The organism is Erwinia sp. 9145 (genome assembly GCF_000745075.1).
Taxonomy (GTDB): Bacteria; Pseudomonadota; Gammaproteobacteria; order Enterobacterales; family Enterobacteriaceae; genus Erwinia; species Erwinia oleae.
Map to the genome: position 1 here is coordinate 3,332,491 of NZ_JQNE01000001.1, position 461,373 is coordinate 3,793,863.

406 protein-coding genes, 6 tRNA genes, 4 rRNA genes and 3 pseudogenes (2 of these 419 cut by a window edge) are annotated in these 461,373 nt (G+C 55.3%); 170 read left to right on the top strand and 249 right to left on the bottom strand.

Annotated features, from left to right (window positions below; all coding sequences use genetic code 11):
* The 3 genes from FA91_RS15765 to FA91_RS15775 all read right to left on the bottom strand — a co-directional run.
* Positions 1-91, bottom strand: the 5' portion of a protein-coding gene (locus FA91_RS15765) for an ATP-binding protein (RefSeq protein WP_034917152.1). Its footprint begins 881 nt before the window's first position; 91 of the gene's 972 nt are visible here — the first part of the coding sequence; the start codon lies at positions 89-91; its stop codon lies beyond the left edge, outside the window.
* Positions 92-322: 231 nt separating this feature from the next.
* The gene (locus FA91_RS15770; protein WP_034917154.1) at positions 323-1,582 is read right to left on the bottom strand and encodes an integrase arm-type DNA-binding domain-containing protein; all 1,260 of its coding nucleotides are present in this window, start codon (positions 1,580-1,582) and stop codon (positions 323-325) included.
* A 198-nt stretch (positions 1,583-1,780) separates the two neighbouring features.
* Positions 1,781-1,865, bottom strand: a tRNA-Leu gene (locus FA91_RS15775).
* Between the two features lie 311 nt (positions 1,866-2,176).
* Between FA91_RS15775 and FA91_RS15780 the strand changes: the two genes are divergently transcribed.
* The 3 genes from FA91_RS15780 to FA91_RS15790 all read left to right on the top strand — a co-directional run bounded on the left by FA91_RS15780 (position 2,177) and on the right by FA91_RS15790 (position 5,663).
* On the top strand, positions 2,177-2,674 hold the full coding sequence (locus tag FA91_RS15780; RefSeq protein ID WP_034917156.1) for a DUF2501 domain-containing protein: 498 nt from the start codon (positions 2,177-2,179) through the stop codon (positions 2,672-2,674).
* A gap of 174 nt (positions 2,675-2,848) precedes the next feature.
* Positions 2,849-4,351, top strand: coding sequence for a helicase HerA-like C-terminal domain-containing protein (locus FA91_RS15785; RefSeq protein WP_034919432.1), 1,503 nt, complete (start codon positions 2,849-2,851; stop codon positions 4,349-4,351).
* A gap of 31 nt (positions 4,352-4,382) precedes the next feature.
* Positions 4,383-5,663, top strand: a complete 1,281-nt coding sequence (locus FA91_RS15790; protein WP_034917158.1) for a DUF445 family protein — start codon at positions 4,383-4,385, stop codon at positions 5,661-5,663.
* Positions 5,664-5,676: 13 nt separating this feature from the next.
* Here FA91_RS15790 and FA91_RS15795 read toward each other — a convergent pair whose 3' ends face one another.
* From FA91_RS15795 to lptF, 4 genes are all read right to left on the bottom strand, one after another.
* On the bottom strand, positions 5,677-6,630 hold the full coding sequence (locus FA91_RS15795; protein ID WP_051937242.1) for a YsnF/AvaK domain-containing protein: 954 nt from the start codon (positions 6,628-6,630) through the stop codon (positions 5,677-5,679).
* A gap of 30 nt (positions 6,631-6,660) precedes the next feature.
* Positions 6,661-7,062 carry a YsnF/AvaK domain-containing protein gene (locus FA91_RS15800; RefSeq protein WP_051937244.1) on the bottom strand — a complete coding sequence of 134 codons (402 nt, stop codon included), beginning with the start codon at positions 7,060-7,062 and terminating at the stop codon, positions 6,661-6,663.
* Between the two features lie 454 nt (positions 7,063-7,516).
* Positions 7,517-8,593, bottom strand: coding sequence for an LPS export ABC transporter permease LptG (gene lptG / locus FA91_RS15805; RefSeq protein WP_034917160.1), 1,077 nt, complete (start codon positions 8,591-8,593; stop codon positions 7,517-7,519).
* The gene (gene lptF, locus FA91_RS15810) at positions 8,593-9,693 is read right to left on the bottom strand and encodes an LPS export ABC transporter permease LptF (RefSeq protein WP_034919440.1); all 1,101 of its coding nucleotides are present in this window, start codon (positions 9,691-9,693) and stop codon (positions 8,593-8,595) included. The genes lptG and lptF overlap by 1 nt, the downstream gene beginning before the upstream one ends.
* 259 nt (positions 9,694-9,952) lie before the next feature.
* Between lptF and pepA the strand changes: the two genes are divergently transcribed.
* The 5 genes from pepA to FA91_RS15835 all read left to right on the top strand — a co-directional run bounded on the left by pepA (position 9,953) and on the right by FA91_RS15835 (position 16,310).
* Positions 9,953-11,464, top strand: coding sequence for a leucyl aminopeptidase (pepA, locus tag FA91_RS15815; protein WP_034917162.1), 1,512 nt, complete (start codon positions 9,953-9,955; stop codon positions 11,462-11,464).
* A gap of 4 nt (positions 11,465-11,468) precedes the next feature.
* On the top strand, positions 11,469-11,930 hold the full coding sequence (locus tag FA91_RS15820) for a DNA polymerase III subunit chi (RefSeq protein ID WP_034917165.1): 462 nt from the start codon (positions 11,469-11,471) through the stop codon (positions 11,928-11,930).
* A gap of 5 nt (positions 11,931-11,935) precedes the next feature.
* Positions 11,936-14,791, top strand: coding sequence for a valine--tRNA ligase (locus FA91_RS15825; RefSeq protein ID WP_034917167.1), 2,856 nt, complete (start codon positions 11,936-11,938; stop codon positions 14,789-14,791).
* Positions 14,792-14,885: 94 nt separating this feature from the next.
* Positions 14,886-15,377, top strand: a complete 492-nt coding sequence (locus FA91_RS15830) for a GNAT family N-acetyltransferase (RefSeq protein ID WP_034917169.1) — start codon at positions 14,886-14,888, stop codon at positions 15,375-15,377.
* A gap of 282 nt (positions 15,378-15,659) precedes the next feature.
* A complete protein-coding gene (locus FA91_RS15835) occupies positions 15,660-16,310 on the top strand; it encodes a hypothetical protein (protein WP_034917171.1) in 651 nt (216 codons plus the stop codon).
* 263 nt (positions 16,311-16,573) lie between these two features.
* On the opposite strand, the gene miaE is transcribed toward FA91_RS15835, so the two are convergent.
* On the bottom strand, positions 16,574-17,332 hold the full coding sequence (gene miaE, locus FA91_RS15840) for a tRNA isopentenyl-2-thiomethyl-A-37 hydroxylase MiaE (protein WP_034917173.1): 759 nt from the start codon (positions 17,330-17,332) through the stop codon (positions 16,574-16,576).
* 63 nt (positions 17,333-17,395) lie between these two features.
* Entirely contained in the window at positions 17,396-17,809 is a 414-nt protein-coding gene (rraB, locus tag FA91_RS15845) for a ribonuclease E inhibitor RraB (RefSeq protein ID WP_034917175.1), read from the bottom strand.
* A gap of 158 nt (positions 17,810-17,967) precedes the next feature.
* On the opposite strand from rraB, the gene argF reads away from it, so the two are divergent.
* The 4 genes from argF (at position 17,968) to ridA (ending at position 21,078) form a co-directional block, all read left to right on the top strand.
* Positions 17,968-18,978 (top strand): ornithine carbamoyltransferase, encoded by a 1,011-nt coding sequence (gene argF, locus FA91_RS15850; RefSeq protein ID WP_034917176.1) that lies wholly within the window; start codon positions 17,968-17,970, stop codon positions 18,976-18,978.
* Positions 18,979-19,222: 244 nt separating this feature from the next.
* Entirely contained in the window at positions 19,223-20,155 is a 933-nt protein-coding gene (gene pyrB, locus FA91_RS15855; protein ID WP_034917179.1) for an aspartate carbamoyltransferase, read from the top strand.
* Positions 20,156-20,157: 2 nt separating this feature from the next.
* On the top strand, positions 20,158-20,622 hold the full coding sequence (gene pyrI, locus FA91_RS15860; protein ID WP_034917181.1) for an aspartate carbamoyltransferase regulatory subunit: 465 nt from the start codon (positions 20,158-20,160) through the stop codon (positions 20,620-20,622).
* A 69-nt stretch (positions 20,623-20,691) separates the two neighbouring features.
* Positions 20,692-21,078: a 2-iminobutanoate/2-iminopropanoate deaminase gene (gene ridA, locus FA91_RS15865; RefSeq protein WP_034917182.1), complete on the top strand. Its 387-nt coding sequence runs from the start codon at positions 20,692-20,694 to the stop codon at positions 21,076-21,078.
* A 36-nt stretch (positions 21,079-21,114) separates the two neighbouring features.
* On the opposite strand, the gene FA91_RS15870 is transcribed toward ridA, so the two are convergent.
* Complete coding sequence (locus FA91_RS15870) at positions 21,115-23,481, bottom strand: family 20 glycosylhydrolase (protein WP_034919442.1); 2,367 nt, start codon at positions 23,479-23,481, stop codon at positions 21,115-21,117.
* Positions 23,482-23,844: 363 nt separating this feature from the next.
* Between FA91_RS15870 and FA91_RS15875 the strand changes: the two genes are divergently transcribed.
* Positions 23,845-25,506, top strand: coding sequence for an alpha,alpha-phosphotrehalase (locus FA91_RS15875; protein ID WP_034917184.1), 1,662 nt, complete (start codon positions 23,845-23,847; stop codon positions 25,504-25,506).
* A gap of 4 nt (positions 25,507-25,510) precedes the next feature.
* Here the strand turns inward: FA91_RS15875 and FA91_RS15880 are convergent, their stop codons facing one another.
* The gene (locus FA91_RS15880) at positions 25,511-28,063 is read right to left on the bottom strand and encodes a DEAD/DEAH box helicase (protein WP_034917186.1); all 2,553 of its coding nucleotides are present in this window, start codon (positions 28,061-28,063) and stop codon (positions 25,511-25,513) included.
* A 385-nt stretch (positions 28,064-28,448) separates the two neighbouring features.
* Here FA91_RS15880 and nrdD point away from each other — a divergent pair, with 385 nt between their 5' ends.
* Positions 28,449-30,587: an anaerobic ribonucleoside-triphosphate reductase gene (nrdD, locus tag FA91_RS15885; protein WP_034917189.1), complete on the top strand. Its 2,139-nt coding sequence runs from the start codon at positions 28,449-28,451 to the stop codon at positions 30,585-30,587.
* Positions 30,584-31,048, top strand: a complete 465-nt coding sequence (nrdG, locus tag FA91_RS15890) for an anaerobic ribonucleoside-triphosphate reductase-activating protein (protein WP_034917190.1) — start codon at positions 30,584-30,586, stop codon at positions 31,046-31,048. The genes nrdD and nrdG overlap by 4 nt, the downstream gene beginning before the upstream one ends.
* Before the next feature lie 78 nt (positions 31,049-31,126).
* On the opposite strand, the gene FA91_RS15895 is transcribed toward nrdG, so the two are convergent.
* Positions 31,127-31,462, bottom strand: a complete 336-nt coding sequence (locus tag FA91_RS15895) for an ASCH domain-containing protein (protein WP_034917193.1) — start codon at positions 31,460-31,462, stop codon at positions 31,127-31,129.
* A 559-nt stretch (positions 31,463-32,021) separates the two neighbouring features.
* Between FA91_RS15895 and FA91_RS15900 the strand changes: the two genes are divergently transcribed.
* Both FA91_RS15900 and surE read left to right on the top strand, forming a co-directional pair.
* Complete coding sequence (locus tag FA91_RS15900) at positions 32,022-33,335, top strand: OprD family outer membrane porin (RefSeq protein WP_034917195.1); 1,314 nt, start codon at positions 32,022-32,024, stop codon at positions 33,333-33,335.
* The gene (surE, locus tag FA91_RS15905; RefSeq protein WP_231566814.1) at positions 33,335-34,210 is read left to right on the top strand and encodes a 5'/3'-nucleotidase SurE; all 876 of its coding nucleotides are present in this window, start codon (positions 33,335-33,337) and stop codon (positions 34,208-34,210) included. Before FA91_RS15900 ends, surE begins: the two co-directional genes overlap by 1 nt.
* 32 nt (positions 34,211-34,242) lie before the next feature.
* Here the strand turns inward: surE and FA91_RS15910 are convergent, their stop codons facing one another.
* A complete protein-coding gene (locus tag FA91_RS15910; protein ID WP_034917200.1) occupies positions 34,243-35,277 on the bottom strand; it encodes a permease in 1,035 nt (344 codons plus the stop codon).
* An 87-nt stretch (positions 35,278-35,364) separates the two neighbouring features.
* Complete coding sequence (locus FA91_RS15915; protein WP_034917203.1) at positions 35,365-36,000, bottom strand: NAD-dependent epimerase/dehydratase family protein; 636 nt, start codon at positions 35,998-36,000, stop codon at positions 35,365-35,367.
* 157 nt (positions 36,001-36,157) lie between these two features.
* On the opposite strand from FA91_RS15915, the gene FA91_RS15920 reads away from it, so the two are divergent.
* Positions 36,158-36,679 carry a type 1 glutamine amidotransferase domain-containing protein gene (locus tag FA91_RS15920; protein WP_034917206.1) on the top strand — a complete coding sequence of 174 codons (522 nt, stop codon included), beginning with the start codon at positions 36,158-36,160 and terminating at the stop codon, positions 36,677-36,679.
* 27 nt (positions 36,680-36,706) lie between these two features.
* Here FA91_RS15920 and FA91_RS15925 read toward each other — a convergent pair whose 3' ends face one another.
* Entirely contained in the window at positions 36,707-37,147 is a 441-nt protein-coding gene (locus FA91_RS15925) for a YhbP family protein (RefSeq protein WP_034917208.1), read from the bottom strand.
* Positions 37,148-37,244: 97 nt separating this feature from the next.
* Between FA91_RS15925 and FA91_RS15930 the strand changes: the two genes are divergently transcribed.
* Entirely contained in the window at positions 37,245-37,550 is a 306-nt protein-coding gene (locus tag FA91_RS15930) for a GIY-YIG nuclease family protein (RefSeq protein WP_034917209.1), read from the top strand.
* Here FA91_RS15930 and FA91_RS15935 read toward each other — a convergent pair.
* Complete coding sequence (locus FA91_RS15935) at positions 37,537-38,040, bottom strand: N-acetyltransferase (RefSeq protein WP_034917211.1); 504 nt, start codon at positions 38,038-38,040, stop codon at positions 37,537-37,539. The two genes, FA91_RS15930 and FA91_RS15935, sit on opposite strands and share 14 nt — an antisense overlap.
* Entirely contained in the window at positions 38,034-38,558 is a 525-nt protein-coding gene (locus FA91_RS15940) for an SCP2 domain-containing protein (RefSeq protein WP_051937248.1), read from the bottom strand. The genes FA91_RS15935 and FA91_RS15940 overlap by 7 nt, the downstream gene beginning before the upstream one ends.
* Before the next feature lie 205 nt (positions 38,559-38,763).
* Here FA91_RS15940 and FA91_RS15945 point away from each other — a divergent pair, with 205 nt between their 5' ends.
* The 3 genes from FA91_RS15945 to FA91_RS15955 all read left to right on the top strand — a co-directional run bounded on the left by FA91_RS15945 (position 38,764) and on the right by FA91_RS15955 (position 41,821).
* Entirely contained in the window at positions 38,764-39,759 is a 996-nt protein-coding gene (locus tag FA91_RS15945) for a peptidase U32 family protein (RefSeq protein ID WP_034917214.1), read from the top strand.
* A gap of 8 nt (positions 39,760-39,767) precedes the next feature.
* The gene (locus FA91_RS15950) at positions 39,768-40,646 is read left to right on the top strand and encodes a U32 family peptidase (protein ID WP_156103096.1); all 879 of its coding nucleotides are present in this window, start codon (positions 39,768-39,770) and stop codon (positions 40,644-40,646) included.
* Between the two features lie 161 nt (positions 40,647-40,807).
* On the top strand, positions 40,808-41,821 hold the full coding sequence (locus FA91_RS15955) for an LLM class flavin-dependent oxidoreductase (protein WP_034917218.1): 1,014 nt from the start codon (positions 40,808-40,810) through the stop codon (positions 41,819-41,821).
* 6 nt (positions 41,822-41,827) lie between these two features.
* Here the strand turns inward: FA91_RS15955 and FA91_RS15960 are convergent, their stop codons facing one another.
* The 19 genes from FA91_RS15960 to rlmE form a co-directional block, all read right to left on the bottom strand.
* Complete coding sequence (locus tag FA91_RS15960) at positions 41,828-42,637, bottom strand: Cof-type HAD-IIB family hydrolase (RefSeq protein WP_034917221.1); 810 nt, start codon at positions 42,635-42,637, stop codon at positions 41,828-41,830.
* 20 nt (positions 42,638-42,657) lie between these two features.
* On the bottom strand, positions 42,658-43,818 hold the full coding sequence (locus FA91_RS15965; protein ID WP_034917224.1) for an MFS transporter: 1,161 nt from the start codon (positions 43,816-43,818) through the stop codon (positions 42,658-42,660).
* Positions 43,819-43,919: 101 nt separating this feature from the next.
* A complete protein-coding gene (locus tag FA91_RS15970; protein WP_231566779.1) occupies positions 43,920-44,879 on the bottom strand; it encodes an ROK family protein in 960 nt (319 codons plus the stop codon).
* A 160-nt stretch (positions 44,880-45,039) separates the two neighbouring features.
* Positions 45,040-46,914, bottom strand: coding sequence for a DEAD/DEAH family ATP-dependent RNA helicase (locus FA91_RS15975; RefSeq protein WP_034917228.1), 1,875 nt, complete (start codon positions 46,912-46,914; stop codon positions 45,040-45,042).
* Between the two features lie 177 nt (positions 46,915-47,091).
* Positions 47,092-47,976, bottom strand: coding sequence for a lipoprotein NlpI (nlpI, locus tag FA91_RS15980; protein WP_034917230.1), 885 nt, complete (start codon positions 47,974-47,976; stop codon positions 47,092-47,094).
* 123 nt (positions 47,977-48,099) lie between these two features.
* Positions 48,100-50,232 (bottom strand): polyribonucleotide nucleotidyltransferase, encoded by a 2,133-nt coding sequence (gene pnp / locus FA91_RS15985; protein WP_034917233.1) that lies wholly within the window; start codon positions 50,230-50,232, stop codon positions 48,100-48,102.
* A 306-nt stretch (positions 50,233-50,538) separates the two neighbouring features.
* Positions 50,539-50,808 carry a 30S ribosomal protein S15 gene (rpsO, locus tag FA91_RS15990; RefSeq protein ID WP_034917235.1) on the bottom strand — a complete coding sequence of 90 codons (270 nt, stop codon included), beginning with the start codon at positions 50,806-50,808 and terminating at the stop codon, positions 50,539-50,541.
* A gap of 83 nt (positions 50,809-50,891) precedes the next feature.
* The gene (truB, locus tag FA91_RS15995; protein WP_034917239.1) at positions 50,892-51,860 is read right to left on the bottom strand and encodes a tRNA pseudouridine(55) synthase TruB; all 969 of its coding nucleotides are present in this window, start codon (positions 51,858-51,860) and stop codon (positions 50,892-50,894) included.
* The gene (rbfA, locus tag FA91_RS16000) at positions 51,860-52,261 is read right to left on the bottom strand and encodes a 30S ribosome-binding factor RbfA (protein WP_034917242.1); all 402 of its coding nucleotides are present in this window, start codon (positions 52,259-52,261) and stop codon (positions 51,860-51,862) included. The genes truB and rbfA overlap by 1 nt, the downstream gene beginning before the upstream one ends.
* A 68-nt stretch (positions 52,262-52,329) precedes the next feature.
* Entirely contained in the window at positions 52,330-55,020 is a 2,691-nt protein-coding gene (gene infB / locus FA91_RS16005; RefSeq protein ID WP_034917244.1) for a translation initiation factor IF-2, read from the bottom strand.
* A gap of 24 nt (positions 55,021-55,044) precedes the next feature.
* Positions 55,045-56,550 carry a transcription termination factor NusA gene (gene nusA, locus FA91_RS16010; protein WP_034917246.1) on the bottom strand — a complete coding sequence of 502 codons (1,506 nt, stop codon included), beginning with the start codon at positions 56,548-56,550 and terminating at the stop codon, positions 55,045-55,047.
* A gap of 24 nt (positions 56,551-56,574) precedes the next feature.
* Positions 56,575-57,027: a ribosome maturation factor RimP gene (rimP, locus tag FA91_RS16015; RefSeq protein ID WP_034917247.1), complete on the bottom strand. Its 453-nt coding sequence runs from the start codon at positions 57,025-57,027 to the stop codon at positions 56,575-56,577.
* A gap of 215 nt (positions 57,028-57,242) precedes the next feature.
* Positions 57,243-57,319: transfer RNA gene (locus tag FA91_RS16020), tRNA-Met, on the bottom strand.
* Between the two features lie 59 nt (positions 57,320-57,378).
* Positions 57,379-57,465, bottom strand: a tRNA-Leu gene (locus FA91_RS16025).
* A 38-nt stretch (positions 57,466-57,503) separates the two neighbouring features.
* Complete coding sequence (gene secG / locus FA91_RS16030; RefSeq protein ID WP_034917249.1) at positions 57,504-57,836, bottom strand: preprotein translocase subunit SecG; 333 nt, start codon at positions 57,834-57,836, stop codon at positions 57,504-57,506.
* 251 nt (positions 57,837-58,087) lie between these two features.
* The gene (glmM, locus tag FA91_RS16035) at positions 58,088-59,422 is read right to left on the bottom strand and encodes a phosphoglucosamine mutase (protein ID WP_034917252.1); all 1,335 of its coding nucleotides are present in this window, start codon (positions 59,420-59,422) and stop codon (positions 58,088-58,090) included.
* A 36-nt stretch (positions 59,423-59,458) separates the two neighbouring features.
* Positions 59,459-60,292 (bottom strand): dihydropteroate synthase, encoded by an 834-nt coding sequence (gene folP, locus FA91_RS16040; protein ID WP_034917254.1) that lies wholly within the window; start codon positions 60,290-60,292, stop codon positions 59,459-59,461.
* Positions 60,293-60,423: 131 nt separating this feature from the next.
* A complete protein-coding gene (gene ftsH, locus FA91_RS16045; protein WP_034917257.1) occupies positions 60,424-62,334 on the bottom strand; it encodes an ATP-dependent zinc metalloprotease FtsH in 1,911 nt (636 codons plus the stop codon).
* Positions 62,335-62,513: 179 nt separating this feature from the next.
* Positions 62,514-63,143: a 23S rRNA (uridine(2552)-2'-O)-methyltransferase RlmE gene (rlmE, locus tag FA91_RS16050; RefSeq protein ID WP_034917259.1), complete on the bottom strand. Its 630-nt coding sequence runs from the start codon at positions 63,141-63,143 to the stop codon at positions 62,514-62,516.
* A gap of 127 nt (positions 63,144-63,270) precedes the next feature.
* On the opposite strand from rlmE, the gene yhbY reads away from it, so the two are divergent.
* Positions 63,271-63,564, top strand: a complete 294-nt coding sequence (yhbY, locus tag FA91_RS16055) for a ribosome assembly RNA-binding protein YhbY (RefSeq protein WP_034917262.1) — start codon at positions 63,271-63,273, stop codon at positions 63,562-63,564.
* 102 nt (positions 63,565-63,666) lie between these two features.
* Here the strand turns inward: yhbY and greA are convergent, their stop codons facing one another.
* Positions 63,667-64,143 carry a transcription elongation factor GreA gene (gene greA / locus FA91_RS16060; RefSeq protein ID WP_034917263.1) on the bottom strand — a complete coding sequence of 159 codons (477 nt, stop codon included), beginning with the start codon at positions 64,141-64,143 and terminating at the stop codon, positions 63,667-63,669.
* 250 nt (positions 64,144-64,393) lie between these two features.
* On the opposite strand from greA, the gene dacB reads away from it, so the two are divergent.
* Positions 64,394-65,827 (top strand): serine-type D-Ala-D-Ala carboxypeptidase, encoded by a 1,434-nt coding sequence (gene dacB, locus FA91_RS16065; RefSeq protein ID WP_034917266.1) that lies wholly within the window; start codon positions 64,394-64,396, stop codon positions 65,825-65,827.
* Between the two features lie 54 nt (positions 65,828-65,881).
* On the opposite strand, the gene cgtA is transcribed toward dacB, so the two are convergent.
* From cgtA to rplU, 3 genes are all read right to left on the bottom strand, one after another.
* Positions 65,882-67,063: an Obg family GTPase CgtA gene (gene cgtA / locus FA91_RS16070; RefSeq protein ID WP_034917268.1), complete on the bottom strand. Its 1,182-nt coding sequence runs from the start codon at positions 67,061-67,063 to the stop codon at positions 65,882-65,884.
* A gap of 313 nt (positions 67,064-67,376) precedes the next feature.
* On the bottom strand, positions 67,377-67,634 hold the full coding sequence (gene rpmA, locus FA91_RS16075) for a 50S ribosomal protein L27 (RefSeq protein ID WP_034890467.1): 258 nt from the start codon (positions 67,632-67,634) through the stop codon (positions 67,377-67,379).
* 15 nt (positions 67,635-67,649) lie between these two features.
* The gene (rplU, locus tag FA91_RS16080) at positions 67,650-67,961 is read right to left on the bottom strand and encodes a 50S ribosomal protein L21 (protein ID WP_034917271.1); all 312 of its coding nucleotides are present in this window, start codon (positions 67,959-67,961) and stop codon (positions 67,650-67,652) included.
* A gap of 253 nt (positions 67,962-68,214) precedes the next feature.
* On the opposite strand from rplU, the gene ispB reads away from it, so the two are divergent.
* Positions 68,215-69,186, top strand: a complete 972-nt coding sequence (ispB, locus tag FA91_RS16085) for an octaprenyl diphosphate synthase (RefSeq protein ID WP_034917274.1) — start codon at positions 68,215-68,217, stop codon at positions 69,184-69,186.
* A gap of 278 nt (positions 69,187-69,464) precedes the next feature.
* Positions 69,465-69,737, top strand: a complete 273-nt coding sequence (locus FA91_RS16090; RefSeq protein ID WP_034917276.1) for a helix-turn-helix transcriptional regulator — start codon at positions 69,465-69,467, stop codon at positions 69,735-69,737.
* 39 nt (positions 69,738-69,776) lie between these two features.
* Here the strand turns inward: FA91_RS16090 and murA are convergent, their stop codons facing one another.
* The 7 genes from murA to mlaF all read right to left on the bottom strand — a co-directional run bounded on the left by murA (position 69,777) and on the right by mlaF (position 74,587).
* A complete protein-coding gene (gene murA, locus FA91_RS16095) occupies positions 69,777-71,039 on the bottom strand; it encodes a UDP-N-acetylglucosamine 1-carboxyvinyltransferase (protein WP_034917279.1) in 1,263 nt (420 codons plus the stop codon).
* A gap of 72 nt (positions 71,040-71,111) precedes the next feature.
* Positions 71,112-71,366 (bottom strand): BolA family iron metabolism protein IbaG, encoded by a 255-nt coding sequence (ibaG, locus tag FA91_RS16100; RefSeq protein ID WP_034917280.1) that lies wholly within the window; start codon positions 71,364-71,366, stop codon positions 71,112-71,114.
* 122 nt (positions 71,367-71,488) lie between these two features.
* Complete coding sequence (gene mlaB / locus FA91_RS16105) at positions 71,489-71,785, bottom strand: lipid asymmetry maintenance protein MlaB (RefSeq protein WP_034917282.1); 297 nt, start codon at positions 71,783-71,785, stop codon at positions 71,489-71,491.
* On the bottom strand, positions 71,785-72,420 hold the full coding sequence (mlaC, locus tag FA91_RS16110) for a phospholipid-binding protein MlaC (protein WP_034917284.1): 636 nt from the start codon (positions 72,418-72,420) through the stop codon (positions 71,785-71,787). The genes mlaB and mlaC overlap by 1 nt, the downstream gene beginning before the upstream one ends.
* Positions 72,421-72,431: 11 nt before the next feature.
* Complete coding sequence (gene mlaD / locus FA91_RS16115; RefSeq protein WP_034917286.1) at positions 72,432-72,980, bottom strand: outer membrane lipid asymmetry maintenance protein MlaD; 549 nt, start codon at positions 72,978-72,980, stop codon at positions 72,432-72,434.
* A gap of 4 nt (positions 72,981-72,984) precedes the next feature.
* Positions 72,985-73,767 carry a lipid asymmetry maintenance ABC transporter permease subunit MlaE gene (gene mlaE, locus FA91_RS16120; protein WP_034919448.1) on the bottom strand — a complete coding sequence of 261 codons (783 nt, stop codon included), beginning with the start codon at positions 73,765-73,767 and terminating at the stop codon, positions 72,985-72,987.
* 4 nt (positions 73,768-73,771) lie between these two features.
* Positions 73,772-74,587, bottom strand: a complete 816-nt coding sequence (gene mlaF, locus FA91_RS16125; RefSeq protein WP_034919450.1) for a phospholipid ABC transporter ATP-binding protein MlaF — start codon at positions 74,585-74,587, stop codon at positions 73,772-73,774.
* A 224-nt stretch (positions 74,588-74,811) separates the two neighbouring features.
* Here mlaF and FA91_RS16130 point away from each other — a divergent pair, with 224 nt between their 5' ends.
* The 11 genes from FA91_RS16130 (at position 74,812) to npr (ending at position 82,880) form a co-directional block, all read left to right on the top strand.
* A complete protein-coding gene (locus FA91_RS16130; protein WP_034917289.1) occupies positions 74,812-75,792 on the top strand; it encodes a calcium/sodium antiporter in 981 nt (326 codons plus the stop codon).
* Between the two features lie 13 nt (positions 75,793-75,805).
* Positions 75,806-76,792 (top strand): arabinose-5-phosphate isomerase KdsD, encoded by a 987-nt coding sequence (gene kdsD, locus FA91_RS16135; protein WP_034917291.1) that lies wholly within the window; start codon positions 75,806-75,808, stop codon positions 76,790-76,792.
* Positions 76,793-76,808: 16 nt separating this feature from the next.
* A complete protein-coding gene (kdsC, locus tag FA91_RS16140) occupies positions 76,809-77,366 on the top strand; it encodes a 3-deoxy-manno-octulosonate-8-phosphatase KdsC (protein WP_034917294.1) in 558 nt (185 codons plus the stop codon).
* Positions 77,363-77,938, top strand: coding sequence for an LPS export ABC transporter periplasmic protein LptC (lptC, locus tag FA91_RS16145; RefSeq protein WP_034917296.1), 576 nt, complete (start codon positions 77,363-77,365; stop codon positions 77,936-77,938). The genes kdsC and lptC overlap by 4 nt, the downstream gene beginning before the upstream one ends.
* Complete coding sequence (lptA, locus tag FA91_RS16150) at positions 77,910-78,458, top strand: lipopolysaccharide ABC transporter substrate-binding protein LptA (RefSeq protein WP_034917298.1); 549 nt, start codon at positions 77,910-77,912, stop codon at positions 78,456-78,458. Before lptC ends, lptA begins: the two co-directional genes overlap by 29 nt.
* Positions 78,458-79,183 (top strand): LPS export ABC transporter ATP-binding protein, encoded by a 726-nt coding sequence (gene lptB / locus FA91_RS16155; protein ID WP_034917300.1) that lies wholly within the window; start codon positions 78,458-78,460, stop codon positions 79,181-79,183. The genes lptA and lptB overlap by 1 nt, the downstream gene beginning before the upstream one ends.
* Positions 79,184-79,229: 46 nt before the next feature.
* Positions 79,230-80,663, top strand: a complete 1,434-nt coding sequence (gene rpoN, locus FA91_RS16160) for an RNA polymerase factor sigma-54 (RefSeq protein ID WP_034917302.1) — start codon at positions 79,230-79,232, stop codon at positions 80,661-80,663.
* 22 nt (positions 80,664-80,685) lie between these two features.
* Complete coding sequence (hpf, locus tag FA91_RS16165; protein WP_034917304.1) at positions 80,686-80,973, top strand: ribosome hibernation promoting factor; 288 nt, start codon at positions 80,686-80,688, stop codon at positions 80,971-80,973.
* Between the two features lie 201 nt (positions 80,974-81,174).
* Positions 81,175-81,657 (top strand): PTS IIA-like nitrogen regulatory protein PtsN, encoded by a 483-nt coding sequence (gene ptsN / locus FA91_RS16170; protein ID WP_197060537.1) that lies wholly within the window; start codon positions 81,175-81,177, stop codon positions 81,655-81,657.
* Positions 81,658-81,756: 99 nt separating this feature from the next.
* The gene (gene rapZ, locus FA91_RS16175) at positions 81,757-82,611 is read left to right on the top strand and encodes an RNase adapter RapZ (protein WP_034917309.1); all 855 of its coding nucleotides are present in this window, start codon (positions 81,757-81,759) and stop codon (positions 82,609-82,611) included.
* On the top strand, positions 82,608-82,880 hold the full coding sequence (npr, locus tag FA91_RS16180) for a PTS phosphocarrier protein NPr (protein ID WP_034917312.1): 273 nt from the start codon (positions 82,608-82,610) through the stop codon (positions 82,878-82,880). Before rapZ ends, npr begins: the two co-directional genes overlap by 4 nt.
* A 17-nt stretch (positions 82,881-82,897) precedes the next feature.
* Here the strand turns inward: npr and mtgA are convergent, their stop codons facing one another.
* Complete coding sequence (mtgA, locus tag FA91_RS16185) at positions 82,898-83,614, bottom strand: monofunctional biosynthetic peptidoglycan transglycosylase (RefSeq protein ID WP_034917313.1); 717 nt, start codon at positions 83,612-83,614, stop codon at positions 82,898-82,900.
* An 857-nt stretch (positions 83,615-84,471) separates the two neighbouring features.
* A complete protein-coding gene (gene arcB / locus FA91_RS16190; RefSeq protein WP_034917316.1) occupies positions 84,472-86,811 on the bottom strand; it encodes an aerobic respiration two-component sensor histidine kinase ArcB in 2,340 nt (779 codons plus the stop codon).
* A gap of 772 nt (positions 86,812-87,583) precedes the next feature.
* Here arcB and gltB point away from each other — a divergent pair.
* Together gltB and FA91_RS16200 are read left to right on the top strand one after the other, a co-directional pair.
* On the top strand, positions 87,584-92,044 hold the full coding sequence (gene gltB, locus FA91_RS16195) for a glutamate synthase large subunit (protein WP_156103097.1): 4,461 nt from the start codon (positions 87,584-87,586) through the stop codon (positions 92,042-92,044).
* Positions 92,045-92,053: 9 nt separating this feature from the next.
* Positions 92,054-93,472 (top strand): glutamate synthase small subunit, encoded by a 1,419-nt coding sequence (locus FA91_RS16200; protein ID WP_034917321.1) that lies wholly within the window; start codon positions 92,054-92,056, stop codon positions 93,470-93,472.
* A gap of 130 nt (positions 93,473-93,602) precedes the next feature.
* On the opposite strand, the gene norR is transcribed toward FA91_RS16200, so the two are convergent.
* Complete coding sequence (norR, locus tag FA91_RS16205) at positions 93,603-95,117, bottom strand: nitric oxide reductase transcriptional regulator NorR (RefSeq protein WP_034917323.1); 1,515 nt, start codon at positions 95,115-95,117, stop codon at positions 93,603-93,605.
* A gap of 158 nt (positions 95,118-95,275) precedes the next feature.
* Between norR and norV the strand changes: the two genes are divergently transcribed.
* The 3 genes from norV to tehB are packed head-to-tail and all read left to right on the top strand — an operon-like array spanning position 95,276 to position 98,770.
* Positions 95,276-96,727 (top strand): anaerobic nitric oxide reductase flavorubredoxin, encoded by a 1,452-nt coding sequence (norV, locus tag FA91_RS16210; protein WP_034919453.1) that lies wholly within the window; start codon positions 95,276-95,278, stop codon positions 96,725-96,727.
* Between the two features lie 4 nt (positions 96,728-96,731).
* A complete protein-coding gene (norW, locus tag FA91_RS16215) occupies positions 96,732-97,886 on the top strand; it encodes an NADH:flavorubredoxin reductase NorW (RefSeq protein ID WP_034917325.1) in 1,155 nt (384 codons plus the stop codon).
* Positions 97,883-98,770 carry an SAM-dependent methyltransferase TehB gene (gene tehB, locus FA91_RS16220; RefSeq protein WP_034917327.1) on the top strand — a complete coding sequence of 296 codons (888 nt, stop codon included), beginning with the start codon at positions 97,883-97,885 and terminating at the stop codon, positions 98,768-98,770. Before norW ends, tehB begins: the two co-directional genes overlap by 4 nt.
* Positions 98,771-98,829: 59 nt before the next feature.
* Here tehB and FA91_RS16225 read toward each other — a convergent pair whose 3' ends face one another.
* The 9 genes from FA91_RS16225 to zapE all read right to left on the bottom strand — a co-directional run bounded on the left by FA91_RS16225 (position 98,830) and on the right by zapE (position 119,292).
* A complete protein-coding gene (locus FA91_RS16225; protein WP_197060538.1) occupies positions 98,830-99,996 on the bottom strand; it encodes an HlyD family efflux transporter periplasmic adaptor subunit in 1,167 nt (388 codons plus the stop codon).
* 20 nt (positions 99,997-100,016) lie between these two features.
* The gene (locus FA91_RS16230) at positions 100,017-102,230 is read right to left on the bottom strand and encodes a type I secretion system permease/ATPase (protein WP_082212607.1); all 2,214 of its coding nucleotides are present in this window, start codon (positions 102,228-102,230) and stop codon (positions 100,017-100,019) included.
* Between the two features lie 22 nt (positions 102,231-102,252).
* Entirely contained in the window at positions 102,253-103,716 is a 1,464-nt protein-coding gene (locus FA91_RS16235; protein ID WP_082212608.1) for a TolC family outer membrane protein, read from the bottom strand.
* 114 nt (positions 103,717-103,830) lie between these two features.
* Positions 103,831-115,125, bottom strand: a complete 11,295-nt coding sequence (locus tag FA91_RS16240) for a BapA/Bap/LapF family large adhesin (RefSeq protein WP_034917332.1) — start codon at positions 115,123-115,125, stop codon at positions 103,831-103,833.
* A 517-nt stretch (positions 115,126-115,642) separates the two neighbouring features.
* Entirely contained in the window at positions 115,643-116,134 is a 492-nt protein-coding gene (gene sspB / locus FA91_RS16245) for a ClpXP protease specificity-enhancing factor (protein ID WP_034917334.1), read from the bottom strand.
* A 4-nt stretch (positions 116,135-116,138) separates the two neighbouring features.
* A complete protein-coding gene (gene sspA / locus FA91_RS16250; RefSeq protein ID WP_034917335.1) occupies positions 116,139-116,780 on the bottom strand; it encodes a stringent starvation protein SspA in 642 nt (213 codons plus the stop codon).
* Positions 116,781-117,096: 316 nt separating this feature from the next.
* The gene (rpsI, locus tag FA91_RS16255) at positions 117,097-117,489 is read right to left on the bottom strand and encodes a 30S ribosomal protein S9 (RefSeq protein ID WP_034917337.1); all 393 of its coding nucleotides are present in this window, start codon (positions 117,487-117,489) and stop codon (positions 117,097-117,099) included.
* Positions 117,490-117,504: 15 nt separating this feature from the next.
* The gene (rplM, locus tag FA91_RS16260; protein ID WP_006121722.1) at positions 117,505-117,933 is read right to left on the bottom strand and encodes a 50S ribosomal protein L13; all 429 of its coding nucleotides are present in this window, start codon (positions 117,931-117,933) and stop codon (positions 117,505-117,507) included.
* 231 nt (positions 117,934-118,164) lie between these two features.
* Positions 118,165-119,292, bottom strand: a complete 1,128-nt coding sequence (zapE, locus tag FA91_RS16265) for a cell division protein ZapE (protein ID WP_034917340.1) — start codon at positions 119,290-119,292, stop codon at positions 118,165-118,167.
* A gap of 185 nt (positions 119,293-119,477) precedes the next feature.
* Here zapE and zapG point away from each other — a divergent pair, with 185 nt between their 5' ends.
* The 3 genes from zapG (at position 119,478) to degS (ending at position 122,471) form a co-directional block, all read left to right on the top strand.
* Positions 119,478-119,885: a Z-ring associated protein ZapG gene (zapG, locus tag FA91_RS16270; protein WP_034917342.1), complete on the top strand. Its 408-nt coding sequence runs from the start codon at positions 119,478-119,480 to the stop codon at positions 119,883-119,885.
* Positions 119,886-119,964: 79 nt separating this feature from the next.
* Entirely contained in the window at positions 119,965-121,335 is a 1,371-nt protein-coding gene (degQ, locus tag FA91_RS16275) for a serine endoprotease DegQ (protein WP_034917344.1), read from the top strand.
* A 77-nt stretch (positions 121,336-121,412) separates the two neighbouring features.
* Positions 121,413-122,471, top strand: coding sequence for an outer membrane-stress sensor serine endopeptidase DegS (degS, locus tag FA91_RS16280; protein ID WP_034917347.1), 1,059 nt, complete (start codon positions 121,413-121,415; stop codon positions 122,469-122,471).
* Between the two features lie 52 nt (positions 122,472-122,523).
* Here degS and mdh read toward each other — a convergent pair whose 3' ends face one another.
* Positions 122,524-123,459, bottom strand: a complete 936-nt coding sequence (gene mdh, locus FA91_RS16285) for a malate dehydrogenase (protein ID WP_034917350.1) — start codon at positions 123,457-123,459, stop codon at positions 122,524-122,526.
* A gap of 284 nt (positions 123,460-123,743) precedes the next feature.
* Between mdh and argR the strand changes: the two genes are divergently transcribed.
* The 3 genes from argR (at position 123,744) to yhcN (FA91_RS16300) (ending at position 125,263) form a co-directional block, all read left to right on the top strand.
* On the top strand, positions 123,744-124,214 hold the full coding sequence (gene argR, locus FA91_RS16290) for a transcriptional regulator ArgR (RefSeq protein ID WP_034917352.1): 471 nt from the start codon (positions 123,744-123,746) through the stop codon (positions 124,212-124,214).
* Between the two features lie 417 nt (positions 124,215-124,631).
* A complete protein-coding gene (gene yhcN, locus FA91_RS16295; protein WP_034917354.1) occupies positions 124,632-124,895 on the top strand; it encodes a peroxide/acid stress response protein YhcN in 264 nt (87 codons plus the stop codon).
* A 98-nt stretch (positions 124,896-124,993) separates the two neighbouring features.
* Complete coding sequence (gene yhcN / locus FA91_RS16300) at positions 124,994-125,263, top strand: peroxide/acid stress response protein YhcN (protein WP_034917356.1); 270 nt, start codon at positions 124,994-124,996, stop codon at positions 125,261-125,263.
* A 130-nt stretch (positions 125,264-125,393) separates the two neighbouring features.
* Here yhcN (FA91_RS16300) and FA91_RS16305 read toward each other — a convergent pair whose 3' ends face one another.
* The 4 genes from FA91_RS16305 to aaeX all read right to left on the bottom strand — a co-directional run bounded on the left by FA91_RS16305 (position 125,394) and on the right by aaeX (position 130,036).
* The gene (locus FA91_RS16305; protein ID WP_034917358.1) at positions 125,394-126,842 is read right to left on the bottom strand and encodes an NAD-dependent succinate-semialdehyde dehydrogenase; all 1,449 of its coding nucleotides are present in this window, start codon (positions 126,840-126,842) and stop codon (positions 125,394-125,396) included.
* 78 nt (positions 126,843-126,920) lie between these two features.
* Positions 126,921-128,879, bottom strand: coding sequence for a p-hydroxybenzoic acid efflux pump subunit AaeB (aaeB, locus tag FA91_RS16310; protein ID WP_034917360.1), 1,959 nt, complete (start codon positions 128,877-128,879; stop codon positions 126,921-126,923).
* A 13-nt stretch (positions 128,880-128,892) separates the two neighbouring features.
* Positions 128,893-129,825 (bottom strand): p-hydroxybenzoic acid efflux pump subunit AaeA, encoded by a 933-nt coding sequence (gene aaeA, locus FA91_RS16315; RefSeq protein WP_034917362.1) that lies wholly within the window; start codon positions 129,823-129,825, stop codon positions 128,893-128,895.
* Between the two features lie 7 nt (positions 129,826-129,832).
* Positions 129,833-130,036, bottom strand: coding sequence for a p-hydroxybenzoic acid efflux pump operon protein AaeX (aaeX, locus tag FA91_RS16320; RefSeq protein ID WP_034917365.1), 204 nt, complete (start codon positions 130,034-130,036; stop codon positions 129,833-129,835).
* Between the two features lie 238 nt (positions 130,037-130,274).
* Between aaeX and aaeR the strand changes: the two genes are divergently transcribed.
* Positions 130,275-131,195 carry an HTH-type transcriptional activator AaeR gene (gene aaeR, locus FA91_RS16325; protein ID WP_034917366.1) on the top strand — a complete coding sequence of 307 codons (921 nt, stop codon included), beginning with the start codon at positions 130,275-130,277 and terminating at the stop codon, positions 131,193-131,195.
* Here the strand turns inward: aaeR and FA91_RS16330 are convergent.
* The 9 genes from FA91_RS16330 to csrD form a co-directional block, all read right to left on the bottom strand.
* Positions 131,192-131,803 (bottom strand): glutathione binding-like protein, encoded by a 612-nt coding sequence (locus tag FA91_RS16330; RefSeq protein ID WP_034917368.1) that lies wholly within the window; start codon positions 131,801-131,803, stop codon positions 131,192-131,194. The two genes, aaeR and FA91_RS16330, sit on opposite strands and share 4 nt — an antisense overlap.
* 80 nt (positions 131,804-131,883) lie before the next feature.
* A complete protein-coding gene (gene tldD / locus FA91_RS16335; protein ID WP_034917371.1) occupies positions 131,884-133,329 on the bottom strand; it encodes a metalloprotease TldD in 1,446 nt (481 codons plus the stop codon).
* Positions 133,330-133,410: 81 nt separating this feature from the next.
* Positions 133,411-137,211 carry an AsmA2 domain-containing protein YhdP gene (yhdP, locus tag FA91_RS16340; protein WP_034917374.1) on the bottom strand — a complete coding sequence of 1,267 codons (3,801 nt, stop codon included), beginning with the start codon at positions 137,209-137,211 and terminating at the stop codon, positions 133,411-133,413.
* Positions 137,212-137,257: 46 nt separating this feature from the next.
* A complete protein-coding gene (gene rng / locus FA91_RS16345; RefSeq protein ID WP_034917375.1) occupies positions 137,258-138,727 on the bottom strand; it encodes a ribonuclease G in 1,470 nt (489 codons plus the stop codon).
* Positions 138,717-139,310, bottom strand: a complete 594-nt coding sequence (locus tag FA91_RS16350) for a Maf family protein (protein WP_034917377.1) — start codon at positions 139,308-139,310, stop codon at positions 138,717-138,719. The genes rng and FA91_RS16350 overlap by 11 nt, the downstream gene beginning before the upstream one ends.
* A gap of 8 nt (positions 139,311-139,318) precedes the next feature.
* Positions 139,319-139,807 carry a rod shape-determining protein MreD gene (mreD, locus tag FA91_RS16355; RefSeq protein ID WP_034917380.1) on the bottom strand — a complete coding sequence of 163 codons (489 nt, stop codon included), beginning with the start codon at positions 139,805-139,807 and terminating at the stop codon, positions 139,319-139,321.
* Entirely contained in the window at positions 139,804-140,793 is a 990-nt protein-coding gene (gene mreC / locus FA91_RS16360) for a rod shape-determining protein MreC (protein ID WP_034917381.1), read from the bottom strand. Before mreC ends, mreD begins: the two co-directional genes overlap by 4 nt.
* A gap of 64 nt (positions 140,794-140,857) precedes the next feature.
* Positions 140,858-141,901 (bottom strand): rod shape-determining protein MreB, encoded by a 1,044-nt coding sequence (gene mreB, locus FA91_RS16365; protein WP_003855260.1) that lies wholly within the window; start codon positions 141,899-141,901, stop codon positions 140,858-140,860.
* A gap of 307 nt (positions 141,902-142,208) precedes the next feature.
* The gene (csrD, locus tag FA91_RS16370) at positions 142,209-144,158 is read right to left on the bottom strand and encodes an RNase E specificity factor CsrD (RefSeq protein WP_034917383.1); all 1,950 of its coding nucleotides are present in this window, start codon (positions 144,156-144,158) and stop codon (positions 142,209-142,211) included.
* 194 nt (positions 144,159-144,352) lie between these two features.
* On the opposite strand from csrD, the gene FA91_RS16375 reads away from it, so the two are divergent.
* From FA91_RS16375 to FA91_RS16455, 17 genes and pseudogenes are all read left to right on the top strand, one after another.
* Positions 144,353-145,330 (top strand): oxidoreductase, encoded by a 978-nt coding sequence (locus FA91_RS16375; RefSeq protein ID WP_034917386.1) that lies wholly within the window; start codon positions 144,353-144,355, stop codon positions 145,328-145,330.
* Positions 145,331-145,410: 80 nt separating this feature from the next.
* On the top strand, positions 145,411-146,412 hold the full coding sequence (msrP, locus tag FA91_RS16380; protein WP_034917388.1) for a protein-methionine-sulfoxide reductase catalytic subunit MsrP: 1,002 nt from the start codon (positions 145,411-145,413) through the stop codon (positions 146,410-146,412).
* Positions 146,412-147,011 (top strand): protein-methionine-sulfoxide reductase heme-binding subunit MsrQ, encoded by a 600-nt coding sequence (gene msrQ, locus FA91_RS16385; protein WP_034917391.1) that lies wholly within the window; start codon positions 146,412-146,414, stop codon positions 147,009-147,011. Before msrP ends, msrQ begins: the two co-directional genes overlap by 1 nt.
* A 238-nt stretch (positions 147,012-147,249) precedes the next feature.
* Positions 147,250-147,702, top strand: coding sequence for a type II 3-dehydroquinate dehydratase (aroQ, locus tag FA91_RS16390; RefSeq protein WP_034917393.1), 453 nt, complete (start codon positions 147,250-147,252; stop codon positions 147,700-147,702).
* Between the two features lie 21 nt (positions 147,703-147,723).
* Positions 147,724-148,197, top strand: a complete 474-nt coding sequence (accB, locus tag FA91_RS16395; protein WP_034917395.1) for an acetyl-CoA carboxylase biotin carboxyl carrier protein — start codon at positions 147,724-147,726, stop codon at positions 148,195-148,197.
* A gap of 11 nt (positions 148,198-148,208) precedes the next feature.
* Complete coding sequence (gene accC, locus FA91_RS16400; RefSeq protein WP_034917397.1) at positions 148,209-149,558, top strand: acetyl-CoA carboxylase biotin carboxylase subunit; 1,350 nt, start codon at positions 148,209-148,211, stop codon at positions 149,556-149,558.
* A gap of 73 nt (positions 149,559-149,631) precedes the next feature.
* Positions 149,632-149,874, top strand: a complete 243-nt coding sequence (locus tag FA91_RS16405) for a YhdT family protein (RefSeq protein ID WP_034917398.1) — start codon at positions 149,632-149,634, stop codon at positions 149,872-149,874.
* Positions 149,864-151,318 carry a sodium/pantothenate symporter gene (gene panF / locus FA91_RS16410; RefSeq protein ID WP_034917399.1) on the top strand — a complete coding sequence of 485 codons (1,455 nt, stop codon included), beginning with the start codon at positions 149,864-149,866 and terminating at the stop codon, positions 151,316-151,318. The genes FA91_RS16405 and panF overlap by 11 nt, the downstream gene beginning before the upstream one ends.
* Positions 151,319-151,329: 11 nt before the next feature.
* Positions 151,330-152,214 carry a 50S ribosomal protein L11 methyltransferase gene (gene prmA, locus FA91_RS16415; protein WP_034917401.1) on the top strand — a complete coding sequence of 295 codons (885 nt, stop codon included), beginning with the start codon at positions 151,330-151,332 and terminating at the stop codon, positions 152,212-152,214.
* Between the two features lie 157 nt (positions 152,215-152,371).
* The gene (locus FA91_RS16420) at positions 152,372-153,106 is read left to right on the top strand and encodes a carbonic anhydrase family protein (RefSeq protein WP_034917402.1); all 735 of its coding nucleotides are present in this window, start codon (positions 152,372-152,374) and stop codon (positions 153,104-153,106) included.
* Positions 153,107-153,414: 308 nt separating this feature from the next.
* A pseudogene (dusB, locus tag FA91_RS16425) lies at positions 153,415-154,377 on the top strand (tRNA dihydrouridine synthase DusB); the annotation flags it as partial.
* A gap of 27 nt (positions 154,378-154,404) precedes the next feature.
* A complete protein-coding gene (gene fis, locus FA91_RS16430) occupies positions 154,405-154,701 on the top strand; it encodes a DNA-binding transcriptional regulator Fis (protein ID WP_003855228.1) in 297 nt (98 codons plus the stop codon).
* 200 nt (positions 154,702-154,901) lie between these two features.
* Entirely contained in the window at positions 154,902-155,822 is a 921-nt protein-coding gene (gene lpxP / locus FA91_RS16435; RefSeq protein ID WP_034917405.1) for a kdo(2)-lipid IV(A) palmitoleoyltransferase, read from the top strand.
* Between the two features lie 330 nt (positions 155,823-156,152).
* Positions 156,153-157,178 (top strand): amino acid ABC transporter substrate-binding protein, encoded by a 1,026-nt coding sequence (locus FA91_RS16440; protein ID WP_034917407.1) that lies wholly within the window; start codon positions 156,153-156,155, stop codon positions 157,176-157,178.
* Between the two features lie 68 nt (positions 157,179-157,246).
* Complete coding sequence (locus tag FA91_RS16445; protein ID WP_034917410.1) at positions 157,247-158,425, top strand: amino acid ABC transporter permease; 1,179 nt, start codon at positions 157,247-157,249, stop codon at positions 158,423-158,425.
* Between the two features lie 15 nt (positions 158,426-158,440).
* Positions 158,441-159,544, top strand: a complete 1,104-nt coding sequence (locus FA91_RS16450) for an amino acid ABC transporter permease (RefSeq protein WP_034917413.1) — start codon at positions 158,441-158,443, stop codon at positions 159,542-159,544.
* A gap of 8 nt (positions 159,545-159,552) precedes the next feature.
* Positions 159,553-160,314: an amino acid ABC transporter ATP-binding protein gene (locus FA91_RS16455; RefSeq protein WP_034917417.1), complete on the top strand. Its 762-nt coding sequence runs from the start codon at positions 159,553-159,555 to the stop codon at positions 160,312-160,314.
* Positions 160,315-160,461: 147 nt separating this feature from the next.
* Here the strand turns inward: FA91_RS16455 and rrf (FA91_RS16460) are convergent.
* The 7 genes from rrf (FA91_RS16460) to FA91_RS16490 all read right to left on the bottom strand — a co-directional run bounded on the left by rrf (FA91_RS16460) (position 160,462) and on the right by FA91_RS16490 (position 166,041).
* Positions 160,462-160,577 (bottom strand): 5S ribosomal RNA (rrf, locus tag FA91_RS16460).
* 32 nt (positions 160,578-160,609) lie between these two features.
* Positions 160,610-160,685: transfer RNA gene (locus tag FA91_RS16465), tRNA-Thr, on the bottom strand.
* 44 nt (positions 160,686-160,729) lie between these two features.
* Positions 160,730-160,845: ribosomal RNA gene (gene rrf, locus FA91_RS16470) — 5S ribosomal RNA — on the bottom strand.
* 76 nt (positions 160,846-160,921) lie between these two features.
* Positions 160,922-163,926, bottom strand: a 23S ribosomal RNA gene (locus FA91_RS16475).
* A 198-nt stretch (positions 163,927-164,124) separates the two neighbouring features.
* Positions 164,125-164,200 (bottom strand) — tRNA-Ala (locus FA91_RS16480).
* Positions 164,201-164,349: 149 nt separating this feature from the next.
* A tRNA-Ile gene (locus tag FA91_RS16485) sits at positions 164,350-164,426 on the bottom strand.
* A 73-nt stretch (positions 164,427-164,499) separates the two neighbouring features.
* Positions 164,500-166,041 (bottom strand): 16S ribosomal RNA (locus FA91_RS16490).
* Together the 16S, 23S and 5S rRNA genes with 3 tRNA genes alongside form the textbook arrangement of a ribosomal RNA operon.
* Before the next feature lie 486 nt (positions 166,042-166,527).
* Here FA91_RS16490 and FA91_RS16500 point away from each other — a divergent pair.
* Positions 166,528-167,082, top strand: a complete 555-nt coding sequence (locus FA91_RS16500) for a gamma carbonic anhydrase family protein (RefSeq protein WP_034917422.1) — start codon at positions 166,528-166,530, stop codon at positions 167,080-167,082.
* Here the strand turns inward: FA91_RS16500 and FA91_RS16505 are convergent.
* The 6 genes from FA91_RS16505 to dprA are packed head-to-tail and all read right to left on the bottom strand — an operon-like array spanning position 167,058 to position 170,845.
* Complete coding sequence (locus FA91_RS16505) at positions 167,058-167,309, bottom strand: DUF1488 domain-containing protein (protein WP_034917424.1); 252 nt, start codon at positions 167,307-167,309, stop codon at positions 167,058-167,060. The genes FA91_RS16500 and FA91_RS16505 overlap by 25 nt on opposite strands.
* The gene (aroE, locus tag FA91_RS16510; RefSeq protein WP_034917426.1) at positions 167,306-168,124 is read right to left on the bottom strand and encodes a shikimate dehydrogenase; all 819 of its coding nucleotides are present in this window, start codon (positions 168,122-168,124) and stop codon (positions 167,306-167,308) included. The genes FA91_RS16505 and aroE overlap by 4 nt, the downstream gene beginning before the upstream one ends.
* A 6-nt stretch (positions 168,125-168,130) precedes the next feature.
* Positions 168,131-168,703 (bottom strand): L-threonylcarbamoyladenylate synthase type 1 TsaC, encoded by a 573-nt coding sequence (tsaC, locus tag FA91_RS16515; protein WP_034917427.1) that lies wholly within the window; start codon positions 168,701-168,703, stop codon positions 168,131-168,133.
* Positions 168,693-169,295 carry a type I DNA topoisomerase gene (locus tag FA91_RS16520; protein WP_197060540.1) on the bottom strand — a complete coding sequence of 201 codons (603 nt, stop codon included), beginning with the start codon at positions 169,293-169,295 and terminating at the stop codon, positions 168,693-168,695. Before FA91_RS16520 ends, tsaC begins: the two co-directional genes overlap by 11 nt.
* Positions 169,276-169,749 carry a DUF494 family protein Smg gene (gene smg, locus FA91_RS16525; RefSeq protein WP_034917428.1) on the bottom strand — a complete coding sequence of 158 codons (474 nt, stop codon included), beginning with the start codon at positions 169,747-169,749 and terminating at the stop codon, positions 169,276-169,278. Before smg ends, FA91_RS16520 begins: the two co-directional genes overlap by 20 nt.
* Positions 169,721-170,845, bottom strand: a complete 1,125-nt coding sequence (gene dprA, locus FA91_RS16530) for a DNA-protecting protein DprA (RefSeq protein ID WP_034917429.1) — start codon at positions 170,843-170,845, stop codon at positions 169,721-169,723. Before dprA ends, smg begins: the two co-directional genes overlap by 29 nt.
* Before the next feature lie 128 nt (positions 170,846-170,973).
* Between dprA and def the strand changes: the two genes are divergently transcribed.
* The 5 genes from def to mscL all read left to right on the top strand — a co-directional run bounded on the left by def (position 170,974) and on the right by mscL (position 175,737).
* Positions 170,974-171,483 (top strand): peptide deformylase, encoded by a 510-nt coding sequence (def, locus tag FA91_RS16535; protein ID WP_034917430.1) that lies wholly within the window; start codon positions 170,974-170,976, stop codon positions 171,481-171,483.
* Between the two features lie 24 nt (positions 171,484-171,507).
* Complete coding sequence (fmt, locus tag FA91_RS16540; RefSeq protein WP_034917433.1) at positions 171,508-172,452, top strand: methionyl-tRNA formyltransferase; 945 nt, start codon at positions 171,508-171,510, stop codon at positions 172,450-172,452.
* 46 nt (positions 172,453-172,498) lie between these two features.
* Positions 172,499-173,788, top strand: a complete 1,290-nt coding sequence (gene rsmB / locus FA91_RS16545; protein WP_034917436.1) for a 16S rRNA (cytosine(967)-C(5))-methyltransferase RsmB — start codon at positions 172,499-172,501, stop codon at positions 173,786-173,788.
* Positions 173,789-173,842: 54 nt separating this feature from the next.
* A complete protein-coding gene (gene trkA / locus FA91_RS16550) occupies positions 173,843-175,219 on the top strand; it encodes a Trk system potassium transporter TrkA (RefSeq protein WP_034917438.1) in 1,377 nt (458 codons plus the stop codon).
* A gap of 107 nt (positions 175,220-175,326) precedes the next feature.
* The gene (mscL, locus tag FA91_RS16555; RefSeq protein ID WP_034917441.1) at positions 175,327-175,737 is read left to right on the top strand and encodes a large-conductance mechanosensitive channel protein MscL; all 411 of its coding nucleotides are present in this window, start codon (positions 175,327-175,329) and stop codon (positions 175,735-175,737) included.
* Between the two features lie 15 nt (positions 175,738-175,752).
* Here mscL and FA91_RS16560 read toward each other — a convergent pair whose 3' ends face one another.
* Entirely contained in the window at positions 175,753-176,778 is a 1,026-nt protein-coding gene (locus FA91_RS16560) for a sugar-binding transcriptional regulator (protein WP_082212609.1), read from the bottom strand.
* Positions 176,779-176,964: 186 nt separating this feature from the next.
* Between FA91_RS16560 and dalD the strand changes: the two genes are divergently transcribed.
* The 4 genes from dalD to FA91_RS16580 all read left to right on the top strand — a co-directional run bounded on the left by dalD (position 176,965) and on the right by FA91_RS16580 (position 181,903).
* Positions 176,965-178,335 carry a D-arabinitol 4-dehydrogenase gene (gene dalD / locus FA91_RS16565; RefSeq protein ID WP_034917443.1) on the top strand — a complete coding sequence of 457 codons (1,371 nt, stop codon included), beginning with the start codon at positions 176,965-176,967 and terminating at the stop codon, positions 178,333-178,335.
* 65 nt (positions 178,336-178,400) lie between these two features.
* Positions 178,401-179,360 (top strand): substrate-binding domain-containing protein, encoded by a 960-nt coding sequence (locus FA91_RS16570; protein WP_034917445.1) that lies wholly within the window; start codon positions 178,401-178,403, stop codon positions 179,358-179,360.
* A gap of 45 nt (positions 179,361-179,405) precedes the next feature.
* Complete coding sequence (locus tag FA91_RS16575; protein WP_034917448.1) at positions 179,406-180,905, top strand: sugar ABC transporter ATP-binding protein; 1,500 nt, start codon at positions 179,406-179,408, stop codon at positions 180,903-180,905.
* 119 nt (positions 180,906-181,024) lie between these two features.
* Positions 181,025-181,903, top strand: a complete 879-nt coding sequence (locus tag FA91_RS16580) for an ABC transporter permease (RefSeq protein ID WP_231566815.1) — start codon at positions 181,025-181,027, stop codon at positions 181,901-181,903.
* Here FA91_RS16580 and FA91_RS16585 read toward each other — a convergent pair.
* The 42 genes from FA91_RS16585 to fkpA form a co-directional block, all read right to left on the bottom strand.
* Positions 181,886-182,098: a ribosome alternative rescue factor ArfA gene (locus FA91_RS16585; protein WP_034917453.1), complete on the bottom strand. Its 213-nt coding sequence runs from the start codon at positions 182,096-182,098 to the stop codon at positions 181,886-181,888. The two genes, FA91_RS16580 and FA91_RS16585, sit on opposite strands and share 18 nt — an antisense overlap.
* Before the next feature lie 54 nt (positions 182,099-182,152).
* Positions 182,153-182,575 carry a Zn(2+)-responsive transcriptional regulator gene (zntR, locus tag FA91_RS16590; protein WP_034917456.1) on the bottom strand — a complete coding sequence of 141 codons (423 nt, stop codon included), beginning with the start codon at positions 182,573-182,575 and terminating at the stop codon, positions 182,153-182,155.
* On the bottom strand, positions 182,568-182,945 hold the full coding sequence (locus FA91_RS16595; RefSeq protein ID WP_034917459.1) for a DUF1992 domain-containing protein: 378 nt from the start codon (positions 182,943-182,945) through the stop codon (positions 182,568-182,570). Before FA91_RS16595 ends, zntR begins: the two co-directional genes overlap by 8 nt.
* 109 nt (positions 182,946-183,054) lie before the next feature.
* The gene (gene rplQ, locus FA91_RS16600; protein ID WP_003850180.1) at positions 183,055-183,441 is read right to left on the bottom strand and encodes a 50S ribosomal protein L17; all 387 of its coding nucleotides are present in this window, start codon (positions 183,439-183,441) and stop codon (positions 183,055-183,057) included.
* Between the two features lie 40 nt (positions 183,442-183,481).
* Complete coding sequence (gene rpoA / locus FA91_RS16605; RefSeq protein WP_034917462.1) at positions 183,482-184,471, bottom strand: DNA-directed RNA polymerase subunit alpha; 990 nt, start codon at positions 184,469-184,471, stop codon at positions 183,482-183,484.
* 25 nt (positions 184,472-184,496) lie between these two features.
* Positions 184,497-185,117 (bottom strand): 30S ribosomal protein S4, encoded by a 621-nt coding sequence (rpsD, locus tag FA91_RS16610; protein ID WP_034917465.1) that lies wholly within the window; start codon positions 185,115-185,117, stop codon positions 184,497-184,499.
* A 32-nt stretch (positions 185,118-185,149) separates the two neighbouring features.
* The gene (gene rpsK, locus FA91_RS16615; protein WP_034899652.1) at positions 185,150-185,539 is read right to left on the bottom strand and encodes a 30S ribosomal protein S11; all 390 of its coding nucleotides are present in this window, start codon (positions 185,537-185,539) and stop codon (positions 185,150-185,152) included.
* A gap of 16 nt (positions 185,540-185,555) precedes the next feature.
* Complete coding sequence (gene rpsM, locus FA91_RS16620; protein ID WP_034917468.1) at positions 185,556-185,912, bottom strand: 30S ribosomal protein S13; 357 nt, start codon at positions 185,910-185,912, stop codon at positions 185,556-185,558.
* A gap of 135 nt (positions 185,913-186,047) precedes the next feature.
* Entirely contained in the window at positions 186,048-186,164 is a 117-nt protein-coding gene (rpmJ, locus tag FA91_RS20625; RefSeq protein ID WP_020322760.1) for a 50S ribosomal protein L36, read from the bottom strand.
* 32 nt (positions 186,165-186,196) lie between these two features.
* Entirely contained in the window at positions 186,197-187,528 is a 1,332-nt protein-coding gene (gene secY / locus FA91_RS16625) for a preprotein translocase subunit SecY (protein WP_034917469.1), read from the bottom strand.
* 7 nt (positions 187,529-187,535) lie between these two features.
* On the bottom strand, positions 187,536-187,970 hold the full coding sequence (rplO, locus tag FA91_RS16630; RefSeq protein WP_034917471.1) for a 50S ribosomal protein L15: 435 nt from the start codon (positions 187,968-187,970) through the stop codon (positions 187,536-187,538).
* A 3-nt stretch (positions 187,971-187,973) separates the two neighbouring features.
* Positions 187,974-188,153 (bottom strand): 50S ribosomal protein L30, encoded by a 180-nt coding sequence (rpmD, locus tag FA91_RS20825; protein WP_024966590.1) that lies wholly within the window; start codon positions 188,151-188,153, stop codon positions 187,974-187,976.
* A gap of 5 nt (positions 188,154-188,158) precedes the next feature.
* The gene (gene rpsE / locus FA91_RS16640) at positions 188,159-188,659 is read right to left on the bottom strand and encodes a 30S ribosomal protein S5 (protein WP_013204121.1); all 501 of its coding nucleotides are present in this window, start codon (positions 188,657-188,659) and stop codon (positions 188,159-188,161) included.
* Positions 188,660-188,673: 14 nt separating this feature from the next.
* Positions 188,674-189,027, bottom strand: a complete 354-nt coding sequence (gene rplR / locus FA91_RS20830; RefSeq protein ID WP_034917473.1) for a 50S ribosomal protein L18 — start codon at positions 189,025-189,027, stop codon at positions 188,674-188,676.
* A gap of 9 nt (positions 189,028-189,036) precedes the next feature.
* A complete protein-coding gene (gene rplF / locus FA91_RS20835) occupies positions 189,037-189,570 on the bottom strand; it encodes a 50S ribosomal protein L6 (RefSeq protein ID WP_034917475.1) in 534 nt (177 codons plus the stop codon).
* An 11-nt stretch (positions 189,571-189,581) separates the two neighbouring features.
* On the bottom strand, positions 189,582-189,974 hold the full coding sequence (rpsH, locus tag FA91_RS20840) for a 30S ribosomal protein S8 (protein ID WP_034917477.1): 393 nt from the start codon (positions 189,972-189,974) through the stop codon (positions 189,582-189,584).
* Positions 189,975-190,007: 33 nt separating this feature from the next.
* Positions 190,008-190,313, bottom strand: a complete 306-nt coding sequence (gene rpsN / locus FA91_RS20845; protein WP_034917480.1) for a 30S ribosomal protein S14 — start codon at positions 190,311-190,313, stop codon at positions 190,008-190,010.
* Positions 190,314-190,326: 13 nt separating this feature from the next.
* Positions 190,327-190,866 carry a 50S ribosomal protein L5 gene (rplE, locus tag FA91_RS16665; RefSeq protein WP_034917482.1) on the bottom strand — a complete coding sequence of 180 codons (540 nt, stop codon included), beginning with the start codon at positions 190,864-190,866 and terminating at the stop codon, positions 190,327-190,329.
* A 14-nt stretch (positions 190,867-190,880) separates the two neighbouring features.
* Complete coding sequence (rplX, locus tag FA91_RS16670) at positions 190,881-191,195, bottom strand: 50S ribosomal protein L24 (protein ID WP_034917484.1); 315 nt, start codon at positions 191,193-191,195, stop codon at positions 190,881-190,883.
* Positions 191,196-191,205: 10 nt separating this feature from the next.
* A complete protein-coding gene (gene rplN / locus FA91_RS16675; RefSeq protein WP_004160583.1) occupies positions 191,206-191,577 on the bottom strand; it encodes a 50S ribosomal protein L14 in 372 nt (123 codons plus the stop codon).
* A 165-nt stretch (positions 191,578-191,742) separates the two neighbouring features.
* Positions 191,743-191,997, bottom strand: a complete 255-nt coding sequence (gene rpsQ / locus FA91_RS16680) for a 30S ribosomal protein S17 (protein WP_034917486.1) — start codon at positions 191,995-191,997, stop codon at positions 191,743-191,745.
* A complete protein-coding gene (rpmC, locus tag FA91_RS16685) occupies positions 191,997-192,188 on the bottom strand; it encodes a 50S ribosomal protein L29 (RefSeq protein ID WP_024966580.1) in 192 nt (63 codons plus the stop codon). Before rpmC ends, rpsQ begins: the two co-directional genes overlap by 1 nt.
* Positions 192,188-192,598 (bottom strand): 50S ribosomal protein L16, encoded by a 411-nt coding sequence (gene rplP / locus FA91_RS20850; protein ID WP_034917488.1) that lies wholly within the window; start codon positions 192,596-192,598, stop codon positions 192,188-192,190. The genes rpmC and rplP overlap by 1 nt, the downstream gene beginning before the upstream one ends.
* 12 nt (positions 192,599-192,610) lie before the next feature.
* On the bottom strand, positions 192,611-193,309 hold the full coding sequence (gene rpsC, locus FA91_RS20855; protein ID WP_002919766.1) for a 30S ribosomal protein S3: 699 nt from the start codon (positions 193,307-193,309) through the stop codon (positions 192,611-192,613).
* Positions 193,310-193,326: 17 nt separating this feature from the next.
* Positions 193,327-193,659 carry a 50S ribosomal protein L22 gene (gene rplV, locus FA91_RS16700; RefSeq protein WP_000447532.1) on the bottom strand — a complete coding sequence of 111 codons (333 nt, stop codon included), beginning with the start codon at positions 193,657-193,659 and terminating at the stop codon, positions 193,327-193,329.
* 14 nt (positions 193,660-193,673) lie between these two features.
* The gene (gene rpsS / locus FA91_RS16705) at positions 193,674-193,952 is read right to left on the bottom strand and encodes a 30S ribosomal protein S19 (protein WP_034917491.1); all 279 of its coding nucleotides are present in this window, start codon (positions 193,950-193,952) and stop codon (positions 193,674-193,676) included.
* A 16-nt stretch (positions 193,953-193,968) separates the two neighbouring features.
* Complete coding sequence (gene rplB / locus FA91_RS16710; RefSeq protein ID WP_034917493.1) at positions 193,969-194,790, bottom strand: 50S ribosomal protein L2; 822 nt, start codon at positions 194,788-194,790, stop codon at positions 193,969-193,971.
* 17 nt (positions 194,791-194,807) lie between these two features.
* Positions 194,808-195,110 (bottom strand): 50S ribosomal protein L23, encoded by a 303-nt coding sequence (rplW, locus tag FA91_RS16715; protein ID WP_034917494.1) that lies wholly within the window; start codon positions 195,108-195,110, stop codon positions 194,808-194,810.
* Entirely contained in the window at positions 195,107-195,712 is a 606-nt protein-coding gene (rplD, locus tag FA91_RS16720) for a 50S ribosomal protein L4 (RefSeq protein WP_034917495.1), read from the bottom strand. Before rplD ends, rplW begins: the two co-directional genes overlap by 4 nt.
* A 10-nt stretch (positions 195,713-195,722) precedes the next feature.
* A complete protein-coding gene (gene rplC, locus FA91_RS16725; protein ID WP_034917497.1) occupies positions 195,723-196,352 on the bottom strand; it encodes a 50S ribosomal protein L3 in 630 nt (209 codons plus the stop codon).
* 32 nt (positions 196,353-196,384) lie between these two features.
* Complete coding sequence (rpsJ, locus tag FA91_RS16730; RefSeq protein WP_001181005.1) at positions 196,385-196,696, bottom strand: 30S ribosomal protein S10; 312 nt, start codon at positions 196,694-196,696, stop codon at positions 196,385-196,387.
* A gap of 299 nt (positions 196,697-196,995) precedes the next feature.
* Entirely contained in the window at positions 196,996-197,472 is a 477-nt protein-coding gene (bfr, locus tag FA91_RS16735; protein WP_034917500.1) for a bacterioferritin, read from the bottom strand.
* Between the two features lie 85 nt (positions 197,473-197,557).
* Positions 197,558-197,752, bottom strand: coding sequence for a bacterioferritin-associated ferredoxin (gene bfd, locus FA91_RS16740; protein ID WP_034917503.1), 195 nt, complete (start codon positions 197,750-197,752; stop codon positions 197,558-197,560).
* Between the two features lie 169 nt (positions 197,753-197,921).
* Entirely contained in the window at positions 197,922-199,106 is a 1,185-nt protein-coding gene (gene tuf / locus FA91_RS16745) for an elongation factor Tu (RefSeq protein ID WP_034917505.1), read from the bottom strand.
* Positions 199,107-199,175: 69 nt separating this feature from the next.
* The gene (gene fusA, locus FA91_RS16750) at positions 199,176-201,290 is read right to left on the bottom strand and encodes an elongation factor G (protein WP_034917507.1); all 2,115 of its coding nucleotides are present in this window, start codon (positions 201,288-201,290) and stop codon (positions 199,176-199,178) included.
* Positions 201,291-201,383: 93 nt separating this feature from the next.
* Complete coding sequence (gene rpsG, locus FA91_RS16755; protein ID WP_017350059.1) at positions 201,384-201,854, bottom strand: 30S ribosomal protein S7; 471 nt, start codon at positions 201,852-201,854, stop codon at positions 201,384-201,386.
* 96 nt (positions 201,855-201,950) lie between these two features.
* A complete protein-coding gene (rpsL, locus tag FA91_RS16760) occupies positions 201,951-202,325 on the bottom strand; it encodes a 30S ribosomal protein S12 (RefSeq protein ID WP_003852912.1) in 375 nt (124 codons plus the stop codon).
* A gap of 124 nt (positions 202,326-202,449) precedes the next feature.
* A complete protein-coding gene (tusB, locus tag FA91_RS16765) occupies positions 202,450-202,737 on the bottom strand; it encodes a sulfurtransferase complex subunit TusB (RefSeq protein WP_034917514.1) in 288 nt (95 codons plus the stop codon).
* Positions 202,738-202,744: 7 nt separating this feature from the next.
* Entirely contained in the window at positions 202,745-203,104 is a 360-nt protein-coding gene (gene tusC / locus FA91_RS16770; RefSeq protein ID WP_034919465.1) for a sulfurtransferase complex subunit TusC, read from the bottom strand.
* Positions 203,104-203,490 carry a sulfurtransferase complex subunit TusD gene (tusD, locus tag FA91_RS16775; protein WP_034917517.1) on the bottom strand — a complete coding sequence of 129 codons (387 nt, stop codon included), beginning with the start codon at positions 203,488-203,490 and terminating at the stop codon, positions 203,104-203,106. Before tusD ends, tusC begins: the two co-directional genes overlap by 1 nt.
* The gene (locus FA91_RS16780; RefSeq protein ID WP_034917519.1) at positions 203,490-204,209 is read right to left on the bottom strand and encodes a transcriptional regulator; all 720 of its coding nucleotides are present in this window, start codon (positions 204,207-204,209) and stop codon (positions 203,490-203,492) included. The genes tusD and FA91_RS16780 overlap by 1 nt, the downstream gene beginning before the upstream one ends.
* A 204-nt stretch (positions 204,210-204,413) precedes the next feature.
* The gene (fkpA, locus tag FA91_RS16785) at positions 204,414-205,238 is read right to left on the bottom strand and encodes an FKBP-type peptidyl-prolyl cis-trans isomerase (RefSeq protein WP_034917521.1); all 825 of its coding nucleotides are present in this window, start codon (positions 205,236-205,238) and stop codon (positions 204,414-204,416) included.
* Between the two features lie 283 nt (positions 205,239-205,521).
* Here fkpA and FA91_RS16790 point away from each other — a divergent pair, with 283 nt between their 5' ends.
* Entirely contained in the window at positions 205,522-205,740 is a 219-nt protein-coding gene (locus FA91_RS16790; protein ID WP_034917522.1) for a protein SlyX, read from the top strand.
* Between the two features lie 52 nt (positions 205,741-205,792).
* On the opposite strand, the gene slyD is transcribed toward FA91_RS16790, so the two are convergent.
* The 4 genes from slyD to kefG form a co-directional block, all read right to left on the bottom strand.
* Positions 205,793-206,350 carry a peptidylprolyl isomerase gene (slyD, locus tag FA91_RS16795; protein WP_034917523.1) on the bottom strand — a complete coding sequence of 186 codons (558 nt, stop codon included), beginning with the start codon at positions 206,348-206,350 and terminating at the stop codon, positions 205,793-205,795.
* 132 nt (positions 206,351-206,482) lie between these two features.
* Positions 206,483-206,683 (bottom strand): YheV family putative zinc ribbon protein, encoded by a 201-nt coding sequence (locus FA91_RS16800; protein WP_162473390.1) that lies wholly within the window; start codon positions 206,681-206,683, stop codon positions 206,483-206,485.
* A 12-nt stretch (positions 206,684-206,695) separates the two neighbouring features.
* Entirely contained in the window at positions 206,696-208,498 is a 1,803-nt protein-coding gene (kefB, locus tag FA91_RS16805; RefSeq protein WP_034917525.1) for a glutathione-regulated potassium-efflux system protein KefB, read from the bottom strand.
* Entirely contained in the window at positions 208,499-209,050 is a 552-nt protein-coding gene (gene kefG, locus FA91_RS16810; protein ID WP_034917526.1) for a glutathione-regulated potassium-efflux system ancillary protein KefG, read from the bottom strand.
* 122 nt (positions 209,051-209,172) lie between these two features.
* On the opposite strand from kefG, the gene FA91_RS16815 reads away from it, so the two are divergent.
* Positions 209,173-211,071 carry an ABC transporter ATP-binding protein gene (locus tag FA91_RS16815; RefSeq protein WP_034917527.1) on the top strand — a complete coding sequence of 633 codons (1,899 nt, stop codon included), beginning with the start codon at positions 209,173-209,175 and terminating at the stop codon, positions 211,069-211,071.
* 41 nt (positions 211,072-211,112) lie between these two features.
* Here the strand turns inward: FA91_RS16815 and FA91_RS16820 are convergent.
* Positions 211,113-211,461 (bottom strand): annotated as a pseudogene (locus FA91_RS16820) (type VI secretion system tube protein Hcp).
* A 16-nt stretch (positions 211,462-211,477) separates the two neighbouring features.
* On the opposite strand from FA91_RS16820, the gene FA91_RS16825 reads away from it, so the two are divergent.
* Complete coding sequence (locus FA91_RS16825; protein WP_034917528.1) at positions 211,478-211,753, top strand: DUF4225 domain-containing protein; 276 nt, start codon at positions 211,478-211,480, stop codon at positions 211,751-211,753.
* 3 nt (positions 211,754-211,756) lie between these two features.
* On the opposite strand, the gene FA91_RS16830 is transcribed toward FA91_RS16825, so the two are convergent.
* Positions 211,757-212,083, bottom strand: coding sequence for a hypothetical protein (locus FA91_RS16830; protein ID WP_034917529.1), 327 nt, complete (start codon positions 212,081-212,083; stop codon positions 211,757-211,759).
* A 21-nt stretch (positions 212,084-212,104) separates the two neighbouring features.
* Here FA91_RS16830 and FA91_RS20645 point away from each other — a divergent pair.
* Positions 212,105-212,350, top strand: a pseudogene (locus FA91_RS20645) (DUF4225 domain-containing protein); the annotation flags it as partial.
* Positions 212,351-212,360: 10 nt separating this feature from the next.
* Here FA91_RS20645 and FA91_RS16835 read toward each other — a convergent pair.
* On the bottom strand, positions 212,361-212,684 hold the full coding sequence (locus FA91_RS16835; protein ID WP_034917532.1) for a hypothetical protein: 324 nt from the start codon (positions 212,682-212,684) through the stop codon (positions 212,361-212,363).
* A 264-nt stretch (positions 212,685-212,948) separates the two neighbouring features.
* On the opposite strand from FA91_RS16835, the gene FA91_RS16840 reads away from it, so the two are divergent.
* Positions 212,949-215,147: an EAL domain-containing protein gene (locus tag FA91_RS16840; RefSeq protein ID WP_051937254.1), complete on the top strand. Its 2,199-nt coding sequence runs from the start codon at positions 212,949-212,951 to the stop codon at positions 215,145-215,147.
* A gap of 10 nt (positions 215,148-215,157) precedes the next feature.
* Here FA91_RS16840 and tauD read toward each other — a convergent pair whose 3' ends face one another.
* The 4 genes from tauD to tauA are packed head-to-tail and all read right to left on the bottom strand — an operon-like array spanning position 215,158 to position 218,568.
* Positions 215,158-215,997 carry a taurine dioxygenase gene (gene tauD, locus FA91_RS16845; RefSeq protein ID WP_034917534.1) on the bottom strand — a complete coding sequence of 280 codons (840 nt, stop codon included), beginning with the start codon at positions 215,995-215,997 and terminating at the stop codon, positions 215,158-215,160.
* Positions 215,994-216,815: a taurine ABC transporter permease TauC gene (tauC, locus tag FA91_RS16850; protein WP_034917536.1), complete on the bottom strand. Its 822-nt coding sequence runs from the start codon at positions 216,813-216,815 to the stop codon at positions 215,994-215,996. Before tauC ends, tauD begins: the two co-directional genes overlap by 4 nt.
* Positions 216,812-217,579 (bottom strand): taurine ABC transporter ATP-binding subunit, encoded by a 768-nt coding sequence (tauB, locus tag FA91_RS16855; RefSeq protein WP_034917539.1) that lies wholly within the window; start codon positions 217,577-217,579, stop codon positions 216,812-216,814. Before tauB ends, tauC begins: the two co-directional genes overlap by 4 nt.
* Before the next feature lie 11 nt (positions 217,580-217,590).
* On the bottom strand, positions 217,591-218,568 hold the full coding sequence (gene tauA / locus FA91_RS16860) for a taurine ABC transporter substrate-binding protein (protein WP_034917542.1): 978 nt from the start codon (positions 218,566-218,568) through the stop codon (positions 217,591-217,593).
* Between the two features lie 706 nt (positions 218,569-219,274).
* On the opposite strand from tauA, the gene FA91_RS16865 reads away from it, so the two are divergent.
* On the top strand, positions 219,275-227,884 hold the full coding sequence (locus tag FA91_RS16865; RefSeq protein WP_034917543.1) for a glucoamylase family protein: 8,610 nt from the start codon (positions 219,275-219,277) through the stop codon (positions 227,882-227,884).
* A 73-nt stretch (positions 227,885-227,957) separates the two neighbouring features.
* Here the strand turns inward: FA91_RS16865 and FA91_RS16870 are convergent, their stop codons facing one another.
* Positions 227,958-228,560: a LysE family translocator gene (locus tag FA91_RS16870; RefSeq protein WP_034917545.1), complete on the bottom strand. Its 603-nt coding sequence runs from the start codon at positions 228,558-228,560 to the stop codon at positions 227,958-227,960.
* Between the two features lie 84 nt (positions 228,561-228,644).
* Here FA91_RS16870 and FA91_RS16875 point away from each other — a divergent pair, with 84 nt between their 5' ends.
* From FA91_RS16875 to FA91_RS16885, 3 genes are all read left to right on the top strand, one after another.
* Positions 228,645-229,637: a hydrolase gene (locus FA91_RS16875; protein WP_034917547.1), complete on the top strand. Its 993-nt coding sequence runs from the start codon at positions 228,645-228,647 to the stop codon at positions 229,635-229,637.
* A 1-nt stretch (position 229,638) separates the two neighbouring features.
* On the top strand, positions 229,639-229,857 hold the full coding sequence (locus FA91_RS16880; RefSeq protein ID WP_034917550.1) for a YheU family protein: 219 nt from the start codon (positions 229,639-229,641) through the stop codon (positions 229,855-229,857).
* A 99-nt stretch (positions 229,858-229,956) separates the two neighbouring features.
* Positions 229,957-230,826, top strand: a complete 870-nt coding sequence (locus FA91_RS16885; protein WP_034917552.1) for a phosphoribulokinase — start codon at positions 229,957-229,959, stop codon at positions 230,824-230,826.
* Positions 230,827-230,852: 26 nt separating this feature from the next.
* Here FA91_RS16885 and FA91_RS16890 read toward each other — a convergent pair whose 3' ends face one another.
* The gene (locus FA91_RS16890) at positions 230,853-231,257 is read right to left on the bottom strand and encodes an OsmC family protein (RefSeq protein WP_034917553.1); all 405 of its coding nucleotides are present in this window, start codon (positions 231,255-231,257) and stop codon (positions 230,853-230,855) included.
* Positions 231,258-231,556: 299 nt separating this feature from the next.
* Between FA91_RS16890 and crp the strand changes: the two genes are divergently transcribed.
* Together crp and FA91_RS16900 are read left to right on the top strand one after the other, a co-directional pair.
* The gene (gene crp, locus FA91_RS16895) at positions 231,557-232,189 is read left to right on the top strand and encodes a cAMP-activated global transcriptional regulator CRP (protein WP_017803012.1); all 633 of its coding nucleotides are present in this window, start codon (positions 231,557-231,559) and stop codon (positions 232,187-232,189) included.
* Positions 232,190-232,247: 58 nt separating this feature from the next.
* Positions 232,248-234,326, top strand: coding sequence for a YccS/YhfK family putative transporter (locus tag FA91_RS16900; RefSeq protein WP_034919469.1), 2,079 nt, complete (start codon positions 232,248-232,250; stop codon positions 234,324-234,326).
* On the opposite strand, the gene FA91_RS16905 is transcribed toward FA91_RS16900, so the two are convergent.
* The 4 genes from FA91_RS16905 to ppiA form a co-directional block, all read right to left on the bottom strand.
* Positions 234,309-235,544: an aspartate aminotransferase family protein gene (locus tag FA91_RS16905; RefSeq protein WP_034917557.1), complete on the bottom strand. Its 1,236-nt coding sequence runs from the start codon at positions 235,542-235,544 to the stop codon at positions 234,309-234,311. The two genes, FA91_RS16900 and FA91_RS16905, sit on opposite strands and share 18 nt — an antisense overlap.
* An 85-nt stretch (positions 235,545-235,629) precedes the next feature.
* On the bottom strand, positions 235,630-236,202 hold the full coding sequence (locus FA91_RS16910; RefSeq protein WP_034917560.1) for an aminodeoxychorismate synthase component II: 573 nt from the start codon (positions 236,200-236,202) through the stop codon (positions 235,630-235,632).
* An 18-nt stretch (positions 236,203-236,220) separates the two neighbouring features.
* Positions 236,221-236,784, bottom strand: a complete 564-nt coding sequence (locus FA91_RS16915) for a putative adenosine monophosphate-protein transferase Fic (RefSeq protein WP_034917563.1) — start codon at positions 236,782-236,784, stop codon at positions 236,221-236,223.
* A 64-nt stretch (positions 236,785-236,848) separates the two neighbouring features.
* Positions 236,849-237,412, bottom strand: coding sequence for a peptidylprolyl isomerase A (gene ppiA / locus FA91_RS16920; RefSeq protein ID WP_034917564.1), 564 nt, complete (start codon positions 237,410-237,412; stop codon positions 236,849-236,851).
* 257 nt (positions 237,413-237,669) lie between these two features.
* Here ppiA and tsgA point away from each other — a divergent pair, with 257 nt between their 5' ends.
* The 4 genes from tsgA (at position 237,670) to cysG (ending at position 243,403) form a co-directional block, all read left to right on the top strand.
* Positions 237,670-238,854, top strand: coding sequence for an MFS transporter TsgA (gene tsgA, locus FA91_RS16925; protein WP_034917565.1), 1,185 nt, complete (start codon positions 237,670-237,672; stop codon positions 238,852-238,854).
* A 263-nt stretch (positions 238,855-239,117) separates the two neighbouring features.
* On the top strand, positions 239,118-241,652 hold the full coding sequence (nirB, locus tag FA91_RS16930; protein WP_034917568.1) for a nitrite reductase large subunit NirB: 2,535 nt from the start codon (positions 239,118-239,120) through the stop codon (positions 241,650-241,652).
* Complete coding sequence (gene nirD, locus FA91_RS16935) at positions 241,649-241,975, top strand: nitrite reductase small subunit NirD (protein ID WP_034917569.1); 327 nt, start codon at positions 241,649-241,651, stop codon at positions 241,973-241,975. The genes nirB and nirD overlap by 4 nt, the downstream gene beginning before the upstream one ends.
* A 63-nt stretch (positions 241,976-242,038) precedes the next feature.
* A complete protein-coding gene (gene cysG / locus FA91_RS16940; RefSeq protein ID WP_034917572.1) occupies positions 242,039-243,403 on the top strand; it encodes a siroheme synthase CysG in 1,365 nt (454 codons plus the stop codon).
* Positions 243,404-243,464: 61 nt separating this feature from the next.
* Here cysG and trpS read toward each other — a convergent pair whose 3' ends face one another.
* The 12 genes from trpS to pilM all read right to left on the bottom strand — a co-directional run bounded on the left by trpS (position 243,465) and on the right by pilM (position 253,354).
* Positions 243,465-244,469, bottom strand: coding sequence for a tryptophan--tRNA ligase (gene trpS, locus FA91_RS16945; RefSeq protein WP_034917574.1), 1,005 nt, complete (start codon positions 244,467-244,469; stop codon positions 243,465-243,467).
* A gap of 18 nt (positions 244,470-244,487) precedes the next feature.
* The gene (locus tag FA91_RS16950) at positions 244,488-245,165 is read right to left on the bottom strand and encodes a phosphoglycolate phosphatase (protein WP_034917577.1); all 678 of its coding nucleotides are present in this window, start codon (positions 245,163-245,165) and stop codon (positions 244,488-244,490) included.
* Positions 245,149-245,835, bottom strand: a complete 687-nt coding sequence (rpe, locus tag FA91_RS16955) for a ribulose-phosphate 3-epimerase (RefSeq protein WP_034917579.1) — start codon at positions 245,833-245,835, stop codon at positions 245,149-245,151. The genes FA91_RS16950 and rpe overlap by 17 nt, the downstream gene beginning before the upstream one ends.
* Before the next feature lie 46 nt (positions 245,836-245,881).
* Positions 245,882-246,700 carry an adenine-specific DNA-methyltransferase gene (dam, locus tag FA91_RS16960; protein ID WP_034917581.1) on the bottom strand — a complete coding sequence of 273 codons (819 nt, stop codon included), beginning with the start codon at positions 246,698-246,700 and terminating at the stop codon, positions 245,882-245,884.
* A 126-nt stretch (positions 246,701-246,826) separates the two neighbouring features.
* A complete protein-coding gene (locus FA91_RS16965; protein ID WP_034917582.1) occupies positions 246,827-247,795 on the bottom strand; it encodes an SPOR domain-containing protein in 969 nt (322 codons plus the stop codon).
* A gap of 92 nt (positions 247,796-247,887) precedes the next feature.
* A complete protein-coding gene (gene aroB / locus FA91_RS16970; RefSeq protein WP_034917584.1) occupies positions 247,888-248,970 on the bottom strand; it encodes a 3-dehydroquinate synthase in 1,083 nt (360 codons plus the stop codon).
* Between the two features lie 44 nt (positions 248,971-249,014).
* On the bottom strand, positions 249,015-249,536 hold the full coding sequence (aroK, locus tag FA91_RS16975; RefSeq protein ID WP_034917585.1) for a shikimate kinase AroK: 522 nt from the start codon (positions 249,534-249,536) through the stop codon (positions 249,015-249,017).
* 385 nt (positions 249,537-249,921) lie between these two features.
* Positions 249,922-251,169 carry a DNA uptake porin HofQ gene (hofQ, locus tag FA91_RS16980; protein WP_034917587.1) on the bottom strand — a complete coding sequence of 416 codons (1,248 nt, stop codon included), beginning with the start codon at positions 251,167-251,169 and terminating at the stop codon, positions 249,922-249,924.
* Positions 251,129-251,494, bottom strand: a complete 366-nt coding sequence (locus FA91_RS16985) for a HofP DNA utilization family protein (RefSeq protein ID WP_034917589.1) — start codon at positions 251,492-251,494, stop codon at positions 251,129-251,131. Before FA91_RS16985 ends, hofQ begins: the two co-directional genes overlap by 41 nt.
* Complete coding sequence (locus FA91_RS20160; RefSeq protein ID WP_051937256.1) at positions 251,491-252,000, bottom strand: hypothetical protein; 510 nt, start codon at positions 251,998-252,000, stop codon at positions 251,491-251,493. The genes FA91_RS16985 and FA91_RS20160 overlap by 4 nt, the downstream gene beginning before the upstream one ends.
* On the bottom strand, positions 251,997-252,536 hold the full coding sequence (locus tag FA91_RS16995; protein ID WP_034917592.1) for a PilN domain-containing protein: 540 nt from the start codon (positions 252,534-252,536) through the stop codon (positions 251,997-251,999). The genes FA91_RS20160 and FA91_RS16995 overlap by 4 nt, the downstream gene beginning before the upstream one ends.
* Positions 252,536-253,354, bottom strand: a complete 819-nt coding sequence (pilM, locus tag FA91_RS17000) for a pilus assembly protein PilM (protein WP_034917594.1) — start codon at positions 253,352-253,354, stop codon at positions 252,536-252,538. The genes FA91_RS16995 and pilM overlap by 1 nt, the downstream gene beginning before the upstream one ends.
* A 120-nt stretch (positions 253,355-253,474) precedes the next feature.
* Here pilM and mrcA point away from each other — a divergent pair, with 120 nt between their 5' ends.
* On the top strand, positions 253,475-256,021 hold the full coding sequence (gene mrcA / locus FA91_RS17005; protein ID WP_034917596.1) for a peptidoglycan glycosyltransferase/peptidoglycan DD-transpeptidase MrcA: 2,547 nt from the start codon (positions 253,475-253,477) through the stop codon (positions 256,019-256,021).
* Positions 256,022-256,058: 37 nt separating this feature from the next.
* On the opposite strand, the gene nudE is transcribed toward mrcA, so the two are convergent.
* Entirely contained in the window at positions 256,059-256,625 is a 567-nt protein-coding gene (gene nudE / locus FA91_RS17010; RefSeq protein WP_034917598.1) for an ADP compounds hydrolase NudE, read from the bottom strand.
* A 394-nt stretch (positions 256,626-257,019) separates the two neighbouring features.
* Between nudE and FA91_RS17015 the strand changes: the two genes are divergently transcribed.
* The 4 genes from FA91_RS17015 (at position 257,020) to pckA (ending at position 262,467) form a co-directional block, all read left to right on the top strand.
* On the top strand, positions 257,020-259,146 hold the full coding sequence (locus FA91_RS17015; RefSeq protein ID WP_034917599.1) for an intracellular growth attenuator family protein: 2,127 nt from the start codon (positions 257,020-257,022) through the stop codon (positions 259,144-259,146).
* A gap of 130 nt (positions 259,147-259,276) precedes the next feature.
* Positions 259,277-259,678 (top strand): ribosome-associated heat shock protein Hsp15, encoded by a 402-nt coding sequence (gene hslR, locus FA91_RS17020; RefSeq protein WP_034917602.1) that lies wholly within the window; start codon positions 259,277-259,279, stop codon positions 259,676-259,678.
* A 22-nt stretch (positions 259,679-259,700) separates the two neighbouring features.
* Positions 259,701-260,582: an Hsp33 family molecular chaperone HslO gene (hslO, locus tag FA91_RS17025; RefSeq protein ID WP_034917603.1), complete on the top strand. Its 882-nt coding sequence runs from the start codon at positions 259,701-259,703 to the stop codon at positions 260,580-260,582.
* Between the two features lie 274 nt (positions 260,583-260,856).
* Complete coding sequence (gene pckA, locus FA91_RS17030; RefSeq protein WP_034917606.1) at positions 260,857-262,467, top strand: phosphoenolpyruvate carboxykinase (ATP); 1,611 nt, start codon at positions 260,857-260,859, stop codon at positions 262,465-262,467.
* A 44-nt stretch (positions 262,468-262,511) separates the two neighbouring features.
* Here pckA and envZ read toward each other — a convergent pair whose 3' ends face one another.
* Positions 262,512-263,864: a two-component system sensor histidine kinase EnvZ gene (envZ, locus tag FA91_RS17035; protein WP_034917608.1), complete on the bottom strand. Its 1,353-nt coding sequence runs from the start codon at positions 263,862-263,864 to the stop codon at positions 262,512-262,514.
* Complete coding sequence (ompR, locus tag FA91_RS17040; RefSeq protein ID WP_001157751.1) at positions 263,861-264,580, bottom strand: two-component system response regulator OmpR; 720 nt, start codon at positions 264,578-264,580, stop codon at positions 263,861-263,863. Before ompR ends, envZ begins: the two co-directional genes overlap by 4 nt.
* A 268-nt stretch (positions 264,581-264,848) precedes the next feature.
* On the opposite strand from ompR, the gene FA91_RS17045 reads away from it, so the two are divergent.
* From FA91_RS17045 to FA91_RS17080, 8 genes are all read left to right on the top strand, one after another.
* Positions 264,849-265,307, top strand: coding sequence for a type VI secretion system tube protein Hcp (locus tag FA91_RS17045; RefSeq protein ID WP_034917610.1), 459 nt, complete (start codon positions 264,849-264,851; stop codon positions 265,305-265,307).
* 72 nt (positions 265,308-265,379) lie between these two features.
* On the top strand, positions 265,380-266,375 hold the full coding sequence (locus FA91_RS17050) for a hypothetical protein (RefSeq protein ID WP_034917612.1): 996 nt from the start codon (positions 265,380-265,382) through the stop codon (positions 266,373-266,375).
* Positions 266,376-266,377: 2 nt separating this feature from the next.
* Positions 266,378-266,770, top strand: a complete 393-nt coding sequence (locus FA91_RS17055; protein ID WP_034917613.1) for a hypothetical protein — start codon at positions 266,378-266,380, stop codon at positions 266,768-266,770.
* Positions 266,771-267,037: 267 nt separating this feature from the next.
* Positions 267,038-267,517, top strand: a complete 480-nt coding sequence (gene greB / locus FA91_RS17060; protein WP_034917616.1) for a transcription elongation factor GreB — start codon at positions 267,038-267,040, stop codon at positions 267,515-267,517.
* Positions 267,518-267,607: 90 nt separating this feature from the next.
* The gene (locus tag FA91_RS17065) at positions 267,608-269,932 is read left to right on the top strand and encodes a Tex family protein (RefSeq protein ID WP_034917618.1); all 2,325 of its coding nucleotides are present in this window, start codon (positions 267,608-267,610) and stop codon (positions 269,930-269,932) included.
* A 133-nt stretch (positions 269,933-270,065) separates the two neighbouring features.
* Positions 270,066-270,290 carry a ferrous iron transporter A gene (feoA, locus tag FA91_RS17070; protein ID WP_034917621.1) on the top strand — a complete coding sequence of 75 codons (225 nt, stop codon included), beginning with the start codon at positions 270,066-270,068 and terminating at the stop codon, positions 270,288-270,290.
* Between the two features lie 12 nt (positions 270,291-270,302).
* Positions 270,303-272,606 (top strand): Fe(2+) transporter permease subunit FeoB, encoded by a 2,304-nt coding sequence (gene feoB / locus FA91_RS17075; RefSeq protein WP_034917623.1) that lies wholly within the window; start codon positions 270,303-270,305, stop codon positions 272,604-272,606.
* Between the two features lie 80 nt (positions 272,607-272,686).
* Entirely contained in the window at positions 272,687-274,375 is a 1,689-nt protein-coding gene (locus FA91_RS17080; RefSeq protein ID WP_034917625.1) for a sugar phosphorylase, read from the top strand.
* Positions 274,376-274,411: 36 nt separating this feature from the next.
* On the opposite strand, the gene FA91_RS17085 is transcribed toward FA91_RS17080, so the two are convergent.
* The gene (locus tag FA91_RS17085) at positions 274,412-274,681 is read right to left on the bottom strand and encodes a DUF1471 domain-containing protein (protein WP_034917628.1); all 270 of its coding nucleotides are present in this window, start codon (positions 274,679-274,681) and stop codon (positions 274,412-274,414) included.
* 165 nt (positions 274,682-274,846) lie between these two features.
* Positions 274,847-275,623 carry a pimeloyl-ACP methyl ester esterase BioH gene (bioH, locus tag FA91_RS17090; RefSeq protein WP_034917629.1) on the bottom strand — a complete coding sequence of 259 codons (777 nt, stop codon included), beginning with the start codon at positions 275,621-275,623 and terminating at the stop codon, positions 274,847-274,849.
* A 34-nt stretch (positions 275,624-275,657) separates the two neighbouring features.
* Here bioH and gntX point away from each other — a divergent pair, with 34 nt between their 5' ends.
* Complete coding sequence (gene gntX, locus FA91_RS17095; protein ID WP_034917632.1) at positions 275,658-276,341, top strand: DNA utilization protein GntX; 684 nt, start codon at positions 275,658-275,660, stop codon at positions 276,339-276,341.
* 58 nt (positions 276,342-276,399) lie between these two features.
* Positions 276,400-276,975, top strand: coding sequence for a Fe-S biogenesis protein NfuA (gene nfuA / locus FA91_RS17100; RefSeq protein ID WP_034917634.1), 576 nt, complete (start codon positions 276,400-276,402; stop codon positions 276,973-276,975).
* A 43-nt stretch (positions 276,976-277,018) separates the two neighbouring features.
* Here nfuA and malQ read toward each other — a convergent pair whose 3' ends face one another.
* The 4 genes from malQ to glpE all read right to left on the bottom strand — a co-directional run bounded on the left by malQ (position 277,019) and on the right by glpE (position 281,306).
* Positions 277,019-279,109 (bottom strand): 4-alpha-glucanotransferase, encoded by a 2,091-nt coding sequence (gene malQ / locus FA91_RS17105; protein WP_034917635.1) that lies wholly within the window; start codon positions 279,107-279,109, stop codon positions 277,019-277,021.
* A 198-nt stretch (positions 279,110-279,307) separates the two neighbouring features.
* Positions 279,308-280,066 carry a DeoR/GlpR family transcriptional regulator gene (locus FA91_RS17110; RefSeq protein WP_034917636.1) on the bottom strand — a complete coding sequence of 253 codons (759 nt, stop codon included), beginning with the start codon at positions 280,064-280,066 and terminating at the stop codon, positions 279,308-279,310.
* A gap of 33 nt (positions 280,067-280,099) precedes the next feature.
* Entirely contained in the window at positions 280,100-280,921 is an 822-nt protein-coding gene (glpG, locus tag FA91_RS17115; RefSeq protein WP_034919473.1) for a rhomboid family intramembrane serine protease GlpG, read from the bottom strand.
* 58 nt (positions 280,922-280,979) lie between these two features.
* Positions 280,980-281,306, bottom strand: coding sequence for a thiosulfate sulfurtransferase GlpE (gene glpE, locus FA91_RS17120; RefSeq protein ID WP_034917639.1), 327 nt, complete (start codon positions 281,304-281,306; stop codon positions 280,980-280,982).
* A gap of 229 nt (positions 281,307-281,535) precedes the next feature.
* Between glpE and glpD the strand changes: the two genes are divergently transcribed.
* The gene (gene glpD, locus FA91_RS17125; protein ID WP_034917641.1) at positions 281,536-283,044 is read left to right on the top strand and encodes a glycerol-3-phosphate dehydrogenase; all 1,509 of its coding nucleotides are present in this window, start codon (positions 281,536-281,538) and stop codon (positions 283,042-283,044) included.
* A gap of 55 nt (positions 283,045-283,099) precedes the next feature.
* Here the strand turns inward: glpD and FA91_RS17130 are convergent, their stop codons facing one another.
* From FA91_RS17130 to asd, 9 genes are all read right to left on the bottom strand, one after another.
* Positions 283,100-283,447: a putative T6SS immunity periplasmic lipoprotein gene (locus tag FA91_RS17130; protein WP_034917644.1), complete on the bottom strand. Its 348-nt coding sequence runs from the start codon at positions 283,445-283,447 to the stop codon at positions 283,100-283,102.
* A gap of 272 nt (positions 283,448-283,719) precedes the next feature.
* Positions 283,720-284,064 (bottom strand): putative T6SS immunity periplasmic lipoprotein, encoded by a 345-nt coding sequence (locus FA91_RS17135; RefSeq protein WP_034917646.1) that lies wholly within the window; start codon positions 284,062-284,064, stop codon positions 283,720-283,722.
* Entirely contained in the window at positions 284,061-284,579 is a 519-nt protein-coding gene (locus FA91_RS17140; RefSeq protein ID WP_034917648.1) for a hypothetical protein, read from the bottom strand. The genes FA91_RS17135 and FA91_RS17140 overlap by 4 nt, the downstream gene beginning before the upstream one ends.
* A 277-nt stretch (positions 284,580-284,856) precedes the next feature.
* Complete coding sequence (gene glgP, locus FA91_RS17145) at positions 284,857-287,304, bottom strand: glycogen phosphorylase (protein ID WP_034917651.1); 2,448 nt, start codon at positions 287,302-287,304, stop codon at positions 284,857-284,859.
* 21 nt (positions 287,305-287,325) lie between these two features.
* Positions 287,326-288,759 carry a glycogen synthase GlgA gene (gene glgA, locus FA91_RS17150; RefSeq protein ID WP_034917653.1) on the bottom strand — a complete coding sequence of 478 codons (1,434 nt, stop codon included), beginning with the start codon at positions 288,757-288,759 and terminating at the stop codon, positions 287,326-287,328.
* A gap of 89 nt (positions 288,760-288,848) precedes the next feature.
* Positions 288,849-290,138, bottom strand: coding sequence for a glucose-1-phosphate adenylyltransferase (glgC, locus tag FA91_RS21085; RefSeq protein WP_034917656.1), 1,290 nt, complete (start codon positions 290,136-290,138; stop codon positions 288,849-288,851).
* Positions 290,139-290,150: 12 nt separating this feature from the next.
* The gene (glgX, locus tag FA91_RS21090) at positions 290,151-292,121 is read right to left on the bottom strand and encodes a glycogen debranching protein GlgX (protein ID WP_034917657.1); all 1,971 of its coding nucleotides are present in this window, start codon (positions 292,119-292,121) and stop codon (positions 290,151-290,153) included.
* Positions 292,118-294,304 (bottom strand): 1,4-alpha-glucan branching enzyme, encoded by a 2,187-nt coding sequence (gene glgB, locus FA91_RS17165; RefSeq protein WP_034917659.1) that lies wholly within the window; start codon positions 294,302-294,304, stop codon positions 292,118-292,120. The genes glgX (FA91_RS21090) and glgB overlap by 4 nt, the downstream gene beginning before the upstream one ends.
* 773 nt (positions 294,305-295,077) lie before the next feature.
* Positions 295,078-296,187, bottom strand: coding sequence for an aspartate-semialdehyde dehydrogenase (asd, locus tag FA91_RS17175; RefSeq protein WP_034917663.1), 1,110 nt, complete (start codon positions 296,185-296,187; stop codon positions 295,078-295,080).
* Positions 296,188-296,414: 227 nt separating this feature from the next.
* On the opposite strand from asd, the gene FA91_RS17180 reads away from it, so the two are divergent.
* On the top strand, positions 296,415-297,008 hold the full coding sequence (locus tag FA91_RS17180) for a YhgN family NAAT transporter (protein ID WP_034917665.1): 594 nt from the start codon (positions 296,415-296,417) through the stop codon (positions 297,006-297,008).
* 158 nt (positions 297,009-297,166) lie between these two features.
* Here the strand turns inward: FA91_RS17180 and gntU are convergent, their stop codons facing one another.
* The 5 genes from gntU to ggt all read right to left on the bottom strand — a co-directional run bounded on the left by gntU (position 297,167) and on the right by ggt (position 303,068).
* Positions 297,167-298,507, bottom strand: coding sequence for a gluconate transporter (gene gntU, locus FA91_RS17185; RefSeq protein ID WP_034917667.1), 1,341 nt, complete (start codon positions 298,505-298,507; stop codon positions 297,167-297,169).
* The gene (gntK, locus tag FA91_RS17190) at positions 298,507-299,046 is read right to left on the bottom strand and encodes a gluconokinase (protein ID WP_034917669.1); all 540 of its coding nucleotides are present in this window, start codon (positions 299,044-299,046) and stop codon (positions 298,507-298,509) included. Before gntK ends, gntU begins: the two co-directional genes overlap by 1 nt.
* Positions 299,047-299,230: 184 nt before the next feature.
* Positions 299,231-300,226, bottom strand: a complete 996-nt coding sequence (gene gntR, locus FA91_RS17195) for a gluconate operon transcriptional repressor GntR (RefSeq protein ID WP_034917672.1) — start codon at positions 300,224-300,226, stop codon at positions 299,231-299,233.
* A 75-nt stretch (positions 300,227-300,301) separates the two neighbouring features.
* Positions 300,302-300,997, bottom strand: a complete 696-nt coding sequence (locus tag FA91_RS17200) for a pirin family protein (RefSeq protein WP_034917675.1) — start codon at positions 300,995-300,997, stop codon at positions 300,302-300,304.
* A gap of 358 nt (positions 300,998-301,355) precedes the next feature.
* Positions 301,356-303,068 carry a gamma-glutamyltransferase gene (gene ggt, locus FA91_RS17205; RefSeq protein ID WP_231566780.1) on the bottom strand — a complete coding sequence of 571 codons (1,713 nt, stop codon included), beginning with the start codon at positions 303,066-303,068 and terminating at the stop codon, positions 301,356-301,358.
* 189 nt (positions 303,069-303,257) lie between these two features.
* Here ggt and FA91_RS17210 point away from each other — a divergent pair, with 189 nt between their 5' ends.
* Positions 303,258-303,557: a DUF2756 domain-containing protein gene (locus FA91_RS17210; protein ID WP_034917680.1), complete on the top strand. Its 300-nt coding sequence runs from the start codon at positions 303,258-303,260 to the stop codon at positions 303,555-303,557.
* Here the strand turns inward: FA91_RS17210 and ugpQ are convergent, their stop codons facing one another.
* The 5 genes from ugpQ to ugpB all read right to left on the bottom strand — a co-directional run bounded on the left by ugpQ (position 303,558) and on the right by ugpB (position 308,484).
* Entirely contained in the window at positions 303,558-304,301 is a 744-nt protein-coding gene (ugpQ, locus tag FA91_RS17215; RefSeq protein ID WP_034917683.1) for a glycerophosphodiester phosphodiesterase, read from the bottom strand.
* Positions 304,298-305,371 (bottom strand): sn-glycerol-3-phosphate import ATP-binding protein UgpC, encoded by a 1,074-nt coding sequence (locus tag FA91_RS17220; protein ID WP_034917686.1) that lies wholly within the window; start codon positions 305,369-305,371, stop codon positions 304,298-304,300. The genes ugpQ and FA91_RS17220 overlap by 4 nt, the downstream gene beginning before the upstream one ends.
* A 1-nt stretch (position 305,372) precedes the next feature.
* On the bottom strand, positions 305,373-306,218 hold the full coding sequence (ugpE, locus tag FA91_RS17225) for a sn-glycerol-3-phosphate ABC transporter permease UgpE (protein WP_034917688.1): 846 nt from the start codon (positions 306,216-306,218) through the stop codon (positions 305,373-305,375).
* Positions 306,215-307,102 carry a sn-glycerol-3-phosphate ABC transporter permease UgpA gene (ugpA, locus tag FA91_RS17230; protein ID WP_034917691.1) on the bottom strand — a complete coding sequence of 296 codons (888 nt, stop codon included), beginning with the start codon at positions 307,100-307,102 and terminating at the stop codon, positions 306,215-306,217. Before ugpA ends, ugpE begins: the two co-directional genes overlap by 4 nt.
* 62 nt (positions 307,103-307,164) lie before the next feature.
* A complete protein-coding gene (gene ugpB / locus FA91_RS17235; protein ID WP_034917693.1) occupies positions 307,165-308,484 on the bottom strand; it encodes a sn-glycerol-3-phosphate ABC transporter substrate-binding protein UgpB in 1,320 nt (439 codons plus the stop codon).
* Positions 308,485-308,701: 217 nt separating this feature from the next.
* Here ugpB and FA91_RS17240 point away from each other — a divergent pair, with 217 nt between their 5' ends.
* Together FA91_RS17240 and FA91_RS17245 are read left to right on the top strand one after the other, a co-directional pair.
* Complete coding sequence (locus FA91_RS17240; protein ID WP_034917695.1) at positions 308,702-309,568, top strand: hypothetical protein; 867 nt, start codon at positions 308,702-308,704, stop codon at positions 309,566-309,568.
* Positions 309,569-309,574: 6 nt separating this feature from the next.
* Positions 309,575-310,054 carry a CesT family type III secretion system chaperone gene (locus FA91_RS17245; protein WP_034917696.1) on the top strand — a complete coding sequence of 160 codons (480 nt, stop codon included), beginning with the start codon at positions 309,575-309,577 and terminating at the stop codon, positions 310,052-310,054.
* Here FA91_RS17245 and livF read toward each other — a convergent pair.
* The 5 genes from livF to FA91_RS17270 all read right to left on the bottom strand — a co-directional run bounded on the left by livF (position 310,029) and on the right by FA91_RS17270 (position 314,926).
* Positions 310,029-310,739 (bottom strand): high-affinity branched-chain amino acid ABC transporter ATP-binding protein LivF, encoded by a 711-nt coding sequence (gene livF / locus FA91_RS17250; RefSeq protein ID WP_034917699.1) that lies wholly within the window; start codon positions 310,737-310,739, stop codon positions 310,029-310,031. The genes FA91_RS17245 and livF overlap by 26 nt on opposite strands.
* Before the next feature lies 1 nt (position 310,740).
* The gene (livG, locus tag FA91_RS17255) at positions 310,741-311,508 is read right to left on the bottom strand and encodes a high-affinity branched-chain amino acid ABC transporter ATP-binding protein LivG (RefSeq protein ID WP_034917703.1); all 768 of its coding nucleotides are present in this window, start codon (positions 311,506-311,508) and stop codon (positions 310,741-310,743) included.
* Positions 311,502-312,776: a high-affinity branched-chain amino acid ABC transporter permease LivM gene (locus FA91_RS17260; RefSeq protein WP_034917706.1), complete on the bottom strand. Its 1,275-nt coding sequence runs from the start codon at positions 312,774-312,776 to the stop codon at positions 311,502-311,504. Before FA91_RS17260 ends, livG begins: the two co-directional genes overlap by 7 nt.
* On the bottom strand, positions 312,773-313,699 hold the full coding sequence (gene livH / locus FA91_RS17265) for a high-affinity branched-chain amino acid ABC transporter permease LivH (protein WP_034917708.1): 927 nt from the start codon (positions 313,697-313,699) through the stop codon (positions 312,773-312,775). The genes FA91_RS17260 and livH overlap by 4 nt, the downstream gene beginning before the upstream one ends.
* Positions 313,700-313,810: 111 nt before the next feature.
* Positions 313,811-314,926, bottom strand: a complete 1,116-nt coding sequence (locus tag FA91_RS17270; RefSeq protein ID WP_034917712.1) for a branched-chain amino acid ABC transporter substrate-binding protein — start codon at positions 314,924-314,926, stop codon at positions 313,811-313,813.
* A gap of 384 nt (positions 314,927-315,310) precedes the next feature.
* Between FA91_RS17270 and panM the strand changes: the two genes are divergently transcribed.
* Positions 315,311-315,706, top strand: a complete 396-nt coding sequence (gene panM / locus FA91_RS17275; protein ID WP_034917713.1) for an aspartate 1-decarboxylase autocleavage activator PanM — start codon at positions 315,311-315,313, stop codon at positions 315,704-315,706.
* Positions 315,707-315,758: 52 nt separating this feature from the next.
* On the opposite strand, the gene rpoH is transcribed toward panM, so the two are convergent.
* The 4 genes from rpoH to ftsY all read right to left on the bottom strand — a co-directional run bounded on the left by rpoH (position 315,759) and on the right by ftsY (position 319,936).
* Entirely contained in the window at positions 315,759-316,613 is an 855-nt protein-coding gene (rpoH, locus tag FA91_RS17280) for an RNA polymerase sigma factor RpoH (RefSeq protein ID WP_034917717.1), read from the bottom strand.
* Positions 316,614-316,864: 251 nt separating this feature from the next.
* Positions 316,865-317,857, bottom strand: coding sequence for a permease-like cell division protein FtsX (gene ftsX, locus FA91_RS17285; protein ID WP_034917720.1), 993 nt, complete (start codon positions 317,855-317,857; stop codon positions 316,865-316,867).
* Complete coding sequence (gene ftsE / locus FA91_RS17290; protein ID WP_034917722.1) at positions 317,847-318,515, bottom strand: cell division ATP-binding protein FtsE; 669 nt, start codon at positions 318,513-318,515, stop codon at positions 317,847-317,849. The genes ftsX and ftsE overlap by 11 nt, the downstream gene beginning before the upstream one ends.
* Positions 318,512-319,936: a signal recognition particle-docking protein FtsY gene (gene ftsY, locus FA91_RS17295; protein ID WP_034917724.1), complete on the bottom strand. Its 1,425-nt coding sequence runs from the start codon at positions 319,934-319,936 to the stop codon at positions 318,512-318,514. Before ftsY ends, ftsE begins: the two co-directional genes overlap by 4 nt.
* Before the next feature lie 155 nt (positions 319,937-320,091).
* Here ftsY and rsmD point away from each other — a divergent pair, with 155 nt between their 5' ends.
* Positions 320,092-320,700 carry a 16S rRNA (guanine(966)-N(2))-methyltransferase gene (gene rsmD, locus FA91_RS17300; protein ID WP_034917727.1) on the top strand — a complete coding sequence of 203 codons (609 nt, stop codon included), beginning with the start codon at positions 320,092-320,094 and terminating at the stop codon, positions 320,698-320,700.
* A complete protein-coding gene (locus FA91_RS17305; protein ID WP_034917728.1) occupies positions 320,690-320,959 on the top strand; it encodes a DUF1145 family protein in 270 nt (89 codons plus the stop codon). The genes rsmD and FA91_RS17305 overlap by 11 nt, the downstream gene beginning before the upstream one ends.
* A gap of 3 nt (positions 320,960-320,962) precedes the next feature.
* On the opposite strand, the gene FA91_RS17310 is transcribed toward FA91_RS17305, so the two are convergent.
* Complete coding sequence (locus FA91_RS17310; protein ID WP_051937258.1) at positions 320,963-321,346, bottom strand: DUF2500 domain-containing protein; 384 nt, start codon at positions 321,344-321,346, stop codon at positions 320,963-320,965.
* Positions 321,347-321,492: 146 nt separating this feature from the next.
* Here FA91_RS17310 and FA91_RS17315 point away from each other — a divergent pair, with 146 nt between their 5' ends.
* Both FA91_RS17315 and FA91_RS17320 read left to right on the top strand, forming a co-directional pair.
* The gene (locus tag FA91_RS17315; protein WP_034917731.1) at positions 321,493-322,119 is read left to right on the top strand and encodes a lysoplasmalogenase; all 627 of its coding nucleotides are present in this window, start codon (positions 321,493-321,495) and stop codon (positions 322,117-322,119) included.
* A gap of 89 nt (positions 322,120-322,208) precedes the next feature.
* Positions 322,209-324,440: a zinc/cadmium/mercury/lead-transporting ATPase gene (locus FA91_RS17320; protein ID WP_034917734.1), complete on the top strand. Its 2,232-nt coding sequence runs from the start codon at positions 322,209-322,211 to the stop codon at positions 324,438-324,440.
* Positions 324,441-324,443: 3 nt separating this feature from the next.
* Here FA91_RS17320 and tusA read toward each other — a convergent pair whose 3' ends face one another.
* Positions 324,444-324,689, bottom strand: coding sequence for a sulfurtransferase TusA (tusA, locus tag FA91_RS17325; protein WP_034919476.1), 246 nt, complete (start codon positions 324,687-324,689; stop codon positions 324,444-324,446).
* Between the two features lie 195 nt (positions 324,690-324,884).
* Here tusA and FA91_RS17330 point away from each other — a divergent pair, with 195 nt between their 5' ends.
* Together FA91_RS17330 and FA91_RS17335 are read left to right on the top strand one after the other, a co-directional pair.
* Positions 324,885-325,550: a 7-cyano-7-deazaguanine/7-aminomethyl-7-deazaguanine transporter gene (locus FA91_RS17330; RefSeq protein ID WP_034917736.1), complete on the top strand. Its 666-nt coding sequence runs from the start codon at positions 324,885-324,887 to the stop codon at positions 325,548-325,550.
* 72 nt (positions 325,551-325,622) lie between these two features.
* Positions 325,623-326,180 carry a DcrB family lipoprotein gene (locus FA91_RS17335; protein WP_034917739.1) on the top strand — a complete coding sequence of 186 codons (558 nt, stop codon included), beginning with the start codon at positions 325,623-325,625 and terminating at the stop codon, positions 326,178-326,180.
* Positions 326,181-326,216: 36 nt separating this feature from the next.
* Here FA91_RS17335 and fdhF read toward each other — a convergent pair whose 3' ends face one another.
* From fdhF to FA91_RS17350, 3 genes are read right to left on the bottom strand one after another with little or no spacing between them, the layout of a single operon-like run.
* Positions 326,217-328,367 (bottom strand): formate dehydrogenase subunit alpha, encoded by a 2,151-nt coding sequence (fdhF, locus tag FA91_RS17340; RefSeq protein ID WP_034917742.1) that lies wholly within the window; start codon positions 328,365-328,367, stop codon positions 326,217-326,219.
* A 14-nt stretch (positions 328,368-328,381) separates the two neighbouring features.
* The gene (locus tag FA91_RS17345; protein ID WP_034917745.1) at positions 328,382-328,897 is read right to left on the bottom strand and encodes a 4Fe-4S dicluster domain-containing protein; all 516 of its coding nucleotides are present in this window, start codon (positions 328,895-328,897) and stop codon (positions 328,382-328,384) included.
* The gene (locus FA91_RS17350) at positions 328,894-330,822 is read right to left on the bottom strand and encodes an FAD-dependent oxidoreductase (protein ID WP_034917747.1); all 1,929 of its coding nucleotides are present in this window, start codon (positions 330,820-330,822) and stop codon (positions 328,894-328,896) included. The genes FA91_RS17345 and FA91_RS17350 overlap by 4 nt, the downstream gene beginning before the upstream one ends.
* 357 nt (positions 330,823-331,179) lie before the next feature.
* On the opposite strand from FA91_RS17350, the gene FA91_RS17355 reads away from it, so the two are divergent.
* From FA91_RS17355 to FA91_RS17365, 3 genes are read left to right on the top strand one after another with little or no spacing between them, the layout of a single operon-like run.
* On the top strand, positions 331,180-334,401 hold the full coding sequence (locus FA91_RS17355; RefSeq protein ID WP_034917749.1) for a molybdopterin cofactor-binding domain-containing protein: 3,222 nt from the start codon (positions 331,180-331,182) through the stop codon (positions 334,399-334,401).
* A 9-nt stretch (positions 334,402-334,410) separates the two neighbouring features.
* The gene (locus FA91_RS17360) at positions 334,411-334,872 is read left to right on the top strand and encodes a (2Fe-2S)-binding protein (RefSeq protein WP_034917751.1); all 462 of its coding nucleotides are present in this window, start codon (positions 334,411-334,413) and stop codon (positions 334,870-334,872) included.
* Between the two features lie 33 nt (positions 334,873-334,905).
* Positions 334,906-335,475, top strand: coding sequence for a CTP--molybdopterin cytidylyltransferase (locus FA91_RS17365; protein ID WP_034917754.1), 570 nt, complete (start codon positions 334,906-334,908; stop codon positions 335,473-335,475).
* On the opposite strand, the gene FA91_RS17370 is transcribed toward FA91_RS17365, so the two are convergent.
* Positions 335,472-337,250 (bottom strand): sigma 54-interacting transcriptional regulator, encoded by a 1,779-nt coding sequence (locus tag FA91_RS17370; protein ID WP_231566781.1) that lies wholly within the window; start codon positions 337,248-337,250, stop codon positions 335,472-335,474. The two genes, FA91_RS17365 and FA91_RS17370, sit on opposite strands and share 4 nt — an antisense overlap.
* A 356-nt stretch (positions 337,251-337,606) precedes the next feature.
* On the opposite strand from FA91_RS17370, the gene ygeW reads away from it, so the two are divergent.
* The 5 genes from ygeW to arcC all read left to right on the top strand — a co-directional run bounded on the left by ygeW (position 337,607) and on the right by arcC (position 343,674).
* Positions 337,607-338,797, top strand: a complete 1,191-nt coding sequence (ygeW, locus tag FA91_RS17375; RefSeq protein ID WP_034917757.1) for a knotted carbamoyltransferase YgeW — start codon at positions 337,607-337,609, stop codon at positions 338,795-338,797.
* 70 nt (positions 338,798-338,867) lie between these two features.
* Complete coding sequence (gene dpaL, locus FA91_RS17380) at positions 338,868-340,073, top strand: diaminopropionate ammonia-lyase (protein WP_034917760.1); 1,206 nt, start codon at positions 338,868-338,870, stop codon at positions 340,071-340,073.
* 13 nt (positions 340,074-340,086) lie between these two features.
* Positions 340,087-341,304: a YgeY family selenium metabolism-linked hydrolase gene (locus tag FA91_RS17385; RefSeq protein ID WP_034917762.1), complete on the top strand. Its 1,218-nt coding sequence runs from the start codon at positions 340,087-340,089 to the stop codon at positions 341,302-341,304.
* A 49-nt stretch (positions 341,305-341,353) separates the two neighbouring features.
* The gene (hydA, locus tag FA91_RS17390; protein WP_034917765.1) at positions 341,354-342,745 is read left to right on the top strand and encodes a dihydropyrimidinase; all 1,392 of its coding nucleotides are present in this window, start codon (positions 341,354-341,356) and stop codon (positions 342,743-342,745) included.
* Positions 342,742-343,674: a carbamate kinase gene (arcC, locus tag FA91_RS17395; protein WP_034917769.1), complete on the top strand. Its 933-nt coding sequence runs from the start codon at positions 342,742-342,744 to the stop codon at positions 343,672-343,674. The genes hydA and arcC overlap by 4 nt, the downstream gene beginning before the upstream one ends.
* On the opposite strand, the gene FA91_RS17400 is transcribed toward arcC, so the two are convergent.
* A complete protein-coding gene (locus FA91_RS17400) occupies positions 343,661-344,512 on the bottom strand; it encodes an XdhC family protein (RefSeq protein WP_051937260.1) in 852 nt (283 codons plus the stop codon). The two genes, arcC and FA91_RS17400, sit on opposite strands and share 14 nt — an antisense overlap.
* Before the next feature lie 360 nt (positions 344,513-344,872).
* Here FA91_RS17400 and ygfK point away from each other — a divergent pair, with 360 nt between their 5' ends.
* From ygfK to FA91_RS17415, 3 genes are all read left to right on the top strand, one after another.
* A complete protein-coding gene (ygfK, locus tag FA91_RS17405) occupies positions 344,873-347,977 on the top strand; it encodes a putative selenate reductase subunit YgfK (RefSeq protein ID WP_034917771.1) in 3,105 nt (1,034 codons plus the stop codon).
* 2 nt (positions 347,978-347,979) lie between these two features.
* Positions 347,980-349,296, top strand: a complete 1,317-nt coding sequence (ssnA, locus tag FA91_RS17410) for a putative aminohydrolase SsnA (RefSeq protein WP_034917774.1) — start codon at positions 347,980-347,982, stop codon at positions 349,294-349,296.
* A gap of 137 nt (positions 349,297-349,433) precedes the next feature.
* Complete coding sequence (locus FA91_RS17415; RefSeq protein WP_051937262.1) at positions 349,434-350,906, top strand: nucleobase:cation symporter-2 family protein; 1,473 nt, start codon at positions 349,434-349,436, stop codon at positions 350,904-350,906.
* 5 nt (positions 350,907-350,911) lie between these two features.
* Here the strand turns inward: FA91_RS17415 and FA91_RS17420 are convergent, their stop codons facing one another.
* The gene (locus tag FA91_RS17420) at positions 350,912-352,111 is read right to left on the bottom strand and encodes an MFS transporter (protein WP_034917777.1); all 1,200 of its coding nucleotides are present in this window, start codon (positions 352,109-352,111) and stop codon (positions 350,912-350,914) included.
* A 175-nt stretch (positions 352,112-352,286) separates the two neighbouring features.
* Between FA91_RS17420 and FA91_RS17425 the strand changes: the two genes are divergently transcribed.
* Positions 352,287-353,342 (top strand): AI-2E family transporter, encoded by a 1,056-nt coding sequence (locus FA91_RS17425; protein ID WP_034917779.1) that lies wholly within the window; start codon positions 352,287-352,289, stop codon positions 353,340-353,342.
* 3 nt (positions 353,343-353,345) lie between these two features.
* Here FA91_RS17425 and FA91_RS17430 read toward each other — a convergent pair whose 3' ends face one another.
* Positions 353,346-354,035: a FadR/GntR family transcriptional regulator gene (locus FA91_RS17430; protein WP_034917782.1), complete on the bottom strand. Its 690-nt coding sequence runs from the start codon at positions 354,033-354,035 to the stop codon at positions 353,346-353,348.
* Positions 354,036-354,208: 173 nt separating this feature from the next.
* On the opposite strand from FA91_RS17430, the gene uxuA reads away from it, so the two are divergent.
* Positions 354,209-355,393, top strand: coding sequence for a mannonate dehydratase (uxuA, locus tag FA91_RS17435; protein WP_034917784.1), 1,185 nt, complete (start codon positions 354,209-354,211; stop codon positions 355,391-355,393).
* Positions 355,394-355,422: 29 nt separating this feature from the next.
* On the opposite strand, the gene FA91_RS17440 is transcribed toward uxuA, so the two are convergent.
* Positions 355,423-356,487 (bottom strand): NAD(P)-dependent alcohol dehydrogenase, encoded by a 1,065-nt coding sequence (locus FA91_RS17440; RefSeq protein ID WP_051937264.1) that lies wholly within the window; start codon positions 356,485-356,487, stop codon positions 355,423-355,425.
* Between the two features lie 99 nt (positions 356,488-356,586).
* Between FA91_RS17440 and FA91_RS20165 the strand changes: the two genes are divergently transcribed.
* Positions 356,587-357,159 carry a TetR/AcrR family transcriptional regulator gene (locus tag FA91_RS20165; RefSeq protein ID WP_051937266.1) on the top strand — a complete coding sequence of 191 codons (573 nt, stop codon included), beginning with the start codon at positions 356,587-356,589 and terminating at the stop codon, positions 357,157-357,159.
* 256 nt (positions 357,160-357,415) lie between these two features.
* A complete protein-coding gene (gene proP, locus FA91_RS17450) occupies positions 357,416-358,921 on the top strand; it encodes a glycine betaine/L-proline transporter ProP (RefSeq protein WP_034919489.1) in 1,506 nt (501 codons plus the stop codon).
* A gap of 50 nt (positions 358,922-358,971) precedes the next feature.
* On the opposite strand, the gene FA91_RS17455 is transcribed toward proP, so the two are convergent.
* The 3 genes from FA91_RS17455 to FA91_RS17465 all read right to left on the bottom strand — a co-directional run bounded on the left by FA91_RS17455 (position 358,972) and on the right by FA91_RS17465 (position 364,741).
* Positions 358,972-362,154: an autotransporter outer membrane beta-barrel domain-containing protein gene (locus tag FA91_RS17455; RefSeq protein WP_034917786.1), complete on the bottom strand. Its 3,183-nt coding sequence runs from the start codon at positions 362,152-362,154 to the stop codon at positions 358,972-358,974.
* Positions 362,155-362,877: 723 nt separating this feature from the next.
* The gene (gene cybB / locus FA91_RS17460; protein WP_034917789.1) at positions 362,878-363,420 is read right to left on the bottom strand and encodes a cytochrome b561; all 543 of its coding nucleotides are present in this window, start codon (positions 363,418-363,420) and stop codon (positions 362,878-362,880) included.
* Positions 363,421-363,556: 136 nt separating this feature from the next.
* The gene (locus tag FA91_RS17465; RefSeq protein WP_034917792.1) at positions 363,557-364,741 is read right to left on the bottom strand and encodes an NAD(P)/FAD-dependent oxidoreductase; all 1,185 of its coding nucleotides are present in this window, start codon (positions 364,739-364,741) and stop codon (positions 363,557-363,559) included.
* Between the two features lie 243 nt (positions 364,742-364,984).
* On the opposite strand from FA91_RS17465, the gene pitA reads away from it, so the two are divergent.
* Positions 364,985-366,484, top strand: a complete 1,500-nt coding sequence (pitA, locus tag FA91_RS17470) for an inorganic phosphate transporter PitA (RefSeq protein ID WP_156103098.1) — start codon at positions 364,985-364,987, stop codon at positions 366,482-366,484.
* 50 nt (positions 366,485-366,534) lie between these two features.
* Here pitA and uspB read toward each other — a convergent pair whose 3' ends face one another.
* Positions 366,535-366,870: a universal stress protein UspB gene (uspB, locus tag FA91_RS17475; RefSeq protein ID WP_034917798.1), complete on the bottom strand. Its 336-nt coding sequence runs from the start codon at positions 366,868-366,870 to the stop codon at positions 366,535-366,537.
* 399 nt (positions 366,871-367,269) lie between these two features.
* On the opposite strand from uspB, the gene uspA reads away from it, so the two are divergent.
* Positions 367,270-367,710 (top strand): universal stress protein UspA, encoded by a 441-nt coding sequence (uspA, locus tag FA91_RS17480; protein ID WP_034917801.1) that lies wholly within the window; start codon positions 367,270-367,272, stop codon positions 367,708-367,710.
* Positions 367,711-367,743: 33 nt separating this feature from the next.
* On the opposite strand, the gene rsmJ is transcribed toward uspA, so the two are convergent.
* Positions 367,744-368,493: a 16S rRNA (guanine(1516)-N(2))-methyltransferase RsmJ gene (gene rsmJ, locus FA91_RS17485; protein ID WP_034917805.1), complete on the bottom strand. Its 750-nt coding sequence runs from the start codon at positions 368,491-368,493 to the stop codon at positions 367,744-367,746.
* Positions 368,494-370,536: an oligopeptidase A gene (gene prlC, locus FA91_RS17490; RefSeq protein ID WP_034917806.1), complete on the bottom strand. Its 2,043-nt coding sequence runs from the start codon at positions 370,534-370,536 to the stop codon at positions 368,494-368,496.
* Positions 370,537-370,729: 193 nt separating this feature from the next.
* Here prlC and FA91_RS17495 point away from each other — a divergent pair, with 193 nt between their 5' ends.
* Together FA91_RS17495 and FA91_RS17500 are read left to right on the top strand one after the other, a co-directional pair.
* On the top strand, positions 370,730-371,554 hold the full coding sequence (locus FA91_RS17495) for a CPBP family intramembrane glutamic endopeptidase (RefSeq protein WP_034917808.1): 825 nt from the start codon (positions 370,730-370,732) through the stop codon (positions 371,552-371,554).
* 90 nt (positions 371,555-371,644) lie between these two features.
* Positions 371,645-372,487, top strand: coding sequence for a 23S rRNA (adenine(2030)-N(6))-methyltransferase RlmJ (locus tag FA91_RS17500; RefSeq protein WP_034917811.1), 843 nt, complete (start codon positions 371,645-371,647; stop codon positions 372,485-372,487).
* A gap of 7 nt (positions 372,488-372,494) precedes the next feature.
* On the opposite strand, the gene rnz is transcribed toward FA91_RS17500, so the two are convergent.
* A complete protein-coding gene (gene rnz / locus FA91_RS17505; protein ID WP_034917813.1) occupies positions 372,495-373,409 on the bottom strand; it encodes a ribonuclease Z in 915 nt (304 codons plus the stop codon).
* Between the two features lie 176 nt (positions 373,410-373,585).
* Here rnz and gorA point away from each other — a divergent pair, with 176 nt between their 5' ends.
* Complete coding sequence (gene gorA, locus FA91_RS17510) at positions 373,586-374,938, top strand: glutathione-disulfide reductase (protein WP_034917814.1); 1,353 nt, start codon at positions 373,586-373,588, stop codon at positions 374,936-374,938.
* Positions 374,939-376,536: 1,598 nt separating this feature from the next.
* On the opposite strand, the gene ycgZ is transcribed toward gorA, so the two are convergent.
* Entirely contained in the window at positions 376,537-376,776 is a 240-nt protein-coding gene (ycgZ, locus tag FA91_RS17520) for a regulatory protein YcgZ (RefSeq protein WP_034917819.1), read from the bottom strand.
* A 241-nt stretch (positions 376,777-377,017) separates the two neighbouring features.
* Entirely contained in the window at positions 377,018-377,320 is a 303-nt protein-coding gene (locus FA91_RS17525) for a hypothetical protein (RefSeq protein WP_051937269.1), read from the bottom strand.
* A gap of 511 nt (positions 377,321-377,831) precedes the next feature.
* On the opposite strand from FA91_RS17525, the gene treZ reads away from it, so the two are divergent.
* The 3 genes from treZ to glgX (FA91_RS17540) are packed head-to-tail and all read left to right on the top strand — an operon-like array spanning position 377,832 to position 384,245.
* Positions 377,832-379,619, top strand: coding sequence for a malto-oligosyltrehalose trehalohydrolase (gene treZ / locus FA91_RS17530; protein WP_034917820.1), 1,788 nt, complete (start codon positions 377,832-377,834; stop codon positions 379,617-379,619).
* Positions 379,616-382,117 carry a malto-oligosyltrehalose synthase gene (treY, locus tag FA91_RS17535; RefSeq protein WP_034917822.1) on the top strand — a complete coding sequence of 834 codons (2,502 nt, stop codon included), beginning with the start codon at positions 379,616-379,618 and terminating at the stop codon, positions 382,115-382,117. The genes treZ and treY overlap by 4 nt, the downstream gene beginning before the upstream one ends.
* A gap of 52 nt (positions 382,118-382,169) precedes the next feature.
* On the top strand, positions 382,170-384,245 hold the full coding sequence (gene glgX, locus FA91_RS17540; protein ID WP_034917825.1) for a glycogen debranching protein GlgX: 2,076 nt from the start codon (positions 382,170-382,172) through the stop codon (positions 384,243-384,245).
* A gap of 17 nt (positions 384,246-384,262) precedes the next feature.
* On the opposite strand, the gene FA91_RS17545 is transcribed toward glgX (FA91_RS17540), so the two are convergent.
* A complete protein-coding gene (locus tag FA91_RS17545) occupies positions 384,263-385,429 on the bottom strand; it encodes an ROK family protein (RefSeq protein ID WP_034917826.1) in 1,167 nt (388 codons plus the stop codon).
* Between the two features lie 143 nt (positions 385,430-385,572).
* On the opposite strand from FA91_RS17545, the gene FA91_RS17550 reads away from it, so the two are divergent.
* Genes FA91_RS17550 through FA91_RS17570 form a run of 5 tightly spaced genes read left to right on the top strand, consistent with a single transcriptional unit; the run spans position 385,573 to position 391,277 of the window.
* Positions 385,573-386,487 carry an MBL fold metallo-hydrolase gene (locus FA91_RS17550; RefSeq protein ID WP_034917829.1) on the top strand — a complete coding sequence of 305 codons (915 nt, stop codon included), beginning with the start codon at positions 385,573-385,575 and terminating at the stop codon, positions 386,485-386,487.
* Positions 386,484-387,782 carry an MFS transporter gene (locus FA91_RS17555; protein WP_034917830.1) on the top strand — a complete coding sequence of 433 codons (1,299 nt, stop codon included), beginning with the start codon at positions 386,484-386,486 and terminating at the stop codon, positions 387,780-387,782. The genes FA91_RS17550 and FA91_RS17555 overlap by 4 nt, the downstream gene beginning before the upstream one ends.
* A gap of 11 nt (positions 387,783-387,793) precedes the next feature.
* Positions 387,794-389,419, top strand: coding sequence for a GMC family oxidoreductase N-terminal domain-containing protein (locus FA91_RS17560; RefSeq protein WP_034917833.1), 1,626 nt, complete (start codon positions 387,794-387,796; stop codon positions 389,417-389,419).
* Positions 389,416-390,501: a M24 family metallopeptidase gene (locus tag FA91_RS17565; RefSeq protein ID WP_034917836.1), complete on the top strand. Its 1,086-nt coding sequence runs from the start codon at positions 389,416-389,418 to the stop codon at positions 390,499-390,501. The genes FA91_RS17560 and FA91_RS17565 overlap by 4 nt, the downstream gene beginning before the upstream one ends.
* Positions 390,501-391,277 carry an SDR family oxidoreductase gene (locus FA91_RS17570; protein WP_034917838.1) on the top strand — a complete coding sequence of 259 codons (777 nt, stop codon included), beginning with the start codon at positions 390,501-390,503 and terminating at the stop codon, positions 391,275-391,277. The genes FA91_RS17565 and FA91_RS17570 overlap by 1 nt, the downstream gene beginning before the upstream one ends.
* 3 nt (positions 391,278-391,280) lie before the next feature.
* Here the strand turns inward: FA91_RS17570 and FA91_RS17575 are convergent, their stop codons facing one another.
* Positions 391,281-392,177: an alpha/beta hydrolase gene (locus FA91_RS17575; RefSeq protein ID WP_051937271.1), complete on the bottom strand. Its 897-nt coding sequence runs from the start codon at positions 392,175-392,177 to the stop codon at positions 391,281-391,283.
* A gap of 264 nt (positions 392,178-392,441) precedes the next feature.
* Between FA91_RS17575 and FA91_RS17580 the strand changes: the two genes are divergently transcribed.
* A complete protein-coding gene (locus tag FA91_RS17580) occupies positions 392,442-393,563 on the top strand; it encodes a GNAT family N-acetyltransferase (protein ID WP_034917844.1) in 1,122 nt (373 codons plus the stop codon).
* 323 nt (positions 393,564-393,886) lie between these two features.
* The gene (locus FA91_RS17585; RefSeq protein WP_051937274.1) at positions 393,887-395,764 is read left to right on the top strand and encodes a hypothetical protein; all 1,878 of its coding nucleotides are present in this window, start codon (positions 393,887-393,889) and stop codon (positions 395,762-395,764) included.
* A 29-nt stretch (positions 395,765-395,793) separates the two neighbouring features.
* Here the strand turns inward: FA91_RS17585 and FA91_RS17590 are convergent, their stop codons facing one another.
* Together FA91_RS17590 and FA91_RS17595 are read right to left on the bottom strand one after the other, a co-directional pair.
* On the bottom strand, positions 395,794-397,626 hold the full coding sequence (locus FA91_RS17590) for an ABC transporter ATP-binding protein (RefSeq protein ID WP_034917846.1): 1,833 nt from the start codon (positions 397,624-397,626) through the stop codon (positions 395,794-395,796).
* 61 nt (positions 397,627-397,687) lie between these two features.
* Positions 397,688-398,443, bottom strand: coding sequence for a DeoR/GlpR family DNA-binding transcription regulator (locus FA91_RS17595; protein ID WP_034917848.1), 756 nt, complete (start codon positions 398,441-398,443; stop codon positions 397,688-397,690).
* A gap of 191 nt (positions 398,444-398,634) precedes the next feature.
* Here FA91_RS17595 and FA91_RS17600 point away from each other — a divergent pair, with 191 nt between their 5' ends.
* The 6 genes from FA91_RS17600 (at position 398,635) to ugpC (ending at position 404,779) form a co-directional block, all read left to right on the top strand.
* Positions 398,635-399,660 carry an SIS domain-containing protein gene (locus FA91_RS17600; protein ID WP_034917851.1) on the top strand — a complete coding sequence of 342 codons (1,026 nt, stop codon included), beginning with the start codon at positions 398,635-398,637 and terminating at the stop codon, positions 399,658-399,660.
* Positions 399,657-400,589, top strand: a complete 933-nt coding sequence (locus tag FA91_RS17605) for an ROK family protein (RefSeq protein ID WP_034917854.1) — start codon at positions 399,657-399,659, stop codon at positions 400,587-400,589. The genes FA91_RS17600 and FA91_RS17605 overlap by 4 nt, the downstream gene beginning before the upstream one ends.
* Positions 400,590-400,680: 91 nt before the next feature.
* Positions 400,681-401,928 (top strand): extracellular solute-binding protein, encoded by a 1,248-nt coding sequence (locus tag FA91_RS17610; RefSeq protein ID WP_156103124.1) that lies wholly within the window; start codon positions 400,681-400,683, stop codon positions 401,926-401,928.
* Positions 401,929-401,937: 9 nt separating this feature from the next.
* Positions 401,938-402,846, top strand: coding sequence for a sugar ABC transporter permease (locus FA91_RS17615; RefSeq protein ID WP_034917860.1), 909 nt, complete (start codon positions 401,938-401,940; stop codon positions 402,844-402,846).
* The gene (locus FA91_RS17620; RefSeq protein WP_034917863.1) at positions 402,836-403,675 is read left to right on the top strand and encodes a carbohydrate ABC transporter permease; all 840 of its coding nucleotides are present in this window, start codon (positions 402,836-402,838) and stop codon (positions 403,673-403,675) included. The genes FA91_RS17615 and FA91_RS17620 overlap by 11 nt, the downstream gene beginning before the upstream one ends.
* Before the next feature lie 30 nt (positions 403,676-403,705).
* A complete protein-coding gene (gene ugpC, locus FA91_RS17625; RefSeq protein WP_034917865.1) occupies positions 403,706-404,779 on the top strand; it encodes a sn-glycerol-3-phosphate ABC transporter ATP-binding protein UgpC in 1,074 nt (357 codons plus the stop codon).
* Positions 404,780-404,795: 16 nt separating this feature from the next.
* Here the strand turns inward: ugpC and FA91_RS17630 are convergent, their stop codons facing one another.
* From FA91_RS17630 to FA91_RS17645, 4 genes are all read right to left on the bottom strand, one after another.
* Positions 404,796-405,872, bottom strand: coding sequence for a dipeptidase (locus tag FA91_RS17630; RefSeq protein ID WP_034917868.1), 1,077 nt, complete (start codon positions 405,870-405,872; stop codon positions 404,796-404,798).
* 42 nt (positions 405,873-405,914) lie between these two features.
* On the bottom strand, positions 405,915-406,295 hold the full coding sequence (locus FA91_RS17635) for a RidA family protein (RefSeq protein WP_034917869.1): 381 nt from the start codon (positions 406,293-406,295) through the stop codon (positions 405,915-405,917).
* Between the two features lie 39 nt (positions 406,296-406,334).
* Entirely contained in the window at positions 406,335-406,961 is a 627-nt protein-coding gene (locus FA91_RS17640; protein WP_051937276.1) for a pyridoxamine 5'-phosphate oxidase family protein, read from the bottom strand.
* 205 nt (positions 406,962-407,166) lie between these two features.
* Positions 407,167-408,276, bottom strand: coding sequence for an oxidoreductase (locus tag FA91_RS17645; RefSeq protein WP_034917872.1), 1,110 nt, complete (start codon positions 408,274-408,276; stop codon positions 407,167-407,169).
* Between the two features lie 202 nt (positions 408,277-408,478).
* Between FA91_RS17645 and FA91_RS17650 the strand changes: the two genes are divergently transcribed.
* The 3 genes from FA91_RS17650 (at position 408,479) to FA91_RS17660 (ending at position 411,159) form a co-directional block, all read left to right on the top strand.
* On the top strand, positions 408,479-409,537 hold the full coding sequence (locus tag FA91_RS17650; protein WP_034917875.1) for a sugar ABC transporter substrate-binding protein: 1,059 nt from the start codon (positions 408,479-408,481) through the stop codon (positions 409,535-409,537).
* Positions 409,538-409,545: 8 nt separating this feature from the next.
* Positions 409,546-410,787 carry an LVIVD repeat-containing protein gene (locus FA91_RS17655; protein ID WP_034917878.1) on the top strand — a complete coding sequence of 414 codons (1,242 nt, stop codon included), beginning with the start codon at positions 409,546-409,548 and terminating at the stop codon, positions 410,785-410,787.
* A gap of 135 nt (positions 410,788-410,922) precedes the next feature.
* The gene (locus FA91_RS17660; protein WP_034919499.1) at positions 410,923-411,159 is read left to right on the top strand and encodes a hypothetical protein; all 237 of its coding nucleotides are present in this window, start codon (positions 410,923-410,925) and stop codon (positions 411,157-411,159) included.
* On the opposite strand, the gene FA91_RS17665 is transcribed toward FA91_RS17660, so the two are convergent.
* A complete protein-coding gene (locus FA91_RS17665) occupies positions 411,156-412,160 on the bottom strand; it encodes an alpha/beta hydrolase (protein WP_034917880.1) in 1,005 nt (334 codons plus the stop codon). The genes FA91_RS17660 and FA91_RS17665 overlap by 4 nt on opposite strands.
* 343 nt (positions 412,161-412,503) lie before the next feature.
* Here FA91_RS17665 and FA91_RS17670 point away from each other — a divergent pair, with 343 nt between their 5' ends.
* The 5 genes from FA91_RS17670 to FA91_RS17690 all read left to right on the top strand — a co-directional run bounded on the left by FA91_RS17670 (position 412,504) and on the right by FA91_RS17690 (position 417,244).
* Positions 412,504-412,809: a hypothetical protein gene (locus FA91_RS17670; protein ID WP_034917882.1), complete on the top strand. Its 306-nt coding sequence runs from the start codon at positions 412,504-412,506 to the stop codon at positions 412,807-412,809.
* Between the two features lie 25 nt (positions 412,810-412,834).
* Positions 412,835-413,149: a hypothetical protein gene (locus FA91_RS17675; RefSeq protein WP_034917884.1), complete on the top strand. Its 315-nt coding sequence runs from the start codon at positions 412,835-412,837 to the stop codon at positions 413,147-413,149.
* Between the two features lie 884 nt (positions 413,150-414,033).
* Positions 414,034-415,620 carry an MFS transporter gene (locus tag FA91_RS17680; RefSeq protein ID WP_034917886.1) on the top strand — a complete coding sequence of 529 codons (1,587 nt, stop codon included), beginning with the start codon at positions 414,034-414,036 and terminating at the stop codon, positions 415,618-415,620.
* Between the two features lie 24 nt (positions 415,621-415,644).
* Complete coding sequence (locus FA91_RS17685; RefSeq protein ID WP_034917890.1) at positions 415,645-416,784, top strand: glycoside hydrolase family 88 protein; 1,140 nt, start codon at positions 415,645-415,647, stop codon at positions 416,782-416,784.
* 115 nt (positions 416,785-416,899) lie between these two features.
* Positions 416,900-417,244, top strand: a complete 345-nt coding sequence (locus FA91_RS17690; RefSeq protein WP_034917893.1) for a hypothetical protein — start codon at positions 416,900-416,902, stop codon at positions 417,242-417,244.
* Between the two features lie 299 nt (positions 417,245-417,543).
* Here the strand turns inward: FA91_RS17690 and mntP are convergent, their stop codons facing one another.
* Positions 417,544-418,116 (bottom strand): manganese efflux pump MntP, encoded by a 573-nt coding sequence (mntP, locus tag FA91_RS17695; RefSeq protein ID WP_034917896.1) that lies wholly within the window; start codon positions 418,114-418,116, stop codon positions 417,544-417,546.
* Between the two features lie 374 nt (positions 418,117-418,490).
* Here mntP and FA91_RS17700 point away from each other — a divergent pair, with 374 nt between their 5' ends.
* A complete protein-coding gene (locus tag FA91_RS17700) occupies positions 418,491-418,736 on the top strand; it encodes a DUF1158 family protein (protein WP_034917898.1) in 246 nt (81 codons plus the stop codon).
* 289 nt (positions 418,737-419,025) lie between these two features.
* Positions 419,026-420,354, top strand: coding sequence for an MFS transporter (locus tag FA91_RS17705; protein WP_034917901.1), 1,329 nt, complete (start codon positions 419,026-419,028; stop codon positions 420,352-420,354).
* A 66-nt stretch (positions 420,355-420,420) separates the two neighbouring features.
* Here FA91_RS17705 and FA91_RS17710 read toward each other — a convergent pair whose 3' ends face one another.
* Together FA91_RS17710 and pdeH are read right to left on the bottom strand one after the other, a co-directional pair.
* Positions 420,421-422,487, bottom strand: coding sequence for an AsmA family protein (locus tag FA91_RS17710; protein WP_034917903.1), 2,067 nt, complete (start codon positions 422,485-422,487; stop codon positions 420,421-420,423).
* A 61-nt stretch (positions 422,488-422,548) separates the two neighbouring features.
* Positions 422,549-423,322, bottom strand: a complete 774-nt coding sequence (gene pdeH / locus FA91_RS17715; RefSeq protein WP_034917905.1) for a cyclic-guanylate-specific phosphodiesterase — start codon at positions 423,320-423,322, stop codon at positions 422,549-422,551.
* 235 nt (positions 423,323-423,557) lie between these two features.
* Here pdeH and FA91_RS17720 point away from each other — a divergent pair, with 235 nt between their 5' ends.
* Complete coding sequence (locus tag FA91_RS17720) at positions 423,558-424,490, top strand: sugar kinase (RefSeq protein ID WP_034919500.1); 933 nt, start codon at positions 423,558-423,560, stop codon at positions 424,488-424,490.
* A 465-nt stretch (positions 424,491-424,955) separates the two neighbouring features.
* Positions 424,956-425,837: an alpha/beta hydrolase gene (locus FA91_RS17725; RefSeq protein WP_034917908.1), complete on the top strand. Its 882-nt coding sequence runs from the start codon at positions 424,956-424,958 to the stop codon at positions 425,835-425,837.
* Positions 425,838-425,866: 29 nt separating this feature from the next.
* Here the strand turns inward: FA91_RS17725 and FA91_RS17730 are convergent, their stop codons facing one another.
* From FA91_RS17730 to hmsP, 3 genes are all read right to left on the bottom strand, one after another.
* On the bottom strand, positions 425,867-427,351 hold the full coding sequence (locus FA91_RS17730; RefSeq protein ID WP_034917911.1) for a pitrilysin family protein: 1,485 nt from the start codon (positions 427,349-427,351) through the stop codon (positions 425,867-425,869).
* Between the two features lie 238 nt (positions 427,352-427,589).
* On the bottom strand, positions 427,590-428,867 hold the full coding sequence (locus tag FA91_RS17735; protein ID WP_034917914.1) for a dicarboxylate/amino acid:cation symporter: 1,278 nt from the start codon (positions 428,865-428,867) through the stop codon (positions 427,590-427,592).
* A gap of 564 nt (positions 428,868-429,431) precedes the next feature.
* On the bottom strand, positions 429,432-431,426 hold the full coding sequence (hmsP, locus tag FA91_RS17740; RefSeq protein WP_034917915.1) for a biofilm formation regulator HmsP: 1,995 nt from the start codon (positions 431,424-431,426) through the stop codon (positions 429,432-429,434).
* A 132-nt stretch (positions 431,427-431,558) separates the two neighbouring features.
* Between hmsP and FA91_RS17745 the strand changes: the two genes are divergently transcribed.
* Complete coding sequence (locus FA91_RS17745; protein ID WP_231566782.1) at positions 431,559-432,371, top strand: ElyC/SanA/YdcF family protein; 813 nt, start codon at positions 431,559-431,561, stop codon at positions 432,369-432,371.
* 5 nt (positions 432,372-432,376) lie between these two features.
* Here FA91_RS17745 and FA91_RS17750 read toward each other — a convergent pair whose 3' ends face one another.
* From FA91_RS17750 to FA91_RS17820, 15 genes are all read right to left on the bottom strand, one after another.
* On the bottom strand, positions 432,377-433,348 hold the full coding sequence (locus tag FA91_RS17750; RefSeq protein ID WP_231566783.1) for a glycosyl hydrolase family 8: 972 nt from the start codon (positions 433,346-433,348) through the stop codon (positions 432,377-432,379).
* A gap of 35 nt (positions 433,349-433,383) precedes the next feature.
* A complete protein-coding gene (gene bcsD / locus FA91_RS17755) occupies positions 433,384-433,851 on the bottom strand; it encodes a cellulose biosynthesis protein BcsD (RefSeq protein ID WP_034917918.1) in 468 nt (155 codons plus the stop codon).
* 2 nt (positions 433,852-433,853) lie between these two features.
* Positions 433,854-437,657, bottom strand: coding sequence for a cellulose biosynthesis protein BcsC (locus FA91_RS17760; protein ID WP_034919506.1), 3,804 nt, complete (start codon positions 437,655-437,657; stop codon positions 433,854-433,856).
* Positions 437,658-437,665: 8 nt separating this feature from the next.
* Positions 437,666-440,302, bottom strand: a complete 2,637-nt coding sequence (gene bcsB, locus FA91_RS17765; protein ID WP_034917919.1) for a cellulose biosynthesis cyclic di-GMP-binding regulatory protein BcsB — start codon at positions 440,300-440,302, stop codon at positions 437,666-437,668.
* Positions 440,299-442,401, bottom strand: a complete 2,103-nt coding sequence (bcsA, locus tag FA91_RS17770; protein WP_051937282.1) for a UDP-forming cellulose synthase catalytic subunit — start codon at positions 442,399-442,401, stop codon at positions 440,299-440,301. Before bcsA ends, bcsB begins: the two co-directional genes overlap by 4 nt.
* Positions 442,402-442,483: 82 nt before the next feature.
* Positions 442,484-443,281, bottom strand: a complete 798-nt coding sequence (gene bcsQ / locus FA91_RS17775; RefSeq protein WP_034917921.1) for a cellulose biosynthesis protein BcsQ — start codon at positions 443,279-443,281, stop codon at positions 442,484-442,486.
* The gene (gene bcsO / locus FA91_RS17780) at positions 443,272-443,889 is read right to left on the bottom strand and encodes a cellulose biosynthesis protein BcsO (protein WP_034917923.1); all 618 of its coding nucleotides are present in this window, start codon (positions 443,887-443,889) and stop codon (positions 443,272-443,274) included. The genes bcsQ and bcsO overlap by 10 nt, the downstream gene beginning before the upstream one ends.
* Positions 443,890-444,260: 371 nt before the next feature.
* Entirely contained in the window at positions 444,261-445,268 is a 1,008-nt protein-coding gene (dppF, locus tag FA91_RS17785) for a dipeptide ABC transporter ATP-binding subunit DppF (protein WP_034917926.1), read from the bottom strand.
* On the bottom strand, positions 445,258-446,244 hold the full coding sequence (dppD, locus tag FA91_RS17790; protein ID WP_034917928.1) for a dipeptide ABC transporter ATP-binding protein: 987 nt from the start codon (positions 446,242-446,244) through the stop codon (positions 445,258-445,260). Before dppD ends, dppF begins: the two co-directional genes overlap by 11 nt.
* A gap of 10 nt (positions 446,245-446,254) precedes the next feature.
* The gene (gene dppC, locus FA91_RS17795) at positions 446,255-447,157 is read right to left on the bottom strand and encodes a dipeptide ABC transporter permease DppC (RefSeq protein WP_034917930.1); all 903 of its coding nucleotides are present in this window, start codon (positions 447,155-447,157) and stop codon (positions 446,255-446,257) included.
* Between the two features lie 10 nt (positions 447,158-447,167).
* Complete coding sequence (dppB, locus tag FA91_RS17800; RefSeq protein ID WP_034917933.1) at positions 447,168-448,187, bottom strand: dipeptide ABC transporter permease DppB; 1,020 nt, start codon at positions 448,185-448,187, stop codon at positions 447,168-447,170.
* 199 nt (positions 448,188-448,386) lie between these two features.
* A complete protein-coding gene (gene dppA, locus FA91_RS17805) occupies positions 448,387-449,997 on the bottom strand; it encodes a dipeptide ABC transporter periplasmic-binding protein DppA (RefSeq protein WP_034917936.1) in 1,611 nt (536 codons plus the stop codon).
* Between the two features lie 574 nt (positions 449,998-450,571).
* Entirely contained in the window at positions 450,572-452,266 is a 1,695-nt protein-coding gene (gene eptB, locus FA91_RS17810; protein WP_034917937.1) for a kdo(2)-lipid A phosphoethanolamine 7''-transferase, read from the bottom strand.
* Positions 452,267-452,496: 230 nt separating this feature from the next.
* A complete protein-coding gene (locus FA91_RS17815; protein ID WP_034917939.1) occupies positions 452,497-452,925 on the bottom strand; it encodes an organic hydroperoxide resistance protein in 429 nt (142 codons plus the stop codon).
* Positions 452,926-453,027: 102 nt separating this feature from the next.
* A complete protein-coding gene (locus FA91_RS17820; RefSeq protein ID WP_034917941.1) occupies positions 453,028-453,486 on the bottom strand; it encodes a MarR family transcriptional regulator in 459 nt (152 codons plus the stop codon).
* A gap of 65 nt (positions 453,487-453,551) precedes the next feature.
* Between FA91_RS17820 and FA91_RS17825 the strand changes: the two genes are divergently transcribed.
* Positions 453,552-454,142: an HD domain-containing protein gene (locus FA91_RS17825; protein WP_034917944.1), complete on the top strand. Its 591-nt coding sequence runs from the start codon at positions 453,552-453,554 to the stop codon at positions 454,140-454,142.
* A gap of 72 nt (positions 454,143-454,214) precedes the next feature.
* Positions 454,215-454,835: a hypothetical protein gene (locus tag FA91_RS17830; RefSeq protein WP_034917946.1), complete on the top strand. Its 621-nt coding sequence runs from the start codon at positions 454,215-454,217 to the stop codon at positions 454,833-454,835.
* Positions 454,836-454,890: 55 nt separating this feature from the next.
* Here the strand turns inward: FA91_RS17830 and FA91_RS17835 are convergent, their stop codons facing one another.
* The 5 genes from FA91_RS17835 to FA91_RS17855 all read right to left on the bottom strand — a co-directional run bounded on the left by FA91_RS17835 (position 454,891) and on the right by FA91_RS17855 (position 460,890).
* The gene (locus FA91_RS17835; protein ID WP_034917948.1) at positions 454,891-455,532 is read right to left on the bottom strand and encodes an RpiB/LacA/LacB family sugar-phosphate isomerase; all 642 of its coding nucleotides are present in this window, start codon (positions 455,530-455,532) and stop codon (positions 454,891-454,893) included.
* 23 nt (positions 455,533-455,555) lie between these two features.
* The gene (gene kduD / locus FA91_RS17840) at positions 455,556-456,317 is read right to left on the bottom strand and encodes a 2-dehydro-3-deoxy-D-gluconate 5-dehydrogenase KduD (protein ID WP_034919510.1); all 762 of its coding nucleotides are present in this window, start codon (positions 456,315-456,317) and stop codon (positions 455,556-455,558) included.
* Between the two features lie 173 nt (positions 456,318-456,490).
* On the bottom strand, positions 456,491-457,171 hold the full coding sequence (locus FA91_RS17845) for an oligogalacturonate-specific porin KdgM family protein (protein WP_034917950.1): 681 nt from the start codon (positions 457,169-457,171) through the stop codon (positions 456,491-456,493).
* A 34-nt stretch (positions 457,172-457,205) separates the two neighbouring features.
* A complete protein-coding gene (locus FA91_RS17850) occupies positions 457,206-459,269 on the bottom strand; it encodes a right-handed parallel beta-helix repeat-containing protein (protein WP_034917952.1) in 2,064 nt (687 codons plus the stop codon).
* A 58-nt stretch (positions 459,270-459,327) separates the two neighbouring features.
* On the bottom strand, positions 459,328-460,890 hold the full coding sequence (locus FA91_RS17855) for an MFS transporter (protein ID WP_051937284.1): 1,563 nt from the start codon (positions 460,888-460,890) through the stop codon (positions 459,328-459,330).
* A gap of 397 nt (positions 460,891-461,287) precedes the next feature.
* Here FA91_RS17855 and FA91_RS17860 point away from each other — a divergent pair, with 397 nt between their 5' ends.
* Positions 461,288-461,373: the start of an oligogalacturonate lyase family protein gene (locus FA91_RS17860; RefSeq protein ID WP_034917954.1), read on the top strand. Its footprint extends 1,081 nt past the window's final position; only the first 86 of its 1,167 coding nucleotides appear in the window; the start codon lies at positions 461,288-461,290; the stop codon falls past the right edge of the window.

Sequence of the window (461,373 nt, forward strand, 5' to 3'; positions counted from 1 at the left end):
CAGCGATCGCTTCTGCAGTTATTTTGAAACGCGGAAGGTCACCCTTCATTCCAGTCTCAACTAAACTTAGCACTAAGTCGGCTCTGGCCATTTCTTACCTCATGTTACTACAGAGTGTAGTCTATCAAGCCAGTGGCATAGGGCAAACACATATCTGGATCGAGGTGATATCCCAAAGTCACGTCGACGGTGTCCGTCTAGAGGCCTTTTAACAGGTCTCGCCGTGAGGACTGGAACCCTCTAAAATTGTTGAGGGTCCATCCAATTTGAATAGACTGGCTATCATTTTCGTCGTAACAGCACTCGTAGCATATGAGATTCATCAATCATCGTTCAGCTTCCTAAAATCAAACGGACTCACCCCATTATCCCGATTAGCATCGAGATAATCTGCCCACCACTGCAGCATTAGCCTGCGTTCACCTAAGTGCTCGGCCTTATGGATATAAGCCGCACGCACAGAGTTGCGCTCCTGATGGCTCATCTGTCGCTCCACCGCATCCCTCGACCACAATCCCGACTCTATCAATGAACTACAAGCCATGGTTCTGAAACCGTGGCCACAGACTTCAACCTTCGTGTCATATCCCATAACGCGTAGAGCCTTGTTTACCGTGTTTTCACTCATCGGCTTACGCGGATCGTGATCGCCCACGAAAATCAGCTCTCGGTTCCCGTTCATGCTTTTGATCTTTTCCAGAATAGCTAAGGCCTGACGCGATAAGGGAACAAGATGGGGCGTCCGCATCTTCGAACCACGCTGAGAATGCTTAACGCCTTCCAACGGTTCTCGCTCCCCCGGAATCGTCCACATAGCAGTTTCAAAATCGACTTCTGACCACCGAGCAAAACGTAGCTCGCTTGAACGGATGAAAACTAACAAAGTGAGTTCCACAGCAAGCCGGGTTAACGGCCTGCCAGAGTAGTGATCAATGCGATGAAGTAATTCAGGAATGCGATTGAGTTCTAGCGCAGCACGATGCTGTCTTTTCGCCGTAGCAACCGCACCAGCAATCTCTTGCGCAGGGTTGTAATCAATTAAACCGCTCTGCACAGCAAAACGCATAATTGCGGTAGTGCGCTGCTGTAAACGGGCGGCGACTTCAAGACGCCCGGATGACTCCACAGCTTTGATAGGGACAAGCAGATCCCGCGTCTTCAATTCAGCAATATTTCGCTTACCGACAATAGCAAAGAGATTATCTTCGAGACTTTTCAATACACGAGCGCTATGCGATGCAGACCACTTCCGATTACTGGCATGCCAGTCTCTGGCGACCACTTCAAACGTTATCGCCTCTTGTTCCTGCTCTACCTTAATAACTTTCTTATTTTTACTGGGATCAACGCCGTTAGCTAAGAGCTTACGAGCTTCATCACGCCGTGTCCTGGCATCCGCTAACGACACATCAGGATATTTCCCCAGCGCCAGCATCTTCTCTTTACCACCGAAGCGATAACGAAGCCGCCAGTATTTAGAACCATTAGGGTGAACCAACAAAACCATGCCTTCACCGTCAGTAAGTTTATAGGCTTTTGCTTCCGGCTTAGCCGAACGAACCTTCACATCACTCAGAGCCATGATGAGTATCCTTTCAAGGGTTCTGTGTGGGTACAAACATTATCGAACCGGGATATACCCGCAGTTGTACCCGCATCAGTAAGTTGATGTAGATTGAATCAGGTTGACTTAGGTTGAGTGAAAAAGCGAGGAAAGCCTTGCGGATACTGGATTTCAGGCACAAAAAAAGACGTCCGTTGACGTCTATTGATGTTCCGATGGTGCCGAAGGCCGGACTCGAACCGGCACGTATTTCTACGGTTGATTTTGAATCAACTGCGTCTACCGATTTCGCCACTTCGGCACTGAAGGGTATGCGGAAAACGAGGTGAATTATACCGTTACCCTTCCCATGCGCAACATCTATCCTCTCTTCCTGCGCCTGAACGCTGGAAAAATCACCGTTACGCAGGCGACCGACAGGCGTTAAGTCGTCATTCAATGCCCAAACACCTTCTCTACCCAATCCCATTCAAGGGTTTATACTTAAGACAAATCCCAAACCCTACGCCGCGCCGCGTGTTACCGGGAACCGATCGTGTATGGCAGAGTCCGAAGGAAGAGCGCGGCGTCGGGAAAGTCACCGCATCAGATAACACTCCTGAAGGGCATACTATGAAAGCAGCAACAAAGATGGGTTTCGTACTGGCGGTTTCCACTCTGCTGGCGGGCACGGCGCAGGCGGCAAGCTGGCAGGATCAGCTTAACAGCGCCGCCACCGCGCTGAATCAAAATTCTAATTCAGGCACCAATGCCAACGGCGGCAACTCGTCAATGGCGGCGCTGACCGGCCTGCTGAACGGCGGCAACAAATCGCTGAGCGCCAACAGCATGACCAATGCCGCCGGCATTTTGCAGTACTGCGCGCAGAACAATATCGTGAACAATAACGTCACGTCGGTGAAGGATCAGTTGATGAGCAAACTGGGCCTGGCGGATACGCAAAAAGCGCAGCAAACCACCGACTACAAACAGGGACTGATGGGCCTGCTGAATACCGGCAGCGATCAGCAGGTAAATCTGAGCAGCCTGGGCAACACGCCGGTGGCGCAGAAGGTTAAAACCAAAGCCTGCGATTTGGTGCTGAAACAGGGTAAACAGTTTATCTCCTGAGCCGCGCCGCTTATCCATTCTGCGGGCTGCATCGCGCGGCCCGAAATCCTTCTCTTAAATGCGTGCTTCTTACCGCATCCGTTATACCATACTCAATCAGGCGAAAAGGAAAGCGCGCCCGTCAGCCGCAGGGAGTTTCCGACGCCATTTTATTTACGTTTAGGGATGAGACTGATGACCAGACCACTTCTGATTGCTAAAACCGCTCACGATGAACTACACCTGCTGCCGGAAATGGCGAATCGCCACGGGCTGATCACCGGCGCAACTGGCACCGGTAAAACCGTCACGCTGCAAAAACTGGCGGAATCTTTTTCTGATATCGGCGTGCCGGTGTTTATGGCCGATGTCAAAGGCGACCTTGCCGGTATCGCCCGGGAAGGCGCGGCGTCTGAAAAGCTGCTGGCCCGGCTGGCGAATATCGGCGTAACTGACTGGTCGCCGCACGGCAACCCGGTGGTGCTGTGGGATATTTTTGGTGAAAAAGGCCATCCGGTGCGCGCCACGGTTTCCGATCTCGGCCCGCTGCTTTTAGCGCGTCTGCTGAACCTCAATGAGGTACAGAGCGGCGTATTACAAATCATCTTCCGCGTGGCTGACGATCGCGGACTGCTGCTGCTCGATTTCAAAGATCTGCGCGCAATGACGCAGTATATCGGCGAAAACGCGAAAACGTTTCAGAATCAGTATGGCAATGTTGGTACCGCGTCGGTCGGCGCCATTCAGCGCGGGCTGCTGACGCTGGAGCAACAGGGTGCGGAGTATTTCTTCGGCGAACCGATGCTGGATATCAAAGACTGGATGCGTACCGACGCCAGCGGTAAAGGCATCATTAACATTCTCTCGGCGGAGAAACTCTCTCAGATGCCGTCGCTCTACGCGACCAGCCTGCTGTGGATGCTCTCCGAACTGTACGAGCAGTTGCCGGAAGCGGGCGATCTGGCGCAGCCGAAGCTGGTGTTTTTCTTTGATGAGGCGCATCTGTTGTTCAACGACGCGCCGCCGGTGCTGCTGGATAAAATTCAGCAGGTGGTACGCCTGATCCGCTCCAAAGCGGTTGGCGTCTATTTTGTGACACAAAACCCGGCGGACGTGCCTGATGCGGTGCTCGGCCAGTTGGGCAACCGCGTGCAGCACGCGCTGCGCGCCTTTACGCCGAAGGATCAGAAGGCGGTAAAGGTGGCGGCACAAACCCTGCGTGCTAATCCTGAGTTTGATACCGAAACCGCGATTCAGGAACTGGGCACCGGCGAGGCGTTGATCTCCTTCCTTGATGAAAAAGGCAGCCCGTCGGTGGTGCAGCGCGCGTCGGTGATCGCCCCCTTCTCCCGCATGGGCACAATTACCGACGATGAGCGCAACGCGCTGATCAACCACTCACCGTTCTCCGGCAAATATGAAGAAGCGGTTGATCGCGAGTCAGCCTATGAGATGCTGGCGAAAGGGACGCAGGCGGCAGCCAACAACGCCAGCGCGCCACCGGTTGGCGAGGCGGAAAAAGCGGGCAGCAGCGTGCTGACAGACGGCCTTAAAAAAATACTGATCGGCAGCACCGGTCCGCGCGGCGGCCAGCACGACGGCATGTTGCAAAGTATGATGAAAAGCGCCGGCAGGCAGATTGCCAGCCAGATTGTTCGCGGCGTGTTGGGCAGCATCATGGGCGGCCGCAAGCGTTGATAATCAGTCACAGAAGGATATTTCCTCCCGCATGAATAAAGAAAATGAGCTCACCCGCGCCAAACGTCTGCCGCTGCTGCTGCTGTGCGGCGCGGCGGCACTTTTTATCGTTACCGTGCTTTATCCGCTGTGGTATCCGGCAAATGCCTGGGTTGGCGCGCTGAAGGCGGTCTCGGAAGCAGCAATGGTCGGCGCGCTGGCGGACTGGTTCGCGGTGAGCGCGCTGTTCCGACGGGTGCCAATCCCACTGGTGGGCCGTCATACCGCCATTATTCCGCGCAATAAGGATCGCATTGCCGATAACCTTGCGCTGTTTGTGCAGGACAAATTTCTCAACACTGACTCGTTGCTGGCGCTGATCCGCCGTCACGATCCGGCGCAGATTATTGCCAACTGGCTCAGCATGCCTGAAAACGCAGCGCGGCTCGGCGGCTATCTGCTGCGGGTGGTGCGCGGCTTTCTTGATATGGCTGACGACAGCCGTATCCAGAGCTTTATGCGTCGCGCCATCCATAAGGCCATTGATAAGGTGGATCTGACGCAGTCAACGGCGATGGTGCTGGAGAGTCTGACGAAAAACAATCGCCATCAGGCGCTGCTGGACGACGCGGTCGCCCAGCTTTTGCAGCTCATTAACAAGCCCGGCACCCATGATTTTATTGCGCAACAGGTGATGCGCTGGTTGAAGCGTGAGCATCCCATTAAAGAAAAAATGCTGCCAACGGAATGGGTGGGCGAGAAAAGCGCCGAGGTCACCGCCAACGCGGTGCGTTCAATCCTGAATGATATTGAGCAGGATAACGCGCACGAACTGCGTCAGGGTTTTAATCGCGCCGTGCAGCGGCTGATTGAGCGCCTGAAGAGCGACCCGGAAATGCAGGTTAAAGCGGAAAACATCAAAACCTGGCTGAAGCAGGATGAGGCGTTGAACACCTATATCAGCCAGATTTGGGGCGATCTCCGCGCCTGGCTGAAAGAGGATCTCGACAAGCCTGACTCGGTGCTGCATGCGAAGGTCAGCGCTGCGGGGCAGTGGCTGGGCGAAACGCTGATGCAGGATGCGAATTTGCGTGCCTCATTCAATCAGCATCTGGAAGATGCTGCAACGGGGGTTGCGCCGGAGTTTTCTGCCTTCCTCAGCCGCCATATCAGCGATACGGTAAAAAGCTGGGACGAGAAGGATATGTCACATCAGGTAGAGTTGAATATCGGGAAGGATTTACAGCGGATACGCATTAATGGCACCGTGGTTGGCGGTGCCATTGGATTGCTTCTTTGGGGGCTTTCACTGCTTCCCACGCTGTTGCATTAGCGCGGGAGAGCCGTCAGAACTTTTTGTTGAACTTGTCTTTTTCAAGACGCGTATCGCTTTCAAGACGCGTGGAGTCTTTGGTGTGGTCGATATCCACTTCCTGACGACGCACGCTGTCTTTCACTGTCTCAACGCGGCTGGTTTCTTCGCCGCGCAGGCCCACTTCTTCTTTGATGCGCGCAGTTTTTGAAATAACCGGCACTTCATGCGACTCTTCGACTTCGATAGTTTTATCCGACCAGTCAACATCGTTCAGATAGGCGGGTTCATCAACAGCATTGCGGAACACTTCGGCATGTTGATCGAACAACGACACATCTTCAGTCACTTCATCTTCCACCGTGTAACGACGCAGACGCACTGAACCATCGTTAACCTGACGTTTGCTGATATCAACCTGCTCTTCTGCCAGCTTCAGCGCATCGCGGTCGGTGGTCAGGCTGTCACGCTCAAGGTCGCGATCTGCCGCAAATTTGCCACCGGTGGCGGTTGTACTGATACTGCCTGTCGTGGCATCCGGCGGCGTGATCGCGCTTTGCGAAACCGATGTCAGCGAATCAGGCGCTACGCCCGGCGCATTAATACTGCGATCGTTAGTTTCACCTGCAAATTCGCGACTGGCGAAGGCACCGGTGTCACGGGATGACAGTGAAGAGTAATCCGCTGCGAACTGGCTCAGTTCCTGTTCAATATGGTCGGCCTGATCTTTCGGTGCTCTGACCGTTAACAGGACGCCGCCGGAACGGATAGCTTTGCTGTACTCGCTTGCATAATCATCATCCAGATCGTCACCAAACAGACGCTGCCAGAAGCTGGGATGACGAAGTTCTTTATCTTCAACCCGCAGCCTTTCACCAGAGATGATATCAATGTTTTTTTCTGCAATACCTTCGACGATCAATTTTTCTTTAGCCGCTTCGGCCTGTTGAATCTGGTTGAATGCGGTGACAATTTTTTCATGTGCCATAATAAATAGATCCTCGTGGTTATGTTTATGTCAGGTTTTTTCGATTTTAACTTCCTGATGACGCAGAGTGACGTTCTGCTTAAATGTTTCTGTGGTACGACGCTTAATAATATGAATTTCTTCCTTTATTACTCGTCGGCGGATAATTTCCACCTGTTCTTCAATCACAGGAATAATAAGAACATCACCTTCCTGACGGGGAACAGCTGAATAATCATCGGCTACAGGTTCGTTTATGGCTATGTGCTTAATCTGTACTTCATCACGATTAAGCTCAGTTTGCACCAGTTCTTCAGCATAGCGGGTAGAGCGCGTCAGCGTGACTTTGCCGTCAACCTGGCGTTCGGTCGAGATCTCAACCTGTTCCTCCGCCAGCGGCATGCTCTGTTCCGTTTTTATGCTATCAACCGGAGGCGCGTTTTTATTTCGCATCGTAATACCTTAATAAAGATGTGATAAAAATGAGCCACCGAGCTGAATAAATCATTCACTTACCTGTTTGCCTCACCCTTTTAACTATAGGAGAAGTTTTCGATTTTGCCGTTTACGCTTACCTTCAAAATGTAACAACATCTTTTTTGCCACGTAAATAGCTTACATAAAGCGGGTGTTCTTCCTTCTTTTCAGGTAATTAACAGCATGGAAAATGCGGTAATGAATGTAATATTTTATGCGGGTAAGAATATGCTTAAAATAAATAATGATGACTTATTTTAAAAATATGCTGCAATAACCGTAAGTTCCGCAAAATAAATCGGGCCAATCAACGCTGGAGTTATTTACCGCAAAATGGCGGCATTGGGCGCAGGGAGGTTTTGAAAGCGCCCGTCGGCAGTCGGCAGAAAGGTAACGAATGCCCGCCCACCTGCTGGCGGGCGGGCGTGTTTTAGCGACGTTTAAGCAGCATATAGACGCTGATCGCAAAGAAAGCGGCGCTCGGCAACAGCGCGCCCAGCACCGGCGGAATGTTATAAACCAGACTCAGCGGGCCGAATATCTGATCGAGTACGTAGAACAGGAAGCCGAAGCTGATACCGGTGATCACGCGCATCCCCATCGACACGCTGCGCAGCGGACCAAAAATAAACGACAGCGCCATCAGCATCATGACCGCCACCGACAGCGGCTGGAAAATCTTACTCCACATATTGAGCTGATAGCGCCCGGCAACCTGCCCGCTCTGCTTCAGGTATTTTGAATAGTTATAAAGCCCGCGAATCGACAATGCGTCGGGATCAAGCGCCACCACGCCGAGCTTGTCCGGCGTCAGCGAGGTTTTCCACTGTCCGCTCAGCGTCTGGCTGCCGGTTACCTGTTTGGGATCGGTCAGCCGCGACTCATCCACCTGCGACAGATCCCAGGCTTTTGCCTCCACGTTATATTTTGCTGATGCCGCGTAACGAACCGATTGCAGCCGCCGCGCGTTGTCGAAACTGTAGATGCTGACGCCGCCAAGCTCGCTGTTGTCCTTCAGGCGTTCGATAAAAATAAAGTTGTCGCCATCCTTCGCCCACAGACCGCTCTGGGTGGAGAGCAACGAACCGCCAATCAGCTGCTGAGCGCGATAGTTGCGCGCCATCTGCTCGCCCTGCGGCGCAACAAATTCGCCGATCGCCATGGTCAGCAGCACCAGCGGAATGGCGGTTTTCATTACCGACGCGGCAATCTGCATGCGGGTAAAACCTGATGCCTGCATGACCACCAGCTCACTGCGCTGCGCCAGCGTACCCAGCCCGAGCAGCGCGCCTAACAGCGCCGCCATCGGGAAGAAAATTTCAATATCTTTTGGCACGCTGAGCAGCGTATACAGCCCCGCGCCGAGAGCGGTATATTCGCCCTGGCCGGTTTTACGCAGCTGATCAACAAACTTGATGATGCCCGAAAGCGACACCAGCATGAAAAGCGTGGCGATAATGGTGTTAAGAATCGTTTTGCCGATATATCTGTCGAGTACGCCAAACATCAGACCGAGCCTCCCTTACTGAAGCGCGCACGCACGCGGCGCATGGGCACCGTGTCCCACAGGTTAAGCAGCACCGCCAGCGCCAGATACGACAGGTTCACCACCCACATCCAGACAGCCGGATCGAGGCGCCCTTTCGCGCCGCTGGAGCGCAGCGAGCTTTGCAGCAGGAAGAAAATAAGATAGAGCAGCATGGCGGGCAGCATCGACAGCACGCGCCCCTGACGCGGGTTAACCACGCTGAGCGGCACCACCATCAACGCCATCACCAGCACCGAGAACACCAGCGTCAACCGCCAGTGCAGCTCACTGGCAAACTCCGGCTTCGGCGAGTGCAGCAGCGTGTTGAAGTCCATCTGTTCGGCGTCGTTTGGGTCAAGCAGCACTTCCTGATGACCGACGATGGCCTGGTAATTTTTAAAATCGGTAATGCGGAAGTCCCGCAGCATTGCCGTGCCTTCAAAACGCGTGCCGCTGTCCAGCGTAACGACCTGCGAACCGTCCGGGCGCTGCTCCATGTGGCCTTTATCAGCGACCACCACCGATGGCCGCGCGTTGCCTTTTGGCCGAAGCTGCGCAAGGAAGACGTTACCGAAATTGTTGCCCTTAACGTTTTCAATAAACAGCACCGACTGGCCGTCCGCCGCCTGCTGGAACTGACCGGCAGCCAGCGCGGCCGCGCCAGGGTTGGCCTTGGCGTTTTTGGTGACCTCATTCTGATAACGCGCCGACCACGGCCCAAGCCACGCCACGTTCGCTGCCGCCACCACGGCGGTAAACAGCATCAGCACCATCGCCGCCTTCACTAATACCGCTTTGCTTAACCCGCAGGCGTGCATCACGGTGATCTCGCTTTCGGCATAGAGCCGCCCAAGCGTCATCAAAATGGATAAAAACAGGCTTAGCGGCAGGATAAGCTGCGCCATTTCGGAAATACCGAGGCCGAGTAACGTCAGAACTAAGTTTGTTGGGACTTCGCCGTCCGCCGCTGCCCCTAAGATCCTGACCAGCTTCTGACAAAAGAAGATCAATAGCAGGATAAACAGGATGGCCAGCTGGCTTTTGAGTGTTTCTTTAACCAGATATCTAATGATAATCACGCTGAGTACGCCTGTGAAAACTTGTCTTTTTGCAGGAAAATCGATAGTTTCATCGCTTATACGCCATTTTTTCTCATCAATGGCTGTGGTCATAGCTAAAATAGTATGACAACAATCGCGTTCTGGTGATGCAAAAAAAAATTATTATCACCGAAACAAAATCTGTCGCCCGTTACCCTAACGGTGCGGTACTGCGGGTACGAAAGTCCACTATTCTAGCCGTAGCCAGCGCCGTTGTCTTTAAGATTCAGGAGAGTACATGGAGTTCAGTGTAAAAAGCGGTAGCCCGGAAAAGCAGCGTAGCGCCTGCATCGTGGTTGGCGTATTCGAGCCGCGCAGGCTTTCACCGATTGCTGAACAGCTTGATAAGATCAGCGATGGCTATATCAGCGCCCTGCTGCGCCGCGGTGAACTGGAAGGCAAAGTCGGTCAGACCTTGCTGCTTCATCATGTGCCCAATATCCTTTCCGAGCGCATTTTACTGATCGGCTGCGGCAAAGAACGCGAGCTGGATGAACGTCAGTACAAGCAGGTTATTCAGAAAACCATCAACACCCTGAATGATACCGGCTCAATGGAAGCGGTTTGCTTCCTCACCGAACTACACGTTAAAAGCCGCAACACCTACTGGAAAGTGCGCCAGGCGGTGGAAACCTCTAAAGAGACGCTTTACTCCTTCGACCAGCTTAAAAGCAATAAGGTCGAGCCGCGTCGTCCGCTGCGTAAAATGGTCTTTAACGTGCCGACCCGCCGCGAACTGACCAGCGGCGAGCGAGCAATTCAGCACGGTCTGGCGGTCGCCGCCGGCGTAAAAGCGGCGAAAGATTTGGGCAACATGCCGCCAAACATCTGTAACGCCGCCTATCTCGCCTCGCAGGCGCGCCAGCTGGCGGACGCGTGGAGCAACAATATCACCACCCGCGTCATTGGCGAGCAGCAGATGAAAGAGCTGGGCATGAACGCCTACCTGGCCGTTGGCCAGGGTTCGCAAAATGAGTCGCTGATGTCGGTTATCGACTACAAAGGCAGCCCGGACAAAGACAGCAAACCTATCGTGCTGGTAGGCAAAGGCGTGACCTTTGACTCCGGCGGCATCTCGCTCAAGCCCGGCGAGGCGATGGACGAGATGAAATATGACATGTGCGGCGCGGCGGCGGTTTACGGCGTGATGCGCATGGTGGCCGAACTCAACCTGCCGCTCAACGTGGTGGGCGTGCTGGCGGGCTGTGAAAACATGCCTGACGGGCGCGCTTATCGTCCGGGCGACGTGTTAACCACCATGTCCGGCCAGACCGTAGAAGTGCTGAATACCGATGCGGAAGGTCGGCTGGTGCTGTGCGACGCGCTGACCTACGTCGAGCGTTTCGATCCTGAAGTGGTGATCGACGTTGCCACGCTGACCGGCGCCTGCGTGATCGCGCTTGGCCACCATATCAGCGGGCTGCTGTCGAACCACAATCCGCTGGCGCACGAACTGATCGGCGCGTCCGAACAGGCGGGCGATCGCGCGTGGCGTCTGCCGATGTCCGATGAGTATCAGGAACAGCTTGAATCCAACTTTGCCGATATGGCAAACATCGGCGGTCGTCCCGGCGGTGCGATCACCGCCGCCTGCTTCCTGGCGCGCTTCACCCGCCGCTATAACTGGGCGCATCTGGATATCGCCGGCACCGCATGGCGCTCCGGCAAGGCCAAAGGCGCCACCGGTCGCCCGGTCGCCCTGCTGTCGCAGTTCCTGTTGAATCGCGCCGGACTGAACGGCGACGATTGACGCCATGAAAAATGTGACGTTCTATCTGCTGGAAAACGCAACGCCGGTTGACGGACTCAGCGCCCTTGAGGCGCTGGTCTGCGATCTGGCAGAAGCCCGCTGGCGCGGCGGCGCGCGCGTGCTGGTAGCCTGTGAGGACGAAGCGCAGGCCATCCGGCTGGATGAGGCGCTGTGGCAGCGTCCGGCCAGCGCCTTCGTTCCGCACAACCTGGCGGGCGAAGGGCCGCACTACGGCGCGCCGGTTGAGCTGGCCTGGCCGCAGCGACGCGGCAACGCCCCGCGCGATCTGCTGATCAGCCTGCTGCCGCAGTTTGTAGATTTTGCTACTGCTTTCCATGAAGTGATAGACTTCGTTCCGACTGAAGATTCTTTGAAAGAGCTGGCGCGCGAACGCTACAAAGCGTATCGCAGCGTCGGATTCCACTTGAATACGGCAACGCCGCCCGTGGTGCCGCCAACGATATAGCAGAAATGGAAAAGACATATAACCCGCAAGAGATTGAGCAGCCGCTTTACGAGCACTGGGAAAAACAGGGCTACTTCAAACCTAATGGCGACACCAGCCAGGAAAGCTTCTGCATAATGATCCCGCCGCCAAACGTCACCGGCAGCTTGCATATGGGTCACGCTTTCCAGCAAACCATTATGGATACGCTGATCCGCTACCAGCGCATGCAGGGCAAAAACACCCTGTGGCAGGCTGGTACCGATCACGCCGGTATCGCGACGCAAATGGTGGTGGAACGTAAAATCGCCGCCGAAGAGGGCAAAACGCGCCAGGACTACGGCCGCGACGCCTTTATCGATAAAATCTGGCAGTGGAAAGCGGAATCCGGCGGCACCATTACCCGCCAGATGCGCCGCCTGGGCAACTCCGTGGACTGGGAGCGCGAGCGCTTCACCATGGACGAAGGGCTGTCCAACGCGGTGAAAGAGGTCTTCGTTCGCCTCTATAAAGAGAACCTGATTTATCGCGGCAAGCGCCTGGTAAACTGGGATCCGAAACTGCGTACGGCGATCTCCGATCTGGAAGTGGAAAACCGCGAGTCAAAAGGCTCTATGTGGCATATCCGCTATCCGCTGGCCGACGGCGCGAAAACCGCCGACGGTAAAGACTATCTGGTGGTTGCCACCACCCGCCCGGAGACGCTGCTGGGCGATACCGGCGTGGCGGTAAACCCTGAAGATCCGCGTTATAAGGATCTGATCGGCAAATTTGTGACGCTGCCGCTGATGAACCGCCGTATCCCGATTGTCGGCGACGAACACGCCGACATGGAAAAAGGCACCGGCTGCGTGAAAATCACGCCGGCGCACGATTTCAACGACTATGAAGTGGGCCGCCGTCATAAACTGCCGATGATCAACATCCTGACTTTCGATGGCGACATCCGCGAGTTGGCACAGGTCTTTGACACCAACGGCGAAGAGTCCGACGTGTATGACGCTGCCGTGCCCGGCGAATTTCAAAAACTGGAACGCTTTGCGGCGCGCAAAGCCATCGTGGCGGCGGTTGACGCGCTCGGCCTGTTGGAAGAGATCAAACCGCACGATCTGACCGTGCCTTATGGCGATCGCGGCGGCGTGGTTATCGAGCCGATGCTGACCGATCAGTGGTACGTGCGTACCGCGCCGCTGGCAAAAGTCGCGGTGGAAGCGGTCGAAAACGGCGAGATTCAGTTTGTGCCGAAGCAGTACGAGAATATGTATTTCTCGTGGATGCGCGACATTCAGGACTGGTGTATCTCCCGCCAGCTCTGGTGGGGCCACCGCATTCCGGCCTGGTACGATGCAGAGGGCAACGTCTATGTCGGCCGCACCGAAGAAGAAGTGCGTGCTGAAAACAACCTGGCCGCCGACGTGGCGCTGAACCAGGACGAAGACGTGCTGGACACCTGGTTCTCCTCCGGCCTGTGGACGTTCTCGACGCTGGGCTGGCCGGAAAATACCGAAGCGCTGCGCACCTTCCACCCCACCAGCGTGCTGGTCAGCGGTTTCGACATCATCTTCTTCTGGATCGCCCGCATGATCATGCTGACCATGCACTTCATTAAAGATGAAAATGGCAAGCCGCAGGTGCCGTTTAAAACCGTCTACATGACCGGCCTGATCCGCGATGACGAAGGGCAGAAGATGTCCAAGTCAAAAGGCAACGTGATCGATCCACTGGATATGGTCGACGGCATTTCGCTGGAAAACCTGCTATCCAAGCGTACCGGCAATATGATGCAGCCGCAGCTGGCGGAAAAAATTCGTAAGCGCACTGAGAAGCAGTTCCCGAACGGCATCGAGCCACACGGCACCGACGCGCTGCGCTTCACCCTGGCGGCGCTGGCCTCAACCGGTCGCGACATCAACTGGGATATGAAGCGCCTTGAAGGCTACCGCAACTTCTGTAACAAGCTGTGGAACGCCAGCCGTTTTGTCCTGATGAACACGGAAGGTCAGGACTGCGGACAGAACGGCGGCGAGCGCGTGCTGTCGCTGGCGGATCGCTGGATTCTGGCTGAGTTCAACAACACGGTGAAGGCCTATCGCGACGCGCTGGACAATTATCGTTTCGATATTGCTGCCAATATTCTGTATGAGTTCACGTGGAACCAGTTCTGCGACTGGTATCTGGAGCTGACCAAACCCGTTATGAACGGCGGCTCGCAAGCCGAACTGCGCGGCACGCGGCACACGCTGGTCGACGTGCTGGAAGCGCTGCTGCGCCTGGCGCATCCGATTATTCCTTTCATTACCGAAACCATCTGGCAGCGGGTGAAAGTGCTGAAAAATATCAGCGACGACACCATTATGTTGCAGCCGATGCCAGCTTTTGACGCCAGCAAGGTAGACGAAGCCGCGCTGAGCGATACCGAATGGCTGAAGCAGGCGATTGTGGCGGTGCGTAATATTCGCGCCGAAATGAACATCGCTCCTTCTCGTCCGCTGGACGTGCTGCTGCGCGGCGCCAGTGAGGAAGCCGCACGTCGCGTCAGCGATAACCACAGCTTCCTGAAGAGCCTGGCGCGCCTTGCGAGCATCAACATGCTGCCCGCAGGTGACAAAGGGCCGGTTTCGGTGACCAAGATCGTGGACGGTGCCGAGCTGCTGATCCCGATGGCGGATCTGGTGGATAAATCAGCCGAACTGGATCGCCTGACGAAAGAAGTGGCGAAGCTGGACGTGGAGATTGGCAAGATCGAAGGCAAGCTGTCGAACGAAGGCTTTGTTTCGCGCGCACCGGAAGCGGTGGTAGCGAAAGAGCGTGAGCGTATGGCAGAATTCGAACAGGCCAAAATCAAGCTGATTGAACAGCAGGCGGTCATCGCCGCGCTGTAACCCGGGACGGGCCGCCGGTCGGCCCCTGCTGGTTTAACGACGTGGCCGGGCTTGCCCGGCCTTTTTCCGCCCTGATCCAGAACGAGTGTGCATTATGACAACTCAGCTCAACGTGCGCCCGATTACTGAGGCAGACAACCCGCACATCGCCCGGGTGATCCGCATCGTCTCCGCCGAATTCGGCCTGACGGCGGATAAAGGCTACACCGTTTCCGATCCCAATCTCGACCATCTTTTTGAACTCTACAGCCAGCCCGACAGCGCCTACTGGGTGATTGAATGGGAAGGCAAAATTGTGGGCGGCGGCGGCGTCGCGCCGCTGTCGTGCAGCGAAGCGGACATCTGTGAACTGCAAAAAATGTATTTTTTACCCGCCGTGCGCGGCATGGGCCTGGCGCGCGAGCTGGCGATGCAGGCGATGGATTTCGCGCGCGAGCACGGCTTTAAACGCTGCTATCTGGAAACCACCGCAACCTTAACCCGCGCCATTCGTCTCTATGAGCATTTGGGCTTTGAGCATATTGACGGCCCGATGGGCTGCACCGGCCATGTGGATTGTGAAGTAACGATGCTGAAGAGGCTGTAATCAATTTTAAACCATGCAAATAATTCAATTAAAATAGTCCTGAATTAAATGCAAGCATATTATATAAATATAAATCAGCCTCCTTAATACTGGCTATTTCCATTAAATCATTAAGCGGATCACAAAATAAGAAATCCAATATAGTTTAGACAAAAACATTACATTAAAATAGCGATATAAATGATGGCCTGATTTGCTGTATAACATCGCGTAACCGCATCAGTCCTTTAGAAACTGTAATCGGCGCAGGATTTGCCGCAGTACCATGGAAAGGATTCCACCATGCGAAGCTACAAAGAAATAGCCAGACGTATAAGCAAAATTATAGTTTCCCCTGAATCAGCTATTGGTCTGATGCATGGTATTATGTCAGTTCCAACTGATATAGATTATCTTGCATATGGTTTTATTGATACGGACTCTTATCGGGAGCGTCAAAGAGAGAAGACCAGAATGATCGAAGCCATTCGCTTTGGTATATTCAATAACCATCACTTCACCAAAACTATCCAAATTGTTATTGAAAATTTCAATAGACATGTCCCTGAAAACAAACAAAATGCAATTTACAGCAAAACTGTAGCTTCTGTAGCAGGCCGTACGTTAACAAACTCAATTATCGCGGGTAAGCTGGCCACCGCAATTGTACAGCGCAGTTCAGCACTTGTTTCAATAAGAGGTGGCGTTATTGGAAATGCGCTTCTGGCCGGAGGCATGGCCGAGCGACGTATTTATACCTCAGAGCGTCTTAGTCAAAATAATCCAACGATCTATAATCTACTGAGAGATCATAACTATGATCTGCTATATTTTCTTGTGGAGCCAGCCTTAAATCCTTTTTTTGACGCGCTAAATGTCAGACGAAAATATGGTCAACGTGCATTCGAAAAAATTATTGACATGGTAGAGAAAGAGCTTCATGCGAAACGATAACAGGATAAGCCTGATTAAGCGGATCTTATATATACTGACCGAAAGCAGCGCGTCGATTTTGGGCGGCCTGCTTTTTTTCGTCTGTTGCTATTGGTTTTTTCATTATGAAACGTGGTGCAAACGCTTCACAGCTATTTTGTTATCAATAATAGTCGTTTGGATAATAGCAAAGCTAATACCTGAAAGACCTCATCAGTAAATTAGTTAGCACCTTCTTCTACAGAAAATTATTCGCCAATAATGCCTGGTTTAATCGATCATTCTCACGCAGGCACGCCGCTGTGAAATCTGAGTTCACTGTCCGGCATTTGTATCAGTTCGGCTTCCGTCTCTCCAATCTTCCTCACCCGCACGCTGATATCGGTGGCTGAGATCTCTGTCGCTAACGCCAGATAATCCTGATAATGCCGCGCTTCGGAGCGCAGCAGCGACAGATAAAACGCCGCCAGTTCCTCATCCAGGTAGGGCGCAAGGCTGGCGAAACGCTCGCAGGACCGCGCTTCAATATAGGCGCCACAAATCAGTTTATCCACCAGCGTCTGGGGTTCATGGGTGGTCACCTCGCGCAGTAATCCGCGCGCGTAACGGCTGGCGGTGATCTTCACATAGGGAATGCGGCGCGCCTGCATAATCTCCAGCACCTGATAAAAGTGATGCAGCTCTTCCTTAATCAGCAGCACCATTTTATCTACCAGCGAATCGCCCCACGGCACCTCAATGCGGCTGATCACCGATTTCGACAGCGCCTTGTGCTGCTCCAGAAAAGCGAGGTCGGCGTTTTCGCTGTGAACAAACTGCTCCCACGGCTTCAGCCACGCCAGCAGCGCGTCACTGCTCGCTTTGTCGGCAACATATTTGCGGATCAGCCACATGGCGGTTTGTGCCGCCTTGAGTTCGCAAACCAGATGATCGGTCAACAGCAGCGGCAGATTGTCAGGCCTGCGGGCTTCATCGATCCAGGCCTGAGGCGTCCGGCAGTGCAAAAACTGATGAATCGGGGCGAGAAGTGGCGCGGTATTCATGGGGCAGAGCGGTCCGTTAATAACATACAGGGCCGGAACGCACCGGCCCGCAACAGGAAAGGATCAGTGGCGAACGCCGTTGTCTTCGTCATCAATAGCGTCGTCGTCATCGTCTTCGGCGTCAGGATCTTCGAAGTAGGTTCCCCAACCGTCGTAGTCAACGTTAAAGCGCGCGGAGAGTTCGACCAGTTGTTCAACCTGCGCATCAATCAGTTCGGCGTTCAGCGCGCCTTCGCTGAGGATGTCACAGCACATAACCGTAGTGCCGTCCTCAAGCTCCAACTCTTCCGGCTCCGTCACTTCGTAGCCGAGCTTAAATGCCTCAACCGCCGCTTTTTCCAGCGCGTCGAAGTTTGGGCAGGAGAAATGGTGCTCAATGGTATAGAGCGCGTCCGGGTCGCTGCCGTCTTCCAACAGCTCTTCGATAATCAGTCGCGTTTCTTCGCGCTGCTCTTCCAGCAATGCTTCATTTGCCATGATCCGTTCCTCAGTGTGTGGCATCTCTTACAAGTATTTTCCCACAGTGCCCTTCGCGCCACTACATTTATCCAAAAGTTTCTCTACGCCACGCTTGAAAATGAATATTCATACAGTTAAATTGAATTTTAATTCAATACCCACACACGGAGCGCGTTATGAGTCATCTTTATCAGCGTCACTTTCTCAGGCTGTTGGATTTTACCCCTGCCGAAATCACCGCACTGCTGGCGCTTGCCGCCACGCTTAAAACAAACAAGAAAAACGGCGAAGAAATTCAGCATCTGAAAGGCAAGAATATTGCGCTCATCTTCGAAAAAGACTCGACCCGCACGCGATGCTCTTTCGAAGTTGCCGCATACGATCAGGGCGCCAACGTTACGTATCTGGGGCCAAGCGGCAGCCAGATCGGCCATAAGGAGTCGATGAAGGACACCGCCCGCGTGCTCGGCCGCATGTATGACGGCATTCAGTATCGCGGTCACGGCCAGGCGCTGGTTGAGTCGCTGGCTGAGCATGCAGGCGTACCGGTCTGGAACGGTTTGACGAATGAGTTTCACCCGACTCAACTGCTGGCCGACCTGTTAACCATGCAGGAACATCTGCCGGAAAAAGCCTTCAGCGAAATGACGTTCACCTACGTGGGCGATGCACATAATAATATGGGCAACAGCATGATGGAGGCCGCCGCGCTGGTCGGTCTCGATCTGCGCCTGGTCGCGCCGAAGCGCTGCTGGCCTGACGCAGCGCTGGTGGCAGAGTGCCGTAAAGCCGCAGAGAAAACCGGCGGCAGGATCACGCTGACGGAGGATATTCACGAAGGCGTCGCCGGCGCGGACTTTATCTATACCGACGTTTGGGTGTCGATGGGCGAACCGAAGGAAGTGTGGCAGGAGCGCATCGCCCTGCTGCGGCCTTATCAGGTCAATAAGGCGATGCTGGCGCTGACCGGCAATCCCCGGGTGAAATTTCTGCACTGCCTGCCCGCCTTTCACGACGACCAGACCACGCTGGGCCAGCAGATGGCCGAACAGTACGATCTGCACGGCGGCATGGAAGTGACCGACGAGGTGTTTGAGTCGGCTCACAGCGTGGTGTTCGATCAGGCGGAAAACCGGCTGCATACCATCAAAGCCGTGATGGTCGCCACGCTGGCTGACCTGCGCTAGCCGGGGCGACGCAATCGTTTACCCGGCCAGCCGTTTTTGCTTGCGGGCAGGTGACGATGGCGTATAATGCCCCCCGTTTGCCGGGAGGATGCATGAAACTGAACGCCGTTAACATTGCTGCACTGACGCGCCTGAATCAGGGGCAGCGCCGTTTTCCTTCTCTGGCATCACCGATCGTTAAAAAAAAGCCCCTCATTGAGGGGCTTTTTTTTGTCCGCATTTTCAGCCGGCAAGGGGTGTGACGATGGCTAACCCGCTCTATCAAAAACATATCATTTCTATCAACGACCTTAACCGTGAAGAGCTGGAGCTGGTGCTGCGCACCGCCGCCAGCCTGAAGGCGAATCCGCAACCGGAATTGTTGAAGCACCGCGTGGTCGCCAGCTGCTTCTTTGAGGCGTCAACCCGCACCCGCCTGTCGTTCGAAACGGCGATCCATCGCCTTGGCGCGTCGGTGGTCGGTTTTGCCGACGGCAGCAACACCTCGCTGGGCAAAAAAGGTGAGACGCTGGCCGATACAATATCCGTTATTGGCACCTACGTGGACGCCATCGTGATGCGCCATCCGCAGGAAGGGGCGGCGCGCCTGGCTACGGAGTTCTCCGGCGGCATTCCGATCCTTAACGCAGGCGACGGCGCCAATCAGCATCCGACCCAAACGCTGTTGGATCTCTTCACGATCCAGGAGACGCAGGGCCGCCTGAGCCAGCTCAACGTGGCGATGGTCGGCGATCTGAAATATGGCCGCACCGTGCATTCGCTGACCCAGGCGCTGGCGAAATTCGACGGCAATCGCTTCTTTTTTATCGCCCCGGACGCGCTGGCGATGCCTGCTTACATTACCGATATGCTGGATGAAAAAGGCATTGTCTGGAGCCGTCACGACAGCATTGAAGAGGTGGTGCCGCAGGTGGATATTCTTTATATGACCCGCGTGCAGAAAGAGCGACTGGACCCGTCCGAATACGCCAACGTCAAGGCGCAGTTCGTGCTTCGGGCCGCCGATCTGGCCGGCGCGCGTGACGGTATGAAGGTGCTGCACCCGCTGCCGCGCATTGATGAAATCACCCCCGACGTTGATAAAACGCCTTACGCCTGGTATTTCCAGCAGGCCGGTAACGGTATCTATGCACGCCAGGCGCTGCTGGCGCTGGTGCTGAACGGTGAGGAGGAGTAACGATGACGCAGGATAATAAACTTCAGGTCGAAGCGATCAACCGCGGTACGGTGATCGATCATATACCGGCGCAGGTCGGCTTTAAGCTGCTTTCGCTGTTTCGCCTGACCGAAACCGATCAACGCATCACCATCGGACTGAATCTGCCTTCGCGTGAGCTGGGCCGCAAAGATCTGATAAAGATCGAGAACACCTTTCTGACCGACGATCAGATTAATCAGCTGGCGGTGTATGCGCCGCACGCCACGGTGAACCGCATTGATAACTACGAGGTGGTGGGCAAAATTTCCCCCACGCTGCCGGAGCGCATCGATCACGTGCTGACCTGCCCGAACGGCAACTGTATCAGCCACAATGAGCCGGTCAGCACCAGTTTCACGGTGAAAAAACGTAATGATGACGTGCAGTTAACCTGCCGCTACTGTGAAAAAGCTTTTGCCCATCACGTGGTGCTGGCAAACTGGTAAGCATCGGTCAGCGACGTATCACGCGACTAAACCGTACGGAAGAGATGTTCCAATTTTTAAGGAGTACTTATGTCACGCGAAATCAGTACAGAAAAAGCACCCGCCGCCATTGGCCCTTACGTGCAGGGCGTCGATCTGGGCAGCATGATTATCACCTCGGGCCAGATCCCGGTCGATCCGAAAACCGGCACGGTTGCCGACGATGTCACGGCACAGGCGCGTCAGTCGCTGGAAAACGTGAAGGCTATTGTTGAAGCAGCGGGACTTAAGGTGGGCGATATCGTCAAGACCACCGTATTCGTGAAGGATTTGAACGATTTTGCCACCGTCAATGCGGCCTATGAGGCCTTCTTTACTGAACATCAGGCAAGCTTCCCGGCGCGCTCATGCGTGGAAGTTGCCCGGCTGCCAAAAGACGTGAAAATCGAGATCGAAGCCATCGCGGTTCGTCGCTAAGCGAGTTGCCTCTCAAAACGTGAGAGGCATCCTGCCCTATTTTCCCGCCCTGAGCAGTTTCTCAACCGGAGAAACCAGCGCGAGAATCGTTTCATCCTGCGCCTGCGCGGCTTTATCGAGCTGCGCCTGCATCGTGGCCACCTCTCCGGCGCCAAACAGGCGATCGTTTTCCATGGCCTCAAGCAGCGACAGCCCGATTGCGCTGACCGCGTCCACCTGCTGCGCTACCGGCACCAGCGGCTTCAGCTGATAGTTTTGCGCCAGCAGCGGCATCACCGCCGGCACATTCTGCTGCCAGTACTGAAGCTGTTGGCGCACCGCCTGCAACGCCGCGCGATTGCCACGGTTTTTGATCAGCGCGTCCACCTGACGATTCAGTTCACGCACCTTATTGCTTTCTGCGGGCAGCACGTCCGCCAGGCGGTTCAGCGGTTCACTGAGATCGTAATGACCCGCCTGAAACTTCAGGTGCTGGCGCGTGTAGTACTGCGCCGGTTCCAGCGCCTCGGCAAAAATTTGCAGGGGAATGGTGTCGCTGCCGTTCGCCAGGCGGATCATCTGCCGCTGTGCCTGAGCGTGCTGCTGAAGCCCGACGGAAACGGCGGACCAGGCGTCCACCGCCGCCAGCCGCTGATACATATTCTCTTCGTTGTTGACATCTTTTGCCGACCACAGCCGCTCGGCCACCACAAAGGCGCGCGGCCAGAGGCGCGTGTCGATCACCTGCGGATTGATAATCTCAGCCCACAGCGCAACCTCGCCGCCCAACAGATTATTCTTTGCCTGCTGTTCATCAGGCACGCCCGGCTGGATGCCCGTCGGCACCGCCGCCAGCTTCTGGCCGTCGGTGGGATAGCGAACGTTCCCCACCAGCATATAGCCGCTGAGCGTCTCTTTCGACAGCGTCAGCACCGGCTTCAGTTCGCCCATCCACGTATCCACGCGAAAGCTCACCTGCTCCGGCGTCCGCCAGTCAATGTCGCGCACCATGCGCCGCGATTTACCGGCAAAATCGATAAAGCCGCGCCAGCCGCCCGCCTGCCTGATCAACGTAAAGCTGCCCTTTACGGCGCTGCCCTTCAGGCGCGGCAGGGTAAATGCCCAGCTCTGCGCCGTTTCGCCCGCCTTAATGCGATCCTGGCCGTTTAATCCGGCAGGCTGAACTTCATTGCGATAGTGATAAGACGCTGGCTGCGCCTGATCGAGATAAAAACCGGCGGAGAGAATGCCGCGATAGTTATTTTTACTCACCTCGCCCAGCGCGTCCTGCCCCTGCCACGACTGGATAAGAATACTGTGCGGCAGATCCGGATGGGCTATCTCATCCCAGCCCACCATCCGGCGCTGGTGTTTTTCGAGGATCTTCTCCACCCGCTGGTTAAACCAGGCCTGTAGCGCGTGCTCGTCCTTCAGCGTGTTATCACGCATAAACTGCTGAATCTTTTTCGACGCTTTCCACTGCGACGCGTCCACCTCGTCACCACCAATGTGCAGCCAGGGATCGGGGAAGATCTCCGTTACTTCACCGATCAGCGTGTCGATAAATTCATAAACTTTTTCATTGCTGGGATCGAGCAGCGGTTTAAACACGCCCCAGCCGCGTTCGATCTGATACGGACCCGGCGCCGCGATCAGTTCGGGCATCGCCACGGCCAGCGCCGTGGCATGGCCAGGCAGGTCGATCTCCGGTACCACGCGCACGCCGCGATCCGTCGCATACTGCACAATCGCCTTCATCTCGTCCTGCGTATAAAAGAGGCCGTCGCTGCCTTTCTCCTGAAGCTGCGGGAAATGCCGCGAGGCGAATCGCCAGCCCTGATCGTCGGTCAAATGCCAATGGAAAACGTTCATACGCGCCGCCGCAATACCATCGATCTGACGACGCAGGGTGTCCAGCGGCATAAAATGGCGGGCCGAATCGATCAGGATGCCGCGCCAGGGGAAACGCGGGCTGTCGTGGATGTCAACAAACGGGATGGCGCTGTTGTCCGCTCTGTTTTCCACCAGCTGAAGCAGCGTCTCCATGCCGCGCAGCGCGCCAAAGCGGGTCGCGGCGTCCAGCTTCACGCCATTTGCATCAACCTTCAGGCTGTAGCTTTCGTCGCTGTCAGGCAGGGGTTGCGCATCGACGCGCGTTTTCACCGTAATGGCGATGGTCGGTTTATCGGGCGTCCCGTTCTGCGGCATCATCTGCCAGCCGGTCTGAAGACCAATGCGCTCTCGCCAGCGCGTTACCGCTCCGGCCAGGTCATCGCCCTCAATGCGGATAGTCAGGCGATTATCCAGCGCAAAGCGTCCGCCGCCCGCAGGCTGTTCCACCTGCTGCGGCCAGGGCATCAGCGGCAGGTTTCCGGCGGGAACGGCAAAGGCGGACAGAGAGGCAAAAAGCGAGGTAGCAAGCAACGTAAAGCGAAGTGATCCAGACACGTTAACTCTCCTGTAGCATAACAATCCAGTGCGGGCTGTTATCCATAAAACATAATTCGCGTGACACATCAAGTTACAACTCGCCTGCTTTTCCCGCGTTTTCTGCAATTTGTGACGCGCCTGCCGCCGGAAAAATCTCAGTTTGTCGGAAGGACGAAAGGAAACGACCGCTGATGCGCTGCGATTCACCCGACCGTGACGCGTTTTATTGACAATTTTTTTCTGTTTCCCCCTCTCTGCGTGGTTCCACCTTGCGAGTTAATGGCTAACCTTATAGAAGAATAAAAATCATCTTATAAAGCGTGGGTGGATGTTTTCACCCTATAACGGGATTGAGCAATGAATAAAATTCCACCGTGGTGGCAGAACGGCGTGATCTATCAAATTTATCCCAAAAGCTTCCAGGACACGACGGGCAGCGGAACCGGCGACATCGCCGGGGTGATTGAACATCTCGACTATCTTAAAACGCTCGGCGTGGATGCCATCTGGCTGACGCCGTTCTATCTTTCGCCGCAGGTAGACAACGGCTACGACGTCGCCAACTATACCGCTATCGATCCCGCCTACGGCACGCTGGCCGACTTCGATAACCTGGTGACAGAGACGCACCGCCGCGGTATGCGCCTGATTTTAGATATGGTTTTTAATCATAGCTCCACGCAGCATCACTGGTTTCACGAAGCGCTGAACAAAGAAAGCCCCTACCGTTCTTACTATATCTGGCGCGACGGCACGCCCACCGAGCCGCCAAATAACTGGATGTCAAAGTTCGGCGGCAGCGCCTGGCGCTGGCACCCGGAGAGCGGTCAGTACTATATGCATCTCTGGGCGCCCGAGCAGGCCGAACTCAACTGGGAAAATGAAAACCTGCGCGCCGAACTGAAGCAGATCGTCAACTTCTGGGCCGATCGCGGCATCGACGGGCTGCGCCTTGATGTGGTGAATCTGGTGTCCAAGCATCAGGACTTTCCTGACGATCCCAACGGCGACGGGCTGCGTCTTTATACCGACGGGCCGCGCATTCACGAGTTTATGCAGGAGATGAGCAATGACGTCTTCCGTCCGCGTGAACTGATGACCGTCGGCGAAATGTCTTCGGCTACGCTTGAGCACTGCCAGCGATACGGATCGTTGGGCGGCGAAGAGCTGTCAATGGTATTCAGTTTCGATCACGTTGAGGTGGATTTTTATAACGGGCAGAAATGGACGTTAACGCCGCTCGATCTGGTCGCGCAAAAGGCCATTTTCACCCACTGGCAGCACGGCATGCATGGCAAAGCGTGGAATGCGCTGTTCTGGTGTAACCACGACCAGCCGCGCGTGGTGTCGCGCTGGGGCGATGAAGGACAGTATCGGGTGCAGTCGGCGAAGATGCTGGCGCTGGTGCTGCATGGCATGCAGGGCACGCCCTATATCTTTCAGGGTGAAGAGCTGGGCATGACCAACCCGCACTACAGCCGCATTATCGATTATCGCGACATTGAAAGCCACAACATGTATGCCGATCTGCGCTCCCAGGGACGCGACAGCGATAATTTGCTGGCAATCCTCGCCAGCAAATCACGCGACAACGGACGCGCGCCTATCCCCTGGCACGCGGGCGAGAACGGCGGTTTCACCAGCGGCACGCCGTGGATCGGCATGTGTGACAACACGGAAACGATCAACGCTGAGGCGGCACTCGCCGACGAAAATTCGGTGTTCTACACCTATCAAAAGCTGATTCAGCTACGTAAACGCTATCCCATTCTGACATGGGGCGAATACCTCGATTTGCTGCCGGAGCATCCGCATTTATGGTGTTACGGCCGCCGTTATGAGAACGAGACGCTGGTGGTGGCTGCAAACTTCAGCGGCGACACCCAGGTGTGGCACCCGCCGGCCTACCGCGGGCGCTGGGAGGTGCTGATCAGCAACTATCCTGACACACACGTCACGCCAGGCGAGATCATGCTGCGTCCCTGGGAGGCCGTGTGGTGGTATCAAAAAAAAGGATGAGTCGCTAGAGCGGTTCAAACAGCGCGGCCAGCTCATCTGCGGTGAAGCTGGCCGGTTCGCTGAGGGCATCTTCGAGAATACCGCCTGCAAGATCGGCCTTCTGCTGCTGAAGTGCGACGATCTTCTCTTCAATACTGCCTGCCGCAATCAGCTTATACACAAATACGCGCTTCTCCTGGCCAAGACGATACGCACGATCCGTAGCCTGGTTTTCGACTGCCGGGTTCCACCACGGATCGTAATGGATCACCGTATCCGCCGCAGTGAGGTTCAGGCCGACGCCGCCCGCCTTCAGGCTGATCAGAAATACCGGCACGTCACCGTCCTGGAAGCGTCGAACCGGTTCAATGCGATCGCGCGTGCTGCCGGTCAGCGTCACGAATGGGATATGCGCTTTTTGCAGTTCCGCGGCGATTAGCGACAGCATGGTGGTAAACTGCGAGAAGATCAAAATGCGGCGATCCTCCGCCAGCAGATCGACCAGCATCTCACGCAGTAGCGCAAGCTTGGCGCTGCCCACGTCGCTCTCTTTTTGCATCAGGCGCGGATCGCAACAGATCTGCCGCAGCTTGAGTAGCGCATCCAGCACCAGCAGATGGCTTCGTCCTGCGCCCTGCTGCTCAACCGCGCGGCGAACGCGATCCTGCATTGCACTGCGCACCGACTCGTAGAGATCGCACTGCGCGCCCTCCAGCGCCACCTGACGAACAATGGTGGTTTTCGGCGGTAGCTCTTTTGCCACCTCCTGCTTGCGACGGCGCAGCATAAAGGGGCGTATTCTTCTGGCGAGCAGTTCCTGGCGCACGCGGTCACCGTTACGCTCAATCGGCACGCGCCACTCCTGGGTAAACTGTTTTTCGCTGCCAAGGAAGCCCGGCAGCAGAAAATCAAACTGCGACCAGAGCTCGCCGAGGTGATTTTCCAGCGGCGTGCCGGTAAGGCAAAGGCGATGCCGCGCCTTCAGCGTGCGGATCACCCCAGAGGCGCGCGATGCGCTGTTTTTTACGTACTGCGCTTCATCAAGGATCAGAAAATGGTAGCTGGTGCCGATCAGCTGCGGCTGGTCGCGCCACAGCAGCGAATAGGTGGTCAGCACCACGTCGTACTCGCTGATAAGATGCCACGACTCTTTTCGCTGCGCGCCGGTCAGCGCCAGCACGCGCAGATCGGGCGCAAAGCGGCTGGCTTCCTGCGTCCAGTTGTAGACCAGCGTGGTCGGCACCACGATCAGCGCAGGACGATCCAGCCGCCCGCTCTCTTTTTCCAGCAGCAGGTGCGCCAGCGTCTGCACGGTTTTACCCAGCCCCATATCGTCCGCCAGCACGCCCGAGAGCTCGTTAGCGCGCAGAAACTGCATCCAGTTCACGCCCTGCTGTTGATAGTCACGCAGCCGCGCCCGCAGCCCGGACGGCGGCGCCACCGCCACAATCCCTTCGCCCGCGCGCAGGCGTCCGGCGAGCTGGCCGTCTTCACCGGAAAATTGCCAGCGATCGCCCAGCGCCGTCAGCCTGCCCGCTTCATACAAAGGCAGCCGCAGCGGCGTGGTGGCGCCCTGCGCAAAAAAGTCGATCAGGCTGCCAATCACCGGCTTGAGCGTGGCGGCGCTGACGTGCAGCCGTTCGTTCTCCTCGCCGCGCAGCTCTATGCGCTCATCGTCAGGGATGCTGGCAAGATTGCCGGAAAACCAGCGGCGATCGCGCTGGAACAGCGGGCTGAGCAGCGGCTGAAGATTTTGCTGACGCGCGCCGACCTGAACCGCGACCTCCAGCGTCAGCCAGCCGTCGTCGCCCTGTGCGACGTGGCCGTGAACGGCGTCGATTTCGGTGACGTTCCAGGTGAAGTCGTCATCAATCTCAATGCGCCAGCCCTGCGCGCGCAGCGCGGGCAGCTTCTCCTGCATAAATTGACGCCAGAGCAGCGGCGAATCAGGCGCGAAGATCAGCGGCGGCAGCGGCGCCGAGGCGGGCGTATAGATATGCGTGGCCGGGATAGTGGCGAGGCCCGCCGCATTAAGCGTTTCCAGCCAGCGCTGCTCCAGCGCTGGCTGGCGATGAAGAAGAAACAGCCTGCCGAGTTGATCGGCAAACCTTTCGCCATCGCTGCCTGCCGCCACCGCCACGCCCGCGTAGTCGAAACAGAGCGCAGCAAAATCCAGCCGCTTCTGGCGATGACCGTAGCGGCCAAAGCCGCTGATAAATTTGGCGCGGGAAGTCAGGCGCAGCCGGGGAACCGGCATCGCCGTCAGCGCATCGACAACGGGCTGTTCGGCCATCGTCCGGGGCTGGCGCAGATCAGCCAGCATCACGGCGGCCACGTGGCGACAGTTGTTTTTTACCGGGCAGGTGCACTCGCCGCTGGCGTGCAGCTTCCCCTGCGGGCGACTGAAATGCACCATCACCTGGAAAGGTTCGATTTTACTGCCGGGCACTTCAGCGGTGAGCAGATTGTTTTGCCACGCCAGTTTCTGAACTTTTTCAACCAGGTCTTTCGCTCTGGCGACGGTGCGCGCACCGATCCATCGATTAACCTGTTTTTCATTGTACGTTACAGAAGGCATCAGACGGTATCCTGAAGGGCATGCTTGCAAAGCGTAACAGGCAATAATATGAATTCCGACCCGGCTATTGCAACCATCAGGGGGCAATTGGCCGATAAAAAGCGCGTTGCGCCGATCGGTAACAGCGTTTACGGCTGACGGGAGGTCAAAGCAGAGGATGACGAACACGTCGGCCACTGCGTTTCAGAGTGCGGGCCGGAGCCTCTTCCCGTGCCTTCAGATTATCCCATGCGCCTCACTCTTTAGCTGACTGATTTTACTACGCCCATTTTTAATCTTTGCGTCAGGTCAATAAATCTGTAGTTAAAAAAGGCGAAAACACCACATATAGCGCTTACTATACCAATATAAATCAATATATAGATTTCAGGTAAGGGAGCATGAGATGGTTTGTATGGTGATAAAGCGGGATGGTTGCCGTGTGGCTTTCGATAAAACACGCATTCACGACGCGATTCTCGGCGCGGCGCGGGCGGCCGATATTACAGACAGCGATTATTGCGCTACCCTCACCGAACAGATTTGCCAGCGGCTACAGGATTGTGAACAGGTCGACATCAACGATGTGCAGAAAACGGTCGAAAATCAGTTGATGGCCGGCCGCTACCCCGAGCTTGCCCGCACCTACATTGAATATCGCCATGACCGGGACATCGCCCGCGAGCTGCGCGGTAAACTGAACAAGGCCATTCGCGGTCTGGTTGAACAGAGCAACCCCGCCCTGCTGAACGAAAACGCCAACAAAGACAGCAAGGTGATCCCTACCCAGCGCGATCTGCTGGCGGGCATCGTCGCAAAACACTACGCCACGCAGCATATTTTACCGCGCGACGTGGTGACCGCTCACGAGCGCGGCGAAATCCACTACCACGATCTCGACTACTCGCCGTTCTTCCCGATGTTCAACTGCATGTTGATCGATCTGAAAGGCATGCTGACCCACGGTTTTAAAATGGGCAATGCGGAGATTGAACCGCCTAAATCGATCTCTACCGCCACCGCCGTGACCGCGCAGATTATTGCCCAGGTCGCCAGCCATATTTACGGCGGCACCACCATTAACCGCATTGATGAGGTGCTGGCACCGTTCGTTGAGGCCAGCCTGGTGAAGCATCGCGCCATCGCGCAGGAGTGGCAGATCCCCGACGCGGAAACGTATGCGCGCACCCGCACGGAAAAAGAGTGCTATGACGCTTTCCAGTCGCTGGAATATGAGGTCAACACGCTGCATACCGCCAACGGTCAGACGCCTTTCGTCACCTTTGGCTTTGGCCTCGGCACCAGCTGGTCGGCGCGTCTGGTCCAGCAGTCGATCCTGCGTAACCGCATTGCAGGCCTCGGCAAAAACCACAAAACGGCGGTATTTCCGAAACTGGTTTTTGCCATTAAAGCAGGGCTGAACCGCGCGCCTGGCGAGGTGAATTACGACATCAAACAGCTTGCGCTGGAGTGCGCCAGCAAGCGCATGTACCCGGATATTCTCAATTACGAGCAGGTGGTGAAAGTGACCGGCTCGTTTAAAACCCCGATGGGCTGCCGCAGTTTCCTCAGCGCCTGGGAGGAAAACGGCGAGCTGGTGCACGAAGGCCGCAATAATATCGGCGTTATCAGCCTTAACCTGCCGCGTATCGCGCTGGAAGCCAAAGGCGACGAAGCCGCCTTCTGGACGCTGCTTGATGAAAGGCTGCTACTGGCGAAAAAAGCGCTGATGACGCGTATCGCCCGGCTGGAAAGCGTGAAAGCGCGCGTCGCGCCGATTCTCTATATGGAAGGTGCCTGCGGCGTGCGGCTGAAAGCGGATGATAACGTTGCGGCGATCTTTAAAAACGGCAGAGCCTCTATTTCGCTGGGTTATATTGGCATACATGAAACGATTAATGCGCTGAGCGGTGGCGACACGCATGTCTATGACGATGCGCAACTGCGCGAAAAAGCCGTGGCTATCGTGCGTCGTCTGAGCGAGGCGGTAGAGGCGTGGAAAAACGAAACCGGCTACGGCTTCAGCCTTTACAGCACGCCAAGCGAAAACCTCTGTGACCGCTTCTGTCGTCTGGATGCGGCAGAGTTCGGGGTGGTCAAAGGCGTGACCGATAAAGGCTACTACACCAACTCGTTTCATCTCGACGTGGAAAAAAAGGTAAATCCCTACGACAAAATCGATTTTGAAGCCGACTATCCGCCGCTGGCGAACGGCGGTTTCATCTGTTACGGCGAATACCCTAATCTTCAACACAATCTGAAAGCGCTGGAAGACGTGTGGGACTACAGCTACAGCCGCGTGCCCTATTACGGCACCAACACGCCGATTGATGAGTGCTACGAATGCGGCTTTACCGGTGAGTTCGCCTGCACCAGCAAAGGCTTCACCTGTCCGAAATGCGGTAATCACGACGCCGCTCGCGTCTCTGTGACGCGTCGCGTTTGCGGCTATCTCGGCAGCCCGGACGCACGCCCGTTTAACGCCGGTAAGCAGGAAGAGGTGAAACGCCGCGTCAAGCATCTGAACAGCGGGCAGCCCGGATGAATATCCACCACTATTACCCGGTCGATGTGATTAACGGGCCGGGAACCCGCTGCACGCTGTTTGTAGCGGGTTGCGAGCATGCCTGCGTGGGGTGCTACAACAAGCGCACCTGGCGGGTGAATTCCGGCGTTCCTTTCACGGTTCAGATGGAAGAGCAGCTGATTGCCGATCTCAACGATACGCGCATTCCCCGCCAGGGGCTGTCGCTCTCCGGCGGCGATCCACTGCATCCCTCCAACGTGGCCGACGTGCTGCGGCTGGTCAAACGCGTCCGCCGCGAGTGTGAAGGGAAGAATATCTGGCTGTGGACCGGCTACCGGCTGGATGAGCTCAGCGATGCGCAGCGCCAGGTCGCGGCGCAGATCAACGTGCTGATTGACGGTAAGTTTGTCGAAGCGTTGAAAGATCCCGCCCTGCTGTGGCGCGGCAGCAGTAATCAGGTTATTCACTATTTACGTTAAATAAATCCGTTTACATGACTACCGCCTGTCCTCCCTCTAAAATCATATTGTCATTAGCTACGCTGCTATGAAAAGGGGTTATTTCTTCCGGTCATCACCTCCGGCTGATGGCGGAAGATGATGTATTACTTCAACCCCGGCAACCATGTTGATATCTGGGTAATGTTCCCGCATTCCGGCGAGTAAAACCGCGTCTGGCCACTCTTCCGTTTTCCCCAGAAACTCCGCAACCGCTGACAGGGGCATCCTGCTGACACCGGTCACTAAGACCTCAACACTGTCTGTCGCATCTTCTGTATTGATATAAAGCATCGGCCCCGGCGTAATTACCCGTTCACACCAGCGTATGGTGTGCGTTTTACTGCCTGCACGCACCTCGGAAATAAGGCGGGGAACAATTTTCAGGCTCTGCACGCTGTGCTCCTCATTCAGACGACCGTTCTCACTCAACCCGTTCAGGATGTTAGCCAGCGCGAGTTCGGTATCACCTTCCGATATCCTTCGTGGTCTTTAAAAAGAGGGAGAAAGCAGGATCGGATGTGGGTAGTACGCGTTAACGCCATCTGCCAGGAAACTCTTTCCGGTCTGACCGATTATTAGTGAACGCTTCATACTTATATATATTACACGCTAAGTAATAATTACCAAAACCTGTTAAATAAAGAAGTAATTAACAGATGAAACACATAACCTTATATATCACCACCAGAGTTAATTGGATCACAATTTTGAATTCAGGCATGGATTAATACTGGATTACTCATTCTCCGCCCTGTAGGCTCTCCTTGCCAAACATATCGATATGACTTAATTAGCTAATTTTATTTCTTCAACGCATAAAGGAGAAAGATTAAACCTTGCTCGGAAGCGTCATTATTTATCATGCAGTTACTAATTAGAAACCATCAGATAACATTTTCGCCTCTGGAAATGTCGACGTTATTATTTAAAACACCAATCAGGGAAAGTTATAATGATCGGGAAAATCTGCTCTTTACCTCTCTTATTTATTGCCGGAACCGCTGGCGCATCTGAAATAAACGCGTTTTTTACAGACAGTGAATATGATATTACGCTGCGTAACGTATGGATGCTGAATACGTCAGATTCACTTTCTGAGCACGACGTCGGGACACAAAATGCCTGGGCGCAGGGTCTGCACCTCAACTACCGCAGCGGCTGGCTCGCCGACACGCTGGGCGTTGATGCGTCCTGGTATAACGTTACCAAACTCTATGCCAGCAGAAGCTTCGCCGGCAGGGATTTGGTGCGCGATAACAACGGCCACGCAGAAGGCCTGAGTAAGGTCGGCCAGCTGTACGCCAAAGCGCGATGGGGTGATAACGATCGCTACGCCAGGCTCTATGCCGGCTGGAAGCAGCTCAGTAAGGTTGGCATGATCAACATCACCCGTGGCCGCGCCATACCTGATACCTGGGAGGGCATCAGCGCCGAGACCGGCTGGGATACGTTCGCGCTCAACGGCGCATGGGTAACGCGCTTCTCCGAGCGCGATGAACCGGAAAAGAAACGCTTCTTCACGCTGCAATCGAACAAGCCCATTGACTATATCGCCACCGGCGACGTGAGCTGGAACCCGTCTAAAGGTAATTATATCCGCTACGCCTTCGGGCAAAGCCAAAACTATCTGCGCCGCCAGGGCATTGAAGCCGCTGCGCGCCTGCCGGTTAATGCCGACTCGCATCTTATATTACGCGGCGCAGGATACCTCAATCAGGGCCTGGACAACTGGGAAGGCACGCGTGGATTTACCGATACCGCCCGGCATCTTTTTCTGTTGACCGGTTATCAGCATAAAAACGTCGAGTCCGGCGTGGGCTGGTCAACAACGAAGGCGCCGCTTAAAAACGGGCTGGGGCAGTTTTACTGGCATTTAGGTAAAAATACCCGTGGCTTTATTAACAGCGCTGCCGACGGCGAAGGCAATGATTATATAAACGACGGCGAACAGATGGTCTACGCCTGGGCACAGCATCAGCTCACGCCCGCGTTTAAATATGGCATTTTTGGCAACTACGGTTGGGATGCGAAATATCAGGGCGTGGCGCTGAAAGAGTGGGAGTTTGGCGGCTTCTTCTCCTGGTCGCCGGAAGCCATTGATAACCTCAATCTGTTTGCCGGCTTCGGCCCGAGCTACAGCTGGAAGATGCTGAACGGCAAGCCGTGGCTGACGGAAGATAAGCGTACTTTCCATCGCGCCAAAGGCGTAGGCGGCACGGTGGCCATTGAATATCGGTTTGGAAACAGCAATCAGGGAGCAATATGATGAAAAAATATGTCACTACCACGCTGGCAGCGCTCTGCCTTCTCTCCTCCGGCGCGCAGGCGGCGGAGCGCGCAATGCGCATTCTTATCGTTAATGATGACGGCTGTCAGTCCGTCGGCACCACATCACTACAGGAGAAGCTGGCGGCCAAAGGGTTTGACGTCTGGATGGTGGCGCCGTCCACTAACCAGAGCGGCATCGGCTCAGCTATTACCTTTAAACCCAACAAAATATTTAACGTTGAAAAAGTGGCCGACAAGCGATTCTGCTTTCCGGGCACGCCAGCGGACGCGGTTGATTTCGGCCTGCTGGGCGTGCTGAAGGACAACCCGCCTGACCTGGTGCTCTCCGGCGTCAACGATGGCCCGAATACCGGCGTTGCGCAGCTCAATTCAGGCACCATAGGCGCTGCCGCCAGAGCGGTGCGTTACGGTTATCCGGCCATTGCTGCCAGCATTGGCTATATCATCAGCGAGCAGGAAATGAAGGCGGGCTGGCCGAGTACGCATAAATACTGGCCGGATGCGGTGGATTATGTGGTTTCGCTGGTTGAAACCCTCAACGGCAAATGGCAGCCGGGGCAGAGCGTGCTGCCAGGCGGTTCGGGTTTAAGCATTAACTATCCGGCCTTAGCAAAGGCGGACATTAAGGGATTGAAATATATTGATAATGAGCAATTTCCCGAACCGCAGCACTATTATAAGCTGCTGAAGGATGGACGTGCTCAGCAGATCATGAGCGAGAAAATCCTCACGCCGAGCGAGGCGGATACCGATACCGGCTGGCTCAATAAGGGTTACATCACCTGGACGATTTTTGATGGTGAATGGAATGCGCCTCAGTTTGAGGCGCAGTACCGGACGCTGTTTAAATAATCGACTGGCCCGCCGCCCAGAACGGCGGCGGGTCAGAACAGCAGCGCGATGGCCCCCACAACAGCGCCGCTCAGCGCAACCAGTCCGCCGGTCAGCCATAGCGAACGCGACGGCAGCGCGCCGTGCAGCATAATCAGCGAAGGCACGCTTACCGCGGGTAGCGTCATCAACAGCGCCAGCGCCGGCGCGGTGCCCATGCCAGCCAGCATCATCGTCTGCACAATGGGGATTTCCGCCGCCGTCGGGATCACAAACAGGCAGCCCGCAATCGCCATAGCAATCACCCAGAACAGCGTATTGCTCACCGCGCCTTCTGCATGGGGAAAAAGCCATACCCGCGCCGCGCCCAACAGCAACACCGCAAGGATATAAAGCGGGATGGTATTCCAGAACAGCGTCCACAGCGCGCATATCCAGCGACGCAGAAAAGGCCTGTCGTCGGCCCGATTGACCAGCGGCACCACGTTGGTCGCGGCCTCAACCGGCGTGAGCTTTTGCACAATCAGCGCGATGCCGATGACCATCGCCAGGCCCGCCAGCAGCCGGACAGCAGCAAACTGCCAGCCGAGCACAAAGCCCATAAAGATAAGCGTGGCCGGGTTAAGCAGCGGGTTACCCAGCCAGAAGGCCAGCGTACCGCCAACCGACGCGGACGACTTTCGCATTCCTGCCGCCACCGGCGCGGCGCAACAGGTGCACATCATGCCCGGCAGTGAAAACAGCGTACCGAACAGCGTTCCCGCAAAGCGCGGCTGGCCCAGCGTGCGTTGCAGCCAGTTGACCGGGATCAGCACCTGCACCAGCGATCCCAGAATCACGCCCAGCACTGCCGCTTTCCACACCGCGAGAAAATAAATCTGCGCATAGGCCCAGGCAGCCTGAAGCGGGTCAGCGGCCTCACTGGCCAGGATGGATTTACCGATGCTGTGCGTATCCGCCGCAAGAAATGCTTTAAAGTAGTACGGCTGCCATTTAACCCACCACAGGCCGATAACGGCAACCGCCACAAACAGGAGAGGTTTCCATACGGCAAAAGAAGAAGTACGCGAAGAAGAAAAGTGAGACATTGCTATGATCCAAAAAATGCAGGCCACGCCCGACAGACCACCATATTACTCATAAAGCTGTCGTGGTAGCTTGATCCACCCTGCATTTCAGGGAACGCTACGCGGTATCTCGCCAGATTCAATGACGGTAACGCGACGGCTGCTGGCGGAAAACGCTTCGCGCATCATCACCGCCGCCACGTCATCAGCGGCTACCGCGCGCCAGTTTCCCGGCAGAACCTTAAACAGCGGGGCGAACAGCGACTCTGCGCCACGCTTTCTGCCCCGTTCGCCCAGCAGCAGCGACGGGCGGATCAGCGTCAGCCGTGGCCACTGTTTCTGTCGTAGCGTCTCCTCCATTTTTCCCTTCACCCGATTATAAAAAAACGGCGATCGGGAACTGGCGCCGTGCGCGCTGACCACCAGCAGATGCTTTGCGCCGAGTCGCTGGCTGGCGATGGCCGTATCCACCACCAGCGTATAATCAACGTGAATAAAGGCTTCTCTGCTCCCGGCCTCACGCATTGTGCTTCCCAGGCAGCAAAAGGCCATATCCAGCGGCGTTTTTAACGGACGGAGAAGGTCGGTCAGGTCGGCTTCAACCAGGTTGGTCACTTTATCCATTTCCGGCAGTTTGCGTCGAGTGAGCGCAATAATTTCCGAGACGGAAGGTTCAGCAATTAACCTGCGCAGCAGGTGGCGGCCGATCAGACCGGTGGCACCGGTAATCAATACGCGACTCATCGTTCTCTCCTTATATGACTGATGACGCTGATAAACACACAACAGAATATGCCAATCCGATCGGTGAAATTCTGCTTACTCACCGGTGCTTCCTTGCTTTTTCAGAATGACCAACCACACTTAATGGCATTGCCAGACAGAACAACCGGAGGAAACAATGAGCAAGAAGATTGCGGTACTGATCACCGACGAATTTGAGGACTCAGAATTTACTTCACCTGCTGAAGCCTATACCAAAGCGGGCCATCAAGTGGTCACCATTGAGAAAAAAGCAGGAAATACCGTAACGGGCAAGCAGGGAAAAGCGACGGTGACCATCGATAAAAATATTGATGACGTTCAGGCCGCTGATTTTGACGCGCTGCTTCTGCCGGGCGGACACTCTCCGGACAGTCTGCGTAGTGACGATCGCTTTGTTAACTTCACGAAAGATTTTGTTGCCCTGGGGAAACCAGTGTTCGCCATCTGCCACGGGCCTCAGTTGCTGATCAGCGCTAACGCCGTTCGCGGACGCAAGATGACCACCGTCAAAGCCATTGCGGTCGATTTGAAAAATGCCGGGGCGGACTACTACGATAAAGAAGTGGTGGTTGATAACGACAAACTGGTTACCAGCCGCACGCCTGACGATTTGCCAGCTTTCAATCGGGAATCGTTGCGTATCCTTGAAACACTCTGATCGATAAAAAAAGCCGGCCTGTCCGGCTTATTCTTTGTCCTTTTCCCGCGCCCAGCGTAGCTTGCTGCCAAATCCTAAGCTGTTATCGGTCATTTTCAGTTCGCTGAGCCGGATCTCCCACAGCGGCGCAGAAGCCTTGAGCGCAACCGGAAAGCGCCGGATATAGGCATGCCGCGCCACCTGCGCCGCGTCACCTTCCAGCAGGCTGATACGTCCGGCGTACTGCACGCCTTTGATCAGCATTACCGATTTCGGCTGGCCGCTCACGGTTCCGGCCACCTGCGCGTGCTTCAGCATCTGTTCGCCGTGGCGCGTGTCGGTTTCGGTCATCAGCCAGAAGGCCACCCTTTGCGCATCGAAAACATAAAAACAGTTGGCACACCAGAGCGGATCGCCGCCGCAGACGGAAAGCACGTGCTGCTTTTTCAGATAGCGGCTGATGGCGTCAAGAGAGGCTTCTTCAGACATTTAACTTTCCTGTTAGCGGCTTCATCGGAGCTTTCCTGCGCGTCGGAAACGGGTAAAATCCGCCTGTACCCGTTCAACATGTCATAAAGTGCAACCGATGCAAAACAGCGAAGCCACGGGGTGGCGTCTTTATATTATACAAACCGCCAGCGGCGCGCTCTACACCGGTATCACCAACAACGTAGCGCGGCGGTTTCTACAGCATCAGTCCGGCAAGGGCGCCCGTGCGCTGCGTGGTAAAGGCCCGCTGGCGCTGCTGTTTGACTGCGAGGCGGGCGATCGCGCCAGCGCGTCGAAGCTGGAGTATCAGGTTAAACAGCTTAAGCGGGACGACAAGATCAGGCTGGTTGCCCACCAGCCCGCCTGCCTGAGCGCGTGGCTGGCAGCGCTTAAGCGCCGGTAAAGGGCCGGGCAAAATCGATCTGCCCTTCTGCGTCGCTGAAGGCGCCATCGGCGAGTTTGTAAACCTGAAAAGCGGCCTCTGCGCCAGGAAAACGGCAGTGGAGCTGATGACGTGCGGCAGGCTCGAAGCCCAGCGGGCCGAACCACGCCGGATCGCCCATCACCACCACCGCCGCATAGCCGAATTCATTCAGCGTATCCAGCCCTTCATAAACCAACTGCCTGGCAATGCCCTGACTACGTACGCTTTCATCGACCGCCAGCGGCGCCAGACCCACCCACTGGTTGTCTTCACCGTTCAGCGTCACCGGACTGAACGCGGCATAGCCCAGCACCTGGCCTTCGTCATCGGTGGCGACCATCCCCAGCGTCAGCAGCCCGTCCTCACGAAGCTGCGTGACCAGGTCGGCCTCTTTACCGGTGTCGAAACAGCGGCGTAAGAGCGTGTCGATGCCCGCAGCATCCACTCCAATCTCACTACGAATTAACATGATGCACCTGCGCGCCCCTCCGGGGAATTCGCGTCCTCAGTCAGTCCCGTTTCTACCAGATCGGCCAGTTGCATAAGTCCAAATCGCAACGGCGCCGGCATGTGTTCAAGCTCAATCGCATCCATCAGATTTTTTACTTCAAGGCCCAGTTCGGTATCCCCTTCAATCACCAGTCGACGCTGGAAAAACAGCGTGTCGGGATCCTGTCGGCGTGCGGCAACCAACAGCAGATCGTTCGCATCGCCGCGAAACCAGACGTCCGCCTGGTGCCCTTCGGCAACCCGCAATTTTCCTGCCTCAACCGTCGTTGACCAATGCAGCCCCAGATCGCGAATTTCGATACCTAACCAGCGTCCTTCAAGGAAGTCTAACTCACCTTCAGCCAGAGCATAATTAAATTGCCAGCTCAGTAATTGTTGCAGGCACTGTTTCTTTAGCGAAAAAGGTGCAAAATCAAGGGTAAATCGCAGAACTTTCGGGCCATTTTTGACACATTTCGCACATAACGAGTTGAACACAGCGAGCGCTCCTGTTGGGAAAATTCCGTCTATTTTGCCACACTGAAATAATGCGTCCGGCGGCTGGATCAACAAACAGTGCGAAGGCGGCCCTTTTTTCAGCCTATCCTTCCCCCTCATCGACCCATTAGCTGCCTTAAATCAAAACGTGTTCTGATGAGCCTGTCTACACTCGACGGTTCTTCTGTTTGTTCGGAAAATGTCTATGGAACTGCTCTGCCCCGCGGGGAACCTTCCCGCGCTGAAGGCCGCCATTGAGAACGGCGCCGACGCCGTTTACATCGGGCTGAAAGATGACACCAACGCCCGCCATTTCGCCGGTCTTAATTTCAGCGAGAAGCGTCTGGTCGAGGCGGTGCGCTACGTTCATCAGCATAAACGCAAACTGCACGTGGCCATTAATACCTTCGCCCATCCTGACGGCTACGACCGCTGGGAGCGCGCGGTGGATATGGCCGCCAACGCGGGTGTTGATGCGCTGATCCTCGCCGATATCGCCATGCTGGAATACGCTGCCGAGCGCTACCCGCACATCGAGCGCCATGTTTCGGTGCAGGCTTCCGCCACCAACGCCGAAGCGGTCCGCTTCTATCAGCGTAATTTTGAGGTGGCCCGCGTGGTGCTGCCGCGCGTGTTGTCAATTCATCAGGTACGGCAGCTGGCGCGTGCCACCACCGTTCCGCTGGAGGTGTTCGCCTTTGGCAGCCTCTGCATTATGGCTGAAGGGCGCTGCTATCTCTCTTCATACCTGACCGGCGAATCACCAAATACCGTCGGCGCCTGCTCGCCCGCGCGTTTTGTTCGCTGGCAGCAGACGCCTGCCGGGCTGGAGTCGCGCCTGAACGAGGTGCTGATCGATCGCTACGATGCCAATGAAAACGCCGGTTATCCAACGCTGTGCAAAGGGCGCTACAAGGTAGAAGACACGCGCTATCACGCCCTTGAGGAACCGACCAGCCTGAACACGCTGGCGCTGCTGCCGGAGCTGCTCGCCGCCAATATCGCCTCGGTGAAAATCGAAGGCCGTCAGCGCAGCCCGGCCTATGTGGCGCAGGTGGCGCGAATCTGGCGTCAGGCCATCGATAGCTGTAAAGCAAACCCGGAAGGTTTTACCGCGCAGCAAAACTGGATGACGGCGCTCAGCGCGCTGAGCGAAGGCACCCAGACCACGCTGGGCGCGTACCACCGTAAATGGCAGTAGGAGATCGTATGCAATATTCATTGGGCCCGGTGCTCTGGTACTGGCCGAAAGAGACGCTGGAAGATTTTTACCAGGCGGCAGCACAGAGTTCGGCGGATATCGTCTATCTGGGCGAGGCCGTGTGCAGCAAGCGTCGCGCCACCAGGATCGGCGACTGGCTGGCCATGGCAAAAGCGCTGGCGGAAGCCGGTAAGCAGGTTGCGCTCAGCACGCTGGCGCTGGTGCAGTCGCCGTCGGAACTGGGCGAGCTGAAGCGCTATGTCGATAACGGCGACTTTTTGATTGAGGCGAACGATCTCGGTACGGTGAATATGGCCGCCGAGGCGGGTCTGCCTTTTGTGGCCGGCCATGCACTGAACTGCTACAACGCCGTTACGCTGCGCAGGCTGGTGAACATGGGCATGACGCGCTGGTGCATGCCGGTGGAGTTGTCGCGCGACTGGCTGGTAAACCTGCTGAAGCAGTGCGAAACATTAGGCATTCGCCAGCAGTTTGAGGTAGAGGTGTTGAGCTATGGCTATTTGCCGCTGGCCTTATCGGCACGCTGCTTTACCGCGCGGGCGGAAAATCGCGGTAAGGATGATTGCCAGACCTGCTGCATTAACTATCCGCTGGGCAGAGCGCTGCGCTCACAGGAGGATCAGCAGGTGTTTGTCCTCAACGGCATCCAGACCATGAGCGGATATTGCTACAACCTCGGTAACGATCTGATTTCTATGCAGGGGCTGGTGGATATCGTGCGCCTGTCGCCGCAGGGCAATGAGACGCTGATGCTGATCGACCAGTTCCGTGCTAACGAAACGGGTAAGTATCCCCTGGTGCTGGAAAACGGTCAGCAGTGCAACGGATACTGGCGACAGGTCGCGGGGCTGGCGCTGGTAAGCTAATCAATGCGGGCCGTGCGCCCGCTTTTCATTTCCCTATCCGGCATTATCGACAATACTTCGTTGAGAGCTTGTCTGTACGTAAAGTGCTGCAAACTGCCAATATTCCCGGAATGCGATCGCTTAAGCTGTGGTATTCCCTGATTACGAATAAGTGAGCGACGATGTCTGAGACCAGAAACGTACCCTTGTCAGTCCTTGACCTGGCGCCAGTCCCGCAGGGCGCAACCGCCCGCGATGCCTTCCACGCGTCGCTGGCGCTGGCCCGGCAGTGTGAAAAGCTGGGGTATAACCGCTACTGGCTGGCGGAACATCACAATATGACCGGTATCGCCAGCGCGGCGACCTCCGTGCTGATTGGTTACCTGGCGGCCAACACGCAAACGCTGCGACTCGGCTCCGGCGGCGTGATGCTGCCTAACCACGCGCCGTTAGTGATCGCCGAACAGTTTGGCACCCTCGCCTCGCTCTATCCTGACCGTATCGATTTAGGACTGGGCCGCGCGCCCGGTTCGGATCAGCGCACCATGATGGCGCTACGCCGCCATATGAGCAGCCATGTTGATAATTTTCCCGGCGACGTACAGGAGTTGCTGAACTGGTTTGATGCGGAAGACGACGCGCGTCCTGCGGTACAGCCCGTGCCGGGTTTAGGACTGAAGATCCCGGTCTGGCTGCTGGGCTCCAGCCTGTACAGCGCGCAACTCTCTGCGCAACTCGGCCTGCCTTTCGCCTTCGCCTCGCACTTCGCGCCGGATATGCTGCTTCAGGCGCTGCACCTTTATCGCGAAAACTTTAAACCGTCGGCCCGGCTGCAAAAACCGCATGCGATGGTATGCATCAATATTGTTGCTGCCGACAGCGAGCGCGACGCCCGCTTCCTGTTTACCTCCATGCAGCAGCAGTTTATCAATCTGCGTCGCGGCAGGCCTGGCCCGCTGCCCGCGCCGGTTGAGAATATGGACAGCCTGTGGTCGCCTTCAGAGCAGTATGGCGTACAGCAGGCGCTGAGCATGTCGATTGTGGGCGATAAAGAGAAAGTCCGTCACGGGCTTGCCGCATTGATCCGCGAAACACAGGCGGATGAAGTCATGGTCAACGGACAGATCTTCGATCGGGAAGCGCGCCTGCATTCCTTCTCGCTGGCCATGGAGGCGCATCAGTCGCTTCAGGACTAAACGTTTTCAGAACGGATGACGACCGGCCAGACAGTCGTCAATGATCTGCAATACGCCCTGCTCACCATTACCAGGCGCGCGGTATTTTGCCGCCGCCTTCGCCGCGGGCGACGCATTGTCCATCGCAAAGCCGTATCCCGCCTGACGCAGCATCTCCAGATCGTTGCCGCCGTCGCCAAAGGCCAGCACTTCGTCGTCTCTGATACCGTAAATTTGCTGGATCTTTTTCAGGCCGTTTGCTTTGTGGTTACCAGGGATGATCAAATCCACCGAGCCGTGACCGCTTGATACCGGCGTTACGATCCCTGTCAGCCTGCCGTCAAGCTCTGCCATCAGCGGCCCCACGTCATCTTCCCGGTAGCCCAGCGCGAATTTGAATATCCTGTCGCTGATTTGCCCGTAATCACTGACCTTGCGCAGCCGATGATAATAGCGTTGCATAATGTTAAAAAAACGCTCAGAACAGCTATCAAGCAGATACGCGCTTTCTGCGCCGCAGATAACCGTTTCGATACCTTCTGTCTGGTCCAGGCACAACGTTACCTGTTGCACCTGCCCGGTTGATATTTCGCCGCAGTACAATTCCTGTTGTTTATCGACCAGATAAGCACCGTTTTCTGCAACGTAGGCAATATCTACATCAATATCATCGAAGAAGCTTTTGAGCTGGTAATACTGATTGCCGCTGGCCACCACGAACTTGATTCCTCGCTGCTGCATCTGCTGATACTGCTCGCGAAAACGGCTACGGTTGTACTGATGGTTGCCATCAAGAAAGGTGCCGTCCATGTCGGTGGCGATAAGTTTTATGCTCATGAGCACTCCATTAACTGTGATCAGCGTGAATAGCGCAGTTTTAATGCGCCGAGAGTAATAATCAAAAAGCCGACGATAAGAAACGAAAAGGCAACGTAGAGGCTGGCGTAGTGCGCGACCCAGCCGAGCAGCGCCGGGCCGCCCAGCACGCCCAGGTAGCCCACCGCCGTTACCAGCGCCACCGACATATTGACCGGCATACTTTTTTGCTGGCCCGCCAGCGTGATCAGCACCGGCACGATATTAGCGGCACCGATGCCGATCAGCGCAAAGCCGACCAGCGAAAAAACCCATCCCGGCAGCAGCACCACCATCGAATAGCCGATTGTGCCCAACAGGCCGCCTATCACCAGTATCCGCTTGCGTCCCAGGCGCTGTACCACGGCATCGCCGGTCAGACGCATCAGCGACATCATCAGTGAGAACACCGCGAACCCCCATCCGGCGCGTGCCACATCCATGCCGCGCTCCTGGTGCATAAAGACACCGCTCCAGTCGATGACCGCGCCTTCCGCCATAAAGCACAACAGCGTCATCAGGGCGATCAGGATCAGGTAAAAATCGGGTCTGCCACCGCGCTTTTCGCCCTTCTTCTCCTGATTGCCAACGGTGAGCAGCGAGCGGTATGACATGCCGAGAACAGCTGCGGTTGCCGCCATCACGCAGAATGTGCTGGTCAACGGCGTGAGCCCCACGCTGAACAACAGCGCGCCGCCGCCCGCGCCCGCGATGCCGCCGACGCTCCACAGGCAATGGAAACCCGACATCAGCGGCTTATCGGCCGCCTGTTCAATGATCGATCCCTGGACATTCATTGCCACATCGGTCAGACCGATACCCATACCAAACAGAAACAGGCTGCCGCCCAGCAGCCAGAGATCGTTCAGCGTTGCCAGCAGCGGCAGCATCAGAATGTACAGCGTGACCGAGATGATAATCACGGCCCGACAGCCCAGTCGGCCAATCAGCGGGCCGGAGCCAGACATCGAGAGCAGCGATCCTGCGCCGAGGCAGAGCAGAAGCAGCCCGAGCTGGTTGGCCTCCGCGCCCGTACGCTGCTGTGCAAAAGGTACCAGCGCCGCCCACAGCCCCATCGCCATGCCGGTAACAAAAAAGGTCGCCCGTGTCGCCATGCGATTTGCCGGGGTATCAACGCGTATCTCAGCGGCACTTAGCGCCATGCCTTGCTCCTTCTTGCGGTTAGAATAGTTATTAAAATACTTTTAATAAGTTAAATGCATTCATTGCTGCCGTCAAGGCGATGGCGCAAATGTTATGGCGTTTAATCGCTGAAAAGGCGTTGTCGGATAAATTCCTGGCTGGTCAGCTCGGCAATACCCTGGAGATAGTCCTGACGCGCAGAGGGACGATAAATCAACCGTGGAATATGGCGCAGAGGGAGAGTTCCGGCGCAGCGCCGGGCGATCTCCGGCAGCAACGTGTCGTTCAGATTAGGGCCGGTCAGCGCAATCGTCACCGGGTTGATAATGGCCACCAGCGAAACCACGATCGTTGCCATTTCATCAACCAGCGATTGACCGGCCAGGCCGGGCAGATTGCTCACCTCACCGGCAAAGTAGCTGGCGCCCTGAAGTACCTGCCCGTTAACCACAATGCCGCAGCCGGTGCAGGGAACGGCAGGCTTATGGATGTAAGCGACCGGAGCCGTAACGCCCGCGCAGCTACTGCGGTAGAAGCCCCATGCGATGTAATTCATGTCATTGTCAGTTTGCACATACAAGCCGAACCGTTCCTGAAGCTGCCGCATAATCGGCACGTCGGTAAACAGGCTGATATCACACGAGAGCACCACGCCTTCCGCCACAACACCGGGCAAACCCACACCGAGCGCCTGCACGTTAGGATACGCTTGCAGGATCTCATCAACCTGCTGATAAAACCATTCCAGCGTCTGCGCCTGAAAGGCTTTTTCGCCCTGCGCCAGGAGATCGCCGGTCGCCGACGAGACAGACCACACCAACGTTGCGGCGTGATCATCGCCTTCCGCATAGAGGCTCAGCAGGGAGAAGTAGTCAGGATTGCAGGCGTAGCGCAACGCCGGACGCCCGCCACGCGACGGCTCTGCCTCGATAACTATCGCCTCGCCTGAGTGGTGCAGCGCGTTCAGCACCGTACCGCAGGTTGCCACGCTCAGACCGGTTTGCAGCGCCACCTCTGCTTTCGTCGCCGAACCCAACGCTTTAAGCACGTCGCTGACCATAACGACGTTATTCTTTTTCATTTCTCGCGTCGTGCGGGTGATGGGAAAACGCATATCGCCTCACTGGCTGGCTGATGATGGGATTTAATTTACCACAAGGTTTGCTGGCATCGGCAGCCAGATTACAGGCAAAAAAAAGCCGGTCAGGTGACCGGCTTACTGGGCTCAGGAAGATGAACGTTTAGGCGTCGCGACGACGCACGGGGCCATCTTCACGACGACGCGGGCCGCCTTCGCGATTAAAGCCACCGCCGCGACGTTCGCCGCCACGATCGTTGCTGAAGCGACGAGCGCCTTCAGGACGATCGCCACGACCCGCACCGCGAGCCGGGCCGCTGCCACGGCGTTCGCCGTCGCGCGGCTGCGCATCACCAATCAGCTGCATATTCATCGGCTTGTTCAGAATACGCGTGCGGGTGAAGTGTTGCAGGATTTCACCCGGCATGCCTTTCGGCAACTCGATGGTGGAGTGCGTACCGAACATCTTGATGTTGCCGATGTAGCGGCTGCTGATGTCGCCTTCGTTAGCAATAGCGCCAACGATATGACGAACTTCAACACCATCATCACGGCCCACTTCAATACGGTAAACTTCCATATCGCCAACGTCACGACGTTCACGACGTGGACGATCGCCGCCTTCGCGGTTTTCACGTGGGCCACGCTCGGCGCGGTCGCCACGGCGTTCATCACGACGGTCGTCACGCTCGCGGAATTCACGACGCGGACGCGGAGCCGGATCCGCTGGCACGATCAGAGGACGTTCGCCCTGCGCCATTTTCAGCAGCGCGGCGGCCAGCGTTTCCATATCGAGCTCGGCTTCCGGCTGAAGCCTGGACAGCAGCGCGCGATACATATCCAGATCGCTGCTTTCCAGCTGCTGCTGAACTTTCGCAGCAAAGCGGGTCAGGCGACGCTCGCCCAGTAGCTCTGCGTTTGGCAGCTCAACTTCAGGAATGGTCAGCTTCATGGTGCGTTCAATGTTGCGCAGCAGACGGCGCTCGCGGTTTTCAACAAACAGCAGCGCGCGACCTGCACGGCCTGCACGACCCGTACGGCCGATACGGTGAACGTAAGACTCTGCATCCATCGGGATGTCATAGTTCACAACAAGGCTGATGCGCTCAACGTCCAGACCGCGAGCGGCGACGTCGGTGGCAATCAGGATATCCAGACGGCCGTCTTTCAGGCGTTCCAGCGTCTGCTCACGCAGTGCCTGGTTCATGTCGCCGTTCAGCGCGGCGCTGTTATAACCGCTGCGCTCCAGCGCTTCAGCTACTTCCAGTGTGGCATTTTTGGTACGCACGAAGATGATTGCTGCGTCGAAATCTTCTGACTCGAGGAAACGCGTCAGCGCATCGGTCTTACGACCATAGGCGGTCCAGTAGCTCTGGCTGATGTCAGGGCGCGTGGTCAGGCTCGACTGGATACGCACTTCCTGCGGATCATTCATAAAGCGTTTGGTAATACGACGGATCGCTTCCGGCATAGTTGCAGAGAACAGCGCGGTCTGATGATCGGCTGGGATCTGCGCCATGATGGTTTCAACGTCTTCGATGAAGCCCATACGCAGCATTTCGTCTGCTTCATCCAGCACCAGGCCGCGCAGGTTGGAAAGATCCAGCGTGCCGCGTTTCAGGTGATCGAGCAGACGGCCCGGCGTGCCCACAACAACCTGTGGACCCTGGCGCAGTGCGCGCAGCTGTACGTCATAACGCTGGCCGCCGTAAAGGGCCACCACGTTCAGACCACGCATGTGTTTAGCGAATTCGGTGACGGCTTCGGCGACCTGAACAGCCAGCTCGCGAGTTGGCGCCAGCACCAGGATTTGGGGTGCTTTCAGGTTGCTGTCAATGTTGTGCAGCAGCGGCAGCGAAAACGCTGCGGTTTTGCCGCTCCCGGTCTGCGCCATGCCCAGCACATCGCGGCCCGCCAGCAGATGTGGGATACACTCTGCCTGGATCGGAGAAGGCTTCACGTAGCCCATACCGTTCAGTGATTCGAGGATGGCGTCGTTCAGGCCAAGGTCAGCAAAAGTGGTTTCAATATCAGTCATGTAGTACACGTGCCTCTTAGATTGCGGCGGCCAGTCTACATAACTCGTCGTGAAAACATTCAGTCATTTTCATCAAAAAGTGTGAACCGGCTCAAATTAGTGGTTTTGACGAACACGAAAGCCCTCACCCGGCAGGATGATGACATGCGCGAAAAAAGGGCAATAAAAGTTCGTCAGCTATTGCTGGTCAGATTCTGATAAATCGTCTTGTGTCTGGCCAAGAAGCGCCAGCTCCAACAATGCATACCGGTGCTCAACAAAGTTGTGGACATTGTTAGCGACCGTCAGCTTGAACAACGCTTCTGCGTTGTCCTTCTCCCCCAGACTTAGGTAATGTTTACCTAAATAGAAGTTGGTTTCACTGAGATGTTCAGCGAGCGAGGTGTTATCCGTTGCATCCGCCTTGAGACTCTCCATCAGCTTACCTTCGCTGATGTTGCCCAGGTAGAAATCGACAATATTCCATCCCCATTGATCTTTTGCCGCACGATCGTAGCGCTGTTTCAACGCCACTTTTGCCTTATCGGCGTCCATTTCTCGTTCATCGAGATAGAGCCACAGGCTGCGGAAAGGATCGTTAGGATCGTCTTGATAAAACGCCAGCAGATCATCCTGCGCCAGTTTAAACCGTCCGCCATAATACAAGGCGATACCGCGGTTTAAGTGCGCGTAATTGTAAGTTGGATCAAGCTCAAGTACAGAATCGAACGCTTCATAGGCAGCATCAAAATTGCCTGCCTGCGTTAAATAAATGCCTAAGTAATTGAATACTTCAGGCATATCAGGTCTGATGGCCAGCGCTTGTGAAAAATCATTTCGCGCCAGAGCCCGCAAACCCAAACTATCATACAACACTCCGCGCTCATATAATAGCTGTGCGCGTTCATCATCGCTCAGGGCACGACTGGCAAGTATTTGTTCCATACGTGCCAAAATGACTTCCTGTTGCAGCGTAGGCTGCAACGGAACCGCCAGTACATCGCTTTCGCGCCAGTTCGGGTTGCTGCATCCTGCCAGCGTCAAAGCTGTAGCAACAAGACACCAGCGCAAAAAAGGCTTCATTTCCCACTCCCGAATACAAACAATGGGATGAATGTCCTTTCATCCGCCTGCCATGCACAAGGTGTCGTCCTGCCCTCGCGATGAAACAGCTCTCCAAAAAATGGAGAGCTTAACGGTCTGTCGTTACTCGGCTTCCGGCGCTGGCGTCTCAGCCGTCGCTTCAGGCTCGGCCTGCGCAGTGGCTTCTTTGATGCTCAGGCGCACACGGCCCTGACGATCAACTTCCAGTACTTTCACCGGCACTTCCTGACCCATTTGCAGATAATCGGTCACCTTCTCAACACGCTTGTCGGCGATCTGAGAAATATGGACCAGGCCTTCTTTGCCGCCGCCAATCGCGACGAACGCGCCGAAGTCCACGATGCGCGTCACTTTACCGTTGTAGATGCGACCCACTTCGATTTCAGCGGTGATCTCTTCGATACGACGAATCGCATATTTCGCTTTTTCACCATCCGTCGCTGCGATTTTAACCGTGCCATCATCTTCAATTTCGATGGTGGTGCCGGTCTCTTCAGTCAGCGCACGAATAACGGAACCGCCTTTACCGATCACGTCTTTGATCTTGTCCGGACTGATCTTGATGGTGTGAATGCGTGGAGCAAACTGGGAGATATCGCCGCGCGGCGTGCTGATAGCCTGTTCCATCACGCCAAGGATGTGCAGACGCGCCCCTTTAGCCTGATTCAGCGCAACCTGCATGATTTCGCGGGTGATGCCTTCAATTTTAATGTCCATTTGCAGCGCGGTAATCCCTTCGCGGCTACCGGCTACTTTGAAGTCCATGTCGCCAAGGTGATCTTCATCACCCAGGATATCGGACAGCACCACAAAGTTCTCGCCCTCTTTCACCAGGCCCATAGCGATACCCGCAACGGCGGCTTTGATCGGTACGCCCGCATCCATTAATGCCAGTGACGCGCCGCAAACGGAAGCCATTGATGAGGAGCCGTTCGATTCGGTGATCTCAGACACCACGCGCACGGTGTACGGGAAGGTATCGGCTTTTGGCATCACTGCCAGCACGCCGCGCTTCGCCAGACGACCGTGACCGATTTCACGGCGCTTCGGCGATCCGACCATGCCGGTTTCACCCACAGAGTACGGAGGGAAGTTGTAGTGGAACAGGAAGTTGTCGGTGCGTTCGCCCATCAGTTCATCAAGGTTCTGCGCGTCACGCGTCGTTCCCAGCGTGGCCGTTACCAGCGCCTGTGTTTCACCACGGGTAAACAGTGCGGAACCGTGAGTGCGTGGCAGTACGCCAGTGCGCACGTCCAGACCGCGGATCATGTCTTTTTCACGGCCATCGATACGCGGCTCACCGCGCAGGATGCGGCTGCGCACCACGTCTTTTTCCAGACTGTGCAGAATATCGCCGATTTCGCCTTCATCCAGGCTTTCATCTTCGGCTTTCAGTGCAGCCACAACGTCTGACTTGATGACGTCAACCTGCGCGTAGCGCTCCTGCTTTTCGGTAATTCGGTAAGCGTCGCTGAGGCGGGACTCGCCCAGCGCAGCAATGCGTGAGTGTAACGTTTCGTTGACGGCTTCTGGTTTCCAGTCCCAACGTGGCTTGCCCGCTTCGGCGACCAGCGCGTTGATCTGCTCAATAATAATCTGCTGCTGCTCATGGCCAAATACCACTGCACCCAGCATCTGATCTTCGCTCAGCAGTTCAGCTTCTGATTCAACCATCAATACCGCGCCCTGCGTACCGGCGACAACCAGATCCAGCTTGCTCTCTTTCAGCTCGTCGGTGGTAGGGTTCAGCACATACTGATCGTTAATATAGCCTACGCGCGCGGCACCGATGGGGCCATTGAAAGGCATACCGGAAAGGCTCAGCGCGGCAGAGGCGCCGATCATAGCAACGATATCAGGATTCACCTGTGGGTTAACGGAAACGACAGTCGCGATAACCTGCACTTCGTTAACGAAGCCTTCCGGGAACAGTGGGCGCACCGGGCGGTCAATCAGACGTGAGGTCAGCGTTTCGCCTTCGCTTGGACGGCCTTCACGACGGAAGAAGCTGCCAGGGATGCGGCCAGCGGCGTAGGTACGCTCCTGGTAGTTAACGGTCAGCGGGAAAAAGTCCTGACCTGGCTTCGCTTTTTTCTGACCTACAACGGTAACGAATACGGCGGTATCGTCCATGCTTACCATGACGGCTGCCGTTGCCTGACGAGCCATCATGCCCGTCTCAAGCGTGACAGTATGCTGACCATACTGGAATTTTTTTACGATCGGATTCAGCAAAATTGTGTCCTTAACGTGTTAGCGGAGTACTGACTCCGCCGTCAATCTATAATCTTTCATTGCATCCTCGCGACTAATGACAAACCTCATATCCCCGCAGAAAATAAGGTTTCTCAATAGCCGCGCGAAACGCTGCAACTGAAAGATCGCACCTGTTAACAATACATTAGTTTGCGCTGGATTGCTGCCGCTTATCGGAAAAAAGGAGCCTTATGGCTCCTTCTTTAGCAAAACTCGCAGTGACCAACCCGTCTGCCACCCAGAAGCCTTCAGTGAGGCTAAATACGGCAGGCGGGTTTTAAGATCTTAGCGACGCAGACCCAGACGCTCGATCAGGCTGGTGTAACGTGCAACATCTTTACGCTTCAGGTAATCCAGCAGTTTACGACGCTGAGAAACCATACGCAGCAGGCCGCGACGGCTGTGGTGATCTTTTTTGTGCTCAGAGAAGTGACCCTGAAGGTGATTAATCTGCGCAGTCAGCAGAGCAACCTGCACTTCGGTAGAACCACTGTCATTTGCATCACGACCGTAATCAGCAACGATCTGCGCTTTAGCTTCAACACTTAGAGACATATTACAACTCCAATTTTAAGATAAATGTACAGGTGCCGATCTCTAATTCAGCAACCCAATGGTAAAGCCGCGCTATTCTACTCTTAGCCTGCCGCTTTCGCAAACGGCGGTTCAGAATATTCAACCACCAGTCTTTTTGGCGCAACGCGACCGTCATCGGCAATTTCAGCCATGCCAATGAATTTACGCGCTTCCCCTTCCGTAACGCGAACGCGCCCTGAAGCCGGAGCCGAGGCCGCCTGCACGGGCTGGCCCTGTTTGAACCAGGCCGCCACCGAACTCATCAGGTTCACTTCCGGATAAGCCGCAGCCGGGCTGTCCATGGGCATCAGCAACGGATCGAGCAGATCTGCCGCTGCTTTCCCGGCAACGGTGGACTCTTCCAGCAACGCGTTCAGCTGCTCCAGCGTCACCATCCGGTTTAGCGGATAGGTCGCTACCTGCAAGCGCCGCAGGTAGATAACGTGCGCGCCACAGCCAAGCAGTTCACCCAGATCGTCAGTAATGGTGCGGATGTAGGTGCCTTTGGAGCAGTGTATTTCCAGCTCCAGCTCCGTGCCTTCCCAGCGAATCAGCTTCAGGTCATAGACCGTGATGCTGCGCGATTCGCGGGGAACCTCGATGCCTTCACGCGCATATTCATAGAGCTTGCGGCCCTGATATTTCAGCGCTGAATACATCGACGGCACCTGTTGCGTTTCGCCGCGAAAGCTTTCCAGCGCCGCGTCGAGCTGCGCCTGCGTGACGTTTACGGGACGCGCACTGATAATCTGACCATCCGCGTCTGAGGTATTGGTGCGCTCGCCAAGACGCGCAATCACGCGATAGCGCTTGTCCGAATCAAGCAGGTATTGTGAAAACTTGGTGGCTTCGCCAAGGCAAATTGGCAGCATGCCGGTAGCCAGCGGATCCAGCGCGCCGGTATGACCGGCCCGATTCGCGTTGTACAGGCGTTTCACCTTTTGCAGCGCGTCGTTGCTGGAAAGACCCGCCGGTTTATCCAGCAGCAGCACGCCATGAATATCGCGTCCGCGACGACGTGGGCGACTCATTACTCCTCCTGGTCTTCTTCCGCAGAACCACGACGCTCAGCGTCGCTTCTCACCACGTTAGTGACAAGGTTGGACATCCGCATCCCCTCGACCAGAGAGTTGTCGTAGAAAAAGGTCAGCTCAGGCACGATACGCAGGCGCATCGCTTTACCCAGCAGGCTACGGATGTAGCCAGAAGCGTCGCCTAACGCGCGCAGGCCGCCTTTGATTGCCTCTTCGTCTTTGTCGTTCAGGAAGGTCACGAACACTTTGGCATAGGCCAGGTCGCGAGAAACATCAACGCCGGAAACGGTTACCATCATGCCCAGACGTGGATCTTTGATCTCGCGTTGTAAAATAATTGCGATCTCTTTTTGCAGCTCCTGAGAAACGCGCTGCGGGCGACCAAATTCTTTCGCCATAATAGTACTCTCCAAATAATTTGGGAGGCGCAAAGGCCTCCCAAACAGGTCACCCGTTTAAGGGACCGTTAAGCGATAGTACGCTGGATTTCAATGATTTCAAACACTTCGATCATATCGCCAGGGCGCACATCGTTATAGTTGCGGACGCCGATACCACACTCCATGCCGTTGCGGACTTCGTTAACGTCATCTTTGAAGCGGCGCAGGGATTCCAGTTCGCCTTCATAGATAACCACGTTGTCGCGCAGCACGCGGATGGGATTGTGACGCTTGATATTACCTTCAGTCACCATACAGCCGGCAATAGCACCGAACTTCGGTGATTTAAAGACATCACGCACTTCAGCCAGGCCAATAATCTGCTGCTTGTATTCAGGCGCAAGCATACCGCTCATCGCCTGTTTCACTTCATCAATCAGATTATAGATGACGGAGTAGTAGCGCAGATCCAGGCTTTCAGCGTCAATGACGCGACGGGCAGAAGCATCAGCACGCACGTTGAAGCCGATAAGGATAGCGTTTGACGCCGCCGCCAGCGTGGCATCGGTTTCGGTGATCCCACCTACGCCGGAGCCGACGATTTTAACTTTAACTTCTTCCGTGGAGAGTTTCTGGAGAGAGTCAGCGATAGCTTCAACCGAACCCTGCACGTCTGCTTTCATCACGATGTTCAGTTCGGAAACTTCGCCTTCGGTCATGTTCGCAAACATGTTCTCCAGCTTGGATTTCTGCTGACGTGCCAGTTTAACTTCGCGGAATTTGCCCTGACGATACAGTGCCACTTCGCGCGCTTTCTTCTCGTCACGCACGACGGTTGCTTCGTCACCGGCGGCAGGCACACCTGAAAGACCGAGGATCTCAACGGGGATCGACGGACCGGCTTCCAGAACTTCACGTCCCAGTTCGTCGCGCATGGCACGAACGCGGCCGTATTCAAAGCCGCACAGCACGATGTCGCCTTTATTCAGCGTACCTTCGCGCACCAGTACGGTAGCAACCGGGCCGCGGCCTTTATCCAGGAAGGATTCAATGACCACGCCGCTCGCCATGCCCTGACGTACTGCGGTCAGTTCAAGCACTTCCGCCTGTAGCAGGATAGCGTTCAGAAGATCGTCAATACCCGTTCCGGCTTTCGCTGAAACGCTGACGAACATGTTTTCGCCGCCCCACTCTTCCGGGATGATACCGTACTGAGTCAGTTCGTTTTTAACGCGGTCCGGGTCCGCTTCCGGTTTATCGACCTTGTTCACCGCAACCACAACCGGCACTTTCGCCGCTTTGGCGTGCTGGATTGCTTCGATGGTCTGAGGCATCACGCCATCGTCAGCAGCCACAACCAGAATAACGATATCCGTTGCCTGCGCACCACGAGCACGCATGGCGGTAAACGCGGCGTGACCTGGGGTATCAAGGAACGTCACCATGCCGTTATCGGTTTCGACGTGGTAAGCACCGATGTGCTGGGTAATGCCGCCCGCTTCGCCGGAGGCAACCTTGGTGGAACGAATGTAATCCAGCAGCGAGGTTTTACCGTGGTCAACGTGGCCCATGATGGTCACGACCGGTGCACGAGATTCCATTGCCGCATCGGTATCACGATCGCTCATTACCGCTTCTTCCAGTTCGTTCTCGCGGCGAAGGGTCACTTTGTGTCCCATCTCCTCGGCAACCAGCTGTGCGGTTTCCTGATCGATAACCTGATTAATGGTGGCCATGGCGCCCATTTTCATCATCACTTTGATGACCTGAGAGCCTTTCACCGCCATTTTGTTAGCCAGTTCGGCAACGGTAACGGTTTCGCCGATGACCACATCGCGGTTAACCGCCTGCGCAGGCTTGTTGAAGCCCTGTTGCAGCGTACTTGGCTTGCGCTTGCCGCCTTTGCCACCGCGGAACTGCGCACGGGCTTCTTCGCGATCGGTTTTCGCTTCCGAATGCTTATTGCCTTTCTTGCGCTGCGGTGCTTTCGCAGGGCGCGCGGCGCGCGTACGGCGGTCGCCTTCAACCTGCGCGTCGTTTTCGTCTTCGGCCGCGCGCGCATGGGTTGAGGTGGTTACGTGATAGTCAGACGTATCCTCAACGACTTTCTCCGCTGCCGCCCACTCTTCGCCTTTCTCTTCGGCCATTTTGCGGGCTTCTTCCGCTACGCGCTTCGCGTTCTCTTCGATTTTACGACGCGCTTCTTCTTCAGCTTTACGCTTCAGTTCAGCGGCTTCTGCTTCACGGCGGGCTTTGTCGGACTGCGAAGCCTTCGTGGTTTCGTCGGTATGTTGATTGCTCACTTTGTCTTTTTCCGCTGCTGCACGTTTGGCCTTGTCTGCGGCCTCACGTTTAGCGTGCTCCTCGGCTTCACGTTTCGCTTTTTCTTGAGCTTCGCGTTTGGCTTTTTCTTCAGCCTCGCGATGAGCCAGTTCTTCCGCTTCACGCTGCGCCTGCTCTTCTGCTTCCGCCTGTGCGGCTTCGGCAGGATCGCCTTTCACATAGGTGCGCTTTTTGCGGACTTCGATCTGTACGGATTTACTTTTACCCCCGGTGCCGGGAATATTCAAGGTGCTGCGCGTTTTACGCTGCAAAGTCAGTTTTCCCGTACCGCCGCTATGATCGCGGTTCAGGTGGTTCAGGAGCGTTTCTTTTTCATGCTGCGTCACAGAATCTGTTTCAGACTTACGGATCCCTGCATCAGCAAACTGCTGTACCAGGCGTTCTACCGGGGTCTGAATTTCTGCGGCCAGCGATTTTACGGTTACATCTGTCATGCTGTTCCTTCCTGCTACAGTTTATTACGCGTCGTCGCCGAACCAGCAGATATTACGTGCGGCCATAATCAGCTCGCCTGCCTGCTCATCGCTCAGGCCATCAATATCTGTCAGGTCGTCAACGCCCTGCTCGGCAAGATCTTCCAGCGTGCAAACGCCGATCTTAGCCAGCCTGTATGCCAGCTCGCGATCAAGACCTTCCAGGTTTAGCAAATCTTCAGCCGGCTGGTTGTCGCCCAGGCTTTCTTCTTTCGCCAGCGCAAGGGTGGTTAACGCATTTTTCGCCCGATCGCGCAGCGCTTCTACCGTCTCTTCATCCAGACCGTCGATTTGCAGCAGTTCATTGATCGGCACATAGGCCAGCTCTTCCAGCGAAGAGAAGCCCTCTTCAACCAGAACGGTGGCAAACTCCTCGTCAATATCGAGGTGTCGGGTAAAGACGTCGATGGCGGCATGGGCTTCAGCCTGATGCTTCGCTTGCAGGTCGTCAACCGTCATCACGTTCAGCTCCCAGCCGCTAAGCTGCGAAGCCAGACGCACGTTCTGGCCGTTACGGCCAATCGCCTGAGCCAGGTTTCCGGCTTCAACGGCGATATCCATGGTGTGATTGTCCTCATCCACCACGATAGACGCGACATCCGCCGGGGCCATTGCATTGATCACGAACTGAGCCGGGTTATCGTCCCACAGCACAATATCAATACGTTCGCCGCCCAGCTCGCTGGACACCGCCTGAACGCGCGCACCGCGCATCCCTACGCAGGCGCCGACCGGATCGATACGCTTGTCGTTGGTTTTCACCGCGATTTTAGCGCGTGAGCCGGGATCGCGCGCGGCGGCTTTAATTTCAATCACTTCTTCGCCGATTTCCGGCACTTCAATGCGGAAAAGTTCGATCAGCATCTCAGGTTTAGAGCGGCTGACGAACAGTTGCGCACCGCGTGCTTCGGGACGAACGTCGTAAAGCACGCCGCGAATACGGTCGCCCGGACGGAAGTTTTCGCGCGGCAGCATGTCTTCACGAATGATGACCGCTTCCGCACTGGTGTTCGAACCGTCAGCCGGACGAACTTCCAGGGAAATATTGTCGCGGTTAACTTTTTTCACCACGCCGGTGATAATTTCACCCTGGTTCTCGCGGAACTGGTCAACAACCATTGCGCGCTCGGCTTCGCGCACTTTCTGCACGATAACCTGTTTTGCGGTCTGGGTGGTGATACGGTCAAAGGTAACAGACTCGATCTGGTCTTCAACAAACTCGCCAACGTTAAAGGATTCATCCTCAAAGCGTGCCGCTTCCAGCGTAATCTCACGCGTTGGCATGGTCACTTCTTCAACAATAACCCAGCGGCGGAAGGTGTCAAAATCACCACTTTTACGATCGATGCTGACGCGAACGTCAATTTCCTGCTCATATTTTTTCTTGGTCGCCGTGGCCAGCGCGCTCTCCAACGCTTCAAAAATCTTCTCGCGCGGGAGTGACTTCTCGTTAGATACGGCCTCGACTACAGCTAAGATCTCTTTGTTCATCCTGGTATGCCTCAATCCGGACGTTTAAAAGTGGGGGACCAGGTTCGCCTTCTGGATATTACTCAGCGCGAACACTTCGTCTTTACCCTCAACGGCTACAGTGATCATCTCACCTTCAACAGATTTAATGATTCCCTGCCATTTGCGGCGGTTCTGAACGGCCATACGCAGCACAAGGCTCACTTCTTCGCCAATAAAACGAGCATAGTGCTCAGCAGTGAAGAGAGGGCGCTCAAGGCCTGGCGAGGAGACTTCAAGGTTATAAGCAACAGTAATCGGATCTTCAACATCAAATACTGCGCTTACCTGATGACTAACATCAGCACAATCGTCAACAGTGATGCCATTTTCACTATCAATATAGATGCGCAGAGTAGAAGTGCGCCCGCGCACAAACTCGATACCGACCAGTTCATAGCCCAGGGCTTCAACCGGTGCTGAAATCAACGCTGTTAATTTTTGCTCTAATGTGGACAATCCCACCCCCAAGACATAAAAAAAGGGCTTAATAGCCCAGTATGCTGTTTCCTGATAACAAAAAACCCCGATAAATCGGGGCTTAATGCGACTGGACCCTGTACGCCATCACTGGCGGTTCGGCACAATCCAAAAGAATTTTTTTCAAAATTAACTATAGCTAACTGTGCCGCATACTGCATACAGTATATTTGAAAAAGAACTCTAAGGGAAAGTGGTTGCGGGGGCCGGATTTGAACCGACGACCTTCGGGTTATGAGCCCGACGAGCTACCAGGCTGCTCCACCCCGCGTCCGAAAACGTGGCAAATACTACGCCGATCTTGCAGAAAATGCAAGCAAAACTGAGATTTGGTACCGAGGACGGGACTTGAACCCGTAAGCCCATGCGGGCACTACCACCTCAAGGTAGCGTGTCTACCAATTCCACCACCACGGCACTAAAGATTGCGACTTACTCTTACTTAACTCAACATCTTACTGTGGGATATCGCTACCCGGCGCGGCCGGTTTCGCTGGCTGGCTCTGCTGCTGTTGGGCAGGCTGAGACAGATTTTCCCACTCGCTTCCTTTCTGCGTTTTGTTGCTATTCAGGTTACCAAGAATCAGGCTGAAGATGAAGAACAACGTCGCCAGCACTGCGGTCATTCGGGTCATAAAGTTGCCAGAACCGTTAGAACCAAACAGCGTTGCGGACGAGCCTGCACCGAATGACGCGCCCATATCAGCGCCTTTACCCTGTTGCAGCATGATCAGACCTACAAGGCCAATCGCTACAAGAAGGAAAACTACTAAAAGAGCTTCGTACATATTAACCTGTTCCTTGTACGTTAACCGTACAGTAATAGCTTCAAACCAGTCAGAGAAATAGCATTGCTGCTACCCATCAGAAGCGGGTGAGAATACTAACCAAAGCGCGCACCCTACGCAAGGGCAATTTATCACGCGGCTGCTGATTGCAGAAAAAAGCGGCAGAAGCGATGTTTTACCTCAAAAACTTACCCGCAACCGCTGCTTATTTGCGCGACTTGCTTTAAAAAAGCAATACCGAGTGAATAACGCTATACCGCTTTGACGGCATCGGCAATACGATGCGCCAGCGCGGTAACCTGCGCCTCATCTTCACCCTCAACCATCACCCGAATCAACGGTTCGGTTCCGGATTTACGTAACAGTACGCGACCACGGCCATGCAGTTCGTGCTCCACCTCTGCCGTTACCGCTTTTACCGTTTCGTTTTCAAGCGGGTCCGTTGCGCCGCTGAAGCGAACATTCACCAGGATCTGCGGCAGCAGCTTCATGCCGCTGCAAAGGTCGTGCAGGCTCATATGGCTGCGCACCATAGCCGACAACACCTGCAAACCAGCGACAATGCCATCGCCGGTGGTGGTTTTATCCAGCAGGATCACATGGCCTGAGTTTTCCGCGCCCAGTCGCCAGCCCTTCTCCTGAAGTTTTTCCAGCACGTAGCGGTCGCCTACCTTAGCGCGAACAAAAGGAATGCCGAGCTGCTTCAGAGCCAACTCCAGCCCCATATTGCTCATCAGCGTGCCCACCACGCCGCCACGCAACTGCCCTTCACGCAGCCCTTCGCGCGCGATGATATAGAGGATCTGATCGCCATCCACTTTGTGCCCCAGATGATCAACCATCATGATGCGGTCACCGTCACCGTCGTAGGCCAGGCCGATATCGGCTTTCTCCGCCAGCACGCGCGCCTGAAGCTGGCGTACATCCGTCGCGCCGCACTCTTTATTGATATTCATGCCGTCCGGCTGCACGCCAAGAGTAATCACCGTTGCGCCCAGTTCGCGCAGAACGTTTGGCGCAATGTGATAAGTTGCGCCATTAGCACAATCAACCACGACTTTCAGACCGCTAAGGCTGAGCTGGCTGGGAAACGTGCCCTTACAGAATTCGATATAACGTCCGGCGGCATCGACAATGCGGCTGGCGCGACCCAGTTCCGCCGAGTCCACGCAGGTAATCGGTTTTTCCATTTCCGCTTCGATGGCTTCTTCCACATCATCGGGCAGCTTTGTACCCTCAATAGAGAAGAACTTGATGCCGTTGTCATCAAAGGGATTATGCGAGGCGGAAATAACAATGCCCGCCTCAGCGCGGAAGGTACGCGTCAGATAGGCGATGGCGGGCGTCGGCATCGGGCCGGTGAACGCAGCAGACAGGCCGGCAGCGGCAAGGCCGGCTTCCAGCGCCGACTCCAGCATGTAGCCTGAAATGCGCGTATCTTTGCCAATAATGATTTTTTTCGAGCCGTTTCGGGCCAGAACTTTACCGGCGGCCCAGCCCAGCTTCAGCACGAAGTCCGGCGTGATTGGTGCTTCACCGACTCTGCCGCGAATACCATCTGTACCAAAATATTTACGATTGCTCATAGACCCTTCATTTTTAAAATTGAGATGCGTTGCCGTTTATCCTCTTGCGCTGAGCGTTGCTTCAACCACGCGCATCGCCTCAACCGTTTCTTTTACATCATGCACCCGCAGAATATGCGCGCCCTGCATGGCGGCAATGGTTGCGCAGGCAAGGCTGCCGTTCAGCCGCTGGGACGGGCCAACGTTAAGCAGTTGACCAATCATGCTCTTGCGCGACATCCCCACCAGCAGCGGAAGCCCGTGGCGATGAAAATCGGCCAGATGCGCCAGAAGCTGATAATTATGAGAGAGATTCTTACCGAAACCAAATCCGGGATCGAGCAGCAGTTGCTGTTTTTTGATCCCTGCCGCCTCACAACGTGCGATCTGCCCGACAAAAAAGTCATCCACTTCCTGCAAGACATTGGAATAGTCAGGTGCCTGCTGCATGTTGCGCGGTTCGCCCTGCATATGCATCAGGCAAACCGGCAGACCGCTCTCCGCTGCCGCAGACAGGGCGCCGGGCATCTGAAGCGAGCGGATATCGTTGATCATGTGCGCGCCGACATGCGCCGAGGCGCTGATCACCTCTGGCCGCGACGTATCAACGGAAATCCAGACCTCAAAGCGCTGTGCTATCGCCTCAACAACCGGTATCACGCGCTCAAGTTCCTGTTCAACGCTCACCTCACCGGCGCCGGGCCGGGTCGACTCGCCGCCGATATCAATAATGGTCGCACCGGCATTGATCATCGCATTGGCATGCGTGAGTGCGGGGATCAGATCGTTATGCTTTCCGCCATCGGAAAAGGAATCCGGTGTCACATTTAAAATGCCCATTACATGGGGATGTGACAGATCGAGAACGGATTCTCTGGCGTAAAGCTTCATGGCGTCTCCGGTTGGCGTTAATAAGTGATTTCGCTATTTTAGCGGCTGTGAAGATATAAAAAACCCCGGTCTGCGCCGGGGTTTTGTTATTACGTCATTGTCTGGAGACGTTTCGGTCATCCAGCCAGTGATTACATGGTGTTGCCTGGGTTTGGCGTACGCGGTTCATCAACCGGACGCGGTGCCTTAGGCGAGCCGTTGTCGGAGTTGTCAGAGCTGCCTGGCTCTTCCCAACCCGCAGGCGGACGCACTTCACGGCGCGCCATCAGGTCGTCGATCTGCGGCGCATCAATGGTTTCATACTTCATCAGCGCGTCTTTCATCGTGTGAAGAATGTCCAGATTTTCATTAAGAATGCGACGCGCGCGCTGGTAGTTGCCTTCGATCAGCAGTTTTACTTCCTGATCGATAATGCGCGCGGTTTCATCCGACATGTGTTTCGCTTTAGCCACTGAACGGCCAAGGAACACTTCGCCTTCTTCTTCCGCATAGAGCAACGGCCCCAGTTTTTCTGAGAAGCCCCATTGCGTAACCATGTTACGTGCAATTGACGTAGCAACTTTAATGTCGTTTGATGCGCCGGTTGAAACATGCTCAGAACCGTAGATGATCTCTTCCGCCAGTCGACCGCCGTAGAGCGTAGAGATCTGGCTCTCCAGCTTCTGACGGCTCGCACTGATGGCATCGCCTTCCGGCAGGAAGAACGTGACACCCAGCGCGCGACCACGCGGAATAATCGTCACTTTATGAACCGGATCGTGCTCAGGCACCAGGCGACCGATGATCGCATGCCCCGCTTCATGATACGCGGTGGATTCTTTCTGCGCTTCGGTCATCACCATGGAGCGACGTTCCGCACCCATCATGATCTTATCTTTCGCTTTTTCGAATTCGACCATTGATACCACGCGACGGTTGCCACGCGCGGCAAACAGCGCCGCTTCGTTCACCAGGTTCGCCAGGTCAGCACCGGAGAAGCCCGGCGTACCGCGCGCAATGATTGCCGCATCAATATCGGTAGCCAGCGGTACGCGACGCATATGCACTTTCAGGATCTGCTCACGACCGCGCACGTCAGGCAGGCCCACAACAACCTGACGGTCGAAGCGGCCAGGACGCAGCAGCGCCGGATCAAGCACGTCTGGACGGTTTGTCGCCGCGATGACGATAATGCCTTCATTGCCTTCAAAGCCGTCCATCTCAACCAGCATCTGGTTCAGGGTTTGCTCACGCTCATCGTGACCGCCGCCCAATCCTGCGCCACGCTGGCGTCCTACGGCATCGATCTCATCGATAAAGATAATGCACGGCGCGGCTTTTTTCGCCTGCTCGAACATATCGCGAACGCGCGAGGCGCCGACGCCGACAAACATTTCAACGAAGTCGGAACCGGAAATGGTAAAGAAAGGCACTTTTGCTTCGCCGGCAATGGCTTTTGCCAGCAGCGTTTTACCCGTTCCCGGCGGGCCAACCATCAGCACGCCCTTGGGAATTTTACCGCCCAACTTCTGGAAACGGCTTGGCTCACGCAGGTAGTCAACCAGCTCGCTCACTTCTTCTTTCGCTTCGTCGCAGCCTGCAACGTCAGCAAAGGTCGTTTTGATCTGATCTTCCGTCAGCATGCGGGCTTTACTTTTACCGAAGGACATCGCGCCCTTGCCGCCGCCGCCCTGCATCTGCCGCATGAAGAAGATCCAGACGCCAATCAGTAACAGCATTGGGAACCACGAAATGAAGATTGATGCCAACAGGCTCGGTTCTTCAGGCGGTTCACCCACTACTTTTACGTTTTTAGTCAACAGGTTATCGAGCAACTTGGGATCGTTGACGGGTATATAGGTCGTATATCGATTACTGTCTTTTTTGGTAACGTTGATTTCACGTCCGTTAATACGCGCTTCACGGACCTGATCCTGGTTCACTTCCGACAGGAAGGTTGAGTAATCAACCCTACGGCCATTCGACTCGCTGGGCCCAAAACTCTGGAAAACAGACATCAGCACAACTGCGATGACTAGCCAGAGGATCAGGTTTTTCGCCATGTCACTCAAGGGATTAACCTCTTATTACAACTGTGTTAACAGACAGCGTAGGGTACTATATATCCGTCATACTTGGAATCGCTGCGGCGTCGCCTGCGTTCGTTCACCCAACTCACCTACCTGCGTAAGCTCACCGGAATGCACTACGTGTCGCCTTTCGGCGAATCCAACTATTTTGGCTATAATTTGCGCCCTGTCGCTACAATATACACTTCGCGCGAACGTGAGCGCGAAGCGTCCGGCTTACGAATTTTTACCTTCGTAAACAGGGAGCGAATTTCCCGGAGGTAATCTTCAAAACCATCTCCCTGAAATACCTTTACTAAAAAACTGCCGCCGGGTGCCAGTACATCGCGGCACATTTCCAACGCCAGCTCGACCAGATACATTGCGCGGGGAATATCCACCGCTGGCGTACCGGTCATGTTGGGCGCCATATCTGACATCACAACCTGAACTTTTTTATCCCCAACGCGTTCCAGCAGAGCGTTTAGTACGGCTTCCTCGCGGAAATCACCCTGAAGGAAGTCAACGCCAACAATGGGGTCCATGGGTAAAATATCGCAGGCGATAACCCGACCTTTGGCGCCAATCTGCGTGACCACATACTGCGACCAGCCGCCGGGCGCGGCACCGAGGTCAACTATCGTCATTCCCGGTTTAAACAGCTTGTCAGCCTGCTGTATTTCATCAAGTTTAAACCAGGCACGCGAGCGTAGCCCTTTTTTCTGCGCCTGAAGCACATATTTATCGCTAAAATGTTCATGCAACCAGCGGCTGGAGCTGGCCGAACGCTTTTTACCAGTCATAAAATTTCCAATGACGATTCAACGTATGCGATAAATAAACCGCGCAAATCAGAATGCCGATTTGGTGATACAAGAGACATGGCGGTAGAATGACCCGTTTTCAATCCCAATGTAAGTAAAAAATACGATGAATCTGAGTACCAAACAAAAACAGCACCTGAAAGGGCTGGCTCACCCGTTGAAACCTGTCGTGATGCTGGGTAATAACGGCCTGACAGAAGGCGTGCTGGCCGAAATTGAACAGGCGCTGGAACACCACGAGCTGATTAAAGTTAAAGTCGCCACGGAAGACCGTGAAACGAAAGCGCTTGTGGTCGACGCCATCGTGCGTGAAACCGGTGCAGCGAACGTACAGGTCATCGGCAAGACGCTGGTGCTGTATCGTCCCACCAAAGAACGAAAAATCGTCATTCCACGCTAAGATGCAGCGCGGAGAAAATGCCACGCTCCCGATGCTGATAAAAGGCCGCTCTGCGGCCTTTTTCTTTTCTTTACATTGTACGCCCTGCCTGCGGCGAGAGATTCAGAGGTATTCCACCTTCAAAATCTCATACTCTACGTCGCCGCCCGGCGTTTTGATCACCGTAATGTCATCAACTTCTTTACCAATCAGGCCGCGCGCCATCGGCGAATTGACAGAGATCAGATTCTGTTTAAAATCTGCCTCATCATCACCCACGATGCGGTAGGTGGACTCTTCGTCGCTGTCCAGATTGAGGACGGTCACCGTAGAGCCAAAGATCACCCGGCCATTTGCACTCATTTTTGAGATGTCTATTACCTGCGCATTAGACAACTTTGCCTCGATTTCCTGAATACGACCTTCACAGAAGCCCTGCTCTTCGCGCGCGGCATGGTATTCTGCGTTCTCTTTCAGGTCGCCGTGTTCACGTGCTTCGGCGATTGAGGCGATAATTCTGGGGCGTTTAATGGTTTTCAGCTCTTCGAGCTCTTCACGCAGCTTTTCTGCGCCCCTTAGCGTCATCGGAATCTGATTCATTTCAATACCTCGTTAACTCTGTCCTGTGCGGAATGTTGTCATCCTGACAGGTTGATACAGAAAAAGCGTTCTGCGGCGCTCACCTCTAAATTACAAACGAAAAAAAACCCGACCCTGAGACATGCCCTGGGCCCGGCAGGTTTTGCATTTTGATACGTATTTTACCTCAGAGTTCCTTATGGGTCATCGTTTACTTTCCACCTTGATGCACCGTAGTATGACAGCATCACCCGTCAGTTAACGCGAGATTATGCGATTTTCACGAATTTTTAGCGGCCTGGCCTGCGCATTTATGCTGAATGCACACGCGGCACAGGTTGAAAACTACACACAATATCTACCCGACGGCGCAAACCTGGCGTTAATGGTACAAAAAATAGGCGCACCCGCACCCTCTGTCGATTATCACAGTAAGCAGATGGCTCTGCCCGCCAGTACGATGAAGGTGGTAACGGCACTGGCCGCGCTGTTACAGCTGGGGCCTGATTTTCGCTTTCATACCCAACTTGAAAGCAAGGGTAGCCTGCGCGGCGGCACGCTTAATGGCGATCTGGTGGCGCGCTTTGGCGGCGATCCAACCCTGACGCGTCAGGATCTGCGCAATATGGTCAACAGTTTGAAAAAACAGGGTGTGCAGCATATTGATGGCAATCTGGTTATCGACACGTCCGTGTTCGCCAGCCACGACAAGGCGCCGGGCTGGCCGTGGAATGATATGACGCAGTGCTTCAGCGCGCCGCCTGCGGCCGCTATCGTGGATCGTAACTGCTTCTCCGTTTCGCTTTACAGCGCGCCAACGGCGGGCGACAAAGCCTTTATTCGCGTGGCCTCTTATTATCCGGTAAATATGTTCAGCGAAGTGCGTACGCTGGCGCGTGGCTCGGCGGAAGCGCAGTACTGCGAACTGGATGTGGTGCCGGGCGAACTTAACCGCTTTACCTTAACCGGCTGCATGTCGCAGCGATCTGAGCCTCTGCCTATGGCGTTTGCCATTCAGGACGGCGCCAGCTATGCCGGTGCGCTGCTGAAAGCGGAGTTGCAGGAGGCGGGTATTGATTACACCGGGCATCTGGTGCGCCAGACGCAGGCGACCCAGCCTGCAACGGTGCTGGCGGAAACACAATCCGCGCCGCTGCATGACCTGCTGAAAATCATGTTGAAAAAATCCGATAACATGATCGCCGATACGGTTTTTCGTACCATTGGTCGCGAACGCTTTGGCGTGCCGGGCACCTGGCGCGCAGGCTCGGATGCGGTACGGCAGATCATGCGGCAGAAAGCCAATATTGATATGGGCAACAGTATCCAGGTGGACGGCTCCGGCCTTTCACGTCACGATCTGATTTCGCCAGATACCATGATGCAGGTATTGCAGTACATTGCCAAAAATGACCAGCAGTTAAATTTTATCTCAATGCTGCCGCTGGCAGGCTACGACGGCACGCTTCGCTATCGTGGCGGTCTGCACGAAGCGGGCGTTGATGGCAAGGTGTCGGCCAAAACGGGCTCGCTTCAGGGCGTGTATAATCTTGCCGGTTTTATGACCACGGCCAGCGGGCAGCGCGTCGCCTTTGTACAGTTTCTTTCGGGCTACGCCGTACCGCCGCAGGATCACAAACAGCGCCGCATTCCTCTGGTGCGTTTTGAAAGCCGACTGTATAAAGACGTCTATCAAAACAACTGATCATCGCAGTGCTACGGTACAAAAGAAAAAGGGGCATCGATATGCCCCTTCAGATCAGCGCTTGTAGATGATTTCGACGCCTTCGTCGTCCTCATCGTCCCAGTCGTCATCCCAGTCATCGTCTTCCGCTTCTACCGCCGCTTCAGCCTCTTCGATCTGCTGGCGATGGTAATCATCCCACATAAACTCAACCTTCTCAGGCGGCGTTGCCTCGGGTTCAGCCTCTTTAGGATTGGCATTAATGAATGACATCACGTCCCAACACAGCGGCGTGGCACCCACGCGATTCGCCGCGGAGATCAGATAGTACTTCTCCGTCCAGCCCAGCGCATCGGCAATGGCTTTGGCGCGCGCTTCCGCCTCTTCCTGATCCAACAGGTCGATTTTGTTGAACACCAGCCAGCGCGGCTTGTTAAACAGCTTCTCGCTGTATTTCTCAAGTTCGCCAAGGATCACACGGGCGTTCTCCACCGGATCGGACTCATCAACAGGCGCGAGGTCGATCAGATGCAGCAGCACGCGACAGCGCTCCAGATGCTTCAGAAAGCGAATGCCTAAACCCGCGCCGTCTGAAGCGCCTTCGATCAGGCCCGGAATGTCGGCGATCACAAAGCTCTGCTCATTATCCATGCGCACCACACCGAGGCTTGGCACCAGCGTGGTGAAGGGATAGTCAGCCACTTTCGGTTTGGCGGCGGAAACGGCACGAATAAAGGTGGATTTCCCCGCGTTTGGCAGCCCGAGCATGCCAACGTCAGCCAGCAGCAGCAGTTCCAGTTGCAGATCGCGCTTTTCTCCCGGCGTACCCATCGTTTTCTGACGCGGCGTACGGTTAACGGAGGATTTGAAGCGGGTATTGCCCAGGCCATGCCAGCCGCCCTTCGCCACCATCTGCATCTGACCATGATGGGTCATGTCGCCCAGCGTCTCGCCGGTGCCCTGATCGATAATACGCGTTCCGACCGGGACTTTGATTACGATGTCCTTGCCGCGTTTACCGGTACAGTCGCGACTTTGGCCGTTCTGTCCACGCTCGGCGCGGAAGGATTTTTCAAAACGGTAGTCGATCAGCGTGTTGAGGTTTTCATCAGCCTGCATGTAGACGTCGCCGCCGTCGCCGCCGTCGCCGCCGTCAGGGCCGCCTCTCGGAATATATTTTTCACGGCGGAAACTGACGCAGCCGTTGCCGCCATCGCCCGCAGCGACGAGGATCGTCGCTTCATCAACAAACTTCATGTTACTTCTCCGTAAATCATTCGCCCGCAGCCGGTAACGACGGGCCGGGGGAGAGGATCGTCACCGCAAAAGTAATACGAGGTGACGAAGCGTCCGGCGCAGCAAACGTGTGTTGCGTCGGTCTCCAGAGCAGGTTCCGCCGTAACAACGCGTTTAACTGAATATAAAGTGTACAGCAAGCCAGTCAATCTGCGGGCCATAACAGCCATGCCGCAGATCAGAAATACAGAATGTAAAAAGCCCCGCCATCATAGCGGGGCTTTTCAATTCGCTACCAGGAGCGATGCTGCCATCGCTCTCAGACTCGAAAACCTTACTCAGCAACGATGCTGATGTATTTACGGTTGTTCGGGCCTTTAACTTCGAATTTCACTTTACCGTCTGCTGTTGCAAACAGCGTGTGGTCACGGCCACAGCCTACGTTGGTGCCCGCGTGGAATTTAGTGCCACGCTGACGAACGATGATGCTGCCTGCCAGTACGGCTTCGCCGCCAAAACGTTTAACGCCCAGGCGTTTTGCATTGGAATCGCGACCATTTCGAGTGGAGCCGCCAGCCTTTTTGTGTGCCATTTGTCAGAACTCCTCTTAGGCGCTGATACCAGTGATCTTAACATCAGTAAACCACTGACGATGACCCTGCTGCTTACGGTAATGCTTACGACGGCGAAACTTAACGATTTTGATTTTATCGCCACGACCGTGAGCAACGATTTCTGCTTTAATCACACCACCTGAAACTAACGGCGCGCCGATAGTCACATCATCGCCATTAGCGATCATCAGAACCTGGTCGAACTCAATGGTTTCGCCGGTTGCGATGTCCAGCTTTTCCAGGCGAACGGTCTGACCTTCGCTTACTCGGTGTTGTTTACCACCACTTTGGAAAACCGCGTACATATAAACTCCGCTTTCGCGCTTGCCGTCTTGGTTTCAGGCTGCGCTATAAATATTCACAATAGGGCGCGAATTCTACGCAACTTCCGGAGGAATGACAAGAGCCTGTTGCGCGGTATTGCAGAAAAAAACGCAAAGCAAATGCAAACGTTCCACAGCGGTCATTTTCAAGTACAATCTGTAATACATTCCATGCCGCAGGCACCGGTAAAGCCGCTTATCATAACAGCATAATGAGCAATAGCTGAAAAGACTGATGAACTTAGAACAGATAAACGAACTCACCGCGCAGGATATGGCGGACGTCAATGCAACCATACTGGAGCAGTTGAACTCTGAGGTTTCCCTCATCAATCAACTGGGGTTCTACATCGTCAGCGGCGGAGGCAAACGCATTCGTCCGATGATTGCGATTCTCGCTGCCAGAGCGCTCAATTACAGCGGTTCGCATCACATCACCGTTGCTGCCCTGATCGAATTTATTCATACCGCCACGCTGCTGCACGACGACGTGGTTGACGAATCAGATATGCGACGCGGCAAGGCGACGGCAAATGCCGCTTTCGGCAATGCCGCCAGCGTTCTTGTCGGCGATTTTATCTATACCCGCGCCTTCCAGATGATGACCAGCATCGGCTCGCTGCGCGTGCTTGCACTGATGTCGGAAGCCGTTAATGTGATCGCGGAAGGCGAAGTGTTACAGCTGATGAACTGCAACGATCCTGATATCACCGAAGAGAGCTACATGCGGGTGATATACAGCAAAACCGCGCGCTTGTTTGAGGCCGCCGCGCAATCCTCTGCCATTCTGGCCTCCGCCACGCCTGAGCAGGAAGAAGCGTTGCAGGATTACGGGCGCTTTATCGGCACGGCCTTTCAGCTGATCGACGATTTGCTGGATTACAGTGCGGATGGTCAGACGTTAGGGAAAAACGTCGGCGACGACCTCAGTGAAGGCAAACCGACGCTTCCGCTGCTGCATGCCATGCGTCACGGCACCCCGGCGCAGTCCGCTATGATCCGTGGAGCCATCGAGCAGGGAAACGGTCGCCATTTGCTGGAATCCGTGCTGGAAACCATGCGGCAGTGCGGCTCACTGGAGTGGACGCGCAAAGCGGCGGAACGGGAAGCAGATAAAGCCATCGCGGCCCTGAGCGCCCTGCCCGAGTCGCCGTGGCGCAGCGCGCTTGAATCGCTGGCGCATATGTCCGTACAGCGCGAATTTTAATTCCCTCAGCGCGGGCAACCGCGCTTCCCGCCTTAATTTTTGTAACTCCTTTTCGTTCTTCCCCTTCAGAAACGTTGCCGCTTCGTTGCATTTTTATGCGCTGAGTCACACAAAAACGAGATTTTGTGGAAAAAACTGGAAACTAAGCGCCAATAACAATATAGAATCATCCGGCTCTTTCATGCAATGTCCTGATTAATCATATTGATAATATGACATCACAACAGGAAACAAAATTACATAATCGAAAGATTTCATGTGTCCAAGGAGGAAAACACATGCTTGTAGCAAAACAAGACTGGCACAATGCAGACATTATCGCAGCGCTACACAAACGCGGCACTACGCTGGCGAGAGTCTCGCGCGAGGCAGGTTTAAGTTCATCAACGCTGGCAAACGCGCTGTTCCGCCCCTGGCCGAAAGGCGAGTGGCTGATTGCCGAGGCGTTACGGGTTCATCCGGCAGAGATCTGGCCCAGCCGCTATTATGATCCGCTCAGTCGTAAATTGATCGATCGTAAAGTACTGATCAGGAAAAGAAAGAGGCGGTAAAATTCACCGCCTCATGATGCAATGCTGATGGAGACAAACTTACTCTTCGCCGCTGATGCGTTCGATATTAGCGCCAAGGCCCCTGAGTTTGTCTTCAATGTGTTCATAGCCGCGATCGATATGATAGATGCGATCGACGATCGTGGTTCCCGCAGCAATGCATCCAGCTAACACCAGGCTCGCCGATGCGCGAAGATCGGTTGCCATTACCTGCGCACCGGAGAGCTTGTCCACGCCATGACAAATCAGCGTATTGCTTTCGATTTCCGCACGCGCGCCCATACGGATCAGCTCAGGTACGTGCATAAAACGATTTTCAAAGATGGTTTCGGTGATCACGCCTGTGCCTTCAGCCACCAGATTGAGCAGGCTGAACTGAGCCTGCATATCGGTCGGAAACCCCGGATGCGGTGCGGTGCGGAAGTTTACCGCTTTTGGCCGCCTGCCGTGCATATCCAGGCTTATCCAGTCCTCTCCCAGCTCGATATCCGCCCCCGCTTCGCGCAGCTTCGCCAGCACCGCGTCGAGGGTGTCCGGCTGCGTATTGCGGCAGAGCACCTTTCCGCCAGAAATCGCCGCGGCGATCAGAAACGTGCCGGTTTCAATGCGATCCGGCAGCACGCGCCAGGTCCCACCGCCAAGGCGTTCAACGCCTTCGATGGTGATGCGATCGCTGCCCGCGCCGCTGATTTTCGCGCCCAGCGTGTTAAGGAAATTCGCCGTATCGACGATTTCCGGCTCACGCGCGGCGTTTTCAATCACCGTTGTGCCGGTCGCCAGCGTGGCGGCGCTCATGATGGTCACGGTCGCGCCGACGCTGACCTTATCCATCACGATATGCGCGCCTTTCAGCCTGCCGTCAACGGCCGCTTTCACATAGCCCTCTTCCAGGGTGATTTCCGCGCCCAGCTGCTCCAGGCCAGAAATATGCAAGTCGACCGGACGCGCGCCGATAGCGCAGCCGCCCGGCAGAGAAACCTGCCCCTGGCCGAAGCGCGCTACCAGCGGGCCCAGCGCCCAGATAGAGGCACGCATGGTTTTCACCAGCTCATAAGGCGCGCAGTAAATATCAACGTTGCTGGCATCCAGATGGACTGAACCGTTGCGCTCAGTTTTTACGCCCAGCTGGCCGAGCAGTTTCATGGTGGTATCAATGTCCTTCAGCTTCGGGACATTTTGAATCTCTACCGGCTCTTCAGCCAGCAACGCGGCGAACAGGATCGGCAGCGCAGCATTTTTAGCGCCGGAAATTGTGACTTCTCCGCTTAAACGGGTCGGCCCCTGCACACGAAATTTATCCATTGCACCAGTTCTCTTAATCAACCATACAATGCTGCCTGCCTCACCGCACTCCGGGGCGATGATGACAGCAGCTTAAAAGCCGTTCAGCTTGCGATCGCGCGCCCACTCTTCAGGCGTATACGTTTTTATCGACACCGCGTGCATGCGGTTATCCGCAATATAGGGCATCAGCGGCGCATAAACCGTTTGCTGTTTTTTCACGCGGCTCAGTTCGCCGAAGAGTTCGCCAACGGCAATGACCTGAAAGTGGCTGCCATCGCCGGTGACATGTACTTCCTGGAGCGGCAGCGCGTCCATCAGCACGGTTTGAATTTCACTATTTTCCATGAGATCCGGATTAGGTTGTTTGAAACAGGCACACATCTTAGTGGAAAGCGCCGCTATCTTAAACAGGCAAAAAGCCTCTGACCATGCAGAGGCTTTTTCTGTTCATCGATTCGCGGTTTCTTTCAGGGACGGGACGCAATAATTTGCTGAAGGTTGTAGAGCGTAATCAGCGATTGCAGTTTATCGGTCACGCCGGTAAAGGCGGGCGTTTGTCCCTGGCGCTGCGCAATCTGCCGCAGGTGAACCAGCAGCGCCAGGCCCGCCGAATCGACGTGTTCAAGCGCTGAAACATCGATTGTATCGATCTGTTTCATTGATGTTTCCCGCTGCGCCCACAGCGGTGCGAGCGTGTCGCGGGTCAGAACGCCTGCCAGCGTGAGCTGACTGCCTTCGCTGCGCCAGTTAAGCTGCTCGTCCATTACTGCTGTTTATCCAACGTAATCGGCTGGTTTGCGTAGGATTTCAACAGTTGAGTCAGACCATCCACACCCTTCTGACGCAGCGTGTCGCTCCATTCGTTCTGCTTGGTGGTGATCATACTCACGCCTTCGGCAATCATGTCATACGCCTGCCATTCACCGTTGCGGCTGTTTTTACGCCACTGAAAATCCAGACGCACAGGAGGACGTCCGTTAGGATCGACGATGGTGACGCGAATCGCGATGATATTGGAGTCGGCGTACGACTGTTCGGGCGCAATCTGGTAGGTCTGTCCGTGGTAAAGGGCCAGCGCCTGACCGTAAGCCTGCGCCAGGTAATCGCCAAACGCCTTGAAGTAGGCTTCACGTTGCGCTGGCGTGGCATCTTTGTAGTAGCGTCCGAGCACTAATGCGCCCGCATATTTAATCTGTACGTAGGGCAGCAGCTCTTCACGGACGATCTGACGCAGATAGTTCGGATCCTGCTTGATTTTAGGCTGTTCCGTTTTAAGGCGGGTAAAGGTTTTGTCGGCCGCCTCGTTCATTAACTTATAAGGATTGGTTTGATCGGCCGCCGCGTGGGTGACAACAGGGGCAACAACCAGCATTGCCATGATCAGAAAACGTTTAAACATACCGGGCCCTCTTATGGATGAGTCGTTGCGTCAGGTGCAGGTTGCCCGCTGGCTTCCGGCGCCGTCGGCGATGCATTCTGTTTATCGTTGCCGTCACCGCTCTTGTACAGGAACTGCCCTATCAGGTCTTCCAGCACCATAGCGGATTTGGTGTCCTGGATGGCGCTGCCGTCTTTAAGCATAGCGGTTCCCATGTCAGGATCGTCAAAACCCACGTTCAGCGCCAGGTACTGCTCGCCCAGCAGGCCGGAGGTTCTGATAGCCAGCGAGCTGGTATCGGGCAGCTGATTATATTTTTCTTCAATGTCCATGGTGACGCGCGGCGACAACGTTTTGTCGTCCAGCGCAATGTCGGAAACGCGACCAATCACCACGCCGCCAATTTTCACCGGCGAGCCGGTTTTCAGGCCGCCGATATTATCGAAGGTGGCGTACAGCCGCCAGGTGGGCTCGTTACCTAATGACTTCAGATCCGCTACGCGCAGGCAGAGAAAAAGCGCCGCGCACAGCGCCAGCAGCAGAAACGCCCCAACCCAAATTTCGCTTTTTTTCGTTTGCATTACATCAGTTCCCAAACATCAGTGCCGTAAGCACAAAATCCAAACCGAGTACCGCCAGAGAAGCATGCACTACGGTACGCGTGGTCGCCCGACTGATCCCTTCCGACGTCGGGATGGCGTCGTAGCCGTTAAACAGCGCAATCCAGGTCACGGTGAAGGCAAAGACGGCGCTTTTAATGATGCAGTTAAGAATATCGGTACGCACATCCACCGCATTCTGCATCGCTGACCAGAAAAATCCGCTGTCGATCCCCTTCCAGCTCACGCCGACAATCACACCGCCCAGAATGCCCACCGCCACGAAGATCAGCGCCAGCAGCGGCATACTGATGAAGCCCGCCCAGAATCGGGGAGAGATAATCCGACGCAGCGGATCGACCGCCATCATCTCCATACTGGAGAGCTGTTCGGTGGCTTTCATCAGGCCGATTTCTGCCGTCAGGGCCGAGCCCGCGCGCCCAGCGAACAGCAGCGCCGTCACCACCGGCCCCAGCTCGCGCAGCAACGAAAGCGCCACCAGCATGCCAAGGCTGCTCTCCGCGCCATAGGTATTCAGCACCAGATAGCCCTGAAGCCCAAGCACCATCCCGATAAACAGGCCGGAAACAATGATAATCAGCAGCGACATCACGCCGATGCTGTAGAGCTGTTTTATTACCAGGGGCGCATGTTTACGAAAGCGAGGTATACCGAACAGCGCATGAAAAAGCATCAGCCCGGCACGGCCAAACGAGGCGCAGGTATTGATTCCCTGACGTCCCAGCGACGCCAGCGTTTGATAAAACATCACGCTAATAACTCCCTGAACCGGTCAGATCGTGCAGGTAATCCCCTGCGGGAAATCGGAACGGCACCGGCCCATCTGCAATGCCATCAATAAACTGCCGCACGCGGTCGTCGCTGTTTTCACGCAGCGCCTGTGCCGTTCCCTGGGCAATAACCTTCTGCCCGGCAATGATATAAGCGTAGTCGGCAATACTTAATACTTCGGGCACGTCGTGCGATACCACGATGCAGGTCATGCCAAGCGAATGGTTCAGTTCATCAATCAGCGCAACCAGCACGCCCATGGTGATGGGATCCTGCCCGACAAACGGCTCATCAAACATAATCAGCTCGGGTTCAAGCGCAATGGCCCTGGCCAGCGCCGCACGCCGCGCCATACCGCCTGACAGCTCCGAAGGCATCAGGTTCGCCGCGCCGCGCAGCCCGACGGCTTCCAGCTTCATCATCACCGTGCTGTGTAACAGCGCGGGCGGAAGCTGGGTATGTTCGCGCAGCGGCCAGGCCACGTTTTCAAAGACGGTCAGATCGGTAAACAGCGCGCCGGACTGAAACAGCATGCTCATTTTTTTCCGCGTTTCGTAGAGTCGCGCGCGCGAAAGGCGGGGAATGTTTTCGCCGTTAAACCAGATTTCACCGCTGTCCGGCTGAAGCTGACCACCGATCAATCGCAGCAGCGTGGTTTTACCGATACCCGATGGCCCCATGATGGCGGTGACCTTTCCTTTCGGCACCGTCAACGAGATATTGTCGAATACCGGCCGGCCGCTGCGGGCAAAGCTGACGCCGCGCACGTCCACCAAATTCGTCTCCGTCTGGCTCATAATGCTTATCATCCTCTTCTTCAGGCGGATTACGTATCTCCGATGGTAGCTTATTACCTACCGAATCGAATAGTTTTACAGAAACTTACCGCGCAGACGTGGCGAAAACTGGCATAAGTTTACTTTTTGCTTGCAGACCGTCAAAATTGCGGCACTTTCTGTTAACGCCCTGTTTTATCGTCATGTAAGGCGCGCGGCAATTATACCCGATCAAAGGATCTTTCATGTTCGTAGCTACAGCACTATTGATTATCGGTTTAGTTTTGCTGGTATATGGTGCAGATCGTCTGGTATTTAGCGCGGCCATCCTTTGCCGCTCGCTGGGCATTCCTCCGCTGATCATCGGCATGACGGTTGTCGGCATCGGCACCTCGCTGCCTGAACTCATCGTTGCGTTTTCCGCCGCCACGCACGGACAGATGGATATGGCTGTTGGCACCGCCGTCGGCTCCAATATTACTAATATCTTATTGATTGTCGGCGGCGCCGCGCTCTTTCATCCCCTCACCGTGCACTCCAACCTGGTGCGTCGCGAACTGCCGCTGATGCTGCTGGTCACCTTGCTGTGCGGCGTGGTGCTGTTTGATAACACCCTCAGCCGCAACGACGGCCTGGCGCTGATTGTTATCGCTCTGGCATGGCTACTGTTCATTATCAGAATCGCCCGGCGCGCCGAGCGTGATAACAATGACACGCTCACCCAGGAACAGCTCAAAGAACTGCCGCGCGATGAAACAGGCAACACCGTGGCTTTCCTGTGGCTGGCCGTAGCGCTGATTATTCTGCCGATGTCGACGCGCATGGTGATCGATAACGCCACCGTTATTGCCGACTATTTTGGCATCAGCGAGCTGATTATCGGCCTGACTCTGGTTTCCGTCGGCACCAGCCTGCCGGAGCTGGCAACGGTCATTGCCGGGGCGCTTAAGGGTGAAGACGATATTGCTATCGGCAATCTAATCGGCTCCAATATCTACAATATGGCTATCGTGCTGGGCGTACCTGCCTTAGTGCAGCCGGGCAGCATCGATCCGCAGGCGTTTTCGCGCGATTACTGGGTGATGCTGGGCGTCAGCGCGCTGTTTACCGTGCTGTGCTTACAGCGTGGCCGCCGTATCGGCAGAGCCGCTGGCGCGCTTCTTTTATGTGGCTTTGTGGCCTGGGTTGCTACGCTGTTCTGGCTGCCCTCGGCTACCCTCTGGTAAAGGATTGAAAACTATGTCACCGCAACCGCTCGACCCGAATTTTGATTTTCAACAGGCAGGCAAAGAGGTTCTTTCTATCGAGCGCGCGGGTCTGGAGCATCTCGATCAGTACATTAATCACGACTTTTCCCGGGCCTGTGAGCGCATTTACGGCTGCAAAGGCAAAGTGGTGGTGATGGGTATCGGCAAATCAGGCCATATTGGTAAAAAGATGGCGGCAACCTTCGCCAGTACCGGTACGCCCGCCTTTTTTGTTCATCCTGCCGAAGCCAGCCACGGCGATCTGGGCATGGTCAGCGCGGACGATGTGGTGATCGCCATCTCCAACTCAGGCGAGTCTGCTGAGATCCTCGCCCTGATCCCGGTGCTGAAACGCCTGCATGTGTTACTGATTTGTATGACCAGCCGACCGGAGAGCGCGATGGGGCGTGCTGCGGATATCCATCTCTGTGTTAAAGTACCGGAAGAAGCCTGTCCGCTGGGCCTGGCGCCAACCTCAAGCACCACCGCCACGCTGGTGATGGGCGATGCGCTGGCCGTTGCGCTGCTGAAGGCGCGTGGCTTTACCGCCGAAGATTTTGCGCTCTCTCATCCGGGCGGCGCGTTAGGTCGCAAGCTGTTGCTCACGGTTAATGACATCATGCACACGGGCGATGATATTCCTCACGTCAGCCACGATGCTTCATTACGTGATGCCCTGCTGGAGATCACCCGTAAAAACATGGGCATGACGGTGATCTGCAATGATTTAATGAAGATCGAAGGCGTATTCACCGATGGCGATCTCCGTCGCGTGTTTGATATGGGCATCGATATTCAGCATGCCGGCATCGCCAGCGTGATGACCAGCGGCGGCGTTCGGGTGCGGCCTAACACGCTGGCGGTGGAAGCGCTCAATCTGATGCAGAGCCGGAATATTACCGCCGTGATGGTCGCCGATGGCGATCGCCTGCTTGGCGTGGTGCATATGCATGACATGCTGCGCGCGGGCGTGGTTTAACGAGGAATAAAGACGAATGAGTACCTGGGTTGAAACCTGCTACGGCGCGGTCAGCAAAGACGTTATGACTCGTGCTGCGCAGATCAAACTGCTGATTTGCGACGTGGACGGCGTGATGTCGGACGGCGTCATTTTTCAGGGCAACAGCGGCGAAGAACTGAAGGCATTTAACGTCCGCGATGGTTATGGCATCCGCTGCCTGCTCAACGCCGACGTAGAGGTCGCCATTATCACCGGCCGTAAAGCAAAGCTGCTGGAAGATCGCTGCGCCACGCTGGGCATTACGCATCTTTACCAGGGACAGTCCGATAAGCTTTTGGCCTTCCATGAACTTCTGGATACACTGTCGCTAACGCCTGAACAGGTCGCTTACATTGGCGATGACCTGATCGACTGGCCGGTAATGGAAAAGGTGGGCCTCAGCGTTGCCGTGGCCGATGCGCACCCGGTGCTGCTTCCGCGCGCAAAATATGTCACCCGTATCAATGGCGGACGCGGCGCAGTGCGGGAAATTTGCGATCTGATTCTCATCGCACAGGATAAGTTTGATGATGCCAAAGGGCAGTCTGTATGAGTAAAACAAGGCGCTGGATGACGCTGTTGCTGGCGTTGGTGGCTATCGTATTGATCGGCTGGAACCTCGCGGATACCGATAACGATGCCGCCAGAAAAAAAACGAACAGTGAAGAGCCGACCTACACCAGCCAAAGCTCCAACACGGTGGTCTATAACCCGCAGGGTACGCTGAGCTACAAACTGGTTTCCGATACCGTCACCTGGTTTTCTGAAGAGTCGGTTAGCTGGTTCGATAACCCGGTAATGACCACCTACGATGACAATAAAGTGCCGACCTGGTCGGTAAGATCGGATAAAGCCAAACTGACCAATGACCGAATGCTGTACCTTTACGGTCACGTTGAGGTGAACAGCCTGACGAAAGATGCGCAGTTGGAACGCATAAAAACGGATAATGCCATCGTTAACCTGGTGACGCAGGACGTCACGTCCGACGATCGTGTTACGCTTTATGGCAGCAGCTTTAACTCTACAGGCATGAAAATGCGTGGAAACTTACGGAAAAAAACTGCCGAGTTGATTGAAAAGGTCAAAACCTCTTATGAAATTCAAAATGAAAAACAACCTTAAGCGCTTAACGCTTGGCCTGTTGTTGGCCACCAGCCTGCCGGCGTTTGCGCTGACAGGCGACTCGGACAAACCGGTCAACGTGGATTCTGAAAATCAGGCGCTGGATATGCAGGGCAACGTCGCCACGTTTACCGGCAACGTTATCGTGACTCAGGGCTCGATTAAAATCACCGCTGACAAAGTAGTGGTCACCCGTCCGGGCGGCGACAGCAATAAAACCATCGTTGACGCTTACGGCCAGCCCGCCACCTTCTATCAAATGCAGGACAGCGGCAAACCGGTCAAAGGCCATGCGCAGAAAATGCATTACGAGCTGGCGAAAGACTTTGTCGAGCTGACGGGCGATGCGTTTCTTGAACAGCTCGACAGCAACGTGAAAGGCGACCGCATTACCTATCTGGTTAAAGAGCAGAAAATGCAGGCTTACGGCAGCAGCGGCAAGCGCGTCACCACGATCCTGGTGCCGTCACAGCTTCAGGACAAAGGCAACGCCCCTGACGGACAAAAAAAGAGTAACTGATGGCGACTTTAATTGCGGAAAATCTGGCGAAGGCTTACAAAGGCCGTCGCGTGGTGGAAGATGTCAGCCTGGAAGTTAAATCCGGCGAAATTGTTGGCCTGCTTGGCCCGAACGGCGCGGGTAAAACCACCACGTTTTATATGGTGGTCGGCATTGTGCCGCGCGACGCGGGCCGCATCGTTATTGATGATGAGGATATCAGCATCCTGCCGCTTCACGCGCGTGCGCGTCGCGGCATCGGCTACCTGCCGCAGGAAGCCTCGATTTTCCGCCGTTTAAGCGTGTATGACAATCTGATGGCCGTCTTGCAGATCCGTGAGGATCTCACCACCGAACAGCGAGAAGATCGCGCTAACGAGCTGATGAGCGAGTTTCACATTGAGCACCTGCGTGACAACATCGGTCAGGCGCTCTCCGGCGGTGAACGCCGTCGCGTTGAAATCGCCCGCGCGCTGGCGGCAAATCCCAAATTCATCCTGCTGGACGAGCCATTCGCCGGTGTCGATCCCATCTCGGTTATTGATATTAAAAAGATCATTGAGCACCTGCGCGACAGCGGCCTGGGCGTGCTGATCACCGATCACAACGTGCGTGAAACGCTGGCGGTCTGCGAACGGGCTTACATCGTCAGCCAGGGACACTTAATCGCCCACGGTTCGCCGGAAGCGATCCTTGCTGACGAACAGGTAAAACGCGTCTATTTGGGAGAAGAGTTCAGACTCTGATAAGGTATTCATCGCTGTTAAGTTTTAAGGAAATTGTACCCTGAATATGAAGCAAGGTTTGCAACTCAGGCTTAGTCAACAGCTTGCCATGACGCCGCAGCTACAGCAGGCCATCCGCCTGCTGCAACTCTCCACGCTTGAGCTTCAGCAGGAGATTCAGCAGGCGCTGGAAACCAACCCCTTGCTTGAACAGACGGAGTTTCACGAAGAGGTCGAAACCCGCGAGTACCAGGAGAAGGAAGCGCTGGACACGCGTGAAGCGCTTGAGCAGAAAGAGATGCCGGAAGAGCTTCCTCTGGATGCCACCTGGGACGAGATCTATACCGCCGGCACGCCTTCGGGCACCGGTACGGATTATCATGATGACGAACTGCCTGTTTATCAGGGCGAAACCACCCAGTCGCTTCAGGACTATCTGATGTGGCAGGTTGGGCTGACGCCGTTCAGCGAGACGGATCGCGCCATTGCCACCTCGATTGTCGATGCCGTTGACGACACCGGTTATCTCACCGCCACGCTCGAAGAGATACTTGAGAGCATTGGCGATGAAGATCTGTCCCCTGACGAAGTCGAGGCGGTACTGAAGCGCGTTCAGCGTTTTGACCCCGTCGGGGTATGCGCGCGCAACCTGCGCGACTGTCTGCTGGTTCAGCTTTCACAGTTCTTACCCGATCAGCCGTTTTTATCGGAAGCCAGGCTGATTGTCGGCGAACATCTCGACCTGTTGGCCAATCATGACTTTCGCAGCCTGATGCGGATTACGCGTCTGAAAGAGGACGTGCTGAAAAATGCGATGCAGCTGATCCAGAGCCTCGACCCGCGTCCCGGCCAGTCGATCAACACCAGCGAGCCGGAGTACGTGATCCCCGATGTACTGGTGAAACAGATCAGCGGGCGCTGGGCCGTGGAACTCAACAGCGACAGCGTGCCGAGACTGCGCATTAATCAGCACTATGCGTCGCTGGGGGGCTCATCCCGCAACGACAGCGACAACCAGTTTATTCGCAGCAACTTGCAGGAAGCGAAATGGCTGATCAAGAGTCTGGAGAGCCGCAACGATACGCTGCTGAAGGTCACCCGCTGCATCGTTGAGCAGCAGCAGGCGTTCTTTGAGCAGGGCGAGGAGTTTATGCGTCCGATGGTGCTGGCTGATATCGCCAGCGCCGTGGAGATGCATGAATCGACGATCTCTCGCGTCACCACGCAGAAATATCTGCACAGCCCGCGCGGCATTTTTGAACTCAAATATTTTTTCTCCAGTCACGTCAGTACGGAAGGTGGCGGCGAAGCCTCATCAACGGCGATACGCGCACTGGTGAAGAAATTAATCTCGGCGGAAAATCCCGCTAAGCCTCTGAGTGACAGTAAGCTGACCACCCTGCTCTCCGGCCAGGGGATCATGGTGGCTCGCCGCACCGTCGCGAAGTACCGAGAGTCTTTATCCATCCCGCCTTCAAATCAGCGTAAACAGCTGGTCTGAATGAACAGATAAGGAAGACAGTATGCAACTCAATATTACCGGACAGAACGTTGAAATCACCGAGCCGCTGCGCGACTTTGTTACCAGCAAATTCGCCAAGCTTGAGCAGTATTTTGATCGCATCAATCAGGTTTATATTGTTCTGAAGGTCGCGAAAGTGACCCAGATAGCGGAGGCGACGCTGCACGTTAACGGCGGCGAGTTGCATGCCACATCGGAAGAAAAAGATATGTATGCGGCGATTGATGGCTTAATTGATAAGCTGACACGCCAGTTAAACAAACATAAAGACAAGTTAAAACAACACTAATTTTGCGCAGGCATTGATTATTTTTTCAACATCCTTATCTATGATAAGGATGGGATGTCCGGCTCGTCCTCTTGCAAAGAGAACGAGCCGTTAACCTCTGTATCATGCCTGTCGTTGACCGGGGCGCCGCGCTGCGGTTCTGGCGACGTAATAAAAAAGCGCCATTGACCAGGCGGAAGCGAGCACGTAAGTGAAACTATGATGAACAATGATGCAACACTGGAACTACGCTCGGTACTGAGCGTGGACTGTACCCGGAGCGGCGTACACTGCCAAAGCAAGAAACGGGCGCTGGAAATCATCAGCGAACTGGCGGCAAAACAGCTTAATCTGCCTCATCAGACGATCTTTGAGGCGATACTGACGCGCGAGCGTATGGGCAGTACCGGCATTGGCAACGGCATTGCGATCCCGCACGGCAAGCTGATTGAAGATACGCTGCGCGCGGTCGGTGTCTTTATCCGACTTGACCAGCCTATCGCCTTTGATGCCATTGATAACCAGCCGGTTGATCTGCTTTTTGCGCTGCTGGTGCCTGCCGATCAGTGTAAAACGCATCTGCATACGCTTTCGCTGGTGGCTAAACGTCTGGCGGACAAAACCGTTTGCCGCCGCCTGCGCGCTGCCCAGAGCGATGAAGAACTGTATGAAATCATGGCGGAAGATCATGAACAAAGCCACTAAGCCAGTCGTCGGCAGACGGGATGGCATGTAATATGGAAGGGAAGCCGTCGCGCTGAGGCGACTTCCCAACCGCCAACAGGCAAATCAGGAGAATATCTCATGGTGCTGATGATCGTCAGCGGTCGTTCAGGCTCCGGCAAATCCGTTGCGTTGCGGGCGCTTGAGGATATGGGCTTTTACTGCGTTGACAATCTGCCCGTCACCCTGCTGCCTGAACTGGCAAAGTCGCTTGCTGACAGAAATATTTCGGCGGCAGTAAGCATTGACGTGCGCAATATGCCTGAATCGCCGGAAGTATTTGAGAAAGCCCTGACGAATCTGCCGGACAGCTTTTCTCCTCAGCTACTGTTTCTGGATGCCGATCGCAATACGCTGATCCGTCGCTACAGCGACACGCGCCGACTTCATCCGCTCTCCAGTAAAAATCTTTCGCTGGAAAGCGCCATCGATGAAGAGAGCGATCTGCTTGAACCGCTGCGCTCGCGCGCCGACCTTATCGTCGATACGTCAGAGATGTCGGTACATGAGCTGGCTGAAATGCTGCGCACCCGCCTGCTTGGCAAGCGCGAGCGTGAACTGACGATGGTGTTTGAATCGTTTGGTTTTAAGCACGGCCTCCCTATTGATGCTGACTACGTTTTCGACGTGCGCTTTTTGCCCAATCCGCACTGGGACCCGAAACTGCGCCCGATGACCGGTCTCGATCGTCCGGTTGCCGCCTTCCTCGACCGCCATACGGAAGTCCATAACTTTATTTATCAGACGCGTAGCTATCTGGAACTGTGGCTGCCAATGCTTGAAACCAATAACCGCAGCTATCTGACGGTCGCCATCGGCTGTACAGGCGGTAAGCATCGTTCCGTTTACATTGCCGAGCAGCTTGCCGACTATTTCCGCTCGCGCGGTAAGAACGTTCAGTCGCGGCATCGCACGCTGGAAAAACGCAAATCATGACCATCAGACATACCGTTGAAATCACCAACAAGCTGGGAATGCACGCCCGTCCGGCGATGAAGCTGTTTGAACTGGTTCAGAGTTTTGACGCTGAAGTTCTGCTGCGCAACGAGAGCGGCACCGAAGCCGAAGCCAGCAGCGTTATCGCGCTGCTGATGCTGGATTCGGCGCAGGGCGGACAAATAGAGATCGAAGCCACCGGCCCGGAAGAGCAGCAGGCATTAACGGCCGTGATTGCGCTGTTCAACGCCGGTTTCGACGAAGACTGACTGTTCCCGCGCTGTCGTTAAAGCCGGTGTTCGCGAATAAATCCTTCACCGCCCAGCTGCTTCATCTGTCGTAAAATCCACTGCTGACGCTGGCGGACATAGCCCGATGGCGCATCAGCGCGAAACCTGATGGGATTAGGCAGAACGGCCGCCAGCAGCGCGGCTTCCGACATTGATAGGCGGCTGGCAGGCTTATGGAAGTAGCGCTGAGAGGCTTCTTCAACGCCGAATACGCCGTCGCCAAATTCCGCCACGTTCAGATAAACCGTGACGATCCGTCTTTTTGTCCAGACGGTTTCAATGCCAACCGTCAGTACAGCTTCCAGCCCTTTCCGTACCCAGCTTCGCCCGTCCCACAAAAAGACGTTTTTTGCAGTCTGCTGCGACAGCGTCGAAGCACCGCGCATCCGCCCGCCTTCGTTATCCAGCACCGACTGAATGGCCTGCACGTCAAACCCCCAGTGCGTCGGGAACTTTTGATCTTCAGAGGCAATGACCGCCAGCGGCATCCATGACGAGATCGCGTCCCGCCCGGCCCAGTCAGAATGCGCGACGTAGCGAAAGTTTCCACTTAGCCACGCGCCCAACTGTCGCTCGACCATCACGGCTGAAAACGGCACGGGTAAAAATGAAAAAAGTAAAATGCCTGCAATCCAGATAGCGGCTATCGCTAATACCGCGCGTAGCAGCCACTGTCTGATGCGCCCCACAGCGGAAGCTTTCCTCTGACTCATAGTGATATTTCCATCGCTCTCTTATCAATTCCTGTAACAATCCGAGGTTACTGCCCTCTTTTACCGCCGATCAAAAATTAACACTGCATGAATCTTTTTCCTTACCGTCGGTTGCCGCGTTAAAAATGCCGTTATTGTTGAGCCACTTCCGTTTTCAGGAATCGGTTCCATGTGCAAAATTTGTCCGCCGCGACGGCACGAATTTCGTAAGAAAAATAAGATTTGCCTGGCGTTAATTGATTCATGATGCTTATAAGTTTTCAGCGTAAGCATTTGCAAAACTCATCAAAGGCGCTGCAAATAGCGTTGAACGCCCCGCCTGCGTATGGCGGCCTCATGCCCTCTGCATTCACTTCGGTGGTGCGATTAACTTTCCATTTCGTCAACATAGATTGACAATGCGGCACCGCTTTTTTTTATCGCAGCGTAAAACAGCCGCGTCAGACCAAAGACAAAGCGTCTCGTTAAAAAAGAGTGTTTACAGCAGCTTAAAGTTCCTGGCATTGTTACTGATTTTATTAAAAAAATTGCTAGCACAATTGTCGACGTTTAGCGGGAGAGGGTAAATCACCCTACGTTAAAAGAGACTACAATCGCATAAAAAAAACGCAACAATGCATGAAAATTCATTCCGGACTTGACTGTGTCAGCAAATTAATGTTTCCTTACTACAGACGCTGCTCTACATCACACATTTTAATGAATCTGATCACATTTATTTCGGACTTTGTTAAAGTAGTAACATAGCGTTTAACCAATACCTTGCCTGGGCTAAACATTCTCCTTAAAAGAATAGCGCAGGTTACCCTTTTCCCTGGTGTTGGCGCAGTATTCGCGCACCCCGGCTTCGGTCGGGGTCATTTTTTTTCTAACCCTGCTACCCATTCACGTAATACCTCAACGTCATTTCGCCACTCCTGCTTAAGTTCATCAATCCATTCCTGAACGTTATCCCACCAGGCTGGCAGCTCCGGGCTTTGAATCTGTTTGGCAATGTTCTGTAAGTGCACCAGACCTATCGCGCCGGCTGCGCCTTTGATTTTATGACCTTCTTCAGCAATCCCTTTCTGATCGCGCGCTGTCATATTCAGATCCAGCACCTCAAGATATCCCGGCATCATTTTTTCAAACATCTCCAGGCCCTGCGTAATCAGTTGCGGCCCAACCAGCTCAATGTATTGCTCAAGCATCTGAACATCGAGAAGCGCCAGCTTTTTCTCATCCACTTTTTTCTCCTGAGCGTCAGGGCTTTTTTCAGACTGGAAATCCCAATATTTTTTGATGACCGCCGCCAGCGCAGGCACCGCCAGCGGTTTGCTCAGCACGTCATCCATACCCGCCGTAAGGTACTCTCTTTTATCTTTCAGTACGTTGGCAGTCAGCGCCACCAGCGGCGGCAACCGGACACCGCTGTGGCGCTGATGAATTTCGCGCGCCACGTCAAGGCCGGTCATATCCGGTAGCTGAATATCCAACAACACCAGGTCGAACTCATCAGGATCGAACATCGCCAGCGCCGCCTCGCCGGTCATCGCCACCTCAACGCTGCTACCCATTTTCTCCAGCACGGAGCGCGCCACCACGACATTAAGCTCAATATCCTCTACCAGCAGCACGTGAAGCGCTGGCAGCGGCATATCGTCATCGGACTGCGCATCTTCAATCTGTTCAGCAATACGTGGCGCGTTGACGGTGAGCGTAAAGCAGGAACCGGCACCCGGCGCGCTGCGGACGGTGATGTCGCCGCCCATGTTCTGCGCGAGTCGGCGCGATACGGCGAGGCCAATGCCGGTGCCGGTTGCGGGTTTTCCGCCGTGCTGATCTTTCACCTGATAATACATCGCGAAGATTTTTTCCTGCTCGGACGCCGGGATCCCCATGCCGGAGTCTTCCACCTCAAAGCGCAGCATATCGTCTGCTTCACAGGCGACGCGCACCACGACGCTGCCCTGCCGGGTAAATTTCACCGCGTTGCCGATCAGGTTCCACAGAATTTGCCGCAGGCGGGTGCCATCGGTAATAATTTTATGCGGCAGCGGCGTTTGCGCTTGCAGAACAAAGTCCAGATTTTTCGGCTGTACCAGCAGCCCGGAGAGATTTTCAAGGTCGGAAAGGAAACCAGTAAAATCAATGGGTTGATTATCAAGCTGCACCTTGCGCCGTTCCAGCTTGTCCATCTCAATGACGTCATTGAAAATATTGCCCAGCGTAATGGCCGAGACGTGAATCGTTTTCAGGTAGTTGAGCTGCTCCTGATTAAGATGAGTATCAAGCAGGATGCGACTGAGGCCAACGATGCCGTTAAGCGGCGTACGAAGCTCGTGGCTGATCGTAGAAATAAAGGTGGTCTTCTCCCTGCTGGCGCTCTCTAACGCGTCCTGATAGCGTTTACGTTCGGTGATATCGCGTCCGAAACCCATCAGCCCGCTGCGCTTGCCCACGCGATCGTAATAAGGCACCTTGCGGATCTCAAAGCACGCCTTGCGCCCGTCCGGATAATGCAGCCACTGTTCGTAAGTCAGCGAAACGTTGTGGCGGAAAACTTTCTCATCCGTTTCCAGCACTTTACTGGCCGCTTCGTCGTCGTACACCTCGCGCGGCGTCAGGCCAATCAGCTGCTTTTCACTTTTGCCGGTCAGCAGCTCCATTGCCCGGTTACAGCCGGAGAACTGCTGATCGATATTGCGATAAAAAACCAGGTCGGGCGAGGCGTCCAGAAAAGAGCGCAGGAAAGAGGATTGCTGCTCGAGTTCCGTCTGCGCCTGCTCGCGACGCGCCATCTCTTCTTTCAGTTTATCGACCACCAGCAGGCGTGCTTCCTCCGCCTTGATACGATCGGCAATCTCCTGATTCAACTGGGTGATATTCTCTTTCATCTGCTGATTCAGTTGCAGATCGCGATGGCGCATCTCTTCCAGTTTATCAACCAGACGCGTCAGGCGCTGGCGCGACTCTTCAAGCTGCTCGACCACCACCGACAAAAAATAGACCGCCCAGGGCGTGATAAGCAGCCCAAAAAAGACTGAGCGCACAATATCAATGCTCTCAACGTGCCCGCGAAGCACCATCGTCACGGCCATCTGTACAATCATCGCCAACACCACCAGCGCAGAGGCCAGCAGCAGCGAAAAACGCACCAGCCCCAGCTTTACCATCAGATCGACGTAGTACTGCGCTAACAGGCGAATTTGTTTCATAAAGGATTCCTTGCGGGCTTCGATGCGCAATAATAACGTAAAAGGATAACAGAAACTTGCGCGCGCCCGGCATAACCTGTCACTGCGGATTTGCTCCGCATTTGTGCAGATGTATTGCGCTCTTGCCCGCCTGCCAGCCCCAAACCAGGATAGTTTGTGTGGAAAAGTGCCCTGTTCGCCGTGTAAAAACGAATAAAAATTCATTAAAAATGGCGATTTAATCATTTCAGCAGTAATTAATTTTACTAATGACGTCGCGCTGTTTCATTCAAACAGATGACACACTGAAAAACAGTCTATTTCAGCGATAAAGCGAGGTAAGGCAGTTTTTTATGCTGACATTCTCCCCGGCACCAGCATGGTGCAGAGATTTGCCCCCTGCACCATAGTGAGACAGCTCACACTTCTTCCACCTCACAAGGTGAAATTCAGATAAGAAAAATCGGAATAAATGCTTTATAAATAAGGAGGTTAAGCGATAAAAGAGAGGAAAATACTCCAGTAAGGGCGCTGGTTGACCTGCGTTCGCTTTCCCGATAAGTTGGAAATCCGCTGGAAGCTTTCTGGATGGGTAGTAACCCATCATACTTATGCAGTAATTGAGATTTCCCTCTGAAGCAAGTCCTCAATGCTTGTGACACCGACGCTAACGGAAAGACGTGAGGGGCGACTTAAAAGGTGAGCACTGCTCGTAAAACCTGTCGCCATGCCCTTTCTACGTCTGCCCGTCGTCGGCGCAGGGAGTCCGCAGAGCCTGGGGAGGTTCACTGATATGTTGTACGATAAATCCCTTGAAAAGGATAACTGTGGTTTCGGTCTGATCGCCCATATAGAAGGCGAACCAAGCCATAAAGTTGTGCGTACCGCCATTCACGCGCTGGCCCGAATGCAGCATCGTGGTGCAATCCTTGCCGATGGCAAAACCGGCGACGGCTGCGGTCTGCTGTTGCAGAAGCCCGATCGTTTCTTTCGCGTGGTAGCGGAAGAACGCGGCTGGCGGCTGGCCAAAAACTACGCGGTCGGCATGCTGTTCCTCAATCCGGATGATGAACAGGCTCAGGAGAGCCGCCGCATCGTGGAAGAGGAAGTGCTGCGGGAAACGCTGTCCGTGGTCGGCTGGCGCGAAGTGCCGGTCAACCAGGACGTGCTGGGCGAAATCGCCCTCTCCTCAATGCCGCGTATTGAGCAGCTCTTTGTTAACGCGCCTGCGGGCTGGCGTCCGCGTGATATGGAGCGCCGCCTCTACATGGCGCGCCGCCGCATTGAAAAACGCGTCGACGATAAAGAGTTTTACGTATGCAGCTTCTCAAACCAGGTCAATATTTATAAAGGCCTGTGCATGCCTGCGGATCTGCCGCGCTTTTATCTGGATCTGGCGGATCTGCGTCTTGAATCCGCCATCTGCCTGTTCCACCAGCGTTTTTCCACCAATACCGTGCCGCGCTGGCCGCTGGCGCAGCCGTTCCGTTATATGGCGCACAACGGTGAAATCAACACCATCGCCGGTAACCGCCAATGGGCGCGCGCGCGCGCTTACAAATTTAAAACGCCGCTGATCCCCGATTTGCAGGACGCTGCGCCTTTCGTTAATGAAACTGGTTCTGACTCCAGCTCAATGGATAACATGCTTGAGCTGTTTCTCAGCGGCGGCATGGATCTGGTGCGTGCGATGCGCCTGCTGGTGCCGCCGGCCTGGCAGAATAACCCGAATATGGACCCGGAGCTGCGCGACTTCTTCGACTTCAACTCCATGCATATGGAACCGTGGGATGGCCCGGCAGGCATCGTGATGTCCGACGGACGCTACGCCGCCTGTAACCTGGATCGTAACGGCCTGCGCCCGGCGCGCTACGTGATAACCAAAGACAAGCTGATCACCTGTGCTTCCGAAGTGGGCATCTGGGACTACCAGCCTGATGAAGTGGTTGAAAAAGGCCGCGTCGGCCCTGGCGAACTGATGGTTATTGATACGCGCGCAGGCCGCATTCTGCACTCGGCGGAAACCGATAACGACCTGAAAAGCCGCCATCCTTATAAAGAGTGGATGGAGAAAAACGTACGCCGCCTGGTGCCATTCGAAAGCCTGTCTGACGATCAGGTGGGCAGCCGCCAGCTGGACGACGATCTGCTCGCCACCTTCCAGAAGCAGTTCGGCTACAGCGGCGAAGAGCTGGACGCGATCGTTCGCGTTCTCGGCGAAAACGGCCAGGAAGCGACGGGCTCAATGGGCGACGATACGCCGTTTGCCGTGCTCTCCAGCCGTCCGCGTATCATCTATGACTACTTCCGCCAGCAGTTTGCGCAGGTAACCAACCCGCCGATCGATCCGCTGCGCGAGGCGCATGTGATGTCGCTGGCGACCAGCATCGGCCGCGAAATGAACGTGTTCTGCGAAGCAGAAGGTCAGGCGCATCGCCTGAGCTTTAAATCGCCGGTTTTGCTCTATTCAGATTTTCAGCAGTTAATCAGCCAGGGCGATGAGCACTACCGTGCCGACACGCTGGATTGTACCTTCAATCCTGCCGACGCCTCGCTGGAGGAAACCATCCATACGCTGTGCGACCGGGCAGAAGCGCTGGTGAAAGCCGATACCGTGCTGCTGGTGCTGTCGGATCGCGCTATCAGCCAAACGCGCCTGCCGGTGCCTGCGCCGATGATCGTGGGTGCGGTACAAAGCCGCCTGGTTGAGAAGAACCTGCGCTGCGACGCCAACATCATTGTTGAAACCGCCAGCGCGCGCGATCCGCACCATTTCGCCGTGCTGCTGGGCTTCGGCGCGACCGCTATCTATCCCTATCTCGCCTATGAATCGCTGGCGAAAATGGCGGACAGCGGCGTGATTGTGAAGGATTACCGCAGCCTGATGCTGAACTACCGTAACGGCATCAATAAAGGCCTGTACAAAATCATGTCCAAAATGGGCATCTCAACCATCGCCTCTTACCGCTGTTCAAAGCTTTTCGAAGCGGTGGGCCTGCATCGCGATGTCTCCGGGCTCTGTTTCCAGGGGGTGGTCAGTCGCATCAACGGCGCCAACTTCGCGGATTTCCAGCAGGATCTGCTGAATCTTTCGCGTCGTGCCTGGCTCGCGCGTAAACCACTGGATCAGGGCGGCCTGCTGAAATACGTCCACGGCGGCGAGTATCACGCCTATAACCCTGACGTGGTGGCAACGCTGCAAAAAGCGGTGCGCAGCGGCGAGTACGACGATTATCAGCAATATGCAAAGCTGGTTAACGAGCGCCCGGTTGCCATGCTGCGCGACCTGCTGGCGGTAACGCCTGGCGATGCCACGGCCGTCAGCCTTGACGACGTGGAGCCCGCCAGCGAAATGTTCAAACGCTTCGACACCGCCGCAATGTCTATCGGCGCGCTCAGCCCTGAAGCGCACGAGTCGCTGGCCGAGGCGATGAACAGCCTGGGCGGCTATTCCAACTCCGGCGAAGGCGGCGAAGATCCCGCCCGCTACGGCACCAACAAAGTGTCGCGCATCAAGCAGGTGGCTTCCGGCCGCTTTGGCGTGACGCCGGCTTATCTGGTTAACGCCGACGTTATTCAGATCAAAGTCGCGCAGGGCGCCAAGCCAGGCGAAGGCGGACAGCTTCCGGGCGATAAAGTCACGCCTTATATCGCTAAACTGCGCTATTCCGTGCCGGGCGTGACGCTGATTTCTCCGCCGCCGCATCATGATATCTACTCGATTGAGGATCTGGCGCAGCTGATTTTCGACCTGAAACAGGTCAATCCGAAAGCGATGATCTCCGTGAAACTGGTTTCAGAACCAGGCGTGGGCACCATCGCCACCGGCGTGGCGAAAGCCTATGCCGATTTGATTACTATTGCCGGCTATGACGGCGGCACCGGCGCCAGCCCGCTGAGTTCGGTGAAATATGCCGGCTGTCCGTGGGAGCTGGGTCTGGTGGAGACGCAGCAGGCGCTGGTGGCTAACGGCCTGCGCCACAAAATCCGCCTCCAGGTGGATGGCGGCCTGAAAACCGGTCGCGACATCATTAAGGCGGCCATTCTCGGCGCGGAAAGCTTTGGCTTCGGCACCGGGCCGATGGTCGCGCTGGGCTGTAAATACCTGCGCATTTGTCACCTCAATAACTGCGCAACGGGCGTGGCAACGCAGGATGAGAAACTGCGTAAAAACCATTACCACGGTCTGCCGTACCGCGTGACGAACTACTTCGAATTTATCGCGCGGGAAACCCGTGAAATCATGGCGGAGCTGGGCGTGAAGCGGCTGGTCGATTTGATTGGTCGCACCGATCTGCTGACCGAGCTGGAAGGCTTCACCGCGAAACAGCAAAACCTCGATCTCTCTGCGCTGCTGAAAACCGCAGAGCCGATGCCGGGCAAAGCCGTGTACTGCACCGAAAGCAATCCGCCCTTTGATAACGGCGCACTGAACAAGGCCTTACACGATCAGGCGATGCCGTTTGTGGAAGCGAAGCAGAGCAAAACGTTTTACTTCGACATTCGCAACACCGATCGCTCAGTGGGCGCCACGCTGTCCGGCGCCATTGCGCTGATCCACGGCGATCAGGGGCTGGCTGCCGATCCGATCCGCGCGCACTTCAGCGGCACGGCGGGCCAGAGCTTCGGCGTCTGGAACGCAGGCGGCGTGGAACTGACGCTGACCGGCGATGCCAACGACTACGTCGGCAAAGGCATGGCGGGCGGCATGTTGGCGGTGCGCCCGCCGGTAGGTTCGGCTTTCCGCAGTCATGAAGCGACCATCATCGGCAACACCTGTCTGTATGGCGCCACCGGCGGCAAACTGTTTGCTGCGGGCCGCGCGGGTGAACGCTTCGGCGTGCGCAACTCCGGGGCGATTACCGTGGTTGAAGGTATTGGCGACAACGGCTGTGAATACATGACCGGCGGCATTGTCTGCGTGCTGGGACGCACCGGCGTCAACTTTGGCGCAGGCATGACCGGCGGCTTCGCCTATGTGCTCGATGAAGACGGTGAGTTCCGTAAGCGGGTGAATCCGGAGCTGGTGGAAGTGCTGAGCGTTGACGATCTGGCCATCCATGAGGAGCATTTGCGCGGCCTGATCACCGAACACGTCAGCCATACTGGTTCATCACGCGGCGAAGAGATGCTGGCTAACTGGCCGGCGTGGTCGTCAAAGTTCTCGCTGGTTAAACCAAAATCAAGCGATGTGAAAGCATTGTTGGGTCACCGCAGTCGTTCCGCAGCGGAGCTGCGGGTGCAGGCGCAGTAAGAGGTTACGATGAGTCAAAACGTTTATCAGTTTATCGATTTGCAGCGCGTTGATCCGCCCAAGAAGCCGCTTAAAGTCCGCAAAATCGAATTTGTGGAGATCTACGAGCCCTTCTCGGAAACGCAGGCGCAGTCGCAGGCCGACCGTTGTCTTTCATGCGGCAACCCCTACTGCGAGTGGAAATGCCCGGTGCATAACTACATTCCCGACTGGCTGAAGCTGGCCAACGAAGGACGCATTATTGAGGCCGCAGAGCTTTCTCACCAGACCAACAGCCTGCCGGAAGTGTGCGGCCGCGTTTGTCCGCAGGATCGCCTCTGCGAAGGCTCCTGCACCCTGAACGACGAATTCGGCGCGGTCACCATCGGTAATATTGAGCGCTATATCAATGATAAGGCGCTGGAGATGGGCTGGAAACCCAACCTGGACGGCGTGAAGCCAACCGGCAAGCGTATTGCGATCATCGGCGCAGGCCCGGCCGGTCTCGCCTGCGCCGACGTGCTGGCGCGCAATGGCGTGAAGGCGGTGGTATACGATCGCCATCCTGAAATCGGCGGCCTGCTGACCTTCGGCATTCCTGCTTTCAAGCTGGAAAAATCAGTGATGACCCGCCGTCGCGAAATATTCAGCGAGATGGGCATTGAGTTTCACCTCAATACCGAAGTAGGTCGCGACGTGCAGATAAACGATCTGCTGACGGATTATGACGCGGTGTTCCTCGGCGTCGGCACCTATCAGTCGATGAAAGGTGGCCTGGAGAACGAAGAGGCGCCGGGTGTTTACGACGCCCTGCCGTTCCTGATCGCCAACACCAAAAACACCATGGGCTTTGCGCACAGCGAAGAAGAGCCTTACATCAACATGAGCGCAAAACGCGTGGTGGTGTTGGGCGGCGGTGATACCGCGATGGACTGCGTGCGCACCGCCGTGCGTCAGGGTGCAACCCATGTGATTTGTGCCTATCGTCGCGATGAAGAGAATATGCCCGGCTCTAAACGTGAAGTGAAAAACGCGCGCGAAGAGGGCGTGGAATTTCAGTTTAACGTGCAGCCGCTTGGCGTTGAGATCAACGGCAACGGCCGCGTATGCGGCGTAAAAATGGCGCGTACCGAAATGGGCCAGCCGGACGCGAACGGCCGTCGCCGCGCGGAGATCGTGCCGGGTTCTGAACATGTTGTGCCTGCTGACGCGGTGATCCTGGCGTTTGGTTTTCGCCCGCATGCGATGAGCTGGCTGGAGCAGCACAGCGTTGAACTGGATTCACAGGGCCGCATTATCGCGCCGGAAGGCAGCGATAACGCTTTCCAGACCAGTAACCCAAAAATCTTTGCGGGCGGCGATGCCGTACGCGGTTCTGATTTAGTGGTGACGGCCATCGCCGAGGGACGTAAAGCGGCGGAAGGCATCATGGATTATCTGGAAGTCTGAGAACATGAGCAGCCCCTGACGGGAAAAAAGCCCCCGCAGAGATCCTCTGCGGGGGCTTTTTTATACCGCGCGCCGCTCATAGCCGATCGCTGACGACATGCAACCCTCCGAGAACCGTGACCATTCCGTGCTATTTAATATTTAACCGCCTGGCCAGCCGATGCAGATTGCCGGGATCCATCGCCAGTCGCCGCGCACAGGCCGCCCAGTTATTGTCACTGGCGCGAAGCATCTGAAGAATATAACGACGCTGGAAGGTATCCGTTGCATCACGCAGCGTCGTGTATTCATTGTCATCCGCTTCGGCGGGAAGCGCTTCCCTCGCGCCGCCGCTGTGAAAATGCGAGGGCAGCAGCGTAACCCGATCGCCAGCCGCTTCGGCCTGAGCAATAATCGTGGCGCGGTAAATAGCATGCTCCAGCTCGCGAATATTGCCGGGCCACGGCTTACTCTCCAACATCTGGCGCACGCCTGTGCCCAGCGCCAGATGCTGAAGCCCAAATTTCACCCGACACTTCTCACAGAAATAGCCTGCCAGCAGCACAATATCCGCCCCCCGCTCCCGCAGTGACGGAATATGTAGCGGGAAGACGCTCAGTCGGTGAAAGAGATCTGCACGAAAAGCCCCCGTTTCCACCGCCTGGCGCAGATCCCGGTTAGTGGCGGCAAGGATCCTGACGTCTACCTTCAGCGGTCGATCCTCGCCCACGCGCTGGAGGTCGCCATATTGCAGCACGCGCAGCAGCTTCGCCTGTAGCGTCAGTGGCAGCTCACCGATCTCATCAAGAAACAGCGTGCCGCCGTCAGCCATCTCAAACTTACCGGTTCGGGTGTGGATCGCGCCGGTGAAGGCACCTTTGACGTGGCCAAACAGTTCGCTCTCCGCCACGGTTTCCGGCAACGCCGCGCAGTTCAGATAAATAAGCGGGTGGTTGCTCCGTGCCGACTGGCGATGAAGCGCGCGCGCCACCAGCTCTTTTCCGACCCCGGTTTCGCCGGTGATCAACACGTTCAGATCGGTGGCGGCCACAATGCCAATCTCTTTCTTTAACTGCGCCATTACTACCGAGTCGCCAATCATCTCTTCGCCCTGCGCTTCGTTCACTTCTTCGACCGGCAGAAGGAAGGTCGCGGCACCCGGCTTTTCAAGCTTTTCCATCAACAGCGCATTATTTAGCGCGCTGGCAACCAGCGTGGCGATAACGCGCAGCTCTTCGTCACCCCAGGCATCAAACTGCGTGGCGTTCATGCCGTCCAGCGTCACCGCGCCAATCAGCGTCTGACCGGAAAAGAGCGGCAACCCGACGCAGGCATGAACATGCAGTTCCTGATGCTCAGAGATTAAGCCGTCGTAAGGATCGGGCAGCTCGCTGTCAGCCGGAAAGCGCACCACGTCTCCTGCGCGAGCGATCGCTTCCAGTCGTGGATGTGTTTCGAGCTGAAAACGCCGCCCCATCACGTCGGCGGCGAGGCCAGCCGTTGCCAGTGGACGAAAAAGATGCGCCTCGTAGCCTAAAAGCGCCGTGGCGTCGCACTCCAGCAGGCGGTGGATAATGCTGATGATGCGATGGAAGCGATCGGGCTTTGAAAGACAGAGCTGAATTTCCACGGCGATTTCAGCAAGCGTGTTAACGGCAAGGCTCATGATGTCTTTTCCACAACGGTATTGTTAAAAAGACAATAATTTATAATTGTCATGATGACAACACCTCAATAATAAAACATTAAAAATCAATGGAATAAAAAGTGGCATGCGGCGTGCAATGCAACGCTGACATCGGTTATTTTATTGAGGACGTCTCCATGAGCATTCATGTTAAAAGCAACATTACCTGGACAGGACAGCGCGACTGGGAAGTCCGCGATTTTCACGGCACGGAATACAAAACGTTTAAAGGCACCAGCTATAACAGTTATCTGATTCAGGAAGAGAAAAACGTCCTGATCGATACGGTCGATCATAAATTCAGCCGCGATTTTGTCACCAACCTGGCGATGGAAATCGATCTGAACCGTATTGACTACATCGTTATTAACCATGCGGAAGAAGATCACGCAGGTGCGCTGACCGAACTGATGTCACGCATCCCCACCGTGCCCATCTACTGCACTGAAAACGCTATTGATTCTATTAACGGTCATCACCATCATCCGGAGTGGAACTTCAACGTGGTGAAAACCGGCGACACGCTGGATATTGGCAACGGCAAGCAGCTGATTTTCGTTGAAACACCGATGCTGCACTGGCCGGACAGTATGATGACCTACCTGACTGGCGATGCCGTACTGTTCAGCAACGACGCCTTCGGCCAGCATTATTGTGATGAACACCTGTTCAACGATGAAGTGGATCAAAGCGAGCTGTTCGAACAATGTCAGCGCTATTACGCCAATATTCTGACGCCTTTCAGCCGCCTGGTAACACCGAAGATCGCTGAGATCGTCGGCTTTAATCTCCCGGTCGATATGATCGCCACCTCGCACGGTGTGGTCTGGCGCGATAATCCGATGCAGATCGTTCAGCTCTATCTGGACTGGGCCGCTGATTACCAGGAAGACCGCATCACCCTGCTCTACGATACCATGTCCAATAATACCCGCATGATGGCCGATGCGATTGCCCAGGGCATTCATGAAATCGATCCCCGCGTGGCGGTGAAAATCTTCAACGTTTCTCGCCATGACAAAAATGACATCCTGACACAGGTGTTTCGCTCCAAGGGGATCCTGGTCGGTTCATCGACCATGAACAATGTGATGATGCCGAAAATTGCCGGCATACTGGAAGAGATGGCGGGCCTGCGTTTTCGCAATAAAAAGGCGTCCGCTTTCGGTAGCTATGGCTGGACCGGCGGCGCGGTAGACCGCATTCAAACCCGCCTGATGGATGCCGGTTTTGAAACAGCGCTTGCCCTGAAAGCAAAATGGCGACCTGACAGCGACGCGCTGGAGATTTGCCGTGAGCACGGTCGCTACATCGCCCGCCAGTGGGCGATGTCACCTGTTGAGATTGCGACGAAGGCAGCACCGGTTGTTCAACCTGCCATACCGCTGGCCGTCAATGCCGCGCCGCAGAGCGAGCCAGGCGCGGCAGAACGTATGCAATGCTCTGTCTGCCAGTGGATCTACGATCCTGCGCTTGGTGAACCAATGCAGGATGTCGGGCCCGGTACATTGTGGGCTGACGTGCCAAATGATTTCCTCTGTCCTGAATGTGGCCTGGGAAAATCCGTCTTCGATCCGTACGAGGGCTAACGCCATGTCTGACGATATTATTATCATCGGCAGTGGTTTTGCCGCACGTCAGTTGGTGAAAAGCCTGCGCCAGCGCGATAAAGACGTCACCATCCGGCTGATCGCCGCCGACAGCGCTGATGAATATAACAAGCCCGATCTGAGCCACGTTTTCAGCCAGCGGCTTTCGGCAGACGACCTCACCCGCGTCGTCGCTGATGAGTTCGCAGCACAAAATGGCGTGCTGCTACACAAAAATACGCAGGTCATCAGCATCAGTCCTGACAGACATACCGTCACCACAGCGAACGGCGTCTTCCCCTATGGAAAGCTGGTGCTGGCACTCGGCGCTGAAGCTGTCGTGCCTGACGTTGAGGGCGCAGAACAGATGATCACGCTCAACAGTCAGCAGGCCTATCGCCAGTCTCAGGCAACGTTGCAAAAAGCCGCCCATATTGTGCTGGCAGGCGGCGGACTGATTGGCACCGAACTGGCCATGGATCTCAATCGCGCCGGTAAAAAAGTGACCATGATCGACCGCGCCAGCCATCTGCTCTCCTCATTGATGCCGCCTGAAATCAGCGCCCGGCTTCAGCAGCATCTTTTGCAGGCCGGCGTGGATATGTACCTGAACAGCAACCTTTTGGCGGTTAAAAAGCATGAGAACGCGCTGGAAGTAGAACTGGATGGCGAACGTGTTATCCGCTGCGATGCCGTTGTTTGCGCCGTGGGCCTGAAACCCAACATCGCGCTGGCGGCCGCCGCCGGGCTGGAGACGCGCCGGGGGATTGTGGTCGACGTCTGCCTGGCCACGTCGAACCCTGATATTTTTGCCCTTGGCGACTGTGCCGAGATGGAAGGCAAATTACTGCACTGGCTCCAGCCTGCCCGGTTAGCAGCCATGTCGCTGGCAAGGACGCTTACCGGCGAGCGCGTCTCGCTGATGCTGCCTGCGATGCTCATTAAGATCAAAACACCTGACTGTCCCTTCCAGCTTGCCGGCGATACCGGCTCGAAAGATCTGCTGTGGCAGATGCAGGTAAATCAGCAAGGGCTGGTGGCGAAAGGATACAGCGCTTCCGGCGCCCTGACGGCGTTTGTAGTCAGTGAGGATCAAATGAAACAGGCTTTTCCACTTCTCAAACAGCTGGGCACGCCCGCCCCGGATACACAATCATGACAGAACTGATTTGCTATAAAACACTGCCGATCTGGCATGCTGATACCCTTCCTGACGCGTTTAAACAGCAACACAACACCCGTGAAGGCGTCCGGGCGCAGCTTACGGTATTGAAAGGCACGGTAAATTTTTCTTTATTAACCGCGAATGGCCAGGTTACTGATTCATTTATATTTACGCCAGAAAATCAGCCGCCGCGTATCCTGCCGCAACAGTGGCATCGCATCGACAGCGTCAGCAGTGACGTGGCGTGTCAACTGGCTTTTTACTGCCGCCCGGAGGAGTATTATCATCACAAGTACTCGCTCACCGCGCCCCACTCAGAAGTGATTGAAGCAGCGCGTCTGATCCCGCCAGGCCGCGTGCTTGATCTAGGATGCGGTAACGGCCGTAACGTACTCTATCTCAATCAGCGTGGCTTCCGGGTTGAAGGCTGGGATAAAAGCGCCGACAGTCTGCGCCATCTTCAGTCGATTATGGCGGCAGAGAAACTCGCCAACGTCACGCTGGCGCAGCGCGATCTTAATCAGGTTACGCTTGAGGGACGCTATGATTTTATTCTCTCCACGGTGGTGATGATGTTCCTGCAACCGGAAACGCCCACGCCACTGATTGAGCAGATGCAGCGCGCCACCGCTGATGGTGGCTACAACCTTATCGTTGCCGCCATGGATACCCCTGATTATCCCTGTGTGATGCCGTTTCCGTTTACCTTCAAACCTGGCGAACTGCGGGCAAAATACAACGGCTGGAAGATCATTAAATACAATGAAAATCCCGGCGCGCTGCATAAGGTGGATGCGCAGGGAAATCGTATTAAAATGCGGTTTGCCACATTACTGGCGCAAAAAGTACAGATGCAGGCAATACAGTCAGTCGGCTGAGGCCTGAGTTTCGCCAGCCATCAAAGAAAAGGGGGAAGCCTGATTGCTTCCCCCTTTTTCTATCTCTCCCGCAGTGCCTCTTTCGCCCTGTTCAGGGGCTTCAACAGGTATTCCATGATGGTTTTACTGCCGGTGTGAATTTCAGCGATCGCTATCATGCCGGGGTAGGCAGGGAACCGTTTTCCTTTTTTGTTCGTCAGATAGTCATTTTCAGTGCGGATTAAGACGCGATAAAAGTATTTATCCCGTTGGACATCATCCTGAATGGTATCCGGTGAAATAAAAGCAACTTTACCTTCAAGTCCGCCATAAATATTGAAGTCGTACGCGGTGAGTTTCACCACGGCGCGCTGTCCGGGAGTAATGAATGCCACATCCGCCGGCGCGATATGCGCTTCAATCATCAACTGTTCATCCAGCGGCACTATTTCCAAAAGATTACCGCGCTGAGGGATCACACCGCCAACCGTATTCACCTCGACGTCTTTTACAATACCTCTGACCGGCGCAACAATGATGGTTCTTTTCAGTGAGTCAGCGCGACCAATAATAATTGAACGTTGCGAGGCAATTTCAGCGTTAGCTTTTGCCAGCTCTTCGCGAGCGCGCACAATATATTGATTTGTCACCTCATGAAGTTTGCTTTGCAGGTCGTTCGCCTGGCGCTTAAGGCGCAATACTTCAACATCACTGGCCGCGCCTTTGGCTACTAAAGAGGCCGTCAGGCTCAGCTCTCGTCTGATTAACCGAAGCGCTTCCTCCAGCCCGGCAACGCTTCTGTTAAGATTTTCTCTGCGCGAGTGATAAAGCGCCATTTCTGCGTCGACCAGTTTCTTGTCCTCCAGCACTTCAGGCGGGAAAACAAGCTCATGACCTTCCGTCTCGGCCTGTAAACGCGCAGAGGTTGCCATGGCCGCACGCAGGTGAACGATACTATCCTGTAAGCCTGAATTGAACTGCGTCGGATCCAGCAATGCCAGCACCTGCCCTGCCTCAACGACATCGCCTTCATGCACTTTAAGCTCTTTGAGGATGCCGCCTTCAAGAGACTGGATAATTTGCGCATGAGAGCTGGGCACCACCTTTCCGACGCCGACGGTCACCTCATCCAGTTCAAAATGACTGGCCCACAGAAAGAAGGCCGCCATCATCGCCATCACCGACCAGAGAATCAGGCTATTGCAGGAAAAGAGCGCGCCCGGCCGCCGCGGCTTCATTTTTTTCATCAGGGACAAAAAAGGGGTTTTCATGATGCCGCTCCCTGCGATGAAAGATTAACTTTTCCCTGATGCGGCGCCGCCTTTGCTTGTGCCGGAGAAACCAGCATGTCGGCTTTATTGCCATCGCGGACAATCTGCCCGTTATCGATCAGGAGAATACGATCAACGAGCTGAACCACGGCGGGCCGGTGCGTTGCTATAATTAACGTTCTGTCTTTCATCCAGTTTTGCAGTCTTTCGATCAGGTACTTTTCCGCCCCGTCGTCAAGCCAGGCCGTTGGCTCATCCAGCAAAAGCACGCTGGGACGCCGCAAGAGCGCGCGGGCAAGCAACAATAGCTGCCGTTGCCCGCCAGATAACCCCTGGCCGCCCTCCTGTAACTGATAATCCATGCCGTCCGGAAGCTGACGGACAAACGATAGCGCTCCACTGAGCGTCAGTGCTTCCTGCATCTCCTCGTCCGTTGCTAACGGCATGCCCAGCCGCAAATTCTCGCGGATGGTACCGAAAAACAGTGACGATGTTTGCCCCACGAAGCTGACATCGCGGCGTACATCCAGAGGATCAAGAGAGGAAAGACGGACGCCATCGAGCATCAACGCGCCTTCCTGCGGCTGAAGCAGACCCGCCATCATTTGCAAAAGCGTTGATTTTCCTGAACCGTTGCGGCCCAGCAGCGCAACTTTCTCGCCGGCATTGATCACCAGTTTTTTAACAGCGAAGACAGGTTGTGTCGCATCCGGCTGGTAACGAAAGCTGACATCGGACATCTCATACGTTCCGTCGATTCTCGGACGATGGATTTGTACACTCCGTTCAGGCTGATCGACTGCGCTACTCAGCAGGTTTTCCAGTCCCGCACGCGCGACCTTCGCCTGCTGCCATTTTCCCAGGATCATGGCCATCTGCCCCAGCGGCGCCATCATGCGTGAAGCGAGCATTGAACACCCAATCAGCACGCCCGTAGACAAATCGCCATTCATGGCAAAAAAGGCGCCAACCAGTACCACGCTCACATAGGCGATGGTTTGCACTTCACTGGTCCAGCTGGTTAACAAGCCGCTGATAAAACGCTGTTTTTTAGAGGTTTTGCCGATCGTTTCATTCAGGTGGTTCCATTGGTTTTGAAAGAACGGTTCTGCGCGCAGCAGTTTGATATCATCCATGCCCTGTACGGTTTCTACCAGCATGGCATTGCGTATCGCCGATTCACGCATGTTGGCTTTAGAAAGCGCGGCCAGCGGGCGTTGAACCAGCAGGCCAGGGATGATGATCATCGGAATAGCCGCCAGCGGCACCAGTACCAGCCATCCGCCCAGCAACCAGAGAATAAACAGAAAGATGAGGACAAAGGGGAGATCGGCTATCGCTAAAATAGTGGTGGAGGTAATCAATTCTCTGATCTGCTCGAGCTCGCGAATTTGTGCAATAAATGATCCCGTCGATTTAGGCCGGACATCATTACGAATGCGCAGCGCATGACCAAATACCCGGTCGGAAATACGCAAATCAGCCTTCTTACCAGCGGAGTCAGAAATATGCGTTCTGAGCACGCGCATGATAAAAACAAACGTCAGCGCAATCATCACACCAAAAAACAGTACCCACAGCGATGGCACTGACTGAGAGGGAATGACCCGGTCATAAACCTGCATGGTGAAAAGCATGGCTGACAATCCGAGTACGTTCGAAATGAGCGACGCGAACATCACATTGATATAGGCAGGCCACTCCTTCAAAATCGTTTGCCAGAGCCAGTCTGGGCGATGTGGCTCAATATAGTTATCTACCCGCGCATCGGGAACAGAGGTTTCAGGTTTGAGCAGCAGTACGCGTCGCACGCTGCTGACCAGGTCATCAATGCAGATAGCAGTTTGCAACTGTTTTTCGCCGGCAAGAATAACGCCGACATTATTGTCATTCCCTATCGTCGTTATTACGCCGATACCGCGTTCGCCGCAGTCAACAACCAGCGGCAAACGCCACGGATCGAGCATTCCCACGTTAAAATCATCAAAAACGGCGACCAGACCCAGTTGACGGGCCATTTTTTCGATCAGCAAATCCTGAGAAAGCGTTTGCACCCGCCATTCAGACTCATTTTTTACCCGCTCCAAAGAACTGTTAAGACGATAATGTTTTGCGACAAGCAGTAATGCTTCCAGCCAGGCAGAATAATCTTTTTTCTTTTCACATGACGCTGAATTATTTTGCGGGCGATTCTCATTGTCCATCATCATAAGTTCCGTTAAATCCTTTTACTTATTGTGAGAGCTGCAAGCCTTGAATAACGCTCCCATTAAAGCTGAATATTTCTCTCGCCATTCCGGAAAGAGAACCATAGTTCACCTCTGAGGCCCACAAATCACGTTCAGCATTGATCAGATCCTGCTCGGCGCGGTATATTTCCTGCTCGGCATTTAATAAATCTAAAGCATTCCTGTTACCCAATGATAAATATTGTTCGCGATATAACATGCGCGTTTCGGTAATCGTTTTCATCCTCTTCTTCAGCAGTTTTATATTGTATTGCAGACCTTTCATACTTTGAAAAGTACTGCGTAACTGGTCGGTCAGCTCCATCTTTCTTGTATTAACAGCCATTTTCGCGGCGTCGAGCGCACGGATGGCGGCATTCTCCTGCGCCATCATTGCGCCGCCCTGATAAAGGGTACTGTTCAATGACAAAAAGATGTTCTGATAATGATTACGGCTTTGCGAGTTAGCCATTCCGCCAATGTATTTATTGGTATTAGCTTCAAGTGAGAGCGTCGGGTAACGTTGCGCTGTGAACTGGCGCAATTCTGCCTCGGCAAGCGCAACGTCTGCCTGTGCAACCATAATGGCAGGATTCTTATTCAGATCGGCGCGTCCGCCCAGCCCCTCAATCACCGGCAGCAGATCACCCGGCGCAGGGATCCGGGCGTGTGCAATGGAACGTCCAAGCAGCGACTGCAATCGGTAATTCTCCTGTTGCAGTCTGATTTCCAGTTCTTGCTGCTGCGCTTCAGCCGCCTCAACGCGCGCCTGCGCCTGGACGGGATCGACGCGCGTACTTGCGCCGGCATCTGCGCGCAGCCGTGTCAGGTTGAGGATATTGCGCAGCGATGTCACCTGTTCTTTGGCGCTCAGCGTTAGCTGTCTGTAACGATAAACTTCGTTTAATGTCAGCGCAGTTTGCTGGATGATCGTATCAATTTGCCCCAGTACGGTCGCCTGCTGTCGCAGATATTTCGCACTGGCCTGATCGACAGCGCTGCCGGTCTTACCGAAATCGTACAGCATCTGCGAAAGGCCGACTGTCGCAATCTGCCCGTCCTTCTCCTGCTGCTGACGACCTGAGGTAATGCCTGCGGTTAAAGCAGGCAGATAGCCTGCACTGGCGGCTTCAATATTAAAAGTTGTTGATTCCAGGACGGCAATGCTGCTGCTGATAGAAGGATGTTGATTAACAGCAAGATGAATGACCGACTGCCAGTCGCCAGGTAATTCATCATGATTGTCTTTTGGAACGGGCTGCATTTCAATTTCTTCGGACGGCGAGTTTGATGGTCCATCCGGTCTTTTTCCGCCAGCGAAACCTGGCGTGGGAGAGGGATAAAACGCGCCCCAAAAACCAGCGGCAGCGCCCGTCATGGCTGATGCCGGCTCAGGAACAAGAGGCGATCCCACCGCCGAGAAAGGCAGTAAAACAGACCAACAGGATAATAAAAATAGTCTTTTCATAATCAATAAATAGCGTCTTATTACGCCGTAAAGTTAAACTTAACTTTCTTTCTACGTGATAAAAAAAGGCTGCCCCAAACGGGACAGCCTTTTTTATTTTTCAATAACGCGTTATTAACCGATCGCTACATCGTCCTCAACATAAAGCTGAACAACGGAACCGTCCATTGTGGAACTGGTGTAGTGTTTATAATTAACCCCGTTAACCAGCAAATCTCCCGACGATTCCCATCTGCCATTCAGCATTACCGTATCTCCATCTGCACCTCTAACATACAGCGTATTGTTGTCATCGGTCACTTTCAGCAAGCTTTCGGCGCTGATAATCAGATGGTCATTATTTCCATTATCCAGAAGATCGATACTCTCAATATTATAGACTTTGGACGAAATAAGACTCAGATTCAGGGTTTCGCTACCATGCCAGGCAAGCGTATCGCCTCCTTCAGCCCCGTTTATAGAGATGAAATCGGTGTCGTAGACCTGGAAAATATCGTTGCCGCCGGTGCCGGTGAAGGTGAGTTCCCCTCCGTTGCTGCCATCAATATCTATACCCAGCTCGATGCTCAGCGTCGCTTTGCTTCCGTCAGAAAGCGTATAGGTAAAGACGTCACGATTGCCGCTATGTGCAAAGGCTTCGTCGGCAACGTAGGTATATTCTCCTGTCTCATTAATAAACAGCGTGCCCCAGGCACCTTTGAAACTCACCCCGCCTTCCGAAAGATGAACAGTTTCGCCATGTTGACTGACCGACTCGACAGAGACGGTTTGCACTTCTTCAGCCGTGATAACACCTGAGATAAACTCTGGCATCTCGTTGAAGGTCAGCCCCGCCTGAACATAAAGCTTGATTACTTTTCCTTCAGACGTCGTGTGGGTATAGAGCGTATAAACAATATTGTTTAACGTCTCTGTTCCAATAACATTCCACATCCCCTGTAGCGATAAAGCGTCGTTACTTCCCCCCCGGATATAAAGCGCGTTTTTATCGTCGGTGATCTTTTCAATATCGCGTTCGGTCAGCGTCAACGTCGTCGCCGTACCGTTAATCCTGAGGTCGATGACCTCAATATTTTTCACCTTGTCAGCAATCGTGCTCAGATTCAGGTCGGCCTCTCCACGCCAGGTAAGAGTGTCATGGCCTGCTTTGCCGTCGAGCAACGTAAAGTCGGTATCATAAACGCTAAAACTGTCTGCACCCACGCTACCCGCCATGACCAGATTTCCACCTTCTGAACCGTTTACGGAAACGCCTACCGTCATGATCAGATTTTTAACCGTGCCATCCGCCAGGACGTAGGTGAAAATATCTTCACTGCCAGCGAGTTTGATTATCGAATCGCCGTTGAGCGTATAGGTATAACGGCCATCCTGATGGAGGGTTAATTTACCGTAAGCACCCGCGATAGTGACGCCGCTCGCAGCAACTACCGTGTAGCTCGCGGCGTCGGTGATAATACCACCAGCCACCGACTTCACCTGGCCTGTACTTTCAACTCCACCATTTTGCGCAAAAACCGAACCGGTTATGCTGCTGTCGCCATTAACCCGATATTCTGTGGTGCTGAGGATATTGACGGTGACCTGTACCGGCAGCGGATCGTAGTTGGTTGACCAGAACCAGCCTTCATGCCCGGACTGGGTGCTTTCAACAACGACGCGATAGGTTCCTTCCTCACAACCTGACAACGATACATTTAACGGCTTATCGCTGGACAGTGATTCTGTTGCAGTGGTTACAGTATCCCAGCTGAAGGTCTTCTCGTTATAAACCTGAAGCGACCACTTAATGGAAACCACATTATTAACGTTAACATCTGCACCGGAAACGCTGACGTTGATGTTCTGCAAAATGTTGCGATCGCTAAGAGTAAAAGTATCGCTGACAAAGCTGTTGTTTTCATTGTCAAGGATGGTGCCCTGATCAACATACTCATGAACTGGCTCAACCTGACCTGTCACATCAGCCGCATTATCTTCCTGTACGGTTTCAGTCCTGCTTAACGTGATATCACGGTCAACGTACAGATCAACGGTTTCTCCCGTGGCGGTTTTACTGGTGTAGTGGACGTAATAAATGTTGTCGACAACCTTACTCGCCTCCACCTGCCAGCTACCGGTCAGGGTTATCGTATCGCCAGTTGCGCCTTTAATGAACAGCACGTTGTTTTCATCAGTGAGATTGATGACGTCCTGCGCAGTGATGAAGATGTGCCCGCTGCTGGTGCTATCAAGCAGTTCAATTTGCTCTATGTTGCTAATTTTCCCTGCCACTTCACTGATAGTCAGCTTACCCATGCCAACCCATGTAACGGTATCAAACCCTTCGCCGCCATCAATGTGGGTGAATTTGTTGCTCACAATATCGAACAAATCGTCCTTCTCTGTACCTGTAATGTCATGTCCAGCGGCGACGGTGTAAATGCTTTGAGATCCGACGCCCAAATCCTTAACAGAAGAAAGACCAAGCCCGGCCTGCACATAGATATTCACTGGCGTACCATCTGCGGTTGTTCCGCTGTAGTGCGTATAGTGAATGCTGTCGATGGTGATCGTACCCGCTTCAACCCAGCTGCCGATCAGCGTTACGCTATTGCCCGCCTCTCCCTTGATATAGAGCGTGTTGTTATCATCAGTAACGTCGCTGACGCTTTGCGCGTCCAGCGTAATGTTTCCTGACTGGCCATCCGTCCGCAGGTCAATATTTTCAATGTGACTGACCTTCGCAGCAATATCGCTAAGAACCAGTTCTTCCTGACCGTGCCATGCCAGCGTATCGTTCCCTTTGCCGCCATTCAGCGACGTAAAGTGAGTGTCATAGACGGCAAAGACGTCATTCGCCTCCGTTCCATGGAATATCAACGCATCCCCCCGGCTGCCTTCAACTTCCACGCCAAGGTTAATGGTGACGGTGGCGGTCACCACTTCACCATTCGCCCCTTTCAACGCATAGGTGAAGATATCCTGCGAGCTGGTCGGTAGTTTGTCGGTGGACGGCGTATATTTATATGAACCGTTACTGAATATCAGCAGTGTGCCATACTCGCCGGAAATGGTTACGCCGCTTTCAGAAACATAGGTATAGCTGTCATCAATAACAGTGCTGTCAGTGCTGTCGCCCGATTTCGCGTACAGACGGGTATAAACAGAGCTGAGTTTATCAACTGAACCATCGGTACCTTCATCGGTAAACACATTTCCGATGGCCACCTCTTTGCCGGTGATGACATATTCCGTGGTGCTGACAATCGCCACCTCCATGTTCATGCTCACATTATTGGTTGGCCCGGTGGTGGTGATAGCGACCCGATAGGTTCCTTCTGAAGAAACCAACGTCGACATATCAATAGTCAAAATGACTTCTTCATTATGATTGCCGGCAGGCACAATGGCGTTATTTGTCTTAACAGTTGACCAGCTTCCATCGCTGTTCAGCATTTGTACTTCGTAAACGATTGTCATATCGCTACCGAAGTAATTGCCAAACATGCCCCACTCCGTCGACAACGTCAGCGAACCGGTGACCAGATCCTCTGCGGCATTCAGGGTAAATGCATCCGTATAGTTCACGGTAGCAGGCGTCAGCAGTACGTCGGTGTTACCCGCAGTGGATGACTCATAGGTTACCGTTATATTTGCGTCGGCTTCGTTACTGGATGCGATATCCGTTACCGCTTTTGCCGTAGGGTCGGTTGCATTCCATGTCAGCGTCAACTCATCATTTGAACTGCCTATCTGGACATACAGTTTGGCTGAAGAAGTGGCACCGGTGACTGAATCGGTAAGGGTATAAGTGAAAACGTCCACCTGGCCAAGGCTGTTCATGGAGAGATCGGGCACATATTCATAGCTGCCATCAGCATGAATGGTCAACGTCCCGTATTTGCCAACAAGTTTGACAGTGTCCGTTGAAGCATCAAGCGTCCCCGAGGCTACCTCGCCCTGGCCATCAATTACGCTGACTTCCGTTACCGATGTATGACCAGCATGCGGAATACCGTCATTGCCGTAAACGCTGTCGACATCACTGATGACGTTGCCTGTTGCCGTGGTGTAATCCGTTAATGTGCCCTGTTCTGCCAGCGTATAGGTTGACGATGTGGCCGAAAGACTAAACGCGGCACCGATATTAAGCCCAATGGTGGTATAGACGAGTTGATATGTTCCCGCGCTGAGTCCATTGAGATCCAGTACTGCGGTAGTCGCACCCAGTCCGAACAAGCCTAACAGATTGTCGGCACTGTCTTCAGAGACGTTCTCCCATTCGCGGGTGAAGGCGTTGAACTTTTGCAGAACCAGCGTAGAACTGCTGCCCACGTTGATGAAAGATGACGAGGTGGCCGTGACCTGTAAATCAACAACCGTACCGTCTTTAACCACTATCGCGTTGCTGGTAATGACCTTCTCCGTTTCAATCAGGCCACCGTCATTTTCTGTCAGTATGGTGCCTAAATCACCTTTTGTTACGGGGTAGGTGAATCCAACGGATGCACCGGAATTGATATTATCCGTCGCGACCAGATCAATTCTCTCGACGTTCAGTTCCAATGATTCAGTCGGGGCGCTACAGTTTCCTGCTGCATCACTCACCGTCAGGGTAAGATCATGAGTACCATCATACAGTCCGTCTTCAACGGTAAAGTGCCAGTTTCCTTCATCATCGACAATTGCCTGGCCAATCTCCTCGCCTTTATCGTAAACAGTGACAGTGGCACCCGCCTCTACCTCGCTGCCGCTGAGCGTAATTTTACTGTCCGACAGCGTATCGTTTACATTGACGACATCGCCGATTTCATCAGTAATAATCACGTTACTGATATCGATACCTTCAGGCGCGACTGAATCGATGGTTATATCAATAGACTCTGATATGCCACTGCTGTTACCGACCTCATCAACCACCTCAAAGGTAAAGTGATGTTGGCCATCATCGAGTGGCTCTGAGGGCGTGAAAGACCACTGACCGTTTTCGTCGACCACCACAGAGCCTGTTACGGCGCCATCGTCATAAATAATGACCGTGTTGCCCGGTTCACATTCCTCAGCACTGAACGTTGGTGTCGTATCCGCAGCGAAACCACCGGCGGTTATGAGCATGCCGTCATCATCGCTGATTACCACATCTGAAGAGTTAAGGCGGTCGGGCGCCACGGTATCGATCACAATAGTGATGGTGTCACTACCGGTCATACCGTTTGGATCGGTAACCGTCACGATTAGGGAATGTTCTCCGTCGCTCAGTGGCACATCCGGCGTAAAGGTCCAGTTACCGTCTTTGTCGGCGTCAACAACGCCGATTTCAGATTCGCCATCCATAAGGGTTATGGTAGAACCCGGTTCAAGGTTACTGCCACTAAACGAAGGCGTATTATCGTTAGTGATCCCTTCGTTAGCGATTACGCGATCTGAATCATCAGTCACAATTACGCCGGTATTAATCCCCTGCTCAGCGCAAATCGTTAAATCAACAGGCTCCGATCTGCCATTGCTGTTACCCACCGGGTCAGTCACTTCAAAAGTGAAGCGATAATCACCATCTGGCAACGGCTCATCAGGCGTGAATGACCATGTACCCTCTTCGCTGACGGTCACTTCACCCAGAACAGTATCACCGTCGCGAATAATCACGGTTGCGCCTGGCTCAAGCCCTTCACCATTTAAGGTCGGCGTATTATCGGTAGTCTGGTTACCCGCCTGAATATTATGACCTTTGTCATTGGTAATTGACACATCCGCAACATTTACGCCTTCTGGCGCCACGGTATCAACGGTCACCATGAAGTTACCGCTATGGCTGTCACCTTTCGCATCAGTTACCACTACGGTGAAAAGATGTTCACCATCGGCCAGAGGTTGCTCAGGCGTAATACTGAATCCGCCATTTTCATCAACGGTTACATCGGCAAACTGTACTTCTCCATCAAGGAATACAATCGTGATGCCCGGCGCAAAACCACTGCCGGTGAAGGTTGGCGTATCATCATTAGTGATATCGCCACTGCCGATCTCCCTACCTTCATCATCGGTGATCACTATTTTGGCTTGAGAGATATCATTTTCAGGAACATCCTCGTTGTGGCTGCCGCCGTCGACGATCACATTAACCGTATCGCTGACCGGGTTACCGTCGGCATCAGTGCCGTCGACCACAATCGCGTGCCCGCCGTCGGCCAGCGGGACGTCCGGCGTGAAGCGCCAGTTGCCGTCCTCATCTGCCACCGTTTCGCCCAGCACCTCATCACCGTCGGTGATGGTCACCGTGGAACCCGGCTGCATGCCGCCGCCCTCAAGCGTCGGGGTGTTGTCGGTAACCGTGCCGCCGTCAGCGATCGCGTTGCCTTCGTTATCGGTGATCACCGGCTTGGTGGCGCTGTTGCCCGTGTCGTTTTCGCTGTTTTCTTCGCTCTCTTCGCTTTCTTCGTTCTCGCCGCTTTCCTCGTTCTCACCGGCGCCGCTCTCTTCGCCATCGCCGCCGTCGTTTTCACTGTTTTCTTCGCCATTGCCGCCGTCGACGATCACATTAACCGTATCGCTGACCGGGTTGCCGTCGGCATCAGTGCCGTCGACCACAATGTTGTGCCCGCCGTCGGCCAGCGGAACATCCGGCGTGAAGATCCAGTTGCCGTCCTCATCTGCCACCGTTTCGCCCAGCACCTCATCACCGTCGGTGATGGTCACCGTGGAACCCGGCTGCATGCCGCCGCCGCCCAGCGTCGGGGTGTTGTCGGTGACCGTGCCGCCGTCAGCGATCGCGTTGCCTTCGTCATCGGTGATCACCGGCTTCGTGGCGCTGTTGCCCGTGTCGCTGCCATCGTTTTCACCGCTTTCTTCGTTTTCGCCGCTGCCGTCGTTCTCGCTGCTTTCCTCATTCTCACCGGCGCCGCTCTCTTCGCTATTGCCGCCGTCGTTTTCACCGCTTTCCTCATTCTCACCGGCGTCGTTCCCGTCGCCATTGCCGCCATCGACGATCACATTAACCGTATCGCTGACCGGGTTACCGTCGGCATCAGTGCCGTCGACCACAATGTTGTGCCCACCGTCGGCCAGCGGAACGTCCGGCGTGAAGCTCCAGTTGCCGTCTTCATCCGCCACCGTTTCGCCCAGCACCTCATCACCGTCGGTGATGGTCACCGTGGAACCCGGTTGCATGCCGCCACCCTCAAGCGTCGGGGTGTTGTCGGTAACCGTGCCGCCGTCGGCGATCGCGTTGCCTTCGTCATCGGTGATCACCGGCTTGGTGGCGCTGTTGCCCGTGTCGTTTTCGCTGTTTTCTTCGCTCTCTTCGCTGCCGTCGTTCTCGCCGCTTTCCTCGTTCTCACCGGCGCCGCTCTCTTCGCCATCGCCGCCGTCGTTTTCACTGTTTTCTTCGCCGATGCCGCCGTCGACGATCACATTAACCGTATCGCTGACCGGGTTGCCGTCGGCATCAGTGCCGTCGACCACAATCGCGTGCCCGCCGTCGGCCAGCGGAACGTCCGGCGTGAAGCTCCAGTTGCCGTCTTCATCTGCCACCGTTTCGCCCAGCACTTCGTCACCGTCGGTGATGGTCACCGTGGAACCCGGTTGCATGCCGCCACCCTCAAGCGTCGGGGTGTTGTCGGTAACCGTGCCGCCGTCAGCGATCGCGTTGCCTTCGTCATCGGTGATCACCGGCTTCGTGGCGCTGTTGCCCGTGTCGCTGCCATCGTTTTCACCGCTTTCTTCGTTTTCGCCGCTGCCGTCGTTCTCGCTGCTTTCCTCATTCTCACCGGCGCCGCTCTCTTCGCTATTGCCGCCGTCGTTTTCACCGCTTTCCTCATTCTCACCGGCGTCGTTCCCGTCGCCATTGCCGCCATCGACGATCACATTAACCGTGTCGCTGACCGGGTTACCGTCGGCATCAGTGCCGTCGACCACAATCGCGTGCCCGCCGTCGGCCAGCGGGACGTCCGGCGTGAAGCTCCAGTTGCCGTCTTCATCCGCCACCGTTTCGCCCAGCACCTCATCACCGTCGGTGATGGTCACCGTGGAACCCGGTTGCATGCCGCCACCCTCAAGCGTCGGGGTGTTGTCGGTAACCGTGCCGCCGTCGGCGATCGCGTTGCCTTCGTCATCGGTGATCACCGGCTTCGTGGCGCTGTTGCCCGTGTCGCTGCCATCGTTTTCACCGCTTTCTTCGCTTTCGCCGCTTTCCTCATTCTCACCGGCGCCGCTCTCTTCGCCATTGCCGCCATCATTTTCACTGTTTTCTTCATTCTCACCGGCGTCGTTCCCGTCGCCGGTGCCGCCGTCGACGATCACGTTAACCGTGTCGCTGACCGGGTTGCCATCGGCGTCAGTGCCGTCCACCACAATGTTGTGCTCGCCGTCGGCCAGCGGCTTATCCGGCGTGAAGCTCCAGTTGCCGTCCTCATCCACCACCGTCTCGCCCAGCACCTCGTCACCGTCGGTGATGATCACCGGGGAACCCGGCTGCATACCGCCGCCCTCAAGCGTCGGGGTGTTGTCGGTAACCGTGCCGCCGTCGGCGATCGCGTTGCCTTCGTCATCGGTGATCACCGGCTTCGTGGCGCTGTTGCCCGTGTCGCTGCCGTCGTTTTCGCCGCTTTCCTCATTCTCACCGGCGCCGCTCTCTTCGTCATCGCCGCCATCGTTTTCACTGTTTCCTTCGCCGGTGCCACCGTGACTGCCATCGTTTTCACCGCTTTCTTCGCCGTCATCACCGTGGCTGCCGCCGTCGACGATCACGTTTACCGTGTCGCTGACCGGGTTGCCGTCGGCGTCAGTGCCGTCAACCACAATCGCGTGCCCGCCGTCGGCCAGCGGAACGTCCGGTGTGAAGATCCAGTTGCCGTCCTCATCCGCCACCGTTTCGCCCAGCACTTCGTCACCGTCGGTGATGGTCACCGTGGAACCCGGTTGCATGCCGCCACCCTCAAGCGTCGGGGTGTTGTCGGTAACCGTGCCGCCGTCGGCGATCGCGTTGCCTTCGTCATCGGTGATCACCGGCTTCGTGGCGCTGTTGCCCGTGTCGCTGCCGTCGTTTTCGCCGCTTTCCTCATTCTCACCGGCGCCGCTCTCTTCGTCATCGCCGCCATCGTTTTCACTGTTTCCTTCGCCGGTGCCACCGTGACTGCCATCGTTTTCACCGCTTTCTTCGCCGTCATCACCGTGGCTGCCGCCGTCGACGATCACGTTTACCGTGTCGCTGACCGGGTTGCCGTCGGCGTCAGTGCCGTCAACCACAATCGCGTGCCCGCCGTCGGCCAGCGGAACGTCCGGTGTGAAGATCCAGTTGCCGTCCTCATCTGCCACCGTTTCGCCCAGCACCTCATCACCGTCGGTGATGGTCACCGTGGAACCCGGCTGCATGCCGCCGCCCTCAAGCGTCGGAGTGTTGTCGGTAACCGTGCCGCCGTCAGCGATCGCGTTGCCTTCGTCATCGGTGATCACCGGCTTCGTGGCGCTGTTGCCCGTGTCGCTGCCATCATTTTCACCGCTTTCTTCGTTTTCGCCGCTGCCGTCTTTCTCGCCGCTTTCCTCGTTCTCACCGGTGCCGCTCTCTTCGCCATTGCCGCCGTCGACGATCACGTTTACCGTGTCGCTGACCGGGTTGCCGTCGGCGTCAGTGCCGTCAACCACAATCGCGTGCCCGCCGTCGGCCAGCGGAACGTCCGGTGTGAAGATCCAGTTGCCGTCCTCATCCGCCACCGTTTCGCCCAGCACTTCGTCACCGTCGGTGATGGTCACCGTGGAACCCGGTTGCATGCCGCCACCCTCAAGCGTCGGGGTGTTGTCGGTAACCGTGCCGCCGTCGGCGATCGCGTTGCCTTCGTCATCGGTGATCACCGGCTTCGTGGCGCTGTTGCCCGTATCGCTGCCGTCGTTTTCGCCGCTTTCCTCATTCTCACCGGCGCCGCTCTCTTCGTCATCGCCGCCATCGTTTTCACTGTTTTCTTCGCCGGCGCCACCGTGACTGCCATCGTTTTCACCGCTTTCTTCGCTTTCGCCGCTGCCGTCGTTTTCGCTGCTTTCCTCATTCTCACCGGCGCCGCTCTCTTCGCTTTCGCCGCTGCCGTCGTTCTCGCTGCTTTCCTCATTCTCACCGGCGCCGCTCTCTTCGCCATTGCCGCCGTCGTTTTCACTGTTTTCTTCGCCGCCGCCGCCGTCGACGATCACGTTGACCGTATCGCTGACCGGGTTGCCGTCGGCGTCAGTGCCGTCGACCACAATGTTGTGCCCGCCGTCGGCCAGCGGAACGTCCGGTGTGAAGATCCAGTTGCCGTCTTCATCCGCCACCGTTTCGCCCAGCACCTCGTCACCGTCGGTGATGGTCACCGTGGAACCCGGTTGCATGCCGCCACCTTCAAGCGTCGGGGTGTTGTCGGTGACGGTGCCGCCGTCAGCGATCGCGTTGCCTTCGTCATCGGTGATCACCGGCTTCGTGGCGCTGTTGCCCGTGTCGCTGCCATCATTTTCACCGCTTTCTTCGTTTTCGCCGCTGCCGTCGTTCTCGCTGCTTTCCTCATTCTCACCGGCGCCGCTCTCTTCGCCAGTGCTGCCATCGTTTTCACTGTTTTCTTCGCCATTGCCGCCATCGACGATCACATTAACCGTGTCGCTGACCGGGTTGCCGTCGGCATCAGTGCCGTCGACCACAAGGTTGTGCCCTCCGTCGTCCAGCGGAACGTCCGGCGTGAAGCTCCAGTTGCCGTCCTCATCCGCCACCGTCTCGCCCAGCACCTCGTCACCGTCGGTGATGGTCACCGTGGAACCCGGCTGCATGCCGCCGCCGCCCAGCGTCGGGGTGTTGTCGGTAACCGTGCCGCCGTCGGCGATCGCGTTACCTTCGTCATCGGTGATCACCGGACGGTTGAGGCTGTTTTCAGCAGTCTGATCCGCGGCTTCATTTTCCTCATCGGGGATATGTACAGGAGCAGGTGATTGATCAGACGATTCAGATGAAACAGACTTTCGGTGGCTTCCTTTTTTGGAAGAAGGCGCAAGGCCCACGGCCAGTGCGGCAGCGGCCAACGAACCGCCCGCAGCGATTGGTAAAATATTCTGGCCGGCAATTATTGACTCAATGGGAACAGATGCAAGGTCATAAGAACCGTTTACAGCATCATATTCATACGCCCAGGCCACGCCGTCTGGCCCTGAAGCCATAACAGCAGGTAGCTCGCTTACCGGATAGTCCTCCAGCACAATCTGATGATTTACGCTGGCGGATTCGTCAACGACCTCAAGAACGAGATTGTTATCAACTTTTCTGACGGTGATTTTTTTTGGCGGTTGGCCATCTTCGCTGTGAATTTCAAGCGAGGCTGCGGTGGCAGGAGTTTTGAAAGATAATAGCTGATTAGCTTTTAACAGCTCTTTAAAAACAACTTTACCTTTTACATCCTTTACGATTAATTGAAGATTCATTTTTTCACCAAAGTATTACAAACATTTGGCTGCTTATCGAAAACAGCATCCCTGACTTCTTGCATCCGCACGAACTTATCCATGACCACAAATTGCCCACTCTGAAACGGGTAAAAATCCGAACCTCGTTCTACAGGGCGTCTGAATGTTACCGTCTATCCTCATATCTCTGGCGGCGATTGCCGGGTTTACATCAAATGTAACTAGCGGACATCTGCGATGTTTTCTTAAAAAAACAATTAATAAATTCCTGTAAATTTACGCAGGGAAACTGCGCTATCTGCCAAAAAATAAACTAAAACTGAGCCAGTATTTAAGGGGTTCGCTCCGGGTTGAAATTCAGAAAAAGACAATAAATTTTCGAAATGGCGGGGGAGTAATGGAATGGAAAGCGATATAAAAATATTCCTGCCAGCATAAACCGTGTCAGAAAAGTTTTTACGGCAAGTAATGATATCAGTGGGAAAAAGATAAAAAAAAGCTCACCGGAGTGAGCCTTAGATGATAAAAAATATGCTTACTTCACCACGCGCAGGGCCGGACGGCCGCCGCGCGGAGGCGGGTCGTCGTCAGGATTGTTGTCTTCGTCCTGAATGCTGTCGTCAGGCCGATCGCCATCAATAACCGACATGACCGTTTCCGGCGACTCCTCTTCAGGATTGTATTCACCCGCTTCGGTATACACCGGTTCCGGCTCGAACATTGTGCCGGCGCCATTCTCACGCGCGTAAATAGCCATGATCGCCGCCATTGGCACGGTTACCTGACGCGGAACACCGCCGAAACGGGCGTTAAAAGACACCTCGTCATTGCCCAGCGCGAGGTTACCCACGGCGCGCGGTGCAATGTTCAGTACAATCTGGCCGTCACGCGCATATTCCAGCGGCACCATGACGCCCGGCAGGTTAATATCAACCACCAGATGCGGCGTTAGCTGGTTATCAAGCAGCCAGTCGTAGAACGCACGCAGCAGATAGGGTCGACGTCCACTCAATTGGGTAGTATCCATACGTCTAGCCCCGGGTTTGCAGGCGCATTTCGCGTTCCGGTTCAGTCAGAGACGCCAGGAACGAGTCGCGCTCAAACACGCGCGTCATATAGCCTTTCAGCTCTTTCGATCCGGCGCCAGCCAGTTCTATGCCCATCTGCGGCAGACGCCACAGCAGCGGCGCCAGGTAGCAATCTACCAGGCTGAACTCTTCGCTCATAAAGAATGGCGTACGGGCGAACAGGGGCGCAATCGCCAGCAATTCTTCACGCAGCTGCTTACGTGCGGCTTCCGCTTCCTGAGCCGTACCGTTCTCAACTTTGCGCATCAGGCTGTACCAGTCGTTCTCGACGCGGTGCATCATCAGGCGGCTTTCGCCACGCGCAACCGGATAAACCGGCATCAGCGGTGGATGCGGGAAGCGCTCGTCCAGATACTCCATGATGATGCGTGACTCATACAGCGTCAGCTCGCGATCCACCAGGGTAGGGACGGTGCGGTACGGATTGAGGTCAATCAGATCCTGTGGCAGGTTATCCATTTCTACCTGTTCAATCTCAACGCTGACACCCTTCTCCGCGAGAACAATGCGAACCTGATGGCTAAAAATGTCAGTTGGACCAGAAAACAGCGTCATCACCGAACGTTTGTTGGCAGCGACAGCCATGTAAACCTCCAAGTTTATCCAGAAAATACTACGCAAGGCCACCAGAAGGCGACTCACCTGCTTAACCCGTTGTCATTAGCACGACGCGAAACTGAACAACGAACCGCTCAGGACTTCATGCATAAATGCCCTGCTTATGGGCGCAAAGTGACAGAGAGTTTATCAGATTTTAGTCTGCTTGTGGGGGCGGGAACACGGATTTGAGGGGAAAAGGATTAACTTCGTCTCGTTTCCCGGCATTTCCCTGCGTCCAAAAAAGAAAAACCCGGCGCAAGCACCGGGTTTTCGATAATCGCTTCTGCCGGAGCAGAGCAAATTAACGTTTGGAGAACTGTGGACGACGACGTGCTTTACGCAGGCCGACTTTCTTACGTTCAACCTGACGAGCATCGCGGGTAACGAAGCCTGCTTTACGCAGTTCGCCACGCAGTGACTCGTCATACTCCATCAGCGCACGGGTGATGCCGTGACGGATCGCACCAGCCTGACCGGAGATACCACCACCTTTAACGGTGATGTAGAGATCGAATTTACCAACCATGTCGATCAGTTCCAGCGGCTGACGCACTACCATGCGGGCAGTTTCGCGACCGAAGTACTGTTCCAGTGAACGCTGGTTGATTACGATGTTACCGCTACCCGGCTTGATAAAGACGCGAGCGGAAGAGCTTTTGCGGCGACCAGTGCCGTAGTTTTGATTCTCAGCCATTGCCTGTAATCCCGATTAAATGTCAAGAACTTGCGGTTGCTGTGCCGCATGGTTGTGCTCGTTGCCCGCGTAAACTTTCAGTTTACGGTACATAGCACGGCCCAGCGGGCCCTTTGGCAGCATGCCTTTAACCGCGATTTCAATCACACGCTCAGGACGGCGAGCAATCATCTCTTCGAAGGTCGCTTGCTTGATACCACCGATGTGACCGGTGTGATGGTAATAAATCTTATCGCTACGCTTGTTACCGGTTACGGCAACTTTCTCAGCGTTCAGAACGATAATGTAATCACCGGTGTCAACGTGCGGAGTGTATTCCGCTTTGTGTTTACCGCGCAGACGACGAGCCAGTTCAGTCGCTAAACGACCTAAAGTTTTGCCTGTCGCGTCAACAACATACCAGTCACGCTGGACGGTTTCCGGCTTAGCTGTAAAAGTTTTCATCTAAAAGCTTACCCAAATTAAGTTACACGTTGGTGAAATCCCAAACGCTTGAATAAACGGTTGAGGCTCACACGACCATCTTGACCAGCAAGCCCACCCCCTCGGACAGAGTTGCCAGCGCAGCAAAGTTTCTGGGAAGAAAAACTTTGTCGTAACGTGGGGTCGCAAGATTATAGAGAAGTCATCATCAAAGCGCGACCCCTTTTTGCAAAAATTACCGGTAGCTTTTGCTTATGGCAGGTGCGGCAGGCGCAGATACTCCTCGCTTTGCATCTCCTGAAGGCGCGACATGCAGCGCTGATACTCAAACTTCAGCTTTGCACCCTGATAAATTTCGTGCAGCGACGCTTCAGCCGACACCACCAGCTTGACGTGGCGCTCGTAAAACTCATCCACCAGCGCCAGAAAACGCCGCGCCTGATCCTCGGTTTTGTAGATCATCACCGGCACGTTAAACAGCAGCATGCTGTGAAAGCGACGCGAAAGCTCAATATAATCGTGCTGACTGCGACCTTCGCCGCACAGCGTATGAAAATCCATCGCCACTACGCCTTCAGCAACGCCCATTGTCGGCAGCGAACGGTGATTGATAGTGAGCACCGGCTTATCGGCCGGTTTATGCCCTGCCAGGGCGGTAAACATGCGCTCCATTGCCTGTGAGGTGCTCTCGTTAAGCGGCGTCATCCACAGATGCGCCGAGGTCAGCGTGCGCAGTCGGTAATCGATACCGGCATCGACGTTCATGATTTCGCAGTGCGTTTTGATCATCTCAATCGCGGGAAGAAAACGGGCGCGTTGTAGTCCGTTGCGATAGAGCTCATCCGGCGGGATGTTCGATGTCGCCACCAGCGTGATGCCGCGCGCGAACAGTGCTTCCATCAGCGTGCCAAGCAGCATCGCATCCGTGATATCCGAAACAAAAAATTCATCAAAGCAGAGCAGATCGGTTTCATTTTTGAACCCATCGGCAATGCTCTGCAAGGGATCGCTTTGCCCCTGAAGCGCGGTCAGTTCTTCATGCACGCGCAGCATAAAGCGATGGAAATGCAGCCGCAGCTTGCGCTCGCCAGGGACAGCCTGAAAAAACAGATCCATCAGCCAGGTTTTTCCGCGCCCAACGCCGCCCCACATATAGAGTCCGCGAACCGGCTGAACCGCCTCATTTTTACCTTTGCCAATAATTTTAGTCAGCTTGCCGAACAAACCTTTGCCTGACTCCGGTTTTGTCGCCCCCGCCCCGCTCAGGGCGTGATAAATCTCATCAAGCCGGGAGATGGCTTCGCGCTGCACGTCATCGGGTTGATACTCGCCGTTTTCCAGCGCCTGCTGGTACCGCGACAGAGGAGACATCATTTGCATAATCTGTTCACATTTCCTGAAATATTCGGAGCAATCAGAAGGTTGATCGTAAAAAAAACGCTTCCAGACTAAGCTATGCTGCCTCAGGATTCCACTTCCGTGAGATTAGCGGTTATAGTGGCTAACAGTGGACTGGCATCAACCAGACGAACCTACGGAACAATGAACACAACACGGGAGTTATTATGACCTGGGAATACGGGCTTATTGGGTTGGTAGTTGGATTGGTTATCGGCGCGGTGGCAATGCGCTTTGGTAACAGGAAACTACGGGAACAGCGCTCAATGCAGTACGAGCTGGAAAAAACCAAGGCCGAACTGGCCGACTACCGTGAAGAGTTGACCAGTCACTTTGCGCAGAGCGCAGAACTGCTGGATAACATGGCGCGCGACTATCGCCAGCTTTATCAGCACATGGCGAAAGGCTCTAACGATTTGCTGCCTAATCTGCCCGGCGAGAAAAATCCATTCGCTTATCAGTTAACGGAGTCGGAAGCGGATAATGACCAGGCGCCGGTGCAGATGCCGCGCGACTACCCCGATAGCGCTTCCGGCCTGCTGCGCGGCGAAGCGGCGATCGGGAGTAAAAAATAAGCCTTCCTCAGGGGCGATTGTCGCCCTTTATTCCACGCCGGCACGCGTCCCCCATTTATCAAGTGAGAGCGTTGTAACGATGAAGAAGAAATCATTACTGTTAAGCGTATTAGCATTAAGTATTGGCCTCAATCTGACCGTTACGCCTCAGGCTCAGGCGACGCTGCCGGCACAAATTCAGGGCCAGCCGCTACCGAGCCTGGCGCCAATGTTGGAAAAAGTGCTGCCTGCGGTGGTGAGCGTCCATGTGGAAGGTACGCAGACGCAAGCCCAGGAAATCCCTGAACCGCTTAAGCGGTTCTTTGGTCAGAGCGAAGGCAACGGTGAAGCGCAACCGCAGCCTTTTGAAGGGCTCGCTTCCGGCGTGGTCATCAATGCAGAGAAAGGTTACGTATTAACCAATAATCATGTGGTGAACGGCGCGGACAAAATCAGTGTTCAGCTCAGCGACGGGCGCGAGTTTGACGCGAAGCTGATCGGCCACGACGAGCAGACGGATATTGCGCTAATCCAGATTAACGGCGCAAAAGGGCTGACGCAGATTAAAGTGGCTGACTCAGATCAGTTAAAAGTTGGCGACTTTGCCGTCGCCATCGGCAATCCGTTCGGCCTGGGTCAAACCGCCACTTCCGGGATCATCTCGGCGCTGGGCCGCAGCGGACTGAACCTTGAAGGGCTGGAAAACTTTATACAGACCGACGCGGCCATTAATCGCGGCAACTCCGGCGGCGCGCTGGTAAACCTTAACGGCGAACTGATTGGTCTGAATACCGCTATCCTCTCCTCTGCCGGTGGCAATATCGGCATCGGCTTTGCCATTCCGGGCAATATGGCGATGAATCTTGCTCAGCAGCTGATTGAGTTTGGCGAAGTGAAGCGCGGCCAGTTGGGGATCAAAGGCACTGAAATGACGGCGGATATGGCCAAAGCCTTCAACGTCGATATCCAGCGCGGCGCCTTCGTTAACGAAGTGATTCCGGGTTCTGCGGCGGCGAAAGCAGGCATCAAAGCAGGCGATATTATTACCACGCTGGATGACAAACCTGTGGAGAGCTTTGCCGCGCTGCGCGTGAAAATCGGCACCACCGCACCGGGTAAAGACGTCCGCGTTGGCCTGATCCGCGACGGCAAACCGCAGACGGTTAGCGTGAAGCTGGACACCAGCACGCAAACCACCGTCAGCGCTGAACAGATGACGCCTGCCCTTCAGGGCGCTACCTTTAGCGACGGCGCAGCAAAAGACGGCACGAAAGGCGTCAGCGTTACCGCCGTTGAAAAATCGACACCAGCAGAACAGTTTGGCCTGCAAAAAGACGACGTTATCGTCGGCGTAAACCGCACGCGGGTACAGAATCTTACCGAACTGCGCAAGCTGCTGGACGCTAAACCGCCGCTGCTGGCGCTGAATGTGATCCGCGGCGGCGAAAGCATTTATCTGCTGCTGCGCTAAATGATGATGCGGACACCTGCGTGTCCGCTCAACTCGTGTTATTCTGCCGGACGTTCATTCACTTATCATTCAATGCCATGTTTCTTAAACTCTTACGTTCGGTGCTTCTTGGTTTAGTGGTAGCAGGTCTTCTGCTGGCCGCCGTACCTGCGTTGAGGATCGGCACTGACTTCTTTGCTCATAAAGACGACAGCGCGAATCGCTCGCCGGTCAGCTATAACGCTGCGGTTCGTCGTGCCGCCCCCGCCGTCGTGAATGTTTACAACCGCAGCGCCAACGCCTCGGCTGATAATCTGGAAATCCGCACGCTTGGTTCCGGCGTTATTATGGATGCGCGCGGTTATATTCTTACCAACAAACACGTTATTAACGACGCCGATCAGATCATTGTCGCGTTGCAGGACGGTCGTATATTTGAGGCGATGCTGGTGGGTTCCGATAGCCTGACCGATCTGGCGGTGTTGAAAATCACCGCCTCCGCCCTGCCGGTGATCCCTATTAACCCTAAACGCATCGCGCATATCGGCGATCTGGTGATGGCGATCGGCAATCCTTATAACATTGGTCAGACCGTGACGCAGGGCATTATCAGCGCCACCGGGCGGGTCGGATTGAGCCCTTCACGCTATCAAAACTTCCTGCAAACCGATGCCTCCATTAACAAAGGCAATTCGGGCGGCGCGCTGATTAATTCGCTTGGCGAGCTGATGGGCATCAACACACTTTCTTTCGATAAAAGTAACGATGGCGAGACGCCGGAAGGCATAGGCTTTGCTATTCCAACCGTGCTGGCGGCGAAGATCATGGATAAGCTGATCCGTGATGGCCGGGTGATCAGAGGCTTCATTGGCATCAGCGGTCGGGAGATCCCGCAGTTTCATGCGCAGAATGCCAGTCTCGACCACATTCAGGGGATCGTGGTGACCAACGTCGCGCAGGGCGGCCCGGCGGCGAAGGCGGGGCTTCAGGTTAACGATGTGATCACTCGCGTAAATAACCGCCCCGCCGTCTCGGCGGTGGAGACGATGGATCAGGTAGCTGAGATCAGGCCGGGAACGGTGATCGACGTCGATATTCTGCGTAATGACCGCAAGATGACGTTACCGATCACGGTGCTGGAATATCCGGGGAACTAGCGTCAGGCAGGATAGTGAAAAGCAGGGCCGGACGGTGCCGGCCCGTTGTGGGTTACTTAACGAACTCTTCGCCCAGCGTGATATCTTTTTTCAGCGTGTCGAGCATGCTGTTCAATGCCTGCTGCTCAAACGCGCTCAGGTTGCCAATCGGTTTACGTTCGGCCACGCCGTTCTTGCCCAGCAGCAGCGGCTGAGAGAAGAAACGCGCGTGCTCGCCGTCGCCTTCGACGTAGGCGCATTCCACCACGTTGCTTTCGCCATTCAGCGCACGCACCAGTGACAGACCAAAGCGGGCCGCGGCCTGCCCCATCGACAGCGTCGCGGATCCGCCACCGGCTTTTGCTTCAACCACTTCCGTACCCGCATTCTGAATGCGTTTGGTCAGGTCGCTGACCTCCTGCTCAGAGAAGCTGACGCCCTGAATTTGCGACAGCAGAGGCAGGATGGTCACGCCTGAGTGGCCGCCAACAACCGGCACGTTCAGCTCGCCAGGGTTTTTACCTTTCAGTTCAGCCACAAAAGTATTGGCGCGAATAATATCCAGCGTGGTCACGCCGAACAGTTTGTTTTTGTCGTAGACGCCTGCTTTCTTCAGTACTTCAGCGGCGATCGCAACGGTGGTATTCACCGGATTGGTAATGACACCGATCAGCGCCTGAGGACAGGTATCCGCAACCTGTTGGATCAGGTTACGCACGATACCGGCGTTCACATTAAACAGGTCGGAGCGATCCATTCCCGGCTTGCGGGCGACGCCCGCAGAGATCAGCACCACGTTTGCGCCCTGAAGCGCTGGCGTGGCGTCTTCGCCGCTGAAGCCTTTAATGCTGACGGCGGTAGGAATGTGGCTTAAATCGACGGCCACCCCGGGCGTCACGGGAGCGATATCGTACAGAGAGAGTTCTGAACCTGCCGGAAGCTGGGTTTTCAGCAGAAGAGCGAGAGCCTGGCCAATACCACCGGCTGCACCGAGAACTGCAACTTTCATCCTAAACTCCTTATTATGTGAGCATCAAGTGCCGTGAATGCACAGGCAACAACCTGAATGGCCGTTACATTACACCCTTACCACTTAGCAGAACAACATCAATTTTATAACAAACCATTCACCTTAACTGCCTTCTGCTCGCTTATTTTTCTGCCTTTTTAGCAGAACGTTGCCAGGTCTTTGCAGCCTTCTCACCCGTTTGCATAAACATTCATTCAAATGCATAATGACAGGCGGCCCCGACCGGGATTCTCCCCATAACCGGTAAATTTTAGCGGAATTTTATGCGTATCCCATCCAAACAAGAAGATCTGATAAAGGCCTTTAAGGCCTTATTAAAAGAAGAGAAGTTCAGCTCGCAGGGCGAAATCGTCGCTGCGTTGCAGGAAGATGGCTTCGATAATATCAATCAGTCCAAAGTTTCCCGCATGTTAACCAAATTTGGCGCGGTTCGCACCCGGAATGCGAAAATGGAGATGGTTTACTGCCTTCCTGCGGAGCTGGGTGTGCCGACCACCACCAGCCCGTTGAAAAACCTGGTGCTGGATATTGATTACAATGATGCGCTGGTGGTCATTCATACCAGCCCCGGCGCAGCGCAGCTGATCGCCCGCCTGCTGGATTCTCTTGGAAAAGCAGAAGGTATTCTCGGGACAATCGCCGGTGATGACACTATCTTCATCACCCCTGCGCGCGCGTTCACCGTTAAACAACTCTATGAAGCTGTTCTGCATCTCTTTGAACAAGAGTTATAAGTAGCGGTTTATTTAACACGCGAACAACACTTTTGATCTGTCCGTCTTACCTGAGCCGCCGTTCTGGCGGCTCTCTTTTTGCTTTTATGTGAAAAGCAGCACATTACGCTAATAAAGCCACATTTAGCAAAAGATAACAAGACGCTGGTCTCCTGGTGCAGCCTGAACCACTGCCTCCAACCGCACAAATCGCTCATTTCTTCCACTTCCTTGTTTTTCATGAGATTTCTAGTGACCAACGCTAAAAATAAGCTTTTCTTATAACTTATCGTTATTAAAAAGTGGTTTAGCACTGAAGTATCCCATCAAAATATTATTAGCATGCTATTAATATTTCCCGGTATCAGATCTATACTCTTTTTCGTGATGCGAATCACACTTTCTAAAAAGATAAAAATAGAGACGAGGAATAACACCATGAACATTAAAACTACTGTTGCATCGCTTAGCCTGCTATCTGTTCTGTCCTTCGGCGCATCTGCCGCAAATTATGTGGACGCCGGACAGACACAAAATCTGCAATCCCTCGGCACCGTTTCCGTGAGTGGCAACGCTGCGGCACCAATGGACATCCGTCAGGCGCTCAGCCAGAAAGCAGACGCGCAGGGCGCAACGGCCTATCGCATCATCGAAGCAAAACTTGATGATAACTATCATGCCACGGCCGAAATCTACAAGTAAGCGCACGCTAATCAACTGAAAGTAAAAGAATATAACGCGCTATCGCGGCCTGATATTTCCCGGCCGGAGTTGGCGCTCACAAAGATGGAGTAAGTATCATGAAAAGTAAAATCGCTATCGCTGCCCTGAGCCTGGCCGCTGTTGTTTCTTTCGGCGCCAGCGCCGCAAACCTGGTGACCAGCGAAGACGTGGCTAAAAATAACCTGCAATCAGTGGGTACCGTAACCGTAAGCGGTATAGACGCCGCCCCAATCGATATCCGTCAGCAGCTCTCTGAGAAAGCCGACCAGCAGGGCGCCAGCGCCTATCGCATCATTGAGGCCTATACCAACGGCAACTACCACGCTACCGCTGAACTGTTCAAATAAGCTGCATTGCCGGACCGCATTCCTCGTCAGCATGAAGACGTTTGGCTTCGTTCGCCGAAGCCCTTTTTACTGAGAGGCTGCGGCGGCAGGCACAGGCCTGCCCCGATCCTGACGGCCCCTCGTCGATGTGTTACAAACCGCCGATATGCAGGGCCTTCACTTCCATATATTCCTCCAGGCCCAGTACAGAGCCTTCCCGCCCCAGCCCGGACTCCTTCACGCCGCCAAACGGCGCCAGCTCGGTCGATACCGCACACTCATTGATGCCAACCATACCGCTTTCCAGCGCCGCGGAGACGCGGAAAACGCGCTGCAAGTTCTGCGTATAGAAATATGCGGCAAGGCCAAACTCGGTATCATTGGCGCGGCGAACAACCTCCTCTTCATTATCAAAGCGGAAACAGGCCGCCACCGGACCAAAGGTTTCTTCGCGTGAAAGCTGCATGTTGTCGTTGGCGTCAGCAATCACCGTCGGCTGCCAGAAATTGCCGCCCAGCGCGTGACGCGCGCCGCCGGTGACGATCCGTCCGCCGTTTGCCACCGCGTCCTTCACGTGCTCTTCAACTTTATCGACGGCGGCGGATTCGATCAGCGGCCCCACCACTACGCCTTCATCCATGCCGTTGCCCACGTTGAGTTTGCTGACTTCACCGGCAAGCTGATCCACAAAGCGATCGTAGATGCTGTTGTGGATAAAGAAGCGATTGACGCTGACGCATACCTGACCCGCATTGCGGAATTTATTGGCAATGGCGCCTTTCACCGCCGCATCGATATCTGCGTCTTCAAAGACGATGTAAGGCGCATTGCCGCCCAGTTCCATCGACACTTTTTTCATCGTTTCAGCCGCGTTGCGCATCAGCAGCTTGCCCACTCCGGTAGAACCGGTGAAAGAGATCTTTCTGACCGCCTTGCTGGCCATGATCGCATCGCTGATCGCATGCGTATCGCCCGCCACCGCATTGAGCACTCCGTCCGGCACGCCCGCTTTCTTCGCCAGCGCCAGCAGCGCAAAGGCGGAAAGCGGCGTGTTATTGGCCGGTTTGATCACACCGGTACAGCCCGCCGCCAGCGCCGGGCCCAGCTTGCGGGTCAGCATCGCCATCGGGAAGTTCCACGGCGTAATGGCCGCCACCACGCCAATCGGTTCACGCGTCGCCAGAATACGCGATCCCGCTTTGGCTGGCGGAATAATCTCCCCGTTGGCGCGCTTCGCCTGCTCGGCAAACCACTGAATAAAACTGGCGGCGTACTCTACTTCGCCCTCCGCTTCTTTCACCGGTTTGCCCTGCTCTGCGGTCATCAGTTTTCCCAGCCAGCTTTTGTTCTCAATCACCAACTGATACCAGCGATTGAGGATGTCGCTGCGCTCTTTAGCGGTTTTAGCCCGCCAGGCCGGAAACGCTTTCTCTGCGGCGGCAATCGCCTGTTCGGTTTCGTTTTTTCCGGCGCGCGCGACCTGCGCGATGGTTTCGCCGGTCGCCGGGTTGAGCACGTCAAAGGTTTCCTTGCAGCGTTGCCACTGGCCGCCAGCAAGGAAACCCGTCTGAAACAGTTCATTGTCCTGAAGGGATGACATGATACTTTTCTCCTGTAAGGGCTGAGGAGTAAGTATAGATGGTGAGATTCTCTGTGTATCAACCGCGAAAGCGTCGTATCAGATTTGCACCAGCGTATTCTGATATTTTTTCAGCATCTGTGCCAGACGCGCCACCGGTTCTGTCACGCTGAGCGGCGCCTCATAGTAACGCAGCTTCTCCTGATAGATCTCCAGCTCCGCCAGCAGCTGTCCGAAATAGCGGCGACGTTTGGCATCGCTGCCGCTGGCAATGACCTGGTCGGCGGTGTGACGCAGCTGTTTGTGGAAATCGGAAAGATCGCGGTTTACCGGAATGTCGGCGTCGCGCAGCCGCTGATGGCCGATAATCAGCGTCAGCGCGATGCGGTATTTATCGATATCGCCAGGAAACAGATTCAACAGCATAAAAAGCTGCTGATAGAGCGCGGGCAGATGGTTTTCCCGTCGCCTGGCCTGACTGGTGGTCATTGCCGCGACGGCCGCATACATAAAGCGGTTGAGCAAGGTGCGGCCAATGCGCGCTTTCGACGTGTCGCGGATCAATAAGATCACCAGCAGCGCAACACAGCAGCCAATGGCCTGCCCCAGCGCGTTGTCGAGGAAAAAATCCACCTGAAAGGTCATCGGATTATCCAGCGTCAGCACGTTCAGCGTTCCCACCAGCGCGCCGAGCGTGCCGATCTGACGGCGCTGGATCAGGATGCCGCCGATGAAGGTCATCACGCCCAGCGCGATACAGAGCAGCAGCATACTTTGCTGCGTGGCGGGCATGATCACCATATAGTAAATGGCGCCGATCGGGATCGCAGCGATCATGCCATAGAGAAAATCTTTCGCCATCATCAGCGGGTTTGGCATGCGCATCGCCAGCGCGGTGATCACCGCCAGCATCACCATCACGCCACTCCCTGATGTCCAGCCGGTCCACAGCCAGAACAGCGAGCCTACCGCCGTGGCAACAAACGTGCGGATACCGTTCACCAGCGCGTGGCGCGATTCCGCCGAGCGCATTTTCACCACCGGCTCGCTGTTCAGCACCTCTTCTTCACTGCGACTGATGCTGCTGTTGGTATGAATGCCTTTGATCAGCAGCAGATAGCGCGTGGCGGCGCCCACCCAGTTAGAAAGCGTCAGCGGCGTGTTTTTACTGCCGCTGGCAGCGATAATCCGCCGCATAATTTTCATGCGTTTGTGCACGTCCGCAATGGTTTCTACCGGTTTTTCAAACAACAGTTGAAACTGCGGCGGCATATACGCGCTCTGCGTGTTCTGGATAAGAAACGTTTCCGCTGCCTGAGTAATAAGCGTCAGCGAAAGCGTGTTCAGCGCGCGCATGCGTCGGTCTGTTTTTTGCCAGTGACCCGGTTCCATCAGCAGATGCGTACGCATTCCGTTCAGCGCCATCGTGCGGCGAACCAGTCCGGTCCAGGTTTTATCCACCTCTTCTTTGTCGGCATGCGTCACGCAGAGCTGCATCAGACGATAGTGTTCGATCAGCAACGCGTCGATCTCGCGCCCGATATCGTTTTTTATCGAACGCGGCGAAAACAGCATGTCGGCAAGCACGGCGCAAACAATACCGATAATGATTTCGCAGCAGCGCTCAACGGCAAACTGCGGCGCCAGCAGCACCGAACCGTTGGCATCCACGCTGACCACAATAATCAGCGCCGTATAGCCCGCCAGCCCAAGCGCGTAGGAGTTTTCTACCTTGATCAGCGATGAGAGCCAGACGCAAAGCCCGGCCCACAGGCAGCACAACAGTAGCATCAGCGCCGGTGCGCGAATGGTGGCGATCATAATGATCAGCGCCGCAATACAGCCGATAAACGTGCCGATAATACGCAACATGCCGCGATGACGCAGCGCGCCGGAGAAGGGATCGCCGCCTGCGGCAAAGGCCGTACCGCCCGCGACGATACAGGCGGTCATCACCGCCCAGCGCGGCGTTTCAAGGTTGAAGTGGAAACCAATCAGCAGCGCCAGCAGAATGGCGAAAGTGAGCTTGACAGGGAACCGCAGACGATACCACAGCATAGGGCGCTCCCGCTTAGCCGAACTCTCGCAGGCGATGCATCAGCTGCATCAACGGCGAGCGATCTTTCACGCGGCGATCGTTTTCACCCGTCACCACGACCGTGGCGGTGGTGCCGGAAGGATAAAGGTTGCCCTGCTGCCGATCGAGATGAATACGCACCGGCACTCGCTGCGCCAGGCGCACCCACTCCAGATTCGAATCAATGGTCGCCATGCCTTTGCTGTCGATGCTGCTGCTGCTGTTGGTCACGCCTGCGGCAATGCTGTCCACCGTTCCGTGCAGCACGCGGTTGCTGCCGAGCGGCGTGATTTCGACGCGATAGCCGGGGCGAATACCGTCCAGCTTGGTTTCTTCCATGTAAGCCAGCACGTAAAAGCTGTGTTGCTGAACCAGCGCCACGGCCGTTGAACCGCGCGTAATAAATTCGCCCCGGTAGACGTTAAGGTTGGTTATCCAGCCGTCGGCGGGCGCTTTCACCTCGGTTCGCTCCAGATCGAGCTTCGCGGTATTGCGCGTGGCCACGGCCTTCGCCAGCTGATGTTCGCTGGTCTGGTAATCATTATTTGACTGCTCAATGGCCTCGCGCGACATCGCAGAAACGCCCAACTGGTTGCGGCGCGACGCTTCACGCCGCTTTTCATTGACCAGCGCCTGGTAGTAACCCACGTCCGCTTCGGCCTGATCCAACGCCTGTTGATAGCGTGGCCTGTCGATAACGAACAGCACCTGATCCTTTTTCACCAGTTGGTTGTCACGCACGCGAACGTCGGTGATCAGGCCGCTGACGTCAGGCGCAATCGCCACAATATCCGCAGTGAATTTCGCATCGCGCGTCCACGGCGACTCGGTATAAAACACCCAGACACGGAAAATGACGACGATGGCGATAATCACTAAAATGAGGGTAAGAGCAAAACGAGTGATTTTTTTTGTTAGCGCTTTCATTGCAACCTCAAACGAACAACCGGGTAACCAGCCAGAACAGACAGCAGAACAGCGCAGTATTGAACAGCGCGGGATGCCAGACAAAATCATAGATGCCGGTCGGCGTAAGCAGACGACGCACCAGCCAGAACAGCATCAGTGACACAATAATTTCAAAAAAGATGGGCGGAAAAGAGAGCCCAAAAATAACCATAACCGGCAGCACGCTCATATCGATTCCTTAATGTTCCTCAACCGGTTCCACGTCTTTTGCCACACGTCACGCGCCCGATAATGGGAAGCATGTTGATAGTCACGGGATGACGCCTGGGGCAGGCGTGCGTTGAAAAATGACACGCAACAAAGGCGGGCGAGCGACGGCGAAGTGGTCCGGCAGTGCTATAGTAACGCGGCTTACTATATGTTTTCTACTAAATGTGATCTAAATCACTTTTAAGCCAGAGTTAACAATGGAAAAACTAAAAGGTATGTCCGTGTTCGCACGCGTGGTGGAACTGGGTTCATTTACCGCCGCGGCACACCAGCTCAAAATGAGCGTTTCCGCCGTCAGCCAGGCGGTGGCGAAGCTGGAGAATGAACTTCAGGTAAAGCTGCTTAATCGTAGCACCCGCAGTCTCGGCCTGACCGAAGCCGGGAAGATTTTTTTCCAGGGCTGCCGCCGGATGATGTCGGAAGCGCAGCAGGCGCACGAACAGCTCTATGCTTTCAACAACACGCCGGTCGGCACACTGCGCATTGGCAGTTCCTCAACGATGGCGCAAAACGTGCTGGCAACCATGACCGCCGACATGCTGAAAGAGTATCCGGGACTGACCGTTAACGTGATGACCGGCAGTCCGGCGCCCGATCCCATCGCCAACGGGCTCGATTTGGTGATCCGCGTCGGCGCATTGCAGGACTCCAGCCTGTTCTCGAAAAGGCTGGGCTCCATGCCAATGGTGGTATGCGCCGCCAGAAGCTATCTGGCGCAGCACGGCACGCCGGAGAAACCGGGCGACATCGGTAATTTTTCGTGGCTGGAGTACAGCGTACGGCCGGATAACGACTTTGAAATGACCGCCCAGGAGGGCAGTTCCATACGGCTTTCGCCGCAGGGGCGCTTTATTACCAACGACTCGCAAACGCTGTTGCGCTGGCTGGTGGCCGGGTGTGGCATCGCTTATGTGCCGCTGATGTGGGTGATTGACGAAATCAACGCCGGTAAAGTGGATATCCTGTTTGGTCAGTACTATTCGGCGCCGCGGCCGGTCTACGCGCTCTTTACGCAAAAGGACAAGCTGCCGTTAAAAGTGCATGTCTGTATTAACTATCTGACAGAGTATTTTGATAGGGTCGCCGACATCATGAAAGACATGGCGCGGAATGTTTAATAATCGGCAGCCGGCCTTGCCCGAAAACGCTTATACCAGGCATCAAGACGCGGGTGATCGTTGCCGAATGAGAGGTCAAATCTTTCTCGCGCGGTCTGGAAAATGGGAAAAGTGGTGAAGTCAGCTATTGTCGGTTGCTCGCCGGCCAGGAACGCATTCTCACCCACTTCCTCTTCCAGCACATTCAACAGCTCTGTGATATAAGCAAATAATCGATCCGCCGTTGCTTTTGACGGCGCAGCTTCTTTCTTCGGAAAAGCAGGGGTGATATTCCATAACCACAGCTGGCCTCGCGCCACAAGATCGCTCCCCAGCCGCTCCAGCGCACGGACACGCGCCCGTGAAACAGGATCGGTTCCTGTCATGGTATTGTGAGGAAAAATCTCTTCCAGATATTCTATAATGGCTGCGGAATCGTTTATGGCAACGCCCGAGTCCGTGAGCAAGGTGGGCGCCCGCCCCGAAGGGTTAATGCTGAGATACTCAGCGGAGCGGTGCTCGCCATTCAGATAATCAAGTTCGTACCGTGGGATAACCAGGCCTTTTTCAGCTATATAAATAATGACCCGGCGTGGATTAGTGCCTTTACTGAACTGATACAAAAGCATAAAACCCCCTCAACACGCATGCCTTACTCAGGGTGCCATTCGCTGGCGCCAGACGCCGCCCATCGGGCGACGCCGTGAGATCAGGCCGTTCCGCCAACGGTCAGCCTGTCCAGCTTCAGCGTTGGCTGACCCACGCCGACCGGCACGCTCTGACCCTCTTTGCCGCAAACGCCCACGCCTTTATCCAGCGCCAGATCGTTGCCGACCATGGAGATTTGCTGCATGGCTTCAATGCCGGAGCCGATCAGCGTCGCACCCTTCACCGGTTTGGTCACCTTACCGTTTTCAATCAGATAGGCTTCCGAGGTTGAGAAAACGAATTTACCGGAGGTGATATCCACCTGTCCGCCGCCAAAATTGGGTGCCCAGATGCCGTAATCAACGCTTGCGATAATGTCTTCCGGCGTCGACTGGCCCGCCAGCATATAAGTGTTAGTCATGCGCGGCATCGGCAAATGCGCGTAGGACTCACGGCGACCGTTGCCGGTAGGACTGACGCCCATCAGGCGCGCGTTGAGCTTATCCTGCATGTAGCCTTTCAGCATACCGTTTTCAATCAGCACGTTGTACTGACCCGGCACGCCTTCATCATCGACCGCCAGAGAACCGCGCAGCCCTTCTATAGTGCCATCGTCCACCACGGTACACAGCTCAGACGCCACTTTCTGGCCCATCTGTCCGCTGAATACCGAAGTGCCGCGACGGTTAAAATCGCCTTCCAGCCCGTGTCCGACCGCTTCGTGCAGCAGCACGCCAGGCCAGCCCGCGCCCAGTACTACCGGCAGCGCACCGGCCGGTGCGGCAACGGCGCTCAGGTTGACCAGCGCCATGCGCACGGCTTCACGCGCCCAGGCTTCCGCCCGCGTTTCGCCCGCTTCGTTAGCGAGGAAAAATTCATAACCAAATCGGCCGCCGCCGCCGCTGGAGCCGCGCTCGCGTTTGCCGTTTTCTTCCACCTGCACGCTGACGGAAAGCCGCACCAGCGGACGCACGTCGGTCGCCAGCGTACCGTCCGTTGCCGCCACCAGCACCAGCTCGTAGACGCCGCTCAGGCTGGCGCTGACCTCCTGCACGCGCTTATCGGCAGCGCGGGCGGCCTTGTCCACGCTGTGTAGCAGGGCGATTTTCTCTTCACGGGTCAGGCTTTGCAGCGGATCGGCAGTGGTGTACAGCGAGCGGTTTACCACCGCGCCGAGCGTATGCGATTTACCGTTGCCCTGTTCGCGCACGATGCTGCGTGCGGCGCGGGCACTTTGCGTCAGCGCATTCAGTGTAATTTGATCGGCATAGGCAAAGCCGGTTTTTTCACCGCTGACGGCACGCACGCCGACGCCCTGGTCGATGTTCCAGGAACCGTCTTTAATAATGCGGTCTTCCAGCACCCAGGATTCGTGGTAGCTGGATTGAAAATAGAGATCGGCATAGTCCAGCTTACGTTCGGAAAGCTGACCGAGCAGGGAAAAGAGATCCTGTTGATTTATATTATTAGCAGTTAGTAACTGCTCACTTACCAGATTCAGACTCATGGGTTCTCGCTCTGTTTGGATGAGCCAGTCGCCTGGCGTCGCATCTCTATAGCCTGAGGCAATTAAGCAGTCACGTCAAATTCACCTGTTGCTCTTCTCACGCGGCTTGCGAAGGACTTCATCGATCTGTGGTTTGTCGATGGGACCGGAGATGTGATAGCGCAGAACAGAGATCTTATTCCACAGCGGCGCGAGCACCTTGCTGGCGGCAAATACCGCCGCGCCCACCACCGGGTTGACCGCAAACGCCGCCGCCACGCCGACGGTGGCCGAAATTTCCGGCGCTACCACCGCTTCCATATCGATCTGACGCTTCACCAGATCCATTTTGCCCTGCATGGCGATATCCGCTTCCAGGCCATCCACCAGCAGGTTGTCGGTACGCATCACCCCTTTTTCGATCCAGGCCGTGCCGCTGATAGAGTCAAAATAGAAGCCCTGATTAAAGGTGTCGCTGAAGTCGAGCCGCAGTTTGCGCAGCAGCGCATCAAAGCTCACCAGCCGCAGCAGCTGCCCGGCTCGCCCGGTATTAACATCAGCAATTTCCCCCGCGCCGAAGTGCGTTTTCAACACGCCACTCAGCGTATTCTCCGACGGTTGCCAGGGCGCCGACTGCCAGTGCAGATCGTAATCAATGTTAAACGGCGCATCGCGCAGCGGCGAGTTCACGCCAAACCAGTTGGTGGCGTCGTTAATTTTTTTACCGCTCAGCACGCCTTTCAGGGCGGCGCGCTGCGAACCAGGACGATTAACCCATTCGCCATTGACCGTCAGGCGCGAACTGCCGGAGTCAATCAGGCCGTTTTTCAGCGAAAGCGTGTCGTGAGTGTGGGCAAAATCTGCCTGCATCCGGCCAAATTTTTGCCCGCGCAGCCAGCACTCGTCACAGGTGATGTTGAGCGCGGGCCAGCTGCTGAAATCGATCGCGCTGGCGTCGTCCGGCATCGGCGAGGCGCCCTTCTGCGCGGCCCACTCCGGGTTGTAATAGAGATAGTTCAGATGCCCAACCCAGGGCGAATTGCCATTGATGGCTAAGGTGCCGTTGATCTCTTTGCCTTTCGCCGTGACCTGAGTATTTCCCGCCATCGTCTGGCTGAGCGTCACGTCAAGATCGCGCCACTGCTGGCCCGCCAGCATCAGGGCAGGCGTGCGCAGGATAATATTTCCCGGTATCAGCGATTTTCCGCTTTTGCCGGCTGATTGATCGCCGCCCGCGCCCACCAGACCAAGCCACGCGGCCCCGTCCAGCGGCGGCAGGTTCAGCACCATGCCCGCAGACTGCGGCAAGGGCGGCGTGCGGCGGGTGGTGTTTTCCCAGATACCGCGCTCGATTTTAAGCTGCTTACCTAACAACCACCGGCTGTTAAAGCGGTGATCGCTACCGACTGAGCCGCTCAGGTTAAATGAGGCGAGATCGCCTTTTGCAATAGCTTTTACCGGCATCGCGTCGCCCTGTTTTTTATCAAGCGGAGAAGGTAAGTGACTACTTACATTCTTCAGGTCGCCATCCACGGCAATGGTGTAATTCGCGCCGCCCGCATGCGGCAAGGCGATCTGCACATCGCTTTTCCAGCTGGCGGTGCCGCCGATTTTTTCACGCAGCGCCGCCGGTACGGCGTCGATTTTACCCGGCTGCCAGTCGCCCTTCACGTCCACGCCAATCTGATACTCTTTCGCCGCTTCTTTGGTGTTAAAGCTGGCGTCAATGGGCTGACCAAACCAGGTGGCGGTGAGCGGCCCGCTTTGCAGATTGCCGTTATCATAAGTGAAACGCCCGTTAAGCTGATGGAGCGTGCTTTCCAGCGGTTTGATAAACAGCGCGTTATTATGAAGGTTCACGTCGCCGGTGGCGCGCACTTCTTCGCCATCCAGCGGAATGTCTAAATGTAAGTGACCACCCACATTCCCTGTAACCTGAAGCTCATCGAGGGCAGCGCCTAAAGAAGGTTTTAACGGTGTCTGATTAAAGTAGTCGCCAACGTCCTTGCCTTCACCACTGATATCACCATCGATAATCAGTTTCTCTTTCAGATAGTCAGGAATGACCGCAGAAATATTTTTCCCCTGTACCTTGCCCAGCTTCGCCTCGCTGGCCTTCATCCACAGGCCGTCGTTAACGAAATCCAGGTTGATATCGAGGTTCTCAAGCGCGGGCCAGCCTGGCTGAAACGCATAGGTAGCATTTTTGAGCGGCACCCAAACCTGGAACAGCCCGTCGTTATGTTTAAACGGGAAAAGTTCCGGATTACCGGCAAAAACCAGCGATGCATTACGCGCCTGGCCGCCTTTAATGGCGCCGCTGAGATAATTGACCAGCGCTGTGCCCATTAGTGGTTCGGGGAAGTAGCGCCAGGCATCGGCCGCGTTGGTGACGTTGATCCCGGCAAGAATATCCAGCCTTGGCGGCTGCCCGCTGTTTTGCGCCCATTTGAAGTCGCCTTTAGCCCACAGCGAGCGCGCCTGCACATCCAGATCCTTACCGCTGAGGGTGATATTGTCTTTGTCATAACGCCAGTCGAGGGTGCCGCTGGCGTGGGCAACGTCCAGCGGCGCACGGAACATGTCGCCGTACGGCAGCGTGGCGTTATTAAGGTTGAAGCGCAGCTGTCCGTCGGACACGCCGCCAGCGACCTCACCGTCAAGATGTTCCATGCCCGGCAGCAGTTCCCAGTGCTGCCAGCGCAGATCCTGCCAGCGTGCCTGGAAACGCATGTGCTCCGGCTGCTTAACGGGCACGTCCACCGCCAGCACTTTCAGCAGGCCGCGTGGTTGCAGCGCGCGCCAGTTTTCCAGCAGCCCTGGCGTCATACCGGCGAAAAGCGGAATAATAGGATCGATGCGTTCCAGATCCAGGTTGGTGGCGCGAAAGCGCACCTCTTCGTTATGTTCCGGGCCGGGAAGCAGGCCGCTTTCCGGCTGCCAGAGCAGTGAAAGCTGCCCGTTCGGCCAGCGCTTCCCATCGGTCACCAGGTTGGTTTGCGGCAGATGAATACGCCAGCCGCTGTTGAAGCGGGTGATATGCGCGGTAACATTATCGACGGTCAGCGTGTGGGGTTGCCTGTCGCCCTGCCAGCCCGCGCCGCCTTTTTTAAGCTGCACGTCACCTTCATAAAGCTCGCCCTCTTTCAGGGTCATCCAGGCGGCAAGACTGAAGCGGGCGCGATTGAGCGTGGTATTGTCGCGCATCCATTTTCCCAGCCAGGGGCGCACGTCTACGTCCTCGGCCTGCATCCACACGCGGCCGGTGTCCAGATATCCGTTACTGTCGCTGAGATCGAGCCGCACCTGCACTTCGCCGTGCTGGCCGGTAAAGCTCGACAGATTAACCAACCCTTCAGCGCGATGGCGGGTTCGTTCGTTAAGCCAGGTCAATTGTGGAATATCCAGGCGCGCGCGTTGGCCGGACGGCGTCAGGAAGCTGATCTCACTGTCGCGCAGGTCGAAATGGTCAAACTGGCGAAGGAAAAGATCGTTGATCTGACCGGGTTTCAGTTCAATTTTGGCGTTGTCGCCAATGGTCAGCGGCGTATTGGTCGCCAGCCGAAGCTGGTAAAAAGTAAGATTGCGGAACTGCCAGCGCAGATGCAGCAGCGACTGCCAGACATCCAGCGCCAGCGACACCCGCCCGACGTTCAGCTCGCCGCCGTCCTGCAAGCCAACGTGGAGATCGCCGATATCAAGAACCGGGCCGAAGTTCGCCCACTGGCCATGCAGCACGGTAGCCTGGACAGGCATATTGATGGCGGAGGAGACGTGCTTCAGGATCGGTTCGCGCCAGCTGTCCAGGTGCGGCATAACCAGACGCAGCCCGCTCACCAGCAGCGCAACAACGACAACGATAATCGCGCCGGCAAGCAGCAGAATCCTCGGCAATTGCCTCACACACACCTCTCCATGACTTCCGCAACGGCGGACCTGAACGACAACATTACATCATGACTACGTCAAACTGTTCCTGAGTATAGAGGGGTTCAATCTGAACTTTCACCTGTTTACCAACGAATATTTCGACTTCGGCCAGCGCGTGGGATTCGTCGGTCTTCAGTGCCTCGCCCACCGCCGGCGAGACGTAAACCAGAAAACGATCGGAGTCGTAAGCATGGTGAACGCGGACAATCTCACGCAGGATTTCATAACACACCGTTTCCACCGTTTTCAGCGTGCCGCGGCCTTTACAGGACGGACACTCCTGACAAAGCACGTGCTCAATGCTTTCCCGCGTGCGCTTGCGGGTCATCTCCACCAGCCCAAGCTGCGAGAAGTTATTGATACCGGTTTTCACGCGATCCTTGCTCAGCGCCTGCTCCAGCGAATGCAGTACCCGGCGACGGTGGTCTTCGTTGCTCATGTCGATAAAGTCGATAATGATGATGCCGCCGAGGTTACGCAGACGTAGCTGACGGGCAATCGCCTGGGTCGCTTCAATATTCGTATTGAAAATGGTTTCGTCGAGGTTGCGATGGCCGACAAAGGCACCAGTATTAATATCAATGGTGGTCATCGCCTCGGTCTGATCGATAATCAGGTAGCCGCCGGACTTCAATTCCACTTTGCGATCGAGCGAGCGCTGGATTTCATTTTCCACATCGAAGAGATCAAAAATCGGCTGTGTACCCGTGTACAGTTCCAGCTTCGCGCTCATCTCCGGGATGTATTCGCCTGTGAACTCAATAAGTTGCTCATACGTAATCCGTGAATCCACGCGCACGCGATCCAGCGCGGCGCCTGCAAAATCACGCAGGATGCGCTGCGACAGCGCCACTTCGCCGTACAAACGGTAGCGCGTCTGGTTGCGCTTTTTACGCTCCAGCACCTTCGTCCATAGCCGCTTGAGGAAGGCAGCGTCAGACGCCAGCTCCACTTCGCCAACGCCTTCCGCCGCAGTGCGGATAATGTAGCCGCCCAGTTCGTCGCAGTAGGAGGACACCACGGATTTCAGCCGCTCACGCTCCGCTTCGCTTTCGATACGCTGCGAGACGCCTACGTGCGATGCGCCGGGCATAAAGACCAGGTAGCGCGACGGCAGCGTGATGTCGGTGGTGAGCCGCGCGCCTTTGGTGCCGAGCGGATCTTTCACCACCTGCACCATCAGATCCTGTCCCTGGCGCACCAGCTCTGAAATATCGCGCACCACAAAGTTTTTCTTTTCATCACCCGCCACGCATTCGGTGTGCGGCATAATGTCGGAAGCGTGCAGAAACGCCGCTTTCTCCAGGCCAATATCGACGAAGGCCGCCTGCATGCCCGGCAGCACGCGACTGACGCGCCCTTTATAGATATTGCCTACGATGCCGCGACGCGCTTCACGCTCGATATGGATTTCCTGAAGGATGCCGCCGTCAATATAGGCAACGCGGGTTTCGCCAGGCGTAATATTTACCAGCAGTTCAGCCGTCATTTTTCTCCCCCACTTCACGCAGTGATTCAAAGTGGCTGAGCAGCTCGGCGGTTTCCACCAGCGGCAGCCCAACCACAGCGTGGTAGCTGCCGTTGATCTTGCGGACGAAATTTCCGCCCAGTCCCTGAATGCCGTATCCGCCCGCTTTATCCATCGGCTCGCCGCTGGCGATATAGCCTGCGATGTCCGCGTCGGTCAGCGTGCGAAAGGTGACGTCGGTGACGGTCAGACACTCCAGTTGGTGCTGTCTGTCAGCCAGCGCCACGGCGGTCAGCACGCGGTGCGTTTGCCCCGACAGCTTCGCCAGCATGGCGGCCGCGTCAGACGCGCTGGCGGGTTTTTCCAGCACCTCGCTATGCAGCACAACGATAGTATCGGCGCCCAGAACGGGCAGATCCTGCGGCGCAACCGCTACGCCAGCCTGCGCTTTCTCACGCGCAAGGCGACGAACGTAGGCTTCCGCCTCTTCATCAGGACGTCTGCTTTCTTCAATTTGCGAGGAGAGGCGTTCGAAGCGCAGACCAAGCTGCGTCAACAACTCGCGGCGACGAGGGGAACCAGAGGCCAGATAAAGGGATACCATAATCTTCCTTATTGAACGGCGAACTGGCGGCGTATTTTTCTCATCAGTAAGAACAACCAGGGCCAGAGGATGCCGTCAATTACGCTGCTCCAGAAAATTTCCGGACGGAACGAGACGTTAATCACCAGAAACTCCGCCCAAAAAATAATGACGCTCGTTGCCAGCGACAGCACCATCACCATCAGCGCCTGCTGCCAGAGCGCGAGGTTGCGGAACAGTTGAAATTTAAAGGCCACCAGATAAGCCACAATACTGAGTGCCAGCGCGCGCACGCCCAGCGTTGAACCAGAAATAAGATCCATTATAGATCCCATAAGGAAGCCCGTACCGACATTAACGCGATGCGGCAGCGCCAGCACCCAGTAAATCAGGATCAGCAGCAGCCAGGAGGGGCGGAACATGTAAAGTTGTTCCGGCCACGGCATAATCTGTAGCGAGAGCGCAATCAGAAACGACAGCCAGACAACCCATCTGCCGTGACTGCGATAGCTGCTCAAGGCTGGCCTCCGGCTGCGGCTGGCGCAGCGTTATTCTGCACTGCGCCGGGTGCGGGCGGCCCGACCGTTTCGCCTGCGGTCGGCAGCACCTGCGGCATCATCTGCATCAGGCGTTCATTCGCCACCCGATGCACTTCGGGCGGTGCCAGCGGCATACTGCCGTTACGATCGGCACCCCACAGCAGCAACAGGTAGCGCAGACGCTGAAGGCCAGCGGTAGGCCGCGCCTGAATGACGGTATAGGCGCGCTGCGTATCCACTTTCACCGAGGAGACCACGCCCACCGGATAGCCTTCCGGGAAGCGGCCACCCAGCCCGGAGGTGACCAGCACGTCGCCCGGACGGATGTCGATATTCCCTGCCAGGTGCTCAAGCTGAAGCTCTTCGGAACAGCCATTACCGGCGGCGATCACGCGAATGTCATTGCGTAGTACCTGGATAGGCAGCGCATGGGAAGAGTCGCAGATCAGCATCACGCGGCTGGTAATTTTCCCTACCGCCACGACCTGCCCCACCACGCCCTTGTCGCTGATAACCGGCTGGCCTTCATAGACGCCGTTGACGCTGCCTTTATCGATCACCACCTGATCGGTGTAGGGATCGGTACCGGCTGAGATCACCTGGGTAACCATTTTCTGCTCGTCCTGACGTAGCGGCGAGCCGAGCAGCTCGCGCAGGCGCGCGTTTTCCTGCTTAAACTGACCCAGCATCAGAAGTTCGCTGTTTTTGATCATCAGCTCGCGCTGAAGCGCTTTATTTTCCAGTTCAAGCTGCTGACGAGAGGCGAGCGTTTCAGAAACGCTGTCCAGAATCTGACGTGGCCCGTTGGCCAGAAAATAGAATGGGCTGACCGCCGTATCCATATAGGTGCGAATTTGGGTAAACGCGCCCATGCGGCTGTCGGCGATGATGACGCCTACTGCCACCAGGACCGCTAAAAATAAGCGTAACTGTAGGGAAGGCCCCCTACTGAAAATCGGCTTCATAAACTCGGCGTTTTCCTCGACATCGGGTAAAAGACGCGCGCAGACACGCGCGCCTTCAGGCTGATTATTCTTCGCTGAACAAATCGCCGCCGTGCATGTCGATCATTTCCAGCGCTTTACCACCGCCGCGCGCTACGCAGGTCAGAGGATCTTCGGCCACCACAACCGGGATGCCCGTCTCTTCCATCAGCAGGCGATCGAGGTTACGCAACAGCGCGCCGCCGCCGGTGAGCACCATGCCGCGCTCGGAGATGTCAGAGGCCAGTTCAGGCGGACACTGTTCCAGCGCCACCATAACCGCGCTAACGATACCGGTCAGCGGCTCCTGCAATGCTTCAAGAATTTCGTTTGAATTCAGCGTAAAGCCGCGCGGCACGCCTTCGGCCAGATTACGGCCACGCACTTCGATTTCGCGCACTTCGTCGCCCGGATAGGCAGAACCGATTTCATGCTTGATGCGCTCGGCGGTCGCTTCACCAATCAACGAACCGTAGTTACGGCGAACATAATTAATGATGGCTTCATCAAAGCGGTCGCCGCCAATACGCACGGAAGAGGAGTAAACCACGCCGTTCAGCGAGATCACCGCCACTTCCGTGGTGCCACCACCGATATCCACAACCATGGAGCCGGTCGCTTCTGACACCGGCAGGCCGGCGCCAATCGCGGCGGCCATCGGCTCTTCAATCAGGAATACTTCGCGCGCGCCTGCGCCCTGAGCGGATTCGCGAATTGCACGACGCTCAACCTGCGTGGCGCCAACGGGCACACAGACCAGCACGCGCGGACTTGGGCGCATGAAGCTGTTGCTGTGAACCTGTTTAATAAAGTGCTGAAGCATTTTTTCGGTCACGAAGAAATCAGCAATCACGCCATCTTTCATCGGGCGAATAGCAGCAATATTTCCCGGCGTACGGCCAAGCATCTGCTTAGCGTCATGGCCAACGGCCGCAACGCTTTTCGGGGAACCGGCACGATCCTGGCGGATAGCAACGACGGAGGGCTCATTCAAGACGATGCCCTGTCCTTTAACGTAAATCAGGGTATTGGCGGTACCCAGGTCGATGGACAAGTCGTTGGAAAACATGCCACGAAATTTTTTAAACATACTGAAGGATAATCCTGCAAGCTGGAGGCGGATGATAAAATCCGCTTACTTTACCAATCACATGAGGCAGCGACAAGGCGCAAAAACGTCCTGCTTCGATGAAAAAATACGCTATATCACGCCAGACTTACAACGCCAAAAACTATCCACAGTCGAAACGGTCTCGCTGTTCATTTCCACGCTGGCAAGCGGGTATAACGTACATAAAATTTTACATTCTCAGGCGCCCTCACTCTGCGTCAGGACAACCTCTCGTCGGCACCACAGCCGCGCGGCCATTCTACGTGAAAACGGGTTTAACGGCAGATTAAACTCGATATCTTTGCGAATATTTTTTCACGTTGCTGCTCAGCAGTTCCGAGGATGCAAAGAAATCTCCCTGCCCTCCCGCCACGCCCAGTTCAGCCAGCGTCAGCCATTCCGTTTTGGCCCGAACGCCAGCGGCAAAGACCCGCGTTGATGTCCCGTGACAGCTCTCAAGCAGGCTCTGCACGAAGAGCTGGTTTTCGGTGCGCCGTTCAATATTGCGCACCAGACCGGGATGCAACTTGATCAGCTCAACGTCAAACTGCTTAATATACGATGCGCTGACCACCGTCAGGCCCGCCTGATTCACTGCAATCCGGCAGCCTGAGCCTTGCATCAGACGCAGCGCGCCGCCAAGACGATTGATGTGTTGACACACATCTGCTTCTGCAAGTTCAAATAAAATGTGATTTCTTTGAAATTTAGTGCATTGCAGCAGGACATCGCGCAGCCAGCTCAGAAATGACGGCTTTAAAAGCGCATCAACCGTCAACGGGACAGCCAGCGTTTCTTCCGGCCAGACCGGCAGCAGGGAAATGATGCGCGTCACCATCTGACGATCGTAGGCTTCCGCCATGCCAAGCTGCTGCACCAACGGCAGGTACTCCGCAGCCAGCACTTCGGTCTCGCCATCGAAAATGCGCGGCATGATTTCCCGATGATGCACGCTGCCCAGGCGATCGACCGCAGGCTTTTGATACAGGCGCGGGCCGCCGCGGCTGAGCGTATTTTCCAGCAGCGTTCGCCACTTCACGCTACCGCGCGAAAATTTTTGCTGCGGAACGTTGCTGACTGACCAGTTGTTGCCGCCCAACAGCGTCGCCTGCCGTGTTGCCAGCTCCACACTGTCCATCACGTCCTGCGTACTTTGCCCGCTGTGCCAGGCGCTGATACCAATGTGGATCATGTCTTCGCGGTCCAGCATGCGGTTAGGTGGCAGCGCATCCACGGCGTTTATCAATTGCGAAGCAATAATGTCGGCGTCTTTCAGGCTGCGATGCGGCAGTAAAACCGTGAAATCGCTGCGAAAATAGCGCGCCAGCAGCGCGCCCGGATAGCGCATGACAAAGGTGGAGAGCAGATTGACCATATCGAACAGGTACTCCTGCGAATAGTGATTGCCTTCGTTTTCACGCAGCGTATCGAAGTCCGGCAAACGTATCATCATCACCATGCCGTGCGCGCTGGCACCGTCATTTTCTTCCAGCATTGTTGAGAGCTGATTATCGAAAAACAGCCGGTTGTTAAGCCCGGTTTTGGCATCTCTGGCGGCAAAGGCGCGGATCAACGTATCGATACGATTGCGCTGCTCCCCCGCCTGATGCAGATCGGAAAGCAGCAGGTCGATAGCGGAACTGGCTTTGGGCGGCCATTCATAAACCGAGCCGGATCTCACCTGGCTGCGCTCGCCCTTCAGTACGTCTGCGGCGCGGCGTTCGAGCTGCTCCATGCCTTTTAGCTGGCGGTTCAGCCAGCGGTGGATCAGCAGCAGCGTCAGCGTCATAATGATGGCGATCGCCACCACCACGGTCAGGGTAAAGCTGCCCATAAACGAGCGCAGCCAGGTCTTCGTGGTGTCCACCCACAAAATATTCAGCGAATAACCCGGGTGTTTTTTCAGTTGAATAACGGTGCGATGAAGCTGATTTGGCTCGTCCTCTATCACCTCATCCTGATGATGTCCCACCTTCAGACGAACCGACTGCCCGTCGAGCAGTTCTGCGCGCGTAATTTGCAGCGGCCCCATCATCAGGCGCATGCCGGGGGCAATTTGTTCAGGCGAGTTGAGCAGCAGCGCGCTGTCGACGTTTTCCGCGAATAACTGCAAACGATGCTCCGCGCGGCGCTCGCTCAGATAAAAAAAACTCAGCACGCATCCCGCCAGCATCAGCATGGTTGCCAGCGCGGTCACTAACGTGATAATCGTGGAAAGTCTGGTTGTTAATCGCATCCCTGTGCCCGTTTTTCAGCAGCGCTTTTCTCAATTTTCTGCTGATAGTGTAAGTAGTTTCGGCTGATGTCGTCAGAGAAAAATATCACATCCCTTCGTGCATTTACTTACCTGTTCGCAAGATAGTTAACAATAAAGTCAGTAAACTCTTTTTAAAACCTTCTTATACTTTTAAAGCCTATGCAGGAGATCCCATGCAAGCACTCGTTCTTGAACAGTCAGACGGCCAGACCATCGCACACGTGAAGCCCGTTTCGCCAGAGATGTTACCTGCCGGTGAAGTAACGGTCGATATCGACTGGTCCAGTCTTAACTATAAAGATGCGCTGGCCATTACCGGGAAAGGAAAAATCATTCGTCAGTTTCCGATGGTTCCCGGCATCGATTTTGCCGGAAAGGTTCACCATAGCGAAGATCCGCGCTTCCATAATGGTCAGGCGGTGCTGCTTACCGGTTGGGGCGTGGGAGAGAATCACTGGGGCGGCCTTGCTGAACAGGCGCGGGTCAAAGCCGACTGGCTGGTGCCGATGCCGGAAGGGCTGGACGGCCGCAAAGCGATGATCATCGGCACGGCGGGCTTTACCGCAATGCTTTGCGTTATGGCGCTCGAAGAGGGCGGCATCCGGCCTGACAGCGGCGACATTCTGGTAACCGGCGCCAGCGGCGGCGTGGGCAGCAGTGCCATCGCCCTGCTCAGCGCGCTGGGTTACACGGTGACGGCGGTCAGCGGCCGTGGAACCACGCACGACTATTTACGGCAGCTGGGCGCGACATCAATGCTTTCCCGTGATGAGTTTACCCAGGACTCGCGCCCGCTGGAAAAGCAGCGCTGGGCAGGCGCCATTGATACGGTGGGCGACAAAGTGCTGGCCGCCGTGCTGGCGCAGATGAATTACGGCGGCGTGGTGGCCGCCTGCGGGCTGGCGGGCGGTTTTACCCTGCCGACCACGGTCATGCCGTTTATTTTACGCAACGTGCGTCTTCAGGGCGTCGACTCAGTGAGTGTGCCAGCGGCGCGCCGTGTTGAAGCCTGGAAAAGGCTGGTCAAAACGCTGCCTGAGGCGTTTTATCAACACGCCACGCGTGAGATTGCGCTGGCCGAGGCTGCTGACGGCGCGGCAAGGCTGCTGAAGGGTGAAATAATCGGCCGCACGCTGGTAAAAATTCGTTAATTTTTTGCCCCCTGTCGTTTACCGGGGGCGCTACGCGTCACGTTTCTTGTTTTTTCGCTGCTCCCTGGAGACCTCACCCGATGAAACCTGTAGATAAACTGACTGAACGCGACGTTACCCCGGAAAGTATTTTTAACGGTCGCCGCCAGGTGCTGAAAACGTTGGGGATCAGCGCAGCCGCGCTGTCGCTGCCCACCGCCGTGCAGGCGGATGTACTGGCGTGGTTTAAGGGCAACGATCGTCCCAAAGCCCCTGCCGGGAAGCCGCTCGATTTCAGCAAACCTGCGCAGTTTCAGGCGAAGCTGACGCTCACGCCGGAAGACAAGGTGACGGGTTATAACAATTTTTATGAGTTCGGGCTGGATAAAGCCGATCCGGCCGCCAATGCGGGGACGCTGAACACCACCGACTGGAAAATAGAGATCGGCGGTGAAGTGGCGAAACCCATCACCCTGAGTATGGACGACCTGTTTAAACGCTTTCCGCTTGAGCAGCGAATTTACCGGATGCGCTGCGTTGAGGCCTGGTCGATGGTGGTGCCCTGGGTGGGCTTTGAACTGGGCAAGCTGTTGAAAATGGTCGAGCCCACCAGCAACGCGCGCTATGTGGCTTTCCAGACGCGTTATGCGCCTGATGAAATGCCAGGCCAGAAAGATCGCTTTATCGGTGGCGGTATCGATTATCCCTACGTTGAAGGACTGCGTCTGGATGAAGCGATGCATCCCCTGACGATGCTGACCACCGGCGTTTACGGTAAAGCGCTGCCGCCGCAGAACGGCGCGCCTGTCCGCCTGACGGTGCCGTGGAAATACGGCTTTAAGGGCATTAAGTCGATCGTCAAAATTACCTTAGTGAAGGATATGCCGCCCACCACGTGGAATCAGCTGGCATCGAATGAATACGGTTTTTACGGCAACGTCAATCCGCACGTCGATCACCCGCGCTGGTCACAGGCGACCGAACGTTTTATCGGCTCAGGCGGTATTCTTGACGTCAAACGGCAACCCACTCTGTTGTTTAACGGTTATGCCGATCAGGTGGCGTCGCTCTATCGTGGCATGGATTTGCGGGAGAATTTCTAGTGCGCCTGACGCTTAAACAGATAACGCTGCTGAAAGTTGTACTGCACCTGGCAGGTAGTCTACCGCTGCTGTGGCTGCTGTTGTCCATCGATCAGGGCTGGCTGAGCGCCGATCCGGCCAAGGATATTCAGCACTTTACCGGGCGCATGGCGCTGAAATTTCTCCTGGGTACGCTGCTGGTGACGCCGCTGGCGCGCTACGGCAGACAGCCGCTGCTGATCCGCGTTCGTCGGCTGCTCGGCCTGTGGTGCTTTGCCTGGGCAACGCTGCATCTGGTGAGCTACTCGCTGTTGGAGTTAGGGATAGATAATCTCGGCCTGCTTGGCTCCGAGCTGGTTTCCCGTCCTTATCTGACGCTGGGTATCGTGAGCTGGGTGATATTGCTGTTGTTGGCGGCGACGTCCCCACAAAAAGCGCAGCGTCGTCTGGGCAAGCGCTGGCAAACGCTGCATAACGGCATCTATCTGGTCGCGATCCTCGCGCCGGTGCACTATCTGTGGTCAGTCAAGACCTTCTCGCCCCAGCCCTGGATTTATGCGCTTATCGCAGCAATTTTGCTGGCGTGGCGCTATAAAAAATTTCGCCAGTGGCTGCGATAGCGGTCTTCCAGAACTGCGTGCCGTGCCGCAGTTCTGGAAAGTATTCGCCTGCATCCTCCCAGGTCAGTTGATTAACTTCGCTGATAAGACCAGTATTTAGCTGCGAATTGCCTCGAAATCATTATAATGCCCGACCCTGACCTCGAATAATTGCCAAATTTCATCATGAAAGGTGACAAACGGTATTTACCGATGTATTTTGTGCGATGCCTTATAGATCGCAGGAGATAGCAGCGCAATGGCTGATAAGTTTCACATTTTGCTTTTAAACGGCCCCAACCTTAATCTGCTTGGCTCACGTGAGCCGGATAAGTACGGGAAGACGACATTAGCGGAAATCGTCAGCGACATCGCATCCAAAGCTGACGCGTTGAATGTGAAACTGAGCCATCTCCAGTCAAACGCGGAACATGCGCTTATCGATCGCATCCATGAAGCAAAAGACAATGTGGACTATATCGTCATCAATCCGGGCGCCTTCACCCATACCAGCGTAGCGCTTCGTGACGCGTTGCTTGCCGTAAGCATCCCGTTTATTGAAGTGCATCTGTCTAACGTGCACGCCCGCGAGCCGTTTCGCCACCATTCTTATCTTTCTGATATAGCTGCCGGCGTAATTTGCGGGCTGGGCGCCGATGGTTATTCCTGGGCTTTACAGACGGCGGTAAAACGCCTGTCACAACCTCATTAAACAGAGTACGGAACCACATCTATGGATATTCGTAAAATTAAAAAACTGATCGAACTGGTTGAAGAATCAGGCATTGCTGAACTGGAAATCTCTGAGGGAGAAGAATCCGTTCGCATCAGTCGCTCTCCGGCCAACATGGGTTACCCAATGATGCAGCAGGCTTACGCTGCCCCCATGATGCAGCAACAGCCAGCACTGGCTACTGCCGTTGCTCCGGCCAGCACCCCTGCAATGGAAGCGCCGGCACCTGCCGAAATCAGTGGTCACATCGTGCGTTCACCCATGGTAGGCACGTTCTACCGCACGCCAAGTCCTGACGCTCGCGCATTCGTTGAGATCGGCCAGAAAGTTAACGCCGGCGACACGCTATGTATCGTCGAGGCGATGAAAATGATGAACCAGATCGAAGCCGACAAGTCCGGCGTGGTAAAAGCGATCCTGGTTGAAAGCGGCCAGCCTGTTGAATTTGACGAGCCGCTGGTAGTCATCGAATAACGAGGCGAACCATGCTGGAAAAAATTGTTATAGCGAATCGTGGCGAAATCGCGCTACGTATTCTTCGTGCCTGTAAAGAGCTGGGCATTGAAACCGTTGCGGTACACTCAAGCGCGGATCGCGATTTGAAACACGTACTGCTGGCAGATGAAACCGTCTGTATCGGCCCTGCCCCTTCAGTAAAAAGCTACCTGAACATTCCGGCGCTCATTTCCGCGGCGGAAATCACCGGCGCGGTGGCGATCCACCCCGGTTATGGCTTCCTGTCGGAAAATGCCGACTTTGCCGAACAGGTCGAGCGATCCGGCTTTATTTTTATCGGCCCGAAAGCAGAAACCATCCGCCTGATGGGCGACAAAGTATCCGCCATCAACGCGATGAAAAAAGCTGGCGTGCCGTGCGTACCCGGTTCCGATGGCCCGCTTAACGATGATATGGAAAAGAACCGCGCTTTCGCTCAACGCATCGGCTACCCGGTTATCATCAAAGCCTCTGGCGGCGGCGGCGGTCGCGGCATGCGCGTGGTGCGCAGCGACAAAGATTTGGAGCAATCCATTAATATGACCCGTGCGGAAGCGAAAGCGGCTTTCAATAACGATATGGTCTATATGGAAAAGTATCTGGAGAACCCGCGCCATATCGAAATTCAGGTACTGGCCGATGGTCAGGGCAACGCTATCTATCTGGCCGAGCGCGACTGCTCAATGCAGCGTCGTCACCAGAAAGTGGTGGAAGAAGCGCCTGCGCCGGGCATCACGCCGGAACTGCGCCGCTTTATCGGTGAGCGCTGCTCCAAAGCCTGTATTGAGATTGGCTATCGCGGTGCCGGTACGTTCGAATTCCTGTATGAAAACGGCGAGTTCTACTTCATTGAGATGAACACCCGTATTCAGGTTGAGCATCCGGTGACGGAGATGATCACCGGCGTGGATCTGATCAAAGAGCAGCTGCGCATTGCAGCCGGTCAGCCGCTGTCGATCAAACAGGACGACGTGGTGATCCGCGGTCATGCGGTAGAGTGTCGCATCAATGCGGAAGATCCCAACACATTCCTGCCAAGCCCTGGTAAGATCACGCGTTTTCACGCGCCCGGCGGCTTCGGCGTGCGTTGGGAATCACACATCTATGCAGGCTATACCGTACCACCGTACTATGATTCAATGATCGGCAAGCTGATCACCTATGGCGAAACGCGTGACGTGGCGATTGCCCGTATGAGAAACGCGCTGGCCGAGCTGATCATCGACGGCATCAAGGTGAATGTCGAATTGCAGATGAAGATCATGACGGATGAAAACTTCCAGCAGGGTGGCACTAACATCCACTATCTGGAGAAGAAACTCGGCCTTCAGGAAACCTGATTTGCCTGACGTTTCGCCAAAAAGGCCGGTCTGACCGGCCTTTTTCTTTATGAATTCAGGGTGAGGAAGAGAGATGGACAAGCGTTTTCTTCAGGCCCATCGTGAAGCGCGCTGGTCGTTCTGGCTGGCGGTAGCCTATCTGGCTGCGTGGTCGCTGATGGCCTGGCTGATGGATAATAAACCCGGCCCAACCGGCCTGCCGCACTGGTTTGAAATGGCCTGCCTGGTGGTGCCACTGCTGTTTATTATTCTGTGCTGGCTGATGATCAGGCTGGTATTTCGCGACATTCCGCTGGAGGACGAGCGTGAAATCTGAACTTATTCTTCCTCTTCTCGCTTATCTGCTGCTGGTGGCCGGGCTTTCTCTTTATGCCATGCGCAAGCGGCATGAAGGCAACTTTTTGTCGGAATATTTTCTCGGCAGCCGGTCAATGGGCGGCTTTGTTCTTGCCATGACGTTGACCACTACCTATATCAGCGCCAGTTCGTTTATAGGCGGCCCTGGCGCCGCCTATAAATATGGGCTGGGCTGGGTATTACTGTCGATGGTGCAGGTGCCTGCGGTCTGGCTGTCGCTGGGTGTGTTGGGAAAAAAATTCGCCATTCTTGCTCGTCGTTATAATGCCGTTACGCTTAACGATATGCTTTTTGCGCGCTATCGCAGCCCGCTGCTGGTATGGCTTGCCAGCCTCAGCCTGCTGATCGCCTTTATTGGTGCAATGACCGTGCAGTTTATCGGTGGCGCAAGGCTGCTTGAAACGGCGGCCGGCATTCCTTACGACACCGGCCTGCTGATATTCGGCGGTACCATCGCCCTGTATACCGCTTTTGGCGGCTTTCGCGCCAGTGTGCTGAACGATGCCATGCAGGGGCTGGTGATGCTGGCTGGGACCTTCATCCTTCTGTTCGCGATTATTCACGCGGCAGGCGGTCTTCACAGTGCCGTTGATAAGCTTTCGCAGATCAACCCACAGCTGATCAGCGCCGGCGGCGTGGATAATATCCTCAGCCCCACTTTTCTCGCCTCGTTCTCCGTGCTGGTCTGCTTTGGCGTTATCGGCCTGCCGCATACCGCCGTGCGCTGTATCTCCTACAAAGACAGCAAAGCCGTTCATCGCGGCATCATTTTAGGGACGATTGTCGTGACGGTGCTGATGTTTGGCATGCATCTGGCTGGCGCGCTGGGCCGGGCGATCCTGCCCGATCTCACCGTGCCCGATCGGGTTATTCCAACGCTGATGATCCACGTTTTACCGCCCATCGCTGCGGGAATTTTCCTTGCCGCGCCGATGGCGGCAATTATGTCGACCATCAACGCGCAACTGTTGCAATCGTCGGCAACCATCGTCAAAGATCTTTTTTTACGCCTCCGCCCGCATCAGATGGACAATGAGCCGCTATTGAAACGCCTCTCAGGCGCTATTACCCTGATGCTGGGCCTGCTGCTGCTGCTGGCCGCATGGAATCCGCCGGATATGATTATCTGGCTGAACCTGCTCGCCTTTGGCGGCCTTGAAGCCGTCTTTCTCTGGCCGCTGGTACTTGGCCTCTATTGGGAAAAAGCCAACGCTGCGGGCGCGCTGAGTAGTATGATCGTCGGCGCCGGCTGCTACACGCTTCTGGCCAGCCTGTCGTTGCAGCCTCTGGGATTTCATCCTATCGTACCGGCCCTGCTGTTAAGCCTTATCGCCTTCCTTATTGGCAACCGCTTTGGTCATAGTGCTGAATCTGCGGCGGTTGTTTCCACCCTATCTGAATAAAGAGAATCGCAATGCCCTGGATACAAATGAAAATCAACACCACTGGCGCGCATGCTGAAGCGCTGGGCGATGCGCTGATTGAGCACGGCGCCGTTTCAGTGACTTTCCAGGATACCCACGACAACCCGGTGTTTGAACCACTGCCTGGCGAAACGCGCCTGTGGGGCGATACCGACGTTATCGGCCTGTTCGATGCAGAAGCCGACATGCAGGACGTGATCGCGCGGCTTACGCCACATCCGCTGTTAGAAGACGGTTTTGCCCATAAGATTGAGCAAATAGAGGATAAGGACTGGGAGCGCGAATGGATGGATAACTTTCATCCTATGCGCTTTGGTGAACGCCTGTGGATTTGCCCGAGCTGGCGCGACGTGCCGGACCCGAACGCGGTGAACGTGATGCTCGATCCCGGCCTGGCTTTCGGTACGGGAACGCATCCAACGACTGCGCTGTGCCTCGCCTGGCTGGATGGCCTGGATCTGACCGGCAAAACGGTGATCGATTTCGGCTGTGGCTCCGGGATTTTAGCGATCGCCGCGCTGAAGCTCGGCGCGGCGAAAGCGATCGGTATTGATATCGATCCGCAGGCCATTCAGGCCAGCCGCGACAATGCCATCCGTAACGGCGTTTCAGACAACCTCTCTCTGTATCTGCCACACCAGCAGCCGGAGAATTTACACGCTGATGTGGTCGTGGCGAATATTTTAGCCGGTCCGCTACGCGAATTGGCACCGCTGATACGCGTGTTGCCGGTAGCTGGCGGTAACCTCGGCCTTTCCGGCGTGCTGGCCAGTCAGGCTGACGATGTTTGTGACGCTTACCATGAATATTTCACGCTGGATCCCGTAGCCGAAAAAGAAGAGTGGTGCAGAATAACCGGGAAACGCCGCATATAACGTCAATGCATGCCAGCGGGTTGCTACAGACCATTTTATTCATTTGTTAAAATTAACCGGAAGAGATACTATCCAATACCGTTCTGAACAACATTAGTTACGGTAAGTCTGCCAGGAAAGCAGCAGGATAGTTTCTCTTAAGGAGTTTTAACCACACATGAAAACAAAAATCCTCCCTCTTGCATTATTTTTAACCATTTCTTCAGCGATGGCTGATTCTCATCCTCAGTGGGGTTATACCGGCGAAGGCGCGCCTGATAACTGGGGCAAACTGAGCCAAAATTTTGCTACCTGCGAAAAGGGAATGAACCAGTCGCCGATAGATATTAAAGGCGCTATTAAAGGTGAGTTGCCTCCGCTGTCCCTCACTTTTCACGCGGAAAAAAAATCGATCGTAAACAACGGACATACCATTCAGTTAACCATTCAAGACGGTGACACATTGATGCTCGATGGCACTGAGTTCACGTTGCAACAACTTCATTTTCATGCCCCTTCTGAAAACCGTATTGACGGAAAAACCTACCCGCTGGAAATTCATTTTGTGCACAGTGACAGTAAAGGTGAACTGGCCGTTATCGGCGTAATGGTTGAGGAAGGCGCTGACAATCCGGTTATGGCCGATGTTTTGAAAAACCTTCCGACCAAACTTAATGAACCCGAAGCGTTTAAAGAACCGCTCGCGCTGGCGCATCTGGTGCCGGGTGATAAGAGCTATTACCGCTTCAGCGGTTCGTTGACGACGCCGCCCTGTACCGAAGGCGTACGCTGGTTAATCATGAAAGAATCGGTTACGGCGTCAAAACAGCAACTACACACGATTGAAAAGGCGCTTGGGTTGCATAATAATCGTCCTGTTCAGCCTCTTAACGGCAGGATCGTCATTAATTAAAGCGTGTCTCCGATAACAAGGAAGAATCTGCTGGTTTAAGGCAATACGGCTTTCACTTGTCTTGTAAAATGTCAGCCGTGTTGTCTTTTATCTGGTTGCGGCCCGTATCAAAGAACAAAAATTTCCACTCTTTCCAGATTCCTTTTTTTATAACCCATTGAATAAAAACCATAAAAATAAAAGACAGATTATTATTCAGACATAAATTGATCTATCACAGCCAATTGTTCAAAGTTTGGCCTTTCATCTTACTGAAAAAATGCGTAATATACGCCGCCTTGCGGACACACTATGGTCACTTTTTTTTCATGCGCATAGGAAACTACCAGCTTCGCAATCAGCTGATTGCAGCGCCAATGGCCGGAATTACTGACAGACCGTTCCGGACGCTTTGCTATGCCATGGGCGCAGGCATGACGGTTTCTGAGATGCTGTCGTCTAACCCGGAAGTTTGGGCCAGCGACAAATCTCGTCTGCGTATGGTGCATTGTGACGAGCCCGGTATTCGTACCGTGCAAATTGCAGGTTGTGACCCCGAAGAGATGGCCGAGGCCGCGCGCATCAATGCCTTATCTGGCGCGCAGGTGATTGACATCAACATGGGGTGTCCTGCCAAAAAGGTGAATCGCAAGATGGCGGGTTCCGCTCTACTGCAACACCCGGCGTTGGTAAAATCGATTTTATCGGCGGTGGTTAATGCAGTTGACGTACCCGTAACGCTGAAGATTCGCACCGGGTGGGACACGGACAATCGCAATTGTGTAGAGATTGCCCAATTGGCTGAGCGCTGTGGCATTCAGGCCCTGACCATTCACGGACGCACCCGCGCGTGTTTGTTCAATGGCCATGCTGAATACGACAGCATTCGGACAGTTAAGCAGAACGTTTCCATTCCCGTTATCGCGAATGGAGACATTACTGACCCGCATAAAGCCAGAGCGGTGCTCGACTATACAGGGGCTGATGCCCTGATGATAGGACGTGCTGCTCAGGGAAGACCGTGGATCTTCCGGGAAATCCAGCACTATCTGGACACTGGGGAGCTGCTGGCACCGATGCCACTAGCTGAAGTCAAGCGCTTGCTTATCGGACATATACGGGAACTGCACGACTATTACGGTCATCGCAAGGGATACCGCATTGCCCGAAAGCACGTCTCCTGGTACCTACAGGAGCACGCCCCTAACGACCAGTTTCGGCGCACATTCAACGCCATTGAGGATGCCAGCGAGCAGCTGGAGGCGTTGGAGGCATACTTCGAAAAACTTGCGTAATAGAAATAAAGAGCTGACAGAACTATGTTCGAACAACGCGTAAATTCTGACGTACTGACCGTTTCCACCGTTAACTCCCAGGATCAGGTAACTCAAAAGCCGCTTCGTGATTCGGTTAAACAGGCACTGAAGAACTATTTTGCTCAACTGAATGGTCAGGATGTTAGTGATCTCTATGAGCTGGTATTGGCTGAAGTAGAACAGCCTCTGTTGGACATGGTGATGCAATACACCCGTGGCAACCAGACCCGTGCAGCCCTGATGATGGGCATCAACCGCGGTACGCTGCGTAAGAAATTGAAAAAATACGGCATGAACTGATCCTGGTTCATTGTGATAAAGGCGCTACCGTTTCGTTAGCGCCTTTTTTATGCGCCGTCGCATATCGCACTGTCATGATTGTGTAAATAATCGGCGATCTATCTAACTTTCTGCCGGTTATGTTGTCTGAGCCTGTGTATCGCTGTTGATTAACTTCTTTGAGCGCTACTTTTGTGTTCCGTCCGCTTAAAGAGAGGATTATGAAGGACTCCCCGTGCTTTACCCGCAGCCTGCTGCATCCGCGCTACTGGATTACATGGATTGGGCTGGCGATACTGTTTTTGCTTGTTCAGCTCCCTTTTCCGTTCCTGCAAAAGCTCGGTGCCTGGATGGGACGCACTTCAATGCGTTTCCTGAAGCGCCGGGTTCGCATTACCCGCCGTAACCTTGAACTCTGCTTTCCCGATATGCCTGCGGAACAGTTAGAACATCGCATCGAGAAAAATTTCGAATCGCTTGGCATGGGGCTGCTGGAAACGGGCATGGCCTGGTTTTGGTCCGATCGTCGCGTGCGTCGTTGGTTTAATGTAAACGGTCTGCATAACCTGACTGCCGCACAGAAAAACGGCCGCGGCGTACTGATCATTGGCGTACATTTTATGTCGCTCGAGCTTGGCGGACGCGCAATGGGCCTGTGTCAGCCGATGATGGCGTTGTATCGACCACACAATAATAAACTGATGGAGTGGGTACAGACCAAAGGTCGTACGCGTTCTAATAAAGCTATGATTAACCGCCGCGATCTACGCGGTATGGTGCAGGCGCTCAAGCAGGGCGAAGCCGTCTGGTTTGCCCCCGATCAGGATTATGGCCCAAAAGGCAGCGTTTTCGCGCCCCTTTTCGCCGTTCCGCAAGCCGCTACCACCAGCGGCACCTGGATGCTGGCCAGGATGGCACAGCCCGCCATGGTTACCGTGGTGCTGATTCGTAATGAAGATGGCAGTGGTTATGAGCTGGTGATCCAGCCTGAGCTGAAAGACTATCCCATAGAGGATGAACAGCATGCCGCAGCCTTCATGAATAAAGTGATCGAGCGCGAAATCATGCGCGCACCCGAGCAGTATATGTGGCTCCATCGCCGCTTTAAAACACGTCCTACCGGTACACACTCCCTTTATTAATGACTTCACCGCTGGGGCCGATCCCTTCGGCCCTCTCTTCAAATCAATATTTCACTAACATTTTTGCATATTCGATCACATTGCTTCTATTTAGTGAAAGTATTTGCCCCATTTGTGATCAATCTATCTGGCTTTGCCCCTCTCTGGTGCGCCATATTAAGTAAATCTTCTGAACATTCCCAAAAAATAAGACTTCCTTTCAATGAATTCAGGACGCTGCAATTTTGGCACTACCTTTGCAGTGTCGTGGATGGCTGATGCCACAGACAGACGAATGCACCACAGCGTGCGTTAAACATAACAAAACGAATTTGCCACACAGGATGCTTTATGAAAAAAATGATGCTCTCCACTCTGGTTGCCGCTGCCGCGCTGTTTACCGTGGCAAATCAGGCGCATGCTGGTACCACGCTTGACGCAATTAAGAAGAAAGGTTTTGTGCAATGCGGTATCAGTGATGGATTGCCTGGCTTCTCTTATGCGGATGCCAACGGCAAATTTAGTGGAATTGATGTGGACGTTTGTCGCGCAGCCGCAGCGGCCGTATTCGGCGATGCTTCCAAGGTTAAATATACCCCTCTGACGGCGAAAGAGCGTTTCACCGCCTTGCAGTCCGGCGAAGTGGATATTCTCTCGCGCAATACAACATGGACTTCCGCTCGCGATGGCGGCATGGGCTTTATTTTTGCCGGCGTAAACTATTACGACGGCATTGGCTTCCTGACGCACAACAAAGCAGGTTTGAAAAGTGCGAAAGAGCTGGATGGCGCTACCGTTTGCATTCAGGCCGGCACCGATACCGAGCTGAACGTGGCAGACTACTTTAAAGCAAATAATATGCAGTACACGCCGGTGACCTTTGACCGCTCTGATGAGTCGGCAAAAGCGCTGGATACCGGACGCTGCGATACGCTGGCTTCTGACCAGTCACAGCTGTACGCGCTGCGTATCAAGCTGGGCAAACCGGATGAGTTTGTCGTTCTGCCTGAAGTCATCTCTAAAGAGCCTTTAGGCCCGGTAGTGCGTCGCGGTGATGATGACTGGTTCACCATCGTTAAATGGTCCCTGTACGCCATGCTTAATGCAGAAGAGATGGGCATTAACTCTAAAAACGTTGACCAGATGGCCGCTAAACCGACCACGCCAGATATGGCGCATCTGCTCGGTTCCGAAGGCGATTTCGGCAAGGATCTGAAGCTGGACAACAAGTGGGCCTATAACATCATTAAACAGGTAGGCAACTACGAAGAGATTTTCAACCGTAACGTAGGTAAAGACAGCCAACTGAAAATTGCTCGCGGTCAGAATGCTCTCTGGAACAAAGGCGGCATTCAGTACGCTCCACCAGTGCGTTAATCCTTCCGTTTTACAGGGCGCCGGTTTACCGGCGTCTTCGTCAGCGTTTTCGTCACTGAGGTTTCAACATGTCTCAACGCCCAACCGTAAAAAGGGATATTTCATTCAGCAATCCTGCGGTGCGCGCCTGGCTGTTCCAGATCATCGCTATTGCCGCCGTCGCAGGCGTGGCGCTCTATCTGGTTCATAATACAATTATTAACCTGGCCAATCGCGGCATTACGTCCGGTTTTGGCTTCCTGGAGCGCAGCGCAGGTTTCGGTATCGTTCAGCATCTGATTGAGTACAGCGAAGGCGACACTTACGCCCGGGTATTCCTTGTCGGACTGACCAACACGCTGCTCGTTTCTGCCCTTTGCATCGTTTTCGCCTCACTCCTGGGATTTTTTATTGGTCTTGCGCGCTTATCCGATAACTGGCTGCTGCGTAAGATATCCAATATCTATATCGAAACCTTCCGCAATATCCCGCCGCTGCTGCAAATCTTCTTCTGGTACTTTGCCGTGCTGCGCAATTTACCCGGGCCGCGTCAGGCGATGAACGCTTTCGATATTGCCTTTGTAAGCAATCGCGGGCTGTACATTCCCTGGCCACAGTACGCGGACGGAACCTGGCCTTTCGTGATGGCACTGCTGCTGGCCGTGGCGGCGTCAGTTGCACTGTTTCGTTTTAACCGTGCGCATCAGCTTAAAACAGGTCGTCTGCGCCGAAGCTGGCCCATTGCGCTCGCTATGCTGGTGGTTTTTCCCGCCGTTGCACATCTGATCTTTGGTGCCGCAATGCACTGGGATGTTCCGCATCTCAGAGGCTTTAACTTCCGTGGCGGTTTTGTGCTGATCCCGGAACTGGCCGCACTGACGCTCGCGCTGTCAATTTATACCTCTTCGTTTATCGCAGAGGTGATTCGCTCAGGCATTCAGTCCGTTCCTCACGGTCAGCATGAAGCAGCGCGTTCGCTGGGATTGCCAAACCCGGTGACGCTGCGCCAGGTCATTATTCCGCAGGCAATGCGCGTTATTATTCCGCCGCTTACCAGCCAGTACCTGAATATCGTGAAAAACTCATCGCTGGCCGCCGCGATTGGTTATCCCGATATGGTGTCGCTTTTTGCCGGCTCAGTCCTGAATCAGACCGGGCAGGCGATTGAAACGATCGCTATCACCATGGGTGTCTACCTGATTATCAGCCTGCTGATTTCGCTGTTGATGAATATTTACAACCGCAAAATCCGCCTGATTGAGCGTTAAGAGAATGAGATCATTATGACATTAGCAACTCACGACGATATCCCGCCGGTGCCGACCAATGCATTCTCACGCGCCGTTATTTGGGCACGGAAGAATCTCTTCTCCAGTTGGGGCAATTCGCTGCTGACGCTGTTTTGCCTGTGGGTGATGTGGGCCGTCGTGCCGCCCGCGCTGCAATGGCTGGTGTTTCAGGCCAACTGGCTCGGCGAAACGCGTGCCGACTGTACCAAAGAAGGCGCCTGCTGGGTGTTTATCCATGCGCGATTCGGCCAGTTCATGTATGGGCTTTATCCGCATGAACTGCGCTGGCGTATTAATCTGGCGTTGGTCATCGGGCTGGTTTCCATTATCCCGATCTTCATGAAGAGCATGCCGCGTCGCGCCATCTATATTGCAGCCTGGATTGTTGTTTATCCGATCGTGGTCTGGTTTCTGCTGTATGGCGGCTATTTCGGGCTTGAGCGCGTGGAAACGCGTCAGTGGGGTGGTCTGACCCTCACGCTGATCATTGCCGCGGTGGGTATCGCAGGCGCGCTTCCGCTGGGTATTTTGCTCGCGCTGGGCCGCCGGTCAACCATGCCGGTGGTGCGCTCGCTGTCGATAATTTTTATCGAATTCTGGCGTGGCGTGCCGCTGATAACCGTACTTTTTATGTCATCAGTGATGCTGCCGCTTTTTATGGCGGAAGGAAGCAGTATAGATAAGCTGATCCGCGCGCTGGTCGGGGTGGTGCTGTTCCAGTCGGCCTATGTGGCGGAAGTAGTTCGCGGCGGCCTTCAGGCGCTGCCCAAAGGACAGTATGAAGCAGCCGAGTCACTGGCCCTGGGATACTGGAAAACGCAGGTGCTGGTGATCCTGCCACAGGCATTAAAAATGGTTATTCCAGGCCTGGTTAATACCATCATTGCGCTGTTTAAAGATACCAGTCTGGTGATCATCATCGGTCTGTTCGATCTTTTCAGTAGCGTACAGCAGGCAACGGTTGATCCGACGTGGCTCGGCATGTCTACAGAAGGCTATGTTTTCGCCGCGCTGGTTTACTGGATTTTTTGTTTTAGCATGTCGCGCTACAGCCAGTATCTGGAAAAGCGCTTTCACACCGGGCGTACACCGCACTGAGGCTTAAAATGACCCAAACTTTGATTCAACCCGATGACGCGATGATGATTACGCTTGAGAACGTGAACAAATGGTATGGTCAGTTTCACGTGTTGAAAGATATTAATCTGCACGTAAAACCACGTGAACGTATTGTCCTCTGCGGGCCCTCAGGTTCAGGAAAATCGACGACTATTCGTTGTATCAATCATCTTGAAGAGCATCAGCAGGGCCGCATTGTCGTGGATGGTATCCATCTCAATGACGATTTGCGTAATATCGAACGCGTCCGTACCGAAGTAGGGATGGTGTTTCAACACTTCAATCTGTTCCCACATCTGACCGTACTGCAAAACTGCACGCTGGCACCCATTTGGGTGCGGAAAACACCGAAGAAAGATGCTGAAGCTTTAGCAATGCACTATCTCGAACGGGTACGCATTGCTGAACACGCGCATAAATTTCCCGGTCAGCTCTCCGGCGGTCAGCAGCAGCGTGTTGCCATCGCGCGTTCACTCTGTATGAAGCCAAAAATCATGCTATTTGATGAACCCACCTCTGCACTCGATCCAGAAATGGTTAAAGAAGTGCTTGATACCATGATCGGCCTTGCAGAAGATGGCATGACGATGCTCTGTGTGACGCATGAAATGGGCTTTGCGCGTACCGTTGCAGATCGGGTGATCTTTATGGATCGCGGTGAGATCGTTGAGCAGGCGCCGCCGCAGGAGTTCTTCTCTAATCCGACATCAGAGCGTACGCGCGCTTTTCTCTCACAGGTTATTCATTGAGTTAGAAAAGCCCGTTTTGATTTTGTGGAGTAAGTCCCGGCGCTGAGTCGGGGCTTTTTTTTGCTTACAGACAGGCTTTATGGGGGCGGCATTTCAAAATGCAAAAAAGCCTCATGCTTTCGCATGAGGCTTTTCCGTCTGTATGATGCCTGGCAGTTCCCTACTCTCACATGGGGAGACCCCACACTACCATCGGCGCTACGGCGTTTCACTTCTGAGTTCGGCATGGGGTCAGGTGGGACCACCGCGCTAGAGCCGCCAGGCAAATTCTTTTACCGAACTCACTTTTTGTAACTGGTGCTGATACCCAGAGTCGAACTGGGGACCTCACCCTTACCAAGGGTGCGCTCTACCAACTGAGCCATATCAGCACGCTTATTTCTTATAAAGACTCAGGTCTTTATCTTAATATGATGCCTGGCAGTTCCCTACTCTCGCATGGGGAGACCCCACACTACCATCGGCGCTACGGCGTTTCACTTCTGAGTTCGGCATGGGGTCAGGTGGGACCACCGCGCTAAAGCCGCCAGGCAAATTCTGTTATCCGGAACATCCGCTGAAAATTCGTCTTCGTCTCTCAATACCACCAGAACGCTTCTGGCGTTGTAAGGTTAAGCCTCTCGGGTCATTAGTACCGGTCAGCTCAACGCATCGCTGCGCTTACACATCCGGCCTATCAACGTCGTCGTCTTCAACGTCCCTTCAGGAGTCGCAAGGACTCAGGGAGAACTCATCTCGAGGCTGGTTTCGCGCTTAGATGCTTTCAGCGCTTATCCGTTCCGCACTTAGCTACCGGGCAGTGCCATTGGCATGACAACCCGTACACCAGTGGTGCGTTCACTCCGGTCCTCTCGTACTGGGAGCAAACCCTCTCAATTCTCCAGCGCCCACGGCAGATAGGGACCGAACTGTCTCACGACGTTCTAAACCCAGCTCGCGTACCACTTTAAACGGCGAACAGCCGTACCCTTGGGACCTGCTACAGCCCCAGGATGTGATGAGCCGACATCGAGGTGCCAAACACCGCCGTCGATATGAACTCTTGGGCGGTATCAGCCTGTTATCCCCGGAGTACCTTTTATCCGTTGAGCGATGGCCCTTCCATTCAGAACCACCGGATCACTAAGACCTGCTTTCGCACCTGCTCGAGCCGTCACTCTCGCAGTCAAACTGGCTTATGCCTTTGCACTAACCTCACGATGTCCGACCGTGATTAGCCAATCTTCGTGCTCCTCCGTTACGCTTTGGGAGGAGACCGCCCCAGTCAAACTACCCACCAGACACTGTCCCCGCGCCGGATCACGGCGCAAGGTTAGAACACCAAACATTAAAGGGTGGTATTTCAAGGATGGCTCCGCGCAGACTGGCGTCCACGCTTCAAAGCCTCCCACCTATCCTGCACATCAAGGCTCAGTGTTCAGTGTCAAGCTGTAGTAAAGGTTCACGGGGTCTTTCCGTCTTGCCGCGGGTACACTGCATCTTCACAGCGAGTTCAATTTCACTGAGTCCCGGGTGGAGACAGCCTGGCCATCATTACGCCATTCGTGCAGGTCGGAACTTACCCGACAAGGAATTTCGCTACCTTAGGACCGTTATAGTTACGGCCGCCGTTTACCGGGGCTTCGATCAAAAGCTTCTCCTTACGGATAACCTCATCAATTAACCTTCCGGCACCGGGCAGGCGTCACACCGTATACGTCCACTTTCGTGTTTGCACAGTGCTGTGTTTTTAATAAACAGTTGCAGCCAGCTGGTATCTTCGACTGGCTTCAGCTCCGTCAGCAAGTGACTTCACCTACACACCAGCGTGCCTTCTCCCGAAGTTACGGCACCATTTTGCCTAGTTCCTTCACCCGGGTTCTCTCAAGCGCCTTGGTATTCTCTACCTGACCACCTGTGTCGGTTTGGGGTACGATTCTGTGTTACCTGATGCTTAGAGGCTTTTCCTGGAAGCAGGGCATTTGTTGCTTCAGCACCGTGGTGCCTCGTCATCACGCCTCAGTGTAAAGTGAACCGGATTTGCCTGGAACACACACCTACACGCTTAAACCGGGACTACCGTCGCCCGGCCAACATAGCCTTCTCCGTCCCCCCTTCGCAGTAACACCGAGTACAGGAATATTAACCTGTTTCCCATCGACTACGCCTTTCGGCCTCGCCTTAGGGGTCGACTCACCCTGCCCCGATTAACGTTGGACAGGAACCCTTGGTCTTCCGGCGAGCGGGCTTTTCACCCGCTTTATCGTTACTTATGTCAGCATTCGCACTTCTGATACCTCCAGCAGACCTCACAGTCCACCTTCGACGGCTTACAGAACGCTCCCCTACCCAACGGACGTATCCTTAAGACGCTTCGTTGTTGTCAGTTCGCAGACCGACTCAACGTTGTTGTGGCTTGAACGTGCCGGCTTCGCCGTCACGTTAAGCGCCTTAAGTGATACGTCCGCTGCCGCAGCTTCGGTGCATGGTTTAGCCCCGTTACATCTTCCGCGCAGGCCGACTCGACCAGTGAGCTATTACGCTTTCTTTAAATGATGGCTGCTTCTAAGCCAACATCCTGGCTGTCTGGGCCTTCCCACATCGTTTCCCACTTAACCATGACTTTGGGACCTTAGCTGGCGGTCTGGGTTGTTTCCCTCTTCACGACGGACGTTAGCACCCGCCGTGTGTCTCCCGTGATAACATTCTCCGGTATTCGCAGTTTGCATCGGGTTGGTAAGCCGGGATGGCCCCCTAGCCGAAACAGTGCTCTACCCCCGGAGATGAATTCACGAGGCGCTACCTAAATAGCTTTCGGGGAGAACCAGCTATCTCCCGGTTTGATTGGCCTTTCACCCCCAGCCACAGGTCATCCGCTGATTTTTCAACATCAGTCGGTTCGGTCCTCCAGTTAGTGTTACCCAACCTTCAACCTGCCCATGGCTAGATCACCGGGTTTCGGGTCTGTACCCTGCAACTTAACGCCCGGTTAAGACTCGGTTTCCCTTCGGCTCCCCTATACGGTTAACCTTGCTACAGAATACAAGTCGCTGACCCATTATACAAAAGGTACGCAGTCACCCCATAAATGAGGCTCCCACTGCTTGTACGTACACGGTTTCAGGTTCTGTTTCACTCCCCTCGCCGGGGTTCTTTTCGCCTTTCCCTCACGGTACTGGTTCACTATCGGTCAGTCAGGAGTATTTAGCCTTGGAGGATGGTCCCCCCATATTCAGACAGGATACCACGTGTCCCGCCCTACTCTTCGAACTCACAACGGCTGTATCTTCGTGTACGGGACTTTCACCCTGTATCGTGCGACTTTCCAGACGCTTCCACTGACGCAACCGCTGATGATGGTTCCGGGCTCCTCCCCGTTCGCTCGCCGCTACTGGGGGAATCTCGGTTGATTTCTTTTCCTCGGGGTACTTAGATGTTTCAGTTCCCCCGGTTCGCCTCGCAACACTATGTATTCATGTTGCGATGATGCAACGGATTGCACCGGGTTTCCCCATTCGGGTATCGTCGGGTATAACGGTTCATATCACCTTACCGACGCTTATCGCAGATTAGCACGCCCTTCATCGCCTCTGACTGCCAGGGCATCCACCGTGTACGCTTCGTCACTTAACCTCACAACCCACAAGCGTCCCGGAGGACACATGCTGTTGCAGGCATTTGAGAGACCCGACCATAGTGTTTGCGCCACTCTTTATACGAAGAGTGACCCACTATGTCGTTTTCAAATTTTCAGCTTGTTCCGGATTGTTAAAGAGCAAATACTTCACAGCACACCGTTACCGGTACGCTCTGAAGTGATTTCAGACTGCATGGTGGAGCTAAGCGGGATCGAACCGCTGACCTCCTGCGTGCAAGGCAGGCGCTCTCCCAGCTGAGCTATAGCCCCATACAGTGTGCAGAGACCTTTACTACCACTCAACCGAGTCACGTCTTTTCCCTGCGGAAAACACGTTAATTTCTTCTCAGGCAAGGCATGCGGAAGGGAAGTTTACTTACGTAAACGACCGCGCGCATAACGCCGCATGAGGTGAAATTTGGTAGGCCTGAGTGGACTTGAACCACCGACCTCACCCTTATCAGGGGTGCGCTCTAACCACCTGAGCTACAAGCCTGTAGAGGTTTTTTCTGCTCATTACTTCTATCAGACAATCTGTTGTGGACACTGCGCAAAAAAGTATCTTCTGGTAAGGAGGTGATCCAACCGCAGGTTCCCCTACGGTTACCTTGTTACGACTTCACCCCAGTCATGAATCACAAAGTGGTAAGCGCCCTCCCGAAGGTTAAGCTACCTACTTCTTTTGCAACCCACTCCCATGGTGTGACGGGCGGTGTGTACAAGGCCCGGGAACGTATTCACCGTGGCATTCTGATCCACGATTACTAGCGATTCCGACTTCACGGAGTCGGGTTGCAGACTCCGATCCGGACTACGACGCACTTTATGAGGTCCGCTTGCTCTCGCGAGGTCGCTTCTCTTTGTATGCGCCATTGTAGCACGTGTGTAGCCCTGGTCGTAAGGGCCATGATGACTTGACGTCATCCCCACCTTCCTCCGGTTTATCACCGGCAGTCTCCTTTGAGTTCCCGACCGAATCGCTGGCAACAAAGGATAAGGGTTGCGCTCGTTGCGGGACTTAACCCAACATTTCACAACACGAGCTGACGACAGCCATGCAGCACCTGTCTCACGGTTCCCGAAGGCACCCGGGCATCTCTGCCCGATCCCGTGGATGTCAAGACCAGGTAAGGTTCTTCGCGTTGCATCGAATTAAACCACATGCTCCACCGCTTGTGCGGGCCCCCGTCAATTCATTTGAGTTTTAACCTTGCGGCCGTACTCCCCAGGCGGTCGATTTAACGCGTTAGCTACGGAAGCCACGAGTCAAGCTCACAGCCTCCAAATCGACATCGTTTACGGCGTGGACTACCAGGGTATCTAATCCTGTTTGCTCCCCACGCTTTCGCACCTGAGCGTCAGTCTTCGTCCAGGGGGCCGCCTTCGCCACCGGTATTCCTCCAGATCTCTACGCATTTCACCGCTACACCTGGAATTCCACCCCCCTCTACGAGACTCAAGCCTGCCAGTTTCAAATGCAGTTCCCGGGTTGAGCCCGGGGATTTCACATCTGACTTAACAGACCGCCTGCGTGCGCTTTACGCCCAGTAATTCCGATTAACGCTTGCACCCTCCGTATTACCGCGGCTGCTGGCACGGAGTTAGCCGGTGCTTCTTCTGCGGGTAACGTCAATGTGAAAAGTTATTCGCTCTCCACCCTTCCTCCCCGCTGAAAGTACTTTACAACCCGAAGGCCTTCTTCATACACGCGGCATGGCTGCATCAGGCTTGCGCCCATTGTGCAATATTCCCCACTGCTGCCTCCCGTAGGAGTCTGGACCGTGTCTCAGTTCCAGTGTGGCTGGTCATCCTCTCAGACCAGCTAGGGATCGTCGCCCTGGTGAGCCGTTACCTCACCAGCTGGCTAATCCCATCTGGGTTCATCCGGTAGTGTGAGGCCCGAAGGTCCCCCACTTTGCTCTTGCGAGATTATGCGGTATTAGCCACCGTTTCCAGTGGTTATCCCCCTCTACCGGGCAGATCCCCAGACATTACTCACCCGTCCGCCACTCGTCACCCGAGGAGCAAGCTCCTCTGTGCTACCGTTCGACTTGCATGTGTTAGGCCTGCCGCCAGCGTTCAATCTGAGCCATGATCAAACTCTTCAATTAAAGTCTGATTTGCCATCACGTGGATGGCGATGCTCTGTGAATTAAAACGTCGTAATGAATTACGTGTTCACTCAACAAAGACTTGATATTTCGTTTGCCCGAAGGCTGTGATATCAATCCTGCGAGTGCCCACACAGATTGTCTGATAAATTGTTAAAGAGCAGTGCGAACGCGGCTTAACCGGCGGTTCGCGAGGTGGCGTATATTACGCTTTCCTCTTGCAGAGTCAACCCTGTTTTACAGAATTTTCTCTTCATCTCCAGCGCCGGGCGTCTGCCCTGCTGCCGTTCGATGGAGGCGCATTATAGGGATCCATTTTAGTAGCACAAGCCTTTTTTCGATCTTTGTTTTTGTTCGTCGAATTTTCACGCGTTTCGTAGAGATCTCAGACGATCCGCACAAAAACAGAACGCTGCTGATAACAGACATTGATTGTTAATCGTTCCTGGAACTACGCTATGCAGAAGAAATTCAGTTGAGGTGATTATGTCTGGAAATTTAAGGCCCTTCAAAACGACGTTTCCAAAATCAGGCCAGCGAGTAATGGTAGACGCGTCGAGTGTCGTTGTCGGAGAAGTCACATTGCATGATGACGTAAGCATATGGCCGCTGGTTGCAATACGAGGCGATGTGAATAGCGTTATCATCGGCAAGCGCAGCAATATACAGGATGGGAGCGTACTGCACGTCACCCATAGATCACCCTCGAACCCGGATGGCTATCCCCTCATGATTGGTGAGGATGTCACGATCGGCCATAAGGCCATGCTGCATGGCTGTACCATCGGTAATCGCGTATTAGTTGGAATGGGCTCTATTCTTCTTGATGGCGCAGTCATTGAAGACGATGTCATGATTGGGGCAGGCAGTCTGGTGCCGCCCGGCAAGCGCCTACAAAGCGGTTTTCTTTACCTGGGGAGCCCGGTAAAACAGATACGACCTTTAACAGAAGCAGAGATTGCCGGTTTGCTCTACTCCGCGAATAACTATGTAGGTTGGAAAAATGATTACCTTGCTCAAGAGAGCCAGATCCAGCCCTGATCATCTTCCTCTTCGTTCTCAATCGCCTGCTCTGCAACATCTTCAAGATCCAGGCGGTTAAGTCTGAAACAGTTGAGCGCATCATCTGTATTACCAAAACGAAGGATTAAAGATCGTTCGCTAATAGCGCAGATTATCTGGAAACCATTGACCATTGCCGGGAAGCAAACGGCTTGTTTCGTATCATCCCACCATTCGCGGTCGACGAACTGAATGGCCTGATTCATATTGTAAGCTCGGCGCGTAGTACCGCAATCACTGGCGCAGTTTCTGGCAATACGCCATGCCATAATAAGAAAGAGTGTGCAGCTTGCCCTACCAGCATACCTAAACCATCAGAGAGGCTTTCGGCTCCCTGCTGCCTGCACCAATCGAGAAAGGGCGTATTCCCCTGCTGGTAAAACATGTCGTAACAGCGACTGGCCTGATTAATCAATGAAACGGGCAGAGCAGGAACATCACCATTAATCCCACTTGAAGTAGCATTGATCACTAAATCATATTGCTCGCCAGAGAGTTTATCCATGGGTAATGCCGTAATGGCACCAGCATGCTGAAAAAGCTGAGCAAGCAAGCTGGCCTTCTCAAAAGTGCGATTGGTGAGGGTGACTGAACAGCCAAAAGAAAGGAGCGGCAATATAACGCCACGAGCAGCTCCACCAGCGCCTGCCAGCAAAATACGATCGCTGGATTTGATTATCTGTAGTCTTTGAAGATCCGTTAACAGACCGATACCGTCAGTGTTATCGCCCAACAGACGACCGTCTTCATACCGTTTTATCGTATTGACCGCGCCCGCAAGAGAGGCTCGTTCAGTAAGTTCATTGACCAGTTCGAAGGCCTGTTCCTTGAACGGTAAAGTGACGTTGCAGCCAACACCGCCTGACTGCATAAAATTATTGACTGAGCGTGAAAAAGCATCGATGGGCGCACAGATACGTTCGTAGTGATGCGTAATGCCTGTTTGCTCTGCAAACAGCTGGTGAATTCGTGGTGATTTACTGTGCTTGATTGGATTCCCAAAAACGCCAAATTTATGCATAAGGAATTATCCCTGACGGATCAGTTGACCGGTTAACACATTACGAATTTCAGATGGGTTTTCACGACCGCTTGTCTCTCCAGTCAGCACCGAAAAATCACCCCCGAACTGGCGGCGGACTTCATCAGCGGTGCGACAGGGAAGAAGACCTGAAAGATTAGCACTGGTAGAAACCAGTGGCTTGTTAAAGCTCTTGCATAGTTGCTGCACCAGCGGATGATCGCTGACCCGCACGGCAAGCGAATCAAAACAGCCGGTGAGCCAGTCTGGCGTTTCGGGCCTGGCCGGCACCACCCAGGTTACCGGGCCAGGCCAGGAGGAAAACATCCGCAACTTTTGCTGTTCAGTCAGGCCGACATCGTCCAGATAGGGCTGAAGTTGCTGATAATCAGCTGCGATAAGAATCAGCCCCTTCTCTATGGAACGTTTCTTCAAACGCAAGAGATGCATAACAGCCGATTCGCTGTCCGGATCGCAGCCAAGTCCAAAAACCGCTTCGGTTGGATACGCAATCACGCCGCCTTGTCTGAGTTGTTCAAGGCAAAGTACAAATGATTCGGAATGGACACTATTCTTCACTACTTTTTCCTGCTGTGACTGGTTTACCACAGGCCTTGCTGGCGCAATACCGCCTGATCCCACGCGCCGTTTTTTTCTCAATTAACAGCGGAAAATGGCAAAATTCACATTCCCCTTCAACAGGTAGTGCGTTCACCGCAAACTGACATTCTGGATAACGATCGCAGGCATGAAAGGTTTTTCCATAACGTGAACGGCGTTGTACCAGTTTTCCGGTCTGGCACTGCGGACAGGCAAGCGTGGTTTCATCAGGTTTATCAATAAGCTCAGTGTGCTCACATTCAGGCCAGGCGCTGCATGCGATAAACATACCGTACCGCCCCTGCCGAAGAACCAGTTCCGACTGACAAGCCGGGCAAAACTGACCTTCAAGAACTTTAACGATATGGCCGTCGGTTTGATTTTTCAGAGGGCGAATGTAATCACACTCAGGATAGCGTGAGCAACCAAGGAAAGCTCCATGTTTGCCGGAGCGAATAACTAACTCTGCCCCGCACGCGGGGCAGGACTCATTTTTTCGCACAGCAAAAAGCGCTGTTTTACTCATAACTTTATCGACACGAAGAGGATCTTCAGTGCACATTTCCTTCATTAACGTCGAAAAGAAGCTCTTCCATCTGTTGATAGGCATTTTCGCAGCCGGGAATATTGAACAATACCATCAGTACGACCCACTTCAGATCGTCGAGGTCAAATTCCAGCGTGTCCAACGCCATAATTCGTTCAATAACCATTTCACGGGTTTCAAGGTTCAGTACCTGGATTTGCTCCAGGAAAAGAATGAATCCCCGGCAGTTCGCATCTAACCGCTGACTTTCTTCCTCGGTATAGATACGCATAGACAGCGGATCGGTAGCCAGCAGGATCGGAGCGACTAAACCGTCCTGATAATCTGCCAGCTTTTCCAACCAGTTCAACGCATTATAAATATCTTCACGATGAAAACCGGCATCGGTTAAATCATCAGTCAATTTATCCTGATCAACGCGCATTTCTGCCTCGTTGTGGATATACGTTTCAAATAAGTACATGAGTACGTCGAACATGGCTTGCCCTCCTCAATCGGACATAGCCGCCGGGTACAACTGCGATCCATCCTGCTAACTCCAACTCAAGCAGCTTCGCTACGATGGCTGGCACAGGTTGGCCGGCACGTTCAGCGACGACGTCAACAGGTGTAACCTCATCTCCTACGTTAGCCAACACATCAGCAAATGGCAATGGCGTATTGTCTTCGGTTGATGAATATATTAATGAAGAGGGTAAATCAGGTAGCCATGTCAGGTCGCTTTGCAACTGCTCAAGAATGTTGTTTGGATGCGCCGTTAACATGGCGCCTTGCTGAATAAGCCAGTGCGTGCCTTCGCTTGCGGGATTACCGAGTGTGCCGGGCACGGCGTAAACGTCACGGTTTTGCTCCAGCGCCAGCCGTGCCGTCACCAGCGAACCGCTTTTCAGCGTCGCTTCAACCACCAGCACGCCCAGACTTAGTCCGCTAATGATTCGATTGCGTCGTGGAAAGTGATGCGCCAGAGGGCGTGCAGCCAGCGGAAACTCAGAAACGATGGCACCGCCGCTGGCGATAATTTCATCTGCCAGTCCACTGTGCCGCTGAGGGTAAATATTGTTTAAGCCGCTGCCCAGCACCGCCAGCGTTTTGCCCTGAACCTCCAGAGCGGCACGATGGGCAACGCCATCAATACCCAGTGCAAGGCCGCTGGTGATGGTGATGCCACTTAAGGCCAGCGCCTGCGAAAAAAAACTGCCCCAGCGGCGTCCATAATGCGTACAGTTTCGACTGCCCACAACGGCTATCTGCGGCGTATTTAATACCTCTACGGCGCCTTTGACGAAGAGAGCGGGTGGGAAATGAGCGATATTTCGTAAGCGTTCAGGATACCATGCGTTTTCGCTGGTAATAAAAGCATGTTGCGGATGTTCAAGCCAGGTCATCGTATGAGAAATAACAGCCGGATCGTAACTGAAGAAAGCGTGTTTTTGTTCTGCATTCAGTTCCGTTTCGTCCAGCTCACTTTTGCCCACTTCAGACTGTTGCAAAAGAAATTGTGCAATCTGCTGACGCTGCTGACTCTGTAATCCGCTAACGCCAGAAAGGCGTAACCAAACTTCCGCAGGTATCATAATTTCGTCCCTGATAAATGCTGCTTCTGTACGTCGAAACCCCTGCGCCAATGCTGTCAATCATCCCCCGAAATGTCTACAATATGAGAGATAATCATTTAAACCCTTGAACTCAGATCTGGAACTTTATGTCAGTTTTGCAGGTATTACATTTTCCTGACGATCGCCTTCGCATCGTTGCGAAGCCGGTTGAAAAAGTGAATGCGGATATTCAGCGTATCGTGGATGATATGTTCGAAACGATGTACGCCGAAGAAGGTATCGGGCTGGCCGCCACCCAGGTCGATATTCATCAACGTATTATCGTGATCGATGTTTCTGAAAATCGCGATGAGCGGCTGGTGTTAATTAATCCAGAAATGCTGGAAAAAAGCGGTGAAGCGGGTATTGAAGAGGGTTGTCTTTCCATACCCGAACAGCGGGCGCTAGTGCCTCGCTCAGAAAAAGTGAAAGTCCGCGCGCTGGATCGCGAGGGAAACACCTTTGAGCTTGAGGCGGACGGGCTGCTGGCCATCTGTATTCAGCATGAAATGGATCATCTGATCGGTAAGCTCTTTATTGATTATCTTTCACCAATGAAGCGCCAGCGTATTCGACAGAAACTGGAAAAGCTTTATCGCCAAAGCACTCGTGCTTAATGGATCGTCAGAAAAGGGAAAAGCGTGTCTTACTGCTTAAATATCATCTTTGCCGGTACACCGGACTTCGCCGCGCGCCATCTTGACGCGCTGCTGTCATCGTTGCATAACGTGGTAGGCGTGTTCACACAGCCTGACCGTCCTGCTGGCCGGGGTAATAAACTGACCGCCAGCCCGGTGAAACAGCTTGCTGAGCAGCATGGCCTGCCTGTTTTCCAGCCCACGTCGCTACGCCCTGAGGAAAATCAGCAAAGCGTCGCCGCCCTGAATGCGGATGTGATGGTTGTGGTGGCATACGGACTGATTTTACCCGCGGCGGTGCTGGCAATGCCGCGACTTGGCTGTATTAACGTACACGGTTCGCTATTGCCGAAATGGCGCGGCGCGGCGCCTATTCAACGTGCCCTCTGGGCGGGCGACAGCGAAACCGGAGTCACCATTATGCAGATGGATCGGGGGCTGGATACCGGCGCCATGCTTCATAAGCTCTCCTGCCCTATCGAACCAAATGATAGCAGCGCTTCATTATACGAGAAGCTGGCGGGCCTTGGCCCTCAAGGCATGCTGGATACCCTGAAGATTCTGGCTGACGGTACTGCTCAGCCGGAGGTTCAGGATGAAACGCTGGTCAGCTATGCGGAAAAACTCAGTAAAGAAGAGGCGAGACTGGACTGGTCGCTTTCAGCCCGGCAGCTTGAACGCTGCATCCGCGCCTTTAATCCGTGGCCGGTTAGCTATTTTATCGTTGACGGACAGCCGGTCAAGGTATGGAAAGCGACAGTCTTACCCCATACCGATCGCTTGCCAGGAACCATCGTTGGCGCTGATAAAAACGGCATCCGCGTAGCAACCTCAGCGGGCGTTTTGAATATCGAAGAGCTTCAGCCTGCCGGTAAAAAGGCAATGAAGGCTCAGGATCTGCTCAACTCCCGCCGTGACTGGTTCATTGAGGGATCTTCCCTTGCCTGATGCTCGTCCCGACGTAACGTCGGGATAATTTTGACTTACGGTTCCTATGAAAAAAAATACTAATTTGCGCAGTGTGGCTGCTCAATCCATCGAAAAAGTGGTTGAACAGGGCCAGTCGCTCAGCAACGTATTGCCCGCTGCACAAAAATCGCTGGCGGATAAAGATGGCGCACTCCTTCAGGAACTGTGTTACGGCGTGCTACGTACGCTGCCACAGTTAGAGTGGGTTATTGGTCAATTAATGGAACGGCCTTTAACAGGCAAGCAGCGTTCGGTGCATTTTTTGATTATGGTTGGTCTCTATCAACTGATGTTTACGCGTATTCCTGCACATGCTGCCCTGGCCGAAACCGTTGAGGGCGCCATCATGCTGAAGCGTCAGCAATTCAAAGGAGTGATTAACGGGGTACTGCGTCAGTTCCAGCGCAAGCAACAGACGCTGATGTCAGAGATGAATGAAGGCGATCAAAAGTATTTACATCCCGGTTGGCTGCTTGAACGATTGAAGCGCGCCTGGCCCGCGCAGTGGCAACAAATTGTCGAGGCCAATAATCAGCGACCGCCAATGTGGCTACGGGTAAACCGGCAGCACCACGCGCGCGACGCCTGGCTTGCCCTCCTTCAGGAGACGGGAAAGAACGCGGAGCCTCATCCGGAACACACCGATGCTTTAAGGCTTGATACGCCCTGCCCGGTCAGCCAGCTTCCCGGTTTTGAGCAGGGCTGGGTTACCGTACAGGATGCCTCCGCCCAGGGGTGTGTTGATCTGCTTGCGCCGCAGAATGGCGAAACGATCCTCGACCTGTGCGCGGCACCGGGCGGAAAAACCACGCATATCCTCGAAGCGGCGCCGCAGGCAAACGTCATGGCAGTGGATATCGACACGCACCGTCTGGAACGCATCGTTGAAAACCTGAAGCGACTCAGGATGACAGCTGAAGTTAAGACCGGCGATGGCAGATATCCTGAACAGTGGTGCGGAGAAACCCGGTTTGACCGCATTCTGTTGGACGCTCCCTGCTCAGCCACCGGCGTTATCCGTCGTCATCCCGATATAAAATGGCTGCGCCGCGATCGCGATATTCCTGAACTGGCTACGTTGCAAATGACAATTCTGGATGCCATCTGGCCACATCTTAAGGTCGGCGGTACGCTGCTCTATGCCACCTGCTCGGTACTGCCGGAAGAAAATCATATGCAGATCGCGGCCTTTCTGAAGCGCCATAATGATGCTGAGCTGAATGAAACCGACCATGCCGATCAACCCGGGCGGCAGGTTTTCCCCGATCAGACCGGCGGAGACGGCTTCTACTACGCTAAGTTAGTAAAAAAATAACCGGTAGCGCAGGCTTCTGCGCTGCTTCTGAACACGCAATCAGGCTGAAGCATAATGAAAATCATCATTCTTGGTGCGGGTCAGGTGGGCGGCACGCTCGCCGAAAATCTGGTGGGTGAAAACAACGACATTACCGTTGTTGATACCAATTCAGATCGCCTTCATCACCTACAGGATAAGTTTGACCTGCGTGTTGTTCAGGGCCACGGATCTTACCCTCGCGTGCTGCGCGAAGCCGGTGCGGAAGATGCAGATATGCTGGTCGCCGTTACCAACTCCGATGAAACCAATATGGTCGCCTGTCAGGTCGCCTATTCTCTCTTCAATACGCCTAATCGCATCGCTCGTATTCGCGCACCTGAATATATCCGCGATGCCAGCAAACTTTTCACGCCCGATGCGGTGCCTATCGATCACCTCATCTCCCCGGAGCAACTGGTAATTGATAACATCTATCGCCTGATTGAATATCCGGGCGCGTTGCAGGTGGTGAATTTTGCCGAAGGCAAAGTCAGCCTGGCAGTCGTTAAAGCCTATTACGGCGGTCCGCTGGTGGGAAATGCACTGACGGTAATGCGTGAACACATGCCGCACATCGATACCCGCGTGGCGGCTATATTCCGTGAGGATCGCCCCATTCGCCCACAGGGATCAACCATTGTTGAAGCGGGCGATGAAGTATTTTTTATCGCCGCCAGCCAGCATATTCGAGCGGTGATGAGCGAGTACCAGCGGCTTGAAAAGCCCTACAAGCGCATCATGATCGTCGGTGGCGGCAACATTGGTTCCGGCCTTGCCCAGCGTCTCGAAAAAATGTACAGCGTTAAGTTAATCGAGCGCGATCAGCAGCGCGCTGCCGAGCTGGCGGAGCTGCTGCAAAATACCATCGTTTTTTATGGCGACGCTTCGGATCAGGAGCTGCTGGCGGAAGAGCATATCGATCAGGTCGATCTGTTTATCGCTATTACCAATGATGATGAAGCCAATATCATGTCGGCGATGCTGGCCAAGAAACTGGGCGCCAAAAAGGTGATGGTACTGATTCAGCGTAAGGCTTATGTCGATCTTGTTCAGGGTAGCGTTATTGATATTGCGATTTCGCCTCAGCAAGCCACCATTTCGGCGCTGTTAGGCCATGTCCGTAAGGCTGATATCGTTGGCGTATCTTCACTGCGTCGCGGCGTGGCTGAAGCCATTGAAGCCATCGCGCATGGCGATGAAACCACCTCCCGCGTGGTTGGGCGCACGATTGATGATATCAAACTGCCGCCCGGAACGATCATTGGCGCGGTGGTGCGCGGTGATGATGTGATGATCGCTAACGACAACCTGCGCATTGAGCAGGGCGACCACGTGATTATGTTTCTTACCGACAAGAAATTTGTTCCTGACGTTGAGCGTCTTTTCCAGCCCAGTCCGTTCTTCCTGTGATAATCGGGCGGCGATGCCGGGCCGTCTGATGCACTTTATCCCCTTCCGCATGGAAAAAGCGGGATGGTTTGTTAAACTTAACAACTGGCAAAGGAAAGGAGATAAGAATGAGTATATTCAAAGAGTTTCGTGATTTTGCAATGCGTGGCAACGTTATCGACCTGGCGGTCGGTGTGATTATCGGTGCCGCATTCGGTAAAATCGTTTCTTCTCTGGTGGCAAATATTATTATGCCACCGCTGGGGTTATTAATAGGTGGTGTTGATTTTAAACAGTTTAGTTGGGTGCTAAAGCCAGCCCAGGGTGACATCCCGGCCGTAGTGATGGAATATGGTATTTTTCTGCAGAACGTTTTTGATTTCATTATCGTTGCTTTCGCTATATTTCTCGCCATTAAGGTGATTAACAAGCTTCACAAGAAAAAAGAAGTGGAAAAACCGGCACCTAAGCCAGGCGCTGAAGAAATATTGCTGACTGAAATCCGCGATTTGTTGAAGCAGCAGAACACCAGAGTCTGACAGAAAAAAAGCCTCTCATCCGTCGGGAGAGAGGCTTTTTTTGTTGCCAAAACGCGCTTTTTCCTGCAACGGCAGCTCAGCGCCTTCTGATAAATTCAGCTCCAGCAGATAACGAGCGGTTTCTTCATCGGTCACCAACCCATTAATCCATCGTCCCCGTAATGCCGCTCTTATTGCGCGATGCTTAGTGCGTCCTCCGGCAAACGCAATGGTTGGACGAACGGGATCGGGTGCAACAGGCGCGCTGGTCAGACGCTGCTGAAGCGGATTACTTAATCGTATACCTTCCCTGTTAATAATATGGCCAATAATTTCAGCCGTGGCCTGCTCTCCCAACTGCTGTTGCATTTCGTCTGTGCTCACAAAACCTTCCAGGCAGAGCGGACAGCTTAACGAAACCTCGCCAATGCCCAAAAACGTCGCATCTGCGGTTCTGGCCTTATCCGTTACAAGTTTATAAATGCGATGCTGACACCACAGTTCACGATCCTGCGGCGTGTCGGCAAACATTGGTGCCGGCAGAATAAAGTACTTCCCCTGCGTTTTTCCCGCCATCAACAGAGGGACGTCATAACGTGTGGTGGTGCCATCGGCCGTCATTGCGCCGATCAGTGAAACGCAACTGTGCTGCGGGCGGATCAGTTCAGGCATCTTTTCGATAGCGCTCCGCAGCGTTCGCCCTGATCCTAATGCAACGGTAAAATCCTGCGATGTCATCAACATACGATACATGACCTCAGCGGCGGCAGAAGCGATCATTTGCTGACAGGCGTTATTATCAAGCGTTGCGGAAGGCACAACCTTACAGAGTTGCAGGTCATACTTTTTTGCCAGCGCGGAAGCCAACGTAGCGCAATCAGAAATATGATGCACTATTTGAAATGACACCAGGTTGTCAGCCGAGGCGGTGGCGATAAGGCGTTGTACAACCTGACGCGATATCCCAAGATTGTCTGCTATCTCATACTGTGTCTGCCCGCCGATGTAATACATCCACGCCGCGCGTGCTGACAAATCGGTTCTGCCCCTGCTTTTTGTCATCTTTTTCTCTTCGCGATCGCCCCAGCTTTTTGGGTAACGTTACCTGACCGAATAAAATTACCTAACATTTTTTGCACAAATTAATTACATTTGTGAGCTAAAGCTCTTTTCAAGGGCAATTATTCAACTAGTCTTTGCGCAGACAAAAGCCCTTTTAGTGGGCGAAAGTTTACTCAGGAGAACAGTATGGCTGCGCAGATCTATCAATGGTTACACATTGGCTCCGGCTCGTTTCATCGTGCTCATCAGGCCTGGTATCTTCATCGCCTTCTGCAACAGAGTGAAAACGGCGATACCCGATGGCACATCGCCCTTGGCAATATTCGCGATGATGCCAATGCGCTTCTGAACGCGCTTGAGAAACAGAATGGCGAATACGTATTGGAAACCGTTTCCCCGGCGGGCGAGCGCGAATATGAAAAGATCACCTCGATCAAAAAAATTGTACCCTGGGATGACAGGCTTACGGCCCTGATTGCCGCAGGCAGCGCGCCTGAGACGAAAGCGATCTCGTTTACTGTGACCGAAGGCGGTTACTATCTTGATTCGCATCTCACGCTGGAGAAGGCTAATAAGGATATCGCGCACGATCTTGAAGGCGGCGTATGTACTATTTACGGTGCCATTGCCCATATCCTGCAACGCCGGATGGAAGACAATGTTGGCCCGGTAACGCTGCTCTGCTGCGACAACGTCAGGCACAACGGGCAACGATTTCATGACGGGCTGGTGCAGTTTCTCACGCTGCGGCAGCAGGACGCGCTGCTGAAGTGGCTCCCTGGCGCGGTCACTACGCCAAATACCATGGTCGACCGCATTACGCCGCGTCCTTCGGCTGATATTGCGCCACGTGTGAAAACCGCGCTGGGCATCGATGATGCCGCACCGGTGATGGCCGAGTCCTTTATTCAGTGGGTAGTTGAGGACAAGTTTGCCGCAGAACGTCCCGCGCTGGAAAAAGTGGACGTCGAGCTTGTTGATAACGTTGATGCTTATGAAGAAGCCAAAACGCGTATTCTCAACGCCAGCCACAGCGCAATCGCCTGGGCCGGCACGCTTGACGAGCTCGCTTATATTGATGAAAGCACGAACGTCGAAGCCATTCGCCAGCTGGCCTGGGACTACGTGACGGAAGATGTTATCCCCTGCCTGACGCCTTCCCCGCTGGATTTGGCGGAGTATCGTGACGTCGTGCTTGAGCGCTTCAGTAATCCACATATTAAAGATACTAACCAGCGCGTCGCGGCCGATGGCCTTTCCAAAATTCCTGGTTTCATCACACCAACGCTTATTACTCGCTACGAGCAGGGTGCCGTTCCCCGCGCCTGCGCCAAACTGCCTGCGCTGTTTTTTCTCTTTATGCGCCGCTGGCACGAAGGCTCGCTGCCTTACAAATATGAAGATGGCATTTTGAACGAGCAGGCAGTGCATGCCTGGTATACCAGTGAGGATCCGGTTAAGGCGTTCGCCAGCGATAAACCCCTTTTCTCCTCACTGGCAGGCAAGCCTGAATTTATTCAGTTACTGCGCGAAACCATAAAAGAGTTAGAACGCTAAAACAAACACCTCTGAATTATAAAGACAAACAGTCAGTTGCCCCTACACCATAGAGAGGATTCAAAATGAAAAAGCTGTTAGTGAGCATCCTGTTAGCCAGCGCCGCTACATCAATATCTGCCAGCGCAGCCGACCAGATCAAAGTTGGTTTCGCTAACCGTACGCTCAACGGCGCATTTTTTAATGGATTGACGGAATATATGAAAATCCATGCAAAAGAAAAAGGCTATGCGCTTATTACTACCGACGCACGCGGCGACCTCAATAAGCAAATCGCCGACGTGGAAGATATGTTATCGCAGGGTATTAATTATCTGGTACTGAATCCGCAGGATCCGGAAGCCGGACAACGCATCGTCAAAATGGCCGAGCGCGCAAAAGTGCCGGTGGTGATTATCGATAGCGATATCTCTCTTAAAGCGAAGGTGGTTACCCGCGTGCAGGCAAATAACGCGGAGAACAATAAACAACTGGGTGCATTTGCGGTCAGTCAGTTTGGCGATAAGCCAATGAACTGCGTGTTGATCAGCGGTAATACCGGCAACCTGGTCGGTCAGGCGCGTAGCGATAACTTCCTGAAAGGCGTGCGCGATGCACAACAGAAAAAGTATGGTCATGAGCAGCTGAAAGTGCTCAGCCAGGGCTGGGGTAACTGGGATCAGGCAGGCGGCCTGAAGGCAATGGAAGATTTGATCGTCGCGCAGGGAGATAAAATGAACTGCGTTTACAGCGAAATGGACGATATGGCGCTGGGCGCTATTCGTGCGCTGAAGGCGGCGAATAAGCTGGATCAGGTGAAGGTATATGCGCACGACGGTTATAAAAAAGGTCTGGAAGCCGTTAAAAAAGGTGAACTTCAGGCCACAGCCTCAAATAACCCTGACCTGCTGACGCGCGATACGCTGAACATTATTCAGCAGTATCAGGGCGGTAAAAAAGATTTCCCTCCGTATAGCTATATACCGACCATTGTTATCACTAAAGACAACGTTGATAAATATTACAACGCCGACGCGATATTCTGATGCTTGTGCCCCCTCTGCGGAGGGGGATATCAATGAGGGCGAAATGTGAATCAGTTTGCAATTGACGTTCAGCAGGTAAAAAAAAGCTTCGGTGGTGTGCATGCGCTGAAGTCAATTAATCTACAGGTATTTCCTGGCACTATTCACGCCATCATCGGTGAAAATGGCGCGGGCAAATCCACTCTGATGAAAATCCTGTCCGGGATCTATACCAAAGATAGCGGAAAAATATTCATCCATGGGGAAGAGAAAAACTTTACCTCACCTGCCCACAGTAAAGAGAGCCGGATTGGTATTATTTATCAGGAACTGGCATTGGCCCCTGATTTAACCGTCGCGGAAAATATTTTTCTGGATGATTTAGGCAGGGGCAGCGGCGTCGTGCACTGGAGAAAGCTGAACGAGCGTGCTGCGACCATTCTGGATGAGCTGGGCTTCCCCATCGACCCGCGCAGGCGCACCGGGGATCTGAGCATTGCCTATCAGCAGATGGTTGAAATTGCCAAATCTCTGGCGAAAGACGTCAATATCCTGATCCTTGATGAGCCTTCCGCTGTGCTCTCGAATAAAGAAGTTGCTATTCTTTTCAGTCAGTTACGCAAGCTTAAAGCGCGTGGCGTCACCATCATATACATTTCTCACCGTCTTGAAGAACTGATGGCAATAGCCGATGAGATCACGGTGATCAAAGATGGCGAAACCGTCGCCACGCTCGATCCTCTTCACTGTAGCGAAGAGGATATTATTACCAGCATGGTGGGTCGCAAACTGGAAAGCCTTTACCCCGAAAAAAGCATTCCCGGTGAAGAGGTGGTGTTGGAAGTAAAGGATCTTTCAACGCGAACGTTGCTGAAAAATATCAATCTGACGCTGCGTAAAGGTGAAATTGTCGGACTGGCCGGATTAATTGGTTCAGGCCGTACTGAAATCGCCCGCTGTCTGTTTGGTATCGACAAAATGTCTGCCGGTTCCGTATTTAAAAACGGAAAAAAGATTGTTATCGACAATCCTTCACAGGCGATGGCCCACGGCATTGGACTGGTGCCGGAAAGTCGTAAAGAGCAGGGAGCGATTCTGGCTCGTCCAATTCGTGAAAACATGACGCTGTCAAACCTGAAGGTAATCAGTCGTCTGATGGGCTTTATTCATCGACGCCACGAACAGCAGGTCAGCCAGTCGCTGCGTCAGAAGCTGAACATCAAACTCGGCTCGGTTGAAGATACTATCGCCAGCCTCAGCGGCGGTAATCAGCAGAAAGTGGTCATCGCCAAGTGGCTGAACACCAACTGTAACATCCTGATCCTTGATGAACCGACGCGCGGCGTGGATGTCGGTGCCAAAATGGAAATCTACAACATCATTCATCAGCTAGCAGAGCGCGGCTATTCCATCCTGGTTATTTCGTCAGAAATGATTGAAGTCATCAACCTGAGCCATCGCGTTTATGTGATGAGTGAAGGCCAGATGACTAAAGAGCTGTCGGGCGACGAAATATCTGAACAAAACATCATGCGTTACGCCATTCCCAAACGTAACGCAGCATAAAACTAAGGGTTTAAAAGATGCAATCGATCACGAAAGAAACGGACAGCCCTGGCGTTTCCTCCCGAAAAAATATCGGCCGCTTACTTCTGGATAACTCCACCATCGTGGTGTTTATTTGTATGCTGATTATCGCGGCCTTTCTGTCCGATCGTTTTTACAGTGAAGACAACATCACCAACGTACTGCGTCAAAGCGTGCCATTAGGGCTGGCGGCACTCGGCATGCTGTTCGTCATTCTTACGGGAGGAATCGACCTTTCCATCGGCTCAATTATGGCATTCGTCTCGGTCGTGGTTGGCCTGATGATCCCTGATATTGGTTTGTGGCCAGCGCTGGTAGCGGGCCTGGGTATGGTGACGCTGATGGGCGCCTTTTCAGGGATATTAGTGACCTGGTTTAATATTGCGCCTTTTATCGCTACCTTAGCGATGATGACCATTGCACGCGGACTGGCGCTAATCATTGCCGATGGGCAGCCCGTGTTTATCGATAACGATGCCTTTGTTAATTTCGGCACTGGCTATTTTCTTGGCATCCCATTACCTGTTTATGTCTTACTGGGTTTCGCGATTTTATTTCAGCTGGTTTATAAAAACTCGGTATTCGGCCGCCTGGTGATCTCGATCGGCTCAAATGAAATGGCCACGCGCTTTGCCGGGATCCGCGTGAATACTTACAAGCTGGCCGTTTATGCCATCAGCGCATTCGCCTGTGGGCTGGCGGGAATAATTTCAGCCACGCGTACCGGCGTGGGCTCGCCGGTGCTCTCCATCGGTTTTGAACTGGACGTTATTGCTGCGGTCGTGGTTGGCGGCGCCAGCCTGGCCGGTGGCCGCGGAAACGTGATAAATACCCTGATTGGCGTTTTTATTCTGAGTATGATCTCTAACCTGATGAACCTGATGAATATTTCCGGCTACAATCAGCAGGTTGTAAAAGGCGTCATCATTATCATTGCTGTAATGGTGGAGAGCCTTAAATCACGCACTCGCGCTTAGCGCCCTTCTGAAAAAAAGGCCAGTGGTAAAGCTGACTTTACCGCTGGCCTCCCGGCTGGCATGTTTGTCTTTACGTCGATAGCTTCCCTTTCCTTTCTTATTTACCTCAATTCTTGTCTTAAACAATGGGTCATGTAGCAGCGCTTCAAGCGCGTTGTCACGAATAGCCCCTTTTTTATGCTGATAGCGCGTCACGATTTTCTCCTGAATGGTTGACGTTGGAAAATATAAAAGCAAAGCCTGATCAACTCAACGTGTTTCATCACTGAGTGAACCTCTTTCGAGCGCTTCCAGGATGGAACAATAAACGCTACTGTGTGCCGTACCGCAGCAGGCATCATTAAGCCGCTTCAGCGAGCGTTGCATATGCTGCAATTCGGCAATCATTGCCTCCACCTCCAGCAGACGGCTTTGCACAATAGATTTAGACTCCTGACAGGTATGATGTTCAGGATCAACCCGGATCGACAGCAGCTCACGTATTGCTTCAAGACTGAAACCCAACTGCCTGCCATAGCGAATAAACTTCAGCCGCTGAAGATCGTTGTCACTGTAAAGGCGGAACCCGCCTTCAGTACGAATTTCATGATCCATCATCTGCTGCTTTTCATAGTAGCGAATGGTATCTGGCGTGACCTCCGCCATTCTGGCAAGCTGCCCGATTTTATACATCATTTTTTCCCTCAATTTGCTCAGTTAGCCGACGGCGATATTCACCATGCAGAAAATCGGTACGCATTCCCGCCTGTTGCAGCTTTATTTCAAGCAGCCGTAGTCGTTTCGTATGTTGCTGATAGTCGCTATCATCCGGTGCCAGACCGTTCAACATGCGCTCCAGTTCAACCGCCTCGCGACGCATTTCCAACTCCGGCGGCAAAAAACCTGAGTTTTTTAGCAAGCGATAAGCCGTCCGCAGTTCTGGAGGAACATGGCTGTCATCATCCAACGTCAGCGGCTTGCCGCTTCCGGGCAGATCGCTCAGATCGCCCTTCCTCTGCGCTTCGGCAATCTGCTGTTCAACAAGCTGGTCGATTAACCACATAGTTAGCTCATGTTGGGAGTGAATAATTAAGAGTAACGCGCGGAGAGGGTATGGGGGAAGACAGACATAAAAAAACCGGGCAAGCCCGGTTTTTTCAATTAACAGCAGATTACTCTGCTGCTGCTTCTGCTTGAGCTTCTGGACGATCAACCAGCTCGATGTAAGCCATCGGAGCGTTGTCACCAGCGCGGAAGCCACACTTCAGAATGCGAGTGTAACCACCAGCACGGCTCGCGAAACGCGGGCCCAGCTCGTTAAACAGTTTTGCCACGATCTCGTTATCACGAGTGCGGGCGAATGCCAGACGACGATTAGCTACGCTGTCGGTCTTGGCAAGAGTAATCAGCGGCTCAACTACACGACGCAGCTCTTTCGCTTTTGGCAGGGTCGTCTTGATGATTTCATGACGAACCAGAGAACCAGCCATATTGCGGAACATAGCCTGGCGATGGCTGCTGTTGCGGTTCAGTTGACGACCACTCTTACGATGGCGCATGACCTTATCCTTCTCAGTGAAACCTTAACCTGTGATCGGGTTATTCATCAGCAATGCTAGCTGGCGGCCAGTTTTCCAGGCGCATGCCCAGAGACAGACCACGAGAAGCCAGCACGTCTTTAATCTCAGTAAGAGATTTTTTACCAAGGTTAGGCGTTTTAAGCAGCTCAACCTCAGTACGCTGTACCAGATCACCGATGTAGTGGATAGCTTCTGCCTTAAGGCAGTTAGCAGAGCGGACAGTCAATTCCAGATCGTCAACAGGGCGCAGCAGGATCGGATCGAATTCTGGTTTCTCTTCTTTAACTTCCGGCTGACGTACATCACGTAAGTCAACGAAAGCTTCAAGTTGTTCTGCCAGGATGGTAGCCGCACGGCGGATCGCTTCTTCAGGATCAATAGTGCCGTTGGTTTCCATTTCGATGACCAGCTTGTCCAGGTCGGTACGCTGTTCTACACGCGCAGCTTCAACATTGTAGGCAATACGCTCTACAGGGCTGTAGCACGCGTCGACCAACAGACGGCCGATCGGGCGCTCATCTTCTTCCGAATGAATTCGGGCAGACGCCGGCACATAACCACGACCGCGCTGAACTTTGATACGCATGCTGATAGCCGCGTTCTCATCGGTCAGGTGGCAGATCACGTGCTGCGGCTTGACGATTTCGACATCACCATCATGGGTGATATCGGCTGCAGTCACAGGGCCAATGCCAGATTTACTCAGAGTAAGAATAACTTCATCTTTGCCCTGAACTCTTACCGCCAGCCCTTTCAGGTTGAGCAGGATTTCCAGGATATCTTCCTGTACGCCCTCTTTGGTGCTGTACTCGTGCAGTACACCATCAATTTCAACCTCGGTCACCGCGCAACCCGGCATTGATGAAAGCAGAATACGGCGCAGTGCGTTACCAAGAGTATGGCCAAAGCCACGCTCTAAAGGCTCAAGGGTCACCTTGGCGTGCGTCGAACTCACTTGCTCGATATCTACCAGGCGCGGTTTTAGAAACTCTGTCACAGAACCCTGCATTGTGTCCTCTCTTAAAACTCAAGCCTTATTTAGAATAAAGCTCGACGATCAGGTGTTCGTTAATGTCCGCAGACAGATCGGTACGCTCAGGCTTACGCTTGAACACGCCTTCCATCTTAGTGGCATCAACTTCCAGCCAGGTTGGCTTTTCACGCTGTTCAGCCAGCTCAAGAGCGGCTTTCACGCGAGACTGCTTTTTGGCTTTCTCACGGATGCTAACAACGTCATTCGGAGTTACCTGATAAGAAGCGATGTTAACAACGCGTCCGTTTACCATGACAGCTTTATGGCTAACGAGCTGACGTGATTCAGCGCGCGTCGCACCAAAGCCCATACGGTAAACAACGTTGTCCAGACGACCTTCCAGCAGAGCTAACAGGTTTTCACCGGTGTTGCCTTTCAGACGTGCTGCTTCTTTGTAATAGTTACGGAACTGACGCTCCAGCACGCCGTACATACGACGAACTTTCTGCTTTTCACGCAACTGTACGCCATAATCAGACAGACGCGGTTTACGCGCACCGTGCTGACCAGGAGCTTGTTCAATCTTACACTTGGTATCAATCGCGCGAACGCCAGACTTCAGGAAGAGGTCTGTACCTTCGCGACGGCTCAGCTTGAGCTTAGGACCCAAATATCTTGCCATTTTCTTTCTCCAACATTCCTAAAAAACGGGCGTTATACGCGACGTTTTTTCGGCGGACGACAACCGTTGTGAGGGATCGGAGTCACATCAGTAATATTTGTGATGCGGAAACCAGCAGCGTTCAGAGCACGAATCGTAGATTCGCGGCCCGGACCAGGACCCTTTACCATAACTTCCAGGTTCTTAATACCGTACTCTTTCACGGCATCAGCGCAGCGCTCAGCAGCAACCTGAGCTGCAAACGGCGTTGATTTACGAGAACCACGGAAACCGGAACCACCGGCTGTTGCCCAACCCAACGCATTACCCTGACGATCGGTAATAGTCACGATGGTGTTGTTAAAAGACGCATGGACATGAGCCACACCGTCAGAGACTTGCTTTCTTACACGCTTGCGTGCACGAACTGGTGCCTTTGCCATTATTCAATTACCCCGATTATTTCTTGATCGGTTTACGCGGACCCTTGCGGGTACGTGCGTTGGTCTTGGTACGCTGACCGCGAACCGGTAGACCACGACGATGGCGTAAACCACGATAGCAACCAATGTCCATAAGACGCTTGATGCTCAGGGTAATTTCACGACGCAGATCGCCTTCGACAACAAACTTAGCAACTTCGTCACGCAGAATGTCGATTTGCTCTTCAGACAGCTCACTGATCTTAACATTTTCAGCGATACCCGTTGCCGCACAGATAGCCTGTGAGCGGGTTTTGCCGATACCGTAAATCGAGGTTAAAGCGATAACAGTATGTTTATGATCAGGAATGTTAATGCCTGCTATACGGGCCACTATGCACTCCTACTATTTAAATATGCGTCCCATGCCGAAAAGCCCGTTTTCAGGATACTCAAATGGGAACACATAGACATACAAAAGATTGGCTGGCTAATCTAGCCAGCTCAACCCGACTTTGCAAGAAAAATATTAGCCCTGGCGCTGTTTATGCTTAGGCTCGGCGCTGCAAATCACACGTACGACACCGTCGCGGCGAACGATTTTGCAGTTACGACATAATTTCTTGACGGAAGCACGAACTTTCATTTTTACTCTCCGTAACTTCTCAAGCGCCTGAATTAACGACCGTAGCCTTTCAGGTTAGCTTTTTTCAATGCAGACTCGTACTGACTGGACATCATCAGAGTTTGCACTTGAGCCATAAAGTCCATGATGACGACCACTACAATCAGCAGCGAGGTGCCGCCAAAGTAAAATGGCACTTTCATCGCATCACGCATGAACTCCGGGATCAGGCAAATAAAAGTAATATACAACGCCCCAATTAAGGTCAGGCGCGTCATTACTTTATCGATATACTTCGCCGTTTGTTCTCCCGGACGAATTCCTGGCACGAATGCACCAGACTTCTTCAGGTTATCTGCTGTTTCACGCGGGTTGAAAACCAGCGCTGTATAAAAGAAACAGAAGAAGATGATTGCAGTCGCATAGAGTAACACATAAAGCGGTTGACCAGGCTGCAAATACATTGAAATCGTAGACAGCCAGTTCCAACCGGTTCCGCCCCCGAACCATGACGCGATGGTTGCTGGAAACAGAATAATACTGGAAGCAAAGATTGCCGGGATGACTCCCGCCATATTCACTTTCAGCGGTAAATGTGTGCTCTGCGCAGCATAAACACGACGGCCTTGCTGACGTTTGGCATAGTTCACCACAATGCGGCGCTGACCACGCTCAACGTAAACAACGAAGAAGGTCACTGCAAATACGAGAACTGCAACCAACAGCAACAGGAGGAAGTGCAGGTCGCCCTGCCGCGCTTGCTCGATGGTATGGCCAATGGCCGGCGGCAGACCCGCAACAATACCCGCGAAGATTATGATGGAGATACCGTTGCCGATACCTCGTTCAGTAATCTGTTCACCCAGCCACATCAGGAACATTGTTCCGGTAACCAGGCTGACAACAGCGGTAAAGTAGAAGGCAAAGCCTGGGTTCATCACCAGGCCCTGCATTCCCGGCATATTCGGTAAACCGGTAGCAATACCGATTGACTGAAATATCCCTAATACCAACGTACCGTAACGGGTGTACTGGCTAATCTTACGACGGCCAGCCTCCCCTTCTTTCTTTATTTCTGCGAGGGCGGGATGAACCACCGTCAGCAGCTGGATAATAATCGAAGCCGAAATATACGGCATAATACCCAGAGCAAAGATAGAAGCACGGCTCAGAGCACCACCAGAGAACATGTTAAACATTTCAATGATGGTGCCACGCTGTTGCTCAAGCAGTTTGGCAAGTACAGTGGCATCGATACCAGGGATCGGAATAAAAGAGCCAATGCGGAAAACAATCAGCGCGCCAATTACAAACAGAAGTCTGCGCTTGAGCTCACCTAACCCACCTTTGGCACTTTGAAAATCTAATCCCGGTTGCTTTGCCATCTGCTACTTATTCCTCAATTTTACCGCCAGCAGCTTCGATTGCAGCACGAGCGCCTTTAGTGACACGCAGGCCGCGAATCGTTACCGGAGTAGAAACTTCACCAGACAGAATCACTTTCGCGAACTCAATCTGGATACCGATAATGTTTGCTGCTTTCAGCGTATTCAGGTCGACGACGTCGCCTTCAACTTTAGCCAGGTCAGACAGACGAACTTCTGCCGTAACCATTGCTTTACGAGAGGTAAAACCGAACTTAGGCAGACGACGGTACAGAGGCATCTGGCCGCCTTCGAAACCGCGACGTACGCCACCGCCAGAACGAGAGTTCTGACCTTTGTGACCACGACCGCCGGTCTTACCGAGGCCAGAACCAATACCACGGCCCAGACGTTTCGGCGCGTGCTTAGACCCTTCGGCCGGAGACAGAGTATTTAAACGCATCTGTTACTCCTCCACTTTAACCATGTAGGAAATCGCGTTAACCATACCGCGTACAGCAGGCGTGTCTTCACGCTCAACGGTGTGGTTAATACGACGCAGACCCAGGCCAAGCAGCGTTGCCTTATGTTTCGGCAAACGACCGATCGCACTGCGGGTTTGAGTAATTTTGATAGTCTTAGCCATGGTCATTACCCCAGAATGTCTTCAACGGATTTGCCACGCTTGGCAGCGACCATTTCTGGGGAATTCATGTTACCCAGGCCATCCAGCGTTGCACGAACCACGTTAATCGGGTTAGTGGAACCGTAGGCTTTAGCCAGAACGTTATGAACCCCAGCAACTTCCAGGACGGCGCGCATTGCACCACCGGCGATAATACCGGTACCTTCAGAAGCTGGCATCATGAACACGCGAGAACCCGTGTGAACACCTTTAACCGGGTGTTGCAGGGTGCCGTTGTTCAGCGCGACGTTAATCATGTTGCGACGGGCTTTTTCCATCGCTTTCTGGATCGCTGCTGGTACTTCACGCGCTTTACCGTAACCAAAACCGATGCGACCATTGCCATCGCCTACCACTGTCAGCGCAGTGAAGGAGAAAATGCGACCACCTTTAACGGTTTTCGATACGCGATTTACCGCGATCAGCTTTTCCTGCAGTTCGCCAGCTTGTTTTTCGATGTGTGCCATCTTACACCTCTACCTTAGAACTGTAGGCCAGCTTCACGGGCAGCATCTGCCAGTGCCTGGACACGACCATGATATTGGAAACCAGAGCGGTCGAAAGAAACACCTTTGATGCCTTTTTCGATTGCGCGCTCAGCAACTGCTTTACCAACAGCGGCTGCGGCGTCTTTGTTTCCTGTGTACTTCAGTTGCTCACTGATTGCTTTTTCTACTGTAGAAGCAGCAACCAGAACTTCAGAACCGTTTGGAGCAATTACCTGTGCGTAAATATGACGCGGGGTACGATGTACCACCAGGCGAGTTGCACCCAGCTCTTTGAGCTTGCGGCGTGCGCGGGTCGCACGACGGATACGAGCAGATTTCTTATCCATAGTGTTACCTTACTTCTTCTTAGCCTCTTTGGTACGCACGACTTCGTCGGCGTAACGAACACCCTTGCCTTTATAAGGCTCAGGACGACGGTAGGCGCGTAGATCGGCTGCTACCTGACCAACCAGCTGCTTATCGGAGCCTTTCAGCACGATTTCAGTCTGTGATGGACATTCAGCAGTGATACCCGCTGGCAACTCATGATCAACAGGGTGAGAAAAGCCCAGGGCCAGATTCACCACATTGCCTTTTACGGCTGCACGATAACCTACACCAACCAGCTGAAGCTTCTTAGTGAAGCCTTCGGTAACACCGATAACCATACTGTTCAGTAGTGCACGAGAAGTACCTGCCTGCGCCCAACCGTCTGTGAAACCTTCGCGCGGAGCGAAAGTCAGAGCGTTGTCAGCATGCTTCACTTCTACAGCATCATTGAGCGTACGAGTCAGCTCGCCGTTTTTACCTTTAATCGAAATAACCTGACCGTTGAGTTTTACCTCTACGCCGGCAGGAATGACGACAGGTGCTTTAGCAACACGAGACATTCTTTCCTCCGTTAAGCTACGTAGCAGATAATTTCGCCACCAAGACCAGCCTGGCGCGCTGCACGATCGGTCATAACACCTTTAGAGGTAGAAACAACAGCGATACCCAGTCCTGCCATAACTTTTGGCAGATCGTCTTTGCGTTTGTAGATACGCAGACCTGGACGGCTAACACGCTGAATGCTTTCCACCACAGCCTTGCCCTGGAAATACTTAAGAGTCAGTTCCAGTTCTGGCTTGATGTCGCCTTCGATTTTAAATTCTTCAATATAACCTTCTTCCTTCAGCACGTTGGCGATTGCCACTTTCAGCTTGGAGGAAGGCATGGTGACCGCAACTTTGTTCGCGGCTTGACCGTTACGGATACGGGTCAGCATATCCGCGATCGGATCTTGCATGCTCATCTGTCTTTACTCCCGTGATTCAATTGGTGACAATTACCAGCTAGCCTTTTTCAGACCCGGAATTTCACCGCGCATGGCGGCTTCACGGACCTTGATACGGCTCAACCCGAACTTCCGCAGGAAAGCGTGCGGACGACCAGTTTGACGGCAGCGGTTACGCTGACGAGACGGGCTGGAATCACGCGGCAGAGTCTGCAGCTTAAGAACAGCATCCCAACGTTCTTCGTCGGATGAGTTCACACTAGAGATAATGGCTTTCAATTCCTCGCGTTTAGCGCGATATTTTTCAGCCAGTTTTACGCGAACGACTTCGCGTGCTTTCATTGATTGCTTTGCCATCAGTAACCCTGCCTTACTTGCGGAACGGGAAGTCAAAGGCAGCCAGCAGAGCACGGCCTTCATCGTCAGATTTCGCAGTAGTGGTAATGGTGATATCCAAACCACGGACGCGATCGACTTTGTCGTAGTCGATTTCTGGGAAGATGATCTGCTCGCGAACGCCCATGCTGTAGTTACCACGACCGTCGAATGACTTAGCGGACAGGCCACGGAAGTCACGGATACGTGGAACAGCAATAGAGATCAGTCGCTCGAAGAACTCCCACATGCGTTCGCCACGCAGAGTTACTTTACAGCCGATCGGATAGCCCTGACGGATTTTGAAGCCTGCAACAGATTTGCGTGCTTTGGTGATCAACGGTTTTTGACCGGAGATTGCTGCCAGGTCTGCTGCTGCGTTATCCAGCAGTTTCTTGTCAGCGATCGCTTCACCCACACCCATATTCAGGGTGATCTTCTCGACCCGAGGGACTTGCATGACAGAATTGTAGTTAAACTCTGTCATGAGTTTATTAACTACTTCGTCTTTGTAGTAATCATGCAGTTTCGCCATCGTACTACTCCAAATTACTTGATAGTTTCGCTATTAGACTTGAAGAAACGGACTTTTTTGCCGTCTTCGAACCTAAAGCCTACACGGTCAGCCTTACCGGTTGCAGTGTTGTAAAGCGCAACGTTGGAAACCTGAATAGCAGCTTCTTTTTCAACGATGCCGCCTGGTTGGTTCAGAGCCGGAACAGGCTTCTGGTGCTTCTTAACCAGGTTGATACCTTCAACAATGATTTTGCCGGAAGACAGAACATTTTTTACTTTACCGCGTTTACCTTTGTCTTTACCGGTAAGCACAATAACTTCGTCATCGCGACGGATTTTAGCTGCCATTTTTCGCTCCTTAGAGTACTTCTGGTGCCAGAGAGATAATTTTCATGAACTTCTCAGTACGAAGTTCACGAGTTACCGGCCCAAAAATACGCGTACCGATAGGCTGCTCGCTGTTATTGTTTAAAATAACGCATGCATTACCATCGAAGCGAATGACAGAACCGTCCGGGCGACGAACACCCTTCCTGGTGCGCACCACTACCGCCTTCAGGACATCACCTTTTTTAACCTTACCGCGAGGAATTGCTTCCTTGATGGTAATTTTAATGATGTCGCCGACGCCTGCGTAGCGACGGTGCGAGCCACCCAGAACCTTGATACACATTACGCGACGTGCACCGGAGTTGTCGGCGACGTTCAGCATAGTCTGTTCTTGGATCATTTTAGTGCTCCGCTAATGTCAACTACTACTTCGGGACCTGATTCAGGTCGTTAAAAGCCCCATAATTGAGGGCGCAGCATTATAACACCGCATCCAGAATATGGGTAGAAAAAATAAACGGCCCATACGAGCCGTTTATCTTATTTTTAAAGAGGGCAGATTCTATTACAGAATCGCTTTCTCTACAACGCGAACCAGTGTCCAGGACTTGGTCTTGGAAATCGGACGGCATTCGCGGATTTCAACCACGTCGCCGGCGCCACACTCGTTGTTCTCGTCATGTACGTGCAGTTTAGTCGTACGTTTGATGAACTTACCGTAAATTGGGTGTTTCACGAAACGCTCGATGGCAACAACAATGGATTTCTCCATTTTGTCGCTGACAACGCGACCTTGCAGAGTACGGATTTTATCGGTCATTACGCACCCGCCTTCTCAGTCAGTAAAGTCTTAACGCGAGCAACATCACGACGCACGTTCTTCAACAGATGAGTCTGTTGCAGTTGGCCGGATGCTGCCTGCATGCGCAGGTTGAACTGCTCACGCAGCAGGTTAAGCAGCTCAGTGTTCAGCTCTTCAACGCTTTTTTCACGCAGCTCTGTTGCTTTCATTACATCACCGTCTTAGTTACAAAGGTGGTTTTGATAGGCAGTTTTGCTGCTGCCAGCTTGAATGCTTCACGGGCCAGCTCTTCCGGTACGCCGTCCATTTCATACAGGACTTTACCAGGCTGGATCAAGGCAACCCAATACTCCACGTTACCTTTACCTTTACCCATACGCACTTCCAGCGGCTTCTCGGTAATTGGTTTGTCCGGGAATACACGGATCCAAATTTTACCTTGACGCTTAACTGCACGGGTCATAGCACGACGTGCTGCTTCGATCTGACGGGCAGTCAGACGACCACGGCCAACAGCTTTCAGACCGAAAGTACCGAAGCTAATATCCGTACCGGCAGCCAGACCACGGTTGCGGCCTTTGTGCATTTTACGGAATTTTGTACGCTTTGGTTGTAACATCAGCGACTCTCCTTACTTACGGCCTTTACGCTGCTGCTTTTTAGGTTGAGCAGCCGGTTCCGGTTGTTCAACAGCAGCCATACCACCCAGGATCTCACCTTTGAAGATCCATACCTTAACGCCGATTACACCATAAGTGGTGTGCGCTTCAGAGGTGTTGTAGTCAATGTCAGCACGCAGGGTGTGCAACGGCACGCGGCCTTCACGATACCATTCGGTACGCGCGATTTCTGCACCGCCCAGACGGCCACTAACTTCAACTTTAATCCCTTTAGCGCCCAGACGCATTGCGTTCTGTACCGCACGCTTCATAGCACGACGGAACATCACACGACGCTCCAGCTGTGAAGTGATGCTGTCAGCAACCAGCTTAGCGTCCAGTTCCGGTTTACGGACTTCGGCGATATTGATCTGCGCAGGAACGCCAGCGATATCCGCTACGACCTTACGCAGTTTTTCTACGTCTTCACCTTTCTTACCGATAACGATACCAGGGCGAGCGGTGTGAATAGTCACACGGATGCTCTTAGCCGGACGTTCGATAACGATACGAGATACAGACGCTTTAGCCAGTTCTTTAGTCAGGAACTGACGTACTTTAAAGTCGCTGTCCAGGTTGTCAGCGAATTCTTTGGTATTGGCGAACCAGGTAGAGTTCCAGGGTTTAACAATACCCAGGCGAATACCATTAGGATGTACTTTCTGACCCATTGCTAGTCTCCAGAGTCTCAGCGATCGGACACAACCACAGTAATGTGGCTGGTGCGCTTCAGGATGCGATCTGCACGACCTTTTGCACGCGGCATAATGCGCTTCATGCTAGGGCCTTCGTCGACGAAAATTTTCGTGACTTTCAGATCATCAATGTCAGCGCCATCGTTGTGTTCGGCGTTAGCAATGGCAGATTCCAGGACTTTCTTGACCAGTACAGCCGCTTTCTTATTGGTGTAGGTCAAAATGTCCAGAGCCTGCGACACTTTCTTACCGCGTACCAGATCCGCTACCAGGCGAACCTTTTGAGCAGAAGAACGAGCGTGGCGATGTTTAGCGATAGTTTCCATCTCTTCCTCCTCTCTTAGCGTTTCTTGGCTTTTTTATCAGCCGCGTGGCCGCGATAAGTACGGGTCGGCGCGAATTCACCCAGTTTGTGGCCGACCATTTCGTCGGTTACAAAGACTGGTACGTGCTGACGACCATTATGGACAGCGATGGTCAAACCGATCATAGTTGGAAAGATCGTTGAACGACGGGACCAGGTGCGCAGGGGCTTCTTGTCTCCGCTTTCCACCGCTTTCTCTACCTTCTTCAGCAAGTGCAGGTCAATAAAAGGACCTTTCTTGAGAGAACGTGGCATGGCTTATCCTCTAAAATTATTTGCTACGGCGACGTACGATAAATTTATCAGTACGCTTGTTGCTACGGGTCTTCTTACCTTTGGTCTGAACGCCCCACGGAGTTACCGGGTGCTTACCAAAGTTACGACCTTCACCACCACCATGCGGGTGATCGACTGGGTTCATCGCAGTACCGCGAACGGTAGGACGAACACCACGCCAACGTGCTGCACCGGCTTTACCCAGAACGCGAAGCATGTGCTCGGCGTTACCGACTTCGCCCATGGTTGCGCGGCAGTCAGCTTCGACTTTACGCATTTCACCAGAACGCAGACGCAGGGTAACGTAGGAACCTTCACGCGCAACGATCTGCACGTAAGCACCGGCTGAGCGAGCAATCTGACCGCCTTTGCCTGGTTTCATTTCTACGTTATGCACGGTAGAACCCACTGGGATGTTGCGCATTGGCAGGGTGTTACCCGCTTTAATCGCAGCATCAACGCCAGACTGAATCTGATCGCCAGCTTTCAGGCCTTTAGGGGCCAGGATGTAACGGCGCTCGCCGTCTTTGTACAGAACCAGTGCGATGTTCGCAGAGCGGTTCGGATCGTACTCAAGACGTTCAACGGTTGCCGGGATACCGTCTTTATTGCGTTTGAAGTCAATAATACGATAAGCCTGCTTGTGACCACCACCGATGTGACGAGTAGTGATGCGACCATTGTTGTTACGGCCACCGGATTTGCTGTTTTTTTCTACCAGCGGGGCAAAAGGTTTGCCCTTATGCAGCTCCGTGTTTACCACTTTAACTACGTGGCGACGACCCGGAGATGTCGGTTTACATTTAACAACTGCCATTGTTCTTCTCCTCCGACTTACTCAGCGCCGCCAACGAAGTCCAGATTCTGGCCTTCTTTCAGGGTGACGTAAGCTTTTTTCCAGTCGTTACGACGACCAATACGCTGTCCGTGACGTTTCACTTTCCCTTTAACAACCAGGGTATTCACGTCTTCAACTTCTACTTCGAAAAGTTTCTGAACAGCGGCTTTGATTTCTGCTTTGGTCGCGTCTTTAGCAACTTTGAGAACGATGGTGTTGGTTTTTTCCATCGCAGCAGACGCTTTTTCCGATACGTGCGGCGCGCGCAGTACTTTCAGCAGACGTTCTTCACGGATCATGCCAGCATCTCCTCAACTTGCTTAACTGCGTCAGCAGTCATAACGACTTTGTCGAAGGCGATCAGGCTAACAGGGTCGATACCCGCTGCATCACGAACGTCAACCTTGTACAGGTTGCGCGCGGCCAGGAACAGGTTCTCTTCCAGCTCGCCAGTGATGATCAGCACGTCTTCCAGCGCCATCTCTTTCAGTTTGTCTACCAGCAGCTTAGTTTTAGGCGCTTCGAGAGCAAACTTCTCAACAACAATCAGACGGTCCTGACGTACCAGTTCGGACAGGATGCTTTTCAGCGCGCCGCGGTACATCTTTTTGTTAACTTTTTGACTGTGGTCCTGAGGCTTCGCAGCGAAGGTTACGCCACCGGAACGCCAGATCGGGCTCTTAACAGAACCTGAACGCGCACGGCCGGTACCTTTCTGGCGCCACGGTTTTTTACCGGAACCAGTAACTTCAGCACGGGTCTTCTGGGCGCGAGTACCTTGACGGGCACCTGCTGCATAAGCAACAACAACCTGATGTACCAGCGCTTCGTTGAAATCACGACCGAAGGTAGTTTCGGAAACAGTCAGCGCGCTTTGCGCGTCTTTCAATACTAATTCCATTGCTATCCCCTTACGCCTTCACAGCTGGTTTAACGATCAGGTCGCAACCGGTAGCACCGGGAACCGCACCTTTAACCAGCAGCAGGTTGCGCTCAGCGTCAACACGTACTACGTCCAGGCTCTGAACAGTAACGCGCTCATTACCCAGCTGGCCTGCCATTTTCTTGCCTTTGAACACTTTGCCCGGAGTCTGGTTCTGACCGATAGAACCCGGAACGCGGTGAGACAAGGAGTTACCGTGCGTTGCATCCTGAGTACGGAAGTTCCAGCGCTTAACAGTACCGGCAAAACCTTTACCTTTAGATGTGCCCGTCACGTCAACTTTTTTCACGTCAGCGAAAATATCAACGTTAATGCTCTGACCTACGGTGTATTCTGCGCCTTCAACGGTGCGGAATTCCCACAGACCACGGCCAGCTTCAACGCCAGCTTTAGCAAAATGGCCTGCTTCAGGCTTAGTGACGCGGTTTGCTTTCTTCACACCGGCAGTCACCTGAATAGCAGTGTAACCGTCGTTCTCCAGGCTCTTAACCTGAGTCACGCGGTTTGCTTCAATTTCGATCACGGTTACTGGGATAGAAACGCCTTCTTCAGTGAAGATACGCGTCATACCCACTTTCTTACCGACTAAACCAATCATTGTTTCAACCTCTCAATCGCTCAATGACCTGATTAACCCAGGCTGATCTGCACGTCTACACCGGCAGCCAGATCCAGACGCATCAGAGCATCAACCGTTTTCTCAGTTGGCTCAACGATGTCAACCAGACGCTTGTGAGTGCGAATTTCATACTGATCGCGCGCATCTTTGTTGACGTGCGGGGAGATCAGAACGGTAAAACGCTCTTTGCGGGTCGGCAGCGGGATGGGACCACGTACCTGCGCACCAGTGCGCTTGGCGGTCTCAACGATTTCCGCAGTTGATTGATCGATCAGACGATGATCAAACGCTTTAAGACGGATACGGATTCTTTGGTTCTGCATGAGACCAGAGCTCCAATTATTTATAAACGAAAAAAATTACTCCTCGCACCCATTACGATTGATGGGGGAGTGTAATCGTCTGCACATAACTCCCCGATTGGGAGTATTGTCAGGGAGCTTTCGCTCGCCTGCGGTTCAGATTGAACCGGGCCGTCATTTCTGACAGGCCCGCGCATTATACGTACATACGCTGCTATTGCAACCGGTTTGTCAGTGTAGGGCGCTGGCGACGGGACGCGGAAAGGAAAACGCCGTCGGAAACAGAACCGACGGCGTCAGAATGGATAAGACATACTGCCCTACTTTGTGGGTTTGATTTGTGACTGAAGATAGTTCTGAACACCAATTTTTGCGATCAAATCCAGTTCCGTTTCAAGGAAGTCGATGTGATGCTCTTCATCTTCAAGAATGACGATCATCATATCGCGGCTGACATAGTCATGTACTTTGTCGGCCCAGGCAATAGCTTCACGCAGATCCCGCGCGCCTTCAAGTTCCAGCGCCAGGTCGGATTTCAGCATCTCCTCAACGTCTTCGCCAATGCGCAGCCTGCCCAGATCCTGAAGATTTGGTATCCCTTCGAGAAACAAAATGCGTTCAATGTACTTGTCCGCATGTTTCATTTCATCGATTGACTCATGGTACTCGACATCATTCAGACGCATCAGCCCCCAGTTTTTAAACATTCGTGCATGCAGGAAGTACTGGTTTATCGCCACCAGTTCATTTCCGAGCAGTTTATTGAGATGAGTTATTATTTGTGCATCGCCCTTCATTTTGTTTCCTCCGCTTCCAGTTATTACTGATCGTAGATGCGGATGGGCGGAAGTCAAAAAGGCATGATGAAAAGTAGGGGTATGATCAGGCGATTTCTTTGTATTGCGGCGCGTGTTGCAGCTCAGTTTCCATAATTTCTCGTGCGGCGCGAATGCATTTGCCACACTGTTTGCCAACCGGGACGAACTGGCGGAGCTGTTGCAGAGATCGGGGTTGATAACGGCGAACCACTTCACGGATTGTCTTATCGCTTACGGCATTACACAGGCAGATATACATTAAACCACTCCGGTACAATTTCTGCCCATAGTGTAAATGCGAATCGTTTTTATTTCAATTAAAGTTAACCACTTTGTCCGGCAGGCAGACATAAAAAAAGAGCGCCGAAGCGCTCTTTTTTATCGTTGCCACAGGTGAAACGTTACGCTCCTCCCGTCAGCAATGGCGATTAGGCCATAACTTTAGCAACAACGCCTGCACCCACGGTACGGCCGCCTTCGCGGATTGCGAAACGCAGACCGTCGTCCATTGCGATTGGGTGGATCAGGGTAACAACCATTTTGATGTTGTCGCCCGGCATTACCATCTCAACGCCTTCCGGCAGTTCGATCGTTCCGGTCACGTCGGTGGTACGGAAGTAGAACTGTGGACGGTAGCCTTTGAAGAATGGCGTATGACGGCCACCTTCGTCTTTGGACAGAATGTAAACTTCTGACTCAAATTTGGTGTGTGGCTTGATTGAGCCTGGCTTGGCCAGAACCTGTCCACGCTGGATATCTTCACGCTTGATACCGCGCAGCAGAATACCACAGTTCTCGCCTGCACGGCCTTCGTCCAGCAGTTTGCGGAACATTTCAACGCCGGTACAGGTCGATTTCACGGTGTCTTTGATGCCGACGATTTCAACTTCTTCGCCCACTTTAACGATACCGCGCTCAACACGACCGGTTACCACAGTACCACGGCCGGAGATGGAGAAAACGTCTTCGATTGGCAGCAGGAACGGCTTGTCAATGGCGCGCTCTGGTTCCGGGATGTAGTTATCCAGGTGACCGGCCAGCTCGATGATTTTCGCTTCCCACTCTGCATCGCCTTCCAGCGCTTTCAGGGCAGAACCGTGAACGATTGGCGTGTCGTCGCCAGGGAAATCGTACTGTGACAGCAGGTCACGGACTTCCATTTCAACCAGTTCCAGCAGCTCTTCATCATCAACCATGTCGCACTTGTTCAGGAACACGATGATGTAAGGAACGCCAACCTGACGGCCCAGCAGGATGTGCTCACGGGTCTGCGGCATCGGGCCGTCAGTCGCAGCAACAACCAGGATCGCGCCGTCCATCTGCGCAGCACCGGTGATCATGTTTTTCACATAGTCGGCGTGGCCAGGGCAGTCAACGTGCGCGTAGTGGCGAGTCGGGGTATCGTATTCAACGTGAGAAGTGTTGATGGTGATACCACGTGCTTTTTCTTCTGGCGCGTTATCGATCTGATCGAACGCACGTGCAGAACCACCGTAGGTTTTAGCCAGAACGGTAGTGATAGCAGCAGTCAGGGTGGTTTTACCGTGGTCAACGTGGCCGATAGTACCAACGTTGACGTGCGGTTTGTTACGTTCAAATTTTTCTTTAGACACGGCGATATTCCTTACTGTTGTGCTCTCCTTTTCAAAAAGGAGAGCACGGGATCAATTGGTTAAACCCGATTATTTACCACGGGCTTCAATAACAGCCTGAGCAACATTGTTCGGCGCATCATCATACTTCAGGAATTCCATGGAGTAAGATGCACGGCCTTTAGTGATAGAACGCAGCTGTGTCGCATAGCCAAACATCTCGGACAGCGGCACTTCAGCGTGGATCACAACGCCAGTAACATTGGTTTCCTGGCCGCGCAGCGTACCGCGACGACGGCTAAGGTCACCGATAACGTCACCCGTGTTCTCTTCAGGCGTTTCAACTTCAACCTTCATCACCGGCTCAAGCAGAACTGGTTTTGCTTTCTTAAAGCCGTCTTTAAACGCCAGAGAAGCAGCCAGTTTAAACGCCAGTTCCGAGGAGTCAACGTCATGGTATGAACCGAAGTGCAGACGAACACCGATATCAACTACCGGGTAACCTGCCAGCGGGCCAGACTTAAGCTGTTCCTGAATCCCTTTATCAACGGCAGGGATGTATTCACCAGGAATCACACCACCTTTGATGTCGTTGACAAATTCGTAGCCTTTCGGGTTTACACCCGGCTCCAGTGGGTACAGGTCGATAACAACGTGACCGTACTGACCGCGACCACCAGACTGCTTGGCGTGTTTACCTTCGATATCGGTAACTTTAGAGCGAATCGCTTCACGATACGCAACCTGAGGTTTACCGACGTTTGCTTCAACGTTGAATTCACGCTTCATGCGGTCAACGATGATGTCGAGGTGCAACTCACCCATACCAGCGATGATTGTCTGGTTAGATTCTTCGTCAGTCCATACACGGAAAGACGGGTCTTCTTTCGCCAGACGGCCCAGAGCCAGACCCATTTTTTCCTGGTCAGCTTTGGTTTTTGGTTCTACAGCGATAGAAATTACCGGCTCAGGGAATTCCATACGCTCCAGAATGATCACGTTATCCGGATCACACAGAGTATCACCCGTCGTCACGTCTTTCAGACCGATCGCCGCAGCGATATCGCCTGCGCGAACTTCTTTGATCTCTTCACGTTTGTTGGCGTGCATCTGTACGATACGGCCAAAACGCTCGCGCGCAGATTTTACTGAGTTCAGTACGGTATCGCCGGAGTTAACAACACCAGAGTACACGCGGAAGAACGTCAGGTTACCCACGAATGGGTCGGTTGCAATTTTGAACGCCAGCGCAGAGAAAGGCTCGTCATCGGTCGCGTGACGCTCAGCAGGCGTATCTTTGCCATCGTCCAGAATACCGTTAATTGCCGGTACGTCTGTCGGTGCTGGCAGATACTCAACAACCGCATCCAGCATGGCCTGAACGCCTTTGTTTTTAAACGCAGAGCCGCAGGTAACCAGGATGATTTCGTTGTTCAGAACACGCTGACGCAGAGCCGTTTTGATCTCGTCTTCAGTCAGGTCTTCACCGCCCAGATATTTCTCCATCAGCTCTTCAGAGGCTTCAGCTGCGGATTCAATCAGGTTCTGGTGCCATTCATCAGCCAGTTCTGCCATGTCAGCAGGGATCTCTTCGTATTCGAAGGTCACGCCCTGATCGCTGTCGTTCCAGTTGATCGCTTTCATTTTCACCAGGTCGATAACGCCGGTGAATTTTTCTTCTGCGCCGATGGCCAGCTGCAACGGAACAGGGTTAGCGCCCAGACGTGCTTTAATCTGACCAACTACTTTCAGGAAGTTAGCACCCATGCGGTCCATTTTGTTAACGAACGCAATGCGTGGAACTTTGTATTTGTTCGCCTGGCGCCATACGGTTTCAGACTGTGGCTGAACGCCGCCGACCGCACAGTAAACCATTACCGCGCCGTCGAGAACACGCATGGAACGTTCTACTTCGATGGTGAAGTCAACGTGTCCGGGGGTGTCGATGATGTTAACGCGGTGCGGCTCAAACTGCTTAGCCATACCTGACCAGAACGCGGTGGTCGCAGCGGAGGTAATGGTAATACCACGCTCCTGCTCCTGCGCCATCCAGTCCATAGTGGCCGCGCCGTCATGAACTTCACCGATTTTGTGGTTTACACCGGTGTAGAACAGGATACGTTCGGTAGTGGTGGTTTTACCGGCGTCGATGTGTGCACTGATACCAATGTTACGGTAGCGTGTAATGGGTGTTGTACGAGCCATTTGATTCCTCTGTTTCTCGGACGTTCTAAGTTAATCAAACCCGGCGGGTGAGTTACCTGAACGCCCGCCGGGTTAATAACAACTACGAGGCTGTTACCAGCGGTAGTGAGCGAACGCCTTGTTGGCTTCGGCCATACGGTGAACGTCTTCACGTTTCTTCACTGCTGTACCTTTGTTATCAGCAGCATCAGAAAGTTCGTTCGCCAGGCGCAGAGCCATAGATTTATCACCGCGTTTACGAGCAGCTTCAACGATCCAACGCATTGCCAGCGCATTACGACGAACCGGGCGGACTTCAACTGGTACCTGATAAGTAGAACCACCAACGCGACGGGATTTAACTTCCACGGTTGGGCGGACGTTGTCCAGGGCGACTTCAAAGGCTTCCAGCTCGTTTTTACCTGAACGCTGAGCCAGGGTCTCAAGCGCGGTATAAACGATTGATTCAGCAGTAGATTTTTTACCATCTACCATCAGGATATTAACAAATTTGGCCAGCAGCTCTGATCCGAACTTAGGATCTGGCAGAATTTTACGCTGACCAATAACGCGACGACGTGGCATGGAAATACTCCGTTGTTAATTCAGGATTGTCCAAAACTCTACGAGTTTAGTTTGACATTTAAGTTAAAACGTTTGGCCTTACTTAACGGAGAACCATTAAGCCTTTGGCTTCTTCACGCCGTACTTGGAGCGAGCCTGCTTACGGTCTTTAACACCGGAGCAGTCAAGCGCGCCGCGAACGGTGTGGTAACGCACACCTGGCAAGTCTTTAACACGACCGCCACGGATCAGGATCACGGAGTGCTCCTGGAGGTTATGACCTTCACCACCAATATAGGAGGTAACTTCAAAACCGTTGGTTAAACGAACACGACATACTTTACGCAGTGCGGAGTTCGGTTTTTTAGGAGTGGTGGTATATACACGCGTACATACGCCACGTTTTTGCGGGCAGGCTTCCAGCGCAGGCACGTTGCTCTTTGCAACTTTGCGTACGCGTGGTTTGCGAACCAGCTGATTTACTGTTGCCATTAAATAGCTCCTGGGATTTGCTTTGCTTCGTAAACACGTAATAAATCGCCTCGTGAGATAACGAGGACGCAGAATTTTAGGGCTGAGTAGAAAAGGTGTCAAGAAATAACCAGGAGAACCTTTGTTACCAGGTCATTTGTTGCGGATTTTTTACCACCAGCGCAACGAACTTATTATAGCTTATCGCCTGCGCTTTGTGTGAAATTTGAGCAGAAAGCCCGCGAGCAATGACATCGTCTCGCAGTACGTAAAGGGATATGGGGGCCGCCAGCAAAAACTCAAGCGCCTGACCGCCCTTTAGTGCCGCCAGCACGCCATCCTGCATCAGCAGTACATCATCGCCTGATGCCAGCATGCGCAGCATTGCGTTGAAATCATACTGAAAAGGCGAATGGGTCAGAGTATGCAGCATCGTATCCTCAGAAGGTGATCACGCGGTCATAGCTGCCGAGCATCGCTCTTAATGTCGCCGGTTCCAGCACCCTGACCGGCAACACGAATGCCTCACTGGCGGCGAGCCCGCGATCGGACAGCGCGGTCGCACAGGCGTAGCAGTGCTCGATATCATAAAGCGGCAGCACGCCGAAAGTGGCGATATAATTGCGCGCGAGAATTTTTTCTGGTTCCTGCTGCGGCATCAGTTGCAAAACGCCATCGCTGATAAAAAACAGCGCGACATCCTCGCTCAGCGCCGACGTCGCCAGCACGGCATCCAGCCCTTCCCGTCCGGCACTGCTGCCATGAGGCGGCTGCGTAAATACAAAAGCGATGCGCCTGATCAAAACTGCACCATGCGGTCAGTACTCAGTGCGGCTTCCGCCAGCGCACCAAGACCGGCCAAAAGAAAGCCGTCTGCCAGATTCGCCGCCGGCAATCCCTGGTTTTTTGCTTCATTTACATCGGTGATACCGCGTCGCAGCGCGGCCGCCACGCAAATATTCAGCGCGACGCCGTGCTCGCGCTGTAGCGATTGCCAGGCGGCGGTCAGGTCGAATTCGTCGCTGGCGGGCGAGGTCAACTGGCTGGCGTTCAGTACGCCTTCACGGTAGAAGAACACGCTGTCCAACTGATGCCCTTCAGCCAGCAGTGCCTGAGCAAACTGCCAGGCGCTGCTGGCCTGCTGGGTGCCATAGGCGGGACCGGTCACCAGCAGCGTAAAGCGCATCAGCGTTCGCCCAGCAGGTCGCCGCTTTTGAACTGGCGAATATAGAGATAAACCGTGTGCTTGGAGATGTTCAGACGATCGGCAACCTGATTAATGGCGTCTTTAATATCGAAAATGCCTTTCTCATACAGGTTAAGCACGATTTGACGGTTCTTGGCGTTGTTAGAGACGTTGCGGTCAGCGCTCACTTCTTCAATGGTGAACTCCAGCGTCTGCATCACCAGGTCCTCTACCGAGGAGGCAAAGTTAACCGATGAAGGTACTTCCTGTATCTCCGGCGGCATAAAGGTGGCCATGATCTGCGAGAACGGCACGTCAAGGTTCATGTTAATGCACAGCAAACCGATGACGCGGCTTTGCCCGTTACGAATTGCTATGGTCACCGACTTCATCAGCACGCCGCTTTTGGCGCGTGTGAAATAGGCTTTAGAAACGTTACTGTGCGTGCCACTCATATCATGCAGCATACGCAGCGCCAGATCGGTAATCGGTGAGCCGATTTTACGCCCGGTGTGTTCGCCGTTGGCGATTCTGATAGCGGAGCAGTTCAGATCTTCAAGCGAATGCAGCACGATCTCGCAATGGGACCCAATTAACATGGCTAACCCATCGACAACGGCTTCATAGGATTTCAGGATATCGAAGTCAGACCGTTCGAAAGGTCGCTGCTCAAGCAGCTGAAGGTCTGCGACATCGCCGGTAAAAATTGAGCCAGACATTATGACACCACCCTTTGCAAGAGCCTGTCGCACGACGGCCCAGGCAGACTCATTCTAAAAAAATGCGCGGAGCGAAGTTTACCAAATATCTGAAAGGCCTGTCCTGACCTTTGTCATGAAATGCAATATGACGCAGAAAAACGAATGAAAACAGGATGTAACGGAAGAGAAATACCGCCACGAAAGCGTGGCGGTGAAAAGAGATTACTTATCCTGCGTGGCAGCCGGTGCTGGCGCAGCTTTATCAGCGCCCGCTTCCGCTTTGGCGGCCGGTTTGATATCGAGCAGTTCAACGTCAAATACCAGCGTGGAATTGGCCGGAATGCCAGGCACGCCGTTTTTACCGTAAGCCAGCTGCGGTGGGATAACCAGCTTGATTTTACCGCCTTTCTTCACGTGTTTCAGGCCTTCCGTCCAGCCGGGGATCACGCCATCAAGACGGAAAGAGAGCGGTTCGCCGCGGGTGTAAGAGTTATCAAACTCCGTGCCGTCGATCAGCGTACCTTTGTAGTTCACCACCACGGTATCGCTGTCTTTCGGCACGTCACCGGAACCCTCTTTTGCCACCTGATAAAGCAGGCCGGATTCGGTTTTCTTCACGCCTTTTTCTTTCGCGAATTTGGTGGCAAACGCCTCGCCCTTATCAGCGTTCTCTTTCGCGTCTTTTTCCATCTTCGCCTGTGCGGCACCCTTCACGCGGCCTTCAAATGACTGCAACGTTTGTTCGATTTCCTGATCGGAGAGTTTGCTCTTGCCGCCAAACGCATCCTGTACGCCAGAAATCAGCTGCTGCTTATCCAGCGTAATGCCCAGTTTTTCCTGTTCTTTCAGAGAATTTTCCATATAGCGTCCGAGCGAGGCGCCCAGCGCGTAAGCAGACTGCTGATCGTCCGTCTTAAAGGCGCTGTTTTTCGGCGCTGGCTGTGGAGCCTGCTGGGCCGGCGTTGCTTCAGCCGCCATCGCTAACGGAGCATTAAGCGCAACGGCCATCGTGGTAGCTAACAATGTGACTTTAAACAGTGATTTCATCCATTTCTCCAGAACCGAAGCCTCTCACCTCGGAAATCGTGTACAGAGCAGAGCCCGTACTATAACTGTGCGCGAGAAAAATACTCAATCTCGCAATGAAAACTAAGTTAACTTCCGACCGCTATCCTCAGCGAAAGTTTCACCACAGAGATGCAGCCATCCGAGGCTTTTTTCAACCGTAGCGAGGAAATTAAGCCGCGTCGCGCTGTTTCAGCAGGCAAATTCCCGTTAGAATCGGAGTATTCGCCGCGCCGTCTGCGGCCTGAGCAAGAAGAGGTACTGCATGGATCGGTCATGGTTTGAACAGCGCATTGAAGTATTAGAAAGCCGCCTGGCCTTTCAGGAACATACGCTTGAATCGCTGAATCAGACGGTCATACATCATGAACTGGAGATGTCGCGGCTGCGCGAACAGATGCGTCTGTTGACGGACAAACTTAAAGCGGCGGCTCCCTCGATGATTGCCTCACAGTCGGAAGAAACGCCGCCGCCGCACTATTAATAACCCATGAAAAACGAAAGGCCACCCGGAGGTGGCCTTTTTTATCATGCGCTTAGTGATGACAGCCGCAGCCGCCATTGCCGCCGCAACCGCCTTTACCGTGGTCATGATCGTGGTCGTGATCATGATCGTGGTCATGGCCATGCTCGCCATGCACGTGGCCGTGAGCCAGCTCTTCTGCCGTCGCTTCGCGAATAGCGACCACTTCCACGTTAAAGTTGAGATTCTGTCCCGCCAGCATGTGGTTACCATCAACCACAACGTGCTCATCTTCCACTTCGGTAATTTCTACCGGAACAGGCCCCTGATCGGTTTCCGCCAGGAAACGCATTCCCACCTGAAGCTCATCCACGCCCATAAAGACATCTTTAGGCACGCGCTGCACCAGGTTTTCGTCGTACTGGCCATAGGCTTCATCAGCGGCAATGTTAACTTCGAATTTGTCGCCGGCTTCATGGTTTTCCAGCGCCTTCTCAAGACCGGAAATCAGGGAACCATGACCATGCAGGTAGTCCAGCGGTGCGCTCACCGGAGACTCATCTACTAACACACCGTCTTCTGTACGTACCTGGTACGCCAGGCTAACCACCTGGTCTTTTGCTACTTTCATGATTACTCCTAACCGTTGAGAGCTTTGAATCCCGCGCTGACTGGCAGCGTCTCAGGGACTCTGTTGGGCGTCGATTATAAAGGATTTCAACGCCGCTGTAGGTTACAGCTTAAAAAAAGCTGAGCAATAACGCTACTCAGGATGGAAAATTCCGATCACCTGCTCGTTTGTGCGCACCTGTTTACGCGCCTGTTTATCCGCTTCGCGCATCTGGTGACCGCATTTAACGCACTCAACGACATCAATATTATTTTCCTGCCAGAGCGCCAGCGTGTCCTGCGCCTGGCATTTTGGGCAGGTGGCACCGGCAATAAAACGTTTACGCATGTTCAATCCTGTTCAACATTAGTCTTCGTCCCAGCCGTCAACGTGACGCTTCTCATGCTGCATTTCTGCCTGGAAAATCTCTTCCAGTTCGCGTCGCGCCTCTTTCACGCGAGAAATCTGCTGACTGTCGGCGTGATTCGGCATCAGTTCACGCAGCATACGCATATCTAATCGACGGAAATGCTGTTGCGCGCGAAACGCCTGATGAGGATGCATACCAAGCGTGATCAGCGCCTTACGACCCAGTTCGAGCGCACTGGAGAAGGTTTCACGGGTAAAATAGCTTACGCCAGCCTGAAGCAGTTCGTGCGCCTCGACGCGCCCTTTCGCCCGCACCAGAATATTGAGGTGCGGAAAATGACGCTGGCAAAGATGGACAATTTCCATCGATGCTTCCGGCGCGTTGCAGGTCACCACAATCGACTGCGCCGTCTCGGCACCCGCCGCGCGCAGCAATTCAAGCTCTGTTGCATCCCCATAGTATACTTTATAACCATAATTTCGCATCAGGCTGACCGCACTGATATCACGTTCAAGCACGGTGATGCGCTTTTTATTGGCCATCAGCAGGCGCGCCACCACCTGACCGAAGCGGCCAAATCCCACCACGATCACCTGCGGTTTATCATCCACCACGAAGGGCTGCTCCGTGTGGTCTTCGGGTTCGTTAAAGCGCCGCTCCAGAATCCGGTCAACGCTTTGCATCAGCAACGGCGTGGTCATCATCGACAGCGTGACAGTAACCAGCAGCAGCGCCATCTGGTCGCCCTGAAACAATTTTACTGATGAAGCCGCAGAAAAAAGCACAAACGCGAATTCGCCGCCCTGGCTCAGCACGCTGGAAAACTGTAACCGTTCCGAGCTGCGCAGGCCGTAAATCAGCGAAAGCAGGTAGAGCACACCTGCTTTAATGGCAACCAGCGCCACCACGCCCACCACAATTTCAATGATGTGGGTATAAAGCACGCCCAGGTTCAGCGCCATGCCGACAGAAATAAAGAACAGGCCAAGCAGAAGCCCTTTAAAAGGATCGATGGCGATTTCCAGTTCGTGGCGATACTCGCTTTCCGCCAGCAGGATGCCGGCAATAAACGTTCCCAGCGCCATTGAAAGGCCCAGCGCATCCATAAACAGCGCGGAGCCCAGCACCAGCAGCAGCGCTGCGGCGGTAAACACTTCCCGCACGCCGGAGGCGGCGATAAAACGGAAAATGGGCCGCAGCAGATAACGCCCGCCAATCAACATGCCCGCAAAGGCGATCACTTTCATGCCGACCTTCATCCAGTCGGTATGACCGCTATCGCTGCCCGCCAGAAGCGGCACCAGCGCCAGCGCCGGGATCACCGCCAGATCCTGAAACAGCAGCACCGAAAAGCCCAACTGGCCGGACTCATTGCGGTTCATGCCTTTGTCGCGCATCAGTTGCAGCGCCATCGCGGTAGAGGACATCGCCAGGCCGATACCGCCAATGGTTGCCGCTTGCCAGGAGAAATTCGTCAGCCACAGCAGTCCGCCAAGCAGCGCCGCACTGAAAACCACCTGCGCCGCGCCGACGCCAAAGATGGAACGCCGCAGCTCCCAGAGCTTCGATGGCTTCAGCTCCAGGCCAATAATAAACATCAGAAAGACCACGCCCATCTCGGAGAAATGCAAAATTTCCTCGACGTCACTGATAAATCCCAGCCCCCACGGGCCAATCGCTATGCCCGCCAGCAGATAGCCCAGCACCGCGCCAATACCGATGCGCGCCGCAATCGGCACGGCAATCACCGCTGCAAACAGGTAGACCACGCCCGCGGTCAGGAGGCTTTGTCCTTCCATTCAACGTCCTCCATTGGGTAAGGGAGCCGCGAGCCAGTCAGCGTAGGCCCGCGCGTACTTCTTCATCATTTCAGGTGACTGACGACGCGCCCAGTAAATAATCATCGGCGTCAGCCAGTGCATGCGGCACATCTGCGCGGTCAGCTCGAACGGACGCATAATCTCGGATAGCGGATAACGGTTAAGGCCTTCCTGACGGTAGGCCGCTTCAGGTTCGCCGGTGGTGACCACGCTGCGCCAGTATTTGCCTTCCAGCACGTTACCGCCGGGGCCGCTGGCGAATCCGCGCGACAGCACGCGATCCAGCCACTCTTTCAGCAGAGCCGGACAACTATAGGTAAAAAGCGGATGCTGGAAAACGATAACGTCGTGCTCACGTAAAAGCTGTTTCTCATGGTGGACGTCGATAAAAAAATCCGGATAGTGCGCATACAAATCGTGCACCGTCACGTTAGGTAACTGCTCAGCCGGCTGTAGCAAAACGCGATTAGCGATCGAGTCTTGTGATTCCGGGTGAGCGTACAGCAGCAAAACTTTCGGCGGCTGTGCCATCATTCCCCTCCAAATCGTCGTCACGGCAGGTAAAATCCGCTACCATGCCCGACGCAACAGAATCAACGACTCTGAAATCCAGTTATGGATTTAATTTAACATATTCTGACATTACGGCGCTTATGATTGTCTTCTCCTCGTTACAAATTCGACGCGGTGTCCGCGTCCTGCTGGACAATGCCACCGCCACCATCAACCCCGGACAGAAAGTGGGTCTGGTGGGGAAAAACGGCTGTGGCAAATCCACGCTGCTCTCGCTGCTCAAAAACGAGATAAGCGCCGATGCGGGCAGCTTCGGCTGTCCCGGCAACTGGTCGCTGGCCTGGGTGAATCAGGAGACGCCCGCGCTACCGATGCCCGCCATTGAGTACGTGATCGATGGCGACCGCGAGTTCCGCCAGCTTGAAGCTGAGCTGGCGCACGCAAATCACGTCAACGACGGCAACGCCATCGCCACGCTGCATGGCAAACTGGACGCCATCCAGGCATGGACAATACAGTCGCGTGCCGCCACGCTGCTTAACGGTTTGGGCTTTTCTCAGGAACAGCTTCAGCGTCCGGTCAGTGATTTTTCCGGCGGCTGGCGGATGCGGCTCAACCTGGCGCAGGCGCTGATCTGTCGCTCCGATCTGCTGCTGCTTGATGAACCAACCAACCACCTCGATCTCGATGCGGTGATCTGGCTGGAGCGCTGGTTAAAAAGCTATCCGGGCACGCTGATCCTGATTTCCCACGACCGTGATTTTCTCGATCCGGTGGTGGATAAGATTCTGCATATTGAGCAGCAAACTATTTTTGAGTACACCGGCAACTACAGCGCCTTTGAAATTCAGCGCGCCACCCGGCTTTCACAGCAGCAGTCGCTGTTTGAGCATCAGCAGAAAAAAGTGGCGCACCTGCACAGTTTTATCGATCGCTTCAAGGCCAAGGCCAGCAAGGCGCGACAGGCGCAGAGCCGCATCAAAATGCTGGAGCGGATGGAGCTGATCGCGCCTGCACACGTCGATAATCCCTTCACCTTCAGCTTTCGCGAACCGGAAAGCCTGCCGAATCCGCTGCTGAAAATGGAAAAAGTCAGTGCGGGCTACGGCGATCGCACCATTCTGGACGCCATTAAGCTCAATCTGGTGCCCGGTTCACGCATCGGTCTGCTGGGCCGAAACGGCGCGGGCAAATCCACCTTAATTAAGCTACTGGCGGGCGAACTGGCGCCGGTGCAGGGCGATATCGGTCTGGCGAAAGGCGTTCGCCTCGGCTACTTCGCCCAGCATCAGCTTGAATTCTTACGGGCAGATGAATCGCCGCTTCAGCATCTGGCCCGTCTTGCGCCGAAGATCGCCGAGCAGCAGCTGCGTGATTTCCTGGGAAGTTTCGGCTTTCAGGGCGATAAAGTCACCGAACATACCGCGCGTTTCTCCGGCGGTGAAAAGGCGCGCCTGGTGCTGGCGCTGATTGTCTGGCAGCGCCCTAACCTGCTGCTGCTGGATGAGCCAACCAACCATCTCGATCTGGACATGCGCCAGGCGCTGACCGAAGCGCTCATTGATTTTGACGGCGCAATGGTGGTGGTGTCGCATGACAGGCATCTCCTTCGCTCCACCACGGACGATCTCTATCTGGTTCACGATGGAAAAGTGGAAGTTTTTGACGGCGATCTGGAAGATTACCAGCAGTGGCTGAGCGAACTACAGAAGCAAACCGCTCAGGCCGAACCGAAACTGGAAGGTGCAAACAGCGCGCAGGCGCGTAAAGATCAGAAGCGTCGCGAAGCGGAACTGCGCGCACAAACGCAGCCGCTGCGTAAGGTGCTGGAAAAGTGTGAAAAGCAGATGGAGAAGCTCAACGCACAGCTGGCGGAAGCGGAGGCGCTGTTAGGTGACGCCACGCTTTACGATCCGTCACGCAAAGCGGAACTCACCGCCGCATTGAAACAGCAGGCCGAGGCGAAATCCTCTCTTGAAGCGTGTGAAATGAGCTGGCTGGAGGCACAGGAGCAGTTGGAAAATATGCTCAACGCCTGATAAATACTCTCCTTGCCGCAATCGTTATTTGCGGCGGGGGATTAAAAACTCTTATTCTCTTTTATATTCCAGCCAGACGCTGACTCAGGCCCTTTTCCGCCTGTTGCGCTCTGCTCCCAATAGTGGATTTTTACTTTTAATGTTTACCGTATTAATATGTTTGCCGCTGGCGATAAACGTCATAATAGCAGGTGTCGCTTTATCAATACGGGTCTGAACATCCAGATCCCGAAACTGGACCTTACCTGTCCCACCTCCACCGCCGGCGCTCATATTCCCTGTCTGACTCGCTCCCCAACCAAAAGAATCAATATTAATCCATCCCTTATGATTTGCATCCGCTGACTCGCCCGTCACGCCATCAATTCTGGGAAACAGGTCATTATTCATATATGATTTCCTTTCCGTGTTTGTCCAGGAATTTTATGGCGATGCCGCACGTTTTTCAGGATTCGATAAAAAAATTGGACAACCTGCCTGTCATGCGATTGACCTCACGACATCCCGGCACGGCGATCTCAGGTTGATATTAAAGCCAGATGCATGGCGCCTGTATCGTTACCTTGCCACCGATTTTTATCGCAAAGTCTCAAATATGAATACCGGCGCACTTGCATTAAAAGGTACCACTTCAATTATAAAGGGACTAAAAGCAGGCGACGACATTGACAGTTCTGAATAAAAATCATTTCATTCTCTTATGAAATCTGTACGCTTTCAGGGATAAACTGAAGGGTGTCAAATGGAAAATAACAAGGACACCAAATATAATCGTCACAATATAAGCGAGCGCATGAGTTTTTTCATAATTCACTAACCAGTACAAACAGACTACTGTCATAATCAGGAGACATAAGACGCCTCCCCAAAATCTTTTCCTTAAATCATCGATAAGAGAATGTAACGTCTGTCCTTTTGATTCAGGACGGGCAAGAATCTTACGAAGAAAATTAATATTTTTCTCCGTAAAACCATTTTCCAGCAGGCACGCCTCGGTGATTTCTCTCTTCATTTTACTTTTCCTTGTAACTGATTTTTAGGTTTTGACGAAAAGCTGGGCGTGTTAGCCTACCAAACGGTAGATTTAACGACATCATATTACGGACTACTGAAACTCACCGTCAAACCAGAAGCCTGGCGCCTTTACAATTATCTTCCTGGAGATTACTACAGAAAAGTAAATACACTCAGCAAGCCAGCATTAGCGCTTAAGGTTACAGGAGCGTCAACAAAGCTTCTCGAAACAGGAAGTACCTGGAAAGCGTTAAAAGAAGAGTAGCACAACCCGGCTAATTTTTTTTGAGAAAACGACAGGCTTTCCAGCCAAGTTTTAAAGGAATAATATAATAAGCAAGAAGCGCCGTTCCGGTGAAGAGAGCGATATTAATTATCACGCCGTTGAAATCCTCCCTGATCGTAGAGGGCGCCATAAAAATGACGATAACAAAGAGTAAAATACAGCCCCCAAAAAACCTCTTCCGAAGATCAACTAACAAGTTTTCATAACATTGCCTGTTATTTTCAACTTGTGAAAGAATATTATTAAAAATAGTTATTTCTTTCTCCGTAAAACCATTTTCCAGCAGGCACGCCTCGGTGATTTCTCTCTTCATTTTACTTTTCCTTGTAACTGATTTAGCCGATCGCAACTATTTTACATGATTCCCTGAAAAACTGAACGATGGACGCTCTGCTCGTTTCAGGGTAGCGGTCTTTCATTGATCTATTTTCAGTGCGCTTACCGGGCAGCAACATCAGTCTACCTGTTCGTAACAGGCCTTTCACCAATGCGGGTTTTTCTGGCATATTTCTTGTGTCAGTAATTCATCTTCCTTACTATCAACGTCCACGCGCGTGACACAGTCCGGAAAAGCATAATGAAGAAAAACCCTTACCGCTTTATCAGCAAAAGCGTTTTCGTTTTTATCTTGCTTCTGCTGATCATGCCCCTGGCGAGGATATTGTCACCCGCCATCGTTATCGATGGCAGCAAGCTGTTTGTCGGCTACCTTCCCTATGGTTTAGCTATCGCCGTCATTTATCTGTTAGGTCGCGCGGCGGTTATTCCGCTGTTCCTCTCCTTTTATGCCAGCTACTTCTTTTCCTATTCTGGCTCAATGGCGGCGGGCCTGGCGCTGACAATGCTGCTGCCGATAGTGATCTGTGCCTGGCTGGCAAGAAACATTCTTGGCCGACGCTGGCGGTTCAACCTGGGCAACAACGGCATTGGCATTCGGATGCTGTTGATGAATATGCTGGCGCCGGTGCTCTCAAGGCTGTTAATGGTTATCTGGGGCATGCTGTTTCCCATTCCGGAAAATCTCAGTATCTATTTCAGCAGCGCAATAAATATGTACACCATTACCAGCCTGCAAAATATGATCATTTCTGCCGTGGTGTTCTCGATTCTTTTTTATTTCCCTTTGCGAATGGTAGCGAATCCCACCTGGGCCAGAAAATTCTATCGTACCTGTCACAGAAATCTGCTGGCGAGAGAAAACCGTTTGAGCGCCATCATGGGTTTCAGCCTGCTGTCGGCGCTGTTGATAATTTTCTGTTCGCCCTTTCATCATCAGTTGATAGCCAGTTATCTTATCCCGCTCATTTTTATTCTCTTCACCTGGGGAGTGACGCGTTTTACCCCATCCCTGATGATTATACTTTGGGCGCTGAGCTGTTTTCTGCTGATGTATTTTAATCAGGACGTGCTGAGCACCAGTAATATTTTTGCCGTGACCTTTATGGCGTCCACGTTTATCGCATTTACCGTCTGTCTGGTCTTTTTTTCTGCGACTTACTGGAAGAATCAGCGAACGCAACAGCGCGTAACCGCCCTGTCCCTCACCGACCCCGTGGAGCTGCGGCCCAACCTCCGCGCGCTGGAACACCATCTGAAATCGCACCCTGCCGGCACGCTTTGTTATATCTCCATTGGTAATCTGGAGTTTCTGGGCCGGCATTATGGGTTGACGATGCGAACCTGGTGTCGGCGTACGCTGACCGACACCCTGAAAATTTGCCTGAGTCAGAATGAGGGCGTTTATCTGCTTGCCGGGGATGGGATACTTCTTTTTTTAAACGGCGAACAGGTTCCGCAGCGGCTTGAAACGATGCAACACGACCTTCAGGCGCTTGAACTCAACTGGCAAAACAACGTCATCGATCTCAGCTATGCCTTTGCCTTTGGCCAGTTCGATGCCGAACGCGACGACCTGTATCGGCTGATTGGGCAACTCAGCCTGCTCGCCAAACAGTTTGCCTCTGCCGGTGGCATTTCGCAGCTTGATGAAAATGGCGAAACGCTGATCCATCAGGCTTCGGCGCAGTTGCATACGTTGCAAACGGTGAGGCGAGCCATTGCTCAACGCCAGATTGTCCTTTATGCGCAGCCCATTTCTGAAGTACACACCCACGCGTGCTATTACGAAGTACTGGCCCGCCTGGTCACGGACGAGGGCATGCTACAACCCGAAACGTTTGTCCCACTGATTAGCGCCTTCAACCTCAGCGCGGCCTTTGATCGTCTGGTGACAGAAGAGACGGTTGCGTTTATCTACCGCCACCGTTCCACCCATCAGAAGACGCCCCGACTGGCCATCAACCTGCTGCCGATGACGCTGACACAGACGGGTATTGTTGACACCATCAAAGCGATTTTCCAACGCCACGGCGTGCCGCACGAAAGCGTCATATTTGAAGTGACGGAAGAACAGGCGTTGCTGAACAGTCAGTCGGCGGGCATCGCTATTGAAAACCTTCGCCATGCGGGCTTTCGTATCGCTATCGATGATTTTGGCACCGGTTTCGCCAACTACGAACGCGTAAAACGGCTCAACGCCGATATCATAAAAATTGACGGCATCTTCATTAAAAATATTGAAAATGACCGTCTTGATCGGCTGATCGTGAAGTCTATCTGCGACATCGCACGCGAGAAAAATCTGGATGTAGTGGCGGAGTATGTCGAAACCGACGCCCAGAGCCGCCTGCTGGCGGAACTGGGCGTGAATTATCAGCAGGGATACCTGATTGGCAAACCCGTGCCGCTGGAAACGCTGGCTCACGCGCCTTCCTGAAGCGGGCGTTTCAGAAAGGCTTGTCGCCCATGATGGTTGCCCGGTGCATGATGCGACGTGCCGGCATATAGTCCGCGTTGGCGTAGTGCTGAGTAATACGATTATCCCAAATCGCCAGATCGTTCTCCTGCCAGCGCCAGCGAACCTGAAATTCAGGTTTGGTGATGTGGGCGAACAGGAACGCCAGCAGTGCGTCGCTCTCTTTCTGGCTCAGCTCCACGATGCGCGTGGTAAACCCTTCGTTCACAAACAGCGCCTTTTTACCGCTGACCGGATGCGTGCGGACAACCGGATGCTGCAACGGCGGATTCTTCTCCACGGCCAGCTTCCAGCGCGCGTGCTCCTCCTCGGTTTTGCGGTATTTGTACTCCTGGAAGGATTTTTTAAAATCATGCTCCGCGTTCAACCCGCTCAGCAGCACTTTAAACGGTTCGGACAGCGCGTCCCAGGCAGCGATACCGCTGGCCCACAGCGTGTCGCCGCCGCTTTCCGGCAGATGCTTCGCCGCCAGAATCGCACCGGCAGGAGGCGTCTCAATAAAGGTCACATCGGTGTGCCAGTTATCATTATCCGGCGGGTTGTTGTCATGCGTATCCAGCACGATAATCTCTTCCACGTCCGGCGCGTGAGGATAGACCGGATGAATATGCAGATCGCCAAAACGCGCGGCGAGCGCGCGCTGCTGGTGTGGCGTCACCGGCTGGTTGCGGAAAAAAAGCACCTGATGGCGGATCATCGCATGATAAAGCTGCTCAAACTGCGCATCGCTCAGCGGACGGCTTAAATCGATATCAGAAACCTGCGCGCCAATATGCGGGCCAAGCGCGGTGATGGTCAGACGTTCGTTCATACATGTTCTCCATGCCAGGGGGTGAGACGGCGTTGCAGGGCGCGCAGCCCCAGTTCGAGGGTGAAAGCGATAATGGCAATAACGGCGATCCCGGCGAGCACCACATCGGTGGCGAGAAACTCACCGGCGGACTGCACCATAAAGCCAAGCCCGCGCGTGGCGGCGATCAGTTCGGCGGCAACCAGCGTTGACCAGCCGACGCCCAGTCCTATCCGCAGGCCGGTCAGGATCTCCGGCAATGCGCCCGGCAGCACCACATACCACAGCACCTGCCAGCGGCTGGCGCCGAGCGAACGGGCGGCGCGCAGTCGTACCTGCTGCGCACTTTTCACCCCCGCCAGCGTGGACATCGCTACCGGCGCAAAAATCGCCAGATAAATCAGCAAGATTTTTGAGGTTTCGCCGATGCCGAACCAGATAACCATCAGCGGCAGATAGGCCAGCGGCGGCACCGGGCGGTAAAGCTCAATCAGCGGATCGAGAATGCCGCGCACGGTTTCATTCAGCCCCATGGCGATGCCCACCGGCACGCCGATCAGCACCGCCGCCACCAGCGCGGTAACAATACGCGTCAGGCTGGCGGCAAGATGTTGCCACAGGGTGGCATCCATAAAGCCCTGTGCGCTGGCAATGACAAGAAGCTGATGAAATACCTGCTGCGGCGGCGGCAGGAACAGCGGCGGAACCAGCGCGAGCGACGCGACGGCCCACCACAGCGTCAGCAGCACGACAATCGTCGCCGCGCTGAGGGTCAGTTGACGGCTGAGCGGCCAGCGCAGGCGCGGCTGCGCGCTTTTTTCCGTGGTTAACTGACTCATGAAAACACCTCGCGCTGTTCGAAAACCTGGCTCAGCACGTACTCTCTGCGTGCAATAAATTCAGGATCGGACTTAATGGCGCGACAGGATTCGCCATTGGTATAGCGGCGGCCAAAATCGAGCGACAGTCGCTCAATAATCCGTCCCGGCCCCGGCGAAAGAAGGATTAATTCGCTGGCGAGAAAGACCGCCTCCTCAATATCATGCGTAATCAGCAGCACCTGCTTACCGCTTTTACGCCACAGCGTAAGCAGCAGCTCCTGCATCTGCTCGCGGGTGAAGGCGTCCAGCGCCCCGAAAGGCTCGTCGAGCAGCAGCAGTTGGGGATCTGCCGCCAGCGCGCGCGCAATACCGACGCGCTGGCGCATGCCGCCGGAGAGCTGCCAGATGAATTTCTTCTCCGCACCCTCCAGCCCAACCTGCTTCAGCATCTGCCGGGCGATCTCATGGCGGGCTTCCTTTGCCATGCCCGCCAGTTGCAGCCCGAACGCGACGTTATCCACGACGTTGCGCCACGGCAACAGGCCTTCGTGCTGAAACACCACGCCGCGCTCTGCGCCAGGGCCGGTGACCGGCTTGCCTTCCAGCGTGATCGTTCCGGAGGCAGCAGGAAGGAACCCGGCGATCAGGTTTAACAGCGTGGTTTTGCCGCAGCCGGACGGCCCAAGCACAACCAGCAGTTCACCCGCATCAATCGACAGGTTGATATCGTTGAGCGCCAGATTCCCTTCATAGTCAGCGGTCAGATGCGAAACGGAAAGCATAAAACCTCCGGTTACTGCGCGAGCGGTTTAACAAAGCGATCGGTGACGTAGTCGCTGTAATCACTGGCAACCTGCGGCACTTTGCCCTGCTCTTTGAGGAATTTTGCGGTGTCGCCAATCGCCTTATTCACCGGCTGCGCCAGTTGTGCTGCCTGCTGGCTGGCCGGGAGATAGGTGTTACCCTTCACCAGGCCCGGCACCTGCGCTTCCGGCACGCCGCTCAGGCGAGACAGCTTGCTGAGGTTTTCAGGCGTTTTCAGCCACTGTTCAGGGTTATCGAGGTAGGCTTTTTGTGCCGCCAGCGCGCTGCGGGCAAAGGCGGTGACCACATCAGGATGCGCTTTGGCGAAGTCTTTGCGCACTACCCAGACATCCAGCGTTGGCGATCCCCATTTGCCTACCTGATCTGAATCGGTCAGCACCTTACCGCTTTTTTCCAGTTCATTGACCGCAGGCGCCCAGACATAGGCGCCGTCGATGTCGCCGCGCTGCCAGGCAGCAATAATGGCCGGTGGCTGAAGGTTAACAATCTGCAATTGATTAGGCTTGATGCCCCAGTGCTTCAGCGCCGACAGCAGGCTGTAATGCGTGGTAGAGATAAACGGTACGGCAATGCGTTTGCCGATCAGATCTTTCGGGCTGGCGATCTCTTTCTTTACCACCAGCGCTTCGGAGTTGCCTAACTGAGAGGCCAGCAAAAAGACCTCAATCGGCACCTGCTGACTGGCCGCGACCGCCAGCGGGCTGGAGCCGATGTTGCCAATTTGCACATCGCCGGAGGCCAGCGCTTTCACCACGCTCGCGCCGCTGTCGAATTTGCGCCAGTCCACCTTCGCGCCGCTCTCTTTGGCGAAAGTCCCGTCCGCCTGGGCTACTTTGGCTGGCTCCGCTGAGGTCTGGTAAGCGACGGTGACGTCGACAGCCTGCGCGGTGAGCGCAGAAAGAGAAAGCGTTGCCGCTATCAGGGAAAGAGTGAATTTGCGCGCCATAGTCCTGCTCCGGGGGTCATTGTTATAAGGTGCCTTTGTAACCGAGAGTGATCATCGCGATAAAGTAATTAAAAATTATCTGTTATAACAATATTTGCTTAGAAGAAAATCAGTAATCGATAGCTGATAACAGGGATTGGCACGTTCAACCCGACGCCATTTACTATTCCACGTGATTGTTGCCCGACATAATTCGCGTTAATAGTGATGATTATTATCTACATAGTGCCGGTGAAGGCATTACTCTGTTCGCCCGGATAATTAAACTCCTCCAACCCTGCTGCCAAATTATTTTTAAAAGGAAATGCACGTTATTTATTAACTGAGGAATTCATTAACCTTATTTCTGCCAATATTTTCCCTGCGAAAAGAGGCATCATTTCATCTCCTCTTTATGGCGGAAATTAACAAACAACACCGGCACTGCCTGAAAACAAGAAATCACCTCCCCGACGAGATCAACGACATACTTATCGTGCTGGTTCTGCATTAAACCTGAAGTTATTTTTGCGATCGTGCTATGTTACGAACGTCTGTTAGGCAGCCTTTTTTATTTCCTTGTGAACCCGACGTAAAATTCATTTGAAGGCTATACTTACCTCACACTTTGCCTTTTTTTCTGAAGCATTACTTTCCCACCTTTTTTTCTTCTGTTTATTCATCCTGATTACCGCTTGCCTCTCAGCAATCGCGTAAGGACGTTACTGTGAAAATAAAATTAACTGCGTGGTTGAGTCGGGATAGTGATGTGCCGCCATCAACGTTGGAAAATACCTCATCGTTATTGCCTGAAACAGGTTCGCCTCAGGCGTACCGGCCGGACATTTTTTCTGAAAAACAAATGGAAAAATATGGGGGGAAATTAGCGAAGACCCATACGCTTTCGACCGGGAAATGGTCTTACCGCCTGTTACAGCAGCTGGCAGAAAATGAGATGTCGCTGGCGCAAAGTGCTGAAATATTGAGTGAAGGGAAAAAACGCAGCCTGACGCCAGCGGGCGTTTGGCTGCTTGATAATTTCTATATTATCGAAGAACAGATCCGCCTCGTGCGTCATATGTTGCCCGCTAAATTTGGTCAGGGCCTGCCCATGCTGGCGGAACCCGTTCATTACCTGCGCATTCAGGCAATCGGTGATGAAATGATCACCCACAGCGATGGCCGACTTGAAAATAACGTTTTGCACAGTTTTGTCCGCTCCTACCAGCGCGTGTCGCCGCTGTTGCTGGGAGAACTGTGGGCGCTCCCCGGCATGTTGCGGTTCGCATTAATTAATAATCTGGCGCGTATTGCCAAAGACGTCGCCGTCATTCATCAGGAAAGACGCAAAGCAGAGGAGTGGATCAATAAGATTGTCGCCACCGCTACCGATGATGCCTCTAACGTCATTCTGGTGATTGCTGATATGGCGCGGCAAAATCCACAGCTTTCGGGCGCCTTCATTGCCGAGCTGGCGCGCCGGCTCAGCGGTCAGGAAAATACGCTGGTATTAACCTGGGTGGAACAGTATTTACAACGTGGCGGGCAAAGCAGCGCCGCGATCATCGATCGGTTCAACCGCCAACTGGCGCTCAACCAGCTTTCAGTCAGCAACAGCATCACCGGCCTGCGTCAGCTGGGCGAAATTGACTGGCAGAAGTTTGTTGAGTCACTCAGTCTGGTCGAACAGGTATTGTTACAGGATCCTGCGGCGGTCTACCCGCAAATGCATTTTGACAGCCGTGACGACTACCGGCATGTGATTGAACGGCTGGCGCGTCACAGCCGCTATGACGAACTGGCTGTGGCAAAGGCGGCGCTGGCGCTGGCCAGTCAGCCGGATCTGCCGTTACGCCAGCGCCATATTGGCTATTTCCTGCTTGATAAAGGCCGTACGCAACTGGAGCAACGGCTTGAGGCCAGAGACGCGTTACTCACTCGCTTCCGTCATCGCCTCACCCAGACGCCGTTGCTCTCCTGGCTGGGCAGCCTGGTGCTGCTGACTACCGCCTTCAGCGCCGAAACGCTGGTGGTGACGCATCAGGCGGGCATGACGTTCCTGTTGTGGCTTTTGCTGTTGCCGGTGGTGATTCTCGGCAGCCAGTTAGCCCTACAGCTGCTTAGCGAAGTGACCACGCGCAGCCGATATCCCACCCCGCTCCCCCGACTGGATTTTGCCAGCGCCATTCCCGACGAGGATCGTACGCTGGTGGTGATCCCCTGTTTGCTCAGCAGCATCAGGGGGATTGATACGCTGCTTCGCTCACTGGAAATTTGCTACCTGGGCAATGCGCTACCCAATATCACTTTCGCTTTGCTGACTGATTTCACTGACAGCGTTGAGCAACATCACAATGATGATGCTGAATTCATTCGTTATGCAGTACTGAAAACCGAAGATCTCAACCGACGTTATGCCAGAGAGTCGCACGAGACACCGCTGTTTTCTCTGCTTCACCGTGACCGCGTACTGAACGCCGCCCAGGGCGTCTGGATGGGGTATGAGCGCAAGCGAGGCAAAATCCATGCCCTGAATCGCTGGTTGCTGAATAATGAAGATGGCATTTTCAGCGTCACCGCCGGCGCAAGTCAGGCGCAGTTACGCGGCGTGAAATATGTGATCACTCTGGACAGCGACACCATCCTGCCGCGCGAAACGGCGCATAAACTCATCGGTATTATGGCGCATCCGCTTAACGCGCCGGTCTTCGACGAACGCCTGAACCGCGTGGTCGAAGGCTATGCCATCCTCCAGCCGCGACTGGCGGAAGAGATCCCACAGCACGGTCAGGGAATGTACGCCCGCCTGTCCAGCGGCGTGCCGGGTAACGATGCCTACTCATCCATGTCTTCGGATATTTATCAGGATCTGTTTGGCGAAGGCTCTTTCGTCGGCAAAGGGATTTATGACGTCGCTGCGTTCACCCGTGCGACCCACAATACCTGCCCGGAAAACCTTGTCCTCAGCCACGATCTGCTCGAAGGGTGTTACGCACGCTCGGGTGTGGTCAGCAATGTGGTGATGTATGAGCAATACCCTGACAACTATTTGAGTGATGTCGCCCGGCGCTTCCGCTGGGTGCGCGGTGACTGGCAGTTGCTCAACTGGCTGCGACTGCGTGTTCGCCTGGCCGATGGCAGCCGTCAGGACAATCCGCTCAGCGCGCTGTCACGCTGGAAACTGCTGGATAACCTGCGCCGCAGTCTGGTTGCGCCAGCGTTGCTGGTCCTGATTTTTCTGACCTGCACCCTTACCCCGAACCCCGCCTTCTGGGTTGGCTGCATTATGCTGTTCATCCTGTTTCCGGTGCTGCTGGCGCTGGCGCTGGATGTGGCGAAAAAGAGTAAGCAGCGCGCCTGGCAACAGCATATGCGCATGCTGATCGCGGATGCCTTTACCCGCCTGTGTCGGGCGGGGATTGCGTTGGCGGTGCTGCCGCATGAAAGTTACTGGTCCCTGAAAGCCATTGCTATCACCCTGTGGCGGCTGAACGTCAGCCACCGTTACCTGCACGAATGGCAAAGCGCAGCGGTGGAAAAACCCACAGCAGGGCTGTCTGCGCGCCATTTTTATCAGGTTATGTGGGCTAATCCGCTGACCGGTGTTGTGCTGCTGGCCGTGACCAGTCTGCTGATGCCGCCGCTGATCCCTCTGGTGCTGGCACTGGCGATTTTGTGGATGGTTGCGCCTGCCTTGATGTGCCGCCTGAGCCAACCTGCCCGTTCCCGTCCTGCCGACCTGTCAGCGGTTCAGCACCATTTCTTACGCCAGATCGCCCGTGAAACCTGGGCGTGGTTCGACGCGTTCGTGGGCGAAGAGGATAACCATTTACCGCCCGATAATTTGCAGGAGATCCCGCAGCCGCTGGTGGCGCACCGTACCTCCCCGACCAATATCGGGCTATCGTTGCTCGCTAACTTAACGGCCTGGGATTTTGGTTATCTGACGCAAAAACAGGTGATAACGCGCACGCTTGCCACGCTCGACAGCCTCGATCGCATGGCGCACTTCCGCGGCCACCTTTATAACTGGTACGACACACGCACCCTGCAACCTCTGAACCCGCGTTATGTTTCCAGCGTCGACAGCGGCAATATGGCCGCGCACCTGGTAACGTTACAGACGGGGCTGGCGCAGTGGAAGCAGCAACCGGTGCTCTCACTGCCGCGCATCATGGCGGGCCTGAACGACACCTTTTTACTGGCAAAAGAGCAGGCAGGGACGGCGCAAAGCGACGCGCTGAAAAAAACAGGCCAGCAGTTGGCCCTGTTACAGCGGACGAAACCGGGTGCGTTATTACCAGAACTGAAGGCGTTGATCGACCTGAGCAGGGCATGTGAAGAACAGGCGCAGGGCGCCCGGCCACGCGTAAACTGGCTTGGCCTGTTCATCCGGCAGCTCGTCGATTTTCAGCAGGAGTGGAAGCTGTTTTTCAACTGGCTGACGCCGCAGGACAGCCTGCCGAATGACCTGCCGTCGCTGTTGTGGCTCGCCGGGTTAGGCCACCATCGCCCCGACCTTAGCGCGCAGCAAACCGGCCCGATAATATGGGCCGCGCGCGAGCGGATGGCGACGCTGCTTGAACTGGACGGTCGGCTTCATGACCACGCGAAGATGGATTTTCGCTTTTTGTACCATCCGGAAACCGCGCTGCTCAGCGTAGGGTATAACGTCGATAGCGGGCTGCTGGACAGCGGCAAATACGATCTCTTTCCATCAGAAGTTCGCCTGACGCACTACTTCGCCATTTCAACCAATCAGCTTCCGGCAAAAAGCTGGTTTGTACTGGGCCGTTTATTTACCCAACTGGATAACCGCCCCGCCGTGATGTCCTGGAGCGGCTCCATGTTTGAATATCTGATGCCGAACCTGGTGATGCCGGTCTATCCCGATACGCTACTGGAAAAAATGGCGCTATCGGCGGTGGAACAGCAAATTGCATCGGGTAATGCCGCGAAGACGCCCTGGGGCGTGTCTGAATCGGGCTATGCTTCCTTCGATGCCGCGCACAACTATCAGTACAAAGCGTTTGGCACACCGGAATTAGGTCTTAAACGCGATCTGAACAACGATCAGGTGATCGCCCCTTACGCAACGCTTCTGGCGTTAATGGTGCTGCCGCACCCGGCGATAGAAAACCTGATCAGACTGAAAAAAATGGGCGCAAAAGGAGAGTACGGATTCTTCGAAGCGCTTGATTTTACCGCGCGTCGTCTGGCGCAAGGTCAGCAATTTGTCCCGGTCAGGTCTTATATGGCGCACCATCAGGGCATGGGATTTCTGGCTATTGCGCATCTGCTACTGAACGCGCCTATGGTTGAGCGTTTTATGTCCAGCGCACTGTTTCAGTCTTCACGTCTGCTGCTACAGGAAAGGCTGCCCGATGATATTGAACTGTATACGCCGCGTCGTCAGTTTGCGGATGCCACTGACAACAAGCAGCAGCACAGCACGCCGGATCAGCGCGAGCTGAACGGCGCAGATGCCCGTCTGCCACAGCTACAGCTGTTATCAAATGCGAACTACCATCTGATGATCACGCAGTCGGGTGCCGGATACAGCCAGTGGAAAGGATTGGCCCTCACGCGCTGGCGGGCAGATGGCACCAGCAATAATCATGGCACGTTCTGCTATATACGCGATCGTCACTCCGGCGAAGTGATAAGCCACAGTTTTCAACCCCTATGTCGCACACGTCCGTACTACAAGGCGCGCTTTAATGATGCCGGAATAGAATTTGATGCGCACGATGGCGTGCTCAGCACGCACACTCATATCGTGGTGTCGCCGGAAGATGATGTTGAAATCCGCCGTATTACCGTTACCAATCGCTCGCGTCAGTCACGTCAGTTCGATATCACCAGCTATGCGGAAGTGGTGCTGGCGCCGGCCTCCAGCGATATGGCCCATACCGCGTTCAGTAAATTATTTGTGCAGACCGAAATTGTCTCCGATCTTGAAGCGATTCTGGCCCACCGTCGTCCGCGAGAAGAAAAGGAAGAAATCCCGTGGATGTTTCATGCAATGGCCATTCATGGCGCGGTCGAGCGTGAAACGACGTACGAGACCGATCGTGCGCAGTTTCTTGGTCGCGGCAACACGCCCGCCAACCCCCAGGCGCTGACGCCGGAAGGCGAGTTGACCGGTTGTGCCGGCTCAGTGCTGGATCCCGTGTTGTCCATCCGACAGTCGGTGCACCTGAAGCCCGGCGGATCCGTGACGATCGATATGCTCTATGGCGTGACGATGCAGCGAGAAACCAGCGTGGCGCTGATTGAAAAATACCGTAATCACATCAGCGCCGATCGGGTATTTGAACTGGCGTGGTCATACAGCCAGGTTGCGCTTCGCCAGCTTAATATTGAGGCCGAAGATGCCAGTTTGTTTAACCGGCTGGCCAGTGCCGTGCTGTTTCCCTGCCCTGAGATGCGGGGTGAAATGAAAAACCTGCTGCACAATCGCCTCGGTCAGGACGCGTTGTGGCGCCATTCGCTGTCGGGCGACCTGCCCATTGTTCTGGTGCGAATAAACAATAACAGTCAGCTTGAGTTGGTCACCAGCCTGATTCAGGCGCATCAGTACTGGCGGCAAAAAGGGCTCACGGTTGATCTGGTGATCATGAACGGCGATCAGGGCGGATACCAGCAGTCTCTGCATAATCAGATACTCGGGCTGATTGCGTCTGGTGAAGAACGGCTACAGGCGGATAAACCAGGCGGCATATTTATTCGCAAAAGCGAGAATTTTTCGCCGGACGATTTGCAGCTGTTGTTGAGCGTTGCTGTTGTCGTGCTCGAAGGGCAAAACGGCAGTTTGCTCGATCAGCTCAGCGTGGTGTTAAAACCCGCGCGTCTCTTCCCTGCCGCGCAGTTTCTGCCGGTCAGCGAAAAACTGAAACCGCCGGTAACCCTGCCGGCGGCAGATGCATTACGCTTTTTTAACGGGACGGGCGGTTTTAGCGAAGACGGCAGCGAGTATCATATTCTGTTGCCGGAAGGACATCAGACGCCCGCGCCCTGGAGCAACGTACTGGCTAACAGCCAGTTCGGCACGGTGATTTCCGAAAGCGGCCAGGCCTATAGCTGGTATGAAAATGCACATGAATACCGCCTGACGCCGTGGCAAAACGATCCGGTCAGCGATACCTCCGGGGAAGCGCTCTATCTGCGTGATGAAACCAGCGGCGTTGCCTGGTCGCCCATGCCGCTGCCGCTGCGCGGCGAAGGCGACTATCTGACCCGGCACGGCTTTGGCTACAGCTGTTTTGAACATCAGGAGCACGGCATCAGCAGCACGTTAACGGTTTTTGTCGCGCAGGATGCGCCGGTCAAGCTTTCACTGTTAACCCTGAGCAATCGGTCAGGCAGAACCCGGCATTTATCTGTTACCGGCTACGTTGAGTGGGTGCTGGGTGAGCTGGCGAGCCAGTCCGCCAGGCATGTGGTAACGTCTTCAGCCCTTCTCGCAACAGGCAGCGCCGTTCTCGCCCAAAACTTTTATAGCGGCGCAGGTTCCACGCGAACCGCCTTTTTCGCGGTGACGGGAAACCAGGTCGCTTACAGCGGCAACCGGCTTGAGTGCCTGGGCCGCAACGGCACGGCGCATCGCCCTGCCATGATGAGTACGCGTGGCTTATCCGGCACTACCGGCGGCGGTCTTGATCCCTGCGCTGCGCTGCAAACGCTCACCACGCTGATCGACGGCGACAGTTGCACTCTCGTGTTTGCCCTCGGCGTGGGTGAGGATGAAGCGTCATCCCTTGCGCTGATGGAGCGCTTTCTCTCGGCGGAACGGGCCGAGAGCGAGCTCGAAAACGTCAGGCACTCCTGGCGTGATGTCCTGAACAGAGTCCGAGTCCAGACGCCCGATCCGGCGGTTGATCTGCTGGCAAACGGCTGGCTGCTGTATCAAACCCTTGCCAGCCGCCTGCTGGCGCGCAGCGGCTACTATCAGTCCGGCGGCGCATTTGGTTTTCGCGATCAGCTACAGGATACGCTGGCGCTGGTGCATGCCGCGCCGGAACGGCTGCGCGATCAGCTGCTTCTGTGCGCTTCACGCCAGTTTATTGAGGGGGATGTGCAGCACTGGTGGCATCCACCGAGCGGACGCGGCGTGAGGACACGCTGCTCGGACGACTATCTGTGGCTGCCTTATGCGCTCTGTCGTTACGTTACCGCAACGGGGGATGGCGCGGTGCTGTCGCAATCCGTACCTTACCTTGAAGCCCGCCTGCCCGGCGCCGACGAAGAGTCCGTGTATGAACAGCCGCATATCAGCCAGACCCAGGAAACGCTGTGGCAACACGCCGTACGCGCCATCAAACATGGGTTGAGGTATGGCGAGCATGGTCTGCCGCTGATGGGTTCTGGTGACTGGAATGACGGCATGAGCACCGTCGGTATTGCCGGTAAAGGGGAAAGCGTCTGGCTCGGCTTTTTCCTCTATACCGTCCTGACGCGTTTTGCCGCGCTGGCTGTTGAACGGGAAGACGGGGAGACGGCCACGCTGTGTCAGCAGCACGCTGAAAACCTGAAAATTGCGCTGAATCAGAAAGCCTGGGATGGCGAATGGTTTCTGCGTGGTTTTTATGACAGCGGCGAAACGCTCGGTTCACATGCGAATGCTGAGTGCAGGATAGACGCCATTGCGCAAAGCTGGGCGGTGCTGTCCGGCGCGGGCGACCCGGACAAATGTGAGTCGGCCTTAAATGCGCTCTATCAGCAGCTGGTCGATAGCGATAATGGCCTGATCAAGCTGCTCACACCGCCTTTCGACGGCGCCGGCCCAAATCCGGGCTACATTCGCGGCTATCTGCCGGGAATCCGGGAAAACGGCGGGCAATACACGCACGGCGCGCTATGGGCAATCATGGCCTTTGCAGAAAGGGGGCAGACCGACCGCGCCTGGTCGCTTCTGTCGTTGATCAATCCGATCAATCATAGCCTGACGGCTGCCGGTACCAGAACGTATAAAGTTGAGCCATACGTTATGGCTGCCGATGTTTACGCGGCAGAAGGCCACGTCGGACGCGGAGGATGGACCTGGTACACCGGTTCTGCTGGCTGGACCTGGCAGTTAGTGATTGAGCATTTACTGGGTATAACGCGGCACGGGGAATATCTGTCTGTCCGGCCACGGCTGCCCGCTGACTGGCCTGCGGTCACGGTGATTTATCGGGAAGGAAACGGCACTTATCATATCAACGTGACCCGCACGAGCGGCGTCGGTCAACTGTGGCTGGACGGTGTGCTGTGCGAAAATGAAGCAATACCCTTGAGTAAAGATAACCTGGAACATCAGGTTATCGTTCATTTGCCTGATGAAGAGGCTCCCTGACGGAGGGCCCTTGCACGCTGACGCGCATGACTTAACAATCCGCGCGTCAGTTTTTTTATCAGTAAATGCGGAATTAATGCCAGATCAGCAGCACGCAGGCCGCAGTAAGCAGGCCCATCGAGACGTTGAAAATTTTCCATGCCCGGCGGCTGCGCAAAATACGGCCAATCAGCGAGCCAAAGCCGAGCCAGATCACGCCCGACACCAGGTTCACCAGCGCCACACCAACGCTTATTGCCATCACCGAGCCGCGCCAGGCGTCACCGCTCAGGCTGAAGGCGGCGACAGCGCCCAGCGTCATCAGCCAGGCTTTGGGATTGATAAGTTGAAGCATTCCACCCTGCCAGAACGGCATCGGCGCGGGCGGCGCAGTGGGCGTCTCCAGTTTCTCGTAGGCCGCCGTGGCAATTTTCCACGCAAGCCACAGCAGATAGAGGCTACCGGCAATTTTTAACGCCAGATGGAGCGAGGGATAAAGTAAAATCAGACCGCCAATACCGAAGGCCACCATCAGCAGTATCAACTGCATGCCCAGCATGATGCCAAACAACAGCCACAGCGAGCGAAGAAAACCAAAATTCGCGCCGGAGGCGGTGAGTAGCATATTATTAGGGCCGGGTGTAATCGCGGCTACCCACAGAAAGCCCAGCATAGACAAAAAAAGACTCAGTTCCATATGAAACGGGTGCTCCTCACCGCAAATCTGAAATGAACCTGACGAAGCTAGCAATGTGACGGGGATCCTACAAGCCTTTTGAAGATGAATTTTAACAACGTAAATGATGACGCCTTCCGTCCTCTGCCGGGCCTGAGCAATCCCCATCTGCAAACGATGTTGCCGCGTCTGGTGCGCCGTCGGATCTCGCTCATGCCTCACTGGCAGCGGCTGACGCTGCCGGACAGTGATTTTGTCGATCTGGCCTGGAGCGAAGATCCGGCGCAGGCGCGCCATAAGCCGCGCGTGGTGCTGTTTCACGGGCTGGAGGGTAGCGTCCACAGCCCTTATGCCCACGGATTGCTACAGGCGTTTCAGGCACGCGGTTGGCTGGGCGTGGTAATGCACTTTCGCGGCTGTAGCGGCGAACCCAACCGGCTGGCGCGGATCTACCATTCAGGCGAAACCGAAGACGCCAGCTACCTGCTTCAGTGGCTGCGCGACGAGTGGGGCCACGTTCCCACTGCGGCCGTCGGCGTCTCGCTGGGCGGTAATATGCTCGCCTTTCTGATGGGCCAGCAGCAGGAGAGGTGTTTACTTGACGCCGGCGTGGTGATTTCGGCGCCGCTGATGCTGGAACCCTGTAGCGTTAAGCTTGAGCAGGGCTTTTCGCGCGTCTATCAGCGTTATCTGTTAGGCTTGCTAAAGCAAAACGCCGCCCGCAAGCTTCACGCCTGGCCGGGTACGCTGCCGGTGGATTTACCGGCGCTTAAAGCGATGAAAAAACTGCGGGAATTCGACGATGCGATTACGGCACGCGCCCACGGTTTTCGTGATGCGTCCGACTACTATCAACGCTGTAGCGCCCTGCCGCTGCTGCCCGGCGTGGCGAAACCGCTGTTGATTATTCACGCGGCGGACGATCCCTTTATGACCGCCGCGGTGATCCCGCCGCCGGCGATGCTGCCCGCTACGGTGGAGTATCAGCTCACCCGGCACGGCGGACATGTAGGATTTGTAGGCGGCACGCTCTTAAAGCCGCAAATGTGGCTGGAGCAGCGCGTGCCGCAGTGGCTTTCAACCTGGCTGGACAAATGAAATGATTATTCCCTGGCAAGACGTTTCCGCGGAAACCCTTGAAAATCTGATTGAATCATTCGTGCTGCGAGAAGGCACCGACTACGGCGAGCAGGAGCGTTCGCTGGCGCAGAAGGTGGAGGACGTTCGACGTCAGCTCGCCAGCGGCGAAGCGGTGCTGGTGTGGTCAGAACTCCATGAAACCATTAACATTATGCCGCGCGGCAAATTCAGCGAATAGCGGCAAATGCAGCCGCCGCTGTCAGCGGCCCGCGTGACACCTACCGGCGGATCGTGATAACAATGCCGCATTGAAAATTTTTTCAGGGAGTCGTTCGCCATGTCAGCTAAACATCCTGTGATCGCCGTTACCGGCTCCAGCGGAGCGGGCACCACCACCACCAGCCTGGCCTTTCGCAAAATCTTTCAGCAGTTAAATCTGCGTGCGGCAGAAGTCGAGGGCGACAGCTTCCATCGTTTTACCCGGCCCGAAATGGATATGGCGATCCGTAAAGCACGCGACCTGGGCCGACATATCAGCTACTTCGGCCCCGACGCCAACGACTTTCTGCTGCTGGAGCAGACCTTCAGCGAGTATGGCCGCAGCGGCACCGGCCAGTCGCGCAAATATCTGCATACCTACGACGAAGCCGTGCCGTGGAATCAGGTTCCCGGCACCTTCACGCCCTGGCAGCCGCTGCCGGAACCTACCGACGTGCTGTTTTATGAAGGACTTCACGGCGGCGTGGTGACATCGCAGCATAACGTGGCGCAAAATGTCGATCTGCTGGTGGGCGTGGTACCGATTGTCAATCTGGAGTGGATTCAGAAACTGGTGCGCGATACCGGCGAGCGCGGTCATTCACGCGAAGCGGTGATGGATTCGGTGGTGCGTTCAATGGAAGATTACATCAACTTTATTACGCCGCAGTTTTCGCGCACCCATATTAACTTCCAGCGCGTACCGACGGTAGATACGTCTAATCCCTTTGCCGCGCGCGGTATTCCTTCGCTGGATGAAAGCTTTGTGGTGATCCATTTTCAGGCGCTGGACGATATCGACTTCCCTTATTTATTGTCGATGCTTCAGGGATCATTCATCTCGCATATTAATACGCTGGTGGTGCCGGGCGGAAAAATGGGGCTGGCGATGGAGCTGATTATGGGGCCGCTGGTCAAACGCCTTATTGAAGGAAAAAAAATTGAATAAAGCCCCGTTAACCGGAGCATTAAGGTTTATAGCGTATTCACTTCAAAACTGTGGGTAATTTCAACGCCTTTCCCCAACATCAGCGCCACGGAACAATATTTTTCGGCGGAAAGTTCAACGGCGCGAGCAACGGCTTTATCACTCAACGCGTTACCGCTAACGATAAAGTGCAGGTTGATATGGGTAAACAGTCGCGGTGCCTCTTCGCGCCGCGTTGAGGTGAGTTTGACTTCGCAATCAACGACGTCGTGCCGGCCTTTTTGCAGAATGGAAACCACGTCGATCGCGCTGCAACCGCCCGCGGCCATCAACACCATTTCCATCGGGCCTGGCGCTTTATCGCCTGCGTTTCCGTCCATTAACAGCTGATGCCCGGATGAGGATTCTCCCAAAAAAGTCAGACCTTCCACCCATTTGACGCGCGCTTGCATAACCGACTCCTTTAATTCATTCAATTCACATCAGATTACGCGCTGATAACAAAAACGGCAATGCGTCCTGTTTCCCGCTATGCTGAAGCGAGACAACAGAAGACACTCGTTTAAAGCTGTGTTAAAAACAAAGCTGAAACACTCTCGTCAGTACTCTACAAGCGTGACGAAACGGGACGATATAATGAACCCTGCGGGCCTGGACAAATATCCCGATGGGAAACGCTTTACTATTTCAACGCCTGGCAGACAAATCAGCGCCTGCATTCAGGTATGATGACAACAGAGGATAACAGCGAATGGTTCTCGGCAAACCGCAAACAGACCCGACTCTTGAATGGTTCCTGTCACATTGCCATATTCATAAATATCCATCAAAAAGCACGCTGATTCACCAGGGTGAAAAAGCAGAAACGCTTTACTACATCGTCAAAGGTGCGGTCGCCGTGCTGATCAAGGATGAAGAAGGCAAAGAGATGATCCTCTCTTACCTCAATCAGGGCGATTTTATTGGAGAGCTTGGCCTGTTTGAAGAGGGCCAGGAGCGTAGCGCATGGGTTCGTGCGAAGACCGCGTGTGAAGTGGCTGAAATTTCCTATAAGAAATTCCGTCAGCTTATTCAGGTGAATCCTGACATCCTGATGCGTCTCTCTTCCCAAATGGCGCGTCGTCTTCAGGTCACCTCCGAGAAAGTGGGTAATTTAGCGTTTCTTGACGTGACGGGCCGCATTGCCCAAACGCTGCTCAACCTGGCGAAGCAGCCGGACGCGATGACTCACCCGGACGGCATGCAAATCAAAATCACCCGTCAGGAGATTGGTCAGATCGTTGGCTGCTCCCGCGAAACCGTTGGCCGCATTCTCAAGATGCTGGAAGATCAGAATCTGATCTCCGCACACGGAAAAACTATCGTCGTTTACGGCACGCGCTAACCGGCTTTGCTACTCTGGCGCGGCATCCATGCCGCGCCTTTTTATTGGGTACAGCGAAATGTGGCGCAGACTGATTTACCATCCTGAAGTGAACTACGCACTGCGTCAGACGCTGGTGCTCTGTTTGCCCGTGGCAACAGGATGGCTGGCCGGTAGCCTGCAATACGGGCTGCTCTTCTCCCTCGTACCGGCCTGCTGCAACATCGCCGGGCTTGACACGCCGCATAAGCGCTTCTTCAAACGCCTGATCATTGGCGGTTGCCTGTTTGCCTTCAGCAGCTTTCTGATCCAATACCTCGGCGCGCAGGCGGTGCCGCTCCCGGCGATCCTGCTGGTGATGGCGCTGCTGCTGGGCGTCACCGGCGAGATCAGCCCGCTGCACGGCAGGCTGCTGCCCGGTTCGCTGATTGCCGCCATCTTTACCCTCAGCCTCAGCGGTCGCATGCCGATGTGGCAGCCGCCGCTGCTCTACGTGCTTGGCACCATCTGGTACGGCGTCTTCAACTGGTTCTGGTTCTGGCTGTGGAAAGAGCAGCCGATGCGCGAAACGCTCAGCCTGCTTTATCGTGAACTGGCTGCCTATTGCGAGGCGAAATATACGCTATTGACCAGACTAACCGATCCTGATGATGCGCTGCCGCCGCTGCTGGCGCGGCAACAAAAGGCGGTCGATCTCATCAGCATCTGTTATCAGCAAATGCATATGCTGGCCGCCAGTCGCGATAATCACCATAAGCGCCTCACCCGCGCCTTTCAGGTGGCGATGGATTTGCAGGAGCATATTTCGGTCAGCCTGCATCAGCCTGAAGAAGTGCAGAAACTGGTCGGGCAAAGCCATGCTGAAGCGGTGATCCGTTGGAACGCGCAGACCATCGCCGCGCGTCTTCGCCAGCTGGCCGACGATATTCTTTATCACCGGCTGCCGGAGCGTTTTTCAATGGATAAGCAGTTGCAGGCGCTGGAGAAGATCTCACGCCAGCACCCGGACAATCCGGTGAGCAATTTTTGCGCCTGGCACTTCAGCCGCATCGCGCGCGTGCTCCGCACTCAGCGCCCGCTCTATCAACGCGACCTGATGGCGGATCGCCAGCGCCGGTTGCCGCTGCTGCCGGCGATCAAAAGCTACCTTTCGCTGAAATCCGCCGCGCTGCGCACCGCCGCACGTTTCGCGGTCATGCTGGCTTTTGCCAGTTCTCTGGCCCTGTTCTTCGATCTTCCTAAACCTTACTGGATTTTGATGACGGTGATGTTTGTCAGCCAGAACGGCTACAGCGCCACGCGCGTGCGCATCCAGCACCGTGCGCTCGGCACGCTGGCCGGGCTGGTCATCGCCGCCATTACGCTGCGTCTGCATGCGCCGGAGTCGCTGATTCTGTTGGGAATGCTGACCATTACCCTGGCCGGCTATCTGGTGATCCGTAAATTTTACGGCGTGGCGATGATTGGCTTTACCGTCACCGCCGTCTGGTCGCTTCAGTTGCTGTCCCTGAACGGCGCGGACTTCCTGCTGCCGCGCCTGCTTGATACGATAATGGGCTGTCTGATTGCTTTTGGCGGCATGATTTGGCTCTGGCCGCAGTGGCAGAGCGGTCTGCTGAGGCAAAACGCGCACGATGCGCTGGAAGCGTTTCAGGACGCGCTGCAAATGCTGCTGGGCAACGAAGAGGATGCGACAAAGCTGGCCTGGCAACGTATGCGGGTCAATCAGGCGCATAACGCGTTGTTCAATTCGCTGAACCAGTCAATGCAGGAGCCGGGGTTTAATACGCGCTATCTGTCCGATATGAAGCTGTGGGTGACGCACAGCCAGTTTATTGTTGAGCACATCAACGCCATGACGATTCTGGCGCGGGAGCATACCATGCTCACCGCATCGCTGGCGGAACGCTATCTTCAGAGTTGTGAAATCGCCCTTCAGCGCTGCCAGCAGCGGCTGGAATACGACGGCCCCAGCTCCGCCAGCAGCATTCTGGAGGCGCCGGAGGATTTTAACCGCGGCCCGGTGACCATTCTGGAGCGGCACGTCAGGCGCGTGCTGGATCACCTGAGCGTGATGCACACCATTTCGTCGCTGGCGTGGTCCAACCGGCCTCACCACGGAGGCTGGTTGTCACGGCGGTTACGAAAAGGCGCCTGATAAGCCAGGTACGTTGTCGAGCGCTCTGGCAAAGCGCGCCATGCCTTCTTCAATGTCCGCCGGTTCGATCACCAGCGAAGGAGCAAAGCGCAGCACGTCGGTGCCGGCATTCAGGATCATCACGCCTTCGGCGGCGGCGGCATTGAGAATATCGCGCGCTTTTCCGGCATGCTGTGGTTTAAGCGCCGCGCCAATCAGCAGCCCTTTGCCACGGATCTCACTGAACAGATCGCGTTTTGCATCCAGCGCCTCCAGTGCAGCGACAAACTGCGCGCGACGCGTTTCTACGCCGAGCAGCACCTCTTCGGTATTAATGATGTCCAGCGCGGCTTCCGCCACGGCGCAGGCCAGCGGGTTGCCGCCGTAGGTGGTGCCGTGAACGCCCGGCGACATCACGGAGGCAATCTCCTGCGTGGTCATCATGACGCTGACCGGAAAACCGCCGCCCAGCGCTTTCGCCGAGGTCAGAATATCGGGCTTCACGTCGTAGTGCTCATAAGCGAACAGTTTGCCGCTGCGCCCCATGCCGCTTTGCACTTCATCCAGCACCAGCAGCGCCTGATGTTCATCACAGAGCTGGCGCAGCCCCTGCATAAATTCTGGCGTAGCCGGTACGACGCCGCCTTCGCCCTGAATCGGCTCAACCACGATAGCGCAGGTGTGATCGTCGATCACCGCTTTCACCGCCGCCAGATCGTTAAAAGGAACGTGGACGATATCGGCAGGTTTTGGCCCGAAGCCGTCAGAGTATTTAGGCTGACCGCCGACGGTAACGGTAAACAGCGTGCGGCCATGGAAAGCGTTATGAAAGGCGATAATCTTACTTTTATAAGGCGAGTGCCGTTTGGCGGCATAGTAGCGCGCCAGTTTAAACGCGGCTTCGTTGGCTTCCGCGCCGGAGTTGGCAAAGAACACACGCTCGGCAAAGGTAGCGGCAATCAGTTTGCTGGCAAGGCGCAGCGCGGGTTCATTGGTAAAAACGTTGCTGGTGTGCCACAGCGTTTCGCCCTGCTTTTTCAGCGCCTCAACCAGCGCCGGATGGCAGTGGCCCAGCGCGGTGACCGCGATGCCGCCGGAGAAATCAATATACTCCTGGCCCTGCTGATCCCATACGCGGCTGCCTTTGCCCTTCACCGGCACAAACTGCGCAGGCGCAAATACGGGTAAAATCACCTCATCGAAGGTCGCGCGCGTGACCGCAAACTTTTCCTCTGCCATGGAACACCTCGTTTTTTTTATGCTGCAAGTGAAATATTAAGCACAAAATATGAATAAAAAATCACTTAAAGGCAACCACTAACGCTTATTTCAGGAAATTTTTAAGCAGTTGATGCCCCTGCTCGCTAAGAATACTCTCCGGATGAAACTGCACGCCCTCCAGCGGTAAATGTCGATGGCGCAGCCCCATAATTTCATCCGGTTGACCATTACGCAGGGTCCAGGCCGTTACCTCAAACTCCGCCGGTAGCGAATCCGCCGCCACTATCAGCGAGTGATAGCGCGTCACGGTCAGCGGATGCGCTAAGCCGGAAAATACGCCGCCGTCGTTGTGCTCAATCTGCGACGTTTTACCGTGCATGACTTCACGCGCGCGCACCACCTGCCCGCCAAACGCCTGTGCGATCGCCTGATGACCAAGGCAAACGCCAAGAATGGGCAGCTTACCGGCGAAGTGGCGGATGGCCGCCAGCGAAATCCCGGCGTCGTCCGGCGTACAGGGGCCGGGAGAAATCACCAGCCGCTCCGGGCGCAATGCGGCGATCTGCTCAAGCGATATCTCATCGTTGCGCTGCACGCGCACGTCCGCGCCCAGTTCACAAAAGTATTGGTAGAGATTCCAGGTAAATGAGTCGTAATTATCAATAAGTAATAGCATCAAGGTTCCGGGCCACGATCAGCCTGCCGATTCGTCCCGCTCGCTCACCACGCTGGCGAATGCAGCGACCAGCGGATCGAGGTCGCCATCCCAGCTGGCCTGATTGGCCGCTTTCCAGCTTTCGCTGTCGATGCGTTCCCAGCGGATATCGTAACCGGCGTTAAAGACCAGATGTTCGACAAACAGCCGCTGTGCGCGTCCGTTTCCGCGCTGGAAAGGATGCAGGACAGTGAGTTCGCAGTAGTACCAGGCAAGGCGCGCGACAAAGTCGTCAAGCGGCAGATCGGCAAGCGCGTTCTCATCCTCAAGCGCCTGCATCAGCGCATTGCCCTCTTTTTCGATATATTCAAAATGGCAGCAGGGCGTGTCACCGACCATCACATCCACGCGGCGAAGCTCACCGGCATCGTCGAGCACGTCATGGAAAAGGTCGCGATGGAGTTGGCGGAGAAAAGGCAGGCCAGGCGGACGGACGCCGGGGCCGAGCGTTGCGCCACCCAGTTCAAAGCTGGCAAGGAAGTTTCCGGCGCGCCGCTGCTGCCAGAGTGCGTCTTTCTGCTTGTCGGTGGGCTTCTTTTTCATACTGCCTCCATGAGATGGGTGATTGCTGCCGGTTAAGTATAAGCAGCAATTGCCCACCGGGGCGTTATGGCAGCACTTTCGCAGAAAGAATGAGGACAGGCTTCACCGGCACGTTCTGGTAAGGCCCCACGTTTTGCGTCTGAACCTGTGAGATTTTGTCCGCTATCTCCTGGCCCTTCACCACTTTGCCGAAGACGGCGTAGCCAAAATCGCGCTGGCCGTGATCGAGGAAGGCGTTATCCGTGACGTTGATAAAAAACTGGCTGGTGGCGCTGTCTTTACTGGCGGTACGCGCCATTGAAACCGTTCCGCGCTTATTCAGCAGGCCGTTATCCGCTTCGTTTTTGATCGGCGCATTGGTTGGTTTCTGCTGCATGTCGGTAGTGAAGCCGCCGCCCTGCACCATAAAGCCAGGAATTACGCGATGAAAGGTGGTGTTGTTATAGAAGCCGCTGTTGACGTAGTCGATAAAGTTTTTCGTCGAAACCGGGGCTTTTTGATCGTTGAGCTCAAGCTCAATATTGCCGGCTGAGGTGGTCAGCAGGACGTGCGGCGCCGCCAGCGCGGAAACAGAGAAGGCAGAGATCGCCAGAAAAGCGGCAGCGGCGGTCAGAGTACGTTTTAACATGATTATTCCTTACTGAGGGAAACTGCGCTGATTGTAAAGAAGGCGTTACCCGCGCGCCAGCGTTTTACCTTTATTTACGCGTACCTGCACAGGTTTATCCCGTCTGCCGCCGTTCAGAAAAGTGACGATTGTCACGAATCCTATGAATATGAAAATAAATATTTCAATGTTGATTTAAGCCGATCACGAATATCGTTAAACTCAGCGCGTCCGTGAGCGCACTGGCTCACGATCCTTTTGACTCACAGGTTTTCATTATGACGAATCGCGATCGAATCGGTCTTACATGGATTAGCTTCTTTTCCTATGCGCTCACCGGCGCCGTGGTGATTGTCACCGGTATGGTGCTGGAAAACATTGCCGACTATTTTCACCTGCCCGTCGCTCAGATGAGCAACACCTTTACCTTTCTCAACGCCGGTATCCTGGCGGCGGTGTTCCTGAACGCCTGGCTGATGGAAATTATCCCGCTGAAGCGCCAGCTGATGTTTGGTTTCGTGCTGATGGTGCTGGCCGTGCTGGGGCTGATGACCAGCCACAGTTTAAGCATTTTCTCGCTGTGCATGTTTGTGCTTGGCGTGGTCAGCGGCATTACCATGTCGATTGGCACCTTCCTCATTACTCATCTGTATGAAGGGCGCCAGCGCGGTTCACGACTATTATTTACCGACTCATTTTTCAGCATGGCGGGCACCATTTTCCCGATTATCGCCGCCGCCATTCTGGCGCGTGCGCTGCCGTGGTACTGGGTTTATGTCTGCATCGGCGTGATTTACGTGGTGATTTTCATCCTGGCGCTCTGCTTCAATTTCCCGGTGCTGGGCAAGAAAGCCGCCGCTCATCAGGTTGTGGAAAAAGAGAAATGGGGCCTCGGCGTGCTTTTTCTTGCCATCGCCGCGCTGTGCTACATCCTGGGTCAACTGGGTTTTATCGGCTGGGTGCCGCAGTACGCCACCAAAAATATGGGTATGGACATTACCCAGGCTGGCGGGCTGGTCGGTAACTTCTGGACGTCTTATATGATCGGCATGTGGGCCTTCAGCGCGATCTTACGTTTCTTCGATCCTCAGCGCATTGTCACCGTGCTGGCGCTGATGGCCACGCTGCTGATGTACTGGTTTGTCACCGCGCAGGACGCCGCCATGCTGAAGTGGATCATGATCAGTCTGGGCTTCTTCTCCAGCGCCATTTACACCACCATCATCACGCTCGGTTCGCTACAGACCAAAGTCTCATCGCCAAAGCTGGTGAACTTTATCCTCACCTGCGGCACCGTCGGCACCATGCTGACCTTCGTGGTGACCGGCCCGATTGTCGATAAAGGCGGTGCTCACGCCGCACTGGCGACCGCTAACGGCCTGTACGCGGTGGTGTTTGTGATGTGTTTACTGCTCGGCTTCGTCAGCAAGCATAAAAAACATGGACACATGTCGTCTCACTGATTGTCTTAAGGCTGGTTTAATTAACCAGCCTTTTACCTTTTGTACCTCTACTCCCTCATCGGCCTTCACGCGTAAAGGGCTTTACGCGCCTCGGGTGATACGATTCAGCTTAATTGTTAATCTTTTCCGCCGCTTACGTAAAAACACTGAAAAAACAGCAATATACCCATAAAGTGGTATTTAAAACGCGACTTGATGTACATCAATAACCGCACCCGTTAGGGCGCTATTGTAGCCGCAACAGATTGCATTGTGAGGCAAAAATGAGCACCCGACTCGTCATCATTGGCAACGGCATGGTTGGCCACCGTTTACTGGAAGAGCTGGCGGAAAAAGCAGCGCCCGGTCAGTTTGCCGTCACCGTTTTTTGTGAAGAACCGCGCGTCGCTTACGATCGCGTTCACCTTTCCGCCTACTTTTCTCACCATACCGCTGAAGAGCTGTCGCTGGTTCGCAACGGCTTTTATGAAAAGCACAACGTCGAGGTGCTGGTCGGAGAGCGTGCGCTCAGCATTAATCGTCAGGAGAAAGTGGTTTACTCCAGCAGCGGCCGCGCGGTGCAGTACGACAAACTGGTGCTGGCGACCGGCTCTTACCCGTGGGTGCCGCCCATTGAGGGCGCCAACGGCCAGGACTGCTTTGTTTATCGCACCATTGAAGATCTGAATGCCATTGAAGCCTGCGCGCGCCGTAGCAAAAGCGGCGTGGTAGTGGGCGGCGGTCTGCTCGGCCTGGAAGCCGCTGGCGCCCTGAAAAACCTTGGCATTCAGACGCACGTTATTGAGTTTGCGCCGGTGCTGATGGCGGAACAGCTCGATCCGATGGGTGGACAGCAGCTGCGGCAGAAGATTGAGCGCATGGGCGTTCAGGTGCATACCAGCAAAAACACCCAACAAATTATTGACCGTCCTGACGGCGGTAAAACGCTGAAGTTTGCCGACGGCAGCGAACTGAACGTCGATTTTATCGTGTTCTCCACCGGTATTCGCGCACAGGACAAACTCGGCAAGCAGTGCGATCTGCCGCTGGGCCAGCGCGGCGGTTTCCTGATTAACGATACCTGCCAGACCGCCGATGCCGATATCTATGCCATCGGCGAATGCGCCGCCTGGAACCACCGCATCTATGGCCTGGTCGCGCCCGGTTATAAAATGGCGCAGGTCACCTGCGATCACCTGATGGGCAAAGAAAACGCGTTTACCGGCGCCGACATGAGCGCCAGGCTGAAGCTGCTGGGCGTGGATGTCGGCGGTATCGGCGATGCGCATGGCCGCACCGACGGAGCCAGAAGCTACGTTTACCTCGATGAAAACAAAGAGGTTTACAAACGTCTGGTGGTCAGCGCGGACAACAAAACGCTGCTCGGCGCGGTGCTGGTGGGCGATACCAGCGACTTCGGCAACCTGCTTCAGCTGATGCTGAACGCCATTGAACTGCCGGAAAATCCTGATGCGCTGATTCTGCCCGCTCATGCGGGAAGTAAACCGGCCATCGGCGTCGAATCGCTGCCGGACAGCGCGCAGATCTGCTCCTGCTTTGACGTCACCAAAGGCGATTTGGTGATGGCCGTTCAGAACGGCTGCCATACCGTGGCGGCGCTGAAGGCGGAAACCAAAGCGGGCACCGGCTGCGGCGGCTGCGTGCCGCTGATGACGCAGGTACTGAATGCCGAACTGAGCCGTCAGGGCATTGAGGTCAACAACCATCTCTGCGAGCACTTCGCTTATTCACGCCAGGAGCTTTATCACCTGATCCGCGTGGAGGATATCAGGACTTTCGATCAGCTGCTGGAGAAGCACGGCAGCGGCTACGGCTGCGAAGTGTGTAAACCTACCGCAGCGTCGCTGTTCGCCTCCTGCTGGAACGAATACGTGCTGAAACCGCAGCACACCAGCCTTCAGGACAGTAACGACAACTTTCTTGGCAACATCCAGAAGGATGGCACCTACTCCGTTATTCCACGGTCGGCAGGCGGCGAGATCACCCCGGAAGGGCTGGTCGCCATCGGCGAAGTGGGTCGTCGCTACAATCTGTACACCAAGATCACCGGCTCGCAGCGCATCGGCCTGTTTGGCGCACATAAAAATGACCTGCCGGCCATCTGGTCTGAACTGATCAAAGCCGGCTTTGAAACCGGCCACGCCTACGCGAAGGCGCTGCGCATGGCGAAAACCTGCGTTGGCAGCAGCTGGTGCCGCTTCGGCGTGGGCGACAGCGTCGGGCTCGGCGTCGAGCTGGAAAACCGCTACAAAGGCATCCGCACGCCGCATAAAATGAAGTTTGGCGTCTCCGGCTGTACCCGCGAATGCGCAGAAGCGCAGAGCAAAGACGTGGGCATTATTGCCACGGAAAAAGGCTGGAACCTGTATGTATGCGGCAACGGCGGTATGAAGCCGCGCCATGCAGATTTACTGGCTGCCGACCTGGATCGCGAAACGCTGATCCGCTATCTCGACCGTTTTATGATGTTTTACATCCGCACCGCGGACAAACTCCAGCGCACCTCTCTGTGGCTGGAAAGCCTCAGCGGCGGTATCGACTACCTGAAACAGGTGGTTATTCACGACAAACTGGGCCTGAATCCGCAACTGGAAGCCGATATTGCGCGGCTGCGCGATGAAGTGGTCTGTGAGTGGCAGGCGACGCTTGACGATGAAAGTCAGCTTGCGCGCTTCGCGCACTTTATTAATGATGACAGCCGCGATCCGCTGGTGCAGGTGGTGGCCGAGCGCGACCAGCATCGTCCCGCGCGCCCGTCCGAGCGCATTCCGGTTGTGCTGATGGAGGAAAACGTATGAGTCAGTGGCAGCGTATCTGTAAGGTCAGCCAGATCCTTCCCGGCACGGGCGTTTGCGCCCGCGTTGGCGAACACCCGGTCGCGATTTTTCGCCCACGGGAAAACGATGAGGTGTTTGCCATCAGCAATATTGACCCCTTTGCCGACGCCAGCGTGCTGTCACGCGGGATCATCGGTGAGCATCAGCAGGCGCTGTGGGTCGCCAGCCCGTTAAAAAAACAGCATTTTCGCCTCAGCGATGGCGTATGCATGGAAGACGAAAGCCGCTCGGTGATGTCTTATGCCGCACGCGTAACCGACGGCATGGTTGAAATTGCTGTGTGATCGACCAACAAGGGTAAGCCTGAGGCCGCTATAAAGCGGCCTTTTTTTAAGAGCGAGCGTTGTATGGATTTTCTTCCCCTGTTTTGCCAGCTTCGCGGCAGAGCCTGCCTGCTGGTCGGCGGCGGTGACGTGGCAGAACGCAAAGCGCGACTGCTGTTGAAAACCGGTGCCGACCTGCGGGTCTGCGCCACCGAATTTTCTCCGCTGTTTCGCCACTGGCAGGAAACCGGCCAGGCCCGGCTGATCGAAGGTGCTTTTGCGCCCGATATGCTGGATGGCTGCTGGCTGGCGATCGCCGCCACCGACAATCATACGGTGAACGCGCAGGTGAGCCACTGCGCGGAAGCGAAGCGCATTTTCTGTAACGTCGTCGATGCGCCGGAACAGGCCAGCGTCATTATGCCCTCGATCGTTGACCGTTCGCCGTTGATGATCGCCATCTCCAGCGGTGGCCGGGCGCCGGTTATGGCGCGTCTGCTGCGTGAAAAAATTGAAGCGCTGCTGCCGCAACACCTCGGCAAAATTGCGACCTGTGCGGGCTCGCTTCGCCAGCGGGTGAAGCGGCAGTTCAGCGAAATGGCCCAGCGCCGACGCTTTTGGGAAAAGCTCTTCGCGCACGACCGGCTGGCGCAATCGCTGGCAAACAACGATGCGCCGCAGGTGGAGAAGCTGACCGAAGCGCTGTTCCGCCAGCCGCTGGCGCATCAGGGTGAAGTGGTGCTGGTGGGTGCCGGCCCCGGCGACGCGGGCCTGTTGACGCTGAAAGGCCTGCAACAAATTCAGCAGGCGGATATCGTTGTCTACGATCGGCTGGTCTCCGATGAGATCCTTGAGCTGGTCAGGCGCGATGCGGAACGCATTTTTGTCGGCAAACGCGCCGGTCATCACTGCGTGCCACAGTCGGAGATCAACCAGATTCTGTTGGACCAGGCACAGCGCGGCAAGCGCGTGGTGCGCCTGAAAGGCGGCGATCCTTTTATATTCGGACGCGGCGCGGAGGAGCTTGAGGCGCTGCTCGATGCGGATATCCCCTTCTCCGTGGTGCCCGGCATTACTGCGGCCTCCGGCTGTTCGGCCTACAGCGGCATTCCGCTGACCCATCGCGACTATGCGCAAAGCGTCAGGCTGGTTACCGGACACGTGCAGGCCAACGGCGCGCTGGACTGGCGCAACCTGGCCGCCGAACAGCAAACGCTGGTGTTTTATATGGGCCTGTCGCAGGCGGGGGAAATCCAGCGGCAGCTGATTGCGCATGGAATGTCAGCGACCATGCCGGTGGCGCTGGTGGAGCGCGGCACGTCGACGCAGCAGCGCGTGGTGAGCGGCAGCCTTGACCAGCTTGAGTCGCTGGCAACGCAGGTTGAAAGCCCGTCGCTGATTATTGTGGGCCGCGTGGTGGCGTTGCGCGAACGGCTGCGCTGGTTCTGAGCATAAAAAAAGCCAGAAGCAGCAAATGCCGCTTCTGGCTTCCTGTACGCGCTATCAGCCGCTATGGCTGAGCGACAAAGCCAACGGCTTCATAAACCTTCTTCAGCGTCACCTGCGCCTGCGCGCGGGCCTTGAGCGCGCCATCACGCATCACCTGCTCCAGGAATGCTTCGTCATCGCGGTAGCGATGGTAGCGCGCCTGAAGCTCGGTCAGCATACCGGAGACGGCGTCCGCCACTGCGCCTTTCAGGTGACCATACATCTGGCCCGCAAACTGCTGCTCCAGTTCCGGGATGCTTTTACCGGTGACGCCTGAGAGGATATCCAGCAGGTTTGAGACGCCGGCCTTATTTTTCACATCGTAACGCGCCACCGGCGGCTCGTCGCCATCGGTCATCGCACGTTTAATTTTCTTCACGATGGATTTGGGATCTTCCAGCAGGCCGATGACGTTGTTGCGATTATCATCAGACTTGGACATCTTTTTCGTCGGCTCAAGCAGCGACATCACGCGCGCGCCGGATTCAGGAATAAACGGCTCAGGCACCTTAAACACGTCGCCATACAGGGCGTTGAAGCGCGCGGCCACGTCGCGGCTCAGTTCAAGATGCTGCTTCTGATCCTCGCCCACCGGCACCTGCGTGGTCTGATACAGCAGGATATCCGCCGCCATCAGCACCGGGTAGTCGAACAGCCCGGCGTTGATGTTCTCTTCATAGCGCGTGGATTTGTCCTTGAACTGGGTCATGCGACTCAGCTCGCCGAAGTAGGTGTAGCAGTTGAGGATCCAGCTCAGCTGCGCATGTTCCGGCACGTGGGACTGAACAAAAATAGTGCTTTTTTGCGGATCGATACCGCAGGCCAGATAGAGCGCCAGCGTATCCAGCGTCGCCTTGCGCAGCGCGGCGGGGTTCTGACGCACGGTGATCGCATGTAAATCGACAATACAGTAGATGCAGTCAAAATCATCCTGCATGTTGACCCACTGACGCAGCGCACCCATATAGTTCCCGATGGTCAGTTCGCCAGAAGGCTGTGCGCCGCTAAATACGATGGGTTTACTCATGTTATTTCGTCCTGATAATTACAGCCCTAGCGCGGGCAACAAATCGTTGAAATGGTCAAGCACGAGCGTTGGCGTGCTTTCAGCAATCGGCTCGCCGTAGTTGTAACCGTAAGTGAAGCCCACGCAGGGGCAGCCCGCCGCTTTTGCCGCCAGAATATCATTGCGCGAGTCGCCGACAAACACCAGCTCCTCCGGCAACAGCCCAAACTTGCCCAGCACCAGAAACAACGGCGCGGGATGCGGTTTTTTCGCTGCGACGTCGTCGCCGCCGATGATCAGCGAAAAATAGTCGGCAATGCCCAGCGAGGCCAGCAACGGCGCGATAAACGGCGTTGGCTTATTGGTCACAATCGCCATTGGCACACCGGTTTTCGCCAGCGCGGCCAGTTCGGCTTTTACCCCAGGGAACAGCTTGCTGCCGCTCTCAATGGTGGTAGCGTAATGTTTATCAAGCAGCACGCGCGCATCGGCAATCGTGGCGGCATCGGGTTGATGACCCAGCGCCCACGTCAGCGCGCGCGCTATCAGCACGTCGGCGCCGTTACCAATCCAGGTTGAGACGCGCTCAACGCCTGCGGCAGGAAGATTCAGTGCCGCCAGGGCGGCATCCACCGCGCTGGTCAAACCCGGCGCGCTGTCAATCAGCGTGCCGTCAAGATCAAACGCCAGACCGCGAATATTAGTGAAATGAGCCATGGCGTGATTTCTCCAGTTCTGTACGCATGTCGTCGATGACTTTTTTATAGTCCGGCTGGCCGAAAATCGCGGACCCGGCAACAAACATGTCCGCGCCTGCCGCCGCGATCCCGGCAATATTGTCTGCCTTCACGCCGCCGTCCACTTCCAGGCGAATATCGTAACCGCTGCGATCGATCAGCTTGCGCACCTGACGCAGCTTGTCCAGCGTGCCCGGAATGAAGGACTGACCGCCAAAGCCGGGATTAACCGACATCAGCAGGATCACATCAACTTTATCCATCACGTAATCAAGGTAGCTGAGCGGCGTAGCCGGGTTGAACACCAATCCCGATTTACAACCGTGTTCTCTGATCAGCTGGAGCGATCGATCGATATGCTCGGAGGCTTCAGGATGAAAAGTGATATAGCTGGCCCCCGCTTTGGCAAAGTCAGGAATGAGGCGATCAACCGGTTTCACCATCATGTGCACATCAATCGGCGCGGTAATACCGTAGTCGCGCAGCGCCTTCAGCACCATCGGGCCCATGGTCAAATTGGGCACGTAATGGTTGTCCATCACGTCAAAATGCACAACGTCGCCACCCGCCGCCAGCGCTTTGGCCGTGTCTTCACCCAGACGAGCAAAATCGGCGGACAGGATTGAGGGGGCAAGCAAAAACTGTTTCATCCGTTTCTCCCGGTTTGCGCCTGATGGGAGGCGCGTAACATTACATTCATCGGCTGGTAAACAGCGCCAGTATCTCATTCACCTGATTACGGCCGGTACTGTTGCGGCTTATCGAACGCCGCGCTTTGATCTGGTGCAGAGCCGCCGCCTGATACCAGAGCCTGGTGAGCGGCGTATCGTGGTTAGAGATCAGTACCGGAATGCGGTTCTCTGTCGATAATTTAACCGCCAGTTCCGCCAGGTGCTCCTGCTGTTGCAGGCTGAAGCTGTTGGTATGATAAGCGGTAAAGTTCGCCGTGGCCGACAGCGGCGCATACGGCGGATCGCAATAGACCACTGAACCCTGCGTCGCCCTGCTCAGGGTAACATCGTATGACTCGCAAACAAACGTTGCATCCTGCGCCCGTTCGGCAAACCCGTAAAGCTCCTCTTCGGGAAAGTACGGCCGAATATAACGTCCAAACGGCACGTTAAATTCGCCGCTGAGGTTATAGCGGCACAGTCCGTTATAGCAGTGGCGGTTGAGGTATAAAAAAAGCATGCCGCGGCGCCAGGGATCGTCGCAACGATTAAATTCAAGGCGGCGTTCATAGTAAAAGGCAGACTCGTTCGTCTCGCGGGTAAACAGCGGGCGCGCTTCGGCGACGAATTCGTCGACCCGAGTTTTAACGATGTTATAGAGATTGATCAGATCGCTGTTGATGTCGGCCAGAATGTAGCGCGGGAAATGGGTATTGAGGAATACCGATCCTGCGCCGACAAAGGGCTCAATCAAACAATCCCCTTCGGGAAGATGACGCTGGATATCATCAAGAAGCGGGAATTTTCCTCCCGCCCACTTTAAAAAAGCGCGATTTTTTTTCATGCCGTCGTTTAATTACAATTACTCTTCAGGCTGCGGTAATACCGACAGCATATCTGCGCTTTAAAATGCCCTTAAGCCACTGGCGAAAGAGCATATTCTGACTTTCAACCGGTTTTCCCGGCCTGATTAATTTGCCGCTTCTTTCCTGACCTGGCTTACCGGTTTCACCCACGGATTCTGCGCGCGAACTTCGGCGGGCAGCGAGGCGACGGCGCGTTTCGCATCAGCAGGCGTGGCGTATGAACCGCTTACCAATACATACCACGGCTGACCGTTACGACTGGTCTTGTAGACGTGGAAGCTGCTCAGATTTTGCTTCTTCGCCCAGGCATTAAGGGTATCGGAGCGCGAGGCGCTGCTCAGCTGAAGCGTGTAGCTGCCACCGGGCGCGGCGGTGCTGGCTCCAGGTGCAGCCGCAGCGTGAGAAGCGGTACTGCGCGGTGCATGCTCTTTAGCGGCTGGCTTTGTTTCTGCGGGCTTATGCGCCGTTGCAGGTCTGTTCGCAGCGGCTGGCTGCTGCGGTTTGGTCGCCACCGGACGCGTGGCCTGTCCGCCAGGCGCAACCGTGGCGGGCGCGGTAGGCAGTCCGCCGTTTTGTCCGCCCTGCGCGGCGGCGTCCACCTGACCTTGTTGATTAGTCAGGGCGCTGTTCAAATCACCAGGCAGTTCCACGCGCTGCTGATTTTCCGGCGCAGGCACGGGCTGCGCTTCAGTCGGCGTGGAAGAAACCGGCGGGACGCTGATCGGCTGCGGGCTGTTGCCTGCTGGCGCCTGAGTGCTGGCAGCATCAGGCTTCGCCGCATCAGGCGCTGGCGTACTGTTCTGGCCGGTCATTGACGATGAGCCGGAGAGATCGATATTTTTTTCGCTGCCCGACGGCGGTTGCTGCGCCTGCTTTTCAGCTTTGTCGTCAGGGGAGTTCAGCGCTGAGCCGATGCCTATGACCAGCAAAAGCAATACCAGAATGCCGATCCCCATCATCATATGCTGGCGGGAAACCGGTATTTTCGGCGCCGAAGACGTTTTGCGAGACCGCTGCGGACGGCGATCGCTGGTATCAGGTTTTAACTCGTCTTCCGGTTTAAACTCGTCCATTCAACCTCCTCCAGTAAAGCAGCGACGCCGCTCAATACCCTGTAAACGGCGCTTACGTCATGGTCAGATCCGGAACAAGCCGGCGTTGTTAATCAGGTGCAGTCGTTAATTGCCGCTAAAACCATATCATGCGGCACGCCGCTGCGCACTTCAGCATTACCCATTGCCCGCGGCAGGACGAGGCGAAGCTCGCCCGCCAGCACTTTTTTATCGCGCATCATATGCGGCAGGTAGGCTTCGGCAGCCATACTCTGCGGGCCGTTAACCGGCAGGCCAGCATGCGTTAATAGTGCAATAATTCTGTCGGTGTCTGCGGCGCTGAACTGACCAAGGCGCTCTGCCGTGCGCGCGGCCATGACCATTCCCGCCGCCACGGCTTCACCATGCAGCCAGTTGCCGTAACCCATATGCGCTTCAATCGCGTGACCAAAAGTATGGCCCAGGTTAAGCAGCGCTCGCTGGCCCATTTCACGTTCGTCAGCAGCCACAACCGCTGCTTTCAGCTCGCAGCAGCGGCGAATACAGTACGCCATGGCTTTGCCGTCCAGAGCCAGCAGCGCATCAATATTGGCTTCCAGCCAGTTGAAAAACTCGCCGTCGAGAATGATGCCGTACTTGATCACTTCAGCCAGGCCGGACGCAAGTTCGCGCGGCGGCAGGGTGGCGAGACAGTTGAGATCGATAACCACAGATGCAGGCTGATAGAACGCGCCGATCATGTTTTTACCGAGAGGATGATTTACCGCGGTTTTGCCGCCGACAGACGAGTCGACCTGAGCCAGCAGCGTGGTAGGTACCTGAATAAAGCGGACGCCGCGCTGATAGCTTGCTGCCGCAAAACCGGTCAGATCGCCGATAACGCCGCCGCCAAGGGCGACCAGCGTGGTATCGCGACCGTGCGGTTTTTCCAGCAGGGCGGTAAAGACCTGCTCCATCACCGCCAGCGTTTTGTACTGTTCGCCGTCCGGCAGGATAACCTGATCGACCTTCACGCCAGCGTCTTCAAGCAGCTGGCGCAGCGGAGCAAGATAGAGTGGCGCCAGCGTTTCGTTGGTAACCAACATCGCGCGGTCGCCCGATTGCAGCGGCCAAAAGGACGCCGGATCGTTAAACAATCCGGCGGCGATAGTAATGGGATAGCTTCGCTCTCCCAAAGTGACGGTAATCTTCTCCATGACGCGGTATCGCCCTTTTGCAATGGCCCGCAGGCCGCGCTGAATCAGCTTTTCTCCAGCATATTGATAATCTGGTTCGCGACCACTTTTGCGCTCTGATCATCGGTGCGGATGGTGACGTCAGCAATCTCTTCGTAAAGCGGATTGCGTTCGCCAGCCAGCGCTTCCAATACCTCACGCGGTGGAGAGTTCACCTGGAGCAGCGGCCGTTTTTTGTCGCGTTGCGTCCGCGCCAGCTGCTTTTCGATGGTTGTTTCCAGATACACCACGACGCCGCGAGCAGAAAGACGGTTACGCGTTTCACGTGACTTCACTGAACCGCCACCGGTAGCCAGCACAATGCCTTGCTTTTCAGTAAGTTCGTTGATGATTTTCTCTTCGCGATCGCGGAAGCCTTCTTCGCCTTCAACGTCGAACACCCAACCCACATCCGCTCCGGTACGTCGCTCAATTTCTTGATCGGAATCGAAAAATTCCATGTTGAGTTGCTGAGCTAACTGACGCCCAATAGTGCTTTTGCCGGCACCCATAGGCCCAACCAGAAAGATATTGCGTTTCTCTGCCATTTTTTCGGTATTACTAAGACTATTCGTTAATGATACCCCGTCCACTCGGACAGGACATGAACTGAAACCTCATGAGCGATAATGCGAGAGTCAGAAGAAAATTATCTCAACACTGAAGGTATTTTGGCAACCGATTAAATTGACCTTGCCCATTGCGCATACAAGCCGCGTTTCAGTCCGCTTCATTTATCAGCCCGATGTCACTGCATCGGCTACGCCGGTTGCGCACGATAAAAAACGGGTTAAATGCATTCTTTGCAGCAGGACCGAGGCCCATAAATCAAAATCGCTAAACCTTGTAAGCTAATTCGGCTCTTGCGTCAAACGCATATGTCGGTAACAAGGCAAAAAAAGTCCTCTTTTCGGTACTTTGTTACAAAAAGCGTCACTCATCCTCAATCAGCCGCGGCGTGATAAAAATCACCAGTTCACGACGCTTTTGCTCGTTAGCCTGATAGCGAAACAGCGATCCCAGCAGTGGTATGTCGCCCATCAGCGGCACTTTCTTTTGCGACTGCGAGGATTGCTGCTGAAAGATGCCGCCCAGCGCCAGCGTCTGCCCGTCCTTCAGCGTCACCTGCGTCTGGATCTCCTGCTTATCAATCGCCAGGTATTCCCCTTCTCCGCTACGCATTACTTTTCCCGGTACGTTCTGAGTGATGTGCAGTTTAAGCAGTATACGTCCGTTGGGCTGTACGACGGGCGTGACTTCCATCCCCAGCACCGCGTCTTTGAACTCCACGGTGGTGCTGCCGTTGGTACCGCTGGAGACCTCATAGGGTATTTCTGTTCCCTGCTTGATACTGGCTGGTTGCTGATGTGATGTAAACAGACGCGGACTGGCAATAATTTCTAACTTGTCCTCCTGCTCAAGCGCGCTCAGCTCAAGCTCCAGCAGCCGACCATTCAGGCGGGCAAAGGTAAAACCAGCGGATACGGCAGGACTGGCCACCGGCAGGTTGACGCTGAGCGGGCTGGCGCGCAACGCGCTGTCGATTCGCTCCGCACCGCTGACGCCCCAACGCACGCCAAGCTCCCGCAGGCTTTCCTGATTAATGGTGACGATATGCGCCGACAGCTCGATTTGCCGGACAGGAACGTCGAGGGCGCTGACCCAGCGACGGATTTTTTCGATTGCAGCAAGATTATCGTGAAGCAGCAGGCTGTTTGTGCGCGTATCGACCGTGACGGTTCCTCGCGATGTCAGCAGCTTTTCGCGCCCGGCCTGTAGGCTGCCGTTCACCGCAGTGGCATCGGCATAGCGCAGCGCCAGCGTATGTGTCTCAAGCGGCAGCGCATTTATTGCTTCTTCGCGCTCCGCCGCCTGCTGCTGCTTTTTCTCCTGCTGCCAGCGTTGCGGGAAGACCAGTAAAACATCACCTTCTCTTTCAATGGTGAGGCGGGTCATTTTTGCCACCAGCGTCATGGCCTGCTGCCAGGGCACGTTTTGCAATCTTAACGACAGCTTTCCCTCTACCCCTGGCGCAACCATCAAATTGAGCTGCTGCCAGTCAGCCAGCGCCTGCATCACCTGCGCTACGGGCGCATCGTCAAAAACCAGCGAGAGGCGGTCAGTGCTGGCGCGCAGCGGGCTAAGGTACGCCAGCAATAGCAGAATTATCATCCTGATCATACAGTTTTCCTTTCAGGGTAAACGACATCGGCGGCTGGCATGCCTGCGCGCTGTCAACGGTAATGCTCAGCGCGTCGACGGCCGCAAGATGCCAGCGGTCGTCGAGCTGTTCGCCTGGTTTTTTCTGAACCCACTGATGAGGCGAGAAGACCAGCCATGCACGGTAGTCGCCCTTCTGGCCAACGATGCCGCGAAGCTGCCACAGCGGCCGTTCGGCCCGGCAGGAAAGCGTCTCTGCGGGCGTGAACGGATCGCGTGCCCGCGCCGAGCCCGCCGATGCAGCAGCAGCCAGTAGCGCGAAGAGTAAAAGGCGTTCAGGCTTCATGATTCAATACCAGCCTTAAGTACCAGCCGTGTTTTGAATATCAGCCGCTCGCCTTCACGCGTCAGCGTGAAATGCGAAAGAGTCGCTGCTGCGGAGAGCGTACTGAAGTAGTCCAGCACCTTTGTGGTTTGCTGCCAGCTAAGCTTCAGCGTCAGGGTTCCGCCCTCTTTTTCCGGATGCCAGGAGATAAGTTCGCCATCGGCACTATCGAGAAGCGCCAACAGTGAGAATACACGTCCGGTTTCTGCTGCCAGTGCTTCTTCAAGCTGGTCCATTGCCGCCTGTGTCGCGGCAGCAGAATCACCATTGCGCAGGTTCTGTTTAATGGCCCGATAGCGTTTAAGCTCTGCGTCTTCACGCTTACTCAGGGCAGCGGCCTGCTGATATATCGGCTGCGCCCAGAGCCACCCTGCTGCGGCTGAAAACAGCCCGCTCAGGAACAAGTAGAGCGTGAGACGACGCCACAGCGGCTGATAAAACCAGTGTAAAAACGCGGCGGCGTTCATGACGCGTTATCCTTTTGCAGCGCGATCGTCAGGCTGAATGCCAACTGTCCTTCGCCATCGCGGCTGATTTTTTGCGTGTCAACACGCTGAAAAAGATCCAGCCCGGCCAGACGCTGGCGAAAGCGATGCAGATCGCGAATGTCACGACAAAAGCCGGCCAGATGCAGGCTCTCCGGGTTCTTACTCATTTCCGTTAACCAGAGTGCATCAGGCATATGCGTCGTCAGGCTTTGCGCAAAGTGGCTCCACTGCGCCGCCTGCTGCCGTTGCTGCTGCAATGCCATCAGCTGATCGCTCAGCGCCTGCTTTCGCTTAAGCAGGTTTTCTACACGCTGCTGCACGTCGGTGGCTTGCCTGACCGAACGACGGTGAATGTCGATGCTTTTGAGCCGCTGCGTATTCGCTCTCTGCTGCCAGCTGACAGGCAGCGCTGCCGCCAGCGAAAAAAGCATTATCAGCACCAGCAGGCCAACGTCGCGGCGGAGGCTTTTTCTGAACAGCGTCTGCCGCCAGGGAAGCAGGTTGACCCAAACCATCAGACATCCTCCGGACGTAGCGCCAGGCCTGCCGCCAGAGTAAATGCGCCAGCGTGAACCGGTAATGGCGGCTGTTTCAACGTTGTTGCATCCAGAGGATTGAGCGGGGTGGTATTCTCAGGTGGCGCGCTGGCCCCGGCACTGCTGTAAAAAACAGAGGGTATCTCAGGCAGGTGAAGCGCTTTCAGCGTTTCAAAGTCTGGCGCCTGCGCCGATGAACACCAGCCCCAGCGCTGCCCCGCCAGCGCGGCGCTGTACCACAGCCAGTGATCGGACAGGCGGTGAACCAGCGCGGCGGCAGGATCAAGGGCTAACGTTTCCGCCAGCGCATACAAGGCGGCCGGCGTCAGCTCCAGTACCTGCGGCGTAAGATCCGCCTGCGCCAGGCACGCCAGCCAGCTTTGCATCGCTTCACGCTGCGTCGCGGTGACATACACCTGCTCTTTCTGCTGGCGATAGTCGATGGCTAATGCCTCCAGCTCAATTGGGAAAAATCGTCTCGCCGCTGCGGTGATATAACTGCTACGCTCTGGTTCGCGGAGTTCGGGATGCGGCAGGTTGATTTGCCGCTGGAGCACAAGCTGGGGGGGAAACCCCACTCGCAGAGAGATCTGATGGGGTAGTTGTTTTCGCCAGCGCTGCAAAAGCGCGACAAGCGGTTCAGGACGTTGCAGCCGCCCCTGGGTTAACGTATCTTGCGGCAGAGCATGTTGCCACCAGTGGCGGAGCTGCCAGCCGTTGCGACGCCGCTGGATGCCGAGGGCGCAGATCTGTCCATTCTGAATATCCAGCCCCACCTGCCATGTCTGAAAAGCCATTTTGCGCGATCTCCTTATCATCAATTACGGAAAAGGACATATCCAAGCTCCTGGCTTGCCTTTATACTACCGCGCGATTGTTTATAAACTGCCCAATCCACACGAAATGGAAATTATCAGGTGAAGTTCGTAAAGTATTTTTTGATTCTTGCAGTGTGTTGCATCTTGCTGGGAGCTGGCTCGATTTATGGCCTCTACAAATATATCGAGCCGCAGCTTCCTGACGTCGCCACGCTGAAAGATGTGCGTCTTCAGACGCCGATGCAGATCTACAGCGCCGATGGCGAGCTGATTGCTCAATATGGCGAAAAACGTCGCATCCCGTTAAAAATGGCGGCGATCCCGCCAGTGATGGTCAAAGCGTTCATTGCCACTGAAGACAGCCGTTTCTACGAGCATCACGGCGTGGATCCCATCGGTATTTTTCGTGCGGCAAGCGTGGCGATGATTTCCGGCCATGCTTCTCAGGGTGCCAGTACCATTACCCAGCAGCTCGCGCGTAACTTTTTTCTCAGCCCGGAACGCACGCTGATCCGTAAAATTAAAGAAGCGTTTCTGGCTATCCGCATTGAGCAAATGATGAGCAAGGACGAGATCCTTGAGCTTTATCTCAATAAGATCTATCTGGGCTACCGCGCCTACGGCGTGGGCGCCGCCGCGCAGGTCTATTTTGGCAAAGATGTCGGGCAGCTTTCACTGAGTGAGATTGCGATGATTGCCGGACTGCCGAAAGCGCCGTCAACGTTCAACCCGCTCTACTCGCAGGAGCGGGCAACACAGCGCCGCAACGTCGTGCTGAGCCGCATGCTCGATCAGCGCTATATCACCCAAGCCGAGTATGACGAAGCGCGCAGTACGCCGCTGGTCGCCAACTATCACGTGCCGGTTATCGCTTTCTCTGCGCCCTATCTGACCGAAATGGTGCGTCAGGAGATGGTGAAGCGTTATGGCGATAATGCCTATAACGATGGATTTAAGGTCACGACGACCATTACCCGCAAGCTTCAGCTGGCGGCGCAGAAGTCGGTTCAGGACAACGTCATCAACTACGATATGCGCCACGGCTATCGCGGCCCGACCAGCACTTTATGGAAAGTTGGCCAGCAGGCACTGGCACAGAAGGACATTCTGAAAACGCTGAAATCGCTGCCGGTGTATGGCCCGCTTTATCCGGCCGTGGTGACCGAAGCCAATCGCAGCGAAGCAACGGCGTTAATGCGCGACGGCAGCAGCGTCACGCTCGGCCTGCCGGGCATGCGCTGGGCGCGTCCTTACAAATCCGATAAGCAGCAGGGCCGCTCACCGCAATCGGTCAGCGAAGTAGTGCAGGCCGGCCAGCAGATTTGGGTGCGTAAAGTGGAGAACGACTGGTGGCTGGCGCAGGTGCCTGACGTTAACTCGTCGCTGGTTTCACTCAATCCACGCGACGGCGCAGTTATGGCCGTTGTTGGCGGTTTCGACTTCAACCTGAGCAAGTTTAACCGTGCCACGCAGGCGCTACGCCAGGTGGGTTCTAATATTAAACCGTTCCTTTATACCGCTGCAATGGATCGCGGTATGACGCTGGCTTCCATTCTTAACGACGTGCCGATTTCGCGGTGGGATGCCGGGGCAGGTTCAGACTGGCGACCTAAAAACTCGCCGCCGACCTACGACGGCCCGATTCGCATGCGTCAGGGGCTTGGCCAGTCGAAGAACGTAGTCATGGTGCGCGCCATGCGTGCGATGGGCGTTGATTACGCCGCCGAATATCTTCAGCGCTTCGGCTTCCCGGCGCAGAATATCGTGCACACCGAGTCACTGGCGCTTGGTTCTGCCTCATTTACGCCGATGCAGTTGGTCAGGGGCTATGCGGTGATGGTTAACGGCGGTTTCTTAATCGATCCTTACTTTATCAAAAAGATCCAGGACGAAAACGGCAACACCTTGTTTGAAGTACAGCCGAAAGTAGCCTGTCCGGAATGTAATCTGCCGGTCATTTACGGTGAAACGAAAAAAGCCGTGGCGTTGGGCGAGGAGAGCGTGGAGAACCCGGCGATATCGCAGGAAGGCAGAAACGTTGCCGTGCCACAGCCGCAGCTTGAGCAGGTGCACGCCGGGCAGGCTGGCGAACCGCAGTATGCGCCTCACGTGATCAATACCTCGCTCTCATTCCTGATCAAGAGCGCGCTGAATTCAAACATCTTTGGCGAACCGGGCTGGATGGGCACCGGCTGGCGCGCGGGCAGAGATCTGAAACGTAACGATATCGGCGGCAAAACCGGGACGACCAACAATTCAAAAGACGCCTGGTTCTCCGGCTTTGGCCCTGGGGTGGTGACTTCAGTGTGGATTGGCTTTGACGATCATCGTCGCGATCTGGGACGTTCAACGGCTTCCGGCGTCATTAAAGACCAGATCTCAGGCTATGAAGGCGGCGCGAAGAGCGCGCAGCCCGCCTGGGACGACTACATGAAGATCGTGCTGGACGGCGTACCGGTTGAGCCGCTTACACCGCCGGAAGGCGTGGTGACGGTAACTATCGATCGCAGCACCGGTAAATTATCGAATGGCGGCGGTAACACGCGTCAGGAGTACTTTATCGACGGCACGCAGCCGACCGAGTATTACGTTCCTGATACCGGCACCACGCTGATGGACAACGGCGAAAGCCACGAACTGTTCTGATACGTACAATACAACGGGCGAGAAATCGCCCGTTTTTTTAATACGTTAATCTTCCCTGCTTCACCAGCCACTCTCTGACCAGAAACAGCGCGCTCACGTTACGGGCTTCGCGAAAATCCGGCTCCTGCAACAGCCCAAGCATGTTTTCCAGCGGCCAGCGCACCTGCGGCAGCGGTTCCGGCTCGTCACCTTCCAGCTTTTCTTCATAGAGCTGTTCGGCAATCAGGATATTCATTTTGCTGGAGAAGTAGGAGGGCGCCATCGTGAGTTTACCCAGCATCTCCAGCTTTTTCGCGCCGAAACCGACCTCTTCTTTCAGCTCGCGGTTTGCGGCCTCAAGCGGTGTTTCACCCGGATCGATAAGCCCTTTAGGGAAACCCAGCTCATAGCTTTCAAGGCCGACGGCATACTCCTGAATAAGGATCAGATGATTATCAACCAGGGGAACAATCATCACCGCCTCACGATCGGAAGGCCGCATGCGCTCATAAACGCGCCTTGCGCCGTTGCTGAAAAGCAGATCGACGCCCTCAACGGTAAACAGACGCGAACGGGCCACCGTTTCAACGTTCAGGATTTCAGGTTTTTGTAATTTTCTGGTCATCGCGACCTCTGGAAAAGCCAACATGGGGCGCTGAGGCCCGTAAGTAACGGTGTGAAAACCGCTGCATAACCTATTGTGCGGCAGCCACAGCGGGATGCCAATCATTGCAGAAATTATTTTATGTCGTTAGAACGAATTCAGCGTGCAAAGACGGAAAAGTTTTAAAAATGTCAATTATCCCTTTAAAAATAGGAATATGCCGATACTGGCTGATCTTATTCATTGTTAAGATTTTAATAGGGATCATTGTACCAATATTCTAATTTTATGATTTTGCATGCTATTTATATAGACACAGCGGATTGCCAGCGCCGTTTAAACCCGCCACAATGTCAGTAGTGGCCGGTTATTACAGATATAACGACGGGAGCATCGTGGCAGGAATGAGGGAAGCATGGGCACAATAGTCATTATATTGGCTGCAATGCTGGCCTGCTCGATTGGGGCGGGTTGTTTCTTTTGGTACGCTATGCGGCATCGCCCGCCGTTAGCGAAACCGCTGCCATTTATCAGTCCACCTTATCGCAAATTAAGCGACGATGAGCGCAAAGCCGTCGAGCGCTATATCACTTCACTTGAACAAAACCTGAAGACTATTTTGCCCGGCGGCAGCGATCCGCTGGTGCTGACCTCGCAAAGCAGTAATGTCTATCCGGTCACGCGATCAATCACACGCTATGGCCTTTCCACCGATGAACCCCATAAATGGCGCTACTATCTGGACGAAGTAGAAGTACATCTGCCGCCGCTGTGGGAGCAGTACATCGCGGAAGAAAACTTCGTCGAACTGATTAAAACCCAGACCATTCCGCTGGTCGTCTCGCTTAATGGTCATTCGCTGGTCAATTACGCTTACGAGCAGCCGAGTATCGCAGCGGCCGCGCGGCCTCTGGCGCCAAATGCCTCAATACGCAAAGAAGAAAGTGAGCATATTGAACTGCTCAGCGTGCGTAAGGAAACCGCAGAGGAGTATACGCTCAGCCGCCCGGACGGCACGCGTGAGGCCGCAGCTATTGGCGTTGCCCTGCTGCTTTTTTTCTTCAGTCTGGTGGGGCCACTGGTATTGATGCCGTGGCTGGTGCTGGCAGGCGTTGCGATTGTTGCGGTCAGCCTGTGGTTTCTGTGCCGCCGCCCCGGTGAAAAAGATCTGCGTGAAATACACTGCCTGCGCGGCGCACCCAAACGTTGGGGGCTGTTTGGCGAATCAAATCAGGGGCAGGTCAGTAATATTTCCCTCGGCATTATCGATCTTATCTATCCGCCGCACTGGCAGCCCTACGTGGCGCATGATTTAGGTCAGCCAACCGAAGTCGATATCTATCTCAGTCGCCACGTGGTTCGCCAGGGCCGCTTTTTGTCGTTACAGGATGAAGCGCGTAATTTCCCGGTTCAGCGCTGGCGAAAGAATGTGGTGATGGCGGCGGCGTCGCTGCTTGTCCTGACGCTGCTCATCGTCTGGATCCCGCTGGGCATGCCCCTCAAGCTCAGCATGGCCTGGCTGAAAGGAACCGATCGCGTACAGGTCACCTCGGTAAACGATCTGGAAAAGATTTCACTGCGGGTTGGTGACAGCCTGAAAGTCAGCGGCACCGGTATGTGCTCGATCCCCACCTCCTATCAGGGGAATCGATCCTACGCTTTTATGCCGTTTGACTGCTCGGCGGTATACTGGAACAATGCCGCGCCGCTGCCGCCGCCGCAGTCCGATATTATTGATAAAGCGACCGCCCTGCTGAATACCACCAGCCAGCAGCTACATCCGCAAACCAGCACGGATCCTAAGCTCAACCCGCAGCTGGCAACGGCTATTCAAAAATCTGGCATGATCCTGCTGGACGACTTCTCCGATATCGTCTTGCAGACGCAGGAGCTGTGCAGCCAGGAGCAGGACTGCGTCAGATTGAAAAATGCGCTGGTGAACCTGGGTAACGCTAAGGATTGGGAGGCGCTGGTGCGTCGGGCTGATTCAGGTTCGCTGAACGGCATGAACGTGCTGCTGCGTCCGGTCAGCGCCGAAGCGCTGGAAAATCTCGTCAATACCGCCACCTCTTCCTTTTTCTATCGGGAGACGCGCCGTGCTGCGGAGTCGTTAAACAGCCCGCCGCCGGGCGGTTTTCTGATTATCAGCGACGAAGGCCGTCAGATGGTTGAGCAGCAGGTGCCGACGGTTTCACTGTTCGACTATGACGCGCCCGAGCAGTGGCAGGAGCTGCAACGCCTGTCAGGTATTCTGCTGCACGCGCGCTTCTCCGCGAGCGGCATCGTCACTAACATCACCACCGATGCTAACGGCACGCGTCACATTGCGCTGCACAGCGAACCGGATGCTGCCACGCTCTGGCGCTATCTCGGCACCAGCCTGCTGCTGGTTGTGGTCGCCCTCAGCTTTATCGTCAACAGCCTTCTGGCGCTACGGCGTATCCATCGCAACCGTAAGCGGATCGTAGCGATTCAAAGCTATTACGATAAATGCCTCAGCCCCGAACTGAATACCACACAGAGCATTAACCCTCTGTTCTGAGCCTGACGCTTTTATGCTACTTTTAAGGTTCAACGCCTCCCCCGCTCTCACCGCTAAATTACTTACGGCGTGTCGCCTTGTTTTCTGGCGAACCATCCCTACATAGGGTTATCCCTGTAAAGGAGCTGCGATGAAAGAAAAATCCGCGGAAGCTGTCCGGCTTGATAAATGGTTATGGGCCGCGCGCTTCTACAAAACGCGTGCGGTCGCGCGTGAAATGATCGAAGGCGGCAAGGTGCACTATAACGGCCAGCGCAGCAAGCCCAGCAAGCTTGTCGAACTGAACGCAGAGTTGACGCTTCGCCAGGGCAACGATGAACGCACGGTGATCGTGCTGACGATAAGCGATCAGCGCCGTCCTGCCGTGGAAGCCCAGCAGATGTACGCTGAAACCGCACCCAGCATTGAGAAACGCGAGAAAATCGCGCTGGCGCGTAAAATGAACGCGCTCAGCATGCCGCATCCCGACCGTCGTCCTGATAAAAAAGAGCGGCGTGATTTAATGAAATTCAAAAATTCAGGCGACGAGTAGCGCGCCTAAACGAGAGAATATTATGGCTCATCAAGACCAACTGCATCGTTACCTGTTCGAAAATTACGCCGTGCGTGGCGAACTGGTCAGCGTTTCCACAACGTGGCGCGACATCATCGACGGTCATGATTACCCGCTGCCGGTCAGGGATCTGCTTGGCGAGCTGCTGGTTGCTACCAGCCTGCTGACCGCCACCCTGAAGTTTGACGGCGACATCACCGTCCAGCTTCAGGGTGACGGCCCGCTGACAATGGCGGTGATCAACGGCAACAATCGCCAGGAGATGCGCGGTATTGCCAGGACGCAGGGCGATATCGCCCCCGGCAGCAGTCTGAAAGAGATGGTCGGCAATGGCTACCTGGTCATCACCATTACGCCTGCCGAGGGCGAGCGTTATCAGGGTGTGGTCGGGCTGGAAGGCGACACGCTGGCCGAATGCCTTGAAGACTACTTTATGCGTTCCGAGCAGCTACCTACCCGGCTGTTTATCCGTACCGGCGAAGCAGAAAGCCAGCCTGGCGCGGCGGGCATCCTGCTTCAGGTGCTGCCCGCGCAGGACGCCAGCACCGATGACTTTACGCATCTGGCGACGCTCACCGAGACGATTAAAACCGAAGAGCTGCTGACTCTGCCGGCAAATGAGGTGCTGTGGCGTCTGTATCATCAGGAAGAGGTCACGCTCTACGATCCGCAGGATGTCTGTTTCCGTTGCACCTGTTCTCATGAGCGATGCGGCGCGGTGCTGCTGTCGCTGCCGGTTGAAGAGGTGGACGACATTCTCGCAGAAGATGGCAAAATTGATATGCACTGCGATTATTGCGGCAGCCATTACATTTATGACGCTGTTGATATTGCCGCATTACGTAACAATGCCGCCTCTGAGGGCAACGCTCAGGTTCATTGACAATAAAACGTGGGCGGCTGCGTGATGGCCGCCCGCTTCTGCTTTTATCTGACCGCCATTTCCGCGTAAAACCCGTGATTCTTTGATTAAGTAATTTTAATAAAGTAAGCCCGCAGACCAATCTGCGTACCGGCTCTCATTTCTCGATCCTGCTGCTATTAAGCCTCTCGCACATGTGGCAACGTCGCGCCATGGAATCAGCATGCCGTCCTCTATAAAGAGTACGGTTCTCTCGTACTGAATTGCAGAACAAAGCCGATAAAGGAGCAGTGAAATGGGCTATATCACATCAGAAGACCTCGCGGCCTGGGGCATCCGGGATGCCGTGGAGATCGTTCATAACCCTGATTATGAAACGCTGTACCGGGAGGAAACCCGGCCGGAACTGTCCGGCTTCGAGCGCGGCATTGAGACACAATCCGGTGCGATTGCCGTCGATACCGGCATCTTCACCGGCCGCTCGCCAAAAGATAAATATATCGTCCGCGATGACACCACACGCGACACGCTTTGGTGGAACGATCAGGGTGCCAAAAACGACAATCAGCCTCTTTCCGAAGAGATCTGGCAGGCGCTTAAAGCGCGCGTGACTGAACAGCTTTCGGCAAAGCGCCTGTTTGTGATTGACGCGTACTGCGGCGCAAATCCCGACACGCGGCTCAGCGTTCGTTTTATCACTGAGGTGGCGTGGCAGGCACATTTTGTCAAAAACATGTTTATCCGCCCGGCCGAAGAGGAACTGGCGGGCTTCGAACCTGACTTTGTGGTGATGAACGCGGCGAAATGCACCAACCCTGACTGGCAGGCGCAGGGGCTTAACTCGGAAAACTTTATCGCCTTCAACCTTACTGAACGTATTCAGCTTATCGGCGGCACCTGGTACGGCGGCGAAATGAAAAAAGGGCTGTTCGCGATAATGAACTACCTGCTGCCGCTGAAGGGCATTGCCTCGATGCACTGTTCAGCCAACGTGGGCGAAGAGGATGACGTGGCGGTATTTTTTGGCCTTTCCGGCACCGGCAAAACCACGCTCTCCACCGATCCGCGACGCAGGCTGATTGGCGACGACGAGCACGGTTGGGATGACGACGGCGTATTTAATTTTGAAGGCGGTTGCTACGCCAAGACTATCCGGCTCTCGCCTGAAGCCGAACCGGAAATCTACCAGGCGATCCGTCGCGACGCACTGCTGGAAAACGTGGTGGTACGCGCCGATGGTTCGGTTGATTACGACGATGACGGTAAAACGGAGAATACCCGCGTTTCCTACCCGCTTTATCATATTGATAATATCGTGAAGCCCGTGTCGAAAGCGGGACATGCCAAAAAGGTGATCTTCCTCACCGCCGACGCCTTTGGCGTGCTGCCACCGGTTTCGCGTCTGACGCCCGACCAAACCCGTTATCATTTTCTTTCGGGTTTTACCGCCAAGCTGGCCGGTACCGAACGCGGCGTTACGGAACCGACGCCGACCTTCTCTGCCTGTTTTGGCGCGGCGTTTCTGACGCTGCATCCCACCCGGTACGCCGACGTGCTGGTCAAACGGATGGAAGCGGCAGGCGCTGAAGCCTGGCTGGTGAATACCGGCTGGAACGGCAGCGGCAAACGCATTTCGATTCAGGCTACCCGCACGATTATCAACGCGATCCTCAGCGGTGAAATCGCCCGTTCTGACACCGCCACGCTGCCGATTTTCGATCTGGAGATCCCGGTATCGCTGCCCGGTGTTGATGCGCATCTGCTCGATCCGCGGAATACCTGGCTCAGCGAGGAGGAGTGGGAAAGCAAAGCGCGCGATCTGGCGCAGCGGTTTATCAAAAACTTCGCCAAATATACCGATACCCCAGCAGGAAAAGCGTTGGTGCAGGCCGGGCCGGTGCTGTGAGAAAACAGGTCGTTCTTATGAACGACCTGTTCTTTGGGGCACGATCAGCCAGCGCCGATGGAAACAGGCGGCGCATCGCCCGGTAGCGGCAGGTAAGCACGGATACAAAGCCCGCCGCGTTCGCTTTCACCAATATCCAGCGAGCCCTGATGCGCATCGATAATGCGTTGCACAATCGCTAATCCCAGCCCGGTGCCGCTGGTGCTGCGCGCACTGTCGCCGCGCACAAACGGCTGGAAAAGATGATTAAGCTGATCGGGGCGAATGCCGGGGCCATCGTCTTCCACCTGGAACCATGCACGCTCTGATTCGCTGCCGCTGCTCACCTTGATCCAGCCGTTGCCATAACGGGCGGCGTTGACCACCATATTGGCGGCAGCGCGTTTGATCGAGAGCGGATTGATGTCCAGCATCAGTTCGCCCTCCATCACGCCATTTTCGATCTCCCGCTCGTAGCCGCTCTCGGCGGCGACGACTTCGCCCAGCACGCTGTTCAAATCGGCCCGCTCTGTCTGCATCTCCTGGCCTGTGCGCAGGTAATCGATAAACTGCTCAATGATGGCGTTGCACTCTTCGATGTCTTTATTGATGGACTCGGCGAGGTAGCCATCCTCCTGCGACATCATCTCCGTCGCCAGGCGAATACGGGTCAGCGGCGTGCGCAGATCGTGGCTGACGCCCGCCATCAACAGCGTGCGGTCATCGGCAAGCTGCTTCACGCCTGCCGCCATCTGATTAAACGCGCGCGTCACCGACCGCACCTCAGATGCGCCATATTCACGCAGCGGTGGCGGAATAATCCCTTTACCGACCTGCACCGCCGCGTGTTCCAGTTCGACCAGCGGACGGTTCTGCATACGAATAAACAGCCACGCGCCGCCAATCGCCAATAGCATAATCGCCAGCGTGTAGCGGAACAGCGGAGAAAAATCGCCCTGATGGATCTCGGTCAGCGGCACTCTTACCCAGATATCGGGCGACAGCCAGGTTTTCAGCCAGACCACCGGCGAGTTTTTATTGACCTCAACGCGCACGTCGGTCGGCCCGCCAAGCTGCTGCGCCATTTGCTGACTGAGGAATTCGTAATGCTGCGCCCAGCGTAATCCGCTCTCTTCCGCCGCTGCATTGGTATACAGCGAAATGCCCAGTTCGCGATAGATTTCGCGGCGAAACGCCGGTGGAACCTCAAGCTGGGTGCCATCTTCAAGCTGAAGCCTGTCTGTCATCAGCATACGCACTTCGTAAGCCAGCACTTTGTTAAACTGCTGAAGGCTCGGCAGAATGGCAAAGTTGAGCACCACCAGATAGGTGGTGACCAGGCTGACAAACAGCAGCGTAACGATCAGCAGCAGCGTACGGGCAAACGAACTTCGCGGAGAGAAGCGGAGTCGCCTCATGCTTTACTGCCGTCCGGCACAAAGACGTAGCCCAGGCCCCACACGGTCTGGATATAGCGCGGATGCGCCGGATCTTCTTCCACCATGCGTCGCAGGCGGGAGATTTGCACATCGATAGAGCGCTCCATCGCGCTGTATTCACGCCCACGCGCCAGGTTCATCAGCTTGTCACGGGACAGCGGTTCGCGCGGGTGGCTGACCAGCGCTTTCAGCACGGCAAATTCACCACTGGTTAACGGCATCGGCTCGTCTTCACGAAACATTTCGCGCGTGCCGAGGTTGAGCTTAAATTTACCGAAGGCGATCACGGCTTCTTCCTGGGACGGCGCGCCCGGCAGCTCATTGGCCTGACGACGTAACACGGCGCGAATGCGTGCCAGCAGCTCGCGAGGGTTAAACGGTTTTGGAATGTAGTCGTCCGCGCCGATTTCCAGCCCGACAATGCGATCCACCTCTTCCCCTTTTGCCGTCACCATGATGATCGGCATTGGGTTGCTCTGACTGCGCAGACGGCGGCAGATGGAGAGGCCGTCCTCGCCCGGCAGCATCAGATCCAGCACCATCAGGTGAAAGGATTCACGCGTCAGCAGACGATCCATCTGCTCGGCGTTTGCCACGCTGCGAACCTGAAAGCCCTGCTCCGTCAGATAGCGTTCAAGCAGCGCACGCAGACGCATGTCGTCATCCACGACCAGAATTTTGTAGTTCTCTTGCATTGTGTTACTCCCAAAGGCGCAATTGCCCAAGCCCGTATTCTTCAAAAAGTTGCCTGATTGTGACAGTCATTAATGGTTTATATTCTAGCCGAAATTGTTACAAAGCATATTAAACAGAGGCTTATCTTTATTTTTTACAGAACTGGCCGCATTAGCGCGTGTTTTTTCAGGAACGAAAGAGCGCGATCACAGTTTACTCCGTGCTTACTGGCTACCATACAGGCAGCTTTTTCAGGGAATTAACGGATAGCGCCACACGGAGGTCGCCATGTTTTTACGCGCTGAAGGCATCAGCGGAGAATCAGTGAGTGCCAACTATCAGGGATGGACCGCGATCGCCTCATTCAGATGGGGTGCGCTGCAAGCCTGCTCTGGCGGCAACGCAACCGGTAAAGTGGCTTTCAGGCCTCTTTCCGTCAACGCCCCCATCGATAAAGCGACCAGCGCGCTGCTTGCCTGTTGTTTAAGCGGCCGCCATATCCCCACAGTAAACCTTGCCGTTTGTCAGTCTGGCAACCCTTCAGAAAGTAACTGCCTTATTACGCTTGAAGACGTTCAGGTCATCACCGTTAATTATGATGGCATTAACGACGGCGAAACGCTGTTTGTGCATTATGCCTTTAAAGCCTCACGGGTGCGTCAGCAATACCGTTTGCAGTCGGCAGACGGTATGAAAGGGCCGGAAGTTGCCTTTACCTGGAACATGCAAAAAAATTGCGAAGAGTAAGCAGGCTTGCCGGCACGATATCCGCCAGCTTTCTGCCTGAAGGAGAATCTGCTCATCACGTAAGGAGTACGTATGTCGCGTAATATTGCCCCCGGGTATTGTATTGTTGAAGAACCCGGCACCCTGGATTTTCAGGCCAGCCTGCTCTTTCGGAATAGTTACTCGGCCGCGGCGCGTCAGTTTTTGCAAATTAATGCTGACACGCCCTGGCTGAAACCTGGCCAGATAGTGATTGTCACCGATCCAGACTCCGTAATAACTCAGCAAATGCTGCATTCGCTCAGACAGGTGAAACAGAAAGCCAATACCGCATTGACGGGCGTCAACGTTGATGAAGCCACTTTTTTACATGAACACTACGCTATGATCGCCGGACTGACACGCGCCGGAGACAAAATATTTGGCGTAGCGAGCGACCTGGGCGCGCGGTATTTTTCCGCCATTGAGCAGACGTTACAGAAAATTGAGGCCAGCTATCAGCATCAATATCGATCGCAGGGCACCTTAATCAGCCGACAGTTTTTCGTTGAACGGAATCAGTTGTTCAATCAGCTAAAACAACTGGTGAATAAGCCGCTGATAAAGTCCCTGGCCCGCTATTCGGTAAAGTTCAGACCGTATGAGGATATACGCAAAGCGCTGAATCTCTCCAGCCGATCCATTGTGCATGAATGGTCGTCAGTCGGCGTGGCGGGCATCCCGGGCTATTCAACCTATACCAGCAACGCGGCGAAAGCGGCGCGGTTTTTAAAGCAAGGCGGCTATATCGGCATCGGCTTTTCCTTTGCCAACGTCACCAATGACGTGATACATGCCTGCACGGTGGGCCGGGAAAATGAATGCGGGAAGTTTGCTTTTAAAGAATATGTTAAGTTTGGAGCGGGCACTTTGGCAAATATAAGAATCGGCGCTTATGGCGCCACGGCGGGATTAAGCATTTGTGCAGCCATTGGTGTTGCCACAGCAGCAATCGGCGGTGTTACCTGTGCAGCAATAGGATCGCTGGCGACGGGTTATGTTGCCAGCAGGGTCGCTGAAGAAACAATAGATATATTTTTAGGAGACTGACTATGCTTATAAAAAAATTAGGTTTATTTTTAATGTGTACAAGCATATTATTATTTATTATTTCATTTTTTTCATACATTCTTAACAGAAAGAAATATAAAAAATTAATAGAATTATTCGAGCAACAACATCCTCTCCCTTCTCCTTTCTTTTTCCATGCATCAGTTGGTTTTCTTGGCGCTTATCCGATGGTTAAATTTTTTCTAAGAATACACAAAAGAGGAAAAATATGCATGATTCCTTCCGAGAGTAAATTCTATGATTTTTTTGATACTGAAAGTGATAAATTGACAAACTGGATGAGATTTTTTTATAAAATATCTTTTTTAAGCATGCTATGTTTTTTCTCCGCAATATTGCTTGCTGTTGTAATTAAAATATCAGATATACAGTAAAATCAGAAGACACGAAGTTCTGGAAATTCTGATGTAGTTATAAACTATTTTTACTCAACGCAGAACGTACACATACTCAGCACTGAACCCACTCTTTCCCATTACCGGTAGCTCTCGCACCCGCGCTGTCTAACTGTCCCGCTCCGGTTGAGCATCGTTTTGAAATCCCGTTGCCTCTTTCAGATAAGCGTATCCCACCATTACGATTGCATCCCGTCTTCACCCATCACAAAATACGCATCAACGCCAGGTCACGACGGAATACTGATGAAAACGAAACTGATCACCCGTGAAGGTTACGACAAGCTCAAAACGGAGCTGGATTTTCTCTGGCGCGAAGAGCGTCCTGAAGTGACCAAAAAAGTCACCTGGGCGGCCAGTCTTGGCGATCGCAGCGAAAACGCCGACTACCAATACAATAAAAAGCGGCTGCGCGAGATCGACAGGCGCGTTCGCTACCTGACCAAATGTCTGGAGCAGCTGCGTATTGTTGACTATTCGCCGCAGCAGGAAGGCAAAGTCTTCTTCGGCGCATGGGTTGAGGTGGAAAACGACGACGGCGACATTAAACGCTTTCGCATCGTCGGCTACGACGAAATATTCGGTCGTAAAGACTATATCTCAATCGACTCGCCGATGGCGCGCGCGCTGCTGAAAAAAGAGGTTGGCGAGGTGGTGGCGGTGAACACGCCGGGCGGCGAAGCGACCTGGTACGTCAACGAAATCGACTACGTTAAACAATCCTGAATGCATGCAGCGCGGTCGTCACACGCTGGCAATTTTTGCCCGCAGTCCGTATAACTGTCCGCTGATCCTTAAGCCATAAAGTACGCAAAAATGAAAGATTCGCTGAGCCGCATAATCGCAAGTGAGCTGCACGCCAGAGCAGAACAGGTGGACGCCGCTGTACGTCTGCTGGATGAAGGGAATACCGTGCCGTTTATCGCACGCTATCGTAAGGAAGTGACCGGCGGGCTGGACGACACCCAACTGCGCCAGCTGGAGAGCCGTCTGGGCTACCTACGCGAGCTGGAAGAGCGTCGCCAGTCAATCCTCAAATCCGTTGGCGAGCAGGGCAAGCTGACTGATGAACTGGCCAGTGCCATTAACGGCACCCTGAGTAAAACCGAGCTGGAAGATCTCTACCTGCCCTACAAGCCCAAACGCCGCACGCGCGGCATGATCGCTATTGAGGCGGGTCTGGAGCCGCTGGCTGAAACGCTGTGGCAGGATCCGTCGCACCATCCTGACGTGCTGGCCGCTGATTTTGTTGATGCCGGGAAAGGTGTTGCCGACATCAAAGCCGCGCTGGATGGCGCGCGCTACATCATGATGGAACGCATCGCTGAAGACGCCGCGCTGCTGGCGAAAGTGCGCGACTACCTGTGGAAAAACGCGCATCTGGTTTCCCGCATGGTGGAAGGGAAAGAGGAAGAAGGCGCGAAATTTCGCGACTATTTCGACCATCACGAAGCGCTCGCCACCGTTCCTTCACACCGCGCGCTGGCGATGCTTCGCGGGCGCAATGAGGGCGTATTGCAGCTTTCGCTGAACGCCGATCCGCAGTTTGATGAGCCGCCGCGCGAAAGCCACGGCGAGCAGATCATCACCGATCACCTTAATCTGCGCCTGAACAACGCACCGGCGGACGGCTGGCGTAAAGCCGTGGTGAGCTGGACGTGGCGTATTAAGGTGCTGCTGCATCTGGAAACCGAACTGATGGGCACGGTACGCGAACGTGCTGAAGACGAGGCCATTAACGTCTTTGCCCGCAACCTGCACGACCTGCTGATGGCCGCCCCGGCGGGCATGCGCGCAACCATGGGGCTCGATCCCGGCCTGCGTACCGGCGTGAAGGTTGCCGTGGTGGACGCCACCGGCAAGCTGGTCGCCACCGACACCATCTATCCTCACACCGGCCAGACGGCGAAAGCCGCTGCCGCCGTGGCGGCGCTCTGCACCAGACATCAGGTGGAGCTGGTGGCGATCGGCAATGGCACCGCCTCGCGCGAAACCGAGCGCTTCTTTATGGACGTGCAGAAACAGTTTCCGCAGGTGCAGGCACAAAAGGTTATCGTCAGCGAAGCGGGCGCCTCTGTTTACTCGGCCTCCGAGCTGGCGGCGCTGGAGTTCCCGGATCTTGACGTCTCCCTGCGCGGTGCCGTTTCCATCGCGCGTCGCTTGCAGGATCCGCTCTCCGAGCTGGTGAAGATCGATCCGAAATCCATCGGCGTCGGTCAGTATCAGCACGATGTCAGCCAGAGTCAGCTGGCGAAGAAGCTGGATGCGGTGGTGGAAGACTGCGTTAACGGCGTGGGCGTTGATCTGAACACCGCCTCCGTGCCGCTGCTCACCCGCGTGGCGGGCCTGAGCAAAATGATCGCGCAGAATATCGTCGGCTGGCGCGATGAAAATGGCCGCTTCCAGAACCGCCAGCAGCTTCTGAAGGTGGGCAGGCTGGGGCCGAAAGCCTTTGAGCAGTGCGCTGGTTTCCTGCGCATCAGCCAGGGCGACAACCCGCTGGACGCCTCAACGGTTCACCCGGAAGCCTATCCGGTAGTGCAGCGTATTATGGCGGCCACGCAGCAAACTCTGGATCTGCTGATGGGCAATCCAACGGCGTTGCGTGGGCTGAAAGCGGCAGACTTTACCGACGAGCGTTTCGGCGTGCCGACGGTCAGCGACATTATCAAAGAGCTGGAAAAACCCGGCCGCGACCCGCGTCCTGAATTCAAAACCGCGCAGTTTGCGGAAGGCATTGAAACGATGAACGATTTGCTGCCGGGTATGGTGCTGGAAGGCGCGGTCACCAACGTCACCAACTTTGGCGCGTTTGTTGATATCGGCGTGCATCAGGATGGGCTGGTGCATATCTCCTCGCTCTCTGACCGCTTCATTGACGATCCGCACAAGGTGGTTAAAGCAGGCGATATCGTCAAAGTCAAAGTGATGGAGGTCGATCTGCAACGCAAGCGCATTGCGCTGACGATGCGGCTGGACGAGCAGCCTGGCGAAACCACATCGCGTCGCGGCAACGGCGGCGCACGCGATGGCGCAGCCGCACCGCGCGGCGGGAAGCCACGGCCCCGGCCGGTTGCGCAGCCCGCTGGCAACAGCGCGATGGGCGATGCGCTGGCAGCGGCTTTCGGCAAGAAAAATTAAAGATCGCAGAGCGGATCGTTCGATCCGCTCTTTTTTTGTCCATCCCTAAGCTTGTCTTGCATCAAATTATTCGAGAATAATTCTCATTATAATTTTCCCCCTTGATTATTACCTTCCGTCATCAGGGTGGATTATGCATTTCATGCCGCAACAGCATTATAAAATTATTACCTTCTCATCTGACGTCAGCGCCGCGTTCCGCCAGAAGCTGTTGTCGCTCGGGCTGCTGCCCGGCGCGGTTTTTGAGGTTAAGCGCATCGCGCCGTTTGGCGATCCCGTGCAAATCGCCACCCCTCGCGTCAACCTGATGTTACGGAAAAAAGACCTCGCATTTCTTCAGCTTGAAGCGCTGCGCTAAGGAGAGCGAAAAGTGAAAACGTTAACGATCGGACTGATCGGCAACCCAAATGCCGGAAAAACCACGCTGTTCAACCAGCTCACCGGCGCGCGCCAGCGGGTGGGAAACTGGGCCGGTGTTACGGTTGAGCGCAAAGAAGGTTTCTTTACCACCGCCCAGTCCAGCGTACGGCTGGTGGATCTTCCCGGCACCTATTCCCTGACCACAGCGTCTGAACACGCTTCGCTGGACGAGCAAATCGCCTGCCACTATATACTGAGCGGCGAGCCGGATCTGGTGATTAACGTGGTGGACGCCAGCAATCTCGAGCGCAATCTCTACCTGACGCTTCAGCTTAAAGAGCTGGGCGTGCCCTGCATCGTGGCGCTGAATATGCTCGATATCGCGCAGAACCAGAAGATAATCATTGATATCCCCACTCTGGCGCAGCGCCTCGGTTGCCCGGTGGTGCCGCTGGTATCCAGTCGCGGCAAAGGCATTGAGCAACTGAAAGCCGCCATTGATGCCCGACGCGGCGAGCCAGATCACATCGCCATTGACTGGCCCGCCGCGGTGCAGAAGGCCGTCCGATCGCTGAGCGAAGCGATGCCTGCGCAGTTATCGCCACGCCAGCGCGACTGGCTGGCGCGCCAGGCGCTTGAAGGTGATATTTACTGCGCCTCGCAAATGGGCGACGCCGCCCGGCTGCTGACGTCGCCCGACGTTCCGCAGGATATGCCGCTGCGTATCGCGGCCGCGCGCTATCAGGCCATTGAAACCATCAGCCAGGCGGCGATCCTGCCCGACAGCGCCACGCCGCATCAGCTATCCGCCCGTCTCGATCGCCTGGTGCTTAACCGCTGGCTCGGGCTGCCGGTTTTTCTGCTGGTGATGTATCTGATGTTTTTCCTGGCGATCAACCTGGGCGGCGCGCTCCAGCCGCTGTTTGACCTCGGTTCGGCGGCAATTTTTATCCACGGTATGCAGTGGCTCGGCGCCACGCTGCACTTCCCTCTGCCGCTGACGCTGTTTCTCGCGCAGGGCATTGGCGGCGGCATCAATACCGTTATGCCGCTGGTGCCGCAAATCGGCCTGATGTACCTGTTTCTCTCGCTGATGGAGGACTCCGGCTATATGGCACGGGCCGCCTTTGTGATGGATCGCCTGATGCAGGCGCTGGGACTGCCGGGAAAATCGTTTGTGCCGCTTATTGTTGGTTTCGGCTGCAACGTGCCGTCGGTGATGGGCGCACGCACGCTTGACGCGCCGCGCGAGCGGCTGATGACCATTTTGATGGCGCCGTTTATGTCCTGCGGCGCCCGACTGGCAATTTTTGCGGTGTTCGCCGCCGCCTTTTTTGGTCAGAACGGGTCGCTGGTGGTATTCAGCCTATACCTGCTGGGCATCACCGCCGCCATTCTGACCGGTCTGGCGCTGAAACATACGTTGCTGCGCGGCGAGGCGACGCCATTTATTATGGAACTGCCCACCTGGCACGTGCCGCACCTGAAAAGTCTGTTGATTCAGACCTGGCAGCGGCTGAAAAGCTTTGTATTCAGAGCCGGTAAAGTGATCGTCGCGGTCTGCGTACTCATCGGCGCCCTGAACAGTTTTTCATTTAGCGGCAGGCCGGTGTCCGCTATCGATGATTCGGCGCTGGCGACGCTGAGCCGCCAGCTCACGCCGCTGCTGTCACCGATGGGCGTACAGGCCGATAACTGGCAGGCAACGGTGGGATTAATCACCGGCGCGATGGCGAAAGAGGTGGTGGTCGGCACGCTGAACACGCTCTATACCGCTGAAGCGCTGCATGAAGAAGCTTTTGATGCCGAAGAGTTCAGCCTGTTTAACGAACTGGGTGAGGCGCTGACGGAAACGTGGGACAGCGTCCAGGCGGCATTCAGGCCGGACGTGCTGTTCAATCCAATTGAAGCCAGCAAAGGCGACGGCGAAATGGCCGGCGGCGCAATGGGCGTCATGCATGCTAAATTTGGCAACGACGCCGCAGCTTACAGCTATCTGATTTTTGTGCTGCTCTATATTCCCTGCGTCTCGGTAATGGGTGCCGTTGCGCGCGAAAGCAGCCGCCGCTGGATGCTGTTCTCAATTTTCTGGGGCCTGAACCTGGCTTACTCGCTGGCGACGATTTTTTATCAGTTCGCCACCTTTACGCAGCATCCGCAGTCTGCAAGCGCTACGTTGCTGGCGGTCGTTTTGTTTAATCTGCTGCTGTGGATCACGCTGAAAAAGGTCAGGTTGCCGCCGGAGCGTCTGGCGCTGAAGACTCTCACCGCATCGGGCTGCCAGGGCTGCGCCAAAAGCGGAAGCTGCCACTGATCCGCATTGTTGAAGTTGCGATTTTGCTTCAACGGTCTACAGTGAAAGTTAACGTGGCTGACAGCGGCACACTGTAAAAAATGGACGTTATTAATCAGTTAATCGATGAGATCTACGACCATGCCTTTCCCGCCGACTGCCGGGAAAGGCTGATAAACGCCATTCAGCGCACGCGCGCCGCGCTCAACCATCAGCGTAAAACGCACTGGGATGAAAAAGATGTGGTGCTGATCACCTACGCAGATCAGTTCCGTGAGAGCGAAGCCCCAACCTTACGCACCTTATCGCGATTTTATCAGCAGCATCTGCAATCCACTTTTAATCTCGTGCATCTGCTGCCCTTTTTCCCGTACTCCTCCGACGATGGTTTTTCCGTTATCGATTACCATCAGGTCAGCGCCATCTGCGGCGACTGGGCGGATATCGCCGGGCTGCACCAGCATACGCGCCTGATGTTTGATTTCGTTTGCAATCACATGTCGGCGCACAGCGCCTGGTTTAAGCAGTATCTGGCGATGGACCCCGCCTGGAATGACTATTTTATCAGCATGCCGCCCGCCACCGATCTCAGTGGCGTCACCCGTCCGCGTACCTCGCCGCTGCTCACGCCGTTTGAAATGGCCGACGGCACCACGCATTTTATCTGGACAACTTTCAGCGCCGATCAGATCGACCTGAACTTCGGCAATCCTGCGGTGCTGTTAACCATGGTGGACGTGCTGCTGGATTATCTGGCGAAAGGTGCCGACTACGTGCGGCTGGATGCGGTAGGTTACATGTGGAAAACGCCCGGCACCTCCTGTATTCATCTGCATAAAACGCATCTGCTGGTAAAAATGTTTCGCGCCATTGCAAACGAGGTTGCGCCAGGTACGGTAATCATCACCGAAACCAACGTGCCGCACAAAGACAACATCAGCTATTTTGGCAACGGGCATGATGAAGCGCAGATGGTGTACCAGTTCTCGCTGCCGCCGCTGGTGCTGCACGCCATCCATAACGGCTCGTCCCGTGCGCTGAAACAGTGGGCCGCCTCGCTGGATCAGGGCGGCGGCGCCACCACCTTCTTTAATTTTCTCGCGTCCCATGACGGCATCGGTCTGAATCCGCTGCGGGGCATTTTACCGGAAACGGAAATCGTTTCGCTGGTGCGCGACCTGGCGATGGAAGGCGCGCTGATCTCCTACAAAAATAATCCTGACGGCACCACCAGCCCTTACGAAATCAACGTCACCTATATGGATGCGCTGAACAAAAAGGATGACAGCGACGATACCCGCCTGCTGCGCTTCCTGCTGGCTCACGCGCTGCTGCTGGCATTTCCCGGCGTGCCGGCGATTTATGTGCAGAGCATTCTCGGTTCGCGAAACGATATAGAAGGGGTTAAAGCCGCAGGCCACAACCGGGCGATCAACCGCGAAAAGTATGCCATCAGCGCGATTGAAGCCGATTTAAGCGATCCGCAGTCGCTGCGCCATCGGGTTTATCATGCGTTAAGCCATTTGATTCGGATCCGTATTCGCCAGCCCGCTTTTCACCCCGACGCGCCGATGGAGGTGCTGGAGAGCGATAACGCGCTGCTGGTGATGCGCCGTCGGACGAAAAATGATGAAGGTCCGTTGCTGTGTGTTTATAACCTCAGCGCGCGCGCGATTGCATGGACACCGCCGGAGAGTCAGCGTTATCGCGATATCGTTCATGATGAGATCGTAGACGGGGAACAGCCGTTAACGCTGGCGCCGTGGCACTGGCTCTGGCTGAAAAGTTAAGAGAAACAGGCGGCAGAGCGCCGCCTGTACGGCGTGTTATTTATAAACATCCGCCGTGGCGCTGAACTTACCGTGTTCACGTCCTGCAATCACCAGGAAGTATTTCCCACCCTTCTCATCGGCAAGCTTCGACAGGGCTTCCTTCGCATCCATCGGCGACGTGGTTTCCGAGGTGGTGTTTACCGTGCCGATTTTTTCCAGATTCATCTTTTGCACGTCTTCCTTGGTCACTTCTTTGGCCGCAAATGCACCGAAAGAAACGCCGCCAACCAGCAGACCCACTGCAATTGTTTTGAACATATTCATTAAAAAAACTCCTTAATTATTAGCGGAAGTAAGCAGTCGCCGGATGTGCATTCGGGAGGCGGACGCAGCCTGCTCCCGGCAGTCCAGAGGTAAAATTAAGCGATCCTGCCTACCTGAACAATTATTATCTCTAATGAATAAATCGCCACTGTTTAAGGAGAAAAATTACTCTTTCAGTCCCGCCGCGAAGACGACCAGGCGATCGCAGAAGCTGTCCGGGTGAGAGATAAAGGGCGCGTGCGCTGCTTTATCGATAATAACCGACTCGCTCTGCGGCCAGGCCGCGTCCAGCAACGGCGCAATGCGACGCGGCACCAGGCCGTCCAGCGCGCCGTAAATACGCAGCATCGGCACCGTTAACGCCTGCATCTCATTACGAATATCCACCGTGCGCAGGATCTCCAGACCGCCGTTGAGCACGCCCACATCCGGCGCAGGCAGCGCCAGTACCACGCTTTTTAATAAGCGCGCATCCTGGCGGGCTGTCTGGGTGCCCAGCGTTTGCAGCGCCAGAAAACGCTCCACGGTACGCTGAAAATCATCGCGCAACTGCTGCTGAAAGCCGCGCAGCGTATCCGCCTTGATACCCGGCCAGTCGTCGTTCGCCGTAAAGCAGGGGGAGGAAGCGACGCTGACTAATCCGCTCACCTGTGCCGGGTGCAGCAGCGCCATTTTGCTGGCCACCAGGCCGCCCAGCGACCAGCCCAGCCAGATGGCCTTCTGCGGCGCGAACGGCAACAGCGCCGCAACCATTTCCTCAACGTCCATCGCCGGAAAATCACGGCTGCGGCCATAGCCAGGGAGATCGACCAGATGCAGGCGAAAATGCGGGCTGAGCCGCGAAACAATGCTGTGCCATACCTCTGCATTCAGCCCCCAGCCGTGCAGCATCACAAGATCGTGATCACCCCTGCCGATAGTCTGCCAGTAAAGCTGCGTCATCCGTTATAGTCTCGTTTTTGCCATGGAGGCCGCTATGCTATCAATCCCCACCGCCTGTTGGCTATGTCAGATGCCGCTGGCGCTGTCGCATCATGGCTGCTGTAGCCTGTGCCTGCGCAGCCTGCCCGCGCTGCCGCCCTGTTGTCCGCGCTGCGGCCTGCCCTCTTTGCACTCTCGTCAGGCGTGCGGCCGCTGTCTGGCGCGCCCTCCCGCATGGAGCAGGCTCATCGCCGTAAGCGACTGGCGGCCGCCGGTGAGCGACCTGGTAAAAAAGCTGAAGTTTCATCAGGCTACCGCGCTGTCGCGAACGCTGGCGCGACTGCTGCTGCTGAGCTGGCTGGCGGCACGTCGTCAGCACGGGCTGCGCAATCCCGACCTGCTTCTTAGTGTACCCTTACATAAAATGCGTGCCTGGCGGCGCGGTTATAATCAGCTCAGCGATATCGCCCGTTATCTGGCCCGCTGGTGTGGCTGCCGCTATGCTGCGGGCGGGCTGACGCGAACGCGTAAGACCAGAATCCAGCGCAGCCTGCGCGCCAGTGCCCGCCGCCGGAATTTGCGCGGTGCATTTCGGGTTGAAATCGCCGTCAAAGGGCAACATATCGCCCTGGTGGATGACGTGGTCACCACCGGCAGTACCGTCGAAGAGATCAGCGGCATTTTACTTGCCGCCGGAGCGGCCAGCGTGCAGGTATGGTGCCTGTGCCGAACCTTGTAGAGCGTCGGCGTTGGGCGTATAATAACCAACTAAATTAGTCAACTATTGAGCAATCGCCATGATCCGAATTACTGATGCTGCCCAGGAGCACTTCTCAAAATTGCTGTCAAAACAGGAAGATGGCACCCAGATTCGCGTTTTCGTGATTAATCCAGGCACGCCAACGGCGGAGTGTGGCGTCTCTTACTGTCCGCCAGACGCGGTTGAAGCCACCGATACTGAACTGAAGTTTGACAGGCTTTCTGCGTATGTTGATGAACTGAGCGCGCCGTATCTGGAAGAAGCGGAAATCGACTTTGTCACCGACAACCTCGGTTCCCAGCTCACGCTGAAAGCGCCTAACGCCAAAATGCGCAAAGTGAGCGATGATGCGCCGTTGATTGAGCGCGTCGAGTATCAGCTTCAGGCGCAGATCAACCCACAGCTTGCCAGCCATGGCGGCCGGGTATCGCTGATGGAAATCACCGATGAAGGCTACGCCATTCTTCAGTTTGGCGGCGGCTGTAACGGCTGTTCGATGGTTGACGTGACTCTGAAGGAAGGTATTGAGAAAGAGCTGCTGGCGACCTTCCCTGAACTGAAAGGCGTGCGCGATTTGACCGAGCATCAACGCGGCGAACACTCTTTTTACTAAGCTCTTTGTTCATGCGGACGGCCTTCACCGCCCGCATCCTCTCCTACGCCTTTTTTAACGGCTTCCCGGTTTTCCTTCTTCGGTTCAGATCGTTAAGCAGCCCGGTTACCTCTCTGTCCGCAAACATCTCTTCCAGCGTGACGTTGAGCTTGCGCCGCCAGTTGCGATACTGATCGGTGGTGCCCGGCACGTTCACCGGCTTTTCCATACCCGTCCAGTCCTCCGGTTGCAGCCCCAACAGCGCGCTGTTACTGTCGGCGATGAAGCGATGCAGCGCACGGTTCAGCACGGGCGTCATCTCCATTACGCTGGCTTTTTTTCCGCTACGCTTTGGCAGGCAGCCATATTGATGAAGCGCCTCCAGCAGCGCCTGCTTCTGCCGCGCACGCTGCTGACAGAGCGCTTGCAGCACCGCTTTGTCAGGATATACACCCAGCGTTTCGCCCAGCGCCAGGTCGCCCGCCGTCCAGAAGCCCTTCAGCGTCGGCAGATCGTGCGTGGTGGCGCTGGCCATCGACTGCCGCGGCCAGGCAGACGGCGCCCGATAGCGATCGCCGCTCTCCTGCTCGAAGTACATCACCTTCCACGAATAGATACCGCCCTGACGCAGCATGGCGACAATCTCCTGCGGCACAGTGCCCAGATCTTCGCCAATCACCATGCATTTGTTGCGATGGCTTTCCAGCGCCAGAATCGCCAGCAGATCGTTAACCGGATAATAAACGTAAGCGCCAACGTTGGCGGTTTCACCATGCGGGATCCACCACAGCCGCAGCATCGACATTACGTGATCGATGCGCAGCGCGCCGCAGTTGTGCATGTTGGCGCGAACCAAATCGATAAAGGGCTGGTAGCCGCGCGCGGTCATCACGTGCGGATCCATCGGCGGCAGCCCCCAGTTTTGCCCGAGCGGCCCGAGCGGGTCCGGCGGCGCGCCAACGGAGGCCGCCAGGCGATACAGTTCTCGATCGCACCAGGTTTCTGAGCCGCCTTCCGCCACGCCGACCGCGAGGTCGCGATAGAGCCCAACGGGCATCTCATGCTGCTGGCTGAGCTGCCAGCAGGCGGCAAACTGCGTGTCGGCCAGCCACTGCAACCACAGCCAGAAACGGATCTCCTGCTCGTTCTCCTGACAGAATGCCTGAACCGCCTCGCCGTGGATATCCTGTAGCGCTTCGGGCCAGGCTGGCCAGCCCCAGCGCTGCGGATCCTCAGTGAGCATCGCGCCATGCAGCGCATCATAAGCCGCCTGCCAGAACAGGCTGCCGCCGCCGTGGGCGATAAAGGCCTCAAATGCCTCACAGGCGTCGTCGTTGTCCGGCCGCTGGCAGAAATGCTGCCAGGCATGGCGCAGCCCCTGTATTTTCAGCTCGCTGACCAGACGGTAATCCACCCACTCGCCCTGCCTCGCCTTCGCCAGGCGCGCCTGGGTATTTTTCTGCTGCCACCAGCGCTGTGCGGCTTTGCTTTGCTGAAAATCCGCCACCGCCGCCACGTCGATATAGATAACGTTAAGCCAGCGTCGGGATGAGGGACTGTACGGGCTGGCGTTTTCCGGGCTGGCGGGATAGAGCGCATGGATGGGATTGAGTCCGATAAAAGCGCCGCCCCGTTCGGCCACGTGGGCAATCATCTGTTTCAGATCGCCAAAATCGCCGATGCCCCAGTTATTTTCCGAGCGCAGGGTATAAAGCTGTATGCAGGCGCCCCACAGCTTCTTGCCTTCCAGCAGCGGCGCAGGTTCATAGCAGCGTTTCGGCGCGATGATGACCCGGCATGTCCAGGACTTTTTACCCTGACTCAGCCGGAGCTGATGGTAGCCAAAGGGTAACGCACCCGGCAGCGTGATCGCCTCACCGGCGCTGACCTGACCGCTGTATTCGCGCTGGTTTTCCGTCTCCAGTCGCCAGACATACTCGCCTTTGCCGGTCACGCCCAACTGCATGGTGCGTTTACGAATAAAAACCTTGCAGGCCGGGATCGGGCCGGGCTTTGCTTTCCAGAGGTCAGACATCGCGGCAAGCAGCCGTTCGCGCACCTCGCGACCGATCTCTTCCGGCTCGCCTTTGGCATTGACGTATTTCGCGGCAATACCTGCCGCAGCCGCCATCTGTTCAAACTTTTTTTTATCCATGCTTCCGCCCGTTATTTATACCAGAACGAAACGGATTAACTCTCTGCTGCGACATACCCCTTCCTTCTTAAATAACGAACAAAATCAAATACGGGCTCACGCCTCTTACAGTTAAGACCGTAAAAGGGAAAAATGCTCATCGCTGTGGGAAATTATGGTTAAAAATAAGGATGATGCGGCGTCCGTGCCGCGCGGGGTTCAGCAGAGTTCCAGATGAACGTCGTGCTGCTCAATCATTTTCAGCACGCCGGGCGGCGGCGCTTCGTTGGTGAACAGATAGTCGATCAGGCTCATATTGCCGAGGTTGACCATCGCGTTACGGCCAAATTTTGAGTGATCCGCCACCAGCATTACGCAGCGTGAATTCTCAATAATGGCGCGCTTGGTGCGTACCTCATGGTAATCGAAGTCGAGCAGCGAGCCATCCATATCGATACCGCTGATGCCCAGGATGCCGTAGTCGAGGCGAAACTGTGAGATATAGTCCAGCGTGGCTTCACCGATGATGCCGCCATCGCGGGTTCGTACTTCACCACCGGCAATAATCAGGCTGAAATCCGGTTTGGACATCAGCAGCATCGCGACGTTGAGGTTGTTGGTGACCACCCGCAAATTCGTGTGATTCATCAGCGCGTGGGCCACCGCTTCCGGCGTGGTGCCGATATCAATAAACAGCGAGGCGCCATCAGGGATCTGGCTGGCAACCCGGCGGGCGATGCGCGCTTTTTCCGCCGACCACATCATTTTACGATCCTGCCACGCGGTGTTTTCAGAACTGGAAGGCAGCGCCGCGCCGCCGTGGTGACGCTGAATTTTGTTCTGCTCCGCCAGATCGTTCAGATCGCGGCGAATGGTCTGTGGGCTGACGGTAAAGTGATCCACCAGCTCTTCCGTACTGACATAACCCTGACGACGCACCAAATCGATAATGGCGTCGTGACGTTGCGTCTGCTTCACAAAGCTCTCCTGTTAATTCACCCGTGCCTTTACTCAAGCCTGTTTTTTGTTTCGGGTATCGACAAAGGCCATCGCCAGCCCGACCAGCAGGCCGGTGACATGGGCAGCATTAGCGATTGAGAGACCAAACCAGCCCATATAACCGACGACCAGCCATAACACCGCGAAGGCCATCAGACCGCGCTCCAGCCAGATCCCACTTTCAGGATCGCGCTCGCCCCGGAGCCACGTATAGCCCATCAGCGCATAAACCGCGCCCGACAGCCCACCAAACATTACGCCGCTGAACTTCGCCTGCATCCAGCCGCTCAGCAGCGCGGATATAATTAAAATCACGAAAAGCTTACCGGCACCGAGCCGTTTTTCAACCGCGCCGCCAAGGTACCACCACCACATCAGGTTAAACGCGATGTGCAGCAGGGAGAAGTGCAGCAGCGCATGGGTAAACCAGCGCCACAGCTCAAGCCGCTGGCCCTCATCCGGCCAGGCAAGCCAGCCCATAACGGTTTCGTTGCCCAGCGTCTGCATCAGCACGAATACGGCGATACAGATAACCATCACGCTCAGCGTCAACGGCCCGGCACGCTGGCGAATATTGTCCATCAGCGAGGTGCTCTGATACTGAAGGCCGCTGTTGGTGGTTCCGGCGTGCCAGCTGGCTTCCAGATAGCGTGGGTGTTCCGGTTCACGAATGAACTGGCTAAGTTCGTTTTCAACCAGATTCACTTTCGAATCATCATCAAGCCAGAGGGTGTAGCGCTCTTCATGTTCAATACGCAGCTGGATGCCACGCGTTGCCATATAGTCCACGAAGGCCTGCGCCATACGAGGGTTGGAAAATTCAGTAATGCGCATCATCGCCAGCGGAAGTCCCTGTTTCACAATAAAAAGCAGAATATCTCTTACTTATCGGCTACGCCAGTGCTTCCGTTTGTTGCGGAAAAGCGCGTTGCCAGGCCTCAAAGCCGCCGTCAATGCTATAGACTTCAGTAAAGCCCTGCCCCAGAAGATATTGCGCCACATTTTTACTGCTGTTGCCGTGATAACACATTACCAGCAGCGGCGCGGTCAGATCGGCCTGCTCAATAAACGCGTTGAGGGAATGGTTACTGAGGTGAAAGGCGCCGCTGGCATGCGCCGTCGCATAGCTTTGCGGATCGCGCACGTCGACCAGACTGGCGCGGTGGTCAGCCAGCAGCGCTTGCGCGCGCTGTACGCTGATACAGTCGAATTTTTCCATGGTGAAGTCTCGTCAAAGAGTGACAAATAAACATCATTGTAGCGTGAACGCCACGCACAATAACCCATTAACCTGGAGGGTTAATCGTCTTTTCTTTGTACAATTATGTTACCTACATCACGCATAAATGTTTTTATTCCGTTAACGCTGGCATCAATGTTGGTTTCCGATTATTATTATGTTCGAAAACGAACATTAAAGAACTATTCCGAACATCGGAGGGGATAACGTGGAAACCAAAGACTTGATCGTAATCGGCGGTGGCATTAACGGCGCCGGGATTGCGGCAGATGCTGCCGGACGCGGCCTGTCAGTACTGATGCTGGAAGCGCAAGACTTGGCCTGCGCTACCTCTTCTGCCAGTTCAAAACTGATTCATGGCGGCCTGCGCTACCTCGAACATTACGAATTCCGTCTGGTGAGCGAAGCACTGGCCGAACGCGAAGTGCTGCTGAAAATGGCGCCGCATATCGCTTTCCCGATGCGTTTCCGTCTGCCGCACCGCCCACATCTGCGCCCGGCATGGATGATCCGCATAGGCCTGTTTATGTACGATCATCTGGGCAAACGTACCAGTTTGCCAGGCAGTCAAGGCGTGCGTTTTGGCTCAGATTCGGTACTTAAACCTGAAATTGTGCGCGGTTTCGAATATTCCGACTGCTGGGTGGACGATGCTCGCCTGGTCGTGCTCAACGCGCAGGAAGTGGAAAAACACGGCGGCGAAGTGCGCACGCGCACCAAAGTGACCCGCGCGTGGCGTGAAAATGGTCTGTGGACGGTCGAAGCAGAAGATATCGACAGCGGTAAGATCCACACCTGGCAGGCAAAAGGCCTGGTGAACGCCGCCGGTCCGTGGGTGAAACAGCTGTTCGATGACGGTCTCAAGTTGAAATCGCCTTACGGCATCCGCCTGATCAAAGGCAGTCATATTGTGGTGCCGCGCGTTCACACTGAAAAGCAGGCCTATATTCTGCAAAACGAAGACCACCGCATCGTCTTTGTGATCCCGTGGATGGATGAGTTCTCGATTGTGGGCACCACCGACGTCGAATATAAAGGCGATCCGAAAAACGTTCATATTGATGAGAACGAGACGGACTACCTGCTCAACGTCTTCAACGCGCACTTTAAGAAAACGCTGAGCCGCGAAGACATCGTCTGGTCCTACTCAGGCGTGCGTCCGCTGTGTGACGACGAATCGGATTCACCGCAGGCCATCACCCGCGACTATACGCTCGACGTGCGCGATGACAACGGCCAGGCGCCGCTGCTTTCAGTATTCGGCGGCAAGCTGACCACTTACCGTAAGCTGGCCGAACACGCAATGGAGAAGCTGTCGAAGTATTACAGCAACATCGGCCCGGCCTGGACGAAAAGCTGCGTGCTGCCCGGCGGCGACATCGCCGGCACGCGGGAAGACTATGCCGCCAGCCTGCGCCGTCGCTACGCATTTATCAGCGAAGCACAGGCCAGGCACTACGCGCGCACCTACGGCAGCCGTAGTGAACTGATCCTGAAGGATGCAACCCGCCTGGACGATCTTGGCGAGCTGTTCGGTCATCACTTCTATGAGGCGGAGCTGCGTTATCTGGTCGAAAACGAGTGGGTGCGTGCCGAGGACGATGCATTGTGGCGTCGAACGAAAATGGGTATCCACTTAAATGATGAGCAGCGTGCCCGCGTGGCCGAATGGCTTGCGCAGCATGCAAAAAAACCGGCACTGTCACTTGCCTCTTAACGGCTGTCGATGACAAAAGGGCGGACATTTCCGCCCTTTTTTATGCCTTCAGAATTTACGGGCTTCTGTTTATTGTGCCGTTGCTATCGAAAACCACGCGATATTTAACGCCATTCAAAATATAGAGCATGGTGTATTCAACGCCGGGTGTTAAAACCAGCCTGATGCATGTATCAGGATATTGCTTTTTGATATCTCTCCCAACAGCCAGATCGGTCTTGTGATCATCCTCAGTAGAACTGATCGTATAGAAAGTAAGCATATCGTTCGAAGCGGACTTTATGCACACCAGATTGTCATCAGGTACAAAGACCTCCCCCTGATACCTGAATACCGGATAATCTTGTAAACCGCAACCTGACAGCAACATCATCATCATAAAAAGAAAAAGTGATTTTTTCATTCTGGAAAGCCTCTCAAAATCATCTTATATTTTGACGCAAGAGCTGATGATTTTTCATCGCGGGAGTATTTCTTTTCGTTATTTAACTCAATAAACTTTGTCTTTTCATAACGATTGAATAGCAATAATCAGCAACAATACTCGCCTGCTGTTCCATTAAGTAATCAGAAAGCCTGTTCTTATCAAAATTACAGGGACACTGTCACTTGCCTCTTAACGGCTGTCGATGACATAAGGGCGGTCATTTCCGCCCTTTTTTATGCCTTCAGAATTTACGGGCTTCTGTTTATTGTGCCGTTGCTATCGAAAACCACGCGATATTTAACGCCATTCAAAATATAGAGCATGGTGTATTCAACACCGGGTGTTAAAACGACCGGGATGCAGGTATCGGGATATTTTCTGTTCAGATTATCACCAAATCTGACCGGCTTCATGTGCCTGTTTTCAGGCGAGCTTATCATGAAGTAATTGAGGCTATCGCCTGAAGAGGACTTGATACAAACAAACCTGCCGTAAACATATACATATCCGGGATTCTTAAAAACCAATGAGTCTTGAAACCAACATCCTGACAGAAAAAATACTGAGGTAAAAAGCAAAAAAAATTTCTTCATAACGGAAATCCTTTCATTATTTCCTGATACTTTGATTGCAGCAACGCAGCGTTTTTTTCCTCACGATAATTTCTATATTTTATCAAATAGCTGTAGTATGTCGCATCATGATTTTTTAATAGCCAATAGTCAGCAACAATACTCGCCTGCTGCTCCATTGAGTAATCAGAGAGCCTTTTCTTATCAAAATCATAGGTATAGTCCGCTGCCCATGAAAAAAGGCCGCGCATCATTACGTTCATGCCATGCTGATATTGCCAGACGTGCATCATTTCATGCAAAAAGAGATGTTGAAAATCAACGGTTGCCATAAAAAAGTCGTCCTGGTAAACATGACTCTCAAACCATATTTCGCCGAGCGGCGTCATCGCCGTATGATTTCCCTGCATATCAAAAGGAAGAAAACTGCCGTGATGCACCCAAACCTGATAATAGCTGACAGAGTTGAAGAAAAGTTCGTTCGCTAATAATTTCTCGCCCGGTGTCAAAAGTCGTAATCCGTTACGTTCAAGCATCCTTGTCCTTAATCCGTAAACCAGCCTCATTGCCGTGGAGGCTGCTATAAATAGCAATTTCGCCGGTTTAAAAAAACGACAAGCATCACATTTCATTAATCAGCTAAATTCAGCAGGAAGTGGTAATAGTGCGTCATATTACGTTAATTAATAACGCTGTTTACGCTGAAAATCGAGGGAGTGTTTTTATCAGAAGAGAAATAGCGTGATTACATAACGTTTCCCTGTAATCCGCCAGGCAAACAGGCGGATTACAGGATGTATTACCGACAGTAGCCTACAACCGAATTGGCGTTATTCCCCAAATCTCATCGGCATATTCCTGAATAGTCCGATCCGAAGAGAAGTAGCCCATTCCGGAAATATTCAGTAGCGCCTTACGCGTCCACTCTTCCGGATGGCGATAGACTTCGTCTACCTTATCCTGCGTATCCACATAGCTACGATAGTCGGCCAGAAGCTGGTAGTGGTCACCCAGGTTAACCAGCGAATCAAAAATATTCTGGTAACGTCCTGGCTCCTGCGGGCTGAAGACGCCGGTGGCCAATTGCGTCAGCGCCTGATGCAGTTCAGCATCCTGCTCGTAGAACTGGCGCGCGTTGTAACCATTACTGCGCAGCGCTTCCACCTGCGGCGTGGTGTTACCGAAAATAAAGATATTCTCTTCGCCTACGTGTTCGAGCATTTCAACGTTGGCGCCGTCCAGCGTGCCGATGGTCAGCGCGCCGTTGAGGGCGAACTTCATGTTGCTGGTGCCGGAGGCTTCGGTTCCGGCCAGGGAAATCTGTTCGGAGAGATCGGCGGCGGGAATAATGATCTGCGCCAGGCTTACGCTGTAGTTAGGAATAAACACCACTTTCAGCTTGTTCTTCACCTGCGGATCGTTATTGATCACCTGCGCTACGTCGTTGATCAGGTTGATAATATGCTTGGCAGTATAGTAAGCCGAGGCGGCCTTACCGGCGAAAATGTTCACGCGCGGCACCCAGTTGGCGTCCGGGTTAGCCTTAATGCGGTTGTAACGGGTGATCACGTGCAGCACGTTCATCAACTGGCGTTTGTATTCGTGAATACGCTTAATCTGCACGTCAAACAGCGCGTGCGGATCGATAACAATATCCAGCTTCTGCGCGACATATTCCGCCAGACGCTTTTTGTTGCGTAACTTGGCGTCGCTGATGCGGGTCAGGAAGCTCGGATAGTCAATATGCTGCTTCAGCTCGTCCAGCTGACTCAGTTCGGTACGCCAGTTGCGGCCGATGGTGTCGTCCAGCACGTCAGAAAGCGGCGGATTAGCCAGCGCCAGCCAGCGGCGCGGCGTGACGCCGTTGGTTTTATTGCAGAAGCGGCCCGGAAACAGGGCGGCGAAATCCGCAAACAGCGACTGCACCATCAGGTTTGAGTGCAGTTCGGACACGCCGTTGACCTTATGACTGACCACTACCGCCAGCCACGCCATGCGCACGCGTCGGCCATCTTTTTCATCAATAATCGAGATGCGCGACAGCAGTTCCTTATCTTCCGGGTAGTAATCCAGAATGGTTTTCAGGAAATAATCATTAATATCAAAAATAATTTGCAGATGGCGCGGCAGAATTTTGCCGATCATATCCACCGGCCAGGTTTCCAGCGCTTCCTGCATCAGCGTGTGATTGGTATAGGAGAAGACCTGACAGGCGACGTCAAACGCGTCATCCCACGTGAATTTGTTTTCATCAATCAGCAGACGCATTAATTCAGGGATCGCCAGTACCGGATGCGTATCGTTCAGGTGAATGGCAATTTTGTCGGCGAGGTTGTCGAAGGTCTGATGCATCGTCCAGTGGCGATGCAAAATGTCCTGCACCGTGGCGGAGACGAGAAAATACTCCTGACGCAGGCGCAGTTCGCGACCTGAGTAAGTGGAGTCGTCCGGGTAGAGCACGCGGGAGACGTTCTCAGAGTGGTTTTTGTCCTCAACCGCCGCAAAATAGTCGCCCTGGTTGAATTTACCTAAATTGATCTCATTACTTGCCTGCGCGCCCCACAGCCTGAGCGTGTTGGTGGCGTCCGTATCAAAACCAGGAATGATTTGATCGTAAGCCATCGCCAGCACTTCTTCCGTTTCCAGCCAGCGCGCGTGGCTGCCTTCCATCTGAATACGACCGCCGAAACGTACCTTGTGGCGCGTGTTAAAACGCTGAAATTCCCACGGGTTGCCGTATTCCAGCCAGTAGTCCGGGGACTCCATCTGCCGGCCATCGACGATGTTTTGCTTGAACATGCCATAGTCGTAACGAATGCCGTAGCCGCGCCCCGGCAGGCCGAGCGTCGCCAGCGAATCCAGAAAGCAGGCCGCCAACCGACCAAGACCACCGTTGCCGAGACCGGGATCGTTCTCTTCTTCAATCAGATCGTCCAGATTGAAGCCCATCTCTTCCAGCGCGGCCTGTGCGTCTTCGTACATGCCCATCGCCAGCAGCGCGTTTGATAATGTACGGCCAACCAGAAACTCCATCGACAGGTAGTAAACCTGCCGCACGTCCTGGGAAAGCTGAGCCCGATTTGAACGCAGCCAGCGCTCCACCATCCGATCGCGCACCGCCAGCAGAGTGGCATTGAGCCATTCGTGTTTGTTGGCAATCGACGGATCTTTGCCAATCGTAAACATCAGCTTGTAAGCAATGGAATGCTTCAACGCATCCACGCTGAGCGTGGGAGCGGTATAGGTAAAAGGTGCGTTCATGTCAGTTTTCCCAATTCCTGTTTACAACAGCCGTTGATAGAGATCGCGATAGGCCACGGCGGCTACCTGCCAGCTAAAATCCATCGCCATTGCCTGACGCTGAACATAGCGCCACAGCGAAGGACGTGACCAGAGAACGAATGCACGTCGTATTGCGCGCAGTAATGACCAGGCGTTACTGTCTTCAAAGGCAAAACCACTGGCGACACCGTCAGCCAGATTCTCCAGGGAGCTGTCAAACACCGTATCGGCCAGCCCGCCGGTGCGACGCACCAGCGGCAGCGTGCCGTATTTCAGACCATAAAGCTGCGTCAGACCGCAGGGTTCGAAGCGGCTTGGCACCATAATCACGTCGGCGCCGCCCATAATGCGGTGTGAGAACGCCTCGTGATAACCAATCTGTACGCCAACCTGCCCGGGGTATTCCGCCGCTGCGGCGAGGAATCCCTGTTGCAGCACGGCATCGCCCGCGCCTAACAGCACCAGTTGACCGCCCTGCTCCAGAAGGCCCGGCAGCGCCTCCAGCACCAGATCCAGCCCTTTCTGTTTGGTCAGACGGCTGACCACAGCAAATATCGGCACCTTGTCGTCAATCTTCAGGCCCATGGTGATTTGCAGCTGGCGTTTGTTCTCCTGTTTGGCATCCAGCACGTCGCGGTTGTAGCGCGCCGTCAGCAGCAGATCCTGCGCCGGATCCCAGATATTCGGATCGACGCCGTTCAGAATGCCGGTCAGTCTGCCTTCCATGTGCCGCTGGCGCAGGAGATCTTCCATGCCGTAACCAAACTCCGCCAGTGTGATCTCACGCGCGTAAGTGGGGCTTACCGCCGTGATGTGATCGGCAAAAAACAGTCCCGCCTTCAGATAGGAAATCTGACCGAAGAACTCCAGACCGTGCATGTCAAAGAATGACGGCGGCAGTTGGATCTCATCCAGATGCTTCGCGGCGAACAGACCCTGATAGGCAAGGTTGTGCACGGTAAACACTGATTTAGCCGGTCGACCTCGCGCCGCCAGATAGGCACAGGCCAGCCCGGCATGCCAGTCGTGCGCATGCACCACGTCCGGCCGCCACCAGGTGTCCAGACCGCAGCCCATTTCGCAGCCCATCCAACCCAACAGCGCAAAGCGCAGATAGTTGTCCACATAGGCATACTGCGACTCATCGTGGTAGGGGCTGCCGGGCCGATCATAGAGATCCGGCGCATCGATAATGTAGATCCCCACCCCGTCAAACATACCAAAGAGCAGCTCAACATCGCCCGCAAAGGTATTCAGCTTCGCCACCACTTTCGTATTGGCGATGCCTTTCTTGATATCCGGGAAGCCCGGAACCAGCACGCGCGTATCAGTGCCTTCAGCGATCTGCGCGGCCGGTAATGCTCCTACAACATCAGCAAGCCCGCCGGTTTTAAGCAGCGGGAAAATTTCTGAACAGACATGTAAAACCTGCATCATCGGCTCCTTCACCGTATCCTGACGCGATCCCCCGCATCGATTATGCTTGTGCCTTTCTTTGCCAAACTGCGCGTTATTATTAATATCTAGTCCTGCCAGCCCAGCTTCGCCAGCATTGCTCGCGTAACAAGCACAATTCCCTCCTCGGAACGGTAAAAGCGACGCGCGTCGTCATCCGGATTTTCACCAATCACCGTGCCTTCGGGTAAAATACAGGCGCGATCGATAACGCAGCGGCGCAGGCGACAGGAGCGCCCTACCACGACGTCCGGTGAAAGAACGGATGATTCAATATTGCAGAATGAGTTAACCCGCACGCGGGAAAACAGCACGGAATTCACTACCACCGAGCCGGAAATAATGCAGCCGCCCGATACCAGCGAGTTCATGGTCATGCCGTGACTGCCGGATCGGTCCTGAACAAATTTTGCCGGCGGCAGCGGTTCGGTATGCGTGCGGATCGGCCAGTCCTGGTCGTACATATCCAGCTCCGGCGTGACCGAAGCCAAATCGAGGTTCGCCTTCCAGTAGGCTTCCAGCGTCCCGACATCGCGCCAGTAAGGTGGCGCGGTGTCGTCGCTCTGCACGCAGGAGTCGCTGAAGGAGTGCGCCAGCGCCTCGCCTGCCTCCACCACCTTCGGCAAAATATCCTTGCCGAAGTCGTGATTAGAGTTCGGGTTTTGCAGATCCTCTTCCAGCAGTTGGTAAAGGTAATCCGCATTGAAAGCATAGATGCCCATGCTGGCAAGCGCCTGTTTTTCATCGCCCGGCATGTGCGGCGGATCGGCAGGTTTTTCCAGGAACGCGCTCACGCGGTTATTATCGCCCACCGCCATCACGCCAAACGCGCTGGCCTCTTCCAGAGGCACGGGCAGGCAGGCGATGGTGCATTTCGCAGCGTTTTCCACGTGATCAAGCAGCATCCGCGAATAGTCCATCTTGTAGATGTGATCGCCCGCCAGCACCACCACGTACTGCGCATCGTAGCGGCGAATGATATCGAGGTTCTGGGTGACGGCATCGGCGGTGCCGCGGTACCAGTGCTCCGTTGACAGGCGCTGCTGTGCAGGCAGCAGATCGACAAACTCATTCATCTCTTCCGTCAGGAACGACCAGCCGCGCTGAATGTGCTGCACCAGCGTGTGCGATTGATACTGGGTGATCACCGCGATGCGTCGAATGCCGGAGTTGAGGCAGTTGGAGAGCGCAAAATCGATGATGCGAAATTTACCGCCAAAGTGTACGGCAGGTTTGGCGCGTTTGGCGGTCAGGTCTCTCAGGCGCGTACCGCGACCGCCCGCCAGGATCAGGGCTACAGTTTGTGATGGCAATTGTCTTGCCAGCATCAGGGGATCGTTCTTATCTAATTTAACCATGTCTGACTCCTGTTATGATTGTTTATGGAACGCACATACACCATGAGGCGGCGCATGCCAGACAGTTGTTGAAGTCGGGTTATCATCCCCGGCGAAGGGAGGAATGGCGCACCATTCCCCTTGAGGTAACAAGAAATCGCACACTTCTTCGGTGGCGTTAAGGGTAAAAATCCAGTCGTGCGACAGGTGAATTTGTAAGCGATGCGCGCTGTGCTGCCAGCCGTCGGCATTGAGTGGCTGAGCATACTGATCCAGCCACTTAACGTTGTTATCATCCGGCTGCCACCAGCTGTCGCACTGAAGCGCAGGAATGCGCCGCCGCAGATGAATCAACGCGGCGGTAAAATCAAACAGGTCATGGTCAATGGCCTGCCAGTCAATCCACGAGAGCGCGTTGTCCTGACAGTAGGCGTTGTTGTTGCCGTGCTGCGTGTTGCCAAGCTCGTCGCCCGCCAGCAGCATTGGCGTGCCCTGCGACAGCAGCAATGTTGCCAACAGCGCCCTGGCGCTGTCCCGACGCCTGACCAACACGCTTTCCGGCGCCTCCAGCCCTTCCACGCCGTGGTTGTGGCTGAAGTTGCTGCCGTGGCCGTCACGGTTGTGTTCACCATTAGCGTCATTGTGCTTATCGTTGAAGCTGAGCAGATCGCGCAGCGTAAAGCCGTCGTGGGCGGTAAGCAGATTAACGCTGGCGGACGGCAGCCGCCCCGCGTCACTGAAATCCTCAGCCGAGGCCGCGAACCGCCGCGCGAACTCGCCGTTAGCAACGTCGCCGTGCAGCCAGAAACGACGCATCACGTCACGAAAGCGGTCATTCCATTCCGCAAAGGGGCCAGGGAAATTGCCCATCTGGTAGCCATTGGGGCCGATATCCCACGGTTCGGCGATCATCTTGCACGTTGAGAGCAGCGGATCGGCCGCCAGTGCGGTGAAGAACGCCGCGTCGCGCCGGAAATCGGGCGTGCGTCCCAGCACGGGAGCCAGATCAAAGCGGAAACCGTCAACGTGGTACGCCTCCACCCAGTAGCGCAGGCAGTCCAGCGTCCACGCCGACATCTGGCTGACGTTCAGCGTGTTGCCGCAGCCGGTCCAGTTTTGGTAGCCGCCGTGGTCGTCCAGCCAGTAGTAGCTTTTGTTGTCCACGCCGCGCAGCGACAGCGTCGGACCAATCTCCTCCAGCTCCGCCGTGTGGTTGAATACCACATCGAGGATCACTTCGATGCCTGCCTGATGCAGCGCCTTGACCGCCTGGCGGAATTCATTTCTGGCGCAGTCGCCCGCCGCATAACGTTCATCAAGCGCCCACAGCGCCATCGGGTTGTAGCCCCAATAGTTGCTGAGCCCCATTTGCAATAAACGCGGTTCGTCGGCGAAGCAGGCCACCGGCAGCAGTTCAAGGCTGGTGATACCGAGCCGCGTGAAGTGCGCGATCATCACCGGATGACCCAGCGCCGCATAGGTGCCGCGGATTTCTGGCGGCAGATCGGGGTGCGTCAGCGTCAGGCCGCGCACATGTGCTTCGTACAGCACGGTTGATCCCCACGGCACGCGCGGAGGCCTGTCGTTTTCCCAGTCGAAATCCCCGGACACCACCACGCTTTTTGGCGCAATCGCGGCGTTATCCTGCGTCTCTCTTTCCCGTTCGCCGCCGAGAAAACGCGCGTCGTCGCTGACCGTCCCCTCGACCGCCAGCGCGCAGGGATCGATTAATAATTTGTTCGCATTAAAACGATGCCCGTTTTCCGGCTGCCAGGGGCCGTGAACGCGATAGCCATAGCGCTGCCCCGGTTCGCCCTCTGACAGGTAACCATGCCAGACATCGCCGGTGCGCGCAGGCAAAGCCCACCGCGTCTCTTTGCCGCTTTTATCGAACAGGCACAGTTCCACCCGCTCTGCGTGCCGCGAAAAAAGTGCAAAGTTGACGCCTTTGCCGTCGTAAACGGCGCCCGCAGGCGTCGGTTTACCGGCAAGCAGTGGGCTCATCGCGCCTCCTTCACCAGCCAGAGCGTGGCAAGCGGCGGCAGCGTAATGCTGAGCGAATGCTCCCGATTGTGGCTTGGCTGCGGCTCGCTGTGAACGCTGCCCTGATTGCCCGTATTGCTGCCGTGATAGTGGCCTGAATCGGTATTAAGCACTTCGTGCCAGCTACCGGGTTCGGTAACACCAAAACGGTAGTCATGCCGCGTCACCGGCGTGAAGTTGCTGGCGACGATCACCTCGTTGCCCTCGCGGTCGCGGCGGGCAAAGATCAGCACCGAGTTTTCGAAATCGTCCACCACCAGCCACTCAAAGCCCATGGCGTCGAAATCAAGCTGATGCAGCGGCGTATGTGCGCGATAGGTGTGATTAAGATCTTTCACCAGGCGCTGAACGCCGTTGTGCCAGTTGTCGTCGCCTTCCAGCAGATGCCAGTCAAGGCTGGTATCGTGATTCCACTCTCTGCCCTGCGCGAATTCGTTCCCCATAAACAACAGCTTTTTGCCGGGAAAACCAAACATCCAACCGTAGTAGGCGCGCAGATTGGCGAATTTCTGCCACGCGTCGCCCGGCATTCTGTCGAGAATCGATTTCTTGCCGTGTACCACCTCATCATGAGAGAGCGGCAGCACAAAATTTTCGGTGCTGTTGTAGATCATACCGAAGGTCAGGTTGTTGTGGTGATGCTTGCGGTACACCGGATCCAGCGACATATAATCCAGCGTGTCGTGCATCCAGCCCAGGTTCCATTTGTACCAGAATCCCAGACCGCCCGTTTCCGGCGGACGCGACACGCCAGGAAAGTCGGTAGACTCTTCCGCCACGGTCACCGAACCGGGCGCTGCCTGGCCCAGTACGCGGTTGGTGTAGCGCAGAAAGGCGATCGCCTCCAGATTTTCGCGGCCGCCCAGATGGTTCGGCACCCATTCCCCTTCGGCACGGCTGTAGTCGCGATAGATCATTGAGGCGACGGCGTCGACGCGCAGCCCGTCAATGCCAAAACGCTCAAGCCAGTAAAGCGCGTTGCCCGCCAGGAAGTTGCTCACTTCGCGGCGGCCAAAGTTATAAATCAGCGTGTTCCAGTCCTGATGGTAGCCTTCGCGCGGGTCGCCGTGCTCATACAGCTCGGTGCCGTCGAATTTCGCCAGCGCGAAGTCATCGGAAGGAAAGTGGCCCGGCACCCAGTCCAGCAGCACGTTCAGTCCGGCTTCGTGCGCCGCATCAATAAACAGCCGGAACTCATCACGCGTGCCGAAGCGGCGTGTTGGCGCATACATGCCGGTTGGCTGGTAGCCCCAGCTGCCGTCAAAAGGATGCTCGTTGATCGGCATCAGTTCCAGGTGGGTAAAACCCATCTCTTTGGCGTAGGGCACCAGCTGCTCAGCCAGCTCTTTGTAGCTCAGCCAGAAATTATTGTCCGTATGGCGGCGCCACGATCCTAAATGCACTTCGTAAATAGAGATCGGCGCATCAAAATCGTTGGCGCGCTGGCGCGCTTCCGGCATGCTGACTTTTGGCGGCAATCCGCAGATCATCGAGGCGCTCTCCGGGCGCATCTGCGCTTCATAGGCATACGGATCGGCCTTCAGCCGCAGCTCGCCGTGCGTGTCGATAATTTCGAATTTATAGAGATGTCCCTGGAGCGCGCCGGGCACAAACAGTTCCCAGACGCCGATTTCACGGCGGAAGCGCATCGGATGGCGGCGTCCGTCCCAGAAGTTAAAATCCCCGACCACCGATACGCGGCGAGCGTTGGGTGCCCAGACTGAAAAACGCGTACCGATGACGCCATCAATGACGTCCGCATGGGCGCCCATGGTTTCATAAGGACGCAGGTGCGTGCCTTCCGCCAGCAGCCAGCTGTCCATTTCCGCCAACAGTGGGCCAAAACGGTAAGCGTCATCAATCAGGTTCTGCTGACCGTGCCAGGTGACCGCAAGCTGGTAACGGAAAGGATTTTTGCGGCGGGGAATAACGCTCTGGAAGAAGCCGCGCGAGTCAATACATTCAAGTCGGGCGCACTTGCGGCCGGTGTTGGTTTCAATGACCCAGACCTCGGTCGCATCCGGCAGCAATGCGCGCACCTCCAGCCCTTTGCTGGTCTGGTGCATGCCCAACAGGGCGAACGGGTCAGAGTAGTGACCGGAAAATAAAGCATTAATAAGCGAGTGATCCGTAAGCTCGGACATGTCTTTCTTCCCGTGATGTTTGGCAGACGATCCGGTGGGATGTGCTGCTCTTCATTGAGCCAAAAACACGCTGTCGGGGAAGACGAGCATCCTCTGTTAAAACCGCCGCAGCGCGCGACAACATGCAGTAAATGTTTAAAGCGCGTTCAGACCAGTGCTCTGGTCGATTTTTAATTACGCGATAGTTTTAAGCATAGCCGGGCTATGAAAAAAGCAGCGTCGAAAAATGAAAAATATGCCTTGCAGATCAAACTTTCAGAGCAGGATTGGCGCGGTAAAAGCGGACCAGCGTAAAAGCGCGAAGCGTGGCGGCTGCGCGGCGTTGCGTTAGTGCATCGGGTGGCAGGATTATCAGGCGGTGAAAAGGACGTTTATTAGCGCCAGCGTTATATCAAAAAAATGGAAAAAATAATGAATCCGCGCGAATTGAAACCGTGCTCAATAAAGTCCGGAACGCCATTCTTGCCATGCGTCCCTGACTTATGAGACACCTCAGCCATAACAACTACCTCTGGCTGGTTGTTATTATTAGCGGTTCGACAGCCGCGGCGGGGAAAAAACCAGCTGGAAACAGGTACATCGGGCTGAAGCAACCGCCGCAACAGCAGACGAGGTAGAAGCCTGGGCGTCGGTATCGGCGGCACAGGCATCAGCGCCTACGCCTCCGTCAACGCCGCGGACGGCCATGAGAAAGGCAATGGCCTGCCCCACTCCGAAACCGCTCTCGGCGCCGGTCACCGCCTCGCGCACCCGGCGACCGGACATGCCGCAAATTAATCCACCAGCAGGCGCAGCATACGACGCAGCGGTTCGGCCGCGCCCCAGAGAAGCTGGTCGCCGACGGTAAAGGCGGAGAGATACTCCGGCCCCATATTCAGCTTACGCAGGCGGCCAACGGGCGTTTTCAGCGTACCGGTCACGGCGGCGGGGGTGAGTTCACGCATGGTCACTTCGCGATCGTTAGGCACCACGTTGACCCACGCGTTATGCGCCGCCAGCATTTGTTCAATATCATGCAGCGGCACGTCTTTTTTCAGTTTCAGCGTAAAGGCCTGGCTGTGGCAACGCAGCGCGCCAACGCGCACGCACAGACCGTCAACGGGGATGGTCGCGGCCGGTTGCAGAATTTTGTTGGTTTCCGCCTGCCCTTTCCATTCTTCGCGGCTCTGGCCGTTCTCCAGCTGTTTATCGATCCACGGGATCAGGCTGCCCGCCAGCGGCACACCGAAGTTGTCCGTCGGCAGCACGCCGCTGCGGCTCATCTCAGTGACCTTACGTTCAATATCCAGAATGGCCGACGCCGGGTTTTGTAGATCGGTCGCCACGCCATCGTGCAACATGCCCATCTGGCTCAGCAGTTCGCGCATGTGGCGCGCGCCGCCGCCGGAAGCCGCCTGATAAGTGGCCACTGAGGCCCACTCAACCAGGTTGCTGGCGAACAGCCCGCCGAGCGACATCAGCATCAGGCTGACGGTGCAGTTGCCGCCCGCAAAGGTTTTGATGCCCTTTTCCAGGCCCTGACGGATAACGTGATGGTTAACCGGATCGAGGATGATAATGGCATCGTCCTGCATACGCAGCGTTGAGGCGGCATCAATCCAGTAACCCTGCCAGCCAGAAGCGCGCAGTTTTGGATAGACTTCGGTGGTATAGTCACCGCCCTGACAGGTGATAATGATGTCCAGCGCCTTCAGGGCGTCAATATTGTAAGCATCCTGAAGCACGCCCGCCGCCGTACCGCCGAATTCCGGCGCGGCCTGACCGTGCTGAGACGTTGAGAAAAATACCGGGCGAATGACGTCGAAATCACGCTCTTCGCTCATACGCTGCATCAGCACGGAACCCACCATACCGCGCCAGCCGACCAAACCCACTGATTTCATGTTGTACCTGCTTCAGACGATACGCGCAGTTTTTTCCGGCATCGTGCCTGAAAACGGGCTGCGTCAGTCGCATCTGACCTGTTAGAGTAAATAGAATAAGAAAACGATCTGCATTTACCTTACAAAATGCAGCAGAAGTGGCAAGTGAATTAAATCGATTAACAGCGTTTTTTTAGCAGCGCTGCTTATAATCTGATGCAAACCTGATAATTAAGAGAATAATTACAATGACTGAAATGATTTCGGCAACAGTATTATTGTTGCTGATAATGGATCCGCTGGGCAATTTGCCGATTTTTATGTCGGTTTTAAAGCATCTGGAGCCAAAACGTCGTCGGATGGTGCTTATCCGCGAAATGTTGATTGCCCTGGTGATCATGCTGCTGTTTCTCTTTGCCGGAGAAAAAATTCTCGCCTTTCTTAATTTGCGTACGGAAACGGTGTCGATTTCGGGCGGCATCATTCTGTTTTTAATTGCGATAAAAATGATTTTCCCCTCCCAGGAAAGCAGCAGCAGCGGGCTGTCCGCCGGTGAAGAACCCTTCCTGGTTCCGCTGGCGATCCCGCTGGTTGCCGGGCCGTCGTTGCTGGCGACGCTAATGCTGCTGTCGCATCAGTATCCCGACCAGATGTCTCATCTGGTTGGCGCGCTGCTGATTGCATGGGGCGCCACGGTGATTATCCTGCTGCTTTCCGGGCTGTTTTTGCGGCTGCTGGGAGAGAAAGGGGTGAATGCGCTGGAGCGGCTGATGGGACTGATCCTGATTATGTTAGCCACGCAGATGTTTCTTGACGGCATTCGCGCTTATCTGAAGATTTAAGGTTCATCGCGCATCCCTGCGCTCGACGGCCAGCGTCTGCGAACAGCCTCTCCCTGCCGTTGCTTGTTAAAGCCGTTGGCCTCAGAAGAGCCGGGACGGATTTACGATGTCCCGGCAGGCTGCCCCTCAACGACGCCGTTCGCCCGTGCGCGACAGGATTACGACAGCAGCGTAAACGCGATCATCCCGACCAGCGCGCCGCTGGTGCCAAGCAGCGTTTCCATTATCGTCCAGGTTTTCAACGTTTGCCCTTCCGTGGCGCCGGTGAATCGGCCAAACAGCCAGAAACCCGCGTCGTTAACGTGGCTGACCACGATAGAACCGCCCGCGATGCAGATCGACAGCGCCGCCATCTGCGCGCCTGAATAGTGCAGCGGCTCGATAACGGGCATGATCAGTCCAACGGCAGTCAGACAGGCGACCGTCGCCGATCCCTGAATAATCCGCACCGCCGCCGCAAGAATAAAGCAGGCGAGCGCCACCGGCAGTCCCGCGCTGGTCAGGGCATTGCCCAACGCCGGGCCAACGCCGGAATCCACCAGCACCTGCTTAAATACGCCACCGGCGCCGATCACCAGTAAAATGATGCCCGCTGGTTGCAGCGCGCTGCCGCAGATCGCCATCACCCGCTCTTTATCCATTCCCTGCCGATACGCCAGCCCGTAAATCGCCACCAGGCAGGCCACTAAAATGGCGATAAACGGATGACCGACAAACTCCAGCCACTGATAAAGCGTGCTGCCCTGCGGGGCGAAACGCGCGCCGATGGTTTTTAAACCCACCAACACCAGCGGAAACAGAATCAGCGACAGGCTGAAGCCAAACGACGGCAGCGTGCTCTCTTCAAATTCAGGATGGTGCGTATCTTCAGGCAACGTAAAGGTCACCCGGCGGCTGATAAAACTGCCGAACAGCGGCCCGGCGATCAGCATACCCGGCAGCGCCGCGCACAGGCCAAGCAGGATCATCCAGCCGAAATCAACGTGCATCTGCGAGGCCAGCAGCATTGGCGCCGGGCCGGGCATCAAAAAAGCGGCAGACGCAGCGACACCGGCAAACAGCGGGATTACCAGCTTCACCAGATTGTCATTGGTTCGACGCGCGACGGCAAAGGCGATGCTGATCAACAGCACGATCGCCACTTCAAAAAAGAGCGGCAGCGCGCAGATCAGTCCGGCGATGCCCATGGCATAGTGCGCACGGTGTTCGCCAAAGGTTTTCAGCATTTTAATGGCTATTTGATCGACCGCGCCGGTCTCATGCAAAATCTTGCCGAACATCGCGCCAAGCGCCACCACAATGGCTAAAAAGCCCAGCGTGCCGCCCATACCTTTTTGCATGGTATCGGCAATTTTATCCAGCGGCATGCCGGAAAAAACGCCGGCGCCGACCGACACCAACATCAGGGCAAGAAAAGCGTGCATACGTGCTTTCATGACCAGAAAAAGCAGCAGCAGAACGGAACCCGCCGCCGTTAAAACCAGCGTTGCCGTTGCCATTACGCCCCCGGATTGACCACATGGTCGATGGTGGCAATCGTTTCGGCCACAACCTCGTCCAGCGTTTGTGCAATATCGACTACCAGCACGTTCGGCTCATCGTCGCCCGGCGCTTCCAGCGTTTCAAACTGGGTAACCAGCATCTGCGGCTTAAAGAAATGGCCTTTGCGCGCGCGCAGGCGTGCTTCGATAGTATCGAAATCACCTTTCATGTAGATGAAAGAGAGGTTCTCATTGCCTTTACGCAGAATATCGCGATAGCGCTTTTTCAACGCAGAGCAGACGATCAGCGACACCGCATTGGTGCGCTGCATGGCGAAGGCGGCATCATTAATGGACTCAAGCCACGGCTGGCGATCGTCATCGTTCAACGGATGGCCGGCAGCCATTTTCTCAATATTGGCGCGAGGATGGAGAAAATCCCCATCGAGAAAAGCGGCTTTAAGCTGCCAGGCCACAGCGCTGGCAACGGCGGATTTGCCGCTTCCTGAAACGCCCATCAGCACAAAAACGTGGTGGGACGACGGGGAGGTGTTCATATTTTCTGCTCCGCAAAAGGTTGAGAAGAGGCGTCAACGCGATTTGTTATCGGTAACATTGTCTGGATGCGTGCCATGCAAGGCAACACCTGTGCAAGAAAAAGGTGGTATCTGTGAAGCGCTTCAAAAAAATGGCAATTTCAGACCAGGCAGGCACATTTCGTCAAAATGATGCCGGATAGCCTCAGATGCTGCCGCCTTCGGAAATGGCAAACCCCACGTCTACGGGCCGATCGGGCACCTGTTCCCCGCGGATGCGCGCCAGCAAAAGCGTGGCGGACTCACGCCCCATCTGCTCGCGCGGCGTGATCACCGTCGCCAGCGGCGGCGTCATCACCTGGGTGATATCGTGACCGTGAAAGCCCGCGATAGCCATATCTTGCGGCACGCGAAGCCCCTGTCGCTGACATTCGAATATCGCGCCCACCGCCAGGTCATCATTGGTGCAGAACAGGCTGTCGGTTTGCGGATAGCGTTTTTGCGCCTCTTTTAACAGTTGTCCGCCGAGGGAGAATGACGAGGCATCCTCAATCATTACGCTGTGCGGCGTTCGCCCCGCTTCGCGCATTGCCCGTTCGTAACCCTGCTGCTTAAGTAGCGTACGCTCATCAAGGCGCGCGCCGAGGTAGACGGTATGGTGATGGCCGCGTTTCAAAATGGCCTGCGTCATCTGCCGGGCAGCCTCAACGTTATCGAAGCCGACCGCCATATCCAGACAGGGCGATACGCTGTCCATCATCTCCAGCACCGGGATCCCGGCGGTTTCAAGCATTTTCAGGCTGCCCGGCGTGTGGGTGCGCTCGGTGAGGATCAGTCCGTCAATGTTCCAGCCCAGCAGCGAGCGCATCTGCAACTCTTCTTTTTCTGCGCTGTAACCGAAATGACCGAGCATGGTCTGATAGCCCGCCGCGTCGGTGACCGTTTCGATACCGCGCAGTACGTCGGCAAACACCTGGTTGGTCAGCGATGGCAGCAGCACGCCAATCGCCCGACTGGTGGAATTGGAAAGAATATCGGGCGCGCGATTAGGAATGTAGCCCAGCGCGTCCAGCGCCTCGGCGATGCGGCTTCGTAGCGCGGCGGAAACCTGATCGGGGTTGCGCAGATAGCGGCTGACGGTCATTTTTGTGATGCCCACGCGATCGGCAACGTCCTGTAATACCGGTCTTTTCTTCTTCATCGTCATGTCAGGTGAGGGAGAGATAAAGAGAGTGTAACAAAAAGGGCGCGGCTTGCCGCACCCAAATCGCAGGGATCAGACAGGAGGCAGATCGAACAGCAGAATTTCCGCCGCGCTGTCGGCGCTGATGTGCAGATGAGGTTCGTCCCAAATGGCAAATGCATCGCTGGTGGAAGCCTGCTCGCCGTTGACCATTACCTCGCCTTTTACTACCTGAATCCAGATACGGCGGTTGGCCGCCACCTCAACGGCTTCGCTTTCACCCGCCATGAACGCCCAACGGGAGAGCGTCATATCCTGAAAAACCTTCAGCGAGCCCTCGCGCTCGTCCGGCGAGAGCACCCACTGCCGCCCATGCACGTCATCAAAGCGGCGCTGCGCGTAACGCGGTTCAAGACCGGTTTTATCAGGAATAATCCAGATCTGATAGAGATGGAGCGGCACGTCTTTGCTGGCGTTGTATTCCGAATGACGCACGCCGGTGCCCGCGCTCATGATCTGAAATTCACCTGCCAGGATCTGTTCCTGATTACCCATGCTGTCCTGATGTTCAACGGTGCCGGAAAGTACATAGGTCAGGATCTCCATGTCTTTGTGCGGATGCATGCCAAAGCCCTGGCCGCCGTCAATAACGTCTTCGTTGATGACGCGCAGCGCTGAAAACCCCATAAAATTGGCATCGTAGTAATCTGCAAAAGAAAAGGTATGGTAACTGTCAAGCCAGCCATGCCTGGCATGGCCGCGTTCGTGTGCTTTTCGCTGGTAAATCATATTCAATTCTCCTCAATGTTTTCAGAGAGTCTGAACCTGAGAAGCCAAGGAAGATAGCGGAGAAAACTGTTTCCTCCGTTCAAAATATTCGACAGAAAGTGAACGTGAAGGCAAAAAAAAAGCCAGCACCCGAGCTGGCTAAAGTATTACTGGAAGCAATGTGAGCAATGTCGTGCTTTTCCGACAGGTCCGTGAAGCCCGTGACGAAATCGCATGACAATAATAATCATTATCATTCTCGCCTGTAAAGTCTTTATTAAAACTTTTTTCAGGCAAAGCCCCTTATCTTACAATGGATTACGTGAAACTCCCCGTCTCCAAAGGCGGTTAACGTGTTGATAAGAGGCGAACCTTTTACTCAGTATCCGGCGGTCATATCCTCAACCGTACGCGGATCCGATGCGCCATAGAGCGCGCCGTCAGGCCCAATCATAATGCTCTGCGTGCTGCCCATCGCCGGCTGCACTTTCACATGCTGCCCTTTCGCCTGAAGCAGTTTCAGCGTGTCGGGACTAAAACCCTTCTCAACGCGCAGTTCGTCCGGCAGCCACTGATGATGAAAACGCGGTGCATTGGTAGCTTCGGCGACGTTCATCCCAAAATCGATGCTGTTAACCACCATTTGCAGCACGGTAGTGATAATACGGCTGCCGCCCGGACTGCCGGTAACCAGCCAGGTTTTACCGTCTTTCGCGACGATGGTGGGCGACATTGATGACAGTGGGCGTTTCGCGGCCTCTACCGCGTTCGCCTCGCCGCCAACCAGGCCGTACACGTTTGGCGTACCCGGTTTGGCAGAGAAGTCATCCATCTGATTATTCATCAGAATGCCGCTGTCGCCCGCCACGATGCCGCTGCCAAAGTTGGTGTTCAGCGTATAGGTGACGGCAACCGCGTTGCCCTGTTTATCCACCACGGAAAAGTGCGTGGTCTGGTTGCTTTCATACGGCGCCAGCTTGCCCGGTTTGATCTCTGAGGAGGGGCGCGCTTTCGCCAGGTCAATCTGCTGCGCCAGCGATTTCGCATAGGCTTTGCTGGTCAATGCCTGCCAGGGCACCTTCACAAAATCAGGATCGCCAAGATATTCGGAACGGTCGGCGTAGGCGTATTTTTCCGCCTCAGCCATCGTCTGAATCGCATCTGCGCTGCCGAAGCCCATTTTCGCCAGGTCAAAATTCTCCAGAATATTAAGAATTTGCACGATATGGATACCGCCAGATGAGGGCGGCGGCATCGAGAAGACTTCATAACCGCGGTAGGTACCGCTGACCGGCTGGCGTTCAACCGCGCGATAGTGAGCTAAATCCTCTTTGCTAATCAGCCCGCCGTGCGATGCCATTTCAGCCGCAATCTGACTGGCAATCTCCCCTTTGTAAAACGCGTCCGGCCCCTGCTTCGCAATCAGTTCCAGGCTGTGCGCCAGGTTACGCTGCACCAGCGTTTCGCCGCGTGCATAGGACGCGCCGTCCTGTTTGTAGAAAATGGCTTTGCTGTTCGGATGCTGCACCAGCACCTCTTTGCCATAGACGTTCAGATCGTCTGCCAGCGCCTGGTTCACCACGAAACCTTTACGGGCGAGGTTGATTGCAGGCTGGATCAGGCGACTGAGCGGCAGGGTGCCGTACTCTTTGTTAGCCAACGCAAAGCCTGCCACGGTGCCCGGTACGCCGGACGCCAGATGAGAGGTCAGCGATTTTTTGCTGTCGGCGTTGCCCTGCGCGTCAAGGAACATGTCGCGGCTGGCACGCGACGGCGCCATTTCGCGGAAATCGATCGCAGTCGTGCGGCCGGATGCGGTACGCAGCAGCATAAAACCCCCGCCGCCCAGGTTTCCGGCCTGCGGATGCGTGACCGCCAGCGCGTATCCTACCGCAACGGCGGCATCCACCGCGTTGCCGCCCTGCTTAAGAATATCGACGCCGACCTGCGTCGCCAGCCCGTCAACCGAGGCGACCATGCCGTGTTGCTCTTTAACCGGATGGAATGTGTCCGCCTCAACGCCATAGGAGACCGCCGGCGCAGCCACCGCGCTCTGCCAAAAAAACAGCGCCACCGTCATCAGCGCTGTCATTCTCCCCGCCGTACCGTATTTTCTCATTGTTACCTCTCGTCAGGTTTGTTTACGAATGTGTAACACGAACGGCCCGTGGAGTGGCGAAGAAATTCTAAAAAGGCGAGATGTTACGCAAATTCAGCACACTCCTGGGGCCAGAAACCGCGCCTGGCTTATACTTGAATCAAGCAAAATGGAGGGTAGAAAATGAAATGGTTAATTATTTTTGCTGCGCTGGCGCCGCTGGGCAGCATGGCAAATACGCTTAACAGCACTAACGATCCGAACCGCCCCGGCTACAATCCGAGCACCCAGCGGATGCAGTCGCAAATGCAAACACAACAGACTCAGCAGAAACGCAAGCTGCAACAGGATCAGCAGCAGCAGACACAGGATATCCAGCGTAAGGCGCAGGAGCAGCGCGACAGCGCCCCGCAACGCGTGCTGAAGTCTCAGCCGGGCAGCAACACCACGCCGCCCGTGCAGCAGAACAACAATCAGCCGTAATCAGCTAAAATCCGGGCCCATTATGTCGATGCGGTCGGTACAGATTGCATCGACGCCCCAGGCCAGCAGCTTTCTGGCCCGCTCCGGACGGTTTACCGTGTAAGCCAGAATACGTAACCCCTCTGCCTTAAGCTGCGCCACGCGCGCTTCGGTCAACACCTTGTGATTGACGTGTACGGAAACGCAGGCCAGTTCCCGCACCCGCTGCGGCCACTCTTTTTGCCACTCATGCATCAACAACCCGCGTGGAAGCGACGGCGCAGCGTCTTTTGCCGCCGCCAGCGCCTCAACGGAAAAAGATGAGAGCAGCGGCGGCGTTTGCGCCTGCCACAGATCGCAGGCCGCCAGCGCCACAAGGCGTCCCGTTTCCGCGTCCAGACCGTGGGTTGGCTTGATTTCAATATTCGCCATCATCTGCCAGCGTGCGCAGCGTTCCGCCACGTCGGCAAGCAGCGGCAGGCGCTCATCAATAAAGGCCTTACCAAACCAGCCGCCCGCGTCGAACTGCCGGAGCGCTTGCCACGGCAGTTCCCCGGCCACGCCGCGGCCGTTGCTGGTTCTGTTTAACGTATCGTCATGCAGCAGGAATATCTCGCCATCTTTCGAGAGTTTCGCATCAAACTCAATCATTTTATGGCCAAATTTAGCGCCTGTATCAATAGCCGCTAAGGTGTTTTCAGGCGCTAACTTGCCGCCGCCGCGATGCGCGACGATGCGTGGGTAAGGCCAGGCTTTATTCGTCATTCGAGCCGTTGTCCGTGTTGTGTATCGAAGAAATGCAGCGCGTCGGCCGCAAGGTGTAACCACAGCGTTGAGCCAATGGCGGGGCGATTAACGTGCGGCAGGCGCACCACCAGCGGCTCGCTGCCCCAGCGGCCATGCGCCAGATTGTCGGCGCCGAGCATTTCCAGCGTCTCCACCACCAGCGGCACGCCGCCTGCGGCTTGTGTGGAGAGGCTAATATGCTCCGGTCGGATACCCAACGTCAATTCACGTCCTGCCAGGCGCGGCTTCGCTTCCGGCAGCAAAAGCGAAAAATTATCCGTCAGCAGCAGATGCGTCCCCGCCTCGTTCATCCGGCCTTGCAGCAGGTTCATCGACGGCGAACCGATAAATCCCGCCACAAAGCGCGTTGCCGGGCGCTCGTAAATCTCAACCGGCGTACCCAATTGTTCCAGCACGCCTTTATTCATCACCATCACCCGCTGCGCCAGCGTCATCGCTTCCACCTGATCGTGCGTGACGTACAGACTGGTAGTGTTCAGGCGACGATGCAGTTGTTGAAGCTCCAGCCGCATCTGCACGCGCAGCCGTGCGTCAAGGTTCGACAGCGGCTCATCAAACAGGAACACGGCAGGCTCACGGACGATGGCGCGTCCCATCGCCACGCGCTGGCGCTGGCCGCCGGACAGCTCGCGCGGAAAACGATGCAGCAACGCCTCAAGTTCAAGGCTGCGCGCCGTCTCCAGCACCCGTTTTCGAACGTGCGCTTTACCCATGCCACGGATCTTCAGTCCCCAGGCCATATTTTGTTCAACGTTCATGTGCGGATAGAGCGCATAATTCTGAAACACCATCGCAATGCCGCGATCTTTCGGTTCCAGCTCGGTCACGCGCTGGTTATCGATATAGATATCGCCGCTGGTCACCTGCTCCAGCCCGGCGACCATGCGCAGCAGCGTGGATTTGCCGCAGCCGGACGGCCCCACCATCACCATAAACTCCCCGTCGCGGAGGGTGACGTCAAACGGCTGAATAATAGTCTGCTTGCCGTCGTAGGATTTCGTGACTGCCTGAAGCGTTACGCCCGCCATATTATTTCTCGCTCTCTACCAGCCCGCGAACAAAGGCGCGCTGCATCACTAATACGATGACGATGGGCGGCAGCATGGTCAGCAGCATCGCCGCCATCACCAGATTCCACTGCGTTGAGCCATCGCCGTTGCCGATCATGCTGCGGATCCCCGCCACGGCGGTGCCGAGCCGGGTTTCATTAATAATTAACAGCGGCCACATGTACTGGTTCCAGCCGTAGATAAAGGTGATAACAAACAAGGCCGCCAGGTTGGTTTTCGACAGCGGCAGGACGATATCGCGGAAGAAACGCATCGGGCTGGCGCCGTCAATGCGCGCCGCTTCGACCAGCTCGTTGGGCAGCGTCATAAAAAACTGACGAAACAGAAAGGTCGCGGTGGCCGACGCCATCAGCGGCAGCGTCAGCCCGCTGTAGCTGTCGAGCATATTCAGATGAGAAATCACCTCAACCGTGGGAAAGATCCTCACTTCAACCGGCAGCATCAGAGTGATAAATATCAGCCAGAAAAACAGCGTGCGCAGAGGAAAGCGAAACCACACCAGCGCAAAAGCCGAGAGGATAGAGACCGTAATTTTCCCTGCGGTAATGCTCAGCGCCATGATGGCGCTGTTCAGCAGCATCACACCAAACGGCGCGCTGTTCTGCGCCACGCCGTTGCGCCAGATGGTTACCACGTTGTCCCACAGATGGCGGCCAGGGATCAGCGTCATCGGTACCTGGAAGACCTCGCTGTTATCCAGCGTGGCGGCCACAAAGGCGATATAGAGCGGGAACAGTACCGTCAGCGCGCCCAGCAACAGCATGATGTGACTGAAAATATCCAGCCCGCGTCGGTTCTCAATCATTGGTAGCGCACCTTTTTCTCGACGTAGCGGAACTGAATTACCGTCAGCACAATCACCAGCAGCATCAGCACCACTGACTGCGCGGAAGAAGAGGAGAGATCCAGCCCGGCGAAGCCTTCCCGATAGATTTTGTAGATAAGCGTGGTGGTGGACTGCACCGGCCCGCCGCCCGTGGCGGCATCGATAACCGGGAAAGTGTCAAAAAAGGCGTAAACCAGATTGACCACCACGAGGAAGAACCCGACCGGCGCAATCAGCGGCAGCGCAAGGCGGAAAAAGCGCCGCACCGGCCCGGCGCCGTCGATGGCTGCCGCCTCAATCAGGGATTTGGGAATCGACTGTAGCGCGGCAAAAAAGAACAGAAAGTTGTAGCTCATCTGCTGCCAGACAGAGGCCAGCACCACCAGGAACATCGCCTGCCCGCTGTTTTGCGCGTGGTTCCAGTCGTAGCCCAACGCGCGAAGAAAGTGGGTGATCAGGCCCAGCCCCGGACTGAACAGAAACATCCACAGCACCGCCGCTACCGCAGGCGCGACCGCATAAGGCAGCAAAAACAGCGTCTGGTAAACGCGTTTGAGGCGCAGAACATAATCCACCAGCGCGGCGAAGAACAGCGACACCATCAGGCCAATAACGGTGACCAGCCCGCTGAACACCAGCGTGGTCCAGAACGCATCCAGATAGTATTCATCGCCCGCCAGACGCTGGAAATTTTCCATGCCGACAAAGCTACTGGAGAGGCCAAAGGGATCCACGCTCTGCACCGAATACCACAGCGCCTCGCCCGCAGGCCAGAGGAAGAAAATAAAGGTGATCGCCAGCTGCGGCAGCACCAGCAGATAAGGCAGCCAGCTAACACGGAATACGGGACGAGGAGAAGACATGGTATGGCTCTGCATGGCTGACGTTAAAAAGCGGGGCGCGCGGCCCCGTACGGTGAGGCTGATTACTTAACCGTCTGTTCAAAGCGGCGCAGCAGCGCGTTACCGCGAGAAACGGCATTATCCAGCGCGGCCTGCGGTGTTTTTTTACCGGTCCAGACGCCTTCCAACTCTTCATCAACCACGGTGCGGATCTGCGGCATATTGCCCAGCCGCATCCCTTTGGTGAAAGCCAACGGCGGCTTGTTCAACATCTGCCGCGTTGCGGTATCGGCACCCGGATTTTTGTCATAAAAACCCTGCTGGCGCGTCAGCGCATAAGCCGCCGTGGTGATCGGCAGATAGCCCGTCTTTTGATGCCATTCGGCGGCGATTTCCGGCTGCGCCAGGAACTGCATGAATTCGGCCACGCCCTTGTAGGTGCTGGCGTCTTTGCCTTTCATCACCCACAGGCTGGCCCCGCCGATAATGGCGTTTTGCGGCGCGTTCGGTACGCTTTCGTCGTAAGGCATCATGCCAACGCCGTAGTTGAATTTCGCGTAGTGGCGAATGTCGGCCAGCGAGCCGGACGAGGCGGTGGTGATGCCGCAGTCGCCGTTGTAAAACTTGGCGGTGGACTCATCTTTACGGCCGAAGTAGGTGAATTCGCCCTTCCTGTTCATGTCCGCAAGCAGTTGAATATGACGCACCTGAACGGGTTTGTTAAATTCCAGTTCGGCGTCATTGCCGTCAAAGCCGTTGTTTCTGGTCGCCACCGGCAGACCATGCCAGGCGCTGAAGTTTTCAATCTGGATCCAGCCCTGCCAGCCGCTGGCGTAGCCGCAGTTCATGCCCGCTTTACGCAGCGCGGCCGCGTCTTTTTCCAGCTCCTGCCAGGTTTTCGGCGGCTGTTCCGGGTCAAGTCCCGCTTTTTTAAAGGCGTCTTTGTTGTAATAGAGCACCGGCGTGGAGCTGTTGAACGGCTGAGAAATCAGATGGCCGGTTTTGGAATCGCTGTAGTAACCGGCAACCGTCGGCACAAACTGTTTTTCATCAAAGGCGATGCCCGCATTTTTGAAGACGTCATACACCGGCACGATAGCTTTCGACGCCATCATCGTCGCCGTACCCACTTCGTAAACCTGGAGGATGGCAGGCGCTTTTCCTGAACGCACCGCGGCGATCCCGGCGGCCAGGCTCTGCTCATAGTTGCCTTTATAGGTGGGAACAATCCTGTAATCGGGATGGGAGTCATTGAAGCGTTTTGCCAGCGAATCGACCTCAACGCCCAGTTCGCCTTCCATCGAATGCCAGAACGGAATGTCAGTCGCGGCCAGCGCGTGTCCGCTCAGCGTGAGACCCAGTGCAATACAAAGTGCAGTACGACGAAATGAGAACGATGCCATTTTCAGATTCCTGTGCCTGGTGTGATTTCTTCTTGTTCGCCAGGTAACATGACATGTGAAAATGACGGAAAAATAACGCTTTTGTGACGGAAAAGTGACGAAAGAAAGTCATTAAAAAGCGGCAGCCGCTCGCATCAGAATCCGGCCTGTCAGGGAACAATAAGAGAACAAACAACACCCAGACTTATTATTCACAGAGATAAAGGCAAGCGCGGCTATGTTTCCTTCAATTTCAAATATTCCTGTTTCCAGTACCGATCCGGGTACGGTGGAACTGTGGCGAGCCTTGCCCGGAAGGCATCAGCAGCAGACGGTAACCGTTAGCGCACAACTGATGAATGAGTTGCACAGTGCGCAAAGCGCTATCGACTTCGTTAAAGATCAATTAACGTTTGGTTCCGATAATCAACAGAGTGATTTTGTGCGCACCGGCGGTGAAAGCCACCGACACGGCGTCGCGGCATTGCACCTTCGGGACACAGATTTTCGCGGCGATAACAACGCTCTGACAAAAGCGGCATTCCAGGCGCAAGCGGGCACCTGCGGAGAAATTTCTGCCGCCGTCATGGCGGTGCTCTCTACTCTGGATCTTGACCGCCCCATTTTTACCTATGCCGCAGCGGGCGGGCTGAATCATCAATTTAACGTGATTGGTGATATACGACAGCCCGGCAGCGCCGTCGTGGCGGACGGCTGGCCGGTTTTCGCCCGCTCGCACCTGCTTGATAACGCGCTTTTTGTCCCCGACGGCGCCGCGATACTTGATGTTCACAATCCGAAAATGCGCCCGAAAGCCGAGCTGGAAGATATTCTCAGTGTTTCGCCTCTCAGCGAAGAGCGGATAACCAGCATCAATAATAGCTATAAAACGCCGGATGTTGCGAAACTCAACCAGCTGGCGCTGACTGATGACAGGCTTGTTCAGCAGCTACACGGGGTGAAAAATCTCGGCGTCACCTATCAAAATGCAGAAAATGCGCAGGATCTCCATTTACAGACGGCTTCGGTGGAGCACTACAACGCGCATGCCCAACCAATGCAGCATACTCCGGCCAAAAAACCTTTAGCTCCCTACGACGAGTGATTTTTTATGAGCGCTTCACTGTTTCATCGCACGGTAGAACCGCTGCTCAGGCATCTTAAGGTCGATCCGACCGCGCTGGCTGGCGGCAACAGTTATCACATTGAATTTCCCCATTACAGCGTGCAGTTGCTGAACATTCATCAGGCATCGCTGCTGATGCTGCTTTCGCCAGGCCGCATAGCGGAAGAGAGCGATCCTTCGCTGCCCTGGACGCTATTGCAGCTGAATATGTTTGATGGCGAGCGGCCTGTCATCCACATTAGCGCGCTGGCAGAGCAGAAAAGCCTGGTGCTATGGACGCAAGAAAGGCTGACGCAGATCGATGCCGCTGGCGTTATTGCGCAGTTTGACCGCCTGGTCGCCAGAGGCGAGGAGGTTGCGCAGCTCTGTGCGCCGCTGCCTGCGAAAGCAAAAAACCCCGCGCAGAACGCGAGGTTTTCACATTCGCTGAGAGCCGAACTTAACCGCCGAGGTAGGCGCTTCTGACCGCCTCATTAGCCAGCAGCGCATCGCCGGTATCCTCCAGCACCACGTGGCCGTTTTCCAGCACGTAGCCGCGATCCGCCAGTTTTAACGCCTGGTTGGCGTTCTGCTCGACGAGGAAAATCGTCATGCCTTCCTGGCGCAGTTGCTCGATGGTGTCGAAGATCTGCTGAATGATGATCGGCGCCAGGCCAAGCGACGGCTCGTCCAGCAGCAACAGACGCGGCTGGCTCATCAGCGCACGACCAATCGCCAGCATCTGCTGCTCCCCGCCGGACATGGTGCCGGCCCGCTGCACGCGCCGCTCGTAAAGCCGCGGAAACAGTTCGTAAACGCGTTTAATAAGAATTTGATACCGATCGCGACTGGCGAAAAACCCGCCCATCGCCAGGTTTTCCTCCACCGTCATGCGCGAGAACACCCGGCGGCCTTCCGGCACGATAGCTATCGCTTCCCGCATAATGCGCGCGGTCTGCCAGTCGGTGATGGTTTTGCCATCAAAGGTAATCGTGCCCTGCGTGGCGCGAGGTTCACCGCACAGCGTGCCCAGAATAGTGGTTTTTCCCGCGCCGTTCGCGCCGATCAGCGTGACAATTTCGCCCTGATTAATGTGCAGGCTGACGTTGTGCAACGCCTGAATCTTCCCGTAGTGGGCGCTTACTTTATCAAGAGAGAGCATTGAACTCATTTTATGCTTCTCCCAGGTAAGCGCGGATCACGTCCGGGTTATGACGAATGTCGTCCGGCGTGCCGTTTGCCAGCGGCGTGCCCTGATTCACCACGTAAATGCGGTCGGAAATACCCATTACCAGTTTCATATCATGTTCAATCAGCAGTACCGAGACGCGATGTTCGGCTCTGAGTTCGGCGATAAGCTCATCCAGCTCGTGCGTCTCTTTAGGGTTCAGTCCTGCGGCCGGTTCATCCAGCATCAGTATGTCCGGGCGCGTTACCATGCAGCGGGCGATCTCCAGACGACGCTGCTGGCCGTAAGCCAGGTTACCTGCCTGGCGATTAGCCAGCTCAAGCAGCCCCACGCGATCAAGCCAGGTCGCCGCGCGATCCAGCGCGTCGCTCTCCGCTTTGCGGAAGCCCGGCGTTTTCAGCAGCCCGGCAAACACGCCGCTTTTCAGATGCTGATGCTGCGCCACTAACAGGTTTTCGATCACCGTCATTTCGCGGAACAGGCGTACGTGCTGGAAGGTGCGAACCACGCCCATCCGGGCGATTTTCTGGCCGGAAAGCCCGGCAAGCTCGCGGTCGCCCAGCCGAATACTGCCGCCGGTCGGACGATAAAAACCGGTCAGGCAGTTGAACACCGTGGTTTTACCCGCGCCGTTCGGCCCAATCAGCGACACGATCTCCTGCGGGCGCAGTTCCAGCTCAACGTTATTGACCGCCAGCAGGCCGCCAAAGCGCATCATCAGGCCATTTACGGCTAACACCGGCTTCATAATGGCTCTCCTTTTTCCACGCGCGTCAGCTTCAGGTGCGGACGCTTCATCGGCAGCAGCCCCTGCGGCCGCCAGATCATCATCAGCACCATCAAACCGCCCAATACCAGCATGCTGTATTCGTTCAGGTCGCGCATCAGCTCGCGTGAAACCACCAGCAGAATGGCGGCCAGAATCACCGCAAACTGCGAACCCATTCCGCCCAGCACCACGATAGCCAGCACAAAAGCGGACTCGACAAACGTAAAGGATTCCGGACTGACGAAGCCCTGACGCGCGGCAAACAGGCTGCCGGCAAAACCCGCAAAGGCTGCGCTGATGGTAAAGGCGGTGAGCTTAATGCGCGTCGGGCTGAGGCCCAGCGAACGACAGGCGATCTCATCTTCACGCAGCGCTTCCCAGGCGCGGCCCAGCGGCATCCGCAGCAGACGGTTAATCACAAACAGCGTCAGCACCACCAGCAGCAGCGCCACCATGTAAAGGAAGATAACGCGATCGCTGGGATCGTACTTCAGGCCAAAGAAATTGTGGAAGGTATCCCAGCCGCCGTCGCGCACGCTGCGGTTAAACTCCAGGCCAAAAAACGACGGTTTAGGGATCTGACTGATGCCGTTAGGACCGCCGGTGATCTCTGTATTATTAAGCAGCAGGATACGTACGATCTCGCCGAAGCCCAGCGTCACAATCGCCAGATAGTCGCCGCGCAGGCGAAGCACCGGGAAACCGAGCAGCAGGCCAAACATCGCGGCTACCAACCCGGCCAGCGGCAGACACTCCCAAAAGCCCAGGCCGTAGTAGTGGTTCAGCAGGGCAAAGGTATAGGCGCCGATGGCATAAAAGCCGCCATAGCCGAGTACCAGCAGGCCGGAAAGCCCCACCACCACGTTCAGCCCCAGGCCGAGAATGACGTAGATCATCGTCAGCGTGGCGATGTCCACGGTGCCACGCGATACCATGAACGGCCAGGCGACGGCGGCCACCAACAGCAGCAGCATAAAGAGCTTTTGCTTCGGCGTGGAACCATCAATACCCGGCAGCACCAGCGCGGGGCCGGAAACCCTTTTCAATCCTTGTTGAAACAGCGGCTTCAGCAGTTGAAAGAAAAAGACCACAACGCAGCCTGCGGCAATCCACCGCCAGCGCACGCTGTCGGCGCTGTGCACCACCAGATGCGTTCCCTCAAGCCCAAGGCGCATTCCCATAAAGAACGCGGCCAGCACCAGCAGCATCAGCGAGGAAGCGATAGCGTTGATAAGGTTAAGATGTTTCATACCTTCTCAACCTCCGGGCGCCCCAAAATGCCGGTCGGCATCACCAGCAGCACGACGATCAGCAGCGCAAACGAAACCACGTCTTTGTATTCCGTACTCAGATAGGCGGACGTGAGCGCCTCGGCAATGCCGAGGATCAGGCCACCCAGCATGGCCCCCGGAATGCTGCCAATGCCGCCCAGAACCGCTGCGGTAAAAGCTTTCATCCCGGCCATAAAGCCGATGTAGGGATTAATCACGCCGTAGAACTGGCCGAGCAGCACGCCCGCCACCGCCGCCATGGCGGCGCCGATCACAAAGGTCAGGGAAATAACGCGATCGGTGTTGATGCCCAGCAGGCTGGCCATTTTCAGATCTTCCGCGCAGGCGCGGCAGGCGCGGCCCATGCGGGAATAGCGAATAAACAGCGTCAGCGCCAGCATCGCAATAAAGGTCACCACCCAGATCACGATCTGCATGCTGGAAATCGTTGCGGCAAAGCCGTTGCTTTCGCCAAGCGTCCACTGGCCGGCGATCAGGCCCGGCAGCGCCAGGTCGCGTGAACCCTGCGTCAGGCTCACGTAGTTTTGCAAAAAAATAGACATGCCGATGGCGGAAATAAGCGCAATAAGACGCTTGGATGAACGGACGGGACGGTACGCGACGCGCTCAATACTCCAGCCGTATGCGCTGGCAATCACCAGTGCGGCGATGAAGCCGGCGCCAATCAGCATCCAACCGGCATCGATACCCATCATCATCAGCGCGGCAATAACGATAAATGAAACGTAGCTACCGATCATGTAGACCTCGCCGTGGGCGAAGTTAATCATGCCGATAATGCCGTAAACCATGGTGTAGCCAATGGCGATCAGCGCATAGGTGCTCCCCAGCGTGACGCCGTTGAACATTTGCTGTAAAAAATAGAGGAACTGCTCGGACATACCTAATACCTTACTTCTTTCCGCTGGCGCGAAGAGAACGTCTGGCGCTGTTTTGCCAGACGTTGATGTTATCGGCGAGGAGTAAAATCGCCTTTATTATGCAGCTCCGGATCACTTCACGGTGGTGGAGGAACCGTCAGCATGCCATTTGAAAATACCAAACTCGAAGCCTTTCAGATCGCCCTTCTGGTCCCAGGTCAGGTCGCCCATTACCGTAGGAACCGCCGCGCCTTCTTTCAGGTTTTTCGCGATATCTTCCGGCTCGGCGCTTTTACTACGCTCCATACCGGCAACCAGCGATTGCAGCGCTGCGTAAGTTGTCCAGACGAACGGGCCGGTCGGATCCTGTTTCTTCGCTTTTAATGCATCCACAATGGTTTTGTTCGCAGGCACCTGATCGTAACGCTTCGGCAGGGTGACCAGCATGCCTTCTGACGCCGCACCGGCAATATTAGAGAGTGAAGAGTTGCCGACGCCTTCCGGGCCCATAAACTGGGTTTTCAGACCGGCCGCGCGTGACTGACGCAGGATCTGCCCCATTTCCGGGTAGTAACCGCCAAAATAGACGAAATCGACGTTTTCTTTCTTCAGGCGCGCCACCAGCGTGGAGAAATCTTTATCGCCTGCGGTAATCCCTTCAAACATCACCACGTTGCCGTTAGATTTTTTCAGACTGTCACGCACCGAGCGCGCCAGGCCTTCGCCATATTGTTGTTTGTCATGAATAACGGCGATGCGCTGCGGTTTGATTTCACTGAGAATGTATTTCGCTGCGGTTGGCCCCTGGTCGGAGTCCAGACCGGTGGTGCGCATAATGGTTTTATAACCGCGTGTGGTTAAATCAGCGTTGGTTGCGGCCGGGGTGATCATCAGCACGCCTTCATCTTCATAAATATCGGACGCAGGCTGAGTGGATGAGGAGCAGAGATGGCCGATCACGTAGCGGATGCCATCGTTAATCACTTTGTTGGCAACCGCCACGGCCTGCTTCGGATCGCAGGCGTCGTCATATTCTACGCCAACCAGCTTGTCGCCGTTGACGCCGCCTTTTGCATTAATATCGGCGATGGCCTGCTTCGCACCGGTAAATTCCATGTCACCGTACTGAGCAACCGGGCCAGACATCGCGCCCACAATCGCAATTTTGATCTCTTTCGCTACCGCCGCGTGACTCATCGCCAGAGCAATACAGCCTGCCAGCAGTGCGCGACCTTGAGTGATTTTCATCCAACCTACCCCATCTGTTGTGTTTGCTATTTTTATACCTGTGAATCCGCGTAAAAGCTTGAGGAATAACAAGTTAGCGCGTTTCACAGTAGTCTTTATTAATAAGGCTTTACATTTCAGGTTATTAAACAGGAATTTTCTTCTGTAAATCAACTTACATATTGCGAAATCTTCGCAGGACACAGGATAAACTACTGGAAGAAATGGTTGAAGTTTTCGCCAAATACCAGCGAATTGCGCTGCCCTGAAAAGGGTAGTTGAATAAATCGACTGCTGTATGATGCAGCAGCAAACAGATTGATTTGTTTTCATCCAGGAAAAGTTACGCGCGACGATGCGCGCCTTTTCGCTACAATATGCCTTTTCAGGCTTCCGGTATTGCACATGAAATTAACGGTTATCAGGCTGCATCAATTTTCTGCTCAGGATCGCCTCGATCTGGCAAAAATCTGGCCAGAGGAAAACCTGGACGACGCTGAAAAAAGCCTTAATGAACAGCATCAGCTTTATGCCGCGAAATTTAACGATCGGCTGCTGGCGGCGGTGCGGGTCACGGTAAAAGGCACATCAGGCGAGTTGGAGGCGTTAATGGTACGGGAGGTGACGCGTCGTCGTGGGGTTGGCAGCTATCTGCTCTCAGAGACGCTGGCGCAAAATCCGGCCGTGACCCAATGGTGGATTGCCGATGTTGATAACGTCGATCGGGAAATCGCGGCGGCGTTTATGCAAAACGGCGGGTTTATTGCCGGGACGGGCGGCTGGTGCTGTCTGCGACGCTGACAGCAAAAAGGGCAGCTTAATCGCTGCCCTTCAGTGACTACTGCAACCTGCTTTACGCTTCTATTGCCACGCGGAGTTTTTTCATCGCATTCTTTTCAAGCTGACGCACACGCTCTGCGGAAACGCCGTATTTATCGGCCAGCTCCTGCAAGGTGATTTTGTTGTCATCGTCCAGCCAGCGCGCACGGATGATATCCTGACTGCGCTCGTCCAGACCCTGCATCGCGTCGCTGAGTTTATCGGCAGCGTGCGCATCCCAGTTATCCTCTTCTATGCCGTCGGCAAAGTCAGAAGATTTGTCCTGAAGATAGAGCATCGGCGCCATTGAGCGACCTTCGCCTTCGTCGTCCGGCGTCGGATCGAAGGTCATGTCCTGTGCCGCCATCCGCGACTCCATCTCCAGCACGTCTTTACTGGAAACGCCCAGCTCGCGGGCCACCATTTCGACTTCGTCCTGGTTGAACCAGCCCAAACGCTGCTTGGCTTTACGCAGGTTAAAGAACAGCTTGCGCTGTGCTTTCGTCGTGGCTACCTTCACGATGCGCCAGTTACGCAGCACGTACTCGTGGATCTCCGCTTTGATCCAGTGCACGGCGAAGGAAACCAGACGCACGCCGACTTCGGGATTAAAACGACGCACTGCTTTCATCAGGCCGATGTTACCTTCCTGAATCAGATCGGCCTGCGGCAGGCCGTAGCCTGAATAGTTACGAGCAACGTGAACAACAAAGCGCAGGTGAGACAGGATCAGCGTCTTGGCTGCATCCAGATCGCCCTGGTAATGCAGCCGTTCAGCCAGCGCTTTTTCCTCTTCTGCCGTCAGCATAGGCCAGACGTTGGCTGCCCGAATATAGGAATCCAGGTTGCCTAAAGGAGCAATAGCTAAAGTTTGCATTTCTTTGGTCATTCAAGCCCTCTCAGTATTTATCATAATTGCCGCGCATTTCCCTGCACAATCCCTAAGAATACGTGAGCAGCAGCAGAAAATGGAAGCAATCTGTGCTACTTCGACCGCGAAGTTATCCACAAGTTCATACTGCCCGGTGTATAAACTAAACACGGCTCAGGGCGGGGAAAGTATAGCAGATAAGCTCGTTTCCCCTGCCGTCGATACCCGGACGGCAAGAGAATATTATACCAAAAAAACATGTAAAGAGGTTACTGCGGCGTAAAGCGACGTAAATGTTGTACCGTTGCCAGCCAGGCGGCGATCCAGCCGATCATCGCCGAAGTCAGCAACAATAGCAGGCACTCATCCCACGCCAGACCATGCAGGCTGAAGGTCGTACCAAACACCGCCGCAACCTGCGTCACGACCGATTCGAGACGCAGCACCAGCGCTTCTGAAAGCACCAGCGACAACAGCGCGCCAGCGAAACCCAGCAGCGCGCCGCCATACAGGAAGGGCCGCAGGATAAAGCCGTCGGTGGCGCCGATCAGCTTCTGCACGTTAATGGTATCGCGGCGGGCAAAGATGCTGAGCCGCACGCTGTTGCCGATCACCAGAAAAACCGCCACCACCATCAGTACGCCGATTATGGTCGCCACCTGACCCACCAGGCCCGTGAGCGCCGCCAGCCGCGCGAACCAGCTGTCATCCATCTTCACTTCATCAATGCCCTGAACTTTTGCCACGCGATCGCGCAGGTTGTTCATGGTGTCAGAGTTCTGGAAATTCAGCTTTGGCGTGATAATAGCCACGGCGGGCAATGGATTCTGCTCAAGCATATCCATTGCGCCACCGAATCCTGACCAGTTACGGAACTCGCCCATCGCTTCTTCACGCGACAGATAGTTCACCTTATCCACGCCGTCTTCTTTCTTGAGCTGTGCCACCACGCTTTCCGCCGCATCATCATCAAGCGTTTTACTGAAGTAAACGGTAAGCTGCGGCGCCGGATACCACTGCTCGGCCGCCTGGTTGACGTTTTTCCAGACCATATAGCATACGCTCGGCAGGGTCAGTGAAATGGCAATAACCATTACCGTCAGCAGCGTTGCCAGCGGCTGTCGCCACATATCCGAAAGCGTTCCGCGCAGCGCGTAGCGCCATTGCTCCTGCCAGCCGCCCTTGAGGGCCTTGCTTTTAGAAGGCTGCTTCTGCCTTGCCGGTTTCGGGGCGGCAGCGCGTTTATTACGTTTATTGACCACCGAAGCCTCCGTGCAAACGTCCCTGATTCAGCGTCATCAGGCGATAGTTGCGGCGGGCAATCAGCCCACTGTCGTGCGTCGCCATCAGCACAGTGACGCCAACGCGGTTAAACTCTTCAAACAGACGCAAAATATCTTCCGACAGCGCATCATCAAGGTTACCGGTCGGTTCATCGGCCAGGAGAACGGCGGGTTTATTCACCACCGCCCGCGCAATGCCCACGCGCTGTTGCTCGCCGCCTGAAAGCTGGACAGGATAGCTTTTTGCTTTGTCCAGCAGCCCGACCTTATCCAGTGCGGCAGAGACGCGACGGCGAATATCTTCTCCGCTCGCCCCGCTGATGATCAGTGGGATCGCCACATTGTCATAAACCGGGCGATCCATCAGCAGATGGTGATCCTGGAAGATCATACCGATTTGCCGACGCAAAAACGGCACTTCGCTGTTTTTCAGTCGGCTGATGTCATGCCCGCTGAACCAAATCTGTCCTGCGCTGGGGCGTTCTATGCCACAGATTAGCTTTAGCAAGGTGCTTTTCCCTGCCCCGGAATGCCCGGTCAGAAACGCCATCTCGCCCGGTTGCAGATGAAAATCCACGCCCTGAAGCGCCTGCCGACCGCCGAGATAAGCCTTACTGACCTCTTCAAAGCGAATCATTCAAATGAGTCCTCTCGGGCAAAAAGTGCCTCAATAAAATCATGTGCCTTAAACGTGCGCAAATCTTCAATCCCTTCACCCACGCCAATGTAGCGGATCGGAATGCTGAACTGGTCGGCAACCGAGAAGATCACCCCGCCTTTTGCGGTGCCGTCGAGCTTGGTCAGCGTGATGCCGGTCAGGCCCACCGCTTCGTGGAACAGCTTAGTCTGGCTGATGGCGTTTTGCCCCGTACTGGCATCAATAGTCAGCATCACTTCGTGAGGCGCCTGTTCATCAAGTTTCTTCATTACGCGGGTGATTTTTTTCAGCTCTTCCATCAGATGGGCTTTATTCTGCAAACGTCCGGCGGTATCCGCAATCAGCACGTCCACATGGCGCGCCTTTGCGGCCTGGATGGCATCAAAAATCACTGATGCCGAATCTGCGCCAGTGTGCTGGGCAATCACCGGGATATTGTTGCGCTGCCCCCAAACCTGAAGCTGTTCGACGGCGGCGGCGCGGAAGGTATCGCCTGCGGCCAGCATCACCGATTTTCCTTCGGCCTGATACTGGCGCGCCAGTTTGCCGATGGTGGTGGTTTTACCCACGCCGTTGACGCCGACCATTAAAATCACAAACGGCGTTTTTCCACCCACGTCCAGCGGTTGGTCAACCTTCGCCAGAATTTCTGACATCTCCTGCTTAAGCAGGCCGTAAAGCGCTTCCGCATCGCGCAACTGCTTGCGGTTCGCCTGGGTGGTAAGGTTAGTGATGATTCGACGCGTGGTTTCAACGCCGACGTCGGCAATCAGCAACTGCTCTTCCAGCTCTTCAAACAGATCGTCATCGATTTTCTTGCCGCGAAACAATCCGACAAATCCTGAACCGAGGTTCTGACGCGTTTTGACCAGGCTGCGCTTCAGGCGGGTAAAGAAACCTTCTTTCGTCGGACGCTCCTGTTCGACCTGCTCGACAATATCCAGCGCTGCCGCCAGCGAAGGTGCTTTGTCATTTGGTTCGGCGTCTTCCGGCGCGGAAACGATGGGTGTTTCTTCCGGCAGGATCTCTCTTTCCGGCGCTGCCGTCGTTACCGGCAGCGTCTCCGGCAGGATCTCTCTTTCCGGCGCTGGCGTCGTTACCGGCAGCGTCTCTGGCAGGATCTCTCTTTCCGGCGCTGGCGTCGTTACCGGCAGCGTCTCGTCTTCGGAGGCAGGGAGAGGTTCGGTGGCGATGGAAGGGGCTTCTTCGGCCTGCTCGCGGGCGACGGTTTCCGTCAGTTCAACGATCTCTTCCGCCCGCTGTTCCGCCGCAGCTTCCGGGGTCTCTGCAACGGCGGCGGGCTGTTCTTCCGGCTTCTCTGTCGTCTCTGCGGGCGCGTCCTTCTCGTCGCGTCCTAATCCCAGCCAGGAAAAAAAGCCACGTTTTTTATTCTTTGCCATGGTACAACCACTCTCCTCGCGGGGGAAAATCTGTCAGGTCTCTGAAAATCATCTCTTTAGTCTAACACTTTCCTGCCAGCGCGACACAGCGCCCGTGTTTCCCCGGCCCGCTAAGCCGGTTAAACTGTGCAACAAATTATGAAGAGCAGAGCAGTATGAATAAAAAAAACCGCAGCGGCGCAGTGGGTCAGATCCGCATTATTGGCGGCCAGTGGCGCGGCAGAAAGCTGCCGGTGCCGGACAGCGCCGGGCTTCGTCCCACCACCGACCGCATTCGTGAAACGCTGTTTAACTGGCTGGCGCCGGTGATCCAGGGCGCGCGCTGTCTGGACTGTTTCGCCGGCAGCGGCGCGCTGGCGCTGGAGGCGCTTTCACGTCATGCCGCTTCCGCCACGCTGCTGGAGCTGGAGCGCCCGGTTGCGCAACAGCTCGAAAAAAACCTCGCCACGCTGGGCGCGCAGACGGGAAACGTGGTTAACGCCAACGCACTGACGTGGCTGGAGCAGAATGGAGAACCGTACGACGTAGTGTTTATCGATCCGCCGTTTCGCAAAGGCCTGCTTGAGCAAACGCTGACGCTGCTGGAAACCAACGGCTGGCTGGCGGAAGATGCGCTGATCTACGTTGAAAGCGAAGTGGAGAACGGTTTACCGCCGCTGCCGCAAAACTGGCAGCCGCACCGCGAAAAAGTCGCCGGGCAGGTCGCCTGCCGTCTCTTTATTCGTCGCGCCGATGAAAACCAGGGAGAAAACCATGCTGATTAATCTGGGAAGGTTGTTAATGCTCTGCGTATGGGCATTTTTACTGTTCAACCTTGTTCACCCGTTTCCAAAACCGCTGAAGTATTTTATCGATGTCGCGCTGATTTTTATGGTGATTATGCATGGCCTACAGCTGGTGCTGATGCGCGCCACTCAGCCCAAAACGGCGCCCGGACTGAGCGGTGTAACGCAGGCCAAGATCTTCTTTTTCGGCGTTTTCGAACTGCTCGCCTGGCAGAAAAAAAACCTGCCAAAGCAGTAGCGCTCACCGCGCGGGCGACGCGCTCTGTGCGGCTGACGTGCGGGCAGAAAACGAGACGAAACGCGTGCCTTTCACTCTGAGTTCGCCCCGCTCGCCTTTATCAATCTGATGGTAGTCGCGCGCTTTAAGCACCAGCTTAAAGTCGCCCGCGCCGTTAAGCGGATGAAACCACGCTTCATAGCGCATCTCCTCAACCGGGATCGCTTCGCGCTGACGCGAACGTCGGTTCGACACCGGCACTTCGCGTTTGGCCTTAACTTCAACCGGCAACGATTTGACGGGCGAGGCATCATTTACCGCGACCTCACGCCGCTGCCTGATAAATTGTCTTGTCGCCAGCACGGCGATAACGGCCAGTGCGATAAAAAAAATCAGAGGCGGCTTCACTTTTCCTCTCTCCTCCAGGTTACTGTTGGATTGATCGTCGGCAGGCAAGGATACAACCAGAGCCCTCTCATTGTCACATTGTGCTGCTCTGTCCTAGACTCATTTCAGAATTTTTGGAGTTTTGCCTCTCAACAAAGGGACACATTATGATTTGGTCTTTTCTGGCAGTCTGTTTTTCCGGCTGGCTGTATGTCGATGCATCTTATCGTGGGCCACAGTGGCAGCGCTGGGTTTTCAAACCGGTTACCCTTCTTTTACTGTTGGCGCTCGCCTGGCAGGCGCCGGTGCTCAATACCACGGACTATCTGATCCTCTTCGGGCTGTTAGCCACGCTGGTCGGCGACGCGCTGACGCTGCTGCCCAACAAGCGCACGCTCTATGCCATTGGCGCTTTTTTTCTGTCGCATCTGCTCTATACGATCTGTTTCGCCAGCCATATGACGCTGACCTTTTTCTGGCCAATCCCGCTGGTGGTGTTGCTGATTGGCGTGGCGCTGATCGCCACCATCTGGAGCCGTCTGGCAGATTTGCGCTGGCCCGTCTGCACGTTTATCGGTATGACGCTGCTGATGGTCTGGCTGGCAACGGAGCAGTACTTCTTCCGTCCGACCGATTATACGTTCTCAATCATGGTGGGTTCATCGTTACTGCTACTGGCGAATATCATCTGGTACATCACGCATTATCGCCGCCGTTTCTCCGCTGATAGCGCCATTATCGCCGCCTGTTACTTTGCCGGACACTTCATGATTGTGCGCTCACTCTATCTCTGACCGCATTGCGTCTTGACTCTGGAGTCAGCTCCAGAGTGTAAGATGCATGACGATGAGAGCTTTTCTCATCGTCCGCATCAGGAGACGTCATGCATCAGCCCACTTCCCCCCGCGATCGTAACGGCGGCCTGCAACCCGCGCCGGTCATCGGCAAAATCTCCGCCATTGTCGCCCCTGCGCCCGACTGCTGCACGCAGGGCGCCTGCTGCGCCAGTGAGACACCGCGCCCGGCGCCCGACACAGGCGATAGCTACAGCTGGCAAATTACCGGTATGGACTGCCCCGCCTGCGCCCGAAAAATCGAAAACGCGGTAGCGCGACTCGCGGCGGTGAATGATGTTCGCGTGTTGTTTGCCACGCAAAAACTGGCCGTCAGCGCCAGTGAAGACGTGCGCAGTGAGGTTGAGGAGGCGGTCAGTCGCGCAGGATTTTCGCTCCACCGCAACGATACGCCGCGAACAGAGGCTAAAACACCCGGTTTCTGGCAGGAAAACGGTTTGCTTATTCTTCTGGCCGTGCTGATGACGGCCAGCTGGCTGATTGAGCAGGTTGACGCGCAGGCGGGATACATAGCTTTCATTGTTACCACGCTGGTCGGCGTCTTCCCGGTGGCACGCAACGCGTTGCGCCTGATGAAAAGTGGCGCGCCCTTTTCTATCGAAACGCTGATGAGCGTGGCTGCGGTGGGTGCGCTGTTTATCGGCGCCACGGCAGAAGCGGCTATGGTACTGCTGCTGTTTATGCTTGGCGAACGTCTGGAAGCATTTGCGGCCGGGCGCGCGCGTCGCGGCATCACTGCTCTGATGGCGCTCCAGCCGGAAAACGCCGTCCGCATTCGTCATGAAACGCGAGAGGTTGTTTCGCCGGCTGCGCTTCGCCCCGGCGATATTATTGAGGTTGCGCCCGGCTCGCGACTGCCAACCGATGCGAAGCTGCTTTCCCCTTTTGCCAGCTTCGACGAAAGCGCACTGACCGGCGAGTCGGTGCCGGTTGATCGCCGACAGGGAGAACGGCTCACCGCAGGGAGCCTGAGCATCGATCGTCAGGTCAGGCTGGAAGTCACCTCGCAGCCGGGCGAGAGCGCTATCGATCGTATTCTCCATTTGATTGAGGAAGCGGAGACGCGCCGGGCGCCCATTGAGCGTTTTCTCGATCGCTTCAGTCGTCTCTATACGCCGATGATTATGGCGCTCTCATTGCTGGCGGCGGTGATACCGCCGCTGCTGTTTGCCGCGGCCTGGCAGCCGTGGATCTATAAGGGCCTGACGCTGTTGCTGATAGGCTGCCCGTGCGCGCTGGTCATCTCCACGCCGGCGGCCATTACCTCAGCGCTGGCGGCGGCAACCCGTCGCGGTGCGCTGATTAAAGGCGGGGCAGCGCTGGAGAGCCTGAGCGGTATTGGCACGGTAGCATTCGATAAAACCGGCACGCTGACGGCCGGTAAGCCGCAGGTGATGGCGGTGGTGGCGCTGGCAAACATGAGCGAAACAGAAATCGTGGCAAATGCTGCCGCCATTGAAACCGGTTCGACGCACCCGCTGGCGCAGGCCATTGTTGCCAGAGCGCAGGCGTCAGAACTGGAGGTTCCCGCCGCCTCCGATCTGCGCGCCCTTGCGGGTAGCGGCATCGAGGGGTTTGTGAGTGGTTACAAACTATCTCTGATTGCGCCTTCGCGGCTTGAAGAAAATTTATTGCAGGCAGAAGCGTTGGAAAGGATTATCGCGCTTGAGTCGACCGGACAAACGGTAGTGGTGCTGTTAAAAGAGGGTAACCCAACCGGCCTGATTGGCCTGCGCGATAATTTACGCGAGGACGCGCGAGCCGCGCTTGCCGAACTGAAAGCCATGAATATCGATTGCATCATGCTCACCGGCGATAACGCCCGCGCGGCGGCAGTGATTGCCGGTGAACTGGGTATCGCGCATCGCGCCGGACTGCTGCCTGCTGAAAAAGTGGCGGCCATAGCCGAACTGAACCAGAAAACGCCGGTTGCGATGGTGGGCGACGGCATCAACGACGCGCCCGCCATGAAGGCAGCCACCATCGGCATTGCAATGGGCAGCGGCAGCGACGTCGCGCTGGAGACGGCCGACGCGGCGCTGACGCACAACCGACTGGGCGGGCTTGCCGCGATGATCCGCCTGTCGCGCGCCACCCATGTCAACATCCGTCAAAACGTGGCGATTGCGCTGGGGCTGAAGGCCGTGTTTCTGCTCACCACGTTATTGGGAATAACCGGCCTGTGGCTGGCGGTACTGGCGGATTCAGGCGCCACCGCGTTAGTGACCGCTAACGCACTTCGCCTGCTGCGGCAGAAATAAGCCTCAAAGCCCTTTCTTCAATAAATAGCGATAGGGCATTTCGTCGGTATTTTGCGCCACCAGCGTATGCTCCATAAAGCGGCAGAAGCCGGGAATATCGCGCGTGGTGGCGGGATCGTCAGCAATGATCAACAGCGTTTCGCCCTCTGCCATGTGACGCACGGTTTTGCGCACCATCATCACCGGCTCCGGGCAACGCAGGCCCAGGGCATCAAGGGTTTTGTCAGGATTGGCGAACAGATTGTTCATGGCGCTCTCAGACGGATTACAGTTGTCCGCTATTTTACCCGCCGCAGCGTCCTTCGCAACCTCGCACCATGCGAAAACGTTTGCGCATAAATTAACCATTGCATTGGCAGACTGATGGAGTAACATGCCGCGCACTCGCACCGCGAGACATGATTAATTGGGTTCCCTCACCCCACTGTTCAAAAAGGCACATTGATGATTTCGTTCTCTTCTCGTCAGCGTAAACACGCGCTGATCTGGCTGTCGTTATTCCACGTGCTGGTGATAACCTCCAGTAACTATCTGGTGCAGCTGCCCATTTCCATCTTTGGTTTCCATACCACCTGGGGCGCCTTCAGCTTTCCGTTTATTTTCCTGGCAACCGATCTGACCGTGCGCATTTTTGGCGCGCCGCTGGCCCGCCGCATCATTCTGGCCGTGATGGTCCCCGCGCTGTTTATCTCCTACGCCGTTTCAGCGCTGTTTTACCAGGGAGAATGGCAGGGGTTCCCTGCGCTACAGGCGTTCAATCTCTTCGTGGCGCGTATCGCCTGCGCCAGCTTTATGGCCTACGCGCTGGGGCAGATCCTTGATGTGCACGTCTTTAACCGTCTGCGTCAGCGGCCGCAGTGGTGGCTGGCGCCTGCTGCCGCCATGTTTTTAGGGAACATCAGCGATACGCTGGCCTTCTTTTTTATCGCGTTTTACAAGAGCACCGATGCCTTTATGGCGCAGCACTGGGTGGAAATCGCGCTGGTGGATTACAGCTTCAAACTCCTTATTTGCCTGGTCTTCTTCCTGCCTGCTTATGGCGTGCTGCTTAATGCGATGCTGAAGCGCTTAGCGGAAAAATCTACTGGCGCACAGGCGAGCTTCGGCTAGTCTGATAGTCGGTTGCTTTTGCTGAGCAATTATTATCTTATGAGTGGCTGAACTAACGTAAAAGGAAGAATAATGCGTAATCTAGTGAAGTACGCCGGTATCGGCTTACTGGTGGTCGGACTGGCCGCCTGCGACGGCAACGATGACAAAGCCGCAGCCGATGACAATGGCGTGAGCAGCAGCCAGAGCAGCCAAAACGTGACATTACTGGACGGCAAGCTGAGCTTTACTCTGCCTGCGGGCATGTCCGATCAGAGCGGAAAAATGGGCACGCAGTCTAATAACATGCACGTTTACGCCGATGCCACCGGGCAAAAAGCCCTTATCGTGATTGAAGGCGATGCGACAAACGAGAGCCTGGACGTGCTCGCTAAACGTCTGGAGCAGCAACAGCGCAATCGCGATCCGCAGCTTCAGCTGGTTTCCAACAAATCAATTGATTTGAAGGGCCAGCCCGCGCAGCAGCTGGATTCTGTTATTTCAGCCAAAAACCAGTCTTCCTGGTCAAGCGTGGTGCTGGCGAAAAGCGAAGGCAAACTGCTGACGCTGCAAATCACCCTGCCAGCGGATAACCAGCAGCAGTCGCAAACCGATGCGGAAAGCATCATCAAAACGATTACGCTGAAGTAATCCTGACGCCCCGATTCGGGGCGTTTTGTTATGGCTTTACGCCAGCGGCGCGGCCGTCTCCGCCAGTCTTTTTTTCAATTGCGTGTAGCGTTCATTGACGTAATTCTCCGCCCAGTTCGCGTCGTCGATTTTTTCAATTTTCACCGCACAATACTTAAATTCCGGCGTTTTCGAGACGGGATCGACGACATCCACCGTCAGTTCGTTACAGGCGCCAATCCACCATTGATAGGTCATATAGACCGCGCCGCGATTGGTGCGCTCGCTGACCGCGGCCCGGCTGATAACCTTGCCCCTGCGCGAAGAAACCCACACCAGTTCGCCATCGTTAATGCCGAGTTGAGCGGCGTCCTGCGTATTCATCTGCACCCTGCCCGGCTCGTCGGCCTGAGCGCTCAGCGCATGGCAGTTGCCAGTCATGGAGCGGCAACTGTAGTGGCCAACCTCGCGAACGGTACATAACACCAGCGGCCATTCGGCACTGATGTTCTCCTTCGGCGGTCGCCAGTCGCAGGCGAAGAGCAGACCTTTGCCGGAGGGACGAGAGAAAACATTGTTCTCGTAAAGCCAGGGCGTGCCGGGATGCTGCTCGTCGCCACAGGGCCACTGCACATAGCCTAAATCTGCCATTTTTTCCCAGGTGACGCCGGCAAAGAGCGGGCAAAGCGCACGCAGTTCATTCCAGATCTCTTCATTATTTTTATATTGCATCGGATAGCCCATCGCCCGCGCCATTCGACTGATAATTTCCCAGTCGGGCAGCACGTTGCCCTGCGGCTCCACCGCTTTATAAAAGCGCTGGAAGCCGCGATCCGCGCTGGTATAAACGCCCTCATGCTCGCCCCAACTGGTGGCGGGCAGCAGCACGTCGGCCACTTCCGCCGTTTTGGTCATGAAAATATCCTGCACGATAATCAGCTCCAGCTTTTCCATCGCCCGGCGCATCAGGGCGAGGTCAGGTTCGGTTTGCAGGGGATCTTCGCCCATTATCCAGTAGGCGCGTAGTTTTCCCTCCAGCGCCAGATGAGGAACATCGGTAATGGCGTGGCCTGGCTTATCGCTGAGCGCGCTGACGCCCCACGCGGCCGCAAACTTATCGCGCGTCTTCTTATCCGTAACGGATTGATAACCAGGAAACAAATTTGGCAAAGCGCCCATGTCGCAGGCACCCTGCACATTATTTTGCCCTCTGACTGGCCCGACGCCTACGCCCGGACGACCAAAGTTTCCGGTTGCCAGCGCCAGCCCCGACAGCCCTTTCACCACGTCCACACCTTGTCCCCATTGGGTAACGCCCATGCCCCATAATATGGTGGCATTTTTCGCTGTAGCGTAAATGCGCATGGCCTGACGGATCAGATCCGGAGCCAGACCGGTAATGTCGCTGACTGATTCGGGCGTATAGCGATTCACCACCTCCAGCCACTCTTCAACACCCTCCACGTGTTTATCAATGTAGCTGCGGTTCCATAGCTTCTCCGTGACCAGCACATTGGCGAATGCGTTGACCAGTGCCATGTTGCTGCCGTTTTTCAGCGGTAGCCAGAGATCGGCCAACCGCGCGCTTTCGATGTAGCGCGGATCGCAGACGATGATTTTGGCGCCCCGCTCCCGCGCGCGTAAAATGCGCCGGGCAACGACAGGATGCGAGTCCGCCGCGTTATAGCCAAAAATCAGCAGGCAATCGCTTTTTTCAATATCCTCAATGGAATTGCTCATTGCGCCATTGCCCAGCGTCATTTGCAGGCCAGCGACCGAGGGCGCGTGGCAGACGCGTGCGCAGCAGTCGACGTTATTACTGCCCAGCACCGCGCGAACAAATTTTTGCATTACGTAGTTGGTTTCATTGCCGGGTCCGCGCGAGGAGCCGGTGGCCATAATACTTTCCGGGCCGTGGCGTTCGCGGATCTTTTTCAATCGCGAACTGGCAAAAGCGATCGCTTCATCCCAACTGACGGCTTCAAACGGCCCGCCGCGTTTGCGGCGAATGGCGGGCTGCTTCAGGCGCGGCGTGAGCCGGCGTGTGTCGTTGAGAAATTCCCAGCCGAAATAGCCTTTAAGACACAGCTCACCCTGGTTGGTCACGCCCTGCGCACCTGTGGCGCCGACGATTTTCCCTTCCCTGACCTGTAAGGCGATTTTGCAGCCGCAGCCGCAATAGGGGCAGACGGTAATAACGTTTTCCATTACTGAGTTCTCCTTTATAACGTGCTCACACCGGCCATTTTCTGCGCGACTTGCTGCTGCCGTTTTCGCTGTTGTGCATCCAGGGCGGCTGGCGTGACCAGCGCCAGCGCCTCGGTAGGACAGACGCGAACGCAGGCGGGGCCGTCGTCGCTGGCGGCGCAGAGGTCGCATTTTGCAATCAAACGCGCCTCCCTTTTTTCGGCGTCGGCCACGCGTCTGACAATCTCAATGGCACCGAACGGGCAGGCGACCATGCAGCTTTTGCAATCAATGCAGCGCGCGTTCAGCGCCTCAATGCCGTTTTCGCCCTGCCGCAGCGCGTCAACCGGGCAGGCGGCGATACAGGGCGCTCGTTCACATTGACGACACATCACGGGCGCGCTGACTGCCCCTTCCCGGATGACCCGGAGGCGCGGGAAATAGTCCGCGTCGCTCACCGCGATTGTCCCGGCGTGGATGACCGCACAGGCGACTTCACAGGTGTGGCAGCCAATGCAGCGTTCTGCGGTGGCAACAATGAAGTTATTCATGCTCCCTGCTCCTGAATGCTGTTGTTAAACATCATGATCATCTCCCTGGCGGCACGGCGTCCTTCCGCCATCGCGGTAACCACCAGATCGGCGCCGTGCACCGCATCCCCGGCGGCAAAGACCTTCGGATTTGCCGTCTGCGTTGGCGTACGCCCTGCGCCGCCGGTTTTTATCAGCCCCCAGCGATCGAAATCAACGCCGTGTCCGCTCAACCACGGCATGGCATGGGGTTGAAAACCAAATGCCATGATCAGCGCGTCCGCTTTAAGCACGAACGCCGAACCGGCCAGCGGTTCAGGGCGACGTCTGCCATCGCTGCCGGGCTGGCCGGGCGCGGTACGTACCAGGCCGATACCGCTTAATACGCCGTCATCATTCAGTTCGATATACTGCGGCAACACGTTAAACATAAATTCCACGCCCTCTTCACGGGCGTTAGTCACCTCTTTTTTCGAGCCCGGCATGCTTTTTTCATCACGTCGATAGGCGCAAATCACCTCGCTTGCCTGCTGTCGCACGGCGGTGCGCAGGCAGTCCATGGCGGTATCGCCGCCGCCCAGCACGACGACGCGTTTACCGGTTAGCGAAATATAGGGTGCCTCAGGGTCGTCCCCGATCCCCATCACCCGGCGCGTATTGGCAATCAGATAAGGCAAGGCCTGTAGCACGCCGGGCGCCTCTTCATGCTCAAGGCCAGCTCGCATAAGTCCGTAGGTGCCAACGCCAAGGAAGACGGCATCGTACGCTTTCAGCAGTTCGCTAAAAGCGATGTCGCGCCCCACCTCGCAGTTAAGATGAAACCGGATACCCATCTCGCTGAAAATGTCGCGTCGGTTAATCATCAGCTGTTTTTCCAGCTTAAAAGAGGGGATACCAAAGGTAAGCAGCCCGCCGATCTCCGGGTAACGATCGAACACCTCTACGCTCACGCCCTGACGCACCAGAATGTCGGCACAGCCAAGGCCCGCCGGACCGGCACCGATAACGGCAACCTTTTCAGGGCGCGGTTTAACCTCGCTGAGATCCGGCCGCCAGCCTTGTGCCAGCGCGGCATCGGTGATGTAGCGCTCAATATTACCGATGGTGACCGCACCGCCCTCCCCGTTCAGGGTACAGGCGCCTTCGCATAGCCGATCCTGCGGACAAACCCGCCCGCATATTTCAGGCAGGCTGCTGGTTTGATGAGAGAGACGGGCGGCGTCGATAAGACGTCCTTCGCCAGCGAGACGAACGAAATCAGGAATGCCGTTATGCAGCGGGCAGGTCCAGCCGCACCAGGCTTTCTGTGCGCAGTAAAGGCAGCGCGCGGCTTCATAACGTGCCTGTTCAGGAGCAAGCACCGGGTAAATTTCTTTGAAGTTCGTTTTACGCAGGTCGGCGGCTACTTTTTGCGCGCCGATACGCGCTGGCTTCGTAAGCACTGCCGGGCGGCGCGGGGGCAGTGTCTTTTTCGGTTTCGCGCTGGCGCGCTGACGACCAAGCCGCAGGCGCGTCAGCGCGCTATCGTCCATCACCTGCAATGCCTGAGTCGGGCAACTCGCCACGCAGGCGGGCTGCCCGCTGGCGCTGTGACGGCAAAGATCGCATTTAATCACCGTCGTCGCCTCAGCGGAGGGTTCAATCGCGCCAAACGGACAGGCGAGCAGGCAGTTTTTGCAGCCGATACATCTTTCTTCCCTGATTTGTATGCTGTTGTCGGTAAATACCAGCGCGTCGGTCGGACAACTTTTTACGCAGGGCGCATCATTACACTGACGACAGGTTGAAGGTATCAGGGTCTCATTCTGCGCGATCAGATGAATGCGCGGCCGGAAATCCGAGCGCTTTTCCGGCCAGCGCTCCTGATGATGAGAAAGTGCACAGGCCACCTCGCAAACATGGCAGCCAATGCACGCCTCTGAGTCAGCAATAATAAAGTGGTTCATTGTTATCCCTTTCTTTTGCACGACATTGCCAGTCGTTCGCTATGCAAAAAGGAGGACAATCCTGCGCGGATCGCCATAAATAAGCGGGTTCTGTGAGTAAACTCGCAGAAGCGGCCCATTACCGGCGGCAAGCCACTGATGTGATGCGACATTGAAACGCATTTTTCTCACTTTGAGAAAGTCACCGCTCAAATTGAAAAATTATCCGGCGACACGAGAGAAAAATGGTTGTCTGCCCGGCGACAACGCCCGCCAGACGTACCCTGCGCGCTATTCTGCGGCTCTGGCACAGCCCTTGCTAATCCTGAAGTAAGGACAGGCATTCGCCTGAAATTTACCTGAAGGGAGCAAGGCGCTATGAAAACGCTTTTGGCGGGCACAGAAGTACCTCGCGTTGACGGGCTGGCAAAGGTGAAAGGCGCTGCAATCTACGGCGACGATCTCGTCTTCAAAAACATGCTTTACGGCGTCTGCCGCTATGCTGATATCGCTGCGGGCGAGATCGAAACGCTGGACATCGCCGACGCAGAGAAAGTACCCGGCGTGGTACGTATTGCGACCTGGAAAGATATTCCCGGTCAGAAGCACATCGGCGTAGTCACCGCCGACTACCCGCCAATCATCGACCGGGAGATCGCGTTTCGCGGCGACGTTATTGCCGTGATCGCCGCCGAAACCTATGAGGCTGCCTGCCTGGCGGCGGAAACTATTCGCGTCACCTATCGCCCCTGGACGCCCATAACCTCAGTGACAGAGGCGATGAGTCCCGGTGCGCGGTTGATCCATAGCAATCGCGAAGACAACATCATTAACCATCATCACACCGTCAAGGGCGATATCGAAGCGGGTTTTGCCGCCTCCAGCCATATATTTGAACGTGAGTATGAGGTCGGTTTCCAGGAGCATGGCTATATTGAGCCGGAGTCGATTACCGCCTGTATCGATGACGATCAACAGATCCTCACCCTTTATGGCTCCATTCAAAATGCGCACCGTCTGCGCGGTATGGTGGCGAAATATCTCGATCTGCCGCAGTCAAAAGTGAATGTAAAGCGTTCAATACTCGGCGGCTCCTTCGGCGGCAAGGATGATATTATCGATCACCTTGCCTGCCGTGCTGCGCTGCTTGCTCAGTTGACCGGTCGCCCAATAAAAATGTCCTACAATCGCGAACAGTCGATGCGCGAAAGCTATAAGCGCCACCCTTATCTGATGCGTTACAAAATTGGCCTGGACGATCACGGCCGTATTCAGGCAATGAAAATTAATGTCATAGCGGATGGCGGCAGCTACGCCGGTCAGACGGTATTTGTCACCTGGCGCAGTTCGGTGCAGGCTGCCGGCCCTTACAATATTCCCAACGTGCGCATTGACGTTACCGGCGTCTATACCAATAACAATTACACCTCGGCCTACCGTGGCTTTGGCGCGCCGCAGGTAATTTTCGCGAATGAGTCACTAATGGACGAGGTGGCGGAGAAACTGGGCATGTCGCCCGTAGAGCTAAGGCTGCGCAATATTCTGCATCAGGACGATATCAGCATGGCGGGGCAGCGCCTGAGCGAGCATCGCGTTTCCGCGCAGGAGGTGCTCGAAAAAGCGCTCGCGAAAAGCGACTTTGTTGAGAAAAGAAAACGCTACCGCGAGCTTAATCGTCAGGCCGGGCCGGTTAAATATGGCATCGGCCTGGCCGTCAGTCATCGCGGCTGCTCGCTGGGCGCTGAGGGGCTGGATGCCTCCTCTGCCCTGATGCAGGTTAATGCCGATGGCAGTATTAACATCTCCACCTCCGTCTCAGAAAATGGACAGGGGCTGCAAACCACCATGTCGATCATTGCCGCCGAGGCTTTTGGCCTCGGTCTCGATCGCATCACCTTCAGCGAGCCGGCAACGGCCATGATCGCCGATGGCGGTTCAACGGTGGCCTCGCGCGGTACGTTAATGGGCGGCCAGGCAGTCCTCAGCGCGGCAAATAAAATTAAGCAGCGCATGGCGAACGCGATTATGAAAACGCTTGCAGCGGAGAGCCCGGACGATCTGGTGTGGGAAAATGGCAAAGTGTTTAACCGTCACTCCCCATGGAAACGGCTCGACTTCCAGCAGGTTGTCGATCTCACCAAAGCCACCGGCGCCAACCTTTCAGCCTACGGCTGGCACGTCGCACCCGATATTCACTGGGATGAAGAAAAAGGCTGCGGCAGTCCTTACTTTACCTGGGTCTACGCCTGCCAGATCGCTGATATCGCGGTGGATACCCGTACCGGAAAAATCACTATCAACAAGGTTACGGCGGTGCATGACGTCGGCAAGGTGATTAATAAGGTGGGCTTTGAGGGCCAGGTTTATGGCGGAATTGTTCAGGGGCTGGTCGGCTACGGCATGCTGGAAGAGTTCAATATCGAACAGGGTGAGGTGAAATCAGAAAATTTCGACACCTATCTGCTGCCCACCATCAAAGATGTGCCGGAAATTGACATCGTCGCGGTAGAAAACCACGACAAAGCGGGGCCGTTCGGTGCCAAGGTCATCGGTGAGCCGGTACTGGAGCTGGGCGGCGCGGCGCTGAACAACGCGGTCAGTTTTGCCCTGAACCGCAGAAACTACACTCTTCCGCTGACGCTTGAGCAGGTTCGTCTTGGCTATGCGCTGAAAAAACCGGTACGACAGAGTGAGCTGCTGGCGGAATCAGCGGATAAAAAACAGGTGCTGCGCCTTAATACGCTTACGCTGCTGCGCCCTGAGAACGTGGATGACGCGCTACGCCTGCTAGCGGAAGCGGACGCGCAGCCCGTGGCGGGCGGCACCGACGTGCTGGTGCAGGCGCGCATGAAAAACGCGCCCGTGCCGCTGGTCGATATCTCCGGGTTGCACATGCTCAAACGTATTGAGCTGTGCAATGAGGAACTGACGATTGGCGCTGGCGTCTGCTTCAGCGATCTGACGGCGCATCCGCTGGTGACTGAACGCTATCCGCTGTTGGTGGAGGCGTGCAAAACAATCGGTTCACTTCAGTTGCGAAATCGCGCCACCCTTGGCGGCAATATTGTTAATGCGGCGCCCTGCGCGGATTCAGTGCCGCCGCTCATTATCTATGATGCGGAAGTAGAACTGCAAAGCCTGCGGGGAACGCGGCGCCTTCCGCTCGCCGGATTTATGACTTCTGCCTATAAAACCTGCCTGGAGAAGGGCGAACTGCTTACCGCCGTGATCCTGCCGCCGTTAAAAAACGATGGGCCTGGGATGCAACAGCGCTATCTGCAATTAGGCCGTCGCAATGCGCTTAACATCACCCGCCAGAGCTTTACCGGCCAGTTCCTGATTAACCCCAACGGTATTTTGATCTGGTGTCGCCTGGTGGATGGCGCATTAATGAATAAACCGCAACGGCTGATTACGGTTGAAAAAGCGCTGACGGGCAGGAAGCTTGACGACGTCTTGATCCTCGCGGGCATAACCGAGCTGGAAATGCTGCTTGAGAAGACAATCGGCAACCGCTGGTCGGCGGCTTATAAAATTCCGGTGGCGAAAGACATGCTGCGCCAGATGTTGGACGACGTAAAAAACAGCCAGGGCAGATAAGGAAAGGTCATGAACAGTATCAAACTTACAGTAAACGGCATTCGGGTGGAAAAAGAGGTAGACGATAATCGTCGGCTGCTGGATTTTTTACGGGAAGACCTCCGTTTGACCGGAACTAAAGAAGGATGTTCAGTGGGCGAATGCGGTGCCTGCACCGTGATTGTTGATGGAAAATCCGTCTGTGCCTGCCTGTTGCTGGCGGCGCAGTGTGACGGCGCCGAGATCACCACCATAGAAGCGCTGGCGTTCAGCGAACAGGGCAGAAAGCTTCAGCAAGCTTTTATTCGTCACGGCGGTGTTCAGTGCGGCTTCTGTACGCCGGGTGTGCTGATGAGCACCAAAGCGCTGCTCGACAGCAATCCGCATCCCGATGACGCAGCAATCTACGAGGCGCTGGAAGGCAACCTCTGCCGTTGTACCGGTTATCACCCCATCATTAAATCCATTAAAGCGGTGTTAAAAACGCCCTGATAAACCGGACGTAAAAAGGCAGGGAGCAGACAGATGAAAGAGTGCATCATGCTGGCCGCAGGTCTTTCCCAACGAATGGGAACATGGAAAATGTTGCTTCCATGGGGAACGGGCACCGTGCTCGACAGCGCGCTGGGTGGCGCGCTCAGCTTCTGCGATCGGGTCATTTTAGTCACGGGGCATCGCGCTGATGAGCTGCATCAGCGCTACCGTCAGCATCCACAGATTGCGCTGTGCTTTAATGCCTCTTACCGAGCGGGAATGTTTTCATCAGTGCAGCGCGGCGTGGCGGCGCTGTGCTCAGAGGAACCTTTTTTTATCGTGCCGGGCGATATGCCCGCCGTTGACCCCAATGTATACGCAGCCCTGTGGAGGCCCAACGCCATACGCTGCCAGCGTCCGGTCTGCGACAGTGGTAAAGGCCATCCTGTTTTGCTGCCGCCGGCGCTGGCTCCGACAATCCTCGCCGCGCCGCCAGAAAGTAACCTGCGTCAGCTAATGCTGCATCACGGATGCCAGGACGTGCAGGTAACCAGTAAAAGCATTCACTGGGATCTCGACACACCGGAGCAGTATCAACAACTGCACGGGCTGCTAAGCTAGTCGAGTCCATATTTTTTAATTTTGCGGTAAAGCGTCGCCACGCCGATCCCTAACTGGTCGGCGATTAACGATTTATCGCGGGTATGCTCCAACGCCTCTTTAATCAGCGTTTTCTCCATAGATTTAAAATCGGCCATCGTAACATTCGTGTCTTCGCTATCAGATATTTCAGCCTGCGTGGCATGAAGTGTCGGTGAAGATTTCACCGGGGGGATAAGGTGAAAAACTGGCGGAAGCAGCGCGCTGTCGATCATCTCGCCGTCCGGAACAATATTTACCAGATATTCAACCAGATTACTCAGCTCGCGCACGTTTCCCGGCCAGCGGTGGCGCAGGAGTAACCTCATGACTTCTTTACTGATGCCAGGATAGGCACAGCCGATACGTTGAGAATGCAGATTAATAAAGTAGTGCAGAAGCAATTCCAGATCGCCTTCACGATCGCGCAGTGGCGGTAGCAGGAGGGGAATAACGTTCAACCGATAGTAGAGATCTTCTCTGAAGCGCCCCTCTGTAATGTAATTGCCCAGATTTTGATGCGTGGCAGAGATAATGCGAATGTCCACCGGCACCGCACGACTGGCGCCCACCGGCATCACTTCGCGACTTTCAATAGCGCGCAGTAATCGCGCCTGCAAACTCAGCGGCATATCGCCAATTTCATCTAAAAACAGCGTACCACCGTGCGCAGACTGGATCAGGCCAGCCTTACCTCCTGGCGCGGCACCGGTAAACGCTCCCTTCACATAACCAAACAGTTCGCTTTCCAGCAGGTTTTCCGGTATCGCTGCGCAGTTAATCGCGACGAAAGGCTTGTCATGACGGCTGCTGAAGCGGTGAATGGCGCGCGCAACCACCTCTTTACCCGTACCACTTTCACCAAGTATCAGCACGCTGGAAGGACTGGAGGCGATCCTTGCCATAAGCTGCTTAACCTTTTTCATTGCCGCTGATTGCCCGATAACGCGATCGATAAAGAGCGGGTCCTGTCGCGTTGTTTCAACCGGGGCCGATGAGGCGTTTTGATGAAACGCGAGTACAAAAAGCGTTTGCCTGCCGATACGCTGTAGCTGACCAATCAGTAAAAATTGCTGGTTGAGGAACGAGACAACGTGCTGCGTATAGCCCTTGCCGCGGGTAAGCGGTTCTATCGTAACGGCGGTGCCCGGCGCCAGCCCCGACGGGTGAAGATAAAAATGCTGAAGCGCGCGCTCGTTAACCTTCTGCACGCGATCGTCACGATCCAGCAGAATAACGCCCTGATCCATAGATGTAAGCAGCGACGTTAGCACAGCATCGCTCTCACTTTCATTTTGCCGCAAGCTTGATAACTGAGATACCATCAGATTAGAAACGTAGCGAATATACTGCATATAGTTTTCAGCATTTTCGACAAGGCGGCGATGCTGATCGTCATTAACGGCAATCAGGCTTACCACGCCATAGCAGCGCTGGTTGCCGACGATGGGCACGCCCAAAAAAGCGCGTTCCTTGCAGGCACCACGCTGGTTGCAGCCCTGACAAAGAGAATTGAACCGCGAGTCGGCAATCAGGATCTCTTTTTGCTGTTCAATAACATTTCTGAGTAGAAGCGTGTTGCTTTCCGGGGTCTGGCCAAAACGGTTGCCATATGGCCCGGTGCCTGCGATACGCAACAGTTTATGATCGACAACTTCAACTTCCAGTTGTAATACCTGCGCCAGCAGATGACAGAAATTCAGAATAGTGGTCTGAATGGACATTATTGTCGAGGGCGTGCCGATAGTCTCTTCCATAACGATCCTCCTTTCCTTGCAGTTTTTTTGGCGCGATATTTATCATTTTGAGAATAGCGCCGAGCTTTCTCATTTTGAGTTATTTATTTCGTCGCGCCGTATGGCCGTCCCGCCATTTTGCATCCCGCAAAATATCGTTATTTACCTCTTTATAAAAGTGATGAAACACTAATAACCCTGTTTTTAGAGGATCATCAATGCATTTTTCGAAAGCGGATCACATTAAGCATTATGCAAAAGCGGATTGGCACAAAAGTTGATTATATCCCTCCGATACTGCCTTTCCCGGCATCTGAGGCCCGTCGGCCCGTCAGCTCTGCATGGGTTAATTTTTCTGTCACAAGGACCGCCTCGAAATGGAAAACCTTAATGCGCTTTTGCATGCCATTGGCCAGAGAAAATCAGATCTGGCTAATAAAGACTTTTTGCTGACGTGGGAGCAATCTCGCGATGAGTTAGAACAGGTGTTGGATATTGCCGCTGCATTGAAAACCCTGCGGGAAAAAAATATCGATACGCAGCTGTTTAATAATGGTTTAGGCATTTCTCTCTTTCGCGATAATTCTACCCGCACGCGCTTTTCTTATGCCTCGGCGCTCAATCTATTGGGGCTGACGCAGCAGGATCTGGATGAGGGCAAATCACAAATCGCCCATGGCGAAACCGTACGCGAAACCGCCAACATGATCTCCTTTTGCGCAGATGCCATCGGCATCCGCGACGATATGTACCTCGGTGCCGGCAACGCTTATATGCGCGAAGTGGGTAGCGCGCTGGACGACGGCTTTGCACAAGGCGTGCTGCCGCAGCGTCCTGCGCTGGTCAACTTACAGTGCGATATCGATCATCCGACGCAATCAATGGCCGATCTGGCATGGCTGAAGGAGCACTTTGGGGGGTTGGAAAACCTGAAGGGCAAGAAAATCGCCATGACCTGGGCCTATTCGCCCAGCTACGGTAAACCCCTTTCCGTTCCACAGGGCATTATCGGTCTGATGACCCGCTTTGGCATGGAGGTTACGCTGGCGCACCCGGAAGGTTATGACCTGATCCCGGACGTGCTGGAGGTCGCGCGTAACAACGCGACCGTATCCGGCGGAAAATTCCGACAGGTCAGCAGCATGGAAGAGGCCTTCCTGGATGCGGACATCGTTTATCCCAAGTCCTGGGCGCCGTGGCAGGTCATGCAGCAGCGTACCGATCTGCTGAGGAGTCATGACAGCGTCGGTTTGCAAGTGCTGGAGCAGCGCTGTCTGCAACAGAATGCAGGCCATAAAAACTGGCACTGCACGGAAGAGTTAATGAAACGCACTCGCGGCGGCAATGCGCTCTATATGCACTGTCTGCCAGCCGACATCACCGGCGTCTCCTGCGAAGCGGGCGAAGTTGAAGCCAGCGTCTTCGAGCGTTATCGCATCCCTACCTATAAAGAAGCCAGCTGGAAACCCTGGATCATCGCCGCCATGATCGTCGCGCGTAAATTCACTGATCCAGCCCAGGCGTTGCAGCACCGTCTGAACGTCGCGCAGCCACGCATTAAATATTGACTGGAATGGCGACGCGGGTCGCCACACATGACTCGATCTGATTGTCTCCTCCATTGAAGAAGGGCACGCCATGTCACAATTTTCATTAAAAATGCAGATCGTTGCGAATGGGCATTTCACGCCAACCAAATACGATACGTTCAACCGGCAACGCGCAAAGGAAGCAAGGAATTTTCACCGCAAGCTGCCGGGTTACCAGCCTACGCCGCTGCGCCGACTGCCTGACTTCGCACGGATGCTGGGCGTGAAGGAAGTGCTGGTAAAAGATGAATCGCAGCGCTTTGATCTTAACGCCTTTAAAATGCTGGGTGGCGCCTGGGCTATCGCTCGTCTGCTGTGTAAAGACTACGACATTGATATCAATACCTTTTCTTTTTCTGCTTTTCGTCAGCGCAATGAAAAACCGATGACCTTTGCCACCACCACCGATGGCAACCACGGTCGCGGCGTCGCCTGGGCGGCCCGCGAACTGGGCCAGCATGCCGTGATCTATATGCCGAAAGGATCTTCTCCCGCGCGCGTTAGCCACATCACCGATTTGGGAGCGGAGTGCATCGTCACCGACATGAACTACGACGATACGGTGCGCCTGACCATGAAAACCGCCCGGGAGAAGGGTTGGAGCGTTGTGCAGGACACCGCCTGGGAGGGCTACACGGAGGTGCCGTGCTGGATCATGCAGGGCTATGCCACGCTGGCTGACGAAGCCGTCGAGCAGATAGCAGCAATGAATATTGACCCTCCCACCCACGTATTTCTCCAGGCAGGGGTCGGCGCGATGGCTGCCGGGGTGCTGGGCTGTCTCAGCGACATCTATGGCATTGAAGCGCTGCATGCCGTCATCGTTGAGCCGGACAAAGCAGATTGCCTGTTTCGCTCAGCGCAGCAGAACACGATTGTGGCCGTAAGCGGCGAGATGGACACCATCATGGCCGGTCTGGCCTGCGGCGAACCTAATCCGCTCGGCTGGCCGCTGCTGCGCGATCTCTCCCGGCACTTTATTTCCTGCGAAGACGCTGTGGCCGCACTGGGCATGCGCGTATTGGGTAACCCGGTGGGTAGCGACCCGCGCATTGTTTCCGGCGAGTCGGGCGCGGTAGGCATGGGCATCCTTGCCGCGATCCAGCATCACCCGCAGCGCGATGCGCTGATGAAAGAACTCAGGCTCACGTCATCCTCACGTATTTTGCTCATCAGCACCGAAGGCGATACCGACCCCGGTCATTACCGCGAGGTGGTGTGGGAAGGAAAAAATGGAATAACCGTCAACCGTTAACAGGAGCGACAACATGTCTACACCCATTCCCTATGAGGACATCCTCAAACTGGCAAAAAAATACCAGCCAGATATGACGCGCTTCCTGCGCGATATGATCGCCATACCCGGCGAAAGCTGCGATGAAGAGCGCGTTATCAAGCGCATTCGCGAAGAGATGATTAAGGTCGGCTTTGACAAGGTCGAGATTGATCCTATGGGCAATATTCTGGGCTACGTCGGCCACGGTTCTCGCCTGCTGGCGATGGACGCACACATTGATACCGTCGGCGTCGGCAACCTGAAGAACTGGCACTTCGACCCTTATGAGGGAATGGAAGACGACGAGGTGATCGGCGGTCGTGGTTCATCCGATCAGGAGGGCGGCATGGCCGCGATGGTCTACGCGGCAAAAATCATTAAAGATCTCAAGCTGGAAGATGACTATACGCTGCTGGTCACCGGTACGGTACAGGAGGAGGACTGCGACGGGCTCTGCTGGCAGTACATTATTGAACAGCTAAAGATCCGTCCGGAATTTGTCATCAGCACTGAGCCTACCGATTGTCAGATATACCGTGGGCAGCGCGGTCGTATGGAGATCCGGGTTGAGGTTCAGGGCGTAAGCTGTCACGGCTCGGCCCCTGAACGCGGCGACAACGCTATTTTCAAAATGGCGCCGGTACTTCTGGATTTGCAGTCACTGGCGGGCCAGCTTGGTCATGATGAATTTCTTGGTAAAGGTACGCTCACCGTATCAGAAATTTTCTTTACCTCTCCAAGCCGCTGCGCCGTTGCGGATAGCTGCGCCGTCTCCATTGACCGCCGTCTGACCTGGGGAGAAACCTGGGAGAGCGCCCTGGAGGAGATCCGCGCGCTGCCAGCGGTGAAAGCGGCCAACGCGGAGGTCTCGCTCTACAACTACGAGCGCGCCTCCTGGACCGGGCTGGTTTACCCCACCGAATGCTACTTCCCTACCTGGAAAGTGGAGCCAGACCACATCACCGTTACTACGCTCAGCGAAGCCTATCGCGGATTATTTAACAAAGAGCCCGTTGTGGATAAGTGGACCTTCTCCACTAACGGCGTCTCCATCATGGGGCGCCACGGTATTCCGGTCATTGGTTTTGGCCCCGGTAAAGAGCCGGAAGCCCACGCGCCCAATGAAAAAACCTGGAAGTCTCACCTGGTCACCTGTGCGGCAATGTATGCAGCCACGCCGCTCGCCTGGCTACAGCAGTTGAAGAGATAGCGGCTTTTGTTGTCGGCGCCCGGCTTCGGACGCCGACGGGAGCAACATAATGAAAACCTTAATCAAAGGCGGCACGCTGGTGGATCACGCAGGCAAATACCGTCAGGATCTGCTTATCGACCGGCAAAAGATAATCCGACGCGATACCGATATTACCAGCGATGCGGACATGGAGGTCATTGACGCGCGCGGTTTACTGGTGATGCCCGGCGGCATCGACGTGCATACCCATTTCAATATTGATGTGGGTATTGCGCAAAGCTGCGATGACTTTTTCAGCGGCACGCGCGCTGCGGCCTGCGGCGGCACAACCACCATTATCGACCATATGGGCTTTGGGCCTGACGGATGCAGTCTGGATCATCAGTTAAAAAAGTATCATCACGACGCGGCTGGTCAGGCCGTCATCGATTACAGTTTTCATGGTGTCATCCAGCACATAGACGACGCCATCCTTGATGCTATTCCGCAGATGGTGCACCAGGAGGGCATCAGCAGTTTTAAATTTTATCTTACCTATAAACATCTGCTTAGCGACGGCGACGTGCTGCGGCTGCTCGCTAAGCTGAAGGAGTGCGGCGCGCTGGCTACCGTGCATCCTGAGAATGACGCATCCATAAAGTGGCGGCTTCAGCAGCTTACGCAACAGGAGAGAGGCGATGCAACGCGGCATCCCTGGAGCCGTCCGGCGGTATGCGAAGCCGAAGCCATTGCCAGAACGCTCAATCTGGCCAGGCTGGCCGGAGATGTCCCGCTCTATATTGTACATCTGTCGAATGGACAGGGGCTGGACTACGTTCGTATGGCGCGCGCGCAGGGGCAGCCGGTTTGGGTGGAAACCTGTCCACAATATCTGCTGCTGGACGACAGCCGCTATCGGCATACCGAGCCGTTGAAATATATGCTTTGTCCGCCACTGCGGCCTCGTTCAGAGCTGGATAAGCTGTGGGTGGGTATCGCCGATGGCGACATTGATACAGTCGCGACCGATCACTGCAATTTTCCTTTTCAGCAGCGGCAGAAGATGGCCTCGACCGATTTTACCCGCTGCCCCAACGGTCTGCCTGGTGTGGAAAATCGCATGCCGCTACTCTTTTCCGAAGGCGTGATGAAAGGGCGTATCAGCCCTTCACGCTTTGTCTCGCTGACCAGTACGCAACCCGCGAAATTGTTTGGCCTGTGGCCGGAAAAAGGCAGTCTTCTGCCCGGCGCCGATGCTGACCTCACTCTTTTTGATCCCCTTGCCAGAAGTGCCATTCGCCACAGCGCGCTGCACGACAGCGGTGATTACTCCCCGTGGGAAGGTTTTGTGTGCGACGGCTGGCCAGTTATCACACTGTCAAAAGGAAAAGTCGTTTGCAGCCACGGACGCTTTATCGGTCGGGCTGGTGATGGAAAATTTTTGTTTCGCAAAGCCTTTGTTAACAGGGAGGAGTCATGAAAAAAAGAATTGTACTGGCGCTCGGCGGCAACGCGCTGGGTAAAGGATTGCCGGAGCAGATGAAGGCGGTGAAAAACACCGCAAAAACGATTGTTGAACTCATAGCCGCCGGGCACGAACTGGTCATTACGCACGGCAATGGCCCGCAGGTTGGCATGATAAATCAGGCATTTGAAGCGGCATCGCGCATTGATGCGGATTCGCCCGCCCTGCCGATGTCGGTTTGCGTAGCGCTGAGCCAGGGCTACATTGGCTACGATCTGCAAAATGCGATCCGTGAGGCGCTGCTCAATGCTGGCATCGATAAAGCCGTTGTGTCGCTGATTACTCAGGTAAAAGTGGACGAGCAGGATGCCGCTTTTCAGCATCCCGATAAGCCGATTGGCAGCTTTGTCTCGCCAGAGGAAGCGCAGAAGCGCATCGCGAAAGGCGAGGTGCTGCGCGAAGATGCCGGTCGCGGTTGGCGGCGGGTGGTGGCTTCCCCGCGACCAACCGAGATCGTAGAAGCAGCTTCAATCAGGGCGCTGCTTGAGGCCGGACAGGTTGTCATTACGGTTGGCGGCGGCGGCATTCCGGTTGTGAGTAAAGGCAACCATCTGCAAGGCGCCAGTGCGGTCATTGATAAAGACTGGGCCAGTGCGATCCTGGCTCGCGATATCAATGCTGATATGTTGATTATTCTGACTGCGGTAGAAAAAGTAGCTATCAACTTTAACCGCCCCGACGAGCGCTGGCTCGACAGCATGACGCCGCAGGAAGCGCGCAGACACATCGCTGATGGCCAGTTTGCGCCCGGCTCGATGCTGCCGAAAGTAGAAGCGGCGCTGTTTTTCGCCGCCGCGGGCAAAGGTTGTCAGGCGTTGATTACTCAGCTGGAAAAAGCCAGAGAAGGCATCGCCGGAGAAACCGGTACGCTCATACAGCAGTAGTCTGTGGCACGGCGGTCAGCAGTTCCAGACCGCCCTGCTCATTTATTTTGTCGTTGCTGCGCTGTCGGTTTACCTGACGATAATGCCGGACAATATCTCCCAGAATGCTGATGGCGATCTCCTCTGGCGTTTCCGCTGCAATATCAATGCCCACAGGCGAATGAAAATGCGCCAGCGCCTCATCGTTCAGCCCTTGCTCGTTTTTAAGCGATTCCCGAAAGCGCCAGGCTTTCCGCCTGCTGGCAAGCAGCCCAAGGTAAGCCAGCGGCCGCGTGACGATCGCCTTCAGCACCTCACTGTCCTGACTGTTAGTCGCAATAATGGCATAGCCTTGCGCATCCAGCGTCAGCTCTTCGATGATGCGGCTATAGCTTTCGCCCCTGATACAGCGGCAATCGGCAGGTAATGCGGGATCGCATAAATTCTTCTCCCAGGTATCGGCAACCACAACAGAAAAACCGAGCGGCTGTGCGGCCTGCGCCACCGCGCGATTAACGTGACCGGCACCGAATAAATAGAGCGCAGGGCGACGCGGATAGACCGCAATGAATACCGTCATGTCGCCGCCGCAGTCCGATCCCACCGCATCCCTACCCTGGCGGGCGAGCCGGGCGTGAAAAAGCTGCGATCTTCCTTCACTCAGCGCCTGTGCGGCCTGCTCAATAGCCAGCCGCTCCATCATTCCGCCACCGATCGTTCCCACTGTTTCTCCCTCTTCGCTGACCAGCATGCTGGCAGAATGACGCGGCGTGGAACCGCGACTCTGCACAATGTGCAATAGCGCGAATGCGCCATTCTGGCGCTGTAACTCTGCTGCCTTTGCAAATAAACCTGACATGATCCTTCTCCCTGTCGATTGTCTGATTAGACATATGCAAGGTTTATACCTCAATTTTAATCATATTTTTCAAATATATATCTCAACCAAGTCGCTGAAATTCTCATATTGAGAAGGGAATTCTTAATTTGCGAACTTATTTGCGCGAGAAGAAGAGAACATCGAAAAGAAATAATTTTCATTTTCAGTTAATTGCGCCGTCGGCGGCGATCTGCCGTCAGGTTTGCGAATCCCGTCACGAAACCTGTTCAAACCGTCGATGCGTTTCTTTCCTGGCGCGGTTGTTGCTTTAGCACTGCAAAATTATTCGCGAAGCAGGTATGCCGAGCGGGATGACTGGAAAACAAAGAGGAGCTTGTTATGGGTGACATTATGCGTCCCATTCCCTTCGGAGAACTCATGACGAGAGTTTGTGCGGAGTATCAGGAAAACCAATCCATATTTGGCATTCCGGAAGAGCATTTTTATCATCGCAATCCTGCCCGGCAGCTATCGCTTTTTGGCGAAACCTGCGACACGGCGGTCGGGCCGGCAGCCGGGCCACATACCCAACTGGCTCAGAATATCATCGTCGCCTGGCTGACCGGCGGCAGTTTTATTGAACTGAAAACGGTGCAGATCCTCGATCGCCTTGAGATTGAAAAGCCCTGTATTGACGCCAGCGATGAGGCGTTCAATACCGAGTGGTCAACGGAGTTTACGCTTACAAAAGCCTGGGACGAGTACCTCAAGGCATGGATGGTGCTGCACCTGCTGGAAGAACTCTACACGCCTCGCCGGCAAGGCCAGGGGCGCTCTTTCATTTTTAATATGAGCGTCGGTTATGACCTGAAAGGGATTAAGCAGCCCCCGATGCAGACCTTTATCAACGAGATGCGTGATGCCAGTAAAAATGAGAAGTTCGCTCGCTACCAGCAGGAGATGAAAACGTTTATCGACCGGGGCGCAGCATTCACTCTGCTGCAAAAAGCCGAACGAACAATGCTGATGACGCTGGTGGACAACATCTCACCTCGCATGGTCAACAGCGTGACGCTCTCCACCATGCATGGCTGTCCGCCGGATGAGATTGAATCCATCTGTCGCTATATGTTGCAGGAGCAAGCGTTGCATACCTATGTAAAACTTAATCCTACGCTGCTGGGCTATGCGCGAGTCAGGGAGATCCTGAGCCATAACGGCTTCGACTATATCTCCTTAAGTGAAGAATCTTTTAGCCACGATCTGCAACCGACGCAGGCGCTGGAAATGCTGGAGCGGCTAATGGCGCTGGGTAAAGCCCGGCAGCGCACCTTTGGCGTAAAACTGACCAATACGCTGGGCGCACGCAACCATAAACATCGTCTGCCTGGCGATGAAATGTATATGTCAGGGCGTGCGCTCTATCCTCTTTCAATCAATGTCGCCGCGTTTCTTTCAGAGCATTTCAACGGACAGCTTCCCATCTCCTATTCGGGCGGAGCCAGCCAGTTTAACATCGCCGATATTTTTGCCACCGGCATCCAGCCAGTTACCATGGCGACCGATCTGCTGAAGCCGGGCGGCTACCTGCGGATGAAAATCTGTGCAGAGAGGCTGGATAAGGGCGAAGGCTGGCGCAGCAACGGCATCGATACTAAAAAGCTGAGAGTGCTGGCAGACGCTTCGCTTACCGCAGAGTGGTCAAAGAAAGCCTGGAAAAGCCGTGATGAAATCGATGCAGGCGGTCCGCTGCCGCTAACCGATTGCTACGTCGCGCCCTGCGTAACCGCCTGCGCCATCAAGCAGGATATTCCGGAATACCTGCGCCTGGCTGGCGAAGGCCGCTACGCGGACGCGCTGGATTTGATTTATCAGCGCAACGCGCTGCCCGCCATTACCGGACATATCTGCGACCATCAGTGTCAGTACAACTGTACGCGCCTCGACTATGACAGCGCACTGAATATCCGTCGGATTAAAAAAATCGCGCTGGAAAAAGGATGGGAAGCCTACCGCCAGCGCTGGCACAAACCTGCGGGTTCCGGCAACCGGCATCCGGTTGCGGTGATTGGTGCTGGTCCGGCGGGTCTTGCCGCCGGCTATTTCCTCGCCCGCGCCGGGCATCCGGTAACGCTTTTTGAACGTGAAGCTGGCGCCGGTGGCGTGGCGAATAATATCGTGCCGCGCTTTCGTATACCCGCCGAACTGATTGAACACGATATTAAGTTTATTGCCGATCATGGTGTCAAATTCATCTATAACTGTGATCCCCATCTGAACATCGATGCGCTTCGCCAGCAGGGTTACACCTACGTCTGCGTGGCAATCGGCGCAGAAAAAAGTAACGTGCTGGCCTTACCGGGCGGCAACCCCCGCGTCATGAAATCCTTTGATTTTCTGCGCGGCTTTAACGATAACCCTGCCGCTTGCGGTATCGGCGGCGATGTTGCCATCGTGGGCGCAGGCAATACCGCGATGGACTGCGCAAGAGCCGCGCTCAGAACGCCTGGCGTCACCTCCGCCACCATTGTCTACCGTCGTGAAGCGGCGGATATGCCCGCCTGGCCGGAGGAGATCGCTGAGGCCACGCATGACGGCGTAAAATTTATGACGCTGGTCAGCCCTGAACGCTTCGAAGCCGATGGCGCGCTTCTGCTACGAGTTATGCAGCCAGGCGAACCCGACGCGGGTGGGCGTCGTCGCCCGCTGGCCACCGATGAAACGCGCATTATCCATTTTGATGCGCTGATCGCCGCCACCGGGGAAAACCCGGACGATACCACCCTGCGCAGACTCGGCCTTTCCGTACCCGCCAACGGCGTGCCGCAGTACGATCCTGATACGCTGGAAACAGATCTTACCAACGTCTTTATGATTGGTGATGTGCAAACCGGCCCGGCCTCAATTGTTTCCGCCATCGGTAGCGCGCGTAAAGCCAGCAACGCCATTCTCAAACGTGAAAATATCCGTTCCGATAAAGATGACAAACGCTGGCTAAACAGCGATCCGATAGCGCTTTACGGTCGAAAAGGGCAGGTTTTTGTTCGCCAGATCAGCAGCGACGAAGACTATGCCCGTCAGGAGTCTGCGCGCTGCCTTGAGTGTAATTACGTCTGCGCGAAGTGCGTCGATGTCTGTCCTAACCGCGCCAATGTCGCGCTGAGCGTACCGAATTTTAAAAGCCGTCAGCAGATCCTGCATCTCGACGCGTTCTGCAATGAATGCGGCAACTGCGCGCAGTTCTGCCCGTGGCAGGGCAAACCCTACAAGGACAAGATCACCGTATTCAGTCTGCCGCAGGACTTCGTTAACAGCAGCAATCCTGGATTTATGGTTGAGCGCGACAGCGTGCAGATCCGCCTGCGCGGTCGTGAATGGATGTTCAACCTGGACAGTGGCGGCAATCTTATCGGTGAGACGCCGGATGAACTACAGGAAATGGCAGCCATCATCAGCTACACCCGTCAGCATCATCCCTATCTGCTTGGACACGTGGAGGAATAATCATGCTGTTACTCAGGAATTGCACTGCCGTTCAGTTCGAACCCTGTCGGGTGGAGCAGGACATCGATATTGTTATTGAAGGCGAAAAAATTGTCGACACGGGCAGCAATCTGGCCGCGCGTTATCCGCAGGCCGAAATCAAGGATATGCGGCACCGTCTGGTGATGCCGGGGCTGGTTTGTGCACATAATCACTTTTACTCCGGGCTTTCCCGCGGCATTCTTGCCCCCATCGCGCCCTGCCCGGATTTCATTTCAACCTTAAAAAACCTCTGGTGGCGTCTCGATCGCGTACTTGATGAAGAGTCTCTTTATTACAGCGGACTGATCTGCTCGCTGGAGGCGATTAAACACGGCTGTACGGCGGTCATCGATCATCATGCCTCGCCAAACCTGATTAAAGGTTCACTGGCTACGCTACACCGTGGTTTTGTTGAGGCCGGCCTGCGTGGCATGACCTGTTTTGAAACGACCGATCGCAACGGCGGCCTGAAAGAGCTTGAAGCTGGCGTGGAGGAAAATATCGCGTTCGCGCAGTTGGTCAAAAATAATCCTCGCGGCGGTCTGGTCAGGGCGCATCTGGGTGCTCATGCGCCCTTTACGTTACCGGATGCGGGTCTGGATATGCTGAAAGAGGCGCAACGCCAAACCGGGTGTGGCCTGCATATCCACGTCGCGGAGGATCGCTATGATGTGTCGCACAGCCATCACCATTATGGTCTCGATCCCATTAAGCGGCTCGATAAATTCGGACTGCTTGATGAGAAAACCGTCATCGCTCATGCGTTGTGGCTTCAGCCTGACGAAATCAGCCTGCTTAATCAGCGCGGTGCCTGCCTTGCGCACAACGCCCGTTCAAATATGAATAATAACGTCGGCTATAACGCGCACCTTCCTGATTACACTCTGGCCGCGCTGGGCACAGACGGCATCGGCGCAGACATGTTTGAAGAGCTTAAATTTGCCTGGTTCAAACACCGCGATGCTGGTGGCCCGCTTTGGCCAGACAGCTTCCTGCGCATGCTTTACAACGGCAATGTGATCCTTGAACGCAACTTCGATGCGAAATTCGGCAGGCTGGAGGCGAACTACATGGCCGACCTCACCATTTGCGACTACGTATCGCCCACACCCTTACTGAGTGACAATCTTGCCGGTCACCTGGCCTTCGGCATGGACAGCAGTTCGGTGAACAGCGTTATGGTCGCGGGCAAAATGGTTTATGAAAACCGCACTTTTCCCTTTGATGTCGAGCCGTTATACACCAGTGCGCGTAAGGCAGCTGGCGAGCTATGGAAAAGAATGGCCGCCCTTGACTAATACCCGTCTGCGTCCATTCAGGGCGCGAATACATTCGTCGGATGATGGTCATGCGTCTGAATCGGACAGGGAGGCAACCCGCCTTCGAATCGTAGCCGGAAATCCCCTCTTTTCGGCCGTAATGGAGAAATGTATTAATGAACGCTTCAACTTCTGATATGACAGCCGAGGCTGCCCGGTCATTGCCGGTGGATGAGATTCTGCCGATGAGCCAGATGATCCTCTACGGGCTTCAGCACGTGCTGGTGATGTACGCGGGCGCGGTGGCCGTACCGCTGGTTATCGGCGCGGCGCTTGACCTCTCCAACGACCAGATAGTGCTGCTAATCAGCAGCGATCTCTTCGTTTGCGGTGCCGCCACGCTGCTGCAAACGCTGGGCGTCAGCCGCTGGCTGGGCTGCCGTTTGCCGGTGGTACAGGGCTGTACCTTTGCCGCCCTCATCCCGATGGTTCTTATCGGCAAAGAGTATGGCATGGGCGGGATCTCCGGCGCGGTAATGGTTGCAGGGGCATTTACACTGCTTTGCGCCCCGTGGTTTTCCAAACTCGTTCGCTTTTTTCCAAAGGTGGTCATGGGATCGATCGTTACCCTGATAGGGCTGTCGATTATGCCGGTTGCGGGCGGTTGGATCGGCGGTGGCAGCAGCGAAACAGAGGAGTTTGGCAATATTCTTTCTCTTGCGCTGGCTTCGCTAACGCTGATCGTTATCCTCAATATCTATACGTTTGCGTCGGGGCTGATTAAAAACGTCGCCGTGCTGATTGGCCTGATCATCGGTTCCACCGTTTGGTATCTTGTGGACACGCTGGATTTCAGTCAGGTGTCGGTTGCACCCTGGCTAAACCTGCCCAGACCGCTCTATTTCTCTACGCCTGAGTTCCACCTCGTGCCCATTTTTTTACTCTCCATGGTGATGGTCGTCGTCATGGTCGAAACCATGTCGTCAATGATGGCAACGGGGGAGATCGTCGGCCGCAAAGCCGAAAGCGAAACGCTCAGGAAGGGGTTGCTGGCCTGTGGCCTGGCGACCTTCAGCGGCAGTTTTTTTAATCTTTTCCCCTATGCTGCCTTCGCACAAAACGTCGGGCTGATTAACCTTACTGGCGTAAAGAGCCGCTTTGTTGTCGCCGTTTCAGGGGCGATGCTGATCCTGATGGGCCTTTTCGCCAAGCTCGCGGCGCTGGTGGTGATTATCCCTAAGCCGGTACTGGGCGGCGCGGGCGTGGTGATGTTTGGCATGGTGGCGGTGTCCGGCATACGTTCGCTGGGGCAGGTTAACTATCGTAATAACAATAACGGTATGGTCGTCGCGCTGACGTTGGGTATCGGACTAATGCCGGTACTGGTGCCCAGCCTGTTCCATCAACTCCCCGAACTGGCAAAAATGTTCCTGCACAGCGGCATTACCCTGGGAACCAGCGTGGCAATTGTGGCGAACCTGATCCTTAACGGCAAAGGGAAAAAGCAGGCGGACTGCGTGTGTCAGCCGGATGCACAGACAGATGCCACAGAAACCACTGCCGCCCGTCGGGTCGCAGTAAAAACCGCACGGGTCTGGCTGCTGATGCGCCGCGCCAAAACCACCCAGCAGAAACGACGCGACCTCTGATGATATCAGCCTGCCGCCGGCGTGGCGCGCCGAAGCCGCCACGTCAGCACCATGGCCACGCAGACCAGCAGACCGCTCAACAGATAGATTACCGGTACGCCGAGCCAGCTCATTACCAACCCAGCGACCGGCCCGGTAATTCCCAGCGAGAGATCCATAAATGCGGTATACGTTGCCAGCGCGCTGCCCTGATTCTGTGGCGGCACCGCTTTCACCGCGACGACGCCAACGGCAGGGAACACCAGCGAGAAGCCTGCGCCAGTGAGAAACGCGCCCAGCTTCGCCACCCACGGATCGCCCGCGCCCCATACCAGAAACAGCCCCACGGCTTCGACGGCAAAGCACACCAGCGCAACCATCAGGCCGCCGTGGCGGTTGATCGCGTTCGGAAACAGCAGCCGCGTTCCCACAAACGCGCCGCTAAACAGCGTCAGCGCCCAGGCGGCCCCCTCCCAGCCTTTTGCCTGATAGAACAGCGTAATAAAGGTGGCGATAACGCCAAACCCCGCCGATCCCATCGCCAGGATCACACCATAGCCCCAAATGCGGCCCAGCACGGCACGGAACGGGAGCTGTTTGCCCTTACTGCTTTTGACGTTTTCACGCGGCAGTGCCAGCAGAATAGCCGCCAGCGCAATAACGATAATGATGCCGGAAAGCAGCAGCAGGCCGCCCCAATGATAGATTGCCACGCCGAGCGGCGCGCCAATCGCCATTGCGCCGTAGGTAAAGATGCCGTTCCAGGAAATCACCCGGCCAATATGCAGCGAGCCCACCACGCCAACGCCCCACAGGGTGGAGCCGGTGCCCGCAAAACTCTGGCCCGCGCCCAAAATTATCCTGCCGATACAGATAAAAATCAGGCCCAGAACCGGCGTGCTGTCGCCGAGCGCGCCCAGCGCATAAAAAACGCCGCTGAGTAAGGGGCCAAACAGACCGAGGATCACCACTTTTTTCGGCCCCCAGCGATCGGCCATTCGGCCGGAATGCGGTCGGGTGAGCAGCGTGGCGAAGTATTGCAAACTGATGGCAAGACCCGCCCAGAAAGTGCTGAAACCCATTACGTCGTGCACGTAACCGGGCAAAACCGCCAGCGGCAGCCCAATGGTCATATAGCTGGCGAAGTTAAAAATCACTACGGAAATAATACGCAGGTTCAGGCGTAATCCGCTCAGCGCAGGCTCCGTATCAGGTTGTTCAGGCATGAAAATCAGTACGCTATTGGACAGAGATGAGTGTTAACTATACCTGGTTTTGCCGAAAAAAGATCGCACCACGTGGTGACAAATATCGGTCAACGTCAGCGAACTCTTTAAATTTCGTCGCGTAAGCGTATGAATGCGCTAGACTTGATGAGCGAATTGGCGCATCGGAGGCGGAATGAGTGAATTACAGCAGGAGAAGATAGGGCAGAACATGTTGCTGAAGCTGGCGACGCTGGTAGTCATTCTGGCGGGTATCAAGGCAGCGTCGGAGATCATGGTGCCGTTTTTACTGGCGATGTTTCTGGCCATTGTACTGAATCCGCTGGTCACAATACTGATGCGGCGCGGCGTCAAACGGGTGATAGCCGTGACGCTGGTGGTGGTTGCCGTACTGATTTTTATTGCCCTGCTGGTGGCGATGATTGCCGGTTCGGTCAGTGAATTCAGCGATATTTATCCACAGCTCAGTACGCAGGTGGAACGCAAGCTGGCGATTTTGCAGCATTTTGCTTCGCCCTTTCACATTAACCTTTCCACCACGCGACTGGCTGACCGACTTGGCCCCGATTCAGTGATGAATATGGCGGGCGCAGTGCTGAGCCAGTTTTCCGGGGTCATGACCAATATCGTGCTGGTGCTGACCACGGTGATCTTTATGCTGTTTGAGGTGCATCATCTGCCCTACAAACTGCGTTTCGCGCTGGTTAACCCGAAAATCCGCATTGCCGGTTTACACAAGGCTTTAAAAGGCGTAACCCATTATCTGGCCTTAAAAACGCTGATCAGCCTGATCAACGGCCTTTCAGTCTGGCTGGTGCTGTTCCTGCTGGGCATAAAATTCGCGCTGCTGTGGGCCGTAGTCGCCTTTGCGATGAACTACATTCCGAATATTGGCCCGATTATCGCCGGCGTGCCGCCGTTTCTTCAGGCGCTTCTGCTGAACAGCGTTTACGACGCCACGCTGGTTGCCACCCTGTTTATCGCCATTCATATGGTCTTTGGCAATCTGCTTGAGCCACGGCTGATGGGACGAGGGCTGGGACTCTCGAGCCTGGTGGTGTTTCTGTCGCTGCTGTTCTGGGGGTGGTTGCTCGGCCCGGTCGGCATGCTGCTCTCCGTGCCGCTCACCTGCGTCTGCAAAATTTTGATGGAAACCACGCCGGGCGGCAGCAAGCTGGCGATCCTGCTCGGCAACGGCAGGCCACGCGCCAATAAGCGCCTGACGAAATAACCGTTACGTCTCGCTGAATAAGCGATCGTAGACGTGCTGGAGATGGTTTTCCATGCACTGCCGGGCAAGCACCGGATCGCGCGCGGCGATAGCCCGCGCGATGCTGTCGTGATCCTGATTCATCACTCGCGGAAAGTCGTTTTCCGCATAGTGACTTTCCAGCCGAATAAAGTGTGAGCTTTTTCGCTTATTCCACAGATATTCCATCATCTCCGCCAGCAGCTCGTTGCCGGTCATTTCAGCAATTAACAAATGAAAGCGCTTGTCTTCATGGAGAAATTTTTCATCGTTGATATTTAAGCCCGTTAAATCCTGCGCAAGTTCATGCAGTCTCGCGCGCTGATCGTCTGTGCCGTTGCGCGCCGCCAGTTCGGCAGTCATCCCTTCGTAGATCTTCCTCGCGTTGAGCAGAGCCTTCAGGCTGAACGCTTCGTCAACAGGCGTGACGTCCGCCTGCGGCAGCGGACTGGCGACAAACACACCGTTGCCGGTACGAATTTCCACCCAGCCGGTAATTTCCAGCGCGATCAGCGCTTCACGCACGGAAGAGCGGCTAACGCCCAGTTGCCTGGCCAGTTCGCGCTCCGGCGGCAGCATCGCGCCAGGCAAAAACTGCCCTTTGTGAATGCAGCTAATCAGCAGCGCGGAGATCTGCCGATAGAGTCTTTCGGGTTTAAGCGTCGGTAATTCCATATCTGACTGCTCCTGCCATGCGATTTGGCAGGCAGCTTAGCACAGGGTTCTGCCCTTTTTGAGGCTGCTGCTGGCTAAAAGCTGCGATCGGTATCACGGCGCTGAACGTCGTTACGTTCTATTCTTGGTCCAGCGGCCTGACCACCGGGCCAATATTTGCGAGGAGTGAGTTTATGGAACACACATGGCGCTGGTACGGCCCAAACGATCCTGTGTCGCTGGATGATGCGCGCCAGGCGGGGGCAACCGGCATCGTCACTGCCCTTCATCATATTCCCAACGGCGAGGTCTGGCCCATCGAAGAAATCAGGGCGCGTCAGGCGCTGCTGGCGGAAAAAGGTCTGGTGTGGTCAGTGGTGGAGAGTATTCCCGTCCATGAGTCAATCAAGACCCGACGTGGCGATTACCAACGCTACATCGCTAACTATCAGCAGTCGATTCGTCACCTTGGCGCCTGCGGCGTGGATACCGTTTGCTACAACTTTATGCCCGTGCTGGACTGGACGCGCACCGATCTGGCCTGGGAACTGCCGGATGGCGCGAAGGCGCTGCGCTTCGATCACATCGCCTTTGCCGCCTTCGAACTGCACATTCTGAAACGTCCCGGCGCGGCGCAGGATTACGATGCGCAGGAGCAGAAAGAGGCGGCGGATTACTTCGCGGCCATGACGCCGGACGCGGTAGAGACGCTGACGCGCAACATCATTGCCGGACTGCCGGGCGCAGAAGAGGGCTATACGCTGGCGCAGTTTCAGGCGCAGCTTTCGCAGTACGACGGCATCGACAAAGCCGGGCTGCGCGAGAGCATGGCTGAATTTTTACGCGCCGTGGTGCCGGTGGCGGAAGAGGCGGGCATCGTGCTGGCGGTGCATCCTGACGATCCGCCGCGTCCGATCCTCGGCCTGCCGCGCATCGTCTCAACGTTTGACGATATGCAGTGGCTGAAGGCGACGGTCGACAGCATTCATAACGGCTTTACCTTTTGTACCGGCTCGTATGGCGTCCGCGCGGACAACGATCTGGTGCAAATGGCCAGCGCCTTTGCCGATCGCATTCACTTTGCGCACCTGCGTTCGACGCTACGCGAGGCCAACCCGAAGAGCTTTCATGAGGCGGCGCACCTGGAGGGCGACGTCGATATGGTCGGCGTGGTCAAGGTGATTCTGGCCGAAGAGCAGCGTCGTCGCCAGCGGGGCAGCCAGCGTCCAATCCCGATGCGTCCTGACCACGGGCATCAGATGCTGGACGATCTGCATAAGAAAACCAATCCTGGCTACTCGGCGATTGGTCGGCTGAAAGGGCTGGCAGAGGTGCGCGGCGTGGAGCTGGCGCTGCGCCAGACGTTCTTTAACGCGTAGCGCTGACGGGCGCCCGTTTTTTATTACCTTCAGCCACGTTGCATATCAATGACAAAGCGATAGCGCACGTCGCCTTTCTCCAGACGCGCCAGCACGCTGTTGATATCACGTATCGCGACAACCTCTACATCCGCCACAATATTATGCTGCTGGCAGAAGGCCAGCATCGCGCGAGTGTCCTTCGTTCCCGCCGCGCCTGAACTGGCGAGGCGACGGCGGCCCATTGCCAGCGCGATGGGCTGCAAATCAAAATATGGTGGAATACCCAGCGAGCAGAGCGTCGCATCCAGCTTCAGCGCGTGGATCATCGGCGTCAAAGGATAGCTGCGCGAAACCGTATCCAGAATAAAATCGAAGCGCAGCCGCTGCGCCGCCATCTGCTTTTCATCCGTTGACAACACCACCTCGTGCGCCCCCAACGCCAGCGCCTGCTCGCGCTTTTGTGCCGAGGTGGTAAAAGCCACAACATGCGCGCCCATGGCGCGGGCGAACTTTATCGCCAGATGGCCCAGGCCGCCGATACCAACGATGCCAACGACGCTGCCCTCGCCTGCTTGCCAGTGGCGCAGCGGCGCAAACGTGGTGACCCCCGCGCACAGCAACGGCGCCGCACCAGCCGGATCCAGCCCCTCAGGGAGCGGATAAACAAAATGCTCATCGGCGACGTAATAATCGGAATAGCCGCCCCGCGTCAGGCTGCCGTCAACGCGGTCGTGTCCATCGTAGGTGGTAACAGGAAATTCGTAGCAGTAGGTTTCCTCCTGCTGCCGGCAGTGCGGACAGACGCGGCAAGAATCGATAATAGTGCCGATCATCACTCTGTCACCCGCTTTGAAACGCGTCACCGCGCTGCCGACTTCCGTCACTTCACCAACGATCTCGTGCCCCGGCACCAGCGGGTAGTTCTTTCCCCACTCGTGTATGGCGTGCAGATCGCTGTGGCATACGCCGCTATAAAGAACATTCATCGCCACATCGTGTTCCCGCAATGCACGACGTTCGAACGTCCAGGGCACCAGTTTTCCACCGCGTTCTAGAGCAGCATAGCCGACGGTCTGACGGGGACTTTTTATCGCCTTTACCTGGTTACTCATTGTTATCTCTCAAGGTGGGGTTTACAATTTTTCAAATCTGTAAAGACACTAGCCTGGCTTTACATATTACGTCAAGTGTAAAGGTGTAAATAAATCGATATGGACAGTAAAGACCAAAAAATTCTTGATGCTTCGCTGGCGCTTTTTCTGCGGCATGGCTATCGCAAAGTGACAATGAGTGATATTGCTCAGGCCAGCGAAATGTCACGCCCCTCGCTCTATGCCTCCTTTAGCAATAAAGAAGGCATTTTCTCCGCGCTGGTCGCGCGCCAGCAGCGCCGTAACGGCCTTGCGACAGCAGAACGCCTTCCCGCCGCCAGTGGCCTGCATGCGCAGCTGGCCTGCCTGTTTGATATCTGGCTGATTGGACCGGTAATGTCAGTGCTGGGATCGGAGAATGCGACAGATTTGATCGTTAACTGCCAGGCATGGGCGCCCGACGCCACCCGGGCAATGCACGCGGAATTTGAACAGGCGTTGAAAACCGTGCTGGCGCCCAACCTGACGGGTAATCCCTATATTACGGCTGACGATATGGCCTTCATCCTGCGCACCGCCACGACCAGCCTGAAAGCATCCGTTGAAAATGAACCGCACCTGCGGCGGATGGTGAGTGGGCTGATTGCCATGGCGGTGGCCACCGTGGAAAAAAACGGCTCTGAAAAAAAATAAACTTATGAATTCGCAATGAAATCCCGGTTATCTGTTTTTTAAAAATTCAATAATTTCCGGTAGAAATTATGTTACGTGCTTAAGTAACGATATACTGAGCAACGTCAGCGACAGGTTAAAAGGCGCGAACGCCCGCTAAATATTGCTGTCGGCAGGATGGCAGACCTGGAAGCTATTATGTGCGTTGTCTCATATTTTCAAGACGACAGATGAACGCAGTTCCCATTGGAAAACAGAAAACTACAGGGTGTTTTATATGAAGCTACGTAGGAAGCGTGTTAAGCCGATTGGCTTAAAAGACGTAACGATCATTGATGATGCCAGGTTACGCAAGGCGATTACCGCTGCTTCGCTCGGTAACGCCATGGAGTGGTTCGACTTTGGTGTGTATGGGTTTGTGGCTTACGCATTGGGCCAGGTCTTTTTTCCGGGTGCCGACCCCGGCGTCCAGATGATCGCCGCTCTGGCGACGTTCTCGGTTCCTTTCTTAATCCGTCCACTGGGTGGGCTGTTTTTTGGCGCGCTGGGCGACAAATATGGTCGCCAAAAAATCCTTTCGATAACCATTGTGATTATGTCGATCAGCACGTTCTGTATCGGCCTGATCCCCTCCCACGCCTCGATCGGTATCTGGGCGCCCATCCTGCTGCTGCTGTGTAAAATGGCGCAGGGCTTTTCCGTAGGCGGCGAATATACCGGTGCGTCAATTTTTGTGGCGGAGTACTCGCCCGATCGCAAACGTGGCTTTATGGGGAGCTGGCTGGACTTTGGCTCAATCGCCGGCTTTGTGCTTGGCGCGGGGCTGGTGGTACTTATCTCGACCGTAGTGGGTGAGGCAAACTTCCTCAGCTGGGGATGGCGTATCCCGTTCTTTGTTGCGCTGCCGCTGGGGATTATCGGGCTTTATCTGCGCCACGCGCTGGAAGAAACGCCTGCGTTCCAACAGCACGTTGATAAGCTTGAACAGGGCGATCGCGAAGGGCTGACCGACGGGCCGAAAGTCTCCTTTAAGGAGATCGCCACTAAACACTGGCGCAGCCTGCTGGTGTGTGTCGGCCTGGTGATTTCTACCAACGTCACCTATTACATGCTGCTGACCTACATGCCAAGTTATCTTTCGCACAACCTGCACTACCCGGAAGATCATGGCGTGCTGATCATTATCGCCATTATGATTGGTATGCTGTTTGTACAGCCGGTAATGGGCATGATGAGCGATAAGTTTGGCCGTAAGCCTTTCGTTATCATCGGCAGCATCGCGCTGCTGCTTCTGGCGATCCCATGCTTCATGCTGATTAACAGCAACGTTATGGGCCTGATTTTTGCCGGTCTGCTGGTGCTGGCGGTGATCCTCAACTGTTTCACCGGCGTGATGGCCTCGACGCTGCCAGCAATGTTCCCCACGCATATTCGCTACAGCGCATTAGCCAGCGCCTTTAACATTTCGGTACTGGTTGCGGGCCTGACGCCGACCCTGGCAGCATGGCTGGTTGAATCATCCGGTAGCCTGTATATGCCCGCCTATTATCTGATGGTGGTGGCGGTAATAGGCCTGATCACCGGCTTGACGATGAAAGAGACGGCCAATAAGCCATTACGCGGTGCAACGCCGGCAGCTTCCGATATGGCCGAGGCGCGCGAAATATTGCAGGAGCATCACGATAACATTGAGAACAAGATTGAGGATATCAATGAGAAGATTGCCGAGCTGGAAGAGAAGCGTAAGCATCTGATCAATCAGCATCCCAACATTAACGAATAGCCAGAAAGCGAAAAGCCCGCGACAGTCGCGGGCTTTTTTTATCGCCTTGCTCAGAACTTATATTCCAGGCCCAACGACCCGGTATAGCCCTCAATTCCCTTGCTGAAGGTATGTGAGTACTGACCTTCAGCATAGACGCGCAGATTCTTATCCACGTTGGCGCTGACGCCTGCGCCAGCCTGCCACTGTGCTTTATGAACTTCTGGCTTCAGCCGCTCTGAATTCATCATGACGCCCGGCGTTGCGCCAATTTGCTGCACCATATCTGCTTTCACATAAGGCTGCGCACGCGCTCCGTCATAGAACAGACGCATTCCGCCGCGAGCCTGGCCAATAAAGAAGTTCTGATCGTTCAGCTTCACGTCTGCGGATTCGGTCTGACTGACGTTCATATATTGCACCATGAGCTGCGCCTGCGGCTCAATTTTGACGCGGCCTGAGAGCGTATAAGGCTTGCCCACTTCTCCGGAAACCACCAGACCATAACTGTCCAGCTTCGCCGATGAGTCGCTGTGCAGACGATTGCTGTAGCGGGTAAGCTGCGCCACGGTATCAACATAGGTGCCGTCATCATGCAGTGCCGTGAAGTAGCCGCCCACGCCGTAAGCGGTGGTGTATGCATGCCCGGTATTCACCGACAACCCTGCTCGCGCGCGACGTGCGTAGTCCTGATTGGCGCTGTTCTGACGTCCCAGGGTAATCATCGGGCCTGCTTTTGCCTGCCAGCCGTTGCTGAGTGTCTGATTGTAAACGTCACCGCCCAACTGGATGTATGAGCTGTTAACGTTATAACCAAATCGATCGGCACCGAAGCTGTCATGACGTCCATAAACGCGTCCCCAGGCAGCCTGACCGTCGCGGTAAGCGCCCATACGCTGGTGGTAAGCACCCACTGACATAAAGCCATACGCCGCATTCAGATACGGCGTCATCAGATAGCCTGCCGTCTCCGCACGGTAAGTTTTAGGCGTATCGGGCTTATTACCCTGGTCGTTACCGCCGTTGTTGCCGCCGTTGTTACCATCGTTGTTGCCGCCATTATTGTCCGGCTTGTTCTGGTTATCATCCGGATTGCTGTCATCAATCGGTGGCGTAACCGCCTCTTCTCCCGGCTCAACGGCGGCGTAAGAAGCCTGAAGATACCAGTCGTTATTACCCACTTTATTCAGGTAATACTCATAATTTCCCGCAACGGCACGGCCCGCCTGGGTAAAGGTGGCCCCCTGCGTGTCGCCGTCAACCTGGATAACCTTAATACCGGCATCGGTTTGTACGCCTGCGCCATCCGTGTTAGTGAAGGTAACGTTGTAGCTACCTTCTGCCTTGCCTTTGACGTGTACCTTATCTGAAGGCGAGTCATCGCCTCCAAGGTGAGTATTAAGGGTAAAGTTACCGTTTCCGCTCAGGTCGCCGTCTACGGTCAGGGTGCGATAATCCCCGCCGCGTTTAAACATAACGTGACCATTCTGCTTCAGCGTTTTCACGTTTGAGTCTGCACTCATCAGCCATACGCTGCTGTCATCCAGCGCCAGGCTGTTAACGTTCTGCGTTGCGCCATGCAGTTCGGAACCGTCGGCTAACGATAAATCAATGCGGTTTTCATAGCTGTCGGTTACCACATCGCCCAACAGCCTGACCTGTCCCGCCGCCGTTGTCGTAATATTTGCATACACCGGAGCAACGTCAGGGTTGTCATCAATGATCGCGCTTGCCCTGATAGCTTCGCCGTTACCACCGGAAACCGTGGTCTTATTCTTCAGCGTAAGCTGAAAACCATTTGTTCCACCTGCCAGGATCGCCGTCGAATTGGCGCTGGTCAGCGCAACGTTATCCAGCGTCGCCTGCGGCTGTGGCTCATTAGCCGGGCTTGGCATGATGACATACAGCCCTTCAGCCTGTTCGGCGGTGATGATGCTGTTGCTGACGTTGAGCGCGCCGCCGTAGGTTATCCGCATGCCATGCGCATTGACCCCCTCGGTGCGAAGATCCACACCGTCAGCATTAACGGTTGAATTATGCATCGCAAACAGCCCTACGCTGTTGTCCCCGCGGGTGTGAATAACGCTTTCTCTGGCCGTGGTTTCACCGCCAAGTGCGGCAACAACGGCATGACTGCTTATGCCTGACGTGGTAATGGTCAGGCCTTCGCCCTCGACGCTGCCATGCGAGTAGAGACCATATGCGTAATCGCCGGTGGTTGAGAGCTCGCTATCTTTTACGATTGCCGTGCCGAGCAGAGCAGCAACGGCGGTGGCGTTGTCGCCCTGTGTAGCAATACGGGTGTTCGTCGCGGTCAGCAGGGCCTGATCCGACATGACAATCAGTGCGTCCGCCTCATCCCCTGTGGTGGTATAGGAGCCGCCATCAATCAGTACTGTACCTTCGTCCTGGTTAACGTCAACGGCATGACTGACCGAATTAACATCCACATTGTTCAGCGTCAGTACGCCGTTCATTACTCTCACCCCAACGTCGGCAGCGTTAATGCTGCTGTCGGTAAGGGTGACGCTTGAAATATCAGTGGTATTACTGCCTTTATCTAAACGGATGGCGGCGGCGGCGGTCGCTGCCGAGGTAATGACCACGTTTTTGCCTTCAAACGTACTGTTGAGGATATACAGACTGTGCCGCGCACCCGCGTTGCCTAAGGCTATTTTTGCATTGTCCACTTTTGCAACCGTACCGTCTTCCAGTCGGATGCCAAAGTTACCTGCATCGCCGCTGGTGATGCCAATATCGTTCGCGGTCAGCGTGCCGCCCGACAGATTGATTGCCACGCTGTTAATGCCGCTGAGCGCGACCTGCGCGTTATTCAGCGTGATGTTTGAATTTTGAGTAGCCAGAATGCCATTGTTATTCCCCCCGGCAGTACCGACCAGCCCGCCGTTCATTTCCAGCGTGCCGTCCGTGACTTTTATGCCATTGGATGAGGCTTTTTGCGCATAAAGTGAGGAGCGATTAAGTTGCAGCGTGCCTTTATCTGTCACCTGTGCAACGTCGGTGGCGTCGGCGGCGCTGGTAAAAACGGTCCCGAGATCGGTTATCAACAGGCTGTTTTCACCGTTGACCCGTAGCGGAACGTCATCTTGCGTGGTGGTGGTGTAGTTGTCATCTGCGGTAACGACCGCGCCGTTTTCCGCCACCCAGGCGGACGAAGAAGCTGCTGAGACATAAAACGGGAATAACGCCAGCGTTATTATATTAAGTGAGAAGAATTTTTTATTAATAAACATGAGACATTCCTTTGTATAGCGGCCCGGACAAAGACACAGGTATCAATCCTGCATTGGGCCCTCAATAGTCATTCATTGAGATCTGTATTAATGGCAACACCAGTAGAAGCGTCAGCATAAAATAATTAGCACGCAATCAATTTAAAATAAATACGAACAAATGTTACATCTAAAAGTAAAATAAGTAAAACAGCTCGCCAGAGTAAATCGCGTTCGATTTCATTAGTTATGGTAATAAAGGCTTTCGTTTAACCTTATCTTTTCGGTTAAAGCCAGGTTTTTCAACACCTGCAAAGAAGAAAGAATACGTTAAATAACTGTTTCTTTTAAAATAAAAACGCCCTTGTGATGTACAACGGCGATGAAAAACAAAGAAATCCTGTTTTATAAGATTCAACTACGCTAATAACGAATAAAAAGCACCCAAAAATAACAAAAAATTAAATTCAGGCTGGCGTTGAAATAAAACCATCTTCACACTGACGCAACATTATAATGCCTTTTGCTCTGATCCCAGGTTGTATCACATATTACTGGAATCCATAAGCGTGACGGTTGACAGAAAGATTAAATAATTAATGTAATAATTCGCTTTATAATGATGACCCAATCCTGTAATGGGTAAAAATAAGGTGGCCGTGCGCGCCGGATGGCGCACAGCGTTGGCGATCGCCGGCGCAATCCGCTGTCGCAGCGGTTAAAGAAGCTGTGCCTGTGGTGATGCTACCGGCGCTGACGCCGCGAAGGCATCATGCGCAGCAGCGTATTGTCCTTAAACAGATAGTGGTGCGCCAGCGCGGCGGCGGTATGTAAACCAATCAGCCAGTACCCCAGCGGAGCCAGCAGTTTATGCCACTGGTTAAAACGTTTGGAAAGGGTGTGATCCGCAGCGTCGGCATAAGGCATCGCCACGCCGTACAGGCTCCACTCCGCCCCCCAAAAATAGCGCGAGAGAATGGCGCTGGCAGGCAGGGCGATAAAAAGCGCATACAGGCAGGTATGCGTAAGATGCGCCATGCCGGTATGCCAGCGCTTCGGTACCGGCACGATAGCGGGAGTGCGTTTAATCAGCCGCAGAAAAAGCCGCAGCAGCATCAGGCAAAACACGGTCGCGCCGGCGGTAATATGGGTAATGGCGACCGCATAGCCCTGCCATGATGGCCCGTCCGGCACCCACGGCCGGATTTGCACCGTGCCATAGGCGAGGACAAGCAGGAGTAGCGTCAGCCAGTGCAGGAAAATTTGTGAAGCGGCGTAGTTGTTCATGTCTCAATGCGGGCCTTTACAGAAGGTAAAATATAACAATTCTCATTACTCTACTCTGTATCATTTATTAACTTCTGGATAATCCTTTTTCTGCGCTAATGAGCGATATAAAAGCAAGCCGGTAAACAGAGGTCGCTCAAATCGCCTGCGCGCAGGCCCAGGCCGAGCTCCAGGCCCACTGAAAGTTGTAGCCCCCGAGCCAGCCGGTAACGTCGATCACCTCGCCGATGAAGTACAGGCCCGGCACGTCGCGGGCCTCCATCGTTTTTGATGACAGCAGCGTGGTATCCACGCCGCCAAGCGTCACTTCGGCGGTGCGATAGCCTTCCGTGCCGTTCGGCTGCACGCGCCACTGGTGCAACGCGGAGGCCAGCGCTTCCTGTTGACGGCTGTTAAGTTGCCTGAGCGAACATTCCGGCACGATACCCAGCAGTTGCAGACACTCCACCAGACGGCGCGGCAGCACCTTCGCCAGCGTATTTTTCAGGCTCTGATTCGGGTGCGCCTCACGCTCTTCATTCATAAGCTGATGAAGATCGCACGCCGGCGACAGATCGACCGTGATGAATTCGCCCGGCTGCCAGTAGCTGGAAAGCTGAAGCACCGCCGGGCCGGAGAGCCCGCGGTGAGTAAACAGCAGCGCTTCTTTAAATACCGTGCCATTTTCGGCGGTCAGAACGGCGGGTACCGCCACGCCAGAGAGGGTTTGTAACTGCGCCAGCAGCGGCTTGTGCAGCGTGAACGGCACCAGGCCCGCGCGGGTGGGATAAACGTTCAGGCCAAACTGCTCCGCGATTTTATAGCCAAACGGCGATGCGCCCAGCCCCGGCATCGACAATCCGCCGGTAGCGATCACCAGCTTCTCCGCCCGCACGGTTGCGCCGTTCAGCGCCAGCGTATAGCCACCTTCATCACGCTCAACGCTCAGCACCTCGCTGCGCAGGCGCAGAGTCACCTGCCCCGCCTCGCACTCCTTCAGCAGCAGATCGACAATCTGCTGCGCGGTGTCGTCGCAGAACAGCTGGCCGAGCGTTTTTTCGTGCCAGGCGATGCCGTGTCGATTCACCAGATCGATAAAATCCCATTGGGTGTAGCGCGCCAGCGCGGATTTACAAAAGTGAGGATTGTGGGAAAGGTAGGCCGACGGCTCGGTATAGAGGTTGGTGAAATTACAGCGTCCGCCGCCGGACATCAATATTTTGCGCCCGGCCTTTTTACCGTTATCAAGCAGCAGTACGCGCCTGCCGCGCTGCCCGGCCTGCGCAGCGCAGAACAGCCCGGCTGCCCCGGCACCGATGATAATAACGTCAAACTTTTCCACGCGCGTTTGCCCACCTGCTTAAAAGACGGTGATTGTAGAGAGTTGCCTGGATCGATGCCAGCGTCACCGGCCTGTCATCCCAGAAACATTTATTAACCGGATGATTTTTCGACATATTGTGTTGCCTGCGTTTGATAGCTGACATAAATCTGTCAAAAAAGACTATATTTTGCTTTCCCCTGGCGCAGTTTCTCGCGGATAATGCGCCGCGTTCATGTCCTTCAAAAATATGGCGTAACGCTTATGCTACATCTGTTTGCTGGTCTTGATTATCATACCGGCCTGTTACTTGTTCTTGCGCTGCTGTTCGTTCTGTTTTATGAGGCCATCAACGGCTTTCACGATACGGCAAATGCAGTGGCTACGGTTATCTATACCCGCGCGATGCGCTCGCAGTTGGCAGTCGTCATGGCGGGGGTATTCAATTTCTTTGGTGTGCTGTTAGGCGGGCTGAGCGTTGCGTACGCGATTGTCCATCTGCTTCCCACCGATCTCCTGTTAAACGTCGGTTCCGCTCATGGACTGGCCATGGTCTTTTCCATGCTGCTGGCCGCGATTATCTGGAACCTCGGCACCTGGTATTTTGGTCTGCCTGCCTCCAGTTCACACACGCTTATCGGTGCCATCATTGGTATCGGCCTGACCAACGCGCTACTGACCGGCACCTCGGTGGTAGAAGCGCTGAATATCCCAAAAATGATCGGCATCTTTCTGTCGCTGGTGATTTCACCCATTGTCGGCCTGATCATCGCAGGCGGGCTGGTATTCATCCTGCGTCGCTACTGGAGCGGCAGCAAAAAACGCCGCCGTATCCATATGACGCCAGCCGAACGTGAAAAAATCGACGGCAAGAAAAAACCGCCGTTCTGGACGCGGATCGCCCTGATCGTTTCTGCCATCGGCGTCAGCTATTCTCACGGTGCCAACGACGGCCAGAAAGGCATCGGCCTGATTATGCTGGTGCTGATTGGCGTGGCGCCTGCGGGCTTTGTGGTCAATATGAACGCCTCCGGTTATGACATCACCCGCACGCGCGATGCGGTCAATCATCTGGGACAGTTCTATCAGCAGAAGCCGGAAACGCTGACACACATTGTGCAGATGGCGCCGCCTGCGGTGCCCACGCCGGAAGAGAACCGGGACGGCCCGAAGGAGTTTCACTGCAACGCGTCTCGCGCGCTGCCCGCTATTGAGCGTGCGCAGGGTCTGCTGAACAATCTGCAAAGCTATGATGCGCTCAGCCTCGATCAGCGCGCGCAGCTTCGCCGTCTGCTGATGTGTATCTCTGATACGGCGGACAAAGCGGCCAAGCTGCCGGAAACCAATGGCGAAGATCGTCGTTTCCTCAGTCAGCTTAAGGGCGATTTGCTGAATACCGTCGAGTACGCGCCGGTGTGGATCATCATTGCCGTGGCGATGGCACTGGCGCTCGGCACCATGGTCGGCTGGCGTCGTGTTGCCACCACCATCGGCGAGAAGATTGGTAAGAAAGGCATGACCTACGCGCAGGGCATGGCGGCGCAGATGACGGCGGCGGTTTCAATCGGTGTCGCCAGCTATACCGGCATGCCTGTGTCAACCACGCACGTGCTCTCTTCCTCGGTGGCGGGCACCATGCTGGTTGACGGTGGTGGCGTGCAGGGCAAGACCATCAAGAATATTCTGCTGGCCTGGGTGCTCACCCTGCCCGTTTCAATTGTGCTGTCCGGCTGTCTTTACTGGGTGGCGCTGAAGTTCGTCTGAGCGGTATGAGAGCAGAAAAGGGTGGGCATGTTGCCCACCCTTTTTTTCGTTCAGTGCCAGATGATCAGGCCAATCAGGCTGATAACCACTAACCCGCACAGCGCGCTGGTCAGCAAAAACTGGCCGCGCACCCGCTCGCAGCGGCGGATAAACTCATCATCATGATGATCAAGGTAGCGCTGCGTCCAGATATAGCGCACCAGCCGCACCTGCTTGCTGGGCTGACCGTGCGAGGTAAAAAACCCGGCGCCGTCGACGTACTGATAAAGCAACGGATCGCAGCCGCGAAGCACCACCAGCAGCGCACGCAGAGAAGAAAAATAGCGAGCCATATTAATTACACAAACGAAGCAAAGAGCCCAGAAAAGCGCGATGGTGCTGATCATCATCTCCTCCCGACTTAGCATCAGTGAATAAGCTGCGCAGGCAGGCTTCACGATGGATCGTCAACCACAGAATTAGCGATTTTTTATTATCACAGCGGCGCGAGCACCCCGGCCCGTCATTAATAGTGTAGGAGATCTGATTAAAAGTTTTCCAGCGCAGTTTACTTATCCGGACGGAAAAATTTTCATTATGACGCCCTTTGTAAACCGCGCGTTATGGCACAGATTCTGTTAACAATTCGGTCTATACTTAAAAGCGATCAATAATAAAGGCGGCGGCGAGCGCTGATTCGCTTACCCCTCACGCGAAATCCACATCGTGTTCACAGGATTTCAGGACTTTAAGACGCATACCTTGACGGTTGTTACCAGGCCGCATCGCATGAAAGGAGTATCGTTATGTCTTACAAACACATTCTGATTGCCGTAGACCTTTCACCAGAAAGCAAGCTGCTGGTGGAAAAAGCGGTATCCATGGCGCGTCCTTACGATGCCAAAATCTCGCTGATCCACGTTGATGTGAATTATTCCGATCTCTACACCGGCTTGATTGATGTCAACCTTGGCGACATGCAAAAACGCATATCTGAAGAAACCCATTCCGCGCTTACCGAACTGTCTCACGGCGCTGGCTATCCCATCTCTGAAACGCTGAGCGGCAGCGGTGATCTGGGCCAGGTGCTGGTGGATGCGATTAAGAAGTACAACGTGGATTTAGTGGTGTGTGGTCATCATCAGGATTTCTGGAGCAAGCTGATGTCATCGGCGCGCCAGCTCATCAACACCGTACATATTGACATGCTGATTGTGCCGCTGCGCGATGAGGACGAAGACGAGTAAAATAAACGGGCGGCAGGCTCGCCCGTTTACTCATCAGCCCAGCGGTGGATAGATATCAAAGCGATGGCTTTTGGTGACGATCGCTGAGGTTGTCGCGATACCTGCCAGCGGCGGCGCATAGTCGGGCCGCTTCACCACCACGCGTTTTTTCGCCAGCCGCCGGGCGGGTTCCAGCAGGCCGTCCGCGTCGTCATCAGCCCCCACCAGCGACTGAAACACCCGCATCTCCTTCTTCACCAACGCGCTTTTTTGCCGGTGCGGATACATAGGATCGAGATACACCACGTCTGGCCTGTCATCGATCGCCGCCAGCGCTGCCAGGCTGGAAGCATGGATCAGCGTCAGCCGTGCCCGCAGCCAGCCGCCGATCTCCGGATGCCGGTAGCCGCGTTGCAGCCCGTCATCCAACAGCGCGGCAACCACCGGATGGCGCTCAAACATCCTAACCTCACAGCCCAGCGCGGCCAGCACGAAGGCGTCGCGCCCGAGGCCCGCCGTGGCATCGATCACCGTAGGCAGATAGCCGCTCTTGATGCCTGCCGCCTTCGCCACCGCCTCGCCGCGCCCGCCGCCGAAACGGCGTCGGTGATCCATCGCGCCGCTGGTGAAATCCACCCGGATGCCGCCCAGCTTTGGCTCATCGCGCTTACGCAGTTCCAGATGCTCGCCGGTCATGACCAGCGCCATCAACGCGTTGTCATCCTGCTGAAGCTGCCAGCGCGCTGCTAAAACAGATAAGGCGCCGTCTCCGGCGCCCGATTCATCGACTAAACAGATGTTCACTTACTGTTCCTGAATACCATAATGCTCAAGCATGGCATCCAGCTGCGGCTCGCGTCCACGGAAGCGCTTGAACAGCTCCATCGGCTCTTCCGAGCCGCCACGGGTCAGAATATTATCAAGGAATGACTGGCCCGTTTCGCGGTTAAAGATCCCTTCCTCTTTGAAGCGCGAGTAGGCATCTGCTGCCAGCACATCGGCCCACAGATAGCTGTAGTATCCTGCCGCGTAACCGCCGGCGAAAATGTGGCTGAAGGCATGCGGAAAGCGGCCCCATGCCGGGCTTGGTACCACTGCAACGCGTTTCTTAATCTCCCGCAGCATCTCCAGAATCTGCGCGCCTTTCGCCGGATCGAATTCTGCATGGAGGCGGAAATCGAAGAGGCCGAACTCAAGCTGGCGCAGAATAAACAGCGCCGCCTGATAGTTTTTCGCCGCCAGCATCTTATCGAGCAGCGCCTGCGGCAGCGGTTCGCCGGTTTCATAATGGCCGGAAATGAACGCCAGCGCGTCCGGCTCCCAGCACCAGTTCTCCATAAACTGGCTTGGCAGCTCTACCGCATCCCACGGCACGCCGCTGATACCGGCCACGCCGGGGGTTTCGACGCGGGTCAGCATATGATGCAGTCCGTGGCCAAATTCGTGGAACAGCGTGGTCACTTCGTCATGCGTAAACAGCGCAGGCTTGCCGCTGACCGGACGGTTAAAGTTACAGGTTAAATAGGCAACCGGCTTCTGTAACGTGCCGTCGGCGAGGCGCATCTGCCCAACGCAGTCGTCCATCCAGGCGCCGCCACGTTTGTTTTCACGCGCGTAGAGATCCAGATAGAAGCTGCCGCGCAGCTCGCCGCTTTCGTCGAAGAGGTCAAAGAAACGGACGTCGTCATGCCATACATCCACGTCTTTACGCTCCTTAGCGGTGATGCCGTAAATACGTTTAACCACCTCAAACAGGCCGTTAACCGCGCGCTCTTCCGGGAAGTACGGACGAAGCTGCTCGTCGCTGATGGTGTACAGATGCTGCTTCTGTTTTTCGCCGTAGTACGTCAGATCCCACGGGTTCAGCTCATCAATGCCATGCTCTTTCTTCGCAAAGGCACGCAGTTGCTCAAGCTCTTTTTCGGCCTGCGGACGCGCGCGCTTCGCCAGATCGTTCAGGAAATCAGTGACCTGCGCCGGGTTCTCCGCCATTTTAGTGGCTAACGATTTTTCAGCGAACGAGCTGAAGCCCAAAAGCTGAGCCAGCTCGTGGCGCAGCGCCAGTTCCTCCTCCATCACCTTGCTGTTATCCCATTTGCCCGCGTTTGGCCCCTGGTCGGAGGCGCGGGTGGAATAGGCGCGGTACATCTCTTCGCGCAGCGCGGCGTGGTCGCAATAGGTCATGACCGGCAGGTAGCTGGGGATATCCAGCGTCAGCAGCCAGCCCTGCTGTTCTTTGGCTTCGGCCTGCGCTTTGGCCGCTGCCAGTGCGCTTTCCGGCATCCCGGCAAGCTCGGATTCATCGGTAATCAGTTTGCTCCAGCCCATCGTCGCATCAAGCACGTTGTTGCTGTAGGTCGAGCCCAGTTCGGAGAGGCGCGCGGCGATTTCGCCATAGCGTTTCTGCTTCTCTTTCGACAGGCCGATACCGGATAGCTCAAAATCACGCAGCGCATTGTCCACCGCTTTCTTCTGCGGGGCATCCAGCTGCGCGTAGCTGTTCTCTTTCAGATTGCGGTACGCCTGATAAAGCCCTTCGTGCTGGCCAACCCAGGTACTGTATTCAGAGAGCAGCGGCAGCGTTTGCTCATAGGCCTCGCGCAGTTCCGGGCTGTTTTTAACCGAATTCAGGTGGCTTACCGGTGAAAAAAGGCGGCCAAGACGATCGTCAACTTCAGCCAGCGGCTGAACCAGGTTTTCCCAGGTATAAGGTGCGCCCTGAGCCACCACCTTCTCCACTTCCGCACGGCACGCCGCCAGCGCCTCGGTCACGGCGGGAACGATGTGTTCGGGTTTAATGGCGGAGAAAGGAGGAAGAGTGAAACGGGAAAGTAGCGGATTGGTCATAGCGCGGTCCTTGTTGTCATGATCGGTAAGTGAGGCGCAGTTGAATGCGCAATCACATTAACATGAGGCTAAGCGCGCTGAAAATCAATGCCGCGCCCTACGACAAAGAACCGTTTGCCTGGCAGAGAAGCAAATAGCATACTTGCCCCGCCATGCCGTAATGGCAGTATCCAAATCCACAGGGAGCCTGTTTATGTGGTACTTATTTGCCGCCTCATTGCTTTTTTTACCCTTTAACCTGCGCGTGTCGTTATCGCTGCTGGCGGTGACGTTGGCGATGGCAATCTGGGATCATACCCTCCAGCCGCTCGCCATCATTGCGCTTCTGATAACCGGTGCGGTTGCCGTTTACTGCTCGAAGGCGCGCGGCCAGTCGGTTTTCTCTCTGCCCGGCGAAATCGTCCTCGTTGTCGGTGCCATCACGCTGATGCTGCATCTGGTGCCGGGCTTTAATAATCAGCTGATTGTTTCCGGCGTTAAGGCCGGCCCTGAGAGCGCGCCTTTCACCTTCTATTACAATTTTGACAAGGCGATGATCCCCTTTCTGCTGCTGGGCTGTATGCCCACGCTGCTGAAAAGGCCCGGCGTGCCGCCCGCTAACCGACTGTGGTGGTTGGTATTGCTGATGTCGATGCCGGTGCTGCTGCTCATCGCTACGGTGATCGGCGGTCTGGATGTGGAGCTTCACTGGCCCGCCTGGCTCGGTTCGTTCGCGCTGGCTAATCTGTTCTTCGTTTCGCTGGCCGAGGAAGCGCTGTTTCGCGGCTATATTCAACAGCGGCTGAGTCAGTGGATTGGCAACGTATGGGGACTGCTGCTGGCCGCGCTGCTGTTTGGTCTGGCGCACCTTTCCGGCGGCGTGCTGCTTGTTATTTTCGCCAGCATGGCGGGCGTGATTTATGGCCTGGCCTGGCTGTGGAGCGGCCGTTTATGGGTGGCCACGCTGGCGCACTTCGCCTTTAACATGCTGCATCTGCTGTTCTTTACCTATCCGGTATTGCAACGCCTGCCTGGTTAGCGCATTTTTGCCGCTATAAAGGTATACTGCCTGCAACCTGTGCCGCTGCGGCGGCACGATTGCCTTTTCCCACCGGACAGATCTCACTACATGCTCAGTTATCGCCACAGTTTTCACGCCGGCAATCATGCCGACGTCCTCAAACATACCGTACTAAGCCTGATCGTCAGCGCGCTGAATGAGAAGGAAAAACCCTGGTTTTACCTTGATACCCACGCGGGAGCCGGGCGCTATCAGCTCAGTGGCGAACATGCCGAGCGCACGGGCGAGTATCTGGAAGGTATCGCCCGTATCTGGCAGCAGGACGACCTGCCGGCAGAGCTGGAGAGCTACATCAGCTGCGTGAGTGCGCTGAACCCCAACGGCAAGCTGCGCTTCTATCCGGGATCGCCGCTCATCGCCCGCCATCTGATGCGCCCGCAGGATAAGCTGCATCTGACCGAGCTGCACCCCAGCGACTATCCGCTACTGCGCAATGAATTTCTGAAAGACGACCGCGCGCGCACCGAACGCAGCGACGGCTATCAGCAACTGAAGTCAAAGCTGCCGCCGCCGTCGCGGCGTGGCCTGGTGCTGATCGACCCGCCCTATGAAATCAAGTCGGATTATCAGGCGGTGGTGGACGGCATCAAAGAGGGGCACAAACGCTTCGGCACCGGCACCTACGCGCTCTGGTATCCGGTGGTGATGCGCCAGCAAATCAAACGGCTGTTTGCCGGGCTGGAAGCCAGCGGTATTCGCCGCATTATGCAGACAGAGCTGGCGGTGCTGCCGGACAGCGATCGACGCGGCATGACCGCCTCCGGCATGGTGGTGGTGAATCCGCCATGGAAGCTCGAAGAGCAGATGAATACCGTGCTGCCGTGGCTGCACAAAAAGCTGGTGCCAGGCGGAACGGGCCATGCCAGAGTCAGTTGGATCGTGCCCGAGTAGGCCCGCTTTACAGCGGAAAAACCGCAAAGTCGTGCGCCATCTCAGTATTAGGGAAAATCGCCCGACACTCCGCCAGCAGGCGCGCCGTGTCTTCGCGCAGATACCGTGAGCTGAGATGGGTGACAATCAGTTTTTTGGCGCCCGCCTCTTTTGCCATTGTCGCGGCCTGCACCGTTGAAGAGTGGCCGCGACTGTTAGCCTTCTCCGCCATGGCGGCTTCCAACGTCGCCTCATGCACCACCACGTCGGCGTTGGCTGCTACTTCCCGCGCGGCGGCTGTCGGGCTGGTGTCGCCAAAAATTGCCAGCGTCAGTCCCGGCGTTGAGGGGCCAAGGTAATCCCGACCGTTCACCACCTGCCCGTCCTCCATGGTCACCGTCCTGCCCCGCTTTAGTTGCTGAAACAGTTTGCCCGGCCGGATGCCATCCGCCAGCAGGCGATCGGCGTCCAGCGCGCCGGGCCGCGCATGCTCTTCAATACGAAAGCCGTAGCATTCGACCGGATGCGTCAGCGGCCAGGCCGTCACGCGAAAATGCTCGTCGTTCAGGATCTCGCCCGCGCTAATTTCCACGATGTCCAGCGGAAAGGTCAGCCAGGAGCCGCTCAGGCTCAGGGTGGTTTCCACAAAGGTTTTGATGCCCTTTGGCCCGTAAAGCGTGATGCCTTCGCTGATACCGTTCATCGAGCGACTGGTCAGCAGCCCCGGCAGACCAAAAATATGATCGCCGTGCAGATGGGTGATGAAAATCTTCTCAATTTTGCCGATTTTCACCGGTGAGCGCATAATCTGATGCTGCGTGGCTTCGCCACAGTCAAACAGCCAGCAGCCGCTGCGGACGCCCTCAAGGCTGAGCGCAATGCTGGTCACGTTGCGCTGACGGCCTGGCGTACCCGCGCCGGTACCTAAGAATTGAAGTTCCATGCGATCCCTTATTGCCTCTGACAGACGGAGCGGCATTTTGGCCACCGTAAACGTGGATTATCGCTCAGGCAGGCGCGCCGCTCCTATCACAATCATAGACGCAAACTTTGCGGCAATCCGCCGAGTAGCGTTACACTCTATGCCAATTTACTTCACTGGATCAGGGAACCCTCTCGATGACCAAACATTATGATTATCTTGCCATCGGTGGCGGCAGCGGCGGCATTGCTTCAATCAACCGCGCTGCTATGTATGGACAAAAATGCGCGCTGATCGAAGCCAAAGAGCTGGGCGGCACCTGTGTAAACGTGGGTTGCGTACCGAAAAAAGTGATGTGGCATGCGGCGCAGATCGCCGAAGCGATCCACCAGTACGGCCCGGATTACGGCTTCGATACCACGGTAAACCGCTTCGACTGGAGCACGCTGGTTAAAAATCGCAGCGCCTATATCGATCGTATTCACACCTCGTACGATAACGTGCTGGGTAAAAACAATGTTGATGTGATTAAAGGCTACGCACGCTTTGTTGATGCGCACACCGTTGAGGTTAACGGCGAGAAAATTACCGCCGATCATATTCTGATCGCCACCGGCGGTCGCCCTACGCTGCCGTCCATTCCCGGCGCCGAATACGGCATTAACTCTGACGGTTTTTTTGAACTGGACGCGCTGCCAAAACGTACAGCGGTTGTCGGTGCAGGCTATATCGCCGTAGAAATCGCAGGCGTGCTTAACGCGCTGGGATCGGAAACACATCTGTTTGTGCGTAAGCACGCGCCGCTGCGCACCTTCGATCCGCTGATTGTTGATACGCTGGTTGAGGTACTGAATGCCGAAGGCCCGACGCTGCATACCCACTCTGTCCCTCAGGAAATCGTAAAAAACGGTGACGGCAGCCTGACGCTGAAGCTGGAAAACGGCAAAGAACAGACGGTTGACTGCCTGGTATGGGCAATTGGCCGCGAGCCGGAAACGGACAACCTGAACCTTAACGTGACCGGCGTGAAGCTGACGGAAAAAGGCTACATTGACGTTGATAAGTACCAGAACACCAGCGTTGCCGGTATTTACGCGGTGGGCGACAACACCGGTGCCGTCGAGCTGACGCCGGTTGCGGTTGCGGCAGGACGTCGCCTCTCCGAACGCCTGTTCAACAACAAGCCGGAAGAGCATCTGGACTACAGCAACGTACCGACAGTTGTCTTCAGCCACCCGCCTGTCGGCACCGTGGGCCTGACCGAACCGCAGGCGCGCGAGCAGTATGGCGACGACGCGGTGAAAGTCTATAAATCGTCGTTTACGGCGATGTACACCGCCGTAACACAGCATCGCCAGCCGTGCCGGATGAAGCTGGTCTGCGTGGGCGAAGAAGAGAAAATCGTCGGCATCCATGGCATTGGTTACGGCATGGATGAAATGCTCCAGGGCTTTGCGGTCGCACTCAAAATGGGCGCCACCAAAAAAGACTTCGACAACACCGTCGCCATCCATCCCACCGGCGCGGAAGAGTTTGTCACCATGCGTTAACAATCCCGTGGTATAAAAAAGCCAGCCAGCGCTGGCTTTTTTTACGCCAGAAAGCGGTCGGAAAGCATCAAAACATAAATATTCCTGTCTTTTTAAAAAAAACGCGCCAGTTTTTTTCTGATTTTTCTTAAAAAATCGGCCGGGTAATTTGCCATAACCTGCGCTATTCGCCTGATGAATAAGGTAAAAAAATCGTTAGAAGAAAATTACCTTTGCCCGTGCAAATTCTTGTTAACCCGCTCATTTTCAAAGCATGCATTAACAGTACTTAAGTACAGCTTACGCTTTGCTTGGAGTTATTTATAATCACTCACGTTGAACCGGAAAAGATTGAACCCTTTGGGTCAGTCAGACGGGGCAACCAACACCAGGTAAAAAAATATTCCGGCCGCACGATACAAATATAAGTACCGGCGGCCGGTTTTCTTTATTTCATCATCCCTCTCTGTGCCTGTTCTCTTCATCGCAGTTGCATGCTGAAACGCTGTTCGCTTAAAATTATCTTCTCCGTACAGGGTGCGCTCAACTCCTCACTCAAAATAAGCCTCGCTCTGACGTTGTCGTTGCGGCAATATGCTTGCCGTTATAAACAGAATGAATACAGCAATAACGGGTGGAGACGGAAATCGGGAGACGCCGAAGACGACGCGAGTTTCCGGCTGAGCTGGCGGAATGAGAATAAATCAGTTTGGTGGCGCTTGCATGGGCAGTAGCGGTGAGCAAGTCCTCAGATTATTTTAGACAAATTTATAAATTTCCGCATTCAACATTTGAATCTTACCTGATGTGATACGCATCACAGACAGTCCAGATATATTTCATATTATAAATTTACTTAGCTACCAATAAAAAACTTACCATACCTATAGTAAAGAGCGCATTATGTCTTTTTTTGATTTTTCATTTTCACCGGTTTTCTTTTCGATAATGGCATACTTCACTTTTATAAAAGACAAAAGAAAAAAGAAAAAAAGGAAAGCGGAATATAAAATATGACATGTTAATTATGTCAATAACATCAATAGCAATCTGTTTTATTTATCCTTTTGTAAATCATTTACCCGACATACACTATACATATTTTAATAATTTTATCCTTTTTTGTTGGGCATCATCTGCACTATCCATGTCGGCAAATCTGGCCATATATTTTCTCTTTTACAGGCGTTCAACATGATAAAACGGAGTGACAAGGACATTACTTTCGTTGGCGGTGTGGGCGATCCACTTGCCGATCCTGACTCTGAGATAGTAAAGAGAATTATGTCAGGTGCAGCCTGGGGCGCGGCGTTCGGCGTTTATGGTGAATTACCAGGCATGGGCGCCGTTGCAGGCATAATGCAAATAGTTATTCAGGTGGCTGTATCGCCGATGCCAGTAAATGGCTCTGTTCCTGTGGGGCCCGCATGGAATGGAAGTAGATAAATGTTTTCGTAAACGTATTATTGTGCCTTATTCAGATAGCTAATATCTGGATAAGGCTTTTCAGAGTTTTCTTTGGCACATATATTTACTAAAAGGAACAAAAACGTTGTCGGCTGTGCCAGCATTATTACCGGCTGCAAAACAGAAGGAGCGGACAGTTCCCCCTGACAACTTCAGTGAGTAAATAACAGCGCGATGAGCTGCTGATAATGTTTTTCCTCTTCAGAACCTGAAGCCAGTTCGAGGCGCTGTAAAAGCTTTGAGCAAATTGCCTTACGGTTCAGGCTACAACCCGACTGCAATATCTCCACCACGATCTCTCCCAACGTCTCCTGCTGAACAGGCATCGCCGCCCTGGAGAAGTAGCGAGCTATAGCATTTGTTGAGGTTGAAACGCTTTCGTTATATTGCATGGGGAGCCTCACAGGATAAGTTATCGGATGGTCAATCTCTCTCATTAAAAGTTATACAAGTAATACAAACTTGTACAGATTTTTTTTCATTCTCCCTACGATGAACACCCTGAATAGCGCTAATGTATTATTTTATAGATAAATTTTCAGACTTGAAGGGCCTTGAGAGAAGAGAAGTAGCGAGCGGAATGGCATCAGGTTCGCGAAACCGGGCACCCCGGAGGCGCCCGTATTGACCACATTATTCTCTTTGCGTTGGCAGCCGAATAGCGCTTGCGGCATCACTTCCTTTTTCCTGACTGAGTTCTGCCATCATTCCATGATGCGTCTTATGACTATCGCGGCTGGACACGTTCACATAGCTGCGCAGCCAGTTCCTGGCCTGCACTATTTGTTCGGCCCGCAGTTCGCCTGACGCGTTTTCATGCATTATTTCTAACTGACGGATCAGCGTCGCAACGCAAATTTCCTCATTACGCAAAGCGAGGTTCATTGCCGCTTCACCAATGATTGAATGACTCATCATCTCGTTGTGAAATTGCATTTATTTACCTCTTTTTTAAAAAAAAAGAAAATTATTCTCTTTTCATAGCATATAGTTTAGCTCAAAAAGTAAACGCTGGTTCAGAATAAATAATCGTGGCGCTGGCAAGGTGCATTAACTGAAAAAAAATGAACCAACAGAAAAATTACCAACTTCCTGAATAAAACAATAAAAAAGCACATAAAAAAATTTGTCCTTCCTTATAAACGTTTTTCAGCATAATTATCAGCAGGCACTGAATAATTTTTCCTCCAACGCGTCAAAAGCGTTATTAACAGGCTGATTTTAGAGAAAGTTACCTGAATAACAGAAATGTAAAATGCATTAGTGAAGGTCAGTGAGCCATAAGTCTCGCACCCGCATTTTCATTCGCTACTCTGTCATTCCACGCTCGCCGGATGATGCGGTTCGCCGCGTCTCGCTTCAGCGCCCATCCACTCGCAAATAATGGTCTATGATTGTTCTTCGAGCGTCTTCTCCCGGCTCATTTCTATGTCAAAAGAGGCAATTGATGCAGTCCAAATCATTTCTTAAAAGTTGGGGTGCTGAGTTCATCGCCACCGACACCGTCCGCTTCCGTCTCTGGGCGCCAGGCCATGAGACGATGAACCTCCGGCTTTCCGGCGAAGACAAAGCAATGAAATCCGACGGCGATGGCTGGTTCGGGTTGGTGGCAGAAGGCGTTTCACCCGGCGCGGAATACAATTTTGTGCTCGCCGACGGCACGATCGTGCCGGATCCGGCGTCACGCGCGCAGAAAGCGGACGTCAATGGCCCTTCTCTGGTCATCGATCCTGCCCACTACCGCTGGCGCAACACCGCATGGAAAGGCCGCCCGTGGACTGAAACAGTGGTTTATGAGATGCACTTCGGCACCTTTACGCCGGAAGGCACTTTCCGCGCCGCTATCGAAAAACTGCCCCGCCTTGCCGAACTCGGCATCACTATGCTCGAAGTGCTGCCGCTTTCGCAGTTTGGCGGCAGCCGCGGCTGGGGCTACGACGGCGTACTGCTCTACGCGCCGCAAAGCAGCTACGGCACGCCGGAAGAGTTTAAAGCCTTTGTTGATGCCGCCCATGACCTGGGTCTGTCGGTGGTGCTGGACATCGTGCTTAACCACTTTGGCCCGGAGGGCAATTACCTGCCGCTGCTGGCGCCGGACTTCTTCCACAAAGAGCGCATGACGCCGTGGGGTGCCGGTATTGCCTATGACGTTGATGCCGCGCGTCGCTACATCGTTGAAGCGCCGCTCTACTGGCTACAGGAGTTCAACCTTGACGGCCTGCGCTTCGACGCCATCGATCAGATTGAAGATATTTCTGCTCAGCACGTGCTGATTGAGATTGCGCAGCGCATTCGCGCAGAGATCGCCGATCGCCCGATCCATCTGACCACGGAAGACAGCCGCAACGTCATTTTCCTGCATCCACGCGATGAAAACGGCGCCGCGCCGCTATTTACCGGCGAATGGAATGATGATTTTCATAATGCCATCCACGTTCTCGCTACCGGTGAAACCCATGCCTACTACAAAGACTTCGCCCACCAGCCGGAAAAACACGTCGCGCGCGTGCTGGCGGAAGGGTTCGCTTATCAGGGCGAGGTGTCGTCGCAGTCAGGCGAAAAGCGCGGCGTGAACAGCGCCGGACAGCCGCCGGTCGCCTTTGTTGATTTTATCCAGAACCACGATCAGGTGGGCAACCGTGCGCAGGGCGAAAGGCTGATTACGCTGGCAGGTGAGGAACGGACGAAAGTACTGCTGGCCGCGCTGCTCTGCTCGCCGCATATTCCGCTGCTGTTTATGGGCGAAGAGTACGGCGAAACTCATCCTTTCCTGTTCTTTACCGATTTCCACGGCGATCTGGCGAAAGCAGTACGTGAAGGGCGCGCGAAGGAGTTTGCCGGCCATGCCGGACACGAGGGCGAAAGCGTGCCCGATCCGAATGCAAAAACCACCTTTGAGATGTCGAAACTGGACTGGCGCAAGCCGGAAAGCGAAAGCGGCAAAGCCTGGCTGGCCTTCACCCGCGAGCTGCTGACGCTGCGCCGCGAGCGCATTGTACCGCTCCTCGCCACGGCGGGCGGCAACGCGGGCAACATCGTGCAAACGGCGGAAGGTTTTCTCGCCGTCAGCTGGACGTTCCCGCAGGGCACGCTCTCCCTGGCATTGAACGTGGGCGATAAAACGCAGCCGCTACCCGACCAGCCCGGTGAGATCCTTTTTGCCTTCCCACAGGAAGGCCGCGAGCTGTCAACGCATTCCATTATTGTCCGCCTTGCTTCAGGAGAGACAGCGTGAAGATCCCAACCGCCACGTATCGTATTCAGTTCCGCAACGGCATGACCTTTGACCGCGCCGCCGCGCTTGTGCCCTATATGAAGCGGCTTGGCATCAGTCACCTTTACGCCTCGCCCATCTTCACCGCCACGTCGGGTTCAACTCACGGCTACGACGTTACCGATGCTAACGAAATCGAACCGGCTATTGGCGGTCGCGAAGGCTTTGACCGCATGGTTAAGGCACTGAAAGCGGCCGGACTTGGCCTGATCCTCGATATCGTGCCAAACCATATGGCCGCCTCGCTGGAAAACCCCTGGTGGCGCGATGTGATTGAGCAGGGCGAAAGCAGCCGCTACGCGCGGCACTTTGACATCGACTGGTCGCGCCGCCTGACGCTGCCTTTTCTTGGCGATACATTTGAGCGCGTGCTGGAAAACGGCGACATCAGCGTGAAGCGTGATGCAAAGAGCGGCAAACCGGCACTGGCTTACTTTGAAAGCCACTATCCGCTGGTTGCCGAAAGCTGGCAGGGCCGCGAAGAGGCGGTGTTGAAACTTACTGATAAAGCCGCTCTTGCCGATCTGCACGAACGTCAGCCGTGGCGGCTGACGTCGTGGCGGGATGCGCGGCGCGACCTCTCCTATCGCCGCTTTTTTGAAATTACCGGGCTGGTGGGCGTACGCGTGGAGGACGACGCGGTGTTTGATGACAGCCACCGGCTGATCCTGGAACTGGTTCAAAGCGGCGCGGTGGACGGCCTGCGCATCGACCACGTGGACGGACTGGCCGATCCCAACGCGTATCTGACGCGTCTGCGCCAGCAGGCCGGGCCAGAATGCTACATCACGGTCGAGAAGATTTTGGGTGAAGGCGAACACCTGCCGGAAGCATGGCCGATTTCCGGCACCACCGGTTATGAATTTATCGCCTCGCTCTCCGACGCGCTGGTGGACGGCAAAAAAATTGCCGCGCTGCGCAGCGCCTGTGACCAGATCGTCGGCGCGCCGGTGGATATGGCCGCCGAACTGCGAAACGCCAAACTGCTGATGGCCGACAAAAACTTTGAAGGCGAATTTACCACCCTGCTGAAGCTGGCGGTGGCGATTGCGAACGCTGAACACGCGCCGCTGGATGAGAGCGCCGCCCGCGCCGCGCTGCGCGAGCTGCTGGTCGCCTTCCCGGTTTATCGCACCTACGGCACCGCTGAAGGGCTGCCTGCGGACAGCCATGAACGGCTGCAACAGGTGGTCGAAACGGTAAAACGCAGCGCGACCGCGCCCGATCCCGCCGCGCTCGATTTCCTTGTCCGTATTCTCACCGGAGACGTCGCTGCCGCTGAGAAGGCGGCCACCTTCCGCATCCGCTTCCAACAGCTCACCGGCCCGCTGATGGCGAAGTCCATCGAGGACACGCTGTTCTTCCGCCAGAACATGGCGCTGGCGCTGAACGAAGTGGGTGCCGAACCGCTGCCGCGCGATTTTTCGCTCGATCGCTTCCATGCGGAGATGGAGACGCGGCTGGCGCGCCAGCCGGATGCGCTGTCCGGCACCTCCAGCCATGATACCAAACGCGGCGAAGACGCCCGCGCACGCCTCTATACGCTTACCGAAGCGCCGGATTTGTGGCGCGAAAGCGTGGCGCGCTGGCGCGGGATCAACGCCGCGCACGTTCACGCGCTCGACGATGGCCCGGCGCCGGAACCGGCCGTGGAATGGCTGCTGTATCAGGCGCTGGCAGGCGTCTGGCCAACCACGCTTCAGCCGGATGATGACGCGGGCCTGAAGGCACTGGAAGAACGCTTTATCGGCTTTGTCGGGAAAGCGCTGCGTGAAGCGAAGCTGCGCACCAACTGGGGCGACAGCAACGATGCCTACGAGCAGGCGGTGCTCGGCTACGCGCGCCATCTGCTGGTGCCTTCCAGCGCGTTCCTGCGGGACTTTACCCAAACGCTCCAGCCATTTGTTCGCGCCGGCCTGGTGAACGGCGTGACGCAAACGGTGATCAAACTGACCGCGCCGGGCGTGCCGGATATTTATCAGGGCAGCGAAAGGCTGGATTTCAGTCTGGTCGATCCTGATAACCGACGCGAGCCTGACTTTGACGCGCTGCAACAGCTAGCGGAAAACAATCAGCCGCCCGCGTTCAGCGACGATGATGCCTGGTACAGCGGACGCGTGAAGCAACAGGTGATTGCTAACGTGCTCGCTTTACGCCAGCAGAAGCCGTCGCTGTTTGGCCGGGGCGACTATCTGCCGCTTCCTGCTACCGGCAAGCGGGCCGCGCATTATGTCGCCTTCGCCCGAACCGAAGGCGACGACGCGCTGATTGTGGTCGCACCGCGCCTTGCCTTCGATATTGAAGATGGCGGCCCGGCGGAGGCGGAGGTGGCGCTGCCCGCCACGCTGGCCAACCGTCGTTATCGCAACGTTTTCAGTGGAGAAGACGTCAGCCTGACCGACAGGGTGCATCCACAGGCTGACGATGGCAGATCGCCGGTTATTCTGCTTAGCCTTTGATTTAAAAGTTATAAAAAAAACACAAATCGCTGTTTTATCTGGAGTGGAATGAATGTCAAACGACAAGCCTTTTGAAATTACGGCAGGGCACAGCCAGCTTCTTGGCGCCAACTTTGATGGCGAGGGCGTCAATTTTGCCCTTTTCTCAGCGCACGCGGAGCGCGTCGAACTCTGCCTTTACGATGAGAGCGGCAAAAACGAAATCGCCAGGCTGGATCTGCCTGAATATACCCATGAGATCTGGCACGGCTACGTGCCGGGCCTGCAACCCGGCGCGCTGTATGGCTATCGCGTTTACGGCCCTTACGATCCGGAAAATGGTCACCGTTTCAACCCTAATAAGCTGCTTATCGATCCGTACGCACGCGAGTTTGCCGGTGAGATTGAATGGGATGAGGCGCATTTTGCCTACGAACTGCTGCATGAAGACAAAGATCTGACCTATGACGAGCGCGACAGCGCGCCCTTCACGCCGAAGTGCCGGGTCATCGATGCGGGCGAGTTCGACTGGCAGGACGACAATCGTCCCTCCATTCCGTGGTCTGAAACCGTGGTTTATGAGACGCACGTGAAAGGCTTCACGCAGCTCAACTCCGCCCTGCCCGAAGAACTGCGCGGCACTTACGAAGGCATGGGACATCAGGCGTCCGTTGATTATATTAAAGGCCTTGGCGTTACCACGGTAGAGCTGCTGCCGGTGCACTGGTTCCCGGACGATCAGCACCTGTTGGATAAGGGATTAAAAAACTTCTGGGGCTACAACTCGCTGGGCTTTTTCTCGCCGGTGCCGCGCTATTACGGCCCGAAGGGAATTCAGGGTTTTCGTGACATGGTGCGCGCGTTTCACGACGCCGGTATCGAGGTGATCCTCGACGTGGTCTATAACCATACCGCTGAAGGCAACGAGCTTGGCCCGACGCTGTCGCTGAAGGGTATCGATAACTTCTCCTATTACCGCACCATGCCCGATCAGCACCGCTATTACATCAATGACACCGGCACCGGCAACACCGTCAATACGTCACACCCGCGCGTGTTGCAGATGGTGATGGATTCCCTGCGTTACTGGGCAGAATCGATGCATATCGATGGTTTTCGCTTCGATCTTGGTACCATTCTGGGACGTGAACCAGAAGGCTTTAACGAGCGCGGTGGCTTTTTCGACGCGGTGATGCAGGATCCGGTGTTATCAAAACTGAAGCTGATTGGCGAACCGTGGGATATCGGCCCCGGCGGCTATCAGGTAGGCGGCTTCCCGCCAGGCTGGGCCGAATGGAACGATAAGTATCGCGATACGGTGCGCGAATACTGGAAAGGCGACAACGTTTCAACCGATTTCGCGGCGCGCCTGCTCGGCTCCGGCGATCTTTACGATCAGCGCGGACGCAGACCGTGGGCGAGCGTTAACTTCATTACCGCCCATGACGGCTTCACGCTTAACGATCTGGTTTCGTATAACGAGAAACACAACGACGAGAACGGCGAAGACAATAACGACGGCCATAACGACAACCGATCCTACAACTACGGCGCCGAAGGCCCGACGGATGACGAAGGCATCAACGCGGTGCGCGAACGGCAAAAGCGCAATTTCCTCGCCACGCTGTTCTTCTCTCACGGCACACCGATGCTGCTGGCGGGCGACGAATTTGGCCGCAGCCAGATGGGCAACAATAACGGTTACTGCCAGGACAACGAGGTTTCCTGGGTTCACTGGGACAATCTGCCGGAGAGCAACGAGGCGCTGCGCCAGTTCACTCGCCAGGTGATCAAACTGCGTGCGCAGCAGCCGTTGCTGCGCCGTGAGAACTGGCGCGACGGGATGGACATCAAGTGGTTTAACGCCGGCGGCGGTTTTCAGCAGGCGGAGCAGTGGGACGAGGGCTCCACGCTCGGCGTCTATCTGGGACGTGAAGATCTCCAGCCGGAAGAGGGCATCTGGCACGACGTGCTGATGCTGTTCAACCCGTTTGAAGGCAACGTGCCATTCCGCATTCCGCAGTTTGGCGAAGGCGGCTGGGTGCTGGAGCTCACCACCTCCGACACCGCGAAACGCGGCCTGGTGATCACCAAAGAGAAAGATTTTGAGCTGGAAGGGCGCAGTATCGCGCTGTTCAGAAGGCCATAACCTGTCGCGGAGGCCGTTCAGGCCTCCGTTTCTTCCACATACAAATATCCAATCCCCAGAATCTGGCTGGCGCGATCCAGTTCCCCAAACTGCACTTGCGTCGCCTTGCTTTTCAGGCTGTCCTGCTGATCGAAAGGGTTAAACGCGATTTGCTGCATCATCGTTTCGCGCCAGGGTTCGCCAAAGGCGCAGCTGCGTCCGTAAAGCCATATCTGATTAATATTTAAAATATTCAGAAAGTTATACAGGCTCATGCCGATAGCCGTTGCCGACTGCGTAACCCACGCCGCGATCCACGTCTCGCCTGCCCGCCAGTCATGCAACAACTGCGCGGTAGTCGGCGCGTCGGCGTGCGGGTTATGCAGGCGGGCCTGCTTTTTTAACGCCGACAGCGACGCCACGGTTTCCAGGCAGCCCTGCCGGCCACAGCTGCACGCTGCACCGTGCGGATCGAGAATGGTATGGCCGATCTGCCCGCTGCCGTAGAGGCTGCCGCGATAAATCTGATCGTTAATCACGAAAGATGAACCAATACCGTAATCGACGTTAATCACGCAGAAGTCAGACTGATGACTGCTGTTCAGCCACTTTTCCGCCAGCGCCAGCATCACACAGTCATTGTCGACCCGCACCTGAACGCCCAGCGCCTCTTCCAGCAAATACTTCAGCTCGATCGGCTTTTTCCAGGCGGCCTGGGGCATATGCTGCGACACGCCGGTCACCGGATCGACCTGGCCATGCACCGCCAGCGCCAGATTGATGGTGCGATCCGGCCACAGCTTATGCTGCCGCCGCCAGATCCCGGCGATCTCATCAAGCAGGGCCTGCGGTGAGTCAACCCGAATCGCCCGATGCTGATACTCGCCCTGCGGCACCAGCTGCGCGTTAGCGATAATGCTTTCAATGCGGGTCGGCGTAATATTCATGCACAGCGTCCAGTCGCCCGCTTCAGGCAGCTGATAACTGCCGCCGTCCTGCCCGCGATGGCTCATTTTCTGCGGCGAGTGCCACAGCCGCTGCTCCTGCACCAGCTCCTGCAAAATTTTTCCGGCGGCGGGCAGCGTAAGGTCGGTCAGCTGCGCCATGCGCGACTGGCTCAGCCGCTTATGACGCCACATCAGGCGCATAAAAAGCGCTTTGTTCAGACGCCGAATCTGCTGATTGTTCAGCCCACGCGTAAGCATTGCCGTTCCCCCTGTGGAAGTAAAAAAGCGGATATCAGGTTTACTAAACAGCGTTAACTATGTTCTGTGACCCGCTCTTCAGCCCTTCGCGGCGCTTTCCGCCAGAATCTCACACTCTGTTAACATCTGAAAGGACGATCCCGATGCGATTCGCACTGCGCAACCCTGAGAAGCTGGCTGAAGAACTGACCGCGACCCGCGTGCCTGATACAGGGCTGGCGATCTGGAGCCTCGGCCAGGCGGGCGTGGTGCTGAAAAACGCGGCGGGCGACCTGCTGGCGATCGATCCCTACCTCAGTGATGCCATTGAGCGCAACCATCCGGGTACTGAATTCGTCAGGCGGTTTCCGCCAGTGCTGCCGCCCCAGGCGCTGAGCGTCTGCGACGCGGTGCTGGTTAGCCACTTTCATGACGACCACATGGATATGGGCACGCTGATACCGCTGGCGGCGAGCGCGCCGACACTACCGTTCTGGATCCCCTCGCCCGATGCGGGGCCGGTTGCCCGTGCGCACCCGCAGGTAAGCGGCAATATACGCCCGGCCATCACCGGTGACGCTTTTTTCGTCGGGCAGTTCCACGTGCTGCCCATCGCCGCCGCGCACAGCGATTATGAAAAAAATGCCGACGGCCACGACCGCTTTCTGGGTTATTTCATCACCTGCGACGGCGTACGCTTCTGGCACAGCGGCGATACGCTGGTCACGCCTGAGCTTCAGGCAGAGATGAAGCAGCACGCGCCGGATATCGCCATGCTGCCGATCAACGGCGGCGACTATGCGCGCGGCCATCGCGGAATTTTACCCAACATGAATTTCCGCGATGCGGCGGATCTGAATCACTCGCTTGGCTGCGATCTCCTGCTGCCGTGCCACTACGATCTCTTTAGCTGTAACAGCGACAATCCCGCATGGTTTGTCGATGACATCCTGCACCGCTACCCCGGCGATAAATTCCATCTGCTGATGCCGGGCGAGCGCCTGATCTACCTGCAACAAACGCCGCACCAGGCAACGCACCATAAGAACATAACAATACAAGGGATAAACCTGCGATGAACACTACTTCTGCTCACCCGCTGTTAAACAGGCTCGGCATTCCGCCCAGCCTCGCCTGGGGCTATGTCGCCGTGCTGATTTTTATGATTGGCGACGGCGTGGAGTCCAACTACCTTGCGCCTTACCTCGAACGTAACGGCTTCTCGCTGGATATCGCCGCCACGGTGATTGCCTTTTACGGTATCACCGTGACGCTGGGCTCCTGGCTGGCCGGTTCACTCTCCACGCTGTATGGCCCGCGCCGCGTCATGATGCTGGGCGCGGTTATCTGGATCGTGTTTGAAGTGCTGTTTCTCTCCTTTGCGCTACCGGCGAAAAGCGTGGCGCTGACCGCACTGACCTACGGCCTGCGCGGCGTGGCTTATCCGATGTTCGCCTACGCGTTTCTGGTCTGGATCCAGGCCGCCGCGCCTGCCGATATGCGCGGTTCGGCAACCGGCTGGTTCTGGCTTGCCTTCACCGGCGGGCTGCCGACGCTGGGTTCGCTGGTGGCGATTTTCTCGATCAAATTCGTGGGGGAATACGCCACCTTCTGGCTGTCGCTGGGGCTGGTGACGCTGGGCGCGCTGATCATGCTGCTGGCGGTGCGAGAGCGTACCGGCAGCGCGCCGCTGCTGGACGACGCGCATCGCAATCAGGGAAAAATGCGTACGCTGATGGGCGGCATTGATATTCTCTGGCGTCGTCCGCGCATCGCGGCAGCGGCGGTGGTGCGTATTATCAACACCACGCCCTACTTTGGCTTTTTCATTTTCCTGCCGGGCTTCTTCACCAAAATCGGCTTTTCACAGACTGAATATCTGACGTTGATAACCATTATGGGGCTGGTTGGCATGAGCTTTAACCCGATTGTCGGCAAGCTCAGCGACCGCATCGGCTGGCGTCGCGTGCTGACCTTTTTCGGCGGCATCGGCTCGGCTATTTCTATGCTGCTGATGGTCTATGTGCCGCAGTGGAGCGACGGCAACTTTTTCCTCTGCGTGGTCTTTGCCTGTCTGTACGGCATCACCCTGTGCGGTTACGTGCCGGCCGCCGCGCTCTTCTCCTCGCTGTGCGATAAAAAAGACCAGGGGAACGCAATGGCGATTTACTGCTTCGCGGCGGGGCTTTCCACCTTCTTCGGCCCGGCGTTGTACGGCATTCTGAACGCGCTGCTGGGCACGTCGGGCGTGATCTGGACCTACGCTTCGCTCTATATCGTCAGCGCCTTTATTTCCTGGTTCTGGCTGCTCAGCCCGCTCGATCCCGGCGAGCAGAACAACCCGGCGGCGGCGCGGGTCGCGGTTTCTGATTAAAAGGAGTGGTAATGAATAACTACGACTACATCATTGTCGGCGGCGGCAGCGCGGGCTGCATCGTCGCCGCCAGGCTGGTGCGCGAGCAGCGCGCCCGCGTGCTGCTGCTGGAGGCGGGCAGCGGACGTTACGATCCGGTGCTGAAAATGCCCGCCGGTTATATGAAGTTTCTCGCCAGCGACGCCTATCTGACGATGTACCAGACCGAGCCTCAGCCGCAGTTGGAGGGGCGAGGCGTGATTGTGCCGCAGGCGAAGGTGCTGGGCGGCGGCTCCACGGTCAATGCGATGGTTTACATGCGCGGCCACCAGCAGGACTACGCCGACTGGAATCACGCGGTCGCGGGCAGCGGCACGGACTGGTCGTTCTCCACGCTGCTGCCGCACTTTACGGCAATGGAAGATAACGACCACCTCGGCGCGCCTTTTCACGGCGTCGGCGGCCCGATGAAGGTGTCGCACCTCGGCCACCTCAGCCCGCTCAGCCGCGCCTGGGTGAAGACCATGCAGGGCCTTGGCATTCCCTATACCCCGGATTTCAACAGCGGCGATCCGAGCGGTGTGGGCTTTATGCAGCACACCATCGACTGGCAAACGCGCAAGCGCTGTAGCGTGGTGGACGCCTTCATCGCGCCGCTGCGGGATGATGCGAATCTGACCGTTGAAACCGATGCCAGCGTCACCGGGCTGCTGTTTGAGGGCGATCGCGCCACCGGCGTGGCCTATCAGCACAACGGCGTGAGCAAACGGGCGCAGGCGGGACGGGAGGTGATCCTCGCGGCGGGTGCCTATCAGACACCAAAGCTGCTGATGCTCTCCGGTATCGGCCCGGCAGAGGAGCTGGCGGCGCACGGCATTCCGCTGCGTCATGCCCTGCCCGGCGTCGGGAAAAATTTGCAGGATCACTACGAAGTGCCGGTGGTCGCCACCACCAACGGCGCGTTTGGCTATTACGGTCAGGACAAGGGCTGGCCGATGATCAAAGCCGGATTGCAGTATCTGCTGTTCAAAAGCGGCCCGGTGACCACCACCGGCGTGGAAACCTGCGCCTTTTTCGATCCGCTTAAGCCGGGCGGCACGCCAACGATTCAGATGTTCTGCGTGCCGACCATCTACCTCGATCGTGACGTGATGGGCAGCGAGCCGGGTCACGGCGTGACGATCAACTCGCTGCTGCTGCGCCCGAAAGCCACCGGACGCGTCACGCTGCGCAGCCGCGATCCGGCCGCGCTGCCGCGCGTCGATACGCAGATCTTTGGCCATCCAGACGATCTCGCCACCACGCTGGGCGGACTGCGCTTTGCGCGCCGGGTCATCGCTGCCGGGCCGATTGCCGACATGGTGGAAAAAGAGATTTTTCCCGGCGCGGAAATTGTCAGCGAAGCGGCGCTGGCCGCGCACTGCAAGCGCATGGTGAAAACCGGTTATCACCCGGTCGGCACCTGCCGGATGGGCCGCGACGACGATCCGCTGGCGGTGCTGCACGCGGATTTGCGCGTGCGCGGCGTGAAGAATCTGCGCGTGGTGGATGCCTCAATGATGCCGAACATCATCAGCGGCAACACCAACGCCATTGTGATGGCGGTGGCGCACCGCGCCGTCGATCTGATGACAGCTTCTCAGGAGGCGACGGCATGACAGAGAAACTTCAGCGCCTGCGCCAGCTCCTGCATGACAAGCAGCTCGACGGCGTCCTGCTGACCCGCCGCGACAACGTCGCCTGGCTGACCGAAGGCGCCAGCTTTTACGTGGTGGATCGCGCCGAAGTGGGCGTCGCCAGCCTGCTGGTCGCCGCCGATGCCGTCACGCTCATCGCGCCGGAAAACGAGCTGCCGCGCATTCTCGCCGAGGAACCGCTGCCGTTCGCGATAAATACCAGAAGCTATGCCTGGTATCAGACGCCGGACGCCGCGCTCGGCACGTGGCCGCGGATCGGCAGCGACACGCCGCGGGCGGGGGCGACTGACCTTCAGAACGCCCTGATCGACCTGCGCCACGGACTGAACGCCGCAGAACGCGAGCGCTTTGCCCTGCTCGGCCAGCAGGTGGCAGCAGTGGTCGAAGACGTTGCGCGCGGCGTGCGTGTCGGCGTCACCGAGCAGGCGGTGGAGGCGGAGATCTACGCTCGCTGTCTGCCGCTGGCGATCCGGCCCGTCTGTACGCTGATTGCCGCCGACGCGCGTATCGCCGCCTGGAAGCACCCGACGCCCGGCCCGACGCCGCTGCGTCAGCAGATGCTGATCACCCTTGGCGCCGAGCGTCACGGGCTGAACGTCAGCGTGACCCGCATGGTGCACGTGGGTGAGCCGTCGGCGGATGACCGCGCGCGTCTGCGCACGGTGGCGGAAATTCATGCCGATATCATCGCCGCCTCGCGGCCCGGTCGCGCATGGCAGGCCATTTTCAGTGATATTCAGGCCAGCTACGCACGTCATGGCTTTCCCAATGCGTGGCGAGCGCATCATCAGGGCGGCCCGGCGGGCTACGGCTGCCGGGATTTTATCGTCACTATGGCGACGCCCGGCAGGCTGGTTGCGCCGCAGGCGCTTGCCTGGAATCCCACCTTGCCCGGCGTGAAAAGCGAAGAAACCGTGGTGATTACGGCGGAAGGCCCGCAGTTTCTGACGCGCACCGACGCATGGCCGACCATCGCCCTCCGACGAGGTAAAAGCCTGTGGCACTTTGCCGACTGGCTGGTCTTAACCGACAGGAAAAACTGATGTCAGAACGACTGAACGGAAAAACGGCAATCGTGACCGGCGCGGCCAGCGGTATCGGCAGCGCCATCGCCGAACTGTTTGCCGCAGAAGGCGCAAGACTGGCGCTGCTTGATATTAACGGCGCGGCGTGCGACGCGCTGGCGGCGCGCCTGCACCACGAAACGCAGCCCTGCCTGGCGCTTCAGGCGGACGTCACCGATGCGGAGCGAATGAAAAACTGCGTGGCGGAGACAGAAGCACGCCTTGGCCCGGCGGACATTCTCATTAACTGTGCGGGCGTGAACGTTTTTCACGATCCGCTGACCCTGAGCGACGAAGCGTGGCAGCGGTGCCTGGCGGTGAATCTGCATGGGCCGCTGAACGGCATTCGCGCCGTGCTGCCCGGTATGCTGGCGCGCCGGTATGGCAATATTGTCAATATCGCCTCGGTTCACGGCCATAAAATTATTCCCGGCACCTTTCCCTACCCGGTGGCAAAGCACGGCCTGATTGGCCTGACGCGCTCGCTTGGCGTGGAGTATGCGGCGCAGGGCATTCGCATCAACAGCGTATCGCCAGGGCTGATCATGACGCCCGCCGCGCGGGCCTGGCTGGAGAGCTGCCCCGATCCGCAGGCGGAGCAGCAGCGACAGCGCGACATTCTCCCCTGCAAGCGCATCGGCGAGCCGGTGGAGGTGGCCTATACCGCGCTGTTTCTCGCCTCAGACGAGGCGCGTTTTATTAACGCCGCCGATATTGTGATGGACGGCGGTCGCAGCCAGATCTATCACGATTAGCCGCTACCGGCGGGCCGCCAGCCAGACCGCGTAGGCTTCATCCCACAGCGCGGCAGGCGTGCCCGCGCGGCCCAGTCCGAAGCCGTGGCCGCCGCGGGTAATGTTGATCTGCTCGACGGAGACGCCCATCCGGCGGCAGGTGTCGTGCATGATGACGGTATTGTGCGGATTAGAGACAGGATCGTCTTCCGCCTGCGCCAGGAAAGTGGGCGGGAAGCTGCGCGTCACATAATTTTCTACCGACCAGTTTGCCTCTTCATTGCGCGAAGCATTTTTGCCCACCAGTTGGAGGTGCGTCGACGTATGCGTGTAGGGCGGCTCCAGGGTGATCACCGGGTAGATCAGACCCACTGAGTCCACGACCGGCACGACCTGATCCAGCGCGTCCTGCGGCGCGTAAGTGGCGAAATTGGGCCGTGCGGCGGCCATGCCGAACAGATGCCCGCCCGCAGAGAAGCCCAGCAGATGCACCTTTCTTTCCAGTGAACGTACCAGGCGAATGGCGCGCTGCGCATCCTGTAAGGGCGCAAGACTGCCTGCCCGCCACTTTTCTCGCGGCAGGCGATAGCTCAGTACATAGGCAGTATAACCACGCGCGTTAAGCCAGTGCGCCACCGGCCAGGCTTCGCCGCCCATGCCGATCCAGCGGTAACCGCCACCGGCAGCAATCAGCACCGCCGATCCGTTAGGCTCTTCCGGCTGAAAGCGCTGGATGGCCGGGCTGACGATATTTGACCACGAGCCGTTGGCCGAAACGTGCAGCGGCCCGCGCGGCCCGCCGCCGCCGGGCGGCTCGTCCTGCCACAGCGGAATAATATCTTCTCTGGCGAACAGCTTTCCGGCAGTCATGGCAAGTAACGTGGCTCCTGTTCCCATAATGAACCGACGACGACTAATCATCTGGCATGTCCAATTCTCTGTCGCAACTACCCTGGCCCTTTTTTTCGCCTCAGCGGCGCCGGACACGATGAAAATGCCAGCGTCTGGCACATTTTTTTAGCAGGAGGGTGAGGTTTATTATTTTGTTGATTTATTCATCGCTATTTATGTCATCTTTCGACGCGACGCAAGCTTTATCAACGCGGAAGGTAAAAAATCTGCTGATATTGATCTTACCGGCAAAAAACGTCACTTTAAAACCTCGCAGTCAATATGGAGCGCCTCATGTCGCTGAAGTTAGTCACGCGTCTGGCCGATGTTGCCGCCAGCCAGTGGGATGCCCTGATCGAGAGTCAGCCTTTCCTGCGCCACGCCTTTTTGAATACGCTCGAAGAGAGCGGCTGCGTGGGCGCGGACACCGGCTGGCAACCGCAGCATCTGCTGTGGATGGAAAACGGTAAGTTGCTGGCCGCCGCGCCTGGCTACGCGAAGAGCCACTCCAGGGGTGAATACGTTTTCGACCACGGCTGGGCCGATGCCTGCCATCGCGCGGGCGTGCCCTATTACCCTAAATGGCTGGCGGCAGTGCCGTTCACCCCGGTCACCGGCAGCAGGCTGCCCGGCAACCCGGCGGCGGCAAGCTCGCTGCTTCAGGCGCTGCCCGACTTCCTGGCGCAGCATCAGCTCTACAGCGCACACATCAATTTTGTCAACGCCGATGACCATCGTCTGATGGCGCAGCAGCCCGGCTGGCTGCAACGGCTGGGTTGCCAGTATCACTGGCGCAATCCTGGCTACCGTGACTTTCAGGACTTCCTCGACACGCTGATGTCGCGCAAGCGCAAGCAGATCCGCAAAGAGCGCCAGCTGGTTGCCGATCAGGGCTTCGAATTCCACTGGCTGAGTGGCGACAGGCTCAGCGAAGCGCAGTGGGACTTTGTGTATACCTGCTACGCCAATACCTATGCGGTACGCGGTCAGCGGCCCTATCTGACGCGCACCTTCTTCAGCCTGCTGGCGGAACGGATGCCGGAAGCGATTCGTGTGGTGCTGGCAACGATCAATGACCAGCCGGCGGCGATGGCATTCAGCCTGATTGACGGTGACACGCTTTACGGTCGCTACTGGGGCTGCCTGGCGGAGTTTGACCGGCTGCATTTTGAAACCTGTTTCTATCAGGGAATGGATTACGCCATCGCGCAGAGGTTATCGCGCTTCGACGCGGGCGCGCAGGGCGAGCACAAGCTGATCCGGGGCTTTGAGCCGGTGCTGACCGAATCCTGGCACCTCCTGCGTCATCCGGGCCTGCATGAGGCGGTTGAGGCGTATCTGCAAGAGGAGCGGGATGGCGTGCGCGCCTGGGCGGAAGAAGCGCGCGACGCGCTGCCTTATCGACGCGAAGCATAGTGCGGGTGGATAATGATAAGAAGATACAATCATTATCCCCTCTCCAATAATTATTCAGAAATAAAATTTATTTTTTACTCAATAAAAATAATTAACCGGCATAAAATAAAAGGTCCACTCTCTACACTATCTTCACTAAGGTAATTCTGTAATATTTCTCGCAAAAAAATTAAAAGCGATTAACTAACATCAGCCTGGAAAAATAATTAATTCTCAACGTGTGTTTTAACTTTTTTAAAGGTGGCATTAACCGAATTATAAATCACCCCACGATATAATTAATAACGGTTCTTTAAAATAGTAAATGACACGAGGCTACCGTTATGACATCGAAACGTCCCGAATCGTCTTCAACCAGCGCCGCCGCCAATAGCTTAACGGTGCTGGATAAAAACGGTAAAAACGTTGAATACGGCAAGGTAATTATTGAACTGGCGGCGCTGGAAGGCGCAGGGAGCGGCGTCACCACCGTCGCCAACGTCGACACACTGCGCAAACGGGAACCCGCTTTTCCTTCGGAGTTCGTGGTGGTCATGGAATACACGCCGGGCAGCGCCTACGGCGGCGGCGTATTTGTGCACGATGTCAGCGACACCACCAGCAAAGAGGATTATGGCATCACGCTTGTCACGCCAAAAGGCGCGCGCTGGAAAAGAGCGATCAATGATTATAACGACGTTAACGTGGTAGCCTTTGGCGCCGTGCCCGGCGGGAAACTTGACTGTAAAGATGCAGTCACGCATATGTGGAACTGGGCGCAGGCAAACTATCCCCATATCGGCATCAAATTTCCGGCGGGTACGTTTTTAATCTCTTCTTTTGATATTTCCGCAAAAGAAGTTAACCGCTTCAGGCTGGTCGGAGAGCATGTTAATTCCGGCTATTATCCCGCCACCACGCTGATATCGGATAAAAAGAACGGTCAGGTGATGTTTTCCGTTAACGCCCGCTATATGGTGATTTCCGGGCTGGAGATTGACGGTCAGAGTACCGACAGCGCGCCCAATACTAAAGGCTTTTACAAAAACGTTATTGAGGCCGGTCAGTATGTTCGCGTTACCAGTGTTAATTTTCTCAACCTCGGCGGGCGCGGGCTGGATATGCTCGATACGCTCGACTGTAAAATAGATCTCTGGTACGCAAAGAAATGCACCGATACGGTGATTTATGCCACCTGGTCTGATAACCCCAGCGGTAAATGGGACCATATTACCGCTATTGAACTGTCGAATTTTAATATTCAGTACTGCACGAAAAAACCGGCTATCGATCTTCAGCGCGCTGGCCAGTCGGTTATCTGGAACGGCTGGATTGAGCACACCGAGTTTCCAGGCAATATTGCCAACGGTCAGTGGACACTCAACGCGCTGAGCATTGAAGACTGCCAGAACGCGCTGGCGTGCCACTACAGTCGTATTATTAATATTCAGTTCAATCAGCAGGGTACCGTCGGACTGGACTTCACGGAAACGGGCGAAAGCTGGGATCTGGTTTCCGAATTCGAACGGGGCGACGTGCGCATTGAGAACCATGGCGTCAATATCAACGGCTCGCTCAATTATCAGTATCTGACCTCGCCTGACTACATGGATAACCGCACCGGCAATGAAAGATGGTTCTACCTCGGTGAGTTTTTTATCAAACTGGAGACGGCGCAGCTACATATTCATCTGGTGGGAACGGCTTTTTACAGCAGCGTGACGGCAACCCAAACCGACTTTACCGATAAAACGGCGGAAGGCTGCGCCGATATCTATCTGCAAAAGAAAGATGCCAAAAGCTATATCGGCAGTTGGGTGGGGCAAGGCTCCGTCCCGGTTAAGCGCGTGCTGCTTCAGCCAGGCAGCAGCGACGGGAAAGTAAAAATGTTTGTACGGCTGGAAAAATTCACCGGCTACTGCATCGCGCTGCTGGATACCAATGATTACGATCGCTTTAACGCAGGCGACCACTTTCGCTTCTACAAAGGCTACAGAACGGCAACCAGCGACGAGGTAAAGGTGCTGGATGCGGCGGCGGACAACTGCTTCCATCAGCACTGGCTCGGCAGAGACAAGGTCGGGCTCGGTTTTAATAACGACGACGAACTGTTGATCCGCGGTAAAACCGATGTGGTGGGCAACTTCGGCACTGCCACGCGCTGCCTGAAGGTGATGATTAATGGTCAGGCGTTTGGCATCGACATCAAACCACTGACGTGAAAAAACGGCCCCTTAGTGGGGCCGTGATCTCAGTGCTCACCAACAAATCCACCGGTCTGATGCCGCCACAGGCGCGCATAAAGACCGTTCTTCTCCAGCAGCTCAGCGTGGCTGCCCATCTCGGCAATACGTCCTTTATCCAGCACCACCAGCCTGTCCATTTTGGCAATCGTCGACAGGCGATGCGCGATAGCAATCACGGTTTTGCCGCCCATCAGCGTTTCCAGGCTCTCCTGAATCGCCGCTTCCACCTCTGAGTCCAGCGCCGAGGTCGCCTCATCCATGATCAGGATCGGCGCATCCTTCAGCAGCACGCGGGCGATAGCGATTCGTTGACGCTGGCCGCCAGAGAGCTTCACGCCGCGCTCGCCAACGTGCGCGTCCAGCCCGAAACGGCCCTGCGGATCGGAGAGCAGCGGGATAAATTCGTCGGCTCTGGCACGATGGATCGCCTGCTGCAACTCCGCCTCCGTGGCGTTCGGCCGCCCGTAAAGCAGGTTGTCGCGAATGGAGCGATGCAGCAGCGACGTGTCCTGGGTGATCATGCCAATCTGTGCGCGCAGACTCTCCTGACTGATGTGTGAAATATCCTGCCCGTCAATCATGATGCGACCGCCGTCCAGGTCATAAAGGCGCAACAGCAGGTTAACCAGCGTTGATTTCCCGGCGCCGGACGGGCCAATCAGACCGATTTTTTCACCCGGCCGGATGGTGAGCTGCAAATTATCGATCACCCTGCGCTCTTTTCCGTAATTGAAGTTCACCGCGTCGTAGTGGATTTCACCGCTGCGCACCTTCAGCGCTTTTGCCTGCGGCTGATCGTTCACGCTGACCGGCTGCGCGATGGTTTGCAGACCGTCCTGCACCATGCCGATATTTTCAAAGATGCCGTTCACCACCCACATGATCCAGCCGGACATATTAACAATACGGATCACCAGCCCGGTCGCCAGCGCAATGGCGCCGACGCTGATCAACGACTGCGACCAGAGCCACAGCGCAAGGCCGGTGGTGCCGACAATCAGCAGGCCGTTCAGCGTGGTGACCGCCACGTCCATGTTGGTCACCATCCTGCCCTGCTGGCGGGTTTTCTCGGTCTGATCGACAATGGCTTCGCGGGCGTACTGCCGTTCCAGATCGCTGTGAGCGAACAGCTTGAGGGTGGTGATATTGGTATAGCCATCGACGATGGTGCCCATCAGCCGTGAGCGCGCGTCAGAAGAGGCAACCGAGCGCGCCTTCACGCGCGGCACAAAATACTTCATGCAGAGAACGTAACCCACAATCCATATCAGCAGCGGGATCATCAGCCGCCAGTCGGCCTCGGCAAACAGTATCAGCGCCGTCAGCGCGTAAATCAGCACGTGCCAGAGCGCATCCACCGCCTGCACCGCCGAATCGCGCAGCGCATTGCCGGTTTGCATAATGCGTTGCGCAATGCGCCCGGCAAAATCGTTCTGAAAGAAACTCAGACTCTGGCGCAGCACATAGTTGTGATTCTGCCAGCGGATCATACTGGTCATGGAAGGGTTAATGGTTTGATGCACCAGCAAATCGTGCAGACCGATAAATACCGGCCGCAGCACCAGCGCCACCACCGCCATCCAGATCAGCGTTCCGGCGTGATCGCGGAAAAAAGTGGCGGCGGGCGTGCTGTTCACCATATCGATCAGCGTACTGAGGTAGCGAAACAGCGCCACCTCGATCAGCGCGCCCACCAGCCCGACCACCAGCAGCATGGCAAAGCTCTGCCACACCTGGCGCAGGTAGTAGACATAAAAAGCCCAGACGCTGCCGGGCGGTACGTTGCCAGGCGCGTCCTGAAAAACATCGATCAGTCGTTCGAAACGGCGGTACAGCATGAGTAAGGCTCACTTTTACAGCTAAAATATGATCTTAGCGCATTTATGAACCCCCGGCGCGTTACACCACCACTAACCGCGCGCCGTATTTCGCTCGCTGCTTAATGGTTGGGGCCTCTTCGGTAATGATGGTATCGATCTCCTCCAGTGAGCAGACGTGCGCCAGCGCGCGATAGCCAATTTTACTGCTGTCGGCCAGTACGACGGTTTTTTCCGCTGCCCGGATCATCGCCTGCTTCACCGGGATCTCTACCGTGTTGATATTGGTGAGGCCGTTTTCAAAATGCACCCCTTCCGCGCCCAGAAAGGCCCAGTCAACGTGCATGCTGTTGATTTTATCAACCGTTTCCTGGCCGACCAGCGTGTAAACCTGATTTAACATCAGCCCACCCGCCACGTGTACCGTGATGCCCGCATGGTTGCCCAGCGCAATCGCGGTGTAGACGTCGTTGGTGACCACGGTCAGATTCTTTTTGTCCTTCAGCGCCACCGCCAGTTCCCAGACGCTGGAGCCGTTGTCCAGAATCAGCGTTTGCCCATCCTGAACCAGGCTGGCGGCATAGCGCGCAATGGTTTTTTTTGCAGCGGCGTTCATCTGTAAACGCACGTTATAGGGCGTATCAGAGCCGTTACTGGCGGCAACCGGCAGGAGACCGCCGTGCGTGCGCATAATTTTGCCGGACTTCTCCAGCAGAGAGAGATCGCGGCGGATGGTTGAGCTGTCCACGCCAAAAATCTCTGACAGTCCGGCGGCGTTCAGATAGCCCTTCTCAGACATCATTTCAATAATTCGCGCTCTGCGCTGTGCCGCCGTCATCGTTTCCTCATGAATAATAAATTGCACGGTTTAATGCAGTTCAGTAAAGGTTAAACACAATATTATCATCAAAAAAGTGCTGAATCGCGCACAAAAATAAGAAAATTGCATGATAAAGCGTATTGACTGCACGCTTTCGTGCATATAGGTTTAACGCAATAGCAACATTTACAGGCACAGGAAACAGACGAATGACGGGCAACCTCAACAGCGCGTATGAAAGCGAATTAGGGCAGCAGGTCGACGCGCTCACCGCGCAGCTCAGCTATGTTTTGCCGTCGGCGCTCTCTGCGATCTCGCTCGAACGCTACGAGCGGATCGTGCTGGCAGGCATGGGATCGTCTGATTATGCGTTGATCCCCATCGAGCGCGAGCTGATTGAACGCGGCCTGCCGGTATGGCGCATCGATGCGGGCCGCCTGCTGGATATGCCGCAGTTGATCACGCCAAAAACGCTGCTATGGATGACCTCGCAATCCGGTATGAGCGGTGAAGTGGTGGCGGTGCTCAATACGCTGCCTGCCCCGCAAACCCTGATCGCCGTCACCAACGATCCACACAGTCTGCTGGCGCAGCGTGCCGACGTGCTGATCGAGCTGAAAAGCGGCGAGGAAGCCACCGTCAGCGCTAAAAGCTATCTGAACACGCTGGTCGCCAGTTACCGAACGCTCTATGCCCTGACCGGGCGCGACGACGCGCCGCTGTTGCAGGAGGTGAGCGCGGTGCTGCCGGAGGTAGCGCGCATCGTGGCGCACCGTGCGCCGGTACAGGCCATTACCGACCGCCTCTTCCGCCATACCAATCCCCGGCTGGCGCTGATCGGCCAGGGCGCGGATGCGGCGACGGCGCTGACCGGCGCGCTGATTGTGAAAGAAGCCTCGAAGGTCAGTGCGGAAGGTTTTATCGGCGGCGAATTTCGTCATGGCCCGATGGAAACGTCCGGTGCCGGCATGCTGGCGCTGCTGTTTGGCGAAGGAAACGAAGCCACGCTGCACACGCTGGCGGACGATCTGCTCGGTAACGGCACCGAGGTGATAAGCGTAGGCCCGAAAGCATTCGCAGGCAGCGAGCAGCTGGTCACGCCGGGTAAAACGCCGCTGGCGCGGCTGCTCTGCACGATGCTGTGGGTACAGCATTTTACCGTCACCCTGGCACGCGCCAATGACAAAGTGCCGGGCGAATTCCTCTACGGTAACAAGATCACGGTAAAAATATGAAAAAAACGCTTCCTTTGCGGGCAGGCATAGATATGGGCGGCACGGGCACCCGCATCGTTTTGCTGGACGGCGCGCGGGAAGTCGCTTCTGACACGGTGCCGACCGCCTGGTTCAGCACGTTGTCGCAACCGCTGCGCGCCAGGACGCTGGTGAATAAATTAGGCGATCTGCTGCCTGCCGGGTACGCGCTGGCGAGCCTGGGCATCGGCGCCAGCGGCCCGGTCAATAACCAAACCGGCATCATTGAAAACGACGATACGCTGGCCTGCTTCTCGTTTTTTCCTCTGGCGGCGCAGCTTCGGGACATGCTCGCGGTGCCGGTTGCGATCGACAACGACGCGGTCGTGGCGGCGCTGGGTGAATACCACCTCGGTGCAGGACGCGGCAGCCAGCGCATGCTGATGGTGACGCTGGGCACCGGCATTGGCGTGGCGCTGTTAGACAAGGGTGAACCGCTGCGCGGCAGCGACGGTAGACATCCGGAAGCCGGTCACATTGCGATTTCCGGCGATCCGATAAGCTGCTACTGCGGCCTGACCGGCTGCTGGGAGAGGCTGGCCTCGCGCGGTGCGCTTCAGCAGGCGTTGACGCGGGCGCTTCCCGGCCTGCAATGGAACGCCGACACGCCCGCCATGCTGGTGGAGAGTGCTGTCACCCGGCCACGCGTGGCGGAGATCCTGACCCGCTATGGCGAAAGCGTCGGTCGCGGACTCACCACGCTACTGACGTTATACGGGCCGGATCTTACCGTATTGAGCGGCAGCGCCGCCGCCCTGCTTCCGCTGTTTAAAAATGGTCTGGACGCGGCGCTGGCCCGCGCGTCAGGCTACGCGGTGAACAGCAATATTACGCAATCTTCTCTGGGCGACGCGGCGGGCGCGCTTGGAGCGGCGATACTGCCAACGCTTAGGGAAACCCGTCAGCTGTAAATAACCACGAGCCGGATCACGGCCTGTTCTTTCTCAGATCGTCACCACTTGTCTGTTGCTTCTCACGTCACGCTACCGGAGAGTTTTTATGATGAGTCGATTTTCTTCCCACCCTGGCCGCTGTTTACTCCTTCTGCTGGCGCTCGGCGCTGCCGGAACGGCCTCAGCAAAAACGCAAATCAACGCACTGTTTATGTCCCAGGCCGCCTACAGCGAAAGCGATGTGCGCGCCATGACCAGCGATTTCGAAAAGGCGAATCCTGACGTCAGCGTGAATCTTGAATTCGTCCCCTATGAAGCGTTACATGACAAAATCGTGGCGGCGCGCGGCGCAGGCAGCAATGGCTATGACGTGGTGCTGTTTGATGACATGTGGCCCGCTGAATTCGGCAAGTTCAACATGCTGAAAGATGTGTCCGGCCAGATAACGGCGGAGGAAAAAGCGCAGGTCTTTGACGGCGCATGGAGCACTGTGACCTGGAACGGCAAGCAATGGGGCATGCCGTGGATACTCGATACTAAATACCTTTATTACAACAAGGCGATGCTGGAAAAAGCGGGCATCAAAGCGCCGCCCACCACCTGGCAGCAGGTGATGGAACAGTCAAAAATCCTGAAGGATAAAGGCATCGTCAAGTATCCGCTGGTCTGGAGCTGGTCGCAGGCGGAGGCGCTGGTCTGTGACTACACCACGCTGGTATCGGCGTGGGGCGGCCAGTTTTATAAAGACGGCAAGCTGAACTTCAGCGATCCGGGGTCGGTCAGCGCGGTCACCTACATGAAAACGTCGCTGGATCAGGGCGTCAGTAACCCGAATTCGCGCGAGTATCTGGAAGAGGACGTGCGAAAAGTCTTCTCCAACGGCGATGCGGCGTTCGCCCTGAACTGGACCTACATGTACAACATGGCGAACGATGCGAAGCAGAGCAAGGTTGCCGGTCAGGTTGGTGTCGTGCCTGCGCCATCAGAAAAACCGGGCGCGGTGGCGGCGATGAATGGCTCAATGGGGCTGGGCGTGACCCAGGCCAGCAGCCATCCCGATCAGGCCTGGCAGTATGTGCGCTATCTTACGTCGCAGCCGGTACAGAATAAATATGCCCGCCTGAGCCTGCCGATCTGGAAATCGTCCTACGACGATCCCGCCGTGCAGAAAGGCCAGGAATCGCTGATCGCTGCGGCGAAACCTGCCCTTAACGTGATGCTGATGCGCCCGATTACCGCCGATTACTCGCGCCTCTCCAACACGCTTCAACAGCAGCTCCAGCAGGTCTTACAGGGGCAGCAAACGCCGGAATCCGCGATGCAGGCCGTAACCAAAAGCGCTCAGCGTCTTCACTGAGGAATGACCATGCTCACTTTGCAAAAGCGTGAGCGGCGCCAGGCATGGGGGCTGCTGGCTCCTATGCTGATCGTCATGGGGCTGCTGACCGCCTGGCCACTGCTGCGCACCATCTGGCTCAGTTTTACCGACGCCGCGCTGATTGGCTCCGGCGACAATATTCACTACGTCGGCATTGAGAACTATCTCTATGCCCTCAGCGATCCCGATTTTCTTGATGCGCTGTGGCGCACGCTCTACTTCACCGTGCTGTCCGTGGCGCTGGAGGGCGTCATCGGCGTGCTGGTGGCGCTGCTGCTTAACCAGAAATTTTACGGTCGCAGCGTGCTGCGCGTGCTGGTTATCCTGCCGTGGGCGCTGCCGACGATTGTTAATGCCATGATGTGGCGACTGAATTTCAACCCGGACTACGGCAGCATTAACGCGCTGCTGAGCCAGTTGGGCATCATCGACGGCTATCGCAGCTGGCTCGGTTCGCCCGATTCGGCGCTGAATGCGGTAATGCTGGCCGACGTGTGGAAAAATTACTCGCTGGTGACGCTGCTGGTGCTGGCGGCGCTTCAGTCGGTGCCGGACGACCTGTACGAGGCCGCGCGGCTCGACGGTGCCTCTGCCTTTCGCCGCTTCAGGGCGATCACCTTTCCGGCTATCGTCGGTGCGCTGAGCGTGGCGCTGATCCTGCGCACCATCGACGCCTTTAAAATTTTCGACATCATTTACGTCATGACGCGCGGCGGCCCGGTGGACAGCACCAAAACGCTGAGCTTCTTTGTATATCAGGAGTCGTTCAGCTACCTGCGCGCCGGAAGCGGCGCGGCCTACGCCATTCTGATGACGCTGCTGTGTAGCATACTGATTGCACTTTATATGGCGCTGCTCTACCGCCAGCGCCAGCGGGGAGTCGCCAGTGAAACGTAAAATTCGCGCTGCGCTGCGCTATCTGGCCGCGCTGCTGGTGGCGGCAACCATTATCGGGCCAATGCTGTGGCTGTTTCTGATGAGCGTCAGTTCCAACAGCGATTTAACCCGCGTACCGCTTGAATGGCTCCCGCGCGAATGGGATTTCAGCCGCTACGCCCGGCTGGTCTCTCTTGAACCGGGCCAGCCCGGCGAGCTGTTTGTGCACGCGCTCGGCAACAGTCTGCTGGTCGCCAGCGGCGCGACGCTTATTTCCCTGCTGCTGGCGGTGCCCGCTGCATTCAGCTTCTCGCGCTATGCCGGACGTGAAGGCTGGCTGTTTGGTAGCCTGGCGATTTATATGGTGCCGCCGGTGGCGTTTGTGCTGCCGCTCTATTTTGTGCTGCAACAGCTTGGCCTGCTGAATACGCGTATCGGCCTGGTGCTGGTGTACTGTTCGCTGATCCTGCCATTTCTCACCTGGATGCTGAAAAACCAGTTCGACACGCTGCCGCGCGATATTGAGCAAGCCGCGCGTCTGGACGGACTGCGCTTCTGGCAGGTGCTGCTGCGCATTACGCTGCCGCTGGCAAAGCCCATGCTCGGCGCGTCCGCGCTGTTTGGCTGGCTGTTGGCCTGGGATGAATTTTTCTACGCGCTGCTGTTTACCAGCAATATCAGCGCGCAGACGCTGCCGGTGACCATCGCCGGTTTTACCGCAGGCCGCGCTACCGATGACGGGTTGATTGCCGCTGTCGGTATTCTGGCGTCGGTTCCACCGCTTTTTATTGCCATCTGGCTGCAAAAAAGCCTGGTCAGCGGCCTGGCGAGCGGCGGCAGCAAAGGCTAGTTAACAGACGTGACGGGGAAGAACTGAACTATGGCTCGTGTTGAAATGGTTGGCGTGGCGAAGCGCTACGGTAAGCAAACGGTCCTGCAACCGCTGGATCTGACCATTCCCGACGGCAGCTTTACCGTGCTGGTTGGCCCGTCCGGCTGCGGGAAATCCACGCTGCTGCGCCTGCTGGCCGGGCTGGATACGCTCTCCGATGGCGCTATCCTGCTGGACGACAGGCAGATTAACGATCTCGATCCGGCGGATCGCGATATTGCGATGGTGTTTCAGAGCTACGCGCTCTACCCGCACCTGACCGTCGCGGAAAATCTTGCTTTTCATATGAAGGTTCGCCGCGTGAAGCGTGAGGAGCGGCAGAGTAAAATCGCGCGGGTGTCGGAGATCCTCGGCATCAGTACGCTGCTGAACCGCTATCCGCGCGCGCTTTCCGGCGGCCAGCGGCAGCGCGTGGCAATGGGCCGGGCGATGGTGCGCAACCCGCAGGTTTTCCTGTTTGATGAACCGCTGTCGAACCTCGACGCCCAGCTCCGGATGGAGCTACGGGCGGAGATCAAGGCGCTGCATCAGCGCTTTGGCACCACGATGGTGTATGTCACGCACGATCAGGTGGAAGCCATGACGCTGGCGGACAGGATCGTGGTGATGCGCGATGGCGTGATCGTACAACAGGGCGCGCCGCTGGAGATCTACGACAGGCCCGTTAACACCTTCGTGGCGCGCTTTATCGGCTCGCCGCCGATGAACCTGCTGGCGGGCGCGTTTGAAGCGCGTGACGGCCAGCCCGGCGTCAATTGTAATGGCCTGTGGTTCGCCCTGCCCGACCGCTGGCACAACGCAGTGCGGGAGGGCACGGTGACGGTGGGCCTTCGCGCGCAGGATTTTGCCCTGACGGCAGAAGCGGGTCAGCCGCAGGCAACGGTGCAACTGCTGGAAGTGACCGGCGAATCAAGCCTGCTGCACGTTGACTGGCAAGGCTTCGTGCTCCACGTTCAGTTTGCCGGACGCATCGACGTGCAGCCGGGGCAGCGCATTCCGCTGTCGATTAACGCAGAGAAGCTGCACCTGTTTGACGCGCAAAGCGGCGAACGGCTGGGTTAAGCCACGCGGCGAGACGCTATTCGCTCCAGGTTTCTTCCAGCACGCGCAGCCAGTTCCCGTAGCAGATTTTCTCCAGCAGCGGCCGCTGGTAGCCGCGCGCGGCCAGTGCATCAACCAGCAGCGGCAATCCGGCGACATCCTTCATATCCGGCGGCAGCGTGGTGCCGTCGAAATCTGAACCGAAGCCCACGCACTCTTCGCCCACCTTATCCAGCAGGTATTCAACGTGGCGCACGATGTCCTGCACGCTGCTGTCGCCGCCGTAGGTGCCGTCATCACGCAGGAATGCGGTGCCGAAATTGACGCCCACAAAGCCGCGCGTTTCCCCAATGGCGGCAAGCTGGCGATCCGTCAGGTTACGCGACTGCGGGCAGAGCGCGTGCGCATTGGAATGGCTGGCGACCAGCGGCGCATGGCTGATCTCCGCCGTCTGCCAGAAGCCTTTTTCATCCATATGCGACAGGTCAATCATGATGCGTTTGTCGTTACAGGCGCGGATCAGCCGCAGCCCGGCCTCCGTCAGGCCATTGCCGATATCTGGCGTTGAGGGAAAGCGGAACGGCACGCCGTCGCCAAAGATATTCGGACGGCTCCAGAGCGGCCCCAGCGTGCGCAGACCTGCGGCATACAGCACATCCAGCAGCTCGAGGTCAGCATCCAGCGCCTCGGCGCCTTCGATGTGCATCACCATCGCCACGGCGTTGTCCTGCATAGCACGGCGGATATCCGCCGCCGACCGACACAGGCGCGCGGCGCCCTGAGACGCCTGCTCTATGCGCAGCAGCGTGGCGATCATCGCCAGGGTAATATCCAGCGCCTCCTGCCTTGAGGGCGTGGTGGTTTCGAATGCCTCGTAGGTCGGCATGGCTTTGGTCATCATCTCTCTGGACGCCAGCCCCATCGACGGCACCCAAACCGCAAACAGTCCGCCTGCAAAGCCGCCCTGGCGTATACGTGGCAGATCCATCTGGCCTGCCGCAGGCCCGTGAAGAAACGCGTTAACAGGCTCATCGGCATGGGATAACCATAAACGCATCAGCAGATCGTTGTGTCCGTCAAAAACAGGAATGGCGGCAGAAGAAGGTACATGCATAACGCTTTGGCTCCGGGCGGTGTTGAGAAAAGAACGCTTATCTTATGCGGTGGCGAAAACAGCTTCTATTTCAATATTCAGATCGGGAGAAAAAAGCCCGTTCACCTGAACCAGCGAACTGGCGGGCAGATGCTGGCCAAAATAGCTGAACAGGACTTCCCTGAGCGCCGTCAGCTCATTGAGCGAAGTGACAAATATGGTCACCTTGATCAAGGCATCAAAGGTGATATTTTCAACCGCTGTGATCTGCTTAAGCTGATAAAATATGGCTTCCGCCTGCGCGGCGATGCCTTCTCGTTGTGCAGGCGTGCCGAAGGCAGTCAGCCCTGAAACATAAAGCGTATCGTGATGCTTTACGGCATGCACGTAGGGCGCTTTCACTTCACCCAGTTGTGGATAATTAATGCGTTGTAATTTTTTCATTATTAGCGGCTCCTTGTCGCTGAGTACGTGTATGGCGCGTCAGTACAGCGTATCTCTCAGCCTTCCTGGCAGCGCTTTGTCATAAGCTTCGCCGTCGATTTCAGCGTTTGAAATTGCCTTCAGGATACTACCGGTACTGGGAAGCCGATCGCGGTTCAGTTGGGTTGCCGGATCCCAGAGTCGCGAGCGAATGACCGCCCGGCTGCACTGAAAAAAAACGCTGCTGATATGAATACGCAGCACGGTTTTCGGTCTATTTCCCTCCATCGCAAAACGTTCCAGCAGGTCGGGATCGATACTGATCTCAGCCGTACCGTTCACCCGCAGCGTTTCACCGATGCCGGGGATCAGAAACAGCAGCGCCACGCGTGGATCGCGAAGAATATTCTTCATGCTGTCGATGCGATTGTTGCCGCGCCTGTCGGGAAGCAGCAGCGTTTGCTCGTTTTCAATATGAATAAAGCCCGCCGGATCGCCTCTGGGTGAGACATCCAGCCCTGTGTCGCCCGCAGTAGCCAGTACGGCAAAAGGCGACGCTTCAATAAAAGGGCGGTAGGCCGGATGAAGAAACGAGGTTACCTTTGTTTCCGATGCCTTAGCCACCGCGCCATACAGCGCAGCCAGCTGTTCAGGCTGCGTTACACGAAAATCGTTATCCTGTTGCATAGGGCTGATGCACCTTATCATCGCGCTATTTTAACGACACAGACAGAAACTATAGACAGGATCGCGTCAGGCAGCATCAGGAGGAGGCGCGTATTCTTCGATCACGGAACCGGCCATACGCAAAAGAGGATTCTCTCTACAAGCTGAAGGATCCTCAGCCTGTAGGGTCGATATTCAGCTTGACCTGGCAAAATTACCCACCGCATCAATGGTGCCCGGATGGCGTTTCTTGCCCCAGCGCTTCCACCTTCTCTAACGCCGCCCGTAGCGTGGCGGGCGTCAGCGTGACGGGCAAATAATGGATTGATTCCACAGGGCGCAACGTGTGTTTAATGATGCGATCCACCTGATCATGCTGCTGAATGTCGATCGCCAGTTGTGCCAGCGTGGTGGGGAGACCAAAGCGTTTATAGGCTTCGATCAGGTGTGCGGTGACGTCATCCTGTCCCAGGAGTGCGCTCTGCACCAAAATGCCATACGCCACTTTAGTGCCATGCAGAAACTGCGCCGTTTGCGGCAGCACGGTTAAGCCATTATGCACGGCATGCGCCGCTGCAATGCGCGTATAGCGCTCACCCAATCCGCCGACCATGCCCCCTCCCGCGACAATGGCATCCACCACATCGCGAAAGGCCAGAGTTAATTGTTGCGCACGCTGATCGGCCAGTGCTGACTCGCTTTTTTCTAACAGCACATCGCGCAAGGTTTTCGCTATATCCAACCCAAGACGCACCGTAAGCGGTAACGCTGCTGGCTCGGTTGCCAACACCACCGCTTCATACCATTTCGCCAGGGTATCGCCGATGCCCGCCTGCAAATAACGCGAAGGGGCTTGCAGAATGATTTGCGGCTCAAGCAGCAATAAATGGTTGGCTTGTGGGAATATCTCAAAGTTGAGCGCCTCGCCCGCATCGTTATACCAGACCGATAACGGTGTCCAGGCCGCGCAGGTCGCCGCGATAGTAGGAAGGGTGACCACCGGTAATCCTAATCTGTGTGCCAGCGCTTTCGCGGTATCCAGTACCGTGCCGCCACCCACGCCGATCACCACATGACGATCCTCTCCCGCCTCCTGCGCCAGTGTTGCCACCGCAGCCTCGCTGCAATGCCCACCGAAAATAGAGCGCTTCGCGCCCGGCAGATTCAGCCAGGGTTCCAGCCATGACTGTGCTGCGGCCAGTGCCTGCCGTCCCGTTACCCAAAATGCCTTACGCAGTTGAGCCTCGCTGTAATAATCCGCCAAGCGGGCGATAGCGCCGGGATGGGAATAGTAATTCGCCGGACCGGGCACGACCTGAATATGGTGCTCACTCATGAGATTTTCCCCGTGGAAATAATGCGCTATGGTCTGCCGCCCACTCCGGCAAAGCTAATGATTTATCTGGCTTAACATATGCATTTTCCTTAATTGCCAAACCGTAACAGAGGATAAAAAATCTGCTCAGAGCGCCCGCTTACTACAACCACAACCTGACGGGTCGCAACGTGCCACTCACTCATCTTTTTTCGGGGAAAATATGAAAAAATGGGCTTTATCACTGCTCACATTGGCTCTGCTCAGTACCGCATCCGCAGAGGTATTGCCACCTTTGCCCGCGAAACTGGCGGATCATCAGGGCCCGATTCGTATTGCAGTGATCCGTAACCTGGGCTCTGACGATAACACCACACAGTTTGTTGCCGGTGCTCTTCAACAAGGTAAGCGTTTGGGTTTTAACGTCAGTACCTTTCTCAGCCAGGGTGACGATGCGCGCTTCCAGGACTTCGTAAACCAGGCTATCAGTCAGAAATACGACGGCATTATTCTGTCGCAAGGCCGTGCGCCCTACTCCGAAGAGTTAGTGAAACGCATCCATGACAGCGGTATTGCCGTATCGGTATTTGATACCGCTGTGAATAACGTACCGGAAGGCGTCACGGTTACCCAGCAGGACGATGCCTCGCTGGCGCAGGAATCGCTGAAGCCGCTGATCAAGGATTTCAACGGTAAAGCCAACATCGTCAGGCTGTGGGTGGCGGGCTTCCCGCCAATGGAACGCCGTCAGGCCGAGTGGCAGCGGATTGCAAAAGCCAATCCGGGCATTCATGAACTGGAGTCCATCGGTGCGGTGTCGGCGGATGTACAGGGCGATACCGCTAACAAGATTGGGGCGATTCTGGCGAAATATCCAAAAGGCAAAATCGACGCGATTTGGGGCACCTGGGATGCGTTCAGCCAGGGTGCGTATAAAGCATTACAGGAGAATGGCCGAACCGAGGTTAAGCTTTACAGCATTGATATCTCAAATCAGGATTTACAACTGATGCGTGAGAAAAACAGCCCATGGAAGGTCAGCGTTGCGGTCGATCCTAAGCTGATTGGTGCGGTAAACATGCGTCTGCTGGCCTATAAAATTGCTGGTGAACCGACGCCTTCCCACTATGAATTTAAAGGCGCGGTGATTACTCAGGAATTGGTCAATGGTCAACCGGGTGCCGCCAACGTGGCTGGATTGCAGAAAGTCATTCCAGGCTGGGGCCAGAGCAGCGATTTCGTTGCCCCGTGGTTTGCCACCCTTGCCGCGAAAGCTAAGTGAGGCCATTGGTGACACAGCTTCCCACTCCCGAATACAGCCGCAATATGCGGCTGATTGGCCATAGCGATCAGGGCGGCCGTCCTGATGGCGTTCAGGTCATGGTACATCGCCAGTTTGCCTATGTTGGTCACATGGTATCGCAGGGATTTAGCGTGATTGACGTGCGCAATCCGCGTCAGCCTAAAACCGTTAATTATGTTGCCGCACCGCCCGGCACCTGGAATGTGCATCTACAGGCCCACGACGACCTGCTGCTGGTGATTAACGCGCGCGATCTGTTTGCGGATGTGCGTTTTGCCGATGAGAAAGTTTATTACACGCGCTCAGTCGGCCACACCACCGCCGATATTCAGGAGAAGAGCTGGCAATCCGGGCTGCGAATTTTTGATATTTCATCGCCTGCGCAGCCGCGCGAAATCGCTTTTCTGCATCTCGACGGTATTGGCATTCACCGTATCTGGTATGTCGGTGGGCGCTGGGCCTATGTTTCTGCATTAATCGACGGCTTCAGTGATTACATTCTGCTGACGATCGATCTGGCCAACCCGCGCCAGCCAAACGTGGTGGGACGCTGGTGGCTACCGGGCATGCATACGGCAGGCGGTGAAATACCGGATTGGGAGCCAAACAAACGCTACGCGCTGCATCATGCGATTATCAGTGGTGACACGGCATACGGTTGCTGGCGCGATGGCGGTTTAACCTTGCTTGATGTTAGCGATCGGGCGGCGCCACAGTTAATCAGCCATCGCAACTGGAGCCCACCGTTTGGCGGTGGCACCCATACTGCCCTGCCTTTACCCGCACGCGATCTTCTGGTGGTGCTGGATGAAGCCGTGCTGGACGAGCAACAGGACGGCGAGAAATTAATCTGGCTGTTTGATATTCGTGAACCCGCCAACCCGATCAGCATTGCCACCTTCCCCCAGCCGAATGAACGTGACTATGTCGCGAAAGGGGCACATTTTGGCCCCCATAACCTGCATGAAAACCGTCCCGGCAGCTTTGTCAGCGATACGCTGATTTTTGCCACCTACCAGAATGCCGGTGTGCGCGCCTATAACATCTCCAATCCCCGTCAGCCGAAAGAAACCGGCGCGCTGGTGCCCGCTGCGCCTGCACGCATGATGGATACGCGCCCGGATCGTCCACGGGTAATTCAAAGCTGTGATGTGTTTGTTGATGCCGGGGGCATTATTTACAGCACTGATTACAACGGCGGGCTGTCGATCATTGAATATCTCGGATAGCGCCCCTTAATTCACGCGGGATGTCACGGCAAGGCACCGCGTGCAGTTCAGGATGTCGGATCGGGGTGCCATGGTATGCTCAGGGAGCAGGATAGTTAGCTACACTGAACTGAGTCTATGCAGCCGGAGAAGATCATGAAACGCTATAGTCTCTTTGCCGTGATATGCCTCGCACTTTCCGGCCAGGCATGCGCACAGCTTCCGCCGAAACCGGCCAGCGCTGTATTCACGCCCGTCGCCTCACAGTGCAACCTCACCCAGTGCCAGCAGAATTGCTATCTGCAAAAGAGCCAGTGCGACCGCAATGACGACAGCGGCTGTAGCACGCAGATGCAGAGCTGTACGCAGGCCTGCGCCGCGCAGTGCCGTTAGGGTGAGCCCAGATTATCCAGCAGCGTCTGGTTGAACTTTTCCGGCGCTTCCATCTGCGGAGCGTGACCCATGCCGGCGAATTCAATCAGGGTGGCATGAGGGATGAGCTTCGCCGCCTGCTTGCCGAGTTGCTCATAATTTCCCACCTTCGCTTTCACCTCCGGCGGCGCGATGTCGCTGCCAATAGCCGTGGTGTCGGCGGTGCCAATCATCAGCGTGGTGGGCACGGTAAGCTCGTTAAACTCATAGTAGACCGGCTGAGTAAAAATCATGTCGTAGATTAACGCCGAGTTCCAGGCCACCGCTTTTTTTCCCGACCCGTTATTCAACCCGGCCAGCAGGGTGACCCAGCGGTCATATTCCGGCTTCCATTTGCCGGTGTAATAGGTGTTCAGCTCATATTTTTTGATGCTGGCGGCGCTGGTTTTCAGTTCACGCTGATACCACTCATCCACGCTGCGCCACGGCACGCCTTTTGCCTTCCAGTCCTCCAGCCCGATAGGATTGACCATCACCAGCTTCTCCACCGCCTGCGGATACATCAGCGCATAGCGCGTTGCCAGCATGCCGCCGGTCGAGTGGCCGATGAGCGTCACCCTGTCTGCGTTCAGGCTGCTTAAAAGCCGATGCGTATTTTGCGCCAGCTGCTGGAAGCTGTACTGATAGTGTGCCGGTTTGCTGGCGGTGCAAAAACCTATCTGGTCCGGCGCAATCACCCGATAACCTGCGCGGCTCAGCGCGTTAATCGACGTCTCCCAGGTGATGCCGCAGAAGTTTTTACCGTGCATCAGCACTACCGTGCGCCCGTTTGCCTTGCCCTGCGGTTTCATATCGATGTAACCCATCGTCAGCGGCTGGCCCTGAGAAGTGAAGGTGTATTTCTGGACGGGTAAGGTGAAGTTAAACCCCTGAAGCTCAGGGCCATAAGCGGGCCCGGCGGCGGTCGCGTTAATGCTTACCAATGCGCAAAGCGCAAAAAAATAGCGGAGGAATGCTGGCACGTATATTCTCCTTCTCTCTGATAAATAACCTGTCTTTATAAATTATAGTGGATGATATAGGTGGCTTTATAAAAAATAATGTTATAATTTTTTTGACTTAATGAATTATTACTTAAAAAGAGATTTATTTATTAATAAAAAGAACAGAAAAGAACAAGGAAAAGGCAGAATAATTACAGGAATAACATTTATTCTATTTAGTAACAAACTATTTAATTAATTGAATCCGAAAAAATTGGAATCTTTACTATATACTCAGAGATTTATAATGACATAATTGTCAATAACAAGATGTCAGGTCTCTACATCCTGTTTTCAATTAACTTATATAAAGGAATATAAAATGAGAAATCTATCAGTAGTTGAAGTAAGCGCAGTAAGCGGTGGCGATCTGGAAGGCGCCATCTGGGGATTGTTTGATGGTATGGCTACCGGCATGTCCATTGGTGGAAAATGGGGTGGTGCAGGCGGCTTCATCGTCGGCGGTATTTCGCAGCTTTTTGGATTGATCATCCCGACTATCATGGGCGGAATCGCTGGCTTTGCTATCGGCGCCATTACTGATGTAAGCACAGTCGCGGCTTTAATCGCTGATTATCGTACTCAGTTTGGACCTGGCGATGTGAATCACGGTGGAACATTAGGTTAATTTAACGATCGCTGGACGAAAAAAAATGAGAGATTTATCCATATCAGAACTACAATATATTTCTGGTGCAGGGCCAATTACCCAGCCCGACTTTGCTTATCTTGATGACCTGTTTTTATGTATGCTTGACGGTATGGCGACAGGTATGGCAATTGGTGGTAAGTGGGGCGGAGCTGGCGGCTTTATTGTTGGTGGCATTTCGCAACTCGTTGGCTTAATTATTCCGACTATTATGGGTGGCGCGCTCGGCTTGTTCTCTGGATTGATTATTGGTAAAGAAGCCACCTCACAACTCCTCTCTGATTATCGTGATAAATTTGGTGCGGGAAACGTGAGTTAAAAAGCTCCGTTTGATGCATTGAATAACGATAGCAAACAGTAGCCAATTTTGTTGGCTACTGTTTTTCTTATTCAAAAAAATTACAATTTCAAATCTGATTTCTTTTCTCACTCCACATCTTTATCACTTTCGTTTTAGCGGCTCTTCCGGAGCAAGGTTGATGCCAGAGAAAGCGGATGCCAGCGCCTCATGACACAAATTTTTAGCAAAAATGGCGATCCTTTTTTGCAGTTTTCCGCATTGCGATTACATTTAGTGCGTCAGCCGCTCCCATTGAGGAAATTTCTATGCTCAACAATACAAACTGGTTAATTTCCCTTCTCTGGCAGCGCCTCTATACCGTGCTGGAACCCCGGGCCTCTGAACGTTCAAGTTTTTATATGCAGGCATGAATCGATAACGAGGTGTCGCACGGCATCTCCTGTTTATACCGCGTCACCTGTTGCTAAAGTCAGTTACCCTCCTGCCCGTGATTTTACCTTCCTGCTTTTCGCTGAAAATCGCCGTAATGTCCTCAAGCGGTGACGCCAGAGCCAACCTCTTTAACCATCCCGACGCCTTGATGACCGAAGTTCGCCCTGTGCCAATGCATGCGATGTTTTATCAACGATGTCGACAGTATGAGTGTGGCTGACTACCGTCGCTTTCATAAGCTCTTACTCCTTTCAAACGTATTGGCATAGCGGCTACAAAGAACCCGACAACTAAAATGAAACGCAGTTTTATAAAATTAGTGAAGTACGCCGGGCGTCTCTTTATCTTTTTGCCATTTTTGCCGCCGGGCCGGCAAAAATACGAAGGTCTTTGCCTGTTCCTCGCTCTACGTTAATCCCATCCTCCGACGTCATGCCGGACCCACAGGTTGGATTATCAGGATGAAGACGATGACAATACGCAAACCCGGAACGCTCAACTATCTGGCTTATGGATCGGGCGATTTTCTCGGCGCGGGCACCATGGCGCTGACGTCGGCCTGGCTGTTATATTTTTACACTACCTTCTGCGGCCTCAGCCCGATTGAGGCGACATCCATCTTTGCACTCGCCCGCGTCGTTGATGCGGTGGCCAGCCCGCTGATGGGTTATCTGACGGACAACTTCGGCGCCACCCGCCTCGGCAAGCGCTTTGGACGACGCAAATTCTTTATCCTTACCGGCATCCCCCTGGTATTCACCTACAGCCTGATGTGGATAAGCGACATGAGCTACGTCTGGTATCTGCTGACCTATCTGCTGTTTGAGGTGGTCTATACCTCGATCCTCGTGCCCTACGAGACGCTGGTGCCGGAGATGACCGATGACTTCAGGCAGAAAACCAAGTTTTCCGGCGCACGCATCGCGCTGGCGCAGCTCTCAGCCATTCTTGCCGCTTTCCTGCCCGGCGTGCTGCTGAGCTGGTTCGGGAAAGATAATCCGCTCTCCTTTTTTTACGCCAGCCTCGTTTTCTCGGTGATCTGCGCGATGGTGCTGACGCTGGTCTGGTTCTTCACCTGGGAACGTCCTGTTGAGAAGAAATCTGCGGCAGCGCTGAAGGCGGAAACACAGAAGCTGACGCTGCGACAGAGCCTGACGCGCCTGAAAATTGAGCTGACGTCCACCCTGCGCGTACGCATCTTTCGCCAGCATATCGGCATGTACCTCGGGGGATATATTGCGCAGGATGTCTTTAACGCGGTATTCACCTATTACGTGGTATTTGTGCTGATGCAGAGCGCGACCCTTGCGTCGAACCTGATGGGCGCAATGGCTATCATGCAGTTTATCGCCGTTATCGGCATGATCCCGCTCTGTATACGCTTCGGCCCGGCTCCCTCATACCGCATCGTCGTGGTGCTGTTTGGTCTGAGTGCGTTGTCTTACGGATTGCTCTGGTTTGCCGGACTGAATGACGTTTTCTCGCTGCTGCTGCTGATCTCTGCGGTGGCCGGGTTGGGACGTGGCGGTATCAACTATGTGCCGTGGAACATCTACACCTACATCTCTGACGTCGATGAAGTGATTACCGGGCAGCGCCGCGAAGGCATTTTCGCCGGCATCATGACGCTGACCCGCAAGGCGTCCCAGGCCGGCGCGGTGATGCTGGTGGGGATCATGATGCAGCTCTCCGGTTTTGTGGCGGGCAACGGCACCCAGAGCGAAACGGTCAGCCATACCATTCTCGCTATTCTCTGCGTCGGCACGCTGATGGTGCTCTCCGCAGGCTTTTTCATCTCACTGCGCTTCAGGCTCAATCTCGCCACGCACCAGATCCTGCGTGAAGAGACGGAAAAGATGCGGGCGGCGGGCGGCGTGGTGCCGGAAGCGGTTTCACCGCAGGCGCGGGCAACGGTCGAGATGCTGGCTGGCCTGCCGTATGAATCGCTGTGGGGCAATAACAATATTGGTTATCTGAACCGGCATAAACCTGCCGCAATGCCGCTGCGTCGCACCGCCGCGTCGGCGGAGAGTTCCTCAACCACCCTGACGTCTTAATTCGCCCTATATAAGGAGAGTGCGATGTTAATTTATCCCGTAAAACACAGCCCGCTGCTGCGCCAGCCTGTGCGCTTTATCAGCCAACGCGAACTGCATCAGCAGATCAACAAGCTGGTCGATAACCTGATTAATATTCACGATGACACCGGTGAATTTCTGCTGCGGCTTGATGACGGCAGAGTCATTGATACAAAAGGCTGGGCAGGCTGGGAGTGGACACACGGCATCGGTCTGTACGGCATTCATAAATATTACCGGCTGACGGGCGATGACCGGCTGCGCGCCATCATTGACGACTGGTTCGCCGATCGCTTTGCGGAAGGCGCCACCACGCGCAACGTGAACACCGTTTGCCCTTTCCTGACGCTGGCGTATCGCTATGAAGAAACGCGCGATCCGCGCTGGCTGCCGTGGCTGGAGAGCTGGGCGGAATGGGTGATGTACGAGATGCCCAGAACGTCCTGTGGCGGCCTGCAACACATTACGCTGGCCGAAGAAAATCATCAGCAGCTGTGGGACGACACGCTGATGATGACCGTGTTGCCGCTGGCAAAAATTGGCAAATTGCTCAATCGCCCGGCCTGTATTGAAGAAGCCTGTTATCAGTTTCAGGTACACGCGCAGTACCTGATGGATAAGCAAACCGGCCTGTGGTTTCACGGCTGGACGTTTGACGGGCACCACAATTTCGCCGGAGCACGCTGGGCGCGGGGAAACAGCTGGCTGACGCTGTTCATTCCTGAGTTTCTGGAGCTGCTGGACTTGCCGGAAAATAACGCCCTGCGACGCACCATGCAGCAGATTCTCGCCAACCAGCTTGCGGCGCTGGAGCAGTGTCAGGATGAGAGCGGATTGTGGCACACATTGCTGGACGACAGCAGCACCTATCTTGAGGCGTCGGCGACCGCTGGTTTCGCCTTCGGCATGCTGAAAGCGGCACGCAAACGGTACGTCGACAGACGCTACGTGGCGGTCGCCGAGAAGGCGCTGAAGGGGCTTCTCAAGAGAATCAATGCAGAGGGCGAACTGACTCAGGTCTCCTTCGGCACGGCCATGGGCAAAGACCTTGATTACTATCGTCAAATCCCGCTGACCTCAATGCCTTACGGGCAGGCGATGGCAATTTTGTGCCTGGTGGAATATCTGCATCTCTATTTATGATCGTCTGTCTTTTTCAAGCCGCTTTGCAACAATCCTCTATTGTTGGTAGCTTTTATGAAAAACAACGCCGTTTTCAGAACGGATAACGCTGCCATTACTCAATAAGGTGTTGAAAATGAAAAAGGTACTGATGCTTCTTACCGCTCTGGCTGGCGCAGGCACCGCGCAGGCTGAGGATCAGGTTGAAGACGGTTCACAAACCTACGTGGCAAATCTTTGCACCGTGGCCTTACAGGAAAAAGCGCCAACCACGGCAGATGAATACATCGCGCAGATGAAAAATCTCACCGCGCGCAGTCAGTCTTCTTCCTCCATGGAGAAACCAGAGTTTGATGAAGACGAGGCAAGGACCGTGGTGGCCGCCTGGATGAATCTGAGCGCTGAAGAGAAGAAAAAAGCCAGTCAGAGCGAGCAGGCTTGCCAGGACGCTACCTTGCAGGAGTATCAGAGTCAGGACTGATATCCGCTGTGCAATGAGATGCGCGTTTGGGCAATGAAATCATGAGATTACGCAAGGCGCGCAGAAAAAGCCGGCGGGAAAAACGATAACCGCCGGTCTTTCCATGACCGTGGCTATCGAGGGTAATGCTGTCAGGACATTGCGCCTGGCGGTACGTGCTTGAATGTTTCGACATAGCTACGAAACATGCTGCGGAGTAAATTTTTCATCATGGCCTTCTAAACTTTTTTAGTAAGAATCAAAAAAAGTATATAAGAAGGCGGTTTTTTACGCAAATAAATTTGAAGTTGATCACAAAATCAGGCAAAAAGCTCCAAATGCTCGATCAGAATGCTGCTACCAATACCAATCAGTACCACGCCGCCGAAAATTTCTGCCCACTTGCCCATCATCGGGCCCAGGTAACGGCCAAGAAGGATACCCAACGAGGCCATGACCATCGTTGATGCGCCAATGGCCATTGCGGTGGTGACGATATTGACCTGAAGAAAAGCCAGGCCCACGCCCACTGCCATCGCGTCGAGGCTGGTTGCGACGGCGGTACAGGCCAGCAGCCAGAAGCTGTGACGCTGCGGCGCTTCCTCGCATACGGCGTCGTCCTTGCGCACGCCTTCGATAATCATTCGTGCGCCAAGAACAAACAGCAGCGTGAATGCAACCCAGTGATCCCACGCCATAACGTAGCGGCTGGCGGCGATGCCTACCGCCCAGCCAACCAGCGGCGTCAGCGCTTCAATGGTACCGAAAATCAGCCCGGTGCGAAGGGCTTCTTTAATGCCTGGTCGGTGCAGGCTTGCGCCTTTACCAATTGCTGCGGCAAAAGCATCCATCGACATACCAAAAGCTAAAATGAGCGTTGCGTATAGATTCATTGTGGTTATTACCGGCCCTGAGCCTGAAAACGGGCCAAAGCGCTTTAAAGAACAGTTCCCGATGGAAAAATAACCGCGGGAGGGGCGAAACGAAACGCATCCTATCATGTGCGTTTCCAAAAAAAAAGACAGTAAAATCATGGATTTGAGTATAGCCTCGGCTATACTTTTTAACAACGGCTAACTCTGCGTATAAAGTAAACGCAAAAAGCCTAAAAGAATTACACTGTTAACGCTATTGACCGGGAAGTCAGTGCGGATTAATTAAGCGAAGCGGCTGAGGGAATAATTGCCGAATGGCGCATAAAAACGCCAACGATTGAACCCGTCGCCCGATTACCTCAAAATAGCCGTTGATGAACAGGATACCGCCAATGAAAAATCCGTTTTTAACCTTTTTAATGCCAATGAGCACCCTGCTGCTTGGCTTTCTCTCTGCGCTGCTGCTGCCTGCGCCCTGGTTTGGCCTGAGCCTCACGCATAAAATGGTCACTTTCTTCCACCTCAGCGACGTGGTGCAGCTCTATACGCTGGTGCTCTGCCTGTGGTTTTTGATAGTGGGCGCCGTTGAATATTTTCTGATCCGCTTTATCTGGCTGCGCTTTTTCAGCGTCAAATAGCCGTCGCTGATACGGCGCCGAAATTCAGTTAAAAATCTGGTGATCCGGGTAAAAGTTAACCACAAAGCAGCATTTACCGCTGAGGCATCACTTTTTATCAGGTGTTTTTCAGTGGTTAACGCTAAAAACGGTCAGTTTACCCCTGCCATTCGCCAGGAAATATCCGCATACACAGATAATCCTCTTTTCCGTGCCTGTCCCCGGCGGCGCGCCCGTTTTTCAGCATTGAATGCAGCCTGAGCACTGCGTAAGATTCTTGTTTACATTTTTTTAATAAGAAATAACTATTATGCAAGCTTCCATCGCTCCAGGCCTGGATCAGGAAAATGATCCCACCCCGGTGAATTCGCGCAGCAAGGTGGTAATCGCCTCGCTGGTCGGCACCGCTATCGAATTCTTCGATTTCTACATTTATGCCACCGCAGCGGTCATCGTTTTTCCGCACATTTTTTTCCCGCAGGGCGACGCCACGGTCGCCACGCTACAGTCGCTGGCTACCTTCGCCATCGCTTTCGTCGCCCGCCCCATCGGCTCGGCGCTGTTCGGACACTTCGGCGATCGCGCCGGACGCAAGGTGACGCTGGTCGCCTCGCTGCTTACCATGGGCGTTTCTACGGTGCTGATTGGCCTGCTGCCCGGCTACGCCACCATCGGCGTATTTGCGCCGCTGCTGCTGGCGCTGGCGCGCTTCGGACAGGGGCTGGGTCTGGGCGGTGAATGGGGTGGCGCGGCGCTGCTGGCCACCGAGAACGCCCCGGCGAAGAAACGTGCGCTGTACGGCTCTTTCCCGCAGCTCGGCGCGCCCATTGGCTTTTTCTTCGCGAACGGCACCTTTCTGCTGCTCTCCTGGCTGCTGACTGACCAACAGTTTATGCAGTGGGGCTGGCGCGTACCGTTTATTCTCTCCGCCGTGCTGGTGCTGATTGGGCTTTACGTGCGCGTTTCGCTGCATGAGTCGCCGGTATTTGCGAAGGTGAAAAAAGAGAAGAAACAGGTGAAAGTGCCGATCGGCACGCTGCTGAGCCAGCACCTGAAGCCGACCATCATCGGCACATTCATTATGCTGGCGACCTATACGCTGTTCTATATTATGACCGTTTACTCCATGAGCTACGGCACCACGCCCGCGCCGAACGGCCTGGGCTTTGCGCGAAATACCATGCTGTGGATGCTGATGATGGCGGTGATCGGTTTCGGCATCATGGTGCCGATTGCCGGCCTGCTGGCCGATCGCTATGGCCGCCGCAAAACGATGATTGTGATTACGCTGATGATTATCGCCTTTGCGCTGATTTTCCCGTCGATGTTGGGATCGGGTAATCCGGTGTGGGTTATGGCGTTTCTGATCTGCGGCCTGAGCGTGATGGGCCTGACCTTTGGCCCGATGGGCGCTCTGCTGCCGGAACTGTTTCCCACCGAGGTGCGTTATACCGGCGCGTCGTTCTCCTATAACCTGTCGTCGATCCTGGGTGCCTCGGTTGCCCCTTATATCGCCACCTGGCTGGCACACACTTACGGTTTGTTCTCCGTTGGCCTCTATCTGGCGGCGATGGCCTGTCTGACGCTGTTTGCCCTGATTGCCAGCCGGGAAACCCGCAACGCTTCGCTGTACGACTGAGGTTATCGCGCGTATAAAAAAAGCCCGCTCTGACTAAGCCAGAGCGGGCTTTTTGTTTTCAACGGTTTACTTCTTGCCTTTCATTTCGCGAAGTACGTTAGTGCACTGGTTCTCTTCGTTATCGCTTGGTGAGATCAGCGCCAGCAACGCCGCCGCCGGTGCCACCACTGCGCCCAGCGCAACCGCTGCCGCGCCGCGCGCGATAAGCGGGCCGGCCTTAACGCCGGCGTCCGGATTCTTAAAAGTGCCGCGCACATAAAGCGGCGAGCGCAGGGTGACAATACGAATGCCCTTACTTTCCGGGTTGATGGAGAGATCCATGCGTTCGTTGGCGAAGTTGGTGGTACCGCTGATGTTGATCACCGCGTTCTCCGTATCAAAAACGAACAGCTTAGTGGAAGCGAGACCGTTATTGACGTTCAGATCCGCTGCGGCGCAGTTGATGCGTACCTGATCGTCACCAAACAGCTTGCCGACGACATAGTTACCCACGTTCAGCCCGACAATCTCCATCAGGCTGCGGCTGATGATGCCGTCATTCATCAGGATCTTCAGATCGCCGTTGCTGGTTGCCAGAATATCCGCCACGGAGTTGCCGGTACCGGTCAGCTTCGCATCGCCGTTAAGCTGCCCCATACTGCTCTGCATCGCCTCCACGTCCGGCAGGATCTGTTTCAGTTTCAGGTTGCGCGCGTGCAGATCCGCGCGGGCGCGCATCGGCGAACGGTTGCCTTCCATATGAATGGTCGAGTTCAGCGTGCCGCCCGCCACGCCAAAGCGCAGTGGATCGAGCAGCAGGTCGCCGTTTTTCAGCACCAGGTGAGTATACAGATCGCTCAGCGGCAGCGAATTGCTGTGTTCGATACGCTTGCCGCTGAATTTGACGTCGGCATCCATGACGTCCCAGCTTTTGGTATCGAATTTATCATGCGGCAACACCCGATCCGACGGCTGGCTGGCGGCATCGCCGCGCTTCGCTTTTGCCTTCTCGGTTTTTTCGCTGCCTTTACCGGAGTTCACGCCAATCAGCGGCCCCAGATCCGCCATACGTAGCTGACGCGACTCCAGTTCACCGGCAAGCTTAGGCCGCGGTTTGCCCTGGGTATACGTCATTGAACCGTGGATATCGCTGTCGCCGATGTGGCCGTTGAAATTTTTATAGTCAAACACCGGCCCGCCCTTCTCCTGGAAACGGGCGATCAGGCGACCGTCCGTTTCATAAGGCGGCGTATCAGGCAGCAACACGCCGGTCAACCCATACAGGTTAGCCAGCGTATCGCCGGAGAAACGCAGGCGGATATCCAGCCCGCCAAGGTTAAGCGGATCCTGCAAACTGCCCGCCACCTGTACGCGGGTGGTGCCGTTACGCAGGTCAGCCTGAAGCGGGAACGGATTGGTTTTGCTCCGCAGCGAAAGCATACCGCCGATTTTTCCGTCGCCGGTCAGCTGCTCGTTGTTATAGGTGCCGCTGGCTTTCCAGCCGAAAACGAAGTCCGAGGCGCCTTTCTTCGCCACGTCCTCTTTGCTGCCCGCCACCTGCTCATAAGGAACCGGTTTGCCCAGCGGATTGACGGTAACCTTTACATCCGCTTTATTAATAGCGTCGCGGTAGGCAATTTGCCCCTGGTCAAACATGACGTTGTCAAGGCGGAAGGTCCAGGCGGAAGGCGGCTGATTAGGATCGGGGTTTTCGCTCCCGGCCAGGTTGAAGGTCCAGTTGTTTTTTCGATCGAGAGTCTGAATAAGTTTCGCATCCGGCTGCTTCAGCTTAATCCACGGAATGTAAACTTCCTTCCCCAGCAGCGCTAACGGTGCCAGCGTGGCGTCCACGCGTTCCAGATGCACCATTGAGACTTCCGGCACCTCCGGCGGGTTGCCAAGCATGATGTCTTCGGCATGTACATGCGGCCACGGCACCCAGCTACGCCAGCCAGGCTCTTGGCGGTTACGCTCCCATGCGACACCCAGATCGCCCCGAATGGCAAAAGGACGGTTAAGTTCCGTCGAGACTTTCTGGTTGATGGTCGGCTTCAGACGGTTCCAGTCAAAGGTGGCGATGATGATGATAAGCACCACAACCAGCAACAAAAAAATCCCGACAATCCAACTAATTATTTTCCCCGTGCGTGACATACCTGATCTCCATAAACGCTTCGGTCTTCTGTAAAGATAGTCGACGGAAGCGTAAACGGCATCACAACAAACGCAACGGCAGCGAGGTAAACTCGTCAAAAAGTTTTGGACGCGCAAAAAAGTAGCCCTGAGCAGCGAAAGCAGGTGAATTTTGCACCTGTGTCCACTCGTCAATGGTTTCCACGCCTTCGACCACCACACCGTTGCAGTAACGACCGATCAGCGCCAGCAGCATATTGAACATGTTGCGGCCCTCATCGGTGTTGCGCAGCAGAATAAAAAGCTCACGCGCCAGCTTGATGTAGTCATATTTCAGTTCAGTCAGCGCCGAGAAGTTCGCCAGGCCAGCGCCGAAATCATCCAGCCACAGCGGCCCCAGCTCCGGCATCTTTTTCACGATTTCTTCCTGCGGCAGCATCTGGTGCTCCACCAGTTCGAAACGCAGCCACGGACTGCGCGCGATCAGGCGGCGAACAGCAGGATCGTGCTGGATCGCCAGCAGCGTCGGGCCGTCGATATTCACCGACGCCACCAGTTGACCACTGGTCAACTTCTCTTCCCAACGCGCCAGCAATTCAAGTTGCTCACGAATAATATGCAGCCGCTGAGAGATACCCAGTGCGGAAAAATAGATTTCCGGCGACAGCCTCTGGCCCGGTGCGGCAGGGTGAAACACCGCGGTGAGCAGTTCTATGGCCATCAAATTCCCCGTGACCCGGTAAATAGGTTGAAACATGTAGGTTCGCTGGCACTGCTGCCAAAACTGACGCGTTTCACGCTGCTTCCTGATCGTCGCTGAGGGGATAAGTTGGTGGCTGATTTTTTTCAGCACCATGATGATACTCCTTTAGGATTGGGCCCGTGCTGACTGGGTTCCACGTCCATAAGATATCGGCCCGGCGCGGTATAACTTTATCGCGCCGGACGCCGACGGATTGCCACCATCCTGTTTCAGAGAATAGCTTTCGCCTAATCCACATCAAAAAAAAGTAAAACGTTGTTTTAAAATATTGACTCCGCGCAGCCGCGCAGGGAAACTGGCTGGCAGACGGAAATAAGGGCTGATGAACATGACGCAGAAAAAAATTGCCGTAATCGGCGAGTGCATGATTGAGCTTTCCCAGAAAAACAGCGATTTGAGCCGTGGCTTTGGTGGCGATACGCTGAATACCGCAGTCTATATCGCACGGCAGGTCGACGCGGCGCAGTTGAGGGTTGAGTACGTGACGGCGCTCGGTATCGACAGCTTCAGCAGCGATATGATCGACGCCTGGCAGCGCGAATCGGTTAACACCTCGCTGGTTCAGCGGCTGGATAACAAACTTCCCGGCCTGTATGTCATTGAAACCGACGCGCAGGGCGAGCGCACCTTCTGGTACTGGCGAAACGACGCCGCCGCGCGTTTCTGGCTGGATACCGAGCGTGCCGAGGAAATCTGCCAACAGCTTGCTCATTTTGATTACCTTTATCTGAGCGGCATCAGTCTGGCAATCCTGTCGCCAGAAAGCCGCAAAAAGCTGATGGCGCTTCTGACCGCCTGCCGCAAAAACGGCGGGAAAATCATCTTTGATAACAATTACCGTCCGCGCCTGTGGTCAGCAAAAGAGCATGCGCAGGCAGCTTATCGCGAGATGCTTCAGGTTACCGATATCGCTTTCCTGACGCTGGACGACGAAACCCTGCTATGGGGCGAGGCGGATGCGGAAACGGTTATCGAACGTACGCATGCGTCCGGCGTCAGCGAAGTGATTATCAAGCGCGGCGCCGATGCCTGCGTGGTTTCTCTTGAAGGCCAGCCGCCGCTGGTGGTGCCCGCCGTGAAACTGTCTGCCAGCAGCGTGGTGGATACCACCGCCGCCGGAGACTCGTTCAGCGCCGGTTATATTGCCGTTCGCCTGAGCGGGGGTAACGCGCTGGATGCCGCGCAGCGTGGCCATCTGACCGCCAGCACGGTTATCCAGCATCGTGGCGCGATTATTCCGCGTGAGGCGATGCCGGATTAACGGCAGCGAAGCGGGTGTATGGGCATCCTGAGGGATGCCCTTTTTATTGGCAGAAAAACGATGCTGTAGCGAGTACAGGATAAAAGCAGGAACTAAGTTAAATAGTTGAAATATTTCTCCAGCCTGATTGCGCCGCCTTTTTTAATATAAAAACTAAAATCAAATAGCAGAAAACTATTCCGCCTGAAAAATTTGACGCTAATCCAAATTAAGTGAAATTAATTCATTGCAGGATTAATCTGTTACTAAAGATAAATTTTATTTATTCATTATTATAAACAAAGATAACACGCGTTTTTTAATAATTTACTTCAGACTTTCTGCATAGGCCTGGTCTGAAATTGCCGTTTTAATGCGCCAACCGCTGGACGATTTATTCATTAAGGGTCACAGTATTAATAATAAAAAGACATTTTCCGGCCAGACTGTTTTCTGCCGGTACGGCAAGCATAAACAGGAGCGCCGATGAAAACTGAAATAATTAATATCTGGCCTCAGGGTGATGCGCCGGGCGCCAGTGATTCCCGCGCGCGCCCACAGATTATTGATTTAGCCAAAGAGTACGAGCCTCACGATCGCGCCGCCAGCGGCGTGCGCTGCCCGGAAATCGCCTTCTGGTATCCCGAAGAAAAAAACGATAATGGCGTAACGCTGCTGGTTGCGCCGGGCGGTGGGTTTGAACGCATCATGATTGATAAAGAAGGCAGTGCGCTGGCGATGTTCTTTACCGCGATGGGCTACACGCTGGCGGTGATGACCTATCGCCTGCCGCAGGACGGCCACCATGAAGCGGCCGATGCGCCGCTGGCGGATGCCCAGCGCGCGGTCAGAGTGTTACGTCACCGTGCAGCACGCGGCCTTAACGGCAAACATATCGCCATGATGGGTTTTTCCGCCGGTGGCTACGTTGCCGCCAGCGTGGCGACGCGTTTTAGCGAAAAGCTCTATCCGGTACAGGACATCGCCGACTCGCTGGCGGCACGGCCCGACGCGCTGATACTGCTCTATCCGGTGATCAGCATGCGCGACGGGCTGGCACACGCCGGCTCTCGCCTGCGCCTGCTTGGCGAGCAGCCTGACCAACGCGATATCGACGCCTATTCGCTGGAGAGCCGCGTAACGGAGAAGACGCCACAAACGCTGCTGATCCATGCGGTTAATGACGAATCCGTGCCGGTTAATAACAGCATGGTGATGTTCAGCGCGCTGCGTGAGCACAGCGTCTCCAGCGAGCTGCATTTTTATGAGAAGGGCGGGCACGGTTTTGGCATTCGCAACGTCGCGGATCTGCCGCTGGCAAGCTGGCCGATGCTGGTTAACGAGTGGCTGCGGGCGCGAAGCTGGTGAATAAACGGGCGGCGGTTGCCGCCCGTTGATCAGTTTTGCGAGGCCGGAATGTCTGAAACTTCCGGTTTTATTTCATCAACGGCGGGCGACGCGGCGGTCTCTGGCTGCATGATTTTTTGCCAGGCGGCCTGAAGCCCTTTCAGGTTAACTTCCGATTCGCCCTGCGGCTGCATCAGCACCATGGTCAGCTCCTGCGACAACTGCTGGCGCAGCTCCTGATTCATCATCTCCAGCGACAGACCCGAAAGGAACTGCTGCCGCAGCTTCTGATACTGTTCAGGCGCGATATCCACCACCGCGTTCTGCTGCGAGCGCAGGCGCTGGCTCATCAGCACGTCGGTATCCGTACGCGCATAGGTGGCGAACAGCTTGTTCAACTCGGCGGTTTTTTGCGCCATCAATGCGTCAAACTCCGCCTGAGGCAGGCCGTTATCGCGGATATTCGCCATTTCGCGGGCAATCAGATTGAGATTGCTCGCCAGCGACGCGTTGTCGGTGTCCAGATTAATGGCGCACTGCCCGCGCTGATAAAGCACCCGGCAGTCGAAGCCCACCTGCACCCGCTGCGCTTTATTGTCCGCCAGTTCCTTCTGCACATGCCAGAACAGCGCCTCGCGCGCCAGATCGCTCTGCCAGTAGCGCATCAGGTTTTGCGAATCGCGGATCGGCTGCCAGGCGCTGTCCCACACCAGCGACAGGCGATCCTGACTGATAGCCGGATTGACCAGATTGACCGGCTGATGCGGCAGTGGCGAAAGCGTCGGCATCGGCGAGGGCAGTTGACGCTTGCCGGTCAGCGGCGAGAAGGTTTTGGCGATCTGCTCACTCGTACTGCGACCATCGACGTTGCCGACCACGAACAGGGTCATGGCGTCGGGCGTATACCACTGCCTGTAAAATGCCTCAACGCTGGACGCATCGACAGGACGTTTCACGGGGCTTGCCGGATCGTGTGCCAGCAGCGTTGAGCCTTTCAGGCGATAGCGCCACCAGGCGTCCTGCGGGTTGGCAGGCCAGGTGCCGATGGGATCGTCAGCGTTCAGCGCGGTGCCGATGGTTTGCTCACTCACCGTCATATCACCAACGGTCGCCGCCAGCCAGTTCATGGCTTCTTTCAGCACTTCGGGGCGGTTGTTCGGCAGGCTGAGCGTATAAAGCGTGAAATCATAAGACGTGACGGCGGGCGGCTGTGGACGATCGGGATCGATACTTTGCTGCCACAGCGAGCGCTGTTGGGCAGGATCGAGCTTCGCATTGTGCACTAACGCCAGGCGTGGAAGAAGATGACTGTAGCCGGTCTGCTGGGTGCTCTCCACCAGCGAACCCGTATTGACCATTAAACGCACCTCAACGCGATCGCTCGGGCGCTGCGGCGTGGTAAGCACCTGCCAGCTAAAACCGTTATCGAGTTTTCCCTGTTGCCAGGCCGGGTCGGGTTGCAGTGTTTCAGCCCGCGTCGCGTTGCTAAAGACGGTCAGTGCGATAACCAAAAGACCCATTCTTGTGCCCTGCATGTGAACCCCTACTCAATCTGAATCCAAAAAGAATCACTGGCGATCTATCGCCTGCGGCCGTCTGGGCATCGGAGGGCCGCTGTTATTAAACAGAACGATTTGTTAGACCACGGACGGGCGAGGATGTCGCGCCGCAAAGTGAAAAATCTTTAAAAAGTATGGGGATCATTATGCAAATGCCCGCTGGCCGGGGCAAGCGGCAGCGGGCATTTGTTAAAACATTTAGCAAACTGACGGCTTAACGCACGGTTCCGGATGCTTTTTTAGGCGCTGAAAGCGTCTCTTTAAGCTGCTTCTCATCAAGCTGGTCTACCCACTTCGCCACGACAATTGTTGCCACGCCGTTGCCGACCAGGTTGGTCAGCGCGCGCGCTTCAGACATAAAACGGTCGATGCCGAGGATCAGGGCCAGACCGGCAACCGGCAGATGTCCTACCGCCGAAAGCGTGGCCGCCAGCACGATAAAGCCGCTACCTGTAACGCCAGCCGCCCCTTTAGAAGAGAGCAGCAGCACCACCAGCAGGGTGATCTGATGGAAGATATCCATATGCGCGTTGGTAGCCTGCGCGATAAACACGGCCGCCATCGTCAGATAAATAGAGGTACCGTCCAGGTTGAAAGAATAACCTGTTGGGATAACCAGCCCCACCACCGATTTTTTACAGCCGAGCTTCTCCATTTTATCCAGCATGCGCGGTAGCGCCGATTCAGATGAGGAGGTGCCCAGCACTATCAGCAATTCTTCTTTGATATAGGCGATAAACTTAAAGATATTGAAACCGACCACGCGGGCGATCAGTCCGAGAACGATAACCACAAACAGAATACAGGTGATATAGAAGCAGATAATTAACTGGCCCAGCTGCACCAGCGAACCCACGCCATATTTGCCGATAGTGAACGCCATTGCGCCGAATGCGCCGATAGGGGCCAGACGCATAATCATATTGATTACGCCGAAAATCACCTGGGAGAACGTTTCAATAAAGTTGAAAATCAGCGTGCCTTTATTACCCATACGATGCAGCGCAAAACCAAACATGATCGCGAACAGCAGCACCTGAAGGATGTTGCCGCTGGCGAAGGCGCCCACGACGCTGTTAGGAATAATGTCCAGCAAAAAGGCGACAACGCCCTGCTGCTCGGCCTGTTGCGCATAGACCGCCACGGCTTTCGCATCCAGCGTGGCCGGGTCAACGTTCATGCCCGCACCTGGCTGGAGCACGTTCACCACGATCAGGCCGATGATCAGCGCGATAGTGCTGACCACTTCAAAATAGAGCAACGCCACTGCGCCGGTGCGGCCGACGGCCTTCATGCTCTCCATGCCAGCGATGCCGGTCACAACGGTACAGAAAATGACCGGTGCGATAATCATCTTAATCAGCTTCACAAAGGCGTCACCCAGCGGTTTCATCTGGGCGCCGAGCTCAGGATAGAAATGCCCCAGCAGCACGCCAATGGCGATGGCGGTGAGCACCTGGAAATAGAGGCTTTTGAACAGGGAAGTTTTCATAAACAGTTTCCGGGAACGACGGGTTAAATTTCTTTAGTTATAAGTAAAAACAGCAAAAGAAATTTAACACCGCGTTAACGGGATTGATATAACCGGCAAGCCATCGTGGCAATGTTGCGTGCGGTTTTATGAACTGCGTCACGGAGAAGAGGCTAATTTCAGCCAGCGTGACGGGCAAACGGGTTATGAAAGAGATTACCGTATTACTTTTGTAAGTTTTATAATTAATCTGTTTCTGTCATATCGACTTGACATGGGGTTCAGGGGCGCATCTGTCGGGTTGCGGACGTTATGCTTTTATTGATAAAGAATGAAGACGAATAATTACACTTCAGGTCACGAAGGCCGCTGGCACAGAGAGTATGATTGAAAAAAAATATCAGCGCCTGACTCTTTTAACCCTCTCTTTCTGAGAAAATAATACGCGTTGTTATTTTATTCGTGCGCGTCCTGTTTTCAGCCTTCATTAATATTCGGGTTAATATTAACTCACGCCCATTATTTTTTCTTTATTAATAAAAACGTCATTCGTTACAGGGCAAATTATTATTTATTCAGCCGCTATTACTGCACTGACAAAAAGTTTTTATTAAATTCCGCAATCGGGAGCGCGCCTGAATAGAGAAAGCCCTGTCCGATACGCACGCCGCGCGCCAGCAGCCACTCGCGCTGCTCTTCCGTTTCAACGCCTTCGGCAATCACGTCCAGCTTAATGATTTCCGCGATAGCCACAATGATCCGCACCATGGTGTCATCGTCAGGCAGCACGCGCACAAAGCTGCGATCCATTTTCAGTTTGCTGATGGGCAGCGATTTAAACTGGCTGAGCCAGTTCAGATTGGCATAGCCCATGCCGAAATCGTCCAGCGCCACCGATACGCCTACCGCCTGCAACTCGCTGAGCAGCCGCCGCGCCAGTTCCGGCTCGCCAATCTGCGCGGTTTCGGTTATTTCCACGATCAGGCTGCCGGGGCGGATGCCGTGATGCTCAATCAGATTCTGCAAATGGGTGACCATACTCGGTTCGCGGAGCTGCACGGCAGAAAGATTGACGCTGAGCGGCAGTTCGATGCCCCGCGTTTGCCACTCCGCCAGTACCCGGCAGGACTCTTCAAACACCCAGCGGCCAAGCGCATCAATAATGCCCAACTCTTCCGCGTTGGCGATGAGATCTTCCGGCAGCGACCAGCTACCGTCCGGCTGCTTCATCCGCAGCAGCGCCTCGGCACCTGCCAGCCTGCCGCTATTCATATCCAGCTGCGGCTGTAGGAACAGGGCAAACTGGCCGTCGGCCAGCCCCTGCAAAATATCGTGCTCCTGAGTCAGACGCTTATGCGCACGCGCCATCATTGCCGGGTCAAAAAACAGGATCTGATTTTTGCCCTGCTGGCGGGCCGACATCATCGCCGACGAAGCACGGTTAAGGTACTCCGGGGCTGTCAGCGGGCCTTCCGCAAGCTGGCTCAGCCCCATGCTGACGTGTGGGCGCAGATACATTTGTTGCAGGGCAATGGGCTGCGTCAGCCGCTGTAAAAGCTGCCGTGCAAGCCGCATCGCGCGGAAAGGATTACTGGCCCGCTTCACCAGCAGCGCAAAATCACTGACCGAAAGCTGCCCGATCTGCACGTCGTCACTCAGACCGTTTTTCAGCCTCTCCAGCAGTACCAGCATCAGCGCATCACGCTGTTCGTCAGGCACCACGCCGCTGATCTCCTGTAGCGTTTCAATACGCAGAACCAGCACGGAAAAACCTTCGCGCGCGTTGCCGCCGAGATACTGCTCAAGCAGCGCCAGGAACAGCGTTTTGTTCGGCAGATCCGTCACCACGTAGCGCGTGCTCTGCCGGCTGGCCTGCTGCTGCACGGAAGCAGCCAGTTGCTGATTACGGTTGTAGCTGCGGATCAGCATGCCCAGCTCATCATCACGGTGGCGACGCGGCAGCGCCAGCTGATGAGGAAGGATCTCATGCGGTTCAAGGTGATGAAGCTCGTTGGCTATTCTGCGCAGCGGGCGAACCATCAGCTTATTTATGCACCAGCTAATGGCAACAGAGAGGATCAGCGCCAGCAGCAGGTAGGTGGTGACCATGGTCGACAGCGCGCTGAGGATAAACTGATAAACCCGCCACGAGTCCGCCTGGAGGATCAGCAGCGCCATCGGCTTGGGATTAGCCGGTTCCAGCGAATAGAGCGGCACGGTGATCTGCACCGGCAGTTTGAACACTTTCGCAATCAGTCGCGGCACCGGCCTGGAGGGTTCAAAATCGGTATGCAGTGCCTGAAGTCCGCCTGGCAGCACCACTTCGGCGCGACCCAGAATGCCGGCCGGTTTCAGTGAGTTAAGGATGCGTTCTGCCTGAGTGATATCCGCGCGCAATACCGCCTGCGAAAGCGGCTGGCGCACGGTATGCGCCACATTTTCCATTTGCTGGGCGTAGTCAATCCTGCGCTGCTGCACAAAATGGAAAAGCTGAATGACGATAAATACAGAAATGGTTACGGCCGCGACGCCCGACACCGTCGCCATCTGTTTTATCGTTAATGAACGACTCACCTGCAAGGCACTTCTCCAACATCCTGAATGCCGACCCGGGCGGGCGGCAAAAACTGCTGTGAGTATATCGCATGGCGGCAGCTTGTTAAGCTATCGTGCGCCGTTGTCTGTCGATTAAGCGTTTTCTGAGGTGTGAAAATGAGTAAAGTAAGCGCATCAGTAACGGAAGATGAGGCGAACATGCAACTGGGTGATAACGCGATAAACGATCTGAATCGGCTCGCAGCGTGGCTGGCGCCGGACGAACTGACCGGCGAAGCGGCCCTGCGGCCTGAACTGCTGATCCTCGCCGGCCATGCCGTTTTACCGGCTATTTTCGGTGCGTTGACGCTGGCGCAATCGGGCAATATTCCTGTTCTCTTTTCAGGCGGAACAGGCCATTCAACCCTGCTCTTGCAGCAGGCAATGCGCAACAACCGCCTCACGGCGCATCTGAACACGCAGGAACTGAGCGAAGCGCAGATGCTGGTAAAGATTGCGCTCGAGGTTTTTCATCTACCGGAAGAACAGCTTACCGTCGAAGTCAACTCGGCGAACTGTGGTGAAAACGCGGCGTTCAGCGCCGATCTGCTGATAAAAACGCACAGCGTACCTGCGCAGTGCCTGCTGGTGCAGGATCCGCTGATGCAAAGACGCACCGGTGAAACTTTCGCTTTCGCCTGGTCGCAGCGGAGCCTGAACACGCACTTTATTAACTGGCCGGTTTTCGTTCCGCGCCTTGTCAGCATTGCGGGGAAAACGGTCATTACGGGCGCACAGCTTCCCGGCATCTGGGAGCCGGGTCGCTATGTCTCGATGATACTGGGCGAGATGAAACGCCTGAATAACGATGAAAACGGCTACGGTCCGGCGGGCGCAGGGTTCATCGGCGCGGTGGCGATCCCGCCAGACGTTCGGGCGGCGTGGGAAAGGCTTCGCGCCGATGACGGGCTGAACACGCCGATCCGCTGAACGAACTATCTGTCTTTCATGGCCAGCCACGCCAGCAGATGCAGGCTGGAGGAGTAGTAGTCTTCGCTGCTATCCAACCGATCGCTGAGAAAATCGGTCTGACCGAGAGTGAGATCCCTGACCGCCAGCAGGCCGCCCGCCATATTGTAGGTGGCTTTACCGTTGTTGAGCACGTCCACCCACGCAGGCGTTTGCAGGCGTGAGAAGCCCATCCAGTAACGCTGGAACGGCACCAGTTGCAGGCTTTGGGCGTCATACCAGTAGACGTACAGCGGCACGCGAATCGCGTCGTAGCTGAAGCGCGACGGCCACGCGGTGGCGGGCGCAACGGTGCCGTCGGCGTTCAGCGCCACCCAGTCGGTCGGCAGGCCAGCGTCGCCGAAGCGCATTTTCGACAGCAGATCCATGCCGCTGTCGATCAGGTTATTCCATACCGCTAAATGGCTGCGGCTGGCAAAGTCGCGCCAGGCGGGGAACAGGAAATAGGAGGGATTCAGCACCACATAGCTGGTTTTATTAAACCCCTGTTCGCCCGGTAGCATCACCGTGTGGCCGCCGAAGGTGACCACATCACGATCGACAATCGCGCGCTGAATGCGATCCGACGCTTGCAGATAATCATTGTTTTGCCACTTTTCGCCTGCCTTGAGCAGTGCCCATGCGATTAAAACGTCGCCGTCCGACGCGTTATTTTTATCGGCAATCGGGTTAGCGGCAGCCGGATTATATTTCCAGTAAAACAGGCCGTTCTGCGGGTTGCTTAAGTGCTGCTGCGTCCAGCGCCACAGGCTGTCGAAGCCGCTACGATCGTTGTACCACACCGCCATCAGCATGGCGTAGCCCTGCCCTTCGGTATGGCTGACATTGTTATTGCCGGTGTCCTGAATGCGCCCGTCGGCGGTCATGAAGCGGCTTTTAAAACTGCTCCAGCCATCGGACGCGGTGGCCTGCGCGCAGCCCAGCATCATTACTAACATTATTACGCCGGCCCTGAGCCACATTACGTTAGTCCTCACCTCTGGTAGCGGAAATTAAGCGTTGTTTCATCGTCAGGATCTTCGCAGCGCAGCGGCACGTCCGTGCTGCCGCCCTGATCGGCCAGCCAGCGACTGTAAAGCCCGGTAAGCACCGCGCCCAGCGCCTGGCGCCACTGCCGCGCTTCGATCAGGCCGTCGCCGGGCGGTAGCGCCATGTGACAAATTACTATCGCGTTTTCATGCGGTTGCAGGTCAACAAAGCCCCAACCGAAGCGAGCGAGAACGTCGTTAATGCGTTGTTCGAGTTCGCCTACCGTTTGCGAGCCCGCAAGCGGATAGCGCGTGGCCAGATTGTCACCCATTTGCTGCAAAAACAGCTGACTTTCACTTTCATTCGCGTTCTGCAACATGCCCTGAATCATCGCGCTCAGCAGATCGAACCAGCCGGGCTGGTACTGCTGCTGGCGATAATAATTCAGCGTGCGTTCAGTCAGTTCACTCATGCTTATTTGTCTCCCAGCATATAACGGAACCAGAGTTGCGCGGTGCTTTCGTTATAGTCGCCGAAGGTATCGTAACCAAGCTGCCCGCCGATGGTAACGTCTTTATTGACCTTGTAATCCGCACCGGCATGAAGATTGTAGCCCAGGCCGTTTTTGCTACCGCCTTCATAGTATGCTTCGGTGGCATAACCGGCACTGGCATAATCCTCAAGCTGCGCCTGTTTGGTTGGATCGGTGGGGAAGTAAGCGCTGCGATCCTGCGAGTAGGACTGATAACCCACCGCACCGCCGACTTTCACCTTCAGATCGTCATAGTTTCTGCTCCAGTCCACCGGGAAGGAGACCGAAACAAAATCCTGCGGGCTGAAGTAGCCGCCCTGACCGTAGCTGTAATAGCTGAGGTTTTTCGAGAAATCCATCCAGCTCATGCTGATACCGGTTTTCAGCTCGCCATTATCATCATGGAAAGGACGCACGTAGGCACCCGCCGACCCCACCAGGCTCTGGTTGCTCTCAACGTTCTCGCCCAGATAGCTGTAAGCGCCGCCGCCAAAATAGAAACCTGCGTCGCCGTTGTCATAGCTCAACAGCGCGTTACCGCCGTTTTTGGTCACGCGGCCCCAGCGCTTGCCGCTCAGCTTGTCTTCCACTCCGACGTAGGAGAGCAGGCTGTCCGTGATCGCCCGGCGTTCGCCGGTCAGGATCAGCGTCAGGTAATCGCTGAGCTTCGGTGACCACTGAATGCCGCCGACCAGCGTGCTGAGATCCTGTCCCAGCGGCGTGGAGCCCAGGTCAATTTTGAAATTGTCATTGGTCAGCCCAAGGTTCACCTCAACGCCGGAAGCGTTCTGCGAACCCGGTGAATTCAGCTGCACGCTGCCTGGCGTCACGTTATTTTGCTGTGCGATACGCCCCTGCTCCAGCGCCTGAGTGCCCACGCGTGAGACGGCCGTGCCCGACGCGCTGCCCGCGCTCAGGGTGACCGGCATCAGCGTAAAATCAAAACGCGTATTGCCATAAGGCACCGTAGACCAGGTGAGCGGCGCTTTCGCTTCGGTGAGCTTGCTGAGGCCGGATTCGCCGTCGCGCCCGCGAACCTGCACGCCGCCCTGCGCCCAGGTGCCGGTGCGCGTCTGCAAATCATCCATCATGGTATCAATCTGATGCAGCGTGCGGCTCTCTGCGCTCTGCGGAGCCTGTTGAGAAGGCACGCTCGCCGTTTGGGTGTCCGCATCCGTTTGCGCCTGCTGCCACGGCATAACCGTGCCGTAGGTGGAGGGCGAACGGCGCTGTGAAGGCGTACTGCGGTTAATAAACGGATTGTCGGACAACGCCAGACCGCCGATGACCGGCGTGGAGCCGCTTTCCGATCCCTGAAGACCAATCATCTTGCCGCGCGCGGTACGCAGGTAAGCCAGCGCCTGCTGATGCTCACCGTCGGCTTCCGCCACGCGTGCCAGCAGTAGCAGCCGCTCCGGCGTTTGTTCACCGCGCAGTCCTGCCGCCAGCGTTTTCGCCTTCGGCAGGTCATTGCTGGCCAGCGCCACGTCAATGGCGCCGACGCGCGCGTCCTGAGAGGGCGTATCGCGGGTGATAAGGTAGTCATACACCACGCCCGCTTCTTTATTCATCTTGCCGGACTGATAAAGGCGCGCCATCGCAAACATCAGGTCGGTATTCTGTGGATCGTGCTGCAATGCGCCGATCAGCTTGTCCCAGGCAGCCGCGTACTGGCCCTGACTGCGCAGACGATCCGCCTCGTTAATCAGATAACCGTTCTGGATGCCGGCAAGTTGGGTCGGCGTACTGCGCGATTGCAGTTCCGGGTCATTGAGGAAACGCTGCGCTTCGTTGCTGAGTCCTGCCTGGTTCAGCACTGCCACCTGCGCGGCATAGTCGCCCGCGTTGCCCTGCACGCCGCGCTGCATATTACTGCGCACCACGGAAACCGCCGTGGTCAAATCGCCGGCCTCTGCCAGCCCTTTCGCCAGATTACCGGCGTCAGCCGGATTAGATGGCGGGTTGGTCGCCAGCGCCCGCAGGGTGTTGGCGGCGGCGGCGTTGGCGCCCTGCGCCAGGTACTGCTGCGCTACCGCCATTTGCAGGTTGAAGTTCACGCGGCGCGACAGCTCGCGCACCTCAGCATTTTGATTGCGCGCGGGAAGGCGCGACAGCAGCGTTTGCGCCTGCTGCCATGCGCCGCTTTCGCTGGCGAACAGCGCGCCGGCGTAGATTTCGTTGCTGCTGGCGTTGGCGCGAAAAACCGGCTGCATCACGCCCGCCGCCAGCGAAGTATTGCCCTGTTGCTGGTAGATGCGCGCCAGATCCAGCCGCAGCCAGCCGTCATTGGGGAAGCGCTGAAGTCCCTGCTGAAGCAGGCTGATTGCCTGCTGCGCATTTCCTGAGGCCAGCGCCTGCTTCGCCTGCCGACGCACGGGATCGCTGGTGACGGCGGGGCGGGGCGTGACGCTCTGCCGCACGCTGTCCGGCAGCGCAGCGAGCAGCGTATTGGCTTCCGCGCTGCGGTTCTGCTGGCGCAGCACGTAGAACAGCCCTTCTTTCGCCGCGCGGTTATCGGCATCGCTTTGCAGCACGGCGCGATAGGTTTGTTCGGCGGCCTGCGGCTGGTTGCTGCGGCGCTGCACGTCGGCACGGAACAGCTTCGCCGACACGCCTTTTTCGCCTTCCGCTGCGGTCAGCGGCTCGCTGAGGCTCAGCGCCTGCGCGATATCGCCGTTTTTCATCGCCTGCTGCGCGGCGGCAAGCTGCGCGTAGAAGCGCGCGTCCGCCGCCTGCTGTTGACGCTGCTGGCTGCTGTCGCCGCCCAGTTTCGCCGCCCGGTCGAGGTAGTCCGCCGCGGCGGCAAAATTGCCATTCCGCTGCGCGACGTAACCCATGCCTGCCAGCGCGTCGGCATCCTGCGGGTTGGCCTGCAATACGCGGTCGAACGCGGTTTTCGCGCCCGAGACGTCACCGCTGTTGAGGGCGGTAAAGCCCTGGCCCTTTTCAGCGCCGCCGACGGTTTTCCGGTAATAATCCGTTACCGCGCCGTCCTGGGGATGACGCTGCTGCCAGTGTTGATAGAGTGGCGCATCGTCCGGCTGCGCCGCCAGCCACAGCAGCGCCTGACGCTGTGCGCGATCCGCATCGGCATTACCGTCCGCCATGCTTTCAAGCAGTTGAAGCCCTTCGCGACGCGTCGGCTCCTGATAGGTCAACGCCTTACCCAGCGCGAGCTTTGCGCCGATATACTGTGGATGCGCGGCGGCGAACTGCCGCAGGTTATCCACCGCCTGCGGCAACAGCGCGCGGTCCCCGGCCATCGTCAGATAGTACTCTGCGGCAACGCTGGCGGGCGGCTCGCTGCCGCTGAAGGTGTTACGCCAGGTTTGCAATGATGCGGCGATATTGCCGCTGCGCGCCTGCTGGCGGGCCAGAGAAAGCTGGGCGGTAGGAATGGTTTGCAGCTGTCGGGCGTTATCCAGCTCGCCCAGGCGCGGGTCCTGCGGCGAAACCTGAGTCAGGCGGGCGCGATAAGAAGCCGCGGTGGCATTATCGCCGCCCTGCTGCGCCCACAGCGCCATCAGATAGAGTGCCTGCGTATTGCGGCCATCCACCATCAGCACTTTATTCAGCGCATCGCGCGCCAGATCGTCATGCGCCTTCTGATGCCAGTAATTGGCCTGATCGAACAGCGCCTGAAGGGCCGGATTAGTGCTGTCCGCCGCCATCGCCGGTGAGGCCAGCGCGCAGGCAGTCAGAGCAAGTCCCGTGCGGCAGAGTGCGCTCAGCATCTTCATTTTCATCATGGCTTTCACTTCTTCCTGCCAGCGTTTTTAGGATCGTGCTGTGGATTCAGCCGTCTCCAGGCGTGGCGCTTCAGCAGCACGCTGGTGCTCAGACCGACAATGAGCGCAAACAACAGCGCCAGGAACGCCAGCCCGACCGCGTGCTGGTTGGCGTACCATATCACCATCATGTACCACGGCATCTGGCCGCTCGGGAACTGCGCGCCGACGCGGAAGCTGCGAACGCCGTTTTCATCCGTCACGATCGCCGTGTCGCCGCGAATGCCTGCGTTGATGCGCTGTAACATCATATCGCTGTGCAGGCGCGCCAGCTGTTCGTCATCGGTGGCGACGGTCATCACCACCAGCCGCCCGCTGTTCCACGGCGAGCGATAACTGATAAAGCCGCGCCAGTCTTCGTTTGAAGAGAAGTAACGGTCGGCATCCACCGACTGACGATACCAGTCGCCGATCAGCCAGCCGCGCAGTTTCTCCCGCAGATCCGGCTCCCTTACGCCAAGCGAATGCGCGGTGACGTTATAGGGCGAGTTTTGCAGCATCACCTGATTGAACGCCGTTTGCGTCAGGGTGGAGACGGCCAGCACGTCGCTCTTTTGCAAACGCTGCCGCAAATTACCGCCCGCCGGGATGCCGAACATCACGCTGTTATGGTTGAGCGCCACGCCGGTGGCGTTGCCGGAGCGGCCCGCCATATCCAGCAGCGTGCTGATTTCGACGTCGCTGGGGGTTGAGGGCAGCATCAGCACGGTCTGCGAGTAATCGGCATAGCGGCTGAAAGGGAACGACGCGCCGACGAAATAGGAGAGATTCGGCAGCAGCGTAAAGTGTCGCGTATGGCTTAAATCGATCGACGAGTCATCTTCTATGCGGCTCTTGATATTATTATTCGTCAGCACGCCGCACGGCGCGTTCGCTTTGGGTTTGATATTGAAATAGAGCTGGAGCTGGTTGTCGCCATAGATCAGATAAGGGTCGAGCTTCAGCGTATAGTTTTCAAGCCGGGCGTCGCCGCCCAGTCGATGCCAGATGTTCTCCAGCAGCCCCACTTTATTTACCGTCAGGTTACGCAGGAAGGTGCCGTTCAGACTGACGTTAAGGAAGGATTTGTCTTCGTCGATCCAGTTTTCTGTCGGAAAGCGATAGTCAACCTGCACCGGCAGCGTGTCGCCGTCCCAGAGAAAGAGATCCGGCGCGGCGCGAAAATTCACCCGCAGCGCATCGTGGAAAATGCCGGTGGCGGTCAGGCTCTGATCCTTACGCAGTAGCTCGCTGAGGCGAACCGGGCGATCGGTGTTAATCCAGCGCGGTGCGTCATAAGGCTTGCGCAGCGGCACGCTCTGCGCGGCAACCGTCAGCGAGGGCTCGTCCAGGCTGAGCGGCTGCGTCAGACGCACGGCAGCCTGGCGCAGTTCGTCGTCGTTTTTGCCGATCACCAGCATCAGCTTGTAAACCGGGTTAACCGGATTGTCGATCAGTTGCAGCGTCGGCCCGCTGACCTGCGGTATGACGACCCCGCCAATCCGCTCACCCGGTTGTGCAAAGACGATACCGTTTTTCTCCGGCATCTCGTCGCGCAGCACCGGGAAACGGATGCCGCGATAGTCGGTCTGCATGCCGAGCCAGGAAGAGAGGAGCGCCGCTGCGCTGACTTCGCCAGGCGTGACCGTGGCGCCAAAGATCATCGGCACGCTGGAGGCGGTCATCCGTAAAGGATCGATAAACGGCCGCGGGAAATTGCGCAACGTGTTGCCAATATTGAGCTGCTGGCCTTCCAGCATCAGCGTCGATTTCGGCAGAACCGTGACCTGATACTGGCTGGCGCTGTCGCGTTCGCACAGCAGCTGGTCGGCATCATTGATCTTGAAGCTGAGATTGTTTCTGGAGACCACCATTGCGGCCGGGATATCAAGCTGGTAATCCTCACTGGGGCTGTCTGAGGCGTTGAGCGGCAGCGTGCCAAGCGGCTGGCCATTCAGCATCAGTTGCAGCGAGGTGTTACGCGCAGCCAGCGCCGGCGACACCCGCAGCGACAGATTAAGGCGCGCGTTGGTGATCACTTCGTCGGCTGGCAACGTAAAAACGATCCCCGACTGCAATTGACCGCCGGTTAGCGTAACGCCGCCGGTCTGCCCCATTTGCTCAACGGAGAGGGTGCTGGAAAGCGGCTGATTAACGGCTTCGGGTGTCTCCTGTGTTTCCGGTGTCTCCTGCATCGGCGGCAGCACGGGCAGCGGCGCCGCTGCGTTTGGCTCGGTCGGCGCGGTGTCCGGCTGCGGCTCGCTTTGCTGCTGCGCGTCCGTCGGCTGAGCTTGCGTCGGCTGCGGCGCGCTTTGCGTTTGCGGCTCGCCCGGTTGCTGCGCGCCGTTCGGCTGTTGGGCGTCGTTGGGCTGCTGCGCGTCATCCGGCCGTGCTTCCGTCGGCTGCGGCTCGCTCTGCTGCTGGGGTTCGGCCGGCGCTGTTGCAACCGGCGCGGCACTCGGGCTTTCGGCTGCGGCCTGCGGCGGCTGCACAGCATTGTCTACGCCCGCAGGCGGCGGGATCTGCGACAGCGCGCTGCTGTCGCGGGTGACGCTGTCGTCAGGCGCGGCCCATACGCTGTTCAGCGTTAAGGCGCAGAGCGCGGGTAAAATCAGACGCTTCATACCACGCTATCCTCTTCAACCTTCGTCGCCGGGTGATGTTTTTTTGCACGACGATCTTTCCATGTCAGCCAGAACAGCTCAAACACGGTACGGATAATGGTCAACAGCGAGCGCAGCGGCCTGTCTTTCGGCCCTTGCGGTTTGATCCACGCATCGGCGCGGGAGAGCACCACGCGCACCAGTTCGCGACGGCGCGACAGCGGGATCTCATCAAACTTCAGGCGAACCACGCCGTTTTCGGCACCAATGATGCTCACCGGAATGGAAATGGCGCCGGTCTGCAACATCAGATCGATGGCTTCAATGGCATCCTCTTCATGACGTGAATCCGGCGCGGCAATCTGCGCGCCGCCCATCGATAAATTCACCGTAGTGGAACGCGACGAAATACCGCTGGCGTAGTGCAGCACCACCGGGATCTTAACCTCGATACGGATGGTTTTACGCGTCTGTTTGGTTTCGCGCGCCACCGCAATGGCCGCCATCAGGATCACCAGACTGAACAGCGCCCAGCCGACGTTCAGCGCAATAACGTAAGGATCAACGCCAAAGTAGTCATGGGCCACGGCGCGCACCACGCCGCTGACCACGCCGATGAGCAGCAGCATGGCGCAGATCACGTGCGGGCGCACAATATTGAAGTCAAAGAAGCCAACGTCGAGCAGGCCGCCTTTATCGGTTACGTTAAACTTGCCGTGCTTTGGCGAAATCATGGTCAACAGCGTAGGAATAACCAGGTGGAACGCCATTACCGTTTCATAAATTTCACCCCAGAAGGTGGCGCGGAAACGGCCGTTCATACGCGAGTTAACGTAAAGCGACATCACCAGGTGCGGCAACACGTAGGCAAAAATCAGGTTGGCGGAGGAGTGAATGATGTTCAGATTGAACAGCAAATAGGCCAGCGGTGCGGTAAGGAATATCACCCGCGGAATACCGAACTGGAAGTGCAGCATGGCATTGAGATAACACAGGCGCTGCTGCCACTTCAGCCCACGGCCAAACAGCGGATTATCGACGCGGAAAATCTGCGTCATGCCGCGCGCCCAGCGGGTACGCTGGATCACGTGCAGGCCGAGACGTTCGGTCGCCAGGCCCGCCGCCAGCGGCAGCGACAGGAAGGCGGATTTCCAGCCGCGACGCTGCATTTTCAACGCGGTATGCGCATCTTCGGTCACGGTTTCCGTGGCAAAGCCGCCAATCTCTTCCAGCGCTGAGCGACGGATCACCGCGCACGAGCCGCAGAAAAAGGTCGCGTTCCAGTTGTCATTGCCCTGTTGAACAGGCCCGTAAAACAGCGCGCCTTCGTTCGGTATTTCACGCGCGGCCTTCAGGTTGCGCTCAAAGGGATCGGGCGAGTAGAAGTAGTGCGGCGTTTGCAGCAGGGCCAGCATTGGGTCTTTCAAAAAAGGCGCAACGGTCGCCTGGAGAAATGCGCGCGTGGCCACGTGATCGCAGTCGAAAACGGTGATCAGCTCGCCTTTGGTGATGCGCATGGCATGATTAAGGTTGCCCGCCTTGGCATGACGGTTGTCGTCACGGGTGATATAGCCGACGCCCGCATCGGCGGCGAAAACGGCGAACTCGCTGCGTTTGCCATCGTCCAGCAGATAAATTTTCAGCTTATCGCGCGGGTAATCGATGCACTGCGCGGCGAGCACGGTGTCGCGTACCACATCGAGGCTTTCGTTATAGCTGGGGACATAAATGTCCACGGTGGGCCACAGGCTGACGTCATCCGGCATCGGCTCAATGGTTCTCTTAAGCGGCCATGATGTTTGCAGGTAGCCCAGAATCAGGATAACCCAGACGTAAAGCTCGGCAATAAATAAGCCGACGCCAAGGATTGCTTCAATTTCGGAATTAAATGCCAGTGTTTCCGTCGCACGCCAGTATATATATCGCGTAGACATTAAGGCGGAAAGAAACACCATCACCATAGACGTTTTGCGGCTTTTATTAAAACCGAGAACAAACAATATAGCGATGCTGATCAGCCCGAAAATATATTGTTTCTGGCTGTCCATCGGGACAATCACAATCACGGCGGCAACCGGGAATAATATCAGCAACAGCAGGTAGTACAGGACTTTGTTCATAAGTCATCCTGAAAGCAAAACAGTCATTCTTACCGTGACGCAGGCGGCCACGGCGCAGCGGGCATCTCTGTCGTCAATGTCACTAGCGCGATCTGATCGGGGCGTGCATCTCGCCGCCGCCAACCTTGATATCAAGCAGGGCGGCAACGCGCTTACTGACCAGTTCGATATCAAATGCAGCGGCAGACACCGGACTGAAATCGTAGATGGCCTGCTGCGAGGCATTGGCTTCCGCCACGCTCTCATCACGATTAATCACGCCCAGCAGTTTGTCTCCCAGTCGCTGCTCCATAAAGGCTGTGACGTCACGGCTGATATGGCGGCGGCTGTCGCTCTGGTTAATAACAAAATAGTGACCGGTACGCTGATTCAGTGCGCCGCCAATCAGTCTGTCATTTTCAATCTGCGGCAGCAGCGAGAGAGAAGCGGTATCCGCCAGCATCACCACAAGATGTAAATCGGCAAGATCGCGCATTGCCTTTAGGGCCGGGCCGGGGCCGGGCGGAAAATCTGCGACAATCACCAGTCCCGGATAGTTAAGAACGGTGTGCAGGCCTCGCGCCAGAAAGTTAGGATCTTTCGTCAGATTATCTTCAAATACAACACGTTGCTCTTCAGTCACCTCGCCATACGGCATCACAAAAATGTTGCCGCCGGTCGTGAGGATTGACTGACTCCAGTCCGGCGATTCCGCAGATTTTGCGACAAAACCGCGCCCGTCAGAGAGCGGAACGCCGAAATGCAGGCGCAGCGCGTTCTGCACGTCGAAGTCGATTGCCAGCACCTTGCTGCCGCTGCGCGCCAGCGTACAGGCCAGATTAGCCGCAAGGGTGGTTTTACCCACGCCACCCTTGGGCGAACAAACGCAAACTAACGGCATGAGGCAATGCTCTCCAACAAAGGTTGCAGCAACGTCTCTTTCGATAACGTGCTCAATGAGGCGTCGGACGTTGGGCTGAATAGCTGTTTAAAACGCGGCGGCTCAGCAGGTTCCACCGGCCGGACAGCATGCTGTACCGGGGCCTGCTGCGGCGCGATTTGCGCGGGCGGTATCGGCGCGACTGACTCTGCGGGCGCGGCCGTTTCAGGTGCGGCGGGCTTAAGCGAAGCAGAGATGCTGCTCATCAGCGAATCGGCGCTCTGGGCAGCCGGTTTGGCGGCAACGAAGGTGGCAACGCTCTGCTGCTGCGCGGGCGCGGCATAATGCCGCAGCACAGGTCGGGAGGCGGCGTGCGGCTCAACGGGCGCACGGCCTTGCGCGGACGTCTGCAAGACAGCAAAAACATCAGCCGCAATGGGCTGAGGCGCAGGCACGTCCAGTCGCTGACCGTTGCCCAGCCCCTGATCCAGACCCTCATTTTTTAACTGCTTAATGATAGCCCAGTTGGTGCTGTCAGCGTCCCTGGTCTGATCGGACATGTCCTTGAATTCGATATGGTTTGTCTGCGTTTTTTCTTTAAAACGCTGTAGATCATCATAACTTTTCATTGGAAGCGATCGCGGAAGCAGGAGATTTGGCGGCAATATAACATACAATTATTTTTTTCATCAGATGATTCTTATCATGATAATTTAACTGTTTGCGGGCGGAAATTATTTTATTTGGCGTAATCGATTAATCAACAATGTGATTATTCACGGGTGAAGTAATGAAATCAGACAAGAATAGCAATAACGGCGCGCATCTCATTCACAGCGCAAACTAATTAAATCGTTCTGTGTTTTATATTACTTTAGCGACAATTATCAAATTATCTACTGTAACGCCTGCTTTTTTGACAAAAGTCTTCACTGTTCAGGCCGCTGGCAAAAAAAAGAGCGGGCCGATGGCCCGCTCCTCAATGAGGTTGCGCAGGCGATCATTTGCCGACCGGCACGCCCTCTTCCTGATCAACCGCGAAGCAGGCGATCTGCTGATCGCCATACTGCTTCAGCTTAGGCTGAAGCTGCGTGCACGGGCCAAAACGGCGACGGCAGCGTGCGTTAAACGCACAGCCCGCCGGTGGACTCAGCGGGCTTGGCAGCTCACCGGTCAGCTTAATGCGCTCGCGGCGCTCGTCCGGGTTGAGACGCGGCGTGGCCGACAACAGCGCCTGGGTGTAGGGATGGCGCGGATTGGCAAAAATCGCCTCTTTACTGCCGCGCTCCACGCAACGGCCCAGATACATCACCATCACTTCGTCCGCAATATGCTCTACCACCGACAGATCGTGCGAGATAAAGACGTAGGAGAGCCCCAGGTCCTGTTGCAGATCCATCATCAGGTTCAGCACCTGCGCGCGTACCGACACGTCCAGCGCGGAAACCGGTTCGTCGGCGATCAGCACGTCCGGATCGAGCATCAGCCCACGCGCGATAGCGATACGCTGGCGCTGCCCGCCGGAAAACATATGCGGATAGCGGTCGTAATGTTCAGTTTTCAGGCCCACTTTCGCCATCATCGCCAGCACCTTCTCACGGCGCGCGACCTTATTGAGGTCGGTGTTGATCAACAGCGGCTCTTCAAGGATCTGGCTGACTTTCTTGCGCGGATTCAGCGAACCATACGGGTTCTGGAAGACGATCTGAATCTTCTGGCGACGCAGCTTTTGCGCGTGCGGATCGTGCTTGAGCAGATCCTGCCCCTGATAGAAAAGCTGCCCTTCGGTCGGCGTTTCGATCATCGTCAGCAGCCGACCGAGGGTTGATTTACCGCAGCCGGATTCGCCGACCACCGCCAGCGTTTTGCCGCGCTCAAGGTTAAACGAAACGCCGTCCAGCGCCTTGACCAGACGCTCCTGGCCAAACAGGCCCTTCTTCACCGGATAGTGCTTTTTCAGATCGATCGCCTGCATCAGCAGCGTCGAATTATCATGTTCAGGCTTCATAAGTTGGTCTCCCGGCGTCATCCAGCGGATAGTGGCATTTGGACTGACGCCCCGGAATATCGCGTAGCGCCGGCTCTTCAGCCTTGCAGCGGTCGGTGGCCCAGGGGCAGCGCGGATTGAGCAGACAGCCGTTCGGGCGATCATATTTACCCGGCACGACGCCCGGCAGCGATGCCAGACGCGCCTTGTCGGCAGCAAACTCAGGCAGCGCGCGCAGCAGCGCCTGCGTATAGGGATGACGCGGCGCTTTAAAAATATCGACCGCTCTGCCGGTTTCCACCACCTGCCCGGCGTACATCACAATGATGTGCTGCGCCGCCTCGGCGACCAGCGCCAGGTCGTGGGTAATCAGGATCAGCGCCATGTTCTCCTGACGCTGAAGATCGAGCAGCAGCTCAATGATCTGCGCCTGAATGGTCACATCCAGCGCGGTGGTCGGTTCATCCGCGATCAGCAGCTTCGGACGGCAGGCGATAGCCATCGCGATCATCACGCGCTGACTCATGCCGCCGGAGAGCTGATGTGGATAGACGTCCAGCCTTGATGCCGGATCGGGAATGCCCACCTGCGTCAGCAGATCGACAGCGCGCTGGCGGCGGGTGCGCTTGTTGCCGCCCTGATGCACCTTGATCGCTTCCATAATCTGATAGCCCACGGTGTAGCACGGGTTCAGACTGGTCATCGGATCCTGGAAAATCATCGCCACTTCAGAACCTACCAGCTGGCGACGCTCTTTTTCGGAGATGCGCTTCAGGTCGCGCTGGTTGAACTCCAGCTTATCGGCCATCACTTTGCCGGGGAAATCGATCAGCCCCATAATCGCCAGCGAACTGACCGATTTACCGGAGCCGGATTCGCCCACGATTCCCACTACCTGGCCCTGTTCGACCTGATAGCTGATGCGGTCTACTGCACGGAACGGTGCCTTCTCGTCGCCGAAATGCACCGATAGTTTATCTACATTCAGTAATGCCATCGGGTGCCTCTTACTGCTTGAGTTTCGGATCGAGCGCGTCGCGTAAGCCGTCGCCCATCAGGTTAAACGCCAGAACGGTCAGCAGGATAGCGAGACCGGGAAAGGTCACCACCCACCAGGCGCTCTGCGCATACTGCAACACATCGGAGAGCATGGTGCCCCACTCCGGCGTTGGCGGCTGCGCGCCCATTCCCAGAAAACCCAGCGCGGCCATATCCAGGATGGCGTTGGAGAAACCCAGCGAAGCCTGCACGATCAGCGGCGCAAGGCAGTTAGGCAGAATATTGATGAACATCTGGCGCATCGCGCCCGCGCCCGCCACGTTTGACGCGGTAACGTAGTCGCGATTGACCTCAACCAGCACCGCCGCGCGCGTCAGACGAATATAGTGCGGCAGCGCCACAAAGGTCAGCGCAATCGAGGCGTTGATGATGGACGGGCCGAAAATCGCCACCAGCACCAGCGCCAGCAGCAGGCTCGGCAGAGCCAGCATGATATCAACCAGCCGCATAATGATGGCATCGGTCACGCCGCCGACGTAACCGGCGATGAGGCCAAATATCACGCCGAGGATCAGCGACAGTACCACCACCAGACAGCCGACCAGCAGCGACAGGCGTGCGCCATACATCAGGCGTGTCAGCACGTCGCGACCCACGTCGTCGGTGCCAAGAATATACTGCCAGCTTCCGCCATCCTGCCAGACCGGCGGATGCAGCAGCGCATCGCGGAACTGCTCAGACGGCGCATGCGGCGCGACGAGGTTGGCGAAAATGGCCACCAGAAAAACAATCACCACGTACACCAGGCCCGCGACGGCGCCTTTGTTACGCTTGAAGTAGTGCCAGAACTCCTGAACAGGCGTCATGGGCTTGGGTGCAGCCGGAACGCTGCCCGGATCGATAACGGTCATTCTGGCCCCCTTATTTCTTGTGACGAATGCGCGGGTTAACCACGCCGTAAAGCACATCAACCAGCAGGTTGACCAGAATGATCAGCGTTGCCACCATCAATACGCCACCCTGCACCACCGGATAGTCACGACGCTGAAGCGCATCGATCAGCCAGCGGCCAAGGCCTGGCCAGGAGAAGATCGTTTCGGTCAGAATGGCGCCCGCCAGCAGCGTGCCCACTTGCAGACCGATAACGGTTACCACCGGCAGCATTGCGTTGCGCAGGGCGTGGACGACAATCACCCGCATGCGCGTCAGGCCTTTGGCGCGCGCGGTGCGGATGTAGTCTTCGCCCAGCACTTCCAGCATCGCCGAGCGCGTCATGCGCACGATAACCGCCAGGGGAATGGTGCCCAGCACGATGGCAGGCAGGATCATGTGCATGACGGCGTCTTTAAAGTCGCCCGGTTCGCCCCAGAACAGGGTATCAATCAGCATAAAACCGGTGAGCGGCTGCGAATCGTCCAGAAAGACGGTATCGCCAACGCGCCCGGCAACCGGCGTCAGATTAAGCTGCACGGAAACCAGCATGATCAGCATCATGCCCCACCAGAAAATCGGCATCGAGTAACCGGTCAGGGAGATACCAACGGCAGTGTGATCGAAAATTGAGCCGCGTTTGACCGCAGCCAGCACGCCAACAGGAATACCGACGGCAACGGCGAAAATCATCGCGCAGAAGCCCAGTTCAAGGGTGGCCTTGAAGCGCGGCACAAACTCTTCCCACACGGGAAGGCGGCTTTTCAGTGAGATGCCTAAATCGCCATGGAGCACGCCATAGACGTAGGAGACATATTGCTGCCACAGCGGCTTATCCAGACCCATCTGGGCCATAAGCTGCGCGTGACGTTCGGGGGACATTCCGCGCTCGCCTGCCATAATCAACACCGGATCGCCGGGGATCATATGCACAAACGCGAAGGTTAACAGGGTGATACCAATAAACGTTGGGATGACAAGCCCCAAACGTCGGAATATGAACTGCAACATAATCCGCTTCTCTGTAAGTTCCCGCAGGATCGTTGCCTGCGAGATTATAATTGCTCACATCTTGCGCGGGGTGAACCCCGTCGCGACGCTGATAACAGCGCCTTTACCATTTTTGCTTCCGAGCGATAACACGGGAATGGGCCGGAAACCTCCGGCCCGACAGGGATTGCGAAACGGGCCGGCGAACCGGCCACACGCATTATTCCTGAATATCAACGTTCTCGAAGTGATGTTTACCTAATGGATCAACCACGTAGCCAGAAACCTTTTTGCTCACCGGCTCGTAAACCGTTGAGTGCGCGATAATCAGCGCAGGCGCCTGGTCATGCATCACGACCTGAGCCTGTTTGTAGTACTCGATACGTTTGTTGTGATCGGCTTCAGCACGGGCTGGCTGAATCTGATCTTCAAACGGCTTGTAGCACCAGCGAGAGTAGTTAGAACCGTCTTTCGCCGCCGCACAGCTGAACAGGGTGGCGAAGAAGTTGTCCGGGTCCCCATTGTCGCCGGTCCAGCCCATCATCACGCTCTGATGCTCACCCGCTTTGGCGCGTTTCAGGTATTCGCCCCACTCATAGGTGACGATTTTGGCTTTCACGCCGATTTTCGCCCAGTCAGACTGGATCAGCTCGGCCATACGACGCGCGTTCGGGTTGTACGGGCGCTGTACCGGCATTGCCCACAGGTCGATGGAGAAACCGTCCGGCATGCCCGCTTCTTTCAGCAGCTCTTTGGCCTTCGCCGGATCGTACGCGTAGTCCTGCACCGCGTCGTTGTAGCTCCACATGGTCGGCGGGATCAGGTTCTTCGCTTCCTGACCGGCGCCTTTGTAAACGGCATCAATAATGGCTTTCTTGTTCACCGCAGTAATCAGCGCCTGACGCACCTTCTGGTTATCCAGCGGTTTCTTCTCGGTGTTGAACGACAGGTAACCGACGTTCAGGCCCGGCATCTGCATCAGGTTGATGTTTTTGTCTTCCTTCATGCGGGCGATGTCGGCCGGGTTCGGGTACGGCATCACGTGACATTCGCCTTTCTGAAGCTTGGCGTAGCGCACGGAAGCGTCAGGCGTGATGGAGAAGACCAGGCGATCGATTTTTGGCTTGGTGCCCCAGAACTGATCGAACGCTTTATACAGAATGCGTGAATCTTTCTGGTATTGCAGCAGCTGGAACGGACCGGTGCCGACCGGGTTCAGGTCAATTTTTTCCGGCGTTCCGGCTTTCAGCATGTTATCGGCATATTCCGCAGACATAATTGAGGCGAAATCCATGCCCAGGTCAGCAAGGAACGGCGCCTCAGGACGCGTCAGCACGAAGCGAACGGTATTGTCGTCCACCTTCTCGATTTTGCTGATGAGCTTAGGCATGTCCATGCCTTCGAAGTATTCATAGCTGCCGCCAGAGACGCCATGGAACTTGTTGTTCTTGTCTAACTGGCGCTCAAAAGAGAACACCACGTCGTCGGCGTTGAAATCACGGCTCGGTTTGAAATCTTTGGTGGTTTGCCACTTCACGCCTTTACGCAGGTGGAAGGTGTACGCTTTGCCGTCTTCGCTGACTTCCCATTTCTCGGCCAGACCAGGCTGAAGCTCGGTCGTACCGATTTTGAACTCAACCAGACGGTTGTAGATCGGAACTGAGCTGGCGTCATAGGTGGTGCCGGAAGTAAAGAGCTGCGGGTTGAAACCTTCAGGAGAGCCTTCTGAACAATACACCAGGGTTTTTGCCTGGACGCCAGCGGCTACGGTGAGAGCGATAAGGCTCAGACCAACCTTCAGCGCCCCTGTCTTAGCCAGGGAAATTCTCATGCTTCTGCTCCAAATGTGATGTGGTGTTGTGTGTACTTATTCGCCCGCCGTGATTTTTTTTTGTGCGGCGTGCGCGACGCTTTTCGCCTCGGTGATGTGCTGCGGATTTGCGTAGCCTGACGGCATAAAACCATCGGATAAATCCGCATCCCTTTTTCACTGAGGCATCAATTTGTCAACAGTTGCGAAGAACGTCAATACAACTGTCAGGTATTTACATAGAGTGTGAGTAACAGCAAGCAAATATAAAAAAAACCTTTTCGTTACAAATGCAGTCTTATACACCCGTCAATCCACCAATAAGCAGGCAAAAAGAGTGCTGTCATGGCGAAATACAGGGATTTACTTCATAAAAAAAGAATTAACTCTGTCCGTTAATCGGCTTCTTTGTGAACGATACACTTTGCTTATGGCTGACAAGGTAGCTAAATATGCTGCCTTTCTGGCATAGGATGTGCGCCCGGCGGCAATAATTGTCATAAGCGAAATGTGGAGCGAATTAAGCGTTTTTCAGCCGCTACGGGCAGCGCGCCCCACCCGGTGGTGAGGCGCTTTTAACAGAAAGGGAGAGGGGTTACAGCGTGGTGTGCTGCGGCGCTTTATCCGGATCGGCACACCAGTTATTTTTTTCATTGATGCCGCCATCCGGCGAGGTGTAACCCAGGCAGCCAAGAAGGGTATCGAACAACTCGACGTGGCGATGTGTTTTACCTACGCGCTGTTGCGCCTGAAGGCGTTCAAAGGCGCTGAGGTTGTTGGGATCGGCCAGGTATTTATCTGACGCCCAGACGATCATCGGCACGCGGAACTGTTCCGGCGGCGCCATCTGGCGCGGCGTGCCGTGAAAGTGCATGTTATCGCTGATCGATTCACCGTGATCGGCCGCGTAGAAAACAATGGCTTTTTTATCGCGCAGCTTATCAAACACGTTATCCAGCACCGTATCGGTATACAGCACCGAGTTATCAAAAGCGTTAATCAACATATCTTTACTGCACTCGCTGTCGACGCCCATGCACTCCGGCTGATAGCGGGCAAATTCACGCGGGTAGCGCTGTGAATAGAGATAGTGAGAACCTTTGGTGTGCAGCACCACCAGATGCTTGCCGTTGGGATGGCGATCGAGCGATTTTTGCAGTTCCGGCAGCAGCAGCATGTCATCTACCGATTTACCCTGGTTCTGTTTTTCAGATCCTATCTGCTCACGGAAGGCGAAATTGTCGGCGTCAGTGTTGTTGTAAAACCATACTTCACTCTGCATCGCAAAGAGTTCCGAACTGAAGCCAAGCTCTTTCATTACCGCAAATACGTTCTGCTCTTTCAGCGCGCGGCCAGGGCCGTCATCGGTGCCGCCTTCGCGCACGAACATGCAGCGCAGCGACAGCTTGGTTGAGGTATCGCAGGATTCGCCGCGAAAGGCGACCAGATTCTTCTCTTTAGAGAGTTTTGGCGTGGTGTCGCGCGCGTAGCCCAACAGCCCCATATGATCCCAGCGGGTGGTTTCGCCAATGACAAAAACGACATAGGTATCGTCCAATCCTGCCGGCGCGTTATAGGTGAATTTTTTTGCCGGATCGAGCAGCGCTTTGCTGTCCATCTCTTCATCGTAGCTGGTATAGGCGAACAGCCCCAGCGCCGTCAGCCAGTTAGACGGCAAATAAGAGTGGGCGACCACCCCGCCGTAGCTGGGCAGATCGATATTGGTGACTTTTTCGTTACGATTCTGCTGCTTATCAAAATAGCGAATCGGTAGCCAGACCAGCGCTACCGCCAGCAACAGCGTCAACATCGGACGCAGGCGCTGCCCCGGCGTTTTTATCTGCTGGATCAGCGTCATGTGCAGCGCGTTGCGCCAGATCAGCAGCAGCGGCAGCAGGCTCACCGCAACCATCCATACAATAAAATGGACGCCGATCACCTCTTTCGACAGATCGGTGTCGGTAGTCATTACCGAGGCGACGATGCCGTAACCAATCACCACGTTGAAGAAGCTCATATAGTAGCTGGCCGCAACGGAGATCAGCACCAGCGCCGTGGCCATAATACGCCAGAACAGCCGTCCACCAAGAGACAGCAGCCGCATCAGAAAAAACGTCAGCAGCACGATTGCCACGACTTCAGCCAGCGCCGACAGCCACTGTGTCGCCTTGAAATGGCTCAAAAAAGGGTCAAAACGACGGTAAAATACCGAAAGATTGAGGAAGATACCGATATAAACGGCCAGCAAAAGCGAAATCTTCTGCTGGGTAAGTGATTTGATATAATTCATTAACACAGTTTCCCGGCGCAACTAAACAATTCTTAAACGCTAATCAGACCGTGCCGCTGCGCCAGAGTTCGAATATCGCTGCGATTATTCTCTGCAATGCGGCGTGGCTTCAGGTTGTCAGGTAAAAAAAGAACGCGCACTTTACCCTGCAATGCCGTTTCAGGCGACGAAAAAATGCGCAAAAGGCGGGAAAAACGATTTGAGGCGGCGCTGACCGCCCCGAAGAGGGATCAGTTGATGATAGTTAACGTCACGTCGATGTTGTCACGCGTGGCGTTAGAGTAAGGACAGACAATGTGCGCCGTATCAACCAGTTTTTTCGCTTCAGCCGCATCCATCCCTTCCAGATGAATGTTCAGTTTTACTTCAATCGCAAAACCGGTGGCAATCGCGCCGATGCCCACTTCGCCTTCGACATACGCCTCTTTTGGCATAGCGATTTTATCGCGGCCCGCCACAAATTTCATTGCACCGAGAAAGCAGGCTGAGTAGCCAGCGGCAAAAAGCTGCTCAGGGTTGGTGACGTCGCCGCCTGCGCCGCCCATCTCTTTCGGCACGCCGAGCTTCACATCCAGCACGCCGTCAGAAGACGTTGCGCGACCATCACGGCCGCCGGTGGCTTTTGCTTTGGCACGGTAGACAACTTTTTCGATAGACATAATAAGACTCCGGTTTGTTGAGATTTTAAGTAATGAACAAATTAATCGTGCACGATATATAAAGCGTTTTATGGGTACAGATGCGCTTCATAGCGGCATCTTTTACTTATTCAGATTATCGCGGAAAGTTTCCAACTGAGATTTCAACGATTGCAGCATCTCGCTATCGCAGTCGGAGGCACAAAACACCGACTGCGGAATCCCCACCGCTTTGCTCTTCAGCGCGCGCCCTTCTTCCGTCAGCGTGACCATTACCTGACGTTCGTCTTTACGCGAGCGCTGGCGGTTGAGTAGCCCTGCGGCCTCAAGCCTCTTCAGCAGCGGGGTCAGGGTGGCGGAATCCAGAAACAGCCGCTCGCCGATATCAGAAACCGTCACGTCATCGCGTTCCCACAGCACCAGCATCACCAGATATTGCGGATAGGTGATATCAAGCTCCGTCAGCAACTGACGATAAAGCTTGTGCAGCGCCAGATTCGCAGAGTAAAGCGCAAAACAAAGCTGCTGATCGAGTAACAGTGGCGACGGTTTCACTTTTTTGTCATCTTGATGTGTGCTCATGCGACAAAATATAAATAGTGCACTATATAATTGCAAGCGAATTTTAATTATTCGGGGAGAAGGGGATGACGTCACTGGAAGAAAAAGCGCGGCGCTATGCGACAAAAGCGCATGCTGCCCTGGATCAGCGTCGAAAGTACACGAATGAGCCGTATATCGTTCATCCGGCTGCGGTAGTGGAACTGGTGCGTAGCGTAACCGACAGCGAAATTATGCTGGCCGCCGCATGGCTTCACGATACGGTCGAGGATACCGATACCACCCTGGGCGATGTCGAGAGCCACTTCGGCAGCGAGGTTGCCGCGCTGGTCGGTATGCTGACCAATACGCATCCGCCGGAAGCCAGAAATCGCGCGGCGCGCAAGGTGGCGCATTTTCAACATACGGCGCAGGCTTCTGCCGATGCGCAAACCATTAAGCTTGCGGATATTATCGACAACACCTGCTCGATTATTGAATACGATGCGCGTTTTGCCCGCGTGTATCTGGTGGAAAAACGCGTGCAGATTGCGCTTTTGCCGCACGGTAACCGCGATCTGTGGCAGCGGGCTTCTGCGATTATTGAGCAAGGCATTGCGCAGTTGATGCAGGCGCCTTATCACATTCCGCCGACGTGGTTTCAAAAACAGCAGCAAAAATACGCCAGCGCAGGGTAAAACCCGGCACTTATTGGTAAATTCTGTTATGCGCCCTTCCTATAATCGCAGTCAGATAATATGAGGGGCACTATGCAATCGGATTTACTGTTTATTCGCTACCGGGCACTGACGTTTTTGGCCTGTGCGGTTTTTCTTTGTGTGTTACTGGGGCTGGTCTTTATTGACGTAAGCTGGATCAACGACGGGGTTCACGAAACGTCTCTCACCGAGATCGCCCAGGAGTTGATGCTGCTGACGATCGCGCTGCTGTGCTTTGTGCGCGCTTACCGCAAGGTCAGCCTGAGGCCCGCTTTGACGCTGATCGGCGGTTTCTATAGCTGTATGCTGATCCGCGAGCTGGATTTTGTTTTTGACGCGCTCTCACACGGTAGCTGGGTGTGGTTTGCGCTGATCGTCACGGCAATTTGCGTGGTGATTGCCGCGCTGAATCCGCAGCGTACCGTGGCAGGGCTGGCTGCCGTTTTGCGTCATCCGTCGTGGGGCATGATGAGCGCGGGGCTGCTGACGGTGCTGATTTTTTCTCGCCTGTTCGGTATGCAGGATCTCTGGCGTCATCTGATGCCGGACGGCTACAGCCATACGGTCAAAAACATGGTGGAAGAAGGCATTGAGCTGCTGGGTTATGGCCTGTGTTTCTTCGCCACCCTGCAATACTTTTTTGGCGCTGAGCGGCTAAAACTTGCTGAATAGCGTGGTGTCGCAGACAGTAAAACGGGCTCAATCGAGCCCGTTTTTATTGAAGCGGTTAAGCATCCAGATACGACTTCACAAACGCGATAATCTCCTGATCTTTCCCCTGCTCAAACAGGCATTGCTGAAAACGTGGGCCACCGATGGCAGTTTTCACCAGTTCAGGATCTATCGCCCGCAGCGAATCAAGGTAGTTCTCTTTCACTACCGCTTTTTTCACCTCGCTGAGCAGGCCCGCGTTGCGTACCTGTGGCTCACGGCGCTCCGGCGGGTAGCCTTCGCCACGACGACCGGTAAACGCCTTTTCAAAGATATAACGCAGATTCAGCTCCGCGCCCCAGCCAAAGCCTTTGGCAAACGGCAGCGCCAGCGCATTGCCATTATTGATCTGGCTGAACAGAAACGCATCCGCCGGATCGATACAGTAACCGCACGCCACGCCGGGATGGATGTTCAACGACATCAGCGCGCCCTGCCCGGTGCCGCAACCGGTTATCACAAAGTCGACCGCACGTGCGTTTAACAGAATACTGGCCATGATGCCCAGATGAATATAGGTCAGATGGTGATCCTGTTCATCACTCATGCCGACGTTAAACACGCTGTCACCGTTATCAGTCGCCACCGCCTTAAGCTGCGCCAGCACTATGGCATTTTTCGCCGCCTGGCTGTTTTCCATCATTAAAGCAATATTCATTAGGTTCTCCCTGAGGTCGTTGTTTAACGCGCCAGCCAGCCGCCGTCGACGGCCAGCGTATAGCCATTCACATAGTCCGATGCCGCAGAGGCCAGAAACACCACCGGCCCCATCAAATCCGACGGTAATCCCCAGCGCCCTGCCGGAATACGTTGAAGAATTTCATCGCTGCGATCGGCATCGGCGCGCAGTTGTTGCGTATTGTTGGTGCTCATATAGCCGGGCGCGATGGCGTTGACGTTGATATTGTGCTGCGCCCATTCGTTCGCCAGCAGACGCGTCACGCCCAGCACCGCGCTTTTGGAGGCAGTGTAAGACGGCACGCGGATGCCGCCCTGAAATGAGAGCATCGACGCAATATTAATAATTTTGCCGCCTGTTCCCTGAGCAATAAACTGCTTCGCCGCCGCCTGTGACAAAAAGAATACCGTCTTGATGTTCAAATCCATCACCTCATCCCACGCTTCCTCAGTGAAATCCAGCGCATCCTGACGATGGATCATACCGGCGTTGTTCACCAGAATATCGATATGGCCCATGTTCTTCACCGCCTGCGCCAGCAGGTCAGGCAGCGCCTCAATAGTGCCTAAGTCCGCTTCCAGGCTGAGAAAACGGCGGCCAGATGCTTCGACTCGCTTTACGGTTTCATGCGGCGTGGTGCGATTAATGCCGACGATATCGCATCCTGCCTGGGCCAGGCCCTCGGCCATCGCCTGACCCAGCCCCGTATTGCAACCCGTTACGATCGCCACCTTATCCTTCAGAACAAATTGCTCAAGAATCATGATCTCTTCCTGTGATGGCGCGATGAAAATGGTTTCGTTGATGAACAGAGCCGCCTCAGACCGCGCGTCTGTAGTAATACTCAGCAGTTTAGCGCGCACTGAGAAGGCTTTCAAACAATAACAAAACAATGTTTCTTTTTTTGTAAAACGAGACTTCTTTTCTGTTAGCGAACTCAGAATTGATATTGCACGCCCAGACGCGTACGCGTCTGGCGATGGTCAGTCACTTTATTGACGCCAATATTGCCCACTTCCGCATAGGGCGACCAGTTGGCGTTCATATTCCACAGCGCTTTAATATTATGTTCGTAGTCCCATTTTTTATTATTAAAGCGAACCTGATCGCTGTGTTTGTAAATATAATTATATTCAAACCGCCAGTCCTGATAACGGTATCCCAGCCAGAACTCACCGCGATTGGTTTTCATATCCTCCTTATTACGTTGCGTTTCACGCGTATATTCATAACGATAACGCGCCCTGAATGAGAACCCATTGCTGAAGGCGTATCCGGAAGTGATAAAGGGCTTATAAATACTTTTATCGCCAGAGGACTCCAGTGAAAATCCGGGCTGAACAAACCACGCGCGATTTATTTTGTACTGATAGTTAAGAGAACTTTCCGTGCCATTGCTGACCACGTCGTTATAGGGCTGATTGGTGTTGTCCCCACCTGAGCGCCATTTCGTTTCCAGCGAAAAACCCAGTCCGCTGGCAAAACGGTGCGACACGGACACTCTGTCCTTATGGACACGGCTGATATCCTGCCATTCATGACGATAATCAAGGGTAACGGCACTGACAGGCAGAACAGCCAGCAACAGCGCACTTAAGATAATATTCCGTTTATTCATTTGACTCTTCCTTTATATAAACTTCGTTCCCTGGTTAAGGATTAGCAGGTTGCGTTGTAATAAATGCATTATCACTTTTTACTGTGCCGTTAACGGCGTCGGGCCACACGCCTGCCGACGTACGCAATGATATATTCCCTGAGAACACACCCTGCTGCTCAGGCGTAACATAGGGGCCAGGGCGGAAAATATAATTGAACCGTTTATTATCGATAGCCATATTATTTTTAACCGCTAAACTTCCCGGATTGAAGTTATCGGTAAAGCCATCCATGCCATTTTCAATGGCCACGCTGTCCGATATTTCGTGTGCGACCGGCAAACCTTCTCCGCCCATTTTGAATCCGTTATTCACGTTGCGCATCGCTACGCTTTTTTCAATGATTACGCGTCCGTTAGGGCCGTCCTCAATTTTATTAAACAGGTCAAATCCATCATCGATATTATGGTGGGCGAAACAGGCGATAAGTTTGTTACCTTCGCCAACGCGCATCTTAACCGCGAAACCATCTGCGTTGATCATGCCGGGATCGCGGTTACCCCATGATTCGGAACGAGAAATGATGTTATGACTGGCCCACAGCGGCCGTCCGACGTCAGGCGGCGAGGCCACCCAGATGCCGGTATCGTCAGCCTCATACGCTTCTACTTTGTCGATGCGGTTGTGGCTGCCGGCGATCATAAAGCTCTTTTCCGTCACCTTAATACCGGCGATGTCCCAGTAGCTGGCCGCCAGATTGAAGCCGTGCAGCACCGCGTGATGGTCGAGCGGGCGCAATCGTTTAGGCCGATCACGCGTGCCGCTGACCGCTGCGGGAAAGGTTGTCAGGCTGTAGTCGCCGTCTGCCAGCCACAGCACGCCGCCCGGTGCCAGTAGCGCAGCCGCCGTGGCGATATCGAGCGGCTTCGCCAGGCTGCCGTCGGCATCCGGCTTGCCCGCCGGTGAAGCATAGAGTTCAGCCATGTTCGCCACGCGGGCGCGGGTGACGGTAAAACCATCGCTTATCACCTCGCCGCTTTCGCTGGTGAAGACATAGTCAAGGCGCATCGGCGCGGGCGGCAGTGAAACCGGAACACGTTGCATCTCGCCTGCGATAACGGTTTTCTGCTCAGACAGCGTTTCACTTCCGCTTTTCACCACCAGTTTACCGTTCTGGTTGCTGCGCAGTTGCAGTACATAATCGTCACCTGCCGAGACCGGCGCTGAGGCAATTTCAATCTTTAACGGCACGGACTTGCTGATGAAGACGTGAGGAGCGGTGCTGTGGCGATCGCTCAGCGTCAGCGTAGCGCTGTACACGGTGATTTTGGCATTGCGCGCGGCAAAGAAGCCCACGTAGTAGCCCTCTTTCTCCTGCACCGTCAGCCGTTCGGCATCATGGGTGGACTGAACAACCCATTTGCCTTCTTTGAGGTCGGCCCACGCCGCCTCGAAACCGCTGTCCGTGCGGGAAAGACGCAGACGAAAGCGCGGCGTGCTGCGCAGATCGATATTCTGACGTCCGGCCTCGCGTTTAATTTCAATGCCCGCGTTGCCCCATGAATTCACCACGCCGTTACGGGAGATCAGCGCCGTTTTCACCTGATAAGCAGACTTTTTATCCTGCGTGATCACCGCGTTCATCACCATGTTTGACGCGGCAGGAAACTCTTCATAGCCTGGCAGCACCTTCTGCTGCCTTGGCTTGCCGAGCGTATCGCGGAACAGCAGCCCGGCGCCCTCCTGACCGGCGGGCAACGCGCCGTTTTCCGGGCCAAACTGCTCAATGCCGATTTCCGCCTCCAGTTGTGCATTGGCGCTGGCGGGCACGCGCGTATAGTAGAAGGTCAATCCATCGTGGCTGTTGCCGATTTTGCCGCCGCGGCTTTCAATCTGCACCGGCGTTATCAGCCTGCCGCCTGCGTCATCGGGCGGCTCGCCGTCGGCCAGCGTCACCCGATTGACGCCAACCTTGTCCGGCAACACGTTAGTGGCGAAATTGATATCCGTAGACTGTCCAAACGTAATGGCGTGCCACGTCTGCGTTTCCGGCACGCTGTTCGCTGCGGTACAGCTGAAGCCTGCGGTAATAAGTAATAAAGCCAATCCTTTCATCATGTTCTTCCTGACCTTTTCCTGTCCCGCGCCGTCAGGAGCGGGACGATTTCCCTGTTGTTCAGACGGGCTGGATAACGTCTTTAACGCGCTCTGTTGATAAATTCATCTTTTTACAGATATCGCTGTTGCCCCAGCACTGCTCATAGGGATAGCCCACCAGCTTCTCTATGATCGCTCTGGACGTCGGGGCGATCGCGCTCATCTCACCCCCGGCTTTGATACGAGCCACTTCTTCCAGCACGACCCGATGCGTTTTGCGGTTCAGCGTCATCTGATAGCTGAAGACCATGGCAATCAGCGCCAGCACGGTCACGCCGCCGAAAAAGACCCATGAGATAGCCACCATCGCGCTCTCGGGTTGGGTGTGAGATTTTGACTGGAAGCCGTAATAGCTGAGGATCGCGCCCATGACGAACACGATGATTGAACGCACAATTTTGCCGGAAAAGGTCATGGCACCCGCATAGATACCTTCGCGACGGCGACCGGTGAACACCTCATCAACGTCCGCCAGGAAGGTGTAAACCGTCCAGGGGATATAGTAAACGCCGCCCGTGCCCAGGCCGAATATCACGGTGATGCCAATGATGATCGGCGTGGCGAGATAGACAGGTAAGTGGAAGAAATGCAGCATTGAATAACAGCCGACGGCGAATACCACCACGGCCAGCGCCCAGATATAGGGCTTACTGAAGCCTTTTTTTACACAGATGCCAATAAAGACGGCAGTGGAAAAGAGCTGCAAGATGGCATTCAAACTGTTGAGGCCGGCCAGGATCGACGGGTCATATTGCAAAACGAATATCACATAATAGGTAAATACCGAAGCAAACAGCCACTCGGCGCCAAAGCCAAACAGATACATCCCCAGATGCTTGCGGAACACGCGCAGATAGAAGGTGGACTGCATATCGCGCGCCAGAGATACCAGCGTTCTCCACAGCGACTGTTTTTGTGGCGCGGGGTCTGCCGCCGCCTCTTTGCGTTCCCAGGTATAAAACCAGAGCACGCCAATGGCGATAAAAAGGATTACGCCGTAGCTGAGACCGGTCAGGAAAAAGGGCTGCGCGGAGTCTTTGCCATAAATAAGAATAAATTGTCCGGGAATAAACGCCGCCAGAAAATTGGCAATTTTTCCGAATATCGCTTTAAAGCCGGTGAGCTTTGAACGCACGGCAAAATCATCGGTCATTTCGGTCGCCAGCGTTTCATAAGGCACCATGATCGAAGTGTAAATCAGCTCAAAAAGTACGTAGGTTGAGAGGTAATACCAGAAACCAAAGCCTTCCACCCACAGCAGCGGATAGACCATCATCAACGGTGCGCCAATCAGCAAAAAAAAGCGCCTGCGACCAAAGCGTTTACCCAGCCGCGTATGGCCAAATTTGTCGGTCAGATAGCCCATTACCGGGTTACTGATTGCATCAATAATGCTGGCGGTTGAAAAGATGAAAGAGGCTTCCAATAAGGTCAGCCCGCAAAAGGTGGTATAAAAATAGAGTAGCCATGCGCCGGCAATTGCCAGTGCGCCACTCCCTAATAAATTTCCGCCTCCATAAGCCAACTGGTGCCCCAGCGTAACTTTGTGAACCTGCCCCACAGATGTGGTATTTGTCGCCATAATATTATGTTCCCTATATATATTCAGAACGATATTTCATTTTTTTAAAACCATTGGTTTATACATAGACATCAAGCGCAATAATGTGATTGAAATCACGTATAAATAATCAAGACAAACTATTAACGGAATAAGTTACAGCGTTAACAACAAGTTAATTAAATAAAACAACCTTCAAATCAAAGGATTAAATCTATTTTTATTTCAAGAAAGAGTCTGAAAACTGAAAGTCATGCAGCAGGTACATTATATTTATGCGAAAAGAATCACATAATTAATAAAAATAAAAATCCATTCTCATTTAAAATCGGTACACTGTTTCTTAGTTTTTAAAACGTTGTTTCTGTGTGTATTAAATTAACATTTTTTTCATAATCGTGTAATCAGGGAGATCATGATGGCAAAGGGATCGATTATCACTCTCCATTTTCATCATTATAAAGATGTGGGAACAGGCGCAGAGGTCACGCGCCTTACCCCTAC

Excerpts from the sequence above, each read along its gene's own strand:
- FA91_RS15770 (WP_034917154.1), bottom strand. The coding sequence starts at position 1,582 with ATGGCTCTGAGTGATGTGAAGGTTCGTTCGGCTAAGCCGGAAGCAAAA.
- FA91_RS15780 (WP_034917156.1), top strand. The coding sequence starts at position 2,177 with ATGAAAGCAGCAACAAAGATGGGTTTCGTACTGGCGGTTTCCACTCTG.
- FA91_RS15785 (WP_034919432.1), top strand. The coding sequence starts at position 2,849 with ATGACCAGACCACTTCTGATTGCTAAAACCGCTCACGATGAACTACAC.
- FA91_RS15790 (WP_034917158.1), top strand. The coding sequence starts at position 4,383 with ATGAATAAAGAAAATGAGCTCACCCGCGCCAAACGTCTGCCGCTGCTG.
- FA91_RS15795 (WP_051937242.1), bottom strand. The coding sequence starts at position 6,630 with ATGGCACATGAAAAAATTGTCACCGCATTCAACCAGATTCAACAGGCC.
- FA91_RS15800 (WP_051937244.1), bottom strand. The coding sequence starts at position 7,062 with ATGCGAAATAAAAACGCGCCTCCGGTTGATAGCATAAAAACGGAACAG.
- lptG (WP_034917160.1), bottom strand. The coding sequence starts at position 8,593 with ATGTTTGGCGTACTCGACAGATATATCGGCAAAACGATTCTTAACACC.
- pepA (WP_034917162.1), top strand. The coding sequence starts at position 9,953 with ATGGAGTTCAGTGTAAAAAGCGGTAGCCCGGAAAAGCAGCGTAGCGCC.
- FA91_RS15820 (WP_034917165.1), top strand. The coding sequence starts at position 11,469 with ATGAAAAATGTGACGTTCTATCTGCTGGAAAACGCAACGCCGGTTGAC.
- FA91_RS15825 (WP_034917167.1), top strand. The coding sequence starts at position 11,936 with ATGGAAAAGACATATAACCCGCAAGAGATTGAGCAGCCGCTTTACGAG.
- FA91_RS15830 (WP_034917169.1), top strand. The coding sequence starts at position 14,886 with ATGACAACTCAGCTCAACGTGCGCCCGATTACTGAGGCAGACAACCCG.
- FA91_RS15835 (WP_034917171.1), top strand. The coding sequence starts at position 15,660 with ATGCGAAGCTACAAAGAAATAGCCAGACGTATAAGCAAAATTATAGTT.
- miaE (WP_034917173.1), bottom strand. The coding sequence starts at position 17,332 with ATGAATACCGCGCCACTTCTCGCCCCGATTCATCAGTTTTTGCACTGC.
- rraB (WP_034917175.1), bottom strand. The coding sequence starts at position 17,809 with ATGGCAAATGAAGCATTGCTGGAAGAGCAGCGCGAAGAAACGCGACTG.
- argF (WP_034917176.1), top strand. The coding sequence starts at position 17,968 with ATGAGTCATCTTTATCAGCGTCACTTTCTCAGGCTGTTGGATTTTACC.
- pyrB (WP_034917179.1), top strand. The coding sequence starts at position 19,223 with ATGGCTAACCCGCTCTATCAAAAACATATCATTTCTATCAACGACCTT.
- pyrI (WP_034917181.1), top strand. The coding sequence starts at position 20,158 with ATGACGCAGGATAATAAACTTCAGGTCGAAGCGATCAACCGCGGTACG.
- ridA (WP_034917182.1), top strand. The coding sequence starts at position 20,692 with ATGTCACGCGAAATCAGTACAGAAAAAGCACCCGCCGCCATTGGCCCT.
- FA91_RS15875 (WP_034917184.1), top strand. The coding sequence starts at position 23,845 with ATGAATAAAATTCCACCGTGGTGGCAGAACGGCGTGATCTATCAAATT.
- FA91_RS15880 (WP_034917186.1), bottom strand. The coding sequence starts at position 28,063 with ATGCCTTCTGTAACGTACAATGAAAAACAGGTTAATCGATGGATCGGT.
- nrdD (WP_034917189.1), top strand. The coding sequence starts at position 28,449 with ATGGTTTGTATGGTGATAAAGCGGGATGGTTGCCGTGTGGCTTTCGAT.
- nrdG (WP_034917190.1), top strand. The coding sequence starts at position 30,584 with ATGAATATCCACCACTATTACCCGGTCGATGTGATTAACGGGCCGGGA.
- FA91_RS15900 (WP_034917195.1), top strand. The coding sequence starts at position 32,022 with ATGATCGGGAAAATCTGCTCTTTACCTCTCTTATTTATTGCCGGAACC.
- surE (WP_231566814.1), top strand. The coding sequence starts at position 33,335 with ATGAAAAAATATGTCACTACCACGCTGGCAGCGCTCTGCCTTCTCTCC.
- FA91_RS15910 (WP_034917200.1), bottom strand. The coding sequence starts at position 35,277 with ATGTCTCACTTTTCTTCTTCGCGTACTTCTTCTTTTGCCGTATGGAAA.
- FA91_RS15915 (WP_034917203.1), bottom strand. The coding sequence starts at position 36,000 with ATGAGTCGCGTATTGATTACCGGTGCCACCGGTCTGATCGGCCGCCAC.
- FA91_RS15920 (WP_034917206.1), top strand. The coding sequence starts at position 36,158 with ATGAGCAAGAAGATTGCGGTACTGATCACCGACGAATTTGAGGACTCA.
- FA91_RS15925 (WP_034917208.1), bottom strand. The coding sequence starts at position 37,147 with ATGTCTGAAGAAGCCTCTCTTGACGCCATCAGCCGCTATCTGAAAAAG.
- FA91_RS15930 (WP_034917209.1), top strand. The coding sequence starts at position 37,245 with ATGCAAAACAGCGAAGCCACGGGGTGGCGTCTTTATATTATACAAACC.
- FA91_RS15935 (WP_034917211.1), bottom strand. The coding sequence starts at position 38,040 with ATGTTAATTCGTAGTGAGATTGGAGTGGATGCTGCGGGCATCGACACG.
- FA91_RS15945 (WP_034917214.1), top strand. The coding sequence starts at position 38,764 with ATGGAACTGCTCTGCCCCGCGGGGAACCTTCCCGCGCTGAAGGCCGCC.
- FA91_RS15950 (WP_156103096.1), top strand. The coding sequence starts at position 39,768 with ATGCAATATTCATTGGGCCCGGTGCTCTGGTACTGGCCGAAAGAGACG.
- FA91_RS15955 (WP_034917218.1), top strand. The coding sequence starts at position 40,808 with ATGTCTGAGACCAGAAACGTACCCTTGTCAGTCCTTGACCTGGCGCCA.
- FA91_RS15960 (WP_034917221.1), bottom strand. The coding sequence starts at position 42,637 with ATGAGCATAAAACTTATCGCCACCGACATGGACGGCACCTTTCTTGAT.
- FA91_RS15965 (WP_034917224.1), bottom strand. The coding sequence starts at position 43,818 with ATGGCGCTAAGTGCCGCTGAGATACGCGTTGATACCCCGGCAAATCGC.
- FA91_RS15970 (WP_231566779.1), bottom strand. The coding sequence starts at position 44,879 with ATGAAAAAGAATAACGTCGTTATGGTCAGCGACGTGCTTAAAGCGTTG.
- FA91_RS15975 (WP_034917228.1), bottom strand. The coding sequence starts at position 46,914 with ATGACTGATATTGAAACCACTTTTGCTGACCTTGGCCTGAACGACGCC.
- nlpI (WP_034917230.1), bottom strand. The coding sequence starts at position 47,976 with ATGAAGCCTTTTTTGCGCTGGTGTCTTGTTGCTACAGCTTTGACGCTG.
- rpsO (WP_034917235.1), bottom strand. The coding sequence starts at position 50,808 with ATGTCTCTAAGTGTTGAAGCTAAAGCGCAGATCGTTGCTGATTACGGT.
- truB (WP_034917239.1), bottom strand. The coding sequence starts at position 51,860 with ATGAGTCGCCCACGTCGTCGCGGACGCGATATTCATGGCGTGCTGCTG.
- rbfA (WP_034917242.1), bottom strand. The coding sequence starts at position 52,261 with ATGGCGAAAGAATTTGGTCGCCCGCAGCGCGTTTCTCAGGAGCTGCAA.
- infB (WP_034917244.1), bottom strand. The coding sequence starts at position 55,020 with ATGACAGATGTAACCGTAAAATCGCTGGCCGCAGAAATTCAGACCCCG.
- nusA (WP_034917246.1), bottom strand. The coding sequence starts at position 56,550 with ATGAACAAAGAGATCTTAGCTGTAGTCGAGGCCGTATCTAACGAGAAG.
- secG (WP_034917249.1), bottom strand. The coding sequence starts at position 57,836 with ATGTACGAAGCTCTTTTAGTAGTTTTCCTTCTTGTAGCGATTGGCCTT.
- glmM (WP_034917252.1), bottom strand. The coding sequence starts at position 59,422 with ATGAGCAATCGTAAATATTTTGGTACAGATGGTATTCGCGGCAGAGTC.
- folP (WP_034917254.1), bottom strand. The coding sequence starts at position 60,292 with ATGAAGCTTTACGCCAGAGAATCCGTTCTCGATCTGTCACATCCCCAT.
- ftsH (WP_034917257.1), bottom strand. The coding sequence starts at position 62,334 with ATGGCGAAAAACCTGATCCTCTGGCTAGTCATCGCAGTTGTGCTGATG.
- rlmE (WP_034917259.1), bottom strand. The coding sequence starts at position 63,143 with ATGACTGGTAAAAAGCGTTCGGCCAGCTCCAGCCGCTGGTTGCATGAA.
- yhbY (WP_034917262.1), top strand. The coding sequence starts at position 63,271 with ATGAATCTGAGTACCAAACAAAAACAGCACCTGAAAGGGCTGGCTCAC.
- greA (WP_034917263.1), bottom strand. The coding sequence starts at position 64,143 with ATGAATCAGATTCCGATGACGCTAAGGGGCGCAGAAAAGCTGCGTGAA.
- dacB (WP_034917266.1), top strand. The coding sequence starts at position 64,394 with ATGCGATTTTCACGAATTTTTAGCGGCCTGGCCTGCGCATTTATGCTG.
- cgtA (WP_034917268.1), bottom strand. The coding sequence starts at position 67,063 with ATGAAGTTTGTTGATGAAGCGACGATCCTCGTCGCTGCGGGCGATGGC.
- rpmA (WP_034890467.1), bottom strand. The coding sequence starts at position 67,634 with ATGGCACACAAAAAGGCTGGCGGCTCCACTCGAAATGGTCGCGATTCC.
- rplU (WP_034917271.1), bottom strand. The coding sequence starts at position 67,961 with ATGTACGCGGTTTTCCAAAGTGGTGGTAAACAACACCGAGTAAGCGAA.
- ispB (WP_034917274.1), top strand. The coding sequence starts at position 68,215 with ATGAACTTAGAACAGATAAACGAACTCACCGCGCAGGATATGGCGGAC.
- FA91_RS16090 (WP_034917276.1), top strand. The coding sequence starts at position 69,465 with ATGCTTGTAGCAAAACAAGACTGGCACAATGCAGACATTATCGCAGCG.
- murA (WP_034917279.1), bottom strand. The coding sequence starts at position 71,039 with ATGGATAAATTTCGTGTGCAGGGGCCGACCCGTTTAAGCGGAGAAGTC.
- ibaG (WP_034917280.1), bottom strand. The coding sequence starts at position 71,366 with ATGGAAAATAGTGAAATTCAAACCGTGCTGATGGACGCGCTGCCGCTC.
- mlaB (WP_034917282.1), bottom strand. The coding sequence starts at position 71,785 with ATGGACGAGCAGCTTAACTGGCGCAGCGAAGGCAGTCAGCTCACGCTG.
- mlaC (WP_034917284.1), bottom strand. The coding sequence starts at position 72,420 with ATGTTTAAACGTTTTCTGATCATGGCAATGCTGGTTGTTGCCCCTGTT.
- mlaD (WP_034917286.1), bottom strand. The coding sequence starts at position 72,980 with ATGCAAACGAAAAAAAGCGAAATTTGGGTTGGGGCGTTTCTGCTGCTG.
- mlaE (WP_034919448.1), bottom strand. The coding sequence starts at position 73,767 with ATGTTTTATCAAACGCTGGCGTCGCTGGGACGTCAGGGAATCAATACC.
- mlaF (WP_034919450.1), bottom strand. The coding sequence starts at position 74,587 with ATGAGCCAGACGGAGACGAATTTGGTGGACGTGCGCGGCGTCAGCTTT.
- FA91_RS16130 (WP_034917289.1), top strand. The coding sequence starts at position 74,812 with ATGTTCGTAGCTACAGCACTATTGATTATCGGTTTAGTTTTGCTGGTA.
- kdsD (WP_034917291.1), top strand. The coding sequence starts at position 75,806 with ATGTCACCGCAACCGCTCGACCCGAATTTTGATTTTCAACAGGCAGGC.
- kdsC (WP_034917294.1), top strand. The coding sequence starts at position 76,809 with ATGAGTACCTGGGTTGAAACCTGCTACGGCGCGGTCAGCAAAGACGTT.
- lptC (WP_034917296.1), top strand. The coding sequence starts at position 77,363 with ATGAGTAAAACAAGGCGCTGGATGACGCTGTTGCTGGCGTTGGTGGCT.
- lptA (WP_034917298.1), top strand. The coding sequence starts at position 77,910 with ATGAAATTCAAAATGAAAAACAACCTTAAGCGCTTAACGCTTGGCCTG.
- lptB (WP_034917300.1), top strand. The coding sequence starts at position 78,458 with ATGGCGACTTTAATTGCGGAAAATCTGGCGAAGGCTTACAAAGGCCGT.
- rpoN (WP_034917302.1), top strand. The coding sequence starts at position 79,230 with ATGAAGCAAGGTTTGCAACTCAGGCTTAGTCAACAGCTTGCCATGACG.
- hpf (WP_034917304.1), top strand. The coding sequence starts at position 80,686 with ATGCAACTCAATATTACCGGACAGAACGTTGAAATCACCGAGCCGCTG.
- ptsN (WP_197060537.1), top strand. The coding sequence starts at position 81,175 with ATGAACAATGATGCAACACTGGAACTACGCTCGGTACTGAGCGTGGAC.
- rapZ (WP_034917309.1), top strand. The coding sequence starts at position 81,757 with ATGGTGCTGATGATCGTCAGCGGTCGTTCAGGCTCCGGCAAATCCGTT.
- npr (WP_034917312.1), top strand. The coding sequence starts at position 82,608 with ATGACCATCAGACATACCGTTGAAATCACCAACAAGCTGGGAATGCAC.
- mtgA (WP_034917313.1), bottom strand. The coding sequence starts at position 83,614 with ATGAGTCAGAGGAAAGCTTCCGCTGTGGGGCGCATCAGACAGTGGCTG.
- arcB (WP_034917316.1), bottom strand. The coding sequence starts at position 86,811 with ATGAAACAAATTCGCCTGTTAGCGCAGTACTACGTCGATCTGATGGTA.
- gltB (WP_156103097.1), top strand. The coding sequence starts at position 87,584 with ATGTTGTACGATAAATCCCTTGAAAAGGATAACTGTGGTTTCGGTCTG.
- FA91_RS16200 (WP_034917321.1), top strand. The coding sequence starts at position 92,054 with ATGAGTCAAAACGTTTATCAGTTTATCGATTTGCAGCGCGTTGATCCG.
- norR (WP_034917323.1), bottom strand. The coding sequence starts at position 95,117 with ATGAGCCTTGCCGTTAACACGCTTGCTGAAATCGCCGTGGAAATTCAG.
- norV (WP_034919453.1), top strand. The coding sequence starts at position 95,276 with ATGAGCATTCATGTTAAAAGCAACATTACCTGGACAGGACAGCGCGAC.
- norW (WP_034917325.1), top strand. The coding sequence starts at position 96,732 with ATGTCTGACGATATTATTATCATCGGCAGTGGTTTTGCCGCACGTCAG.
- tehB (WP_034917327.1), top strand. The coding sequence starts at position 97,883 with ATGACAGAACTGATTTGCTATAAAACACTGCCGATCTGGCATGCTGAT.
- FA91_RS16225 (WP_197060538.1), bottom strand. The coding sequence starts at position 99,996 with ATGAAAAAAATGAAGCCGCGGCGGCCGGGCGCGCTCTTTTCCTGCAAT.
- FA91_RS16230 (WP_082212607.1), bottom strand. The coding sequence starts at position 102,230 with ATGATGATGGACAATGAGAATCGCCCGCAAAATAATTCAGCGTCATGT.
- FA91_RS16235 (WP_082212608.1), bottom strand. The coding sequence starts at position 103,716 with ATGAAAAGACTATTTTTATTATCCTGTTGGTCTGTTTTACTGCCTTTC.
- FA91_RS16240 (WP_034917332.1), bottom strand. The coding sequence starts at position 115,125 with ATGAATCTTCAATTAATCGTAAAGGATGTAAAAGGTAAAGTTGTTTTT.
- sspB (WP_034917334.1), bottom strand. The coding sequence starts at position 116,134 with ATGGATACTACCCAATTGAGTGGACGTCGACCCTATCTGCTGCGTGCG.
- sspA (WP_034917335.1), bottom strand. The coding sequence starts at position 116,780 with ATGGCTGTCGCTGCCAACAAACGTTCGGTGATGACGCTGTTTTCTGGT.
- rpsI (WP_034917337.1), bottom strand. The coding sequence starts at position 117,489 with ATGGCTGAGAATCAAAACTACGGCACTGGTCGCCGCAAAAGCTCTTCC.
- rplM (WP_006121722.1), bottom strand. The coding sequence starts at position 117,933 with ATGAAAACTTTTACAGCTAAGCCGGAAACCGTCCAGCGTGACTGGTAT.
- zapE (WP_034917340.1), bottom strand. The coding sequence starts at position 119,292 with ATGCAAATGATGTCTCCTCTGTCGCGGTACCAGCAGGCGCTGGAAAAC.
- zapG (WP_034917342.1), top strand. The coding sequence starts at position 119,478 with ATGACCTGGGAATACGGGCTTATTGGGTTGGTAGTTGGATTGGTTATC.
- degQ (WP_034917344.1), top strand. The coding sequence starts at position 119,965 with ATGAAGAAGAAATCATTACTGTTAAGCGTATTAGCATTAAGTATTGGC.
- degS (WP_034917347.1), top strand. The coding sequence starts at position 121,413 with ATGTTTCTTAAACTCTTACGTTCGGTGCTTCTTGGTTTAGTGGTAGCA.
- mdh (WP_034917350.1), bottom strand. The coding sequence starts at position 123,459 with ATGAAAGTTGCAGTTCTCGGTGCAGCCGGTGGTATTGGCCAGGCTCTC.
- argR (WP_034917352.1), top strand. The coding sequence starts at position 123,744 with ATGCGTATCCCATCCAAACAAGAAGATCTGATAAAGGCCTTTAAGGCC.
- yhcN (WP_034917354.1), top strand. The coding sequence starts at position 124,632 with ATGAACATTAAAACTACTGTTGCATCGCTTAGCCTGCTATCTGTTCTG.
- yhcN (WP_034917356.1), top strand. The coding sequence starts at position 124,994 with ATGAAAAGTAAAATCGCTATCGCTGCCCTGAGCCTGGCCGCTGTTGTT.
- FA91_RS16305 (WP_034917358.1), bottom strand. The coding sequence starts at position 126,842 with ATGTCATCCCTTCAGGACAATGAACTGTTTCAGACGGGTTTCCTTGCT.
- aaeB (WP_034917360.1), bottom strand. The coding sequence starts at position 128,879 with ATGCTGTGGTATCGTCTGCGGTTCCCTGTCAAGCTCACTTTCGCCATT.
- aaeA (WP_034917362.1), bottom strand. The coding sequence starts at position 129,825 with ATGAAAGCGCTAACAAAAAAAATCACTCGTTTTGCTCTTACCCTCATT.
- aaeX (WP_034917365.1), bottom strand. The coding sequence starts at position 130,036 with ATGAGCGTGCTGCCGGTTATGGTTATTTTTGGGCTCTCTTTTCCGCCC.
- aaeR (WP_034917366.1), top strand. The coding sequence starts at position 130,275 with ATGGAAAAACTAAAAGGTATGTCCGTGTTCGCACGCGTGGTGGAACTG.
- FA91_RS16330 (WP_034917368.1), bottom strand. The coding sequence starts at position 131,803 with ATGCTTTTGTATCAGTTCAGTAAAGGCACTAATCCACGCCGGGTCATT.
- tldD (WP_034917371.1), bottom strand. The coding sequence starts at position 133,329 with ATGAGTCTGAATCTGGTAAGTGAGCAGTTACTAACTGCTAATAATATA.
- rng (WP_034917375.1), bottom strand. The coding sequence starts at position 138,727 with ATGACGGCTGAACTGCTGGTAAATATTACGCCTGGCGAAACCCGCGTT.
- FA91_RS16350 (WP_034917377.1), bottom strand. The coding sequence starts at position 139,310 with ATGGTATCCCTTTATCTGGCCTCTGGTTCCCCTCGTCGCCGCGAGTTG.
- mreC (WP_034917381.1), bottom strand. The coding sequence starts at position 140,793 with ATGAAGCCGATTTTCAGTAGGGGGCCTTCCCTACAGTTACGCTTATTT.
- mreB (WP_003855260.1), bottom strand. The coding sequence starts at position 141,901 with ATGTTTAAAAAATTTCGTGGCATGTTTTCCAACGACTTGTCCATCGAC.
- csrD (WP_034917383.1), bottom strand. The coding sequence starts at position 144,158 with ATGCGATTAACAACCAGACTTTCCACGATTATCACGTTAGTGACCGCG.
- FA91_RS16375 (WP_034917386.1), top strand. The coding sequence starts at position 144,353 with ATGCAAGCACTCGTTCTTGAACAGTCAGACGGCCAGACCATCGCACAC.
- msrP (WP_034917388.1), top strand. The coding sequence starts at position 145,411 with ATGAAACCTGTAGATAAACTGACTGAACGCGACGTTACCCCGGAAAGT.
- aroQ (WP_034917393.1), top strand. The coding sequence starts at position 147,250 with ATGGCTGATAAGTTTCACATTTTGCTTTTAAACGGCCCCAACCTTAAT.
- accB (WP_034917395.1), top strand. The coding sequence starts at position 147,724 with ATGGATATTCGTAAAATTAAAAAACTGATCGAACTGGTTGAAGAATCA.
- accC (WP_034917397.1), top strand. The coding sequence starts at position 148,209 with ATGCTGGAAAAAATTGTTATAGCGAATCGTGGCGAAATCGCGCTACGT.
- FA91_RS16405 (WP_034917398.1), top strand. The coding sequence starts at position 149,632 with ATGGACAAGCGTTTTCTTCAGGCCCATCGTGAAGCGCGCTGGTCGTTC.
- prmA (WP_034917401.1), top strand. The coding sequence starts at position 151,330 with ATGCCCTGGATACAAATGAAAATCAACACCACTGGCGCGCATGCTGAA.
- FA91_RS16420 (WP_034917402.1), top strand. The coding sequence starts at position 152,372 with ATGAAAACAAAAATCCTCCCTCTTGCATTATTTTTAACCATTTCTTCA.
- fis (WP_003855228.1), top strand. The coding sequence starts at position 154,405 with ATGTTCGAACAACGCGTAAATTCTGACGTACTGACCGTTTCCACCGTT.
- lpxP (WP_034917405.1), top strand. The coding sequence starts at position 154,902 with ATGAAGGACTCCCCGTGCTTTACCCGCAGCCTGCTGCATCCGCGCTAC.
- FA91_RS16440 (WP_034917407.1), top strand. The coding sequence starts at position 156,153 with ATGAAAAAAATGATGCTCTCCACTCTGGTTGCCGCTGCCGCGCTGTTT.
- FA91_RS16445 (WP_034917410.1), top strand. The coding sequence starts at position 157,247 with ATGTCTCAACGCCCAACCGTAAAAAGGGATATTTCATTCAGCAATCCT.
- FA91_RS16450 (WP_034917413.1), top strand. The coding sequence starts at position 158,441 with ATGACATTAGCAACTCACGACGATATCCCGCCGGTGCCGACCAATGCA.
- FA91_RS16455 (WP_034917417.1), top strand. The coding sequence starts at position 159,553 with ATGACCCAAACTTTGATTCAACCCGATGACGCGATGATGATTACGCTT.
- FA91_RS16500 (WP_034917422.1), top strand. The coding sequence starts at position 166,528 with ATGTCTGGAAATTTAAGGCCCTTCAAAACGACGTTTCCAAAATCAGGC.
- FA91_RS16505 (WP_034917424.1), bottom strand. The coding sequence starts at position 167,309 with ATGAATCAGGCCATTCAGTTCGTCGACCGCGAATGGTGGGATGATACG.
- aroE (WP_034917426.1), bottom strand. The coding sequence starts at position 168,124 with ATGCATAAATTTGGCGTTTTTGGGAATCCAATCAAGCACAGTAAATCA.
- FA91_RS16520 (WP_197060540.1), bottom strand. The coding sequence starts at position 169,295 with ATGAAGGAAATGTGCACTGAAGATCCTCTTCGTGTCGATAAAGTTATG.
- smg (WP_034917428.1), bottom strand. The coding sequence starts at position 169,749 with ATGTTCGACGTACTCATGTACTTATTTGAAACGTATATCCACAACGAG.
- dprA (WP_034917429.1), bottom strand. The coding sequence starts at position 170,845 with ATGATACCTGCGGAAGTTTGGTTACGCCTTTCTGGCGTTAGCGGATTA.
- def (WP_034917430.1), top strand. The coding sequence starts at position 170,974 with ATGTCAGTTTTGCAGGTATTACATTTTCCTGACGATCGCCTTCGCATC.
- rsmB (WP_034917436.1), top strand. The coding sequence starts at position 172,499 with ATGAAAAAAAATACTAATTTGCGCAGTGTGGCTGCTCAATCCATCGAA.
- trkA (WP_034917438.1), top strand. The coding sequence starts at position 173,843 with ATGAAAATCATCATTCTTGGTGCGGGTCAGGTGGGCGGCACGCTCGCC.
- mscL (WP_034917441.1), top strand. The coding sequence starts at position 175,327 with ATGAGTATATTCAAAGAGTTTCGTGATTTTGCAATGCGTGGCAACGTT.
- FA91_RS16560 (WP_082212609.1), bottom strand. The coding sequence starts at position 176,778 with ATGACAAAAAGCAGGGGCAGAACCGATTTGTCAGCACGCGCGGCGTGG.
- dalD (WP_034917443.1), top strand. The coding sequence starts at position 176,965 with ATGGCTGCGCAGATCTATCAATGGTTACACATTGGCTCCGGCTCGTTT.
- FA91_RS16570 (WP_034917445.1), top strand. The coding sequence starts at position 178,401 with ATGAAAAAGCTGTTAGTGAGCATCCTGTTAGCCAGCGCCGCTACATCA.
- FA91_RS16580 (WP_231566815.1), top strand. The coding sequence starts at position 181,025 with ATGCTGATTATCGCGGCCTTTCTGTCCGATCGTTTTTACAGTGAAGAC.
- zntR (WP_034917456.1), bottom strand. The coding sequence starts at position 182,575 with ATGTATAAAATCGGGCAGCTTGCCAGAATGGCGGAGGTCACGCCAGAT.
- FA91_RS16595 (WP_034917459.1), bottom strand. The coding sequence starts at position 182,945 with ATGTGGTTAATCGACCAGCTTGTTGAACAGCAGATTGCCGAAGCGCAG.
- rplQ (WP_003850180.1), bottom strand. The coding sequence starts at position 183,441 with ATGCGCCATCGTAAGAGTGGTCGTCAACTGAACCGCAACAGCAGCCAT.
- rpoA (WP_034917462.1), bottom strand. The coding sequence starts at position 184,471 with ATGCAGGGTTCTGTGACAGAGTTTCTAAAACCGCGCCTGGTAGATATC.
- rpsD (WP_034917465.1), bottom strand. The coding sequence starts at position 185,117 with ATGGCAAGATATTTGGGTCCTAAGCTCAAGCTGAGCCGTCGCGAAGGT.
- rpsK (WP_034899652.1), bottom strand. The coding sequence starts at position 185,539 with ATGGCAAAGGCACCAGTTCGTGCACGCAAGCGTGTAAGAAAGCAAGTC.
- rpmJ (WP_020322760.1), bottom strand. The coding sequence starts at position 186,164 with ATGAAAGTTCGTGCTTCCGTCAAGAAATTATGTCGTAACTGCAAAATC.
- secY (WP_034917469.1), bottom strand. The coding sequence starts at position 187,528 with ATGGCAAAGCAACCGGGATTAGATTTTCAAAGTGCCAAAGGTGGGTTA.
- rplO (WP_034917471.1), bottom strand. The coding sequence starts at position 187,970 with ATGCGTTTAAATACTCTGTCTCCGGCCGAAGGGTCTAAGCACGCGCCG.
- rpmD (WP_024966590.1), bottom strand. The coding sequence starts at position 188,153 with ATGGCTAAGACTATCAAAATTACTCAAACCCGCAGTGCGATCGGTCGT.
- rpsE (WP_013204121.1), bottom strand. The coding sequence starts at position 188,659 with ATGGCACACATCGAAAAACAAGCTGGCGAACTGCAGGAAAAGCTGATC.
- rplR (WP_034917473.1), bottom strand. The coding sequence starts at position 189,027 with ATGGATAAGAAATCTGCTCGTATCCGTCGTGCGACCCGCGCACGCCGC.
- rplF (WP_034917475.1), bottom strand. The coding sequence starts at position 189,570 with ATGTCTCGTGTTGCTAAAGCACCTGTCGTCATTCCTGCCGGCGTAGAG.
- rpsH (WP_034917477.1), bottom strand. The coding sequence starts at position 189,974 with ATGAGCATGCAAGATCCGATCGCGGATATGCTGACCCGTATCCGTAAC.
- rpsN (WP_034917480.1), bottom strand. The coding sequence starts at position 190,313 with ATGGCAAAGCAATCAATGAAAGCACGCGAAGTCGTTCGCGTAAAACTG.
- rplE (WP_034917482.1), bottom strand. The coding sequence starts at position 190,866 with ATGGCGAAACTGCATGATTACTACAAAGACGAAGTAGTTAATAAACTC.
- rplX (WP_034917484.1), bottom strand. The coding sequence starts at position 191,195 with ATGGCAGCTAAAATCCGTCGCGATGACGAAGTTATTGTGCTTACCGGT.
- rplN (WP_004160583.1), bottom strand. The coding sequence starts at position 191,577 with ATGATCCAAGAACAGACTATGCTGAACGTCGCCGACAACTCCGGTGCA.
- rpsQ (WP_034917486.1), bottom strand. The coding sequence starts at position 191,997 with ATGACCGATAAAATCCGTACTCTGCAAGGTCGCGTTGTCAGCGACAAA.
- rpmC (WP_024966580.1), bottom strand. The coding sequence starts at position 192,188 with ATGAAAGCAACAGAGCTGCGTGAAAAAAGCGTTGAAGAGCTGAACACT.
- rplP (WP_034917488.1), bottom strand. The coding sequence starts at position 192,598 with ATGTTACAACCAAAGCGTACAAAATTCCGTAAAATGCACAAAGGCCGC.
- rpsC (WP_002919766.1), bottom strand. The coding sequence starts at position 193,309 with ATGGGTCAGAAAGTACATCCTAATGGTATTCGCCTGGGTATTGTTAAA.
- rplV (WP_000447532.1), bottom strand. The coding sequence starts at position 193,659 with ATGGAAACTATCGCTAAACATCGCCACGCTCGTTCTTCTGCTCAAAAG.
- rpsS (WP_034917491.1), bottom strand. The coding sequence starts at position 193,952 with ATGCCACGTTCTCTCAAGAAAGGTCCTTTTATTGACCTGCACTTGCTG.
- rplB (WP_034917493.1), bottom strand. The coding sequence starts at position 194,790 with ATGGCAGTTGTTAAATGTAAACCGACATCTCCGGGTCGTCGCCACGTA.
- rplW (WP_034917494.1), bottom strand. The coding sequence starts at position 195,110 with ATGATCCGTGAAGAACGTCTGCTGAAAGTACTGCGCGCGCCGCACGTA.
- rplD (WP_034917495.1), bottom strand. The coding sequence starts at position 195,712 with ATGGAATTAGTATTGAAAGACGCGCAAAGCGCGCTGACTGTTTCCGAA.
- rplC (WP_034917497.1), bottom strand. The coding sequence starts at position 196,352 with ATGATTGGTTTAGTCGGTAAGAAAGTGGGTATGACGCGTATCTTCACT.
- rpsJ (WP_001181005.1), bottom strand. The coding sequence starts at position 196,696 with ATGCAGAACCAAAGAATCCGTATCCGTCTTAAAGCGTTTGATCATCGT.
- bfr (WP_034917500.1), bottom strand. The coding sequence starts at position 197,472 with ATGAAGGGCGATGCACAAATAATAACTCATCTCAATAAACTGCTCGGA.
- bfd (WP_034917503.1), bottom strand. The coding sequence starts at position 197,752 with ATGTATATCTGCCTGTGTAATGCCGTAAGCGATAAGACAATCCGTGAA.
- fusA (WP_034917507.1), bottom strand. The coding sequence starts at position 201,290 with ATGGCTCGTACAACACCCATTACACGCTACCGTAACATTGGTATCAGT.
- rpsG (WP_017350059.1), bottom strand. The coding sequence starts at position 201,854 with ATGCCACGTCGTCGCGTTATTGGTCAGCGTAAAATTCTGCCAGATCCT.
- rpsL (WP_003852912.1), bottom strand. The coding sequence starts at position 202,325 with ATGGCAACAGTAAATCAGCTGGTTCGCAAACCACGCGTACGCAAAGTT.
- tusB (WP_034917514.1), bottom strand. The coding sequence starts at position 202,737 with ATGCTGCATACTCTGACCCATTCGCCTTTTCAGTATGATTTCAACGCA.
- tusD (WP_034917517.1), bottom strand. The coding sequence starts at position 203,490 with ATGCGCTTTACGCTGCTGGTGACCGGTCCCGCCTATGGCACCCAGCAG.
- FA91_RS16780 (WP_034917519.1), bottom strand. The coding sequence starts at position 204,209 with ATGTCTGGCTCAATTTTTACCGGCGATGTCGCAGACCTTCAGCTGCTT.
- fkpA (WP_034917521.1), bottom strand. The coding sequence starts at position 205,238 with ATGAAATCACTGTTTAAAGTCACATTGTTAGCTACCACGATGGCCGTT.
- FA91_RS16790 (WP_034917522.1), top strand. The coding sequence starts at position 205,522 with ATGGATCGGTCATGGTTTGAACAGCGCATTGAAGTATTAGAAAGCCGC.
- slyD (WP_034917523.1), bottom strand. The coding sequence starts at position 206,350 with ATGAAAGTAGCAAAAGACCAGGTGGTTAGCCTGGCGTACCAGGTACGT.
- kefB (WP_034917525.1), bottom strand. The coding sequence starts at position 208,498 with ATGGAAGGACAAAGCCTCCTGACCGCGGGCGTGGTCTACCTGTTTGCA.
- kefG (WP_034917526.1), bottom strand. The coding sequence starts at position 209,050 with ATGGCACAGCCGCCGAAAGTTTTGCTGCTGTACGCTCACCCGGAATCA.
- FA91_RS16815 (WP_034917527.1), top strand. The coding sequence starts at position 209,173 with ATGATTGTCTTCTCCTCGTTACAAATTCGACGCGGTGTCCGCGTCCTG.
- FA91_RS16830 (WP_034917529.1), bottom strand. The coding sequence starts at position 212,083 with ATGAAGAGAGAAATCACCGAGGCGTGCCTGCTGGAAAATGGTTTTACG.
- FA91_RS16835 (WP_034917532.1), bottom strand. The coding sequence starts at position 212,684 with ATGAAGAGAGAAATCACCGAGGCGTGCCTGCTGGAAAATGGTTTTACG.
- FA91_RS16840 (WP_051937254.1), top strand. The coding sequence starts at position 212,949 with ATGAAGAAAAACCCTTACCGCTTTATCAGCAAAAGCGTTTTCGTTTTT.
- tauD (WP_034917534.1), bottom strand. The coding sequence starts at position 215,997 with ATGAACGAACGTCTGACCATCACCGCGCTTGGCCCGCATATTGGCGCG.
- tauC (WP_034917536.1), bottom strand. The coding sequence starts at position 216,815 with ATGAGTCAGTTAACCACGGAAAAAAGCGCGCAGCCGCGCCTGCGCTGG.
- tauB (WP_034917539.1), bottom strand. The coding sequence starts at position 217,579 with ATGCTTTCCGTTTCGCATCTGACCGCTGACTATGAAGGGAATCTGGCG.
- tauA (WP_034917542.1), bottom strand. The coding sequence starts at position 218,568 with ATGGCGCGCAAATTCACTCTTTCCCTGATAGCGGCAACGCTTTCTCTT.
- FA91_RS16870 (WP_034917545.1), bottom strand. The coding sequence starts at position 228,560 with ATGGAACTGAGTCTTTTTTTGTCTATGCTGGGCTTTCTGTGGGTAGCC.
- FA91_RS16875 (WP_034917547.1), top strand. The coding sequence starts at position 228,645 with ATGAATTTTAACAACGTAAATGATGACGCCTTCCGTCCTCTGCCGGGC.
- FA91_RS16880 (WP_034917550.1), top strand. The coding sequence starts at position 229,639 with ATGATTATTCCCTGGCAAGACGTTTCCGCGGAAACCCTTGAAAATCTG.
- FA91_RS16885 (WP_034917552.1), top strand. The coding sequence starts at position 229,957 with ATGTCAGCTAAACATCCTGTGATCGCCGTTACCGGCTCCAGCGGAGCG.
- FA91_RS16890 (WP_034917553.1), bottom strand. The coding sequence starts at position 231,257 with ATGCAAGCGCGCGTCAAATGGGTGGAAGGTCTGACTTTTTTGGGAGAA.
- crp (WP_017803012.1), top strand. The coding sequence starts at position 231,557 with ATGGTTCTCGGCAAACCGCAAACAGACCCGACTCTTGAATGGTTCCTG.
- FA91_RS16900 (WP_034919469.1), top strand. The coding sequence starts at position 232,248 with ATGTGGCGCAGACTGATTTACCATCCTGAAGTGAACTACGCACTGCGT.
- FA91_RS16905 (WP_034917557.1), bottom strand. The coding sequence starts at position 235,544 with ATGGCAGAGGAAAAGTTTGCGGTCACGCGCGCGACCTTCGATGAGGTG.
- FA91_RS16910 (WP_034917560.1), bottom strand. The coding sequence starts at position 236,202 with ATGCTATTACTTATTGATAATTACGACTCATTTACCTGGAATCTCTAC.
- FA91_RS16915 (WP_034917563.1), bottom strand. The coding sequence starts at position 236,784 with ATGAAAAAGAAGCCCACCGACAAGCAGAAAGACGCACTCTGGCAGCAG.
- ppiA (WP_034917564.1), bottom strand. The coding sequence starts at position 237,412 with ATGTTAAAACGTACTCTGACCGCCGCTGCCGCTTTTCTGGCGATCTCT.
- tsgA (WP_034917565.1), top strand. The coding sequence starts at position 237,670 with ATGACGAATCGCGATCGAATCGGTCTTACATGGATTAGCTTCTTTTCC.
- nirB (WP_034917568.1), top strand. The coding sequence starts at position 239,118 with ATGAGCACCCGACTCGTCATCATTGGCAACGGCATGGTTGGCCACCGT.
- nirD (WP_034917569.1), top strand. The coding sequence starts at position 241,649 with ATGAGTCAGTGGCAGCGTATCTGTAAGGTCAGCCAGATCCTTCCCGGC.
- cysG (WP_034917572.1), top strand. The coding sequence starts at position 242,039 with ATGGATTTTCTTCCCCTGTTTTGCCAGCTTCGCGGCAGAGCCTGCCTG.
- trpS (WP_034917574.1), bottom strand. The coding sequence starts at position 244,469 with ATGAGTAAACCCATCGTATTTAGCGGCGCACAGCCTTCTGGCGAACTG.
- FA91_RS16950 (WP_034917577.1), bottom strand. The coding sequence starts at position 245,165 with ATGGCTCATTTCACTAATATTCGCGGTCTGGCGTTTGATCTTGACGGC.
- rpe (WP_034917579.1), bottom strand. The coding sequence starts at position 245,835 with ATGAAACAGTTTTTGCTTGCCCCCTCAATCCTGTCCGCCGATTTTGCT.
- dam (WP_034917581.1), bottom strand. The coding sequence starts at position 246,700 with ATGAAAAAAAATCGCGCTTTTTTAAAGTGGGCGGGAGGAAAATTCCCG.
- FA91_RS16965 (WP_034917582.1), bottom strand. The coding sequence starts at position 247,795 with ATGGACGAGTTTAAACCGGAAGACGAGTTAAAACCTGATACCAGCGAT.
- aroB (WP_034917584.1), bottom strand. The coding sequence starts at position 248,970 with ATGGAGAAGATTACCGTCACTTTGGGAGAGCGAAGCTATCCCATTACT.
- aroK (WP_034917585.1), bottom strand. The coding sequence starts at position 249,536 with ATGGCAGAGAAACGCAATATCTTTCTGGTTGGGCCTATGGGTGCCGGC.
- hofQ (WP_034917587.1), bottom strand. The coding sequence starts at position 251,169 with ATGATCAGGATGATAATTCTGCTATTGCTGGCGTACCTTAGCCCGCTG.
- FA91_RS16985 (WP_034917589.1), bottom strand. The coding sequence starts at position 251,494 with ATGAAGCCTGAACGCCTTTTACTCTTCGCGCTACTGGCTGCTGCTGCA.
- FA91_RS20160 (WP_051937256.1), bottom strand. The coding sequence starts at position 252,000 with ATGAACGCCGCCGCGTTTTTACACTGGTTTTATCAGCCGCTGTGGCGT.
- FA91_RS16995 (WP_034917592.1), bottom strand. The coding sequence starts at position 252,536 with ATGGTTTGGGTCAACCTGCTTCCCTGGCGGCAGACGCTGTTCAGAAAA.
- pilM (WP_034917594.1), bottom strand. The coding sequence starts at position 253,354 with ATGGCTTTTCAGACATGGCAGGTGGGGCTGGATATTCAGAATGGACAG.
- nudE (WP_034917598.1), bottom strand. The coding sequence starts at position 256,625 with ATGACCAGAAAATTACAAAAACCTGAAATCCTGAACGTTGAAACGGTG.
- FA91_RS17015 (WP_034917599.1), top strand. The coding sequence starts at position 257,020 with ATGGGCACAATAGTCATTATATTGGCTGCAATGCTGGCCTGCTCGATT.
- hslR (WP_034917602.1), top strand. The coding sequence starts at position 259,277 with ATGAAAGAAAAATCCGCGGAAGCTGTCCGGCTTGATAAATGGTTATGG.
- hslO (WP_034917603.1), top strand. The coding sequence starts at position 259,701 with ATGGCTCATCAAGACCAACTGCATCGTTACCTGTTCGAAAATTACGCC.
- pckA (WP_034917606.1), top strand. The coding sequence starts at position 260,857 with ATGGGCTATATCACATCAGAAGACCTCGCGGCCTGGGGCATCCGGGAT.
- envZ (WP_034917608.1), bottom strand. The coding sequence starts at position 263,864 with ATGAGGCGACTCCGCTTCTCTCCGCGAAGTTCGTTTGCCCGTACGCTG.
- ompR (WP_001157751.1), bottom strand. The coding sequence starts at position 264,580 with ATGCAAGAGAACTACAAAATTCTGGTCGTGGATGACGACATGCGTCTG.
- FA91_RS17045 (WP_034917610.1), top strand. The coding sequence starts at position 264,849 with ATGTTTTTACGCGCTGAAGGCATCAGCGGAGAATCAGTGAGTGCCAAC.
- FA91_RS17050 (WP_034917612.1), top strand. The coding sequence starts at position 265,380 with ATGTCGCGTAATATTGCCCCCGGGTATTGTATTGTTGAAGAACCCGGC.
- FA91_RS17055 (WP_034917613.1), top strand. The coding sequence starts at position 266,378 with ATGCTTATAAAAAAATTAGGTTTATTTTTAATGTGTACAAGCATATTA.
- greB (WP_034917616.1), top strand. The coding sequence starts at position 267,038 with ATGAAAACGAAACTGATCACCCGTGAAGGTTACGACAAGCTCAAAACG.
- FA91_RS17065 (WP_034917618.1), top strand. The coding sequence starts at position 267,608 with ATGAAAGATTCGCTGAGCCGCATAATCGCAAGTGAGCTGCACGCCAGA.
- feoA (WP_034917621.1), top strand. The coding sequence starts at position 270,066 with ATGCATTTCATGCCGCAACAGCATTATAAAATTATTACCTTCTCATCT.
- FA91_RS17080 (WP_034917625.1), top strand. The coding sequence starts at position 272,687 with ATGGACGTTATTAATCAGTTAATCGATGAGATCTACGACCATGCCTTT.
- FA91_RS17085 (WP_034917628.1), bottom strand. The coding sequence starts at position 274,681 with ATGAATATGTTCAAAACAATTGCAGTGGGTCTGCTGGTTGGCGGCGTT.
- bioH (WP_034917629.1), bottom strand. The coding sequence starts at position 275,623 with ATGACGCAGCTTTACTGGCAGACTATCGGCAGGGGTGATCACGATCTT.
- gntX (WP_034917632.1), top strand. The coding sequence starts at position 275,658 with ATGCTATCAATCCCCACCGCCTGTTGGCTATGTCAGATGCCGCTGGCG.
- nfuA (WP_034917634.1), top strand. The coding sequence starts at position 276,400 with ATGATCCGAATTACTGATGCTGCCCAGGAGCACTTCTCAAAATTGCTG.
- malQ (WP_034917635.1), bottom strand. The coding sequence starts at position 279,109 with ATGGATAAAAAAAAGTTTGAACAGATGGCGGCTGCGGCAGGTATTGCC.
- glpG (WP_034919473.1), bottom strand. The coding sequence starts at position 280,921 with ATGCGCATTACTGAATTTTCCAACCCTCGTATGGCGCAGGCCTTCGTG.
- glpE (WP_034917639.1), bottom strand. The coding sequence starts at position 281,306 with ATGGAAAAATTCGACTGTATCAGCGTACAGCGCGCGCAAGCGCTGCTG.
- FA91_RS17130 (WP_034917644.1), bottom strand. The coding sequence starts at position 283,447 with ATGAAAAAATCACTTTTTCTTTTTATGATGATGATGTTGCTGTCAGGT.
- FA91_RS17135 (WP_034917646.1), bottom strand. The coding sequence starts at position 284,064 with ATGAAGAAATTTTTTTTGCTTTTTACCTCAGTATTTTTTCTGTCAGGA.
- FA91_RS17140 (WP_034917648.1), bottom strand. The coding sequence starts at position 284,579 with ATGCTTGAACGTAACGGATTACGACTTTTGACACCGGGCGAGAAATTA.
- glgP (WP_034917651.1), bottom strand. The coding sequence starts at position 287,304 with ATGAACGCACCTTTTACCTATACCGCTCCCACGCTCAGCGTGGATGCG.
- glgA (WP_034917653.1), bottom strand. The coding sequence starts at position 288,759 with ATGCAGGTTTTACATGTCTGTTCAGAAATTTTCCCGCTGCTTAAAACC.
- glgC (WP_034917656.1), bottom strand. The coding sequence starts at position 290,138 with ATGGTTAAATTAGATAAGAACGATCCCCTGATGCTGGCAAGACAATTG.
- glgX (WP_034917657.1), bottom strand. The coding sequence starts at position 292,121 with ATGAGCCCACTGCTTGCCGGTAAACCGACGCCTGCGGGCGCCGTTTAC.
- glgB (WP_034917659.1), bottom strand. The coding sequence starts at position 294,304 with ATGTCCGAGCTTACGGATCACTCGCTTATTAATGCTTTATTTTCCGGT.
- asd (WP_034917663.1), bottom strand. The coding sequence starts at position 296,187 with ATGAAATCAGTGGGTTTGGTCGGCTGGCGCGGTATGGTGGGTTCCGTG.
- FA91_RS17180 (WP_034917665.1), top strand. The coding sequence starts at position 296,415 with ATGACTGAAATGATTTCGGCAACAGTATTATTGTTGCTGATAATGGAT.
- gntU (WP_034917667.1), bottom strand. The coding sequence starts at position 298,507 with ATGGCAACGGCAACGCTGGTTTTAACGGCGGCGGGTTCCGTTCTGCTG.
- gntK (WP_034917669.1), bottom strand. The coding sequence starts at position 299,046 with ATGAACACCTCCCCGTCGTCCCACCACGTTTTTGTGCTGATGGGCGTT.
- gntR (WP_034917672.1), bottom strand. The coding sequence starts at position 300,226 with ATGAAGAAGAAAAGACCGGTATTACAGGACGTTGCCGATCGCGTGGGC.
- FA91_RS17200 (WP_034917675.1), bottom strand. The coding sequence starts at position 300,997 with ATGATTTACCAGCGAAAAGCACACGAACGCGGCCATGCCAGGCATGGC.
- ggt (WP_231566780.1), bottom strand. The coding sequence starts at position 303,068 with ATGACAGCGCTGATGACGGTGGCGCTGTTTTTTTGGCAGAGCGCGGTG.
- FA91_RS17210 (WP_034917680.1), top strand. The coding sequence starts at position 303,258 with ATGAAATGGTTAATTATTTTTGCTGCGCTGGCGCCGCTGGGCAGCATG.
- ugpQ (WP_034917683.1), bottom strand. The coding sequence starts at position 304,301 with ATGACGAATAAAGCCTGGCCTTACCCACGCATCGTCGCGCATCGCGGC.
- FA91_RS17220 (WP_034917686.1), bottom strand. The coding sequence starts at position 305,371 with ATGGCGGGCGTAACGCTTCAGGCAGTCACGAAATCCTACGACGGCAAG.
- ugpE (WP_034917688.1), bottom strand. The coding sequence starts at position 306,218 with ATGATTGAGAACCGACGCGGGCTGGATATTTTCAGTCACATCATGCTG.
- ugpA (WP_034917691.1), bottom strand. The coding sequence starts at position 307,102 with ATGTCTTCTCCTCGTCCCGTATTCCGTGTTAGCTGGCTGCCTTATCTG.
- ugpB (WP_034917693.1), bottom strand. The coding sequence starts at position 308,484 with ATGGCATCGTTCTCATTTCGTCGTACTGCACTTTGTATTGCACTGGGT.
- FA91_RS17240 (WP_034917695.1), top strand. The coding sequence starts at position 308,702 with ATGTTTCCTTCAATTTCAAATATTCCTGTTTCCAGTACCGATCCGGGT.
- FA91_RS17245 (WP_034917696.1), top strand. The coding sequence starts at position 309,575 with ATGAGCGCTTCACTGTTTCATCGCACGGTAGAACCGCTGCTCAGGCAT.
- livF (WP_034917699.1), bottom strand. The coding sequence starts at position 310,739 with ATGAGTTCAATGCTCTCTCTTGATAAAGTAAGCGCCCACTACGGGAAG.
- FA91_RS17260 (WP_034917706.1), bottom strand. The coding sequence starts at position 312,776 with ATGAAACATCTTAACCTTATCAACGCTATCGCTTCCTCGCTGATGCTG.
- livH (WP_034917708.1), bottom strand. The coding sequence starts at position 313,699 with ATGTCCGAGCAGTTCCTCTATTTTTTACAGCAAATGTTCAACGGCGTC.
- FA91_RS17270 (WP_034917712.1), bottom strand. The coding sequence starts at position 314,926 with ATGAAAATCACTCAAGGTCGCGCACTGCTGGCAGGCTGTATTGCTCTG.
- panM (WP_034917713.1), top strand. The coding sequence starts at position 315,311 with ATGAAATTAACGGTTATCAGGCTGCATCAATTTTCTGCTCAGGATCGC.
- rpoH (WP_034917717.1), bottom strand. The coding sequence starts at position 316,613 with ATGACCAAAGAAATGCAAACTTTAGCTATTGCTCCTTTAGGCAACCTG.
- ftsE (WP_034917722.1), bottom strand. The coding sequence starts at position 318,515 with ATGATTCGCTTTGAAGAGGTCAGTAAGGCTTATCTCGGCGGTCGGCAG.
- ftsY (WP_034917724.1), bottom strand. The coding sequence starts at position 319,936 with ATGGCAAAGAATAAAAAACGTGGCTTTTTTTCCTGGCTGGGATTAGGA.
- rsmD (WP_034917727.1), top strand. The coding sequence starts at position 320,092 with ATGAATAAAAAAAACCGCAGCGGCGCAGTGGGTCAGATCCGCATTATT.
- FA91_RS17305 (WP_034917728.1), top strand. The coding sequence starts at position 320,690 with ATGCTGATTAATCTGGGAAGGTTGTTAATGCTCTGCGTATGGGCATTT.
- FA91_RS17315 (WP_034917731.1), top strand. The coding sequence starts at position 321,493 with ATGATTTGGTCTTTTCTGGCAGTCTGTTTTTCCGGCTGGCTGTATGTC.
- FA91_RS17320 (WP_034917734.1), top strand. The coding sequence starts at position 322,209 with ATGCATCAGCCCACTTCCCCCCGCGATCGTAACGGCGGCCTGCAACCC.
- tusA (WP_034919476.1), bottom strand. The coding sequence starts at position 324,689 with ATGAACAATCTGTTCGCCAATCCTGACAAAACCCTTGATGCCCTGGGC.
- FA91_RS17330 (WP_034917736.1), top strand. The coding sequence starts at position 324,885 with ATGATTTCGTTCTCTTCTCGTCAGCGTAAACACGCGCTGATCTGGCTG.
- FA91_RS17335 (WP_034917739.1), top strand. The coding sequence starts at position 325,623 with ATGCGTAATCTAGTGAAGTACGCCGGTATCGGCTTACTGGTGGTCGGA.
- fdhF (WP_034917742.1), bottom strand. The coding sequence starts at position 328,367 with ATGGAAAACGTTATTACCGTCTGCCCCTATTGCGGCTGCGGCTGCAAA.
- FA91_RS17345 (WP_034917745.1), bottom strand. The coding sequence starts at position 328,897 with ATGAATAACTTCATTGTTGCCACCGCAGAACGCTGCATTGGCTGCCAC.
- FA91_RS17350 (WP_034917747.1), bottom strand. The coding sequence starts at position 330,822 with ATGAACCACTTTATTATTGCTGACTCAGAGGCGTGCATTGGCTGCCAT.
- FA91_RS17355 (WP_034917749.1), top strand. The coding sequence starts at position 331,180 with ATGAAAACGCTTTTGGCGGGCACAGAAGTACCTCGCGTTGACGGGCTG.
- FA91_RS17360 (WP_034917751.1), top strand. The coding sequence starts at position 334,411 with ATGAACAGTATCAAACTTACAGTAAACGGCATTCGGGTGGAAAAAGAG.
- FA91_RS17365 (WP_034917754.1), top strand. The coding sequence starts at position 334,906 with ATGAAAGAGTGCATCATGCTGGCCGCAGGTCTTTCCCAACGAATGGGA.
- FA91_RS17370 (WP_231566781.1), bottom strand. The coding sequence starts at position 337,250 with ATGGAAGAGACTATCGGCACGCCCTCGACAATAATGTCCATTCAGACC.
- ygeW (WP_034917757.1), top strand. The coding sequence starts at position 337,607 with ATGGAAAACCTTAATGCGCTTTTGCATGCCATTGGCCAGAGAAAATCA.
- dpaL (WP_034917760.1), top strand. The coding sequence starts at position 338,868 with ATGTCACAATTTTCATTAAAAATGCAGATCGTTGCGAATGGGCATTTC.
- FA91_RS17385 (WP_034917762.1), top strand. The coding sequence starts at position 340,087 with ATGTCTACACCCATTCCCTATGAGGACATCCTCAAACTGGCAAAAAAA.
- hydA (WP_034917765.1), top strand. The coding sequence starts at position 341,354 with ATGAAAACCTTAATCAAAGGCGGCACGCTGGTGGATCACGCAGGCAAA.
- arcC (WP_034917769.1), top strand. The coding sequence starts at position 342,742 with ATGAAAAAAAGAATTGTACTGGCGCTCGGCGGCAACGCGCTGGGTAAA.
- FA91_RS17400 (WP_051937260.1), bottom strand. The coding sequence starts at position 344,512 with ATGTCAGGTTTATTTGCAAAGGCAGCAGAGTTACAGCGCCAGAATGGC.
- ygfK (WP_034917771.1), top strand. The coding sequence starts at position 344,873 with ATGGGTGACATTATGCGTCCCATTCCCTTCGGAGAACTCATGACGAGA.
- ssnA (WP_034917774.1), top strand. The coding sequence starts at position 347,980 with ATGCTGTTACTCAGGAATTGCACTGCCGTTCAGTTCGAACCCTGTCGG.
- FA91_RS17415 (WP_051937262.1), top strand. The coding sequence starts at position 349,434 with ATGAACGCTTCAACTTCTGATATGACAGCCGAGGCTGCCCGGTCATTG.
- FA91_RS17420 (WP_034917777.1), bottom strand. The coding sequence starts at position 352,111 with ATGCCTGAACAACCTGATACGGAGCCTGCGCTGAGCGGATTACGCCTG.
- FA91_RS17425 (WP_034917779.1), top strand. The coding sequence starts at position 352,287 with ATGAGTGAATTACAGCAGGAGAAGATAGGGCAGAACATGTTGCTGAAG.
- FA91_RS17430 (WP_034917782.1), bottom strand. The coding sequence starts at position 354,035 with ATGGAATTACCGACGCTTAAACCCGAAAGACTCTATCGGCAGATCTCC.
- uxuA (WP_034917784.1), top strand. The coding sequence starts at position 354,209 with ATGGAACACACATGGCGCTGGTACGGCCCAAACGATCCTGTGTCGCTG.
- FA91_RS17440 (WP_051937264.1), bottom strand. The coding sequence starts at position 356,487 with ATGAGTAACCAGGTAAAGGCGATAAAAAGTCCCCGTCAGACCGTCGGC.
- FA91_RS20165 (WP_051937266.1), top strand. The coding sequence starts at position 356,587 with ATGGACAGTAAAGACCAAAAAATTCTTGATGCTTCGCTGGCGCTTTTT.
- proP (WP_034919489.1), top strand. The coding sequence starts at position 357,416 with ATGAAGCTACGTAGGAAGCGTGTTAAGCCGATTGGCTTAAAAGACGTA.
- FA91_RS17455 (WP_034917786.1), bottom strand. The coding sequence starts at position 362,154 with ATGTTTATTAATAAAAAATTCTTCTCACTTAATATAATAACGCTGGCG.
- cybB (WP_034917789.1), bottom strand. The coding sequence starts at position 363,420 with ATGAACAACTACGCCGCTTCACAAATTTTCCTGCACTGGCTGACGCTA.
- pitA (WP_156103098.1), top strand. The coding sequence starts at position 364,985 with ATGCTACATCTGTTTGCTGGTCTTGATTATCATACCGGCCTGTTACTT.
- uspB (WP_034917798.1), bottom strand. The coding sequence starts at position 366,870 with ATGATCAGCACCATCGCGCTTTTCTGGGCTCTTTGCTTCGTTTGTGTA.
- uspA (WP_034917801.1), top strand. The coding sequence starts at position 367,270 with ATGTCTTACAAACACATTCTGATTGCCGTAGACCTTTCACCAGAAAGC.
- prlC (WP_034917806.1), bottom strand. The coding sequence starts at position 370,536 with ATGACCAATCCGCTACTTTCCCGTTTCACTCTTCCTCCTTTCTCCGCC.
- FA91_RS17495 (WP_034917808.1), top strand. The coding sequence starts at position 370,730 with ATGTGGTACTTATTTGCCGCCTCATTGCTTTTTTTACCCTTTAACCTG.
- FA91_RS17500 (WP_034917811.1), top strand. The coding sequence starts at position 371,645 with ATGCTCAGTTATCGCCACAGTTTTCACGCCGGCAATCATGCCGACGTC.
- rnz (WP_034917813.1), bottom strand. The coding sequence starts at position 373,409 with ATGGAACTTCAATTCTTAGGTACCGGCGCGGGTACGCCAGGCCGTCAG.
- gorA (WP_034917814.1), top strand. The coding sequence starts at position 373,586 with ATGACCAAACATTATGATTATCTTGCCATCGGTGGCGGCAGCGGCGGC.
- ycgZ (WP_034917819.1), bottom strand. The coding sequence starts at position 376,776 with ATGCAATATAACGAAAGCGTTTCAACCTCAACAAATGCTATAGCTCGC.
- FA91_RS17525 (WP_051937269.1), bottom strand. The coding sequence starts at position 377,320 with ATGCAATTTCACAACGAGATGATGAGTCATTCAATCATTGGTGAAGCG.
- treZ (WP_034917820.1), top strand. The coding sequence starts at position 377,832 with ATGCAGTCCAAATCATTTCTTAAAAGTTGGGGTGCTGAGTTCATCGCC.
- glgX (WP_034917825.1), top strand. The coding sequence starts at position 382,170 with ATGTCAAACGACAAGCCTTTTGAAATTACGGCAGGGCACAGCCAGCTT.
- FA91_RS17545 (WP_034917826.1), bottom strand. The coding sequence starts at position 385,429 with ATGCTTACGCGTGGGCTGAACAATCAGCAGATTCGGCGTCTGAACAAA.
- FA91_RS17550 (WP_034917829.1), top strand. The coding sequence starts at position 385,573 with ATGCGATTCGCACTGCGCAACCCTGAGAAGCTGGCTGAAGAACTGACC.
- FA91_RS17555 (WP_034917830.1), top strand. The coding sequence starts at position 386,484 with ATGAACACTACTTCTGCTCACCCGCTGTTAAACAGGCTCGGCATTCCG.
- FA91_RS17560 (WP_034917833.1), top strand. The coding sequence starts at position 387,794 with ATGAATAACTACGACTACATCATTGTCGGCGGCGGCAGCGCGGGCTGC.
- FA91_RS17565 (WP_034917836.1), top strand. The coding sequence starts at position 389,416 with ATGACAGAGAAACTTCAGCGCCTGCGCCAGCTCCTGCATGACAAGCAG.
- FA91_RS17570 (WP_034917838.1), top strand. The coding sequence starts at position 390,501 with ATGTCAGAACGACTGAACGGAAAAACGGCAATCGTGACCGGCGCGGCC.
- FA91_RS17575 (WP_051937271.1), bottom strand. The coding sequence starts at position 392,177 with ATGATTAGTCGTCGTCGGTTCATTATGGGAACAGGAGCCACGTTACTT.
- FA91_RS17580 (WP_034917844.1), top strand. The coding sequence starts at position 392,442 with ATGTCGCTGAAGTTAGTCACGCGTCTGGCCGATGTTGCCGCCAGCCAG.
- FA91_RS17585 (WP_051937274.1), top strand. The coding sequence starts at position 393,887 with ATGACATCGAAACGTCCCGAATCGTCTTCAACCAGCGCCGCCGCCAAT.
- FA91_RS17590 (WP_034917846.1), bottom strand. The coding sequence starts at position 397,626 with ATGCTGTACCGCCGTTTCGAACGACTGATCGATGTTTTTCAGGACGCG.
- FA91_RS17595 (WP_034917848.1), bottom strand. The coding sequence starts at position 398,443 with ATGACGGCGGCACAGCGCAGAGCGCGAATTATTGAAATGATGTCTGAG.
- FA91_RS17600 (WP_034917851.1), top strand. The coding sequence starts at position 398,635 with ATGACGGGCAACCTCAACAGCGCGTATGAAAGCGAATTAGGGCAGCAG.
- FA91_RS17605 (WP_034917854.1), top strand. The coding sequence starts at position 399,657 with ATGAAAAAAACGCTTCCTTTGCGGGCAGGCATAGATATGGGCGGCACG.
- FA91_RS17610 (WP_156103124.1), top strand. The coding sequence starts at position 400,681 with ATGAGTCGATTTTCTTCCCACCCTGGCCGCTGTTTACTCCTTCTGCTG.
- FA91_RS17615 (WP_034917860.1), top strand. The coding sequence starts at position 401,938 with ATGCTCACTTTGCAAAAGCGTGAGCGGCGCCAGGCATGGGGGCTGCTG.
- ugpC (WP_034917865.1), top strand. The coding sequence starts at position 403,706 with ATGGCTCGTGTTGAAATGGTTGGCGTGGCGAAGCGCTACGGTAAGCAA.
- FA91_RS17630 (WP_034917868.1), bottom strand. The coding sequence starts at position 405,872 with ATGCATGTACCTTCTTCTGCCGCCATTCCTGTTTTTGACGGACACAAC.
- FA91_RS17635 (WP_034917869.1), bottom strand. The coding sequence starts at position 406,295 with ATGAAAAAATTACAACGCATTAATTATCCACAACTGGGTGAAGTGAAA.
- FA91_RS17640 (WP_051937276.1), bottom strand. The coding sequence starts at position 406,961 with ATGCAACAGGATAACGATTTTCGTGTAACGCAGCCTGAACAGCTGGCT.
- FA91_RS17645 (WP_034917872.1), bottom strand. The coding sequence starts at position 408,276 with ATGAGTGAGCACCATATTCAGGTCGTGCCCGGTCCGGCGAATTACTAT.
- FA91_RS17650 (WP_034917875.1), top strand. The coding sequence starts at position 408,479 with ATGAAAAAATGGGCTTTATCACTGCTCACATTGGCTCTGCTCAGTACC.
- FA91_RS17660 (WP_034919499.1), top strand. The coding sequence starts at position 410,923 with ATGAAACGCTATAGTCTCTTTGCCGTGATATGCCTCGCACTTTCCGGC.
- FA91_RS17670 (WP_034917882.1), top strand. The coding sequence starts at position 412,504 with ATGAGAAATCTATCAGTAGTTGAAGTAAGCGCAGTAAGCGGTGGCGAT.
- FA91_RS17675 (WP_034917884.1), top strand. The coding sequence starts at position 412,835 with ATGAGAGATTTATCCATATCAGAACTACAATATATTTCTGGTGCAGGG.
- FA91_RS17680 (WP_034917886.1), top strand. The coding sequence starts at position 414,034 with ATGACAATACGCAAACCCGGAACGCTCAACTATCTGGCTTATGGATCG.
- FA91_RS17685 (WP_034917890.1), top strand. The coding sequence starts at position 415,645 with ATGTTAATTTATCCCGTAAAACACAGCCCGCTGCTGCGCCAGCCTGTG.
- FA91_RS17690 (WP_034917893.1), top strand. The coding sequence starts at position 416,900 with ATGAAAAAGGTACTGATGCTTCTTACCGCTCTGGCTGGCGCAGGCACC.
- mntP (WP_034917896.1), bottom strand. The coding sequence starts at position 418,116 with ATGAATCTATACGCAACGCTCATTTTAGCTTTTGGTATGTCGATGGAT.
- FA91_RS17700 (WP_034917898.1), top strand. The coding sequence starts at position 418,491 with ATGAAAAATCCGTTTTTAACCTTTTTAATGCCAATGAGCACCCTGCTG.
- FA91_RS17705 (WP_034917901.1), top strand. The coding sequence starts at position 419,026 with ATGCAAGCTTCCATCGCTCCAGGCCTGGATCAGGAAAATGATCCCACC.
- FA91_RS17710 (WP_034917903.1), bottom strand. The coding sequence starts at position 422,487 with ATGTCACGCACGGGGAAAATAATTAGTTGGATTGTCGGGATTTTTTTG.
- pdeH (WP_034917905.1), bottom strand. The coding sequence starts at position 423,322 with ATGGTGCTGAAAAAAATCAGCCACCAACTTATCCCCTCAGCGACGATC.
- FA91_RS17720 (WP_034919500.1), top strand. The coding sequence starts at position 423,558 with ATGACGCAGAAAAAAATTGCCGTAATCGGCGAGTGCATGATTGAGCTT.
- FA91_RS17725 (WP_034917908.1), top strand. The coding sequence starts at position 424,956 with ATGAAAACTGAAATAATTAATATCTGGCCTCAGGGTGATGCGCCGGGC.
- FA91_RS17730 (WP_034917911.1), bottom strand. The coding sequence starts at position 427,351 with ATGCAGGGCACAAGAATGGGTCTTTTGGTTATCGCACTGACCGTCTTT.
- FA91_RS17735 (WP_034917914.1), bottom strand. The coding sequence starts at position 428,867 with ATGAAAACTTCCCTGTTCAAAAGCCTCTATTTCCAGGTGCTCACCGCC.
- FA91_RS17745 (WP_231566782.1), top strand. The coding sequence starts at position 431,559 with ATGAGTAAAGTAAGCGCATCAGTAACGGAAGATGAGGCGAACATGCAA.
- FA91_RS17750 (WP_231566783.1), bottom strand. The coding sequence starts at position 433,348 with ATGTTAGTAATGATGCTGGGCTGCGCGCAGGCCACCGCGTCCGATGGC.
- bcsD (WP_034917918.1), bottom strand. The coding sequence starts at position 433,851 with ATGAGTGAACTGACTGAACGCACGCTGAATTATTATCGCCAGCAGCAG.
- FA91_RS17760 (WP_034919506.1), bottom strand. The coding sequence starts at position 437,657 with ATGAAAATGAAGATGCTGAGCGCACTCTGCCGCACGGGACTTGCTCTG.
- bcsB (WP_034917919.1), bottom strand. The coding sequence starts at position 440,302 with ATGAAGCGTCTGATTTTACCCGCGCTCTGCGCCTTAACGCTGAACAGC.
- bcsA (WP_051937282.1), bottom strand. The coding sequence starts at position 442,401 with ATGAACAAAGTCCTGTACTACCTGCTGTTGCTGATATTATTCCCGGTT.
- bcsQ (WP_034917921.1), bottom strand. The coding sequence starts at position 443,281 with ATGCCGTTAGTTTGCGTTTGTTCGCCCAAGGGTGGCGTGGGTAAAACC.
- bcsO (WP_034917923.1), bottom strand. The coding sequence starts at position 443,889 with ATGAAAAGTTATGATGATCTACAGCGTTTTAAAGAAAAAACGCAGACA.
- dppF (WP_034917926.1), bottom strand. The coding sequence starts at position 445,268 with ATGAAGCCTGAACATGATAATTCGACGCTGCTGATGCAGGCGATCGAT.
- dppD (WP_034917928.1), bottom strand. The coding sequence starts at position 446,244 with ATGGCATTACTGAATGTAGATAAACTATCGGTGCATTTCGGCGACGAG.
- dppC (WP_034917930.1), bottom strand. The coding sequence starts at position 447,157 with ATGACCGTTATCGATCCGGGCAGCGTTCCGGCTGCACCCAAGCCCATG.
- dppB (WP_034917933.1), bottom strand. The coding sequence starts at position 448,187 with ATGTTGCAGTTCATATTCCGACGTTTGGGGCTTGTCATCCCAACGTTT.
- dppA (WP_034917936.1), bottom strand. The coding sequence starts at position 449,997 with ATGAGAATTTCCCTGGCTAAGACAGGGGCGCTGAAGGTTGGTCTGAGC.
- eptB (WP_034917937.1), bottom strand. The coding sequence starts at position 452,266 with ATGAATTATATCAAATCACTTACCCAGCAGAAGATTTCGCTTTTGCTG.
- FA91_RS17815 (WP_034917939.1), bottom strand. The coding sequence starts at position 452,925 with ATGTCTATCGAAAAAGTTGTCTACCGTGCCAAAGCAAAAGCCACCGGC.
- FA91_RS17820 (WP_034917941.1), bottom strand. The coding sequence starts at position 453,486 with ATGAGCACACATCAAGATGACAAAAAAGTGAAACCGTCGCCACTGTTA.
- FA91_RS17825 (WP_034917944.1), top strand. The coding sequence starts at position 453,552 with ATGACGTCACTGGAAGAAAAAGCGCGGCGCTATGCGACAAAAGCGCAT.
- FA91_RS17830 (WP_034917946.1), top strand. The coding sequence starts at position 454,215 with ATGCAATCGGATTTACTGTTTATTCGCTACCGGGCACTGACGTTTTTG.
- FA91_RS17835 (WP_034917948.1), bottom strand. The coding sequence starts at position 455,532 with ATGAATATTGCTTTAATGATGGAAAACAGCCAGGCGGCGAAAAATGCC.
- kduD (WP_034919510.1), bottom strand. The coding sequence starts at position 456,317 with ATGATTCTTGAGCAATTTGTTCTGAAGGATAAGGTGGCGATCGTAACG.
- FA91_RS17845 (WP_034917950.1), bottom strand. The coding sequence starts at position 457,171 with ATGAATAAACGGAATATTATCTTAAGTGCGCTGTTGCTGGCTGTTCTG.
- FA91_RS17850 (WP_034917952.1), bottom strand. The coding sequence starts at position 459,269 with ATGATGAAAGGATTGGCTTTATTACTTATTACCGCAGGCTTCAGCTGT.
- FA91_RS17855 (WP_051937284.1), bottom strand. The coding sequence starts at position 460,890 with ATGGCGACAAATACCACATCTGTGGGGCAGGTTCACAAAGTTACGCTG.